This is a genomic window from Bacillus massiliglaciei (genome assembly GCF_900098925.1).
In the GTDB taxonomy this organism is placed as follows: domain Bacteria; phylum Bacillota; class Bacilli; order Bacillales; family DSM-1321; genus Peribacillus; species Peribacillus massiliglaciei.
This window is the reverse complement of sequence record NZ_LT622357.1, coordinates 1-389472: the sequence shown is the minus strand read 5'-3', so window position 1 is coordinate 389472 and position 389472 is coordinate 1. Positions and strand designations below refer to the sequence as shown.

371 protein-coding genes, 1 tRNA gene, 1 rRNA gene, 1 other RNA gene, 4 pseudogenes, 2 riboswitches and 7 other annotated features are annotated in these 389472 nt (G+C 44.1%); of the genes and pseudogenes, 315 read left to right on the top strand and 63 right to left on the bottom strand.

Annotated elements, in window-relative coordinates:
* Positions 1–226: 226 nt before the first annotated feature.
* The 13 genes from BQ4305_RS21375 to BQ4305_RS07515 all read left to right on the top strand — a co-directional run bounded on the left by BQ4305_RS21375 (position 227) and on the right by BQ4305_RS07515 (position 12878).
* Positions 227–397, top strand: a complete 171-nt coding sequence (locus tag BQ4305_RS21375; RefSeq protein WP_199880500.1) for a hypothetical protein — start codon at positions 227–229, stop codon at positions 395–397.
* Between the two features lie 158 nt (positions 398–555).
* Positions 556–1815 carry a group II intron reverse transcriptase/maturase gene (ltrA, locus tag BQ4305_RS07570; RefSeq protein WP_110926384.1) on the top strand — a complete coding sequence of 420 codons (1260 nt, stop codon included), beginning with the start codon at positions 556–558 and terminating at the stop codon, positions 1813–1815.
* 159 nt (positions 1816–1974) lie between these two features.
* The gene (locus tag BQ4305_RS07565) at positions 1975–3618 is read left to right on the top strand and encodes an amidohydrolase (protein ID WP_110927226.1); all 1644 of its coding nucleotides are present in this window, start codon (positions 1975–1977) and stop codon (positions 3616–3618) included.
* Positions 3619–3795: 177 nt separating this feature from the next.
* A complete protein-coding gene (gene rarD / locus BQ4305_RS07560) occupies positions 3796–4725 on the top strand; it encodes an EamA family transporter RarD (RefSeq protein WP_110927370.1) in 930 nt (309 codons plus the stop codon).
* Between the two features lie 497 nt (positions 4726–5222).
* Entirely contained in the window at positions 5223–6227 is a 1005-nt protein-coding gene (sppA, locus tag BQ4305_RS07555) for a signal peptide peptidase SppA (protein ID WP_110927225.1), read from the top strand.
* An 11-nt stretch (positions 6228–6238) separates the two neighbouring features.
* A complete protein-coding gene (locus tag BQ4305_RS07550; RefSeq protein WP_110927224.1) occupies positions 6239–6874 on the top strand; it encodes an RDD family protein in 636 nt (211 codons plus the stop codon).
* Positions 6875–7089: 215 nt separating this feature from the next.
* Positions 7090–7764, top strand: a complete 675-nt coding sequence (locus BQ4305_RS07545; RefSeq protein WP_199880608.1) for a DUF2953 domain-containing protein — start codon at positions 7090–7092, stop codon at positions 7762–7764.
* A 15-nt stretch (positions 7765–7779) separates the two neighbouring features.
* The gene (gene ytfJ, locus BQ4305_RS07540; protein ID WP_110927222.1) at positions 7780–8241 is read left to right on the top strand and encodes a GerW family sporulation protein; all 462 of its coding nucleotides are present in this window, start codon (positions 7780–7782) and stop codon (positions 8239–8241) included.
* Positions 8242–8493: 252 nt separating this feature from the next.
* Positions 8494–8994: a thiol peroxidase gene (gene tpx, locus BQ4305_RS07535; protein ID WP_110927221.1), complete on the top strand. Its 501-nt coding sequence runs from the start codon at positions 8494–8496 to the stop codon at positions 8992–8994.
* 139 nt (positions 8995–9133) lie between these two features.
* Complete coding sequence (locus tag BQ4305_RS07530) at positions 9134–10126, top strand: class I SAM-dependent methyltransferase (RefSeq protein WP_110927220.1); 993 nt, start codon at positions 9134–9136, stop codon at positions 10124–10126.
* Between the two features lie 122 nt (positions 10127–10248).
* A complete protein-coding gene (locus BQ4305_RS07525; RefSeq protein ID WP_110927219.1) occupies positions 10249–11499 on the top strand; it encodes an acetate/propionate family kinase in 1251 nt (416 codons plus the stop codon).
* A 30-nt stretch (positions 11500–11529) separates the two neighbouring features.
* Entirely contained in the window at positions 11530–12372 is an 843-nt protein-coding gene (locus BQ4305_RS07520; RefSeq protein ID WP_110927218.1) for an EcsC family protein, read from the top strand.
* Positions 12369–12878, top strand: coding sequence for a MogA/MoaB family molybdenum cofactor biosynthesis protein (locus BQ4305_RS07515; protein ID WP_110927217.1), 510 nt, complete (start codon positions 12369–12371; stop codon positions 12876–12878). Before BQ4305_RS07520 ends, BQ4305_RS07515 begins: the two co-directional genes overlap by 4 nt.
* Positions 12879–13038: 160 nt before the next feature.
* On the opposite strand, the gene BQ4305_RS07510 is transcribed toward BQ4305_RS07515, so the two are convergent.
* Positions 13039–13353, bottom strand: coding sequence for a hypothetical protein (locus BQ4305_RS07510; RefSeq protein WP_110927216.1), 315 nt, complete (start codon positions 13351–13353; stop codon positions 13039–13041).
* Positions 13354–13662: 309 nt separating this feature from the next.
* On the opposite strand from BQ4305_RS07510, the gene BQ4305_RS07505 reads away from it, so the two are divergent.
* Both BQ4305_RS07505 and argH read left to right on the top strand, forming a co-directional pair.
* The gene (locus tag BQ4305_RS07505) at positions 13663–14868 is read left to right on the top strand and encodes an argininosuccinate synthase (RefSeq protein ID WP_110927215.1); all 1206 of its coding nucleotides are present in this window, start codon (positions 13663–13665) and stop codon (positions 14866–14868) included.
* Positions 14865–16241, top strand: a complete 1377-nt coding sequence (gene argH, locus BQ4305_RS07500; protein ID WP_110927214.1) for an argininosuccinate lyase — start codon at positions 14865–14867, stop codon at positions 16239–16241. The genes BQ4305_RS07505 and argH overlap by 4 nt, the downstream gene beginning before the upstream one ends.
* 54 nt (positions 16242–16295) lie before the next feature.
* Here argH and BQ4305_RS07495 read toward each other — a convergent pair whose 3' ends face one another.
* Together BQ4305_RS07495 and BQ4305_RS07490 are read right to left on the bottom strand one after the other, a co-directional pair.
* Positions 16296–16745, bottom strand: coding sequence for a universal stress protein (locus BQ4305_RS07495; protein ID WP_110927213.1), 450 nt, complete (start codon positions 16743–16745; stop codon positions 16296–16298).
* A gap of 244 nt (positions 16746–16989) precedes the next feature.
* The gene (locus BQ4305_RS07490; RefSeq protein WP_110927212.1) at positions 16990–18087 is read right to left on the bottom strand and encodes a M24 family metallopeptidase; all 1098 of its coding nucleotides are present in this window, start codon (positions 18085–18087) and stop codon (positions 16990–16992) included.
* A gap of 146 nt (positions 18088–18233) precedes the next feature.
* Here BQ4305_RS07490 and BQ4305_RS07485 point away from each other — a divergent pair, with 146 nt between their 5' ends.
* The 3 genes from BQ4305_RS07485 (at position 18234) to BQ4305_RS07475 (ending at position 20704) form a co-directional block, all read left to right on the top strand.
* The gene (locus tag BQ4305_RS07485; RefSeq protein WP_110927369.1) at positions 18234–18914 is read left to right on the top strand and encodes a metal-dependent hydrolase; all 681 of its coding nucleotides are present in this window, start codon (positions 18234–18236) and stop codon (positions 18912–18914) included.
* A 173-nt stretch (positions 18915–19087) separates the two neighbouring features.
* Positions 19088–19315: a hypothetical protein gene (locus BQ4305_RS07480; protein ID WP_234396897.1), complete on the top strand. Its 228-nt coding sequence runs from the start codon at positions 19088–19090 to the stop codon at positions 19313–19315.
* 69 nt (positions 19316–19384) lie between these two features.
* On the top strand, positions 19385–20704 hold the full coding sequence (locus BQ4305_RS07475; protein WP_110927211.1) for a DRTGG domain-containing protein: 1320 nt from the start codon (positions 19385–19387) through the stop codon (positions 20702–20704).
* Between the two features lie 41 nt (positions 20705–20745).
* Here BQ4305_RS07475 and BQ4305_RS07470 read toward each other — a convergent pair whose 3' ends face one another.
* Positions 20746–21057 (bottom strand): YtpI family protein, encoded by a 312-nt coding sequence (locus BQ4305_RS07470; protein WP_110927210.1) that lies wholly within the window; start codon positions 21055–21057, stop codon positions 20746–20748.
* A 266-nt stretch (positions 21058–21323) separates the two neighbouring features.
* Between BQ4305_RS07470 and BQ4305_RS07465 the strand changes: the two genes are divergently transcribed.
* Positions 21324–22253, top strand: a complete 930-nt coding sequence (locus tag BQ4305_RS07465) for a DHH family phosphoesterase (protein WP_110927367.1) — start codon at positions 21324–21326, stop codon at positions 22251–22253.
* Between the two features lie 107 nt (positions 22254–22360).
* On the opposite strand, the gene ytrI is transcribed toward BQ4305_RS07465, so the two are convergent.
* Positions 22361–22861 (bottom strand): sporulation membrane protein YtrI, encoded by a 501-nt coding sequence (gene ytrI, locus BQ4305_RS07460; RefSeq protein ID WP_110927209.1) that lies wholly within the window; start codon positions 22859–22861, stop codon positions 22361–22363.
* Entirely contained in the window at positions 22858–23193 is a 336-nt protein-coding gene (locus tag BQ4305_RS07455) for a sporulation membrane protein YtrH (protein ID WP_110927208.1), read from the bottom strand. Before BQ4305_RS07455 ends, ytrI begins: the two co-directional genes overlap by 4 nt.
* 165 nt (positions 23194–23358) lie before the next feature.
* Between BQ4305_RS07455 and dnaE the strand changes: the two genes are divergently transcribed.
* From dnaE to dnaI, 26 genes and pseudogenes are all read left to right on the top strand, one after another.
* Positions 23359–26715: a DNA polymerase III subunit alpha gene (gene dnaE / locus BQ4305_RS07450; RefSeq protein WP_110927207.1), complete on the top strand. Its 3357-nt coding sequence runs from the start codon at positions 23359–23361 to the stop codon at positions 26713–26715.
* A gap of 327 nt (positions 26716–27042) precedes the next feature.
* The gene (locus tag BQ4305_RS07445) at positions 27043–27672 is read left to right on the top strand and encodes a FadR/GntR family transcriptional regulator (RefSeq protein WP_110927206.1); all 630 of its coding nucleotides are present in this window, start codon (positions 27043–27045) and stop codon (positions 27670–27672) included.
* Positions 27673–27765: 93 nt separating this feature from the next.
* Positions 27766–28629 (top strand): acetyl-CoA carboxylase, carboxyltransferase subunit beta, encoded by an 864-nt coding sequence (gene accD / locus BQ4305_RS07440; RefSeq protein ID WP_110927205.1) that lies wholly within the window; start codon positions 27766–27768, stop codon positions 28627–28629.
* A complete protein-coding gene (gene accA / locus BQ4305_RS07435; protein WP_110927204.1) occupies positions 28626–29603 on the top strand; it encodes an acetyl-CoA carboxylase carboxyl transferase subunit alpha in 978 nt (325 codons plus the stop codon). The genes accD and accA overlap by 4 nt, the downstream gene beginning before the upstream one ends.
* Positions 29604–30039: 436 nt before the next feature.
* Entirely contained in the window at positions 30040–30999 is a 960-nt protein-coding gene (pfkA, locus tag BQ4305_RS07430) for a 6-phosphofructokinase (protein WP_110927203.1), read from the top strand.
* Positions 31000–31026: 27 nt separating this feature from the next.
* Positions 31027–32787, top strand: coding sequence for a pyruvate kinase (pyk, locus tag BQ4305_RS07425; protein ID WP_110927202.1), 1761 nt, complete (start codon positions 31027–31029; stop codon positions 32785–32787).
* A gap of 85 nt (positions 32788–32872) precedes the next feature.
* Positions 32873–33265, top strand: coding sequence for an FxsA family protein (locus tag BQ4305_RS07420; protein ID WP_110927201.1), 393 nt, complete (start codon positions 32873–32875; stop codon positions 33263–33265).
* Positions 33266–33440: 175 nt separating this feature from the next.
* Positions 33441–34661 (top strand): ISL3 family transposase, encoded by a 1221-nt coding sequence (locus BQ4305_RS07415; protein WP_199880607.1) that lies wholly within the window; start codon positions 33441–33443, stop codon positions 34659–34661.
* Between the two features lie 496 nt (positions 34662–35157).
* A complete protein-coding gene (aceB, locus tag BQ4305_RS07410) occupies positions 35158–36750 on the top strand; it encodes a malate synthase A (protein WP_110927199.1) in 1593 nt (530 codons plus the stop codon).
* Positions 36751–36785: 35 nt separating this feature from the next.
* On the top strand, positions 36786–38069 hold the full coding sequence (aceA, locus tag BQ4305_RS07405; protein WP_110927198.1) for an isocitrate lyase: 1284 nt from the start codon (positions 36786–36788) through the stop codon (positions 38067–38069).
* 266 nt (positions 38070–38335) lie between these two features.
* Positions 38336–38679, top strand: a pseudogene (locus tag BQ4305_RS07400) (transposase); the annotation flags it as partial.
* 123 nt (positions 38680–38802) lie between these two features.
* Positions 38803–39054, top strand: coding sequence for a hypothetical protein (locus BQ4305_RS07395; protein ID WP_199880606.1), 252 nt, complete (start codon positions 38803–38805; stop codon positions 39052–39054).
* Between the two features lie 45 nt (positions 39055–39099).
* Positions 39100–39558 carry a DUF441 domain-containing protein gene (locus BQ4305_RS07390; protein ID WP_110927196.1) on the top strand — a complete coding sequence of 153 codons (459 nt, stop codon included), beginning with the start codon at positions 39100–39102 and terminating at the stop codon, positions 39556–39558.
* Between the two features lie 575 nt (positions 39559–40133).
* Positions 40134–41249, top strand: a complete 1116-nt coding sequence (citZ, locus tag BQ4305_RS07385) for a citrate synthase (RefSeq protein ID WP_110927195.1) — start codon at positions 40134–40136, stop codon at positions 41247–41249.
* A 130-nt stretch (positions 41250–41379) separates the two neighbouring features.
* Entirely contained in the window at positions 41380–42648 is a 1269-nt protein-coding gene (gene icd, locus BQ4305_RS07380; protein ID WP_110927194.1) for an NADP-dependent isocitrate dehydrogenase, read from the top strand.
* Between the two features lie 577 nt (positions 42649–43225).
* Positions 43226–43939: a response regulator transcription factor gene (locus tag BQ4305_RS07370; protein ID WP_110927192.1), complete on the top strand. Its 714-nt coding sequence runs from the start codon at positions 43226–43228 to the stop codon at positions 43937–43939.
* Positions 43939–45714 carry a two-component system histidine kinase PnpS gene (pnpS, locus tag BQ4305_RS07365; protein WP_110927191.1) on the top strand — a complete coding sequence of 592 codons (1776 nt, stop codon included), beginning with the start codon at positions 43939–43941 and terminating at the stop codon, positions 45712–45714. The genes BQ4305_RS07370 and pnpS overlap by 1 nt, the downstream gene beginning before the upstream one ends.
* Positions 45715–45867: 153 nt before the next feature.
* The gene (gene polA, locus BQ4305_RS07360) at positions 45868–48501 is read left to right on the top strand and encodes a DNA polymerase I (protein WP_199880605.1); all 2634 of its coding nucleotides are present in this window, start codon (positions 45868–45870) and stop codon (positions 48499–48501) included.
* Between the two features lie 19 nt (positions 48502–48520).
* The gene (gene mutM / locus BQ4305_RS07355; protein WP_110927190.1) at positions 48521–49354 is read left to right on the top strand and encodes a DNA-formamidopyrimidine glycosylase; all 834 of its coding nucleotides are present in this window, start codon (positions 48521–48523) and stop codon (positions 49352–49354) included.
* 65 nt (positions 49355–49419) lie between these two features.
* Positions 49420–50136: a sporulation membrane protein YtaF gene (gene ytaF, locus BQ4305_RS07350; RefSeq protein ID WP_267888092.1), complete on the top strand. Its 717-nt coding sequence runs from the start codon at positions 49420–49422 to the stop codon at positions 50134–50136.
* Positions 50137–50160: 24 nt separating this feature from the next.
* Positions 50161–50760 (top strand): dephospho-CoA kinase, encoded by a 600-nt coding sequence (coaE, locus tag BQ4305_RS07345; RefSeq protein ID WP_110927189.1) that lies wholly within the window; start codon positions 50161–50163, stop codon positions 50758–50760.
* Between the two features lie 171 nt (positions 50761–50931).
* On the top strand, positions 50932–51966 hold the full coding sequence (locus tag BQ4305_RS07340; RefSeq protein WP_110927188.1) for a glyceraldehyde-3-phosphate dehydrogenase: 1035 nt from the start codon (positions 50932–50934) through the stop codon (positions 51964–51966).
* A 738-nt stretch (positions 51967–52704) separates the two neighbouring features.
* Positions 52705–53085: an adenosylmethionine decarboxylase gene (gene speD, locus BQ4305_RS07330; RefSeq protein ID WP_110927186.1), complete on the top strand. Its 381-nt coding sequence runs from the start codon at positions 52705–52707 to the stop codon at positions 53083–53085.
* Between the two features lie 154 nt (positions 53086–53239).
* Complete coding sequence (nrdR, locus tag BQ4305_RS07325) at positions 53240–53701, top strand: transcriptional regulator NrdR (RefSeq protein ID WP_110927185.1); 462 nt, start codon at positions 53240–53242, stop codon at positions 53699–53701.
* Positions 53702–53777: 76 nt separating this feature from the next.
* The gene (locus tag BQ4305_RS07320; RefSeq protein WP_110927184.1) at positions 53778–55199 is read left to right on the top strand and encodes a replication initiation and membrane attachment family protein; all 1422 of its coding nucleotides are present in this window, start codon (positions 53778–53780) and stop codon (positions 55197–55199) included.
* On the top strand, positions 55186–56124 hold the full coding sequence (gene dnaI, locus BQ4305_RS07315; RefSeq protein ID WP_110927183.1) for a primosomal protein DnaI: 939 nt from the start codon (positions 55186–55188) through the stop codon (positions 56122–56124). The genes BQ4305_RS07320 and dnaI overlap by 14 nt, the downstream gene beginning before the upstream one ends.
* A 232-nt stretch (positions 56125–56356) precedes the next feature.
* Here the strand turns inward: dnaI and BQ4305_RS07310 are convergent.
* Positions 56357–56497: pseudogene (locus BQ4305_RS07310) on the bottom strand (IS5/IS1182 family transposase); the annotation flags it as partial.
* A gap of 395 nt (positions 56498–56892) precedes the next feature.
* On the opposite strand from BQ4305_RS07310, the gene BQ4305_RS07305 reads away from it, so the two are divergent.
* From BQ4305_RS07305 to BQ4305_RS07275, 8 genes are all read left to right on the top strand, one after another.
* On the top strand, positions 56893–57750 hold the full coding sequence (locus tag BQ4305_RS07305) for a putative sporulation protein YtxC (protein ID WP_199880604.1): 858 nt from the start codon (positions 56893–56895) through the stop codon (positions 57748–57750).
* Between the two features lie 372 nt (positions 57751–58122).
* Complete coding sequence (thrS, locus tag BQ4305_RS07300) at positions 58123–60054, top strand: threonine--tRNA ligase (protein ID WP_110927181.1); 1932 nt, start codon at positions 58123–58125, stop codon at positions 60052–60054.
* Positions 60055–60146: 92 nt separating this feature from the next.
* A complete protein-coding gene (locus BQ4305_RS21370) occupies positions 60147–60317 on the top strand; it encodes a hypothetical protein (protein ID WP_199880603.1) in 171 nt (56 codons plus the stop codon).
* A gap of 299 nt (positions 60318–60616) precedes the next feature.
* Positions 60617–60750 (top strand) — a sequence feature (ribosomal protein L20 leader region).
* 111 nt (positions 60751–60861) lie between these two features.
* Positions 60862–61362 carry a translation initiation factor IF-3 gene (gene infC / locus BQ4305_RS07295; protein WP_110927180.1) on the top strand — a complete coding sequence of 167 codons (501 nt, stop codon included), beginning with the start codon at positions 60862–60864 and terminating at the stop codon, positions 61360–61362.
* Positions 61363–61384: 22 nt separating this feature from the next.
* A complete protein-coding gene (rpmI, locus tag BQ4305_RS07290) occupies positions 61385–61585 on the top strand; it encodes a 50S ribosomal protein L35 (RefSeq protein WP_110927179.1) in 201 nt (66 codons plus the stop codon).
* A gap of 36 nt (positions 61586–61621) precedes the next feature.
* Positions 61622–61981 carry a 50S ribosomal protein L20 gene (gene rplT, locus BQ4305_RS07285; RefSeq protein ID WP_110927178.1) on the top strand — a complete coding sequence of 120 codons (360 nt, stop codon included), beginning with the start codon at positions 61622–61624 and terminating at the stop codon, positions 61979–61981.
* A gap of 59 nt (positions 61982–62040) precedes the next feature.
* Positions 62041–62310, top strand: a complete 270-nt coding sequence (locus tag BQ4305_RS07280; protein WP_110927177.1) for a DUF1294 domain-containing protein — start codon at positions 62041–62043, stop codon at positions 62308–62310.
* A 67-nt stretch (positions 62311–62377) separates the two neighbouring features.
* A complete protein-coding gene (locus tag BQ4305_RS07275) occupies positions 62378–62959 on the top strand; it encodes a TVP38/TMEM64 family protein (protein WP_110927176.1) in 582 nt (193 codons plus the stop codon).
* Positions 62960–63054: 95 nt separating this feature from the next.
* Here BQ4305_RS07275 and BQ4305_RS07270 read toward each other — a convergent pair whose 3' ends face one another.
* Positions 63055–63429, bottom strand: a complete 375-nt coding sequence (locus BQ4305_RS07270; RefSeq protein ID WP_110927175.1) for a sigma-w pathway protein ysdB — start codon at positions 63427–63429, stop codon at positions 63055–63057.
* 118 nt (positions 63430–63547) lie between these two features.
* Here BQ4305_RS07270 and BQ4305_RS07265 point away from each other — a divergent pair, with 118 nt between their 5' ends.
* Both BQ4305_RS07265 and BQ4305_RS07260 read left to right on the top strand, forming a co-directional pair.
* On the top strand, positions 63548–64036 hold the full coding sequence (locus BQ4305_RS07265; RefSeq protein WP_110927364.1) for a dUTP diphosphatase: 489 nt from the start codon (positions 63548–63550) through the stop codon (positions 64034–64036).
* A gap of 63 nt (positions 64037–64099) precedes the next feature.
* Entirely contained in the window at positions 64100–65185 is a 1086-nt protein-coding gene (locus BQ4305_RS07260) for a M42 family metallopeptidase (protein WP_110927174.1), read from the top strand.
* A gap of 75 nt (positions 65186–65260) precedes the next feature.
* Here the strand turns inward: BQ4305_RS07260 and dgoD are convergent, their stop codons facing one another.
* Complete coding sequence (gene dgoD, locus BQ4305_RS07255; RefSeq protein WP_110927173.1) at positions 65261–66409, bottom strand: galactonate dehydratase; 1149 nt, start codon at positions 66407–66409, stop codon at positions 65261–65263.
* Entirely contained in the window at positions 66390–67049 is a 660-nt protein-coding gene (locus BQ4305_RS07250; RefSeq protein WP_110927172.1) for a bifunctional 4-hydroxy-2-oxoglutarate aldolase/2-dehydro-3-deoxy-phosphogluconate aldolase, read from the bottom strand. Before BQ4305_RS07250 ends, dgoD begins: the two co-directional genes overlap by 20 nt.
* A 574-nt stretch (positions 67050–67623) precedes the next feature.
* Between BQ4305_RS07250 and BQ4305_RS07245 the strand changes: the two genes are divergently transcribed.
* Complete coding sequence (locus tag BQ4305_RS07245) at positions 67624–68415, top strand: general stress protein (RefSeq protein ID WP_110927171.1); 792 nt, start codon at positions 67624–67626, stop codon at positions 68413–68415.
* Between the two features lie 284 nt (positions 68416–68699).
* Positions 68700–70058, top strand: coding sequence for an IS1182 family transposase (locus BQ4305_RS07240; protein WP_110926488.1), 1359 nt, complete (start codon positions 68700–68702; stop codon positions 70056–70058).
* A 140-nt stretch (positions 70059–70198) separates the two neighbouring features.
* On the opposite strand, the gene sspI is transcribed toward BQ4305_RS07240, so the two are convergent.
* Positions 70199–70408 (bottom strand): small acid-soluble spore protein SspI, encoded by a 210-nt coding sequence (gene sspI / locus BQ4305_RS07235; RefSeq protein WP_110927170.1) that lies wholly within the window; start codon positions 70406–70408, stop codon positions 70199–70201.
* 122 nt (positions 70409–70530) lie between these two features.
* On the opposite strand from sspI, the gene BQ4305_RS07230 reads away from it, so the two are divergent.
* From BQ4305_RS07230 to pheT, 3 genes are all read left to right on the top strand, one after another.
* On the top strand, positions 70531–71289 hold the full coding sequence (locus tag BQ4305_RS07230) for a TrmH family RNA methyltransferase (protein WP_110927169.1): 759 nt from the start codon (positions 70531–70533) through the stop codon (positions 71287–71289).
* A gap of 43 nt (positions 71290–71332) precedes the next feature.
* Positions 71333–71571: a binding site (T-box leader), on the top strand.
* Between the two features lie 87 nt (positions 71572–71658).
* Positions 71659–72696, top strand: a complete 1038-nt coding sequence (gene pheS, locus BQ4305_RS07225; RefSeq protein WP_110927168.1) for a phenylalanine--tRNA ligase subunit alpha — start codon at positions 71659–71661, stop codon at positions 72694–72696.
* A gap of 64 nt (positions 72697–72760) precedes the next feature.
* The gene (gene pheT / locus BQ4305_RS07220; RefSeq protein WP_110927167.1) at positions 72761–75175 is read left to right on the top strand and encodes a phenylalanine--tRNA ligase subunit beta; all 2415 of its coding nucleotides are present in this window, start codon (positions 72761–72763) and stop codon (positions 75173–75175) included.
* A gap of 53 nt (positions 75176–75228) precedes the next feature.
* Here pheT and rnhC read toward each other — a convergent pair whose 3' ends face one another.
* Positions 75229–76179: a ribonuclease HIII gene (gene rnhC / locus BQ4305_RS07215; protein ID WP_110927166.1), complete on the bottom strand. Its 951-nt coding sequence runs from the start codon at positions 76177–76179 to the stop codon at positions 75229–75231.
* A 151-nt stretch (positions 76180–76330) separates the two neighbouring features.
* Between rnhC and zapA the strand changes: the two genes are divergently transcribed.
* From zapA to BQ4305_RS07140, 13 genes are all read left to right on the top strand, one after another.
* Positions 76331–76597: a cell division protein ZapA gene (zapA, locus tag BQ4305_RS07210; protein ID WP_110927165.1), complete on the top strand. Its 267-nt coding sequence runs from the start codon at positions 76331–76333 to the stop codon at positions 76595–76597.
* A gap of 1 nt (position 76598) precedes the next feature.
* Positions 76599–77144, top strand: a complete 546-nt coding sequence (locus BQ4305_RS07205) for a CvpA family protein (protein WP_110927164.1) — start codon at positions 76599–76601, stop codon at positions 77142–77144.
* Positions 77145–77800: 656 nt separating this feature from the next.
* Positions 77801–79519, top strand: coding sequence for a DNA polymerase/3'-5' exonuclease PolX (polX, locus tag BQ4305_RS07195; RefSeq protein WP_110927162.1), 1719 nt, complete (start codon positions 77801–77803; stop codon positions 79517–79519).
* 33 nt (positions 79520–79552) lie between these two features.
* Positions 79553–81910, top strand: a complete 2358-nt coding sequence (locus tag BQ4305_RS07190) for an endonuclease MutS2 (protein WP_110927161.1) — start codon at positions 79553–79555, stop codon at positions 81908–81910.
* A gap of 100 nt (positions 81911–82010) precedes the next feature.
* Positions 82011–82409 carry a DUF350 domain-containing protein gene (locus tag BQ4305_RS07185; protein ID WP_110927160.1) on the top strand — a complete coding sequence of 133 codons (399 nt, stop codon included), beginning with the start codon at positions 82011–82013 and terminating at the stop codon, positions 82407–82409.
* Positions 82410–82768: 359 nt separating this feature from the next.
* A complete protein-coding gene (locus tag BQ4305_RS07175) occupies positions 82769–84466 on the top strand; it encodes a long-chain-fatty-acid--CoA ligase (protein WP_110927158.1) in 1698 nt (565 codons plus the stop codon).
* A gap of 182 nt (positions 84467–84648) precedes the next feature.
* Entirely contained in the window at positions 84649–85239 is a 591-nt protein-coding gene (locus tag BQ4305_RS07170) for a TetR/AcrR family transcriptional regulator (protein ID WP_110927157.1), read from the top strand.
* A 118-nt stretch (positions 85240–85357) separates the two neighbouring features.
* Entirely contained in the window at positions 85358–86131 is a 774-nt protein-coding gene (locus BQ4305_RS07165) for an enoyl-CoA hydratase (RefSeq protein WP_110927156.1), read from the top strand.
* 108 nt (positions 86132–86239) lie between these two features.
* Positions 86240–87013: an electron transfer flavoprotein subunit beta/FixA family protein gene (locus BQ4305_RS07160; protein ID WP_110927155.1), complete on the top strand. Its 774-nt coding sequence runs from the start codon at positions 86240–86242 to the stop codon at positions 87011–87013.
* A 74-nt stretch (positions 87014–87087) separates the two neighbouring features.
* The gene (locus tag BQ4305_RS07155) at positions 87088–88065 is read left to right on the top strand and encodes an electron transfer flavoprotein subunit alpha/FixB family protein (RefSeq protein ID WP_110927154.1); all 978 of its coding nucleotides are present in this window, start codon (positions 87088–87090) and stop codon (positions 88063–88065) included.
* Positions 88066–88249: 184 nt separating this feature from the next.
* Complete coding sequence (gene trxA, locus BQ4305_RS07150) at positions 88250–88564, top strand: thioredoxin (protein WP_110927153.1); 315 nt, start codon at positions 88250–88252, stop codon at positions 88562–88564.
* 138 nt (positions 88565–88702) lie between these two features.
* The gene (gene uvrC, locus BQ4305_RS07145) at positions 88703–90475 is read left to right on the top strand and encodes an excinuclease ABC subunit UvrC (RefSeq protein WP_110927152.1); all 1773 of its coding nucleotides are present in this window, start codon (positions 88703–88705) and stop codon (positions 90473–90475) included.
* Positions 90476–90538: 63 nt separating this feature from the next.
* Positions 90539–90715, top strand: a riboswitch (Lysine riboswitch).
* 112 nt (positions 90716–90827) lie between these two features.
* Positions 90828–92060 carry an aspartate kinase gene (locus BQ4305_RS07140; protein WP_110927151.1) on the top strand — a complete coding sequence of 411 codons (1233 nt, stop codon included), beginning with the start codon at positions 90828–90830 and terminating at the stop codon, positions 92058–92060.
* A 95-nt stretch (positions 92061–92155) separates the two neighbouring features.
* Here the strand turns inward: BQ4305_RS07140 and BQ4305_RS07135 are convergent, their stop codons facing one another.
* The gene (locus BQ4305_RS07135; protein ID WP_324611569.1) at positions 92156–92668 is read right to left on the bottom strand and encodes a YslB family protein; all 513 of its coding nucleotides are present in this window, start codon (positions 92666–92668) and stop codon (positions 92156–92158) included.
* 375 nt (positions 92669–93043) lie between these two features.
* Between BQ4305_RS07135 and BQ4305_RS07130 the strand changes: the two genes are divergently transcribed.
* The 8 genes from BQ4305_RS07130 to racE all read left to right on the top strand — a co-directional run bounded on the left by BQ4305_RS07130 (position 93044) and on the right by racE (position 105223).
* Positions 93044–93655, top strand: coding sequence for a succinate dehydrogenase cytochrome b558 subunit (locus tag BQ4305_RS07130; protein ID WP_110927150.1), 612 nt, complete (start codon positions 93044–93046; stop codon positions 93653–93655).
* A gap of 46 nt (positions 93656–93701) precedes the next feature.
* A complete protein-coding gene (sdhA, locus tag BQ4305_RS07125; protein ID WP_110927149.1) occupies positions 93702–95453 on the top strand; it encodes a succinate dehydrogenase flavoprotein subunit in 1752 nt (583 codons plus the stop codon).
* A 14-nt stretch (positions 95454–95467) separates the two neighbouring features.
* Positions 95468–96241 (top strand): succinate dehydrogenase iron-sulfur subunit, encoded by a 774-nt coding sequence (gene sdhB / locus BQ4305_RS07120; RefSeq protein ID WP_110927148.1) that lies wholly within the window; start codon positions 95468–95470, stop codon positions 96239–96241.
* Positions 96242–98854: 2613 nt separating this feature from the next.
* Entirely contained in the window at positions 98855–102769 is a 3915-nt protein-coding gene (locus BQ4305_RS07110; RefSeq protein WP_234396896.1) for a 5'-nucleotidase C-terminal domain-containing protein, read from the top strand.
* Positions 102770–102926: 157 nt separating this feature from the next.
* Complete coding sequence (locus BQ4305_RS07100) at positions 102927–103421, top strand: acyl-CoA thioesterase (RefSeq protein ID WP_110927146.1); 495 nt, start codon at positions 102927–102929, stop codon at positions 103419–103421.
* A 98-nt stretch (positions 103422–103519) separates the two neighbouring features.
* The gene (locus tag BQ4305_RS07095; RefSeq protein ID WP_028392149.1) at positions 103520–103744 is read left to right on the top strand and encodes a helix-turn-helix domain-containing protein; all 225 of its coding nucleotides are present in this window, start codon (positions 103520–103522) and stop codon (positions 103742–103744) included.
* A 227-nt stretch (positions 103745–103971) separates the two neighbouring features.
* Positions 103972–104409, top strand: coding sequence for a MarR family winged helix-turn-helix transcriptional regulator (locus BQ4305_RS07090; RefSeq protein WP_110927145.1), 438 nt, complete (start codon positions 103972–103974; stop codon positions 104407–104409).
* Positions 104410–104419: 10 nt separating this feature from the next.
* Positions 104420–105223, top strand: coding sequence for a glutamate racemase (racE, locus tag BQ4305_RS07085; protein WP_110927144.1), 804 nt, complete (start codon positions 104420–104422; stop codon positions 105221–105223).
* Positions 105224–105374: 151 nt separating this feature from the next.
* Here the strand turns inward: racE and BQ4305_RS07080 are convergent, their stop codons facing one another.
* Positions 105375–106733, bottom strand: a complete 1359-nt coding sequence (locus BQ4305_RS07080) for an IS1182 family transposase (RefSeq protein ID WP_110927143.1) — start codon at positions 106731–106733, stop codon at positions 105375–105377.
* Positions 106734–107082: 349 nt separating this feature from the next.
* Here BQ4305_RS07080 and BQ4305_RS07075 point away from each other — a divergent pair, with 349 nt between their 5' ends.
* Positions 107083–108159 (top strand): GerMN domain-containing protein, encoded by a 1077-nt coding sequence (locus BQ4305_RS07075; protein WP_110927361.1) that lies wholly within the window; start codon positions 107083–107085, stop codon positions 108157–108159.
* 167 nt (positions 108160–108326) lie between these two features.
* Here BQ4305_RS07075 and BQ4305_RS07070 read toward each other — a convergent pair whose 3' ends face one another.
* From BQ4305_RS07070 to BQ4305_RS07050, 5 genes are read right to left on the bottom strand one after another with little or no spacing between them, the layout of a single operon-like run.
* On the bottom strand, positions 108327–109340 hold the full coding sequence (locus BQ4305_RS07070) for a ThiF family adenylyltransferase (RefSeq protein ID WP_110927142.1): 1014 nt from the start codon (positions 109338–109340) through the stop codon (positions 108327–108329).
* Positions 109337–110104 (bottom strand): thiazole synthase, encoded by a 768-nt coding sequence (locus BQ4305_RS07065; RefSeq protein ID WP_110927141.1) that lies wholly within the window; start codon positions 110102–110104, stop codon positions 109337–109339. Before BQ4305_RS07065 ends, BQ4305_RS07070 begins: the two co-directional genes overlap by 4 nt.
* A 3-nt stretch (positions 110105–110107) precedes the next feature.
* The gene (gene thiS, locus BQ4305_RS07060) at positions 110108–110311 is read right to left on the bottom strand and encodes a sulfur carrier protein ThiS (RefSeq protein ID WP_110927140.1); all 204 of its coding nucleotides are present in this window, start codon (positions 110309–110311) and stop codon (positions 110108–110110) included.
* Positions 110312–110319: 8 nt separating this feature from the next.
* Entirely contained in the window at positions 110320–111438 is a 1119-nt protein-coding gene (gene thiO, locus BQ4305_RS07055; RefSeq protein ID WP_110927139.1) for a glycine oxidase ThiO, read from the bottom strand.
* Positions 111435–112022: a thiamine phosphate synthase gene (locus BQ4305_RS07050; protein WP_110927138.1), complete on the bottom strand. Its 588-nt coding sequence runs from the start codon at positions 112020–112022 to the stop codon at positions 111435–111437. Before BQ4305_RS07050 ends, thiO begins: the two co-directional genes overlap by 4 nt.
* 113 nt (positions 112023–112135) lie before the next feature.
* A riboswitch (TPP riboswitch) is annotated at positions 112136–112246 on the bottom strand.
* A 160-nt stretch (positions 112247–112406) separates the two neighbouring features.
* Here BQ4305_RS07050 and BQ4305_RS07045 point away from each other — a divergent pair.
* From BQ4305_RS07045 to BQ4305_RS21365, 6 genes are all read left to right on the top strand, one after another.
* Complete coding sequence (locus tag BQ4305_RS07045; RefSeq protein WP_110927137.1) at positions 112407–113021, top strand: XTP/dITP diphosphatase; 615 nt, start codon at positions 112407–112409, stop codon at positions 113019–113021.
* Positions 113021–113533 (top strand): metallophosphoesterase family protein, encoded by a 513-nt coding sequence (locus tag BQ4305_RS07040; protein WP_110927136.1) that lies wholly within the window; start codon positions 113021–113023, stop codon positions 113531–113533. The genes BQ4305_RS07045 and BQ4305_RS07040 overlap by 1 nt, the downstream gene beginning before the upstream one ends.
* A gap of 162 nt (positions 113534–113695) precedes the next feature.
* Positions 113696–113769: transfer RNA gene (locus BQ4305_RS07035), tRNA-Arg, on the top strand.
* 603 nt (positions 113770–114372) lie between these two features.
* A complete protein-coding gene (locus BQ4305_RS07030) occupies positions 114373–114564 on the top strand; it encodes a hypothetical protein (protein ID WP_110927135.1) in 192 nt (63 codons plus the stop codon).
* A gap of 163 nt (positions 114565–114727) precedes the next feature.
* Positions 114728–115306, top strand: coding sequence for a DUF6944 family repetitive protein (locus tag BQ4305_RS07025; RefSeq protein WP_110927134.1), 579 nt, complete (start codon positions 114728–114730; stop codon positions 115304–115306).
* A 91-nt stretch (positions 115307–115397) separates the two neighbouring features.
* Positions 115398–115571 (top strand): hypothetical protein, encoded by a 174-nt coding sequence (locus tag BQ4305_RS21365; protein WP_199880602.1) that lies wholly within the window; start codon positions 115398–115400, stop codon positions 115569–115571.
* 124 nt (positions 115572–115695) lie between these two features.
* Here BQ4305_RS21365 and BQ4305_RS07020 read toward each other — a convergent pair whose 3' ends face one another.
* The 3 genes from BQ4305_RS07020 to BQ4305_RS07010 form a co-directional block, all read right to left on the bottom strand.
* Positions 115696–116637 (bottom strand): IS3 family transposase, encoded by a 942-nt coding sequence (locus BQ4305_RS07020; protein WP_110927133.1) that lies wholly within the window; start codon positions 116635–116637, stop codon positions 115696–115698.
* Between the two features lie 137 nt (positions 116638–116774).
* Positions 116775–117083 carry a helix-turn-helix domain-containing protein gene (locus BQ4305_RS07015; protein ID WP_110927132.1) on the bottom strand — a complete coding sequence of 103 codons (309 nt, stop codon included), beginning with the start codon at positions 117081–117083 and terminating at the stop codon, positions 116775–116777.
* A gap of 82 nt (positions 117084–117165) precedes the next feature.
* Positions 117166–118206: an AbrB family transcriptional regulator gene (locus BQ4305_RS07010; RefSeq protein WP_110927360.1), complete on the bottom strand. Its 1041-nt coding sequence runs from the start codon at positions 118204–118206 to the stop codon at positions 117166–117168.
* A gap of 521 nt (positions 118207–118727) precedes the next feature.
* Here BQ4305_RS07010 and BQ4305_RS07005 point away from each other — a divergent pair.
* Positions 118728–120452 (top strand): methyl-accepting chemotaxis protein, encoded by a 1725-nt coding sequence (locus BQ4305_RS07005; RefSeq protein ID WP_110927131.1) that lies wholly within the window; start codon positions 118728–118730, stop codon positions 120450–120452.
* Positions 120453–120601: 149 nt separating this feature from the next.
* Positions 120602–121378, top strand: a complete 777-nt coding sequence (locus BQ4305_RS07000; protein WP_110927130.1) for an arylamine N-acetyltransferase family protein — start codon at positions 120602–120604, stop codon at positions 121376–121378.
* A 112-nt stretch (positions 121379–121490) separates the two neighbouring features.
* On the opposite strand, the gene BQ4305_RS06995 is transcribed toward BQ4305_RS07000, so the two are convergent.
* Both BQ4305_RS06995 and BQ4305_RS22230 read right to left on the bottom strand, forming a co-directional pair.
* Positions 121491–121670 (bottom strand): DUF4083 family protein, encoded by a 180-nt coding sequence (locus BQ4305_RS06995; protein ID WP_110927129.1) that lies wholly within the window; start codon positions 121668–121670, stop codon positions 121491–121493.
* A 371-nt stretch (positions 121671–122041) separates the two neighbouring features.
* On the bottom strand, positions 122042–122278 hold the full coding sequence (locus tag BQ4305_RS22230; RefSeq protein ID WP_407640146.1) for a sigma factor: 237 nt from the start codon (positions 122276–122278) through the stop codon (positions 122042–122044).
* Between the two features lie 319 nt (positions 122279–122597).
* Between BQ4305_RS22230 and BQ4305_RS06985 the strand changes: the two genes are divergently transcribed.
* Positions 122598–123956 (top strand): TrkH family potassium uptake protein, encoded by a 1359-nt coding sequence (locus BQ4305_RS06985; RefSeq protein WP_110927127.1) that lies wholly within the window; start codon positions 122598–122600, stop codon positions 123954–123956.
* A 76-nt stretch (positions 123957–124032) separates the two neighbouring features.
* Here BQ4305_RS06985 and BQ4305_RS06980 read toward each other — a convergent pair whose 3' ends face one another.
* Together BQ4305_RS06980 and BQ4305_RS06975 are read right to left on the bottom strand one after the other, a co-directional pair.
* Positions 124033–124401 (bottom strand): VOC family protein, encoded by a 369-nt coding sequence (locus BQ4305_RS06980; protein WP_110927126.1) that lies wholly within the window; start codon positions 124399–124401, stop codon positions 124033–124035.
* Positions 124402–124586: 185 nt separating this feature from the next.
* The gene (locus BQ4305_RS06975) at positions 124587–124889 is read right to left on the bottom strand and encodes a hypothetical protein (protein WP_110927359.1); all 303 of its coding nucleotides are present in this window, start codon (positions 124887–124889) and stop codon (positions 124587–124589) included.
* Positions 124890–125215: 326 nt separating this feature from the next.
* Here BQ4305_RS06975 and BQ4305_RS06970 point away from each other — a divergent pair, with 326 nt between their 5' ends.
* Positions 125216–126034 carry a lipoate--protein ligase family protein gene (locus BQ4305_RS06970; RefSeq protein WP_110927125.1) on the top strand — a complete coding sequence of 273 codons (819 nt, stop codon included), beginning with the start codon at positions 125216–125218 and terminating at the stop codon, positions 126032–126034.
* A gap of 14 nt (positions 126035–126048) precedes the next feature.
* The gene (gene lipA / locus BQ4305_RS06965; protein ID WP_110927124.1) at positions 126049–126999 is read left to right on the top strand and encodes a lipoyl synthase; all 951 of its coding nucleotides are present in this window, start codon (positions 126049–126051) and stop codon (positions 126997–126999) included.
* Between the two features lie 113 nt (positions 127000–127112).
* Here lipA and BQ4305_RS06960 read toward each other — a convergent pair whose 3' ends face one another.
* Both BQ4305_RS06960 and BQ4305_RS06955 read right to left on the bottom strand, forming a co-directional pair.
* Positions 127113–127910: a glycosyltransferase gene (locus tag BQ4305_RS06960; RefSeq protein WP_110927123.1), complete on the bottom strand. Its 798-nt coding sequence runs from the start codon at positions 127908–127910 to the stop codon at positions 127113–127115.
* Positions 127911–128107: 197 nt separating this feature from the next.
* A complete protein-coding gene (locus BQ4305_RS06955; protein ID WP_234396894.1) occupies positions 128108–128743 on the bottom strand; it encodes a hypothetical protein in 636 nt (211 codons plus the stop codon).
* A gap of 392 nt (positions 128744–129135) precedes the next feature.
* Here BQ4305_RS06955 and BQ4305_RS06950 point away from each other — a divergent pair, with 392 nt between their 5' ends.
* The 15 genes from BQ4305_RS06950 to yihA all read left to right on the top strand — a co-directional run bounded on the left by BQ4305_RS06950 (position 129136) and on the right by yihA (position 148732).
* The gene (locus tag BQ4305_RS06950; RefSeq protein WP_110927122.1) at positions 129136–129600 is read left to right on the top strand and encodes a GNAT family N-acetyltransferase; all 465 of its coding nucleotides are present in this window, start codon (positions 129136–129138) and stop codon (positions 129598–129600) included.
* A gap of 475 nt (positions 129601–130075) precedes the next feature.
* Complete coding sequence (locus BQ4305_RS06945; RefSeq protein WP_110927121.1) at positions 130076–130354, top strand: GNAT family N-acetyltransferase; 279 nt, start codon at positions 130076–130078, stop codon at positions 130352–130354.
* Between the two features lie 283 nt (positions 130355–130637).
* Positions 130638–130885: a binding site (T-box leader), on the top strand.
* A 104-nt stretch (positions 130886–130989) separates the two neighbouring features.
* The gene (gene ilvB / locus BQ4305_RS06940) at positions 130990–132699 is read left to right on the top strand and encodes an acetolactate synthase large subunit (RefSeq protein WP_407640145.1); all 1710 of its coding nucleotides are present in this window, start codon (positions 130990–130992) and stop codon (positions 132697–132699) included.
* A gap of 2 nt (positions 132700–132701) precedes the next feature.
* The gene (gene ilvN / locus BQ4305_RS06935; protein ID WP_110927119.1) at positions 132702–133217 is read left to right on the top strand and encodes an acetolactate synthase small subunit; all 516 of its coding nucleotides are present in this window, start codon (positions 132702–132704) and stop codon (positions 133215–133217) included.
* A 47-nt stretch (positions 133218–133264) separates the two neighbouring features.
* Positions 133265–134293 carry a ketol-acid reductoisomerase gene (ilvC, locus tag BQ4305_RS06930; RefSeq protein ID WP_110927118.1) on the top strand — a complete coding sequence of 343 codons (1029 nt, stop codon included), beginning with the start codon at positions 133265–133267 and terminating at the stop codon, positions 134291–134293.
* Complete coding sequence (locus tag BQ4305_RS06925; RefSeq protein WP_110927117.1) at positions 134280–135812, top strand: 2-isopropylmalate synthase; 1533 nt, start codon at positions 134280–134282, stop codon at positions 135810–135812. The genes ilvC and BQ4305_RS06925 overlap by 14 nt, the downstream gene beginning before the upstream one ends.
* A gap of 15 nt (positions 135813–135827) precedes the next feature.
* A complete protein-coding gene (leuB, locus tag BQ4305_RS06920; RefSeq protein WP_110927116.1) occupies positions 135828–136940 on the top strand; it encodes a 3-isopropylmalate dehydrogenase in 1113 nt (370 codons plus the stop codon).
* Between the two features lie 165 nt (positions 136941–137105).
* Complete coding sequence (gene leuC, locus BQ4305_RS06915) at positions 137106–138524, top strand: 3-isopropylmalate dehydratase large subunit (RefSeq protein ID WP_407640142.1); 1419 nt, start codon at positions 137106–137108, stop codon at positions 138522–138524.
* A 58-nt stretch (positions 138525–138582) separates the two neighbouring features.
* Positions 138583–139182, top strand: coding sequence for a 3-isopropylmalate dehydratase small subunit (gene leuD, locus BQ4305_RS06910; RefSeq protein WP_110927114.1), 600 nt, complete (start codon positions 138583–138585; stop codon positions 139180–139182).
* A gap of 192 nt (positions 139183–139374) precedes the next feature.
* Positions 139375–140409 (top strand): tetratricopeptide repeat protein, encoded by a 1035-nt coding sequence (locus tag BQ4305_RS06905; RefSeq protein ID WP_110927113.1) that lies wholly within the window; start codon positions 139375–139377, stop codon positions 140407–140409.
* 190 nt (positions 140410–140599) lie between these two features.
* The gene (gene tig / locus BQ4305_RS06900) at positions 140600–141889 is read left to right on the top strand and encodes a trigger factor (RefSeq protein WP_110927112.1); all 1290 of its coding nucleotides are present in this window, start codon (positions 140600–140602) and stop codon (positions 141887–141889) included.
* 541 nt (positions 141890–142430) lie between these two features.
* Complete coding sequence (clpX, locus tag BQ4305_RS06895; protein WP_110927111.1) at positions 142431–143699, top strand: ATP-dependent protease ATP-binding subunit ClpX; 1269 nt, start codon at positions 142431–142433, stop codon at positions 143697–143699.
* 237 nt (positions 143700–143936) lie between these two features.
* Positions 143937–145607, top strand: a complete 1671-nt coding sequence (gene lonB / locus BQ4305_RS06890; RefSeq protein WP_110927110.1) for an ATP-dependent protease LonB — start codon at positions 143937–143939, stop codon at positions 145605–145607.
* A gap of 223 nt (positions 145608–145830) precedes the next feature.
* Positions 145831–148164: an endopeptidase La gene (gene lon / locus BQ4305_RS06885; protein WP_110927109.1), complete on the top strand. Its 2334-nt coding sequence runs from the start codon at positions 145831–145833 to the stop codon at positions 148162–148164.
* Complete coding sequence (yihA, locus tag BQ4305_RS06880) at positions 148151–148732, top strand: ribosome biogenesis GTP-binding protein YihA/YsxC (protein WP_110927108.1); 582 nt, start codon at positions 148151–148153, stop codon at positions 148730–148732. Before lon ends, yihA begins: the two co-directional genes overlap by 14 nt.
* Positions 148733–148946: 214 nt before the next feature.
* On the opposite strand, the gene BQ4305_RS06875 is transcribed toward yihA, so the two are convergent.
* The gene (locus BQ4305_RS06875; RefSeq protein WP_110927107.1) at positions 148947–149429 is read right to left on the bottom strand and encodes a LiaF transmembrane domain-containing protein; all 483 of its coding nucleotides are present in this window, start codon (positions 149427–149429) and stop codon (positions 148947–148949) included.
* Between the two features lie 220 nt (positions 149430–149649).
* Between BQ4305_RS06875 and hemA the strand changes: the two genes are divergently transcribed.
* The 8 genes from hemA (at position 149650) to ysxE (ending at position 158963) form a co-directional block, all read left to right on the top strand.
* Entirely contained in the window at positions 149650–150996 is a 1347-nt protein-coding gene (hemA, locus tag BQ4305_RS06865) for a glutamyl-tRNA reductase (protein ID WP_110927105.1), read from the top strand.
* 19 nt (positions 150997–151015) lie between these two features.
* Complete coding sequence (locus BQ4305_RS06860; protein ID WP_407640141.1) at positions 151016–151834, top strand: cytochrome C assembly family protein; 819 nt, start codon at positions 151016–151018, stop codon at positions 151832–151834.
* A gap of 12 nt (positions 151835–151846) precedes the next feature.
* On the top strand, positions 151847–152779 hold the full coding sequence (gene hemC, locus BQ4305_RS06855) for a hydroxymethylbilane synthase (protein WP_110927103.1): 933 nt from the start codon (positions 151847–151849) through the stop codon (positions 152777–152779).
* Entirely contained in the window at positions 152779–153564 is a 786-nt protein-coding gene (locus BQ4305_RS06850) for a uroporphyrinogen-III synthase (protein ID WP_110927102.1), read from the top strand. Before hemC ends, BQ4305_RS06850 begins: the two co-directional genes overlap by 1 nt.
* Positions 153561–154541: a porphobilinogen synthase gene (gene hemB / locus BQ4305_RS06845; RefSeq protein WP_110927101.1), complete on the top strand. Its 981-nt coding sequence runs from the start codon at positions 153561–153563 to the stop codon at positions 154539–154541. Before BQ4305_RS06850 ends, hemB begins: the two co-directional genes overlap by 4 nt.
* A 36-nt stretch (positions 154542–154577) precedes the next feature.
* On the top strand, positions 154578–155867 hold the full coding sequence (hemL, locus tag BQ4305_RS06840) for a glutamate-1-semialdehyde 2,1-aminomutase (protein WP_110927100.1): 1290 nt from the start codon (positions 154578–154580) through the stop codon (positions 155865–155867).
* Positions 155868–156423: 556 nt separating this feature from the next.
* A complete protein-coding gene (spoVID, locus tag BQ4305_RS06830; protein ID WP_234396893.1) occupies positions 156424–157800 on the top strand; it encodes a stage VI sporulation protein D in 1377 nt (458 codons plus the stop codon).
* Positions 157797–158963 (top strand): spore coat protein YsxE, encoded by a 1167-nt coding sequence (gene ysxE / locus BQ4305_RS06825; protein ID WP_234396892.1) that lies wholly within the window; start codon positions 157797–157799, stop codon positions 158961–158963. Before spoVID ends, ysxE begins: the two co-directional genes overlap by 4 nt.
* Before the next feature lie 45 nt (positions 158964–159008).
* Here the strand turns inward: ysxE and BQ4305_RS06820 are convergent, their stop codons facing one another.
* On the bottom strand, positions 159009–159200 hold the full coding sequence (locus tag BQ4305_RS06820) for a hypothetical protein (RefSeq protein WP_110927098.1): 192 nt from the start codon (positions 159198–159200) through the stop codon (positions 159009–159011).
* Between the two features lie 196 nt (positions 159201–159396).
* Positions 159397–159621, top strand: a binding site (T-box leader).
* Between the two features lie 53 nt (positions 159622–159674).
* Between BQ4305_RS06820 and BQ4305_RS06815 the strand changes: the two genes are divergently transcribed.
* Positions 159675–162326, top strand: coding sequence for a valine--tRNA ligase (locus BQ4305_RS06815; protein WP_110927097.1), 2652 nt, complete (start codon positions 159675–159677; stop codon positions 162324–162326).
* Positions 162327–162350: 24 nt separating this feature from the next.
* Here the strand turns inward: BQ4305_RS06815 and BQ4305_RS06810 are convergent, their stop codons facing one another.
* Entirely contained in the window at positions 162351–163208 is an 858-nt protein-coding gene (locus BQ4305_RS06810) for an ATP-grasp domain-containing protein (protein WP_110927096.1), read from the bottom strand.
* Complete coding sequence (locus tag BQ4305_RS06805; RefSeq protein WP_234396891.1) at positions 163205–164104, bottom strand: ATP-grasp domain-containing protein; 900 nt, start codon at positions 164102–164104, stop codon at positions 163205–163207. Before BQ4305_RS06805 ends, BQ4305_RS06810 begins: the two co-directional genes overlap by 4 nt.
* 113 nt (positions 164105–164217) lie before the next feature.
* Between BQ4305_RS06805 and BQ4305_RS06800 the strand changes: the two genes are divergently transcribed.
* The 20 genes from BQ4305_RS06800 (at position 164218) to pheA (ending at position 182245) form a co-directional block, all read left to right on the top strand.
* Entirely contained in the window at positions 164218–165519 is a 1302-nt protein-coding gene (locus BQ4305_RS06800) for a bifunctional folylpolyglutamate synthase/dihydrofolate synthase (protein WP_110927094.1), read from the top strand.
* 473 nt (positions 165520–165992) lie between these two features.
* Positions 165993–166742 carry a prepilin peptidase gene (locus BQ4305_RS06795; protein ID WP_110927093.1) on the top strand — a complete coding sequence of 250 codons (750 nt, stop codon included), beginning with the start codon at positions 165993–165995 and terminating at the stop codon, positions 166740–166742.
* 191 nt (positions 166743–166933) lie between these two features.
* The gene (locus tag BQ4305_RS06790) at positions 166934–167878 is read left to right on the top strand and encodes a hypothetical protein (protein ID WP_110927092.1); all 945 of its coding nucleotides are present in this window, start codon (positions 166934–166936) and stop codon (positions 167876–167878) included.
* A gap of 267 nt (positions 167879–168145) precedes the next feature.
* Entirely contained in the window at positions 168146–168712 is a 567-nt protein-coding gene (locus tag BQ4305_RS06785; protein ID WP_110927091.1) for a Maf family protein, read from the top strand.
* Positions 168713–168764: 52 nt separating this feature from the next.
* Positions 168765–169439 (top strand): RadC family protein, encoded by a 675-nt coding sequence (radC, locus tag BQ4305_RS06780; RefSeq protein WP_110927090.1) that lies wholly within the window; start codon positions 168765–168767, stop codon positions 169437–169439.
* 140 nt (positions 169440–169579) lie between these two features.
* Positions 169580–170599, top strand: a complete 1020-nt coding sequence (locus BQ4305_RS06775; protein WP_110927089.1) for a rod shape-determining protein — start codon at positions 169580–169582, stop codon at positions 170597–170599.
* 102 nt (positions 170600–170701) lie between these two features.
* Positions 170702–171577, top strand: coding sequence for a rod shape-determining protein MreC (mreC, locus tag BQ4305_RS06770; protein ID WP_110927088.1), 876 nt, complete (start codon positions 170702–170704; stop codon positions 171575–171577).
* Positions 171574–172086, top strand: coding sequence for a rod shape-determining protein MreD (gene mreD / locus BQ4305_RS06765; RefSeq protein WP_110927087.1), 513 nt, complete (start codon positions 171574–171576; stop codon positions 172084–172086). Before mreC ends, mreD begins: the two co-directional genes overlap by 4 nt.
* A gap of 196 nt (positions 172087–172282) precedes the next feature.
* Entirely contained in the window at positions 172283–172966 is a 684-nt protein-coding gene (minC, locus tag BQ4305_RS06760; RefSeq protein WP_110927086.1) for a septum site-determining protein MinC, read from the top strand.
* Between the two features lie 2 nt (positions 172967–172968).
* Positions 172969–173778, top strand: coding sequence for a septum site-determining protein MinD (gene minD, locus BQ4305_RS06755; RefSeq protein ID WP_110927085.1), 810 nt, complete (start codon positions 172969–172971; stop codon positions 173776–173778).
* Positions 173779–174160: 382 nt separating this feature from the next.
* Positions 174161–174925: a M23 family metallopeptidase gene (locus BQ4305_RS06745; protein WP_110927083.1), complete on the top strand. Its 765-nt coding sequence runs from the start codon at positions 174161–174163 to the stop codon at positions 174923–174925.
* Positions 174918–175784, top strand: a complete 867-nt coding sequence (locus BQ4305_RS06740; RefSeq protein ID WP_110927082.1) for a M50 family metallopeptidase — start codon at positions 174918–174920, stop codon at positions 175782–175784. Before BQ4305_RS06745 ends, BQ4305_RS06740 begins: the two co-directional genes overlap by 8 nt.
* Before the next feature lie 75 nt (positions 175785–175859).
* On the top strand, positions 175860–177338 hold the full coding sequence (locus tag BQ4305_RS06735) for an Rne/Rng family ribonuclease (RefSeq protein WP_110927081.1): 1479 nt from the start codon (positions 175860–175862) through the stop codon (positions 177336–177338).
* 82 nt (positions 177339–177420) lie between these two features.
* Positions 177421–177501: a sequence feature (ribosomal protein L21 leader region), on the top strand.
* A 13-nt stretch (positions 177502–177514) separates the two neighbouring features.
* A complete protein-coding gene (gene rplU / locus BQ4305_RS06730; protein WP_110927080.1) occupies positions 177515–177823 on the top strand; it encodes a 50S ribosomal protein L21 in 309 nt (102 codons plus the stop codon).
* An 11-nt stretch (positions 177824–177834) separates the two neighbouring features.
* The gene (locus BQ4305_RS06725; RefSeq protein WP_110927079.1) at positions 177835–178167 is read left to right on the top strand and encodes a ribosomal-processing cysteine protease Prp; all 333 of its coding nucleotides are present in this window, start codon (positions 177835–177837) and stop codon (positions 178165–178167) included.
* Positions 178168–178179: 12 nt separating this feature from the next.
* A complete protein-coding gene (gene rpmA, locus BQ4305_RS06720) occupies positions 178180–178470 on the top strand; it encodes a 50S ribosomal protein L27 (RefSeq protein WP_048688955.1) in 291 nt (96 codons plus the stop codon).
* Between the two features lie 396 nt (positions 178471–178866).
* Positions 178867–179418: a Spo0B C-terminal domain-containing protein gene (locus BQ4305_RS06710; RefSeq protein ID WP_110927077.1), complete on the top strand. Its 552-nt coding sequence runs from the start codon at positions 178867–178869 to the stop codon at positions 179416–179418.
* Between the two features lie 39 nt (positions 179419–179457).
* Positions 179458–180747 carry a GTPase ObgE gene (gene obgE, locus BQ4305_RS06705; RefSeq protein ID WP_110927076.1) on the top strand — a complete coding sequence of 430 codons (1290 nt, stop codon included), beginning with the start codon at positions 179458–179460 and terminating at the stop codon, positions 180745–180747.
* 32 nt (positions 180748–180779) lie between these two features.
* Positions 180780–181229, top strand: coding sequence for an ACT domain-containing protein (locus BQ4305_RS06700; RefSeq protein WP_407640140.1), 450 nt, complete (start codon positions 180780–180782; stop codon positions 181227–181229).
* 143 nt (positions 181230–181372) lie between these two features.
* Positions 181373–182245 (top strand): prephenate dehydratase, encoded by an 873-nt coding sequence (pheA, locus tag BQ4305_RS06695; protein WP_110927074.1) that lies wholly within the window; start codon positions 181373–181375, stop codon positions 182243–182245.
* A gap of 107 nt (positions 182246–182352) precedes the next feature.
* Here pheA and BQ4305_RS06690 read toward each other — a convergent pair whose 3' ends face one another.
* Complete coding sequence (locus tag BQ4305_RS06690) at positions 182353–182886, bottom strand: transcription repressor NadR (protein WP_407640139.1); 534 nt, start codon at positions 182884–182886, stop codon at positions 182353–182355.
* A gap of 282 nt (positions 182887–183168) precedes the next feature.
* Between BQ4305_RS06690 and safA the strand changes: the two are divergent.
* From safA to yajC, 10 genes and pseudogenes are all read left to right on the top strand, one after another.
* Positions 183169–183313, top strand: a pseudogene (gene safA, locus BQ4305_RS22225) (SafA/ExsA family spore coat assembly protein); the annotation flags it as partial.
* Positions 183314–184993: 1680 nt separating this feature from the next.
* A complete protein-coding gene (locus tag BQ4305_RS06680) occupies positions 184994–185956 on the top strand; it encodes an aminoglycoside phosphotransferase family protein (RefSeq protein ID WP_234396910.1) in 963 nt (320 codons plus the stop codon).
* Between the two features lie 78 nt (positions 185957–186034).
* Complete coding sequence (locus tag BQ4305_RS06675; protein WP_110927071.1) at positions 186035–186661, top strand: YhcN/YlaJ family sporulation lipoprotein; 627 nt, start codon at positions 186035–186037, stop codon at positions 186659–186661.
* A gap of 152 nt (positions 186662–186813) precedes the next feature.
* Positions 186814–187311, top strand: a complete 498-nt coding sequence (locus tag BQ4305_RS06670) for an intercompartmental signaling factor BofC (RefSeq protein ID WP_199880598.1) — start codon at positions 186814–186816, stop codon at positions 187309–187311.
* A 210-nt stretch (positions 187312–187521) separates the two neighbouring features.
* On the top strand, positions 187522–188136 hold the full coding sequence (gene ruvA / locus BQ4305_RS06665; RefSeq protein WP_110927069.1) for a Holliday junction branch migration protein RuvA: 615 nt from the start codon (positions 187522–187524) through the stop codon (positions 188134–188136).
* A gap of 13 nt (positions 188137–188149) precedes the next feature.
* Entirely contained in the window at positions 188150–189151 is a 1002-nt protein-coding gene (ruvB, locus tag BQ4305_RS06660; protein ID WP_110927068.1) for a Holliday junction branch migration DNA helicase RuvB, read from the top strand.
* On the top strand, positions 189148–189354 hold the full coding sequence (locus BQ4305_RS06655) for a DUF2905 domain-containing protein (RefSeq protein WP_110927067.1): 207 nt from the start codon (positions 189148–189150) through the stop codon (positions 189352–189354). The genes ruvB and BQ4305_RS06655 overlap by 4 nt, the downstream gene beginning before the upstream one ends.
* A 39-nt stretch (positions 189355–189393) precedes the next feature.
* The gene (gene queA, locus BQ4305_RS06650; protein WP_110927066.1) at positions 189394–190422 is read left to right on the top strand and encodes a tRNA preQ1(34) S-adenosylmethionine ribosyltransferase-isomerase QueA; all 1029 of its coding nucleotides are present in this window, start codon (positions 189394–189396) and stop codon (positions 190420–190422) included.
* Positions 190423–190458: 36 nt separating this feature from the next.
* Positions 190459–191598: a tRNA guanosine(34) transglycosylase Tgt gene (gene tgt / locus BQ4305_RS06645; protein ID WP_110927065.1), complete on the top strand. Its 1140-nt coding sequence runs from the start codon at positions 190459–190461 to the stop codon at positions 191596–191598.
* A 36-nt stretch (positions 191599–191634) separates the two neighbouring features.
* Positions 191635–191910 carry a preprotein translocase subunit YajC gene (yajC, locus tag BQ4305_RS06640; protein ID WP_110927064.1) on the top strand — a complete coding sequence of 92 codons (276 nt, stop codon included), beginning with the start codon at positions 191635–191637 and terminating at the stop codon, positions 191908–191910.
* Positions 191911–191955: 45 nt separating this feature from the next.
* On the opposite strand, the gene BQ4305_RS06635 is transcribed toward yajC, so the two are convergent.
* Positions 191956–192339 carry a TIGR04086 family membrane protein gene (locus BQ4305_RS06635; RefSeq protein ID WP_199880620.1) on the bottom strand — a complete coding sequence of 128 codons (384 nt, stop codon included), beginning with the start codon at positions 192337–192339 and terminating at the stop codon, positions 191956–191958.
* A gap of 202 nt (positions 192340–192541) precedes the next feature.
* On the opposite strand from BQ4305_RS06635, the gene BQ4305_RS06630 reads away from it, so the two are divergent.
* The gene (locus tag BQ4305_RS06630) at positions 192542–193207 is read left to right on the top strand and encodes a DUF421 domain-containing protein (protein ID WP_110927354.1); all 666 of its coding nucleotides are present in this window, start codon (positions 192542–192544) and stop codon (positions 193205–193207) included.
* On the opposite strand, the gene spoVB is transcribed toward BQ4305_RS06630, so the two are convergent.
* Complete coding sequence (gene spoVB / locus BQ4305_RS06625) at positions 193208–194767, bottom strand: stage V sporulation protein B (RefSeq protein WP_110927063.1); 1560 nt, start codon at positions 194765–194767, stop codon at positions 193208–193210.
* A gap of 268 nt (positions 194768–195035) precedes the next feature.
* Between spoVB and BQ4305_RS06620 the strand changes: the two genes are divergently transcribed.
* From BQ4305_RS06620 to BQ4305_RS06575, 9 genes are all read left to right on the top strand, one after another.
* The gene (locus BQ4305_RS06620) at positions 195036–195338 is read left to right on the top strand and encodes a post-transcriptional regulator (protein WP_110927062.1); all 303 of its coding nucleotides are present in this window, start codon (positions 195036–195038) and stop codon (positions 195336–195338) included.
* Between the two features lie 167 nt (positions 195339–195505).
* Entirely contained in the window at positions 195506–197764 is a 2259-nt protein-coding gene (gene secDF, locus BQ4305_RS06615) for a protein translocase subunit SecDF (RefSeq protein WP_110927061.1), read from the top strand.
* 141 nt (positions 197765–197905) lie between these two features.
* Positions 197906–198196, top strand: a complete 291-nt coding sequence (locus tag BQ4305_RS06610) for a DHH family phosphoesterase (protein WP_110927060.1) — start codon at positions 197906–197908, stop codon at positions 198194–198196.
* A gap of 725 nt (positions 198197–198921) precedes the next feature.
* On the top strand, positions 198922–200808 hold the full coding sequence (ltrA, locus tag BQ4305_RS06605) for a group II intron reverse transcriptase/maturase (protein WP_110927059.1): 1887 nt from the start codon (positions 198922–198924) through the stop codon (positions 200806–200808).
* Positions 200809–200920: 112 nt separating this feature from the next.
* On the top strand, positions 200921–203065 hold the full coding sequence (gene recJ, locus BQ4305_RS06600) for a single-stranded-DNA-specific exonuclease RecJ (RefSeq protein ID WP_234396890.1): 2145 nt from the start codon (positions 200921–200923) through the stop codon (positions 203063–203065).
* Positions 203056–203568, top strand: a complete 513-nt coding sequence (locus BQ4305_RS06595) for an adenine phosphoribosyltransferase (protein ID WP_110927058.1) — start codon at positions 203056–203058, stop codon at positions 203566–203568. Before recJ ends, BQ4305_RS06595 begins: the two co-directional genes overlap by 10 nt.
* Before the next feature lie 412 nt (positions 203569–203980).
* Positions 203981–206182: a RelA/SpoT family protein gene (locus BQ4305_RS06590; RefSeq protein WP_110927057.1), complete on the top strand. Its 2202-nt coding sequence runs from the start codon at positions 203981–203983 to the stop codon at positions 206180–206182.
* Between the two features lie 14 nt (positions 206183–206196).
* A complete protein-coding gene (dtd, locus tag BQ4305_RS06585) occupies positions 206197–206640 on the top strand; it encodes a D-aminoacyl-tRNA deacylase (RefSeq protein WP_110927056.1) in 444 nt (147 codons plus the stop codon).
* Positions 206641–206877: 237 nt separating this feature from the next.
* Positions 206878–207111 carry a hypothetical protein gene (locus BQ4305_RS06575; RefSeq protein ID WP_110927054.1) on the top strand — a complete coding sequence of 78 codons (234 nt, stop codon included), beginning with the start codon at positions 206878–206880 and terminating at the stop codon, positions 207109–207111.
* Between the two features lie 400 nt (positions 207112–207511).
* On the opposite strand, the gene BQ4305_RS06570 is transcribed toward BQ4305_RS06575, so the two are convergent.
* Complete coding sequence (locus BQ4305_RS06570; RefSeq protein WP_110927053.1) at positions 207512–209230, bottom strand: N-acetylmuramoyl-L-alanine amidase family protein; 1719 nt, start codon at positions 209228–209230, stop codon at positions 207512–207514.
* A 152-nt stretch (positions 209231–209382) separates the two neighbouring features.
* On the opposite strand from BQ4305_RS06570, the gene BQ4305_RS21355 reads away from it, so the two are divergent.
* From BQ4305_RS21355 to BQ4305_RS06500, 15 genes are all read left to right on the top strand, one after another.
* The gene (locus BQ4305_RS21355; RefSeq protein ID WP_199880596.1) at positions 209383–209556 is read left to right on the top strand and encodes a hypothetical protein; all 174 of its coding nucleotides are present in this window, start codon (positions 209383–209385) and stop codon (positions 209554–209556) included.
* Positions 209557–209620: 64 nt separating this feature from the next.
* Positions 209621–209853 (top strand) — a binding site (T-box leader).
* 83 nt (positions 209854–209936) lie between these two features.
* Positions 209937–211208 carry a histidine--tRNA ligase gene (gene hisS, locus BQ4305_RS06565; RefSeq protein WP_110927052.1) on the top strand — a complete coding sequence of 424 codons (1272 nt, stop codon included), beginning with the start codon at positions 209937–209939 and terminating at the stop codon, positions 211206–211208.
* A 14-nt stretch (positions 211209–211222) separates the two neighbouring features.
* Entirely contained in the window at positions 211223–212995 is a 1773-nt protein-coding gene (gene aspS / locus BQ4305_RS06560) for an aspartate--tRNA ligase (RefSeq protein WP_110927051.1), read from the top strand.
* A gap of 87 nt (positions 212996–213082) precedes the next feature.
* Positions 213083–213266: non-coding RNA, 6S RNA (gene ssrS / locus BQ4305_RS06555), on the top strand.
* Positions 213267–213450: 184 nt separating this feature from the next.
* Positions 213451–214578, top strand: coding sequence for a M20 family metallopeptidase (locus BQ4305_RS06550; RefSeq protein ID WP_110927050.1), 1128 nt, complete (start codon positions 213451–213453; stop codon positions 214576–214578).
* A gap of 283 nt (positions 214579–214861) precedes the next feature.
* A complete protein-coding gene (locus BQ4305_RS06545; RefSeq protein WP_199880595.1) occupies positions 214862–215332 on the top strand; it encodes a hypothetical protein in 471 nt (156 codons plus the stop codon).
* Positions 215333–215336: 4 nt separating this feature from the next.
* Positions 215337–218048 (top strand): glycosyltransferase, encoded by a 2712-nt coding sequence (locus tag BQ4305_RS06540; protein ID WP_110927048.1) that lies wholly within the window; start codon positions 215337–215339, stop codon positions 218046–218048.
* Between the two features lie 30 nt (positions 218049–218078).
* Positions 218079–219071, top strand: coding sequence for a Two component regulator three Y domain-containing protein (locus BQ4305_RS21825; RefSeq protein WP_234396889.1), 993 nt, complete (start codon positions 218079–218081; stop codon positions 219069–219071).
* A 687-nt stretch (positions 219072–219758) separates the two neighbouring features.
* Positions 219759–220649, top strand: a complete 891-nt coding sequence (gene galU, locus BQ4305_RS06530; protein WP_110927047.1) for a UTP--glucose-1-phosphate uridylyltransferase GalU — start codon at positions 219759–219761, stop codon at positions 220647–220649.
* A 356-nt stretch (positions 220650–221005) separates the two neighbouring features.
* Positions 221006–221767, top strand: a complete 762-nt coding sequence (locus BQ4305_RS06525) for a tRNA threonylcarbamoyladenosine dehydratase (protein ID WP_110927046.1) — start codon at positions 221006–221008, stop codon at positions 221765–221767.
* 566 nt (positions 221768–222333) lie between these two features.
* A complete protein-coding gene (locus tag BQ4305_RS06520; RefSeq protein WP_110927045.1) occupies positions 222334–223509 on the top strand; it encodes an ABC transporter substrate-binding protein in 1176 nt (391 codons plus the stop codon).
* A gap of 109 nt (positions 223510–223618) precedes the next feature.
* A complete protein-coding gene (locus tag BQ4305_RS06515; RefSeq protein ID WP_110927044.1) occupies positions 223619–224497 on the top strand; it encodes a branched-chain amino acid ABC transporter permease in 879 nt (292 codons plus the stop codon).
* A 15-nt stretch (positions 224498–224512) separates the two neighbouring features.
* Positions 224513–225475, top strand: a complete 963-nt coding sequence (locus BQ4305_RS06510; RefSeq protein ID WP_110927043.1) for a branched-chain amino acid ABC transporter permease — start codon at positions 224513–224515, stop codon at positions 225473–225475.
* Positions 225450–226229, top strand: coding sequence for an ABC transporter ATP-binding protein (locus BQ4305_RS06505; RefSeq protein ID WP_110927042.1), 780 nt, complete (start codon positions 225450–225452; stop codon positions 226227–226229). The genes BQ4305_RS06510 and BQ4305_RS06505 overlap by 26 nt, the downstream gene beginning before the upstream one ends.
* Entirely contained in the window at positions 226229–226936 is a 708-nt protein-coding gene (locus BQ4305_RS06500) for an ABC transporter ATP-binding protein (protein WP_110927041.1), read from the top strand. The genes BQ4305_RS06505 and BQ4305_RS06500 overlap by 1 nt, the downstream gene beginning before the upstream one ends.
* A gap of 55 nt (positions 226937–226991) precedes the next feature.
* Here the strand turns inward: BQ4305_RS06500 and BQ4305_RS06495 are convergent, their stop codons facing one another.
* Both BQ4305_RS06495 and BQ4305_RS06490 read right to left on the bottom strand, forming a co-directional pair.
* Positions 226992–228257, bottom strand: a complete 1266-nt coding sequence (locus tag BQ4305_RS06495; RefSeq protein WP_110927040.1) for an erythromycin esterase family protein — start codon at positions 228255–228257, stop codon at positions 226992–226994.
* Between the two features lie 15 nt (positions 228258–228272).
* Positions 228273–228653 (bottom strand): hypothetical protein, encoded by a 381-nt coding sequence (locus BQ4305_RS06490; RefSeq protein WP_110927039.1) that lies wholly within the window; start codon positions 228651–228653, stop codon positions 228273–228275.
* 215 nt (positions 228654–228868) lie between these two features.
* Here BQ4305_RS06490 and BQ4305_RS06485 point away from each other — a divergent pair, with 215 nt between their 5' ends.
* The 15 genes from BQ4305_RS06485 (at position 228869) to ltrA (BQ4305_RS06420) (ending at position 243113) form a co-directional block, all read left to right on the top strand.
* Entirely contained in the window at positions 228869–230485 is a 1617-nt protein-coding gene (locus BQ4305_RS06485) for a YceG family protein (RefSeq protein ID WP_199880594.1), read from the top strand.
* A gap of 22 nt (positions 230486–230507) precedes the next feature.
* Positions 230508–231605, top strand: a complete 1098-nt coding sequence (locus tag BQ4305_RS06480) for a toxic anion resistance protein (protein WP_110927037.1) — start codon at positions 230508–230510, stop codon at positions 231603–231605.
* A gap of 161 nt (positions 231606–231766) precedes the next feature.
* Complete coding sequence (locus BQ4305_RS06475; RefSeq protein WP_110927036.1) at positions 231767–232402, top strand: TerD family protein; 636 nt, start codon at positions 231767–231769, stop codon at positions 232400–232402.
* A 60-nt stretch (positions 232403–232462) separates the two neighbouring features.
* A complete protein-coding gene (locus BQ4305_RS06470) occupies positions 232463–233041 on the top strand; it encodes a TerD family protein (protein ID WP_110927035.1) in 579 nt (192 codons plus the stop codon).
* 43 nt (positions 233042–233084) lie between these two features.
* Positions 233085–233663 carry a TerD family protein gene (locus tag BQ4305_RS06465; protein WP_110927034.1) on the top strand — a complete coding sequence of 193 codons (579 nt, stop codon included), beginning with the start codon at positions 233085–233087 and terminating at the stop codon, positions 233661–233663.
* A 59-nt stretch (positions 233664–233722) separates the two neighbouring features.
* Complete coding sequence (locus BQ4305_RS06460; protein ID WP_110927033.1) at positions 233723–234508, top strand: TerC family protein; 786 nt, start codon at positions 233723–233725, stop codon at positions 234506–234508.
* 103 nt (positions 234509–234611) lie between these two features.
* Positions 234612–235808 carry an HpcH/HpaI aldolase/citrate lyase family protein gene (locus tag BQ4305_RS06455; protein WP_110927032.1) on the top strand — a complete coding sequence of 399 codons (1197 nt, stop codon included), beginning with the start codon at positions 234612–234614 and terminating at the stop codon, positions 235806–235808.
* Positions 235753–237147 (top strand): phosphoribosyltransferase family protein, encoded by a 1395-nt coding sequence (locus tag BQ4305_RS06450; RefSeq protein ID WP_110927031.1) that lies wholly within the window; start codon positions 235753–235755, stop codon positions 237145–237147. Before BQ4305_RS06455 ends, BQ4305_RS06450 begins: the two co-directional genes overlap by 56 nt.
* A gap of 13 nt (positions 237148–237160) precedes the next feature.
* Positions 237161–238276: a cysteine protease StiP family protein gene (locus BQ4305_RS06445; protein ID WP_110927030.1), complete on the top strand. Its 1116-nt coding sequence runs from the start codon at positions 237161–237163 to the stop codon at positions 238274–238276.
* 6 nt (positions 238277–238282) lie between these two features.
* Positions 238283–239095 carry an HAD family hydrolase gene (locus BQ4305_RS06440; protein ID WP_110927029.1) on the top strand — a complete coding sequence of 271 codons (813 nt, stop codon included), beginning with the start codon at positions 238283–238285 and terminating at the stop codon, positions 239093–239095.
* Positions 239096–239131: 36 nt separating this feature from the next.
* Positions 239132–239359 carry a helix-turn-helix domain-containing protein gene (locus tag BQ4305_RS06435; protein WP_234396888.1) on the top strand — a complete coding sequence of 76 codons (228 nt, stop codon included), beginning with the start codon at positions 239132–239134 and terminating at the stop codon, positions 239357–239359.
* Between the two features lie 281 nt (positions 239360–239640).
* Positions 239641–239811, top strand: coding sequence for a hypothetical protein (locus BQ4305_RS21350; protein ID WP_199880500.1), 171 nt, complete (start codon positions 239641–239643; stop codon positions 239809–239811).
* Between the two features lie 157 nt (positions 239812–239968).
* On the top strand, positions 239969–241228 hold the full coding sequence (ltrA, locus tag BQ4305_RS06430; protein WP_110927028.1) for a group II intron reverse transcriptase/maturase: 1260 nt from the start codon (positions 239969–239971) through the stop codon (positions 241226–241228).
* 296 nt (positions 241229–241524) lie between these two features.
* Entirely contained in the window at positions 241525–241695 is a 171-nt protein-coding gene (locus BQ4305_RS21345; protein ID WP_199880500.1) for a hypothetical protein, read from the top strand.
* Positions 241696–241853: 158 nt separating this feature from the next.
* The gene (ltrA, locus tag BQ4305_RS06420) at positions 241854–243113 is read left to right on the top strand and encodes a group II intron reverse transcriptase/maturase (RefSeq protein ID WP_110926455.1); all 1260 of its coding nucleotides are present in this window, start codon (positions 241854–241856) and stop codon (positions 243111–243113) included.
* A 349-nt stretch (positions 243114–243462) separates the two neighbouring features.
* Here the strand turns inward: ltrA (BQ4305_RS06420) and BQ4305_RS06415 are convergent, their stop codons facing one another.
* On the bottom strand, positions 243463–244656 hold the full coding sequence (locus BQ4305_RS06415) for an MFS transporter (RefSeq protein WP_110927027.1): 1194 nt from the start codon (positions 244654–244656) through the stop codon (positions 243463–243465).
* 284 nt (positions 244657–244940) lie between these two features.
* Between BQ4305_RS06415 and BQ4305_RS06410 the strand changes: the two genes are divergently transcribed.
* Complete coding sequence (locus BQ4305_RS06410; RefSeq protein WP_110927026.1) at positions 244941–245708, top strand: tyrosine-protein phosphatase; 768 nt, start codon at positions 244941–244943, stop codon at positions 245706–245708.
* 35 nt (positions 245709–245743) lie between these two features.
* On the opposite strand, the gene BQ4305_RS06405 is transcribed toward BQ4305_RS06410, so the two are convergent.
* Positions 245744–246511, bottom strand: a complete 768-nt coding sequence (locus BQ4305_RS06405) for an SGNH/GDSL hydrolase family protein (RefSeq protein WP_199880593.1) — start codon at positions 246509–246511, stop codon at positions 245744–245746.
* A gap of 164 nt (positions 246512–246675) precedes the next feature.
* On the opposite strand from BQ4305_RS06405, the gene BQ4305_RS06400 reads away from it, so the two are divergent.
* From BQ4305_RS06400 to BQ4305_RS06320, 17 genes and pseudogenes are all read left to right on the top strand, one after another.
* Positions 246676–247413, top strand: coding sequence for a YveK family protein (locus BQ4305_RS06400; RefSeq protein WP_110927024.1), 738 nt, complete (start codon positions 246676–246678; stop codon positions 247411–247413).
* Positions 247406–248098 carry a CpsD/CapB family tyrosine-protein kinase gene (locus BQ4305_RS06395; RefSeq protein WP_110927023.1) on the top strand — a complete coding sequence of 231 codons (693 nt, stop codon included), beginning with the start codon at positions 247406–247408 and terminating at the stop codon, positions 248096–248098. The genes BQ4305_RS06400 and BQ4305_RS06395 overlap by 8 nt, the downstream gene beginning before the upstream one ends.
* Before the next feature lie 255 nt (positions 248099–248353).
* On the top strand, positions 248354–249121 hold the full coding sequence (locus BQ4305_RS06390) for a tyrosine-protein phosphatase (protein WP_110927022.1): 768 nt from the start codon (positions 248354–248356) through the stop codon (positions 249119–249121).
* Positions 249122–249392: 271 nt separating this feature from the next.
* Entirely contained in the window at positions 249393–250268 is an 876-nt protein-coding gene (galU, locus tag BQ4305_RS06385) for a UTP--glucose-1-phosphate uridylyltransferase GalU (protein WP_110927021.1), read from the top strand.
* 19 nt (positions 250269–250287) lie between these two features.
* Positions 250288–250962 (top strand): sugar transferase, encoded by a 675-nt coding sequence (locus tag BQ4305_RS06380; protein WP_110927020.1) that lies wholly within the window; start codon positions 250288–250290, stop codon positions 250960–250962.
* A 15-nt stretch (positions 250963–250977) separates the two neighbouring features.
* Complete coding sequence (locus tag BQ4305_RS06375; protein ID WP_110927019.1) at positions 250978–252234, top strand: polysaccharide pyruvyl transferase family protein; 1257 nt, start codon at positions 250978–250980, stop codon at positions 252232–252234.
* 67 nt (positions 252235–252301) lie between these two features.
* Positions 252302–253819, top strand: coding sequence for a murein biosynthesis integral membrane protein MurJ (gene murJ / locus BQ4305_RS06370; RefSeq protein WP_110927018.1), 1518 nt, complete (start codon positions 252302–252304; stop codon positions 253817–253819).
* Positions 253816–255048: a glycosyltransferase gene (locus BQ4305_RS06365; protein ID WP_110927017.1), complete on the top strand. Its 1233-nt coding sequence runs from the start codon at positions 253816–253818 to the stop codon at positions 255046–255048. Before murJ ends, BQ4305_RS06365 begins: the two co-directional genes overlap by 4 nt.
* 94 nt (positions 255049–255142) lie before the next feature.
* Positions 255143–256108, top strand: a complete 966-nt coding sequence (gene galE / locus BQ4305_RS06360) for a UDP-glucose 4-epimerase GalE (protein WP_110927016.1) — start codon at positions 255143–255145, stop codon at positions 256106–256108.
* A gap of 38 nt (positions 256109–256146) precedes the next feature.
* Positions 256147–257310: a beta 1-4 rhamnosyltransferase Cps2T gene (gene cps2T / locus BQ4305_RS06355; protein ID WP_110927015.1), complete on the top strand. Its 1164-nt coding sequence runs from the start codon at positions 256147–256149 to the stop codon at positions 257308–257310.
* Positions 257311–257392: 82 nt separating this feature from the next.
* A complete protein-coding gene (rfbA, locus tag BQ4305_RS06350; protein ID WP_110927014.1) occupies positions 257393–258295 on the top strand; it encodes a glucose-1-phosphate thymidylyltransferase RfbA in 903 nt (300 codons plus the stop codon).
* Positions 258292–258852: a dTDP-4-dehydrorhamnose 3,5-epimerase gene (gene rfbC, locus BQ4305_RS06345; protein ID WP_110927013.1), complete on the top strand. Its 561-nt coding sequence runs from the start codon at positions 258292–258294 to the stop codon at positions 258850–258852. The genes rfbA and rfbC overlap by 4 nt, the downstream gene beginning before the upstream one ends.
* 4 nt (positions 258853–258856) lie before the next feature.
* Positions 258857–259717 carry a dTDP-4-dehydrorhamnose reductase gene (gene rfbD, locus BQ4305_RS06340; RefSeq protein ID WP_110927012.1) on the top strand — a complete coding sequence of 287 codons (861 nt, stop codon included), beginning with the start codon at positions 258857–258859 and terminating at the stop codon, positions 259715–259717.
* Positions 259714–260739, top strand: a complete 1026-nt coding sequence (gene rfbB, locus BQ4305_RS06335) for a dTDP-glucose 4,6-dehydratase (RefSeq protein WP_110927011.1) — start codon at positions 259714–259716, stop codon at positions 260737–260739. The genes rfbD and rfbB overlap by 4 nt, the downstream gene beginning before the upstream one ends.
* 728 nt (positions 260740–261467) lie before the next feature.
* Positions 261468–262922 (top strand): hypothetical protein, encoded by a 1455-nt coding sequence (locus tag BQ4305_RS06330; RefSeq protein ID WP_110927010.1) that lies wholly within the window; start codon positions 261468–261470, stop codon positions 262920–262922.
* A 58-nt stretch (positions 262923–262980) separates the two neighbouring features.
* Positions 262981–264219, top strand: coding sequence for a glycoside hydrolase family 71/99 protein (locus BQ4305_RS06325; RefSeq protein WP_110927009.1), 1239 nt, complete (start codon positions 262981–262983; stop codon positions 264217–264219).
* A 187-nt stretch (positions 264220–264406) separates the two neighbouring features.
* Positions 264407–264817, top strand: a pseudogene (locus tag BQ4305_RS06320) (PTS transporter subunit IIC); the annotation flags it as partial.
* Positions 264818–264868: 51 nt separating this feature from the next.
* Here the strand turns inward: BQ4305_RS06320 and istB are convergent.
* Together istB and istA are read right to left on the bottom strand one after the other, a co-directional pair.
* Positions 264869–265633, bottom strand: a complete 765-nt coding sequence (istB, locus tag BQ4305_RS06315) for an IS21-like element IS643 family helper ATPase IstB (RefSeq protein WP_110927008.1) — start codon at positions 265631–265633, stop codon at positions 264869–264871.
* Positions 265633–267177, bottom strand: coding sequence for an IS21 family transposase (gene istA, locus BQ4305_RS06310; protein WP_110927350.1), 1545 nt, complete (start codon positions 267175–267177; stop codon positions 265633–265635). Before istA ends, istB begins: the two co-directional genes overlap by 1 nt.
* A gap of 117 nt (positions 267178–267294) precedes the next feature.
* Here istA and BQ4305_RS22220 point away from each other — a divergent pair, with 117 nt between their 5' ends.
* Positions 267295–267612 (top strand): VanZ family protein, encoded by a 318-nt coding sequence (locus BQ4305_RS22220; RefSeq protein ID WP_110927007.1) that lies wholly within the window; start codon positions 267295–267297, stop codon positions 267610–267612.
* A gap of 172 nt (positions 267613–267784) precedes the next feature.
* Here the strand turns inward: BQ4305_RS22220 and BQ4305_RS06300 are convergent, their stop codons facing one another.
* Positions 267785–268543 (bottom strand): hypothetical protein, encoded by a 759-nt coding sequence (locus BQ4305_RS06300; RefSeq protein ID WP_110927006.1) that lies wholly within the window; start codon positions 268541–268543, stop codon positions 267785–267787.
* 180 nt (positions 268544–268723) lie between these two features.
* On the opposite strand from BQ4305_RS06300, the gene BQ4305_RS06295 reads away from it, so the two are divergent.
* The 6 genes from BQ4305_RS06295 (at position 268724) to BQ4305_RS06265 (ending at position 275956) form a co-directional block, all read left to right on the top strand.
* A complete protein-coding gene (locus BQ4305_RS06295) occupies positions 268724–269167 on the top strand; it encodes a GNAT family N-acetyltransferase (protein ID WP_110927005.1) in 444 nt (147 codons plus the stop codon).
* A 272-nt stretch (positions 269168–269439) separates the two neighbouring features.
* Complete coding sequence (codB, locus tag BQ4305_RS06290) at positions 269440–270714, top strand: cytosine permease (protein ID WP_110927004.1); 1275 nt, start codon at positions 269440–269442, stop codon at positions 270712–270714.
* Positions 270711–271979 (top strand): cytosine deaminase, encoded by a 1269-nt coding sequence (locus BQ4305_RS06285; protein WP_110927003.1) that lies wholly within the window; start codon positions 270711–270713, stop codon positions 271977–271979. The genes codB and BQ4305_RS06285 overlap by 4 nt, the downstream gene beginning before the upstream one ends.
* Positions 271980–272332: 353 nt before the next feature.
* A complete protein-coding gene (locus tag BQ4305_RS06275; protein WP_110927001.1) occupies positions 272333–274399 on the top strand; it encodes a BglG family transcription antiterminator in 2067 nt (688 codons plus the stop codon).
* Entirely contained in the window at positions 274396–274662 is a 267-nt protein-coding gene (locus tag BQ4305_RS06270) for a PTS sugar transporter subunit IIB (RefSeq protein ID WP_110927000.1), read from the top strand. Before BQ4305_RS06275 ends, BQ4305_RS06270 begins: the two co-directional genes overlap by 4 nt.
* A 25-nt stretch (positions 274663–274687) precedes the next feature.
* Complete coding sequence (locus BQ4305_RS06265) at positions 274688–275956, top strand: PTS ascorbate transporter subunit IIC (protein WP_110926999.1); 1269 nt, start codon at positions 274688–274690, stop codon at positions 275954–275956.
* 530 nt (positions 275957–276486) lie between these two features.
* Here BQ4305_RS06265 and BQ4305_RS06260 read toward each other — a convergent pair.
* Both BQ4305_RS06260 and BQ4305_RS06255 read right to left on the bottom strand, forming a co-directional pair.
* Complete coding sequence (locus BQ4305_RS06260) at positions 276487–277029, bottom strand: chromate transporter (RefSeq protein WP_110926998.1); 543 nt, start codon at positions 277027–277029, stop codon at positions 276487–276489.
* Between the two features lie 15 nt (positions 277030–277044).
* Positions 277045–277668, bottom strand: a complete 624-nt coding sequence (locus BQ4305_RS06255; RefSeq protein ID WP_110926997.1) for a chromate transporter — start codon at positions 277666–277668, stop codon at positions 277045–277047.
* 219 nt (positions 277669–277887) lie between these two features.
* Between BQ4305_RS06255 and BQ4305_RS06250 the strand changes: the two genes are divergently transcribed.
* The 4 genes from BQ4305_RS06250 (at position 277888) to BQ4305_RS06235 (ending at position 282318) form a co-directional block, all read left to right on the top strand.
* Positions 277888–278769, top strand: a complete 882-nt coding sequence (locus tag BQ4305_RS06250; RefSeq protein WP_110926996.1) for a LysR family transcriptional regulator — start codon at positions 277888–277890, stop codon at positions 278767–278769.
* Positions 278770–278961: 192 nt separating this feature from the next.
* Positions 278962–280272, top strand: coding sequence for an ABC transporter substrate-binding protein (locus tag BQ4305_RS06245; RefSeq protein WP_110926995.1), 1311 nt, complete (start codon positions 278962–278964; stop codon positions 280270–280272).
* A 160-nt stretch (positions 280273–280432) separates the two neighbouring features.
* Positions 280433–281458, top strand: a complete 1026-nt coding sequence (locus tag BQ4305_RS06240; protein ID WP_110926994.1) for a carbohydrate ABC transporter permease — start codon at positions 280433–280435, stop codon at positions 281456–281458.
* Complete coding sequence (locus tag BQ4305_RS06235; protein WP_110926993.1) at positions 281455–282318, top strand: carbohydrate ABC transporter permease; 864 nt, start codon at positions 281455–281457, stop codon at positions 282316–282318. The genes BQ4305_RS06240 and BQ4305_RS06235 overlap by 4 nt, the downstream gene beginning before the upstream one ends.
* Before the next feature lie 611 nt (positions 282319–282929).
* Here the strand turns inward: BQ4305_RS06235 and BQ4305_RS21820 are convergent.
* Positions 282930–283022: a putative holin-like toxin gene (locus BQ4305_RS21820; RefSeq protein ID WP_267888094.1), complete on the bottom strand. Its 93-nt coding sequence runs from the start codon at positions 283020–283022 to the stop codon at positions 282930–282932.
* A 261-nt stretch (positions 283023–283283) separates the two neighbouring features.
* Between BQ4305_RS21820 and BQ4305_RS06230 the strand changes: the two genes are divergently transcribed.
* From BQ4305_RS06230 to BQ4305_RS06220, 3 genes are all read left to right on the top strand, one after another.
* Complete coding sequence (locus BQ4305_RS06230; protein WP_110926992.1) at positions 283284–284261, top strand: ring-cleaving dioxygenase; 978 nt, start codon at positions 283284–283286, stop codon at positions 284259–284261.
* Between the two features lie 175 nt (positions 284262–284436).
* Positions 284437–284997 (top strand): hypothetical protein, encoded by a 561-nt coding sequence (locus BQ4305_RS06225; protein WP_110926991.1) that lies wholly within the window; start codon positions 284437–284439, stop codon positions 284995–284997.
* A 112-nt stretch (positions 284998–285109) separates the two neighbouring features.
* A complete protein-coding gene (locus BQ4305_RS06220; RefSeq protein ID WP_199880592.1) occupies positions 285110–285565 on the top strand; it encodes a hypothetical protein in 456 nt (151 codons plus the stop codon).
* A gap of 465 nt (positions 285566–286030) precedes the next feature.
* Here BQ4305_RS06220 and tagU read toward each other — a convergent pair whose 3' ends face one another.
* Positions 286031–286960 carry a polyisoprenyl-teichoic acid--peptidoglycan teichoic acid transferase TagU gene (gene tagU, locus BQ4305_RS06215; RefSeq protein WP_110926989.1) on the bottom strand — a complete coding sequence of 310 codons (930 nt, stop codon included), beginning with the start codon at positions 286958–286960 and terminating at the stop codon, positions 286031–286033.
* A gap of 488 nt (positions 286961–287448) precedes the next feature.
* On the opposite strand from tagU, the gene BQ4305_RS06210 reads away from it, so the two are divergent.
* Together BQ4305_RS06210 and BQ4305_RS06205 are read left to right on the top strand one after the other, a co-directional pair.
* Positions 287449–288426 carry a hypothetical protein gene (locus tag BQ4305_RS06210; RefSeq protein ID WP_110926988.1) on the top strand — a complete coding sequence of 326 codons (978 nt, stop codon included), beginning with the start codon at positions 287449–287451 and terminating at the stop codon, positions 288424–288426.
* Between the two features lie 88 nt (positions 288427–288514).
* Complete coding sequence (locus tag BQ4305_RS06205; RefSeq protein ID WP_110926987.1) at positions 288515–289138, top strand: hypothetical protein; 624 nt, start codon at positions 288515–288517, stop codon at positions 289136–289138.
* Positions 289139–289190: 52 nt separating this feature from the next.
* Here the strand turns inward: BQ4305_RS06205 and BQ4305_RS06200 are convergent, their stop codons facing one another.
* Positions 289191–290462, bottom strand: coding sequence for a replication-associated recombination protein A (locus tag BQ4305_RS06200; protein ID WP_110926986.1), 1272 nt, complete (start codon positions 290460–290462; stop codon positions 289191–289193).
* Between the two features lie 308 nt (positions 290463–290770).
* Between BQ4305_RS06200 and cymR the strand changes: the two genes are divergently transcribed.
* The 23 genes from cymR to BQ4305_RS06090 all read left to right on the top strand — a co-directional run bounded on the left by cymR (position 290771) and on the right by BQ4305_RS06090 (position 312217).
* Positions 290771–291187, top strand: coding sequence for a cysteine metabolism transcriptional regulator CymR (gene cymR, locus BQ4305_RS06195; protein WP_110926985.1), 417 nt, complete (start codon positions 290771–290773; stop codon positions 291185–291187).
* A 58-nt stretch (positions 291188–291245) separates the two neighbouring features.
* A complete protein-coding gene (locus tag BQ4305_RS06190; protein ID WP_110926984.1) occupies positions 291246–292388 on the top strand; it encodes a cysteine desulfurase family protein in 1143 nt (380 codons plus the stop codon).
* Between the two features lie 16 nt (positions 292389–292404).
* Complete coding sequence (gene mnmA, locus BQ4305_RS06185) at positions 292405–293520, top strand: tRNA 2-thiouridine(34) synthase MnmA (protein ID WP_110926983.1); 1116 nt, start codon at positions 292405–292407, stop codon at positions 293518–293520.
* A 90-nt stretch (positions 293521–293610) separates the two neighbouring features.
* Positions 293611–294279 (top strand): tetratricopeptide repeat protein, encoded by a 669-nt coding sequence (locus BQ4305_RS06180; protein WP_110926982.1) that lies wholly within the window; start codon positions 293611–293613, stop codon positions 294277–294279.
* A 36-nt stretch (positions 294280–294315) separates the two neighbouring features.
* Positions 294316–296724: an SF1B family DNA helicase RecD2 gene (gene recD2, locus BQ4305_RS06175; protein WP_110926981.1), complete on the top strand. Its 2409-nt coding sequence runs from the start codon at positions 294316–294318 to the stop codon at positions 296722–296724.
* 128 nt (positions 296725–296852) lie between these two features.
* Positions 296853–297485, top strand: a complete 633-nt coding sequence (locus BQ4305_RS06170) for a DUF6944 family repetitive protein (protein WP_234396887.1) — start codon at positions 296853–296855, stop codon at positions 297483–297485.
* Positions 297478–297600, top strand: coding sequence for a hypothetical protein (locus tag BQ4305_RS21990; RefSeq protein ID WP_267888091.1), 123 nt, complete (start codon positions 297478–297480; stop codon positions 297598–297600). Before BQ4305_RS06170 ends, BQ4305_RS21990 begins: the two co-directional genes overlap by 8 nt.
* On the top strand, positions 297597–297785 hold the full coding sequence (locus BQ4305_RS06165) for a hypothetical protein (RefSeq protein ID WP_110927348.1): 189 nt from the start codon (positions 297597–297599) through the stop codon (positions 297783–297785). The genes BQ4305_RS21990 and BQ4305_RS06165 overlap by 4 nt, the downstream gene beginning before the upstream one ends.
* Before the next feature lie 85 nt (positions 297786–297870).
* On the top strand, positions 297871–298947 hold the full coding sequence (locus BQ4305_RS06160) for an AI-2E family transporter (protein WP_110926980.1): 1077 nt from the start codon (positions 297871–297873) through the stop codon (positions 298945–298947).
* Between the two features lie 308 nt (positions 298948–299255).
* Positions 299256–301892 carry an alanine--tRNA ligase gene (alaS, locus tag BQ4305_RS06155; RefSeq protein WP_110926979.1) on the top strand — a complete coding sequence of 879 codons (2637 nt, stop codon included), beginning with the start codon at positions 299256–299258 and terminating at the stop codon, positions 301890–301892.
* A gap of 66 nt (positions 301893–301958) precedes the next feature.
* Positions 301959–302228, top strand: coding sequence for an IreB family regulatory phosphoprotein (locus BQ4305_RS06150; protein WP_110926978.1), 270 nt, complete (start codon positions 301959–301961; stop codon positions 302226–302228).
* Positions 302228–302650 (top strand): Holliday junction resolvase RuvX, encoded by a 423-nt coding sequence (gene ruvX / locus BQ4305_RS06145; protein ID WP_199880591.1) that lies wholly within the window; start codon positions 302228–302230, stop codon positions 302648–302650. The genes BQ4305_RS06150 and ruvX overlap by 1 nt, the downstream gene beginning before the upstream one ends.
* 12 nt (positions 302651–302662) lie before the next feature.
* Entirely contained in the window at positions 302663–302944 is a 282-nt protein-coding gene (locus BQ4305_RS06140; RefSeq protein ID WP_110926977.1) for a DUF1292 domain-containing protein, read from the top strand.
* Between the two features lie 229 nt (positions 302945–303173).
* Positions 303174–304307 carry an endolytic transglycosylase MltG gene (mltG, locus tag BQ4305_RS06135; RefSeq protein WP_199880590.1) on the top strand — a complete coding sequence of 378 codons (1134 nt, stop codon included), beginning with the start codon at positions 303174–303176 and terminating at the stop codon, positions 304305–304307.
* A 181-nt stretch (positions 304308–304488) separates the two neighbouring features.
* A complete protein-coding gene (locus BQ4305_RS06130) occupies positions 304489–305145 on the top strand; it encodes an O-methyltransferase (protein ID WP_110926975.1) in 657 nt (218 codons plus the stop codon).
* Positions 305142–306071: a peptidase U32 family protein gene (locus BQ4305_RS06125; protein ID WP_110926974.1), complete on the top strand. Its 930-nt coding sequence runs from the start codon at positions 305142–305144 to the stop codon at positions 306069–306071. The genes BQ4305_RS06130 and BQ4305_RS06125 overlap by 4 nt, the downstream gene beginning before the upstream one ends.
* Positions 306072–306122: 51 nt before the next feature.
* Entirely contained in the window at positions 306123–307394 is a 1272-nt protein-coding gene (locus BQ4305_RS06120) for a peptidase U32 family protein (protein ID WP_110926973.1), read from the top strand.
* Between the two features lie 4 nt (positions 307395–307398).
* A complete protein-coding gene (gene udk, locus BQ4305_RS06115) occupies positions 307399–308040 on the top strand; it encodes a uridine kinase (RefSeq protein ID WP_110926972.1) in 642 nt (213 codons plus the stop codon).
* A gap of 248 nt (positions 308041–308288) precedes the next feature.
* Positions 308289–308765 (top strand): transcription elongation factor GreA, encoded by a 477-nt coding sequence (gene greA, locus BQ4305_RS06110; protein WP_110926971.1) that lies wholly within the window; start codon positions 308289–308291, stop codon positions 308763–308765.
* A 150-nt stretch (positions 308766–308915) separates the two neighbouring features.
* Positions 308916–310661, top strand: coding sequence for a penicillin-binding transpeptidase domain-containing protein (locus tag BQ4305_RS06105; protein ID WP_110926970.1), 1746 nt, complete (start codon positions 308916–308918; stop codon positions 310659–310661).
* 75 nt (positions 310662–310736) lie between these two features.
* Positions 310737–311420, top strand: a complete 684-nt coding sequence (locus BQ4305_RS06100; protein ID WP_199880589.1) for a YrrS family protein — start codon at positions 310737–310739, stop codon at positions 311418–311420.
* A 144-nt stretch (positions 311421–311564) separates the two neighbouring features.
* A complete protein-coding gene (locus tag BQ4305_RS06095; RefSeq protein WP_110926968.1) occupies positions 311565–311765 on the top strand; it encodes a helix-turn-helix transcriptional regulator in 201 nt (66 codons plus the stop codon).
* Positions 311762–312217 carry a DUF3278 domain-containing protein gene (locus tag BQ4305_RS06090; protein ID WP_110926967.1) on the top strand — a complete coding sequence of 152 codons (456 nt, stop codon included), beginning with the start codon at positions 311762–311764 and terminating at the stop codon, positions 312215–312217. The genes BQ4305_RS06095 and BQ4305_RS06090 overlap by 4 nt, the downstream gene beginning before the upstream one ends.
* A 302-nt stretch (positions 312218–312519) precedes the next feature.
* Here the strand turns inward: BQ4305_RS06090 and BQ4305_RS06085 are convergent, their stop codons facing one another.
* Entirely contained in the window at positions 312520–312726 is a 207-nt protein-coding gene (locus BQ4305_RS06085; RefSeq protein WP_110926966.1) for a DUF2536 family protein, read from the bottom strand.
* A gap of 182 nt (positions 312727–312908) precedes the next feature.
* Here BQ4305_RS06085 and BQ4305_RS06080 point away from each other — a divergent pair, with 182 nt between their 5' ends.
* From BQ4305_RS06080 to BQ4305_RS06050, 7 genes are all read left to right on the top strand, one after another.
* The gene (locus BQ4305_RS06080) at positions 312909–313547 is read left to right on the top strand and encodes a class I SAM-dependent methyltransferase (protein WP_110926965.1); all 639 of its coding nucleotides are present in this window, start codon (positions 312909–312911) and stop codon (positions 313545–313547) included.
* A 15-nt stretch (positions 313548–313562) separates the two neighbouring features.
* Complete coding sequence (gene mtnN, locus BQ4305_RS06075) at positions 313563–314258, top strand: 5'-methylthioadenosine/S-adenosylhomocysteine nucleosidase (protein WP_110926964.1); 696 nt, start codon at positions 313563–313565, stop codon at positions 314256–314258.
* Positions 314259–314355: 97 nt separating this feature from the next.
* Complete coding sequence (locus BQ4305_RS06070) at positions 314356–315273, top strand: PLP-dependent cysteine synthase family protein (protein WP_110926963.1); 918 nt, start codon at positions 314356–314358, stop codon at positions 315271–315273.
* 3 nt (positions 315274–315276) lie between these two features.
* Positions 315277–316410 carry a bifunctional cystathionine gamma-lyase/homocysteine desulfhydrase gene (locus BQ4305_RS06065; protein WP_110926962.1) on the top strand — a complete coding sequence of 378 codons (1134 nt, stop codon included), beginning with the start codon at positions 315277–315279 and terminating at the stop codon, positions 316408–316410.
* Positions 316411–316498: 88 nt separating this feature from the next.
* Positions 316499–316747 (top strand): YrhC family protein, encoded by a 249-nt coding sequence (locus BQ4305_RS06060; RefSeq protein ID WP_110926961.1) that lies wholly within the window; start codon positions 316499–316501, stop codon positions 316745–316747.
* Positions 316748–317324: 577 nt separating this feature from the next.
* The gene (locus tag BQ4305_RS06055; protein WP_110926960.1) at positions 317325–317465 is read left to right on the top strand and encodes a YrzI family small protein; all 141 of its coding nucleotides are present in this window, start codon (positions 317325–317327) and stop codon (positions 317463–317465) included.
* 90 nt (positions 317466–317555) lie between these two features.
* Positions 317556–317696, top strand: a complete 141-nt coding sequence (locus BQ4305_RS06050) for a YrzI family small protein (protein ID WP_110926959.1) — start codon at positions 317556–317558, stop codon at positions 317694–317696.
* A gap of 339 nt (positions 317697–318035) precedes the next feature.
* On the opposite strand, the gene BQ4305_RS06045 is transcribed toward BQ4305_RS06050, so the two are convergent.
* Entirely contained in the window at positions 318036–318260 is a 225-nt protein-coding gene (locus BQ4305_RS06045; protein WP_110926958.1) for a sporulation protein YjcZ, read from the bottom strand.
* Positions 318261–318495: 235 nt separating this feature from the next.
* On the opposite strand from BQ4305_RS06045, the gene sigK reads away from it, so the two are divergent.
* On the top strand, positions 318496–319212 hold the full coding sequence (sigK, locus tag BQ4305_RS06040) for an RNA polymerase sporulation sigma factor SigK (RefSeq protein WP_110926957.1): 717 nt from the start codon (positions 318496–318498) through the stop codon (positions 319210–319212).
* A gap of 340 nt (positions 319213–319552) precedes the next feature.
* Here the strand turns inward: sigK and BQ4305_RS06035 are convergent, their stop codons facing one another.
* Positions 319553–319867, bottom strand: a complete 315-nt coding sequence (locus BQ4305_RS06035; RefSeq protein ID WP_110926956.1) for a hypothetical protein — start codon at positions 319865–319867, stop codon at positions 319553–319555.
* 190 nt (positions 319868–320057) lie between these two features.
* On the opposite strand from BQ4305_RS06035, the gene BQ4305_RS06030 reads away from it, so the two are divergent.
* On the top strand, positions 320058–321857 hold the full coding sequence (locus BQ4305_RS06030) for a M3 family oligoendopeptidase (protein ID WP_110926955.1): 1800 nt from the start codon (positions 320058–320060) through the stop codon (positions 321855–321857).
* 127 nt (positions 321858–321984) lie between these two features.
* On the opposite strand, the gene pssA is transcribed toward BQ4305_RS06030, so the two are convergent.
* Positions 321985–322524, bottom strand: a complete 540-nt coding sequence (gene pssA / locus BQ4305_RS06025; protein ID WP_407640138.1) for a CDP-diacylglycerol--serine O-phosphatidyltransferase — start codon at positions 322522–322524, stop codon at positions 321985–321987.
* 115 nt (positions 322525–322639) lie between these two features.
* Here pssA and BQ4305_RS06020 point away from each other — a divergent pair, with 115 nt between their 5' ends.
* A complete protein-coding gene (locus BQ4305_RS06020; protein ID WP_110926953.1) occupies positions 322640–323431 on the top strand; it encodes a phosphatidylserine decarboxylase in 792 nt (263 codons plus the stop codon).
* 26 nt (positions 323432–323457) lie between these two features.
* On the opposite strand, the gene BQ4305_RS06015 is transcribed toward BQ4305_RS06020, so the two are convergent.
* Positions 323458–323610, bottom strand: coding sequence for a sporulation histidine kinase inhibitor Sda (locus BQ4305_RS06015; RefSeq protein ID WP_110926952.1), 153 nt, complete (start codon positions 323608–323610; stop codon positions 323458–323460).
* A gap of 164 nt (positions 323611–323774) precedes the next feature.
* On the opposite strand from BQ4305_RS06015, the gene BQ4305_RS06010 reads away from it, so the two are divergent.
* The 12 genes from BQ4305_RS06010 (at position 323775) to BQ4305_RS05955 (ending at position 330196) form a co-directional block, all read left to right on the top strand.
* Entirely contained in the window at positions 323775–324041 is a 267-nt protein-coding gene (locus BQ4305_RS06010; protein ID WP_110926951.1) for a hypothetical protein, read from the top strand.
* A 2-nt stretch (positions 324042–324043) separates the two neighbouring features.
* Positions 324044–324565, top strand: coding sequence for a YqeG family HAD IIIA-type phosphatase (locus tag BQ4305_RS06005; RefSeq protein WP_110926950.1), 522 nt, complete (start codon positions 324044–324046; stop codon positions 324563–324565).
* Positions 324562–325668 carry a ribosome biogenesis GTPase YqeH gene (gene yqeH, locus BQ4305_RS06000; protein ID WP_110926949.1) on the top strand — a complete coding sequence of 369 codons (1107 nt, stop codon included), beginning with the start codon at positions 324562–324564 and terminating at the stop codon, positions 325666–325668. The genes BQ4305_RS06005 and yqeH overlap by 4 nt, the downstream gene beginning before the upstream one ends.
* A 21-nt stretch (positions 325669–325689) precedes the next feature.
* Positions 325690–326532, top strand: a complete 843-nt coding sequence (gene aroE / locus BQ4305_RS05995; RefSeq protein ID WP_110926948.1) for a shikimate dehydrogenase — start codon at positions 325690–325692, stop codon at positions 326530–326532.
* The gene (gene yhbY / locus BQ4305_RS05990; protein WP_110926947.1) at positions 326526–326816 is read left to right on the top strand and encodes a ribosome assembly RNA-binding protein YhbY; all 291 of its coding nucleotides are present in this window, start codon (positions 326526–326528) and stop codon (positions 326814–326816) included. The genes aroE and yhbY overlap by 7 nt, the downstream gene beginning before the upstream one ends.
* Before the next feature lie 12 nt (positions 326817–326828).
* Complete coding sequence (locus tag BQ4305_RS05985) at positions 326829–327398, top strand: nicotinate-nucleotide adenylyltransferase (protein ID WP_110926946.1); 570 nt, start codon at positions 326829–326831, stop codon at positions 327396–327398.
* Positions 327388–327960, top strand: coding sequence for a bis(5'-nucleosyl)-tetraphosphatase (symmetrical) YqeK (gene yqeK, locus BQ4305_RS05980; RefSeq protein WP_110926945.1), 573 nt, complete (start codon positions 327388–327390; stop codon positions 327958–327960). Before BQ4305_RS05985 ends, yqeK begins: the two co-directional genes overlap by 11 nt.
* The gene (gene rsfS, locus BQ4305_RS05975) at positions 327960–328316 is read left to right on the top strand and encodes a ribosome silencing factor (protein ID WP_110926944.1); all 357 of its coding nucleotides are present in this window, start codon (positions 327960–327962) and stop codon (positions 328314–328316) included. Before yqeK ends, rsfS begins: the two co-directional genes overlap by 1 nt.
* Positions 328313–329059, top strand: a complete 747-nt coding sequence (locus tag BQ4305_RS05970; RefSeq protein WP_110926943.1) for a class I SAM-dependent DNA methyltransferase — start codon at positions 328313–328315, stop codon at positions 329057–329059. Before rsfS ends, BQ4305_RS05970 begins: the two co-directional genes overlap by 4 nt.
* Before the next feature lie 65 nt (positions 329060–329124).
* Positions 329125–329685, top strand: coding sequence for a helix-turn-helix domain-containing protein (locus BQ4305_RS05965; RefSeq protein WP_110926942.1), 561 nt, complete (start codon positions 329125–329127; stop codon positions 329683–329685).
* Positions 329571–329987 (top strand): IS3 family transposase, encoded by a 417-nt coding sequence (locus BQ4305_RS22215; protein WP_110926941.1) that lies wholly within the window; start codon positions 329571–329573, stop codon positions 329985–329987. The genes BQ4305_RS05965 and BQ4305_RS22215 overlap by 115 nt, the downstream gene beginning before the upstream one ends.
* On the top strand, positions 329984–330196 hold the full coding sequence (locus BQ4305_RS05955) for a hypothetical protein (protein ID WP_110926940.1): 213 nt from the start codon (positions 329984–329986) through the stop codon (positions 330194–330196). The genes BQ4305_RS22215 and BQ4305_RS05955 overlap by 4 nt, the downstream gene beginning before the upstream one ends.
* A 51-nt stretch (positions 330197–330247) precedes the next feature.
* Here BQ4305_RS05955 and BQ4305_RS05950 read toward each other — a convergent pair whose 3' ends face one another.
* The 3 genes from BQ4305_RS05950 to BQ4305_RS05940 all read right to left on the bottom strand — a co-directional run bounded on the left by BQ4305_RS05950 (position 330248) and on the right by BQ4305_RS05940 (position 332269).
* Positions 330248–331090 (bottom strand): aldo/keto reductase, encoded by an 843-nt coding sequence (locus BQ4305_RS05950; RefSeq protein ID WP_110926939.1) that lies wholly within the window; start codon positions 331088–331090, stop codon positions 330248–330250.
* Between the two features lie 112 nt (positions 331091–331202).
* Positions 331203–331895, bottom strand: coding sequence for an LrgB family protein (locus BQ4305_RS05945; RefSeq protein ID WP_110926938.1), 693 nt, complete (start codon positions 331893–331895; stop codon positions 331203–331205).
* Positions 331865–332269: a CidA/LrgA family holin-like protein gene (locus tag BQ4305_RS05940; RefSeq protein ID WP_110926937.1), complete on the bottom strand. Its 405-nt coding sequence runs from the start codon at positions 332267–332269 to the stop codon at positions 331865–331867. Before BQ4305_RS05940 ends, BQ4305_RS05945 begins: the two co-directional genes overlap by 31 nt.
* Before the next feature lie 195 nt (positions 332270–332464).
* Here BQ4305_RS05940 and BQ4305_RS05935 point away from each other — a divergent pair, with 195 nt between their 5' ends.
* Positions 332465–332896: a MarR family winged helix-turn-helix transcriptional regulator gene (locus tag BQ4305_RS05935; protein ID WP_110926936.1), complete on the top strand. Its 432-nt coding sequence runs from the start codon at positions 332465–332467 to the stop codon at positions 332894–332896.
* Between the two features lie 297 nt (positions 332897–333193).
* A complete protein-coding gene (locus BQ4305_RS22210; RefSeq protein ID WP_407640144.1) occupies positions 333194–333472 on the top strand; it encodes an IS3 family transposase in 279 nt (92 codons plus the stop codon).
* Positions 333473–333622: 150 nt separating this feature from the next.
* On the opposite strand, the gene comER is transcribed toward BQ4305_RS22210, so the two are convergent.
* Positions 333623–334450: a late competence protein ComER gene (gene comER, locus BQ4305_RS05925; protein WP_110926934.1), complete on the bottom strand. Its 828-nt coding sequence runs from the start codon at positions 334448–334450 to the stop codon at positions 333623–333625.
* Between the two features lie 91 nt (positions 334451–334541).
* Here comER and BQ4305_RS05920 point away from each other — a divergent pair, with 91 nt between their 5' ends.
* From BQ4305_RS05920 to BQ4305_RS05910, 3 genes are all read left to right on the top strand, one after another.
* A complete protein-coding gene (locus BQ4305_RS05920) occupies positions 334542–335195 on the top strand; it encodes a helix-hairpin-helix domain-containing protein (protein ID WP_110926933.1) in 654 nt (217 codons plus the stop codon).
* A gap of 89 nt (positions 335196–335284) precedes the next feature.
* Positions 335285–335851, top strand: coding sequence for a ComE operon protein 2 (locus BQ4305_RS05915; protein ID WP_110926932.1), 567 nt, complete (start codon positions 335285–335287; stop codon positions 335849–335851).
* Positions 335852–335862: 11 nt separating this feature from the next.
* A complete protein-coding gene (locus BQ4305_RS05910; RefSeq protein ID WP_110926931.1) occupies positions 335863–338175 on the top strand; it encodes a DNA internalization-related competence protein ComEC/Rec2 in 2313 nt (770 codons plus the stop codon).
* 105 nt (positions 338176–338280) lie between these two features.
* Here BQ4305_RS05910 and BQ4305_RS05905 read toward each other — a convergent pair whose 3' ends face one another.
* Positions 338281–338415 carry a YqzM family protein gene (locus BQ4305_RS05905; protein ID WP_110926930.1) on the bottom strand — a complete coding sequence of 45 codons (135 nt, stop codon included), beginning with the start codon at positions 338413–338415 and terminating at the stop codon, positions 338281–338283.
* Between the two features lie 335 nt (positions 338416–338750).
* On the opposite strand from BQ4305_RS05905, the gene holA reads away from it, so the two are divergent.
* Positions 338751–339779, top strand: a complete 1029-nt coding sequence (gene holA, locus BQ4305_RS05900) for a DNA polymerase III subunit delta (protein ID WP_110926929.1) — start codon at positions 338751–338753, stop codon at positions 339777–339779.
* Between the two features lie 52 nt (positions 339780–339831).
* Here the strand turns inward: holA and rpsT are convergent, their stop codons facing one another.
* Positions 339832–340098 carry a 30S ribosomal protein S20 gene (rpsT, locus tag BQ4305_RS05895; RefSeq protein WP_110926928.1) on the bottom strand — a complete coding sequence of 89 codons (267 nt, stop codon included), beginning with the start codon at positions 340096–340098 and terminating at the stop codon, positions 339832–339834.
* 261 nt (positions 340099–340359) lie between these two features.
* Between rpsT and gpr the strand changes: the two genes are divergently transcribed.
* The 13 genes from gpr to deoC all read left to right on the top strand — a co-directional run bounded on the left by gpr (position 340360) and on the right by deoC (position 355407).
* Positions 340360–341475 (top strand): GPR endopeptidase, encoded by a 1116-nt coding sequence (gene gpr / locus BQ4305_RS05890; protein ID WP_110926927.1) that lies wholly within the window; start codon positions 340360–340362, stop codon positions 341473–341475.
* A 119-nt stretch (positions 341476–341594) separates the two neighbouring features.
* Entirely contained in the window at positions 341595–342815 is a 1221-nt protein-coding gene (spoIIP, locus tag BQ4305_RS05885; RefSeq protein WP_110926926.1) for a stage II sporulation protein P, read from the top strand.
* A gap of 19 nt (positions 342816–342834) precedes the next feature.
* The gene (locus BQ4305_RS05880; protein WP_110926925.1) at positions 342835–343158 is read left to right on the top strand and encodes a YqxA family protein; all 324 of its coding nucleotides are present in this window, start codon (positions 342835–342837) and stop codon (positions 343156–343158) included.
* Positions 343159–343410: 252 nt separating this feature from the next.
* Entirely contained in the window at positions 343411–345246 is a 1836-nt protein-coding gene (gene lepA, locus BQ4305_RS05875) for a translation elongation factor 4 (RefSeq protein ID WP_110926924.1), read from the top strand.
* A 65-nt stretch (positions 345247–345311) separates the two neighbouring features.
* On the top strand, positions 345312–346454 hold the full coding sequence (hemW, locus tag BQ4305_RS05870; protein WP_110926923.1) for a radical SAM family heme chaperone HemW: 1143 nt from the start codon (positions 345312–345314) through the stop codon (positions 346452–346454).
* A 117-nt stretch (positions 346455–346571) separates the two neighbouring features.
* A complete protein-coding gene (gene hrcA / locus BQ4305_RS05865) occupies positions 346572–347600 on the top strand; it encodes a heat-inducible transcriptional repressor HrcA (RefSeq protein ID WP_110926922.1) in 1029 nt (342 codons plus the stop codon).
* A 101-nt stretch (positions 347601–347701) separates the two neighbouring features.
* Positions 347702–348283, top strand: a complete 582-nt coding sequence (gene grpE, locus BQ4305_RS05860) for a nucleotide exchange factor GrpE (protein WP_110926921.1) — start codon at positions 347702–347704, stop codon at positions 348281–348283.
* 35 nt (positions 348284–348318) lie between these two features.
* On the top strand, positions 348319–350154 hold the full coding sequence (gene dnaK, locus BQ4305_RS05855) for a molecular chaperone DnaK (protein ID WP_110926920.1): 1836 nt from the start codon (positions 348319–348321) through the stop codon (positions 350152–350154).
* Between the two features lie 184 nt (positions 350155–350338).
* Positions 350339–351457 carry a molecular chaperone DnaJ gene (gene dnaJ / locus BQ4305_RS05850; protein ID WP_110926919.1) on the top strand — a complete coding sequence of 373 codons (1119 nt, stop codon included), beginning with the start codon at positions 350339–350341 and terminating at the stop codon, positions 351455–351457.
* A 21-nt stretch (positions 351458–351478) separates the two neighbouring features.
* On the top strand, positions 351479–352423 hold the full coding sequence (gene prmA / locus BQ4305_RS05845) for a 50S ribosomal protein L11 methyltransferase (RefSeq protein ID WP_110926918.1): 945 nt from the start codon (positions 351479–351481) through the stop codon (positions 352421–352423).
* 16 nt (positions 352424–352439) lie between these two features.
* On the top strand, positions 352440–353192 hold the full coding sequence (locus tag BQ4305_RS05840) for a 16S rRNA (uracil(1498)-N(3))-methyltransferase (protein WP_110926917.1): 753 nt from the start codon (positions 352440–352442) through the stop codon (positions 353190–353192).
* Between the two features lie 5 nt (positions 353193–353197).
* Entirely contained in the window at positions 353198–354538 is a 1341-nt protein-coding gene (gene mtaB, locus BQ4305_RS05835) for a tRNA (N(6)-L-threonylcarbamoyladenosine(37)-C(2))-methylthiotransferase MtaB (RefSeq protein ID WP_110926916.1), read from the top strand.
* A gap of 197 nt (positions 354539–354735) precedes the next feature.
* Positions 354736–355407 (top strand): deoxyribose-phosphate aldolase, encoded by a 672-nt coding sequence (deoC, locus tag BQ4305_RS05830; protein ID WP_110926915.1) that lies wholly within the window; start codon positions 354736–354738, stop codon positions 355405–355407.
* Positions 355408–355515: 108 nt separating this feature from the next.
* Here the strand turns inward: deoC and BQ4305_RS05825 are convergent, their stop codons facing one another.
* A complete protein-coding gene (locus BQ4305_RS05825) occupies positions 355516–357339 on the bottom strand; it encodes an LTA synthase family protein (RefSeq protein WP_110926914.1) in 1824 nt (607 codons plus the stop codon).
* A gap of 73 nt (positions 357340–357412) precedes the next feature.
* Here BQ4305_RS05825 and BQ4305_RS05820 point away from each other — a divergent pair, with 73 nt between their 5' ends.
* On the top strand, positions 357413–358867 hold the full coding sequence (locus BQ4305_RS05820; protein ID WP_234396885.1) for a glycosyltransferase family 2 protein: 1455 nt from the start codon (positions 357413–357415) through the stop codon (positions 358865–358867).
* 41 nt (positions 358868–358908) lie between these two features.
* On the opposite strand, the gene BQ4305_RS05815 is transcribed toward BQ4305_RS05820, so the two are convergent.
* Positions 358909–359832, bottom strand: a complete 924-nt coding sequence (locus BQ4305_RS05815) for a Na/Pi symporter (protein ID WP_110926913.1) — start codon at positions 359830–359832, stop codon at positions 358909–358911.
* 201 nt (positions 359833–360033) lie between these two features.
* Between BQ4305_RS05815 and rpsU the strand changes: the two genes are divergently transcribed.
* From rpsU to BQ4305_RS05685, 26 genes are all read left to right on the top strand, one after another.
* Entirely contained in the window at positions 360034–360207 is a 174-nt protein-coding gene (rpsU, locus tag BQ4305_RS05810) for a 30S ribosomal protein S21 (protein ID WP_101632063.1), read from the top strand.
* 14 nt (positions 360208–360221) lie between these two features.
* Positions 360222–360665, top strand: coding sequence for a GatB/YqeY domain-containing protein (locus tag BQ4305_RS05805; protein ID WP_110926912.1), 444 nt, complete (start codon positions 360222–360224; stop codon positions 360663–360665).
* A gap of 177 nt (positions 360666–360842) precedes the next feature.
* Entirely contained in the window at positions 360843–362156 is a 1314-nt protein-coding gene (locus tag BQ4305_RS05800) for an NfeD family protein (protein ID WP_234396884.1), read from the top strand.
* A gap of 22 nt (positions 362157–362178) precedes the next feature.
* Positions 362179–363168, top strand: coding sequence for a flotillin-like protein FloA (gene floA, locus BQ4305_RS05795; protein WP_110927344.1), 990 nt, complete (start codon positions 362179–362181; stop codon positions 363166–363168).
* A gap of 28 nt (positions 363169–363196) precedes the next feature.
* Positions 363197–363682 carry a hypothetical protein gene (locus tag BQ4305_RS05790; RefSeq protein ID WP_110926911.1) on the top strand — a complete coding sequence of 162 codons (486 nt, stop codon included), beginning with the start codon at positions 363197–363199 and terminating at the stop codon, positions 363680–363682.
* A 59-nt stretch (positions 363683–363741) separates the two neighbouring features.
* The gene (gene yqfC, locus BQ4305_RS05785) at positions 363742–364029 is read left to right on the top strand and encodes a sporulation protein YqfC (protein WP_110926910.1); all 288 of its coding nucleotides are present in this window, start codon (positions 363742–363744) and stop codon (positions 364027–364029) included.
* A 131-nt stretch (positions 364030–364160) separates the two neighbouring features.
* The gene (yqfD, locus tag BQ4305_RS05780; RefSeq protein WP_110926909.1) at positions 364161–365348 is read left to right on the top strand and encodes a sporulation protein YqfD; all 1188 of its coding nucleotides are present in this window, start codon (positions 364161–364163) and stop codon (positions 365346–365348) included.
* 3 nt (positions 365349–365351) lie between these two features.
* Positions 365352–366314, top strand: coding sequence for a PhoH family protein (locus tag BQ4305_RS05775; protein WP_110926908.1), 963 nt, complete (start codon positions 365352–365354; stop codon positions 366312–366314).
* Between the two features lie 431 nt (positions 366315–366745).
* Positions 366746–368866 carry an HD family phosphohydrolase gene (locus BQ4305_RS05770; protein ID WP_110927343.1) on the top strand — a complete coding sequence of 707 codons (2121 nt, stop codon included), beginning with the start codon at positions 366746–366748 and terminating at the stop codon, positions 368864–368866.
* 18 nt (positions 368867–368884) lie between these two features.
* Positions 368885–369358 carry an rRNA maturation RNase YbeY gene (ybeY, locus tag BQ4305_RS05765; RefSeq protein ID WP_110926907.1) on the top strand — a complete coding sequence of 158 codons (474 nt, stop codon included), beginning with the start codon at positions 368885–368887 and terminating at the stop codon, positions 369356–369358.
* Positions 369336–369713 carry a diacylglycerol kinase family protein gene (locus BQ4305_RS05760; RefSeq protein WP_110926906.1) on the top strand — a complete coding sequence of 126 codons (378 nt, stop codon included), beginning with the start codon at positions 369336–369338 and terminating at the stop codon, positions 369711–369713. The genes ybeY and BQ4305_RS05760 overlap by 23 nt, the downstream gene beginning before the upstream one ends.
* A 25-nt stretch (positions 369714–369738) precedes the next feature.
* A complete protein-coding gene (locus BQ4305_RS05755) occupies positions 369739–370137 on the top strand; it encodes a cytidine deaminase (protein ID WP_110926905.1) in 399 nt (132 codons plus the stop codon).
* Positions 370130–371056: a GTPase Era gene (gene era / locus BQ4305_RS05750; RefSeq protein WP_110926904.1), complete on the top strand. Its 927-nt coding sequence runs from the start codon at positions 370130–370132 to the stop codon at positions 371054–371056. Before BQ4305_RS05755 ends, era begins: the two co-directional genes overlap by 8 nt.
* Before the next feature lie 98 nt (positions 371057–371154).
* Positions 371155–371298 (top strand): YqzL family protein, encoded by a 144-nt coding sequence (locus tag BQ4305_RS05745; RefSeq protein ID WP_110926903.1) that lies wholly within the window; start codon positions 371155–371157, stop codon positions 371296–371298.
* Between the two features lie 32 nt (positions 371299–371330).
* The gene (gene recO, locus BQ4305_RS05740; RefSeq protein WP_110926902.1) at positions 371331–372083 is read left to right on the top strand and encodes a DNA repair protein RecO; all 753 of its coding nucleotides are present in this window, start codon (positions 371331–371333) and stop codon (positions 372081–372083) included.
* Positions 372084–372130: 47 nt separating this feature from the next.
* Positions 372131–372321 (top strand) — a binding site (T-box leader).
* Between the two features lie 127 nt (positions 372322–372448).
* Positions 372449–373345 (top strand): glycine--tRNA ligase subunit alpha, encoded by an 897-nt coding sequence (gene glyQ, locus BQ4305_RS05735; RefSeq protein ID WP_110926901.1) that lies wholly within the window; start codon positions 372449–372451, stop codon positions 373343–373345.
* A complete protein-coding gene (gene glyS / locus BQ4305_RS05730; protein ID WP_110926900.1) occupies positions 373332–375398 on the top strand; it encodes a glycine--tRNA ligase subunit beta in 2067 nt (688 codons plus the stop codon). Before glyQ ends, glyS begins: the two co-directional genes overlap by 14 nt.
* 182 nt (positions 375399–375580) lie before the next feature.
* Positions 375581–376216: a transcriptional regulator CcpN gene (locus BQ4305_RS05725; protein WP_199880586.1), complete on the top strand. Its 636-nt coding sequence runs from the start codon at positions 375581–375583 to the stop codon at positions 376214–376216.
* Between the two features lie 15 nt (positions 376217–376231).
* On the top strand, positions 376232–377071 hold the full coding sequence (locus BQ4305_RS05720) for a pyruvate, water dikinase regulatory protein (protein WP_110926898.1): 840 nt from the start codon (positions 376232–376234) through the stop codon (positions 377069–377071).
* 374 nt (positions 377072–377445) lie between these two features.
* Complete coding sequence (locus BQ4305_RS05715; protein ID WP_110926897.1) at positions 377446–377946, top strand: YaiI/YqxD family protein; 501 nt, start codon at positions 377446–377448, stop codon at positions 377944–377946.
* A 29-nt stretch (positions 377947–377975) separates the two neighbouring features.
* Positions 377976–379784, top strand: coding sequence for a DNA primase (gene dnaG / locus BQ4305_RS05710; protein ID WP_110926896.1), 1809 nt, complete (start codon positions 377976–377978; stop codon positions 379782–379784).
* A gap of 41 nt (positions 379785–379825) precedes the next feature.
* Positions 379826–380956, top strand: a complete 1131-nt coding sequence (gene rpoD / locus BQ4305_RS05705; protein WP_110926895.1) for an RNA polymerase sigma factor RpoD — start codon at positions 379826–379828, stop codon at positions 380954–380956.
* Positions 380957–381031: 75 nt separating this feature from the next.
* Positions 381032–381640, top strand: a complete 609-nt coding sequence (locus tag BQ4305_RS05700) for a hypothetical protein (RefSeq protein WP_110926894.1) — start codon at positions 381032–381034, stop codon at positions 381638–381640.
* A 184-nt stretch (positions 381641–381824) separates the two neighbouring features.
* Positions 381825–382196, top strand: a complete 372-nt coding sequence (gene cccA / locus BQ4305_RS05695; RefSeq protein ID WP_110926893.1) for a cytochrome c550 — start codon at positions 381825–381827, stop codon at positions 382194–382196.
* 252 nt (positions 382197–382448) lie between these two features.
* Positions 382449–383159, top strand: a complete 711-nt coding sequence (locus BQ4305_RS05690; RefSeq protein WP_110926892.1) for a tRNA (adenine(22)-N(1))-methyltransferase — start codon at positions 382449–382451, stop codon at positions 383157–383159.
* Positions 383159–384280: a Nif3-like dinuclear metal center hexameric protein gene (locus BQ4305_RS05685; protein ID WP_110926891.1), complete on the top strand. Its 1122-nt coding sequence runs from the start codon at positions 383159–383161 to the stop codon at positions 384278–384280. Before BQ4305_RS05690 ends, BQ4305_RS05685 begins: the two co-directional genes overlap by 1 nt.
* A gap of 145 nt (positions 384281–384425) precedes the next feature.
* On the opposite strand, the gene BQ4305_RS05680 is transcribed toward BQ4305_RS05685, so the two are convergent.
* Positions 384426–385370 carry a 4-hydroxy-3-methylbut-2-enyl diphosphate reductase gene (locus BQ4305_RS05680; RefSeq protein ID WP_110926890.1) on the bottom strand — a complete coding sequence of 315 codons (945 nt, stop codon included), beginning with the start codon at positions 385368–385370 and terminating at the stop codon, positions 384426–384428.
* Between the two features lie 102 nt (positions 385371–385472).
* Positions 385473–386192 carry a VrrA/YqfQ family protein gene (vrrA, locus tag BQ4305_RS05675; protein WP_110926889.1) on the bottom strand — a complete coding sequence of 240 codons (720 nt, stop codon included), beginning with the start codon at positions 386190–386192 and terminating at the stop codon, positions 385473–385475.
* A 300-nt stretch (positions 386193–386492) separates the two neighbouring features.
* Here vrrA and BQ4305_RS05670 point away from each other — a divergent pair, with 300 nt between their 5' ends.
* The 3 genes from BQ4305_RS05670 to BQ4305_RS05660 all read left to right on the top strand — a co-directional run.
* Positions 386493–387809 carry a DEAD/DEAH box helicase gene (locus tag BQ4305_RS05670; RefSeq protein ID WP_110926888.1) on the top strand — a complete coding sequence of 439 codons (1317 nt, stop codon included), beginning with the start codon at positions 386493–386495 and terminating at the stop codon, positions 387807–387809.
* Positions 387810–387830: 21 nt separating this feature from the next.
* The gene (locus BQ4305_RS05665; protein ID WP_110926887.1) at positions 387831–388724 is read left to right on the top strand and encodes a deoxyribonuclease IV; all 894 of its coding nucleotides are present in this window, start codon (positions 387831–387833) and stop codon (positions 388722–388724) included.
* A gap of 531 nt (positions 388725–389255) precedes the next feature.
* Positions 389256–389472: ribosomal RNA gene (locus BQ4305_RS05660) — 16S ribosomal RNA — on the top strand; the annotation flags it as partial.

The window sequence follows — 389472 nt, the reverse complement described above, 5'->3', positions numbered from 1 at the left end:
TGTGTGCGCCCGGCATGGGTGCAGTCTATAGGGTGAGAGTCCCGAACCATGAAGGCAGTAGTAATGGTTAGCTTAACGCAAGGGTGTCTGTGGTGACGCAGAATCTGAAGGAAGCGAGCGGCAAACCTCCGGTCTGAGGAACACGAACTTCATATAAGGCTAGGTACCATTGGATGAGTTTGCACAACAAAACGAAGTCCTTACTGCCGAAGGTGGTACAGAGTAAATGAAGCAGATAGATGGAGGGAAAGACTGTACTCTTACCCGGGGAGGTCTGATTGGAACGCCAAGTTCCCTTGGTAACCTATCCAGCGATGGACAGCTGAACAATCAGAAGTCAGCCGAGGTCATAGTACCATTCCAACTCGAGATGGAATGGGAAGGACTGAACTATTAGGAAGAACGAGAACTAGGCATATAATTCCTGTATAGAAGCAGACAATCCGAAAGGACTTACTTGAAGGAGGAAGTGGTGAATTCCACAGGGGACTTCATGAGGGTGGAGCAGGAATAACATAATTAGATTTCTACGTTCACGTCGAAAGGAAATATCACATGTTAATGGATCTGATTCTGTCACGGGAAAACTTAATAGAAGCACTTAAACGTGTGGAGAAGAACAAAGGGAGTCACGGCATAGATGGAATGTCCGTAAAATCCCTACGAAGACATCTCTATGAGAACGGGGAAACTCTTTGTGATTCATTAAGGGAAGGTACCTATCAACCTAACCCAGTCCGTCGAGTCGAAATCCCGAAACCGAACGGTGGAGTAAGATTACTAGGAATACCTACCGTGACAGACCGGTTCATTCAACAGGCTATCGCCCAAGTTCTAACCCCACTTCTTGACCCAACCTTCTCAGAACATAGTTATGGGTTTAGACCAAATAGAAGAGGTCATGATGCGGTTCGTAAAGCAAGGGAATATATAAGTGAAGGTTATAGATGGGTGATTGACATGGACTTGGAGAAATTCTTTGATAGAGTCAATCATGATAAGTTAATGGGGATATTAGCAAGTAGAATCCAAGACCGGCTGGTCTTGAAACTTATACGGAAATATCTCCAAGCAGGAATTATGATGAATGGTGTAGTCTATGATGCAGAAGAAGGAACACCACAAGGAGGTCCACTGAGCCCCCTTCTTTCGAATATCCTTTTGGATAAACTTGATAAAGAGTTAGAAAGGAGAGGTCACAAGTTTGTCCGCTACGCCGATGATTGTAATATTTACATGAAATCGAAGAAAGCTGGAGAACGAGTGATGAACTCAATTACATGCTTTATTGAGCAGAAATTAAAGCTCAAAGTAAATAGAGAAAAGTCAGCAGTTGATCGCCCGTGGAAACGAAAGTTTCTTGGCTTTAGCTTTACGGTCAATAAGAAACCGAAGGTTCGAATAGCCAATGAAAGTATTAAAAGGCTTAAGGCTAAAATACGGGAGTTAACCTCCCGTTCTAAACAAATTCCTATGGAAGTTAGAATCGAGAAACTAAATCAATATCTAACGGGATGGTGTGGATATTTTGCATTGGCTGATACACCAAGTAAATTTAAAGAATTTGATGAGTGGATTAGACGGAGACTCCGTATGCTTGAATGGAAACAATGGAAGAAACCGAGGACAAGAGTAAGAAAACTCAAAGGTCTAGGTGTCCCTGACCAAAAGGCATATGAATGGGGAAACTCCAGAAAGAAATATTGGAGAATAGCCTGTAGTCCAATCTTACACAAAACCCTCAATAACTTGTATTGGAGTCACCGAGGGTTGAAAAGTTTATATAATCGATATGAATTTCTGCGTCAAACTTAATGGAACCGCCGTATACCGAACGGTACGTACGGTGGTGTGAGAGGTCGGGGGTTAATCACCCCCTCCTACTCGATTTTATCATTTCCTCCTATTGGCAATCAGCAGCTCTGGTGATAAACTAACTGAATATTAAGTTTACATAAAGGGGCACGGACAAATATGGGAACCATATGGCATAATGGCATGATTTACACATTAAGTAAAGAGGGGGAGACTGTTGAAGCGGTTTATACTCATAACGGAAAGATTATCGAAACAGGGGTTTATTCCTATTTAAAAGAGACATATGAGCGACATATTTCCAAGGAAATAGACGTAAAAGGCATGACGATGATTCCGGGTCTTGTTGACAGCCATTTGCATTTGGTAGGACATGGCGAACGGCTGATGCGTCTTGATCTTTCCTTTATGGAAAGCAGGGAAGCCGTATTAGAAGCTGTCAGAAGAAAGTGTGAAAGCGTTCCGCCCGGTCATTGGGTAATTGCAGAAGGATGGAATGAAAATGAGTGGCAGGAGCCTGATTTGATTCTTCGCGATGATCTTGACCGGATTTCTATCGAGCATCCGATTGTTTTAAAAAGAGTTTGCCGCCACGCTTTAGTTGTTAATTCAAGAGCGTTAAAGAAAGCGGGAGTCACAGAAGAAGTTATGGAGCCGGCAGGTGCCGTTATTTCCAGGTATGATGACGGCCGGCTGAACGGATTATTCAAGGAACAGCAGGCATTGAATCTTATTTTGGATCATCTGCCGGACATTGACCGGGTATATGTAGAAAAGGCTCTGGAGATTGCCATAAAAGATGCTCATCGGTTAGGGCTGACAGGAGGGCATACGGAAGATCTTCATTATTACAATGGTTTTTTGCCAGTTTATCAGGCGTTTCAATCTGTAATTGAAACAGCTGGTTTGCGGTTCAGGGCTCATTTGCTTGTCCATCATGAAGCCTTTGATGAAATGCTGGAATATGGCGGACGATATGGAGGAGGCACCGAATATGTAACATTTGATGCTGTCAAGATCTTTTCCGACGGGTCATTGGGAGGGAGGACTGCTTTATTAAGCAAGCCATATAAAGATGATCCATCAGTGAATGGAGTGGCCGTCTTTTCAGAGGAGGAACTCCAGAAAATTATTGTAAAAGCAAGGAAGGCAGAAATGCCGGTTGCAATTCATGCGATAGGGGATCTTGCCTGTGAATATGTCCTGAATGGGCTTGAAAAGCATCCGCCTAAGCGGGGGCAGAGAGACAGACTGATTCATGCCCAAATAATGAGACCGGATCTGATAAAAAGGGCAAGAGACCTTCCGTTGATTTTTGATATTCAGCCTGGCTTTGTCCCATCTGATTTTCCATGGGTTGAAGATAAAGTGGATGAAGAGCTGCTTGATTCTTCATACGCGTGGAAGACCTATTTAGACAATGGAATCATTTGTGCCGGCGGTTCAGATGCACCGATTGAATCACTGAATCCTTTTCTGGGAATCCATGCAGCTGTAACCCGAAGAAATCCTTTTGAGAAAAATGGGACTTCCTATGGAGCAAAAGAAACACTTACTGTTTATGAAGCCGTATCTCTCTATACGAAAGGCAGTGCAGCAGCCATTATTCATGAGTCCGACCGAGGACAGCTGAAAAAAGGTTTTGATGCAGATTTCACAATCATAAGCCGTGATATCTTTAGAGGAACTCCAGATGAGATTTTGGAAGCGGAGGCTGTTATGACAGTCATTGGAGAAGAAATTGTTTTTGCAAAGGCGAGCTGTGAGCAAAAAGATGGGGGAAATTCAAAAAAGGCCTTATAATAAAATAAGGTAAGAGCGCCTATGTGGACGCTGCTATGAGTAATGGGCAAATAAAAAGTGAATCAGTACATACATTGGGCTGCAGGATCCTATTGGGAGAGTCGGGGGACTGCAGTCTCATTATGGAATCCTATTATTTCGGTTCCGGAAATAAATGAAGGAAAGAAGGAAGGAAAAATGAAACTGGCAAATGAAAGAGAAGGAGCGCTTTATGCGGCCCTGTCTTATATGATTTGGGGAATCGTCCCGATATATTGGAAGCTGTTGGATCAGGTGTCAGCGGGTGAAATATTGGCACAGCGGGTAATTTGGTCTTTTGTTTTTATGGTCATGCTGATTGTGTTAAGTAAAAAGTGGGCAAAGTTCCTTAGTTACATGAAGGAGATTCTAAGTAACGGCAAGCTGTTTTTTGCCTTGCTGACGGCCTCTGTTCTGGTTACGGCAAACTGGGGGATTTTTATTTGGGCGGTTAATTCCGGAAAGATCCTTGAAACGAGTTTAGGCTATTATATTAATCCGTTGGTCAGTGTTCTGCTCGGGGTGATTGTGCTGAAGGAAAAATTAAGCGGAGCGCAAATCTTATCCTTTATATTGGCGGGGATCGGCGTGTTGGTCCTCGGAATACATTTTGGGTCAATCCCGTGGGTTTCGTTAATTCTTGCTATCACATTTGGTCTATACGGCCTTGCCAAAAAAATGATTAAGGCGGAGTCATCGATTGGCTTGACACTCGAAACATTAATGGTAACACCAATTGCTTTAGGTTATTCCATCTACTTGCTGATACAGGGGCAGGCGGCTTTCTTTTTATCCGCTTCAGATGCTTTGCTTCTTATCGGAGGTGGAATCGCTACAGCCCTTCCTTTATTATATTTCGCCAAAGGGGCTCAAAAGGTTCCGCTTTCGATGCTGGGCATCCTGCAATATATTGCACCAACCCTTTCCTTACTGATCGGGGTATTTATCTATCATGAAGCATTTACGAAGACCCATCTGCTGGCCTTCTTGTTTATCTGGTCTGCGTTAGTCATTTATACCCTTTCGATTACAAAGTGGGGGAAAATGAGCCTGCATAAAATGAAAGAAAAACGAAATATGGGAGCGTAAGAAAGTACGTTTTCCCGCTTTATTCTATAAGCAGCTTCAAGGCCGTCCCACAAATTGGGCGGTCTTTTTTTAGGGAAACAGATGCAGCTGATCGGTAAAAGGCATTGAGAGGCCCGCCGCCCTCTCGGTGTCTTTTGTCATTTTGGGATGGAATGGCGGGTGAATTTCAGCTCAGGGCACTTGTTGCTTCCAGGAGAAGCAGGATCGGCCCTGCCTGCGGAAAGCGTCCCCCCTGCGTTCTATTCTGCCTGCTGTATTTACATAATTCTATTACAAAAGGTGTGAATCATAGTGTTTGGACAGCCCTCCATTCTCACCCGGAGAGTTCTTTTGTCATTGGAAAGCGCAGCTTGCATACATATTGAAAGTAGCAGATAATCTAAAGATTTCCAATTTGAGGTTTATTTGTTACAATTTTAGTAGTATGAGTAATTTTTCATATGTTTATATGGAGTATCAGAAGAATTTAGTGCAGAGAGTTAAAGGGGGAAGGATCATTGAATGGCAAACGCTGGGCAGCATTAGGAATAGCTGCTGTTTTATTAGTAGTATCAACGGTTTTCAGCATAGCAACAACGCTGTTTACTGCTGACACGGAAAGTATGCTGGAGGACATAGTGGGTTCGGAGCCTTATTTTGAAGAAGTAATGGAAGAAGGAGACAGCTTAACCGATACAATTGCGGTCTTTGACGTGGAAGGGACCATTCAGGATACAGGAGATTCAGAAAGCCTGTTTTCAGCCGGTACATATGATCATAAAGCCTTTATGGATAAATTGGATATGGCTTTGGAGAATGATGATATCAAAGGAATTATCCTCCGTGTTAACTCTCCGGGCGGCGGTGTAGTCGAAAGTGCTGAAATATACAATAAACTAAAAGATATAAGAAATGCGAAAAAACCGGTTTATATATCAATGGGGTCTATGGCTGCTTCAGGCGGATATTATATATCTGCACCTGCGACAAAAATTTTCGCAAGCCCGGAAACCTTGACTGGCTCTCTCGGTGTCATTATGCAAGGATACAATTATGAGAAGCTTGCTGAAAAGTATGGGGTAGAGTTTGAAACAATCAAAAGCGGGCCTTATAAGGACATCATGAGTCCGACCCGTGAAATGACGGATGAGGAAAGAGACATTCTTCAGGAAATGATTGATAATTCCTACAGCCAATTTGTGAAAATTATTGCGGATGGCAGAGGCATGTCCGAATCGGAAGTAAGGAAGATTGCGGATGGAAGAATCTATGATGGCAGACAGGCAAAAGATGTTGGTCTTGTAGATGAATTTGGAAATCTGGATGATGTAATTACAGCCATGAAAAAAGAACAAAAGCTGAAAGATGCTTCTGTCATCCGCTATACAGATGAATATGGCTTCGGATCGCTATTTTCAGCGAGTGTACAGAAATTCATCGGTCAAGATGCAGAAACAGCAGTACTGAATAAGCTGCTGACTTCTTCAAATTCTCCTAGACTAATGTATTTATATGCGGAATAGGGGGGAGAAGGATGACTGAACGCAATGAACCGAAAGAAGAGAGAGTGACAGCTGAACCTGAAGAAAAGATAGTCAGTCCTTTCAGCGAAGAACAGAAGCAAGGAGAAGAAGCTGCTGGCACTCCATACGATGGAAAAAACAGTGAGCCTATACAGAGTGAGATTCAGGCTGAAAATCTGGTGGCCCAGCCTCAAGGATCCGTGTTGGAGAAGCAAAAAGATAATCCGGCAGATTTAACACCATATGCAGGTTTCTGGCTGCGCTTTTGGGCTTATCTGGCAGATCTTGTGGTCATCTTTAGCCTTAATGGCTTTTTGGTCCGTCCAGTGTTTCATTTTTGGGATCTGAGTTCCTATAACTATTGGATTTCGCCAAAGACCGTCCTTGCCGGCTTAATCTTTTACTTATACTTTGTCCTGATGACGAAGTTTTTTGGGCAGACTCTTGGTAAAATGATTTTTGGATTAAGGGTTATCGCAGTCGGGAAAGAAGGAATGTCTTGGGGGACCATCTTGTTTCGGGAACTGGTTGGCCGTTTTATTTCCAAATGGACATGGGCAGGCTATGTAATCGCGGGGATCATGCCTAAAAAGCAGGCCCTTCATGATATTTTTGCGGATACAAGAGTGGTAATTGAAAAAAGATAGCCTAAATTAGAGAGAGGCTGCATAAAGGCGTTCCGTTTACGGGCGTCTTTTTGTTTGCACACTATTCGAATAAGCGGTTTGTGAAATGACGAGGCAAGTGCTTCTCGAGATTCTGAGCAGTTCCGGCTGATATCTATTCCATTGGCGGTGCGAGGGCGGCAGGTTTATTTTAAGTCGTGATGGCCGATAATGAGAAGCTGAAAGGGAGTGAACGAATGGAGTGGCTCATTCTCGCTATTGGCCTTATAATTCTCTTGGGATTCCTTTTGATATTCACGAAAGTAAAGATATTTATTCATTACCAGGCTGATGTGAATAAGAGTGATACCACTGTTCGATTTTCAGCATGGTATGGTTTATTGCGATATACGGTTCATATCCCTGTTTTGGAATGGGATTCAGCCGATCTAGTCATTAAACAGGAAAAGGGACAGAGAAAAAAAGACAAGGTGATCCGGATTCGTCCGCAAGATGTAAAAGAAATCCTGGAAGATCTCAAGACTCTGACCGATCATACGATTCAGTTCCATCGGATTCTAAAGAAATTCATGCGGACGGTCAGGGTCCAAAAGTTTCGATGGCACAGTCTGATCGGCACAGGCAATGCTGCTCATACAGGGACAGCCCTTGGTATTTTTCTGACACTCAAATCCTTTCTTGTTTCTTTGCTGAGCACCTACTTGAGTTTCCAGATCGCTCCCCAGTTCTCTGTTCAGCCTGATTTTCAGAGAAGACAGCTGATGACCTCTTTTTCGTGCATATTGCAGTTTCGTCTGGGGCAAGCTATCCTGACAGGAATTAAGTGGTTTCGCTATTGGAAAGGTTCAAAGGAAATGCTGAAATCCAGATTATTTGCGGGAATGAACGATTCCAATAATCAATCAATGTAGAGTGGAGGAGTAATGATGTCAGATCATCCTATCGAGGGCTTGATGACAACAGCTATGGAAAACATTAAAGAAATGGTGGATGTGAATACAATCATCGGGGATCCGGTAGAAACACCTGATGGCAGTGTGATCATAACCGTTTCTAAAGTAGGTTTCGGTTTCGCGGCAGGCGGAAGTGAATTTATCCTGGATAATCAGAAACAGGAAGGCGGCGGACAAAAGAAACAGCCGTTCGGCGGCGGAAGCGGCGGAGGTGTTTCCATTACCCCAATTGCTTTTCTTATTGTCGGTTCCCATGGAGTGAAAATGGTGCATCTTGATGAAGGCACTCATTTATTAGATAAGTTAATGGATATGGCACCGCAGGCAATTGAAAAGATTCAGTCGATCATGTCCAGTATGGGGGGCAGTGAAAAAGAGTCCGGCTCCTCTCCAGATTCTTCGAAGCCATCTCCAAAGCCTGAAATCGGCTTATAACCCGGCATCATGCCGGGTTTAAATATGTCCGGCCACCTATCCGTCTCATGAATGGCCCCTGTCAGATTTCCATTCAGTCCCATGAACCTTCATGAAAGATTCCTTGAGGAGAGAGCCCAGCGCAGTAAAACATCCCCTTTTTCTTAAACAGGCTTGAACTGTCTGATTCTGCATGGTGATTGATTGCAAAAAAAGAGAAAAACCCATATGATTAATCTTGTACATAAAGGAAGATAAAGGAGGAATTTATTAATGGCTTCAGTAACATTTAAGAATGAACCGGTTACACTTGTCGGAACAGAAGTAAAGGTGGGGGAAAAGGCGCCTGATTTTACCGTCCTTGCTAACGACCTGTCACCCGTAACTCTTTCTGATACGAAAGGTTCCGTCCGTATTATTAGTGTGGTTCCATCCATCGATACTGGTGTATGTGATGCACAGACACGCAAATTTAATGAAGAAGCAGGGAAAATTGAAGGTGTGACAGTGCTTACCATCTCTAATGACCTGCCGTTTGCTCAGAAGCGTTGGTGTGCAGCCAGCGGTCTTGAAAATGTTCAGGTTCTTTCGGATCACCGCGACCTTTCTTTTGGGGAAGCTTACGGAGTATTAATGAAAGAATTGCGCCTTCTTGCCCGTTCTGTATTTGTAATCGACAGCAATGATATCGTTACTTATGCGGAGTATGTTCCGGAAGGTACGACTCATCCGGATTACGAAGCAGCATTGGCTGCGGCGAAAGCAGCGAAGTAAAATGATGAGCCAGCGGGCCGGACGATGTTCCGGCCTGTTTTTTTCTAAAGATCAGCAGTCAAGATCTGAAATCTCCTGCTTGTATCTGCATCTGTATATATATAAAATAGGGTAAGGAATACACAGGAGGAATAAACTATTGAAATCATTAACCCCAGTTGAAGAATTATTTCATGAATTTAATGAAACAGCTACCATTTTGCAGGAAGAATTAAACTGCACTTATTTGGACGCTTTAGGAGAAACAGGAGAGAACTTTTTCCAAGGAAAAATATTGCAGGATAAAATCAGCGATGTTTCATTGAAACGGCTGAAGAAACATTATACTGCTTTTTCGGTGGGGAAATTTGATAAAGAACATATCCGAAAAGCCTATCAGCTGGCGATCTTAAAAGGGATGAAGGAAAATGTGCAGCCCAATCATCAGATGACACCGGACGCTGTCGGAATGTTTGTCAGCTATTTAATCGGAAAGTTTACAAAAGGAATGAAAGAATTCACCATGCTTGATCCGGCAGTTGGAACAGGGAACCTGCTTTATACAGTTCTGAATCAGTTAACGGATAAGCATATCGCCTCATTTGGGGTAGAGGTGGATGAAACGTTGATCAGCCTTGCCTATTCAGGGGCAAATCTGCAGGAACATCCGGTGGAATTTTTCAACCAAGACAGTCTGGAGCCGCTTTTTATCGATCCTTCTGATGTAGTGATCAGCGATCTTCCAGTCGGCTATTATCCGGATGATATTAGAGCGGCTGATTACAAGCTCAAGGCGGATGAAGGGCATTCCTATGCACACCACCTGTTCATTGAACAAAGTGTAAGGCATACAAAGGAAGGCGGCTATTTGTTCTTTATCGTTCCGAATAATTTATTCCTGTCGGAAGAAGCGCCGAAGCTAAATCAATTTATTAAGGAGCATACCCATATACAAGGGATGGTACAGCTTCCGCTTTCGATGTTTAAAAGCGAATCGGCTGCAAAGAGCATTTTGATCCTTCAGAAGAAAAAAGAAGGCATCACTGCTCCGAAAAAAGCATTGCTCGCACAGCTTCCTAAATTATCTGATTTGGACGCAACAAGAAATGTGATGCAGCAGATGGATGATTGGTTTAAAGAGGAAAAATACTAAGGACTAAGGAATAGAAGCTAATGCTTGTTTGCATTAGCTTTTTCTGCAAAATGACAGAGAGACGGGAGCGACAGTCTTCCAGAAGCAGCCGCCTGTCAAGAAATGAAAAAAGGAGTACTCAGATGTTTAAAATCATGGCGATCAATGCCGGCAGTTCATCATTGAAGTTCCAGCTGTTCGAAATGCCGGGAGAAGAGGTGATCACCAAAGGAATCGTTGAAAGGATTGGATTGAAGGAATCCGTTTTCACCATCTCTGTCAAGGGAGAAAAGGTTTCTGAAACAGTAGAGATTCCCAATCACGAAACCGCGGTTTCTATATTATTGGAAAAATTGCTGGAATGGAAGATTATCAGCTCATATGCAGAAATTAACGGAATCGGACACCGAGTTGTTCACGGCGGAGAAGTATTTGCTGATTCAGTCTTGATTAATGGAGAAGTAATCAGACAAATTGACAGGCTTTCGGAATTAGCCCCTTTGCATAATCCGGCCAATTTAACCGGTATTAAAGCATTTCAAAGTATTCTTGGTGAAACACCGGCTGTTGCTGTATTTGATACAGCTTTTCATCAGACAATGGACACCAGTACATATTTATACAGTCTGCCATATGAATTTTATCAAAAATATAAGATTAGAAAATATGGGTTTCATGGAACTTCTCACAAATATGTTTCCTTGCGCGCAGCAGAGATGATTGGCCGGCCTCTCAGGCAATTGCGCCTGATTTCCTGCCATTTGGGCAGCGGAGTGAGTATAACGGCTATCCATGAGGGAAAATCGATTGATACTTCCATGGGTTTTACACCGCTAGCCGGTGTAACAATGGGAACGCGCTCAGGGAATATTGATCCGGCTTTGATTCCATATATCATGGAGAAGACCGGCAAAACAGCCGATGAGGTGCTCGATATACTGAATAAAGAGAGCGGCCTGCTTGCCCTGTCCGGCTTCTCGAGTGATTTGAGAGATATTATGGAAGATGCCGGTCAAGGGAATACGCGTGCGAAGCTGGCGATACAAGTATTCGCTGACAGGATTCATCATTACATAGGTGCCTATGCAGCCAAAATGGGCGGTGTAGACGGAATCATCTTTACAGCAGGAGTTGGAGAGAATAGTGACTTGATCCGGGCACATATTCTGGAGAATCTGGAGTTCTTGGGTATATATTTGGATAAGGGACTGAATCATAGACAAAATGAGGAAGCTTTTATTAGTAAGCCTGGTTCACCAGTTAAAGTCATGGTCATTCCTACGAATGAGGAAGTGATGATTGCCAGAGATACGATGAGGGTGGCGATTCAGAAAGTCTCCCGGGATCCTGCTGAGCAGGGGGTTATGGAGGCTGGAAAACAGGGTATACTGTAAATCTCGCTAATCGAAAAGGAGGAGCATAACGTGGAGTTAACGGATCGGGAAATACAAATCCGGAATGAAATTGGTGAGTGGGAAGAAAAACTTTATCAATATGAGCCTACTGATTTTTCTATTTTGTACGAGAAATGGCTGGAAGATGCATTTTCGCTCCTGCCTGAAACGGCCAGGAATCAATTTTTTTCTCAGCTGGATACTTGGCTTTTCCATTTGCATGCCATTGTGCAAAGTTCCCAAATTCAGCAAGATGCCAAAGAACGGATCCTGGGTGCTGCAAGGGTATTCGATGAAAATATTGAAACGGTAAGCGATTTAAAAGAGCTGAAAATTGATCATCTGAATTACATAGCAGAACAACAAGTGGCGAAACACCGGCTGTATTCCTTTGCACAGGGAGGAATCAGCGGTACAGGAGGTGTGCTTCTTCTTGGCAGCGATATTCCTGCAATGACGCTTATTAATGTGCGCACTGTTCAATTGATTGCCATGGCCTATGGATATGAGGCAAATACTCCATTTGAGATGATGCTTGCTCTCAAAGTTTTCCGCGGAGGCACCATGCCGAAGAAGTTTCAGGCGGATGCCTGGGAGGAACTGCGCGGAGAAATCGAAAACATAGAAGATGACTATTTTTATACAGGCCATGAGGAATTGATTAACTCGGCGTGGATGGAACAGCCGCTGAAGCAGGTCTTAAAAGGGGCAGCTATCATGTTGTTCCGAAAGAAATTGTTTCAAGGGATTCCTTTACTGAGCATGGGGATTGGCGCTGCGGCTAATTACCAAATGACCCGGCAGGTAAGCGAGTATGCTTTAAAATTTTATCAATACCGATACTTAAAAGAGAAGCAGGATGATAGAAGATGAGTGTATTTGAACATAAAAAGGGCGGTCTGTCAGCTGTCTCTTGCAAAGTCATTACCGTCAGTGATACACGCAATAAGGAAACGGATAAAAGCGGAAAGCTGATAATAGAGCTGCTGGAGTCAGAGGGACATAAGATCGCGGAGTATGAAATCGTTAAAGACGACAAAGATGAAATTGGTCAGGCTGTGCTGAATGGATGCAGAAACAGTGAAATAAGCATCATTCTCCTTAATGGCGGAACGGGCATTGCCAAACGGGATGTAACGATTGAAACGATCCAGCCGATGCTTCACAAAGAAATCCCTGGTTTTGGCGAACTTTTCAGGATGCTCAGCTACCAGGAAGACATCGGTTCAGCGGCCATCATGTCCCGTGCACTGGCAGGAGTTGTGGCGGATAAGGCGGTATTCTCGCTGCCGGGTTCTACAGGAGCAGTCCGTCTTGGCATGAATAAATTGATTCTACCGGAATTGAGGCATGTTGCCAAAGAGCTTCAAAAAGATTAATAACTCCAATCAGAACTGGCGCGGAAATGAACGGGAAGGGCCCCTGTAAAGGGTTTAGAACTAAAAGTGCAGTATAAGCAAAAACATCCAATTTTCTCTATGAGAAGTTGGATGTTTTTTTGTCTTAGTCTCTTTTCTGCATAAAAAAGGCTTACATCCGTTAATTATGCACTTTTTCATTCATATTCTGGCTGGTTCGGTACCAAATCCACAAATCATTAATAGCTGAAGCGAGTTCAGAGATATCGCTGTTAAGCTGACATGATTTCTCAAAGTCGCTTTCCTCATTTAAAGCGTCTTGTTTGTGATTAATGATTCCTTCAATCTCTTTGATACGGTCAGGAATGTATCCGCGAATGCTTTCCCAATGAAGCAGGATGCGCTGCTGTGTTTTAGAGGTGCAGGCATCCCAATCCAGGTTGTTTGAAGGGATCTGTATGCCCAGCCTGGCGTCGAATGTAAAAAAGCGATCCATCAATATCCCTCCGCAAAAAAATGTATAGGCTTGTAAACGACAGTCTGATTTTGGACTCCTGCATAGAATAAGAGCAGGGACCGGAAGCGTCGGAACTCTAAGGATTCGGTCCGTACTATGCGGTTACTCTCCACTCATCCAGTCTACTATATTCAGCTCTGTGAATCTATTTATAGAAATTATCACAATAATTCCATTTTCATAGAAAAATGGCTTGCAATAATGAGTAAAAGCTGATAAAGTTCTAATCAGATAATGAATAAAAATAACTTAATATGAATTTTTATTCAAGCGAAGGGGACGATACGAATGGCAAATAAAAAGATAGTTTTAGCATATTCCGGAGGTCTTGATACTTCCGTAGCAATTAAATGGCTTCAAGAAAAAGGGTATGATGTAGTGGCGTGCTGCCTGGATGTAGGAGAAGGAAAAGATCTGGATTTTATTAAAGAAAAGGCCATCAATGTCGGAGCAATCAGTTCTTATGTGATTGATGCAAAGGATGAGTTTGCAGATGAATTTGCATTGGCTGCCCTTCAGGCACACACGCTATATGAAGGGAAATATCCTTTGATTTCAGCGCTTTCACGTCCATTGATCGCTAAGAAGCTTGTCGAAGTTGCCCATGAAGAAGGAGCCGTGGCAGTAGCACATGGCTGTACAGGAAAAGGGAACGATCAGGTGCGCTTTGAGGTTTCGATTCAGGCACTTGACCCTAAATTGGAAGTTGTCGCACCTGTCCGTGACTGGCAATGGTCTCGTGAAGAAGAAATTGAATATGCTGCAAAGAATGGCATCCCGGTTCCAATCGGCTTGGGCAGCCCATACTCCATTGACCAAAACCTTTGGGGAAGAAGCAATGAATGCGGAATCCTGGAAGATCCGTGGGCAGCTCCTCCCGAAGAAGCATATGATTTAACGGCAGCTTTGGAGGAAACACCGAATACTCCGGATACCATTCAAATCGATTTTGAGCAAGGAGTTCCGGTAGCTTTGAATGGCAAGAAGCTTAAATTAGCTGACTTAATTCTTGAATTAAATGAAATTGCCGGTAGACACGGAGTCGGCCGTATTGACCATGTTGAAAACCGTCTTGTCGGCATTAAATCCCGTGAAGTGTATGAAGCGCCCGGAGCAATGACATTGATCAAAGCGCATAAGGAATTGGAAGATATCACATTAGTAAAAGAAGTCGCCCATTTTAAACCGCTGATTGAAAAGAAAATAACAGAACTGATTTATGAAGGACTCTGGTTTTCTCCGCTTCAAAAAGCGCTGGCTGCTTTCTTGAAGGAAACTCAGACGAATGTAACGGGAACTGTCCGTGTGAAGCTTTTCAAAGGCCATGCCATTGTCGAAGGACGTAAATCTGAATACTCACTTTACGATGAAAAACTGGCGACATATACCAAAGACGATGAATTTGACCATGATGCAGCCGTTGGATTTATCAAGCTTTGGGGACTGCCTACGAAAGTGAGCAGTATTGTCAACGACAAGAAGGTGACAGTGTGAGCGGAAAACTCTGGGGAGGAAGATTCACCAAATCTGCCGAAGAATGGGTAGATGAATTTGGTGCCTCCATTTCATTTGATCAGGAACTGGTCTTGGAAGATATTCAGGGAAGCTTGGCCCATGTGGCGATGCTTCAGAAGACCGGGATCCTGACTCAGGAAGAGGCTGGCCAAATTACAGATGGTTTAAAAACTCTCCAGAAAAGAGCGGAACATGATGAGCTGTCTTTTAAAGTTGAGATGGAGGATATCCATCTCAACCTTGAAAGCATGCTGATTGCTGAAATTGGCCCGGTCGGGGGCAAACTTCATACAGGAAGAAGCCGAAATGATCAGGTGGCTACAGATCTCCACCTATATATGCGTACGCAGGCGAAAGAAGTTATTACATTAATTTCCGGCCTGCAAAAAGCAATCGTTCAAAAAGCAGAGGAAAATGTGGAAACCTTAATTCCTGGCTATACGCATTTGCAGCGGGCCCAGCCTATTTCTTTTGCCCATCATCTGATGGCCTATTTCTGGATGCTGGAAAGAGACAAGCAGCGTTTTCAAGAGAGCCTGAAACGGATCAATATTTCTCCATTGGGTGCAGGTGCTCTTGCCGGGACGACCTTTCCGATTGACCGTCACTACAGTGCAGAGCTTCTTGGCTTCGAGGGGATTTATGAAAACAGCCTGGATGCCGTCAGTGACAGGGATTTCGCCTTGGAATTTTTAAGCAACAGCGCAACGATGATGATGCATCTGTCCCGATTCAGTGAAGAAATCATTCTGTGGTCAAGCCAGGAGTTCCAATTCATTGAACTTGATGATGCTTTCTCGACAGGAAGCAGTATTATGCCGCAAAAGAAAAATCCGGATATGGCTGAATTGATCCGCGGCAAGACGGGCAGGGTCTATGGAAATCTGACTGGCCTGTTAACGGTGCTAAAAGGGCTTCCGCTGGCTTATAACAAGGATATGCAGGAAGATAAAGAAGGCGTCTTCGATACAGTGAAGACCGTGTTGGGATCTTTGAAAATTTTCACTGGGATGATTTCTACATTAAAAGTTAAAAAAGAAGTGATGGAGAAAGCAACGAAAAATGATTTCTCCAATGCTACTGAACTTGCAGACTATTTAGCATCAAAGGGCATGCCATTCAGAGAGGCACATGAAGTCGTCGGAAAACTTGTACTGTTCTGTGTCCAAAAAGGCTGCTATTTGGCGGATCTGCCATTAAACCAGTTTAAGCAGGCAAGCAGCCTGTTTGAAGAGGACATTTATGAGGCGCTGAATCCGTACCAGGCTGTGAAAAGAAGGAACAGCGCCGGCGGAACCGGATTTGAACAAGTAAGAAGCGCTTTAGAAAAAGCATCCAAGATTTTAATCTAAAATCAGAAAAAGGCCCTTTCCTGTAAGCAGCGGGAAAGGGCCTTTTTCTAATGATTATTCATCCTGAGTCCGTACTACGAGCACATCACAATGGGAATGGCGGACAATGCCTTCAGAGACACTTCCAATTAGGAATCGTTCTACAGCATTCAGTCCGGTTGCTCCGCAGACAATTAAATCAATATGGTACTCTTTTGCTAAATCACGCGGAATCTTTGTTTTGGGAGAGCCGACCTCGATGGCCGTTACCACATTGTGAACTCCGGCTTTTTCTGCTTCCAGTTCGTATTTTCCCATGAGGTCATTCGCTTCTCGTTCCGCTCTTTCTCTCAGGGTAAGGTCATAGGATTCGACCGTCGGAAAGTTTCTGGCATCAATCACATGGGCAAGTACGAGTGTAGCCTCTGTTTGGGTTGCAATGGCGATTCCCTTTTTGACTGCCCATTCTGCTTCTTCAGAACCGTCGAAAGCAACGAGTATGTTTCGATAGTGTAGCTGGTTCATATCAATCCCTCCCTTATATGTTGATTATACCCAAAAAAAGAAAGTGTAATTGGGGCAATTTTCCGAATTTAGAAATTAGGTGAATAAAAAACAGGCAAGGGCAAAAAAATATCAAATTTCTCTATGAGAAATTTGATATTTTGCTTGCTTATACTGGCTTAGTTTCATTCTGGAGAAGCTTTTTGAAGGAACAGGTTAAGCGTGAGGCCTCTCTCATGCTGCTCGTGACCCAGTCATTGGAACTTTATCGGATAATTTGCAGAGATTTAGGATATTTAGTCAAGGTTTCGTGTCCATCTGCTGTTACATAAACATCATCCTCAATCCGTACACCGGCAATGTCCGGTACATAGATGCCTGGTTCGATTGTGAAGACCATTCCCGGTTTCAGGGACAGCTGGCTTGTCTCAGTAAGCGATGGATATTCATGAACACTGATGCCAAGACCATGACCGAGGCGATGAGGGAAAAAGTCCCCATATCCTTTCGAACGGATCAGGCTGCGCGCTGCCAAATCAACTTCGGAGCAGAGTGCCCCCGGAATGCTTGCAGCCAAAGCTGCTTCCTGAGCCAATCTTACTGTTTCATAAATTTCAGCTTGTTGATCAGAAATGTCACCAAAAGCAACGGTACGGGTGATATCAGAACAGTATCCTTCGAAAACAACGCCTAAATCAAATAATACAAGGTCGCCGCGCTGTACTTTGGTCTGGCCTGGGTTTCCGTGAGGGGATGCCCCGTTTTTGCCGGTCAGTACCATCGTGGAAAACGACATTTGGCTGACTCCGGCTTTTTTCATTTCATACTCGATGGCTGCCAGGATTTCCATTTCTGTTTTGCCTTCTGAAATTTCGCTGACCCCGGTTTCAATGGCAAAATCGGCAAGACGGCAGGCTTCTCTGATTTTTGTCATTTCGCTTTCCGTCTTGATCATGCGCAGTTCTCTGAGTTTTTCTTCTGCTGAAATGAGCAGCGGATTAGAGAAGATGGCCTGAACCTGTTCAAATCGCTCTACATTCATATGTTCTTTTTCGACAGCGATTTTTTTGAGTGTCAGATTCCTGGATGAAACCGCCTGTTTAATTTTCCCCCAGGGATTTTCAATGTCGGTATACCCAATGATTTCACCTGACCATCCTGCTCTCTTTGCGTCTGATGTTTCCATTTGCGGACATACTAAAAGCGGCTCAGCGTCTTGGAAGATCATCATGAGCAGCAAGCGCTCATGCGGATCGCTGAGGAAGCCGCTGCAATAAAAGACATTGTCCGGAGCTGTGATGACAGCCGCATCTGTATCCTGCTGCTGCAGCCATTGTTGGATTTGATTTATTTTTTCGTTCATATGTAATGCCCCCAATTTTTTTGAATACATACACCTTATCAATTAAAAATAGGATTGTAAATGTTCGAAAAAGGGAAAAAGAGGAGGAGTTGCCGTTGTGGAAAAAGAATATTATCATGTGATCTAGAGAAGGGAGACTGATGAAAATGAAAGTATCATACCATGGACATTCGATTGTCAAAATAGAAACCGGCGGAAAAACGATCCTATTTGATCCATTCATCACAGGGAATGAATTGACCGATTTGAAGGTGGATGATGTAAAAGCGGATGTCATTATTTTGACGCATGGACATAATGACCATATCGGGGATACCGTTCAATTGGCCAAAAAGAACGATGCCCTTGTCATTGGAATTGCAGAGCTTGCTACATATTTAGGTGCTCAAGGCTTGCGTACGCATGGAATGAGCATCGGCGGAAAGTATGAATTTGACTTCGGAACCGTTAAACTGACCCCGGCGTTTCATGGGACAGGCTTCACAACAAGGGATGGTCAAATTATTTATTTAGGCATGCCGGCAGGAATCCTGTTCACAGCAGAAGGAAAAACTGTCTATCATGCTGGGGATACAGCTGTATATTCAGATATGAAGCTGATCGGTGAACGGCATCCGATTGATCTTGCCTTTCTGCCAATTGGGGACAATTTTACGATGGGACCTGAGGATGCAGCGCTGGCAGCCAAGTTCTTGAAGCCAAAGCAAGTTGTACCGATCCATTTTAATACGTTCCCTGTTATTAAGCAGGATCCGCAGTCGTTTGTTGACCTGTTGGAAGAGAAAAATGGGCTGGTTCTTGAACCGGGCCAGTCCGTTGAAATATAAAATCTGTCTTTAGACAGCAGACCCGCTCTTAAAGAGTGCTGGTCTGCTTTTTTTTTGCATACGAGCCCGTGATTTTTCTGTTTTCAGCAGGAATCCGGTCAGCAGACGGAACTCTATTCTTTTTGCCTGCTGGGACGCATATAAATAAAATAAATAATAGGAGGTGTGTACTTGTGAAGCAGCGTCTGTTCTTATGTTTTTTGCTCTGTATGGTCATGCTGTTCTTAGCCATGCCATACTTAGATTTGGAGGCAGGAGGAGCAGAAGGAGCCTTTGCGGCCTGCTGGCTGGCCTTTGCTTTTTTGGCTGTCGCTGGAAATTTATCAGGCCTCCTTTTTGCACCTGCTAAACCAATGCCCAAACAAAGGCCGAAAAGGAAAAGAGTCCGCTCTTTTCATTAGTTGTTTGATAATCAACGTTCTTTCACCTTATAATAGCTATATAGGAATACCGTGAAAAGGGTGAAGAGCTTGGCTACTAAGCATGAACAAATTTTAAAGCACATCGATGAACTGCCGGTCGGAGAGAAAATTTCCGTCCGTCAAATTGCCAAGGCGCTAAATGTCAGCGAAGGTACGGCATACCGGGCAATTAAGGAAGCGGAAAACCAAGGACTGGTCAGTTCAATCGAACGGGTTGGGACAATCCGTATTGAAAAAAAGAAAAAAGAGAACATAGAAAAGCTCACTTTTGCTGAGGTAGTCAACATTGTGGATGGACAAGTGCTGGGCGGTAAATCTGGACTGCATAAAACCTTGAATAAATTCGTAATCGGAGCTATGAAACTGGAAGCCATGATGAGGTATACAGGTGCAGGGAATCTGCTCATTGTCGGCAACCGGACTCAGGCTCATGAACATGCCCTGAAAGCCGGGGCGGCTGTTTTGATTACAGGAGGATTTGATACGGAAGAGCAGGTAAAACGTTTAGCTGATGAACTGGAAATGCCTGTGATTTCCACCAGCTACGATACGTTTACTGTAGCCACTATGATTAATCGGGCCATATACGACCAATTGATTAAAAAGGAAATTCTTTTAGTGGAAGACATCTTGACTCCAGTTCAGGAGACATCCTTTCTGACTGTCGGGGACAAGGTGGAGAAATGGCATGAACTGAATCGGGAAACCGGACATGGCAGGTTTCCTGTTGTCGACAGCAATATGAAAGTGCAGGGAATTGTGACATCAAAGGATATTATGGGCCAGGACCAGGAGAGCTTTATTGAAAAAATCATGACCAAAAATCCGATGACAGTTGGCGATAAGACAAGCGTTGCTTCCTCAGCCCACATGATGGTCTGGGAGGGCATCGAGCTGATACCGGTTGTGAATGACAGTCATATTCTGCAAGGGATCGTCAGCAGGCAGGATGTTTTAAAAGCGCTGCAGATGAGCCAAAGGCAGCCTCAGGTGGGGGAAACAATAGATGATACGATCACCAGCCAGCTTGTTATGACCGATCAGCGCGGCAAGGGAGAAGAAGTATACAGCTATGAGGTCACCCCGCAAATGACCAATTATCTTGGAACCATTTCAGCAGGCGTCTTTACGACTTTGGTGACGGATTCAGCCAATCGGGTGCTGCGGACATACAAGCGCGGTGATTTGGTAGTCGAAAATATGACGATTTACTTCATAAAGCCGATTCAGATCGACAGCCTGCTTGAGATCCAGCCCAGAGTGCTGGATGTCGGCCGGAAGTTCGGAAAAGTGGATGTCGAGGTATTCAATCAGGGCAAGCTTGTTGGCAAGGCATTGCTGACCTGTCAGCTGCTTGACCGTTCCTAGGCAGTTCCGGACAAAGAAAAAGGATAATCGCTTTAGGGCGGCTATCCTTTTTGGCCGGCGGTCTTTTCTGCCTCTTCAATTGCATATGGCAGATAAAACCTGTACATTTTATATCCGCCATAGATACTGAGCAAGCCAACTGCTATAAAGACAGCCGCAATGATATAAGTCATAGTTTGATGGAAAAGGAAAAGCTGGTTAATGCCGAATAATAAGACAAAAGCGCCAAGGGCTATAGAGGACTTGCCGGCTATCCACTTCTTTTCCATGGGCAGATGTGTGCGGAATGATTTAACTTTGAAAAATACATAAAGCGAAAATGAAATGATGATCAAGGTAACAATAACAGGCATGAACAGCGCTCCTCCCATAAAGGAATTGTTCCTGCCTACATTGTACCGGTTCCGCTTCTGGAATGCTACCTGTAATAACCAATACTTTCTATTAATGGGTTTGTTTGCTTATAATAAATGAAGGCAGGTTTTGCATGATCCGTCTGAAGCGAAACAAGATTTATCAGAAACGATCGTTTTATAATACAGCTTAGGAGAAACATCTCCTTTTTATGATGGGGAGAGAAAAAAGAGAGGCGCAAATTCTTATGCATGAGGAGAAAAAGATGAAACGTGAAATTATGGATGAAATTAAAAAATATGACACAATTATTATTCACCGCCATGTCAGACCGGATCCGGATGCTTACGGATCTCAAGGCGGCCTTGCGGAGATTTTAAAAGCGTCCTTTCCCACTAAACAAATTTATACGGTAGGAGAAGAGGATTCCTCTCTTCATTATATGAGACGGATGGATAAGGTGGAAGATGAACAGTATGAAGGCGCGCTGGTCATTGTCTGTGATACAGCAAATACTCCAAGAATCTCTGACACCCGTTATAAGTCAGGAGAAAAATTGATTAAAATTGATCATCATCCGAATATGGATCCCTATGGAGATGTATTGTGGGTGGATACATCAGCTAGCTCGACAAGTGAAATGATTTATGACTTTTATCTGTCTTTCCGTGAAGAAGGGCTTGTCTTACAAGAAGAAGCGGCACGGCTTTTATTTGCAGGCATTGTTGGGGACACAGGGAGATTTTTATTCCAGAGCACAACAGAGAAAACTTTTTCTTATGTGAGTGAATTAATTCAGTATCCATTTTCAAGACCGGAATTATTTAGGGCTATGTATGATGTTGATGAAAAAATTGTCAGATTGAATGGTTATGTTCTGCAGCATTTTGAGGTTCTTCCAAAGGGAACGGCAAAAATGATTATTACCAAGCAAATTTTGGAGCAGTTCCAAGCGACTGCTTCAGAGGCTTCCCAATTAGTAGGAACACTTGGCTCCATCAAAAATGTGGACAGGTGGGTATTCTTTATTGAAGAAGAGTCCGAAATAAGAGTCCGTTTCCGCTCTAAAGGTCCAGTGATCAATACGATTGCCCGTAAATACAATGGAGGCGGTCATCCGCTTGCGGCGGGAGCATCTATCTACAACTGGGAAGACGCAGATCGGATTTTAGAAGATATGGAAAACTTATCGTAAGCAGCTGGCGGTAAAGGGATCGGGAGAATTTCTCGATCCCTTTTGTCATAGCAGGAGGATGCAAGCCTTCAAACGAAATCCGCTGGTTAACGAAGCATACGGGGCTTTTAGAGCCGCCGTAATTCGACCTCAATATATAATTCTGTATAAAAAATGACTTCTATCACCTTCAGGCTGTATCGCTTTTTGTTGATTTCCACAATATTATTTTCAATGGAGTTTTTTAGCAGCACCCTGCCGTTATAGACAGTTTCAATATCCTTTGCCAAAAGCGGAGTCAAGTCCTCTCTGATTAATTCTTCGGCCTCTGTCACGCTCAGACGGTCAAGGCCGTACGTATCTCCATTGTTGATTTTTACAGTAATCCCTTGAATGGTAAGGATTTTCTCATTTTTTTCATTTAGTTTTTTATAATCTTCTTCCCAAATAGCGTTTTTATCCTGTAATTCCTGGATCACATCACTTTGTCTATGAATCTCCTGAATTTGTTTCTCCTGCTGTACACCATACATATAGAAAAACAGGAACCAGCTGATGAAAGCCCCTATGGCAGCCCCGGCAAAAAAACGCTGCCAGCCAGGATTCCTATGATAGGGAGGAATTCTCATGAGCCAAGGGATTCCTGTGTGAACCAATTAATGATCAAGGCACCGGTCTGGGCTCCCCCTAATGCCGAGAGAATGAGGAGGACCTGTTTGACGATGTCTTTCGTCTGTCCGTGAAAAAGGCCGTTTTCAAAACTGTATACCATGTCAAACGTTCCCCCGATTGCGGCAACAATGGCCCATATCCTGAGACTGTCAGAGAGGCGGAAAATTGTCGTCATGGGGGCCTGTCCTGTGAAAAAGGCAGCCATGCCTCCTATCAGGGAACCTCCAATCAGTACGCCGAGTGAAATGAAGAAACTGTTAATGAACGCCGGTACAAACGCTTCATTCATTGATCATCATCCTTTTATAATTTCCTGTCTTTTTACTATATGGGGACAGGCGTGCTTATATGAATGGAAGATGAGAGGGCGGCCGAAAGGGGAACATATTTTCTTTTGCTGGAAGAACCTCTATAATGGAATGAACGGAACTATTACAAAGGAGGGAGAAAAGTTTTGTTCACTCATCTCCATGTTCAAAGCGGGTACAGCCTGCTTACAAGTACAGTCAAATTAGATGAACTGATTAAAAAAGCCAAAGCAGACGGTTTTACAAGCCTTGCTTTGTGCGATCGGAATGTGATGTACGGTTCTCTCTATTTTTATAAATTATGCAAAAAACAAGGAATCAAGCCCATTATCGGAATGATTGCAGATGTATTGGATGAAGAGGAAGATGCTTACCCGCTGATTCTCTTGGCACAAAATGAAGAAGGCTATCACAACTTGCTTAAAATCAGCAGTGCCATCCAGACAAAATCTAAACATGGACTTCCAAGAAAGTGGCTGAAGGCATATGCAAAAGGGATTACGGCCATTTCTCCGGGGGCAGAGGGGAAAATCGAACGTCTTTTAGCAGACGGTGAGACAGATACAGCCGCAGCAGAGTCCCGCTTTTTCCAGGAAATTTTCTCCGGGAATTTTTATTTCTCCATCCAGCGTCTAGGTGCTGCCGGTGAAGAAGAAAGCATCTCCCGAACAGAGAGCCTGGGACGTGAGCTGGAAATCGGCCTTGTGGCCACCAACCCGGTTTATTATTTACATAAACAAGATGCACTGGCTCAGGAGGTGCTCCTTGCTGTAGGGAACGGTGAAAAACTGTCGGATGAAGCAAGGATGAGGCTTCCTTCTGGTCAATATTATTTAAAGTCTCCAGAGGAGATGGCCGGGATGTTTCAGGACAAGCCTGAAGCTGTAAAAAATACGCAGGTAATTGCCGCTGATTGCAATCTGAATATCCCCTTCCATCGAAGACTCCTGCCCAAATATCCGGTGGAGAACGGCCAGAGTGCGGATGGTTTGCTGAAAGAAGAATGCCTGAAAGGGCTGAGACAGAGAAGGAATGACGTTCCAAAGATATACATGGACAGGCTGGAATATGAATTGGATGTAATCAGGAAAATGAAGTTCAGCGATTATTTCCTGATTGTCTGGGATTTCATGAAATATGCCCGGGAAAACGGCATCATGACAGGGCCGGGACGGGGATCGGCAGCTGGTTCCCTGGTTGCTTATGTTTTAAGAATCACAGATGTAGATCCAATTGAGCATGACCTGCTTTTTGAACGGTTTTTGAATCCAGAAAGGGTCTCTATGCCTGATATCGATATTGACTTTCCGGATAACCGGAGAGAAGAAGTCATTGCCTATGTTTCTCAAAAATATGGGAGTCTCCATGTAGCCCAGATTATCACGTTTGGAACGATGGCAGCTAAAGGAGCTCTTAGGGATACCGGAAGGGTTTTCGGGCTCAGTCCGAAGGAGCAGGAAATGGTTTCGAAGATGATTCCGGGCAGGATGGGGATGACCCTTATGCAGGCTTACAAGGAATCAGAAAGACTGCAGCGGTTTGTTCAGGAAAGTGAACAGCACCGAAATTTATTCGAAATTGCCCTTAAATTGGAAGGACTGCCCAGGCATACATCAACCCATGCAGCGGGTGTCGTCATCAGTGATTCCCCTTTAACCGATCTTATTCCAATCCAGGAAGGGCATGAGGGACTCCATTTAACGCAATATCCAATGGATTTGCTTGAAGAGATTGGCTTGCTGAAGATGGACTTTCTGGGGCTTCGCAATTTGTCCCTGCTTGAAATGATTTTACAAAATATCAGAAAAAGAACGGGCAGGCGGATTGTAACTGCCGATATTCCGATGGACGATCAAGAAACCCTAAGGCTGCTTGGAAAAGGAGATACTACAGGGGTCTTTCAATTCGAATCAGAAGGAATTCGAAAGGTGCTCATTAAACTGAAGCCTAACCGGTTTGAAGACATTGTTGCCGTGAATGCCTTATATCGTCCGGGCCCGATGGAAAATATACCGTCGTTTATTGAACGCAAGCATGGCCTCGCAGAAATAGAATATTATCATCCTGCATTAAAGGATATTCTTGAACCGACCTATGGGGTCATAGTGTATCAGGAACAGATTATGCAGATTGCCTCCAGGCTGGCAGGATTTTCTCTTGGAGAAGCAGATCTCCTGAGAAGGGCTGTTTCCAAGAAAAAGAAAGAAGTGCTGGATGAAGAAAGAAATCATTTCATCCAAGGAGCGCAAAAGAATGGCCATTCCGAGAAGACAGCTTCCGCTATTTATGACCTGATTGTTCGGTTTGCCAATTATGGCTTCAACCGCAGTCATGCAGTGGCATACAGTTTCATTGCTTACCAGCTGGCTTATCTGAAGGCGCATTATCGTGAGTGTTTCATGGCAGCCCTTCTGACGTCTGTCATCGGCAATGACGTCAAGGTGGCGCAATATGTAAGAGAAGCCAAAAGAAGCGGAATTCACGTGCTTCCCCCTTCTATTAACATGAGCGGTTTTCCATTCGAGGCAGAAAAAGAAGGGATCCGGTACAGCCTTGCATCCATCAAAGGAATTGGCGGAACAGTACTGAAGGAAATATTCAGGGCAAGGCGGGAAAAGAAATTTTCCGACCTGTTTGATTTCTGCCTGCGTGTATCCGGAAAAATTGTCAATCGAAAAATTTTGGAGGCCCTTGTGCACGCCGGTGCCTTTGATGAATTTGGCGAAGACCGGGCAACGCTTCTTGCCAGCCTTGACATTGCTTTGGAACATGCTGAGCTTGTCAGTCCGGATGATGATTTATTTGATTTACTGGAAGATGAGAGTTTTTCGATTAAGCCGAAATATCATCGGGTTGAACCAATCCGCCCGGAGGATCAGCTGCTTTTTGAAAAAAATGTCCTTGGACTTTATTTATCCGCACATCCTGTCAACAGTTACCGGGCCTTATTTAGCTATTTTGGCTGTTTGACTATCGATGAAGCAATGGCGAAGAAAGAATTAAAGGCATTGATCGGTGTCTATATAACAGGTGTCAAAACGATACGGACGAAAAAGGGCGAACCGATGGCCTTTATTAGTATGAGCGATGAAGACGGGGAATTGGAGGGAGTGGTTTTCCCTCAAGTGTATAAACGCTTTGCAGAGTATCTAAAAAACGGAGAAATTCTTATGCTTCAGGGGAGCCTGGAAGAAAAGGATGACAAGGTACAGCTCATCGTTCAGGAAATCTATACAGCGGACCAGCTGAAACGGCTGAAAGAATCAGGAGCCGGGACCCTCTATTTGCGAATTAAACCAGAGAAACAAACGAACGGTCTTTTACAAAAAATAAAAAAGATATTATCTAAGCATAAAGGGGACACGAAAGTGCTGTTGTTTTACGAGCGTGAAAACCGTTATGTCCAGCTTTCATTCTGGGATTGGGTGATACCTGGAGAAGAATTGGCGGCCGAACTGCAAAAGGTGCTGGGGGACGGAAATGTAGTGTTTAAAAACGATTAAAGGTTTACAACTTTTTCAGATATGTTAATATTGTGTTTATGACCTGTGTGGTCAGACCACTAAGAACAATAAGCAAGGGCGCCATTTTGAAGGACGCCCGACTAAGAGATGAATACATTAAAAACCAGCTGGCTAAGATGACAGAGCAGGGAACGCAGCGTTCTTGGCAAGAAGTCAGTTAAATTGTTTCAACGTGTTTCCGCCGCTGGGGTGCTGAAGAAATGGCAAAAACGATAAAAGCCGTCCTTTTGAGATGGCGGATCCAGAAGAAATCAAGGCAAAAACAGCTAAAACTTGCCGTAATTGGAAAGAGTGAGGGATAGATATTTGAATGATCGCCAGCAATCATCAAAAATATATCTCGATGTGGTAGAGAATCTTCGGAGAATGATAGAGGAAGACGGATTGGTCTCAGGAGATAAGATACCATCAGAAAGAGAACTGTCCGATCGGATGCAGGTCGGGCGTTCCTCTGTTCGAGAAGCTTTGCGTGCCTTAGAGCTTTTGGGCCTGATTGAAACCAGACGCGGTGAAGGAACCTTTATCAAGGATTTCCAGGAGCATCGATTGGTGGAGCTACTGGGAACTTTTTTTTTACAAAATGAAAAGGTGAAACAGGATCTTTCAGAAACAAAACGGCTGTTAGAAATTGATTGTTTGAGAATATTGGTATCTTCCGCTTCAGAAGATGAGCTGAACGGGCTGATTAAATGGGCGGAGACAGCCGAGTTTACGGATGATGAATTTTTTATGAAAATAGCGATAGTGAATCGCAACCGTTTGCTTGAGCGAATCTGGCGTATTGTTAACAGTTATTCAAAGGCAGTCAAAGGAAATGCCGGGCATACACAGAAAGAGAATTACTTACAACTGCTCCAATGTATCTTGGTTCGTGATGAGGGAAAAGTCATCGGCACCTATTTGATGCATATTAGAAATATGTCGAAGCAGGAATGACAGAGTTTTACACAATTCAAAGTTTGTACCTGCTAACATGTAGACAAGCAGGCTTACAAAGTAGAAGAATTAGCGGTAAAGGGAGGATTCACCTTGCTTAAAGATTTATTTGCAAAGTCTAAGAAGAAATATGCAACCGTTCCTTTGGATCGGGAAAAGGAAGATGTACCCGAAGGAATCATGACAAAATGTCCCGGCTGCAAAAAGATCATGTACACAAAAGAATTAAATAAAAACCTCAAAGTTTGCCTGCATTGCGGCTACCATCTTGTCATGTCTTCGCATGAACGGATTAACAGCTTATTTGATGACGGCAAACTGACGGAATATGATCAAGATATGATTTCAGTCAATCCTTTGGATTTTCCGAACTATATCGAAAAGCTGGATAAAGACAGAGCGAAAGCGAAGATAAATGAAGCCGTTGTAACCGGCGTCGGAAAAGTAAATGGCTATCAGGTATCAGTGGCCATTATGGATTCAAACTTCAGAATGGGCAGCATGGGCTCTGTAGTAGGCGAAAAGATTACCCGTGCTATTGAACGGGCTGCAGAAATGAATATCCCCTTCATCATCTTTACTGCTTCCGGCGGCGCCAGGATGCAAGAGGGTGTGCTGAGCCTTATGCAAATGGCTAAAACAAGCGCTGCGCTCAAGATGTTCAGCGACCGGGGCGGTCTGATCATTTCGGTGATGACCCATCCGACTACCGGGGGAGTTTCAGCAAGCTTTGCTTCGCTGGGAGACATCAATATTGCAGAACCAGGAGCGCTCATAGGCTTTGCGGGCCGGCGGATCATTGAACAGACGATACGTGAGGAGCTTCCGGAAGATTTTCAGACAGCGGAATTTTTATTGAAGCATGGTCAATTGGATGCGGTCATTGCCCGTACGGAAATGAAAGAAAAATTAACGACCATACTCAAAATCCATACACCGGGTGGTGAACGGCAGTGATTGGCGAATTGGAATTTGAACGACCTGTCATTGAGCTTAGAACAAAGATAGATGAATTGAAGGTACTGACGCAGAATGCGGATGTAGACCTGACAGAAGAAATTCAGACGCTGGAACAGCGGCTCAGTAAATTAGAAAATGAAATTTATGAAAATATGAAGCCTTGGGACAGGGTGCAAATTGCCCGCCATCCAGGCAGACCGACTACACTTGATTATATTTCAGTCATCTTTCAGGACTTTCTGGAACTTCACGGAGACCGAAACTACGGAGATGATGAGGCTATTGTAGGCGGTATTGCAGAGTTTGAAGGAACTCCAGTAACAGTCATAGGGCATCAGCGAGGAAAGGATACGAAGGAAAATATCCGCCGGAATTTTGGCATGCCCCATCCAGAAGGGTACCGTAAAGCACTTCGCCTAATGAAGCAGGCCGAAAAATTTGGGCGGCCGATTATTTGTTTTATCGATACGAAAGGAGCTTTTCCCGGCAAAGCTGCAGAAGAACGCGGTCAAAGTGAAGCAATCGCAAGGAATTTATTCGAAATGGCCGGATTGACGGTCCCTGTCATCTGCATTGTCATCGGTGAAGGCGGCAGCGGCGGTGCACTGGGACTTGGAGTCGGCGACAGAATTTATATGCTGGAGAATTCTACATACTCTGTCATTTCCCCTGAAGGTGCGGCAGCGATTTTGTGGAAGGATGCTTCTCAGGCAAAGAAAGCTGCAGAGTCGATGCAAATCACTGCACCGGATTTGAACCGTCTTGGAGTCATTGATGAAATCATTCCTGAAGTAAAAGGCGGAGCTCACCGGGATATGGCTGAACAGGCTGAAGCAATCAGGACTGTTCTTTTAAAAGCGCTTGGCGAGCTGCTTTCTATGGATGGCAAGGAACTGGTCAATCAGCGGTATCTCAAATTCAAACAGATTGGCGAGTATGCTTTCATGGAAAAAACAGATGTCAAATCATAAGTGAAACAGTTTTATAACACTATTAATGAATGCGCGCGCAGCTTGAAACTGCGCGTTTTTTTCAGGTTCCGCTTATTATGATACACTTTACTGAACTGTTACTTTCATATAAAATTAAATGACTCGAAAGTCAGTAATTATTACTTCATTTTATATTGATTTTCATGTAGGCTTAACTTATCTAAAGGCTGTATTCTAAAATGTTGCGTGTCAAAGTGCTGAAACAGCCGCTAGACGAACAAAAAGAAATCTGCGAAAGCCCGCGCAGCGAGGAGGATCAGTCACCCCGCAGTACGAGATATTTTGCTCAGACTAAGGGTAAAACAACTCTGCAAAAAGAATCTAGTATAATGATGAGTTGAAAAATTTTAAAAAATGGGTTAATAAAAAGGGTTATTATTGGGAGAATATGTAAAGAATTGAAGGGGTGAAAATAATGAAAAGAATAGGCGTTTTAACCAGCGGAGGAGATTCTCCAGGAATGAATGCGGCCGTTCGTGCCGTTGTGAGAAAAGCGATTTACCATGATATTGAAGTTTATGGCATTTATCATGGATATCAAGGACTGATTGCGGGTAATATAAAAAAATTAGAAGTAGGTTCTGTTGGTGATATTATCCATCGGGGCGGGACCATCCTGCATACCGCACGCTGTCCTGAATTCAGAACGGAAGAAGGACAGCTGAAGGCAATTGAGCAGTTGAATAAGCATGGAATTGAAGGAATTGTCATCATTGGGGGCGACGGTTCCTATCGGGGAGCAAAAGCGCTTACTGAAAGAGGATACCCATGCATCGGCGTGCCTGGAACGATTGATAATGATATCCCTGGAACGGAATTCACAATCGGCTTTGATACGGCTTTAAATACAGTCATTGATGCCATTGACAAAATCAGGGACACAGCCACTTCACACGAAAGGACTTATGTTGTGGAGGTTATGGGCCGGGATGCCGGAGATATTGCTTTATGGGCAGGTCTTGCAGGCGGAGCGGAAACCATCCTATGTCCGGAATATCAGTTCCATATGGATGATTTAATTGCCAAGCTTGTCCGCGGCCATGAGCGGGGCAAGAAGCACAGCATTATCGTTGTTGCTGAAGGTGTAGGCAGCGGTGTGGAAATTGCAAAGAACATCGACGAAAAAATGGGGATAGAAACACGTGTAACGGTTCTGGGACATGTTCAGCGGGGCGGTTCACCTTCTGCCAAAGACCGCGTTCTTGCCAGCAGGCTCGGTTCTCTTGCCGTAGAATTGCTGATGGAAGGAAAGGGCGGAAGAGCAGTCGGAATTGAGCAGAACAGCCTTGTAGATTACGACATTATCGAAGCTCTGGGAAGGCCGCATACAATCGATAAAAAAATGTATGACCTTTCTGAAGAACTGTCCATTTAAATAAAAATATAGAGGAGGAAGAACATCTTGCGAAAAACAAAAATTGTATGTACAATCGGGCCGGCCAGTGAAAGTGTAGAAAAATTGGTAGAATTAATGGAAGCTGGCATGAATGTCGCCCGGTTAAACTTTTCACACGGGGATCATGCAGAACATGAAGCCAGAATCCGTAATATTCGCGAAGCGGAAAAACAAGCTGAAAAGCGTGTTGCGATTCTCTTGGATACAAAGGGACCTGAAATCCGGACCAATAATATGGAAAATGGATCGATTACTCTTACAGCCGGTTCAGATATCATTATATCTATGACAGAAGTTCTGGGGACGCCTGAGAAGTTTTCTATTACGTATGAAGGGCTGCTGCATGATGTGGAAGCCGGCTCTAAAATTTTATTGGATGATGGACTGATTGGTCTGGAAGTTACAGGGATTGATCGAGATGCCAAAGAGATTAAGGCCAAAGTATTAAATAACGGAGTCTTGAAGAATAAAAAGGGCGTCAATGTACCGGGAGTATCCGTTAAGCTTCCCGGGATTACTGAAAAAGATGAAAAGGATATTCTGTTTGGGATTTCCCAGCATGTCGATTTCATTGCGGCCTCATTCGTTCGCCGGCCTGCTGATGTCCTTGAAATTCGGGAATTGCTTCAAACGAATGACGGAGAGCATATTCAGATTATCCCTAAGATTGAAAACCAGGAAGGAATCGATAATATCGATGAAATCCTTGAAGTGGCTGACGGTTTAATGGTAGCAAGGGGAGACCTTGGTGTGGAAATACCGGCCGAAGATGTTCCGCTTGTTCAGAAGGAACTGATCAAAAAGTGCAATATTCTTGGGAAGCCGGTTATTACAGCAACCCAGATGCTGGATTCCATGCAGAGAAATCCGCGCCCGACGCGAGCAGAGGCCAGTGACGTAGCCAACGCTATTTTCGATGGAACGGATGCTATTATGCTATCAGGGGAGACAGCAGCCGGCTCCTATCCGACAGAAGCTGTCCAAACCATGCATGATATTGCTTCAAAGGCAGAGACAGCCTTGAATTACCGCGACATTCTGTCTAAGCGAAGCAAATTGAATAAGTATAATGTAACAGATGCAATCGGACAATCAGTTGCCCATACGGCATATAATCTGGATGTAGGTGCAATTATCACTCCTACAGAGAGCGGCCATACTGCACGGATGATTTCTAAGTACCGTCCAAAAGCGCCGATCATTGCTGTCGCGTCAAGTGAGAAAGTGTGCCGAAAGCTTTCTCTTGTCTGGGGAGTTTATCCTCTAACAGGAAGAACGGCAGCAACAACAGATGAAATGCTGCAGACAGCTATTGATACTTCTCTGCACTCAGGATTAGTACAGCATGGAGACCTGGTCGTGATAACAGCGGGTGTACCTGTCGGAGAAACTGGAACAACCAATATTATGAAAATTCATATGATGGGGGATGTTCTTTTGAAGGCTCAGGGAGTTGGCCGCAAAACCGCTAAAGGTGAAGTTGTTATAGCAAGGACAGCAAAGGAAGCCCTGGAGAAAATGAAAGAGGGTTCTGTGCTTGTCACAATCGGTTCTGACAAAGACATGATGCCGGCTATTGAAAAATGCTCCGCGCTGATCACAGAGGAGGGCGGTCTGACAAGCCATGCAGCTGTTGTCGGAGTGACACTTGGCATTCCTGTTATTGTAGGTGCAGAAAATGCAACCAAGGTGTTCAAGGATGGCCAGAAGGTTACGGTCGATGCCAATCGCGGGATTATTTATGATGGACATGCCCATGTCTTATAAGTAACTGTATAGTTTTTTAGGAAGCCTGTTCCCTTTATAGTATAATAGAGGTACAGATTTCTTAATCTGTACTGGAGGAATGAATATGAAATATCTTCTTTTTTTAATCATTGCCGTCCCTGCGCTTGAAATCTCCGTCCTGCTGTGGAGCGGATCACTTATCGGCGTTGGGCCTACCTTGCTTCTTATTTTGATCACGGCAGCCGCTGGAGCTTTCCTTGCAAGAAAGCAGGGATTGAGCACGCTTCAGAAAGCAAGAGAGCAAATTCGCTATGGAGGAGTTCCGGGGAATGAAATCCTTGATGGGATTTGTATACTTATAGGCGGAGCCTTCTTGCTGCTGCCGGGATTTGTTTCTGATATTTTAGGGTTGATCCTGCTGCTGCCGCCGACACGTGCGATGCTGAAGCCTGTCATTATACGGAGGATTATGAACCGTATCAATAAAGGGAAAATTACAGTTATTAATCATAAATAGATTTTTTAAAGCTTATAGACTGCAGACCAGCTCTCCGGGGCGGTCTGCAGTCATTTTTATTGGCTCTATACTATTTGTTGGGGTATCCATACAATTTGTTTGCATAAAAAATGCACGCAAACATCCAATTCTTTTATACTTGAGTTGCCTAGAAACAAGTAGAGAATGGAGTTGCGTGCATATGAATTTTACCATGAATATTCCCGGTTTAGAAGGGGTTACCATTTTAAAAGTAGAGCAGGTGGAGGAAACGATGAGGGTATATGTGGAGATGGAACGCAGCCTCCAGCAGTGCCCTGACTGCGGAGCTCCCACCTCCCGTGTTCACGACTACCGGATCCAAAAGGTTAAGCACTTAAAGTGGTTTGAGAGGAAGACGGATTTATTCTACAAACGCAGACGGTATGTCTGTGCATGCGGGAAGCGTTTTTCGGAACAAAATCCGTTCGTACAGCGTTACCAGCGTACATCTATTGAATGGAATCAGGCCGTGGGCATACGGGCGATTAAAGGAAAGACCTTTAAAGAAACGGGGGAAACCTACGGTTCTTCGTCTTCTACTATTGTCCGCCGGTTTGACCGTTTGGCTCGGAGTGAAATACGTTCTGTGGAAAAGCTGCCTTCTGTGATTGCCATTGATGAGTATAAAGGAGATACACGAGAAGGAAAATACCAGCTCATCATTGCCGATGGAATCACCAAAAAGCCCTTAGATATCCTGCCTAATCGCTATAAGAATACGATTAAACACTATCTTCAAAAGTATGGGGACCAGGTTCAGGTGGTGATCATGGACATGAGCCATTCTTTTAAATCGGCGGTTCAAAGTGCCTTAGGCCGCCCTGTGATTGTGGCCGATCGCTTTCATTTCTGCCGGTATATCTATTGGGCGCTGGACGGTGTCCGGAGAAGGGTACAGAAAGAGTTTCATCCGTATGACCGCAAGAAGTGCAAACGTATGAAGCATGTCTTTCACAAGGCCTCCGACCGCCTAACAGAAGAAGACAGATGGCATTTGAATCGTTATTTGGATATGTCGGAAGAGCTTAAAAAAGCGTACGAATTAAAGGAAACCTATCGTGGCTGGTTTGTTCAGGCGAAGGAATCAGGATCGGAAGATGTAGGGAAGGTCAAAACGGGACTGAGAGACTTTTATCGACTGGTGCAGGATTCTGGCATTCCTGAAATGGCAAAAGCCATTGCCACGCTCCAAAATTGGCAGACAGAGATCTTAAACAGCTTTGTCTATGGCTATTCGAATGGTTTTTTAGAAGGAATAAACAATTCAACGAAGGTCCTTAAACGCAATGCATATGGATTCAGGAATTTCAGCCGTTTTCGGGCCAAAATATTATTAACTCATCAGTTTAAAGGAATTGGGATACATATTGGTTAGGAATGGCGATCAGAGTCGCCACCCCAACATTTGACGGAGAACCTTTTTATTTGCATGATATTCCTCCTTGATGGAGACGAAGAATACTGTATATGACCGCACCAACTCTGCATCTTCTGAGAATCTTGCTAATATCCGCCATTTGTAAAGGTCCGGTTTGTCTCGGGCCTTTTTTTGTCGTACCGATTTAAAAGTTTCGTGTAAACATGACAAAGAGAGGAATGGAAGACCAGCAGCCAACAGGAAAAGACTCTTTCAAAGTCCATATCGCAATCTGTATTATAACATTTTTTTAAAAAATATCTTTTATATAACAATGAAAAACCTTGATATATCAGGGTTCTTTAGCCTTCTTTTTTAAATGCTTTCAAAAAATATGGAAAAATTCAGAAAAAAATAGTGACAAACTTTAACAGTGTGTTATATAATACAAACAGGAAATGAAACAACTGTATTATAACATGATAAAAAGCCTGAAGGGATGTGAAGCAGCAACATGATTACAGAAGCAAAAGGATTAGAAGTAAGCGGGGAAATGCAGCCGGGTTTTGAAGAAATACTTAGTCCCGAAGCTCTCCAATTTATCGAAAAGCTGGAAAGGAACTTCGGTGAAAGACGCAAAGGACTTTTAGAAAGACGAAAGGAAATTCAAGAGGAAATCAATAATGGCAAGAAGCCCGATTTTCTTGAGGAAACCAAACATATCAGAGAGGGAGCTTGGACCATCGGCCCTCTGCCGGCAGATCTTCAAGACCGAAGAGTAGAAATCACAGGCCCGGTCGACCGCAAAATGATCATAAATGCGCTGAATTCTGGTGCATGCCTCTTCATGGCGGATTTTGAAGATGCCAATTCCCCAAGGTGGACAAATTGTGTAGAAGGACAAATCAATCTGCGTGATGCAATCCGGGGAACAATATCATTTGAAAACCCTAATGGGAAAACATATAAATTAAATGAAAAAACAGCAGTATTGAAAGTCAGACCGCGCGGCTGGCATCTGGAGGAAAAACATGTGCTGCTCGACGGCCAGACGATTTCGGCAAGCCTGTTCGATTTTGGACTGTATTTCTTCCATAATGCGAAAACTTTGATTGAAAAGGGAAGCGGCCCTTATTTCTACCTTCCGAAGATGGAAAGCCACTTGGAAGCAAAGCTTTGGAATGATGTGTTTGTTTATGCACAGGATGATTTAGGAATTCCGCAGGGAACTATCAAAGCCACGGTACTAATTGAAACGATTCTGGCAGCCTTTGAAATGGATGAAATCTTATATGAGCTTAAGGAACATTCAGCAGGCCTTAACTGCGGAAGATGGGACTATATCTTCAGCTTCCTAAAGAAATTCCGCAATCATGAAGATGTAATCTTGCCTGACCGTTCACAGGTTACAATGACAGTCCCAAACATGAGAGCGTATTCATTGCTTGCCATCAAAACCTGCCATCGGCGGAACGCACCGGCAATCGGCGGAATGGCGGCCCAAATACCGGTAAAAAATAATGCAGCCAAGAATGATGAAGCATTTGCAAAGGTTCGGGCGGATAAGGAGCGGGAAGCAAGAGACGGCCATGATGGAACATGGGTGGCCCATCCCGGAATGGTCAGCACAGCCAAAGAAGTATTTGACCTTCTTGTTCAAAAACCAAATCAGATTTACCGCAAGCGAGAGGATGTCGATGTAAGGGCGGAGCAGCTTCTGGAAGTGCCAGAGGGCACCATTACCGAAGAGGGTCTTCGGACAAATATCAATGTAGGCATTCAATATATCGCATCCTGGCTGAGCGGAAGAGGGGCAGCGCCTATTAATAATTTGATGGAGGATGCTGCGACAGCTGAAATCTCACGGGCGCAAGTATGGCAATGGATTCGCCATCCAAAAGGGATTTTGGAAGATGGCAGAAAAGTAACGGTTGAATTATTCCAATCGATTCAAAAAGAAGAAATGGAAAAAATCAGGAATCAATTTGGCAAAGAAGTGTTTAATTCCGGTAAATTTACAGAAGCGGCCGACCTTTTTGAAGAATTAATTCTGCAGGATGAATTCGCGGATTTCTTAACAAATCCAGCCTATGAAAAATTATCATAATATTCAGTCTAAAATAATATTAGGAGGAATGTAACATGACAAATGAAAGAGTGCAGCAATTACAGAAAAGCTGGGAAACAGATGAAAGATGGATGGGAGTTACACGGCCGTATTCAGCAGAAGAAGTCATCAAATTAAGAGGTTCCGTCGATATCGAGCAAACTCTTGCCCGCCGGGGAGCCGAGAAGTTATGGAATCTGCTTCATACAGAAGATTACATTAACGCACTTGGAGCACTTACGGGAAACCAGGCCATGCAGCAAGTAAAGGCCGGATTGAAAGCGATTTATTTAAGCGGCTGGCAGGTTGCGGCTGACGCTAATATTGCCGGACAGATGTACCCAGATCAAAGTCTGTACCCGGCAAACTCTGTACCGCAGGTTGTAAAGCGCATTAATCAAACTCTGCAGCGTGCAGATCAAATCTCTTATTCTGAAGGGAAAACAGATATCGACTGGTTTGCTCCAATCGTGGCCGATGCAGAGGCTGGATTTGGCGGAGCACTGAATGTCTTTGAATTGATGAAGTCCATGATTGAGGCTGGCGCAGCAGGTGTGCACTTTGAGGATCAGCTTTCTTCAGAGAAAAAATGCGGACACTTAGGAGGAAAGGTTCTCCTTCCGACGCAGACAGCTGTGCGCAATCTGGTTTCTGCCAGGCTTGCTGCAGATGTCATGGGAACGCCAACCATTCTGATTGCCCGTACGGATGCAGATGCGGCTGACTTAATTACGGATGATATTGATCCGGCTGATGCTCCGTTCATTACAGGGGAGCGTACAGCGGAAGGATTCTATAGAACGAAGGCAGGACTGGATCAGGCAATTGCACGAGGACTTGCCTATGCCCCATATGCTGATTTGATCTGGTGTGAAACTTCAGAGCCAAACCTTGAAGATGCCCGCCGTTTTGCAGAAGCGATCCATGCGGAATTTCCTGGAAAATTACTTGCCTACAATTGCTCGCCTTCATTCAACTGGAAAGCGAAATTAAGTGACGAAGAAATTGAGAATTATCAAATTGAACTTGGCAAGCTGGGATACAAGTTCCAATTCGTTACATTGGCTGGTTTCCATTCCTTAAATCACAGCATGTTTAACCTTGCTCTTGGTTATAAGGAGCGCGGTATGGCTGCTTATTCAGAGCTTCAGCAAGCTGAATTCAGCAGTGAAAAAGACGGCTATTCTGCAACGCGCCATCAACGGGAAGTCGGTACAGGGTACTTTGATGAAGTGGCACAGGTTGTATCGGGAGGCACTTCTTCTACAACAGCTCTTGCAGGGTCAACGGAAACGGCACAATTTGAAACGTCAAAATAATGATTAGGCCGCCCTTATTCAGGGCGGTTCTGACTGCAGACAAACTCGAAATTTCGAGTTTGCCTGCAGTCTTTTTTCTTTTAAAATAGAAGTAATAGCTTTTGAAATAGAGTTAGTTGACTTTCGTTTCGGCGGACGCTTTCCGCGGGCGTGGCCCAATCCTCCTCGTCGCTTTGCTCCTGCGGGGTATCGGCCTTCACGCTTTTCCCGCACGAGCAGCCGCCTGCACTATAATCAACTCCTTTCTAAATAAATGTCTGAGGTGAATGGATAGGATGCCGAAAAATCAAATAAGTGACGTGATCAAATGGAAATGATTACAATAGAGCAACTTGTACCACAGGATCCTGGTCAGAAAGCATGAATCAGCGATTGATTTTTCTTTCATCTATCCACTAGTTGAATCACTGTTTTCAACACCAGGCCGACCTAGTGTTGATCCAGTCGTATTCATTAAAATGACATTTGTTCAATATGTATTTGGAATTCGTTCTATGCGTCAGATAATAAGAGAAATTGAAACGAATATGGCGTATCGCTGGTTTTTAGGGTTTGGATTTCATTCAGAAGTACTGCACTTTTCTACCCTTCGGTAAAAATTATGAACTCATATTTGGGCACAGTATGTGGAGGAAGCAGATCATTTTCGTCATCAAAGCGATATCAAACAAATATATGCAAGTCGCAAAGAAAAGCATGGAATGCGATGGACAACCCTTCGAGGGATTAAAAATTGTCCATGCAGGCGATGCTTACTTTTGTTGACAATCTGGCCGCCCTTATGCAGGGCGGTTTCTTTATTCCTTATGAAGGGAATCAAAAAAATGGAGTGATTTATGCGGCTGCCGATATCCGGCAGCTTCTTTTTTTGGTCATCAGCAGCCAGCGGAGAGCGCCCGAAAACGGCTATCTCCAGAACACCTTTCTGCTATATACTAGAATAGCAGCGGGAAAATCAATCATTCTTCCGAAAACAGCTTCCTAAAGAAAGCTAAGAAACTATATTAATATAAAACAGAGGAGGGGAAAGATGTCAGGTCCATTTTTGTTTTTAATTATGCTTTTGGTTATTGGTTTTTTTGCTAAAAATACAGCCTTAATGATGGCCTCAGGTTTTTTGCTGATCTGTAAGGTGATTGGTCTCGATGCGAAGATATTTCCCTATCTTGAATCGAAAGGCATTAATCTCGGAGTAACCGTTATTACAATTGCTGTATTGATTCCGATCGCTACTGGGGCAATTGGTTTTAAAGAACTCGGAGATGCCTTGAAATCGCCATATGCCTGGATTGCTTTAGTATCCGGAATTGCGGTAGCGCTTATCGCAAAGAACGGCCTGGTGCTGCTTGCCAATGATCCGCATATTACGACGGCCCTTGTTTTTGGAACGATATTGGCGGTAGCCCTCTTCAAAGGAGTGGCAGTTGGTCCGCTTATTGGAGCGGGAATCGCCTATCTTTGCATGCAGCTGTTCAATTTCATAAAATAAAGGAATGGTTCGTCATTTATTATTTTTTTGAAATAAAATCAAGGCCGTAAAAGTCAGGAGATTTCCAATTTAAGAGGAAAAAGAAGGAAAACAGTCTATGCAGAGAACGAAAGACAATATGTGAATAGGTCTGTGAGTGAAAAAATAGCTAAGAAGGTTTAGATCAGGCTTATGGTAAGCCATAAGTATTTCTAATGGTATAATAATTTTTTGGGAATTTAAGTGCTTTCCATTCCCAAAAAAGTCTTTTTTGTTTATAATAATCTTGTAACTGCCCAAGATTTATTAATCTGCAGCTTGAAAAGCAATTATTATATAAGGATTGTTTTTATGACAAGATGCATATGTTGAGCAAGCGCTCGCTAGGATAAGCCTCAAACTTTGAATGTAGGGGTATATGCGCTATGAATACAAGGCCTGCTAAGACAATGCGCCTTTATTGTTAACGCTTTCAATCGAAGAGCTTTTCTTCTGCTTGAAAAATAGACATATAGTTTGGCTGGCTGCTTCTGGGACGCTTTGAATGAACGACTGAAAAGGGCATAGGGGAATATTCAGAAAAGGAGAGATTTTGTATGACAGCAACAAAAGGACTAGAAGGCGTAGTAGCAACTACTTCAGCAGTAAGTTCCATCATTGACGATACACTGACTTATGTTGGATATGACATCGATGATCTGGCTTCAAATGCATCTTTTGAGGAAGTAACCTACTTATTATGGCATGGTGCACTTCCAACAAAATCTCAATTGGAAGAGCTGACGAAGCAGCTGGCTGACAATGCAGAAATTCCTGCTGAAGTAATCAGCCATTTCAAATCTTATCCAATTGATAAAGTGCATCCAATGGGAGCCCTTCGTACAGCTATTTCTTTAATTGGCCTTTATGATGAAGAAGCTGATGTCATGGATGATCAGGCGAATTATCGCAAAGCAATCCGCATCCAGGCAAAAATCGGTACGATTGTAACTGCTTTCGCACGGATCCGAAAGGGATTAGAGCCAGTTGCTCCGCGTACAGATTTGAGCTTTGCGGCCAATTTCTTATACATGTTAAGCGGAAAAGAGCCAACTGCAATTGAAGAAGAAGCTTTTAACAAAGCATTAGTTCTGCATGCAGACCATGAATTGAATGCTTCTACTTTCACTGCACGTGTATGTGTGGCTACATTATCTGATATTTATTCTGGTGTAACATCTGCGATCAGCGCCTTAAAAGGACCTCTTCACGGCGGAGCAAACGAGCAAGTTATGAAAATGCTTACAGAAATTGGTTCTGTTGATAAAGTAGAAGATTACATCAATGAAAAACTAGCAAACAAAGAAAAAATCATGGGATTCGGCCACCGTGTTTACCGTAAAGGCGATCCGCGTGCCAAGCATTTGAAAGAAATGTCCCAAAAGTTAACTGAACTTACTGGTCAGCCTGAATATTACGAAATGTCGATTAAGATCAATGACATGGTAACAGGCCAGAAAAATCTTCCGCCAAACGTAGATTTCTATTCTGCATCTGTATACCACAGTCTTGGTATCGAGCATGATCTGTTCACGCCGATCTTCGCTGTCAGCCGTACATCTGGCTGGATTGCCCATATCCTTGAGCAATATGCGAACAATCGCTTGATTCGCCCGCGTGCAGACTATACAGGACCGGGAATGCAAAAATACGTACCGATTGAAAATAGATAATTTTTTAAATATTTTATTTAAATTTTCGGTCGATATGTAGTAAATTAATAATTGTGAGTGAAAAAGGTTAGATGACAACCGATGCCGGAAAGTCACTAGCCTTTGAATTTGAATCGGAGGTATGGAAGACATGACAAAAGGTGAAAAAATCACAGTAACTAACGGCGTATTAAATGTGCCAAACAACCCAGTAGTACCTTTTATCGAAGGAGACGGAATCGGTCCTGATATCTGGGCTGCAGCTTCCCGTGTATTGGATGCAGCAGTTGAAAAAGCATACAATGGCGAAAAGAAAATCGAATGGACAGAAGTTTTGGCTGGAGAAAAGGCATTCAATAAAACAGGTGAATGGCTTCCAAAAGAAACTCTTGAAACAATTAATGAATATCTAATCGCAATCAAAGGACCTCTTACAACTCCAATTGGCGGAGGAATCCGTTCATTGAACGTAGCTTTGCGTCAAGAGCTTGACCTATTCGTATGCTTGCGTCCTGTACGTTACTTTGACGGCGTGCCTTCACCGGTTAAACGTCCAGAAGATACAGACATGGTTATCTTCCGTGAAAACACTGAAGACATCTATGCAGGTATTGAATATGCTAAAGGTTCAGATGACGTGAAAAAATTGATCTCTTTCTTGCAAAATGAATTCGGCGTTAACAAAATCCGTTTCCCTGAAACTTCTGGAATCGGCATCAAGCCAGTATCTGAAGAAGGTACAAAACGTCTTGTCCGCGCTGCAATCAACTATGCAATCAAAGAAGGACGCAAATCTGTAACATTAGTTCACAAAGGAAACATCATGAAATTCACAGAAGGCGCATTCAAGAACTGGGGCTATGAAGTGGCTGAAACTGAATTCGCTGACCAAGTATTCACTTGGAACCAATATGATAAAATCAAAGAAGCTGAAGGCACTGAAGCTGCTAATAAAGCACAATCTGCTGCTGAAGCGGAAGGTAAAATCATCATTAAAGATTCTATTGCTGATATCTTCTTACAGCAAATCCTTACTCGTCCAAAAGAGTTCGATGTTGTTGCAACAATGAACTTGAATGGAGACTACATTTCTGATGCACTTGCTGCACAGGTTGGCGGTATCGGTATCGCTCCGGGAGCAAACATCAACTATGAAACTGGACATGCTATTTTCGAAGCTACTCACGGTACAGCTCCTAAATATGCTGGACAAGATAAAGTGAACCCTTCTTCTGTTCTTCTTTCAGGCGTTCTTTTACTTGAACACCTTGGATGGACTGAAGCAGCGCAAAGCATTACAGCTTCTGTAGAGAAAACAATCGCTTCTAAAGTCGTTACATATGACTTTGCCCGTCTAATGGATGGCGCAACAGAAGTAAAATGCTCTGAGTTTGCAGACGAGCTAATCAAAAATCTATAATTTTTAACGATATTCCAAGGAAAGGAAGCTTGCATATGTGAGCTTCCTTTCCTTTTTTTATACTTAATGGGATGGGCAGCTCCGTTTCAAGGCGCATGTTCTCGTTATTTTCACTGCGTGAATACGCACGTCCTAAACGCAGAATGAACCAAAAAAAATTGGTAAAACTAATCAAAATCATGAAAATCGTGACGCGGGATGTTCTGAAGTATCTCTCCCGTCTTCCATAATCAAATTATCATAATGCCTTAATGAGAAGGGGATATACATGGCTTGCGCCTGGATATGAATTTTTTTATAAAGGCCTTTTAAGTAACGGTTTGAAAGACATTCGCTTGGCTCATCATCTGGTGCCGTTTTCTTGCAAGCGAAGCGGTTTGACACAGTAAGTTTCGAATCTTTGCAGGGGATTGTCAAGTTACGAATGATTTGATAATAAAAACTCTTTCTATTTGTAAAGGCAATGTTAAGAGATTATAGATTATTCGTTAAGATTTTACTATGGGATTTATAATTCATTATAATAAAGGAAGTAACAGCTATCTTATCTAGTTATACTCAAGCTCAGGAGGACAATATGCCAAAAAAAATAATGGTAGTGGATGATGAAGAATCAATTGTTACTTTGCTTCAATACAATTTAGAGCAGGCGGGATATGAAGTGATCACGGCTTTTGACGGTGAAGAGGCATTGCAGCTCGCTGTAAAGGAAAACCCTGATTTCATCGTACTGGATCTTATGCTTCCCAAACTGGATGGATTGGAAGTGTGCAAGGAACTCCGGCTTCAGAAAATGAATGTGCCCATTTTAATGTTAACAGCCAAAGACGATGAATTTGATAAAGTCTTGGGACTTGAATTAGGAGCAGATGATTATTTGACGAAACCATTCAGTCCGAGAGAAGTTGTTGCCAGGATTAAGGCGATTTTGCGCCGTACTAAAAGTCAGGATTACCAAGACAGCCACAATTCTGAAGAAGAGGAAGTATATCGTTATGGCAATCTAAGTATCTATACAGAACGCTATGAAGCTTTTTTGGATAAGACTCTTTTGGAGCTTACCCCTAAGGAATTTGAATTGCTGGTCTACTTGGCCAGACATAAAGGGAAAGTGCTGACTAGAGATCAGCTGCTGAGTGCAGTATGGAATTATGATTTTGCGGGAGATACTCGGATTGTCGATGTTCACATCAGTCATTTGCGCGATAAGATTGAGCAGGATACCAGGAAACCGGCTTATATTAAAACCATTAGGGGACTGGGATATAAAATGGAGGAGCCGGTCACGTAATGATGTTCTTTCGAAGAAAATATATTCTTGCACTGGCAGCCCTGGTCATTGTCGTGCTTGTGGCGGCAGGGCTATCATTAGGCCAGTTGTTTAAGGAAACCTTTTTTCATACATATAATGAGCGAATTGAGAAAGAAACGGCATTTATCTCGAAATATATCGAAGAATCCGGAGGAATCGGCGGTTTTTTAGAACAGCAAAAGGAGCAGAAGCTTCTTCCTTTAATTGATTCCGATTTGACGATTCTGTCCGCAGACGGTGACATTCTATTTGAATACAGTAATGGAAAATCAAAGGGGCAGGTGCTTGATCCTGCGATTCAGCGGATAATTACGGAAGAAAAGGGAGAACATGCTGCAGGAACAGAGTCGGTTAAAGATGAGCGCCAATATTTTTGGAAAGCTCTCAAAAAGGATGGACAGATCGAAGGGTATGCGGTACAAAGCAATGATATTGCCGGCTATGAAACGCTTGTGAAAAAAATGTGGAAGATTCTGTTCCTGATTCTAGGTCTGGTATTTTTTATTCTTCTCTTTATCGGAAGCAGAATCGCTTCAAGCTATGCGAAGCCAATCAAAACAGCATCAGAGACAGCTGATGAACTGGCAAAAGGGAACTACCGTGTCAGGGCCAGAGGAGGAAAATATCCGAGTGAAATCGGGGTGCTGCTCCATTCATTGAATACACTGGCCCGGAATCTGGCTAAGACAGACCGGGAAAGGGAAACCAATCAAGATCAGCTGCTGACGATGATTGAAAACATAGGAAGCGGTGTGATGCTCATCGATCCGAAAAGTGAAATTACACTCATTAATCGTGAGTACCGGAAGCTCTTTTCTATCAAGCCGGAGAACTTTGTTAACAAAGCCTACTATGATGTCATTAAGCAGAAAGAAGTTATCTCCATCATTGAAGAAATTTTCATGACAGAAAAAAGCATCAAACGGCAAGTGGAGATTCCTGTTCATCTGGATACAAAGCATTATGAGATTTATGGAGCTCCGATTATCGGAACGTATGATGACTGGAAAGGAATTATCCTTATTTTCCATGATATTACCGAACTGAAAAAATTGGAGCAGGTTCGTAAAGACTTTGTGGCGAATGTATCCCATGAACTAAAAACACCGGTTACGTCCATCAAAGGATTCTCGGAAACGCTTTTGGACGGTGCGATTCATGATGAAGCATCAGCACGTCACTTTCTATCAATTATTCTAAAGGAAACAGACCGATTGCAGAGATTGATTCAGGACTTACTGAATTTATCCAAGATGGAACAGCATGAGTTTACACTCAAAGTCTCGGAAGTGGATATTTTAGAGATTTTAGATGATGTTCAAACCATGCTCAGTAAAAAAGCGGAAGAGAAAGAAATTACGCTTACGTTGGATGCACCGGATGAGCTGCCGATTATCGAGGGGGATGCTGAAAGGATTAAGCAAATCTTCCTGAATCTTATTACGAATGGGCTGACCTATACGCCCAAACATGGACAGGTTACAATCCGGGTAAGAGAAATCGCGAAATGCATCCAGGTAGAAGTAGAGGATAACGGACCGGGAATCGAGGAGTCGAAACTTCCAAGAATCTTCGAACGGTTTTATAGGATTGACAAAGCAAGAAGCAGGGATTCGGGAGGGACAGGACTGGGTCTGTCGATTGTAAAACATATTGTGGAAGTGCATAATGGAGATATTTCAGTCAGGAGCCGTGTCGGTGAAGGGACAGTTTTTACAGTCAAACTTCCAAAGCGGCATACAGGCAGCAAATAAAGATTACCTTATACTATGGAAGAAATCGGGCAAAGAGCCGGTCATTTTTCTTTCTTTTGTTTTACATGTTAAAATGAAAGAAGAAATGATCGGCTTTTTTATGTGTATGATGCTTGGACACAACAAGCATTTTTTGATAGGAGGATTTTTATTTTGACAAAAAAATTAGTGCTAATAGATGGAAACAGTATCGCATATCGGGCTTTCTTTGCGCTGCCGCTTTTAAATAATGATAAAGGGATCCATACAAACTCTGTGTATGGCTTCACGATGATGCTGAATCGAATTTTAGAGGAAGAAAAGCCGACACATATGCTTGTCGCTTTTGATGCAGGAAAAACAACATTCAGGCACTCTGAATACAAGGAATATAAGGGTGGACGGCAGAAGACTCCGCCTGAGTTATCAGAGCAATTTCCTTTTATAAGAGAGCTGCTCGATTGTTTCCAAATTAAAAGATATGAATTGGAAAATTATGAGGCGGATGACATTATTGGAACTCTTTCCCTTCAAGCCGAGCAACAAGGATTTGAAGTGAAAATCATTTCCGGGGATAAAGACTTAACTCAGCTTTCATCATCGAAGACAACAGTTTCGATCACGAAGAAAGGAATCACCGACATTGAGGAATATACGCCAGAGCATATTCGTAAAAAATATGGCCTGGAGCCAGCACAAATTGTGGATTTGAAAGGGCTGATGGGGGATGCTTCTGATAATATTCCAGGCATTCCGGGTGTAGGGGAAAAAACGGCGCTTAAGCTTCTCCATCAATTTGAGACTGTCGAGAACCTGATCAGCTCTAAAGAAGAAATCAGCGGTCAAAAGTTAAAAGAAAAAGTGGAAAACAATCAGGATTTAGCTGTATTAAGCAAGAAATTAGCGACAATCACAAGGCAGGCTCCGCTGGAAGTAACAGTGGAAGAAACGGAATATACAGGCATGGATCCGGAGAAAGTTTCCGGTTTTTATAAAGAGCTGGGCTTCCAGTCTCTTCTTGACAAGCTGGATGGGGCTGCTGCAAGTGATCAGCCAGAACAGGAAGAAATAGAGGTTCAAGTCGTTACAGAGATCACAGAGGACCACTTTGCCGACGAAAATGGCGTATATGTGGAAATCCTAGAGGATAACTACCACCATTCCCCTATCATAGGCATTGCAGTCAGCAATGAAAACGGCCATTTTTTCTTTACAGAGCAAACGGCTTCAGCTTCTGAAACATTCAAAAACTGGGCAGAGGATGAAACAAAGAAAAAAACGGTCTACGATGCCAAACGGACCATTGTGTCTCTCAGACACCGGGGAATATGGATGAAAGGCATTGATTTTGATCTCTTTCTTGCTTCCTATATATTGGATCCATCCGTTTCAGCTGAAGATATTGCTGCCATATCGAAAGGGCAGAAAGGAAAAGCCACCCTTGTAAGTGATGAGGCTTTTTTCGGAAAAGGGGCAAAACGGAGAATTCCGGAAGAACAGGAACTGAGCATTCATATTGCGAGAAAAGCGAAAGAGCTTTTGGAACTGAAAGGGATCATCACGGACAGGCTTACAGAGCATGAACAATATGATTTATTAGAAAATCTCGAGCTTCCGCTTGCGCTCATCCTTGCTGATATGGAATGGCAGGGGATTAAAGTCGATATCGAACGCCTGAAAAAGATGGGCCAGGAGCTTCAGCAGCGTCTGCATGCTATTGAAGGAAGAATATTTAGCCTGGCAGGAGAGGCTTTCAACATCAATTCACCGAAACAGCTTGGCGTCATTTTATTTGAAAAGCTGCAGCTGCCTGTCATGAAGAAAACGAAGACCGGGTATTCGACATCGGCAGACGTGCTGGAAAAGCTGGAGAGTCAGCATGAAATCGTTCATGAAATTCTCCTGTACCGTCAGCTCGGAAAACTGCAGTCAACTTATATCGAAGGCTTGCTGAAGGTGGCGGATCCGTCATCGGATAAAGTCCATACCCGTTTTAATCAGGCATTAACACAAACCGGGCGATTAAGTTCAACGGACCCTAATCTTCAAAACATTCCAATCAGGCTGGAAGAAGGGCGGAAAATCCGGCAGGCTTTTGTTCCGGAAAACAAAGACTGGCTTATTTTTGCAGCCGACTATTCGCAAATTGAGCTTCGGGTTCTGGCCCATATAGCCAATGATCAAGGATTGGTTGAAGCCTTCCGGGCGGGGATGGATATCCATACGAAAACCGCAATGGATGTCTTTCATGTGCGTGCAGAGGAAGTCACATCGAATATGCGCAGGCAGGCAAAGGCCGTTAACTTCGGAATCGTTTATGGAATCAGCGATTTCGGTCTTTCGCAAAGTTTAGGAATTACAAGGAAAGAAGCTGGGGAATTTATTGCTAAATATTTGGACAGCTTCCCAGGTGTTCAGGATTACATGGAGAGCAGTATTAAAGAAGCGAGGGAGAAAGGGTACAGCACCACGCTGCTGCACAGACGCAGGTATATCCCTGAAATCACTAGCAGAAACTTTAATATTCGCAGCTTTGCAGAGCGGACAGCCATGAATACTCCCATTCAGGGAAGCGCCGCTGATATCATTAAATTAGCAATGATTAATATGGATAAACGATTGAAAAAAGAAGGGCTTCAGGCCAAGATGCTTCTGCAGGTCCACGATGAACTGATTTTTGAAGTTCCTCCTGAAGAAGTGGAGATCATGGAGAAAATCGTTCCTGAAGAGATGGAAAATGCGATAGAGCTTGCTGTCCCGCTTAAAGTGGATTATTCTTACGGACCGACATGGTTTGATGCAAAATAAATGAAGACAGGTGAAGAAAATGCCGGAATTACCAGAGGTAGAAACAGTCAGGAGAACGCTGGAACAGCTTGTTCTCGGCAAAGAAATTGAAGAAGTAACCGTCCTGTGGCCTAAAATCATTAAAGCTCCGGAACAGCCTGAGCAGTTTCAGGATGCATTGAAGGGACAGGCGATTCGCCAGATTAAACGCAGGGGGAAATTCCTGATCTTTTTGTTGGATGATTATTCAATGGTCTCCCATTTAAGGATGGAAGGAAAATATGCGGTCTGCCCGAAGGATGAGCCGTATGACAAGCATACCCATGTTATTTTTTCCTTTACGGACGGAACTCAATTGAGATATAGAGATGTAAGGAAATTCGGCACGATGCACCTCTTTAATAAAGGGGATGAGATGAAAAGCCTGCCGCTTCTTCACTTAGGTCCGGAGCCTTTGTCTCCCGATTTCACTCCGGAATATTTAGGCGCAAGGCTGTCTAAAACGAACCGGAAAATAAAGCCGGTTCTTCTCGATCAAACGGTAGTTGTAGGCATCGGCAATATCTATGTGGATGAATCATTATTCCGCTCGGGAATCCATCCTGAACGAACGGCCTCCTCTCTGACCGAAGAGGAAGTGACCTGTCTGCACCGGGAAATTGTCGCAACCCTTGGCGAAGCAGTGGCAAAAGGAGGGAGCACCATTCGCTCCTATATTAATTCACAGGGCCAGATTGGCATGTTCCAATTAGAGCTGCTCGTTTACGGACGAAAGGGAGAGGATTGCAAAACATGCGGCACACCGCTTGAGAAACTGGTGGTTGGGGGAAGGGGCACGCATATTTGCCCGTCATGCCAGCCGCTGCTTCCATAAGAAAAACTTCATGCTAACTGGCTGTATGCAGCTCTCTTGCCGGGAATCCGGCGAGAAGAGTGCCAATGAAAAGTGCGGCACACAATGGGCGGGCTCCTGCCATATACTATCCTAGCAGTCAGGATGGATGGAAGGAGCCTAAAAAGAACATGTGGCTACAGCTTATTATTCTTGCATTTGCAGTAAGCATAGATGGTTTTGGAGTGGGAATGACCTTTGGCATGAAAAAAATGGCCATTCCGTTTAAATCAATTGTTGTCATTTCGGTCTGCTCTGCACTAAGTTTGGGGATAGCTATGCTGATCGGTGACTTCATCAGTCAGCTTATTTCAGAATCAGCTGCTGGAAAAACGGGCGGAGCCATCTTAATTCTGCTAGGTCTTTGGATGGTTTATCAGTTTTTTAAACAAGGAAAAGAAACGATAGAAGAAGAAAATCATGAAAAAATTATTTTTAACTATGAAATCAAGTCGCTTGGAGTTGTAATCAATATTCTGCAGAAACCGATGAATGCTGATTTTGATAAGTCAGGGACCATCACCGGCATTGAGGCGCTTGTTCTTGGATTCGCCCTTTCACTGGATGCCTTTGGGGCTGGAATCGGCGCCGCCATGATGGGCATCTCTCCCCTTATCTTGGGTGTATGCATTGCCGTCATGAGTTCTGTATTTATTTGGACGGGACTCCAGAGCGGTAAATTGCTTTCTAATAAAATCTGGATGCAGAAATTATCCTTTTTGCCAGGAGTCATGCTCATTTTTATAGGAATGTTCAAATTCTAATTGAATTGTTAAAAGGGGAAAATTATGCGGCAAATTATAGGAATCACCGGCGGAATCGCCAGCGGAAAAAGCAGCGTGAGCAATTATTTGAAAGAACTCGGTTTTTCGGTCATCGATGCGGATATTGCATCTCGGAAAGTGGTAGAACCGGGCGAACAGGCGTACAAGGAAATTGTCGATGCCTTTGGTAAGGAAATCGTTCAGGAGGATGGCAGTCTGGACCGCCCAAGGCTTGGGGCAATTGTCTTTACGGATGAAGAAAAAAGGCTGCTCCTTAACAGGATTGTCCATCCCCAGGTCCGAAAATGGATGAAAGAGGAGACAGAGGCAGCTTTCGAAGCAGGAGCGGAGACTGTATTTATGGATATTCCGCTTTTGTTTGAAAGCAAGCTGACGTATATGGTAGAGAAGACCATCCTTATTTATGCGGATGAAGACATTCAGCTGTCCCGTCTCATGAAGCGCAATGGATTTACAAAGGAAGAGGCTGAAGCAAGGATTCGTTCGCAAATGCCTTTGGCTGATAAAAAGAAGCTGGCAGATGAAGTGGTAAACAATAACGGAGAATTTAAAGAAACAGCAAGTCAAATTCGCGCTATTCTTGAAAAATGGAATGTATTATAAAAGAAGCGCCGTTTAGTACATACTAAACGGTGCTTTTTAGTGATTTCCGCTATTAAGCTGAAAATAAAATCACTGATTCTGCAATTTTCTTACTAATCAAACATAATATATGTTATACTAATTGCTATCAGGAACTAAAAAGTATAACATTAATCAGGGAGGTTGCGAACAATGAATGCGAGAATAGCGATTAATGGTTTTGGAAGAATAGGAAGAATGGTCTTCCGGAAAGCTATAATGGATGAAACAATAGATATTGTAGCCGTGAATGCCAGCTATCCTGCCGAAACGTTAGCCCATTTAATCAAATATGATACGATTCATGGTAAATTCGATGGCATTGTTATTCCGGAAGAAGATGCCCTTGTGGTGAACGGGCGACGTATACAGCTGTTAAATAACCGCGATCCGAAGCAACTGCCCTGGAATGAACTGAACGTAGATATTGTGGTGGAAGCAACAGGCAAATTCAACGCACGTGATAAAGCAGCTCTTCACTTGGAGGCAGGTGCAAAACGAGTTATCCTGTCCGCACCGGGAAAAGAAGAAGATGTCACGATTGTGATGGGAGTCAATGAAGACGTACTGGATATCAATGAACATTTCATCATTTCGAATGCTTCGTGCACGACAAATTGCCTTGCACCGGTTGCAAAGGTTCTGGAAGATCATTTCGGAATCGTGAATGGATTAATGACGACCGTCCATTCTTATACAAATGACCAGAATAATATAGACAACCCTCATAAAGATTTGAGACGGGCCCGTGCTGCTGCGGAAAGCATTATCCCTACGACAACAGGAGCTGCTAAAGCCCTGTCGCTTGTACTCCCTCAATTAAAAGGAAAACTGCATGGGATGGCGCTCCGCGTGCCGACACCAAATGTTTCTTTAGTGGATCTAGTAGTAGATCTGAAGCGGGAAGTCACAATCGATGAAGTAAACTGTGCATTCATTAAAGCCTCTGCAAATGAATTGAAAGGCATTTTGGAGTATACAACTGAGCCCCTCGTTTCCTGCGATTTTAAAACGAATCCTCATTCGGCCATTATTGATGGACTTTCAACAATGATGATCGGAGAAAATAAAGTGAAAGTGCTCGCTTGGTATGATAATGAATGGGGATACTCTAACCGTGTAGTCGACCTGGTCAAATTAGTAGCAGCAAAATTGGAAGCGGAAACATCGAAAGTAAAGGTCGGTTAAAAAAGCGAATCTTGATTAAAGGACGGAACCTGTTCAGACTGCAGGCAAGCTCTACTTGAGCTTGCCTGCAGCTGTTTTTGTGTTCAGCAGTTTTTTCGGATTTGCGGAAGGTAATGTCAGGGGAGGTTTTCAGCTTATATCCATTGGTTTGCATCATTCCATTTATACTTATATGAGGCAAAATATCCAGCTGGATGTGCCTGGTGATGGAAAAAGAACTCTTTCTAAAGATTCATTCGGCTTTGATAGAGGGATGAATACAGATTCCACCCGACTCAGGTTATTGATGACTTTAGACCCAATAATATATCACATCCTATTGGCAGGTCTGAATGACTTTTAAATTGCAGTTTAATAGATTTTGTCTTATTTTGGAAGTTTCTGTGCGGGCCTGTGAGGTAAAGAAAAAAGTAATCCTGACGTTCTGGGCAGATGGAAGATAAGGTGAAGAATTCTGATTCCTGCGGGGGCAATAGGTCAGGCCGTACGCCGAGGATGCAGGCGGCCTTCAGAGGAAATTCATTATTTTGCTCAATTTGCGGCAGGCAGAGATTATTAAAATCAAAATGATAAAATCTATTGCAAAAAAAAAATAAACAAAGTATACTTTGAATCGTGAACTTTACACATAAGCTCACATAATGGCTACTTAAAGGGTTAGGACCTCTTTGGACTAACTTTCCCCCGTGGTAGTTGTTACCTTTTTCATTCTTATTACATAAAGGGGGAAGATTGATTATGGAAACTATTGGCAGACATGTCATATCTGAGCTTTGGGGCTGTGACTTCGACAAATTAAATAATATGGATTTCATTGAAAAAACGTTCGTAGAGGCTGCTTTAAAATCTGGTGCAGAGGTTCGCGAAGTGGCGTTTCATAAATTTGCTCCACAAGGAGTCAGCGGAGTTGTTATCATTTCTGAATCCCATTTAACGATTCACAGTTTTCCGGAACACGGTTATGCCAGCATAGATGTATACACTTGCGGCAATTTAGATCCAAATATTGCGGCTGATTATATTGCAGAAGCTTTGAATGCCCAAACACGTGAGAATGTTGAACTTCCGCGCGGCATGGGTCCGGTTCAGGTGAAATCAAACAAAATGAATGTTTTATAAGACCTAAAGCTAATCCAGGGATGCTAATATGTGCATCCCTTTTTTGATGCTGCGGAATGGTTTTCATCTTTTGCTTGTACTGAATGCTTGTTTTTTATAAGATAAAAGGTAAGAATGAAAGATAAGCAGAAGAAAACATACGGAGCTGATGATGATGAAATGCCCGTCATGCCAATATAATGGGACGAGGGTGCTGGATTCCAGACCTGTTGATGAGAGCAGGTCGATTCGCCGGCGCAGAGAATGCGAAGTTTGCAGCTTTCGTTTCACGACTTTCGAAAAGGTGGAGGAGCTGCCGCTGATTGTTGTGAAAAAAGAAGGCACCCGGGAAGAATTTAGCCGGGACAAGATACTCCGGGGATTGATCAGGGCTTGTGAAAAAAGGCCTGTCGCTCTTAAAGAACTGGAGGACATCACCAACTATGTTGAAAAGGAATTGCGGAACAGAGGCATTTCTGAAGTCAAAAGTGACGACATCGGCGAAATGGTGATGGATAAGCTTGCTGAGGTAGATGAAGTAGCCTATGTGCGCTTTGCCTCGGTCTATAGACAATTCAAGGATATTAATGTATTCATTGAAGAATTGAAGGACTTAATAGATAAAGAAAGAAAGTAGAGCTGAAGCAGTACACTTTAGCTCTTTTTTCGATAAAACAGGCAGATGGAATATTGTTGGGAAGGGTTTGAAATTTATGGCAATGCATTGGCAGGAGCTGCTTCCTGCAGATCAATATAAGGTGTCTGCGGCCGGCCTGCTTCATGATTATGACCGCAAAGTATTGACCAGGCTCTACCAGCCGCTGATTGGACCTGTCTGTATCAGTTTATATATGACTTTATGGAGTGAAATGGAAGAGAACAGGCTCTGGTCTGAAGCTTTCACTCATTATCAGCTGATGAATACCATTGGCCTGAACCTTAAAGAAATTTATAACGCCAGAGTACAGCTTGAAGGCATTGGTTTACTCACTGTGTTTAAAAAAGAGGAAGGCGGCAGCAAAGAATTAATTTATGAGCTGAACCCGCCTCTGTCTCCTCAAGCATTTTTTACAGACGGAATGCTCAATATCTATCTGTATAAAAAAGTCGGCAAAGTTCATTTTGGAAGGCTTAAAAAGTTCTTCTGTGATGAAGAAATCCCTTTTTCGGACTTTCAGAATGTGACAAAGTCCTTTGTTGATGTTTTTTCATCGGAACATATCCAGTCACTGTATGTAACAGATGAAGCGGAGCATGAGTGGAATGCGGAGGAAAATCAGAAGTTTATTGACCGTACTGAAGCGCTGCAGCCTTCCGGGTTTGAAGCACTGTTTGATTTTGATTTGCTGTTTGCCGGAATCAAACCTTCTACGATTGCCCGTAAGGCATTCACTCCAAAAGTAAAAGGCATGATTTCAAAGCTTGCTTTTTTATATGGAATCAATCCTTTGGATATGCAAAAGCTTGTGATCGATGCTTCCATCCACAGGGATGAAATTAATGAGGAAAGTCTGAGAAAGGCGGCCCGTGATTGGTATCAAATAGAACGGAGTGTCGAGATGCCATCCTTGATCAACCGGGTTCAGCCAGCGGTCTATCGGACACAGACGGAAGAACCTAAGACTCAGGAAGAACAGCTGATTCACCATTTGGAGACCATTTCTCCGCTCCAGCGGTTTAAACAAATTTCTGGAGGCGCTGAGCCTTCTGAAGCCGATTTGAAAATTATAGAGAACATTATGCTGCATCAAAACCTGAATCCCGGAGTTGTGAATGTTCTGATGGAATATGTAATGCTGAAGACAGATATGAGGCTGCCGAAGAATTTTATCGGAAAAATCGCCAGTCACTGGTCACGGCTGAAAGTGAAGACTGTCAGAGAAGCGATGGATCTTGCCAAGAAAGAACATCAGAAGTACCAAGAGTGGAGTGAAGGAAATACAGCGGCAGGAACCAGAAAAACGACGAAGAAATCCATTCGGACAGAAGTGGTTCCGGACTGGTTTGGCAAAGAAGAAACAGAAAAGAAAGAAACAGGTGTACTTGATCCGAGTGCAGCAGAACGGAAACGTTCCATTGAAGAACAGCTGAAAAAGCTGAAAGCAGGAGGTGACCTGAAACATGAAAAGGATTAATTCCGCGCTGGATAAGCTGAATAATAACCATGATTTCCAAAATCGCTATGAACGGCTGAAGCAGGAAATTTTTCAAGATGAGGAAATCCGTGAGTTTCTTAATGAACACAGCTCCGCCATTACGAAAGAAATGGTGGATAAAAGCATGGGCAAGCTTTATGAGTTTACTACCCAAAGTAAAAAATGTGCAGACTGTCCAAGCTTGAATGGCTGCATTAATATGATGCAGGGCTATTATCCGCGGCTGGTCATTCAGGGGCAGGCACTCGATTTGCATTATGAAGTATGTCCGCGCAAAATGGCCGATGATGAAAAACGCAAGCGGGAGAAGCTGATTCGCAGCCTGTATGTGCCAAAAGATATTTTGGAAGCATCGATTGAAGACTTCTTCCGTGCGGATCCGTCCGACAGCAGAATGGAGGCGGTTGAGAAAGCAATGGCCTTTATTCTTGGCTATGAACCGGGCAAAAGGCAGAAGGCGCTATTCATTCACGGGAAGTTCGGTGTGGGCAAAACGTACTTCTTGGGGGCGATCGCCAATCAGCTGGCTGAAAGAAAGATATCATCCCTGATTGTATATGTGCCGGATTTCATGCGGGAATTGAAAGGTTCGATCGGGGACAACACCGTTAATCAAAAGATTGATATGGTGAAGAATGCACCTGTATTGATGCTGGATGATATGGGAGCAGAATCGATGTCAAGCTGGGGGCGTGATGAAGTGCTGGGTCCGGTGCTGCAATTCCGGATGCTTGAAAACCTTCCGACTTTCTTTACTTCAAATTTCGATATGGACGGATTGGAGAAGCATTTATCGGTTTCCCAAAGAGGAGAGACAGAGGAAGTGAAGGCGGCAAGGGTGATGGAACGTATCCGTTATCTTGCTGAACCGCTTAGTCTCCATGGAGAAAACAGACGGAAATAAATACAGATTGGCGACAAGGCATTGAGAGGAACGCTCTCAGTGTCTTTTGTCATTTTTGGATCGAATAGCGGTTGATACTTATTGAATTTCGCTTCGGGCACTTGCTTTTCGAGGGACGGCGAAACCTCCTATCGCTGATTGATGTGACCTCCAAAAGTTAGCTGTTTGCTTGGTATATATTCTTCGAGCTCTTATATCAAGTAATCGGTACTTGGGCGAACGTCCCTGGTTATAGGTTTTCAGACAAGGGATAGATAAAAGAAAAATCAATGGCTGTTTCTTGCTTGCGTACTGCAGGATTCTCCGAAACTAATTGATCAATCGTCAGCAGTTCTAATTGGGATCTTTCATTTGATTGGTTTCTCTTCATCATGGTTTGTCCCCGGCAAAATGTATCCTTTTGTTAAATGAAAGCGCCCGTCCACCCGGGAGCGGGAATTAACCTGCGCCATTTACATACTTCTATTTGTTTGCCAATGTGGCATGGATTTCAGCCTTTCCTTCAAAGCCGGCCCTTCACTCCAATCATTCACCATTTAGATGTCCAGAAGGATCCTTCTTTTCTTTCTATGTTTTGCTTCTAAACTGTCGGTTTGTCCATATATTTAAGAATAAAGTGAAGCAGCCGTCACATAAATCTGATCGATCCAACAGGATTTTTATAGGCAGGTGATTCCACTGTCTTCTTTGATTCCTCCCAGTCTTGAAGTGGGAATTGTACTGCCTGTGATTTCCGATAAAATGGACGGATATGATAGGGGAGATGACATGGTCCACATTTTGTTCGAGACCAACGCAGAAGCCTTGGCTTTCATGCGCTATATGATAGGTCTTCAGGAAGGAGCAGAACGAAGCGTGAATGTTCGGTTTGACTCAGGCAGCAGCCTGCTTGTAAAAATAGAAAAAAATGAACAGCCTTTATGGCTGGATCTATTAACGGACACTTTTCATACCTTTTTGCTCAAACACAAGCTGTTTGCGATCATTGAGCAAATCATTATCCAGAAATATTTTTATCAGGAAAATGAGGAGATTAACTCCATTCTGGATATGGCCGGGGTCATTATGGACGAAGATAGGGCGAAAGGAAAGTTTCCTTCTTTTCGTCATGAACGAAATCAAATCAGGGAGGGGCTTGCTGAAATAGCCGGTGATAATGTTTCTTTTTCCTTTTCATCCTTTATGAAATTCCGGCTTAAATCGCTGCAGGAAAAAATGGAGCCCTATGCTGCACGTGCCATTGATGAGTATAAGCTGGAGCATGATTATCAGAGCTTTATTGCAGCCTTGAGAGACGAATTGTTCAGCCGCATGCCGAAAATGGAAACTCTCCACCTTGTATGCAGCGAAGGATATAGGTTCTATGACCGTGAATTCAAGGAAATAGACCGCAAAGAGATGGCTTCCTTTTTAGACCGGAGACTGCTTATTGGAAATTCTATTTATATAGACTCACTGACATTAGCCCCGCTGCTCTCCATTGCCCCGGACCGGTTATATATGTATTGTGATGAACCGGAAGACGGTCTTGTTCAGACGATCGGCCGGATTTTTGAAGAGCGTACGGTCATGCTTCCGCTCGCGGCCTTTCATCCGAAAAATGGGGAAAAGGACGATTCCATATAAAATCACTTGCTTTTCCCTGTATAACAAACTATAATTTCCTACATACTAGTTAAATATAGATCATAAGTGATGATAAGGACATGGGTATTCTGTCAACCGTTTGTAAGAGAGGGAAAGCCGCCGGCTGTAAGCTTCCCATTCGGCCAGAACACTTACCGCCTTTAAACTTCGGCTCGGAAAGCATTCATGCGACTATGGGCTGACGGGAGCTGCCGTTACCAGTTTCGAGTGTCATTTTGCCAAGAGGCGAAATGAAACGAGGGTGGAACCGCGGGTAATGAATTTGTTAACAAAGCTCGTCCCTGTTTTTATACAGGGGCGGGCTTTTTTGCATTCTTATGGTTTTTTAAACAAAAAAAGGAGTGTTGCAGTATGGCAGAATTATTGAAAATCTCTTTTCCGGATGGTTCGGTGAAGGAGTTCGATAAAGGCATTACAACAGAAGAAATTGCTTTTTCAATCAGTCCTGGATTAAAGAAGAAAGCAATCGTAGGGAAGTTCAATGGGGAGCTGTATGACCTGAAGCGTCCGATTTTGGAAGACGGCTCCATCGAAATAGTGACACAGGATGCTGAGGAGGCATTGGAAGTCCTTCGCCACAGTACAGCCCACCTGATGGCACAGGCGATTAAACGCCTGTACAAAAATGCGAAATTTGGCGTCGGTCCGGTAATCGAAGGCGGATTCTATTATGATATCGATTTGGAAGAGTCCCTGACACCCGAAGATTTGCCGTTAATTGAAAAAGAAATGAAGAAAATCGTGAATGAAAACTTGGAAGTGAAGCGTGTCGAAGTCAGCCGTGACGAAGCGGTTTCCCGTTTTGAAGAAATCGGTGATAACTACAAGCTGGAGCTGATTGAGGCGATTCCTTCTGACCAGCAGGTAACAATTTATGAACAAGGAGAATTCTTTGACCTTTGCCGAGGCGTACATGTTCCGTCTACAGGGAAAATCAAGGAGTTCAAGCTGATGAGCATTGCCGGTGCCTATTGGCGCGGGGACAGCAACAATAAGATGCTGCAGCGTATCTACGGCACAGCCTTCTTTAAAAAAGAAGACTTAAAAGAGCATCTTCGTCTGCTTGAAGAAGCAAAAGAAAGAGATCATCGCAAAATCGGGAAAGAGCTTGATTTATTCATGACCTCCCAAAAAGTAGGTCAGGGACTTCCAATGTGGCTTCCAAAAGGGGCAACAATCCGCCGTACAATTGAACGCTACATTGTCGATAAGGAAGAACGTCTGGGATATGATCACGTTTATACACCGGTCATGGGCAGTGTGGATCTATATAAAACATCCGGACACTGGGATCATTACCAAGAAGACATGTTCCCGGTAATGGATATGGATAATGAGCAGCTTGTCCTCCGTCCTATGAACTGCCCGCATCATATGATGATTTATAAAAATGGCATTCACAGCTACCGTGAACTGCCGATCCGCATTGCTGAGCTTGGAACAATGCACCGTTATGAAATGTCAGGAGCACTTTCCGGCCTGCAGCGCGTCCGCGGCATGACGTTAAACGATGCTCACATTTTTGTCCGTCCGGATCAGATTCAAGAAGAATTCAAGCGTGTTGTGAATTTGATTCTTGAAGTATATAAAGACTTTGATATCAAGGATTATTCCTTCCGTCTTTCTTACCGTGACCCTGCGGATAAGGAAAAATATTTCGATGATGATGCAATGTGGGAAAAAGCGCAAAGCATGCTGAAAGGCGCGATGGACGAGCTTGGGCTTGATTATTTTGAAGCAGAAGGAGAAGCTGCTTTCTACGGTCCGAAGCTGGATGTTCAGACAAAAACAGCGATTGGCAAAGAGGAGACTCTTTCCACTGTCCAGCTTGATTTCTTGCTTCCGGAACGTTTTGATCTCAATTATGTCGGAGAAGACGGCAAACCGCACCGTCCGGTCGTTATCCACCGCGGCGTCGTGTCCACAATGGAACGGTTTGTTGCATACTTGATTGAAGAGTATAAAGGGGCATTCCCAACTTGGCTCGCACCGGTTCAGGTTCAAGTGATCCCAGTATCGCCAAATGTCCATTTGGAGTATGCAAAAGAAGTTCAGGAGAAATTGCAGCAGGCAGGCTTGAGAGCCGACCTTGATGTCCGTGATGAAAAAATCGGCTATAAAATCAGGGAAGCTCAAATGCAAAAAATTCCTTATATGCTCGTTGTAGGGGATAATGAAGTGCAGGAAGGCTCCGTGAATGTCCGTAAATACGGCGAACAAAAATCCGAAACAATGCCATTTGAGCAATTTGCAGAAGCGATCAAAGCTGAAGTGAACAGATAACCCATTCAGGGGGAAGGCGCAATTTCTTGCGCCTTCCTTTTTAGATAGTATAAGATAAAACAACAAGTATCGCTGTAAGGAGGGGAACATCGGTGAAAGAGAAATTCGTATTTTTATTTATCCCGACATTTTTAGCCATTCTTATTTTGCTTATGCTCGATGGATATCGTCAGTTTGCCATCATTCCTGTCCTTTTGTTCTGGATTGCCTTCTTTACCTGGGACAGCATTGAAAAGAAGCGAAAAGAGAATGAAGAAGCATAACAGCCTGTTGCGGCAGGAACGGAAAGAACCGCATGAAGCCATTCGAGTATCGTGTAAAATAAACGGCCCCGCCAAAGAATGGTGCCAAAAAGCATTCACTCTTCTTTGGCGGGGCCGTATCATAACCAGCTTTGTCAGGCGAAGCTTTTATAGACACGGGAAGAATTTTAGGAATCGCTATTGTCAAACTAAAAAAAATTTGATAAGATAAATTCTGTTGTTAAAGTTACGTGAAACTACTTATTTGACAAATCATTTAAGAGTGTGTTATATTTCTAAAGGTAAATTGAATACGTGTTTGAGGAAAGAAGGAGCACCCGCTTCTCACCTGATTGACGCTCTAAGCAGTTGACAGGTCATGATTTGATTAATGGATTGTTTCTGAATTAGTCTATCAGTGTGGGTGTTATAACATCCACACTTTTTTATTGATTAAAAAATGTGCAAACACAAATCATGGCGAGTGGTGAGCGTTGCTAAGACATCCCAAACGTTCGTATTCGCTAAATATCTTTGGAGGTGGCTAACTATTAGTAAAGACGCGATGGTAAACGAAGGTATCCGTGCCCGCGAGGTTCGTCTCATTGACCAAAATGGAGAACAGCTTGGAATTAAAACGAAATTCGAGGCGCTGGAGATTGCCGCTCGTGTAAATCTTGATTTAGTTTTAGTTGCTGCAAATGCAAAGCCTCCGGTAGCCCGTATCATGGACTACGGAAAACACCGCTTCGAGCAGCAAAAGAAAGATAAAGAAGCCCGCAAGAATCAAAAAGTAGTAAGTCTTAAAGAAGTTCGTCTGAGCCCAACTATTGATGAGCATGATTTCAACACAAAACTTCGCAACGCAATCAAGTTCCTTGAAAAAGGCGATAAAGTGAAAGCTTCTATCCGTTTTAAAGGACGTGCGATCACACATAAAGAAATCGGACAGCGTGTATTGGTCCGTTTTGCTGAAGAGTGCAAAGAAGTTTCGACGATTGAAACACATCCAAAAATGGATGGACGCAGCATGTTCTTAATGCTAGCACCAAAAAACGAAAAGTAATTGTTATGAGGAGGAATACCTTATGCCTAAAATGAAAACTCACCGCGGATCCGCTAAACGTTTCAAAAAAACTGGATCTGGCAAGCTTAAGCGTTCACATGCTTACAGAAGCCACTTGTTCGCTAATAAAACAACTAAAGCGAAGCGTAAACTTCGTAAAGCTGGCCTAGTCAGCACTGGTGATTTCAAACGCATTCGCCACATGTTAGACAATATTAAGTAAGGATCGATTTATCGATTTAAATAGGAGGGAAATAACATGCCACGTGTAAAAGGCGGTACTGTTACTCGCAAACGTCGTAAAAAGGTTATTAAATTAGCAAAAGGTTATTATGGTTCCAAACATACTTTATATAAAGTAGCTAATCAACAAGTTATGAAATCCGGAAACTACGCTTTCCGTGACCGTCGTCAGAAAAAACGCGATTTCCGTAAATTATGGATCGCACGTATCAACGCTGCGGCGCGCATCAACGGTCTTTCTTACAGCCGTTTAATGCATGGCTTGAAGCTTGCTGGTATCGAAGTAAACCGTAAAATGCTTGCTGACCTAGCTATTACAGACGCACAAGCATTTGCTCAATTAGCGGATGCTGCGAAACAACAGCTTAACAAGTAATGACAGATTTACAGCCATTCCTTTGTAAAAGGGGATGGCTTTTTAATTGGGGGGGAACCATGAAATTCATTTTGCTATATGCTGTTATTATGAATGCTGCTGCCTTTGCTGCAATGGGAATTGATAAAAAAAGAGCCAGAAACGGACAGTACCGAATCAGTGAAAAGACGTTATGGACATTAGCTGTGCTTGGAGGCGCCATTGGCGGATATGCGGGCATGAAGCAATTCCGGCATAAAACAAAGCACGTATCATTTAAATGGGGATTCCCGGCACTTGCTATTATAGAGGCTGCTTTATTGGCTTTCTGTTTTTTTCCGTCTGTTTAGCAGTCATAAGGAGCCGATTGGCTGTATATCTTTTAAGGAAGCAGCAGGATTGTCACAGGAGGGTTATATGAATGAAAAACTGACAGTTGTAATGAGCTTTCTCCATAATGACAGTATCTATTCTCCGCTGATTTTTATTTCGTTTCATATTTTGAGGCAGTTTATTTTTATTCCGGTGGCCGTTGTCTGTATTGCAGGAGGCGTATTATTCGGAGCGGTTCCGGGAACGATTTATTCTCTATTAGGGCTTACTATATCCAGCCTGATGTTCTATGCCATCGCAAGCAAACTGCCAAAAACCAAGGAAAAGCTGCTGCTTTTAAAGAAAAAGTTTTTTGGAGAACGTATGTTAAATCTTTGGCAGATCTCCATATTGAGATTGATTCCTTTCATCCATTTCCATCTTCTGAATCTATGTATTTTGGAATTAAAAAAAAATGTAAAGGCATATACGTATGCTTCCTTTCTATCTAATATCCTTCTCGCCTTCATTTATACGGTTTTTGGCCACTATCTTTCCGACCTTAGTCAGACTGCGATTATCATTATCTTAATTTCTTTAATGCTGGCAGTCTTTTTTATGAGAGAAAAACAAGAAGTCTTTCAGTGGAAACGTTTCTTTCGTTTCAAGGACAAAGGACGTTCATAAAAGAGAAGTTTCATATAGTACGATAAAGCGCTAAGAAAGCGGGATTTCCAAGCTTTTCTCTTAGCGCTTTTTCCATAATTAGTTCAGTTCTTCCCTCACACTTTCTCCGGGTTTGGATTCTTCCAGTCAATGGCCGCAGCCGGATACATCTCCAGCAGCGCTCTCTCAATCTTTAAAAAGTCCTCGGCCGTTAATGGTAAAGGGGCCATTTCTTCCTGAGGCCAAATGAAAATGGAAATAACCGTAAAAGGGGGATGGAGCGTTTCTGTATATTTTTCCCCTTCAAATAAGATTCCTTTGTATGTAAGTTCAAAGTTTTTGCGGACATCCCGGGAATCATCCATGATAAAAAAATGTCTTTGGGAATGTGCCCGTTTCAATTTCCGTTTGGGGTCCATTGCGTACCGAATGGCGGAATATAAAAGAAACACAAGAATAGCGATAATCAACAGTCGCAAAATCCATACCATGGAAATCCGTCCCCTCTTTCATGGAAATAGTTATAACGTTCAAGTACGTTCTAATTTCCTAAAAGTTTCACTTGTTGATATAATTTTTTTATCAGGAATTAAGAAAGCAGGGATAAAAGTGAATGTAGCAAAATTAATGGAAATGCAAAAGGCGCTTGACCGGCATATCGAAACCAAGCACGGGCTGGGGGAAGAAGATCTTCTGGACCGCAAAATCCTCGCCTTGTTAACGGAAGTAGGCGAACTGGCGAATGAAACGCGCTGTTTCAAGTTTTGGAGTCAGAAGGGGCCGTCAGAAAAGGAAATCATTGCGGCTGAATATGTGGACGGCATTCATTTCATTTTATCTATCGGTCTTGAACTCGGGCTTCAGCCTGAAGTTCCTTCCGTCTTTTCAATGGAAGTGCGGAGTCAGACTGAGCAGTTTCTGCAGGTATTCCACTCGATCGTGAAACTCCGGGAAAGCAAAAGCAGCGGAGACTACCAGGCGGTGTTTGGCGAATACCTCAGACTTGGAAAGATGCTGGGATTCAGTGCTGCTGAGATTGAAGAGGCCTATGTAAGCAAAAATGAAGTGAATTACGAGAGGCAGAAAAAAGGGTATTGATTGTGGCGAATCTTTTGATTTTGTATAATGAAAAATAGCTGTAATAAAAAGGAGGAATACATAATGACGAAGATGGATGATACATTGACCATGCTTAAAGAACTGACGGATGCCAAAGGAATAGCAGGCAATGAACGGGAAGTCAGGAAGGTCATGGAGAAATACATAGCTCCTTTTGCTGATGAAGTGACAACGGACGGCCTTGGCAGCTTAATAGCCAAAAAGGCGGGAAATGAGGATGGCCCTAAAATTGCCGTAACCGGGCATTTAGATGAAGTCGGCTTCATGATTTCTCAAATCGATGACAAAGGGTTCCTGCGTTTTCAGACAGTCGGCGGCTGGTGGTCCCAGGTTATGCTGGCTCAGCGTGTGACGATAGCCACACGCAAAGGAGATGTAACAGGCGTGATTGGTTCCAAGCCGCCGCATATCCTTTCGGCCGATGCTCGCAAGAAGCCGGTTGACAGTAAGGATATGTTTATTGACATCGGAGCATCCAGCAGAGAAGAAGCGGAGGAATGGGGAGTAAGGCCGGGAGATATGGCTGTTCCTTATTTCGAGTTCACTGTGATGAATAATGAGAAGATGCTGCTTGCGAAAGCATGGGACAACCGGATCGGCTGCGCCATTGCGATTGACGTGCTCAGACAGCTTCAGGAAATAGATCATCCGAATGTTGTTTACGGAATTGGTGCAGTTCAGGAAGAGGTTGGCCTGCGCGGTGCTAAAACGTCTACATTCCAGATCAAACCGGATATTGGTTTTGCTGTCGATGTAGGGATTGCAGGGGATACACCGGGCGTTACGTCAAAAGAGGCCCTCAGCAAAATGGGCGAAGGTCCGCAGATCGTGCTGTATGATGCATCCATGGTTTCTCACAAAGGACTTCGCGATCTTGTGACAGATACAGCGGACGAATTGAATATTCCTTATCAGTATGAATCCATGCCGGGCGGCGGCACAGATGCCGGTTCGATCCATTTAACGGCTAATGGAGTGCCCGCGCTCGCCATTACAATTGCAACACGTTATATTCACTCTCACGCAGCGATGCTTCATAGAGATGACTATGAAAACGCCGTGAAGCTGATTGTTGAGGTTATCAAGCGCCTTGACCGGGAAACCGTAGACCGTATCACGTTTGATTGAAGAAAAGGTTAAAAAAGACAGACGCAAAGAGCATCGGATGTCCCCGATGCTCTTTGTTATGGCCTTGTGAGGCTCTTACCATTCCGCTATGCTCCCATCTGTATGTCTCCAGACAGGGTTTCTCCAAGTATGGCCGATTTCTGCCATTTTACGGACATGCTCTTCATTGATCTCGATTCCGAGCCCCGGTCCGTTCGGGATTTTTACATACCCTTCCTCATATTTGAATACCTGATTATCGACAATATAATCAAGCAGGTCGCTGCCCTGGTTGTAATGGATGCCAAGACTTTGTTCCTGAATGAAGGCATTATGGCAGGTTGCATCCACTTGCAGGCATGAAGCAAGTGCAATCGGTCCAAGCGGGCAGTGAGGGGCTGCTGCCACATCGAAGGCTTCGGCCATGGAGAGGATTTTTTTGCACTCCGTAATTCCCCCGGCGTGGGACAAATCGGGCTGAATGATGTCCGCATAGCCATCTGTAAGCAGCCGTTTGAAGTCCCATTTCGAAAACATTCTTTCCCCAGTCGCGATAGGGATGGCTGTATGATTGGCTATTTCACGCAATGCTTCATTATTCTCAGGCAGCACAGGCTCTTCGATGAACATCGGTCTGAAGGCTTCTAATTCCTTTGCCAGAATTTTGGCCATTGGTTTATGTACCCTTCCATGGAAATCAATTCCGATTCCGACATACGGACCGACCGCTTCACGAACGGCACTGATACGGGCAAGAACCTGATCAATTTTCTCATAGGAATCCACATATTGGAGTTCTTCCGTTCCATTCATTTTCACAGCTGTAAATCCTTTGGACACCATTTCTTTGGCTGCTTTTCCGACATCGGCGGGACGGTCTCCGCCAATCCAGGAATAAACCCTGATTGATTCCCTTGCTTTTCCGCCAAGAAGCTGATGAATGGGGGCATTATAGTATTTTCCTTTGATATCCCACAGAGCCTGGTCAATTCCGGAGATGGCACTCATCAGAATAGGCCCTCCCCGATAAAACCCGGCACGATACATTAGATTCCAGTGGTCCTCGATTTGAAGCGGATCTTTGCCGATCAGGCTTTCCATTAATTCATCAACAGCGGTTCTGACTGTCGCTGCCTTTCCTTCGATGATAGGTTCCCCCCAGCCAGTGAGACCTTCATCCGTTTCTATTTTGATAAACAGCCAGCGCGGAGGCACGGTGAATACTTCATAATTTATAATTTTCATGGAAGATCTCTCCCTTTTCGTTCACTGCCTGAACAAAGGCAGCGGCTTTTTGTGTTATTTTTTTTAAATATCCGGCATCCATTCCCTGCTTCGTGTCCACCAGTGCGCTCCCGATTCCGAAACCGGCTGCCCCTGCTTTTTGAAACTCTCTGATATTTTCCAGGTTCACCCCGCCTGTTGGCAGGAGCGGAATATGCGGAAGCGGTCCGCGAAGATCCTTGAAATAGCTTGGGCCGATGCTAGCAGGAAAGACTTTGATAATATCGCCGCCATTTTCATAGGCAGTTAGAATCTCAGTGGGTGTCAGGGCTCCGGGAATACTGACAGCACCATATCTTTTTGTCATTTTAATGGTATCGATATCAACTGTTGGTGCCAGAATAAAACTGGCTCCTGCTATTATTGCGGCTCTGGCGGTTTCTGGATCCAATACGGTTCCGGCACCGAAGATCATTGTATCCCCGAGTTCGCGGGAAACGAGTTCGATTGACTTCAGCGCATTGGGGGAGTTTAGGGTTATTTCAATTAATGTGATTCCTCCTTCCCTTAATGCCTTGGCAATTTGTACTGTCTCGTCCGGATGCGCCCCGCGCACAATGGAGATAACTTTGTGTTCCAAAATACGGCTTAAAGTGTTCATTTTCATTCTCCTCTTTATTTAGCTAAAGTTTGTGTTGTTAGGGAAGCGTCTGTGTAAGGCAGAGATGAGGGCGGCTTTGACTCCTGGGCAGGAAGACTGATCGCGGTGATAGGGAGAATGCCGGAAACAAAGATGACAGCGGTTCCAATTCTGGTAAGGCTTCAATCTGTTTAGCCGTGCCTGCAAAGCAATTCATTTAATAGTTTGAAAATTACAAATGGTAAATTTATGCTATCATACTCCTCCTGAAAACGGAAACATTAATTTTGGGATAATTGGGTGAAGATGTTTAAAAAACAGGTAAATGATTTCATGAAAAGATGAGAAATGGGGAACAAGAAGAAAGAACCTATAATTTATAGGGAATCCGGCTTGCTGATCCGGGCAGCTCTGAACTATAATTTGGTTGTGGGTTTACATACAGGATGAAGGCTTTTTTCAAGCCTTTCATCTCTCCCTGAAATACCTCTTTTCCAGAGTGTAGGACTGCTGCCCCGCCAGTTTAAAATCATGCCCCCGGGGTAAAGAATCTACATCATTATTTTTTCGGTAATCCAATAAGGAGGATTAAGATATGGAAAAGAAAGTATATGGTGTTTACGGCTCAAATACTGAACTGACTCAGGCTATTCAATCCCTGCAGGCGAACGGACTGAAGGCGGATGATGTGACAGTGGTCGTCTATAAAAAAGAAGATTTGCAGCTATCAGCAAATCATCAAAATGTAAATGTAATCTATGATGAAGAAAATGAAGGCTTTATTGACAAGATCATGCACTTTTTTGTGGAGGAAGGCTCAGGCGGCATTCGCGCCTATTTAGGACAGATGGGCTTTTCTGATGCGGAAACCAGTGTCATCTTCAGTGATGCGCAGGAAGGGAAGTTCATTATTCTGCTGGATAAAGAAGCGGACGTAACGGGAAAGGCTTCTCAAGATACAGCGCCAATCCCGACAAAAGAAGCGGCTGCTATGTCCAATCAGAACCAGGAGCCTGTTATTAATATGGCTGCTAAAAAAAAAATAGTTAAACAGGAGCCAGAGCCCGAAAACAGACATGGCTTGGAAATTGAAGTCGTTAAGAAATCGGGAGATGATTCTCTTCAAACCGGGATGACAAGAAATCCGGATCCGAATATTTTTCCTGATGCGACCGCTGGCCTGGAAGCAGACCAAGGGGCAGGCGGGCAGGGCCAGCTGTTGGTCGGAGAAGGAATTACTACACATACATCGGAGGGACATGTCGGACAGGAAGCGCCAAGCCAATCGGGGGATCTGAATGAAGATAATATCCAGCTGGATGAAGACGGGAACCCGATTATGGAAGGCGAATATGTCAAAAACCGAGTGAATACGGATCATCTGTAAACAAGGGAAACGAAAAAATAACAGCCGATAAGGGCTGTTATTCAGACTGTAGACAAACTCGAAATTCGAGTTTGCCTACAGTCTTTTTTCTTTTAAAATAATAGTAATAGTTTTTGAAATAGTGTTAGTTGATTTTCGTTTCGGCGGACGCTTTCCGCGGGCGTGGCCCAATCCTCCTCGTCGCTTTGCTCCTGCGGGGTATCGGCCTTCACGCTTTTCCCGCAGGAGTCGCCGCCTGCACTACAATCAACTCCTTTCTAAATAAATGTCTGAGGTGAATGGATATGATGACAAAAAATCAAATAAGTGAACGTGATCAAATGGAAATGATTACAATAGAGCAACTTGTACCACAGGATCATTTGGTCAGAAAGCTTGAATCAGCGATTGATTTTTCTTTCATCTATCCACTAGTTGAATCACTTTATTCAACACTAGGTCGACCTAGTGTTGATCCAGTCGTATTAATTAAAATGACATTTGTTCAATATGTATTTGGAATTCGTTCAATGCGTCAAACAATAAGAGAAATTGAAACAAATATGGCGTATCGTTGGTTTTTAGGGTTTGGATTTCATTCAGAAGTACCGCACTTTTCTACCTTCGGTAAAAATTATGAACGTCGTTTCCAAGATACGGATATCTTCGAACAGATTTTCTATCGAATTCTTAAAGAAATTGCAGATAAAGGACTACTAAGTGCTGACCATGTCTTCATCGATTCAACACATGTTAAAGCAAGTGCGAATAAACGTAAATTCGAAAAGAAGATAGTTCGTAAAGAGACTCGGGCATATGAAGCTAAACTTCAAGAAGAATTGAATCAGGATCGAGTTGATCATGGGAAGAAACCATTCCCATCAGATAAATTTGAAAAAGAAGAAGTTAAGGAGATTAAAGAGAGTACAACAGATCCTGAAAGTGGCTATTATGTAAAAGATGAAAGAACGAAACAGTTTGCTTATTCATTCCATGCGGCTGCGGACCGGTATGGGTTTATACTTGGGGCGGTTGTGACACCTGGAAATGTTCATGATAGTCATATGCTTCAGCCACTTGTTGAAAAGGTTATGGAAAAAGTGAAGAAGCCACTTGCTGTTGCTGCCGATGCTGCTTATAAAACTCCTGCGATTACTAAATTCTTATTTGAACATGAGATTCAACCAGTACTTCCTTATACAAGACCCAAAACGAAAGATGGGTTTTTACGCAAGCACGATTATGTATATGACGAGTACTATGATTGCTACCTATGTCCGGAAGGACAGGTTCTAAAATATTCAACTACCACCAAAGAAGGCAAACGCCAATACAAGTCGAACCCAGTTCAATGTGCCAATTGTCCTTTACTCGCTCAATGTACAAATAGTAAGGAGCACAGAAAAATGATTGAACGTCATATTTGGGCGCAGTATGTGGAGGAAGCAGATCATCTTCGTCATCAAAACGATATCAAACAAATATATGCAAGACGCAAAGAAACGATTGAACGTGTCTTTGCGGATGCGAAAGAAAAGCATGGTATGCGATGGACAACCCTTCGAGGGATTAAAAAATTGTCCATGCAGGCGATGCTTACTTTTGCTGCTATGAATTTAAAGAAGCTTGCCAATTGGACATGGCAAGCTTCGGCTATGGTCTAAAATAGAATACTCGAAGAGCATTTTGCTTAAAATCAGACCATAAAATACCTAAGAAAATCTCAAAAAGACAAAAGGCCTTCAGAATGAGACCATTCTGAAGGCCTTTTGTCGACAATCTGAATAACAGCCGATAAGGGCTGTTATTTTTTTAATCCGTTTTCAAGTGCCTGAAGCATTTCGTTTTTCTCATCTTCGGTAGAATTTTGCCAGATGACTTCAAATAAAACTCCAAGTCCTGGCAGCATTTTTTCTTCACCGTTCTGAATGGCATCGACAATTGTATCCTCCAGCTGTTCTTGGGTATTGCCGCTGACATTATGGATGATCGCATTCCGCAGGTTTAAATTCACGATTCATTCCTCCTTTTCCATAAAAGACCTTACAAAGCTAGCATTTCACATTCCGGCATGCATTATGTATGATCATCAGATATAATAAATAAATCGACGTGACAGAAGAAGGGGCGTTAAACGTGAAATATATAGAGTCCGTTAAAAATCCAAAAGTGAAGCAGTGGAAAAAACTGCAGATGAAAAAAGAACGGGATAAAACCGGTACCTATCTGGTGGAAGGCTTTCATCTCGTTGAGGAAGCATTAAAAGAAAATCTGGTTATGGAAGTGATAATCAGCCAAGAGGCGGAAATGCCTGCTCATTTTAAAATCGAGGGGACAGAGGTCATCTATGTGAAAAATGATGTCATGAAGGCTATTTGTGACACAGAGACACCCCAGGGCATTGCTGCGGTTTGTGAACAAAGAATATTCAGTATGGCCCAGGTTAAACCTGAGAGGATTTTGCTCCTGGACGCCATTCAGGATCCGGGCAATTTAGGAACCATTATCCGCACAGCTGATGCGGCCGGTGCAGATGCTGTTGTGCTTGGCGAAGGATGCGCGGATCCATACAGCCCGAAAGTGGTGCGTTCCACACAGGGGAGTTTGTTCCATGTACCGGTCATCCGGGGAAACCTTTCAGAAGTAATTGATGGATTCAGCCGGATCGGCATTCCTGTGTACGGAACAGCTTTAGAAAATGCTGTGCCATATGAACAGATGGAAAAAGCGGACCGCTTTGCACTCTTAGTAGGCAATGAAGGGCAGGGTGTAGCGCCGGCCCTGCTGCAAAAAACGACTAAGAATCTTTATATTCCAATCTTCGGAAGAAGTGAGTCACTGAACGTTGGCGTCGCTGCCGGGATTCTGCTGTATCATTTGCGAAAATCCGTTTGAAACGGCTGAAAAAGTATACTATAATAAAACAGAATCTGATATTGAAAAGACGAAGACAGAGAATAGTAGCTTAAAATTGGTCATTGAAGGGAGAAAATGCCGAGACTGCAAGCATTTTTAATGGACCGTTTAAGGGAATTCACCTCTCGAGTCGGCATTGGGAAGATCATGGATCCGAAAAATGTACCGGTCAAGGACCGTTATCCTTTAATGAAGTGAGCGCTTTTTTTGATATGGCGCTAATAAGGGTGGTACCGCGATATACATAACCTCGTCCCTTTTATGGGATGGGGTTTTTTTGTATTGTTTTGGTTTATGGGTGATATCAGCTGTCCGTGTTTTTGACAACTAAAAGGAGGAATAGTTGAGATGCAGGAACGTTTACAGGAATTGCAGGCAGAAGCTCTGCAAAAGGTGGAAGCAGCTTCGGATTTAAAAGCGCTAAATGACATTCGGGTTGCCTATTTAGGAAAGAAGGGGCCGATTACCGAGGTTCTTCGCGGAATGGGAAAGCTTTCTGCTGAAGAAAGACCAAAAATAGGGGCTTTGGCTAACGTAGTCCGCGAAGCGATTGCTTCCAAAATTGAAGAGAAGCAGAATGAATTGGAAACGGCCGCAGTCAATGCGAAGCTTGCTGCAGAGAAAATTGATATAACCCTGCCGGGGCGTCCGGTCAAAAAGGGAAATCATCATCCGCTGACAAGAGTTGTCGAGGAAATCGAAGACTTGTTCATCGGGATGGGCTATACAGTGGCGGAAGGACCGGAAGTGGAAACCGATTATTATAACTTTGAAGCATTGAATCTTCCGAAGAGCCATCCTGCCCGCGATATGCAGGACTCTTTCTATATTACCGAAGACATTTTGATGCGCACGCATACATCTCCTGTCCAGGCAAGAACAATGAAGAAGCATGAGGGAAAAGGTCCAGTGAAAATCATTTGTCCGGGTAAAGTATACCGCCGTGATAACGATGATGCCACACATTCTCATCAGTTCATGCAGATTGAAGGACTTGTTGTGGATGAAAATATCAGTATGAGCGATTTGAAAGGGACACTTGAAGTATTCGCAAAAAAAGTATTTGGCCAAGACCGGGAAATCCGTCTTCGTCCAAGCTTCTTCCCTTTCACTGAGCCATCCGTGGAAATTGATATCTCTTGTAAAATCTGCGGCGGCAAAGGCTGCAGCGTATGTAAGCAGACGGGCTGGATTGAAGTGCTTGGCGGCGGAATGGTCCATCCGAATGTATTGGAAATGGCAGGCTTTGATTCTAAGAAGTATTCCGGATTCGCTTTTGGCATCGGTGTAGAGCGGATTGCTATGCTGCGGTACGGTGTGGATGATATCCGTCATTTCTATACAAACGATGTCCGCTTCCTGAAGCAGTTCCATCATCACGAATGACGAAGCGGTTTAAACCGTTTTTTTGCAAGCACTATGGATTCATAATCAAAGGAGGACCTAAACAATGTTTGTTTCATATAAATGGCTGCAGGAATATGTAGACCTTTCCGGCATCACGGCGGCCGAACTTGCCGATAAGATTACCAAAAGCGGAATCGAAGTAGAAGGTGTCGAAAAGAAAAGTGAAGGGCTAAAAGGTGTTGTCATCGGATATGTGATGGAGCGTGAACAGCATCCGAATGCGGATAAGCTGAATAAATGCCTTGTAGATATCGGAGCGGAAGAGCCGGTTCAAATTATTTGCGGTGCCCCGAACGTTGATAAAGGACAGAAGGTAGCAGTCGCTACGGTTGGTGCTGTCCTTCCCGGAAATTTCAAAATCAAGAAAGCGAAACTGCGCGGAGAAGAATCTCACGGCATGATCTGTTCCCTGCAGGAGCTTGGCATCGAATCAAAACTGATTGCGAAAGAGTATTCTTCCGGCATTTTCGTCTTCCCGAATGAGGTGGAAGCAGGGGAAGATGCTCTAATGGCGCTTGGTTTAGATGATGAGATTTTGGAATTGGGCTTAACGCCTAACCGCTCGGATGCGATGAGCATGATCGGAGTGGCATACGAGGTTGCGGCTATTCTGAACCGTGAAGTAAAATGGCCAGAAATCAGTACAGAAGAAACAAAAGAACAGGCATCTGACTATATTCAGGTGAAAGTGGAAGCGAAGGAAGATAATCCTCTGTATGTGGCGAAAGTGGTTAAGGACGTCAAGGTCGGACCTTCACCATTATGGATGCAGACACGCCTGATGGCAGCGGGAATCCGTCCGCATAATAATGTGGTTGACATTACCAACTATATTCTTCTTGAGTATGGACAGCCATTGCATGCGTTTGATTATGACCGTCTTGGCTCCAAAGAATTGGTGATCAGAAAAGCACAGGCCGAGGAAAAAATCACGACTTTAGATGATGCTGAACGGACATTGACAGCCAATCATTTAGTGATTACGAATGGAACAGAGCCTGTTGCCATTGCCGGAGTCATGGGCGGTGCCAACTCTGAAGTAAAGGATGATACAACAACTGTTGTGATTGAGAGTGCGTATTTCCAGGGACCGGTTGTACGAAAAGCTTCGAAAGACCATGGCCTTCGCAGTGAAGCAAGTGCCCGGTTCGAAAAGGGAGTAGACCCTAAGCGGGTCCGCATCGCTGCTGAAAGAGCGGCACAGCTGTTACAGGAATATGCCGGCGGTACCATTCTATCCGGTACATCTGAGTTTGATGAAATGAAAATCGAACCAGCTGTTATTACGATCACATTGAACAAAATTAATACCTTGCTCGGAACGGATATGAAGGCTTCAGACGTGGAATCAATTTTCACCCGCCTTCAATTTGAAGTAAAGACAGAAGGAGAAACCTTTATTGTCACTGTGCCGACTCGCCGGGGAGATATTACGATTGAAGCTGATTTGGCAGAAGAAGCTGCCCGCATGTTCGGGTATGATAATATTCCATCCACCCTCCCTGTTGGCCAGACAACATCAGGTGCTTTAACCGATTATCAGCAAAAGCGCCGTATCGCAAGACGTACATTAGAAGGAGCAGGACTGCTGCAGGCAACGACTTACTCTTTAACAAGTGAAGCAAAAGCAGCCCAATATGCTTTGGAAACAGGAGAAGCAGTCAGCCTGGCTATGCCGATGAGCGAAGAAAGAAGCAGGCTTCGCTTAAGTATTGCTCCTCAGCTTTTGGAATCTGTTAAATATAATGTGGCCCGTCAAATGGATTCACTTGCCCTTTATGAAATTGGATCTGTCTTTTTGAAAAAAGGGGAAGACAGCCTTCCTGAAGAAAAAGAGCATGTTGCGGCAGCTATCACAGGCCTGTGGGAGTCCCATTTATGGCAGGGAGAGAAAAAGCCGGTTGACTTCTTTGTCGCCAAAGGTATTTTGGAGGCCTTGTTCGATTCCCTTGGTCTTACAGACCGAATCAGTTATCGTCAGGCTGAAAAAGAAGGCATGCATCCAGGCCGTACGGCTGAAGTGCTGCTGGATGAAGCGGTCATCGGTTTTGTCGGCCAAGTTCATCCAACCGTTCAAAAAGAGCTGGACATTAAAGAAACGTATATTTTCGAGCTTTCCTTTAAAGCTTTGGCAGAAGCGGAGATTGAACCAATCCGTTATGAAATGATTCCGCGTTTCCCTTCTATCACGCGCGATATTGCTTTAGTGGCAGAAAAAGAAACAAAAGCGGGAGACATTGAGGCAATTATCCGTGAGGCCGGAGGCAAATTGCTGAAGGATGTTCACGTCTTCGATCTGTATGAAGGAGAAAAGATGGAAGAAGGCAAAAAATCCATCGCATTTTCACTTAAATATTTCGATCCTGAAAAGACGCTGACGGATGAAGAGGTAACAAAAGCTCATGAAAAGGTTCTTACAGCTGTGAAAGAAAAAGCAGGAGCCGAGTTAAGAGGATAAATGATATTTGAATAAACAAAAACAGCCGGGCTTAACAAGCTCCGGCTGTTTTTTCATTTTCCGTATTTTCGCTCATACAGTCTTTTGGCTTTTTCTGTATTGGCGAAATGCAGTTTGGTGAATTCGTTCAAAGCATTGAAGCCTTTTTTGGCAATCAAGCGGGCAGCCGCCTCATCGACCAACGATCCAGCCCCTTTTGGGATGCGGAAGCCTGCTTTCTCGCTCAGCAGGTCGAATCGCTGAATGAAGGCATAGCGTGCCAAAATGGAAGCTGCTGCAACGCTGAGATGGATTCCTTCAGCTTTCGTGCTCAAGTAAGTGGCATTGGCCTGAAAAAGGGTCTGTCCCTTTAGATAATTGAAGAAAACGTCAGGCTGTGCGAATTGGTCAATCAAAATGGCTTCAGGCTGTTCAGGCTCTATTTTTTGAAGAAGGTGCTTCAGCGCCTGATTGTGCAGCAGTGCCTTGATCTTCCCTTGGGACATGCCTTTTTGCTGGAGACTGTTATATTTCGGGTTATCACAAATCAGCAGGCTGAAAGGGATAATCGATTTAATCTGCCGGGCAATCTCCATGATTTGAGGATCCTTCAGATTTTTGGAGTCCTTGACTCCAAGCTCTTTCAGCAGAGCGAGCTGCTCCTTTTTTACATAGGCAGCCACGACCGTGATCGGACCGAAATAATCGCCGGTCCCAACCTCATCAGAGCCTGCAACGGACATCGTGCCGATTTCTGGAGGCGGAGAGAAGGAGTGGGTCTTCACTGATTTTCCAGCTGTTTTCGCTGGGACTGCGGAGGCAGATTTCCCCCATTTTCCCGCTTCAGCTTCGGCATTTTTTCCTTGAAACAGGACTTTTCCGGATTTGTAGGCGGTGATGGAGCAAAGGGGTGGTTTTGCTGCAAATATTCCTCCCTGCGGTACCTTTTCACTTAAAAAGGGCTGGTAATGCTTTTTCATTTCTTGGACTGCTGCAGAAGGAACCTGCAAAACGACATGGCTCATAAAGACTCTCCTTTATTCTTGATATTCCAATCACAGCTGACAGGATTGGTGTGTTTTTTACAAAAAATGGTCTTTTTTTATGCGGAATGGCGGCACTTCATCTTTCATGATATGATAAGGAGAATGATTGACTAGATTGGAGGCATCATCCTTGTCTGACGAGAAACAGCGAAATAAAACGACAGTTGATATATATGGGCAGCAATACACGATCGTCGGTGAAGAAAGTCCAAGCCATATGCGTCTTGTCGCATCGATGGTGGATGATAAAATGCGTGAAATCAGCAGCAAGAATCCGAGCCTCGATATCAGCCGGCTGTCTGTTTTGACAGCTATTAATGCTATTCATGATTACTTAAAAGTAAAAGATGAATTGAACCAGCTTCAACTGGAATTAAAGAAAAGGACTGAAGAATAATATGTTTGATCTTCTTATCCTTGCGCTTTTGATCTTTGGTTTTTTGATTGGTCTAAAGCGCGGGTTTATTTTACAGGCGGTCCACTTAACAGGCTTTATTGTTGCCTTTGCGGTCGCTTATCTTTATTATGATGAACTTGCACCTAAATTGAAACTGTGGATTCCATTCCCTTCTTCAGGTGATACATCTTCTTTTGATATGTATTTTGATACGATAGGATTGGATACCGCTTATTATAATGCAATTGCCTTTGCTATTCTCTTCTTCATTACGAAAATCTTTTGGCATATGCTCGGGTCGATGGTTGATTTCATTGCCCACTTGCCAATATTGAAGCAGCTGAACCGATGGGGCGGCGGCATTTTCGGTTTTGCGGAAGTTTATTTGATTCTGTTCATTATATTATATATCATCGCACTTCTGCCAATGGAGAATATACAAGGATATTTAAATAATTCCATCCTGGCCGAGCTGATGGTGAAGCATACACCTTTCCTGTCAGATCAGGTACAAAGCTTATGGTTTGATCAGGAGCATTCTTTATAAAGCCTTAGACAAACTTAAAAAACATCAAATTTCTTTGAGAAATGTTGCCGCACCCCAAAAGTTAGAGTTCAAACTCTACCTTTGGGGTGTTTTTCTATGGTGAAATATAGTAAATGAAATTAAGAATCGTTATGGAATCTCTATCAGGTGGTTTAAGTTATCATCAATTCGCCCAAAATTACGGCATCCCAGATTGTTCGCCCATACAAAACTGTGTACGCTCTTATGAAAAATTTGGAGAAGTAGGCATTGAAAGGAACAAGTCTATTCAATCTTACTGTATTAAACTTTATAAAACATTTAGAAGCTTTTTACCATGATAGAGCGATTGAATTTAAAATAAATAACCCTTTTACAGATAACTTGGCGGGACGGCAAAATGAAACTTTTAGGCAGCTGTCCCGTATTCTAGCTGTGCTCTTTTTTTCTATGTTATGTAAGTTTTTTGGCATCTGATCTGAGAAGGCAGAGTTTTTCTGCCAGCCTGAACCCTTCAGAAAGGCCCGAGCTTGTCCGGAAAAGCAAAGCCGGCAGGGACCGGCTTTCTTTAAATACGGAGCGGAAGGGCATGGGCAGGTATATGCCGGGAAGTTGAACTTTCAGGGAAAGAGGGGTATCTTAGTAGAGATTAGAGACTTTTTTGGCAGGTGAAGAGAATGGCAATTAATAAAAAAGATATGATAAGACTGCTTGAAAAAATAGCGATATATATGGAATTAAAAGGGGAAAATCCATTTAAGGTTTCCGCTTTCAGAAAGGCAGCCGCGGCTCTGGAAACAGATGACCGCAGTCTGTCTGAAATAGATGATTTTACCGCATTAAATGGAATCGGAAAGGGTACGGCAGCCGTCATCGACGAGTACATTCAGGAAGGAAAATCAACCGTACTTGAGGAACTGCAGGAAGAAGTGCCAAAAGGGCTGATTCCGCTGCTGCAGCTTCAAGGATTAGGCGGCAAAAAGATTGCCAAGCTTCATAAAGAATTGCATGTGAATGATATACATGATTTACAAACCGCCTGTGAAGAAGGGCGGGTAAGCGCACTCGCCGGATTTGGCAAAAAGACGGAAGAAAAAATTCTGGCGGCGATTAAAGAAGCAGGTTCAAGGCCGGACCGTCTTCCGCTTGCCTTCATGCGGCCTATCGCTGACGATGTGGAAGCGGCATTGTCCAATATGGAGGACATCATTCGCTTTTCGAGAGCAGGCAGCATTAGAAGAATGAGGGAGACGATTAAAGATCTGGACTTCATTATTTCGAGCGATCATCCTGATAAAGTGAAGGAGCAGCTCCTTGCATTAAAGGGGATTAAACAGATTATTGCGGCCGGAGAGACGAAGGTCTCCCTTGTCCTTGATTATGAATATGATGTTTCCGTTGATTTCAGGATTGTAGCCGACCATGAGTTTATTACGACGCTTCATCATTTCACTGGATCGAAGGACCATAATGTGCGGATGAGGCAACTGGCAAAAGACCGGGGAGAAAAGATCAGTGAATATGGCGTAGAAATTATGGAAACAGGCGAAGTGCTGACTTTCGATACCGAAGAGGAATTCTATCAGCATTTCGGTCTTCCGTTTATCCCGCCGGAGCTGAGGGAGGATGGCACTGAGGTCGAATTATATGATGAGAGCGAGCCGCTGATTGAACTGGCTGATATTCAGGGGGATCTCCATATGCATACGACCTGGAGTGACGGCGCTTATTCAATTGAGGAAATGATTGAAGCGTGCCGGACGAAAGGGTATAAGTATATGGCGATCACAGACCATTCCCAGTATTTGAAAGTGGCGAACGGCCTGACGGAAGAACGTCTGCGCGAGCAGAAAGCCATTATTCATGATCTGAATGAGAAATATGAGGATATTACGATTTTGTCCGGAATTGAAATGGATATTCTGCCGGATGGTTCTCTTGATTTTGATAATGAATTGCTGGCAGAAATGGATTTGGTCATTGCCTCTATCCACTCCAGTTTTTCACAGCCAAGGGAAACGATTATGGAGCGATTAAGAACAGCTCTGGAAAACCCGCATGTAGACATCATTGCTCATCCAACAGGCAGGGTGATTGGCAGAAGAGCCGGCTATGAAGTCGATATGGATCTGCTTATTCAGCTGGCGAAGGAGACGGATACGGCGCTGGAATTGAACGCCAACCCTAATCGTCTGGATTTGGCAGCCCCTCATTTGAGGAAAGCCCAGGAAGCTGGCGTGTCCATTATAATCAATACAGATGCACACAGCATTGATATGCTTGAACATATGCCTGTCGGAGTTTCTGCAGCAAAAAAAGGCTGGATTCGGAAAGAGTCGGTGTTAAATGCGAAAAATCCCGATGAGTTTTTCCAGTTTTTAAAACGAAATGATTAATTTTTTTAAATAATAAGGAGGACTATCGACTCCATGCAGGATAAAGTACTGAGGACTTTGGAATTTCATAAAATAAAAGAAGAATTGCTTCACTATGCAACATCCTCTGTAGGAAAGGAAGCTGCCGGCGCCCTTCGCCCGTCTTCGGACCTGACAGAGGTGCAAAATTGGCAGGAAGAAACAGAAGAGGCGGCCAAAATCATCCGATTAAGAGGCTCTCTTCCGCTGGGCGGAATTTTTGATATCCGTCCCCAGGCTAAACGGGCTCAGATTGGCGGAATGATTTCGCCGACAGAGCTGATGGAAATTGCCAGCACCATCAGAGCGGGGCGCGTCCTTTCCCGTTTTTTCGAAGATCTTGCGGAACAGGAAATTGAAGTGCCTTTGCTTCAGGAATATATGTCCACGCTGAACCCGCTGGCAGAATTGCAGCAAAAAATCACGTTTGCCATCAGTGAGCACGGAACGGTTTTAGACTCAGCCAGCGATACACTGCGAGGTTTAAGAAACCAGCTCCGGACAAATGAAAGCCGGGTGCGGGAAAGACTGGAAAGTATGATCCGTTCCTCTAATGCGTCTAAAATGCTGTCCGATGCGATTGTGACCATTCGGAATGACCGCTTTGTTCTCCCTGTAAAGCAGGAATACCGCAGTGTGTACGGAGGGATCATCCATGATCAGTCATCTTCCGGCCAGACTTTGTTCATTGAACCGGAAGCGATTGTCCAGCTGAATAACTCACTGCAGGAAACTCGTGTGAAAGAACAGATGGAAATCGAACGGATCTTGCGTGAGCTGTCCAGCCATGTCGCTGCCTATACACCGGAGCTGTTTCAGAATGTAAAAGTGCTGGGGCATATTGATTTTGTCTCCGCAAAGGCAAAATATGCAAAAGCGATAAAAGGAACAAAGCCGTCTTTGAATGATGAAGGAAGAATCAAGTTTTTCAAGGCCAAACATCCATTGATTTCTGCTGATGAAGTGGTCGCCAATGACATTTTTCTCGGTGATGAATTTACGACCATCGTGATTACCGGACCGAATACAGGCGGGAAAACGGTAACATTGAAGACGACCGGTCTCTGTACGCTTATGGCTCAGTCCGGACTGCAGATTCCTGTGATGGATGGTTCGGAGGCAGCAGTGTTTGAAGATATTTTTGCCGATATTGGGGACGAGCAGTCGATTGAACAAAGTCTGAGCACCTTCTCTTCTCATATGGTGAATATTGTCGATATCCTGAAGAAGGTCAATCACCGCAGTCTGGTGCTGTTTGATGAACTTGGAGCCGGAACGGATCCGCAGGAAGGAGCGGCGCTTGCAATCTCCATCCTTGATGAAGTTTATCAAAGAGGCGCACGGGTTATTGCGACTACCCATTATCCTGAGCTAAAAGCCTATGGGTATGACCGTGAGGGTGTTATTAATGCCAGCGTTGAATTCGATGTGGAATCACTGCGCCCGACGTATAAACTGCTGATCGGAGTGCCGGGGCGAAGCAATGCCTTTGAAATTTCCAAAAGGCTTGGATTGAATGAGCATGTGATTGAGAATGCACGCAGTCATATTGGCGAAGACACGAACAAAGTGGAAAGCATGATTGCGTCGCTTGAAGAAAGCCGGAAGCAGGCAGAAGAAGAGGAACTGGAAGCTGCCGATTATCTAAAGCAGGCTGAAAGGCTCCATAAAGATTTGCAGCAGCAAGTCATTGCGTATTATGAAGAAAAAGACACGCTAATGGATAAAGCGGCTGCGGAGGCGGCGGCTCTCGTTGAAAAGGCGAGGGAAGAAGCGGAAGCGGTTATTTCAGAACTGCGTCGAATGCGGGTTGAAAAACAGGCAGATGTAAAAGAACATGAATTGATCGATGCCAGAAAACGGCTGGAGGATGCGGTTCCTGAACGGAAGAAGACCGCTGTTAAGGTTCCGGACAAACCAAAGAAAAGAGAACTGCGGCCTGGCGATGAAGTGAAAGTGCTGACCTTTGGTCAAAAAGGGCAGCTGCTGGAGAAGACGTCTAATCAGGAATGGCTCGTACAAATTGGTATCTTGAAAATGAAGGTGAAAGAAGCCGATCTGGAATTCCTTAAAGCTCCAAAGGAAAAAGACACGAAGCCCCTTACCACCATCAAGGGCAAGGATTATCATGTCAGTCTGGAACTTGACTTGCGCGGTGAGCGGTATGAGAACGCTCTTTCACGGGTGGAGAAATATGTGGATGATGCTTTGCTTGCCGGATATCCAAGAGTTTCCATTATACATGGCAAAGGAACAGGCGCCTTAAGGCAGGGCGTACAGGAATATTTGAAAAACCACCGATCTGTTAAAAGAATCCGTTTTGGAGAAGCAGGCGAAGGCGGAACAGGCGTGACCGTTGTAGAGTTTAAATAATAAGATAGGAAAAGCTTTTAGAGGGGATCCGGAAGTTACTTGCTGACGGATTTGATCTGTTCGGCAGGCTGCTGCCATAGCGGGAGTTGAGAGATAGAATATGTGGGAAAATGAGTATATATTTATTGCGGCTTGCTACAGTGTAGTGATTCTGTGCATGATCGTCTTTCTGGCCATTTTTGAGCTGGTCACAAAATATGAAAACTGGAAAGAGATCAAAAAGGGAAATCTGGCGGTTGCTATGGCAACAGGAGGAAAAATCTTTGGAATGGCCTATATATTCCAAAAGTCGATCCTGCAGCATGACTCGCTGTTCGTCATGATGGGCTGGGGAGTATTTGGTTTTGCCCTGCTGCTCGCCGGTTATTTTATTTTTGAATTCATGACGCCAAGTTTTAAAATTGATGAGGAAATTCAAAATGATAATCGGGCTGTCGGCTTTATGGCCATGATCATTTCCGTTGCCCTGTCATTTGTGATCGGCGCCGGGATATCATGAGGCAGCAGAAGGGGTGGTTTCCGTGGAGAAATTAGCCAAAATATTATTGGTCTGCTGCGGGGTCTTTTTCCTGCTGGGCATCCTGTATTTGTTTGTTTTTGCTTGAAGGAGAGGCATAATGCCCCTCCTTTTTTTGTACGGTTCCATATGTACCCAGCTCCTTTGGGTTTCTCCGGATGATTGTTTTTTTACTAGGACGAGAGAAGAAAGAATAGATATAGTAAAGAACGATTTTCTAATGTTGTTCTGGTTCGTGTTCTATTTTTATGCCTTTATTCAAAAATATGCTAAGAAATAATTGTCAGAAAATAACGAATAGACTATACTGAATGGGAATTATCTGAAGAGGAGGTTTTTTTATGAGCGAAAGGCCATGGCTTGCATTCTATCCTGAACAGGTTCCTCCCCATTTGTCCTATGGTGACAAGCCGCTGCATGCTTATTTGAAAGAAAGCGCCTTTAAGTTTCCAGATAAGGTCTCAATCCATTTTATGGGTAAAGAGCTCACGTTCAGGCAAGTGTACGAAGGAGCTCGGAAATTTGCCTCGTACCTATCGGGTCTGGGGCTTGAAAAAGGAGACCGGGTAGCCATTATGCTGCCGAACATGCCTTCATCGGTCATTAGCTATTTTGGTATTCTGATGGCAGGCGGTGTAGTTGTGCAGACCAACCCTACTTATACAGAGAGGGAGCTTGAATACCAGCTGAAAGATTCCGGCGCCAAAATGATCGTTACCTTGGATATTTTATTTCCGAGAGTTTCTTCTGTTGCCCCAAGAACAGCATTGTCAGAAATTATTATTACTGCAATCAAGGATTATCTTCCATTCCCCAAAAATCTGATTTACCCATTTATCCAAAAGAGAGAATATGGTCTGGCCGTCAAGGTGGAGCATAAAGGCAACCACCATTTGTTTAAAGAAATTATGAAGGAAGAGCTTCCGGAAGATGAGGAGTCTGTACCGGTGCATATTGAGGATCTTGCCCTGCTGCAATATACCGGAGGGACAACCGGCTTCCCAAAAGGCGTCATGCTCTCCCATAAAAACTTAATTGCCAATACGATGATGTGCAGGGCATGGCTGTATAAAATTAATCAGGGAGAAGAACGGATTCTTGGCATTCTTCCTTTTTTCCATGTGTACGGGATGACAACGGTACTGGTCCTGTCAGTCTTTGAAGGGAATAAGATGATTCTCCTGCCAAAATTTTCGGTGGATACAGCATTGAAAACCATCCAAAAGCAGAGGCCGACTATGTTCCCGGGAGCTCCGACGATTTATATCGGCCTCTTAAATCACCCTCACATTGATAAATATAACCTCTCCTCGATTAAGGCGTGCATAAGCGGATCGGCCCCGCTGCCACTGGAGGTCCAACAGAAATTTGAGGAGCGGACGGGCGGAAAAGTAGTGGAAGGGTACGGTCTCTCTGAAACGTCCCCTGTCACACATGTGAATCTCATCTGGGATGAACCGCAAAAAAAGGGAAGTATCGGGCTCCCGTGGCCGGATACAGATGCAGCCATCCTTTCGCTTGAGACAGGCGACCCGCTTCCCCCTGGAGAAATCGGGGAAATTGCCATCAAGGGTCCGCAGGTTATGAAAGGCTATTGGAACCGTCCGGAAGATACAGAAAACACCTTTAAGAATGGCTGGCTGCTGACTGGAGACCTGGGCTATATGGACGAAGAGGGATTCTTTTATGTAGTCGACCGAAAAAAAGACACGATCATCGCCGGAGGCTTCAATATTTATCCTCGAGAAGTAGAAGAAGTGCTTTATGAACATGAAGCCATCCTGGAGGCAGCAGTAGCCGGAATACCGGATCCTTACAGGGGAGAAACGGTCAAGGCTTTTGTCGTGCTGAAAGACGGGTATGATATTTCAGAAGAAGAGCTGGACGAATTCTGCCGGAAAAATCTGGCTTCCTACAAGGTGCCGAGAAAGTATGAATTTAGAGATGAGCTGCCAAAAACAACCGTTGGAAAAATTCTGCGCCGGGTTCTTATTGATGAAGAAAAGAAAAAATGGGAAGATGAAAGAAAGGAAGCGTAATACGCTGGGGCATCTTCCGGCCCCCGTCCGCTGACAGACTGGACAAGCTGTATTTTATCCCCTAAAATGAAGACATACAGGCAAGGCTGGGTGCCATATTTTCTGCTTGACACTAACTGTCATACACTTTATCATAAAATTATGAATGACTATTCATTCACTTTTTCTGAAAGGGGATCATCGTGAAACGCAACAGACCAAAGTATAAACAAATTATCGATGCAGCCGTTATCGTTATAGCGGAGAACGGCTACCATCAAGCGCAAGTGTCCAAAATTGCCAAACAGGCAGGTGTAGCGGACGGCACTATTTATCTTTATTTCAAAAATAAAGAAGATATACTCATCTCTATGTTCCAGGAAAAGATGGGCTATTTTGTAGAACAGATTCAAGAAGATCTTAAAGGGATCCACAAGGCATCTGATAAATTATCAGTGTTCATTCACAAGCATTTTAAAATCCTTTCAGAAGATGCGAACTTGGCTATCGTGACACAGTTGGAATTACGGCAGTCAAACAAGGAATTAAGAATGCGGATTAATGATTCTTTAAGAGGATACTTGGGTGTGATTGACGAAATTATTCAAGAAGGCATCGAAAATAAAGAGTTTTCTGACAGCCTGAACAGGAAGCTTGCGAGGCAGATGATCTTCGGGACCATTGATGAAACCGTGACGACTTGGGTCATGAATGATCAGAAGTATTCACTGTCAGATCTTGCTCCTGAAGTACACAGGCTGATCATCCATGGCTGCGGCCGGCCGACAGATTAAGAAGATTTGGGGATCTTCTCCCCAAGCTTCTTAAAATACAGCTGTGACAGCCATACATAAATACCCATTCAGAAAAGGAATGACCAGATTGATAGCTTTATAGCGGGGAGGGAATCAGATGGAATTTTTAAAGATTTCTATTGAAGATTATGTGGCGGTGATTACCATTGAAAGGCCGCCGGCCAATGCTCTTTCATCAGGAATGATTCTTGAGCTTTCAGAGGCATTTGATGAGATCAGGGGAAATGAGCAGGTCAGGTCGGTCCTCATCCATGGAGAAGGACGTTTTTTCTCCGCAGGAGCGGATATTAAGGAGTTTACGAGCGTGGAAAGCGGAGCGGTTTTCTCCGAGCTTGCCAGGAGAGGGCAGCGTGTATTTGAAAAAATCGAAACATTTGAAAAACCTGTGATAGCCGCAATCCATGGCGCCGCTTTAGGAGGCGGGCTGGAGCTTGCAATGGCCTGTCATATCCGGCTGGTTACTGAACAGGCAAAGCTTGGCCTGCCGGAACTGCAGCTCGGCATTATACCGGGTTTTGCCGGAACACAAAGGCTTCCCCGTTATGTAGGCACAGCCAAGGCGGCTGAAATGCTGTTTACCAGCGAGCCGATTAATGGCGCCGAAGCGGTTCGGTTAGGTTTGGCGAACCATGCCTATTCAGAAGAGGACCTGCTGCCGAAGGCTAAGGAAATGGCTGCTAAAATAGCCAAGAAAAGTCCGCTGGCTCTGAAACTGGCCGTCGAATTGCTGAGCTTTTCCAAACCTGACAGCTATTATAAAGGAGTGGAACAAGAAGCAGGAAATTTTGGGATAGCCTTTGATTCAGCTGATGGAAAAGAAGGAATTGCGGCTTTTATAGAAAAAAGAGAGCCTGTATTCAAAGGACAGTAAAGGGTTCTTTACCTTTCTGAAAGAATGAGAGACCGCTCTGGAAAATAGTCGTAAGGACAGGAATCTTTTGAAACATATTCATTCATATCAATTTTGGGAGGTTTTTTCATGAATATTTATGTGCTGCTGAAAAGAACGTTTGATACAGAAGAAAAAATCACACTTTCTAATGGGAAAATCAATGAAGACGGTGCGGAATTCATCATTAATCCTTATGATGAATATGCGGTGGAGGAAGCCATACAGGTACGGGATGCACAGGGAGGAGAAGTGACCGTTCTGTCTGTCGGCAGCGAAGAATCGGAAAAACAATTGCGTACAGCCCTGGCCATGGGGGCTGATAAGGCGGTGCTGATCAATATTGAGGATGATGTGGAAGAAGGCGACCAATTTACAACTGCAAGGATTATCGGAGAATATTTAAAAGATAAAGAAGCCGATTTAATTATTGCTGGAAACGTAGCGATTGACGGCGGATCCGGACAGGTAGGCCCGCGGGTAGCGGAATATTTGGATATCCCCTATGTGACGACAATTACGAGCCTTGAAATTGATGGACAAAATGTAAGCGTTATCCGAGATGTCGAAGGAGACTCCGAGACGATTGAAGCCTCCCTACCATTGCTTGTGACAGCACAGCAAGGGTTAAACGAGCCGCGGTACCCTTCTCTTCCAGGCATTATGAAGGCCAAGAAAAAACCTCTTGATGAAATAGAATTAGATGATCTGGATCTTGAAGAAGAGGATGTCGAGGCAAAAACGAAGACGCTGGAGATTTTCCTTCCGCCTAAGAAAGAAGCAGGAAAGATTCTGAGCGGAGAAATCAATGAACAGGCAGCAGAACTCGTGAAATTATTACGGACCGAAGCGAAAGTCATTTGATCTGACCGAGTCTGATCTATTCAGGAACAGTGTGATACTCATTACGATAAAAGAAAGCGCAGGAGGTTTTTATAATGGCTAAAAAGTTTCTCGTACTTGGAGAAGTTCGTGATGGTTCGTTAAGAAATGTATCTTTTGAAGCAATCGGTGCAGCAAAACTGGCCGCACAGGACGCTGAAATTGTAGCTGTCCTGGCAGGGGACGGCATCCAGGCGCTTGCAGAAGAAATGATTCAGTATGGAGCGGACCGCGTGGTCACTGCAGAAGATGCCAAGCTTGCCCACTATACATCTGATGGCTATGCCCAGGCGCTGCTTGCTGTCATTAGCCAGGAAAGTCCAGATGGGATTATTTTTGGACACACGGCTTTAGGGAAGGACCTGGCTCCGAAAATTGCTGCCCGGCTTGGCTCTGGTTTGATCTCTGATGTGACGACGATTGAAGAAGCTGGCGGCAATATCGTTTTCACCCGTCCCATCTATTCAGGAAAGGCATTTGAAAAGAAAATCGTGACGGACGGCGTTGTATTTGCGACGATTCGTCCGAACAACATTGAGCCGCTGGCTAAAGATGAGTCCAGGAGCGGGGATGTATCATCCGTTTCAGTTGAAATCACAAACCTCCGCACCATCATCAAAGACGTAGTCAGAAAGGCAAGCGAAGGAGTGGATCTTTCAGAGGCAAAAGTAATTGTTGCCGGGGGACGCGGCGTCAAGAGCGAGGACGGGTTCGAACCGTTAAAAGAGCTGGCACAGGTATTGAACGGCGCAGTCGGTGCATCCCGCGGGGCATGTGATGCCGAGTATTGCGATTACTCGCTTCAAATCGGTCAGACCGGGAAAGTGGTGACGCCCGATCTGTATATAGCCTGCGGAATTTCAGGTGCCATCCAGCACTTGGCCGGCATGTCCAATTCCAAGGTCATTGTGGCGATTAATAAAGATCCGGATGCCAATATCTTCAACGTGGCAGACTATGGAATTGTCGGAGACTTGTTTGAAGTAGTGCCGTTATTGACGGAAGAGTTCAGAAAAATAAAAGTGAACGCATAACCGAATAGGCAGGGCGCCCTGACATATGGCAAGGGCGCTTTCTTTATGAAAAAGAAGTCTCGTCCATGCGCATATTTTTTATAAGGACGGGTACTTTACCAATGAGGCAAAATAATGGCAACATTTTTTGATTCAATGGTATACTAACAATAGTTAACTGAGAAACATTTAGGAGGAATATATGATGGCGATTGTAAATACAACTGATAAAACGTTTACTGAAGATACGAAAGAAGGAGTAGTTCTAGTTGATTTTTGGGCACCATGGTGCGGACCTTGCAAAATGATCGCTCCTGTTCTTGAAGAATTAGACGGAGAACTTGACGGCAAAGCAAAAATCGTAAAAGTCGATGTAGACGAGAACCAAGAAACAGCAAGCAAATATGGAGTAATGAGCATCCCGACTTTACTTGTCTTGAAAAACGGCGAAGTTGTCGACAAGACTGTTGGATTCCAGCCAAAAGAAGCTCTTTCTGAATTGATCGCGAAACACGCGTAAGGAAACGGAAAGAGGAAGGAAGCTCCAGGCCAGCCGGCTTGGAGCTTTTTTCATCGGCAAATCAAGAATTCTCTCAGCTTGCGGCTGTCCCCGGACTGGATGATATAATGAATATACTATGGAAGAGGAGACTTGCTCATGAATAATCGAATAAAGAACAAACTTGCCCTCCTTCCAGATCAGCCAGGCTGCTATTTGATGAAGGACCGCCAGGGGACCATCATATATGTTGGGAAAGCCAAGGTGTTAAAGAACCGGGTAAGATCCTACTTCACAGGATCTCATAATGGCAAGACACTGAGACTTGTCAATGAAATCGAGGATTTTGAATACATTGTGACCTCCTCGAATATCGAGGCCCTTATCCTTGAATTGAATTTAATTAAAAAACATGATCCGAAATATAATATTATGCTGAAGGATGACAAGACGTATCCTTTCATTAAATTGACCTATGAAGAGCACCCCCGTCTGATTATCACCAGAAAAGTGAAAAAGGATAAAGGAAAATACTTCGGTCCTTATCCGAATGTTTTCGCAGCAAATGAAACAAAGAAGCTGCTTGACAGGATCTATCCTTTACGCAAATGCAATACCCTTCCGGACCGGGTCTGCCTGTATTACCATCTGGGACAATGCCTTGCCCCGTGTGTAAACAAAGTGGATGACGAAGAGTACCGCAAAATTACGGATGATATCTACCGTTTCTTGAATGGCGGGCATAAAGATATTAAGAAGGAATTGACCGAGCGTATGTACGCGGCTTCGGAAGATCTTGATTTTGAAAGGGCGAAGGAACTGCGGGATAAGATCGCCCATATTGATGTAACGATGGAAAAACAGAAAATGATGACCAATGATTTCACGGATCGTGATGTCTTTGGCTATGCCTATGATAAAGGCTGGATGTGTGTACAGGTGTTCTTTGTCCGCCAGGGAAAACTGATCGAACGGGATGTATCCCTGTTCCCGGCCTATGATGAACCCGATCAGGAGCTTTTGACCTTTCTTGGACAGTTCTATGAAATGAACAGCCATTTTAAGCCAAAAGAAATCCTTTTGCCGGAGTCGGTGGATGCGGCGATGGCAGAAACTTTTCTCGGTGTAAAGACGATTCATCCAAAAAGAGGCCAGAAAAAGGATTTGCTCCGTCTCGCCAATAAGAATGCCAAGATTGCACTTGAAGAGAAATTCTCCCTGATCGAACGGGATGAAGAAAGGTCTATCAAAGCGGTAGAAAATTTGGGCCGGCAGCTTGGAATCTTTACGCCGCATCGAATTGAGGCCTTTGATAACTCCAATATTCAAGGTACTGACCCGGTCTCGGCGCTGGTTGTTTTTATTGATGGCAAACCGTATAAAAAAGATTATCGAAAATATAAAATCAAATCTGTCCAGGGGCCGGATGACTATGAATCGATGCGGGAAGTGGTCCGCCGAAGGTATTCCAGAGTGCTGAAGGAAAATCTTCCGCTTCCTGACCTGATTATCATTGATGGAGGAAAAGGCCATGTGGAGGCAGTCAGAGATATTCTGGAAAATGAATTAGGCCTGGAAATTCCGCTTGCCGGGCTGGTCAAAGACGAAAAGCACAGGACTTCCAATCTGATGATTGGCAGCCCGTTGGAAATCGTGCCTCTGGACCATCGAAGCCAGGAATTTTATCTGATGCAGAGAATCCAAGATGAAGTTCATAGGTTTGCGATTACCTTTCACCGTCAGCTGAGGGGGAAAGGGGCGATCCAGTCCAAGCTGGATGAGATTCCGGGTGTTGGAGAAAAACGAAAGAAACAGCTGCTGAAGCACTTTGGTTCCTTAAAGAAAATAAAGGAAGCCAGTGTGGAGGATATCATAAAAGCGGGGATGCCGAAGAAAGTAGCAGAAGAAATTTTGAGCAAATTGTCTGAATAATCCTTGTCAGATAGTTTCCCCCGTGATATAATCGATTAGAATTTTAAAACATGACAACTTAAAAGTGCTGATAGAGGTGCGAGATCTATAAGTAAAGGCCTGGAGAAGAGTGAGCTTCCGAGAAGGGTCTTGAAAGGAGAAATCGCCGAAGGGGAATAAGACTCATAACTTGTTCTCCTGGTCTGACATTGAATAAATGGCAGGCTGTCAGGATGTATGTCCTGGAGAGCTATCTCACTGTTTGATACCGTATAATGCAACGTGGTAAAAGGCAATGGGATACTTCTCATTGCCTTTTTTTGTTGTCTGAAAATCTATCGTATTAACGGAATTTTAGAAAGGGTGCATCAGAGTGGGATTGATTGTTCAGAAATTTGGCGGTACGTCGGTAGGAGATGTAACAAAAATTAAGCATGTGGCGACCCGTGTGATTGAGGAAGCGGAAAAAGGAAATGATGTTGTTGTCGTTGTTTCGGCCATGGGCAAAACTACAGATAAATTGGTAGGCATGGCAAATGAAATTACAGCATCACCGAGTAAGCGGGAAATGGACATGCTTCTGACAACAGGTGAACAGGTTACCATCTCACTTTTAACGCTTGCGCTGATTGAGGAAGGCCATCAGGCTGTTTCTTATACAGGCTGGCAGGCCGGAATGCAAACGGAATCTGTCCATGGAAATGCCCGTATCCTCCATATTGAAACTGAAAAAATTGAGCAAAGGCTTCAGGAAGGGAAGATTGTGGTTGTAGCAGGATTTCAGGGAATGGATGAAGCGGGAGAAATCACCACGTTAGGCCGGGGAGGCTCGGATACAACAGCTGTAGCGCTTGCGGCAGCACTGAAAGCAGACCGCTGTGATATTTACACAGATGTGACTGGCGTGTTCACGACCGATCCCCGTTATATTAAGGAAGCACGTAAATTACTTTCTGTTTCGTATGATGAGATGCTTGAGCTTGCGAACCTCGGAGCAGGTGTTCTGCACCCGCGGGCGGTTGAGTTTGCTAAAAATTATCATATTCCGCTAGTCGTACGGTCCAGCATGGAGAGAGAATCAGGAACAATCATAGAGGAGGAAGCAACAATGGAAGAAAATTTAATCGTACGGGGAATTGCCTTTGAAGATCGGATTACAAGAGTGACGCTGCACGGAATCTCCCGTTCTCTGGGTATATTATCAACTATTTTTACTACATTGGCCAAAAATCATATTAATGTCGATATCATTATTCAGAGTATGACGGCTGAACAGACGACAAATCTATCTTTCTCGATCAAAAGCGATGATGTGGAAGAAACGATTCAAGTCCTGGAAAAAAATCGGGCAGAGCTGGAGTTCGAGCGAATTGAGACAGAAGAAGGTCTGGCGAAAGTTTCCATCGTGGGGTCTGGAATGGTTTCGAATCCGGGAGTGGCAGCTGAAATGTTCGAAGTGATGGCGAATACAGGCATCCAGGTGAGAATGGTCAGCACTTCGGAAATCAAAGTTTCGACAGTCATTAATGAAAAAGAAATGGTGAAGGCTGTCGAAGCGCTCCATACTGCTTTCCGTCTGGGAAATCCAGCTGAAGCACGCGTATAAAGGATAAAAAGGGGAGGCAGAGGCAAAGAGATATTTTTGTAAAATAACAAAAAATAACCAGACTTACATCGGTAAGCCTGGTTATCGGCAAGCCGTCAAACAGGATCTTTAGGATCCCATTGAACGGTAAACAAAACTTTTTTCGCCCTGCCTTTGATTTCTTCAGTTGCTTCAGAGCGGCATTTTTTCAAGAGAGTGCACTGTTCGGCAAGAAAACCGGCCTCGAGCTGGAAATTGCAGTCCGCATGCAGTGAAAGCCGGCGTGCCGGATATTCTCCGGAAAGGGACAGCTCGATCTCCGTCTTGGATTCTTTAAGGATTTCAAGATGGCCCCAGCCTGCGCTGCGGAAAAAGATGATGATGTCCTGGAACTGGCTGAGGGGGAACTGCCTGGCAAGCTTCTTTCCGGCCCAGTATAGGAGATGGGGGGAATCTTTGCCAAGAAGATCATTCAGCAGCACTTCACGGATTAATTCATAGCCGAATACCGGCATTTGAGGTTCCTGATCTGTTCTGCTCTCCTGTTCATTTTCAGTTGGAATGGATTCATTTTCATTTTCTATTTGGGTTTCAGCTTCTTCAAGAATTGGAGATAACTGTTTTTTCATGGTTCATCGCCTCTTTCTATGAATCTATTATAAACAATTTTCCTTTTGATGCTGTACTATTTTATGCTTTCTTTTTTGTTACGGCGGAATTATGCTGCAATAAAAAGAATGGCTGCGGAAATTATCGGATATTTCCATAGATTGTTAATTGTTGAACTTGTCCAAAAAACAGCAGAAACTAATTGAAAATTTTCTATTCTAAAAAAAGAAATCTTGTATCCGTTTTCTTGACGCCTTGAAAAGTCAGGAGTAAAATGAACATGTCACATAATTGTAAGAAAGTGTAGAAAAATCTACAGTTTCTTAAAGCGGAGGTAAAGGGTAGCCACCAGTTTATCTTTGCATGATTTTTCACAAATTAAGGGGGGGCACTTAGTGGCACAAAATCGCGAATTTGGGAACCGAAGGCTTCATTCACTACTGGGAGTAATACCGATTGGACTGTTCTTGATCGAGCATCTAATCACAAACTACATGGCAACAATAGGACCGGAAAAATTTAATTCCGCAGCTCTTTTCTTGGAAGAACTGCCTTTTAGATATTTCCTTGAGATTTTTCTGATTTTCTTGCCTTTGATCTTTCATGCTGTCTATGGCATATACATAGCATTCACAGCGAAAAATAACCTTGGAAGATTCTCATTTTTCCGAAACTGGATGTTTATGCTTCAGCGTTTAACAGGAATCATTACGTTAATCTTTATTATTTGGCATGTATGGTCTACTAGAATCCAAGTTTTCTTTGGAGCGGAAGTAAACTATGACATGATGGCAGATATTTTCCAAAGCAATTTCATGATTGCGTTCTACATTGTGGGTGTTGTTTCAGCAATTTTCCACTTTGCTAATGGACTTTGGTCATTTGCGGTTACTTGGGGATTAACCGTTTCTCCTAAATCACAAAGAATTATGACATATGTAACAATGATCATATTCCTTCTTCTTTCGTATGTAGGTGTAAGTGCGATTTTTGCTTTTGTAAGATAAGTAGAGTATAAGAATGATTTATTAAGGAATTAAGGGAGTGAGCAAGATGGCTAAAGGTAAAGTTATTGTCGTAGGTGGCGGTCTGGCTGGATTAATGGCTACCATCAAAGCAGCAGAAGCAGGACAGCCGGTTGATTTATTTTCATTGGTGCCTGTAAAACGTTCTCACTCTGTTTGTGCCCAAGGCGGAATAAACGGAGCAGTTAATACAAAAGGTGAAGGGGATTCTCCATGGATCCACTTTGATGATACAGTATATGGCGGAGATTTCTTGGCAAACCAGCCGCCGGTAAAAGCAATGTGTGAAGCAGCTCCATCCATCATTCACATGTTTGACCGTATGGGTGTTATGTTTAACCGTACTCCGGAAGGACTTCTTGACTTCCGCCGTTTCGGAGGAACTCAGCATCACCGTACAGCGTTTGCCGGAGCTACAACAGGACAGCAGCTGCTGTATGCATTGGACGAGCAGGTTCGCCGTTATGAAGTAGAAGGACTTGTTACGAAATATGAAGGCTGGGAATTCCTTGGAGCAGTTATCGATGATGAGCAGACAGCACGCGGTATCGTTGCGCAGAACCTGACAACAATGGAAATCCAATCATTCCCTGGTGATGCGGTCATTATGGCAAGCGGCGGCCCTGGAATCATTTTCGGTAAATCAACAAACTCCATGATCAATACAGGATCAGCAGCATCTATCGTGTATCAGCAAGGTGTTCATTATGCAAACGGCGAAATGATCCAAATTCACCCAACAGCAATTCCTGGAGACGACAAGCTTCGTCTGATGAGTGAATCTGCACGCGGTGAAGGCGGACGTGTCTGGACATATAAAGACGGTAAGCCTTGGTACTTCCTAGAAGAGAAATATCCTGCATACGGAAACCTTGTGCCTCGTGATATTGCGACTCGTGAAATCTTCGATGTCTGCATCAATCAGAAGCTCGGCATTAACGGTGAAAACATGGTATACCTGGATCTATCTCATAAGGATCCAAAAGAACTTGATATCAAATTGGGCGGAATTATTGAGATTTACGAGAAATTCCAAGGGGAAGATCCTCGTAAAGTGCCTATGAAAATTTTCCCTGCTGTTCACTATTCAATGGGCGGACTTTGGGTAGATTATAATCAAATGACAAACATCAAAGGCCTTTTCGCTGCAGGTGAGTGTGATTACTCTCAGCACGGTGCGAACCGTCTCGGTGCAAACTCTCTTCTATCTGCGATCTACGGCGGATCAGTTGCGGGACCGAATGCTGTTAAGTATATCGAAGGTCTTGAAAAGTCTGTTGACTCTCTTTCTTCTTCCCTGTTTGACGGTTATGTTAAACAAGAACAAGAAAAATGGAACAGCATCATGTCTCTAGACGGCACAGAAAATGCTTATGTTCTTCACAAAGAATTGGGAGAATGGATGACGAAGAACGTAACAGTTGTTCGTTACAATGATAAATTGAAAGAAACAGATAATAAGATCGTTGAGCTAATGGAACGTTACAAAAATATCAACATTAATGATACTTCTAAGTGGAGCAATCAGGGCGCTGCCTTCACAAGACAGCTTTCTAACATGCTTCAATTAGCTCGTGTTATCACAATCGGTGCTTTAAACCGGGATGAAAGCCGCGGAGCCCACTACAAGCCGGACTTCCCAGAGCGCGATGACGAGAACTTCATGAAAACGACTATGGCTACATTCAAAGGACACGATCAGGCACCAGCCTTCCATTATGAAGATATTGATGTATCACTGATCGCACCGCGTAAACGTGATTACACTACAAAACATTAAGAGGGGGAGCAAAAATGGCTGCTACTAAAACTGAGAATAAAACAGTCCGGTTTATCATTACTCGTCAAGATACTCCTGATTCAGCTCCTTATGATCAGGAATTTGATTTACCATACCGTCCAAATATGAACGTGATTTCTGCCCTTATGGAAATCAGACGTAATCCAACAACAGCAGACGGTAAGAAAACAACAGCAATTGCTTGGGATATGAACTGTTTGGAAGAAGTGTGCGGAGCATGTTCAATGGTTATCAACGGTAAGCCAAGACAGTCATGTACTGCATTGGTTGACCAATTGGAACAGCCAATCCGTCTTGCACCGATGCGCACATTCCCGGTTATCCGTGACTTGCAGGTTGACCGAAGCCGCATGTTCGATTCCTTGAAAAAGGTTAAAGCATGGATTCCGATTGACGGAACGTATAACCTTGGACCAGGACCGCGTATGCCTGAGAAGAAACGTCAATGGGCATATGAATTATCTAAATGTATGACGTGCGGAGTATGTTTAGAGGCCTGCCCGAACGTGAACTCAAACTCTAACTTCATCGGACCTCAGCCGCTGTCTCAAGTTCGTTTGTTCAATGCGCATCCAACAGGTGCCATGAATAAAGCTGAACGTTTGAATGCAATCATGACAGACGGAGGGCTTGCTAACTGCGGTAACTCACAAAACTGTGTGCAGTCTTGTCCGAAAGGAATTCCGTTGACTACTTCAATCGCTGCTTTGAACCGTGATACTGCGATTCAGCAATTCCGTAACTTCTTCGGAAGCGATCAAGTTTAATAGAAACAGAGAAAACACCCGAGCCAGACGGCCCGGGTGTTTTTTTGGTGGAGGAAAGATGGCAGGCTGTTTGTTTCCTGTCTGAGGCTATGTAAAATTCTGCTGTGCATGTAACGATAGCTCATTTCCGCTTTAGTAGCTCGCTTTCCGCGGGCGGTCCGGAAGCTTCCTCGTCGCCTCTGTCTCCTGCGGGATCTCCCCAGGACGCGCTGATTCCGCACGAGTCTCGCGTCTTCCGCTGCAATTTTGGATGAAAGCCATTGGACTTTAACCACAGAAAATGGAGAGGCTGGGAAGTATAAAAAATTTTGCGGAACAAGTAAAGTTAAACTCATTTCCGCTTTAGTAGCTCGCTTTCCGCGGGCGGTCCGGAAGCTTCCTCGTCGCCTTTGTCTCCTGCGGGATCTCCCCAGGACGCGCTGATTCCGCAGGAGTCTCGCGTCTTCCGCTGCAATTTGGGATGAAAAACATTGAGCATTAACCACAGAAAATGGGGAGGCTGGGAAGTATAAAAAATAGTGCGGAACAAGTAAAGTTAAACTCATTTTCGCTCAGAAGCTCGCTTTCCGCGGGCGGTCCGGAAGCTTCCTCGTCGCCTCTGTCTCCTGCGGGATCTCCCCAGGACGCGCTGATTCCGCAGGAGTCTCGCGTCTTCCGCTGCAATTTTGGGTGAAAGTCATTGAGCATTAACCACAGAAATGGAGAGGCTAGGAAGTATAAAAATTTTTGCGGAACAAGTAAAGTTGACTCATTTTCGCTGCAGAAGCTCGCTTTCCGCGGGCGGTCCGGAAGCTTCCTCGTCGCCTTTGTCTCCTGCGGGATCTCCCCAGGACGCGCTGATTCCGCAGGAGTCTCGCGTCTTCCGCTGCAATTTTGGGTGAAAGTCATTGAGCATTAACCACAGAAATGGAGAGGCTAGGAAGTATAAAAAAATTTGCGGAACAAGTAAAGTTAAACTCATTTCCGCTGCAGAAGCTCGCTTTCCGCGGGCGGTCCGGAAGCTTCCTCGTCGCCTTTGTCTCCTGCGGGATCTCCCCAGGACGCGCTGATTCCGCAGGAGTCTCGCGTCTTCCGCTGCAATTTTGGATGAAAAACATTGAGCATTAACCACAGAAAATGGAGAGGGTAAGAAGTATAAAAAATTTTGCGGAACAAGTAAAGTTAAACTCATTTTCGCTTTAGTAGCTCGCTTTCCGCGGGCGGTCCGGGAGCTTCCTCGTCGCCTCTGTCTCCTGCGGGATCTCCCCAGGACGCGCTGATTCCGCAGGAGTCTCGCGTCTTCCGCTGCAATTTTGGGTGAAAGTCATTGAGTTTTAACAACATGAAGAAACAGAGAAGTATAAAAAATTCTGTAGCGAATATGAAGTTAACTTATTTCTGCTTTAGAAGCTCGCTTTCCGCGGGCGGTCCTTATATTTTCTCCGGCAAATGCATTGTAGCAATTTCATCATCTTTCAATCGTAATACCTTACATTGATTTTGTTCTTCAAACTTCTCCAACTTTTGTACAATAGTTTCACTACCTATATCGGTAAATAAGTCTTCTCTATCATAATGAGGAAAGATACTTAAATTAACAATCTGAAGAGAGGTAAAGTCGGTTAGATGTACTATGTACTTTGTTTAAATCTGATGTGAAAAGTGTGCAATCTGTATATTTTCACCTAGGAATTGAACCAGCACTGACACCTGCAATCACAAAATTTTCTTTAACCATTTTTTTAGAATTTCATCAGTACCACTTTTTCTTAAATGATACAGAATCTAAAACGGATTACCACCAGCGATATAAACTACATCGTATTGTTCTAATAAAGTAGGTTCTTCATGCTCAATATCCAAGAAGCCTACTTCTATAAATCCCATTCCATGAAAATCGTTTTTTTCTTTTAGTTGTACAGAAGCCGTAGTGATGATACATACTGTCACCTCAGATGTGTTTTTTTATTTCTTCTGTTAAAAAGCCGCACGAGTTAGAAATAAATTAGCCATATTTTTTTTCTCCTATTTTTATTTTTCTATAATTAATAAAGGTGATAGGCGATTTGTTCATTCACATATCATGTATTTTTCACACAAACTCGTACTAATAAATACTCTTGAAAATTCGATACTGTTATGTCAAAAAACTTTATTTTGAGGAAGTAATCACGTCATGTAATTATGAAGATATCTTGTGGCTACATCTAAATCGGTCAATCCAATGACTCAATTTAACGTGACAGCCTTTATAATTTTAATATTAGCAATTTTCTTTATGCTCCAGTTTTCGATGTATTAATTCTCCCAATCCTTATTCTTAGAATAAATTATATATGCTTTCCGCGCTACGATCCGCTATATAAAGCTAGGTGTAGTCTATATGTCCTTGATATAGATAATCACACTGATGCTATTGGATTATTTTTAAGATTATATAAAAATTTAACATTAGTACCATTGATTATCAATTGGATATGTAAGATATTTAGGATGTCGAAGTTGTGTGAATATTTTTTTTATTAAACGTGCTTTTTCGGCAAAAGAAGGGGGGAATCGGGAGGAATTCATTGGATTTCTGCAGTGTTTCTTACAGTAAACGGGCATTCTATCTAGTAAAGGGGGAAAACGGAAATGAAACAGGCTTTTGTATATAAGCTGGGCTTCTGTCTGTTGGTTTTCAGTTTAGTGTTATCTTCAGCTATCCCATTTTTTCAGCCAGGACGGGCGGATGCAGCTGAAGTGCTGACTGTAGAGCAAGCGATTGCAAAAGGAAGCGGAAGTGCAACGGTGGAAGGATATATTGTGGGGTATACGAAAGCGACAAATTCTTATACATTTGAACCTCCCTTTGGAGGAGATACAAATATAGCGATTGCCGATTCTCCAGATGAACGGTCGGCGGAAAAAATCATGCCGATTCAGCTGCCGTCCTCTTATCGGGACCAATTTGGCCTGATTAAGAAACCGGAAAATTTGGGAAAAAAGATTGAAGTGACGGCCAGTATTGAAGCGTATTTTACAGTGCCCGGTCTAAAAGAGGTGACGGCCATTTCTTATGCGGAAGGCGAGTCTGATCCGGGAGAAGGAGAGGTGCCGAATCCTGCACCTGCCGGGAAAAAGATCTATGAAATCCAAGGGAAATCCCATGCCTCACCATTTGCAGGCCAGACCCTTGCCGGTGTAGAAGGCGTTGTTACCCATGTTGTCGATGCAAACAATTTTTACATGCAGGATCCAGAAGGGGACGGAGACCCGGATACGGCTGATGGCCTCCACGTTTATAAAAAAGCCCATGGTGTAAAAAAAGGCGATTATGTTTCTGTAAACGGAGAAGTGAAGGAATGGGTGCTTGACGGATATGCCGAGAAATTAAAGACGGACCTGGCTATGACAGAAATCAATGCATCTGATGTTTTTAAATTAAAAGAAAATCAGCCGCTGCCGGCACCTGTCAAACTGGGAGAGGACCGCGAGATTCCAACTGAAGTAACGGATAATGACGCCTTTGGCACCTTTGATCCGGAAGAAGACGGAATTGATTTTTATGAAAGCCTGGAAGGCATGCTGATTTCCTTGGACAGCCCGCAGGTTGTGGCTCCTCAGGAATATGGCGAAGTACCAGTCATCGTTGAAAAGGCAGAAGGAAAGGCCTATACGGAATTCGGCACACCTCTATTAACAGAGGAAAATTCCAATCCGGAAAGACTTCACCTCTCCATCAGTGATGACTTTACGGCCAAGGCAGGCGATCAGTTCGATGGAACGGTAACCGGAGTGGTCAGTTACAGCTACAGCAATTTCAAGGTGCTTACCGATAAAGAGACACTCCCGCCGTTATCAGAGCGAGAGAGAACAGAAGACCAAGTAAGCTTTAAGAAGGACGAGGATAAGGTAACGGTTGCTTCTTATAATGTAGAAAACTTTTCAACGAAAACACCGGACGAAAAGGTAACGAGAATTGCAGACTCCTTTGTGACTGATTTAAAAGCACCGGATATTATCGGTTTGATCGAAGTCCAGGATAACAATGGAGAAACGAATGACGGCACGACAGATGCATCCGAAAGCTTCAAAAAACTTGTAGCTAAAATTAAAGAGCTGGGCGGACCAGAGTATGCGTTTACGGATATCGCTCCAGTGAATAACGAGGACGGAGGAGCTCCAGGCGGGAATATCCGTGTCGGCTACCTGTATAATCCTGACCGTGTGAAGCTTGCCGAAGCGCCTAAAGGCTCGGCAACCGAAGGAACAGCTATTCAGGATGGGGATCTTACCTTGAATCCTGGGAGGATTGATCCGCAAAATCCGATTTTTGAGGATACAAGAAAATCGCTGGCAGCTCAATTCACCTTTAATGGAAAAAATATTTTTGTGATCAATAATCATTTGAATTCAAAAGGCGGAGACGAACCGATCTTTGGAAAAAACCAGCCGCCCAATCTAGAAAGTGAAGCAAAGAGAATCAAGCTGGCTGAAAGAATTCATGCATTCGTGAAAGACCTATTGGCTGATGATCCTGCTGCCAATGTAGTCGTTTTGGGCGATCAGAACGATTTCCAATATTCAGCGCCGCTTCAGGCATTGAAAGGCGGAGAGCTGACGAATCTTGTGGAAACGCTGCCTCTTAATGAGCAGTACTCTTACACATATCAAGGGAATGCCCAGACACTTGACCATATGCTTGTTTCTGCTTCATTGGCAGAAAAAGCGCAATTTGATATTGTAAACATCAATTCTCCTTACATGGAGGAGCATGGCCGTGCGAGTGACCATGATCCGCTGATTGCTCAGCTCGATCTTTCACAGGAGCCGGTGAATCAGGAACTTGATTTGACTATCATGCATACGAATGATACCCATGCCCATCTCGACGATATTCCTAGACGCTTTACAGCGGTTGAAGAAATCAGGGAACAGAGCGCAGACAGTCTGCTGCTGGATGCTGGGGATGTCTTTTCCGGAACGCTCTACTTCAATCAATATTTAGGACAGGCTGATCTGGAGTTTATGAATAAGCTTGGATATGATGCCATGACGTTCGGAAATCACGAATTTGACAGGGATTCTAAAACACTTGCGGCATTCGTGAAAAAAGCAGCATTCCCATTTGTCAGCGCCAATATTGATTTCACAAAGGATCCTGAACTATCCGGCCTTGCCAAAAATGAAATCGGAACTCCCGGAGAAAACGGCCATATTTATCCGGCAAGTATTCGCGAGGTCGGCGGCCAGCAGGTTGGCATTATTGGCCTGACAACGGAAGATACGGAATTCCTGGCAAGTCCGGGAGAGAATATAGTCTTTGAAAATGCAGCAGCCAAAACGAAGGAAACCATTGCGGCCTTGGAGGAAAAAGGGATTAATAAAATCATCGTCCTTTCCCACCTCGGCTATTATGCTGATCAAAAACTTGCGGATGAAGTAGAAGGAATCGATGTCATTGTGGGCGGCCATACCCATACCCTTTTGACAGAACCGGAAATTGCACATCCGGATAGCCAGCCGACTGTGATTGTTCAGGCTGGGGAATATGGTCAATATCTTGGCAAGCTGGATGTTGCCTTTAACCCAGAAGGTATTGTTACAAAGTGGAATGGAGAATTAATTGATGTGACGGCCCAAAATGAAGCGGGTGAATATATATATGCAGAAAATGAATGGGCGAAGGAACGGCTTGCGGAATTAAGCGGTCCTCTGGAAGAAATGAAAAAAGAAGTCGTTGGATCGACATCTGTTACCCTTGACGGGGAACGAAGCAATGTTCGGACAAAAGAAACGAACCTGGGCAATCTGGTTACAGATGCGATGCTTGCTAAGGCAAAGCAAAGTGTAAATGCGACCATTGCGATGCAAAACGGCGGAGGGATCCGGGCATCTATTGATGAAGGGGATATCACCCTTGGAGAGGTGCTGACGGCCCTGCCATTCGGGAATACGCTTGTGACGGTTGATTTGACAGGCGAACAAGTCCTTGCCGCCTTGGAGCACAGTGTCTCAAAAGTAGAAGAAGAGGCCGGCCAATTCATGCAGGTATCTGGTGTTCACTTCAAATATGATCCAGCGATGCCTGCAGGAGAAAGGGTGTTTGATGTACAGGTAGAAGAAGAATCCAATATGACGGATCTTGATTTAACGAAGACGTATACGGTTGCCACTAATGCTTTTGTTGCCGATGGCGGCGATGGATATACGATGTTTAAAGAGGCAAAAGATGCCGGGGAAATTCATGAATTATTATATGTCGACTATGATGTGTTTACTGAATATTTGGCTGCTAACAGCCCTGTTTCTCCTAAGGCAGAAGGCCGAATCCAAACAGGAACGAAGTCAGATGAGGAAGAAGAGCCAGGTGTACCAGGCAAGCCGGATAAGCCGGGGAAACCAGAGAAGCCAGGCAAGCCGAATAAGCCAGGGAAACCAGAGAAGCCAGGCAAACCGGATAAACCGGGCAAACCAGAAAAGCCAGGCAAACCGGACAAGCCGGGGAAACCAGAGAAGCCAGGCAAACCGGGCAAACCAGAGAAACCAGGCAAGCCTGCAGCATAGTTAACAAAAGCTGTCGATTTAATGAATCGGCGGCTTTTTTTCTTGTGCGGGAAAAGGTCTATGCTTGAATTTTGAAAAAAATCTTTTCAATTCATCATTTTTTATTTAAAATGAATGAATAGTCATTCAATAATTATAAGAGAACGGAGGGTCCAAAGTGAGCAAAATTTCATATATAAAAAATATTGACGAATGGAGCCAGGAGTTTACATTTAAACATCCGGTTAAAGTGCGTTTTTCCGAGACGGATATGTTCGGACATTTAAATAATACCGTTCCTTTTGCATACTTTGAAGAAGCGAGAATCGAATTTTTTAAAAACCTGGGGTTTATGCAGGACTGGCTGAAGATGGGAAGCGATTTGATCCCGGTGGTGGCTGATTTGCAATGCGATTATCTTCAGCAGGTCTTTTTTAATGATGAACTGTCTATTTATGTAAAAGCCAACAGTGTCGGCACCTCCTCGGTCGATGTGCATTACATGGGAGTCCGGGGTATGAAGGATGTATGTTTTACGGGCAGGGGAACCATTGTCCAAATCTCGAAATCAGCGGGAAAATCTGTACCATGGACCGAAGAGGAAAAAGCATTAATGAAAAAGCCGGAGACAGATGCAAAAAAAGCGGAAGAAAAGTTTCAATTGGACAAGTGAAAGAGTCACTCTCTTTCCCTTCTTGTCATACTATATGATGACTAAATAGATACCCACTCCGGGTTTTATGCTGGTGAAGGCAAGGAGGGTAACATTAATTGAAGGAGAACGAATTCACTCATAAGCCACTACTCACCAAAAGAGAAAAGGAAGTATTTGAGTTACTAGTACAGGACAAAACAACAAAAGAAATCGCTGGTGAATTGTTTATTAGCGAAAAAACAGTTCGAAACCATATTTCGAATGCTATGCAAAAGCTTGGAGTCAAAGGGCGTTCGCAAGCAGTCATAGAACTCCTTCGTATGGGGGAACTTAAGCTTTAACCGGTTTTGGCCGTATTATTTATACCTAAGACAGAAAGAATATAGAAAGTCACTGTAAACAGCACGGACGGATCTGGCGGGATGTTTCCCCGTCTTCCAGGTGTGCTGTTTTTTTGTTTGTAACGGGAATATTATCGAGATTTAATCGTGCAATTGTTGATATTTATTTCACTTTATTACACAATAATAGTAAGATAGTTTTCATGAACTGATGGGGAGCTGTGTGAATGGAAGAAAAAGCAGAATATGTGGCTGGAATTGAAAAAGAGCTTCGATATGTCTCCGCGCTGATTAAGCAAAAAGGAAGGGAAATCCTTCATGATTATAATATTACCCCGCCGCAGTTCATTGCTCTGCAATGGCTGTTTGAAGCAGGAGACATGACGATCGGCGAGCTGTCGACGAAAATGTTCCTGGCCTTCAGCACCACGACGGACTTGATTGACCGGATGGAAAAAACGGAGCTGGTACAGCGCGTCAAGGATCCGAAGGACCGCAGAGTTGTAAGAATTCATCTGCTGCCAGAAGGGGAAAGGATTATTGCTGATGTTATTAAGAAGCGTCAGGAGTATCTGAGTGACATCCTGCAGTCCTTTAGTGAGGACGAAATTTCTGCCTTTAAGGCGAACCTGGCAAAACTGCATCTTGAAATGAAAGAAGAATGAGGCGAGTTTTTTGAAACGACCAATTGGAGTTATTGATTCTGGAGTTGGCGGTCTGACAGTCGTCAAGGAAATGTTCCGTCAGCTTCCGAATGAGAATATTGTGTACCTTGGAGATACAGCCAGGTGCCCGTACGGTCCAAGACCGGAAGAAGATGTGAAAGAATTCACGTGGCAAATGACACGTTTCTTATTAAAGCATTATGATATCAAAATGCTGGTCATTGCCTGCAATACGGCAACGGCGGCTGCCCTTGAAGAGATAAAGGCCGAGCTTTCGATCCCGGTCCTGGGAGTTATTAATCCGGGAGCGAGAGCAGCACTTAAGGCGTCAAAGAATCTGCAAATTGGCATTATCGGAACGGCCGGCACTGTAAAAAGTGAAGCGTACAATGAAGCACTGGCTTCGATCAATTCAGAAGTCGAAGTCAAAAGTTTGGCATGTCCAAAATTCGTGCCAATCGTAGAAAGTGGCGAGTTCGAAGGAGATATCGTCGAAAAAGTAGTCGCAGAGACGCTTGTTCCATTAAAGAATACAGAAATCGATACATTGATCCTTGGCTGCACTCATTATCCGCTCTTAGGGCCGGTGATTTCCCGCTATATGGGGAATTCCGTCCAAGTAATCTCCTCGGGTGAGGAAACAGCCAGGGAGGCAAGCGTCATCCTTGAGCATGATAAATTAATGAACTTAAGTAAAAAGAAACCCCACCATCATTTTCTGACGACAGGATCGAAGGGGATGTTCCGAAGCATTGCGACCCAATGGCTTGGGACTAAAGTGAAAATGGTAGATACCGTTAAACTGATGAAGTAACGAAACAGGCAGCCCTCATTTTATGGGGGCTTCAGATTGTCGACAAAAGGCCTTCAGAATGGTTTCATTCTGAAGGCCTTTTGTCTTTTTGAGATTTTCTTAGGTATTTTATGGTCTGATTGTAAGCAAAATGCTCTTCGAGTATTCTATTTTAGACCATAGCCGAAGCTTGCCATGTCCAATTGGCAAGCTTCTTTAAATTCATAGCAGCAAAAGTAAGCATCGCCTGCATGGACAATTTTTTAATCCCTCGAAGGGTTGTCCATCGCATACCATGCTTTTCTTTCGCATCCGCAAAGACACGTTCAATCGTTTCTTTGCGTCTTGCATATATTTGTTTGATATCGTTTTGATGACGAAGATGATCTGCTTCCTCCACATACTGCGCCCAAATATGACGTTCAATTATTTGTCTGTGCTCCTTACTATTTGTACATTGAGCGAGTAAAGGACAATTGGCACATTGAACTGGGTTCGACTTGTATTGGCGTTTGCCTTCTTTGGTGGTAGTTGAATATTTTAGAACCTGTCCTTCCGGACATAGGTAGCAATCATAGTACTCGTCATATACATAATCGTGCTTGCGTAAAAACCCATCTTTCGTTTTGGGTCTTGTATAAGGAAGTACTGGTTGAATCTCATGTTCAAATAAGAATTTAGTAATCGCAGGAGTTTTATAAGCAGCATCGGCAGCAACAGCAAGTGGCTTCTTCACTTTTTCCATAACCTTTTCAACAAGTGGCTGAAGCATATGACTATCATGAACATTTCCAGGTGTCACAACCGCCCCAAGTATAAACCCATACCGGTCCGCAGCCGCATGGAATGAATAAGCAAACTGTTTCGTTCTTTCATCTTTTACATAATAGCCACTTTCAGGATCTGTTGTACTCTCTTTAATCTCCTTAACTTCTTCTTTTTCAAATTTATCTGATGGGAATGGTTTCTTCCCATGATCAACTCGATCCTGATTCAATTCTTCTTGAAGTTTAGCTTCATATGCCCGAGTCTCTTTACGAACTATCTTCTTTTCGAATTTACGTTTATTCGCACTTGCTTTAACATGTGTTGAATCGATGAAGACATGGTCAGCACTTAGTAGTCCTTTATCTGCAATTTCTTTAAGAATTCGATAGAAAATCTGTTCGAAGATATCCGTATCTTGGAAACGACGTTCATAATTTTTACCGAAGGTAGAAAAGTGCGGTACTTCTGAATGAAATCCAAACCCTAAAAACCAACGATACGCCATATTTGTTTCAATTTCTCTTATTGTTTGACGCATTGAACGAATTCCAAATACATATTGAACAAATGTCATTTTAATTAATACGACTGGATCAACACTAGGTCGACCTAGTGTTGAATACAGTGATTCAACTAGTGGATAGATGAAAGAAAAATCAATCGCTGATTCAAGCTTTCTGACCAAATGATCCTGTGGTACAAGTTGCTCTATTGTAATCATTTCCATTTGATCACGTTCACTTATTTGATTTTTTGTCATCATATCCATTCACCTCAGACATTTATTTAGAAAGGAGTTGATTGTAGTGCAGGCGGCGACTCCTGCGGGAAAAGCGTGAAGGCCGATACCCCGCAGGAGCAAAGCGACGAGGAGGATTGGGCCACGCCCGCGGAAAGCGTCCGCCGAAACGAAAATCAACTAACACTATTTCAAAAACTATTACTATTATTTTAAAAGAAAAAAGACTGTAGGCAAACTCGAATTTCGAGTTTGTCTACAGTCTGCAGCCCTCATTTTATGGGGGCTTTTTTTTATGAAAAAAGAAAAACTGGTCTAATTCAGCCGGAGGCTCGTATACATGATAGTACAAACTGTGCTGGGAGTGATTTTTATGTCTAACGTAACAAAGGTATCACTGACTGCGGTCATTATTGGATCTTCTCTATGGCTTTCCGGCTGTGGCTTGTTTGGAGGAGACGAAAATAAAAGCCAGATTGATCCTCCGAAAGATGTGTCACTCGTTGAAGATGAACAGGCGCTGGATGAAAAAAGTGAAGAATCAGCAGCAAAGAAAGAAGGCAAAGAAGAGGCATCAGAAGAAACAGTGAAAACAGAACTGTATTTAATTGATAAAAATGGCTATGTCGTCCCGCAAACCTTGGATCTCCCAAAATCAGAAGCCGTTGCGAAGCAAGCTCTCGATTACCTTGTTGAAAATGGACCGGTTTCCAATATCCTGCCGAACGGATTTCGCGCGGTCATCCCGGCGGATACCCAAATCAGTGTGAACATTAAGGATGGGACAGCGGTTGCAGATTTCTCCCCGGAATTTAAAAATTATAAAAAAGAAGATGAACAAAAAATCCTGCAGTCCATCACATGGACATTGACCCAGTTTGATGCGGTTGAAAAAGTCCAGCTCCGGCTTAATGGGGAGGACATGGCTGAGATGCCTGTCGGCGGCACACCAATCAGTGAGAATATGACCCGGACATCTGGGATTAATATCGATACAAGTGATGTAGCGGATATCACGAATACAAAGGCACTGACGGTTTATTTCCTTGGCGGTGAAGAAGGGAATTATTATTATGTGCCCGTTACAAGAAGGGTCAGCCAGACGGATGAAAATAATGTTACGGCAGCGGTTGAAGAATTGGTGAAGGGACCAAGTCACTCCTCCCAGCTTCAGACCGGCTTCATGTCTGATGTGGCCCTGCTGACAGAGCCAGAGGTATCAGAAGGAAAAGTAACGCTGAATTTCAATGAATCGCTTCTCGGCAGCTTTAAAGAAAAGAAAGTGTCCCAAGATGTATTGGATGCTCTTGTGCTGTCTCTGACAGAACAGGAAGGGATTGAAAGTGTAGAAGTGCAGGTAGATGGAAGTGCCAAACTGTTGAACGAAGATGGAAAGAACCTATCTGAGCCAGTTTCAAGGCCTGAAAAAGTGAACACGGGCAGCTATTAAGAAACAAGTGAATCTCAGGCCGCTCAGAGGCCGGGACAACTATAAAACCTCCATTTCTCGCAGAGAAATGGAGGTTTTTTGCGTATGCTGTATGGATTTCCATCTGTGAATGAAGTCTCGTACTCGTGCTGTTCCCCAGTCTATTATCCGGCAGTTTTTAAACTGTCTTAATAATGCTGAAGCAAGCGGCTGTATACGGCCCGTGCCGTTTTTGGTTCATGGGTGCCGTGGATGATGGCACGCCCGTCCTTGAAAAAAACGACCCGATACTCATCAAATTGGCAGGAAATCAAAAACGGATTGACGATGGCCTGCTTCACCTTTGGTTTAAGGCCGGAAGCCAGCCGTTCAAGGGAATAGGAAGCAGAAATACCGGGGCGGAGCTGTACGGCATCCCGGCCGCATAATATTTCCGTCTTCGTTTGATTCTCAAATGAAAGGTACGGGAACGCAGGCTGCTCGCCGCAGGTTGGGCAATGGTGTCTTTTCAAGCGGGAAACATTAATTCTCGCTTTTTCGTCTTTCCAAATATCTGCGGAATGCAGGATAGGCGGCAGCTCCTCCCCAGACAAAATCCGCAGGGCTTGGGCAGCCTGATGGGCCGCAGTCGTTTGGACAATTGGACCGATGACCCCGACTGTATCGCAGGTCATCGTATCGACAGGCAGCTGATCTAACAGGCAATGCAGACAAGGCGTTTTTCCCGGCTGGACTGGAAACGTCAGCCCGTAGCTTGCGACACAGGCGCCAAACAGAAAAGGAATGCCCAGCTTTACAGCGGCATCATTGACAATTAATTTTGTTTCAAAATTATCGACCGCATCTACAATCAAGGTATGCCCCTGAATCAGCTGTTCAATATTGAGGCCGTGCACATCGGTTACGATGCTTTCTACTGCCACATCGGAATTAATCTGTTCAATCCTCGCCTTGGCGGCAGCGGCCTTTGGCCATTTATTTTCGGCATCTGCTTCTGAATACAGCTGCTGCCGATGCAGGTTGCTCCATTCCACATAGTCCCGGTCCACAATCGTAAGCTGACCGACTCCGGCTCTGGCCAGCATTTCTGCGCTGGCCGATCCGAGGGCGCCGGCTCCGATAATGATCACATGTGCCTCCCGAATCTGTTTCTGCGTATCTTTGCCCCAGAATAATTCCTGTCTTGCATACCGGCTGTTCAAGAGGACAACATTCCAGTCGTCGGGCTGCTCGCTGTTGCGTATTCTTTTTCTGCAATCCGTCCAGCTTCGAAACCAAGTCTGCCAGCCTCGACCGCGAGCTTCATCGCTTCCGCCATTTTAACCGGATCCTGTGCAGCAGACACCGCCGTATTCAACAAAACGCCGTCTGCTCCAAGCTCCATCGCAAACGCCGCATCCTTAGGCGAACCAATCCCGGCATCGATAATGACCGGTACCGACGATTGCTCAATAATAAACTTTAGATGCAGGGGGTTGATGATTCCCTTGCCAGAGCCAATCGGCGAAGCCCCAGGCATAATTGCATGCACGCCGAGTTCCTCCAGGCGTTTTGCCAGCACAACATCATCGGACGTATAAGGCAGGACGATAAACCCCTCTTCCAATAACAGTTCCGAAGCCTTCAATGTTTCCACAGGATCAGGCAGCAGGGAGCGGTCATCCCCGATGACTTCTACTTTTACCATGTCACATAATCCGGAAGCCTTCGCCAGTTTGGCGATCCGTACTGCTTCCTCGGCTGTTTTGGCGCCGGCTGTATTCGGGAGCAAGGTATATTTGGACAAATCAAGCTGTTCGAGAAAATTCGGCTGTTCTTCTGAAAATAGATTCATTCTCCTGACCGCAAATGTTAAAATTTCCGCACCAGAAACGTTAACCGCCTTTTTTTGAATATCAAAAGAAGGATATTTGCCTGTTCCTAATAAAAGTCTTGAATGAAATGTACGATCTGCAATTTTTAACATGATTCAACCGCCTCCTACAAAATGGATAATTTCTACTCGATCTCCGTTTGACAGCCCGCTTGCCGGGTATGTTTCTTTCGGAATGATATCCCTGTTCACTTCCACAACGACAATCTTATCTTCCAAGTGATAATGGGACAGCAATTGTTCCACATTATGAATCTCTTCTGGCAAATCAACCTGATTTCCGTTTAATTGAATGACCATCTGTTTTATCACCCTCCGACTTTCATTGGCATGGGGCGCTCAACTTTGAAGGCCTCCAGCCATTCGCTTTTAATCTTCCTGTTTAGGATCAAGTCTCGGACCATCTGGCCTGTTGCCGGTGCCAGCAGGATTCCGTTCCGGTAATGGCCGGACGCAAAAATGATTCCTTCTTCCTCCGGATGGCGGCCGATGAACGGGCGTTGATCAAAGGTTTGCGGCCGTAATCCTGCCCAGACTGAATCAACTTTCATCTCTTCAACCGCCGGATACATTCTTTTCGCTTTCGAAATGAGAGTCTCAATCCCATTCAGGCTGACACCTGTATCCCAGTCGTTCTCGATCATCGTGGCACCGATGACGAGCCTGCCGTTTTTGCGTGGCATGATATAGAAAAAATCATGGAAAAGCGTGTGCTCAAGGCTTCCTTTTTCATCGTTCACGGAAAGGCACTCGCCTTTGACGGGGGATAGCTGATGGGGGAGCCCCAGCTCTTTGAAAAAGGCAGTGCTTTGAATGCCGTTTGCCACGACAACATGATCGGCCGTAACCGAGCCTTGATTGGTATGAACGATATAACGGCTGCCCCGTTTTTGGACTGATTCAACCGCTGTATGCTCAATGAGAGAAGCGCCAAGCTTCATAGCGCTCTCTGCGAATGCCCGGCAGGCCCCAATCGGAAGGACGCTTACATCATCTTTTATGTAGGCTGCCCCTGTCAGATCTGGCGTTACGGCGGGTTCCATTTCCCGGACAGATTTTGGTTCCAGCCACTGAACGGTAGGCTGGGTCAGAAGAGACTGAAGCTTTGCTTTGTCCAATTCTGAATAGGCAAGCTTCAGAATTCCGCCTGTTTTATAGCCGATATCAATCCCGCTGAGCTCGAATAATTCATCCTTCAGCGTGGCGTATGCGGCCTGACTGCTTCTGGCAAAAGGAAAGAAAACATCATAATCCCCTTCGCATTCTGAATGGGAACCAAGCATCCCGGCTGCCGCACTCGTCGTGTTCGCGCCGATCGACCCTTCCTCAAATAAAGCCACATCCAGCTTTTCCTTTGCTAAATAATAGGCGATGGAGCAGCCAATAATTCCTCCGCCTATAATGACAGCTTCACAGTTCTTTTTCATCGTTTCATCGCCTCATATAATTGGATTGTTGAAGCAAGCGGATCTTGGACAGAAAAGATACCCGACATAACGGCGATTCCATCTGCCGTTACCATCGGAATTCGGTCCGCTGTTATCCCGCCAATCGCATAGACGGGAATCGTCAGTTCTTCTTTGATTTTTTTTAACGGGTGCAAGCCATTCGGGGCCTGTCCCTTTTTGCTGTTCGTTTCGAAACAATGCCCATACATGACATAGTCTGCACCATCGATTTCTGCCTGTCGTGCTCCCTCTAAGGAGTGGACGGAGCGCCCGATTCTTAATTGCGGATAACGCTGTTTGATGGTTTTCACTGATTCGCCTGATTCGGGCAGGTGCACAGCGGGAATGCCTGCCGCCCATGCCAAATCTGCCTGGGAATTCAGGATCAGCTTTTCTTTTGGGAATTCACGATCCTCAAGCAACGCCGCTAAAGCAAGAATTTCCTCTTCGGTCTTCGTCTTTTCACGGATTTGGATACAATCAATCCGCTGCTGAATCCGGATGATTTTGTCTGCCAGTTCAGGAACCGAATGAGTATCATCCGTTACAGCCATCAGCTTCATCGTTTCACCTCTTTTACAGAAGAAATCAGTAAGCTTGCAGGGAATGTATCAAATAAAAAACCACTTTCCTCAAGTAGAAAAGTGGTTGGGTGTCGTTTGCGGATACAAAAATATGCAAACCAAATACAGCTTCCCTACGCAGATACTAATCTAATCAGGTTATGAGGGTTTAAAAGTAACTACTTTATTCTCAGCCCTTATCAAGGGATCCCCTAGTGTTCAGGTATTCAATTATTTACAACCCCATTCTATTACAAGGTTCTGAATCTTTCAATAAAAAATTCCTTTTTTTCAATTATCCGCTCAAGTGAAAAGTCCTCCCAGGATATGATAGACTGGATGTAGATAACACCAATACAGAGCGATCAGAAGGAGAGTAATCACGTGAAAACCGTCATCATTGCCACAAAAAATGCCGGTAAGGCAAAAGAATTTGAAAGCCTGTTCGGAAAAAAAGGCTATCAGGTCAAAACCCTGTTAGATGTCGCGGGAGCTCCAGATGTAGAGGAGACCGGCACCACATTTGAAGAAAATGCAATTTTAAAAGCGGAAGCCATTGCCAAAGAAATGAATACATTTGTCATTTCTGATGATTCTGGATTGATTGTGGATGCACTGGATGGAAGGCCTGGCGTCTACTCCGCCCGTTATGCCGGAGAACAGAAGGATGACGCCGCCAATATGGCAAAGCTCCTCAATGAATTGAAGGGAGTTCCAATGGAGAAAAGAACAGCCCGTTTTTACTGTGCTTTGGCACTCGCCTCGCCAAACCAAAAAACCATTACCGTCTCCGGAACGTTTGAAGGATATATTGCCGAAGAACAAGCGGGGGAAAATGGCTTTGGCTACGATCCCGTCTTTTACTCCAAAGAATTCGGAAAAACGGCTGCCGAAATGACAAAGGAAGAGAAGAACCGCGTCAGCCACCGGGCCAATGCCTTGAAAGCACTAGAAGGGAAATTGGATGCATTTCTGGGACAGGAAGAAGGGAATCAGTAATGAAAGTGCTGATCATGAGTGACAGCCATGGACTGACGGAAGAAATCCAACAGATCAAGGCCCGGCATGAAGGAGAAATAGAAGCGGCTATTCACTGCGGAGATTCAGAACTTCCAAAAGATGCACCGGAAATGGACAGCCTGCTTGCTGTCCGGGGAAACTGTGATTATGACGCAGCCTACCCAAATGACCTGACCGAAACAATTGGGGGCAGGCGATTCTTCGTGACACACGGCCATCATTACAATGTCAAAATGACCTTAATGAATCTTGCCTATAAAAGCGAAGAAGCGGAAGCTGATATCGTCTGTTTCGGCCATTCACATGCAGCTGGATCCGAAATGATCGGCAAAAGCCTGTTCATTAATCCAGGCAGCATCCGCCAGCCTAGAGGGCGGATTGAAAAAACCTACGTCATTCTAGAAATCAACGGGGAAGAAGCTAAGGTCACTTTCTTCGATACAGAAGGAAATCCCGTGCAGGCACTAAGCCGCATTTACCAACTGTCTTGAAATAGGGTATAATAACAGCAGGAAGGGCAAACCTTCCTGTTTTACAACCAATTTTCACTTGGAGAAATTATTTTTAAAAAATATGTTGACTTACTTGGTGTAAATACATATAATAAGAAGTGTCCTAAGGAAATCCCTTGAGACATACATAATATTTATCATGTCCCAGTAGCTCAGCTGGATAGAGCAACGCCCTTCTAAGGCGTCGGTCGGGAGTTCGAATCTCTCCTGGGACGTTACAGTGAAAAAGCCTGTTATATTACGGTTATCCGTATTATAGCAGGCTTTTTTGTTTGGTTTAACTGATAAAGTCCAAACATACAATAAAAGCATACTTGAATGTTGCAGCAATGAAATTACTCTGCATCCATGATCTGATCAATGCAATCATAGGGTTTTTTCTGATTCAAGTTAAATTAATAGGTTTGTTCCATTTATCTCTTATAAAATACTCTGTATTTTTTTCGTATAAGGGAATGTTTATATTATTAAGCTTGTTTAAGTTAAATGAAAGGAAAATGGTCCGCTGATATAAAGGGGACCTCTTTGTGGGAGGCTTCTCTTCACGTTATTTTCCATTTTTTGTGTATAATTAATCTTAAAGAATGTATGGAGGAGAGGCAATGCAGCTTACAGAGATTGTCAAGGCACGGGAGGAAAGTAACTAGGTCGGGAGGATAGGGAGTGATGTATCTTCTCGACCTGGTTGCAAAACAACCGTGAAGGAGAAATGTAATATGAAGTATGCGGCAATTATGTGGTATGAATGGCATCAAAGCAAAAAGGGAGAGTATGCGGTCGCCCTTTAGTTTCCGGATCTTTGGAACGCAGGCTTCGGAATGAGCTATACTGCGGGAAGCTCTCGCAAGGACGCGATAGAGGCAGGGAAAGAAATACTTGAAATGGCGAGGGAGGAAGCTGAGGAGAGAGGTATGATTTTACCTGATACGACCCCGCTTCAAAAGATTGATATACGGACAGACGAAGAGTTCTCAGTCTCTCGGGTTATCGTTGAATATGTCGAGATTTAAGTGCAAGAGCTCGGGAATTTTTCCCGGGCTCATTTATGTATAAAGCATATTTATTTTGTCCAAGAACTTTTTCATTTTGTAAAAACAATAATACATTTATAATGATAAACCTTTCCCCCTGACAATGAATAATATGCCTATAACAAATAGCTGGGGGAGTAGGATGGGAAGCCATTTTAAAGAGATTTTTGGTTCGGTTCTGTCGGCAATAGGCACCATTGAGTCAGCTATTGGGAGCACTCCTTTTAAGGGAATCGGGAAAAAGGCCAGCTTTCATTTAAGGCTTCAGGGGAATGTCCTGCAAGCAACGGGGAATGCTTTATCTGTTGATGGTCAGGGAAATATACTTTCATTGGAGTATATTGGGGATGTTACACAAGCTGTAGGAAATTCCACAGTAATCATCGGTTTGCTTATCAAATTTGAAGATCATGTTGATCAAAGATTGATCGTTACGGGTAATTGGCTGCAGGCCCTGGGGAGTTTCGTCGGTTTAACAGATGAGTTTGAAGATAACACGCCTTCTGGACGGTCCTTTAATATAATCGGGGGACTCTTGCAAGGGATTGGGAATTCCATGCAGGCCTTGGGCGGAATGTATCAGCTTGAGGATGAACAGGATGCAGATGCACAATTCATGGGGGTACTCGGCAGCTGGATTCAGGCAGTCGGTTCGGTTCTTTCCTTAATTGGCCAAATAAAAGAAGAAACTCAGGAAATTCAGTTAGGGATAGATGAATAGACTTGAGAGCCAGCTGGAAAAGGCTCCAATCGATAAGAATTCTTCAGCTAAATAAAGAGTATGATAGAATTGTTTGGGAGGGAGTGCCTGAATGAAAGCTTTCCTATATATTGTGCTCGGTGTGGTTATCAGTGAAGCTATATTATTTCTGTTATTACCTGTTATTGGAGAAGATAATGGCCCGTTTTTCATTCTTAGTGTCTTAATCGGCATCGTTTTAGGGCTCCAGCTTTATATTCTCAGTAAAATCAAAAACATAAAATAGTTCTTATTATAAGAATAGTTATTCCTTAAAACAGGATAAAATCTATCGAAAATCCATGCATATAAACAAAAAATCCAATTTCTTGGTGAGAAATGGTAGTGACCCCATAAAGTTAGAGTTTATATTATGCAGCTGGTTGGCTGGTTTGAGTTCGGTACTGCACTGGACTTAAGCCAGCCAATTTTTGCTTAATCCGTATGTGGTTATAATAATCGATGTACTCTGCTATTTTTTTCTTAAGCTCACCATACGATATGAGTTCTTCCCCGTAATACATTTCCTGTTTCAGAATCCCAAAGAAATTCTCCATGGCTGCGTTATCTGCACACGTGGCTTTTCGGGACATACTTTGAAAGATTTTGTTGACCTTTAGTGCCTTCACCCATTTATTATGTTGATACTGCCAGCCTTGGTCTGAATGAATGGTTGTGCGATAGCCAGCTTCATTTTTAACTATATCTATTGCTTGGTTCAATGGGGCTAAAACCAAATCCAGTGTGGGTCTGTTAGAAATCCCGAAAGAGATAATTTCACCGTTATGAAGGTCTACTATCGGACTTAAATACAGTTTTTCATTTCCTGTACATTTAAACTCTGTCACATCTGTTACTAATTTTTGAAGGCGGTAAGGGGCAGTAAACCGACGGTTCAAACGGTTTTTAGCCACTTTCCCCACCTTCCCTCTGTAGGAATTATAGCGGGATTTACATGTGAATTTTCCACATTTTAAGTCTAGCTCCCCCATAATTCGCTGCACTTTTTTATGATTGATGACATGACCGTGTGCCTTTAATTCCGAATGAATCCGGCGGTATCCGTATCGTCCTTTATGTTTTTTAAACAATTCTAGAATGATATCTTTCCATTTTTGATCAGGATCTTCTTTCTTACATTGTTGGATGTGATAATGATACGTAGCTTCAGGAATCCCTACTACTTCAAGGACATCGATTAATCGGAATCCTTCTTCGTGGAGTTCGAATGCCAGCGCTGCCTGTGCTTTTCGAGGAAGGCATCCGGGTTCTCCTGAAAAGCGTTTAGCTTTTTTAAATACGCAACCTCTAATCGAAGCAGCTCATTTTCACGCTCTAACTGTTCTTCACGAGATTCTGTTCCCCGCTTAGATCCATTCAGTTTAGCTTTTTTAGACATAGGAAGCCGTCCTTTCCTTTTTTCTTCGAGGCCTTCTATCCCTTCATCTAATTATTTCCTTCTCCAATTGGCAATTAAAGAAGGGTTATTCAGGTTAAATTCCATCGCTGTATCATAGTAAGAAGCCTCTGTTTGTTTCATAAAGTGTAATACAGTACGTTTGAATTGAACAGAATAAACTTGTTTTCCCCGTTTCCTTTCTATGCCTGCTTCTCCAAATTCTTTATAAGAACGTACCCAGTTTTGTATGGATGTACGATTTGGTATGCCGTATTTTTGGGCTAATTGATGATAGCTTAAACTACCTGATAGATATTCCCTTACGAGTTTTAATTTCGTTTCTTTACTATATTTCACCATAGAAAAACACCCCAGAACTTAGATTTTGAACTCTAACTTCTGGGGTGCAGCACCAATTGGATTTTTTTATTCTATTATTTACCTAAACAATTCCCCGTTTTCGTTCCAGTACTTGTTTTTTGGCTGCAATTTGATAGTAAAACCTTAAGGCCGGCATGACAAGCAGGAAGATAAAGAGCAGCCTGAAGACCTGGAAGACGGAGATGACTGAGACGTCGGCACCGACTGCATCTGCCAGCAATACCATTTGGTCGAGTCCGCCTGGTGCTGTGCTTAAGAAGCTGGTGGCAAAGGAGTATCCTAAAAAGGAGGATACGATAAAGCTAGTGCCATAGGTTAGGAAAATCAGCCCGACAGCACTCATAATCCCTGCCAGTAAATAGCGGTAGGGGAGCTTAATCATATGCGGCTTCAGCAATAGACCGATATGGGCTCCGATTAGCAGCTGGGCCCCGTTCATGACAGGGGATGGCAGCGGTGCTAAGTCAAAGGATGTCAGCTGCAGCCCGATAATCAGCAGGATGGGTGTCAAGAAATAGGCAATGGGCATTTTCAGGCGTTTCGCCATATAGGAACAGCCCCAGGCAGTAAGGATTAATCCGGCTAACCCGAATGTCAAGGGGACATCCACTGGAGGTTTGCTGATGATATGGCCTGATACAATAAACGGAATAAAGACAACAACCAGCAGAAGACGGACAATATGGAAATAGGTAACTGCTGCTAGGTCGACATCTTTTTCTTCTTCTGCAAAAACGACGATTTGCCCTAATCCGCCTGGAATGGTCCCTAATACCATGGATTTCAGCGGTAATTTTGACCATTTGCTTAATCCGAGCGCCAGCACGACGGAGCAGGCGATAAGAATGACGTTTAACAGCAGCATATAGAGTAATAGAATGCCAATGCCCCTGAAAAGGGCGAGGTTGAATTGCTCGCCGATGGCAATTCCGACAATAACCAGTCCGAAATCGCGGAGCTTTGGCGACCATAATAATGTTCCTTTATAGAGGAATTGGGCAATTAAAATGGAAAAAATCGGGCCGAGCATCCACGGAATCGGGATGTGGAGCAGACTAAACATATACCCGCCAATAAGAGAGATCGCCAATACTTTCAACATGTCTCTCAAAGAATATCACTCCTTTCTGACTTAATTAAAAGATATATATATAAATGGAGCGAAAAGGTGTGGACAAATAATATTTAATCTCTTTCTAAGGTGCTGCTAAACTGCGCAGCCTCCAATATAAGGATATCATAGGAAGGGCTGAGAGTATGAGAATTATGCTTATGAAGACAATTTACGGGTTTTGCACCGCGACGGCGTCATACACAAAGTTATATTTCAAGTATTCATCGCAAATTATTTTAAAGACTCCTAATCCGTTAGAAAACTATTGAATGTATATTAGATTATATAGAGTAAGATTTTGAATAGCTGATGTAAGTGAGAATCTTTTATAGTTATGTAAATTTATTGTTAAGGATAAGTTAAAATGATATTGAACGGAGAAGACAATAAAGCCGATTTTGCTTAACTTTTCTAATGATTTAAGGTTTTTTTATTGTAAATGTATGCTTCATGCAGAAACTGCAGGCAGTGAATCATAAGTTAAAATCGTATACCTCTCGGCCGATATAATGAAAGTGTTATGCTATAGGCCATTAGGAGGATATTTTATGAGTATAAAAATAAGGTTAATCTCAGTAGTAACAATCCTGCTTGCATCCATTTTTATTATAGGAGGCTTGTCGATTACTTCTTTTAACAGGAGTATAAAGGAGAATAAAAATCTTGAGAATCTTAAGGAAATGCAGCATATAACCAAGCAGATTCAATATCGACTGGCTGGTTTTTCAAATGATGAGCGCGGCTTTTTACTTACTCGTGATGATAATTATGCGAAAGAAATGGAAGATAAATCCAGTGAAATTCTGAGCCAATTTGCTGAGTTAGAAACAACAGCACCAAGCGAGGCAGAGAAGGCGGAAATCGAGAAAATTGAAGAAAACTTTAATCTGTATTATGACGAAAGTAAAAAAGTAACAAGTACGAATCCGGACGAACAAGAGAAAGCAGAAGAAATCCATTTTGGAGAAGAGCGCAAATTACGCAAAGAGGTGCTGGATCCATCCTTTGAGTCATTTATCGAAAATCTCGATGATAAAGCAGAAGCAGCACAGAAAGACTTGGAACAGACGTTACAGCAACGAGAAATCATGGTGGGCACGCTTACTGCTATCGCATCTGTCTTAGGAGTAATCTTAAGCTTCCTGCTGCTCAGAGCGATTTTACTTCCGCTTGGCCAGCTGAAAAAACAAATGAATGAGATTTCAACTGGAAGCGGCGATTTGACGAAAACGATTACCGTCAAAAATAAAGATGAAATAGGGGAAGTCGCCCAATCCTTTAATCAATTTTGCTTAACTTTAAGAGAAATGATCGGCCAATTGGGGATTTCTTCTGAGCAAACGGCGGCCTCATCGCAGGAATTTGCTGCAAGTGCCGAACAAACAAAGTCCTCTGCAGATCAGGTTTCAGCTAATCTTCAAAACCTTTCTGCGAATATGAGCGAACAATCATCGCATCTTGAATCAAGTACATTGGAAGTGACAAAAGCTTTTGAGGGCATCACGGCCATAGCTAGTAAAGTGGAAACCGTTTCACAGGTTGCCAAAGAAGTCATGCAACAGGCAAACGAAGGAGAAAAATTGGTGACACAAGTCGGTGCTTCTATGAACTATATTCATAAATCAGTAGATGAAGCCGACAGCAAAATAAACCTTTTGGCAAATGATGCGGTGGAGATTGGGAAAATCACCTCCCTTATTAATGAAATTGCAGACCAAACCAATTTGCTGGCTTTAAATGCTGCCATTGAATCGGCAAGAGCGGGAGAACACGGCAGAGGGTTTGCGGTCGTAGCCGAAGAGGTTCGAAAACTGGCCGAGCAATCCGGCAGATCTGCTGATCAAATCCGGGAGCTGATTCAAAGAATTCAAGGAACATCAAGCGAAACCGTTTTAACGATGAAGGAAGTAAAGGAGAATGTTGTGACCGGCAGCGAAATTTCCATGACGTCGTCGAAACAATTCAGCAGCATTTCAGGTACTATTTCGTCTGTCACTAACCAAATCGAACATATTGGAATGATAACAGAACAGCTCAGCATGGGTGTCGGTGCTGTAACTGAAAAAATGAAGCAAGTATCCCTATTATCTGGAAACAACACAGAAACGGCCAATCAGATTGCAGCCTCCACTCAGGAGCAATTGGCTGCAATGGAAGAAATCCAGTCAGCAGCGTATTCACTTACGACGATTTCTGAATCCCTGAATGAAATGATTCAGAGATTTAAGATTTAATCTGCCTCTATGAAGAACACAGTAAAACACCTCCAATTGGGGGTGTTTTTTGCTGCAGAGAGTGCAAAGCCTTTTAAATCGATCAAATAGCGTATAATAGAAAGGGAAAAGGAATGTAAAATAATTGATCTGTACAAGGAGTAAACGATATGACATCGATCAACAAACGATTTCGCGACAGAATCGGTTTTCCATATGATAAAAAAATGAGATTTGAAGATTTAGGGGAAGTACTCGAAAAAACAGCTAAAACAATTCCGTTTGAGAATGTATGTGTAATTGAGAAAAAGACAGCTGAACTGACCAAGGACTCTTTGCATGCGAAAATCCTGGAGCAGAAGGAAGGCGGACTCTGCTATGAATTAAACACAATCCTTCATTACTTTTTAAAGGAAAACGGATTTGATGCCGTCTTGGTTCGAGGGACCGTTTATGATCAAAAAAACCAACAGTGGAGTACGACAGGGAAAACCCATGTGACGAATCTTCTTTTACAGGAGGGCCGCTATTATTTGGTTGATACAGGGTTCGGAGGGAACCTGCCCTTGAAGCCTGTTCCGTTAGATGGAGAAATCATAACATCTAAAAACGGGGAGTTTCGAGTGGAGAGCACAGAGAGTGAACAGGGGAATTTTATCTTGTATATGAAATTACGTTATAAGGATCACGATTGGAAAAAAGGGTACGCCTTTGATTCTAATGATGCAATCAAGAATATGACGGAATTAAATATAATTCAGCGAGTCATCACGGACCATCCGGAATCGCCCTTTAACAAGCAGCCGTTACTAACCAGAATGACGGATCAGGGAAACATGACATTAACCAAAACCTCATTCACAGAATGGGTGGATGGGACAGTCCAAAAAGAAGAAATCAATGAAGCGCGGTATAAAGAAATCAGAAAAGAGAAATTTGAAATGTAAGCTGTATGGCAAAAGGGCGGCCACCAGAATGTACCCTGGCGGTTTCTTTTCGACGGCCTGCACATAAAGTAAAGCCCAACTGATACTAGTCGGGCTTTACTTGTGTCGCGGTTTATTCTTTTTTATCTTGTTCAAGTAACTGAATGATCCGATCAAGCTTTTGATCTGCAGTGTCAGACTTTACAGACTTCTTAGTAAGAAGGGAACGGACTAGGAAAAAGACCGCAAAAAATACACCAATGAGAAAGATAAAGATAATTAGTTGGAAAATCAAATCACTTATATTTACCATCATTCATTCCGCCTTTATACTTTAGATAAAAAGTGCCTGATTCTACTTCTCTGTTCATAAAGAACGCAAGAAACCATAACATGTATATGATCATTATATCTCAATAAGTTCCAAATAAGGGAATGTTTCGCAAGATCAGTCGTTAATAGCAAAAAAAAGTTTGGGTCTCCCCAAACTTTTTGACTAGAGAAGGTTCATAAAGAAGAAGGATTTAGCCAGACGTGTTTGTTCTATGTAAAAGGAGGAGCAGGGCAGGTGTGCGTTTTAAGCGTGTCTCACGGATCACAGAGAAGTTTTAAGGAGAGGTGCAAAAGAGAGTATGTGTCAGAGAAGCCCTTATGTTTAACTAATTATCCTTCTGAAGGTAAAGCTTAGTTACGTCTCCCTTCCACTCGCTGCAAATATAAATAATTATAAATTAATTGTTTCATGAGAAAGGTAGAAATGGATTTATCATCAGAATCCTTAAATTTGGAGGGAGACTCCCATAAATTTTGAAAGGTGAGGGATAATAAGTTATCCGACCTGAATTCCGATCCGGTCAGTTTTAATGCTACATTTCTTAACAATTTTTCATATTGGGCGTAGAGTTGTGAGAAGTAGACCATATCTTTTTTTAAAAGATGTTTCAAGATTTCCTGTTTGTTTTCCAATACTTTTTCCTCATTCCTGTTTCAATGGTTATGGGTATTAAGTACCCTGTTTCCTGGAAAGTAAAACCTTTTTTTAAATAAATGTGTGTTTTGAATAGTTTGATTATTTAAAAATGATGTTTTTTAGTCCTAAATACCCTTTTGCGGAGAGTAAGGCTTCTATTCGTCTTTTGGCTGCTTGATAATTTCTATTTACAAAGAAATTAGAACGAATTATATTTGCTTAAGTAAGAAACCATTCATCATATCTGCTAAAAGTTAGGGGATCGTTCTGATGTATAGAAAAAGCAGGCAGCCTAAACCATTGAAATGGATTCATGTGAATCCTGCACAGATGCTGACATTGAGTTTTTTAGGTTTGATTATAGCAGGGACACTGCTGCTTATGCTGCCGTTTGCCACACAGGATAGGCACCATTTGTCTTTTATTGATGCTGTATTTGAAGCTACTTCTGCTGTTTGTGTGACAGGATTAGTCGTCGTCGATACAAATACCACATTTACCGTTTTTGGGCAGATTGTGTTACTGTTCCTGATTCAAGCGGGCGGACTGGGCTTCATGACAATCAGTATCCTGATCGCCTTATTTCTTGGGAAAAATATCGGGCTGAAAGATCGGCTGCTGATCCAGGAGTCATTGAACCAGCTGTCCCTTCAGGGAATGGTTCGGTTAGTCAAATTCGTGGCAGGCTTTACTTTTATTGTGGAGGCAGTCGGTGCTCTTATTTTATTCATCCGCTGGGCAAAGGACTTCGGCTTCCCGGAATCGATTTACTACGGCATATTCCACTCAGTATCTGCTTTTAATAATGCCGGTTTCGATCTCATGGGAGGGTATCGGAGTTTGACGGACTATACAGGGGATATCAGTGTCATTTTGACAATCAGTTTTTTGCTGATTATTGGGGGGATCGGGTATACGGTTATTCTCGATGTCATACGGAAAAAATCGTTTAGAGAGTATACATTACATACAAAATTGGTGCTGATCATGACGATTGTTCTCAATGTTTTAGGCCCCCTGTTGATTTTTGTCCTGGAATACAGAAACCCGGGAACGCTTGCCAGCCTGTCTTTAAATGATAAGATATTAGGCGCTTTTTTTCACGGTGTAGTACCGAGAACAGCCGGATTTAACTCAGTGAATACAGGAGATATGACGCTGAGCTCCCAAATGGTAACGATGGCACTCATGTTTATTGGCGGAGGGTCGGGAGGTACAGCCGGCGGAATCAAGGTAACGACCTTCATTGTAATGGTGCTTGCTGTTTGGACACTGATAAGAGGAAAAGAAGAAGTTAATATTCTCGAAAGACGGATTTCAAAAGGAGTGATTTACCGAGCTTTCTCAATTACCGTTTATTCAGTGGCTTTGATTTTTATTTGTGTATTTATCCTGACGATTACCGAAAAGGCACCGTTAAATATGCTTTTATTTGAAGTTATATCCGCATTCAGCACGGTCGGTATGTCGTTAGGCCTGACTCCGGATTTGAGCGGAGCCGGAAAAATCGTCATATCTCTGCTGATGTTTGCAGGAAGGGTCGGTCCGCTCACGCTGGCCTTTGCTTTAGCGAGAGGCCACAAAAAACAAATTGTCCGGTATGTGGAAGAGAAAATTATGATCGGGTAAAATTGATTTTTTGAACAGTCTAAAGGATAAAAAAGGCGAGAATGTCAATCATTGATTTCTCGCCTTCTTTGACAAGTTAAGAAGGAATGGCCTGAATGATTTCCACTCTGTTGCCGAAAGGGTCCCTAAATTCAAAGCGTTCATAACCTGGTATTTGAACAGCTTCGATGATTTGAATGTTCTGCTGCTCCAGTCTATTTCTCCAATAAGAGATATGGTCAACCTGATAAGCAAGATGGGCTTTAGTTTGTAAACGGTCCACATCTTCTTCAGTTCCAACATGAATCTCCTGATCTCCGACTTTCAGCCAAAACCCTCCGCGCCCCTTTAATGATTCAGGTTTTTCTTTTTCGGGAAGTCCTAGAATATCGCAATAAAATTTTTTCCCCTCAGCCTCATGCTCCTTCGGAATCGTAATCTGTGCGTGATGCAGTCCAAGAATCATTTTACTCCCCCTTTATTTATAATAGCTGCGAATGGTCAGTGATGAGCTCTCCTCTTTATTATTTACTCTTCCACTTCTATAAGTAAAATATGGATCATTTATGTAAATTTATAAGAAATACTTATGATGAAGCAAAAATAAAACACCTTCCATATAGGCAAAACGCAGAGAAGGTGCAAGAATCGTTATTGGCTTTGTTTGCTGGGAGGAGCATTATGTTTTTTTCGGAAGGCTAATACCGTTGTTCTCAAACCAGCATAATTTCCGATAGCAGCATATCCATAGAACCAGCCCATAAAGAGACCAGCTACGATATGATGGGGGTGACTGATGAAAATGGAGATAATCAGTCCGAGAGCAATGGCAACGGTTGGGACATATCGGGAGGGTACCCGAAAAAAAATCTTGATAAGCTGGGTAAGAATCATAACGGCAGGAAGGGCAATTACCGCATCCCAAAAATTAGTATGGATTGTAGGGAAATTCATCATTCCTCATGTCACCTCGTGACCAGTCTGCCCCTATGAAATGAATCCTAAACGGAAGCTGCATGATATCATTTGTTTTGTTGCCCGCGGGGAGACATTTGATCAGAGGAAATGGTCTGTGCTTTTGGCCGCTCCGTTTAGACCTTGATATGCCGTCTGTTTTTCGAGCTGGATGAGCCTGTAGAAGGGTAGGAAAGATGACCTTCTATTTGGGGGAAAAACATTGACAAATTCATGGGGGATGCTACGATAAGGATGTCTGAAATTTAGGATTTTTTGATCAGTGACAACAGGGATAAACAGAGAGACAGGATGGTGGAATTGGCATGGGGGAAAGATGGTTATTTATTGATTCTGGCATACAAAGTCCAGCTTTTAATATGGCGTTGGATGAAACGCTGCTCGATTGGCACAGCCGGGGATTAATTCCGCCTGTTCTGCGTTTTTACGGATGGGAGCCTGCCGGGCTTTCCTTGGGAAAATTCCAGAAAACAGCAGGACGCATAGATATTGAAGCCGTGAAAGAAAAAGGTTTTGAGATCGTGAGAAGGCCTACGGGAGGACTGGCCGTTCTTCATGATGATGAGCTTACTTACAGCATTATTGTCAGTGAAAATCATGAGAAAATTCCTCATTCAGTGGTAGAGGCCTACCGCGTGCTGTCACAGGGGATATTGGCAGGATACAGGAATTTGGGGATTGAAGCGGATTTGGCGCTTCCTGATCAGCCGGTCGGCCGGACGGGGACTGCAGTCTGCTTTGAAGAAGCCTCATGGTATGAGCTTGAAATTGCAGGGCGGAAAGCGGCTGGAAGTGCGCAGAACCGCCAAAAGGGTGTCGTGCTGCAGCATGGGTCCATTCCTTTGACAATGGATACAGATCTCCTGTATGACTTATTTATTTTTCCTAACGAAGCCGTGAAAGAGCGGGCGAAGAGGGGATTCAAAGATAAAGCGGTTTCGATTCAGGATGTTCTCGACCGTGAAGTGACAATGGATGAATTAAAGAAAGCGTTTCATGACGGATTTGAACAGGGTCTCGGCATAGAACTGGAACCGTTTGAGCCAAATGAAGACATGCTTAAGGAAGCGGAAAGTCTTATGCTTAAAAAGTATAAAAACGATGAGTATACTTTTCAACGATAAGGGGTGGCGGAAAGATGGCGAAAAAGGAATATCTGCGTAAGCCTGAATGGCTGAAAATTAAGTTAAACACGAACCAAACATACAACGGACTGAAGAAAATGATGCGTGAAGAAAGGTTACATACTGTTTGTGAAGAAGCGAAATGTCCGAATATTCATGAATGCTGGGCGGTTAGAAAGACAGCTACATTCATGATTCTTGGAAGCATTTGTACAAGGGGCTGCCGTTTCTGTGCCGTGACAACCGGAAGACCGACGGAATTGGACTGGGGCGAGCCGGAACGTGTGGCAAGATCAGTTGAAGCTATGGGGCTTCGTCATTGCGTAGTGACAGCTGTAGCGAGGGATGATCTGCAGGATGGCGGTGCAGAGGTTTTTGCTGAAACGGTGCGTGCCATTCACCGCAGAATGCCGAATACGACAGTCGAGGTGCTGCCTTCTGACATGAAAGGGGACTATGAAAGCCTTCACATGTTAATGGATGCCAAACCGGACATTTTTAACCATAATATTGAAACCGTTGAGCGTTTGACAAGCCGTGTCCGTTCTAAAGCGACATATCGTCGTTCTCTTGAATTGCTGAAACGGGTGAAAGAAATCAGCCCGAATACACCGACAAAGTCCAGCTTAATGGTCGGGCTTGGCGAAACGAAGGAAGAAATTCTTCAGGCGATGGATGACCTATTGGCGCATGACGTGGATATTATGACAATCGGCCAGTATCTGCAGCCAACGAAAAAACATTTGGATGTGGTCCGCTATGTACACCCGGATGAATTTGCTGAGCTGAAGGAAATCGCCCTGCAAAAAGGCTTCAAACATTGTGAGGCAGGCCCGCTTGTCCGCTCCAGCTACCATGCTGATGAGCAGGTGAACCAAGCTGCCCGTCAAAGACAAATGGCTGCTGAAGAGGAGCAGGGACCAGAACAATTAATTGAAAACTATAAAACACAATTTGCTCAATAAAAGTGTGTCAGGCTGCCGATTATATCGGCAGCCTTTTTGTAAGATGCTGATGTCCATTCATACGATCGTTTGCTAAGGATAAGCCGTGTTGCCATCTGTCTAAAGTCACCCTGTCATCCTCTAAACTCTTTTAATATATTCTCCATTTCCTTTTTATCTGTAATCTCTTCCCCAAATAATGCCCGCTGAGAAACTTTTCTTATTTCTTCATCTGTCATTCCGGGTTTCGTCCCGCTGCTGCTTCTTTTCCATACATTTTTTACTTTATTTCTTTTACGTTCAATATCAAATGAAAAGGCGACATTGCCCTCGTGCGAATGATTGATATAGTTTGCTTTCCCCAGAAACTCATGCGGGTGTCGAATGGCTCCCATATCACCGTGCAGGTTATATCTTACTCCTGATAAATAGTCTTCTGTTTTATAGATCAAACAATTAAAGCCGCTCGAGAAATTAAAATATTTTGCAAGCCGATGCTGTTTAGAGTCGTAAATATATCCATTTTGGCAAATGAGAATTTTCGTTCCGCTTCCCGGTTTATACTGCTGGATTTGATTAATAAAAGATTGATGATACATATCATCGCTGTGAAGATGAACTTCATAGAAAAATGGGTCAAGACTAATATATTTGCGTACCTCTTCCGTATACGCTTTCTCTCCGGGAACAAATCTTATGTGAGGGGGAAGAGGCGGATATTTTAACAGGGCCTGTTCAATTATGGGTTTGGACGTTAGATCATATAAAATGTAAGCGATAAAGTTTTGATTCGTTTGGTTTTTAAGACTTCTTAACGTGTACTTTATAAAGATATCGATTCTGTTATCAATCCAGCTTTTTGTCAGAGCAATTTGTTTCTGTCCGTGCACATTCGCATAATTGAAAGGAATTTTAATAATCACTTTGGGCACGCTTCATTTCTCCTCCAGACTCTTAATAATAAATAGAAAAAAATAAACACTGCGGTGCTTTATTTTTTCATAGAAACCTATCCATTATAAATGGACAGTCTTAATCCTATTTATTGTTAATATATGTATTCAGGCTGTGGAGGGGGTGGACAAACTATCAAAAAAAGTAAAAATAGATGTTGGCTGAAGATATGTCTTTATTTTAGAAAAAATGATGGAGCCGTGTTTAGAAAAAGCCACTCTTTTGCTTTCTTTTCGTATTCTCTATTTTTCCATGCAATCATCGCTTGCTGTTCCCCGCCGTCCCTAATTAGAGACTGGAAAAACAGATCGGCAAGGTAATAGCCCAATCGGCTGTATCCATATCTTTCTCCGCCATTTATGGAAAACCACTCCCGGTATACATAGTGAGTTGATTTATTTGTGATATCCCAGGCAAAAGCCGCTTTTATTTTATCTGTATTGCTTTCTGAAAAGGTTAACCAATCCTTCCCTTCATCATCAAATGAGAAATACATGGAGGGAGTCAAGTCTGTAACGATTTGCCGGGACAAATGGATGGCCGCTCCTTCTTGTAAGAGCCAGATAAGGGGACTGTACCAATCGATTTTTTCCCAATCTGTGCCGGCCTCATGAGAAAGGGTATTGTGTGTCACATGGCCAAATTCATGGGCTGCGATGGTTCTTAAATGATCTTGACGGGGAGATAGCTTCTCTAAGGCGAAAGTGATATTAGGAATAATCTGTCTGTGTGTATAGGCATTGGAACCAAACCCGCCTACAATCAAATTCACTTCAATGGGAAAGGTCACCTGATATTTTTTTGTGTACAAATCAGCTGTTTCTTTAATGATTGGCAGTATTTTGTGATGGACTTGTTCTATTCTCGGGATGGCTTTAGGATACTTCTCTATGAATTGTTGATGCCGATCTTCCGTATCCTTGCAATGGTAGGAAAAATATTCTGCGAAAATATCAGGATATCGGGAATAATAGCTTTTTAGAAACCGAGAGGACGGTTCGTAATTCTGTAAGAAAAAGGGGACTGTATCGGTTATTTCATAGGAAATCCTCCTGACACTATTTCGTCTCAGTATTACGCTATGGTCTATTTTACTAAAAATTCCGATTATCATCATCTGTTTAATGACAGAGGAGAAAAGGCGGGAATGTCGAAATAAGGTAAGAGAGTCTATTAGAGAAAAAGAGAGAAGGGGAGAGAGAAGTGAACGTTTACCAAGCAGAATTAAAGGATCTTAGAGGAATCACCCAGCTTTTCAATGCATATCGCCGGTTTTATCAGCAGCCTGATGATATGGAAGGTGCTGAATCCTATCTTAGGGAAAGGATGGAACGGGGAGAATCTATTATTTTCGTTGCAGAAGATAAAGGCGAATGCGTCGGTTTTGTCCAGCTGTATCCAACCTTTTCTTCTATCTCCATGCGTCGGGCTTGGATCTTAAATGATTTGTTTGTTATGGAAGAGTACCGCAGCAAGGGAATCGGCCAGATGCTGATTGACCGTTCTGCAGAGCTGTGCCGTGAAACGGGGGCGGCGGCTTTATCTCTTGAAACGGCAGCAGATAATTTTGGAGCTCAAAGACTGTATGAACGAAACGGCTTCTCAAGAGATCCCGATTTTTGGCATTATTCTCGCAGCTTCAGCAAAGAGCCGGAGTTCGAAAAATAGAAGGATGGGCATTCATCAGATGTAAGGAGTTTTTATCACATATGTAAGGAATTCGAACATTTAATCATTTTCTAAAAATAGAACAATCGAAGGCTTGGAAAACGAGGTCTTCTTTGTTGAGCGATTTCAGGTAAAACGGCGATTATTATCTCTTTCTCTTACATACTATTTAATAGGAAGAAAGAAGAAAATATTAAAAGTTTAAAAGATGCAGGCAGAGCAGAAAGATGGCAAAGGAGTGATTGAATGGAAGCTGATTTCCAAAAAAAAGAAGTGGAACTGTATGGGGGACGATTTTTAACTTTCATTGAAACATGGCAGAAACTCTAACGTAATTTGATAGATTGAGTAACTCCGATTGGGAGGGAAGTAAGAGTGCGAAGATTCACTAAGAGTGATGGACCGCGTTTGCGGAAGGATAAAACAGTGGTATAAAATAACAGTCACGAAGGTTATCTGAACAGGAGGAATCAATATGGTTGATATTAAGCAGGGCGAAGGGAATTTCTATGTAGAAGAAGAGGGAGAAAAATTGGCTGAAATCAGCTATTTTTCTTCAGGAGACGGAGAGATCACAGTAGACCATACAGAGGTTTCTGAAAAGCTGCGCGGTCAGAAAGTGGGCAATCAGCTGGTGGAGCGTCTTGTAGAGTATGCCCGGGAAGAAAACGTAAAGGTAGTCCCGATTTGTTCATTTGCTCAGGTGCAGTTCACGAAACATCCAGAATATCAAGATGTATTGGCTGCCCGGTGATTGATAATACGGAGGATGAGGAGACTTCCTCGTCCTCTTTTTTATGATACTGAGTCGAATTCAGAATCGCGTCTTATTTCCGCTTTGAGTGGCGGGAAAGCAGCATCGGCATAAAAAAATTCTTTTTTTGGAAATTCGATAATGAAAAGGATGGAAACGCATACATAAAGTTTGATAAGTCTAAATTATCTAATAATTCTCAAAAAGGTGTTGACTCACTTTAGAATTGGGCGTAAGATAATCACAAATACAAGACAACATTGCTTCAAACAAACAAATGACGATGAAATCAATGATGAGGATAAGTAGTTTTTTGGTAAGGCATTTACAGAGAGCCGGGTTGCTGGAAGCCGGTATTGTCCCAAAGAATGAACTCACCTTGGAGTTTCAGCTTGAAAAGGATTCTTAGTAGAGCTGAACGGGTGCGAACCGGCACCCGTTATCAAATCACTTAAGTGCGCATGTTGGAAGAATCACATGCGAAAAAGGGTGGTACCGTGGATTGGTTCTCAAAGCCTTTTCACCCCTTGCTTGCTCATGCAGGCATATAGGGGTGGGAGGGCTTTTTTACATCCCTAAAAGTTTGAATATTCAAAAAATGATGAAGGAGAAAGTGGAGGAGGTCTTTACGTATGATGCAAAAGACAGTAGTAGCTGATAGAAAGGGTGAAAAAACAACGTTTAGCGGTGCGGAGTTTTTGATGGAAGCATTGAAGAAAGAAAATGTGGACGTCATTTTTGGATATCCAGGCGGTGCTGTATTGCCGATTTATGACAAACTCTACAGTTCAGGTCTGTTTCATATTTTAACCAGACATGAGCAAGGTGCAGTACATGCGGCTGAAGGCTATGCCAGGATTACAGGGAAGCCGGGGGTCGTGATTGTAACCTCGGGTCCGGGAGCCACGAATATTGTTACAGGTCTTGCGGACGCCATGATTGATTCCCTGCCGCTCGTTGTGATTTCGGGTCAGGTTGCTACTACAGTGATAGGATCGGATGCATTCCAAGAAGCAGATGTTCTGGGGATCACGACGCCGATCACTAAACACAATTATCAAGTCAGAAATCCGGAAGACCTCCCGCGCATTATTAAAGAAGCCTTTTATATCGCCTCAAGCGGAAGGCCGGGACCGGTACTGATTGATATTCCTAAAGATATGGCGATTCTTCAGGGGACAGCTGAGATGGATCCGGAGATGGATCTTCCGGGCTACCAGCCGACGACAAAACCAAATTACCTTCAAATCAGGAAGCTTGTCGAGGCAGTAAGCAGTGCTAAAAAGCCAGTCATTCTGGCAGGGGCCGGCGTCCATCATGCAAAAGCAGCAAATCTCCTTAAGGAATATGCGGAGCAGCAGGGTCTCCCGGTCGTACATACATTGCTTGGACTTGGCGGCTTTCCGGCTGAACATCCGCAGTTTGTGGGGATGGGCGGCATGCATGGATCTTATGCAGCGAATATGGCTTTGTCGGAATGCGATCTGCTCATCAATATCGGGGCCCGGTTCGATGACCGTCTGACCGGGAACCTAAATTATTTTGCGAAAAAAGCAGTAGTAGCGCATGTCGATATTGACCCTGCGGAAATCGGGAAAAATGTTCCGACCCAAATTCCTGTCGTCGGAAGTGCGAAGGAAGCACTTGAGGAACTGATTGCTCAGAGCGGAAAAAAACCTGAAATCAGCAGCTGGCGGAAGCAGCTGGATGAGTGGAATGAGAAATATCCTCTCCGGTATGAAGAGGAAGAAGGTGTGCTGAAGCCGCAAAGAGTGATTCAGATGCTCCATGAAAAAACAAGTGGCGAGGCGATTGTCACAACAGATGTAGGCCAGCATCAAATGTGGGCGGCACAATATTATCGGTTTAACAAGCCGGATTCCTGGGTGACTTCCGGAGGACTTGGAACTATGGGATTCGGTCTGCCGGCAAGCATTGGCGCACAATTGGCATCTTCGGATCGGACAGTGCTTTCCATTTCCGGTGACGGAGGATTCCAGATGACCAATCAAGAACTGTCGGTTATCGCTGAAATGAACCTGCCCATCAAAATTGTCATTCTGAATAATGGAGCACTCGGCATGGTGCGGCAATGGCAGGAGCTGTTCCATGGCGAAAGGTATTCACACAGTTTGTTCCAGTCTCAGCCTGATTTCGTTAAGCTTGCGGATGCATATGGCATCCCGGCATTCAGAGCCTCCACAGAGGAAGAAGCAGAGAGAATCATGGATGAAGCAATGAGCATCAAAGGTCCTGTCCTGCTTGACATACATGTAAAGCAAAAAGAAAACGTCTATCCGATGGTTGCAGCAGGCAAAGGGCTTCACGAAATGGAAGGAGTTTAATCATGAAAGGCATACTTACCCTTACCGTGAATAACAGGCCGGGCGTTCTGAACCGGATCACCAATTTATTTACAAAAAGAAACTACAATATTGAAAGCATTACGGTCGGGGCTTCGGAACAAAGCGGAATCTCAAGGATCACTGTTGTGGTTCATGTGGATGATGCGATGCAAATTGAGCAGATGACAAAGCAGCTGAATAAACAGATTGATATTTTAAAAGTAACCGACCTGAGCAGCCAAGCGATTGTTGCAAGAGAACTGGCACTGGTAAAAGTCATGGTGTCCAGCCAGACAAGGTCAGAGATCTATTCAGTCATTGAGCCTTTCCGGGCTTCAGTCATCGATGTGGGCAGGGAAAGCCTGACCATCCAGATTACCGGCGAAACGGAAAAAATCGAAGCCTTTATCGAACTGATCAAGCCATTTGGCATCAAGGAACTCGCACGAACGGGAACAACAGCGTTCCAGCGGGGCCTTCAATTATCGAATTCACCTAAATCCGTTACGATTGTTTAATTTAAACATTCTAATAAAAAAACTACTAATCAAGGGAGATGTCTATTATGGCAAAAGTATATTATAACGCGGAAGCAAACGAAAATTTCTTCAATGGTAAAAAGGTAGCTGTTATCGGATATGGTTCACAAGGCCATGCTCACGCTCAAAACCTTCGGGACAGCGGTGTAGAAGTCATCATCGGAATCCGGAAAGGGAAATCCTTCGATAAAGCCGCAGAAGACGGATTTGATGTTTACTCTGTTCAGGAAGCAGCGGAACAGGCGGACGTTATCATGAATTTACTTCCGGATGAAACACAGCCGAAAGTATATAAAGAAGAAATCCAGCCGGTATTGCGTGCAGGCCAGGCATTGATGTTTGCTCACGGCTTTAACGTTCACTTCAATCAAATCGTTCCTCCGGCAGATGTAGATGTCCTTTTAGTTGCTCCTAAAGGGCCGGGACACCTTGTAAGAAGAACATACACACAGGGAGCAGGCGTTCCGGCATTGTTTGCGATCCAGCAGGATGTGACCGGCGAAGCAAGAGAACTTGCCCTTGCTTATGCACGAGGCATCGGCGCTCTTCGTGCGGGCGGACTCGAAACAACCTTCCAGGAAGAAACAGAAACAGATCTGTTCGGTGAACAGGCAGTATTGTGCGGAGGTCTGACATCCCTTGTCAAAGCAGGTTTTGAAACATTGACAGAAGCAGGCTACCAGCCGGAAGTGGCATATTTTGAGTGTCTGCATGAATTGAAGCTGATCGTAGACTTGATGTATGAAGGCGGACTAGAAAACATGCGCTACTCGATTTCGGACACAGCTCAGTGGGGAGATTTCGTTTCAGGCCCCCGCGTAGTGGACGAAAGGGCGAAAGAAGAAATGAAAAAAGTGTTGAAGGATATCCAGGATGGAGAGTTCGCGAAAGGCTGGATTCTAGAAAACCAAGCGAACCGTCCGGTATTCAATGCGGTTAATAACCGTGAAAATAATCACCCGATTGAGGTGGTGGGACGTGAGCTAAGAAAGATGATGCCTTTCGTCAAGCCTCAACAAACAGAGAAAGAAGTGGTAGCCGTTGCAAAAAATTAATATATTCGAAACGACGCTTCGGGACGGGGAACAATCGGCTGGAGTTAACCTGAATTTTTCGGAAAAATTAGAAATTGCCTACCAGCTGGAAAGGCTGAATGTCGATATCATTGAAGCCGGTTTCCCCGCAGCTTCTAAAGGAGATTTTCAGTCCGTTCAGGAAATTGCGGCCAAAATCAGGAACTGTTCAGTAACGGGACTTTCGCGGGCCGTTATATCCGATATAGATGCAGCGTGGGAATCATTGAAGGGGGGAGCCGAACCAAGGCTCCATACCTTCATTGCCACTTCCCCGATCCACCGGCAGTATAAATTGAAGTTATCGAAGGAACAAGTGATTGAGAGAGCGGTCAGCACCGTCAAATACGGAGCTTCAAAGTTCCCGATTGTTCAATGGTCGGCAGAAGATGCGAGCCGGACAGAGCTTGATTATCTGGCTGAAATCGTTGAAGCGGTGATTCAGGCCGGTGCCCGTGTGATCAATATTCCGGACACGGTCGGCTATGCTGCTCCTGCTGAATATGGAGACATCTTCCGTTACCTTCGTGAGCACGTTCCTTCTATTCATAAAGTCAGCCTGTCTGCACATTGTCATGATGATTTAGGGATGGCAACAGCCAATTCTCTGGCTGCCATTGAAGGCGGGGCAACCCAGATAGAAGGCACGATTAATGGAATTGGCGAGCGGGCAGGAAATGCTGCGCTTGAAGAAGTGGCGATTGCTCTTCATATCAGAAAGGATTTTTATCAGGCTGAAACATCGCTTGTCCATCACGAAATCAAACGGACGAGTGACCTTGTCAGCCGTCTGACCACCATGCAGGTGCCTGCCAATAAAGCGATCATCGGGGCAAATGCTTATGCGCATGAGTCTGGTATCCATCAAGACGGCGTTCTTAAAGAGAAGACAACATACGAAATTATTTCTCCGGAACTTGTCGGTGTATCTTCGAACTCATTGGTGCTTGGAAAGCATTCTGGACGCCATGCCTTTAAAGAAAGGCTGCAGGAACTGAATTTCCATGTGACTGAAGAAGAAATGAACAGCCTGTTTAAGCAGTTCAAAGAATTGGCAGACAAGAAAAAGCAGATGACTGATGAGGACTTGGTGGCTTTGGTATTGGAAGAGAAAGCAACAGATACAGTCATCTATGATCTGGTCTCCTTCCAAATCACACATGGAACTAACCAAATCCCGACGGCAGCTGTTACGCTCCGAAAAGGGGAAAGCGGTCTTATACAGGAAGCGGCGACCGGAGCCGGCAGTGTTGAAGCGCTGTACAACACGCTTGAACGCTGCCTTCAAAGCAAGATTTCCTTGGAAGATTACAGAATCCAATCTATCGGCGGCGGCATGGATGCGCTGGCCCAGGTATTCGTTAAATTGAATTACGGAGGCGTGGAAAGCAGCGGACGCGGACTGGATCAGGATGTCCTCGAGGCCTCAGCGAAAGCGTATCTGAATGCTGTAAACCGTGTATTGCTGATGAAGGAGCTTGAAGAGAAAGTACCACAATAGAAAGGGGAGATTTCAATGAAGAAGAGTATTGCGGTATTGCCGGGAGACGGTATCGGTAAAGAAGTGACAAAAGGGGCGATCGAGATTCTCGAGGCTGTTGGACAAAGATTCGGCCATGAATTTGAATTTCAGTACGGCGAAATCGGCGGCAGTGCCATAGACAATACGGGAACTCCCCTGCCGGATAAAACAGTTCAAGTGTGCAAGAACAGTGACGCGGTTCTGCTTGGAGCGGTCGGAGGTCCGAAGTGGGACAGTGTCCCGGCTCACAGCAGACCTGAACGAGGGCTGTTAAAAATAAGAAAAGAGCTTGACCTTTATGCGAATCTTAGGCCCATTAGCTTTTATCAAAGCCTTTCCGATTCTTCTCCGCTAAAGAAAGAGCTGGTCGAAGGTGTGGATTTACTGATTGTGCGTGAGCTGACAGGCGGCCTTTATTTTGGAAAACCGAGCGAACGGGTGACAAAGGATGGAGAAGATGCGGTCGTCGATACGCTCTTTTATACAAAAGAAGAAATCCGAAAAATCATTGAATTAGGATTCAAGCTGGCGTCGCAGCGGAAGAAAAAGCTGACATCCGTGGATAAAGCGAATGTGCTGGAGTCCAGCAGGGTATGGCGGGAAACAGCGGAGGAAGTGGCAAAGGACTATCCGGATGTTACGGTGGAACATATGCTTGTGGATAATGCCGCCATGCAGTTGATCCGGAATCCAAAGCAATTTGATGTCATTGTGACGGAAAATATGTTTGGCGATATTTTAAGTGATGAAGCTTCTGTATTGACGGGTTCGCTTGGAATGCTTCCATCTGCTTCTGTCTCGAAGTTCGGTCCTAGCTTATATGAACCCATTCATGGCAGTGCCCCTGACATTGCCGGCCAGAATAAGGCGAATCCGATTGCGATGATCCTTTCGTCCGCTTCCATGCTGCGTTTATCCTTCGGACTGGAGGAAGAAGCGGCAGCAGTAGAAAAAGCGGTAGAGCAAGTATTGGAAAATGGCCTTAGGACAGGTGATATCGCGGGTTCAGCATCAGAAAGTGTGACAACAGAGAAAATGATTGCGGAAATTAAAGCGGCATTATTAGATCAGGAAGCGATTTCGAACATTATGGGCGCATATGCGTAAGCCGGCCTGATTTTCATCGCAGAAAGCTTGACTGCACGGCCTACTCCTTTAGGCCGTGTTTTTTAAAAACTTTTTTACATCAGAATGTTTTACAAGCAGCAGATTCAAGGGCGCCGTGTTCGTTAAAGCGGATTTTTAAAAACAAGGAAAATGGGGTGGATGAAGATGGGAAAGTCCATTATTGAAAAAATTTGGGATCGGCATATTGTGATGCAGGAAGAGAATAAACCGGATCTCTTGTACATTGATTTACAGTATATCCATGAAGTAACTTCCCCGCAGGCATTCGAAGGGCTGCGTTTAAAAGGAAGGACTGTCAGAAGGCCGGACCGGACGTTTGCGACAATGGATCATAATGTTCCGACGGTTAACCGCTATTTTATCCACGATGAAGTCGCCAGGAAGCAGCTAGAAGCTCTTGATCGGAACTGTAAGGAGTTTGGGATCAGGCTTGCTGATCTGGACAGTGACGAGCAGGGGATCGTGCATGTGATCGGCCCGGAACTTGGCTTAACCCAGCCAGGGATGACGATTGTGTGCGGGGACAGCCATACGTCTACACACGGTGCGTTCGGTTCCATTGCATTTGGAATTGGAACAAGTGAAGTCGAGCACGTTCTTGCGACCCAGACCTTGTGGCAAACCAAGCCGAAAACGATGAAGCTTGAAGTGAATGGAACGCTTGGACCTGGCGTTATGGCCAAGGACGTAATTTTATATGTGATTTCCCGTTTCGGTGTCAATTTCGGTACAGGGCATATTATCGAATACTGCGGAGAAGTGTTTGAAAATATGTCGATGGAGGAGCGCATGACAGTGTGCAATATGTCGATTGAAGGCGGGGCGCGTGCAGGGCTTGTTGCCCCGGATGAAACGACTTTTTCCTATATGAAAGGGAGAAAATATGCCGCGAAAGGCCAAGATTTCGAACGCAAGGTGGAAGAATGGAAGGCACTTGCCAGTGATGAGGATGCGGAGTTTGATAAAGTCATTGTGCTGGATGGCAGTGTAATCCCGCCTATGGTCAGCTGGGGAACGAATCCGGGAATGGCAAGCGGGGTAGACGGAAAGATTCCAACAGAAGCAGATGGGACGATTGGGGCGAAAGAATTAAAAAGTGCGCTGAACTATATGGGACTTTCCGAAGGGATGCCGATCACTGAAATCCCCGTTCAGCATGTATTTATTGGCTCATGCACAAATTCACGGATTGAAGACCTGCGCCAGGCGGCTGAAATGGTGGATGGCCAGGAAGTCCATCAAGGAGTCAGGGCGATGGTTGTGCCTGGTTCGCAAAGCGTTAAAAGGCAGGCGGAAGAAGAAGGCCTTGATGAAATTTTTAAATCGGCCGGCTTTGAATGGCGTGATTCCGGTTGTTCTATGTGTTTGAGTATGAACCCGGACGCGGTTCCGGCCGGTGAACATTGTGCCTCTACATCCAACCGGAATTTTGAAGGCCGCCAAGGGGCGGGAGCAAGGACACATTTAGTGAGTCCGGCGATGGCTGCCGCAGCCGCTGTGCATGGGAAGTTTGTTGATATCCGCACTTGGAAAGCGAAAGCCGAAGCGGAGAAAGTAAGATAAAGAACGTTCAGCAGTTTCATGAAAAATGACTGCTTATACATTAACGGAGGTGGAAGAAATGGAGCCAATCACCATTTTTAAAGGAAGAGCAGCTGTTTTGGACAGAAAAAATGTAGATACGGATCAGATTATCCCAAAGCAATTCTTGAAGCGAATTGAACGGACCGGTTTTGGAGAATTCCTGTTTTACAACTGGCGCTATGATGAAAACGGGAAGGAACGTGAAGATTTTGAGCTGAACCAGCCGGAGAATAAAGGAACATCGATCTTGCTGGCCGGTGAAAATTTTGGGTGCGGATCTTCAAGAGAGCATGCTCCCTGGTCGCTGCAGGATTATGGCTTCAGCATTGTCATTGCTCCTTCATTCGCCGATATCTTTAAGAACAACTGTATGAAAAACGGGATGCTGCCCATCCCGCTTGCAGATTCGGAAGTATCCTATTTAATGGAGCGGGCATCTTCAGCGGGATATGAAATTACAGTGGATCTGCCTAACCAAAAAGTCACGGATGGAGAAGGGTTTGAAGCGAATTTTGACATCCATCCCTATTGGAAAGAGATGCTGATCAAGGGATGGGATGAAATCTCTATCACCCTTCAGTATGATGAGCAAATTAGCGAATATGAAGAGGCAAGAACCGCAGTTTCTTCTATATAAATAGTCTGTATTCTAAAAGCGGATGATCCCCTGGAGATAATTTCCGGTTACTGGAATACTTGATGAGAGAGTCAGAGGCTTCTCTATGACCTGCCTGATGCAGGTTGCAGAGAGGCCTTTTTTTATGGTTTTTGAATTTGAGTACATTCCATGCTACACTTTTAAAAAAAGCGGACGGCGAGGCGAGTTTCAATGAATGACAAGAATGGCGAAACAAACGGCGGGAGAGCAAAGATCATTCCGTTTCCTAATTTGAGCCAGCGGCTTCTGGCGAAAGGAATGGAAGAACTGGAGGCCCGCCGTTTCAAACAAGCATCAGAGCTGCTGTCCCAGGCAGTCGAATTAGAGCCGCTGGACGAAGAAGCGAATATGGGTTTGCTCGTTTCCAGTGTAGAGCAGGGCCGTTATGAAGAGGCCAAAGAGCTTTGCATCGATCTTCTCCATAAGGGAATCGGGGATTACTTTAAGATTTCTGATATTTATTTAATGGTTTTGCTGCAGCTGGGTGATCATGAGAAAATTGTCGAAATGGTCGAAGCCCTGTTTTCAGATCAATATATCCCTGCAGAAAAGGAAGAACATTATGAGAAAATGCTGCAGTTCAGCCGGAGGGTTATAGAGGAACGGCAGGAGGAAGCGGAAAAGGAAGAAGAATTGAACCTGGAAAGGCTAAGCGGCAGTCCGCTGTTTGAGGGGAAATCAGACATTGAACTGCATGCTGTGATCAGGCAGCTGGCCGGTATAAATGTCAGGCCGTTTGCAGAAGAGATTGCGGCTTTTTTAAGGGAAGAGGAACATCATCCTTTTTTCAAGACGATGATTCTCCAAGTTTTACAAGATCAGGAATTCGATAAAAAAATTGAGCTGGCAAAGCCATGGGGACAGATGGAAATCATTCCGCAGGATCTTTCAGCCTTGTCGGAGGATCCTTTTTTGAAGGAGATGGAAAAGCGGACAGAGAGGGTGCTTGGTTCTTCTAATCCCACATTGCTTGCCATGATTCATGAGGTCTTAAAACGGCAGCATTTTGTCCTGTTCCCTTTTGATGTAAGCGGAGGGAAATATGGAGAATGGGCTGCAGCCTACCATGCGCTGGCAGAGGAATATATGGGCGGCGATGCAGACCTGGAAAGGCTGGGAGCCACTTATAGCGCTGAACCGCATGAGATTGCGGAAGTTCTTGAAGCGGTGAAACAGATTGAAGCAGTTTCTTATCCCATAATTTAAGGGTTTCCTGTTGAAACAAAAGCAACCTGTGTTATAATGTAGTGGTTGTAATGTATACGTTTGTACAAGAAACGACGTAATTCCGGGAAATTCTCCGGGTATATTAGACGGATGACTTGTTAAGACTTGGCAAAGCTGATTCATCCAATGCTTATTCAAGAAGTATATAGATATTTTTGGAGGGAAACACATGTCTGTAAAATGGGAAAAGCAAGAAGGCAATCAAGGAGTATTAACTGTTGAAGTTGATGCTGCAGAAGTGAACAAAGGTTTAGACGCAGCTTTCAAAAAAGTTGTTAAACAAGTAAACGTACCAGGATTCCGTAAAGGGAAAATGCCTCGTCAAATGTTCGAAAAGCGTTTCGGCGTTGAATCTTTATACCAAGATGCTCTTGATGTGATCCTTCCGGATGCATATGCAAACGCGGTAGAAGAAGCTGGAATCCAGCCTGTTGACCGTCCTGAAATCGACATCGAGCAAATGGAAAAAGGCCAAAACCTAATCTTCAAAGCAACTGTTACAGTTAAGCCTGAAGTTAAACTTGGCGACTACAAAGGGCTTGAAGTAGAAAAATTCAATTCTGAAGTAACAGATGAAGATGTGGAAGCTGAACTTAAGGCAATGCAAGAACGCCAAGCTGAGCTTGTTGTAAAAGAAGAAGGCGGAGCTGCTGAAGGAGATACAGTCGTAATCGATTTCAAAGGATTCGTTGACGGCGAAGAATTCGAAGGCGGAGCTTCAGAAAACTACTCTTTAGAACTTGGTTCTAACTCTTTCATCCCTGGATTCGAAGAGCAAGTAGTCGGTCTTGAAACTGGCGCTGAGAAAGATATCGAAGTAACATTCCCTGAGGAATACCATGCTGCTGAGCTTGCTGGCAAACCAGCTGTATTCAAGGTGAAAGTACACGAAATCAAAACAAAACAGCTTCCTGAGCTTGATGACGAATTTGCAAAAGACGTTGACGATGAAGTGGAAACACTTGCTGAACTGAAAGAAAAAACAAAACACCGTCTTGAGCATGACAAAATGCATGAAGAAGAAAACTTCATCCAAAATGCTGTAATCGGCAAAGCTGTTGAAGGTGCTGAAATGGACGTTCCTGAAGCCATGATCAACAACGAAGTAGACCGTATGATGGATGAGTTCTCTCAGCGCATTCAATCTCAAGGTCTTAACCTTGAATTGTACTACCAATTCTCTGGTCAAGATGAAGAAGCTCTTCGCGGCCAAATGAAAGAAGAAGCAGAAGGTCAAGTACGCACTAGCCTAACACTTGAAGCGATTGCTGAAGCTGAAAAGCTTGAAGCAACTGACGAAGAAGTGGAAGCTGAGCTTGGACAAATGGCTTCTATGTACAATATGGACGTTGAAAGCATCAAAAAAGCTCTTGGCAGCCTAGACGCTGTAAAGGGCGATTTGAAAATTAAAAAAGCAATTGACTTCCTTGTTGAAAACAGAAAGACAGTTGAAGCTTAATTTAAACTTTACAGTAAAATAAGGTACTTAAAAACAAGGCGCGAGATTTCGTGCCTTGTTTTATACTTGCAAAAGAAATATAAAAACCATTTTTTTACTGAGTGAAGTTTTGGATTCATTGTGTGCCAAGGCTTGAGGGCCTATATGTGTCCCGTCGAAAAGCGAAAAAATGAATGTACTGAATATTTGCGGATTGATTTTTTTCCTGATTCAGTGTAGATTAATTCTTAACAACTGCATATACATATAGTAAAACGAATAGGACCTTGGCGGGTTCGGTGGGAATCTTTTGCAATTATGCCCAATGAGGTTAGTATGAATCAGGTTTGGGAATAATGGTAAAAGGCAACATACATATTGGGGAAAAATAAATACTTATTGGACAACTTGGGAGGGCCGAGCATTTTTATTACAAAACGATCGGGAACGTGTTAAAATGCAAGTCGTACCATTAAATCCAATGTTTATGTTTAATTTTTGTCTTTAAATAAAGACATATTCATGTGATAGAGTCGGAAGAGTATTAAAAGGGGTGACGTTCATGTTTAAATTTAATGATGAAAAAGGGCAGCTTAAATGTTCTTTTTGCGGAAAAACGCAGGAACAAGTCCGTAAATTAGTAGCCGGTCCCGGCGTCTATATTTGCGACGAATGTATTGAATTATGTACGGAAATCGTCGAAGAGGAATTAGGAACAGAAGATGAAGTAGAATTCCGCGATGTCCCAAAACCAAAGGAAATCAGGGAAATTCTTGATGAATATGTTATTGGACAAGAACAAGCGAAGAAATCTCTTGCTGTAGCGGTTTATAACCACTATAAGAGGATTAACTCCAATAGCAAGGTTGATGATGTTGAGCTTGCCAAAAGTAATATTGCCTTGATTGGACCGACAGGAAGCGGTAAAACTCTTCTTGCTCAAACATTGGCAAGACTATTAAACGTACCGTTTGCAATTGCGGATGCGACTTCCCTTACTGAAGCCGGATATGTCGGCGAAGATGTGGAAAACATCCTGCTTAAATTGATCCAGGCTGCTGATTATGATGTGGAAAAAGCAGAAAAGGGTATTATTTATATCGATGAAATCGATAAAGTAGCCCGCAAATCTGAAAATCCGTCTATCACTCGTGATGTATCCGGTGAAGGTGTACAGCAGGCATTGCTGAAAATTCTTGAAGGTACGGTTGCCAGTGTGCCGCCGCAGGGAGGACGCAAACATCCTCATCAAGAATTCATCCAAATCGATACAACGAATATCCTGTTTATTTGCGGCGGAGCCTTTGATGGGATTGAGCCGATTATTAAACGCCGTTTGGGACAAAAAGTCATCGGTTTCGGTTCAGATGTGAAACAGGACGACATTAAAGAAAAAGAGCTTCTGTCTAAAGTGCTTCCTGAAGACTTGCTTCGCTTTGGCTTGATTCCGGAATTTATCGGCCGTCTGCCAGTTATTGCGACATTAGAGCAGCTGGACGAAGAAGCATTAATTGAAATTTTAACTAAGCCGAAAAATGCGCTTGTTAAACAATATCAAAAATTGCTTGAATTGGACGATGTTGAGCTTGAATTCGAACCAAGTGCTTTAAGTGAGATTGCTAAACAAGCAATTGAACGCAAAACTGGTGCCCGCGGATTGCGCTCTATTATTGAAGGAATCATTCTGGAAATCATGTTTGATCTTCCTTCCCGTGATGATGTGGCAAAATGTATCATTACCGGAACAACAATTACCGAAAATGAGACTCCTAAATTGGTCTTGAAGGATGGAACAACAGTCAAAGGACAAGAGAAGAAAACATCTGCTTGATCATAGGGTGAGAAAAAAGGCAGCGGGACTTTCCCGCTGCTTTTTTTTATGGTCTATAACTCCTGAAGCGGAAACTAATGTAGCGGGAATTGGATATTCCCCCCTCCTCTTTTTGTTTATGAATGGAACGCTGTCCTGAATCCGCCAAAATTTACTTTCTGTTCTGCATGGAGTATTTCGATAACCGGTAGGAGATACTACGAAATATCAAACATGAAGAGCCAGGAGGGAAAAGGCATGAGTTGGACAGGCTTAGTGATTTTTATTCAATTATTTTTCGGTGTGATTATCGGTTTGTACTTTTTAAATTTATTGAAGGGCCAAAGGACGCAAAAGGTTTCGATTGACCGTGACTCAAGAAAAGAGATGGAGCAATTAAGGAAGCTGAGGTCTTTATCATTAACTGAACCTCTATCTGAACGAATCAGGCCGGCTGTATTTGAAGATATTATCGGCCAGGAGGATGGGATTAAATCATTGCGTGCCGCGCTTTGCGGACCTAATCCGCAGCACGTGATCATTTATGGTCCTCCAGGGGTCGGAAAGACGGCAGCTGCCCGTCTTGTGCTGGAAGAAGCGAAGAAAAATGCGAAATCTCCATTCAGGAAATCAGCCGTGTTTATCGAGCTGGATGCCACGACGGCCAGGTTTGATGAGCGGGGCATCGCGGATCCGTTAATTGGGTCCGTTCATGATCCGATTTATCAGGGAGCAGGCGCCATGGGTCAGGCGGGAATTCCGCAGCCAAAACAGGGGGCTGTAACAAATGCACATGGCGGAGTCCTTTTTATAGATGAGATTGGCGAGCTGCATCCGATCCAGATGAATAAATTGCTGAAGGTGTTAGAAGACCGTAAAGTGTTTTTGGAGAGTGCGTATTATTCTGAAGAAAATCAAAATATCCCTGCCCATATCCATGACATTTTCAAAAACGGCCTGCCGGCTGATTTTCGCTTAATCGGTGCCACCACAAGAACTCCGAATGAACTGCCGCCTGCTATCCGTTCTAGATGTTTAGAAGTGTTCTTCCGCGATTTGAATCGGGAGGAAATTGTGAAGGTAGCCAAAAGAGCAGCGGAAAAAGTAGAGATTTCCATTTCGGACCAAGGGCTGGATTCCATTGCCGAATACGCAAGAAATGGGCGGGAAGCAGTGAATTTGGTTCAGACCCTTGCTGGAATTTCTTTTAATGAGGGCAGAAATGATATAGAAGAAAAAGACATTGAGTGGATTGCGCACAGCAGCCAGCTTGTTCCGAAAATCGAACAAAAAATCGGAACAGCTCCGAAAGTGGGAAAAGTGAACGGACTTGCAGTATATGGGCCAAACAGCGGTGCGCTTCTGGAAATTGAAGTAACCGTCATACCGGCCAAAGAAGAAAAAGGAAGCATTAATATTACCGGTATCGTGGAAGAAGAAAGTATTGGCGGGGGCAGCGGGAAATCAATCAGAAGAAAAAGCATGGCCAAAGGTTCGGTGGAAAATGCCATAACCGTTCTGCGTTCGCTTGGAGTTCCTGCGGATCGATTTGATATTCATGTAAATTTCCCGGGCGGAAGCCCTGTCGATGGTCCGTCAGCCGGCATCGCGATGTGTGCGGGAATCTATTCGGCCATTTACAAAATCCCGGTTGATCATACAATCGCCATGACAGGAGAAATCAGCATCCATGGTCAGGTGAAGCCAATCGGCGGAGTCATTCCGAAAATCAAGGCGGCCATATTGGCGGGGGCAAAGACTGTTATCATCCCGGCGGAAAATGTACAGCTTTTGATGAAGGACTTTCAGGAAATTGAGATTGTGCCGGTTTCCCATGTAAAGGAAGTTTTTGACCGCTCGCTTAGAAAAGAACTGGTTCCGGAAGATATTTTACAACGAGTGGACCTGGATAAGACGGAAATTCTCTAGTCCCTGTTCTTACAGCAGAGAACAGTACTTTCCCGGCTGCCCCATTTTCCGGTGCGGCCGGAGAATTTTCATGATGAAAAAGAAACCCTAAAAGAGAAAAGGCTCCTTGAGGTAAACAAATAGACACTTCATTCTAAATAGGATAGAATTGTTAAAAGGTCGATAACACTGGGAAAATAGTAAACCAGCCGACGATGTTATTAATTGATGGAGGTGTCAGGAAATGGCTGATAAGGAAATCATCGTCCCCCTCCTGCCGCTTAGAGGTTTGCTTGTATATCCTACTATGGTATTGCATTTAGATGTAGGCCGTGATAAATCTGTACAAGCCCTTGAGAAAGCAATGGTGGAAGACCATCTGATTTTTTTGACGACCCAGAGAGATATAGCCTTGGATGAACCGGGCGAAGACGATTTATATCCAATGGGTACGTTGACAAAAGTTAAACAAATGCTGAAGCTGCCGAACGGAACAATCCGTGTTTTAGTGGAAGGATTGAACAGGGCGGAGGTCGAAGAATTCTATGACCACGAAACCCATTTCGGAGCTAAAATTAAAATACATGAAGACGATCCGCAAAAAGACGCTGAAGACCAGGCGCTTATGAGAACTTTGCTAGAGTATTTTGACCAATACATAAAGATGTCGAAGAAAATTACAGGTGAAACCTTCGCATCGACAGCAGATATTGAAGAGCCTGGCAGGCTGGCGGACATCGTTGCTTCTCACTTGCCGCTGAAGCTGAAGGACAAGCAGGAAATTTTGGAGACGGTCAATGTAAAAGACCGGTTAGCCCGTGTCATTGAAATGATCCAGAATGAGCGAGAAGTGCTTGAACTGGAGAAAAAGATCGGCCAGCGTGTTAAGCGCTCCATGGAGCGGACGCAGAAGGAATATTATTTGCGTGAACAGATGAAGGCCATCCAGCGTGAATTGGGAGATAAGGAAGGAAAGACCGGCGAAGTCGCCATCCTTACAGATAAGATTGAGGAAGCTGGGATGCCTGAGCATGTAAAGGCCACTGCTTTCAAGGAATTGGACCGCTATGAAAAGGTGCCGGCCAGTTCTGCAGAAAGTTCTGTGATCAGGAATTATATCGAGTGGCTCATTTCTTTGCCATGGACGAATGCGACAAAGGACGATCTGAATATCAAAAAGGCTGAAAAAGTCTTGAACCAAGATCATTATGGTCTTGATAAAGTAAAAGAGCGGGTTCTTGAGTATTTGGCTGTTCAGCAGCTGACAAAGTCCCTGAAAGGACCGATTCTGTGCCTTGCCGGACCTCCGGGAGTCGGTAAAACGAGCTTAGCCAAGTCGATTGCGTCATCATTGAACCGCAATTTTGTGAGAATTTCACTTGGCGGCGTCCGTGATGAATCCGAAATCCGCGGCCATCGCCGGACCTATGTCGGGGCGATGCCGGGACGGATCATCCAAGGGATGAAGAAAGCTGAAACGGTTAACCCGGTGTTTTTACTGGATGAAATTGATAAGATGTCTAATGATTTTAGGGGAGACCCGTCCGCTGCCATGCTCGAGGTGCTGGATCCTGAACAGAATCATAATTTCAGTGACCATTATATTGAAGAACCGTACGATCTGTCAGATGTAATGTTCATAGCTACAGCAAACAATCTGGCAACCATCCCGGGCCCTCTTCGTGACCGAATGGAGATTATCCAGATTGCAGGCTACACGGAAATTGAAAAACTGCATATCGCGAAGGACCACCTGCTTGTCCGTCAATTGGAAAAGCACGGTCTGCAGAAGAGCCAGCTTCAGATTCGGGAAGAGGCAATTGTGGATATCATCCGCTACTATACAAGAGAAGCGGGTGTCCGGAGCCTGGAACGCCAGCTTGCGGGCATTTGCCGGAAGACAGCGAAAATTGTCGTTTCCGGTGAAAAGAAACGGGTGGTTGTTTCCAGCAAAAATCTGGAGGAATTCCTGGGCAAGAAGATGTTCCATTACGGCCAGGCTGAAACGGAAAATCAAATTGGAGTCGCTACAGGCCTTGCCTATACAACGGTTGGCGGAGACACGCTTCAGATTGAAGTGTCCCTGTCTCCGGGAAAGGGCAAGCTCGTTCTCACTGGTAAATTGGGAGATGTCATGAAAGAATCAGCACAGGCTGCCTTCAGCTTTGTCCGCTCGAAAGCGGAACAGCTTGAAATCGATCCGGATTTCCATGAAAAGAAGGATATCCATATTCACGTTCCGGAGGGAGCTGTCCCAAAAGACGGTCCTTCAGCGGGAATTACCATTGCTACAGCCTTGATTTCAGCTTTGACAAACCGGCCGATCCGAAAAGAAGTCGGGATGACCGGTGAGATTACGTTACGGGGAAGAGTTCTGCCTATTGGCGGATTAAAAGAAAAGTCGCTTGCTGCACACCGTGCCGGGCTGACGAAAATTATCATCCCGAAAGATAATGAAAAGGATATCGATGACATTCCGGAAAGCGTGCGGCTACAGCTGCAATTCGTTCCTGTATCACATGTCGATGAGGTTCTTGAACAAGCATTGGCAGGTGAAAATAATCATGAAAGTAACTAGTTCCGATATTGTAATCAGTGCTGTAAAGCCTGAGCAATACCCAGCAGAGCCGATTCCGGAGTTTGCCTTGGCAGGACGTTCGAATGTAGGGAAATCGAGTTTCATCAATAAGATGATCAACCGGAAGAACCTTGCCAGGACCTCGTCCAAACCAGGGAAAACCCAGACGCTTAATTTCTATATCATTAATGATATGCTGCATTTTGTCGATGTTCCCGGATATGGCTACGCAAAGGTTTCTAAATCTGAACGTGCCGCCTGGGGGAAAATGATCGAAACGTATTTCACAAGCCGTGAACAGCTCCGTGCTGCTTTGCTCATTGTGGATTTGCGCCATCCGCCGACAAGAGATGATATTTCGATGTACGAATTCTTAAAACACTATGAGCTTCCGCTTATGGTCATTGCGACAAAAGCAGACAAGATTCCTAAAGGGAAGTGGCAGAAGCATCTGAAGATTGCCAGAGAAACGTTAGGAATGGACAAACAGGATGAAATCTTCCTTTTTTCCAGTGAAACAGGCGAAGGTAAAGATAAAATCTGGGGTGCTCTAAAAAAGTATATGTAAACAAAGCCTGCCTCTCAGACAGGCCCAGACAGAAGGCAGACACCAACAAGGTGCCTGCCTTTTGTTATTTTGTATGGAATTGGGTTAAAATCCGGAGTGAAATCTGACTGTGCTATTTACCTCATTCTAAACTTGAAAATCTTCGAGTTTGTCTGCACTCTGAAATCAAATTTCCGGTGAGAACATTGGAATTTTATTTTCTCATTCCCTTGTTTTATTTCTTCTTGATAAACAGGTAAGCACCGACAGCAACGAGGATAATCGGCCAGTACTGTTCAAGGCCTTCCTGAACGGAAGCATCTACAGGAAGACCTGTCTTCATTCTGTCATAGAATAGGGCCACAACGGCAATGATAATAAATATAATCCCATACAGCATACTTGCCTTCAGTTTCCTTGCCTGCAGAATGGTGCCAAGAGCAAGAATCAGCATAAAGGCGGCTATATCGCCGGGCCACAGCTCAAATAAACCGGAAATATGGAAATGAAGTCCGAACCCAAAAAGGACGATTCCCGGCAGGATTGACGAATGCTCCTTTTCTTTATACGCCTGAAGCAAAAAGGCAAGTCCTGTAATACATAGAAGCGTCGGCCAGCTGTAAAATCCTGCAAAAATCTCTATGTGAGAATGCTGCAAAAAGAAGTAAAGACCGAAGCCAATTAAAATAACTGCTGAAAAGATTTTCTGCGATTTCATTTTATTCCTCCTGTTGAAACGGATTGCTTGCTAGTGATAAGTATTATTTGATAAGGTACTTTAAGTAAGGCGAATTGCCTAACACGGGAGAAAAAAATAACAGTTTTATGTTATCACAGGAATTCATAAACTGTTCATACTTTTTTCGTGCTGAACGTTTGTCTATGTTATAATAATTATAAATAAGGATAGTAATCATTTTTGGGGGTGCCATGAAAAAATGCACATTTTAGCAGTTGGCGTTAACTATAAAACTGCCCCTGTAGAAATTCGGGAAAAGTTATCTTTTGACGAAGCCGAACTTCCAGAAGCAATGAAAACTCTTAAAAATAAAAAGAGTATACTTGAAAATGTAATAATTTCCACCTGCAACAGGACGGAAATTTATGCAGTGGGCGATCAGCTTCATACAAGCCGTTATTATATAAAAGAATTCCTCTCAGAATGGTTTGGACTGGATAAAGAGGAATTTTCTAAATATCTCTTTTTTTATGAGGGGGACGGGGCTGTCGAGCACCTCTTCCAAGTTTCCTGCGGGCTTGATTCCATGGTGCTGGGGGAAACGCAGATTTTGGGACAAGTTCGTTCCAGCTTCCTTCTCGGCCAGAAAGAAGATACGACTGGCACGGTCTTCAATCACTTGTTCAAGCAAGCCTTGACAGTAGCCAAGCATGCTCATTCTGAGACGGAAATCAATACAAATGCCGTATCTGTCAGCTATGCTGCAGTGGAATTGGCCAAGAAAATTTTCGGAAGCCTTCAGCAAAAGAGCGTTCTGATTGTCGGGGCCGGAAAGATGGGCGAGCTGGCAGCTCAGAATCTTCATTCAAGCGGAGCGGATGATATAACCGTCATTAACCGGACCTATCAAAAGGCAGTAGACTTAGCTGAACGCTTTAACGGGGAAGCAAAACAGCTGCAGGAGCTGCAATGCGCCTTAGTTGAAACGGATATTCTCATTACGTCAACTGGAGCGAAAGACTTGATCATCACGAAGGAAATGATGACATTCGTGAACAAATTAAGAAAAGGACGTCCGATCTTCATGGTGGATATCGCCGTGCCGCGCGACCTGGATCCAGCATTGGCTGAATTGGAGAACGTCTTTTTATATGACATCGATGATCTTGAGGGCATTGTCCAAGCGAACATGGAAGAACGGAAAAAAGCTGCAGATAAGATTGGATTGATGATCGAAGGTGAAATTGTCGAATTCAATCAATGGCTTAACCTGCTTGGTGTCGTTCCTGTCATTTCTGCTTTGAGAGAAAAAGCGCTGGCAGTTCAGGGAGAAACGATGAAAAGTATTGAGAGAAAGCTTCCGCATTTAAGTGAACGTGATAAAAAAGTCTTGAATAAGCATACAAAGAGCATTATTAATCAAATGCTGAAAGATCCTATTTTATATGCAAAAGAATTGGCAGAAGAGCCAAATGCTAAAGAAGCACTGAATAACTTTGTGAAAATCTTTCATTTGGAAGACCATGTAGAAGAACAGATGAGTGAAGCTGAAGTGAAAAAGGATCAGCCGTCTGTTTTGAAATCTATTTCACTTCAGGCGAATTGAGGCGATTATGGAGCTATTGATGACAAGACTGCATGAAGCTACTGTATTGCTATATGCTCTTAGTGTGCTCTTATATTTTATTGACTTTCTTCATAACAACCAGAGGGCAAATAAAATAGCCTTCTGGTTGCTTTCAATTGTATGGGTATTACAGACTGTTTTTTTGGTTCTTTATATGTTTAAGACAGGAAGATTCCCTGTCCTGACCATTTTTGAAGGGCTTTATTTTTACGCATGGGTGTTAGTGACGCTTTCGTTGATTATTAACCGTCTGCTCCGTGTCGACTTCACAGTGTTTTTTACAAATGTACTCGGATTCATGGTTATGGCCATCCATACATTTGCGCCTGTTCAGATTGAATCGGATGTGCTGGCACAGCAGCTGGTATCGGAATTGCTTTTGATTCATATTACGATCGCGCTGCTTTCCTATGGGGCGTTTTCTTTAGCTTTTGTGTTTTCTTTGCTATATTTGATTCAATATGATTTATTAAAACAGAAGAAATGGGGCAGGCGGCTGCTGAGGCTCGGAGACCTGTCCAAACTGGATCAGATGTCTTATATTATGACCATCATTGGAGTGCCGCTGCTTGTTCTGTCACTCATTTTAGGAATTCAGTGGGCGTATATCAAGATTCCGGGGATATTCTGGTATGATACGAAAATTATCGGTTCCTTTGTTGTCCTTGCTGCCTACAGCGTGTATCTGTATATCCGAATCAGAAAACAGCTGTATGGAAAGACACTGGCCTACCTGAATATCGCTTCTTTCATGATTGTCCTGATCAACTTCTTTCTTTTTGGAAGTCTTTCAACTTTCCATTTTTGGAATACATAGGAGGAAATAAACTTGAGGAAAATTATTGTCGGTTCCAGACGCAGTAAACTGGCCATCACTCAAACAAAATGGGTCATCAGCCAATTGAAAGAGCTTGGCGTGCCTTTTGAATTTGAAATTAAGGAAATCGTAACGAAAGGAGATAAGATTCTGGATGTTACGCTTTCCAAGGTCGGAGGCAAAGGTCTTTTCGTCAAGGAAATTGAACAGGCTATGCTCGATAAGGAAATTGATATGGCGGTCCACAGTATGAAAGATATGCCGGCTGTGCTGCCTCAAGGCCTTACGATTGGCTGTATCCCGCCCCGGGAAGATCATCGGGATGCGCTGATCAGCAAGGACAATCTAACATTGGATCAGCTTCCGGCAGGTGCTGTAATTGGTACTAGCAGTTTGCGGCGCAGCTCGCAAATCCTTGCCCGCCGTCCGGATGTCGAAATTAAGTGGATCCGCGGAAATATTGATACAAGGCTGGAAAAGCTAAAGACCGAAGAATATGACGCGATTATTTTGGCTGCTGCCGGTTTATCCCGTATGGGCTGGAAATCGGATATTGTTACAGAGTTCCTTGATGAGGATTTCTGTGTGCCGGCTGTAGGGCAGGGTGCCCTGTCAATCGAATGCCGCCAGGATGATGAAGAACTGCTCGAAGCCCTTGCCAAGCTGACCTGTGAAGAAACGAAACGGACCGTTGAAGCGGAGCGTGCCTTCCTTCACCAAATGGAAGGAGGCTGCCAAGTGCCGATTGCGGGATATGCAAGAGCCTTGGATAATGGAGCGGTTTCTCTGACTGCTTTAGTGGCTTCTCCAGATGGGAAAACCATTATTAAGGAAATGAAAGAAGGCACCAATCCGATAGAGATTGGACATGCTGCGGCACGTGCTGTCAGTGAGATGGGCGGCAAACAGCTGATTGAAAAGGTGAAAGCAGAGCTGGATCAGTAATGGCCGGGCCGCTTCATGATCTTTCTGTGCTAATCACGAGAGGGAGGCATCAGGCAACAGGACTGGCAGAGGCTGTTAAAGCCTTCGGTGCTGTGCCTGTCATGGTTCCTCTGGTTGATTTTTCATTGCCTGAGAATGTAACAGAAATCAGGAGCAGAATGAAGCAGCTTGGCAGCTATGACTGGGTTGTTCTGACAAGCCAAAATGGAGTCGATTTCTTTTTCAGGCTGGCAGCAGAAAGCGGAATTCAGCACTTCCCGAAATTTGCTGTAATTGGCTCAAAAACTAAAAAGAAGCTGGAAGATCTCGGCCATCAGGCAGAGTTTGTGCCCCAGACGTTTGTTGCCGAGTCATTTGCAGAGGAATTTCTCCCTATGCTACAGAAGGAAGAGCGAGTCCTGGTTGCAAAGGGGAACCTTTCAAGGGATGTCATTGCTAAAGCTCTCAGGCAGGAAGGGATTCCATGCGAGGAACTGATCTTATATAAAACATTCAGACCGAGGGAGAGCGAACGTGAACTCTCGGATCTGTTAAATGGACATCATATAGACCTTGTTACATTCACCAGCTCGTCTACGGTCACTCATTTCATGGAAGCCGTAGATCATCTGCAGCTGCGAGGCTTGCTGGAAGGCATCGTGATTGCCTGCATAGGCCCCGTAACGAAACAGGCTGCCCTGGATTTTGGGCTGACTGTGCACATCTGCCCGGATATATACACGACAGATGCTATGGTTGGGGAAATCATTGCCTATATAGAATCTCAAGGAGGAATAAAAAGATGAAAGAATTGAACTTTGCCCGCCATCGCCGTCTTCGTACGAGTGAAAGCATGAGGGCGCTTGTAAGGGAAACTCATTTGCATAAAGAAGATTTAATTTATCCCATTTTTATTATTGACGGAGAAAATATCAAAAACGAGATTCCTTCTATGCCTGGCATTTACCAGCTGTCAATGGATAAACTGGGAGAAGAAATGGATGAGGTTGCTGCCCTTGGAATTAAGTCGGTCATTCTGTTTGGTGTACCGTTCGAGCATGATAAGGATCCGCAGGGATCTGGTGCTTTTCATCATAATGGATTGGTGCAGGAAGGCACACGCTTCGTGAAAAAGAATTATCCGGATATTCTGGTCATTGCGGATACTTGTCTCTGTGAATACACAGACCACGGCCATTGCGGACTGGTAGAAGGCGAAAAAATTCTGAACGATGAATCACTTGATCTGCTTGTACGTACGGCAATCAGCCAGGCGGAGGCGGGAGCTGACATTATCGCGCCGTCAAATATGATGGATGGATTTGTTACAGCGATCCGCACAGGGCTAGATGAAGCTGGATATCAGGATATTCCGATCATGTCTTATTCTGTTAAATATGCCTCTGCTTTTTACGGCCCATTCCGTGATGCAGCAAACGGTGCGCCTCAGTTTGGAGACCGGAAAACCTATCAAATGGACCCTGCCAACCGTTTGGAAGCATTCAGGGAAGCAGAATCTGATGTGGAGGAAGGCGCTGACTTCCTAATCGTTAAACCGGCCCTTTCTTATTTAGATGTGATTCGCGATGTGAAGAACAGCTTTACACTTCCAATCGTGGCATACAACGTAAGCGGTGAATATTCCATGGTTAAAGCGGCAGCCCAGAATGGCTGGATTGATGAAAAAGCGATTGTGCTGGAAACATTAACAAGCATGAAGCGTGCCGGCGCCGATTTAATCATCACTTATTTTTCAAAAGATGTTGCCCGTTGGATCAACTAGGAAAAATAATCTTCACCAGAAAAAGGAGATGTAGTCATGCGGTCTTATGAAAAGTCGAAACAAGCATTTGCAGAAGCAAGAGATCTAATGCCTGGCGGTGTAAACAGTCCAGTCCGGGCTTTTAAATCGGTTGATATGGACCCGATTTTCATGGAATATGGAAAAGGATCAAAAATGTACGATATTGACGGCAATGAATATATCGATTATGTCCTTTCTTGGGGTCCTCTTATTTTGGGGCACAGCAATGACCGGGTAGTAGAAGCGCTTAAGAAAGTAGCAGAGTCCGGTACAAGTTTTGGAACATCCACTTTGATCGAAAACAAATTGGCCAAGCTTGTGATTGAACGTGTTCCTTCAATTGAAATGATCCGGATGGTATCTTCAGGAACTGAAGCAACAATGAGTGCTCTTCGGCTTGCCCGCGGTTATACAGGCCGCAACAAAATCCTGAAATTTGAAGGCTGCTACCATGGGCATGGAGATTCTCTTCTGATCAAAGCAGGATCCGGTGTAGCGACACTTGGGCTTCCGGACAGTCCGGGCGTTCCCGAAGGCATTGCTAAGAATACCATTACGGTACCTTATAATGACCTTGCGGCGGTTCAGTATGCATTCGGTCAATATGGCGACGATATCGCAGGGGTTATCGTTGAGCCGGTCGCAGGCAATATGGGCGTTGTTCCTCCGCAGCCAGGCTTCCTTGAAGGACTGCGTGAAGTGACTGAGCAATACGGTTCCGTTCTGATCTTTGATGAAGTGATGACGGGCTTCCGCGTTGGCTATAACTGCGCTCAGGGCTACTTCGGCATCACGCCTGATTTAACATGCCTTGGCAAAGTAATCGGGGGAGGCCTTCCAGTAGGTGCATTTGGCGGCAAACGTGAAATTATGGAACAAATCGCCCCAAGCGGCAACATCTATCAGGCAGGAACCTTATCAGGCAATCCGCTGGCAATGACAGCCGGTTTTGAAACGCTCAGCCAGCTGACGCCTGAAGTCTACGAAGAGTTTAAACGCAAAGGTGATATGCTTGAGAAGGGAATCAGCGAAGCCGCCGAGAGATATGGCATTCCGCATACCTTTAACCGTGCAGGCTCCATGATTGGCGTTTTCTTCACCAATGAAGATGTCATCAATTATGAGAAGGCAAAAACGTCTGATCTGACATTCTTTGCAAATTATTATCGGGAAATGGCGAACCAGGGCGTTTACCTGCCGCCATCCCAATTTGAAGGCCTGTTCCTCTCTGCGGCCCACACAGACGAGGATATCGAAAAAACCATTCAGGCAGCGGAAAATGCTTTTTCCAAGCTGGCGAAATAATAGAAAAGGCTTCACACGAGAAAGGTTCAGAATGGTCTCATTCTGAACCTTTTTTATGTATGCCTAATTTTTTTCATTGATTTCTTAGATTAGGAGTGTAACCATTCGCTGACATGCTCCCAAAAGAAGAATAGATGGCAGCGGAGGGGATGAACCCCCTGCGGGAAAAGCACGTCCAGGGAAGACCCCGGAGGCGGAGGAGGAGACATCCTGAAACGGTCCGAAAAGCAAAGCAGGCAATAAAGGGAGAGGCGTTGAAGGCTGGCGGACTTGAATCAAATGGCAGGATGGAGCGGAAGGGGAGAGACTCCGGCGGGAAAAGCGCATCCAGGGAAGATGCTGGAGACGGAGCCGAAGAGACATCCTGAAACGGTTTGAAAAGCAAAGCAGGCAACAAAGGGAGAGGCCGAGGAAGGCTTCCGGACCGCCCGCGGAAAGCGAACCCCCTGGAGCGCTAATCTAAAGGGGAAGAAGGATAATGGGCATATCGCAAAGGCTCCTGACATAGATTGTTAATGGCATATCATTGTCTTTTGAAGTGAAAGGAGGAGTTGTCTTGCCGCAAGAAAATCAATCCTCTCTGCGGTTTTCGCTTGAGGAATCCGTTTGGTTTCAAAAGGGGCAGGAAGTGGAAGAGCTATATTCCCTTTCTCTTGACCCGAATGTAACCATTCATGAGAGTGAACAGTATGTACTGATTAAAGGGTCTTTGGATTTGCACGGCGAGTATAAAAATGATTTGCAAACCGGAGAATTGCTTGATTATACGAATACCGGACTGCCTCGGACTGTTCAGCATGTTGAAAGGCAGGAAAACGGCATACATGAATTCACACACCGATTTCCGGTTGACATAACGATTCCGACAAACAGAATTTCTTCCTTGGATGATATTGATGTCGCGATTTCAAGCTTTGATTATGCGATGCCGGAAAGGAATTGCCTTAAGCTGCAGGCTGATTTGATCATTTCAGGAATTTACAGCGAGCCGGCTGCCTATGAAACGGAAAATCGGGAAGAACCTGAGGAAGAATATGAAAATCCTGTCCAGGAGACAGCAGAGGAAAATACTCAGGATGATCCTGCTTCATATGATTCCTATGAACAAGAGGATGAAGCAGACTACATCCCTTATGTCGCATCCCCGCCGTCCTTTCCGGATTTCCAGCCGCAGTTTCGGGAAGAAGTACAGATCGACATGGAGGACAGTGAACAGGAAGAGGCGTTATTTGAACCATTCTCTGCTGAAGCCAAACGTGCCGCAGATGAAGAGGAACAGGCCGAGGAAGAGCCGGCAGCTGATCCGCTGAATGCGGCAGAAGACATTCCGATTTTTGAAAATACTTTTCAGAATCTGGAGGAAAAGCCGCCGTTTGAAACTGAACTCATGGCCATGAAGCAGAAAGAAATAGAGGAGAAAGAGCCGGAAGAGATGCTTATGCGCAATCAATCCGCTGTCCTTGATCCTCCGGAGGAAACGGAACCGGAACCGGAACTCGAAGTAGCTGAGCCTCTTCTGAATGATCAGGAGGAACCGGCTGAGGCTGTACTTGAAGAGCCTCAAGAAGCTGAGGAAGAGCCTGAAAGAAATGAAAATGAAAAGGGCAGGGAAAGCGGGCTGTATGGGCTGTTAAATAAAAGGAATACAGAGTCCGACACACCTGCCGTCCAGAAATATAAAGGACGCAAGGCGGATAAAGAAGATTCAGAAGAAGAAAGCGGGAAGGAATCCCTTTCCATTATGGATTTCTTTGGCAGAAAGCAAGAAGAAGAGCTGGTGAAAGTAAAGGTATGCATCGTCCAGCAAGGCGAAACACTGGATCAGCTGGCCAAGCGCTATGATGTCAGCCTGCAGACTTTATTGTACAGTAATGAATTGGAACCGAACCATGATGTGTACGAAGGGCAGGTCTTATATATTCCTAAGCGATGAAAACAGGCAGAAGAGAATCAGCGGACAGGGAGAGTTCCCTGTTCCTGGTTTCTTCTTTTTCAACAGGCGAGGATGGCTGGTTCCATGCAGAAAGCGAGTGGGTTCTATTGCAAGAAGATATGAATCAGGCTGGCCACCAGCAGCAAGAAGCTTTGGCTGCCCTGCGGCATTATGCGCTGAAGGTGCACTATATTGAGGATTTTGGAAAGGTGAAGAAGGTATACACCGATCGGGGAGTTTTTGCTTTAAAGCGAATTCCGCCGAACGCCGGAATGGATTTTATCCGAAATGTCCAGAAAATTTATCAGCGGGGCTATAACCGGATTGTCCCTATTTATCCAACAGGGGATGGACGCTACGCTGTTCTGGAAAATACCCGGCTGTATTATTTAATGCCATGGCTGACGAATGATCCGTATAACGAGCGCGACGAACGGCATAAACAAATGTTCAGAGAGCTGGCCAGAATGCATGGCCTCACGGTAAAAGAAATGGCGGTCGATCCAGAAGAACGGGAAGACCACTACAACAGGACCGTCAAGGAGTGGGAGGAAGAGCAGCAGATGATTGATGAGCTGATCGTCAGCTGTGAGCGCAAATGGTATATGTCGCCGTATGAAATGATGTTTTGCCTGTATTATACTGATATATCTCAGGCGCTGAAATATTCCCTCAAGCAATTTGAGTCCTGGTTTGAAAAGGCAAAGGAACAGGAGAAGGTCAGAGCTGTAGTGACACACGGAAAAGTGTCGCTGAAGCATTTTGTATATGATGACCGGGGATACGGCCATTTTCTTAATTTCGAAAATTCAAAGGTTGCGCCGCCCCATTTTGATTTATTGCCATTTTTGGTTACATCGGCCCGAACCTATCCTATCCATTGCGATGACTGCGTAGAATGGCTGTACAATTATCTTCGCTTTTTCCCGTTAAAAGAGGAAGAAATGCTTCTGATGCAGAGTTATTTTGCCTATCCGGGAGCAGCCTTGGGATCAGTCAGACGGTTTGTTGAACAAAGGGATAAGAAATCTGAGCTTGAGTATGTACAGGATTTGCAGAAGCAGTATTGGCTGCTGAAAAATGTCGAGTACATGGCCATGAAAATGGAAGAGAGAGAAAAAATGAAAAAAGAGGCGGCTGCCCAGCAGACACCTCCGGATTGAGTGCATGAGCGGCCGGGCCATTCATGCACTTTCTTTTTTGTCTGTTTATATCCACTGAAAGTAATAGCCGAGGGCGATCAGGACGAATACCCCTAAAAGAAATACATCAAAGCCTGTCGGGAACAATAGAGTCCGGAATGCCTGAAATATGCAGAATGGGACAATGAACTGCTGCCCGATCTCCCGTCCTTTTTTCAGCCATGGAGTAAAATCGTGTACGCTATATCTGCGTCTCATCTGTATGCCTCCCTTCTGCCGGCCATACGGCAGCGGACACCAGCGGAAAGAATGCACCCGATCCTTCTGAAGTCCATATAGTATATTAGGTAAAACACGGAATAATCCGGGAGAAAAGTGGAAAAGATGATTGACTATAGACCATTTTTTTTTGTACTATATTATATATGTTTGAAAAACCTACATATTAATAGTATTTCATGCTAAGAACGGGAATAGTATGATGTCCAGCGCTTTTTAGAGAGGAAACCGTCCGGTGAAAGGTTTCTAAGTGAGCAGCATCAGAAGTCGCCCTGGAGCAGTTTTCGTGAAGCAGAAGTAGCGAAGACCGGCTAAAAGCCGTTATCTTATTTGAGAGCCGCAAGCGTTTCTTTCTTGCGGAAAAAAGGTGGCACCGCGAACAACTCCCTTCGTCCTTTTGTGATGAGGGAGTTTTTTTATGCTCTAAAACGGAAAAAACGAGGAGGAAATAAAATGGAAGAGAATCAATTATCGATGCCGACTAAATATGATCCGCAGTCGATTGAAAAAGGCCGGTATAAATGGTGGCTGGAGGGCCGTTTTTTTGAAACAGAAGGCGATGAAAAGAAGGAGCCGTATACGATTGTAATCCCGCCTCCAAACGTAACAGGTAAGCTTCACCTTGGCCATGCCTGGGATACAACGCTTCAAGATATTCTGACCCGTATGAAGCGGATGCAGGGCTACGATGTTCTTTGGCTTCCGGGAATGGACCATGCGGGAATCGCAACGCAGGCAAAGGTAGAGCAAAAATTGCGCGAAGATGGAATCAGCCGCTATGATCTCGGACGCGAGAAATTCGTAGAAGAAACATGGAAGTGGAAAGAAGAATATGCAGGGCATATCCGCGAGCAATGGGCAAAATTGGGTCTTGGGCTTGATTACTCACGTGAACGCTTTACGCTGGATGAAGGACTTTCCAAAGCGGTTCGTGAAGTATTTGTAACGCTTTATAACAAGAAACTGATTTATCGCGGAGAATACATCATTAACTGGGATCCGTCTACGAAAACAGCGATTTCAGATATTGAAGTTATTTATAAAGATGTTCAGGGCGCTTTCTATCATATGAGATACCCGCTTACTGACGGTTCGGGTTCTATTGAAATTGCAACAACCCGTCCGGAAACGATGCTCGGTGATACAGCAGTAGCCGTCCATCCAGAGGACGACCGGTATAAGCATTTGATTGGAAAAATGGTCAAACTGCCAATCACAGGCCGGGAAATTCCGATTGTCGGCGACGACTATGTCGATATGGAATTTGGTTCAGGAGCGGTGAAAATTACGCCGGCCCATGACCCAAATGACTTCGAAATTGGAAACCGCCATAATTTAGAGCGGATTCTTGTCATGAATGAAGACGGAACAATGAACGGAAGAGCCGGCAAATATGAAGGCATGGACCGCTTCGAATGCCGCAGGCAGATTGTGAAGGATCTTCAGGAGGAAGGAATTCTTTTCAAAATCGAAGATCATCTGCACTCTGTAGGACATTCTGAGCGGAGCGGCGCTGTTGTTGAACCGTATCTGTCCACTCAATGGTTCGTGAAAATGCAGCCGCTCGCTGAACAGGCAATTGAGCTTCAGAAACAATCAGAGGACGAGAAAGTTAACTTCGTTCCGGACCGTTTTGAAAAAACATATCTTCGCTGGATGGAGAATATCCGGGACTGGTGTATCTCCCGTCAGCTATGGTGGGGGCACCGTATTCCGGCTTGGTACCATAAGGAAACCGGCGAAATCTATGTCGGCACAGAAGATCCTGCTGATATCGAGAACTGGGAACAGGACAAAGACGTGCTGGATACATGGTTCAGTTCAGCGTTATGGCCGTTTTCAACAATGGGCTGGCCGGATAAAGAATCAGCCGACTTCAAGCGCTACTTCCCGACAGGTGCACTGGTTACCGGCTATGATATCATCTTCTTCTGGGTATCCCGTATGATTTTCCAATCGCTTGAGTTTACTGGCGAGCGTCCGTTTAAAGATGTTCTGATCCACGGTCTTGTCCGTGATGAGCAGGGACGCAAAATGAGTAAGTCTCTCGGCAATGGTGTCGATCCAATGGATGTCATTGACCAATACGGAGCAGATTCACTTCGCTATTTCCTTTCAACAGGAAGCTCTCCTGGTCAGGATCTGCGTTACAGCACGGAGAAAGTGGAAAGCGTCTGGAACTTTGCCAATAAGATCTGGAATGCCTCCCGTTTTGCTTTAATGAACATGGATGGCATGACCTATGATGAAATCGATTTAAGCGGTGAAAAGTCCGTTGCTGACAAATGGATTCTGACCCGTCTGAATGAAACGATTGAAACCGTGACACGTCTTGCAGAACGTTATGAGTTCGGTGAAGTGGGCCGTGCGCTGTATAACTTCATCTGGGATGACTTCTGTGACTGGTACATCGAAATGGCGAAGCTTCCATTGTATGGTGAAGACGAAGCAGCGAAGAAAACAACTCGTTCGATCCTTGCTTATGTATTAGACAATACGATGCGTCTGCTTCACCCATTCATGCCGTTCATTACGGAGGAAATCTGGCAGAACCTGCCTCATCAAGGGGAATCCATCACTGTAGCGGCATGGCCGGAAGTGAATCCGGAACTGACGGATTTACAGGCATCAGAAGACATGAAGCTGCTTGTGGAAATCATCCGTTCAGTGCGTAATATCCGTTCTGAAGTCAATACGCCTCTAAGCAAGAAAATCAACTTGATCCTGAAGGCGAAGGACGAAGCTGTACTGGACACATTGAACAATAACTCCAGCTACATCGAACGTTTCTGTAATCCAGAACAGCTGACAATCGGCATCGACGTAGAAGAGCCGGCACAGGCAATGACGGCCGTTGTAACCGGAGTGGAACTAATTCTTCCGCTTGCAGGGCTCATCAATATCGATGAAGAAGTGAAACGTCTTGAAAAAGAACTGGAGAAATTGAACAAAGAGGTAGAGCGGGTTCAGAAGAAGCTTGGAAACGAAGGCTTCGTCAAGAAAGCCCCGGCTCATGTCATTGAAGAAGAGCGTGCGAAAGAGAAAGACTACAGTGAAAAACGTGATTCAGTCATTCACAGAATCAGCGAACTGAAGTCTCTATAATAAAAAAGGATGGGCCGATTCGGTTCATCCTTTTTTGCTGTGTCTGCTTTTAATAAACTGCAGATACTTTCTGACAATATTGAGATCGGTCAGGGAACTTAAGGTACGGCTGCCGACAACATCCTCCATTTCGTTGAACAGAAGGGATCCGTCCTCCGCAAAGAGGAAATCGATTCCAACCATCCCAAGCTGATCAAAAGCGCCGATGATTTTACGGACAAGGGCTGTTTCTTCCTCTGATAAGGCATAGAGGGAAGCGGATCCGCCCAAAGTGAAATTCGCTTTGAAATCACTGGAAGATTCGCGTAATACGGCAGCTATGATTTCTCCGCCGACGACAAAAACCCGGATATCCCGTCCGGTGACAGCCGGCTTTTGAATCAGCCAGTCCCGCCCTTCGGGAAGAGCTGCCAGTTCTGTTTCCTTTTGAATCATATAGACATTGCGGCCCCCGCGCCCATGGACTTCTTTCACGATGTAAGGGAAACGGTATGGAACGGACTCCTTGGACGGATGTCCCGCGCAATACAGGGTGTCGATCATTGGAATCGAATAGGTGTTTAAATATTGATGCATCCGGGCTTTATGATTGGCCATTTCGGATACGAAGGAAGAATTATAGCAGTCGATGCCGAGAAGCTCCAGCTGGCGTGTGAAGAGGGGATCGATGCAGCGGACAATCGCAAAGTCCGGCCATTCAGCAGCCTGCTTCTGATGCATCACCTTCAGTCCGTTCCTGTCATGCCCCGCCTGGATGTCTTCACGGAACAGAAGGTGCACTTCCATGCCAAGATCATTTGCTTCTTCAAGCATCCACTGGATATAGCTTTTATTTTTCTCTGCATCGTTTTTATGGTAAATGAGCCATCCGGTAAGAGTCATCGCCTAAACTCCTTTACGATATAATCGAACATCTTGTCTGCCACATTGATGCCTGTACATTCGTATAAATGCAAAAGGTGGGAATTGGAATTCACTTCGCAGAGCAGCGGGCCATTTTTACCGAATAAAAGATCGACACCGGCAAAATCTGCTCCAAGGATTTGAGCCGAGCGAATGGCGAGTTCTTCTTCCTCCTGCGTCGGTGTATAGGGCTCTGCCTTTCCGCCGGCCGTCATATTGGCACGAAAATCGTTCGCAGACGTGCGTTTCATGGCAGCAGCCGCTTGATCTCCGACTACATTGATGCGGATATCTTTGCCGAAGCTTGTGTCAATAAATTCCTGGAGAATAAATGGTTTGTGTGCGAGCTCCATGACACGTTCCTGCAATTCTTGTTCGGAATGAATCAGGTAGACCTGCTGTCCAAAGGAGCCATATGCTTCTTTCACGACGAGCGGGTAGCCGAGCGTCTGTCCGATTTTTGTGAATAGGTGTAAATCGGTTCGGCCGACCCCTTCATAGGTGAAAGGGGGAAAAATGGTTTTTGGCATCGGAATCCCGCATGCAGCCAGGGCCTGATGGGTTTTGGCTTTGCTGTCGCATGTTTCAATGACGGAGCTTTTATTGAATACAGGAAGACCCATCATTTCCAAATGCTTAGCAAGGGCAATATCTTTATCCATAAAGACAACCAAATCAGGAAGGCGGGTAAAAGACCCCCGTAATACAGGCCGGCCATCTTCAATCATGGGCATTAAGGAAGAATTTCTTATAATGTCAGCGCTCAAGCCTTTTCTTACCGCTGCTTCTTTTATAAAAAGGGCTAAATCAGAAAACTTAGTATGCTGCAAATACCCATTGACGATAATCCAGCAGCTTAAATGTGGACTGTTCAAAAAACCACTTCTTTCTATCATGATATAAAAACTGCAAAGATGCAGCCGGCTTGTCTTAATCTGAAAATAATTGTATCGTATTATAATATTCTAGGAAAGCGGATGGAGGAAAGATGATGTTTAGTCAAATTGGCGACATTGAACGTTTTTTACATAATCGGCAGGCGGCCTTAGGCATGAATTTCGGTCTTGAACGGATGTCTCTGCTTTTAGAGAAGCTCGGCAATCCGCATCACGGTCAAAAGTACATACATATTGCAGGTTCGAATGGAAAAGGATCGACCCTCCAATTTTTAAAGGCAATTCTGATTCAGGCAGGATATAAGACGGCCTCTTTTACATCTCCATATCTGGAGCGCCTGAATGAGCAGCTGAAAATCAATGAAGAGATGATCACGGATTGGGAACTTGTCGAGGTTTTTCGAAAAATATGGCCGGCTGTTGAGGAGATGGACCAAGAGGGCAAAGGCCCGACCCAATTTGAAATCTTAACCGCTGCGGCATTTCAGTATTTCCATGAACAAAACCCGGATGTTGTCCTGCTGGAAACGGGTCTGGGCGGGCGCTTGGATACGACAAATGTCGTTCAGCCCTTATTATCTGTGATTACGACCATTTCACTTGAGCATACGAATATTTTAGGTGATACCCTTGCAGAAATCGCCTTTGAAAAAGCCGGGATAATTAAAAAGGAAATCCCAGTTATCAGCGGGGTGACGGAAGAGGAGCCGGCCCAGGTGATTAGAGAGAAAGCGAAAACAGAATCAGCTTCCTGTATCGAAATGGGAAGGGACTTTATGGTAAAAAATATCAAACAGAGCGGAGGCAGCCAGACGTTCACCTATCAATACGGGAAGACTTCTGCAGAGAATCTTAGAATTAATATGCTCGGGGCCCATCAAATCCATAATGCTGCACTGGCTGTAACGGCTGCCTGTGTGATACGAGAGCAATATGGATTTGCCATCAGTGAAGAAGCGATTAAGAAGGGAGTGGAAATGGCGAGATGGAAAGGCCGCTTTGAAGAGGTTTCTGAACACCCTGCTGTCCTGCTTGACGGAGCCCATAATCCTGCTGGAACGGAAGTGCTGATTAAGACATTGAAGGATGTCTATCCCGGAAAAAAGTATGTCTTTGTTTTCAGTGCCTTCAGAGACAAAGACTATCAAACGATGCTCCGTCAGCTGGAGAAAGAGGCGAAAAGCATCATCCTGACAGAATTTGAGCATGAAAGGGCTGCAAGCCTTGAGGAATTAAATCAAATTCAATCCGATAAAGTCCAGGCTTGGAAGGATTGGCATCAGGCAATAAGAGAAGGACTGAAAGCGGCAGAAGAGGAAAATGCCCTTCTGGTAATTACGGGTTCTCTTCACTTTCTGATGCTTGTACGGCCGCTCTTTGCTGCTCAAAAATAAGAGGCGCAGATACATAGAAGATATCAAATTTCTACCAGAGAAGTTTGATATCTTTTTTACTTATACAGCATGGATGTCCATTTCAGGGATGAACCTGACATCTAGCTCCCTGCGAATAGATATGAACGGATTAATGAATGTAGTAGATGACTATTTTGTGAAGATTTGTTAAAATAAGGAATAGGCTGAGTACAATAGACTATTTTTATTTCTTTTATAAAAATAGTCAAAAGTCAGCAGAAGAACCTGACAGTCTGTTAACCGAACAGTAAAAGGGAGTACTATTCGGCTGCTATCCGACTATACATAGTATAGAGGCTTTATATGGAGAACAGAGAAACCAGAAATATGAAGGAGGGAAATGGATGAAAGAAAGACAGATGGATAGGAAATGCGGGTCTCTGAATCGGAATATTCGGAATCTGGAAAAATGGCATGATCTATCGCATCCACAGAAGTGTCAGTGCGAATAAATGGCAATTCTCTTACTCTTCCTAATTGGCCTGCTATTGGGTTCCTTCTACAATGTTGTCGCCTTGAGTGTTCCAGCACAGAAGCCGTTCGCGAATCGCCGGTCCGCATGCCCGAACTGCCACAAGACTCTTACACCTCTCGAGTTAATACCCGTTGCTTCTTTCCTCTTTCAGGCAGGTAAATGCCGGGGATGCAGGAAGCCGATTTCCCCCATCTACCCTCTTATTGAACTTGCGACAGGCATTCTGTTTGCTGCTGCCCCGCTTTTACTTGGGTGGACAAGCGAATTATGGACGGTCTGGACCCTTATTTCTCTGTTGATGATCATTTTTGTTACAGATATCGTGTATATGCTTATACCAGATACCATTCTTCTGTTTTTTATGGCGCTATTTTTAGTGCTGCATGCAATACTGCCGCTTGATCCCTGGTGGGACCCTTTATTAGGACTAACGGCTGGTTTCGGTATCCTGCTTTTAATTGGCATTATCAGCAAAGGCGGCATGGGCGGCGGTGATATCAAGCTGTTTGGTGTGTTAGGTTTCGCCCTTGGAACTCAGACAGTCCTGCTTGCTCTTGTGTTATCTATTTTTTATGGAGCATTCTTCGGTCTCCTCGGAATGGCCGCCGGCAAAATACCGCAGAAAAGTTTGATTCCGTTTGGCCCGTTTATTGTGCTTGGCACGCTGACAGCTCTTTTTTGGGGACAGGATCTATTAGAATGGTATCTTGCTTTTCTAACTAACTAGCAGACAATTTACTAGAAAGCAGGGAATCCCTCGGATTTTTTGCCGGGAAAACAGCCATCGTTCGGACCTTTTTTATAGGAACGTATAATATGACGAAAGCTATTGAGAACAAGACGACAAAAGTCTTGTTCTTTTTCTTTTTCATTATGATAGGATGAGAAAAATTACGAGAAAGAGAAGGAGGGAGAGAGTTGGACAAGCCTGCTTTAAAAAAGGGAATGACCATTAAAATAAATGGCGTCCAGAAAAAGAGCGAACCCATCAATCAACCAAAACAGGAGCCGGCCGGCAAGGAAGAGGAAAGTTTTGAATGGATCCTGCCTGACACAGCAAAACAGGAATATGATCCGGTGCTTTTGCCTGTCCCGGCCCCGAAAAAGAAGAAAGCGGGCATTGGGATTTTTACATTGAACGGAAGCAGGTTCCAGAAACTGAAAAAACCGGTCATGGCGATTCTGTGTGCCATTGTTTTAGGAACGGGTGCCGGTCTTTTTGCGATTAAAATGGTCACGAAAGAGCAGACAAAAAACGTCCCGGCGGCGGTTACAGTGCCTGCAGTTAATGAGGGGAGCCAGGAAGAAAAACCAGCGGGAACTGCGGAGGGCGGCTTAAAGGCATTTTTAGTACAAGGCGGGGTTTTCAGCAGTGAAGCAGCAGCTGCTGAAATTCAGGAAAGTGTCAGGGCATTGGATTTGCCGGCTGAAGTGTTTAAAGCGGAGGACAGCTATTATCTCTTTATAGGAGCAGCGGAAGATCTGGAGGCGAGTAAAGCGTTAGCCCAGGTAGAAAAGGCGAAAGGGGCTGATGTGTATTGGAAGGAACTGGACTTCAAAACCGGCGGTTCCCTGAATGAAGCCCAGCAAAAAGAGATGGCTAAGCTGGACACGGCCTTTCATCAGCTTGCTGAAATCTCGGCGTCAGGACTGAGGGGAGAGAAAGCAGAGGCTGATATCGAAACCGCTAAAAAAGCGATTGATTCTGTCGAAACGAAGAATCTTCCGAAGGGAGCGGATGGGATGAAGAAGGAGCTTACCGCAGCAGCTGAGCTCAGTTCTTCAGACAGTGAGGCAGAATTACTGGAAGCGCAGGGGAATTTATTACTCTATTTAAAACAGTACCAGACATTAGGAAAATAAAAGATTTTCCGGGAAATAGTATAGGGATATGCGGCGAAATCCAGCAATGGTAGCGAAGAAATAACCGGGAAGCGCCGACAAACAGAAGTTCATGAGCATAAGCGAAAACCATCACCTTTCATTCACCGCGGGAAATGTGATGGTTTTTATTTTGTGCGAGCTTTTTCTTAATCTGTTGCTCCCCGTCGATTTTTGTAAACAATATTTGTGAATGAGAATCTTATTTGATAGGATATACTTGTATCTCCCTAAGGAAAGGTGAACAATATGCAGCCATTGATTTTAGCTTCTTCATCACCAAGAAGAAAAGAACTGATTCGCCTTCTTCAAATCCCGTTTGAGGCAGTTCCTGCGGATGTCAGCGAGGATTTTGAACCAGGCACACCTGCCGAACAGGTCGTGCAGGAATTGGCCCTTCGGAAAGCGAAGGCTGTGGCTCTGTCACATGAATCAAACTATGTAATCGGCTCTGACACGGTTGTTGTACTGGATGGTGAAATTTTGGGCAAACCGGCAGATCGCGGAGATGCAAAGCGAATGCTTCTTTCTCTGTCCGGGCGTGACCATTATGTCTGTACAGGCGCAGCGATTGTCCAGGGAAGCCGCGAAAAAGTTTTTGCCGAAAAAACGAAAGTGACTTTTTGGGAACTGTCAGAAGCTGAAATTGACCGTTATCTGGACAGTGGTGAACCGTTTGATAAAGCTGGCAGCTATGGTATACAAGGGTATGGTTCATTGCTCGTCAAAAAATTGGATGGCGATTATTACACCGTGGTCGGCCTGCCGGTCGCACGACTTTCCCGTGAATTGAAGTCCATGCATGCCGGCTGTTAAAGGCTGATCTGCAGCTGGCATTTCCTCATGAAAAGAGGAAGGATGGGAATGTATGCTGATTAGGGATTTTCCAAAAGAAGAAAGGCCGAGAGAGCGCTTTATCCAGGAGGGGGCTGAAAGCCTGTCCAATCAAGAACTGATTGCCTTGCTGCTGAGGACAGGATCGAAGGAAGAATCGGTTCTGCAGCTGTCAAACAGACTGATTCAGACGTTTGACGGGCTCCGCCTGCTGAAGGATGCATCCATAGAGGAAATGACCCAGATTAAAGGAATCGGTGAGGCAAAAGCTATTCAGATTCTGGCTTCCGTCGAGCTGGGCCGCAGAATTAACAAGCTTCTTCATCAGGATCGCTATGTGATCCGCTCACCGGAAGACGGAGCCAACTATTGTATGGAAGAAATGCGGTTCCTGACTCAAGAGCATTTCGTCTGTCTGTATCTAAACACGAAAAATCAAGTCCTTCACAAACGTACGGTTTTTATAGGAAGCCTGAATGCTTCTATCGTACACCCCAGAGAGGTTTTCAAAGAAGCCTTCCGCCGGTCGGCGGCCTCTATCATTTGTCTTCATAATCACCCCTCGGGCGACCCCTCGCCAAGCAGAGAAGATATTGAAGTGACCAAAAGACTGGTCGAATGTGGTAAACTGATTGGGATTGAGGTTTTAGACCATATTATTATCGGTGAGCACAAATACGTCAGCCTGAAGGAAAAAGGTTATTTATGACACTATTAAAATGTTTCTTGATGAGCTATAATATTGTTTATGGTTTTTTAAAAGAGGAAACTTTTTCAATGGCATATTCTGTCAAAAAATAACAAAATTGATATGATAAAGCAGATTGTTTACGAAAGGGAGATACCAGAATGTTTGGAATTGGTGCAAGAGATATTGGAATTGACTTAGGAACAGCCAATACGCTGGTCTATGTAAAAGGAAAAGGCGTAGCAGTGCGCGAACCATCGGTTGTAGCTGTTCAGACGGATACGAAACAGATTGTTGCAGTCGGCAACGATGCAAAGAATATGATTGGACGGACACCGGGAAATGTCGTGGCACTTCGCCCGATGAAAGACGGCGTAATCGCTGACCATGAAACTACATCCACAATGCTCAAATATTATATGAACGAAGCACAGAAAAAGGGCGTTTTTGGCAGCAAGCCGAATGTTATGATCTGTGTACCGTCAGGCATTACTGCTGTTGAACAGCGTGCTGTTATCGATGCTGCCAGACAGGCCGGCGCCCGTGATGCTTATCCGATTGAAGAGCCTTTTGCGGCAGCCATTGGTGCGGATCTTCCAGTATGGGAACCGACTGGAAGCATGGTTGTGGATATCGGCGGAGGAACGACTGAAGTGGCGATTATTTCGCTTGGCGGAATCGTAACCAGCCAGTCTATCCGGATTGCCGGTGATGAAATGGATGAAGCGATCATCACGTATATCCGTAAGAATTATAACCTTATGATCGGGGAACGTACGGCAGAGGCCATTAAGATGGAAATTGGTTCAGCCGGAGATACGGAAGACATTCCAAATATGGAAATCCGGGGACGCGACCTTTTGACTGGTCTTCCAAAAACAATCGAGATTACACCAGATGAGATTTCCAAGGCGCTTCATGATACAGTGTCAGCCATTGTAGATTCTGTGAAGAACACACTGGAAAAAACGCCTCCTGAACTTGGTGCAGATATCATGGACCGGGGAATTGTCCTGACTGGCGGCGGTGCTCTTCTTCGCAACCTGGATAAAGTCATCAGCGAAGAAACACAGATGCCGGTATGGATTGCGGACAATCCTTTGGACTGTGTGGCCATCGGAACCGGAAAAGCGCTTGAACATATTAATCTGTTCAAGACAAAAACTAAAGATTCCCGTTAAGGTTGCTGATAGGCCGGCTCAGCTTGAAAGGCTGCTTGAGCCGGCCTCCTGTTGTTTAGCACGTGTGAAACGAAGTAAATTAGAATAATAGAGGTGCAAGTCATGCCACAGTTTTTAAATAAGAAACTTCTTCTCTTGCTTGTCAGTATCATCGTTCTCGTGGCATTGATCGGCTTTTCGCTGAGGGAGAGAGAGGAATTATCCTGGCCGGAACGTTTTTTGAAAGATACGACAGGCTTTGTAGGAAATATTTTCAGCAAACCGGTATCAGGGGTAACTGGATTTTTCGAGGATTTAAGTGATCTTCAAAATACATATGAAGAAAACAAAAAGCTTAAGGCACGCCTGGATGAGTATGTATTATTGAAGACACAGGTGCAGGATCTGAAAAATGAAAATAAAGAACTTCGCGATATATTGGGGAAAGAAGATGACTTAAGGAAATATACGCCGGTTCAGGCTACCGTTATCGGCAGAAATCCTGAACGCTGGCATGAAATGCTTTCCATCAATAAAGGAACCTTGAACGGCATTCAGAAAGACATGGCGGTTATCACGTCAGAAGGCTTAATCGGCAAGGTGAAAAGTGCCACTCAATTCACATCAACCGTTCAGCTGATCAGTTCTTCAGATGAAACAAACCGGATATCAGCGATTGTGCAGGGAGATGAGAATGCTTTCGGTGTAATCGAAGGGTTTGACAGTGAGAAAAATCAGCTTCTGATGAAACGTATTCCTTATGATAAGAAAATCAAAAAGAATTCTCTCGTCATTACCTCTGGCTATGGAGGAATCTTCCCGAAAGGACTGCCGATCGGAAAGGTTGTGGACGTGAAGATAGATCAGTACGGTCTGAACCAGACAGCTTATATTGAGCCGGCAACGGACTTTTACGATATTAATAATGTAATGGTCGTCCAGCGTGAAGTGGGAGCTGAAGAACCCACAGAGGATGATGGAAAGGATGAAGCTGAATGAAGCATTTCATCCTGTCTGTCATTGCTTTGATTTTTTTTGTATTTGAGGGATTTTTCGCCCAGTTTTTTGCGAATTTCGGAGATCATGTTCTTCTCATTCCAAGATTTATGGCTGTTTTCCTGTTTTTTGTGACGATTTATGGTTCGCGAAAGTATGGAATGATTTATGGGGCCATTTTGGGCTTGGGATATGATGTAGTCTATACGGAAATTTTGGGCGTTTACATGTTCTTGCTTCCTTTCTTAGCTTATTTGCTATCCAAGCTGATGAGGGTTTTGCACATGAACCTTTGGGTCGTTTGTTTAGTGTCCTTGTTTTTTGTCGGAGTCATCGAGCTTGTTTCTTACGAAATAAACGTGGTTCTTTCCTTCACAGCTATGAATTTCGGTGAATTTTTGACAAGCCGGCTCTTGCCAACATTGCTGCTGAACTTCGTATTCATTCTCCTTTTCTGTTATCCGCTGAAAAGGCTGATGGAAAGATTGGATTTGCGGAGAGAAGCAGAGTAATCGGCCGGACGGCAAGCGAATTTCCCTTTTTTGATTGGAGCTGGAAATTCATCGCGGAATAGATGGATGACGGAGATTGCTGCGGACATCTTCCTTGTTCCAAAGTAAAGTTTGCGAAAACAGTCATTTAAAAAGACGAAAAAGGGAATTTGTTTTCCTGTGTCGAATTATATTTCATTGAGGTGAAACTAGCGTCATGAATAAAAGAATTCAGCAAAATGTTATGATTAAAGGGACAAAAAATGGCTTTATGCTTCATCTCGATGATTCTTGTTCATTCTCTGAACTGCTGAAGGAGCTGGAAAATAAGCTCTCTGAAAACTATCAATTTCAAGAGAATGATCCGTTGATCTCAGTAAAAGTACATACAGGCAATCGGTATCTGAATGAGGAGCAGAAAACAAAGATAAAACAAATCATCAGCAAAAAGAAAAAGCTTGTGATCGATGAAGTCATATCGAACGTTTTGACGAAGGAAGAAGCCAGCCGGATTCATGATGAAAACCAAGTGACCACTCTTGCCAGAGTGATCCGTTCCGGCCAAATTATCGAGGTGCCCGGCGATTTGCTTCTGATCGGCGATGTGAATCCAGCTGCGACAGTGAAGGCGGGAGGAAGCATTTATGTGATGGGCCAGCTTCGCGGAATTGCTCATGCCGGATGCCAGGGCAACAGAGAAGCCATCATCGCTGCTTCTGTTATGAAACCGGCCATGCTTCGGATTGACGGCTTGCTCAGCCAGTCACCGGATGAATATGAAAAGCAGGGCCATGATATGGAATGTGCCTTCATCAACGGCGAGAATGAAATCGAGATAGATAAGCTTCATGTATTGAAGAAATATAGACCGAATTTAAATAGATTAGAAGGAGGACTCTAATCGTGGGAGAGGCAATTGTCATTACATCTGGAAAAGGCGGCGTCGGAAAGACGACCACATCCGCAAATCTGGGCACGTCTTTAGCTCTTCTTGGCAAAAAAGTTTGTTTGATTGACACGGATATCGGACTGCGCAATCTGGATGTCATTATGGGGCTTGAAAACCGAATTATTTATGATTTGGTCGATGTTGTGGAAGGCCGCTGTAAAATCCATCAGGCTCTAATTAAAGACAAGCATTTTGAAGATTTGCTGTACTTGCTGCCAGCTCCGCAGAACAGTGATAAATCTGCTGTCAATGAGGAGCAGATGATCAATCTGGTCGGTCAATTGAAGGGTGATTATGATTATGTCATCATTGACTGCCCTGCAGGAATTGAACAGGGATTTAAAAATGCGGTTGCCGGCGCAGACAAGGCCATTATTGTCACTACTCCTGAGAGGCCTGCTGTAAGGGATGCGGACCGAATTATCGGCCTTCTTGAAAAAGAAGAGCATATCGATCCTCCTAAATTGATCATCAACAGGATCCGGGGACATTTGCTTCATGAAGATGAAGAGATGGATATTGACGGAGTAACGGATTTTCTGAAAATCGATCTGCTCGGTATTATCCCGGACGATGATCAAGTTATTGTTGCAGCGAACCGGAAAGAGCCGATCGCATATGATCCGGATAATCGAGTTTCCATCGCCTATCGGAATATTTCCCGAAGAATCCAGGGAGAATCCGTGCCGCTGATGCCGCTTGATGAGCAGCCGAAGGGATTAATGGCAAGACTGAAAAGGTTCTTTGCGGGAAGCCGCTCATAAAAGGTTTAACACGACTCCATTAATAAGAAGAAACTGGATACCCAGCAGAAAGATCTTATAAATGGGAGACGAATGAGATACACTCTGAATGGATTAAAGCGAAGGGAACTTCCTGGCGGAACAGAGGAGAGCCTATTGGCTTGACCGTCCTCCCGGAAAGTGTTCCTAAACACGGAAGTTCATGCAGCATAAGTGAAAAGCACCCCATTTCTCTGTGAGAAATGGGGTGCTTTTCATTTTTATCCAGCCTCTTTCGACGGTTGGCAGGAGCTGAAGGCGGAGTCATGAAATGATCCTCTTGCAAAAATCTTTCCGGTCATAGACTGGACAAGTTGCTCATAAAATGGAGATATAGCGATGACTGTGCAAGGGGGATGGAGGAATGGACGAACGACGCAAGGCGATACAGGACCGGATTGCCAAGAGGAGAAAGACAAGCAGTTTTCAGACGGAGAATGCGGCAAGGGATGTATTGGATCAGCATGTAAACATGGAGTATGGAATGAATGATTTTCCGGACTATGAGGGATCATCGGCAGGACCGTCTCATCCATTATTTAAAAAGGAACACTTCTTTTTTAAGGTGCTCGCAGCCCTTTGTTTATTTATGGTTATTGCCGTCATTTTCAAGCATCCTTCAGCCAAACTTGAAGCGGCTCGGGGATTTGTCCAGGGGACGATGGACCGGGACTTCCAATTTGCTTCGATTTCGAACTGGTATGAAGGTGCCTTTGGCAAACCGATTGCTTTTTTGCCTGAACAAAAGAAAACAGAGGAACTGGAAGAAGACTCCTACGCTCTTCCGGCAGCTGCAAAAATCACACAGAGTTTTGAAACGAACGGGGAGGGAATTATCCTGCAAACCAGCACGGGAGAGAAAGTTGAAGCCCTGCAGGAGGGGGTTGTCATCTTTGCCGGTGAGAAAGAAGACTTGGGAAAAACGGTCATCATCCAGCATGATAATAAGAGTGAGTCATGGTACGGGCATCTGGAATCAATTGATGTAAGCCTGTACGAGTTTGTGAAGAGAGGCAGCGAGCTTGGGGAAGTGACGGCCAGCGATGATCATGCGACAGGAAAGTTTTATCTGGCGATTCGCGAAAACGGAGCCTTTATCGATCCTAAAAAGGTGATTTCTTTTGAATGAATACGCCGGCCTGCTGCTGAAAATCAGGGTTCATCCCACCCTCTGGTTTGTTGCCGGGGCTGCCGTTCTGACAGCGCATTTTACGGAGCTCTTCATGCTCTTTACGATCGTTTTTATTCATGAAATGGGTCATGCTGTCTGTGCCAGGCACTTTAAATGGAGAATAAAATCCATCCTGCTGCTTCCCTTTGGCGGAGCCATGGAGACCGAGGAGTATGGAAACAAAAACCTGAAAGAAGATGTGGCTGTGATTCTTGCCGGTCCCTTTCAGCATCTGTGGATGATGGGAGCAGCCTATTTAGCGGCTTCTCTGTCACTCATATCTCCGGACATGTATGATCGTTTCCTTTATATGAATGCAGCTGTTCTTATCTTCAATTTATTGCCGATTTATCCTTTGGATGGCGGGAGGCTTCTTTTTGTCGGCCTTTCCTTTCTCCACACTTTTATCGATGCGCATAAATACACTCTATACTTATCAACCGGGTTTACCGCACTGCTGTTCATTATTGTGGCCGCCGCAGCCCCGCTGAACCTGAATATGTGGATCATTGGCTTTTTCCTGATGTTTTCGCTTGTAATGGAATGGAGACAGCGCTATTTTGCCTTTGTTCGTTTTCTGCTCCAGCGGCATTATGGAAGAAGCGGGGACCTTGCCCAGCTTAAGCCGATCAAGGTGGATGAAAATGAAGAAATCTACAAGGTGCTGGAACTATTCAGAAGGGGCTGCAAGCATCCGATCATTGTTCTGAAAGAAGGGAAGGAAAGCGGGTCTCTGGATGAGACAGAGCTTTTGCATGCCTATTTCACCGAAAAAATGACGAGAGGGAGAATTGGTGACCTATTATATTCCTATTAAATATGATATCCTTTCCTGGAAAGCTCTGATTGCTGTTTTAGAAAACGGCCAATTGGACAAGGAAAGGGTTTTTTTATGAAAAGAATAATTGCCAGCCTCTCTTCCCGGGAAAAGAGGTATGCTGTAATGGAAAGAAATCAGCTTGTTAAATTGGAAATGATGCCGCCGGGTCAAGAAAGCGAGGTCGGGAATATTTATCTTGGGAAAGTGTCCAGGGTCTTGCCGGGCATGGATGCGGCCTTTATTGATTACGGGGCTGAAAAACACGGATTTCTGCACCGAGATGAGCTTCCCTCCTTTCAGCTGGATAAAAGTCCGGATAAAAAGAACCGGCCGATCGGCCAATATCTTCACCAGGGTGAAAAGCTGATGGTACAGGTTAAGCGGGATGAAACAGGCACAAAGGGCGCGAAGCTGTCAGGACTGATTGAACTGACATCAGAATCGCTTGTATATCTCTATGGAACCGGCTATGTCGGCGTATCAAAGAAATTTAACAGCCCCCGTATGCAAAAGAAATGGCGCGAAACGGCATTTCTGCATAAAAAGGAAGGCGAGGGCTTTATTATCCGGACCTCTATGGAGAATCGGACAGAAACAGAATTCGGAGAAATGCTTGAGTCTCTCAGAAACCGTATGAAGGAGCTGGAAAGGAAAGCGGCGGCAATGAAAAAGGTTCCGGGTTTGCTATATAAAAGGGACAGCTTCCTGGAAAGCCTGACAGAAGAAATCATGCGCGGCGATGAGGGTGAACTGGCTGTCGATGATTTTGCAGCCTTTCAGTATCTTTCAAAAGCGGCAGAGAATTCAGGGTGGCGGATTACCCATGAATCCGGACCGAAGGATATTTTCTCCGTTTATCAGCTGGATGCCGCTGTTGAAACGGCTATGAAAAGGGATGTGCAGCTTGAAAAAGGGGCCTATTTGATCATTGAGGAAACAGAGGCTTTTACCGTGATTGATGTTAACAGCGGGAAATTCACAGGAAAAATGGAGAAGGAAGCGACCATTTATCAAACGAATCTTCTTGCAGCAAAAGAAGCAGCACGTCAGATCCGGCTTCGGAATATCGGCGGTATCATTCTTATTGATTTCATTAATATGGAGGATCCCAAGCATAGGAGCCAGATAGCTGAGACGATAAAGGAAGCGGTGAGTCCGGATGAGATGCCGGTGCAGGTGCTGGGGTTTACAGAGCTTGGAATCCTGCAGCTGACCCGAAAAAAAGGAAAGCCGTCCTTACGGGAAACCTTGACATCGCCCTGCCCGGTCTGCGGCGGCGAGGGTGCGGTCGAAAGTCCGGAGGCATCGGCTTTCCGGCTTGAACGTGAGCTGCTCGAGCGCCGTCTGACAGATGAAGAAGCAGTCTGGGTGGAAACGAACCAGGATGTAGCCCGCGCCCTTCTCGGTGAAAATGAAAGACATCGGGACGCATTAGAGAAAATGATTGCCAAAAAACTCTTCCTTACTTTGACCGATCATCAAGGAAACGGCTACCGGATCAAACGGTTTGGGAGCAAGGAAGAAATAAGCGGCAGCATTCAGAGACACTGAGAGGCCGCGGATTTTTTACTGGTTAAACATATTGACAGGCAGAGGATCCCCATGTTAGACTTTTAATGTTATGTTTGTAGCACCCGTGCTACAACCGCACATCATAGGTCGTAAGTTTTTGCCTATGGCAGAACGCCTATGACTGGCGAGTCTGAGACATTCAAGGAGGTGCAAGTATGTACGCAATTATTGAAACTGGCGGTAAACAAATTAAAGTAGCAGCTGGCGAAGCAGTTTACATTGAAAAATTGAACGCTGAAGCAGGCGAAACTGTTACATTTGACAAAGTTTTATTCGTAGGCGGCGAAAACGTGAAAGTCGGAGCTCCACTAGTTGACGGCGCTACTGTAACAGGTACTGTCGAAAAACAAGGAAAGCAAAAGAAAATCACTGTTTTCAAATACAAAGCGAAGAAAAACAACCGTAAAAAGCAAGGTCATCGTCAACCATACACTAAAGTTGTAATCGACGCGATCAACGCGTAAGGCTGATTCAGATGATTAAAGTAAACATTAATGCTCCGCAGGGACGAATCGCTTCGTTTTCCATGAGCGGACATGCCGATTTTGCCAAAAAGGGTTCAGATATTGTCTGTGCAGGCGCATCCGCGGTTTCCTTCGGGGCTGTCAATGCAATCATGTCCTTAACGGATGTGGAGCCTGAGATTGAGCAGGGCAGGGACGGCGGCTATCTTCAATGCACGATTCCCTCGGATATTTCCGAGGAATCGGCGGAAAAGGTTGATCTGCTTCTCCAAGGAATGCTCGTATCGCTGCAGACCATTGAACGGGACTATGGTAAATACATGAAAGTGATCCTTAATAAGTAGGAGGTGGAACAAATGTTAAGATTAGATCTTCAGTTCTTCGCATCCAAAAAAGGGGTAGGTTCTACAAAGAACGGCCGTGATTCAATCTCTAAGCGTCTAGGCGCTAAGCGTGCTGACGGACAATTCGTTTCTGGCGGCTCTATCCTTTACCGTCAACGCGGAACAAAAATCTATCCGGGTGAGAACGTAGGCCGCGGTGGAGACGACACACTATATGCAAAAGTAGACGGTGTTGTTAAGTTCGAGCGTTTCGGACGTGACCGTAAAAAAGTAAGCGTATATCCAGTTGCACAAGAAGCATAATAAGCATCTTTGAAAACAAACTGGCTCAAAAGGGCTGATTCCTTCCAGATCAACATAATATATCGCAACGTTGTATAGAGGTTTGCAATATATTGTGCATGGGGGAATCGGTCCTTTATTTTTGGGGCCGGTTTTTTTGCCTGCTTCTTATAGGATGAAAGGATCGGTCAGTTTGAGGCGGACTTCATCTGAGAGGCCTTATGGCCTAAAAAAGCTCTGCCGCCGCTCAAAGGGCATGATGGACGGCTGCTTGTGCCCTTTGCACGACGGCATCCAGGATAAAAAACAGATGAATTTGGATTCATTTATCAAGCATGTTTTTTTTGATATACTTAGAAGCAACCAAAAAGTGGCTTTAGTGAGAGCTGATTTATTTTAATTGTAGGTGCTGAAAATATGGAGAAAAAGTGGACAACGGTAGATGTGCTGCGCCAGTCGCGTCATGACTGGCTGAATAAAATTCAGATTATCAAAGGGAATCTTGAGCTGAACAAGCTGGACCGTGTGAAGGGAATCATTGATGAAATCATCATGGAAGCCCAGCAGGAAGCACGGCTTTCCAATTTGGAGATGCCGCGGTTTGTGGAATTATTATTGACGGCCAATTGGCAGCAATCCTCTTTCCAATGCGATTATGAAGTCGTTGACATGATTGAGGGCTCTAAGGAGCTGGATGAAATGATCGCTTCGTGGACAAGCGGCTATTTCAATATTCTGGCGGAGCAGCTGGACTGCCATATAGAAAATGTATTAACCATATCCATTTTTAAAAACGAAGGCAATGGCCGATGGGACTTTCATTTGCAGGGCAAGCTAAAGGATAAGGACCAGGTGATCCGTTTCCTGAAACAGTCATCAAGAGAGCAGCGGGCGATTCGGCAGCTGGAATGCGGGCCGGATGAGCTTTCGTTTCAAATGGATATAAACCTAGAGACGATTAAGAGGTAAACAGCAAGATTTACCTACAGAGAACAAGGAAGTGATAGTATGTTTGTCGATCAAGTCAAAATATATGTTAAAGGTGGAGACGGCGGAAACGGTATGGTAGCTTACCGCCGTGAGAAATATGTTCCTAAGGGAGGACCTGCGGGCGGAGACGGCGGAAACGGCGCAAATGTGGTGTTCGAAGTGGAAGAAGGACTTCGCACATTGATGGACTTCCGTTATAAGCGCCACTTCAAGGCACCGCGGGGAGAACACGGGATGTCCAAGAATCAGCATGGCAGAAACGCTCAGGACATGGTCGTTAAGGTTCCGCCTGGCACCGTTGTGAAGGACGAAGATACTCAGGAAGTATTGGCTGATTTAGTCGAGCATGGACAGCGTGCTGTTGTTGCCAAGGGAGGAAGAGGCGGCCGCGGAAATTCCCGGTTTGCAACTCCTGCAAACCCGGCTCCAGAAATTGCAGAGAATGGAGAACCTGGTCAGGAACGCAGCATCATTATGGAATTGAAAGTACTGGCTGATGTTGGTTTGGTCGGTTTTCCGAGCGTAGGGAAATCTACTCTTCTTTCTGTAGTCTCCGCCGCTAAACCAAAAATTGCGGAATATCACTTTACGACAATTGTTCCGAATCTGGGCGTTGTTGAAACGGAAGATAACCGGAGTTTTGTCATGGCCGATCTGCCAGGACTGATCGAAGGAGCTTCGGAAGGTGTCGGTCTCGGCCATCAATTCCTGCGCCATATCGAAAGAACGCGAGTAATTGTTCATGTGATCGATATGTCCGGGTTAGAAGGCAGGGATCCGTATGAGGATTATTTGACGATTAATAAAGAGCTGAAGGAATACAATCTTCGGCTGACGGAGCGTCCGCAGATCATTGTGGCAAGCAAGATGGATATGCCGGATTCATCGGAAAATCTGGAACAATTCAAGGAGAAACTGACAGAAGAGTATCCAATCTTCCCGATTTCTTCCGTGACCCGTGAAGGAATCCGTGAGCTTCTTTTTGCGGTTGCAGATAAACTTGAAGAGACGCCTGAATTCCCGCTTAACCATGAAAGTGAGGAAACAGGGGTTCACCGTGTGCTTTACAAGCATGCATCACAGGATGAGGAATTTGATATTACACGTGAGCCGGACGGCAGCTTTGTTGTCAGCGGCTTCAAGGTCGAGCGTCTGTTCAAGATGACCGATTTTACAAGAGAAGATTCTGTACGCCGTTTTGCGAGACAGCTCCGTTCCTTTGGCGTGGATGAAGCTTTGCGTAAGCGCGGAGCAGAGGACGGAGATATCGTACGCATCCTGGAATATGAATTTGAATTTGTAGATTAAGGAATGAAAGGGCACCAGCAGGGGGGATCGAGTTGGAAAAGACTGATAAAAAATTTTTCCTCGTTCGGGAGGATGTCCTTCCGGAGGCGATGCAGAAAACGCTTGCCGCCAAGGAAATGATTGAACGGGGCAAAGCGGATTCGGTATGGGATGCCGTGCAGAAGGTAGACCTGAGCAGAAGCGCCTTTTATAAATACCGTGATACTGTTTTTCCGTTTCACACAGTGGTGAAAGAAAAGCTGATTACATTATTCTTTTATTTAGAAGACCGCTCAGGGACGCTGTCCGAGCTGCTCAGAGTCGTTGCTTCTTCTGGCTGCAACATCCTGACGATTCATCAGACCATCCCGATGCAGGGCCGGGCCAATGTCACCCTTTCGCTCAATACAGGCGAAATGACAAGATCCATTGATCATCTGCTGACCCGGCTCCGTGCCCTGGAGTTTGTCGAAAAGGTTGAAATTATCGGCAATGGTGCCTAATGCAAAAAACCCGTACAATAGCTGTGCGGGTTTTGTTTTTTTTAGGAAACTTGGGTTTAGATGAATAATATACTATTGTAAAAAATCAGAAAATATCATAACATAAACAACAGTATATTTGGCTTTATAAAGGAGAGTTTTTTGTGACGAAAATTGCCTATCTAGGACCCAAGGCTACTTTTACAGATTTAGCGGCAGCCCGGCTTTTCCCGGAAGGAACAAGAATCCCGATGGACACTATTCCTGATTGCATCGATGCCGTTCAGGCGGGAGAGGCGAATCATGCTCTCGTTCCTATTGAAAATGCCTTAGAGGGTTCTGTAAATATCACGGTGGATTATCTGATCCATGAAGTTCAGCTGCCCATTAAAGGGGAAATTATTATTCCGATCCAGCAGCATTATATGGTTCACCCTGATCAGGCCCAAGCGGAATTCAAACCGGAACTTGTGTACTCACACTCGCATGCCATTGCTCAGTGCCGGAAATTTCTACATAAAGAATTAAAAGGGACGCCGTATGAAACCGTCACTTCAACGGCCGCTGCGGCCAAGTATGTCCAAGAGCATCCAGATCAGAAGATAGCAGCGATTGCCAATGAACTGGCCGCTAAGGAATATGGTTTAACGATCCTGAAACGGAATATACATGACTATAATTATAATCATACAAAATTTGTAGTGGTGTCCAATCAAGATGTGTCGTTCAAAGGATATGAGGCAGTGTCTGAAGGGGACAAAACGACACTGATGGTTCTTCTTCCGGCTGATCATTCCGGAGCGCTTCACCAAGTGCTTTCGGCATTTTCCTGGAGAAAGCTGAATTTGACTAAAATCGAATCGAGACCGATGAAAACAGGGCTGGGAAATTACTTTTTTATTATAGATATCGCACAGTCCATGGATGAGGTACTGATTCCCGGCGCCATTTCAGAACTGGAGGCCCTTGGCTGTAAGGTTTCTATCCTTGGAAGCTATCCGACCTTCAAAGTGGAAAACGGTGTGCTGCGACCTTAATGAAAAGCAGTGCAGTTTGAGACAGCAGTCAGTCTGCTGTCTTTTTTATGATGAAGAAGTCGATGATAAACGGCTCCCCCTATGGCATACACCGCAGGGGGAGTTTTTTACTCGATTAGGAAACCGCGATCACGAAGGGCTTCTTCTGCTTGATCAAGCAGTTTTTCCGAATGGGCAGACAGCATATGAAAGTGAACACCCTCTGTTAATTCTGATAAATAGCGTGCCTTCGTTCTTTTGACCTGTTGAAGGAACTGCTCAGCTTCCATCCGGCTGCTGACCATGATCGAAGCGGTTAAAGTCCCATATACAGAATGCTCAATTCGAACATCCTGAACAGATACGCCGAGATCAACGAGCAAAAACAGCTCTTCCTCAGTCCGGTCCGGCCCATGCCCGCAAGAAACGATTCGCTCAGCAGCACGGCCTGGTTCTCCGGTCTGGAGATAGAGATATCCTTGGCTCGTTGCGATAATCGGTGCGTTCTTTTTTTTCAGCTGCGTAATATCCCCGACAATCACCTGCCGGCTGACATGGACGGTTTTTGAAAGTTCGTTTCCTGTAATCGGTTGATTCGATTCCTTCAGAAGCTGCAGAATCTTCCATCGCCGTTCTTCGCCTAATAATTTCTTTCCTGACATTATGCTTTCTCTCCTCAGCCTGATAGTACTACCAGTTTACCATAGGAAGAATGTTCATGGGCACTCGCCCTGACGGCTTCTTTTATACCCCTGTTGTTTTATATGTGCACCACGGTCTTTTTATAGCAGGAGGCTGAAGGAGGATGGGTTTTTTTCAATGTGTATCCGGACCCTGAATCATAAAATCACTTGGTTGTGCATAAGTTTTCATGTAAAAAAGATTGGCAATTTACCTAAGACTTCATAGTATATATGGACATATGCACAGGAGGGGTTAGCAGCGTGAAAATTCATATAGTCCAAAAAGGCGATACACTTTGGAAGCTCTCAAAAAAGTATGGCGTCAGTTTTGAAGAGCTCAAGAAAATAAATTCGCAATTAAGCAATCCAGATATGATGATGCCTGGTATGAAAATTAAGATACCTGGAACGTCAGGTACTGTAAAAAAACAGACTGGCCAGCCTCAGGTCCATTACAGCGCGAAAGAACATCCGGTACAGCCGCAGCAGCAGCCGATGGCAAAGGAAGTGCCAATGGCACCGCCGCCTCAGCAAAAGCCTGCCGCTCAGCCATACCCAATCGCAAAAGAAATGCCTATACAGCAGCCCAAAGAAAAGGTCGTAATCAAGGAAAAGCCGATTGTTAAAGAAGTGCCAAAGCCGGTTCTTCCTGAAGTGGATATTAACAATTATTATATGGTAAATATGGCGAATATGTCTGTTGCGCAAACACCGAAGGAACAGCCTAAAATTCCAGAACCGCCTAAAGCAGAAGCTGTCCAGCAGCCGCCGGCTGCGAAGCCAGTGCCGCTGCCAATGCCAATTTCGCAAGAACCAGATTGTATACCGGTTACCCCAATTATGCCAGGCTCTGGATTTAAATGTCCTCCGCCGCCATGGGCATGTGCGGGACCGGCACATGGCAGTTTTCCGTCTGCTCCAATGCCGCAGCCTCAGGTACAGGGAATGTTTAGTCCCCCAATGATGGGCAATGTCGCGGGGATGCAGTGGCAGGGGACAGAGGAAAGCGCAGACTGCTGGAATGAATCTTCTTCCGATATGTTTCCGTCCGCTCATGCCCAGGGAGCAGCAGGCGGTTTTCCAACCATGCCGATGCATCCGTATCAAATGCCCGTTCCCGGCCAACATCCATACCAAAGCCCGACACAGCAATCTGCAGGAGGGATGTTTAACCAACAGACATATGAATATATGGAAGAGTCCTCTTCTTATCAAATGCCGGGGCATTTTCAGCAGCCCCATTCATATGTCCAGCCTTCTTTCCAGCAGGAAGAAGATTGCGGATGCGGAAGTCCGATTGTCGGTACTTACGGACCAGAAGTAAAAGGCCAATTTATGCCGGGCGCACCAATGACGGAAGGAAAGCCGGCACATGGAAGTCATCCTTCTCACCATCATCATGAGCAGGCCTTTATTATAAAACAGCAGAATTTTGCTCCTGGGGCTTTTCCGCATTCAGGAGGAACGGACTTTGGCGGCCATGAAAAAACAGAACACCATCATGTAATGGGCATGCAGCATGGCATGAACTCTGATTCAATGAGCGGTCCATTCATGCAGGGAAACATGCCGGATATGGGACACGGACACCATATGCAGGGAAACATGCCGGATATGGGACACGGACACCATATGCAGGGAAACATGCCGGATATGGGACACGGACATCATATGCAGGGGAATATGCCGGATATGGGACACGGACATCATATGCAGGGAAACATGCCGGATATGGGACACGGACACCATATGCAGGGAAACATGCCTGGTATGGGACACGGACATATGCAGGGGAGCATGCCGGGAATGATGCCAGGACAAATGCAAGGAGGCATGCCGGGAATGATGCCAGGACAAATGCAAGGAGGCATGCCGGGAATGATGCCGGGACAAATGCAAGGAGGCATGCCGGGAATGATGCCGGGACAAATGCAAGGGGGCATGCCGGGAATGATGCCGGGACAAATGCAAGGGGGTATGCCGAGAATGATGCCAGGACCTATGCCGGGAATGCCGGGCGCTTTCATGCCTGATCAATTTGGAGGCATCCGGGCTCCTGAAGCATTTGGAATGCCAACTATTGTTGATGAAAGCAATGACTATTGATTTCCATGGAGACAGTGTATTTCACACTCGTCTCCTCTCTTGTTTACAGACATCCGGTTTAAAGCTTGATCATCATCAGCATATCCAGAGCCAAGTTTACCTCTTGTTTTTTAAAAATCATCGGCCTCTCATCTTAAAAGGATTTGATAATGAGGGGAAATGGCTGCGACAGTTTCATTTAACAAAGGGGCTTAGAAAGCACGGTTTTTCAGAAACGTATCAGCTGCTGGATAAGCCGGGCCCGTTCTCTTTCCGCGGCAAGTATTACGGATTTATTGAGTATTTAGAGCCCGGTAAGGAAAAGTTTCTATTTTCGAACAAGAAGGACAGGGAAGACGGTCTAAAGCTGCTTGAAAAATTCCATAAGTCGACGGAAAACCTCGCTCTGGCTATGCCAAGCTTTAATCAGCTGAGAAAATGGAAAGCGAGATCGTTTTTATTTAAAAAGAATCTTCCGCTGATTCGGCAGTATGTGCCCGATCACATGCTGAATGAGTGGCTGCGCTGGGCAAAATGGTCATTGGAAGGAATGGAGGCCAATCAGCAAGATTGGAAAAAACAGCCGCAATCCATTCTTCATGGAGATTGCGCCCATCATAATTTTTTGCGGCGGGAGGATGGTTCACTTGCACTGATTGATTTTGATTTGGCGGCACACGGAGCGGCCATGTTCGACTATCTTCAATATGCCAACCGAATCCTGTCCCATTTAGATGAACCGGCGAAAGAATTATGGGACTTCAGTCAATTCCGGCCTTATCAAAATAACCGAGCCTTTTTATATGCTTTGGTCTACCCTTCGGACATTTTCAGAGAATGGAACAGGCAAGAGAAAAATCCTGCCCAATTTCGGCAGGTGTGGCTCCAGACGGTTGACCATTTTGAGAAACGAATGGATACCAACCGGAAAATAGCCAGGCTCCTGAATGAGTCATGGTCATAACTGTCAGGTTTCAAACTCCCTTCTGTAAACAATCCTAAGAAAGAGCCTCGTGCTCAGCAGGAAGGAAGGGGGATTTTTATGAAGAATCGTTGGGTTTGGCCATTCTGCACCGTCCTGTTGATGGGAGCGGGCGGCTGTTCGTCTAATGGGGGGCAAGCTGGGGAGAGTCCGCAGATGATTCATGAGGATGCCTACTCCACAGAAAAAGATCAGCTTGTACGCCAGCTGAACGCAGGATCGCCGGTTCCCTCACTTATGGAAGAAAGGGACGGCGAACTGAGAAGAGAATACAGCAGGAGTGACCGCAATTACCATGGCCATGAAAGCAAGCCGCTGACGGCCAAGTCTTCCTATTTCACAGCGTATGATGGTCAGTTGGCGGACAGTATCATGAGGAAGGTGAATTCACTTAACGGCGTTGCCGATTCTCGGACACTCATCACCGACGATGCTGTACTTATAACGGTCCTGCTTAAAGAATATGGCCAGCCTGAGAGAGCGAAGGAAGTAAGGGAACAGGCCCGCAGGAGAATCAGCGGACTGACAGAAGGCCGTGATTTGTATGTCACGGTTGATCAGGGTGTATATAACAGGGTGATGGTTCTTGATAATAATCTCAGAGATGGGGGACCGACCGATCTGGTTCTTCGTGATACGGCAGATTTATTTGACAGCCTGGATATTCATAAAAATCATTTGCAATAAAGGAAGGACACTGGCTTCAAGCAGAGATGGAGTCAGTGTTTACATATATAAGCAATTACAGGGATGATTTTTGATTGTGCAGTGCAAACTAGCAAGGAATGAGAGCAGGGGATGAGGCAGGTTCTCAAGTTTCACTACGAGAGGTGAATGACATGAAAAGTCTGTTTTTATGGCTCACTGCAGCAATCATCTTGATTCCTGTATGTTGGAATGCTTCTGCTGAGGAAACCATCAAGAGCGTAATGGGTCCCACAGAGCGAAAAGTGATTCTGCAGCGCATGTACCTTGACGGCGAACAAAGCGAAGAAAAGGTGACGGAAACGATTTGGGCGATGGAAGATTTCTGGGCCAAGTATAAAGATTGGAAACTGATCGACCAAAATGAAAAAGAAATCATCTTTCAGAAAAGGGAACAGGACATTTCGCCGCTGCTGAAGGCGAACGGGTATTTTGGTATGACGGAAGAAGGCGTCATCTCCATTTATAATGGAAAACCAAAATATGATAAGATCATCCAGTCTTTTTTCCAAGTAGATGTAGGTCAGCTGGAAGCCTATAAAAAAGAAGAATTGCAGCGGGGGATTCCTATTCTTAACAAAGACCAATTTCAAAAACTCATCAAAAGCTATGAACCGTATACAAAGAATTAGCCAGGACGGGCTCCCTCGTCCTTTTTTGTCTGCAAAAAGCATATATACGCTCAGAGTTTTTCGGGGTGAAAATAGATGAGTTTGGCCGGCCTTTTGGATCCTGGAAGGCAGATTTGCTAAATAACGCCGTTTCGCTGCCCATTTTACATGAATTTCCCTCCTTTTTTATGCTACAATGAGATTTACAGCAAAATCAGGGAGAGAAGTCATTTGTATGATTATATAAAAGGGAAGGTCGATTATATCGGCCCTGAATATATTGTGGTAGAAAATGGCGGGATTGGCTATCAGATTATGGCCCCAAATCCTTTCATTTTCTCTGCCCAGCTAAATCAGGAAATTCAAATTTTCCTGTATCATTATCTACGTGAAGATATGGAGTCCCTCTTTGGATTCAAGACCCGTCAGGAAAAAGCACTGTTCACGAAGCTGCTGAATGTAACCGGAATCGGGCCGAAAGGGGCACTGGCTATTCTTGCATCCGGGAAGGTCGACCAGGTGGTTCAGGCGATCGAGCAGGAAGATGAATCCTTCCTTGTGAAATTCCCTGGCGTCGGTAAAAAGACTGCCCGCCAAATGATTCTTGATTTGAAAGGCAAGCTGGAAAGTGTCATACCGGACGCATTCCCGAACCTTTTCAATGGCGGAGAGCAGACGGCTTACAGCCCATCCGGATACAGCGGGGAATTGGAAGAAGCGACACTGGCACTGAGAGCGCTTGGCTATTCTGAGAGAGAAGTTCAAAAAGTGGCCAAGAAGCTGCAGGATGAGGAATTGACAACCGAGCAATATATTAAAAAAGCATTGCAATTGATGTTAAGATAAGGGGTGGCTAAAGTTGGAGGAGAGAGTATTCAATCAGGAAGCCGATTTGAACGAACTGTCCTTTGAACAAAGCCTGCGGCCGCAAAATTTACGGCAATATATTGGGCAGGATAAGGTGAAGGCCAATTTAAGCGTGTTCATCGAAGCTGCCCGAATGCGTGAAGAAACATTGGACCATGTCCTTTTATATGGTCCTCCCGGGCTTGGTAAAACAACGCTTGCCGTGATCATTGCGAATGAAATGGGTGTCAATATCCGGACAACGGCAGGACCGGCCATTGAGCGGCCTGGTGATTTAGCTGCTATTTTGAGTGCCCTTGAACCGGGAGATGTTCTGTTTATTGATGAAATCCACCGTCTCCCTAGGGCAGTGGAGGAAGTGCTTTATCCGGCGATGGAGGATTTTTGCCTGGATATTGTGGTGGGAAAAGGGCCTGAAGCCCGCTCGATCCGCATTGAGCTGCCGCCTTTTACACTTGTCGGAGCGACAACCAGGGCTGGTTCCCTATCTGCACCGCTTAGGGACCGTTTTGGCGTGCTGAGCCGCCTTGAGTATTATACGGAGCATCAATTGACAGATATCGTCATCCGGACGGCGCAGATTATGGATACAGAAATCGACCAGCAGGCCGCCGGCGAGATTGCCAGGCGTTCCCGCGGCACGCCGAGGATTGCCAACCGGCTTCTTCGCAGGGTCCGGGATTTTGCCCAAGTGCGCGGGAATGGGACTATCACGGCTGAGCTTGCTGATTATGCTTTGGAACTTATGCAAGTGGACCGTTTAGGACTGGATCATATTGACCATAAATTACTTAAAGGCATTATTGAAAAATTCCGCGGCGGCCCGGTAGGACTTGAAACGATAGCGGCCACGATTGGAGAAGAGTCCCACACAATCGAAGATGTTTATGAGCCGTACCTTTTGCAGATTGGTTTTCTGCAGCGGACACCAAGGGGAAGAGTGGCGACGCCATTGGTTTATGAACATTTCCACATGGAGGTGCCGGAGAGATGAGCGGACTGCCGAAAATTCTGATGACGCTCGGGGCTGTCCTATTTATAGTGGGTTTCCTTTTAAAATTCACTAATCTTGGACGCCTGCCCGGGGATCTTTTATTCAGAAAAGGCAATACGGCCATTTACTTTCCGATTGTCACGTCGATTATTGTAAGTGTCGTGCTCTCGGCCATTTTTTATGTGATCAGCCGGTTTAGGTAAGCGAAAACAGCTAGGAAATACAATAAGGAAGTGGAAAAGTTGAAATTAGATTTATTTGATTTTCATCTGCCGGAAGAATTAATCGCTCAGGTTCCTTTGGAAAACAGGGAAGCGAGCAGACTAATGGTGCTGGATAAGGAAACCGGTGAAGTGACTCATGAGGTTTTCAGCCATATCACGGAATACATAAACCCGGGAGACTGCCTTGTCCTGAATGATACAAAAGTATTGCCGGCGAGGCTTTATGGAGAAAAAACGGATACCGGAGCCCACATTGAAGTGCTGCTGTTAAAGCAGGAAGCAGATGATGAATGGGAAACACTTGTGAAGCCGGCCAAACGGATTAAAGAAGGATCCCGCATCGTATTTGGCGACGGGAAGCTTTCTGCTGTCTGTACAGGGACGCTTGACCATGGCGGACGAATTTTGAAATTTGAATATAACGGCATTTTTTATGAAATTTTGGAGGAGCTTGGTGAAATGCCACTGCCTCCGTATATTAAGGAGCAGCTGGATGACAAGGACCGCTATCAGACGGTCTATGCACGTGAGCGGGGATCTGCTGCTGCACCAACTGCCGGCCTTCATTTCACGGAACATTTGCTTGAAGAATTGAAGAAAAAGGGCGTTCATATTGCTTTCATTACCCTTCATGTAGGACTGGGCACGTTCCGTCCGGTCAGTGTGGATGATATTGACAGCCATGAAATGCATTCTGAATTTTATCAAATGACAGCGGAAACGGCAGAGCTTTTGAACAAAGTAAGGGCTAACGGCGGACGGATTGTCACGGTGGGCACGACGTCAACAAGGACGCTTGAAACGATTGCTTCCCGAAATGACGGGGGATTCAAGGAAGAAAGCGGATGGACAAGCATTTTCATCTATCCTGGATACGAATTCAAGGGCATTGATGCCATGATAACGAATTTCCACCTCCCGAAATCAACGCTGATCATGCTGATCAGTGCACTGGCCGGACGTGAGCATGTTCTCAATGCTTATCGATTAGCGGTTGAAGAAAAATACCGGTTCTTTAGTTTTGGAGATGCAATGTTCATCAAGTAAAATAAATACAGTGACTCTTGAAAGGAGTTAAGGCGTTTGACAGCAATACGTTACGAACACATTAAAACTTGTAAGCAGACAGGAGCGCGGCTTGGAATCGTCCATACACCGCACGGTTCCTTTGAGACTCCTGCTTTTATGCCAGTGGGTACGCTTGCCACGGTAAAAACGATGTCCCCGGAAGATTTAAAACAAATGGGAGCCGGCATCATCCTAAGTAACACTTATCACCTATGGCTGCGCCCCGGACATGAAATTGTCAAGGAAGCCGGCGGCCTGCATAAGTTCATGAACTGGGACAGGGCCATCCTGACAGATTCCGGCGGTTTTCAGGTTTTCTCATTAAGTGAATTCCGTAAAATCGAAGAAGAAGGCGTTCATTTCCGTAATCATCTGAATGGCGATAAGCTGTTTCTTTCTCCAGAGAAAGCCATGGAGATCCAAAATGCGTTAGGCTCGGATATTATGATGGCGTTTGATGAATGCCCGCCATTCCCTGCGACAGAGGAATATATGAAAAAATCGGTCGAGCGGACTTCCCGCTGGGCAGAACGGTGCCTGAAGGCCCATGCGCGTCCTGAAGACCAAGGATTGTTCGGAATTGTTCAGGGCGGCGAATTTGAACACCTAAGAAAACAGAGTGCCAAAGATCTTGTTTCCCTGGACTTCCCCGGATATGCCATTGGCGGCCTGTCTGTCGGCGAACCGAAGGATGTCATGAACAGGGTGCTTGAATTCACAACACCGCTTCTTCCGCAGGATAAACCGCGCTATCTGATGGGTGTCGGTTCTCCTGATTCCTTGATTGACGGAGCGATTCGCGGAGTTGATATGTTTGACTGCGTGCTCCCGACAAGGATTGCCCGCAACGGCACACTCATGACAAGCGAAGGGCGCTTAGTCGTGAAAAACGCCAAGTATGCGCGGGATTTCGGACCGATTGATAAGAACTGCAGCTGCCATGTCTGCCAGAATTACAGCCGGGCGTATATCCGCCACTTAATAAAATGCGAAGAAACCTTTGGAATTCGTCTTACGACTTACCATAACCTTCATTTTCTGTTAAACTTAATGGAGCAAGTCAGACAGGCCATTCGCGAGGACAGGCTTGGCGACTTCAGGGAAGAATTTTTTGAAAGCTATGGTTTCAATAAGCCAAACGCCAAAAATTTCTGATTCCAACTACACTGTGAAGAAAGGAGCGATATATAGATGAGTGGATTGACGCAAATATTACCATTGATTTTGATGTTCGTATTGTTTTATTTCCTATTGATCCGTCCCCAGCAAAAGCGCCAAAAGGCAACTCAAAGCATGCAAAGCAGCCTGAAAAAAGGCGACCGGGTGGCGACGATCGGAGGTCTTCACGGAACGATTGACGCCATTGATGATACAAAAGTAATCATCAAGGCTGACAACACGAAGCTGACTTTCGACCGCGGAGCAATTCGTGAAGTAGTGGAAAGCGCACCAGAAAAATCATTATAAGTAATTGAAAACCGGGCCGAGGCCCGGTTTTTTGTTTTGCTTCTTTTATGAATACGAGTCCTTGGATGATCCTCCGCCGCTCATGTTCACGCCCAGTATTCCGCCCATCGCAGCGGTTAAAGCAAAACAGATATAATAGATCCATTGCTTAAGAGAAAACAGCGTGTCATGACCTAAATATTGAAATAAGAAGATGATGAGTAAGTAGACAAGCCCCGTTCCGCCTCCGAGCAAAAGCCCCTGACTTTTCCCCTTTGCCCCGGAAATGAATCCGCCGATGAACATGGACAGGAAAGTAACGGCCATGATGACATACGTTAAGGATTGTTCGGTAAGCGAAGTGAAACGCAGCAATAAGGAAAACAGCAGGCTGGCAATCAGCGCCTGAACAAATATCGAGCCCACTCCGTAAACGACCGCAATGCTCATTTTTTTCGTTTCGATCTTTATTCGCCCCTTTCGTAGGCAGTCGTACAACTAAAATCACCGTTTTATCTGTACAAGCATATTCACTGGAATGGCCATTTAGACCAGAAGGAACCCGGGAGGCCAAAAAAATAGCGGTTATTTTGGAGGGCACCCGCACATGCTAATTGAGATATCCTAAATGGCAAAGGATGTGGCATGTAGCATGGAAGGCTATCTCGTTGTTGTTTTAAAAACCTTGTTAATTTATATATTTATCCTCGTGATCTTCCGCCTGATGGGAAAAAGAGAAATTGGTGAACTGAGCATCTTGGACTTGGTTGTATTTGTCATGATCGGGGATATAGCCGTTATGGCGATCGAAGACCCGGATAAGCCGATTATGAAGGCATTTGCTCCAATGATTGTCTTATTGATTATCCAGTTTCTTTCTTCGTTATTTTCCCTGAAAAGCGCGAAATTCCGCGAAGTAGTCGACGGCGAGCCATCTATCATTATTAATCAAGGCAAAATCGATGAAAAGGTGATGCGGAAGCAGCGTTATAATTTTGATGATTTACTGACCCAAATTCGCTCACATGGAATCCTTGATCTTAATGAGATTGAATATGCGATCCTGGAATCCTCCGGAGATTTATCCGTGATCAGAAAGCATGGGAGCCAAAAATCGCAAAAAGTGAATTCCCCGTACCCGCTTGTACTGGACGGAAAGATACAAGAAAGGAATTTGCGTGAAATCAAAAAAGATGCGGCCTGGCTTCGCGAACAATTGAAAAAGAAGGGATATAAAAACCCCGAACATATCTCATACTGCAGCTATATGAACGGAGAAATTTATATCGATATTAAAGATGAAAAGGAAAATGAATAGTCAGACTCTGGCAAATAGAGCCAGGAACTTGCCGATCACCGGTACCCGGATCACATGCTCTTTCCTGATCTGGCCGAATAAAAGCATCAGAGATACGAACAAAAGCAGGATAAACAGGATGGACATGAGCAATTGAATGGTCAGCGGGAAGCCGGTCGGCAGATTAAAAAGGAACCGGCCGCCGATTCCGGACAGAAGGGCAATCAGCAGTCCTGCCGCATAGCTGCGCAAATGAAAACTAAACGGTACCAGTTTAAGAACGGTAGAAAAATGGAGCAGTGTCACAAGTAAAGTGCCAGCCGCAATGCCAATGGCAGCACCCATGATTCCGAAGTTTTCTTTTGAGGCCAAAAACCATATGACCGCAATTTTGAGAGCGGCCCCTAACAGACTGTTAATCATCGCCGATTTGGCCATATTCAAAGCATTAAGCACAGACTGAAGCGGGAACTGAAAATAAAACAGAATAAAAAAGGGAGCCAGGAATTTGATGAACACGGCTGCATTGTCAGAGCCATACATAAGCAGCAGAATCGGCTCGGCAAAGAAGTACAAGACCATTACGGAAAGGCAGCCTGTCAGAAAGGTAATCTTTAAGGCTTGCTGCAGGCGGTGCTCAACCAGCGTCATATTATTGGATGATTGGGCCTCGCTCACAGCCGGGACTAGAGCAGTTGAAAGGGAAGTGGTGACGAAGGAAGGCAGCATTAAGAGCGGCAGTGCATACCCGGTGAGTTCTCCATATTGCCGGGTCGCAAGCGCTGTACTGACACCGGCTATGGCCAGACTTTGAGCGACCACAATCGGTTCCGCAAACCAGGCCAGATTGCCGATCATCCGGCTTCCGGTTGATGGAAGGGCAATCCCGAACAGTTCTCTCAGTGTACTTTTGCCTGAATGGAGTACCTTGAAAAAACCACGGCGCATTTTGAAATGCTTTTTGATTTTGAAGCTGGAAACAAGGTAAATGAGTGAAACAAGCTCCCCGATAATAGAGGCGAGCATCGCACCGGCAGCAGCGTATTCAATCCCATACGGAAGGAAGGCCTTCGTCAGCACGGCAATGAACGTAATGCGGGCAATCTGTTCAATCACTTGGGAAAAGGCAAACGGCTTCATGTTTTGCTTCCCCTGAAAATAGCCGCGGATGACAGAGGAAACGGCAATAATCGGAACAATCGGCGCAATCGCCATAAGGGGCCATATAACCCTGTTATCAGTAAATAAATACTCGGAAAGTGTGGGGGCGAGCAGGATCATAGCCGGAGTGAAGATAAGAGATAAAGAGAACGTGCAGGTTAAGGAAACAACAAGGATTTTTTTAACCTTTCGATGGTCCCCTCTGGCGCTCGCCTCCGCAACAAATTTAGAAATGGCAACCGGAAGGCCGAGCTGCGTAATGTTCACAACCAGAAACAGTGTCGGCAATGCCATCATATATAACCCTACGCCTTCTTCCCCTATAAAACGGGCAACGACAATCCGGTTAATGAACCCGAGAACCCTGGTAATCAAGCTGGCTATTAATAGGATCAGCGTCCCTTTAAGAAATTTTGACATCTGGATTTATCCCTGCCTTCTCAAAAATGCTTTCATCCTTTACAATTGATTTATATGCATCATATTGGACAAAGCATGACAACCTGTTTGATAAACAAGCGCTTGCATTTTAAAACAGCTGTTTTCGGAAAATTTGATATTTTTCATACTTGGCCGGGTGCAGCGGGAAGTACCGAACCCTCTATTATAGGAGTCCCGGTGCGTGGCGGCTGAGAGCCGAGGAAGAAAGAAATGAAACAGCCTTTCAAACTGTTTTGAACGGAGGCAGATGATGAATTATATCCATCCCTATCAGCAATTTTATACAAAAGTAAGGCCGGTCATTGAGAGCAAGCTGGAGGAATTTCGCATGGTAGGCCTGGCAGCAGTGACGGAAGAGGATGTCTGGAGCTACCTGACCAATAAAAAATGGAAAAGGCCGCAGGAAGGCATACATATTCATGAACTGGTTTCCGACATCCTGTCGCTGACAAGCAACCAATTCATGACGTACCAAATGGTCGAGGCTTATAAGTCTCCCAATATTTTTGCACCTATATCTGAAAATGAGCTGAAGGAATTACTCAAATAACCGGTGTTTTTGCAGGTTAACTAAAATTGACAGCCGTTTTGAATTAAATCATAATGAGGATGGCTGAAAGGTTTGTATTTATCGTTTTTTATTGTCTTTTTTGATTCAAAGTAATGTTCCGCTCATCATCATGATTGGGCATATAAAGAAAGGGGCCTAATGAAAGAATGGTCAAACGAAGCAGAATCGTTGCGTTCTTCCTGATTATTTTGCTGATTTTTTCGGCAATGGGCGCAACATCAAAAGGAATATTAGGTAACATTAAGCTTGGCTTAGACCTTCAGGGCGGATTCGAAGTCCTCTATAAGGTGAAGCCGCTTAAAGGAGAAAAGGTCACACAGGAAATGCTGAACAGTACGGCAAGAGCGCTGGATAAGCGTGTAAACGTACTGGGAGTCAGTGAACCGAGCATCCAAATTGAAGGAGATGACCGGATTCGGGTTCAGCTGGCGGGTGTAAAGGATCAGAACAATGCCCGTGAAATTCTGTCTACTCAGGCACAGCTGTCCTTCCGTGATTATAATGATAAGGAAATGATGACTGGTGCTGACTTGAAAGAGGGAGGGGCGAAACAGACCTTCCAGGAGAACAAGCCAGTCGTTGAAGTCACTTTGAAGGACGCCGACCAATTCACGGAAATATCCAAGCAGATTTCAAGCCTGGAATATCCAAACAATGTTTTGGCCATTTGGCTGGACTTCAAAGAGGGGGAAGATTCCTATAAGGATTCCGACACACATGATAATATGATTTCCGCGCCGACCGTGCGCGATGTTTTCGCGACGAATAAGGTTATCATCGAAGGGAACTTTACCGTCGATGAAGCCAAGGAACTGGCTGACCTTCTGAATGCAGGAGCTCTTCCTGTTAACCTTCAGGAGGAGTATTCAACTTCTGTCGGAGCACAGTTCGGGGCAGAGGCACTGGATAAAACCATTTTTGCCGGCATTATCGGCATTGGCCTAATTTATCTGTTCATGCTTCTGTATTACCGTTTTCCGGGATTTATTGCGGTTATCACCCTGTCCATCTATATTTTCTTGACATTGCTTGTGTTCGACTGGATGAATGCGGTGCTGACGCTGCCGGGTATCGCGGCCTTGATCCTGGGAGTCGGGATGGCAGTCGATGCCAATATCATTACGTATGAACGGATCAGAGATGAGCTCAAACTTGGCCGTACACCGAAGGAAGCTTTTGCGGAAGGAAATAAAAATTCTTTAAGTACTATTTTCGACGCGAACCTGACTACCCTGCTTGCGGCAGCTGTATTGTTTTATTATGGGACAAGCTCCGTTAAAGGGTTTGCAACAACTCTGATTATCTCCATCCTGATGAGTTTTATCACAGCTGTTTTTGGTACCCGTCTTTTCCTTGGACTATGGGTAAAAAGCGGTGCGTTTGATAAGCGTCCAGGCTGGCTTGGAGTAAGCAAGAAAAGGATTATTCCTAATGCATCCAAGAAGAAAATTGATTTACTCGTGATGCCGACACGTTATGATAAGCTGGATTTCGTAAAACGCCGGAAGCTGTTTTATACGTTATCCGCCCTGGTGACGGTGATTGGAATCGTCTTCCTGTTTGTTTTTAAAATGAATCTCGGCATTGACTTTACGAGCGGGACAAGGATTGAACTGTCCTCTGATAAAGCACTGACAACCGAACAAATCGAAGGAGAAATGACGGCTCTCGGTATTGAACCGAAAGATATTCGTTTAGCCGGAGAAAACAACCAAACTGGAATCGTCCGCACAGTCGGTGTACTGAATAAAGACGAAATCGCTGAGCTGAAGGATCATTTCAAGGAAGACTTAGGAGCAGAACCGAATGTCAGCACGGTATCGCCTACAATCGGTAAGGAACTTGCGAAAAATGCGCTCATTGCTACATTGATCGCATCCATCGGCATTATCCTGTATGTGACGATCCGTTTTGAATGGAGAATGGCGCTGCCGGCTGTACTGGCATTGTTACATGACGCCTTTTTCGTCATAACAATTTTCAGTGTTTTGAGACTTGAAGTGGATATCACCTTCATTGCGGCTATTCTGACCATTGTCGGGTACTCCATCAATGATACGATTGTTACATTTGACCGAATCAGAGAAAATCTGAAGAGGGCCAAGCGGATTAATACAGCGGAAGAATTGGAGGAAATCGCGAATATCAGTATCCGTCAGACATTGACCCGCTCAATCAATACGGTGCTGACCGTTCTCGTGACTGTCGTTGCCCTGATGATTTTTGGCAGCGAGGCCATCCGGAACTTCTCCATCGCCTTATTTATCGGGATGGTAGTCGGAGTCTATTCTTCCCTTCTGATCGCTTCCCAATTATGGGTAGACCTGAAGATCAAAGAATTGAAGAAAAAAGGCTCGTTAAATACAGAGAAAAAAGAAAAAGAGAACCTGGAAGGCCAGGTTTAATCAAAGAAGAGCCCGGTTTTTGCCGGTGCTCTTTTTTCCTGTTTTCTTTTATTCAGCCGTACATGTATGTGTCTGCCATTTAGAGGTGATTGAAAGCTTTCTTGCATATTTGATATAATAATGGGATTGAGGGGTGAATTCATGTTAAAGTCTAAATCACGCTGGAATGTGCAGAGGTCCGATGAGGAAACAGTGGCAATGCTTGCGGACAATCTTCATATTACAACATTGGCGGCTACGCTATTGGCGAATAGGGGCCTTACTTCCCTGGAACAAGCCCGGTCTTTTTTATTTGTAAAAAAACAAGACTTCTATGATCCGTTTCTATTAAAGGATATGGATGTGGCGGTCAGCAGAATAAATAAAGCAATTGAGCAAAACGAAAAAATCAGGATTTTCGGTGATTATGATGCAGGTGCGACACGTTTCTAACTGAAAAGGTTAGGCACTAGGGAGTCTCTAAATATCTCTAGGAGAACTGATTTCTTGATAGGTGGAATGATGGCGTAACGTCCTGAAACGCCTACTCTGATACTCCGACATGCTTTTTCTAAGGTTAAATAGAAAGGTGTGAAGCTCGGTGAAGTCGGCAGAGAGATACCGTATGACTCATGTAGAAATATCTTCATCTACATAAGTACACGAAAGCTGTCCAGAGGTGGATGGTGTATCCTATATGCCGGGAGTCCAGAAAATATCTATGGTTAGAATGTATTGCGAAATACTGACGAATCTCCGAATGTACGGGACTAGACGTAGATGTTGTAGAAATGCAACAGGTGGCAGTGCCATCGTATGCGTGGGTGAGTAAGAATCTGGCGTTATGAAAATCCATAACTTGTTATAGGCAAGTTCAAGCATACAGGACCATAGGAGAAACCTAAGGATATATGTAAGGATAGAGAAATTGGAACGTGGAAAACATGGGGTGTGGAGGTATTAACCTACCAAAGAAGCAGTTCGGTATATAAAGGGTGTGTGACCTACTAAAACCGATTTACTCATGTGAGAGTGGAGCCATTGTACCTGTGAAACCATAATAATAAGTGGTGGAGGAATAGGCTCTAGTCGGTAACTTCAAAGACTTATAAATGCATAACAGACACAGATTCGATTATGACTAAGAGAATCACCGCTTGAGAAAGGGGTTGATGTCTGTGGTAAATTCACAAATTGCAAAACATGTGAAAAGGTCTAAATTACGCAATGCAGAGTACTACAGTATGCAAAGTACTTTCGACATGCTGTACGAGCAAAGCAAATCAGGAAGTAAATTTACTAACCTGATAAGTATTATTAGTTCAAATGAGAACATTAATTTAGCCTATCGTAACATCAAGAAAAACACTGGTAGTAAAACTGCTGGAGTTGATGGACGAACAATTGAGCATGTAGCCAAACTTAGTGAGCAACAGTTTATCGAGTATGTTAAGAACAAATTCAGAGATTATCATCCAAAAGCTGTACGACGAGTAGAAATACCAAAACCCAATGGTAAAACTAGACCCTTAGGAATACCAGCTATTTGGGATAGAATAGTCCAACAATGTATATTACAAGTACTTGATCCCATTGTAGAAGCTAAATTTTCAAATAACAGTTACGGATTCAGACCTAATCGCTCAGTTGAGAATGCGATAGCACAAAGCTATAAATTAATGCAGCAAGGAAAAATGAATTTCGTAATTGATATTGATATTAAAGGTTTCTTTGACAATGTGAGTCACGGAAAGTTACTAAAGCAAATGTGGACATTAGGTATCAGAGACAAAAATTTACTATCAATTGTGTCAAAAATGTTAAAAGCCAAAATCAAGCTACCAAATGGACAAATCATTGAAAATAACAAGGGTACTCCTCAAGGAGGAATACTTTCTCCCTTAATGTCAAACATCGTGTTAAATGAATTAGATAAGTGGGTAGAGAGCCAGTGGGAGGATAATCCTGTATACAATGATTTTATCTACGCAAGAAAGGATAGAAAGGGAAGCATCGAAAAAGGATATAAATACAGAAAACTTAGGAACAAAACAAAGTTAAAAGAATGCTACATCGTGAGATATGCAGATGATTTTAAGATTTTCTGTAGCAATCCCAATCATGCTAAAAGACTATACCTTGCAGTTAAAAAGTGGCTGAAAGATAGGCTCGAACTTGACATAAGTGAAGAGAAATCTCAAATAGTAAATTTAAAAATGGATTACTCCGAATTTCTCGGCATCAAAATGAAGTTAATCCCTAAAAGAAACAAGTGGATTGTCAAGAGTCATATATGCGATAAAGCATTACAAAGAACGAAAGACAATCTCAAAGCAATCATCAATGATATTAGATACGATAAGGGAATTAACGACCAGCAGAGAAAAGTCTCGCTCTACAACTCAACAGTTATTGGGCTTCATCAATATTGCCGTATTGCCACCTTAGTCGCAGAAGACATGGGAGATATTGCATATGAGATTAACGCTTGTATGAAAGATCACCCCATGAAAAGGCGAATTAAGAAAACTGGGCATATTAGTTCAGACTTTATTAGAAAGGAATACGGGAAAAGTAAACAAATGAGGTTTATATCAAGAAATCCACTATTACCTATTGGGTATATCAGACATAAAAACCCAATGATGAAACGAAAGATTGTCAATGCCTACACTAAGGAAGGACGAAAAGAAATTCATCGTAACCTTTCAAAAATAAACATAGCGATATTGAGATATATTATGGAGCATCCTGTGAGAGATCGCAGTGTAGAGTATAATGATAATCGAGTTGCATTATATAGTGGACAAGGTGGAAAATGTAGCGTAACAGGTGAGTTACTTCATCCTTTATCGATACATTGCCATCACAAAGTTCCGAGGACTAAAGGCGGAACTGATGAATATAAAAATCTTTGTTTGGTGGATAAAGGGGTTCATATCCTTATCCACGCTAAGGATGAAAGCACAATCTCTAAGTATAAACATCTAATAACAAACACTAGGGTTTTGGATAAACTCAATAAGCTAAGAAAAAAACTTGAGCTGGTAGACTTAGTGATGTAAAAGGACAAACATGTGATAAGATGTGAATTCTGTAAAGTTATGTAGATTAACAAAGTTTTGAAGTTAGTCGATGGAACGCCGTATGAGGTGAAAATCTCACGTACGGTGTGAAGTGGGGGAAAAACTGGAGATTATATCAAAGGTTTACCTATCACTATATGGTGTCAGTTCTACAACCGTGCTGATGACAGCTCTGCAGCGTCTGGGGGCAGAGGTGGATTTTTACATACCAAACCGGTTTACCGAAGGGTATGGTCCGAATCCGATGGCGATTCGTCTGGCTGCGGACCAGGGAATCAGCCTGATGATCACAGTCGATACAGGTATTTCAGCTGTTGATGAAGCAGCACTTGCCAAGGAACTTGGGATGGATTATATCGTGACCGATCATCATGAGCCAGGTCCGGTTCTTCCTGATGCGCTTGCAATCATCCATCCGAAAATTGAAGACAATCCATATCCATTCAAGGATTTAGCCGGTGTCGGTGTGGCATTTAAGCTTGCACATGCGCTTCTTGGCGAAGTTCCAGAAGATTTGCTCGAAGTGGCAGCGATTGGCACCATTGCTGACCTTGTTCCTTTAATGGATGAAAACCGGCTGATTGCGGCTAAAGGCATTGAAAAACTGCGGCAGACAAGAAGGCCTGGCTTGCTTGCTTTAATGAAAGTGGCCGGCGTAGAGCAGGGGTCACTTACGGAAGAAACGATTGGATTCTCGCTTGCGCCTCGGATCAATGCAGCGGGAAGGCTGGGTCCGGCTGATCCGGCCGTCGAGTTACTGATGGCGGAGGATATGCGGGATGCCGAAGCAATCGCCCAGGAAATTGATGAGACGAATAAAGAACGAAAGGAAATCGTGGAATCGATTGCCAAAGATGCGATTCAGCAGGTGGAGGAAAACTACCCGATTGATGAATACGGTGTGCTCGTCGTAGGCGGTGAAGGCTGGAACTCCGGTGTGGTGGGAATTGTGGCATCTAGGCTTGTGGAGCGTTTTTACCGTCCGGCAATCGTGCTCAGCTTTGATCCGGAGAAAGGCCTTGCCAAAGGATCTGCAAGAAGCATAGAAGGCTTTGATCTGTTTGCCAATCTGTCTAAATGCCGCGAGCTTCTCCCGCATTTCGGCGGACACCCGATGGCGGCCGGCATGACGCTGAAACTGGAGGATGTGGACGAGCTGCGCAGCAGGCTTAATCTTTTCGCAAAAGAGAGCTTAAGCGAAGAAGACTTTATCCCGGTCACAAAGCTGGATAAAAAGGCAGATCTCTCGGAGATTTCTATTCAGACCATTGAAGAAATGAATCTGCTTGCCCCGTTTGGTGTCGGGAATCCGAAGCCGAAGATCATGATTGAGTCGGCCAAGCTCTCAAGCATCAAAAAAATCGGAGCCAATCAGACCCATTTGAAGCTCCAGCTGGAAAATGAAGAACATATTCTGGATGGAGTCGGCTTTGGCTTCGGTCATTATGCCGATGAAATCTCGCCGAATGCCTCCGTGTCCGTCATCGGAGAATTGTCGGTCAATGAATGGAATAACCGGAAAAAGCCGCAGATTTTTGTTCAGGACATCGCAGTTAATCAATGGCAGCTATTCGATTATCGCGGCAAAGGCCAGGCGGAAAAATGGCTTGCGGCTATTCCTGCAGCGAACCGAAAGATTATTGTTTTTCAGGCAGATACCCTGACCCGTTACCCATTTTTGCTAGAACAGCCAGATACTGTGCATATTAAGGAGAAAGAGGCAGGAAATGGGCTGAATCTGGATGGGGCGCATCTCGTTCTGATGGATACGCCTCCGACAAGAGAGTTTTTGAAAGATTTTCTCGAGGGTCAGACACCGTCGAGGATTTATGTTCACTTCTATCATCCGCAGGAAAATTTCCTGAGCACAATGCCGACAAGGGAACATTTTAAGTGGATGTATGCCTTCCTGGCAAAAAAAGGCCCGCTCGATTTGAATCGATATGGTGATGACCTTGCCAAATACCGCGGCTGGAGCCGGGATACGGTTGATTTTATATCAGAGGTGTTTTTTGAACTTGATTTTGTTACAATAGAGAATGGATTAATGAAACTGACGACTAATGCGAAAAAACGGGACTTTAGTGAATCGGTGTCGTTTAACAGAAAGAAAGAGCAGTTTGAGCTTGAGAAAGAGCTTGTTTATTCTTCTTATCAGCAATTATTCGATTGGTTCAACCATCTATTAGTTCAAGAGGCAAGAGACCTTGAGGAGGAAACAAAGCAATGGATTTAAAGCAATTTGTAACAATTGTGCCGGATTGGCCGAAGCCAGGCATTATCTTCAAAGATATTACAACCCTAATGGATAATGGGAAAGCCTATAAATATGCAACAGACCAAATCGTGGAATATGCACGCGACAAACAGATCGATCTTGTGGTCGGACCTGAAGCGCGCGGTTTCATTATTGGCTGTCCTGTAGCCTATTCACTTGAAGTAGGCTTTGCGCCCGTACGTAAGGAAGGCAAACTTCCGCGTGAAACGATCAAAGTTCAATACGGCTTGGAATATGGATCAGATGTACTGACCATCCATAAGGATGCCATCAAGCCGGGACAGCGTGTACTGATCACAGATGACCTTCTTGCGACAGGCGGCACAATAGAGGCGACCATTGAATTGGTTGAAAAGCTTGGCGGAATTGTTGCTGGCATTGCCTTCTTAATCGAGCTGACTGATTTGGACGGAAAAGCAAAGCTTAAAGGCTATGACGTCCTGTCATTGATGAGCTACTGATAAAAACAGCATGAGCACTCCTTCTTAGGGGTGCTTTTTGTTCCATTTGGGAACATTTCCAGTTAAAAAACCTCCTTTTGTTGAGAAATAAGGCGATTTCTCTTTACAACCTCTTGATTTTTTTCGATAATAGTAATAATAATGATTTTTTAATACTGTCTGACTTTCAGAAATGATATTCATGAAATAACAACTGCGCCTTTTCTTTTAAAGGCGAGTTTTTCTTAGTGTCCCTTTTTTTATGAGGGGCAGCAGCCTGTTTGCGATCCCTGTCATCTGTCTGTACTGCAAAAATTGTCAGATTCTGTGAGATGTCAGGAACCAAAGGGCAACTAATCATACTCTATCCGGAACATACCTTGTGAGCAGCAAGGGTGCAGGGTGGCGGTTAAAGTGGGGTTAAGGTGATTACATGGCTAATGATCAAATAATGACTGCTGAGCAGGTTGTAGAACAGGCGAGCCAATATCTTCAGCCGGAAGAGGCTGATTTTATTTATAGAGCGTTCAAATTTGCGGAGCAAGCACACAGTGAACAGTATCGAAAATCGGGAGAACCGTATATTATCCATCCGATCCAGGTTGCAGGCATACTGGTCGGACTTGAAATGGACCCAGCCACAATTGCGGCCGGATTTCTTCACGATGTCGTCGAAGATACAGAAGTAACTTTAGAGGACATCGAGAAAGCATTCAGCGATGAGGTGGCAATGCTAGTTGATGGCGTAACAAAGCTCGGAAAAATCAAATATAAGTCCCAGCAGGAGCAGCAGGCGGAAAATCACAGGAAAATGTTCGTGGCAATGGCCCAGGATATCCGCGTCATCCTGATTAAGCTTTCGGACCGACTGCATAATATGAGGACACTTAAGCATCTGCCGCAGGAAAAGCAGCGCAGGATTTCAAATGAAACATTGGAAATCTTCGCTCCGCTTGCCCACAGACTTGGAATCAGCACGATTAAATGGGAGCTCGAGGACACTGCGCTTCGTTATCTGAATCCTCAGCAATATTACCGTATCGTTAATTTGATGAAGAAAAAGCGGGCAGAACGCGAGGAATACTTGGAGGATGTCATTTCTGAAGTCCGGGATCGGGTTGCGGATGTGAACATCAAGGCGGATATTTCCGGAAGGCCGAAGCATATTTACAGCATCTATCGAAAAATGGCGCTGCAGAATAAGCAATTCAGTGAAATCTATGATTTGCTGGCTGTCCGTATTGTGGTGAACAGCATAAAAGACTGTTACGCGATTCTCGGTATCATCCATTCTGCCTGGAAGCCGATGCCGGGCCGCTTCAAAGATTATATTGCAATGCCTAAACCGAATATGTACCAATCGCTTCATACAACGGTCATTGGGCCGAAAGGGGACCCGCTCGAAGTACAGATCCGGACAACGGAGATGCACAGGATTGCCGAGTACGGGGTTGCAGCCCACTGGGCATACAAGGAAGGCACGGATGTAAAAGAGCAGTCCTCCCTCGAAGAAAAGCTAACTTGGTTCCGCGAAATTCTCGAATTCCAAGATGATGCAACAGATGCACAGGAATTTATGGAATCCCTGAAAATTGATTTGTTTTCGGATATGGTTTTCATTTTCACACCAAAAGGCGATGTAATTGAACTTCCTGCCGGATCCAATCCAATTGATTTTGCTTACCGGATTCACTCAGAAATCGGGAACAAAACCATCGGTGCGAAGGTAAATGGGAAAATGGTTCCGCTTGACCATAAATTAAAGACAGGCGATATCATAGAAATCCTGACATCCAAGCATTCGTATGGACCAAGCCAGGACTGGCTGAAATTGACGCAAACTTCTCAGGCAAAAAATAAAATCAGGCAATTTTTCAAAAAACAGCGCCGTGAAGAAAATATCGAAAAAGGGCGCGAGCTGGTAGAAAAAGAAATCAAAGAAATGGAATTCGATGTCAAGGAGATTATGGCTCCGGACAATACAAAGCGGGTTGCAGACAAGTTTAACTTCTTGAATGAAGAGGATATGTATGCAGCTGTCGGCTATAACGGAATCACGGCTCTGCAAGTTGCCAACCGCCTGACTGAAAAAGTTCGCAAGCAAAAGATCATGGAGCAGGAACCGGATATCAAAGAAGCGGTGTCTGAGTTAAAAACGTTCAATGGCACGAAGAAAAAGCGTGACTCCGGCGTCCGGGTTCCCGGTATCGATAATCTTCTGATTCGTCTGTCCCGCTGCTGTAATCCAGTGCCGGGAGACGAAATTGTCGGCTATATCACAAAAGGCCGCGGAGTATCTGTTCACCGGAAGGACTGTCCGAACCTTGAACTGGATGAGTCTTCGGATGAACGTCTGATTCCGGTCGAGTGGGAAAGCAGCGTGAATGAGCGCAAAGAATATAACGTGGAAATTGAAATCAGCGGCTATGACCGCCGAGGCTTATTGAACGAAGTGCTTCAGGCAGTCAATGAAACGAAAACGAATATTTCCGCCGTATCTGGAAAATCGGACCGTAATAAAGTGGCAACCATTCATATGTCTATCTTTATTCATAATATTGCGCACCTGCAAAAGGTTGTCGAGCGGATAAAGCAAATCTCTGATGTTTATTCAGTCAGAAGGATTATGAATTAAGGAGTTTTTATATCATGCGAGTTGTGTTACAAAGGTCGAAGGCTGCCCAGGTCACTGTGAATGGTGAAACCGTCGGGGCGATTGACCGCGGGCTTGTCCTGCTGGTAGGTATTACTCATGGGGATACAGAAGCGGATGCTGTCTATCTGGCAGACAAAGTGGTCAACCTTCGGATCTATGAAGATGAACAGGAGAAGATGAATCATTCCTTGCTGGATGTGGGGGGGTCTATTCTTTCCGTCTCCCAGTTCACTCTATACGGAGACTGCCGCAAAGGGCGGAGACCGAATTTTATGGAAGCTGCCCGTCCGGAAGAAGCAAATGTTCTGTACGAGAGGTTTAATGAAATCCTGAGAGAACGCGGTGTCCAAGTCGAAACCGGCGTATTCGGAGCGATGATGGATGTCCAGCTGACCAATGACGGGCCGGTTACCCTGATTTTGGAGAGTAAAAAATAGACCCTGCTGTCCCCTGTGTAAACTGCACAGGGGATTTTTCATGTTTGGGTGAGGTCGAATGCAAGAAATTGAAAAGAAAGGAGGATATTCCAAGAATCACCAATTTATTTTCATTTTAAGAGAATTCGACAGCTTTTGTCACAAACTGGCAAAAACCTTTATATACAGAAGCACAGGCGGATGGTATGGTAGTGATAAGGGAATTCAATACCTTGCCAATAGAAAGGAGTTTTGTCTATGTCTTCAGATCCAGTGAAAAAAATGCTGGCCGAGCTATGCTATTTCAATGAAGTGGATATTACTCACACCTTTTCTATAGAAGGGAAACCCTGTATGGAAGTCATGTGCTCTTCCGGACATACTTCGCCTTATATCTTTCAGCTCACGAATCTGAGAGATTGTCATACAGAGACCTATCAAGATATTGATGAAGCAGCAAAAGCAATCAAAGACGTTTTATTGATCTGTTAAATCCACTTCCCAGTTCTCTTTTAGGATTTTCTCTTCGTAATGGCCTTTCTTCGCTTCTTACTTCCCCCATTTTTTACCGTCCATTAAACAGCCTCTCCTTTTTCTGCAAGGGCTGCAGAATAAGCTTTGATGCTGTACAAACCTTCTGCTTCTGTTGTGGTTTATTCCGCAATCCGGCACAAAAAAGCCATCTATACGGCCATTTCAGCTTGGTGCTGAGGGTTTTATTTAAAGGTCCCATTTTGACAAGATGATTCCTGCTTTAACCGACTAATAACCGCTAAACAGAAAATTCTCATGCAGTATGAAAAATAGAAGCGGGAACAAAAAAAGTATCAAACTTCTCACAGAGAAATTTGATACTTTTCAGTTACTGCATAGTCTGTTCCTCTCTATATGTTCAGTCTTTAAAATACATGGCAAGTCCATTATAGATAGCGGTCGTAATCGTTTCTTGATATTCAGGAGAGCGGATGGCCTGTTCATCGACAGGATTGCTTAAATAGCCTAATTCAAGAAGGGCGGCTACCCGTTTATTTTCTCTGACCACATGAAAGTCGCCAACCCGTTCTCCGCGGCTTTTCGCCTGCAGGGCAGATTCTAGGGAATAAGCGAGCGTGGAGGCAAGCCCTTTTTGGTAGGCGTGATAGTAATAGGCTGTCGTACCGGTGGTTCTGCCATCTTCCGCACTGTCATAATGCAGGCTGACGAAAGCATCGGCACTATGGATATGGGATACGCTTACCCGTGAAGGAAGAGGGATATACGTATCTCCGTTCCGTGTCATATAGACCTCAGCCCCTGCCGCTTCCAGTTTATCCTGAAGAAGTTCTGCCGTCTGTAGGGTCATGTTTTTCTCCAATGTTCCGCGCCTTCCGATGGTCCCGCCGTCGCTGCCGCCATGGCCAGGGTCGAGGACAATCGTTTTACCTTCCAGGTATTTCATAACGCCGGGGCGCTTCACTTGCTCTGCTGAGTCTTGTAGGGAAACCATCCAGCCGGCAATATAAGCCGTATCTTTATTTTTTAACGTGACTTTATACCAATTGCCTTCAAGGGAGGCAGCGGTAAATTGATCGCCTTCTTTTGCTGTCTGAACAGCTGAAGCATAAGGATCTGCTTTTTTTCGCAAAATAGCACCGTCATACAGCACGGTCAGTTTCCGGTCTTTCAGGCTGACGCTCTGTTTGGTCTTTTTGGTTTTTTCTCTTTCAAGGTACCAGCCAGCCACCCAGCCTTTTCTTTTTCCAAACTGAATTTGGACCATTTGTCCGTTCTCTTTCAGAATGGCATAAGATTCTCCCTGTTTCACATCCCCGATTTTTTGGCCGTTTAAGGATGGAGTTTGGTGGACGGCCAGCTGTAAGGCGGTAACTTTTCCTGTATGGCCCGGACTTTTGGTTTCTTTACCGGTCTCCGTGAGTTCTACAAACTCCTCTGAAACCCAGCCGTGACGGCCATGATAGTCGATTTCAGCCCAGCCGTTCTTTATCGAATAGATTGAAACAGGCGTCTGCAGGTCGAGTTTGCCGAGAACGTTTGCGTCCGTACTGGCTTCCGCGCGAACGTTGACCCTGCTGCCTGTAATGATTCCGGATTGTTCGGCCTTTTTCTCTTTTCCCGTATTGACCGTTTCAGAAAGGGAAGCTGAGCTTGCCGGAATCCAGCCTTCGAAACCGGCCGATTCAATATGGATCCAGTTTTTATTTGTTTCGGTCACATTTACGGCTGTTCCGCTGTAAATGGCTCCGATGACATGAAAGTTCTCACCGGGCCCGTCGTAGACGCGAACGGAATCCGCTGAAATTTTCGCTGTTTTTGAAGGCTGCATTGCTGTTTGGCTCTGATTTACAGCGACAAGCCAATTGGCTACCCATCCGGTTTTTCCGGCGTCTAATTGAATCTTCAGCCAGTCCCCTTTTTCATCGACGATTTGATACGTTTCGCCCTTTTTTATTTTTTGAATGACAGAAGAATCAAGATCGGCTTTTTCGCGGACATTTGCCACATCGGCGGTCACCGTGATTTCCCCGGCTGCTTTTGCTGATGCCGCAGCGGGAAAAACAGCTGCGGCAATAAGCAGAAGGGTCAGTACCCATCTGCATGATATATGGATCATTCAGGATGTTCCCTCCAAGTTCTGTTTTCATCTATACTGTTTTCTCTTTTTATGAAAGAATTTCCTCTTCTATTATGCAAGAAAAACAGTTCTTTAGGGAAGAATATATAGCAGAAAATCGGGTAAAAAAATGTTAATGGGAGGGATTGTTCATGAAATTCAGCGAAAAAGGCCAAACCAGCCTGTCTGGAGAGAACCAGATGATGGGGATGGATTTCCAAGATTTCATTCAAAAGGAGCAGAGCCAGGGAATCATGGCCGCGGCTTCAGATTTCGTGATTAACAATCGTACGGTCAAAAATACAGAAAAGCCATGGAAGCATTAAGTCGTCCTCTTGACAAGAATCGGGAAGCTTCGTATGATAGTACAATATCATACATAGTGAATAGCAAGAACCAATGATGGAGAAGAGTAATCAAGATACACATGGACCAGAGAAGGATGTCCCCGGCTGAAAGCATCCGCATGATGACTCGATGAAAGAACACTCTGTAGGCTTCGCCCTGAAAAACGGACGGTTTAGTAGGGGATGGACGTAGACAGGCGTTAACTGTTTTGAGCGGAGGCTATTTGTTGTGCCTCAACTAGGGTGGCACCACGGGATCTAACTCTCGTCCCTTGTAACAGTTTTGTTGCAGGGGACGGGAGTTTTTTGTCTTTCCGTTGAAAATTATGCCCTGCTCTTTTAAATAAGGAGGTAAAACGATGGCAATTCAAATTCCAAGAGGAACACAGGATATCCTGCCGGGCCAATCGGAAATCTGGCAGTATATCGAGAACACAGCGCGCGAGCTTTGCCGCCGCTATCAATATAAAGAGGTGCGGACTCCGATTTTTGAGCATACTGAATTATTCCTGCGCGGTGTAGGTGATACAACCGATATCGTTCAGAAGGAAATGTATACGTTCCAAGACAGAGGAGGACGTGACCTGACCCTTCGTCCTGAAGGAACAGCTTCTGTTGTACGTTCATACATTGAGAACAAAATGTTTGGATGGGCTAATCAGCCGGTGAAGCTTTACTATGTGGGACCGATGTTCCGCTATGAGCGTCCGCAGGCAGGCCGCTTCCGCCAGTTTGTTCAATTCGGGATTGAGGCGCTCGGGAGCAAGGACCCTGCCATTGATGCAGAAGTGCTTTCACTGGCCATGAGCCTGTATAAAGAACTCGGTTTGAAAAAATTGAAGCTTGTGATCAACAGCCTTGGCGACAAAGAAAGCCGGACGTCGCACCGAAATGCGCTGATTGAGCACTTCCAGCCGAGAATTGGCGAATTCTGCAGCGACTGTCAGAACCGCTTAGAGAAAAATCCGCTTCGGATTCTTGATTGCAAAAAGGATCATGATCATGAGCTGATGAAGACAGCGCCGTCTATTATCGAACATTTGAATGAAGAGTCCCGTGCTTATTTTGAGAAAGTGAAACAGCATTTGACTGACCTTGAGATTGAATTTACAGAGGATCCAACACTTGTACGGGGCTTAGACTATTATAATCATACCGCTTTTGAAATCATGAGCGATGCAGAAGGCTTCGGCGCCATTACCACCCTTTGCGGCGGCGGGCGGTATAACGGCCTTGCTGAAGAAATCGGCGGACCGGAAACACCGGGAATCGGCTTTGCGCTCAGCATCGAACGTTTGATTGCGGCTCTGAATGCAGAAGGCGTGGAGCTGCCGATCGAGGAAAGTATCGATTGCTACTTCGTTTCATTAGGCGATGCGGCCAAAGACTATACAGTGAAGCTTGCTTATGAGCTCCGCAAAGCTGGATTTACTGTGGAAAAGGATTATCTCGATCGCAAGGTGAAAGCCCAGTTTAAATCAGCGGACCGGCTCAAGGCGAAATATGTAGCTGTTCTGGGTGATGATGAACTGTCTAATCAAAAAATCAACCTTAAGAACATGGAAACAGGCGAACAGGTTGAAATGGAATTAGCGACATTTACAGACGAATTTAAAAAACTTCAGGCTTAAGGGAGGAAACGAGCATGTTTGGCAGAACGTATTTTTGCGGTGAAGTGTCAGAATCGGCAATTGGTGAAAAAGTAACCCTGAAAGGATGGGTTCAGAAACGGCGGGATCTTGGAGGATTAATCTTCATTGATCTCCGCGACAGAAGCGGTGTAGTGCAAGTTGTTTTCAATCCGGATTTGTCGGCTGAAGCACTGGCCACTGCCGAGAAAATCAGAAATGAATATGTTCTTGATATCCAAGGAACGGTCATTGGACGTGAGAGCGGCAATATTAACCCGAACATTCTAACTGGAAAAATCGAAGTGCAGGCAGAAAGCGTAACGATTATTAACGAAGCAAAAACACCTCCTTTTGCCATTGATGAAAGAACAGGGGTTTCTGAAGACCTTCGTCTGAAATACCGCTATATGGACCTGCGCCGTCCGGCCATGTATGAAACATTGAAAATGCGCCATCAAACGACGAAAGCTGTACGGAACTTTTTGGATTCTGAAGGCTTCCTGGATATTGAAACACCGATTTTGACGAAAAGCACGCCTGAGGGCGCACGGGACTATCTTGTTCCAAGCCGTGTCCATGAAGGGGAATTCTATGCGCTGCCGCAGTCTCCGCAGCTCTTCAAGCAATTGCTGATGGTTTCCGGATTCGAACGCTATTACCAAATTGCACGCTGTTTCCGTGACGAAGACCTTCGTGCTGACAGGCAGCCAGAATTCACCCAAATCGATATCGAAACAAGCTTCATGAGCCAAGAGGACATTATGAATATGACGCAGAATATGATGGAGAAAGTCATGAAGGAAGTGAAGGGTCTGGACGTTACATTGCCATTCCCAAGAATGACGTATGATGAGGCCATGAGCCGATTTGGATCAGACAAACCGGATACACGCTTCGGCATGGAACTGAAGGATGTTTCTGAGATTGTTAAAGACAGCGGATTTAAAGTGTTCTCCGGTGCTGTTGCGAATGGCGGACAGGTGAAAGCCATCGTTGTCAAAGGCGGAGCGGCCGATTACTCCCGTAAAGACATCGACGCCCTCGGCGAATTTGCTGCCATCTACGGCGCAAAAGGCCTTGCATGGCTGAAAGTGGAAGAAGAAGGAGTCAAAGGGCCGATCGCCAAGTTCTTTGCAGAGGATCAAGAACAGCTCATTTCAGCTCTTGAAGCGGAAACAGGAGACCTGCTTCTATTCGTAGCGGATAAGAAAAGTGTTGTCGCTGACGCCCTTGGAGCGCTTCGCGTCAAGCTTGGAAAAGAACGCAATCTGATTGACCAAAGCAAGTTCAACTTCCTTTGGGTAACAGATTGGCCGCTTCTTGAGTATGACGAAGAGCTTGGACGTTACTTTGCCGCGCACCATCCATTCACGATGCCATTCCGTGAAGACCTTGACAAGCTTGAAAGCAATCCTGGAGAAGTGCGCGCTCAAGCATATGACCTGGTCTTGAATGGGTATGAATTGGGCGGAGGATCTCTTCGTATTTTCGAACGGGATGTCCAGGAGAAAATGTTCAAAGTGCTCGGCTTCTCAGAAGAAGATGCCAATGCGCAATTTGGCTTCTTAATGGAAGCTTTCGAATACGGTACACCGCCTCATGGCGGAATTGCCCTCGGTCTTGACCGTTTGGTGATGCTGCTTGCGGGACGGACCAATCTTCGCGATACCATTGCGTTCCCGAAAACAGCAAGCGCCAGCGACTTGCTGACAGATGCGCCAAGCGAAGTAAGCGATGCCCAGCTGAAGGAATTGCATTTAGCTATTGCAGCTCTGCAAAAAAACTGAGTTCTTTTTGGAAAAATATGAAATTATACCCAGGGTCAATTTCTTGAAGAAAATGTCCGGGATATGATATGATACATTCAAATAGCAAGAGTCCTGATGTGTACGTTCTTTAACCTATAAGTTTTGACCGAACACTTATAGTTACGGGAGCCCAAGTTTTCGAGCTGCGTACCTGCCTCCTTTGAGAGGACTTACAAACGCTTGGAACGGAGCACCCACCTGCGGAGAGCGGGTTCAAAACAAAGGCAAAAACGGCACGATCGGGACTTTTGCGCTTATCTTACTCATTCAAGCCCTGCATATAATGTGCAGGGCTTTTTGCATTGGAAAATTTAATTGGAGGCTGTCCCTCTCGGAAGTATTTTCATCCGCTTTGTCAAAAACCTTCCAGAAAACCATACACATCCAGGAGAAAACAAAGTACACTATATGAAGGCGTATTAATAGGAAAGTAGATGAAATGGTTGAGACAAGAACAAGAAATGATTCAGCTTTTAAAAACGCTGGTCAATATCGACAGCGGTTCGCATAATAAGAAAGGCGTGGACCGAGTCGGCGCAATATTGCAGGAAGAATATGAAAAAATGGGCCTTGCCGTAGAAATCATACAAGAAGAGATCCAGGGAAACCACCTTGTGATCCGCCATCCAGAGGAAAAGGATGCCGAGATTTTAATTGTGGCTCATATGGATACAGTGTTTCCGGAAGGCACAGCCGCCGAAAGGCCTTTTCAAATCGTCGGAAGCAGGGCGTACGGACCGGGAGTTGCTGACATGAAGGCCAGCCAGGTTCAGCTCCTGTATACGATAAAGGGACTGGCTGCAGCCAAGGACCCGGCTCTGAAAAATATCGTGATCATTCTGAACAGTGATGAAGAAATCGGGTCGCCGACCTCCCGCAGCCTTATCAGGGAAAAAGCGGGCAGCAAAAAATATGCCCTCGTTATGGAGCCGGCCCGGCCTGACGGATCTCTCGTCACATCACGGCGGGGCGGAGGCCAATTCCATATTACAGTGGAAGGAAAGGCAGCCCATTCAGGAATCGAGCCTGAAAAGGGAATCAGCGCCATTGAAGAGCTATGCCACAAGATCATTGATCTGCAAAAACTCAATGATCATGAGCACGGCATCAGTGTAAACTGCGGCCTGATCAGCGGCGGAACAGCGGTGAACACCGTACCGGCAGAGGCTGAAGCCCATATTGATGTCCGGATTGCCTCCCTGGATCAGTGCGGGCCGCTGCTTGAGCAAATCGATAAAATTTGCAGCACAACGTATATTGAAGGGACAAGCACTGTCCTGACCGGAAAAATCAACCGGCCGCCAATGCCGAAATCGGATAAAACGATGGCCCTTTTGGACCTCATCCAAAGAGCAGGGACGAAGCTTGGCATTCCCATCACGGATACCGCAACAGGCGGCGGGTCTGACGCCTCTTTCACCGCAGCAGCCGGAGCGGCTACTGTCGATGGACTGGGTCCGATTGGAGGAAAGGCACACAGTGAAGAAGAATATTTAGAGCTCGACAGCTTGATGGAGAGAACAGAGCTGCTTGCGGAATTACTGAAGGAATTATCGAAATAAGGATTAAACAGGGGATCGAGAGACATTTCTCGATCTCTTTTTTGTATTGTGAGCTTCCCAAACAGCTGACTTGTATATAAGCCGCAAAAATATTTACAAAATATTAAGAAATCTTTACATTACAACTGCTGACAGAGATGAATTTAAAGTGGTACGGTTGTTCTAAGATTAAAGAAATGGCTACAAAGGTTCAATAATGATAAGTGAATCAGAACATATATAATAGTAAATTTTTTAATAAGAGGCTTTTTACTCTGCATGACAGAAAATTTTGGGAAGTGAAATGATGATCAATAAGAATCACAGCGCGATAAATACAGCGAATGTTAAATTGTTAAAAACTGCTTCAGCACAAGATATGCTGGAGCGATTACTGAAAGAAACAGAGAACAGCCAAGTTAGACATGAACAAATAAAAGAAGAGATCGAAAAGGTATCTGGGAAATTAGATGCTTTGCAGGATCACAACAGAAGCAGCCATAATGAGCAGCTATTACAGAAAATAGAAAAGCTGTCTGAAGAAAAGCGCGAACAAGAGAATCTTATCGAAACATTAAAAAGGCAGCTTGCGGCAGAAATTCAGGCGCATAACGAAAGCAAAGAAAAGATGCTGCAGATGCTGAATGAGGAAAAGCAGCTCTTACTGGCACATAAAAAATTGAAACTAAGATATGATGCCATCAGTCATTCTAAGTTAGGGAAAATCACACTCTTTTATTGGAAGAAAATGAGATTATTCAGGAAGGGCCAGTGACAAAATGATGAAGATTGAACAAATGGAAAGACGCCTGCTCATGATAAACAAAGAACAAACAGAAATCAGAAAGGCGATTAGAAATGGAAAAGAACGATTAAATCTCATCCAATCAGGGGATATCGAAGGATATTTGAATAACGAGCTTTATCAAGTTCCCTTTATCCTTGATACCTATGATGAAGAATATATCCAGGAATATCTTGCTAAAAAAGAGAGGGAAGCACAAAAGAACTACTTTAGCGAAGTGGAAGGTTTGCTTGAATCCATTTCAGACAGCAATGGCTCCAGGTATTTTGAAAAAAGGAATGTCAACGTCGGAATCATTGCGGATGAATTTTTATACCAATCCTTTAAAGACGTGGCCAACTTCACATATTTGACCTATGAAAACTATAAAGAACATATACAGGAACAGGATGTATTTCTGGTTGCGACAACATGGAAAGGACTGGGCAACGAATGGAGGGGTGTAGCGAACCCTGCTTCCAATCGAAGAAGAGAATTATATGAAATGATCAGAGAATTCAAAAAGAAGAATAAAAAGGTCGTATTCTATTCAAAAGAGGATCCTGTCAACTATGATAAATTTATTGATATCGCTGCAGAGTGTGACTATATCTTCACAACAGCGATCGAGAAAGTGGAGGATTATAAAAATCACTGCCAAAACCAACATGTCTTTGTGCTGGAGTTTGGCATCAATCCGCTTTATCATAATCCGATCAATATGAAGAAGCAGGAGAAAAGAAAAGAAATCTTCTTTGCCGGTTCGTGGTTAAACAAATATCCGGACAGGCAAAAGGAAACTGAAACCATCTTTGATGGACTCATTGAAGCAAACCAAGATTTACTGATTATCGACAGAAACTATTCAATCAATCATCCGGATTATTTTTTTCCGGAAAAATATTTGAAATATATAGCCCCCTCTATTCCGCATCATTATTTACAAAAAATCCATAAATTATATGACTGGGGCATCAATTTAAACTCGGTGAAATACAGTGACACCATGTTTGCGAACAGAGTGTATGAACTGCAGGCGTTAGGGAACCTGGTCATATCAAACTACAGCGTAGGAGTGAATAATAAATTCCCAAATGTTTTTATGGTGCATGATAAGAAGGAAGCCGGAGAAATTCTTCTTTCCATGAATGAAGAAGAGGTCTATCAGCATCAGGTAAGCGGGATTAGAGAGGTTTTCAGAGATAAAACCACCTTTGATCGGTTCGATTACTTGCTGGAGTGTATCGGAATGGCGAGCAAGGACAATTCGCCAAAAAGAGCAGCAGTAGTCGTAAAAACCAAAAATGAACAGGTGCTGAAATCTTTTCATCGTCAATCGTATGACTGTAAAGAGCTGATTTTAGAAAAAGATTTCAATGAAGAAATCAGGGAGAAGTATGACTTCATTGCATTTTTTGACGAAACGTCCACTTATAAGGAATATTACCTCGAAGATATGATCAATGGTTTCAAATATACGGACTCTGATTATATCACGAAGGATGGATATTATCGGGATGGCACCTTAATGAAAGGGAGTGAACATGATTACGTAGGGGTTATGAAAAATAAATTCCGTTCCGTTTTTTCGGCTAAAAGCTTTTCGGCTGAAGATTTATTACATATGAACGGAGAAGCAGAAATCCCGAACGGCTACAGTATTGATCACTTTGAGTATGACGAAAGAATGGCACGAGCTGTGAAGCCGGCTGTTCATCGGCAATACGCCTTATCTGTCATTATCCCTGTTTATAATAATGGCAAGCATTTGCTTTTTAAGTGTTTTCAGAGTTTGAAGAGAAGCAGTATTTTTGATGAAATGGAGATCATTCTGATTGATGACGGTTCAACTGATTGGGAAACATTAGCGATAATAGATCGTTTAAGTGAAGAATATCCGAATGTAAAAACCTTTTACTATAAGGGCGGAGGAAGCGGAAGTGCATCCCGGCCAAGGAACAAAGGGGCTGAATTAGCATCTGCTGCGTACGTCACATATTTAGATCCAGATAATGAAGCAATCAACGACGGGTATTCACAATTGCTCGAAGTGTTACAGCAGAATGAGGATCTTGATATGGCGATAGGCAATATGGTGAAGTTCGATAATGTAAAGAGAGGGGCCTTTAATTATTATAAAACGGTCAGCCGGGCAATCCAAAAGGATACGATCACGAATGCCATACCATTGCTTCGGAAAACGGACTTGAGAGCCCAAAGTATACAGGCAGTGATTGTTAAAAAGGAAATCATTCAGAAGAACAATCTGAAAATGATTGAGAACGCAGGCGGACAGGATACCTTATTCTTTTATGAATTACTTTTACATGCTAAGAAAACACAAGTCATAGACCTGGATATTCATATCTATTATGCTGCTGTATCCGGATCGGTTACGAACACTGTATCCAAGAAGTTTTTTCATAAATACTTTGTTCTGGAAAAAGAAAAACTGCCATTTTTATTAAAACATGATTTATTGGAAGCATATATGAGCACCAGGTTTAATTTTTACTTTGAAAACTGGTATCTAAAGAGGATTAAATATCTCGAAGAAAAAGATGCCAAGGAAGCATTGGATATTCTTTATGAAATCTATACATTATATGAACCCCATATCGAAGTACTGGATGAGGGAATAAAGGGATTTGTAGAATTATATAAAGCCGGAGAGGTTGAAGAGATCTTATCCCGTTTTAGTGAATGATAAAATTGATAGAGTGAGAAGGAGATCCGAATGTTTAAAGGTGAAAAAGTGTACATCGGTGAGAGGGAAGTAAAGTATCTTTTCCAAAAATCCTATAAACCAACAAACAGTTTAGTGATCATATTTTCCGCCTTTCCTACAAAAGGAAAAAAGCCTTCCTATAATTTTGTTCGAACGCTTGCAGAGTTCGATTGTAATAAACTTTTCATACTTGACGACTTTGGAAGCAGAGCAAGTTACTACCTTTGCGAAAAAAGAGACTTTTCGATCGAAAGGTCAGTCATTTCGTTAATCAGTAAAATAGCGGAAGAAAATGAGATTAAGACGTTCATCTCCTGCGGATCTAGTAAGGGAGGGTATTCCGCTTTATATTACGGAATCAAATACGGTTTTGATCATATTATTGCAGCATCCCCTCAATATTACTTAGGAGATTATCTTTTAGAACAGACTAACTCAGAAGATGTTACACATTTCATGTCGGGTGCTTCACATGAAGAAGATCATCTGTTTCTTAATGAAATCATGTCACGCATGATCTCTGCCACAAGAAACAAACCGGACATTTTTATCCATTTAGGAGATCGGGAACCTCACTATGAGAATCATGTGAAGCCTTTGTTATCGTTATTGGATACGCGTGACATGAGGTATCAGCTTGATTTAGGCAGCTACAGCCAGCATAGTGATGTCGCCAAATTTTTCCCTGACATCTTAAAAGGAAAGATCAGGGAACTCCTTCATTATCCTTTATTAAAAGTAACCCAAACGGTTGAAGGAGAGGCAGGAAAAGGCGCAGAGTGCACGTTTCATGCAGAAACAGACTCAGCTTCTAATCAAATCGCATGGTATCTGTATCATGACAAGAAAAGAATTCAAATGATAAATTACTCTCTTAATAAGAGCTTTTCAGCAAAACTTGAACAGGCAGGAACCTATCAGGCAAAAGCCTTTACGATCAATGAAAAAAATAACAAAGTCTCGTGTGTTTCAAAAGCAATACTTGTAAAGCGAAATCGATAAAGAAACTTGAAATGAATGAAAGCGTAAAAAGCATGAATTCGGATTCGAACCGGTTCATGTTTTTTTATGAACATTAAACTGTGGAATCCAAAGAACAAAACGTAAAACCGCCTGCTATGAGGGGACAAACTGTTGTACAAGGAAAAACGTACGTAAAGCGATTAATCTTGCTGTATCGCCTTCACGCCAAAGCAGACGGACAATTTCGATAAATAAACAAATCTGAAATGAAAGTTTGGCAACAGAGAATTTTGGGCAGAAGGCTATTATGGAAGTAGAGAGCAGCAAATAAAGTTTTAGAAAATGGAAGATTGAATAACAGGTAAGACTTATAAGCTAGATTAACTTATCTAGTTATTGACCATTTTACTTTCCGAAAAAACTTTTGAACTTAAGCTAGCAGAATATTGGATAAAAGAAAAAATTTCGGTTATCGAAAGTTTTCCTTTTAAAATATATTCTTTTTCATGTAATTATTCTCTTTTTTATGTTGGATTTTTATTAACTTGGTTATAATTGGAATTTTATCAGCTCTTTTCCAGTAGAAGAAAATGGGTTAATATATAAAAAGTGCAATTTATTTAGGTATTAATTATGGTATAAATCAGAACTGCTTTGACAGATATAGGCTAATAGTCGTGCAAATAGTTTTTATAGAAGACTTGGTATAGAAAGGGAGATTATATTATGAGCAAAATAAAAAAGGCCATTATTCCAGCAGCAGGGCTGGGAACACGGTTTTTACCGGCGACAAAGGCTATGCCAAAAGAGATGCTTCCGATTGTCGATAAACCAACCATTCAATATATTATCGAAGAAGCGGTGGCCGCGGGAATTGAAGATATCATTATCGTAACAGGAAAAAATAAACGGGCAATTGAAGACCATTTTGACAATGCTCTTGAATTAGAAATGTCCCTTGAAAATAACGGGAAGTACGAACTGCTAGAGAAAGTCCGTCACTCTTCTAATCTTGCAAATATTCATTATATTAGACAGAAAGAAGCTAAGGGGTTAGGTCATGCGGTATGGTCCGCCCGTAAATTCATCAGTAATGAGCCATTTGCGGTGTTATTAGGAGATGATATCGTCCAAAGCGATATGCCTTCTATCAAACAATTAATGGATGTATATGATGAAACAGGCTCATCCGTTATAGGTGTACAGCAAGTAAGCCCAGAAGATACACATAGATATGGAATCATCGACCCAGTAATGCAAATGGATCGGAAATATGAAGTGAAACGTTTTGTAGAAAAACCAAAGCAGGGGACAGCACCGTCAAATTTAGCCATTATGGGCAGGTATGTTTTAACACCGGAGATTTTCGATCTATTGGAAAATCAAGAAACAGGTGCTGGCGGAGAAATCCAGTTAACAGATGCTATTCAAAAGCTAAATGAAATACAATCCGTGTACGCTTATGATTTTGAAGGAGAAAGGCACGACGTAGGTGTAGTGGAAGGTTTTGTGAAAACGACACTTGAATTCTCTTTACAAAATGAGGAACTTAGAGAAGAGATATTAGATTATATCGAAACGCTCTTAAATAAGTATAAACGAATTTCTGTAAAGTGATTTGTTCTTAATTTAGATGGGGAAATCGGCACGAATGTCGGTTTCTTTTTTTATGTGAAAAGATTCTATATTAAATCTTATAACTTTTCATCTGGCTAATAGTGAATGGTGTAAATAGGAAATCATTTCAGCGATGTTAAATAATCGAGGTTGATGCCAGCTAGTAGCTTTCATAAGATCCAAGGGGATGTTTATTAAGCCGGACTTCGGGAGAAACAGGATAATGGGGACTAAGAGTCAGGGGTCAGGAGAATTCTAATTGCTTAACTTCCTTTTTGACTTGTCACAAAACAGGTTTATAGGATATTCTTGATTGGGAAACTTATAGTAAGAGAATATATTGGAGTTGAATAGATATGCTGCACCAGTTTTCACGAAATGAGTTAGCCATCGGAAAAGAGGGACTTGATACGTTAAAGAATTCGACGGTGGCCGTTCTTGGCATCGGCGGCGTCGGTTCTTTCTCAGCTGAGGCTTTGGCCCGTTCCGGTGTAGGCCGCCTTATTCTGGTTGATAAGGATGATGTTGACATCACGAATGTGAACCGGCAGATCCATGCGCTTGTCTCAACAGTCGGCCAGCAGAAGGTTGAGCTGATGCGTGACCGGGTAAAAGAGATTAATCCGGACTGTGAAGTCATTGCACTAAAGATGTTTTATACTGAAGAAACGTATGAAGAGTTTTTCAGCTATGGACTCGATTATGTCATTGATGCGTCAGATACCATTATATATAAAATCCATTTGATGAAAGAATGTCTGAAGCGGGGCATTAAGATCATTTCAAGCATGGGCGCTGCGAATAAGATGGATCCGACCCGCTTCCAGATTGCGGATATTTCGAAGACCCATACAGATCCGCTTGCTAAGGTGATTCGGACAAAGCTTCGCAAAGAAGGAATTACGAAGGGGATTCCTGTTGTCTTTTCAGATGAGAGCCCAATTGTCATCAGGGAAGATGTCCGGAAAGTGGTCGGCAAGGATGATGCAAAAATCCGTAAGGCGAAAATGCCGCCTTCCTCTAATGCTTTTGTGCCGTCCGTTGCCGGTTTAATCGCTGCAAGCTGGGTGGTCCGTGATATTTTGAAGGATATCGAGATTAAGCGCGTGAATGATTGACTTCAAAAGAGACTGAACATAAAAGGTATCAAATTTCTTTGAGAAATTTGATACTTTTTTTATCTGCATGGATTTCCATTCCTATCCCTCTTCCCTGTCCCACGCCCTTATTTATACTTGAACTATTCCAGCTGAAGAAGTTGGAATGAACTACAGACCATGTAATATAGTGTAGAGACAGGGGGGATGAAAAGAAAAGTCATTAGGGGACAAGGATGAATCCCAGCGAATAATTTAGGAGGAAAGAAGGTTGCTGTCTTAAATTATGAAATCGCTTTCATTGGTAGAAATCCGATATCAATATAATGAATGCTTTTTCTTCCGCTTTCTCTTTTTAACAGGATACAGTGATCAATCAAATCGTCTGCCTGACTGGATGGGGAAATAGGATTGGGTCATAAATCCCTGGTTGGTTTTTGAAATCTCGAAAATTATTTTTGTAGATATATAGACGGAGGCTGAAATATAGGGTATTCTATTTTCAGATTATTTATTTTATTTGTAATATTTAATTAAATTCATTTTGCTCTATAAAAAGCAAAATGAAACAAACGGGGGGATTGAACATGAATAAGAAAAAGCTGGCAGGTACATTCCTATCTCTTTCTCTTGCAGCCGGAGTCTTGGCGGGATGCGGAGGTTCTTCGGATGAAGGCGGCGGGAAAGAGGGAGACACGATTAAAGTAGGAGCGAATCTTGAGCTTTCCGGAGGCGTGGCATCATACGGCCAGTCCATCAGTGAAGGCCTGGAGCTTGCGATTGAGGAGATCAATAAAGAAGGCATTGACGGTAAGAAAATTGAACTTATTAAAGTAGATAATAAATCAGAGGCTTCAGAAGCCACAAGCGGAGCGCTTAAGCTGACTTCGCAGGATAAGGTTTCCGCGATTGTCGGGGCAGCGACAAGCGGCAATACCATTGCACAGGTCCAAATTGCGCAGGATAACAAAGTTCCTCTCATCTCCCCATCAGGGACAAGCCCGGACATTACGTATACGGACGGAGAACTGAAGGATTATGCGTTCCGGACAAGTTTCATCGATCCGTTCCAGGGAACGGTAGCTGCAAACTTCGCCACACAGGAAATCGGTGCGAAGAAAGCGGCCGTCTATATTGACAGCTCCAGCGATTATTCAAAGGGTCTGGCAAATGCATTTAAAGAGCAATTTGAAAAGAACGGCGGAGAAGTAGTCGCAGAGGAAGCGTATGTTGCGAAAGATACGGATTTCCGTTCGACCTTAACACGCCTGAAGTCGTCTAAGCCTGATTTCATTTTCCTTCCGGGCTATTATGAAGAAGTCGGCCTGATTATCAAGCAGGCAAGGGAAAGCGGTTTGGATATGCCATTTATGGGCGGCGACGGTTGGGATTCTCCGAAATTGGTTGAGATTGCCGGGGCGGATGCGCTGAACAAAACATATATCACGAATCATTATTCTTCAGGAGATCCTGATGAGAAAATCCAGAATTTTGTGAAAGCATTTAAAGCAGAGTACAAAGATAAGTCGCCGGATGCCTTCAATGCGTTAGGCTATGACACAGGCTATTTCCTTGCGGATGCAATCAAGCGTGCGGGATCAGCAGATTCTGAGAAAATTAAGGATGCCTTGGAAGATACAAAAGACCTGCAGCTCGTTTCCGGTACGTTTACGCTGGATGAAAAGCATAATCCGATCAAGTCGGCTTCCATTCTTGAATACAAAGACGGCGAGCAAGTGTTCAATACAAAAATCAATCCATAAGACATATGTGACGGAATAGGGGGATGTATCCCTCTATTCCCCATTTTTTTACGATGGCTAGCAGGATTCGCGAACGATTCAAAATATAAGAAGTCAAGGGGAGTCGAATATGGAACTGGTACAGCAGCTGGTCAACGGTTTGTCGCTTGGCAGCATTTATGCATTGATTGCCCTCGGGTACACCATGGTGTACGGGATTGTCAAACTGATTAACTTTGCCCATGGCGATGTCTTCATGGTCGGGGCATTTATAGGCTTTTATACAATTACAATTTGGGATCTGTCCTTCTTTCCGGCACTGCTTATCTCGATGGCTGCCTGTGCCCTGTTCGGCGTGCTGATCGAGCGGATTGCCTATAAACCGCTGAGGAATGCGACAAGGATTGCGGCACTGATAACGGCTATCGGTGTATCCCTGCTGATTGAATACGGAGTGATTTATGCAAGAGGCGCACAGCCTGAAGCTTATCCAAAGGATGTTCTGCCAGCTTCGAAGATTGATTTATTCGGAGTTTCGGTGAACAGCCAGTCTGTTTTGATTTTTGGGATAGCGGTTGCGCTGATGATTATCCTTCAGATTGTCGTCCACAAAACGAAGATTGGCAAGGCAATGCGTGCTGTTTCCTTTGATGCGGACGCAGCGAGACTGATGGGGATCAACGTTAATAATACAATCTCAGCCACTTTTGCGATTGGATCATCCCTGGCTGGAGCGGCAGGGGTTATTTTTGGAATCTATTATATTAAGATTGAACCGCTGATGGGGATTCTTCCAGGCCTGAAAGCTTTTGTGGCGGCTGTGCTCGGCGGGATTGGCATTATCCCCGGAGCCATGGTCGGAGGGCTGCTCCTTGGCGTCATCGAAGCACTGGTCAGCGCAGCGGGATATTCCTTATGGCGTGACGGCGCGGCATTTGTCGTCTTAATCCTTATTTTGATTTTCATGCCGCAGGGTCTATTCGGTAAGAACAAAAGAGAAAAAGTATAAGGGAGAGACAAGGCGATGACGACTTTTTTACGAGCAAAGGGTTTTTGGCTCTCAATTCTGCTATCATTTATTTTCTTCGCGGTGATTCAGTACATGATCACCGGCCAGATTTTAAACCAATTTTATCAAAATACCATTATGTACATCGGCATTAATATTATTCTCGCAGTCAGTCTGCATCTGATCATTGGCATTACCGGCCAGTTTTCCATCGGCCATGCCGGGTTTTTGGCAGTCGGCGCCTATGCCTCGGCCATTATGACGATGAAGCTGGAACTGCCGTTTTTCGTTGCAATTCTTGTCGGCGGAATTACAGCAGCTATAGCCGGTTTGATTATCGGCATTCCGAGCCTGAGGCTGAAAGGGGATTATTTGGCGATTGCGACGCTTGGTTTTGGGGAAATCGTCCGGATTGCTCTCTTGAATGTCGATTATGTAGGAGGAGCGAGCGGCATGTCGGTCAGCCATATGACGACATGGCCGTGGGTATTTACGGCGGTACTCATTACGATTCTCGTCATCCGAAACTTTACGTCCTCGACACATGGCAGGGCCTGTATCTCGATTCGCGAGGATGAGACAGCATCTGATTCCATGGGCATCAATACGACGTATTATAAGGTTATTGCTTTTGCCATCGGCGCTTTTTTTGCCGGTGTGGCAGGTGCCCTGTATGCTCATAACTTCTACATCATTCAGCCTGCTAACTTCGGGTTCCTGAAATCGTTCGATATCTTGATTTTTGTTGTGCTAGGCGGACTGGGCAGTCTGTCCGGAGCGGTGCTGGCAGCCATTCTATTGACGATTGTTACGACGTTCCTGCAGGACTATCCAGAGACAAGGATGATCATTTACAGTCTTGTGCTGATTATTATGATGATTTACCGTCCGCAGGGCTTGATGGGCACGAAGGAATTCACATCGCTCTTCAAACGGAAAGGAGGAGGCAAGCATGACAGCAAAACAACCGCTGCTTAAAGTAGACTCGGTCGGAATCCAATTTGGAGGGCTGAAGGCTGTCTCCGGGGTGAATGCGGAACTGTATCCGGGTGAGCTTGTGGGTCTGATCGGACCGAATGGGGCGGGCAAGACCACCTTCTTCAACCTGCTGACAGGAGTCTATGTGCCGACAGAAGGAAGTATTTCACTGGAAGGGAAAGATTTGCGCAAGCTGCCGCCCTATAAAATCAATCAGAAGGGAATCAGCCGGACCTTCCAGAATATTCGTCTGTTCAGTGATCTTTCGGTGATTGATAATGTAAAGGTCGCTTACCATTCACTGGCAAAGCACGGAATATTCAGTTCGATTTTCCGGCTTCCTCCTCATTTTAAAGGGGAAAAGGAAATGGAAGAGAAGGCGATTGAGTTTCTTAAAATCTTCAACCTGGACCATTATCGGAACGAGCTGGCGAAGAACCTGCCATATGGTCAGCAGCGCCGCCTGGAAATCGCCCGGGCGCTTGCCGCCAATCCAAAACTGCTGCTGCTGGATGAACCGGCAGCGGGAATGAATCCCCATGAGACACAGGAACTGATGAAGCTGATTGCGCTGATCCGTGAGAAGTTCGACTTGACCGTTCTGTTGATTGAGCATGATATGCCGCTGGTTATGGGAGTGTGTGAACGTATTTATGTACTGGACCACGGTCAGCTGATTGCGTCCGGAACGCCGGAAGACATCCGGAATAATCCGAAAGTCATCGAAGCGTATCTCGGCGAGGAGGTTTCTTAATGTTAAAGATTGAAGGCATTGACGTATATTATGGAAATATCCAGGCCTTGAAGGATATTTCCATGGAAATCAATCAAGGGGAAATTGTGACATTGATCGGGGCAAACGGAGCAGGGAAAAGTACGCTTTTGAAGACCATCTCCGGATTGTTAAAGCCGAAGAAGGGCAAGCTGCACTTTGAAGGCCGGCCGATCGGCGGTTCAGCAGCGCAGTCGATTGTGAAAAAAGGCATCTCCCATGTCCCTGAGGGGCGCCGGGTATTTGCCAACATGAGTGTTGAAGAAAACTTGGAGCTTGGAGCATTTTTAAGAAAAGATAAGAAAGCAATCAAAGAGGATATGGAGAAGGTCTATGAGCTGTTCCCAAGGCTGAAGGAGCGTTTGAAACAGCAGTCGGGGACGCTTTCCGGCGGTGAGCAGCAGATGCTGGCGATGGGCCGGGCACTTATGGCAAAGCCGCGCCTGCTTCTTCTGGATGAGCCTTCCATGGGCCTTGCACCGCTTTTGGTGAAGCAAATTTTCAAGATTATTGAGGAAATCAACGAAACGGGGACAACGATTTTACTTGTGGAACAAAATGCGAACTTGGCTTTGTCCATTGCGGACCGGGCGTATGTCGTTGAAACAGGAAGAATCGTTCTTTCCGGAACTGCAGCCGAACTAAATGACAGTGAAGATATAAAAAAAGCCTATCTTGGCGGACATTAACAGGTGAAAAACAAAGACGGAGAAAAGCATCCTTTTCTCCGTCTTTGTTATATGTCTATTGAATCGGTTCTGTTTTTAGAGAAAGCGGGCGGAGGGCTTTTGTGTGGTCAATGAAAATAAACGCGTCATATAGGTCAGAAAGAACGGACGGAACATAATTGCCATACTGCTCATATTCCGGCTGATAGACGACGCCGATGGCCCTGTGGCCGATCCGTTTCTGAAAATGCCGCTTATTTTCCTCCGTGAAAAACAGCATTTTATCATAAGCTCCGGACTGATGCATCGCGTCCTCCCAGCTGCCATTCATAGCCGGCGGCACAGTTTTGATATCGAACGGAACGCCCCATTCATCCGCGGCGATCACAGTCCCGCTGTATGTGCCAAAGCCGATCGTATACACATCTCCCGGCAGATTCTGTTCGCGGAGCAGCTGTCCGACATTGACCATGCCGGCTTCTTTCATATCGGTGGCCCGGGCATCGCCGATATGGGTATTATGTTCCCAGACAATCGCCTTCCCGGTATGGCCATAATAGTTCATGACTTCATTCAGGGCATCTGTCATATGCATGTCACGAATATTCCACGAGCGGTCATCATGAACAACCATTGTCCGGTAATAATTTTCAGCATTATAGACGGCCAAGGCATTGACCTGAAGATTAAGGTCCTGCTCTTCCTGGTGCGGATACTCTCCCTTTTTCTGCTGAACAGCGGTGAGGAGGCGGGCAGCCTCGTCAATGCAATGTTCCTGATAGATTCCTGCAGAAACGGCATATTTCTCGTGATTGCGGTTAAATGGTTCAAAGCAGCTGAACGCTTTCTTTGCAGCCTCCAATTCAGGAGAATGAATTTTGGTTAAATAGCGGATCACTTCCTCCATCGATTCCCATAGGCTGTATACATCAATTCCGTAAAACCCGGCCATAACAGGAGGTACGGATTGGTTGTATTCCTTCATCCATTCAATCAGGTCAATGATTTCTTCGTTGGCCCACATCCAGGCCGGCCAGCGGTCAAAGCCGCGTAGAAGTTCCCGGGCAGATTTCGTTTCCTTATCATAGCCCTTTACATAGCGATTCACTGCCTGGCATGCCGGCCAGTCCCCTTCGACAGCAACGAAGGTGAATCCTTTTTCTTTCATTAATTTTTTTGTAATCTCTGTCCGTGTTGTGTAAAATTCAGAAGTTCCATGTGACGCTTCTCCAAGCAGCACGAAGCGTGGGTCCCCCATTTGCCTCACCAGCCTGTCCAAATCGCGGGAGCCTGTCAGAGGGACGGCATATTCTTCAATCGCCTGAACGATTTTTTTCTTCATCAGTAAAAAGCCTCCTTATGTATCCTTGTATTCAGCCGTATAGGAATTCTCACCGGCATGTACAGAGAGCAGAGTATCTGCATAGCCGACAAGACAATGGATCAGTTTATCAGAAATTGCGTACACAAGCGGGGAGTTTCCTGCCGTATAAAGCGCAGGATCATCCAGAATGACCGTCGTATGAATGAACATGTCTTTGTTCCCGTAAAGATGATAATGGACTATGGCTTTTCCGGCGGCGCCTCCTGTTATAGGGTCTTGAAATCCAGGGATGAACACGTACCATTCCTCGGCCGTTGCCGAACGGAAGTTTTTCGTAAACGATATTCGGTCCGTGACGGACTGGATCTCTTTCAGCTTTTGCGGATTCAAATCTCTTATGTTGTCTTTATCCATATTAACCCTCCGTTCATCAGACAAACATAATGGTAGGATTTCCAATGCGCTGCGATTCTATCAAAGCTGCTGGATGATTCGGAAATCGTATCTCTGTCACATTTTGTTCTCCTGGAGGCAGAATTCTCCAAAAAATTCGGAGGGCTATCTGAAACTTTTTGGCGGCCCATACGTTATAATAAAAGGAAGTAACCATTAAGAAAGGGGAATTATCCGTGGGTGCTTTTGATCCATATAAAAAGATCGACCCGGTCCTCCTTCACTTCAAAGACGAAGAATGGAAGAAAATCCTGGAGAAGGATTGTACAGAAAGAGACCATTATCAAATTACTGAACAAACATTTCAATTCGGCCGGCTTGCCGCCCGATTCCTGGGAGTTCCCCGGGATGAAGATGAGTATTATTTGACCTTATTTCATGTAGCTTCTAAACCGTCTATACATAGATGGAATGGCCGGCTGATCAAGGAGTTTGATTCCGGCAAATTCCAGGCACTTCAGGAAGTGCTGATGATCCATCAAAATGAACAGCTGTCCGTGAACCGCTTCATTGCTTTCTTGGAAGGGAAACAGCTGATTCCCTCCTATGATGATGCAGCGCTGCACCGGCATATTCGTGAATCAGTCAAGGAAGTGCTGTCTGCGTTTGCCGGCCATCATCCAGAAGGGCTTGGACATCCAGATTCCAGGAGGGTGATTACTGATTTAGTCAAGTGGCTCTGGAATCATGCGGACGGACTCCTCCGTGATTGGGATGGAAAGAGCGTGCCTGCTGTTTTATGGTATGGGGACGCAACGAAAAGCGAGCGATATTTTCTGTATTTTATTCTGCTTGCCGGATTTGATATGCTGATTTTCCACCCGGCAGGAACAGATATCTTCGCCGAGCTTGATCCAGAAGGAAAGGCCATGGCTGTCCAGCGCTATCCGGACACAAGGGAGCCGAGACCGTTCCCGGAGAAGCGGCCAGACCGCAAAGCGACGGTTGCCTACCGGGCCTCAAAGGAAATCGAACAGATTCTCCATGATGAGCAGTCGCCCATCTTCAAGCCTTGGCAGTACCGTTCGCACCGGCCGGTATCCTTGACATTGAAAACAACCTTTGACGAACTATTTTTAATGAGCAGGGAACGGGCCTTTATCCGTCCAAACTTTTTTGTGGAAGGAAATGAAGTCCATATTCCTTCCCTTTTTGCAAAGGTATCGGGCGTGACAGCAAGCGAGAATGAATACTGGGAAAAAATTGAGGAACTGAAGTCCGGTGACCTGTCTTATTTCATTCATACGTATCCAATCAGGGAGCCGGTTAAGGGGAATTTCCAATATCATTACCAGCATGCCCTCGGCCCTGACGGAACACTGGATCTGGAAAAAATGATGAACAGTGTCTGGTGGAGGCTGAAGCAGCTCCCGCTTGGAGTTCAGGAGGCAGTGGCTGCGGGGATTTCCCGGGTATGTGCGAGTCCCAAACTGAAGCCGGAGCCGCATGAGTCGCCGGAGGATACGAAACTCTTCCTGTTTACCCAGCTGACGAGCCTGCCAAAACCATTTCTGGCTCTGCTGGTCAAGTTTGATTATCCGCAGTATGTGCCGCGGGCCGTCCTGTATAACAGCGGAACGAAGGGAACCTTTGACAGGGCAGATGCAGCCCTGCTCTTGCTTCTAAAAGAGCTCGGCTTCGACATCATCCTGTTCAACCCGTCCGGGCTGCGCGATATCGAACTCTATATTGATGAAAAATACTATGATGTACATTTAATGGAACACTTTGAGTTTGAACTGGAATACCAGGAGCCAAAGGTGCCGATCTGGCGGAGAATTTTTAAAAAGTAAAAAGTGAGGAAAGAGGGATAGTATGGTACGAATCAACAGTACAGAAATCATTGATGAAAATTCAAATGAAATTGCGTTAAATAAAACAGAGGAAATTAAATTTCAGCTGAGAAAAGAGCCGGATGTATTACATCTTGCAGAACAGGTTGATGTGAAGGATCAGCTGGCTTTGCTTGAATTCGGAAAAGAGCCTGCTAACGAGATTTCCAAATTCTCCGACCGCATCCTTAATTCCATGCGGTCGAGCTCCATGGAGGATTCAAGCGAGCTGTTAAAGCAGCTTGGAAAAATTATGGACAAGTTCGACAGCAAGGATTTCGCCGAGGAGAAAAAGGGACTGTTCGGAAAGCTATTCAGCCGCGGCGAGAAGATGATTGAGAAGATTTTCGGCAAATATCAGTCAATGGGCAGCGAGATTGATAAGATTTATGTGGAAATCTCCAAGTACCAGGATGAGATGGTTTCCTCCACAAATAATTTGGAAGAAATGTATGAGCAGAACTTTAATTATTACTTGGCTCTCGAAAAATATGCGATTGCCGGTGAGATGAAAGCGGAGGAAATCAGAACACAGCTCCTTCCGCAGGTCGAGCAGAGGGCGCAGTCCGGAGACCAGATTGCTGCCATGGAGCTTGAAACGGTGCGCAATGGTCTGGAGGCTTTGGAGCAAAGAGTCTATGACCTGGAAATGGCGAAGGCCGTTGCTTTGCAGACAGCGCCGCAAATCCGCCTGCTGCAGCGTGGGAATACGAAGCTGATCGGGAAAATCAATTCTGCTTTTGTCACAACCATTCCGATTTTCAAAAATGGTTTAATTCAGGCCGTGGCCGCTAAAAGGCAGAAGCTTGTAGCAGATTCGATGAGCGAATTGGACCGGCGCACCAATGAAATGCTGCTGAGAAACGCCCAGAATATCTCAACTCAAAGTACGGATATTGCGAAATTGGCCGGTGCACCGAGCATCAAGATCGAAACGATTGAGGAATCCTTCAATATTATCCTGAACGGAATGGAAGAAACGAAACGGATCGAGGAAGAAAACAAACGCACACGTGAGGAAGGTCAAAAGCGTCTGCTTGAACTTCAGGAGAAATACAGAAACAAACAGCTGAAAGCGTAAACCGCTAAAACGTATCAAAACAGGGGACTGGACGGGATTCCCGAATGTCCCCTATAAAAATAGTGAAAAATAAAAAGTATTTTAAATTGTATGTGCCATTCAGACATGTTACAGTTAAATAAATCACGCAAGCGTGATTTTTGAAAAGGGAGGGTTTCAATTTGGCAATCTCATTGCAAAAAGGACAAAAGGTAGACCTGACAAAAGGAAGAGCCGGGCTGTCATCCATTACGGTTGGACTGGGCTGGGACCCGGTGAAATCAGCAGCTGAAAAGCCAAAGGGCAAAGGTTTGCTTGGCGGATTGTTCGGAGGAGGCGGCGGTGCCGCTGCAGGACCGAGTGTGGACTGTGATGCTTCCGTTATTCTTCTTGATGAAAAAGGGAAATTGACAGATAAGAAGAATTTGATTTATTTCGGCAATAAAGAAAGCCAGGACAGAAGCATCAGGCATTCAGGTGATAACCTGACTGGAGACGGTGACGGGGATGACGAGCAGATCAGTGTGAATCTGGGTGCCATTTCTCCATCCATTCACAGATTGGTGTTCATCGTAAACATTTATGATTGTGAAAGAAGGAAGCAGGACTTTGGATTAATCCAAAATGCTTTCATCCGTTTAGTGGATAATTCTACGAACCAGGAGCTTGTACATTTCAACCTGACCGACAGTTATGCAGGGCTTACTTCTCTTGTGGTCGGCGAAATTTACCGCCATCAGGGTGAGTGGAAGTTCAATGCCATCGGCAACGGAACAGTTGACAAGTCCCTTTCTGAAATTGCGAATAAATACGTGTAACTAACAAGCTGAAAGAACAGCACCAAAACTCCAACTAAAAAAAAGCGAGGTAATGCAATCATGGCTATTTCTTTAAGCAAAGGACAAAAAGTGGACTTAACAAAAGGAAACCCAGGCCTTCAGCACTTAACAGTCGGTCTTGGCTGGGATACGAATAAATATGACGGAGGCAATGACTTTGACCTCGATTCTTCCGTTTTTCTATTAAATGCACAAGGCAAAGTAAACTCCGAAAAGGATTTTGTTTTCTTTAATAACCTTCAAGGCGGCAACGGGTCCGTTGTACATACGGGCGACAATTTGACAGGAGCAGGGGACGGAGACGACGAGAAAATTAAAATCGACTTGAAAGCCGTTCCGGCCGATATCGAAAAAATCGCTTTCACTATAACCATTCATGATGCTGAGGCGCGTAGCCAGAACTTTGGCCAGGTATCCAATGCTTTTGTCCGTATCGTGAGCGATGACAGCAATGAAGAATTGATCCGTTATGATCTTGGCGAAGACTTCTCAATCGAAACGGCAATCGTAGTTGCGGAATTGTACCGCCATAACGGTGAGTGGAAATTCAACGCGATCGGCAGCGGCTATCAAGGCGGATTGGCAGCTCTTGTAACAGATTACGGTTTATCTATCTGAGAAATGGAACAGACTGTTACTATTTGAGAGAGGATGAATGTTCATGACCATTTCATTATCTAAAGGCCAGCGGATTGATCTGACAAAGACGAATCCCGGCCTGACAAAGGCGATTATCGGTCTTGGCTGGGATACGAATAAATATTCCGGCGGCTATGATTTTGACCTGGATGCCTCTGCTTTCCTAGTCGATCAAAATAACACATGCACGAATGATTTGGATTTCGTTTTTTACAACAATCTTCAGGATCCAAGCGGAGCGGTCGTCCATACGGGCGATAACCGCACCGGGGAAGGGGACGGAGATGACGAGCAGATCGTCATTGATTTTACAAAGGTTCCTTCCCATGTCCATAAGGTGGCCATTACGGTAACCATTCATGATGCCGTGCAGCGCAGCCAGAACTTCGGTCAGGTATCGAATGCGTTTGTGCGTGTTGTGAATGAAGAGACAGGCGCAGAAGTGCTCCGTTATGATTTGGGAGAAGACTTCTCGATTGAAACAGCGCTTGTCATCTGTGAGCTCTACCGCCATGGGAACGAGTGGAAATTCAATGCCATCGGCAGCGGATTTTCCGGCGGACTTGCTGCTTTATGCCAAAATTACGGACTTCAAGTTTAATAAAAAAACATCGATGCCAGGAGCGAACAAGCCCCTGGCATTTAAAGGAGATCATATACATGGATTTTTTGCACGGAATTATGGATTCCTATGCCAGTTTCTTTAATTGGGAAACACTGCAGGGAGTATTGAGCGATCCTGCCACATGGGCAGTCATTGGAACGCTGATTATACTGGAAGGGCTTCTGTCTGCGGATAATGCCCTTGTCTTGGCCGTCATGGTAAAACACTTGCCTCCAGAGCAAAGACGGAAGGCGCTGTTCTATGGGATTCTTGGTGCCTATGTCTTCCGCTTCATCGCAATCGGTGTCGGGGTTTACCTGATTCAGTACACATGGATTCAAATTCTCGGCGGTGCGTATCTGATTTGGCTTTCAATCAGTCACTTTATTAAAATGAAGAAACATAAAGAGGCTGAAGACCAGGATGAAGATGAAGAAAAGGCGCTGAAACGCCAGGGCCTTCTGATTCGTATATTCGGTAACTTCTGGGGTACCGTCGTTGCCGTGGAAATGATGGATATCGTGTTCAGTATCGACTCCGTCATCGCCGCATTCGGAATCAGCAATCAAGTTTGGGTATTGTTCCTCGGAGGAATCCTTGGTGTCTTGATGATGCGGGGAGTGGCTCAAATCTTCCTAAAACTGATTGACAAAGTGCCAGAGTTTGAAACGACTGCTTTCGTTCTGATCATTCTGATCGGAATCAAGATGGTAGCCGGCGCCTTTGGTTTCCATATTGAAGAGTTTATCTTCTTCAGCGTTATCGTCCTTACGTTCCTTGGGACATTCGTAGTCCATAAGCTTCGGGCGAATCAGAATAAGAGCGAAGCATCTAATTCATAACATAGCCTGATCGAAAAGGGTGAACACATTGGTGTTTCCCTTTTCGTTTATTTAGAAGATAAATAGACTGCCAGAACAATATTGAAGGAAAGGAGGCAGATACGTGAGACACTTTAACTATCTATCAGAAGAAACCATGGAGCAAATCTTTTACCGGAGGCCGGCAGAGTTTACGAAAAACAGTGAAAAAGAGCTGCTGGCCATGTCCGTCGGAGCCTGTTTGTACATGCCGGGCACACGTCCGAATATTTGCCAGGATATCATCCAGCGCAAGCATGCCGGCCTCGTTTCCATGGTTCTCTGCCTCGAAGACGCAGTCAGTGATCATGAAGTGCCGAAAGCGGAATTGAATGTCATTACTCAAATCCAAGAGATGAATCTGGCAGTGGAAAAAGGTGAATTTCCAGAAAGTCAGATTCCTTTATTATTCGTCAGGGTCCGCAGCAGAGAGCAGATGGAGCGGTTGGCGGATCAGCTGGGAAGTGCCCTTAAACGCCTAACCGGTTTTGTTTTTCCAAAATTCACAGCTGGAAATGGCCGGGACTATTTACAGAGCCTTCAGACCTTGAACAAGAAACAGGATCTTCATCTTTATGCGATGCCGATCCTCGAGTCAGAGGAGGTCATGTATAAGGAAAGCAGAATTCCTGCCCTCCTCAGCATTAAAGAATTGCTGGATGAACATTATGACAGCATTTTGAATGTCCGAATGGGGGCCACAGACTTCTGCGGACTGTTCGGGATCAGAAGAAGCAGCGATTCGACGATTTATGATATCTCGGTCGTACGGGACTGTATTGCGGATATCGTTAATTTCTTCAGCCGCAGTGAGAAGGAGTATGTCATCTCCGGGCCGGTCTGGGAGTATTTTTATAAAGAAGAGAGGGTCCTTAAGCCTCAATTGAGAGAGACGCCGTTTAAGGAAAGCTTTGGAGAAGGCGGGCGCCAGCTGAGACAACAGTTCCTGAATGAATATTTAGACGGGCTTGTCAAGGAAGTGCTGCTGGATAAGAATAATGGCCTGATTGGAAAAACGATTATCCATCCGACGCATATCCGGCCTGTCCATGCTTTCTTAGTCGTATCCTATGAAGAATATATGGATGCCGTCAGCATCATTGAAAATATCGGCACAGATACCGGTGTGTTGAAAAGCCGTTATGCCAATAAAATGAACGAAGTAAAGCCGCATTATCACTGGGCGGTCAAAATATTGAGAAGAGCTAACATATACGGGGTGTTCCATGAGCAAATTTCCTATATCAACTTACTTACCGAACCAGAACACGTACACATATAACATTCTTGATACATTAAAAATTGAACTGGAGGTCAGGGATAACCCTTATCATCTGCCGCTTGAAGTGCTGTTTGAGATGGCCGCCAGGAAAAATAAAAAGCGGGCGTTTCTGTTTGTCAGCAAAATCCTTGGCAAGCACATTCCGGTAAAGCCGGCTGCTTCGCTGCTGAGCGGGGCATTGCTTGGTCTCTGCTGGCAGGAGTCCGCATCAGGCATCCGCCATCCAAAGACAGAGGAAGCGATCCAGGCTCTTATAAAAGGGGAGGGAGAAGAGGCGGTTTACGATTCCTTGATGGACGAGCCGATCCTGCTTCCGGAAGAAACCCTTTTTATTGGCTTTGCCGAAACCGCCACCTCCCTTGGCCACAGTGTGTTTGATCTGTTTGGCCATGCGAAATATATTCATACGACAAGGGAACGGGTTGTCGGACTTTCGTCTGCGATTGAATTTGAGGAAGAGCATTCCCATGCGACCGAGCAATTTTGCTACGGAGACGAGGCCGTGCTGAAGAAGTCCGGGCCGATTGTCCTTGTCGATGATGAAATCACGACAGGGAAGACCGCACTGAACATCATTCGTTCAATCCATTCCCAGTATCCCCGTGACCGCTATATCGTTCTTTCACTTCTGGATTGGCGTTCAGAAGCCAACCGGCAATCGTACCGTGATCTAGAACGGGAATTAGGGATCACGATAGAAACAGCAGCCCTGCTGGCCGGGGAAATTACTGTAGATGGACAGTCGCCGGAGCTGGAGGGCGGCTATCAGTATCCGGAAGGCGGGGAAAAGACAGCTGCCATTCGCTCGATCAGTCTCTCAGATAGCCTGATAGAGAAAAAGATCGCCGATATCCCTTATTCGTCTGTAACGGCGAGCGGAATCGTCCATAATATCCCCTATTCCGGGATGACGGGCCGCTTTCACGGGATTCCCTCTGAAAGCAGGCAGGATATTGCCGAATTTGCGAGAGCGGCAGGCGGCCTTCTGAAGGACGGGCGGACCGATGGTAAAGCACTTTGTCTCGGAACGGGTGAGTTCATGTATTTGCCCATGAAGATTGCTTCTTATATGGGAGATAACGTGTTTTACCATTCCACAACCCGGAGTCCGATCCACCGAATTGACCGGGAAGGCTATGCCATCCGCAGCGGGTTTGCATTCCCGAACCATGATGACAGCGATGTCGCCAATTTCGTCTATAATATTCCATACGGGGAATACAGTGATATTTATCTGTTCATCGAACGGAAGGCTAATCAGGAAAGACTAGCTCCGATGCTGGATGAACTGAAGCGGGCAGGCGCAAAACAGCTGACAGTCGTCACCCTGAACGAATAGAAAGGAGAATTTCATGCCGGTTGAACAGCATTTTGACGTAAAGCATATGGGGAGTTATCCTCCTCGAGATGTAACCTTTTTATTAAAAGATCTGAACGGTGCAATCGAAGAGCAGAGTACGGAAGAACGGGAGCGGGCGATCCAGTCCGGCACCCATTATTCCGAAATGCTGCCGATCGAGTATAAGCCGACAGAAGAATATATGGAGATCTACCGGAAGGCGCTGGCAGAGTACGCAGAGAAGCTGGCTGTCCTCACCGGGGTTGTCTCAGAGGAAATGACTGAGCGGTATGGCAAGGATACGGTCCTTGTCTCACTGGCAAGAGCAGGTACGCCGGTTGGCATCTTAATGAAGCATTTTATGGCCTTTGCATATGGAATCGATCTGCCGCATTACAGTATTTCTATTATCCGCGGCAAAGGAATCGACGAGCAGGCGATTCATTATATCAGGCAGAAGCATCCAAAGAGCCATATTCAATTTGTTGATGGCTGGACAGGCAAGGGAGCCATTTCAATCGAGCTTGCGAAAGCCTGCCGCAAGATGAATGAGGAATTCGATTACAGATTGGATGACACGCTGGCTGTCCTGGCAGACCCCGGCTATTGCACAGATCTGTATGGGACACGGGAGGACTTTCTCATTCCGAGCGCCTGCCTGAATTCAACGGTTTCAGGGCTCATGAGCCGTACCGTTCATAATGAAAAGTATATCCATGAAGGGGATTTTCATGGGTCCAAATACTACAGGCATCTCGAAAATGAAGATGTCTCCAATGAATTCATCGAGACAATCGTCCGCTGTTTTCCTTCAGCTAAAAAGATGATTCCTGAAGAACAAAAACGCATGCGGGCGGAACATACACCGGCCAGCTGGCTTGGATTGGAAGACATCAAAAGCATCCAAAACGATTTCGGCATCGAGGACATCAATCATGTAAAGCCGGGCGTCGGTGAAACGACACGTGTCCTGTTGAGGCGGGTTCCCTGGAAAATCCTTGTAAAGGATCAAAACGACAGCCGAATTGCCCATATTAAACTATTGGCAGAAGACCGGGGCGTGCCGGTTGAAGAGTATGCGCAGATGTCGTATACTTGCTGCGGCCTTATTAAGTCATTAAGGAGATAAGAACGAATGATATTTGCAAGTGACCTGGACCAAACGCTGATCTATTCGATCCGTTCAATGCGTCTTGAAAAAGGGAAGGAAGCCCCGGCTTACCGCCATGTGGAAAAGCGCGGCGACATCGCCTCCTACATGACACTGGATGCCATCGACCTTCTTCGCGAAGTGGCAGAGAAGATGATCTTCCTTCCTGTTACGACTAGGACGAAAGAACAGTATCACTATATTTCGCTGTTTCAAAATGAGATTATTCCCCCCTTTGCAGTTACGAGCAATGGTGGTAATATATTTGTACGCGGCAAGCTGGACGAAAACTGGGGAAGACATATCCGGAAGAAGCTGGAAGACCAAGCTCTGAGCAGCGGCGATCTTCTCGGGCAATTCAAGGAGCTGGCAAACGATTCCTGGGTATTAAGGCAGAAAACAGCCGATGACCTGTTTCATTATTGCATCATTGACCGGGCAGCTGCCCCGCTTCAGGAAATCGAGGCATTCAAAGAAACAATTGGTGAACAGGGATGGAATATGTCCCTCCAGGGGCGCAAGCTTTACTTTGTGCCGAAGCACATCAATAAATGGGATGCCGTTGCCTACATTAAAGAAAAAAGCGGCAGAGACTTCGTAGCCGCTGCCGGCGATTCTTTGCTTGATTTGTGCATGCTAGAAGTGGCCGACCATGCGATTGCGCCGATTCACGGTGAACTGAGCGAACGGGCGGACACAGGCGACAGCCGGATGATTCACCGTACGGCCCAGAAAGGAATTCTTGCTGCCGAGGAAATTTTACAATCTGTTCTGCGTATATATGAAGAACGTACCTGACATTTAGAACCAAAACATGTTGAGAAGGTGTATGCGTTGATCAATTTATTGAAAAAACAGCCTAACTTATATAATCGGAATATATTGGGTTCCGCCGAAGCATGCAAGGAGTGGGGCATCGAAGCCTCCACTCTCAGAAGAAGGATCAAGGATTTCCCGGAAGGCACCATCCGTAAATTCGGCTCCTCATGGGTCGTCACCAAAGAAGGGATGTACGCCGTCTTCGGAGAAAAACGGATCAACAGCCATTTTTACAATCGATAACGGGAAACCGGGATAGCAAAAAAACAAATTCCTCATTGAGGGATTTGTTTTTTTGTGTGTGCGCCCGGCATGGGTGCAGTCTATAGGGTGAGAGTCCCGAACCATGAAGGCAGTAGTAATGGTTAGCTTAACGCAAGGGTGTCTGTGGTGACGCAGAATCTGAAGGAAGCGAGCGGCAAACCTCCGGTCTGAGGAACACGAACTTCATATAAGGCTAGGTACCATTGGATGAGTTTGCACAACAAAACGAAGTCCTTACTGCCGAAGGTGGTACAGAGTAAATGAAGCAGATAGATGGAGGGAAAGACTGTACTCTTACCCGGGGAGGTCTGATTGGAACGCCAAGTTCCCTTGGTAACCTATCCAGCGATGGACAGCTGAACAATCAGAAGTCAGCCGAGGTCATAGTACCATTCCAACTCGAGATGGAATGGGAAGGACTGAACTATTAGGAAGAACGAGAACTAGGCATATAATTCCTGTATAGAAGCAGACAATCCGAAAGGACTTACTTGAAGGAGGAAGTGGTGAATTCCACAGGGGACTTCATGAGGGTGGAGCAGGAATAACATAATTAGATTTCTACGTTCACGTCGAAAGAAATATCACATGTTAATGGATCTGATTCTGTCACGGGAAAACTTAATAGAAGCACTTAAACGTGTGGAGAAGAACAAAGGGAGTCACGGCATAGATGGAATGTCCGTAAAATCCCTACGAAGACATCTCTATGAGAACTGGGAAACTCTTTGTGATTCATTAAGGGAAGGTACCTATCAACCTAACCCAGTCCGTCGAGTCGAAATCCCGAAACCGAACGGTGGAGTAAGATTACTAGGAATACCTACCGTGACAGACCGGTTCATTCAACAGGCTATCGCCCAAGTTCTAACCCCACTTCTTGACCCAACCTTCTCAGAACATAGTTATGGGTTTAGACCAAATAGAAGAGGTCATGATGCGGTTCGTAAAGCAAGGGAATATATAAGTGAAGGTTATAGATGGGTGATTGACATGGACTTGGAGAAATTCTTTGATAGAGTCAATCATGATAAGTTAATGGGGATATTAGCAAGTAGAATCCAAGACCGGCTGGTCTTGAAACTTATACGGAAATATCTCCAAGCAGGAATTATGATGAATGGTGTAGTCTATGATGCAGAAGAAGGAACACCACAAGGAGGTCCACTGAGCCCCCTTCTTTCGAATATCCTTTTGGATAAACTTGATAAAGAGTTAGAAAGGAGAGGTCACAAGTTTGTCCGCTACGCCGATGATTGTAATATTTACATGAAATCGAAGAAAGCTGGAGAACGAGTGATGAACTCAATTACATGCTTTATTGAGCAGAAATTAAAGCTCAAAGTAAATAGAGAAAAGTCAGCAGTTGATCGCCCGTGGAAACGAAAGTTTCTTGGCTTTAGCTTTACGGTCAATAAGAAAACGAAGGTTCGAATAGCCAATGAAAGTATTAAAAGGTTTAAGGCTAAAATACGGGAGTTAACCTCCCGTTCTAAACAAATTCCTATGGAAGTTAGAATCGAGAAACTAAATCAATATCTAACGGGATGGTGTGGATATTTTGCATTGGCTGATACACCAAGTAAATGTAAAGAATTTGATGAGTGGATTAGACGGAGACTCCGTATGCTTGAATGGAAACAATGGAAGAAACCGAGGACAAGAGTAAGAAAACTCAAAGGTCTAGGTGTCCCTGACCAAAAGGCATATGAATGGGGAAACTCCAGAAAGAAATATTGGAGAATAGCCTGTAGTCCAATCTTACACAAAACCCTCAATAACTTGTATTGGAGTCACCGAGGGTTGAAAAGTTTATATAATCGATATGAATTTCTGCGTCAAACTTAATGGAACCGCCGTATACCGAACGGTACGTACGGTGGTGTGAGAGGTCGGGGGTTAATCACCCCCTCCTACTCGATTNCGCCCGGCATGGGTGCAGTCTATAGGGTGAGAGTCCCGAACCATGAAGGCAGTAGTAATGGTTAGCTTAACGCAAGGGTGTCTGTGGTGACGCAGAATCTGAAGGAAGCGAGCGGCAAACCTCCGGTCTGAGGAACACGAACTTCATATAAGGCTAGGTACCATTGGATGAGTTTGCACAACAAAACGAAGTCCTTACTGCCGAAGGTGGTACAGAGTAAATGAAGCAGATAGATGGAGGGAAAGACTGTACTCTTACCCGGGGAGGTCTGATTGGAACGCCAAGTTCCCTTGGTAACCTATCCAGCGATGGACAGCTGAACAATCAGAAGTCAGCCGAGGTCATAGTACCATTCCAACTCGAGATGGAATGGGAAGGACTGAACTATTAGGAAGAACGAGAACTAGGCATATAATTCCTGTATAGAAGCAGACAATCCGAAAGGACTTACTTGAAGGAGGAAGTGGTGAATTCCACAGGGGACTTCATGAGGGTGGAGCAGGAATAACATAATTAGATTTCTACGTTCACGTCGAAAGGAAATATCACATGTTAATGGATCTGATTCTGTCACGGGAAAACTTAATAGAAGCACTTAAACGTGTGGAGAAGAACAAAGGGAGTCACGGCATAGATGGAATGTCCGTAAAATCCCTACGAAGACATCTCTATGAGAACTGGGAAACTCTTTGTGATTCATTAAGGGAAGGTACCTATCAACCTAACCCAGTCCGTCGAGTCGAAATCCCGAAACCGAACGGTGGAGTAAGATTACTAGGAATACCTACCGTGACAGACCGGTTCATTCAACAGGCTATCGCCCAAGTTCTAACCCCACTTCTTGACCCAACCTTCTCAGAACATAGTTATGGGTTTAGACCAAATAGAAGAGGTCATGATGCGGTTCGTAAAGCAAGGGAATATATAAGTGAAGGTTATAGATGGGTGATTGACATGGACTTGGAGAAATTCTTTGATAGAGTCAATCATGATAAGTTAATGGGGATATTAGCAAGTAGAATCCAAGACCGGCTGGTCTTGAAACTTATACGGAAATATCTCCAAGCAGGAATTATGATGAATGGTGTAGTCTATGATGCAGAAGAAGGAACACCACAAGGAGGTCCACTGAGCCCCCTTCTTTCGAATATCCTTTTGGATAAACTTGATAAAGAGTTAGAAAGGAGAGGTCACAAGTTTGTCCGCTACGCCGATGATTGTAATATTTACATGAAATCGAAGAAAGCTGGAGAACGAGTGATGAACTCAATTACATGCTTTATTGAGCAGAAATTAAAGCTCAAAGTAAATAGAGAAAAGTCAGCAGTTGATCGCCCGTGGAAACGAAAGTTTCTTGGCTTTAGCTTTACGGTCAATAAGAAACCGAAGGTTCGAATAGCCAATGAAAGTATTAAAAGGCTTAAGGCTAAAATACGGGAGTTAACCTCCCGTTCTAAACAAATTCCTATGGAAGTTAGAATCGAGAAACTAAATCAATATCTAACGGGATGGTGTGGATATTTTGCATTGGCTGATACACCAAGTAAATTTAAAGAATTTGATGAGTGGATTAGACGGAGACTCCGTATGCTTGAATGGAAACAATGGAAGAAACCGAGGACAAGAGTAAGAAAACTCAAAGGTCTAGGTGTCCCTGACCAAAAGGCATATGAATGGGGAAACTCCAGAAAGAAATATTGGAGAATAGCCTGTAGTCCAATCTTACACAAAACCCTCAATAACTTGTATTGGAGTCACCGAGGGTTGAAAAGTTTATATAATCGATATGAATTTCTGCGTCAAACTTAATGGAACCGCCGTATACCGAACGGTACGTACGGTGGTGTGAGAGGTCGGGGGTTAATCACCCCCTCCTACTCGATTTATGCTGTATGGATTTCCGTTCCAGGGACGCTTTCCGGGGGCACGGCTCGAGCCTGTAGTCTCTCCCTCGTGCTGTTCCCCCAGGAGTCGCCCCTCCACTCCAATCCATTAAAGGATCCATTTCTTATGATAGCTCCGTTCCTTATTCCAATTCATTTCTGTTCCATTCTCCTTCACATTCAGGGCAGTCGGAGCTTCTAATCTTACTCCTTTCTCTAATTACCTGCATATTAGAAAAAAGACACCTGAACTGTATGCTCAGGTGTTTTCTCGGTTAAATCGCTGCTTTTTTCTTCGTTCGCTGCAGAATCCATAGATATAAAACGATGGATAGGAATACGGAAACAGCTGCAGTCAGATAGATGCTGCGGTAGCCGTAGAGATAGCCGATTTGGCCGAAAACCATTGCGCCGGTCCCGATGCCAAGATCGAAGAAGGAGAAATAGGTGGCATTCGCCATGCCTCTTCGCTGCGGGATCGACTTCTCGATCGACCATGCCTGCAGGGCCGGCTGCACAGAACCGAAGCCAAAACCGTAGCAGACCGCGGCAATAAACAGAACAGTATTGCTTGGAAGCCAGGCAAGCAGCAGCATCGCAATCAGAATCAAGATAACGGCCGGAATGAAGACAGCCTGATGGCCTTTCCGGTCATACAGCTTACCGGCAAACAGCCTTGTGATCATAATTGAAATCGCAAAGAACAGGAAGTACAGATAAATTCCATCCAGTCCCTTCTGCAAGGCATACAGCGGAAGGAAGGTAGCAATGCCTCCAAATGTTACCGTAATAAAGAAAATCAGAAAGCCTGGCTCAAGCGCACTTTTTTCATAAAAATCGAACCGTGCCTTACTGACAGGAACAACCGTTTTCTCAATTTTTTTTGTCTTGATCTGTGTTGCCAGCAAGGTGGCAACAAGGCCGACACTGGCACAGGTCAGGAACAGATCATGAAATGAAATATGTTTAGCAAGAATCAGTCCAAGCGAAGGACCGAAGGCAAGCGCCACGTTTCCGAACAGCCCAAAATAGCCCATTCCTTCGCCGCGGCGTCTCGGCGGAATCAGGTCACTGACAATCGTACCGGCAGAAGTGGTTGAGATTCCCCAGCCAACCCCCTGAATGATTCGAATCAAAAATAAAACAAAAATACTGCCAATAAAGCCAAATGATCCAACCGAAAGGACAAAAATCACTAAACCAATTAAAAATAAAATCTTGCGGTTCATGGATTCCAGGGCTTTACCTGCAATCGGCCGAATAATCAAGGCTGAAAAAGTAAAAATACCGACAACCAATCCAATCAGACGTTCGCTCCCTTTCAAGTCCTCCACAAATAGCGGAATGGTCGGCAGGGTCATCTGAAAGGCAAGGAATATGAAGAAGTTAGCCACGCAAATCATTAGAAAATCGCGTGTCCAGATCTTTTCCTCGCCCGCAGGCAGCTGTTTACTTTGCGTTTTCTCCATATAAATCTCCTTTATAAAAGTCATTTTCCCCCATTTTACTAAAAGTTGATTAAGAAAGAAAACATTTCGACTCACTAAATAAAAGAGCGAAAAGAAAACGTTTTTTACACTTTTCGTTCATAAAAACGAAAAAAATGCTGGAATTTTGTTCGTTATTAAGGTTTAATAAATACATAGAACTAGATAAAAATACCAATTAGGTAAAAGGTTTGAAATGAAATAACGACCTTGTTAGTAATAAAGAACGTTACAAAAATAAACTGTTCGAAAAGGGGAGAAGATGAATGATTGATATTCATTGTCATATTATTCCAGGTGTTGATGACGGTCCTGGATCGCTTGCGGAAAGTATCGAAATGGCTGAACGTGCTACTGCCGAGGGGATTCGCACAATCATTGGTACCCCGCATCATATGAACGGACAATATAACAATCTGAAAGAGGATATCATAAAGAAGGCATCCCTTCTCAATAACGAACTGCGGAAACGCTCCATCCCGCTGAAAGTATTGCCTGGTCAGGAAACAAGAATTCACGAAGAGATGATCGAAGGCTACCGGAAGGGCGAGCTTCAAGCACTTGACCCTAAAGGAAAATATATGTTCATAGAGCTTCCGAGTGATCATATGCCCCGCTACACAGAAGCGCTTCTGTATGATATCCAAATGCTCGGTTTGATGCCGATTATTGTTCATCCTGAACGCAACCTGGAATTTCAGCAACGGCCAAACATGCTTTATAAGCTCGTGAAAAAAGGAGCGCTGACACAGATAACAGCAGGAAGCCTTCTTGGTCATTTTGGTAAAAAGTCCAAGAAGCTGGCGCATATGCTCATTGAGCTCAACTTGACACATTATGTTGCAACGGATGCTCACAATGTAACAAGCCGCAGCTTCCATCTATCAGAAGCTTATGATGAAATTAAACGGAAATACGGAGTAGAGAAGCATTATATGTTCATGGAAAATGCCGAGCTGCTCTTAGAAAGCAAACTCGCCTATAAGGAAATGCCCCATAAGGTAGAACCTAAACGGCTGCTTGGAATCTTTTAATAATAAAAATCATCCCCAGGATACGGGGATGACTTTTATTCCTGACCGGAAACAAAATAGTTTTCAAGATAGTCGGCCCAAATTTGATAGCCTTCTTCTTTTAACTGGCCGTTCTCATCAAATAGATCATTTAGTTCGTCTGAACCTTCCTCCGGCCATTCTTTCCAATGATCTAAATAGGGCAGGTTATTTTCTTTTGCATATTCTTTTAAATCATTGACCTGCTGGGGATAGAGGGTAGCATCAGGCAATGGATACGGCGGCTGCAGGATGACTTCAGTCTCATCTTTTTCTTCTTGGATGGAATCAAGAATATCTGATAAGTATGCAAGAGAATCATCAGAAGAAAGGAAACCATTATTCTTTAAGGTAAATGGCTCGAGCAGGATCAAATCTGCTTTTTCTTTGGCCAGTTCTTCCTCTTTGCCTTGATCGACAAATTCTGTGGAATAAAGATCATACGATTTTGTGATGACTTTCACGGACGTGCCATAGTTTTCTTTTAACGTTCGCGACAGATCGTCCATGACACTAAAGCTGTCTGCATCACTGTACATACTGCCAGCAAGAAGAATTTTAAATGGTTTGTTTTCCTTCAGCCGCTCTTCATATAAGTCCCGGCTTTTCTTTGGCCAGTTCTCCGTCAGGCTGGAATATTGCTTTGACTCGCTTTCGGTTTTTTCAGCTTGCGGGGCTGTTTTTTCAGCCTGCACACCTGCCAAACGGCTTTTCCAGTACAGTTGTCCAAGCACTAAAGTAATCACACAGGCAACGATTGATAAAAGTACGACAAATTTCTTCATTTTTCCCTCTCTTTCATGACGAAACGCCATAAATATTCCTTTAATTAGGAGAATTATAGGAAGTTATGTTAATTTCTAATAAATTATGTCAAAAAGTAAATTAATTGGCAAGTTATTATGATATAATACTCTTTGTTTTTATTATTTCTATCGTGGAGGGACAAATGGAAGAGACTATTAGTTTGAAAGACCTATTTCTGACACTGAAGAAAAGACTGAATCTCATTGTCGTTATTACAGCTATAGCAGTAATGATTACGGCGATTGTCAGCTTTTTTCTTTTAACCCCAATTTATGAAACATCTACTCAGCTTTTGGTGAACCAGACGAAAAATGAAGAAGCTCTTTATAATACGAATGAAGTGCAGACCAATCTTCAGCTGATTAACACGTATAATGTTATCATTAAAAGTCCGGCGATTTTGGATGATGTCCGGAAAGAACTGGATTTAAAAATGACAACAAATGCGTTGAATGAAAAGATTACCGTTTCAAGTGAGCAGGATTCACAAGTAGTCAATATTGTCGTTCAAGATGAAGATCCGGCTCATGCTGCCGAGATTGCGGATAAAACGGCGGAAGTGTTCCAAAAGAAAATCACCGATATTATGAACGTCGATAATGTCACAATCCTTACAAAAGCAGAAATTGGCGAAAAGCCGGTCAAACCTCAGCCTTTACTTAACATTGCCATTGGATTGGTAGTCGGCCTGATGATTGGGATAGGAATTGCCTTTTTGCTTGATTACTTAGATAACACATTAAAGTCAGAACAGGATATTGAAAAAATTCTGGAACTGCCTGTTCTTGGTGTGATTACAACAATTGATGCGGCAGAAGAAGCAAAACGGCCTGTAAGAGAAGGAAGATCAGCGAGAGTAAGAGGTGAGAGGCATGGCTAAAAAAGGGAAGAATACAGTTAATGCAAGACGTAAAATTATTGCCAGTTCCAATCCTAAATCCCCGATTTCGGAACAATACCGGACGATACGGACGAATATACAGTTTTCTGTAGCGGATAAGGAGATGCGCTCGATTATTGTTACTTCTTCAGGACCGGGAGAAGGAAAGTCAACAACTGCTGCAAACTTGGCGGTTGTATTTGCCCAGCAAGGAAAGCATGTACTTTTAATTGATGCCGATCTTCGAAAGCCGACCGTGCACTATACATTCAATCTTCCGAATACGTATGGAATGACGAATGTTCTGACAAAAAGGATGGTACTTAGCGAAGCAGTCGTTGAAACAGAGGAGAAAAATCTGTATGTACTGTCTAGCGGGCCGATTCCTCCCAATCCGGCTGAGTTATTAGGATCAAAAGCAATGAAAGATTTATTAGAAGAACTTCACGAAACATTTGATGTGATTGTGATGGATACGCCACCGGTACTCGCTGTAACGGATGCAACCATTCTTTCAAATATTTGTGATGGGACGATACTCGTTGTCTCAAGCGGAAAAACAGAAACCGAACAGGCGTTAAAGGCGAAAGAACTATTAGGTACTGTAAATAGCAATCTATTAGGCGTTGTCTTAAATAATAAGAAAGTCGAAAAAAATAATTATTATTATTATTACGGAAATTGATGATTGAAAAGAACGATTAGCAATGAGTTTAATTAAGCAAACTCATTGCTTCATTTACAAAGATGGGTAAAAAAGCCTGATTGTTTCTCGTTTATAGGTATAGAACCAGATGGAAAAATGATGTAAAATACTTTTAGTTAAGTTAAATTTTATAAAAAATAGCATTTTTAATAAATTCACACAAATTTAACCTTTAAAGGATATTTTTGTGATATACTAATTCAGTAGGAAAATAGAACTAGGAGAGCGGTATGAATGATTGATATACATTCACATATATTACCTGCCATAGATGATGGGGCGCAAAGCCTGGAAGATAGTCTGGCAATGGCAAAAGAAGCTGTACGTGAAGGGATTCGAGCAATAATAGCCACTCCTCATCATAAGAATGGAAAATATGAAAATACAAAGAGTAGTATTTTGCAAAGAACAGAACAGTTAAATCAGTTTCTAAAAGATGAGCAAGTTGATTTGAAAATTCTGCCTGGTCAGGAACCACGAATTTTTGGCGACTTAATAGAAGACTATCGAAAAGGCGAAGTAGCAACTTTGAATAACGGGGGCCTTTACCTATTTGTTGAACTTCCTTCTAATCATGTACCTAGATATACAAAACAGTTATTATTTGACATCCAATCCGAAAGATTAACTCCGATTATCGTACACCCAGAAAGAAATACAGAATTGAAGGAAAATCCAGATCTCCTCTATGAATTCGTCAAAAACGGTACACTGACTCAACTGACTGCAGCCAGTATTTCCGGACGATTCGGAAAAAATATCCAAAAATTCTCCCATCAGATGATTGAAGCGAACCTTGCTCATTTTGTTGCATCGGATGCTCATAATATTACAAGCAGAAGCTTTAAGCTAAATGAAGCGTACGACGTCATTGAGAAGAAATTTGGGATTGATTTTGTGGATCTATATTTAGATAATGCGGAATTACTAGTGGAAGGTAAAACAGTTTATAAAGAAGTTCCAGAACCTATAAAAAAGAAACGTTTCCTTGGCGTCTTTTAATTTTTTTCTTGTTTCAGAAAATATTTCATAATTTGTAGTTTTTATCTAAACGGTGAGGCTTTCTGTCCGTTATCAGAGAAAGCACTCGACTATGCTGTGGGGTAAAGTTCCCTTAGACGCCTGTCGTCGATAGCGTGGTGTGAGGATGGGTTAGATGCCTGCTTTTAAATTTTTATTCTGTTGGATAGATGGTTAATGAGAGTATATAACTGTTTATATCCTATCATTAAATATTTAAAAATGAATAAAGCGGATTATAGGAGGAAGAAACATGAAAAAAGTAAAAAAAGCTATTATTCCTGCAGCTGGATTGGGAACTAGATTTTTACCTGCTACAAAAGCTATGCCAAAGGAAATGTTGCCAATTGTAGACAAGCCTACAATCCAATACATTATTGAAGAAGCGGTTGCATCAGGAATTGAAGATATCATAATCGTAACTGGAAAAGGGAAGCGAGCAATAGAGGATCATTTTGATAATGCATTTGAACTGGAAAACAATTTAATGGAGAAAAATAAATTTGAATTGCTGGAAAAAGTGCAAGCTCCATCGAAGGTTGATATCCATTATATTCGGCAGAAGGAACCGAAGGGTCTTGGGCATGCAGTTTGGTGCGCTAGGAAATTCATTGGAAATGATCCATTTGCTGTCCTTCTTGGAGATGATATCGTTCAAGCTGAAACCCCTTGCCTTAAGCAATTAATTAATGAATATGATAAAACACTTTCTTCAGTAATTGGTGTACAGACTGTTCCTGATAATGAAACAAATCGTTATGGAATTGTAGATCCAGCTAGCCATTCAGGGCGACGATATGAAGTGAAGAACTTTGTGGAGAAACCTAAAGAAGGTACAGCACCATCTAATTTAGCAATTATGGGTCGCTATGTATTCACTCCTGAAATTTTTATGTTTTTAGAAAAACATGAATTAGGGGCTGGAGGAGAAATACAATTAACAGATGCTATTCAAAAATTAAATGAAATTCAACGAGTTTTCGCCTTTGATTTTGATGGGAAACGATACGATGTTGGAGAAAAACTAGGTTTTATTCAAACGACAATTGAGTTTGCTTTAAATGATCCCTCTATGAAGAAGGATGTCACTGTGTTTATGGAAGAATTGTTAAGTAAACAAAAAGCGTAATAGATGAGAGGAGGATTTCATGAAAACTGCGGCAGTTAAACAATTAAATGGAGATTATATTCTAACTGCAAGCGAAATTAATGCAAATCAGAATTATTTAAGGATAAAGAGATTTATCGATATCATTGGATCTTTATTTGGTTTAATTTGTTTATCACCAGTTTTTTTACTTGTTGCCATTATTATAAAATTCGAAGATCCGAAAGGTTCAATCTTTTTTAAACAAGAACGGGTAGGTAAGAATGAAAAGAATTTTTATATGTTTAAATTTCGTTCTATGGTATCTAATGCGGAAGAGAGATTGGAGGAACTTTTGAAATATAATGAGGTATCAGGTGCAATGTTTAAAATGAAAGATGATCCTAGAATTACAAAGATAGGTAAGTTCATAAGAAAGACGAGTATTGATGAATTACCTCAGCTTTGGAATGTTCTAAAAGGAGAAATGAGCCTAGTAGGGCCAAGACCACCTTTAGTGCGAGAGGTTAATGAATATAGTTCCTATGATAAACAAAGACTTTATGTCACTCCGGGATGTACCGGGCTTTGGCAAGTGAGTGGAAGAAGTAATATAAATTTCAAAGAAATGGTTGAATTAGATCTGTTTTATATAAAAAGAAGAAATATAAGGTATGATTTAATTATTATATTTAAAACAGTACTATTATTATTTGGTTCCAGAAATGCATATTAGACAGGTGTGATTTGAATGAAAAAAATACTAATTATAAATGCACATTCAAGTAAAAACAAAGGAGATGCTGCGATAATAATTTCTATGATTCAGAGCTTAAAAAAGTTTATTCCGGATGCGAAACTCACTGTTTCTTCTAGATATCCTGAAGATGATGATATATATAAAGAATATGGCTGCGATGTTGTGGAACAAATAACGCGATTCCCTGGGAAAAATCTTTCATTTGTGAAAAGATTAAATTTCCTCTTAAATGAAATTTCGGATGTTAATAAATTTCATAAAAATAATGTGGTACCTTCTAATAGAAATCCGGAAATTTTTGAAGCATATACAAATGCTGATCTTATAATTAGTTGTGGAGGAGGGTTTTTGTACTCTCATCCGAAATATCATATTGAAGCTTCATTAATTATGCACTTAGCCCAAATTTATTTTGCTAAGAAGCTTGGGAAAAAAGTGTTGATATATTCTCAGTCTATCGGTCCTTTTAGAAGTAAGCTTTCAAAAAAAATAGCTAATAATGTTCTTAAGAAAGTAGATGTAATTACAATAAGAGAAAAGTTATCAAAAGGATTTTTAGAAGAAATAAATATTAATAACTCAGTGATTGTTGGAGATTCAGCTTTTGTAATGGGTTATAATCAGGAGGTGGCCAAAGAGAATGAATTGATAGAAATAAATAATAATCAATTGAATGTAGGCATTACAGTTAGACAATGGGTCTTTCCTGGAAAGGAAAATACAAAATATTTTTATGAAAAATATATTAAATCTGTAGCAGAAACAATTGAATTATTAATAAATAAATATGATGCGAATGTTTACTTGGTCCCTCAAGTAACAGGACCAACACCAATTGAGGATGATAGAATTTCCAATAATCACATTTTAGAGAAACTTTCAAATAATATAAAAGAAAAAGTTAATACCCTTAAAAAAGATTATTCTCCTCAGGAATTAAAAACTATATATAGTAAATTTGATATCTTTATTGGAACAAGAATGCATTCAAATATTTTTTCACTATCGAGTCAAGTCCCTACAGTAGCAATTTCTTATGAGCCGAAGACTACTGGTATTATGCAATCTTTGGGATTGTCTGAATTTGTCGTAGAAATAAATGATATAACCCCTGAAGAATTAAAAAGTAAAACAGTTAAATGTATTGAAAACCATACGAATTATAAAAATTCATTAAGTAACATAATACCTAAAATTGTAGAAGAAGCAGAAAAGCCTGCGTTGATTGCAAGAGATTTAATTAAATAAATTTAAATAGCTGGAGTCATTTTCAGCTATTTTTTAGTGTTTATTATTCTTTTATAAAGGTAGATATATGAAAAAAAAATTAGCAAATACCACCCTTATAGTTATCTTTTTAACATTAGTAAGTAAAATAACCGGTTTTTATAGAGAACTCGTACTAGCTTATCAATTTGGGGCAAATGAAATAGCAGATACTTTTTTGACGATTTTGAGTTTACCCCAATATGTTGCGAATATATTTGGCGGAGTATTAGCTTCATGTTTCGTTCCAATCTATATTTCGATTAAACAAAAAAGAGGTCTGAAAGAAGCAGAAGATTTTTCTAAATCTTTACTGTTGTTATTAATAATTCTTCTATTTTTATTAAATATTTTCACTTTATGTTTTTCCTCAAATATAGGTGAAATGTATTTTGGTAATAATGTATCTGAAGATCAAATTTTGTTAATCAGGATTATATTACCTATGCAAATCTTTATGGTTCTCTCTTTATATTATATTGCTAGATTAAATGCTTCTGGATCCTTTTTTTCTCCCAACATTTCAACAATTATATTGAATGTTGTATTTATAATTATACTAATATTATTATCTAGTAATATTAAATCCTTAATTATTGCTACAATTATTTCTTCTATCCTACAATTATTTTATTTAATAATTATTTTTATACGAGGGAGAAAAACAGATAAACTTAAAGTTCGCTTTAACGGTGATTTAAAAGAATTTACCATAATGGCAATTCCTATGTTTATTGGTTCTCTGTTTATTCAGTCCTACATGGTGTTTGATAAAGTATTAGGAAATCAATTATCAGAGGGAAGCATAGCGTCATTATCATATGCTCAAAAATTCACTCAATTGCCAATTGGTATAATCGCCATGGCTATTTCTACTTTATTATTATCTTCTCTATCTTTACTCGCTGCAAAAGGGGATTATAAGAAATTAAATGATGAGTTATTTAAAGCTATAAATCTTACTTTAGTACTCGTATTACCAATTATAATTGTATCAATATTTTTTTCAGAACCTATTACTCACTTTTTATTTGAAAGAGGAGAATTCAAAGGGAAAGCCACGTTATTAACTTCTGAGGCAATAAAGATTTATTCTCTTGGGATTTTAGGAACTTCATTAACGATGGTACTTTCGAGAGTATTTTTTGCTATGAAAAATAGTAACATTCCAGTTATTTCTAATATTTTATCCGCTTTATTAAATTTTTTATTAGCGATTATTTTAGTTGATCCATTAAAACATGTAGGATTAGCTTTAGCAAATACTATATCAGTTACATTTAATTTTGTATTGTTGTTTTCCATCTATATATTCAAGTATAAGATTCGCTTTTTTCAATCGCTTAAAATTACTATTATCTATTTAGTAAAATTCATTTTTATTTTGAGTTTCACATTTATGAGTTGTTTACTATTAATTAATTATCTTTATCCAACAAATTTTTTGTTTTTGATTATAGACATATCAATAATATCTTTAGTTTATCTTTTCTTAATTATTGTTACTAGATTTATGTCTATTCCTATTAACCCCCCAAAAAAACCTGTAAGGAGAGCTAAATCTTGAGTCTAAACATTTTAACGGTAAATAAATTTTATTACGTCAAAGGAGGAAGTGAAACATATTTATTTGCATTACAGAAGGAATTAGAAAAAAGGAATTTTAATATTCTTCCTTTTTCAATGAAAGATAGTAAAAATGAGGAAGCTATAACTTCAGAATATTTTATTGAAAATATTGATTATAATAAAATGAATTTTAAACAAAAGGTTGAGTCATCGGCTAAAATTATTTATTCGGTAGAGGCAAAAAAGAAACTTGATAAGTTATTGCAGGATTTCAAGGTTGATATAGCACATTTACATTTATTTCAACATCAGCTTTCTCCATCCATACTTTCCCCCCTGAAAAAAAGAGGGATACCTATTGTATATACAGTACACGATTTAAAAATATTATGTCCCAATTATAAAATGATGACCCATGGAAGCATCTGTGAAAAATGTAAAGGTGGGAAATTTTATAATACCCTTTTAAATAAGTGCACTAAAGGATCATTATTAGGAAGCACTATAAATATGTTAGAAGCGTATGTTCATTCGTTTTTAAAGACATATGAAAACCAAATTGATTTTTATATAACACCAAGTGCTTTCTATAGAGATAAAATGATTGAATGGGGTTTTCCAAAAGAAAAAATTTCCCATATCCCGAATTTTGTTAATCCGGATGATTTTACGCCTTCCTATGAAGTTAAAGATTATTTTTTGTATTTTGGAAGGCTTTCAGAAGAGAAAGGTATATATACAATTTTAAAAGCCCTAGAAAATACTAATAGCGTTATAAAATTAAAAATAGTAGGTACCGGCCCTCTTGAAGCTGAAATAAAAGAGTACGTAAGCAATAATAATTTAGATGAAAGAATTGAAGTATTAGGATTTAAAGCGGGAGATGAATTATATTCTCTAATTAAAGAGGCGAAGTCTGTATTAATGCCATCTGAATGGTATGAAAATGGTCCATTAGCTTTAATAGAGTCTTTTGCTTTAGGGAAAATTGTAATTGGTAGTAATATTGGGGGAATTCCTGAACACATAGACGATAAGAAAAATGGATTTTTATTTGAACCAAAGAATTATAAACAACTGGCGAGTATTTTAGATAAAGTTAACAATATGGATGATAAGGAACTAGTTTCAATGGGAATTAACGCAAGAGAAAAAGTTGAGGAAATTTATAGCAATGATTATCATATGTCGAAACTTTTAGATGTTTATCAATCTTTAATAAAGTAATTTTGCTGATAATGGGTCTTTACAAGTTTCAAAATGTGATGATTATTAAATAAATAATTTCTTCAAAATAAGAAGAATAAGTAGGTGTATGTTAATGATTTTAGTTGTTGGTGGTTGTGGGTATATCGGAAGCCATTTAGTAAAAGAATTAATTAAAGAAACTGAAGTTATTGTATTAGATAATTTATCAACTGGTCATAGATGGGCAGTTGATGATGAAGCTATTTTTATTAAAGGTGATCTAGGAGAAAGAAAGGATCTTGAAAATATATTCTCCAAATATCAAATAGATGCTGTAATGCACTTTGCAGCGAGTAGTTTAGTCGGGGAATCTGTAGTTAATCCATCAAAATACTATCAAAATAATGTAGTCTCTACATTAACATTATTGGATGTGATGATGAAGTATAATGTGAAAAAGTTCATTTTTTCGTCTACTGCGGCTGTGTATGGTCTTCCAGAAGAAAGTTTACTGACTGAAAAATCTAATACTAAACCGATAAATCCTTATGGTAAATCCAAATTAATGATTGAAAAAATTTTGGAAGATTATTCAAACGCATATGATTTAAATTATATAACCTTAAGATATTTTAATGCTGCAGGTGCCCATAAATCTTCACTAATTGGTGAGGATCATAATCCTGAGACACATCTAATACCATTAATTCTTAATCATTTATTAGGTAAAATAGATAAAATATCTGTTTTTGGTAATGATTACAACACCGAGGATGGTACTTGTATACGAGATTATATACATGTTACAGATTTAGCAAGAGCACATATATTGGCATTGAATGCTTTATTAAATGGTAAAAAGAAAGTTGAAACTTATAATTTAGGAAATGGCAAAGGTTATTCAGTCAATGAGGTAATAAAAACTTGTGAAGTGATAACAGGTAATAAAGCTGTTGTTGAATATGTGAACCGTCGTCCAGGAGACCCAGCATATTTAGTGGCATCATCAGAAAAAATTAATTTTGATTTGGACTGGAAGGCTAATTACAATTTAAAGGAAATAATTGAAAGTGCATGGAGTTGGCATAAAAAGAGATAATATTAGGCTTTTCAATCAAAGGAGATTAGGAATTAAATATGAAAAATATATTTATTATTGGATCTAAAGGGATACCTGCGAAATATGGTGGGTTTGAAACCTTTGTAGAGTATTTAACTTCTCGAAAAATTAGTAAAGACATTCAATATCATGTGTCCTGTATGGTAGAAGAAGAGTGCGAGAAAGATTTTTATTATAATGGTGCAAGATGTTTTAATGTGAAAGTACCAAAAGTAGGAAGTGCAAAAGCAGTTTTATATGATATTTTAAGCTTAAAATCGTGTGTCAGTTATATTAGAGAAAATAAATTAAAAAATTGCATTGTATATATATTAGCCTGTAGAATCGGGCCTTTTTTTTCAAAATATAAAAGAATGTTAGAGGAAATGGGTGTTGAAGTTTTTGTGAATCCTGATGGTCATGAATGGAAAAGGAGTAAATGGAACTATTTTATTAGGCGTTATTGGAAACTATCTGAAAAATTAATGGTTAAACATGCCGATCTTTTGATTTGTGATTCTAAAGGAATTGAAAACTATATAAAAAAAGACTATGCGTCATTTAATCCAAAAACCACTTTTATAGCCTACGGGGCAGATATAAAACCCTCCTTGTTAACTAATCAAGATACAAAGGTTTTAGAGTGGTATACAAAACATGCTTTAAAAAGGCAGGAGTACTATTTAGTTGTTGGCCGTTTTGTTCCGGAAAATAACTATGAGCTGATGATTACAGAATTTATGAATTCCAATACTAAGAAAGATTTAGTAATCATAACTAATGTAGAAAAGAATTCTTTCTATACTAAACTTGAAGAAAGTACACATTTTCACAAAGATACGAGAATAAAATTTGTAGGAACTGTATATGATCAAGAATTGTTAAAAAAGATTAGGGAAAATGCTTATGGATATATACATGGGCATGAAGTTGGAGGAACAAATCCTTCTTTATTGGAAGCTTTGGCATCTACCAATTTAAATCTTTTGCTCGATGTAGTTTTTAATAAAGAAGTTGGTCAGTCTGGCGCTATATATTTTAGCAAAGAAAAGGGGTCTCTTTCTCAGCTTATCTCAAATATTGATAAGTATTCTTCATCTGAAATAGAACAATTAAGTAATGCTGCTAAAAATAGAATTAGCAAAGAATACTCATGGAAAAAAATTGTTAATGACTATGAAAATCTGTTTTTAACAGATTAAGTTCTATCTACATTTGGTAGGCAGAGCTTTTTTAGTATTATAGTATACAAAATTTTAATTTAGAGTGGGGAGATTTGAGAAAATGAAAGGCATAATTCTAGCTGGTGGAAGTGGTACTCGGCTCTATCCAATAACAAAATCAATATCTAAACAACTAATCCCAGTATATGATAAACCTATGATTTATTACCCTTTATCGGTTTTAATGTTGGCGGGAATTAAAGAAATATTAATCATCTCAACTCCAGATGACACACCGAGATTTGAACAGCTTTTGGGTAATGGTGAAGAACTTGGTATTAAACTAAGTTACGCTGTGCAGCCTTCACCGGATGGCTTAGCACAAGCTTTTATTATAGGAGAAGAATTTATAGGTAACGATTCCGTCGCCCTAGTATTAGGCGATAATATCTTCTATGGACATGGTTTTACAAAAGTATTAGAGCGCGTAGCTAATCGTTCAGAGGGAGCAACTGTTTTTGGTTATAATGTGAAAGATCCAGAACGTTTTGGTGTAGTTGAATTTGATGAGAAAGGCCGCGCTATTTCAATAGAAGAAAAGCCCGCTTCTCCTAAGTCAACTTATGCTGTAACAGGTCTGTATTTCTATGATAATGATGTGGTAGACATCGCAAAGTCTATTAAACCATCAGAACGTGGCGAATTAGAAATCACAGCTGTTAACGAAGAATACTTAAAAAGAGGGAAGCTCCAAGTAGAGCTAATGGGCCGCGGATTTGCTTGGTTAGATACTGGAACTCACGAATCTTTATTAGAGGCATCTACTTTTATTGAAACGATTGAAAAACGACAAAGTTTAAAGGTTGCTTGTCTAGAAGAGATTGCTTATCGAAAAGGTTATATTTCAAGCGAGCAGCTTATAAAGTTGGCAGAGCCTTTGAAAAAGAATGAATATGGACAATATATGTTGCGTTTAGCGAATCAAGTGATGCTAAAAAAAAGTCTGGTAGGTGAACAATCATGAATTTTACTAAAACAAATTTAGAAGGTGTGATGGTCATTGAACCTCAAGTGTTTGGAGATCATCGTGGCTGGTTTACTGAGACATATAATGAAGAAGAATTTAAAAAAGAGGGATTAAATCTCACATTTATTCAAGATAATCATTCTTTTTCAGCTGTAAAGGGTACTTTACGGGGGTTGCACTATCAAAAGAATCCGAAAGCACAAACTAAATTGGTGCGCTGTACAAAAGGCTCCATTTTTGATGTTGCTGTTGATATTCGGAAAGGAAGCCCAACATATGGGGACTGGTTTGGAATCGAACTAAGCGCAGAGAATAAAAAGCAATTATTGATTCCAAAAGGTTTTGCACATGGTTTTATGACGGTAACAGATGATGTGGAAGTTCAATATAAAGTAGATGAATTATATTCTCCTGAAAATGATCGGGGAATTATTTGGAATGATCCTAATATTGCTGTAGAATGGCCAATTGACATTCGGCCAGTCCTATCTGAAAAAGATGAAAAAGCGCCATTTTTACATGAGGCAGATCATAATTTTACGATAGAGGACTGATTATATGAAAATACTAGTAACTGGCGGAAGCGGGCAATTAGGATATGATGTACTAAAAGAAGGAAAAAGAAAAGGATTTATCATACAAGCACCTAGTTCTTCGGAATTCAATGTTACAAATGAAGAACAGGTTCACAAATATATAACCACCTTTCAGCCTGATGTCATCGTTCACTGTGCTGCTTATACAGCAGTGGATCAAGCGGAAGATGAAGTGGAAAAAACCTATGATATTAATGTAAATGGCACTAAATATATAGCTATAGCAGCAAAAGAAATAGATGCAAAATTAATTTATATAAGTACTGATTACGTTTTTGAAGGAACAGGAGATCAACCTTATACAGAAAATGATTTACCTAATCCCATTGGGCAGTATGGAAAGACCAAATATGAAGGGGAGACTATAGTAGCCAATCATTTGGAAAAATATTTTATTGTACGTATTTCATGGGTGTTTGGCTTAAATGGTAACAATTTTATAAAAACTATGCTCAGATTATCAGAAACCAGAGATGTATTGAATGTAGTTGGTGATCAAGTAGGCTCTCCTACATACACAGCGGATTTAGCATATTTATTACTAGAGTTAGCCCAATCAGAAATATATGGTATTTATCACGCTACAAATGAAGGCTTTTGCAGTTGGTCAGAATTTGCTGAAGAAATTTTCAAGCAGGCTCATAAAGAAGTGACGGTACATTCAATAACAACAGAAGAATATCCAACAAAGGCAGCTCGCCCAAAAAATTCACGATTATCCAAGAATAAAATAGAAGAAAATGGATTTAGAAGATTGCCAAAATGGCAGGATGCATTATCACGCTATTTGACAGAGCTAGAAGAAGAGGTGAAGGAACGATGAATAAAAAGAAGATTTTAGTAACTGGCGGAGCGGGCTTTATAGGCGGAAACTTTGTCCAGTATATGGTTAATAAATATGAAAAGTATGATATTTATAATCTGGATTTACTCACTTATGCGGGGGATCTTACAAAGCATAGCGAAATAGAGAAGAAAGAAAATTACCATTTTATTAAGGCTGATATCGCTGACAGGACTTCGATTATGGAGCTTTTTAGAAAAGAAAAATTTGATTTTGTGGTGCACTTTGCAGCAGAAAGTCATGTAGACCGCTCAATTACGAATCCTGAAATTTTTGTACAAACGAATGTTATGGGCACACAAGTATTATTAGATGCAGCTAAAGAAGTGGGAGTAACTAAGTTTGTGCATGTATCAACGGATGAAGTATATGGAGAGCTAGAATTCGATCCAACTACTTTCTTTACAGAGGAAACTCCATTACAGCCAAACAGCCCTTATAGTGCAAGTAAAGCATCTTCCGATTTGTTAGTCAGGGCATACTATGAAACATATAAACTTCCCATTAACATTACTAGGTGTTCTAATAACTACGGGCCATACCATTTCCCAGAGAAATTAATACCATTAACTATTTCGAGAGTGGTAAATGAAGAGAAAGTTCCTGTGTATGGGGATGGAGCGAATATTAGAGATTGGCTTCATGTACTGGATCATTGCTCCGCAATAGATTTAGTTTTGCATGAAGGGGAGCTTGGTGAAGTCTATAATGTGGGCGGCCATAACGAACGGACAAATTTAGAGGTTGTCAAAACTATCATTAAAACACTTGGAAAATCAGAAGACCTTATCGAATTTGTAAAAGATCGATTAGGGCACGATAAAAGATACGCTATTGACCCAACTAAATTAGAAAAGTTAGGTTGGAAACCTACTTATAACTTTGAAACGGGAATTGCCCAAACTATTCAGTGGTATTTAGATAATAAAGAATGGTGGAAAAGAATTATAAGTGGGGAATATCAAAAATATTTTAAAAAACAATACTCAAATAATAGATAATTTAAAATTATATCCCTGTTGGTTACTTCAACAGGGATATAATTTTAAATTAATAGACCGACAATTTTTATTAAATATTTAGGGTGATTAGACATCAAGTGGATTTTTTACAGAATATAGATAATTACCAACTCTCGATCATATATTTAATGTATCAAAATCGTTTTTTTGAGGTGAATCGTTCCTCTATCCTATGAGCATTGAATAGACTGGATTCCTATTTCTAACCAGAGAATATCATAAAAAATATTTTATTCCCCATAGCGAAACTAATATGAGTTAATTGACGTCATATTAAAGTCCTTAGCTCTTCAAAATACTAACTAAATATAAGGAAACGGTGTCATTTATTTTCTTCCTCATTTTTAAAACTAATTTGGTGGACAGGCACAACATGGAAAATATGATAGGACTTATTGTATAAAAACACATCTCATTCAGTAAGGAGTTATAATAAAATAACAATAGGAGCTGTATTATGGAACGGAATGGCTTTTTTCTTACATGTTTTAGTGCCGGAATGTTATGGACTATTCGAAAAGAAGAAAGAAAACAGAACGGAAAAAAAGGAAACAACAAAATCACTAGAAGTTGGGGATAGAGCGAAAAATTTTTGAATAAAGTTGACAAAAATATGATAGTATTGAGTGGAACCTAATCCCTTACTAATATAATTTTAGCTAAGTTAGTAAGGAATGGAAAAAATAAGAGAAAATGGAGTTAACTATATGCAAAGAGATTTAACCAACAAAGTGAACTTGAGTCATAGAAACATTGATCTTTTTTCTATGATGACATTTTTATTTTTTTTGATTGCAATACTTCTATCTTCCGTTGTATTTGATTCCAATGCCCAAATATTATTTATAGGATTGTGTTTGTTGTTATTTTTCAGTATTTTTATTTTCGAATTTTATTATGTAGCAACAAGAGAGCTGTCTTTTTATCTTGCGATTCCTATATTTATTTCCGCCACCCAAAATATTTATTTAGGAATTATCACTCCTTATTTAAGCTCTATGCAATTACAAATATTAGTTGTAATTAATTTTGGGTTTTCTGTGCTGCTTTGCATGTTTATTTATTTCATACAAAAAACCTTAGTTAGTAAAAATATTATTAAAAAAAATACAATTATTTTAGTAGCACTTATAGGCTATTCAATTGCTACTATGGTGCTTTTTAGGTCAGATCCAATGTCTGGAATGGCTTCACTGAGAAATATTGTTAACCCAATGTTATTTTTTCTAATTGGTTTATTGGCCTATAAATCTACTGTCATAAAAAGATATCTAAAATATATTGCTTTCATCGCTTTTTTTGTATTTCTATTTGGTATATATGAAAGATTTATAAATCCTGAAATTTGGAGCACTCTAAATTTAGCGGAACTTTGGACAAAAAAAGGTTTGCCTGTACACGCTATCTCCGGACTACCTTTAAATTATTACTCATCAGAAAGAATAAATGGAGAACAAATAAGAAGAATGGTTTCGTCTTTTGCTGATCCTGTTAACCTTGGAACTTTTTTATTTTTTGGATTTATGGCAGCTTGGTATTTGAAAAAATGGTTCTTGTCTTTCCTCATGGTGATTGCTACTGCTTTGACGGTTAGTAAAGGGGCATTGCTTGGGTTATTAGTCTTTTTAGTTGTATGGGGTAAGCATTATACTCCAAAGGCAGTATTTTTTCTAATCTTAGTAGGGTCTGGATTGGCTGGCAGTGTTTTTTTAGCTTACACAATGTTGCACTCAACAATGAGCGCGTTATTGCATATCACTGGGTTTTTCTCGGCATTTACAGAATTGCCGAATCATCCACTAGGCAGAGGGTTGGGAAATATAGGGGTACTAGCTGGGTTATACTCTAATGGAGCAACAACAGAAATAACCGAGAGTGGATTCGGGATGATAATGGGACAATTAGGAATTGTCGGATTGATACTATACTTCGTTTTCTTTAAATTTATGTATTCAAACATAAATTTAATAGAAAATAAAAGAGAAAAAGTTTTAGGACTATCATTGTTTTTAGCCATTGTTTTAAATATAGCTTTTAATGAAGTAGCTTTAAGTCCTAATTCATCAGCAGTCTATTTTATTTTATTAGGGTTATTATGTGGCGGCGTAGGGTTGAATTCTGAAAAGTTATCCGATGCTAAAAAAAAGAAAAGAAAAAAATAGTTTGGTAATATAGAGGCGCTTTCTACGGGAAGTGCTTTTTCTAAAGGAGGATAATAGTTTGAGAAGGCTTTTACTCGTCACATTAATTTTGGGTGGGCTTACATTATTATTTTTGTTAAAATTCGAAAAAACAAATGATAAAAAAACTCCCATTAAAAAGATAGGTGTGATGCAAAATAATGATGAAGATATTTACTCTTATCCTAAAAGATTAGAATTTGGCGAATTAAAGAAAGCACCAATTGCTTCGCCCGCTCATAATAAACAAGGCGTCGATATTTTAGCCCATTGGTACAATGATTTCGGATTGGAATATACAGCTTCAGCCTCTAATCAATCTAATGGTTCATACACATGGTACGATTGGAGTTGGAATCATACAAATAATCCCAATTATGATCCTTCAAGGCACCCTCTTCTTGGTTGGTACAAAGGTGATGATCCTAACGTTCTGGATTGGCAAAGTTATTGGCTGGTAAAATACGGAGTAACTGGAATAATTTTATCAGGGGTAATTAACAAAAACAATTTTTATCAAAAAAATGAAAAAATGTATTGGGTTAATATGTTAATGAATAAGACGAAAAATTTCCAAAGATTAAAATATTCATTATGGTTAGATAGCAATAGCCCAAAGTCTGAAGCTAATGCGCAGCAGGATTTTATAATTGATCACATTTTGAAGAAGCATCCGAATATATACACGTACGAAGTAGACGGAAAGCGGTATCCGGTATTTTTTGTTTGGGATATGGAATCATTTCGAGGGATTTATGACAATTATAACGGGTCAAAAATTTCAGGCGTGCGGTTTATTTACTTGGCTGAAAGAATGAAAAAACTTGGGTATGATGGTATTTGTATACTGGGTCGAAATTTAGTTATATCTCCCTCATCTTATAATGAAAAACAGGTTGGAAATTTAAAGAGAAAGGGCGTTTATCTATTTCGAGGTTCCTATTCAACTTTATATGGAGATAATTATGATAACAGTTATTCCAAGTATGCAAACACTGTTGCTTTTCCAAATGAGAAATATAATGTATTAAATGTAATGACATCAGCAGAGAGCCAATACCCGCATCCTTCAAAGTGGAAGGTGCGAGGAAGTACACCTGAACTATTTGAAACTGTTCTCAGAAGAGCTACCCACAGCATCAGGGAAAATAAACAGCCGGAATTTTTGACTATTTACAATATTTCAGAATGGGCTGAAGGTGGACCTGGTCTCCAGCCGAACAAGAGAGATGGATTTGGGTATCTTAAGGCGCTGAATAACGTAATAACAGAAGAATAAAGCAAATTTTAAATCAATTAACCTATCGAAGACCCAACCAGAGTTCTCTTTTTTTATGCCCTTAAAGTTGATGCCTTTGAACTTTGCCTTGATAGTCAGGAAAAAAGAGTAGAAAATGGAATCATTGGAGAATGTTAAACGATTTGCCAAGGATTTGAGAATATACTTTTACAAACACGTGAATCACTATTTATTCATCCAGGCGATCACCTTTGCTGCAGGGGTTTATATTATCCTTGCCGGTGTGCGGATGCTCATAGCGGAAATTGTTCCTGCCTTTAAGGGAATTGCTGATAAGATTGCACCGAACACGAAGCCTGCCCTTGATTGCCCAACGATATTCCCGTTCGCGCCAAATGCCGTGATCATCGGATTTTTGTTCAGCTTTATCGCCGGTATCATCTCGATGTTCCTGCTTCCGGTTCTTGGCCTGAAAGTTATTGTACCGGGACTAGTGCCCCATTTCTTTACAGGGGCAGCAACCGGCGTATTCGGAAATGTGACAGGAGGAAGACGCGGTGCCATGGCTGGAGCTTTTGCCAATGGCCTGATCAACAGTTTTCTTCCGGCCATCCTGCTCGTCTTGATGGGGGATATCGCTATAATGTAGACGTCAATTCGAATTTTACACTTTTTGCTCGTTTCCTTTTTACACTTCTGCTGAAAAGATACTTTTTCTATTCTTCATACGATGACTTTCCTCATTTTCTTCACCATGTATGACTTCCACACGATGAAGTAACCGATCTAAAATAGCCGTTGTAATACCTTGATCCCCAATCAAATTACCCCATTCATCTGGACTTTTATTAGAGGTCAGGATTATCGAACTTCGTTCGTATAAATGGTTAATCAAATGAAAGAATAGGTTCGCTTCTCTCTGATCCATGGCCATGTACATCAAATCATCGATAATCACTAAGTCAGCGCTTCTCATCCGTTTGAGTTGGACTTTTGATTTATTTAGATATTCTTCCGTCTTTAAGAGCTGTACAAGTTCTCCCATTGTAGCGAAGTAGACATTGAACCCTCTGTTAACAGCTTCGAGTCCTAGTCCAATCGCGATGTATGTTTTTCCGATACCAGGAGGGCCTAGTAGAATTAAATTGTACTGCTGCTCCAGCCAGCTTAGCTCTCTAAGTTGTGATAGTTGCCTTGCTGTAAGAACGTTTTGACCTTTGAGCTCAAACTCATCTAATGATTTCACGAAAGGGAAGCGCGCCCACTTCATTCTTTTTTCAAGGCTTTTCGCTTCACGTTTTGCTAGTTCATACCTTGTAATAGATTCTAAGAACTCTAAGTAGGTCCAGGAAGTTTTTTCAGCTTTGCGAAGAAGCTGAGGCAGCTCCTCCGCGGTTTCAGATAAGCGCAATTGACGAAATTGATCCTGTATTTCTTTTACAGTATGGTTCATTAAGTCCTACCTCCTAAAAAACTGGTATACGCAGTAAGAGATCGGGTAGAAACCTTAATATTAGAATGTTTTGCTGAACCTGTATTTAATAACTCTACTTCAGTTACCTGCTCATGAGTCATTGTGTCAATATGATGGGCTATATCACGAAAATCGTTTGCACTAAACATCTTTTCTGTCATACACTTAGTCATCACACTATCAATGAGCGCTGGATATTGTTCAATCACCTGTTGAATGATTGCGAACTGGTCTCGACGATACCTTGGATATCTTTGGCTGATCTCATTAAAATAAGTTGCTGCTTGTGTTTGATCTTCAAAAAAGGAAATTAAACGTTTTTTAAACTCTTCAATACCTTTTGAGCGATCACGAGTATGATGGCGATTTTGTATGAGCTTTCCTTTTTCAAGACTGATACGATGCTCGGCAATAATTTCACCTTCTGCTTGCCTTCGGATCACCAGCGTTTGCTGTTCATCACCCTCAACTTTAATCAATACCTTATTCTCAGAATTTGTTTGATAAGTCCCCAGTGGGACTGAATAACGGTTGGACTTATAACGAATCGTATTGTCCTTGCTTACACTTCTTGTTATACTTTGGTTATTGGTACTTTCATATGAGAGTAACGAAGAGACTGGCTGTAAGTGTTGCTTTTCCAGGAGGAACACTTCGGCTGGTCTTTTTTTCGTTGTTTGATGAACCTGTTGATTTCCAGTACGTTGGAGCCACTGTGATGATCGATCGTTCCAATCCTCTATGTCGCTGAATACTCGACTGTCTGCGAAGTTGCCTTTTATGTATTTCACTACGTTTTCAATCATGCCTTTAGATTCCGGATCCGCTCTTCTGCACAAGTGAACTTTAAACTTACGTTCATTTACATAACTTTGAAACTCTCCTGTTAAAAGCAGCTGCCCTGCATTCTCACTTACTGAGATTAAGTGGTCCTGATCATAGACAATTTCTTCTGTTCGTCCGCCATAAAACTGGAATGCATTTTCATGACATCGGATCGCGTCTCTTGTCGTAAAAGGACGTGCCTGCCATTCCATATATTTGTGTCTAGAGTGGGCGAGTACAAAGGCAATGAAGTACAATTTAATCTCTTTGTTTTCAGTTGTCTTCTGTTTTGTTTCTCCCCAATCCACCTGTAACTGTTTCCCCATTGGTTGCTCAGGTACAGCTTCATACTGACGTACGATAACCTTCTTCTCAATCTGGTAGAATTCGCGGATATCTTTCACATAAGATCTAACTGTACTTCCACCGACCTCAAGGTCGGGATACCTTTCTAGAAGCCAATCATGAATTTGCGCACCGCTTAGATGAGGATATTCTTCTAGCCAGGCAAGGATCCAGTCTTTATAGTTATCTAATTTTTTCTTCCTCCCAATAGGCTGTTCAGTGTACGCTTTTGCTTCATCAAAGGTCATCTCTAAATATTTATAGACAGTTGGTCTTGAAATCTTAAGTTCCTTAGCAATTTGTGCTACTTTAAATTTTCTTTTATGTAGTTCTTGAATCTTTACGTATAACACTAACTTCTCCTCCAAATTCCTAACCTCCAGTAAAATAACATCACCAACTATTTTACTAAAGAATGAGGTTGATAGAGCAAAAGTGTAAAATCTAATCAAGCGAAAACTGTCAACTTTATTCTAGCGTTTACACAAGCAGATGTATCTGGTTTTCTTGAGTTTTTTACTCGGAAAGGTGCACACCTTTTTATATTTTTTATTTTAGGATTATTAACACGCGGTGTTTGGAACACGTTTATTAAGAATAAATTTCTCATCTTTTTAGGCAGCCTACTATTTGTGATTGTTTACGCAAGCTTTGATGAAGTTCATCAATACTACACAGGCGGAAGGACTCCTTTAGTCCAAGATGTATTCATTGATACAATCGGTGGGACATTAGGCATTCTTACCTTTCTCTTTATTATAAAAATTCGAACAAAAAATTCTCATTAATAGCAATCTATTTCATGGAGAGAGAACTCTTTTACTCATCTAGTTACAAAGAGAGATTAGTTATATCTTTTTTTATAAGGCAGCTAACTGCTCTAAAATAGCCGTATAGCGGGCTTCCCGCTCTTTTGTATTCATAGACTTTTCTTGCTTTCTTTCGGGTTTATGCCTTTCTTTAGCTGCCATCTACAGTTTCCCTTCTAATCACTTGTTTATTAGGAATTGCCAGGGCATTTTGCACAGACTTCCGCATATACTTCTCAAAGATGAGAATCTGCTTTGCTTTCCGGCTAATGTCCAAAAGGATTTTCCTGAAGGCAGGGAGGGATAACCGGTTTTGGAAATCGTGAAAGATCTGATGGATAATGGGAATCCAATCATCCTTTAGTCCGGATGGAAAGGTTTCCTGAATCAAAAGATGAATGTCTTCAGAGTAGGAAGGAGCGGGTTCCTCCTCGGCTGCTCTTGATTCGATTTTTTTTATGTCCGTCGTTTTTGAAGTACTTTCTGAAGTGCTTTCTGGTATTGCTGGTGTGTCTGTTTCCTCACCAGGGCAGGAATCTGAGTCATCCGACGTGTCATTCTGACATGACGGAGAGGTGTCTGGGCCATCCAGTACGCTCAGTTTCGTATAGTCGATGGTGTACCATTTTGTTTTATCGAGCTTCAGCCGGTTATAGTTGCCGGAAATAAGGTATCCGTTTTTCTCCAATCCCCTGATGGTTCGCTTGATGGTTTCTGCTGATAAAAAAGGCAGCTGTTCGTGCCATCCTTGGTAAGTATTATACACCCATGTTCTGCCGTCAATATAATGGCTGCTTCTTTCGAGCCAGTAGTGAATCGTTTGCAGCACGATGGCTTCCTTTAACCCGAGCTTGGCCGCAAGCTTTGGATAGACAATTACCATTTTATTTTCATTCACCAAGTTCTTCATTCTGTATTCCTCCTGAACGCCAGATGGACATTTGCACATTTGCAGAATGCCTCATTGACCTTTTTCTCCTATAATCAAATACCAAGACAGAAAAGTAGCATGTCATACGAAAAAATGTTTCATTTTTTAAAAGCTCGGTGAGAAACGTTATAATACATGAAAACGAAACGAGGGATTTTAATGGAGATTCGGTTATTTACTAATGAAGACCTTCAGCAATGCACCGAAACTTTTGTAGAAGTATTTGATGGAGAACCGTGGAATGACAATTGGACCTGTGAGAGAGCGAGTCAGTATTTATCCGATTTCATCGATACGCCTGGATTCAAGGGAATCATTGCTGCAGAAGAGGGAATAGTAATCGGCTTTTTGTTTGGGATTCGAAAAAGGTGGTGGAGCGGGGATGAGTTTTTTATCCACGAGATGTGCGTTCGTCTGGAGTATCAGAGAAAGGGGACTGGGAAGAGATTACTGGAGTTTTTGAGAAATGAACTGGCCGATAATAATATTTCCAGCCTCTCCTTGTTAACTGACAGAGGGATTCCGGCGGAGCGGTTTTATTTAAAGAATGGATTTAAAGAGATTGAACGATTAGTATTCTTATCGAAAAATGTTCATTCTTGAACCTATGGATGGGTAGGCAAATCAAATTTTATATTGACAATTTTTCGTTTTATTGCAATAATTACGTTAATTACATACTGGTACCTTTAATTCAGTCCCGTGAGGCTGGCAAGGACGACGAAATGAACTGGAGATCATGGGGGATTTCTGTATAGAATGATACCCATTCCGGATAAAAGAGGCTTCTTGCATTCACAGGCAGGAGGCCTCTTTTCTTTTCTCTGAAGGCAGTGTACCAGTTTTAGATTTTCTAAAACAGGAGGAATACATGTATGGAAAAGAAAATGATTGATTTGGATTTTTCTTTGCAGGCGGTGCCGCAGTCGCATCGTAATGGATTTTGGAGGATGCTCGTGGTGATGCTTGGCTTCACGTTCTTCTCAGCCAGTATGCTTTCCGGCGGGACGCTCGGTCTTGGACTTTCTATGCCGCAATTCATTCTTGCCGTGCTGGCAGGGAATTTGATTCTGGGAGCTTATACAGGTTCACTTGCGTATATCGCAGCGAAGACAGGTCTTTCCACTCACTTGCTGACGCGCTATGCGTTTGGAGAAAAAGGATCGTATCTCTCTTCTTTCTTGCTTAGTGCCACGCAGATTGGCTGGTTTGGAGTGGGCGTGGCGATGTTTGCAGTGCCGGTTCAGAAGGTGACAGGCATTGATACAGCTGTTTTGATTATCATTGCTGGATTGTTGATGACGGCAACGGCTTTCTTTGGAATGAAGGCTTTAACGATTTTGAGTTTTGTGGCAGTGCCGGCGATTGTGGCCCTTGGCGGATTCTCGGCCTTAGATGCTGTGGATTCCCTTGGCGGGTTCCAGTCCTTGATGGATTATCAGCCGGCTGAAACGATGAGCATGGCAGCGGCCTTAACGATCTGTGTCGGATCATTCATCAGCGGCGGAACGCTGACACCGGATTTCACGAGGTTTGCAAAAACGAAGAGAACGGGTGTATGGACAACGGTTATTGCGTTTTTTATCGGAAACAGCTTAATGTTTGGGTTTGGAGCGATTGGAGCCATTGCGACAGGACAGTCGGATATATCAGAAGTGATGTTTTTGCAAGGCTTGATTATCCCGGCGATCATTGTTCTTGGTTTAAATATTTGGACAACCAATGATAATTCCATCTATGCTTCAGGACTGGGAATCTCAAACATTACAAAAATCAAAAAGAGCAAAGTCGTCATCTTCAATGGCATCGTCGGCACGATCCTGGCGATGTGGCTGTACAACAATTTCACAGGGTTCCTGACCTTGCTTGGCTCCGCGCTTCCGCCAATCGGGGCCATCCTGATTGCGGACTACTTCATTTTGAACCGCGGACGCTATCAATCTTTTGAAAAAATGAAATTCAAAAGTGTCAACTGGAGCGCTTTAGCAGCATGGGCAATCGGGGCAGCGATGGCGAAATTCGTGCCGGGGATCCCGCCTTTAAATGGGATTATCGGGGCAGCGGCAGTCTATGTGGTTCTATCTTTCCTTGTAAGGAAAGCCGCAGAATCTAAAGCAACTACAACAATGAAGAAGGTGACGGAAGCATGATTATTCAAAATGCTGTATTGCGAAATCAAGAAGGGCTTTGGCAAATCCGAATCGAAGCCGGAAAAATTGAAAAGATTAACCGAACGATCGAAGTAAGCGGTGACGAGCAGGTGATGGACGTTCATGGATGCCTCGTGCTTCCGCCGTTCATCGAGCCGCATATTCACCTGGATACGACACTTACAGCAGGTGAGCCGAACTGGAATGAAAGCGGGACACTGTTTGAAGGAATCCAGCGCTGGGCGGAACGAAAAGAAATGCTGACACATGAAGACGTAAAGCTAAGGGCGAAAACGGCTTTGAAATGGCAGATTGCCCAGGGAATCCAGCATGTCCGCACCCATGTGGATGTGACTGATCCGGATCTGACGGCCTTGAAGGCAATGCTGGAAGTGAAGGAGGATATGTCCCGGTATGTGGACCTGCAAATCGTCGCATTTCCGCAGGAAGGAATTCTTTCTTATCCAAATGGTCTTGAGCTGTTAGAGGAATCACTGAAGATGGGGGCCGATGTTGTCGGGGGGATTCCGCATTACGAATTCACGAGGGAATATGGCGTCGATTCCCTGAAGGCTGCTTTTCAGCTGGCCGAGAAGTATGATCGTCTTGTCGATATCCACTGTGATGAGATTGATGATGAACAGTCACGCTTTGTTGAAACGGTTGCCGCCGAAGCCTATAAGCTTGGAATGGGCGAGCTTGTTACGGCAAGCCATACGACGGCCATGCATTCTTACAATGATGCGTATACGTCCAAGCTATTTCGATTATTAAAGCTGTCGAACATCAATTTTGTCGCCAATCCATTGGTGAATATTCATCTCCAGGGCCGCTTTGATACCTATCCGAAGCGAAGGGGGATTACCCGGGTGAAGGAGCTGCAGGAGGCAGGGCTTAATGTCTGCTTTGGCCATGACGACATTTTTGATCCATGGTACCCGCTTGGAACGGGGAATATGCTCCAAGTGCTGCATATGGGCATTCATGTTACACAGCTGATGGGATATGAACAGATTAAGAATTCGATTGACTTCATTACCAAAAACAGCGCCAAAACACTAAATATTGAAGACCGCTACGGTGTGGAGGAAGGAAAACCAGCCAACCTGATTGTTCTCGGGGCTGAAAATGAATATGAAGCAGTCCGTAAGCAGGCATCCGTTCTTTACTCAATCCGCAACGGCGAAGTGATTGCTGAAACGAAGCCGGCTGAAACGAGCATCAGGCTGGGAGACAGCATAGAAAAAGTTACCTTTACTAGATAAAGTGAAAAAGCCGGAAGGGAAATGTCCTTCCGGCTTTTGATTGTTTTTTTGTGTTATAGAAACTGCTGAGCAGCCCGAGGGCATGAAGACTCCTGACGGGAAAAGCAATGTGAGACCCCGGAGAGAGGCACGAGCGAGGAGGCTCGCAGCTCACCCGCGGAAAGCGAAGTGCCTTCGAGGCAGCGGACTATTTGGAAAGAGTCGCAAGATAAAGGAGTTTGAAAAAATCAATACTTTTAAGAAACAAGAGAAAAGTATATTGTTGTGCAGTAAAGGTGACAACAAAGGGACTGAGAAATCATATATTTCTGTTAATTTATCCAGTATTGTAGAAGCAGGGAGAGGATTATGACATGTTTTTAGATGAAAGAAGTGCCGGCTTGCTTAAGCTGCTTCAGCATTCATCCTTATTAACAATGAAGGAGCTGGAGGAGCGAACCGGACTGACTAGAAGGCAGATTCAATATGGACTCGGCAAAGTCAACGACTGGCTGGAATATCAGGGCTATCCGTCTGTGCAGTATCAAAGGGGTTCTGGGTATTCGCTGACTGAAAAAATTCGTGAGCAGCAGTTTGAAATGAAGCTTTCGAAACGGACATACAGCTTTTCGGAGTCTGATCGGGAAAAGGTGTTTGGCCTGATGATTTTGCTGAGCCGGGAAGAACTGTCCGTCTTTCATTTCCAGTCATTAACCGGACTTTCCCGAAATACGGTATTAAAGGATTTGCAAAGGCTGAAGGAAAAGATGGAGCTTCTGGGATTGAAGATTCATTATTCCAAGCAGCATGGATACATGATGGAAGGCGACAGCCGGAAGAAGAGGGTTGTTGCAGAAAATCTTGTACGGGAGGTGCTGAACAGTACCAACAGCCGGCTGATTATGGAGTGTGTCTGGGCGGATAGGAAGAAGCAAATCCAATCGATCCGGGAAGGGCTGGAACAAATGGAACAGGAGCTGAGCATTGCTTTTACGGATGAACGGCTCCATGAGCTCACCTTTTTATTTCTCACTACCGACCAGCTGATTGCTAAGGGAGACGGACTTCAGATAGAGGAAAGCTGGGCTTCTCTTGTCACATCAGAAGAATGTAAATGGATTGAACGGATGACAGAGACGGAGGCCGTGCAGTCAGTGTGGAGCCAGACCGAAAAATTATATGCGGCACTTCATCTGTTAAGCATGAACCGAACGAAGGATCTGTCCCCGCTGAAAGAGGATGAAGTCATCCAGACCCTGCTTGCGAAAACAGTGGAAGAGTTTGAAAGACTGGCCTTTGTTCATTTACAGGATAAAGAACAGCTGTGCCGGCAATTATATGTTCATTTTAAACCGGCCTATTATCGGATCCGCTATGGAATCACTCAGTACAATCCGTTAACTGAGCGTGTTCAGAAGGTCTATCCGGAATTACATCATTTGACGAAAAAGTCGCTGAGGCTGCTGGAAAGCGAAATCGGCCGTCCGGTCTCTGAAAGTGAAGCCGCTTACTTTACCATCTATTTTGGCGGATGGCTGAGGCGGCAGGGAACGACGCTGGATGACCGGAAGAAAGCGATAGTCGTCTGCCCGAACGGAATCGGAATCAGCAATATCCTCATTTACACGCTGAAGGAATTGTTCCCGGATATTCTTTTTCTGGATGTTCTGTCAGTACGGAAAGCGGCCGACTATCCGCTGGCCTATGATCTTGTTTTTTCAACGGTTCATATGAGAACAGATGCGGTTCTGTTTGTTGTTCCGCCGATTCTGGAGCTGCATGATAAACAGATGCTCCGTCAGCAGGTGATGCACGAACTGTATGGCTATACACCGCAGCAGGCCGATGTCTCGGCATTGCTGAAAGTGATTTCGAAATACGCGTCGGTCCATGAACCGGATCAGCTGGAAAAGGCGCTCCGGCTTACACTGGCAGGCCAGGTGCCGAGGACGGCCAAATATTCATTAAAGGAGGCGGAAAAACCTGTGCTAGAAGAATTACTCACGAGCCAGACGATTCAATTGCAGCCGAGTGTCCCTAATTGGAAGGAAGGCATTCGCGCAGCCGCAAAGCCGCTCGTCGATTTAGGGACAGTGGAGGAAAGCTATGTGAAGGCGATGATTGAGGCGGTAGAGATGAATGGACCTTATGTTGTCATTACACCGGGCGTTGCCATCCCCCATGCAAGGCCGGAAGAGGGAGTCCGCTCGCTCTCAATGAGCTTGCTTAAGCTGGATGAAGCCGTGGACTTTGCCCCGGATAAACCGGTCCGCCTGATTATTGTGCTTGCGGCTGTTGATAATGATTCACATCTTCGGGCACTTGTTCAGCTTACACAATTGTTAAGTGAACCGGCCCATATTGAGAGTATGCTGGAAATATCAGATCAAACCAAGCTGATGGAGTTTATCCATCACTATACTAAGGAGGAAGCAGAATGAAAATCATGGTTGTATGCGGTAATGGATTAGGAAGCAGTTTCATTATGGAAATGAATGTAAAAAAGGCGCTTGCGGAAATGGGCAAGACAGCGGAAGTCGATCATACGGATCTTGCCTCTGCCAAAACGATGCAGGCGGATGTGTTCTTGGGAGCAGCTGATATTGTCGGCCAGCTTGATGACGGAAGCCGGACGATTGTGACGCTCGAAAATATGATGAGCATTCCGGAAATCAAATCGAAATTGGAACCGCATCTATCATAAGTCAGATAACAAAGGTGGAGAAACTATGCTGGATATAATTATGAATGATATATTGGGCACGCCCGCAATCCTTGTCGGTCTGTTCGCCCTGATTGGCTTGCTGCTGCAGAAAAAATCAAGTGCGGATGTGGTTTCCGGCACGCTGAAAACGGTTATGGGCTTCATCATTATCGGAGCTGGAGCAACCGTTCTGACAGGAGCACTCACGATTTTCAGCCAAATGTTCGATCATGCTTTCCATGTCGAGGGAGTCATCCCTAATAATGAAGCGATTGTCGCAGCGGCCCAAAGCGATTTTGGTACGTCGACAGCCTTGATCATGGTGCTCGGGATGATTTTCAATATCCTTTTGGCCCGGTTTACACCCTTTAAATATATTTTCTTGACAGGGCATCATACGCTGTTCATGGCCTGCTTGATTGCTGTCACCCTGTCAGTTGGCGGAATGGAAGGCTTCCCGCTGATTCTGATTGGCTCTATTATTCTAGGATTCTGTATGGTGCTATTCCCGGCCTTGCTGCAGCCGTTTGTGCGGCAGATTACCGGAAGTGACGATTTCGCGATCGGCCATTTCGGTTCCATCGGCTACTTTGTATCAGCGACTGTCGGAAAATGGTTCGGAAATAAGGAGAAAACGACCGAACAAATCAAGGTTCCTAAATCACTTGGCTTCCTTCGGGATACGTCTGTTGCCGTATCACTGACAATGACCTTATTCTTTGTGATTGTGGCCTTGTTTGCCGGCAAGGGATACATTGAAGCGGAGCTTTCCGGCGGATCGAATTTTATTGTCTTCTCTTTCATCCAGGCGATCACCTTTGCTGCAGGGGTTTATATTATCCTTGCCGGTGTGCGGATGCTCATAGCGGAAATTGTTCCTGCCTTTAAGGGAATTGCTGATAAGATTGCACCGAACACGAAGCCTGCCCTTGATTGCCCGACGATATTCCCGTTCGCGCCAAATGCCGTGATCATCGGATTTTTGTTCAGCTTTATTGCCGGTATCATCTCGATGTTCCTGCTTCCGGTTCTAGGCCTGAAAGTTATTGTGCCGGGACTTGTGCCCCATTTCTTTACAGGTGCAGCAGCCGGTGTATTCGGAAATGTAACCGGAGGCAGACGCGGTGCCATGGCTGGAGCTTTTGCCAACGGCTTGATTATCAGTTTTCTTCCGGCCATCTTGCTCGTCTTGATGGGGGATATCGGCTATAAAGGCACGACCTTTGGTGATGCAGACTTCGGTGTAGTCGGAGTCTTAATCGTCAGTATTCTAAAACTGCTTGGATTATCGTAATCTCTTATAGGAAAAAGCCTTTGGAAGCCCAAAGGCTTTTTCTCGTTTGATAGGCGGGAGCTGCCCATTATTTCCCGGAACATAATCTCTAAGTATCAGTATTTTGGTTAGGGGGAAAGCCGTTCTTTTTCTATATATATTTAGCTAAGAGTTTTATAAAAAAATAGGTGTTTTTTATGGTGAAAGGGGAATGAGGGAGCGTAAAAACACGCAATGTTTTCAAACATTCTCTATTGGGAATTTATAAACTTAAACCTGGAGTCTTTTCTCAAAAGGAGAGTTCATCAATGAAATCATTGAAAATAAAGTGGTTTAATTTCCTATCAAACTATTACTTAAAACATTACGATAAATGTTGCGACGCAAAAAGAAAGGGAATCTTATTTAAGAAAGCGTTGCATTATAATTCTATGTATATGGGTTCGATGGGGATTAAACCAGATTAGGAACAAACTGTACAGTATGCAGCCTGCCTCTCTATCGGGTAAAAAAACAGGCGGAGATTTCAAATCTCCGCCTGTTTTTATTATTTACGAATAAAGCGCCACACCAACCACTCCCGACAGGATGATGACATATGCCGGATGCCAGCGGAGCTTCAGCAGGGCGAACAGGGATAGCCCGAATATCAAGAAGTAGCTGATCGGCCGCCATGATAGCTCAAAGCTGAATAGATGGTTAGACAGCGCAAAAATCAAGGCTGCATAAATAATTAAGGCTGCGACAATCGGCCGTAATCCGTAAAAGGCGGCTTTCACAGTCGGGTGATGGTGGAACTTGCCGAAGAAAGTAGCTACAAGGACGACACAGATAACAGCAGGCAGCAGAATTCCCGCTGCAGCAATGAGGGCTCCGCCAAGCCCTGCAGCTGAATAGCCGACAAGGACAGCCATATTGGCACCGATTGGACCGGGAGACATGCCGGCAATGGCGACCATGTCTGTAAGCTGCTGGACGGTCAGCCAGCCATGCTCCGTGACAGCCGCTTCCATTACTGGAATCATTGCATATCCGCCGCCAAAGGAAATGAAGCCAATGAGGAAAAATGAACTGAATAATTCCCAAAATACCACGATGTTCCCCTCCTTTTAAATGCCGGCTCCCATGAAGTAGCCGTAATCGTCTTTATCTTTGTTTGATTTTTTTCGTTCTAATTCAATTTTCTTGCCGAGCTTGATTTTCAGTGCGACCGTTCCAATGCCGAGTAACGCGCCTGATGCAATCGCAAGAATCGGGTGAATGAAAAATAGGGCCGGGACTCCTAGTACAAACATGCTGAAGGTTGATTTATCGATGATGGCGGTCTTGATGATTTTAATCGCCGCAAATACGATAAGCGCGACGATGGTAATCCGAATGGATACGAAGGCCGCCTCTACTTTTGGATGATTCTCGAAAAATTTATAGAACGCGGCAAGGACAAGTACAATGAAGAAAGTGGGGATGGAGGAGCCGATCATGGCCGCTATCGCTCCCTTAATCCCGGCAATCCGATGGCCGACAAAGGTTGCTGCATTGATAGCGGAAGAGCCTGGTACCGTTTGCGCAACGGCAAAGACATCGGTGACATCCTCCCTTTTAATCCACTGATGTTTTTCGACAACTTCTTTTTCAATTAAGGGAATCATGGCAAAGCCGCCCCCAAATGTGACGGGTGATATTTTAAAAAAGGACCAAAATAATTGGAACAATACTTTTGTTTGATCTTTCATTTGTCTAACCTGCTTTCTCTTTTTCGCATAACATCTTCTTTCTTACCTTATCAAAAGAAACGAGACTGGTAAATTGCAAGAAAGTGATTGGGTATAACGCTTTGTTATACCAAGAAAATACATCAGTTTTATCGAGAAACCCCGCTATAAAGCGCTTTTTGGCTTCTTCCCGGACGGGTATGATATATTTGAATAGAAGGAAAGACGGAGGTTGTTTTAGTGAAAATCGAAAATTTGAAGATGTTCTGCCTGGTGGTGGAAGAAGGGAGCATCAGCCAGGCGGCAAGATTGAGCTTTGTGACTCAGCCTGCTGCGACAAGACAGATCCACCAGCTGGAGGACTTCTATGGCACCCTTTTGTTTGAACGGGTGGAGGGGAGACTGAAGATCACCGAAGCGGGGGAGCTGCTGTACCCTTTTGCAAAAGCGATTCTCAGTGACTTTTATCAATCCAAAGAAGTAATCGGGCGGTCCATCTCTGAATATAATGCAAGCCTGCGGGTAGGGGCATCGCTGACGATTGGGGAATACTTGCTGCCGAGTCTGCTTGGTGCTTTTAAGAAGCAGGAGCCGGATATTAAAGTGATGCTGACGATTAAAAATACCACACATATCCTTGAAGAGCTTTCCAATGATGTTATTGATCTGGCGTTAGTGGAAGGACTTTTTGACAACAAGGCTTTTAAAGTGAAAAAGTTTGCGGAGGATGAATTGATTCTTGTCGTTCCTCCCGGTCATCTTTGGGAAAATCGCAGGGACATTCCTATTGAAGAACTGGAAAAAGAGCGGATGATTTGGCGGGAATCCAGTTCAGGTACGCGGCTGATCGTGGAGAATACATTAAGGGAGCATGGGGTTCTTTCCAAGATTGAAAGCTATATGGAACTGGGGAGCACGCAGGCGATCAAAGGAGCTGTTGAAGCAGGTCTTGGTGTCAGTATCCTTCCGCGCTTAACTCTTATACGGGAATTGGAGCAAGGCTATCTAAAGGAAGTAGCCCTTTCAGGCATCAGCATTATCCGGAATTTATGGATGGTCAGCAAAGAAAGGCGCTATGACAAGCAGGCTGTGACAAAATTTGAAGAGTTCATTCAAGGCTGAAGGCCTATTAAAAGTAGACCGTCCGATTATTTCGGACGGTCTTTTTTATGAACTTCATATAAGAAGCCTGCGGTTGAATGAACAAAAATCGACATGATTCACTTTTTTAGGTTTCAAACCTTTGCTGAGGAGGTAAATAAGGAGGGTGTCATTATCTGAAAAATAGAAAATCATTCACGGAGGTTAGGGAGTATGAAGAAAGGTGTATTTGCCTCTTTTATCCTGATGATGGTATTGAGTGTTGCTCTTTCTGCCTGTTCAGGCGGCACGGGCGGAGGAAATGCCTCGGATGCTAAGGCCACAACGAAGGATAGCAAGGTGATTGTGAACTTTTGGAGTTTTTGGGGGTCAGAAACAAGAAGGCCGGTCATTGAAAAAATGATCAAAGATTTCAATGAATCGCAGGATGAAATTGAAGTGAAGCATACATTCGTTCCATGGGGAGATATTTGGACGAAAAATCTGGCTTCCGTTGCCGCAGGAAACCCCGCTGATGTGATTGTCGGGGATATTAACACGGTTGACCACCGTGCGAAGAATAATCAATCAGAAGACTTATCACAGTTTATAAATGAAGATATTAAAAATGAGCTGTACCCGAATCTGTGGGACTCAGTCGAGTATAAAGGAAAGTTCTATGGGGTTCCATTTACAACGGACACACGGCTGCTTTTCTATAATAAGGATGCATACAGAGAAGCGGGACTTAATCCAAACAAGCCGCCGGCAACATGGGCGGAACTGGAAGAGCATGCAAAGCAGCTGGACCAGAAGCAGGGAAATACATATAAGCGTATCGGCTTTTACCCAACATGGGGAAGCTTTGGAGCAGGAAGCTGGATGGCCAACGCTGACGGAGGAAAAGGGTTCTTCGAAGGCGAGGACATGTATATCAATACTCCGAAAAAAGCAGAGGCTCTTCAATGGTTAGTCGATTACAGAAAACGCATTGGCGAAAAGAATGTCCAGGCCTTTGAAGCGGAATTTGGCAGCGGGCAGACCAATCCGTTCATTTCCGGGAAGGTTGCCCTCTGGACAGATGTCGGAACTTTCTACACCCAGCTCCGGGATTCCAAAACGGATATGGACTTTGGCGTAGCGCCTATGCCTGCCTTTGAAAAAGGCGACCGCCATTGGAATGAAGGCGGGGGCTTTGTCCTTGAGATTCCAAAAGGGGCCAAGCATCCTAAAGAAGCGGCGAAGTTTATTGAGTACATGACCGGCGAAAAGGCTCAAAAATATTGGGCACTGAAAAACTATGACAATGTAGCGAATAAGAAGGCAGCCTTAAGCGTGATTCAGGAGATGAGCGGAAAGGAAAAAGAAGTGTATCAGCAGTCTGTCAAAAACCTGGATGATACAAAACTTCATCCGGTGCCAATCAGCTATCCAGATTACGCGAGTCTGGTAAATCCAAAAATCGATGCAGCCCTGCAGGGGAAACTCTCGCCTGAACAGGCGCTGAAGCAAGCTGAACAAGATGTGAAAAATTCAAAGAAATAAAAGACACGGCCGCCGGTGCAGGACTGTTCTGCACTGGCCGGCCTTCTTCTGCTATCTAATCAAAACAGCCTTTATTTTTACATAGAACCTAGGTATTTTCACCTATATCTTTAAGGCTTGGAGCTGTCCGGTTTTCTTAATCTCAGAAAGGAGCCTTCATATGAAAAATTCGGTGTTAAAAGAAGAAATACAGCAAGCGGCAGTTTATCCGGATGCTCTTCCATCAAACCAGCCGGTTGCGTCAGCCTCCAAAAAGACAAAGGCGAAAAGCGCCCGCAAGAAGCAGAGCAAACGGAGCCGAAAGGAAAATTGGATGGGCTATCTATTTATTTCTCCTTGGCTCCTCGGTCTTGTTTTTCTGACAGCCGGCCCTTTATGTTTTTCCCTTGCGGTCAGTTTTACAGACTATAATATTACATCCCAAATGAATTTCGTCGGATTCGAAAATTACAAGCACATGTTCACAGTGGATCAGTTATTCTGGACTTCCTTATGGAATACGCTGTACTTTGTCCTTTTTTCTGTTCCGCTTACGACGGCAGGCGCAATCTTTGTTGCGGTCCTGCTGCATCAAAAAATTCCGGGAATGAAGCTCTTCCGGACGATTTATTATCTGCCCGCCGTGCTTTCCGGAGTAGCCGTTTATTTCTTATGGATGCAAATGCTGAGCCCGACGAGCGGTTTAGTGAATACAGCGCTGGCCTGGTTCGGCATCCAAGGACCTGCCTGGCTGTTTGATCCGGAATGGACCAAACCGGCCTTAATCCTGATGAAGCTGTGGAGTGTAGGGGGAGGCATGCTGCTTTATCTGGCAAGGATGCAGAGTATTTCCGGAGAATTATATGAAGCGGCAGACCTGGACGGGGCCAATGTCTTTCAAAAATTTTTCCGGATTACACTGCCGATGATTACACCGATTATCTTCTTCGACATCATTACAAGTACGATTGGGGCATTCCAGATTTTCCAGGAGGCCTATGTCATGACCCAAAATGGAGACGGCGGTCCGTCGAACTCGCTGTTATTCTATAATCTCCATATGTGGAATAACGCCTTTGAGGTATTTAACATGGGCTACGCTTCTGCAATGGCCTGGTTCCTGTTCGTGATTATTCTCCTTTTAACGGTATTCAATATGAAATTCAGCAAGAAATGGGTGCATTATGATGGAGGGGATGACCGATGAATAATCAGGTAAAATTCTATCAAACGATGAAGTTCCGCAGAAGGTCGAAGCACGCGATTGTGCTTACATTGTTAATTGCAGGCAGTATCGTTTTAATTATGCCGCTTTTATGGATGGTGTCTACTTCGTTAAAATCACCGGCAGAAATCTTGAAGTATCCGCCTTCCTTTCTTCCGGAGGCTCTTCATTTTTCAAACTATGCAGAGGCATGGAAGACGGGGCCCTTTACCCGCTGGGGACTGAATACATTATTTATCGCCATTTGTGTCACAATGGGGAATGTGCTGGTGAATTCCTTTATAGCTTACGGTTTTGCGAAGATACGTTTTAAGGGGAGAAACAAATGGTTTGTACTTGTACTTGCCACCATGCTGCTGCCGGGATTTGTGACATTAATTCCACAATATATGGTGTTTTCCAAACTGCATTGGATTAACACGTATTATCCGCTGATTGTTCCGGCCTTTCTAGGAAGTGCGTTCTTCATCTTTCTGCTTCGCCAGTTCATGCTGACGATTCCGAATGAATACAGTGAAGCAGCCATCATGGACGGGGCGAGCCATTTTCGGATTTGGTGGCATATTATGCTGCCTCTGACTAAACCCGCTTTAATTACGGTGGCCATTTTGTCCTTTGTCGGATCCTGGAATGATTTACTGGGACCGCTTCTTTACCTGAATGATGAAAAGCTGTACACCCTGCAGGTTGGTCTGCAAACCTTCAAAGGCAGTGTTCAGGTCCAATGGCATTACCTGATGGCGATGAGTGTGATGGTCTTGCTGCCGACCTTGATTCTATTCTTTATCTTCCAACGATTCTTTATCGAAGGCTCCAATCTTTCGTCCGGAACGAAAGGATAGACGATAGGCTCGAGCCTGTTCCCAGGAAAGTCTCCGTGAATCTATACAGTTAAACAAAAAATCAAATTTCTCCCAGAGAAATTTGATTTTTGTTTATAGTCCAACTTCTTTTTTAAGTCTATTCGTTACGGAAGTACATGTGGATTAGGAGAGAGAATCCTGAATGGATTTTCATTCTATTAAATCCAAATTCTTGCCCAGCTAAAATAAGAAAACCATAAACGGGTTTTCCGGTCTGTTTTTTGGATCATCCTTCGCTTTTTTTTCTTTCCTTCAGTGGTATTCATCGCAATCATCCTTTATGAGTAGATTTTAATGCTAAAAAAACTGAATTATTATTCTATACCCTTCATGACTGGCTTTTACTCTTTTCGTGTTATTGGATGTTTATGGCTGCAGTGCTTTTCGACTTTTTGTTTGTATTTTACTTCCATAAGGATATAATATAGGTAAATCACATATAATAAAAAAAGGCACTGGGGTGGCAGTCCCAGCACCTTCTTTCAGACAACAAACTGCATAAAGAGCAGCGACGTCCAGTGGCAAGTGACAAGTTAGCTCAAAAAAGAGTAACCACACCTTGAAGCACCTTTGGTCGAGGGTAAGGGGGGTTACTTCTTTTTTTTATCAGAAGAAACCGTGATGATGGTTAAGACTAAGGTTGCGAACGATATCATCAACTCTAGAGCGTCTTTTACTGTCATCACCAGCGTCACCTCCTTTCTTAGGAGATGTGCCGCTGCCCGCTATACCGCTATATTGTCTTCCTTCATTATACTATAATTCCCAATATATAACTGTTTTATTATCCTCGTTATATCTGAATCCCTCCATTTCATCTGTATATATTATAAATAGAAGGGAGCGAACGGGATTCATCTATTTGACAGAAAAACTTCAGAGTGCTATATTATCTTTAATTAAAGATATTCAACTTAGAGACATTTCCTTTAGGAGGGTTTTGGATGAACGAGTTAAAAGGGATTCACCATGTTACGGCCATCACTAGCAGTGCGGAAAAAATTTATGAGTTCTTCACATATGTGCTGGGGATGCGTTTAATTAAGAAAACAGTCAATCAGGACGATATCCAGACCTACCATTTATTCTTTGCAGATGACAAAGGTAGTGCCGGAACCGATATGACCTTCTTCGATTTTCCAGGCATTCCGAAGGGAATTCATGGGACGGACGAAATTTCTAAGACATCTTTCCGTGTTCCGGATGATGCTGCATTAGATTACTGGGTGAAGCGTTTCGACCGCCTGGATGTAAAACATACAGGCATTAAAGAGCAATTCGGCAAAAAGACCTTGTCTTTCGTCGACTTCGATGATCAGCAATATCAATTGATTTCTGATGAAAAGAATGCCGGTATCGCTTCAGGCACTCCATGGGAAAAGGGACCGATTCCGCTTGAGCACGCGATTACAGGTCTTGGACCAATCTTTGTCCGCACAGCGCATTTCGATTATTTAAAAGAAGTCATGGAAAAAGTGCTTCTCTTTAAGGAAATTGGACAAGAGGGAGCCTTCCATTTGTTTGAGATGGGAGAAGGAGGAAACGGCGCTCAAGTGGCAGTCGAATCAAATACCTTCCTTCCGCAGGGACGCCAGGGCTATGGAACGGTCCATCATGCCGCCTTCCGGGTGGAGGATCGAAAGGTTCTCGAAGAATGGATTGAACGGATGGCAAGCTTCCGGTTCCAAACTTCCGGCTATGTAAACCGGTATTTCTTTGAATCCCTGTATTCTCGGGTCGCTCCGCAAATCCTGTTTGAATTTGCAACAGACGGTCCTGGCTTCATGGGGGATGAGCCGTATGAAACACTTGGCGAAAAATTATCCCTGCCGCCATTCCTTGAGCCGAAGCGAGAGGAAATAGAAAAAATGGTCCGTCCCATCGACACGGTAAGAAGTACAAAAGAATTCACAAAAGAATAAATAAGACAGGCCTCGTGTGGAAGGGTTTCTTCCATTCGAGGCTTTTTTTGTGCCGGAATTCTGAGCCGTTAGCACCAAAGTTCGCAAGAAACCTCCAAAAGGGAATTACGAATTTTTCATTCGAGGGCCATTATAGTAAGATAATAGACAAAGAAAAAGGTTTGGAGGGAAGTGTATGAAGATTAAACCGAGAAGAACCCGGCCGCGGCCTCTGCTTCTGCTTATTCCGCTAGTCGCTGCCCCGCTGCTTATCTATGGAGGCTATCAGTATGCTAAGCAGGTAGCGTCGGACAAGCTCGTGGATAGCCTTACCTCTGAAATGGCGAATAGCGAAGAACTGGATCAGATTGCCCGTTCTTTAGAAAAGGATCCGGAGCTGACGAAGCTGCTTGAGGAGCAAGAGGCGGATACGGAGATAGCTCCCGACCGCGCAAATATAGAAGCGGAACAAGCAGACAGCCCTCCGGCAGCAGAGGAAACAGCTGTGAACCGTGAAGCGGAAACGAAGGCGGAGACGAAAGCGAAGGAAGATCTGCCGTTTGAAACAAAGGAAGAAGCTGCGGAGACCGTGATCAAGAAGGTCGGCTTGAAAAAGCTCGGTCAAATGAAGATGGATGTAGAGAACGGCTCGATGTCGAAGCAAGAGGCCATGCAGGAGCTGAAGAGTGAGCTTTCGGAAGAGGAAGTGACAGCATTAAAGGTGATTGCTTTAAAAGAAATGGAAAAAAGGAAATGATTTTGAATCGGACGGCCTGAATATAGGCCGTTTTTTTATGCGAATAATGTGTTACCTTCGCCATACATATATAAATAGAGGCAACAGGGTCTCGCACATTTGAGGTGATGGGATGAGGAGGCATAGAAAACCGCTTCCCGTGATACTGGCGGCGCTCGCCGTAATTTTAGTCAGTGGTTTTTGGTTGTTGCGTATGCCGGGGGGCGGGCCGGAAAAAACGGTGCGGGAGTTTTATGAATACGAAAGCAATGCCGACTTTTCCAGTTCCTATGAACTTCTTCATGAAGAGATGAAGGAGCGGTTTCCGGAAAGGGCGGGCTATGTCCAGAATAAATCGCATGTTTTTCTCCAGCATATGGAGGTTGAGACCTTTTCTTTTAAAGTGGGGAATGCCGAAAAAGTGAAGAATTGGAAGATGGATGCTGAACATAAGGCGCATAAAACGGCTTATGAAGTTCCGGTTACCCTGGAATTTGAATCGAGGTTCGGCATTTTTACTATTGAACAAAATTGTTACGCGGTTAAGGAAAAAGGAGAATGGAAGCTTTTGTGGGATTATCATTTTTAGCAAGACTGTGAGATTCATAAGGCATGCAAGCTGCGGCATTTTAGACTACCCTTCTTATTCAGCGAAGGATTGAGAAGGGGGCGCTGTAGGTATGTCGATACAAGGGGGAAGTCAGTTAGCGCAATGCCGCCGCTCGCTGGATAAAAGTCAAGACGGCGAATTTGCATTCAGGCTTTATTTGTCCGGGAGAGCTGGCTGATCGCTTTTAGGATGAACATTTTGTCTTGGGCTGTCAACATAGCCCAGCTGCCTGCTTTTATTTTCATATTCAATCCGCTCCTCTTTTGGAAGAATTTTAAATTAATTGATTTGTACTCCTATTTTACCGTCTTTTTATACAATTTAAACAACAAATATTCCAACAAATGTCTACAGCACTAGCTAGCAATTTTATGTTTTTTCGTCGAAAAAAGACTGCCTCTACAAGATAGGCAGTCTTTTTGTCATGAAAAGGTTCATGAAAATTTAATTTTTTAGGACTAAGTGTTCCTGCATCATGTTTTGTAGACGTTTTTTCTCGTCGTCATTGACCTGCAGATAATAAACTCCGCCGATTTTTGTTCCAGTTCCCTGGATGTTCAGCTGCTCGATATCACCGGCGGCTGTCCGGTAATTCTTCTGGATATCGACCATCTCGTTAAACGTCAGGTTCGTCTGAATATTATCGCTTAATGATTTTAATATATCGCCATAATTGCTCAAAGAAGAAAAAGAAGCTCCTTCTTTCACGACTGCTTCAATCACCTGCCGCTGTCTGGATTGGCGTCCAAAATCACCGTTTGGATCATCATATCTCATTCTTGAATATTTCAGGGCATCCTGTCCATTTAGTGTAAGTGGACCTTTTTCAAAATGAACCCCTTCATATGTGAAATCAAGCTGATTATCAACGGTCACACCGCCCACTGCATCCACGACATCCTTGAATCCTTCCATATTGATTTTCATATAATAATCAATCGGAATATCAAGGAAGTTCTCAACAGTGTCCATGGACATTTCCACGCCTCCAAAAGCATAGGCATGGTTGATTTTATCCTGGGTTCCTTTACCCACGATTTCCGTTCTCGTATCACGCGGAATGCTCAGCATTTTCACGGATTTCTTTTCAGGATTGACAGTCATGACGATCATGGAATCAGATCTGCCCCTGTCTCCTTTTCGCTCGTCCACTCCAAGCATAAGGACGGAAAACGGTTCTTTCTTATCAAGGGTTACTTGCTTGTCCCGTTTATCTGATTTATCACGGTCAATCGGTGTATGCATCGTATCCACAGCGCTGTTCAGCGATCGGTATACGGAGAAGGCCAAAACCCCTCCTGCTACTATAAAAAGGGCCACTATAATTCCGAGAATCTTCGGCCATTTTTTCTTACTTTTTTTTCTCCTGCTCATGAATGTCTCCCTTTCTTTCTATAATACTTGTATTATATAAGAAAAATTTCCAAATGGATAGGTAAATTTTATGAAGGAAGGGGAATGGCAGGATGGTGCGCGTTGAAAATCTCGTTAAAAACAAGGGAACCATTAGTCCTGTTATGTTCTCGAAAAATGTTCTTTTGCGCGTAGAATCCGTGACTATAGATCTATAGTTGGTATAGGTAATTTAGGTTGTTGATGAAATTTCCTCTTGAAGTTCGGGGCACATGGCTTGACTGCTGCATAAGATACCATGATTTCTTTGAAAAGAGGATATACGGATATCTGTTGGAACAGCACAGCATTCGATTGTTTGTTGAAGAAAGTTCCTTAAAAGTGATGGGTCAATGTACATTTGCAGGGAAAATGGGTAAATGGCAGATACCGTTCTGGAGACAAGGCGCATATACATGCAGTATGAATATCATTAAAGTATAAATAACTATATGGGGGATTGTGGAATTATGGATGAATTTTTGGCATTGCCGTTTATTGACAATCTGATAGGCAAGCAAGTGCAAATTTCTTTAGACGGTTCAGAAACTCAAGAAGGCATACTCATTTCTGTTGAAACAGATTACTTGGTTTTGTATTCAAATTCTGAGCTGACATTCTTGGCTTTAGCGCCTATTACAAGTGTGCAGGTGAATTCCAGAAGCACGGCAGCCGACTCCGAGGAGACGTTAGAATTACTTGAAGGGATGACGGATTTTCCTGAAACCTTGGCTGATTTAACTGAAGCGAGCATAGGGAAATTGGTAAGAGTGAATGATGGATCTACTTCTTCCTATTATGGAAGGATTGTCGAAACCCAAGAAGATTTCTTCGCTCTGTCCACAGAGGATCAAGGATTGCTTTTTTATCAATATCACTTTGTTAACAGCTTCACGTTTGTAAAAGAAGACACTCCGGCAGAAGTGCCGACATTTGAGCGGGAATTCCAATTCTTAAGACCGGCAGAATCTCCATCTGTGCCTGAGTCTTCTGGTGACATTTATGATGATCTGCTGGCACCTGAAACGGAAGCAGGCCTTGAATCAGATGAAGAGGTTGCAGCTCCGCCAAGCTTGCTGACTTTCGATCAGCTGCTGGCCCGTCTGGACCGCAATTGGGTGACGATCCGTCTTGAAGAATCAACCATCGACGGCCTGATTATTGAGACAGAAACAGGATATGTTGTACTGGTCAATGGAGAGGAGCTGTATTATGTCCCAACTGAGCATATTCAGAGCTTAGGCTTGGGTGTAATGGCCGAGCAGCCTGCAGCCCCTGCACCTGCTGCTGCAGAAGAAACAGCAGAAACAACAGAAACAGCGGCACCTGCAGTAAAGGGGGTAGCGGCAGCACTCGCCAAATCCAGAGTGAAATCCAACAATACGTTTAAAAAAATGTGGATCGATAACCTAATGAAGGTTGCCGAGGGAAACACTCCACAATCATGATAAACCACTAAGGTACAGCACCTATAGGTTGTTGTGCCTTCTTTTCAATTAGCACGTGGACAACCAGTTGGAAAGGGGATCGAAAGCAGTGTTTGATGATGCTGTCGGCAAGTCCGTTCAGGTGAAAACGATTGGAGGACTTCAGGAGGAAGGAGTGCTGGCGGCCTGGGGTGATGACCTTTTGATTATCCGCCAGAATGAATTGGATCACTACATTCCGGTAAGGCAGGTTGTACAGCTCATACTTGGGGATGGCGGCAAGTTTGTGCCGGAAGCCGAGCGCGAGACATCCTTCCGAAAGCTTCTCATGGCTTCGAAAGGAAAAGATATCGAAATTCTTTTAGAAAAGGACAGGCCATTAAAGGGGTATATCACAAGTGTAATGACCAATTATTTTGTGCTGCATTCCATAGATTATAAGACCGTATTTGTTCCGATGGTGCATGTGCAGCGAATCAGGTTCAGTGTGGGAAATGACTGCCGCCGGATGACCCCGTGGTTTCCTTCCTCGAACGGAATCTCGCTGTCCAGGACTTGGGAGGATCAGCTGAAAAAAATGAGGGGCAGAAAGGTGGCGCTGGACCTGGGTGCCGATCCGCTGAAGAGAGGCAGGCTGAAAGAAGCAGGACAGTCAATGGCTGTGCTGCTGTGTGATAACGGGGAAGAGGTGAGCTGGAATACCAGGTATATTACCTGTTTTCATTTTATATAGAAGAAAGCCGGAATCATGGGATGCCGGCTTCTGCTTTTTAATATGCGCTAATCTATTTTTTCTTTTCGATATTTTCATAGACAGCGGCAAGGGCTTGTTCAAATTTGCCGCTCTTTTTTGGTTCGTAATATTTTTTAGTTTTCAGCTTGTCAGGAAGATACTGCTGTTTCACCCAGCCGCTTTCATAGTCGTGGGGATAGAGGTAATCCACGCCGCGGCCAAGCTCCTCGGCCCCTTTGTAATGGGCATCCTTCAGGTGGGCCGGGATCTCGCCGCTCTTTCCGGCCCGTATATCAGCCAGGGCAGCATCCATCGCCTTGTAGGCTGTATTCGATTTAGGTGACAGGCACAGCTCAACAACAGAGTTCGCCAGCGGAATCCGGGCTTCCGGAAATCCAAGCCGCTCTGCCGCTTCAACGGCGGCCAGGGCACGGGGGCCAGCCTGCGGGCTCGCAAGGCCGATGTCTTCATACGCAATCACAACCAGACGTCTGGCGATGCTGACAAGGTCTCCGGCTTCGATCAGTCTCCCTAAATAATGGAGAGCGGCATTGACATCGCTGCCTCGTATCGATTTTTGGAAGGCTGAGAGCACATCATAATGGGCATCGCCGCCTTTATCATGCGAAAAGCTCTTCTTTTGGATACATTCTTCTGCGATTTTGACATCGACGGTTATCGTGCCTGAGTTATCCGGTTCGGTCGAAATGACGGCAAGCTCGAGAGCGTTCAGGGCACTGCGGACATCGCCGTTCGACGCCGTTGCCAGATGGAACAGCGCTTCTTGGCTGACATCCGTCTGATAGGTGCCAAGTCCCCGCTCTTGATCATGAAGGGCGCGTGACAGGGCCTGGACGATGTCGTCCGCTTCCAGCGCCTTCAATTCAAAAATCTGACAGCGGCTGCGGATTGCCGGATTGATAGCATGATACGGGTTGCTTGTCGTGGCGCCAATCAGCGTGATGCTGCCGTTTTCGAGGTGCGGCAGAAGGAAATCCTGTTTGGCTTTGTCGAGACGGTGTACCTCATCAAGCAGCAGGATGACTTTGCCTGACATTTTCGCTTCCGCCGCGACGATTTCCATATCCTTTTTATTATTGGTCACTGCGTTCAAAGTTCGGAAAGCGAATTGAGTGCTGCCGGCAATCGCGCTGGCAATCGAGGTTTTTCCGACACCTGGCGGCCCGTACAGGATCATGGACGACAGCTGCTTCGCTTTGACCATCCGCTGAATGATTTTTCCTTCCCCAACGAGATGCTCCTGCCCGATCACTTCTTCGATGGTGCGCGGCCGCATCCGGAACGCAAGCGGTTTTATCTGCATAACGATCTCTCCTTTTTTATAAAATAACATACTTTGCGTCTGCGTGGGTAATGGGGAGATTGATCGGATGATGGATGGAAATAGCAGGGGGGACATGTCTTTATGGTGTGAAGAACCGGGGAATGGGGAAGGCTGATAGCAGAGAATTCAATTAATAATGGAAGTAATCAGCCAAATGGGATGGAATTTAGAGAAGAAGCGGATCATGCTCCGGTTTTGGAAAGCGCGGCATGCATTTATCGGGGAGTTATGCTATACTTTCCACAGTGAGTAACCAGAGAGAGTATCGGGAAAATAGAGGTGTTGTTATGAAAATTTCGACAAAAGGACGTTATGGACTGACGATTATGATTGAATTGGCCAAGCATTATGGTGAAGGCCCCAAATCGTTAAAGTCTATTGCCCAGACGCATGAATTGTCCGAGCATTATTTGGAGCAGCTGATTGCCCCGCTTCGGAATGCGGGACTGGTGAAAAGTGTCCGCGGTGCGTATGGGGGATATATTTTATCAAGGGAGCCCCAGGAGATTACTTCCGGTGATATTATTCGCGTGCTGGAAGGCCCGATTTCCCCTGTGGAGGGAATTGAGGACGAAGAGCCGATTAAGCGTCAGCTTTGGATGCGTATCCGTGATGCCGTGAAGGATGTCCTGGATAATACGACGCTTCAGGATTTGGCCAATTATAAGGGAATCGAACAGGATTCCTATATGTACTATATTTAATGCACAGTGAAGGAGCCTTTCCTAAAGGCGCCTGGTTTTTGAATGGAGGCAATGAAAAGTGAATCGAATGTATTTGGATCATGCGGCGACTTCGCCGATGCATCCTGCAGTGATAGATAAGATGATGTCCGTGATGCAGAAGGATTTTGGCAATCCTTCAAGCATCCACGCGTACGGAAGGGAAGCGCGCCATATTCTGGATCAGTCAAGGACCGTAATTGCCGACAGTATCGGCGCTGCCCAGAATGAAATTATTTTTACGAGCGGCGGAACAGAAGCGGACAATATGGCATTGATCGGGACGGCTGAGGCCTATAGCAGCCGCGGAAAGCATATCATCACAACGGAGATTGAACACCATGCCGTGCTCCATGCAGCCCATTATTTGGAGAAGCGAGGATTCGAGGTAACCTATCTTTCGGTCGATGCAGAAGGCAGAATTTCTGCGGAAGATGTCAAAGCGGCGCTTCGGGAAGATACCATTCTTGTTTCCGTTATGTACGGTAATAATGAAGTGGGCTCGGTTCAGCCGATTGCTGAAATCGGTGAAATTGTGAAGGGTCATCAGGCGTACTTCCATACGGATGCGGTTCAGGCATATGGCTTGGTTCAGATCGATGTGAAGGAATTGAATGTGGACTTATTAAGTGTTTCTGCGCACAAGATCAACGGGCCGAAGGGGATTGGCTTTTTATATATGCGGGACGGCTTGAAGCTGCAGTCCCGGTCCATCGGAGGCGAGCAGGAGCGAAAACGCCGGGCAGGGACGGAAAGTGTACCGGCAATTGCCGGTTTTGCTGAGGCGGTTAAGATGATGGAAGCGGACCGTTCGAAGAAAGTGAAACAATACGGAGAGTTCAAAGACGCCATGCTTGATGTTTTTAACCGTTCCGGTTTACAATATGAAGTCAATGGAGCAAGCGGGCAAACCTTGCCGCATGTGCTGAATGTAAGCTTTCCGGGAACGAATGTTGAATCGATGCTTGTGAATATGGATCTGGCCGGAATTGCTGTTTCCAGCGGGTCTGCCTGCACAGCCGGTTCCATCGAGCCTTCCCATGTCCTTGTCGCAATGTTCGGCAAAGGATCGGAACGCACGAAAAACTCCATTCGTTTTAGTTTTGGTTTGAACAATACGTTAGAAGAAGTGACAGAGGCTGCTGAGAAAACGGCGACAATTGTCAGCAGGCTTGTTGATTGATAAATGAGGTGACAGGATGAAGAAAGAGCCAAAGGATACACGTGTCGTTGTCGGCATGTCAGGCGGTGTGGATTCATCGGTTGCGGCCCTGCTTTTAAAAAATCAAGGCTATGATGTAGTTGGGATTTTCATGAAAAACTGGGACGATACGGATGAAAACGGCGTCTGCACGGCAACTGAGGATTATAATGATGTAATTGCAGTCTGCAATCAGATTGGCATTCCTTATTATGCCGTCAATTTTGAAAAGCAATATTGGGATAAGGTGTTCACCTACTTCCTGGATGAATACAAAGCAGGAAGAACCCCGAATCCTGACGTGATGTGCAATAAAGAAATCAAGTTCAAGGCATTCCTTGAGCATGCGGTCAGCCTTGGTGCCGATTATTTGGCAACAGGTCATTATGCACAGGTGGAATACCGCGACGGCGATTATAAAATGCTTCGCGGCGTGGATGAAAATAAGGACCAAACGTATTTCCTGAACCAGCTGACACAGGAACAGCTGGAAAAGGTCATGTTCCCGCTGGGGCATATTGATAAGAAGGAAGTGCGGGAAATTGCCAGGGAAGCAGGTCTTGCGACGGCAGCGAAGAAGGATTCTACCGGAATTTGTTTCATCGGGGAACGTAATTTCAAAACCTTCCTCAGCGGTTATCTGCCTGCACAGCCGGGAGACATGATGACGATGGACGGCAGGAAAATGGGCCGCCATGACGGCTTGATGTATTACACGATCGGCCAGCGCCACGGTCTTGGCATCGGCGGAAGCGGCGAACCCTGGTTCGTTGCCGGCAAAGACTTGGAGAAAAACATTCTGTATGTTTGTCAGGGCTTTGATAACGATGTGCTGTTCTCAAACTCTCTGCATGCTGTGAATATGAGCTGGGTTTCCAACCATGCTCCTGCAGAAGAATTCACCTGCACAGCGAAATTCCGTTACCGTCAAAAGGACAGCGGCGTAACAGTGAAGGTGCTGTCAGAAGACAAGGTCGAAGTCATTTTTGATGAACCGGTGCGTGCGATTACACCTGGACAGGCTGTTGTCTTCTATGATGGGGAAGTCTGCCTTGGAGGCGGGACCATTGATGAAGTGTTTAAAGAAGGCCATAAACTGACATACGTCGGTTAAGAAGAGAATCCCCAGCTTGCTTGGCAGTTGGGGATTTTTTATGCTGGACTGTGTTATAATTTTGGATGAGAAAATTTGGAGCGTGATATGATGGATCGAAATCAACAGGGAATTCAATATATGCAAGAAGGCAAGTATGAAGAAGCGGCGAAAGTGTTTACGGAGGAAATTGAAAAGAACCCGAATGAACCTGTCGCATACATAAATTTTGGCAATGTATTAATGGCGGTCGGCGAGGCGGATAAGGCGGAGCGTTTTTATCAAAAGGCGCTGGAAATAGATGAGAAGGCTGCCGCGGCCTATTATTCGCTCGGCAATTTATATTATGAAGCCGACAAGCTGATGGAAGCGAAGGATATGTTTGAAAAGGCAATCCAGCAAGGCCTCGAAAACGGCGATGCTTATTTCATGCTTGGAATGACGCTGATGGCTCTTGGCCAGGCGAAGCTTGCCATGCCGTATTTGCAGCGGGCGGTTGAGGTGAATCCTGACGATGTGGATGCCAGATTCCAATATGCTCTCTGCCTGGCAAATGCAGAAGTGTATGAAGAGCTGATCGAGCAGCTGAATCTTGTCGTGGAGAAGGATCCGGAACATGCGGACGCTTACTATAATCTGGGAGTTGCTTATGCAGGATATAAGGAAGATGTGCCTGCCGCTCTTGCTTATTTTGGAAAGGCGCTTGCTGCCCAGCCGGATCACATGCTGGCCGCCAATGGAAAGAATTTGATGGAAGCAATGCTCGCAGAAGAAGAGTAAGGGGCGGAAAGGCTGTTGGAAAGGAGGGAGAAGGTTTTGGACAAACAAGATTCCCTTGATTTGTTTTCAGAAGAAAAGCCATTTATGAAAGGCCGCCATCTGGTGACGATTTTCCACAATGAGTCGAATATGTACTCGGTGGTGCGGATCCGCGTGGATGACACCAATGTGAATTATGATGAAAAGGAAGCGGTCGTAACCGGCTATTTTCCGAGAATGCATGAACACGAGACCTATATGTTTTACGGGAAAATGAAGGAGCATCCCCGCTTTGGGCTTCAGTTCCATGTAGATCATTTCCGCAAGGATCTGCCGCAGAGCAAGGAAGGCATTGTCAGCTATCTGTCAGGAGAGCTGTTTAAAGGGATCGGCAAGAAAACCGCTGAGAGTATCGTAGACGAACTTGGCGAACAGGCGATCTCCAAAATCCTTGCCCAGCCTTCGCTGCTTGATGATATTCCGAAGCTGTCGGGAGAAAAAGCGAAAAGCCTGTATGACACCCTTGTTGAACATCAGGGGCTGGAGCAGGTGATGATTACGCTGAATCAGTATGGATTCGGTCCCCAGCTGTCCATGAAAATCTATCAGCTGTATAAGGAAGAGGCTGTTTCCATCATTCAGAAAAACCCATATCAATTGGTTGAAGATGTCGAAGGAATCGGCTTTGGCCGGGCGGATGAACTGGGGCGGCAACTGGGACTTTCCGGCGCGCACCCGGATCGGATTAAGGCAGCCTGCTTCTATACGCTGGAAACGAAGTGCCTGCAGGAAGGGCACTCTTTTCTCGAAGCGGAACAGCTGCTGGAAGAGGTCAAGCGCCTCTTAGAGGACAGCCAGCATCATGAAATCGAGTTTACAGATATTTCGGCGGAAATACTCAAGCTGGAAGAGGAAGGCAAGATTGTCGTGGAAGAGCAGCGGGTTTATCCGCCGTCCCTCTATTATTCTGAAAAAGGGATTGTTACGAACATTCAGCGGGTTCTCTCCCAGGATGAATATGCCGATCAATTTCCGGAGTCTGAATTTCTGATGGCACTCGGGGAGCTTGAAGAAAGGATCGGTGTCAGCTATGCACCTGCGCAGAAAGAGGCGATCCAGACGGCTCTTCAGTCGCCGATGCTAATCCTGACAGGAGGCCCGGGAACCGGGAAAACGACGGTCATTAAAGGAATCGTTGAGCTTTACAGCGAGCTGCACGGCGTTTCCATGGATCCGAAAGACTATAAAAAAGAAGAACCGTTTCCATTTGTTCTGGCTGCACCTACCGGAAGAGCGGCCAAACGGATGGCAGAGTCCACAGGCCTGCCGGCTGTCACCATTCACCGGCTGCTGGGCTGGAATGGAAGCGAAGGGTTTTCCCATGATGAAGACACGCCGATCGAAGGAAGGCTTGTCATTATCGATGAAGTATCGATGGTGGATACGTGGCTGGCCCATCAGCTGTTTAAGGCATTGCCTGAACATGTCCAGCTGATTCTTGTCGGGGATGAAGACCAGCTTCCGTCTGTCGGTCCCGGCCAGGTACTGAAGGACCTTCTTGCTTCTGGAAGTGTGCCGACTGTAAGCCTTGAGCAAATCTACAGGCAGGAGGCCGGCTCCTCGATTATCGAGCTGGCCCATGAGATTAAAAAGGGCCGGGTTCCGGAAGGAATTGCACGCCAGCAGGCTGACAGGTCTTTTATCAGATGCCAGACAGGCCAAATTGCCGATGCGGTTGAAAAGGTGGTCAAGAACGCGAGAACAAAAGGCTATACGGCCAGGGACATTCAAGTTCTCGCTCCGATGTACCGGGGACCAGCCGGCATTGATGCCCTGAACAAAATGCTGCAGGAGGTTTTCAACAGCAATGCTGACGGGAAGCGGCGGGAAATCAAATTCGGTGACGTGATTTACAGGACAGGGGATAAAGTGCTTCAGCTTGTCAATCAGCCGGAGGAAGGCGTTTTTAACGGTGACATGGGCGAGATTGTGTCCATTCTATTCGCAAAGGAGAACACGGACAACGTTGATAAGCTGGTCATTTCCTTTGAAGGGATTGAAGTCACTTATTCAAAGCAGGATTTGAATCAGATTACACATGCTTACTGCTGTTCAATCCATAAATCGCAGGGAAGCGAATTTCCGATTGTCATCCTGCCGGTCGTCCGCAGCTATTATCGGATGCTGCGCCGTAATCTGCTGTATACTGCGATTACCCGAAGCCGGGAGTTTCTCATTCTTTGCGGTGAGGAAGAAGCTTTCCGAATGGGGATCGAACGGAATGATGAGATGCAGCGGAGGACAACGTTGAAAGAGAAATTGCAGGGAATCGAAGTCGCCGGTTCACCGGATCCTGCTGCTCTGTCGGATAAGAAGGAAGAGGAGCCGGCCGATTACTATGAACGGCTGATGGCTGCTGACCCAATGATCGGGATGGAACATGTAACCCCATATGATTTTATGTAAAACGAAGCCCCGTAAAGATGGATGTAAATCTGCTCTTTACGGGGTGCTTTTGTGTTTTTCGGCTGTCTGAACCTATTTTTTTCTCGTGAATAAGATTTTAAGAGAGAAAGGGAAGACGGGTGGGAAGGATGGATGACGTCTCAAAGGGTTTCCATGGAACAGGACTTCGGACAGCTGATGATTCAATTGGTTTCTACAGATCAGAGACACAGTCAACTAAAGAAGATATAAAAGAAATCTTCGGAGCTTGGATCCAGGCAGCCGGGACCATTATTTCTGCTATCAGCACCACACCGGGAAAGTTCAGTGAAGAAGAGGAAGATGCACTGGATCTGGTGGGGAATGTTCTCCAGGCAGTCGGGGCCGCTCTGGAGGCGGACGGGGAGAAACATTTTGAAAAAAAAGCCGGCAGTGCGATCCAGTCTTTCGGTAATTCAACGGTCATTGCCGGCCTTTTAGTAAGAGATGATGAAAAGGGGAGACGCCTGGTAATCCAGGGGAACTTGCTTCAGGCGCTCGGAAACTCTGTTACATTATCCGGAGAACTTAAAGATCCGTTAGTACCCGGAAAGGGCTATCATGTGATCGGGAACATCCTGCAGGCCATCGGCAATTTGATTCAGGCGATTGCAGAAGCGACAGAGCAAGATGAATCCCGTCTGGACGGGACGCTTCTTTCTGTCGGGAGCTGGATTCAGGCAGTCGGATCCGTCTTCAGCGCCATCGGCCAGGTGAGGGAGGAGCTGGCCGGCGATGGATGATAAGATATCTTTTACGTATGCCGGAACAGAAAATGGGGCACACTGGTTGAAAATGGAAACGGGACTCCGTTTTCAGCCAAAGAGCGAAAGAGGTGCCTATTTATTATGGAAATGAAATGTCCGAATTGTAAAAGTAAGGATGTCGGCAAAATAGGAGTCAATCAATACTATTGCTGGAACTGTTTTATCGAAATGAGCGTTGCTGAAGGGCTGATCAATACACATCAGGTGGAAGAAGACGGCAGCCTGAGTTCGCTGGATGATCTTTTTGATGAGAATGACCGCCGCTTCAGTGTATAAAGGATAGCAGAGCCTGATCCTTTTGACGAAAGCGCTATGAATGAAACGTCCGTTTCTAAGCAAACTAAGCGGGGAGGCGACGGACGTGGATATTCGATTGAAATGGTTTTACCGGCTTGGTTTCTTGCTGCTGTTATTTTTTGTCCTGCTTATCTTCTGGAAGCTTAAACCGATTTGGCTGCCGATCCTGGCAGTGGCGGCGACGGTGCTTGGCCCTTTTTTGATTGCGGCTTTCATTAGCTACCTGCTTCATCCGGTTGTGGAATTCCTTCATCATCGGGGCTGGAACCGGGGGCTATCGATTGCCTTGATTTATTTACTTTTTTTCGGAGCGGCAGGTTTCGGCCTTTATAAAGGGATTCCGGCGATCATGGCTCAAGGAAATGAACTGGCCAAAAGTCTGCCCGATTTGGCCGAACGTTATAAGGAATGGATGAAGTCGTTAGACCACCATACGTCAAGATGGCCGTTTGGGATTCATGAGCGGCTGGAACGCGGAATCGGAATGTTTGAAGAACGGATTGCCGGGATGACGGAGAAGGTAATCGGCTATTCAATGAGGGTGTTTGATTTTATCCTTTTGGCAGCTTTGATCCCGTTCATGGCTTTTTACATATTGAAGGATTTTGCCCATCTGAAAAAGCTGGCCTGGTCTGCCGTCCCGCGAAAGTGGAGAAGTCAGGGAGAAGGGTTTTTAAAGGATGTGGATGCCTCGCTTGGCGGCTATATTCGCGGTCAGTTAATCGTTTGCTCCGCCATTGGCATTATTTCCTCGCTGCTGTTTTGGATATTTGGTCTGCCCTATTCCCTCTTGCTGGGACTGATTGTCGGCATCACGAATATTATTCCTTATTTCGGCCCGATCATTGGAGCCGTGCCAGCGGTTGTGATTGCCGCGACGATGAGTCTGAAGATGGTCATCATTGTGGCCATTATCATCTTGGTACTTCAGTTTTTGGAGGGTAATATCCTTTCGCCGCTTATTGTCGGGAAAAGCCTTCATATGCACCCGCTTTTCATCATGCTTGCCCTTCTTGCAGGCGGAGAAGTGGGAGGAGTCCTTGGAATGATTGTCGCAATTCCGGTGCTGGCGATCCTGAAAGTGACCGTCGTTCATGCGCTCGTCCATTTCCGGAAAAGGGAGCCTGCTGTTGACAAATAAAAAGCTTGTGAATATAATCCATACATAAGCTAATTCGTAGATGGACCGAGTATGCTGAAGCCCGTTTTTAGAGAGAAATCCTCCAGGCTGAAAAGGATTTCAGGCGAAGAGCAGCAGAAAGCTAGTCCGGAGTGCAGGTTAATCCCTGCCGTTTTAGGCCGCGTTAAGGCTGACATGAGGTGATGGACAGGCAGAGTGCTGTCCATAATCAGGGTGGTACCGCGAGCAAACTCTCGTCCCTGTTTTGGGATAGGAGTTTTTTTTGTGCTTATTTTTACTTTTACATATTTTTCAAGGAGGAATACGAAATGAAATATTTAACGGGTGCCCAAATCCGCCAGATGTATTTGGATTTCTTTAAAGAAAAAGGTCATGCAATCGAGCCGAGCGCTTCTTTGGTTCCCCATGAGGATCCGTCCTTGCTTTGGATCAATTCAGGAGTTGCGACATTGAAAAAGTATTTTGACGGAAGGGTGATTCCGGAGAACCCAAGAATCACGAATGCGCAGAAGGCGATCCGGACAAACGATATTGAGAACGTCGGGAAAACGGCGCGTCACCATACATTCTTTGAAATGCTTGGAAACTTTTCCATCGGCGACTATTTTAAAGAAGAAGCGATCACATGGGCGTGGGAGTTCCTTACCGATGAAAAGTGGATTGGTTTCGACCCAGAGAAGCTTGCCGTGACGATCCATCCGGAAGATGAGGAAGCGTTCGAGCTTTGGCATAAAAAAATCGGCATTCCGTCTGAACGGATCATCCGTCTGGAAGAAAACTTCTGGGATATCGGCGAAGGCCCAAGCGGACCGAATACGGAAATCTTTTATGACCGTGGCCCGGAATACGGAGATGACCCAAATGATCCGGAATTGTACCCCGGCGGCGAAAATGAACGCCATTTAGAAGTCTGGAATCTTGTTTTCTCTCAATTTAACCATAATCCAGACGGTTCTTATACACCGCTTCCGAAGAAAAACATTGATACAGGCATGGGGCTTGAGCGGATGGCCTCTGTTGTCCAAAACGTGAAGACGAACTTTGACACAGACCTGTTCATGCCGATCATTCATGCTGTTGAGCAGTATACAGATGTGAAATATGGCGACAGTTCAGAGACGGATGTTTCCTTCAAGGTCATCGCCGACCATATCCGGACTGTGACCTTTGCTGTGGGTGATGGGGCGCTTCCTTCTAATGAAGGCCGCGGCTATGTACTTCGCCGCCTGCTGCGCCGTGCGGTACGCTATGCGAAGCAAATCGGCATCAATAAGCCATTTATGAATGAATTGGTTCCGGTTGTCGGAGAAATCATGAAGGACTTCTATCCAAGTGTTCTTGAGAAAAAAGACTTCATCGCTAAAGTGGTGAAAAATGAAGAGGAACGTTTCCATGAGACGCTTCATGACGGACTGGCGATTTTATCTGAAGTGATCAAAAAGCAAAAAGCAGCAGGTGCGGGTGAAATTCCGGGTGCTGATGCCTTCCGTCTATATGACACGTACGGATTCCCAATCGAGCTGACTGAGGAATATGCGGAAGAAGAAGGAATGAAAGTTGACCACGAGGGATTTGAGAAAGAAATGGAAGCGCAGCGCGAGCGTGCCCGTTCTGCCCGTCAGGATGTCGATTCCATGCAGATCCAGGGCGGCGTTTTAGGCGACATTAAAACGGCCAGTGAATTTATCGGCTACGATACGCTTGAAGCGGATGCCCAGGTTGTTGCCATTGTGAAGGATGGAGAGCTGATCCAAGAGGCAGGAGAAGGCGAAGAAGTCCAGATTATTCTCGACAGAACTCCATTCTATGCAGAAAGTGGCGGACAGATTGCAGATACAGGCGTCATTTCCAGCGAAAACGTCACGCTTGCTGTCCTGGATGTTCAAAAAGCGCCAAACGGTCAGAATCTTCACCGCGTCACTGTTACAGCAGGCACACTGACAGCGGAAGAAAAGGTTAAAGCCGCTGTAGCCTTCGAAAACCGGAGTGAAATCACGAAGAACCATACGGCGACACACCTGCTGCATCAAGCACTGAAGGACGTGCTCGGCACTCATGTTAACCAGGCGGGTTCATTGGTTGAAGCTGAACGCCTGCGTTTTGACTTCTCTCATTTCGGACAGATTACACCGGAAGAGCTTGAGAAAATCGAAATGATTGTAAATGAAAAGATTTGGAAAAGCTTACAAGTGGACATTGATTATAAAGGAATTGATGAAGCGAAAGCGATGGGCGCTATGGCGCTGTTTGGCGAGAAATACGGCAAGATTGTCCGTGTTGTCCAAATCGGCGACTACAGCATCGAGCTTTGCGGCGGTGTGCATGTACCGAATACAGCCGTGATCGGCCTGTTCAAGATTGTCTCTGAAAGCGGAATTGGCGCAGGAACCCGCCGTATTGAAGCCGTTACCGGAGCAGGAGCTTACAAGCTGATGGCAGACCAAATCGGCTTATTAAAAGAAGCGGCAGCCAAGCTTAAGACCAATATCAAGGACGTTCCATCACGTGTGGATGCGGTTCTGGCTGAGACGAAAGAACTGCATCGCGTAAATGAAAGCCTTGCTGCGAAACTGAGCAATATTGAAGCAGGAAGCCTTGTTTCCCAAGTGAAGGAAATCAACGGAGTCCAAGTATTGGCGGCGAAGGTTCAGGCATCCGATATGAATAATCTCCGTGCGATGGCGGATGATTTGAAACAAAAGCTTGATTCTGCGATTATTGTCCTTGGAGCTCCTCAAGATGGCAAGGTGAACTTAATTGCCGGTGTTACAAAAGATTATATTGACCGCGGATTCCATGCGGGCAAACTGATCAAAGAAGTGGCAACACGCTGCGGAGGCGGCGGAGGCGGCCGTCCGGATATGGCTCAGGCAGGCGGAAAAGACCCGGCTAAATTAGAAGAAGCCCTTCAATTCGTTGAAGAATATGTCCAATCCATTTCATAATTGGCAAAAAGTGTTGTACAATAGAAGATAAGTGTAAATCGGATCTTTGAGGAGAGGTGCAAGAGTATGAGTTCCTTTGACAAAACGATGAAATTTAATTTCTCGGAAGAACCATTCGAAAGAGATGTCCAGGATGTACTGTTCCAGGTATATTCCGCTCTTCAAGAAAAAGGGTATAATCCGATTAACCAGATCGTTGGCTATTTGCTGTCCGGTGACCCTGCTTATATTCCGCGCCACAAGGATGCAAGGAACATTATCCGGAAGCTTGAACGGGATGAAATTATTGAAGAACTGGTCAAATCGTATTTGAAGAACAGCCGAGAGGATAAATAATGCGGACAATGGGATTAGACCTTGGCTCGAAAACCCTTGGTGTTGCGGTCAGTGACGCTATGGGGTGGACGGCCCAGGGACTTGAAACAATTAAAATCAATGAAGCACAAAAAGATTTTGGCATGAAACGTCTTGGCGAAATTATTAAAGAACATGAAGTTTCCAAGATCGTGCTCGGGTTTCCGAAGAATATGAACGGAACCGTCGGGCCGAGAGGGGAAGCGAGCCAGGATTTTGCAAAATATCTCGAAAAAAAGTTTAAGCTGCCTGTCTTCTTATGGGATGAGCGGCTTACTACAATGGCAGCCGAACGGGTTCTTCTCGAGGCGGATGTCAGCAGAAGCAAGCGCAAGACGGTCATTGATAAAATGGCAGCCGTTATGATTCTGCAGGGCTTTTTGGACAGACAATCTAATTTATGAGGTGAAAGAATAATGGAACATGGTGAAAATAATATTACAGTAGTGGACGAAAACGGCAACGAGCAGCTTTGCGAAGTGCTTTTCACGTTCGATTCAGATAAATTCAACAAATCGTATGTTTTATACTACCCGATTTCTGAAAACGAAGATGAGGAAATCGAAATCCACGCTTCTTCTTTCGTTCCAAGCGAAAATAATGAAGACGGCGAACTTTCTCCTATTGAAACAGAGGAAGAATGGGATCTTGTAGAGGAAATGCTGAACACATTCCTTGATGAGGAAGACGCAGAATAAGTGGTTTGGAGTAAAGCCGGTTCGCTCTCGCGGGCCGGCTTTTTGCCTGTTCAGGCAGAGCGGGAATGTTAAATATTCCCGCAGGCTATTGACAAAAACTGACCTCTTTTGCCATAAATAGTAGTAGTGCAAGGTAGAAACTTGCAGAAAAAATGTTTATAATGTTCGGAGCGAGGGTCTTCTTACAAGGCTGCTAAGTTTGCCGGGAACAGGTTCAGGGGGAATGACCATGGATGATAAAGAAAACAAGTCGAAAAAAGAGTACATACGAGAAAAATTGCTAGAACAGCAAGGGGAGGCTAAGCTTGTCAGAAAAATTATGTTAAGGACGATCGCTGTTCTGGCTGCAGTTGCAGTCATTGCCGTGCTCGCCGGCTATTTATATATTCATTCGGCATTAAAGCCAGTTGATGAGGACGATACGACCATTAAGACGGTGCAGATTCCGATCGGTTCTTCGATCAGCAGTATTTCGACACTCCTGGAACAAGAAGGAATCGTCAAAAATGCAAAAGTATTTAAGTATTATGTCAAGCTGCATAATGAAACAGGATTCATGGCTGGAGACTATAAGCTGTCCCCGTCCATGACCATGGATGAAATTATTAAGAGTATTAAAACAGGGAAGCTGATCATGGAACCTGAGGTGAGGATTACCATACCGGAGGGCAAGCAGCTTGTACAAATAGCGGATATCATTGCCGAGAAAACAGACAAGGAGCCGAAAAAGGTACTGGCTGAAATGAATGATAAAAAATTTGTGAAAAGCATGCAGGAGCGCTTTCCAGACCTTTTAACGGATGATATTTACAATAAAAATGTCCGTTACCCGCTTGAAGGCTATCTTTTCCCGGCCACCTATGATTTCTACGAGGAAGAACCGTCAACAGAGCAAATTGTCGTTGAGATGCTGAAGAAGACGGAGGAGACTGTAAAGAGTGTGGAAGACGACATGCAGAAGAAGGACTATAGCGTCCATCAGCTCCTTACATTCGCTTCTTTAGTCGAAGAAGAAGCCACCGGCAAGGTAGACAGAGGGAAAATCGCCTCTGTATTCTATAACCGGATGGACAAAGGAATGCCGCTGCAGACAGATCCGACTGTGCTGTACTCTTTAGGCAAGCATAAGAGCAAAACGGTCTATAAAGATTTGGAAGTGGATTCTCCTTATAACACATATAAGCACAAAGGATTAACTCCGGGGCCGATTGCGAATGCAGGAATGTCCTCCATTGAGGCTGTATTGAAACCGGAAAAGACAGATTTCTATTATTTTCTGGCGACACCGGAAGGAGAAGTTCTCTATTCCAAGACCTTGGACGAGCATAACGCCAAAAAAGCGGAGCATATATCCAATAAATAACAGGCGCCCGGCGTCTTCATGAAGGGAAAGGATATTCACTTTCCCTTTATTTTTATGGTAAAATAACAAAAGTGAATTTTTTAGGCACCAGGAAACGTGCAGCTCGGCAAATGCCGGGTTTTCTTGTGTGCGGAAAAAAACGGATGGAAATGTCAGTCTTTCTGATAACTGGAGGAATGAAATGTTGAACGGGAAAATAGAAGAGTACCTTCGTTCGTTAGTTCCGGCAAAGCCCGATTTCATTAACGAAATGGAAGACTATGCGAAAAAAGAACATGTGCCGATCATGGAGCCGGAAGGGATGGAATTCCTGCTGCAATTGCTTCGGCTTCGGCAGCCTAAGGCGATTTTAGAGCTGGGGACGGCGATTGGCTATTCGGCGATCCGGATGGCGGGTGCTGTTCCTGATGCCCAGATTGTGACCCTTGAAAGAGATGAAGAGAGAATTATAGAAGCCAAAGCTAATTTTGCTAAGGCAGGAGTGGCAGAGAGAATCAGGCTCATAGAAGGAGATGCTCTCGATAATGTAGAAGAGGCCGGCGCTTTTGGTCCCTTTGATATGATTTTTATTGATGCGGCGAAAGGCCAGTATCAGCGCTTTTTTGAACATTATGAGGCGTTTTTGCGCGAAGGTGGCGTAATTGTCACTGATAATGTATTATTTAAGGGTTTAGTAGCGGGTGAGTTGGACGAAATTGATACACGGAGAATCCGCGGATTAGTGAAGAAAATTAAAAATTTCAATGAATGGCTTGCCCATCATCCACATTATGATACAGTGATTGTGCCAATCGGCGACGGTGTGGCGATAAGCAAACATAGAGGTGAAAAAGAATGAAAAAACCGGAATTGCTCGTAACTCCGGGAAGCATAGCTGAAATGAAGCAGTTGCTTGAAGCCGGTGCGGATGCCTTCGTTATCGGCGAGCAGCGGTATGCCTTAAGGCTCCCGGGCGAATTTTCGAGGGAAGATGTCAGGAAGGCGATTGAGATTGCCCATGAAGCGGGAAAAAAGGTATATGTATCAATGAATGCCCTGTTCCATAATGAAGCAGTCGATGAGCTGAATGAGTATATCCTATTCTTGAAAGAAGCGGGTGCTGACCGGATTCTATTCGGCGATCCGGCAGTATTGATGGCTGTGAGAGAATCAGCGCCGGATATGCCGCTTCACTGGAATCCTGAAACAACGGCAACCAACTGGTATACATGCAACTATTGGGGCCGCCGCGGTGCTGTAAGAGCTGTTGCTGCCCGTGAATTAAGCATGGATGCTCTCATTGAGATGAAAGAAAAAGCCGAAGTGGAAATCGAGGTTCAGGTTCATGGAATGACGTGCATGTTCCAGTCCAAACGGACGCTTCTCGGCAATTATTTTGAATACCAGGGCAAGGCCCTTGAAGTAGAGAGCCGGGGTGCTGACCGGAAATTATTCCTGCATGATGATGAACGGGAAAATAAATACCCAATCTATGAAGATGCCAATGGAACCCATATTATGAGTCCGAATGACATGTGCATCATTGATGAGCTTCAGGATATGGTCGAAGCTGGCATTGATTCATTTAAGATTGACGGAATTCTGCAGGAACCGGCATACAGGGTGGAAGTGACCAAGCTGTACCGTAAGGCGATTGACCTTTGTACAGAAGCGCCGGACCTTTATGAAGAACAGAAGGATGAGCTCCTTGAACAGGCAGAAGCGCTTCAGCCGGCTCATCGGAAGCTGGATACAGGATTCTTCTTTAAAGAAACCGTGTATTAAGCCGTACATTCATTCAATGAAGATGGAAAAAAGCAATGAGGAGGAATAGCTTTGAACGCTATTGCTGATAAGATTTCCACGATAGTGGATGGAAAACGAGTGATTGTGAAGAAACCGGAATTGCTGGCGCCTGCAGGCAATCTCGAAAAATTAAAAATTGCCGTTCATTACGGAGCAGATGCTGTATTTATCGGAGGGCAGGAGTATGGCCTTCGTTCCAATGCAGGCAACTTCACCTTCGAGGAAATGAAGGAAGGCGTCGATTTTGCAAAGAAGTATGGGGCAAAGGTATATGTGACAACGAATATCTATGCGCATAATGAAAATATCGACGGGCTTGAAGAATATATGATGGGCTTGAAAGAAACAGGCATTCACGGCATCATCGTGGCAGACCCGCTGATCATTGAAACATGCCGCCGGATTGCACCGGAGATCGAGGTTCATCTGAGCACCCAGCAATCGCTTGCTAACTGGAAGGCCGTTCAATTCTGGAAGGAAGAAGGCTTGGAGCGGGTGGTGCTTGCGCGTGAAACGAGTGCCGAAGAAATCCGTGAAATGAAGGAAAAGGTAGATATCGAGATTGAATCCTTCATTCATGGAGCGATGTGTATTGCCTATTCCGGCCGCTGCACACTGTCCAATCATATGACAGCCCGTGATTCAAACCGGGGAGGCTGCTGTCAGTCCTGCCGCTGGGATTATGGTTTGTTTGAATTAAACGATGGCGGGGAGAAGGCTTTATTTTCAAATGAGGACGCCCCATTCGCCATGAGCCCGAAAGACCTGAAGCTGCTGGAATCCCTGCCGCGCATGATTGAAATCGGAGTGGACAGCCTGAAGGTGGAAGGACGCATGAAGTCCATCCACTATATTGCTACAGTGGTTTCTGTCTACCGGAAAGTCATCGATGCTTACTGTGCAGATCCTGAGAACTTCCAAATTAAGCAGGAGTGGCTGGAGGAACTGGACAAATGTGCCAACCGTGAAACAGCTTCTGCCTTCATGGAGGGGGAAATTCCTGGGTATAAACAGCAAATGTTTGGGAATCATAGCGTAAAGACTCGCTATGACTTTGCCGGACTTGTTCTTGATTATGATGAAGAAACCGGCATGGCGACCCTGCAGCAGCGGAATTTCTTCAAAATAGGAGACGAAGTGGAATTCTTCGGTCCTGAAATAGAAAATTTCACACAGAAAATCAGCGTCATCTTGGATGAAAAAGGAAATGAGATGGACACAGCCCGCCATCCGCTTGAAATCGTCCGCATTAAAGTAGATAAGCCTGTGTATGTGAATAATATGATGCGGAAGGAGAATTAACATAATGGGCAATCGAAAAAAACCGGTCGTGATAGGGGTTACTGGCGGCTCCGGATCAGGTAAGACAAGTGTGACCCGCGCCATTTTTGAAAGCTTTAAAGGACATTCAATCTTGATGCTTGAACAGGATTCCTATTATAAAGACCAGAGCCATCTTCCCTATGAGGAACGGCTGATGACGAATTATGATCATCCCCTGGCTTTTGATAATGACCTGCTGATCGAGCATCTTAACAAACTGCTGAATTATGAGCCTGTTGAAAAGCCGGTCTATGATTATACAATTCATACAAGATCTGAGGAAGTCATCCATGTAGATCCGCAGAATGTTATTATTCTTGAAGGGATTCTGGTCCTTGAAGACGAGCGCCTCCGCGATCTGATGGATATTAAGCTGTATGTTGATACAGATGCAGACTTAAGAATTATCCGCCGCATGAGCCGTGATATTAAAGAACGCGGCCGTTCTATTGATTCCGTGATCGATCAGTATATCAGCGTCGTCCGTCCGATGCACAATCAGTTCATCGAACCGACGAAGCGCTATGCCGATATTATCATTCCGGAAGGCGGCCAGAATCATGTGGCCATCGACTTGATGGTGACAAAAATTCAAACAATTCTTGAAGAAAAGTCTTTTTTGTAATAACATAACATAAATAATGGTAAGCTTCCTTTTACCTATTCCGTAAAAAATCGGACAATAGGAAGGAAATACTAGACAAACTGAAGAAAACGCACTACTCTAAGTGGGAAAAGCAAGAATCGGCTGCTTTTAAGACAAAGCAGTCGATTCATATATATTTCGGGTAGTGCCGTACATGAGAGTCTGGTTGCTACATAAATGAATCATGGCCTGAACGGGCCGTGACGAACTTGAAGGAGTGAAAGGGTTTGGCAATTGAAAAAGTGTTTCCGATGACAAAAGAAGGTAAAGAAAAGCTTGAACAGGAATTGGAACAATTAAAAACCGTAAAACGTAAAGAGGTAGTGGAAAGGATCAAAATCGCACGCAGCTTCGGCGACCTTTCCGAGAACTCTGAATACGATTCAGCCAAAGATGAGCAGGCTTTCGTTGAAGGACGGATTACAACGCTGGAAAATATGATCCGCAATGCGAAGATCATTGAAGAGAGCGATTTGGCTACAGATATGGTGTCACTGGGAAAAACCGTTACTTTCGTTGAGCTTCCTGACGGTGATGAAGAATCCTATACAATTGTCGGCAGTGCTGAGGCGGATCCATTTGAAGGTAAAATTTCAAACGATTCCCCAATCGCGAAAAGCCTGCTTGGCAAACGAGTGGGAGAAGAGGTTACTGTTCAGACTCCGGGCGGAGACATGAGCGTACGGATTACATCCATCAGCTAAAACGGTTTACAAGGAAGGCATGCAGTCATTTTAACGAATGGCTGCATGCCTTTTTTTGTGCACGGCTGCAGGGGGGGTATGAGAGAAATATTCAGCTTTTCGTTTTAAAATCGGACACCGCGTCAACACTGGTACAAACGAGGTGTTTGTATGATGAAAAAAAGGCTGAAACTGTTAGGAGCCGGATTGTTTCTGCTTTTGTTCCTTTTGATTGGCAGGCTTGTTCAAATCCAGCTGGTTTCCACTGAATCGTTTTCCAAGCACAAAGTCAATCTGATTGAGGCAAGTGTCACTCAACGGTCCCAGGTACTCGAGATTGATGATGGGCGCGGCAAGTTTTATGACCGCAATGGCATGGCGCTGGCCCATGAGGAAATCCCGACTCTCGTTCTTTTCCCTTTTTTAAAGAAAATGGACTGGCCAAGCGACAAGGTGGCTGACATTGCCGGTGTCGATCAGCAGCAGCTGGAGGAAGAAGTCGAAAAGAGCAAGGATCCTTTTGTTGTCGGCGGCAAAAAAAATCCGGTGACATTGACAAAGAGCCAGTCTGAGGCGATCAATTCATTGAAAATACCAGGTGTTTTCGCCGTTAATCAAAAATTGGCCAATGATCAGATCCCTGCCGCCCAGCTAATCGGAACGACGACGAAATCAGATCCGGTTAAGCAGCAGAGATATCCTGATCTGAATCTGTCTCCGGAAACGAAGGTTGGCGATACAGGTCTTCAGCGGACCTTTGACGAGTTTTTGATGTCTAACGGCGAATCGAAACTGGTCTATCACGTGGATGCAAGCGGCGGGCCTATGTTTGGCGTTGACGTCAAGTATGTCGAGCCGGCCAACCCCCTTTATCCGGTCAAGATTATGACGACGATTGATAAAGAAATCCAGGAAATCGCAGAGAAAGCCGTGGATCAGCATAACATTAAAAAAGGCGGACTTGTCCTGATTGATATCGAAAAAAATGAAATTGCCGCCATGGTATCCAGACCGGCCCTTGATTCGAAAAATCCTCATGGAGACGGGACAATCAACATGATGACTGCTCAAAAAACGCCTGGTTCGATTTTCAAGGTCGTCACCGCTGCTGCCGCCATCGAGAACGATGCGGCGCCGATCAGCAGGCGGTTTAACTGCGACTTGACGATTGACGGGAAAACCGATCAGCAGCGGAGCCTGGGCTTCCTTGATTTTGAACAGAGTTTTGCTCAAAGCTGCAACAGAGCTTTTGGCGAATTATCTCAGGAGCTTTCGGAGAAGGAACCGGACTTTTTGCAGCAGTATGCGGAAAAGCTGGGACTTATAGGCCAAAATGGCTGGTCGGGAGATGTGTATCACGCAAATGTCACCCAGCTGTACCGTGAACAGAAAGGCGTGGTCTGGCTGAAGGAAAATCTGAAGAAGGACAAGCGAATGATTGCGAAAACCGCTATTGGACAGCAGGATGTACAAGTTACCCCGCTCGCTGTGGCCAATATGATGGCCACCATTGCCAGAGGAGGGGAAAAGCAGAGCGTAAAGGCTGTCTCCCGGGTTGAGTTCAATAATGGAGCAACCGTCTTTGATTTTCCGGAGAAGCAGCTCGAAGGGGATTCCATTTCCTCATTTGGAGCCATGAAGCTGCAGAAGCTCTTGAGGTCCGTTGTCCAAAGCCCGAAAGGTACAGGAGTCTCTCTTTCTGGGCTGCCCTATGAAGTGGCCGGAAAATCCGGCACAGCCCAGACTGATTTAGAGAAAAAAGAGCTGAATAAATGGTTTGCAGGCTATTTTCCTTATAAGAAGCCGAAGTATGCGCTTGTCGTGGTTTCCCTGGAAACGAAAGAGGAAGCAGGAGGAGTGACACCTATTTTTGCAGAAATTGTAAAAGAGTTGTATACTCACGATAGACAAAGATGAAAGAAGTAGGATACTAACTTCTCGGGAAACATGTTAAAATAGGGCAGTTAACAAATGGTAGAGGAGGATTTACCGGTGGGGACAAGATTTGACCGCAGAGATAAAGAGAGAAAAGTAAATAAAGTTTATAATATTGCCATTTCCGTTGTGTCTGTTTTAATCGTGATTGTCGCCTTAAGCATCATCCTGACCAATAAGGACTCGGGTTCAGAAAAGGCTTCAAATGAAGAAACCAAACAAGAGCAGACCAATACGGACAACCCTAAGTCTGAAACTCAGAAGGAAGTAGGAAAAGGGGAAGACCCAAAAGAAGATAAATCGGAAGCTGACGAAGAAAAGGCTGAGGCTCCGGACGAAACAGACAATGAAGAAAAAGCGGATGAAGACGAAGAAACAACCGAAAAAAGTGATTCACTGGTGGAAATCGAAGGAAGCGGCGACAGCAATGTGAAAGCCACTTATTCCGATCCTGCCTGGCAGCCGGTTGGGACAGAGCAGACCGGCCAGCACACCACAAGCTTTGATAAAGGGTCAACAGACTGGAATGAAATGAGCAAGGCCATTGCCTACGGAGCCGGAATCAATGCCGGCACTATGCGAATCTGGTGGCTGCAGAATGGCGGCTCCCCTACGACAGCTATCGGAACCGTTTCTGACGGTGATAATCCGCAGACGTACCGCGTGTACATTGAATGGGTAGACGGGGAAGGCTGGAAACCTGTGAAGGTCGAGGAACTTAGGCAAAACGATAAAAGATAATAAGCAAATGAAAGAAGCAAAAGCATCCAATCTCTGTGTGAGAAATTGGATGCTTTTTATTTTTCAGAATAAATGTAAGATATAAATTGCATATGACGGGTATATATTACATAATAAAAGGTATAGATTGCGGTAGGTGGATATATGAAAAATAATGTGAAAATAACGCGGATGAAATTGTCAATGACACAAGAACAGTTAGCCAGAAGAACAGGAGTAACAAGACAGACCATTGGACTTATTGAGAAAGGAGAATATAACCCCAGTCTGCAGCTTTGTGTGGCCATAGCAAAAACACTTAGTAAAACGTTGGATGAATTATTTTGGGAGGTCGAGGAATCGTGAAGTCTTGGATATCATTTATAATGCCAAAGGATGAATATAAGGAAACAAGGATGTTATATTTTTTCTCCGAAGGGGCGGTCCTTCTTTTCCTCTTCCTGATGGTGATGGCGGTCTGTAATGAATTTTTTAAGTTAAGTGCCGGAACGGTTCTGCTGCTTTCCATTATCATTTTTCTCTTTTATGTAATGGGAAGGTATATCCTGTCTGGTATAGAGTATACAGATGTTGCAACAGAATCTTCTTTTAAGAAAGAGATAAAAAATATCGTAACGAGAACAGGCAGTTTTACGGTGATCTTTATGATTATGTCTGTATGGACTGGCGGTATGCCGGAGAATCAAATGAAATGGCTTGAAAAAATAGGATTAGCAGCATGTAGTGGCTTGTTTTTGTTTTTGATGAATGTTATATCATTGAAACGATCCTATAAAAGAAATAAGGACTTGTTGTAACCAAACGTTTCAGAATGCAGGCAAACTCGAAGATTTTTGAATTTGCCTGTATTCTTTTTTCTTTTAAAGTAGAATGATGTAAATAGCACAGGCTGATTTCCACTCTGGGTGGATGCTTTCCGCCGGAGGGCCAAGTCGCTTTACCCGCTTGAGCAGCCATCCTCTGTTTTAATCCACATTAAACGAAAGAATCCCTTTTTTTCGAAAGGATGTACCATGCTGACGATTGATCCATTAGTTCCTGAAGATCATGTAGTACGCAAGTAGAGTCAGCCATTGATTTTTCTTTCATCTCTCTCACTCTATCCTCTTAGCTTAAAATGGACGACAGCGCTGTAAAACCTTTGCCCCTCATCAGTGACATGCATCTGATGCCCAATCGAATGGACCTGAAGCATGATCGCTTTGTTGATCTCCACCTGGGCCTGAACCTTTTGCTCTAAGGCCTTTATGGAGTCTGCCTCGAAAAATTCAATTTTATCTTCTATCAAATCCAGTTTAAATTCCATCTGTCTTAGCCTCCGTAAACTTCGTTTCATGCTCCTATTCTATCATCTCCCGGCTGTTTGCTTCCATAGGGAGCGGGAAGTTTATGAAGGGGGAATAGAAGAGGCCGTCTATGCAGAACCGTTTCACTTTTAATTCATAGTATACTCATAAGAATTATATAATTAAGACAGGGGTGACCGGGGTGGGAAGGGAATTTATTGAATTATTCGAAGAATGGTCTGAAACATATGATGCAGCTGTAGGGGGACATGATAAGGAATACGCGGAAGTTTTCCGGCATTATGAATCCATTCTGGACAGTGTGGCTTCTAAGGCGGAGGGGCATGTATTGGAATTCGGTCCGGGGACAGGGAACCTGACTGCAAAGCTTCTTGAGAGAGGGCTGCAAGTGACAGGGATCGAACCTTCTCCGTCCATGCGGAGAATCGCTGCCCGGAAGCTGGCAGGCAGAACTGACTTTTTAGACGGCGATTTTCTAGAGTTTGATGCACCGGATACGGTGGATACGGTTGTCAGTACGTATGCTTTTCACCATCTCACGGATGAAGAAAAAGAGAAAGCGGTCGAGAAGTATGGAAAGTTGCTGAGAACTGATGGTAAAATAGTGTTTGCTGATACGATGTATCAATCAAGGCATGATCGCTTGAGATCAATTGAAGAGGCAAAAACAGCAGGCTTTCACAACCTGGCCGAGGATTTGGGGAGAGAATTTTACACAACCATTCCTTTTTTGCAGGGCGTATTTGAACAAAATCAGTTCACGGTTGAATTTACGCGCTGCAATCGGTTTGTCTGGATAGTGGAAGCCGTAAAAAAATAGAAAGAGGTTTTAGCAATGAAGGTAGCCATCATCGGAGCAATGGAAGAAGAAGTAACGATTTTACGGGAAAAAATGGAGAATCTTGAGAGGACTGTCATCGCAGGATCAGAATTTAATACAGGAAAGCTGAACGGCGTGGATGTTATTCTTCTTAAATCAGGAATCGGAAAAGTTAATGCAGCGATGTCGACAGCGGTGCTGCTTGAAAAATTCAAGCCGGATGCCGTTATTAATACAGGATCTGCCGGCGGATATAATCCATCCTTGAATGTAGGAGATGTTGTCATCTCGACAGAAGTTCGTCATCATGATGTGGATGTGACGGTCTTTGGATATGAATATGGTCAGGTGCCGCAGCTTCCGGCCGCTTTCCTTCCGGATGAGAAGCTGTTTGCTGCAGCAAAGGAAGCAGCGAAAGAGATCGAAGGCATTCAAGTTGCTGAAGGGCTGATCGTGACAGGCGATTCGTTCATGAACGACCCGGAACGCGTGGAATTTGTCAGAGGGAAATTCAATGACCTGTACGCTGTAGAAATGGAAGCGGCAGCCATTGCCCAGGTGGCTCACCAATTTGGCACACCATTTGTCATTATTCGTTCTCTTTCAGACATTGCCGGAAAGGAATCCAATCTTTCCTTCGATCAGTTCCTGGAAACAGCTGCACTGCATTCGGCTCAGCTTATCTTGAAGATGCTTGAGAAAGTAAACTGAACCGTTGACACGTCTCTCTGATCAGCAGGCTTTCCTGCTGATCATCCTTTTCATTTTTAACCGACTAATCTTATAAGAATTAAAGGAGATGGGTTCGGTGAAAAAGGTTCGAAGGATTCATGATTTAATTGGCTCCACACCGCTATTTGAAATAACCTCATTTTCCCTCCCTAAAGAAATCCGGATTTTTGCAAAGCTTGAATATTTCAATCCAGGCGGCAGTGTAAAGGACCGGCTGGGGATGGAGCTTTTGGAAGAAGCCTTTCGCACTGGAAAGCTAAAGCCTGGAGGAACCCTCATTGAACCGACTGCCGGAAATACCGGCATCGGTCTGGCGCTAGCCGCCCTCAGCCGGGATGTGAAAGTGATTGTCTGTGTACCGGAAAAGTTCAGTATCGAAAAACAGGAATTAATGCGGGCGCTCGGCGCTGAGATTGTCCATACACCGACGGAAAAAGGAATGCGCGGAGCCATTGAAAAGACGGAGGAGCTTCTTGCTGAAATATCCGGTTCTTACAGTCCGCGGCAATTTGCCAATGATTCAAACCCAGCCGCTTATTATAAAACATTGGGACCGGAGCTTTGGGAACAGCTGAATGGGGACATCGACGTTTTTGTGGCAGGGGCCGGCACAGGCGGTACCTTCATGGGAACATCGAGATTTTTAAAAGAAAAGAATCCTGGGGTCAAAACGGTAATTGTCGAACCGGAAGGATCCATTTTGAATGGCGGGCCGGCAGGATCTCATGAAACAGAGGGGATTGGCATGGAATTTCTGCCGTCTTTTATCGATGAACGCTATTTTGACAGGATCCATACCATCTCAGATGATGAGGCCTTCGATTATGTCAGACAGCTGGCCCGAAAGGAAGGGCTTTTCGTCGGCAGTTCATCCGGTGCCGCTTTTGCCGCTGCTTTGAAAGAAGCGCAGACTCTTGAACAGGGGAACATTGCCGTGATCTTTCCAGATTCCAGTGAACGGTACTTAAGCAAGAATATTTATCGGGAGGCATGAAAAATGAGGAAAAAAACGCAATTAATCCATGGCGGCATTCCGGGCGATGAACAGACAGGGGCCGTCTCCGTCCCCATATACCAGGTCAGCACCTATAAGCAGGACCGGCCGGGACAGCATCGCGGCTATGAATATTCCCGGACAGGGAACCCGACCCGTTTTGCTCTGGAAAAGCTGGCAGCAGAGCTTGAAGGCGGTACGGCAGGCTTTGCTTTCGCTTCAGGAATGGCGGCGATGACAGCCGTAGCGATGCTGTTCAAACAAGGAGACCATATCCTGATGACAGATGATGTATATGGGGGATCTTTTCGCCTTATGACCAAGGTGCTGAATCGCTTTGGTCTCACCGTGACGTTTGTGGATACGAGTGATTTGGCTAAGCTGCAGCAGGCGATACAGCCTGACACAAAAGCCCTATTCATAGAGACCCCAACGAACCCCTTGCTGAAAATTACCGATATTAAAGAGGCTGCCAGTATCGCCCGGAAACATGGACTGCTTACAGTGGTGGATAACACGTTCGGTACACCTTATTGGCAAAACCCGCTTGCGCTAGGGGCTGATTTTGTTCTGCACAGCGCGACCAAATATCTTGGCGGGCACAGTGATGTAGTGGCCGGGATCGCCGTCGTGAAGGATCCACAGCTTGCTGAAGACCTCCATTTCATTCAAAACTCCACAGGCGGCGTGCTGGGGCCTCAGGATTCCTGGCTCTTAATGCGCGGAATGAAAACGCTTGGGATCCGTATGGAGGAACATGAACGGAATGCCCGGGAAATTGTGCGCTTCCTGAGCGATCATCCTGCTGTCGCTTCTGTTTATTATCCAGGACTTGAAACCCATCCGAATCACGAGATTGCCAAAAAACAGGCCCGCGGTTTCGGAGGGATGATTTCCTTTGATGCCGGCAGTGCAGAAAAAGCGGCGAATATTTTGGAAAAGGTGAAGTACTTCACACTCGCTGAAAGTCTTGGTGCTGTGGAAAGCTTGATTTCTGTTCCGGCTTTGATGACCCATGCCTCTCTGCCGGCCGAGCGGAGAGGGAATCTTGGCATCACGGACGGACTCGTCAGGATTTCCGTCGGTCTGGAAGATGTTGAGGATCTCATCGAAGATCTGGGAAATGCCTTGAAATAATGTGCCAATATTTACCTCCTGAACATTTCCGATGATATGGTAAAATGAAAGAGTAATTTTTTCAGTTTGAAAGTAGGTGGAAATGGGTATGATAAATCGCGATGAAAAGAAATCTGCCGGTTTATATGCGAAAATGGCAGACTTCAAAAATTTCGCCATCATCCTGTTATGTGTCGGTGCCTTCTTCTATCTGGGCACCATTATCCCTCAAGCGGGGAAGACGGAATTCAGCACATACGGGTATTTAAGTGCCTCTCTTTTGTTCCTGACGATGTCGATTGGCTTTTTCCTTCAGTCGGCCAGATATAAAAAGATCTTGGCAGAACTTGAAGAGTAAATGATAAATAGAGCTGTTTCCGCCGGAAATGGTTAACTTATAGAATGATTGTCCTCCTTCCTGTATGTCAGGACGGATCAGACAGCAGACAGCGCAGAGCTTCGGCTCGGTGTTTGTCTGCTGTCTTTTTATTTGCCCCCACAAACATAAATTAAGCAATTGGAAATAATTTCACCTTTTAGGCGAAAAACGGTTTACAAACCGCTTGTCAATGGATATACTTACCATATAATATTTTAAACTATTCAGAAAAGGAGGTCGAAGTAACATGATGAAGTCTAAATTGGTACTCCAGCAAAGCACGTATCTTGTTCCTGGCAAAATGGATTCTCAAATCACATACGATTCGACCTGTACCTTTGATGAATATGATCACTAAGGCATAAAGCCTTCGTTTATTCTATTCTTACATACATAGGCCGCAGGAAGAATTGTCCTTCCCAGCGGCCTTTTTATATCTAAAAGCCGGCCGCAGGGGGGTATTCCTTTCTGCGGCCCTTTTGTGTCCTTTTTTGGAAGGGAAAATTGACAGCCTGTACTATGAAATAAAAAATCTTCCTGAAAGGGGGTGAAGTATATGACACTGAATATCTTGTTTTTAACCATTACGATTAAGAAAAAGCGGCTAACCGCGGAAGAATGTCTCCATCAGGAGGAGATCCAGCGCCTGCGTGATGAGCATCTCGACAAGGCCATCCAGAATCACAGATTTTTTTAAAATGATGAGAAGGAGGGGAAAAAGATGAAGCAACAGCGGAAAAAGGTGATGGCCCGCGTCTAATCAAATGGGAGAGGAGACCATAAAGACATGATGTTGAATATGTTATTTTTTACAATCAGTATTAAGCGAATCCCTATGACGGCAGAAGAGTATATGCATCAGGAAAAAATCAAGCGTCTGCGTGAGGAATTGCAGGCAAAGGCTATGATGAACCGGCCATTTTTATAAGAAAATCAAGAAGAGAAAGGCGGAATGAATATGTGGATGAAAGAGAAAATGGGAAAAAGGATTACGGTATGGCTCATACATCAGAAGGATACCGGCTAACACAGACAGTTCACAGATTTGTAATGGATTAGTGATGAAATGTTCATACTTCAAGAAGCTTCGAATAAAGGATCCGTGTTACGCTTTGGTATAAGGAAGACATCTCGCCAAGGAGTGGTTCAATGTTTGGGATGGTAGCGGTGCTTATGGTCACTGCGTTTATCGGAACGCTCATAGCTGCTGAAGTATTCATTGAAGCGGATTAAACAAAAAACTCGGCCCGGAAGCCGAGTTTTTTCGTTAGCAATCTTTGAAACCGGGGCCGTAATAACCAGGTCCTCCTCCACAGAAGCCTCCGCCGAAACCTGCAAACCACCAAAATCCGAAGATTAACAGCAGGACAAAGAGGACAATGACCAGCGCGATCCAGGCACCGCCGCCTCCGCCGTAATATGGGTTGGGTCCTGGATAGGCTCCTCCGCCGGCGCCATACCCATATCCATATGGTCCAAATCCTAAACTCATTTGATAACCTCCTTTATTACCAGACTCCTCTCAGTATATGTTCTGAAAGGGTAGTCCGTATGGTTGAACGCCCATATTCGGCTTCCGTTTTGCCCCTTTTTCGAGGAATGGCAAGGGTTCGCCTTCTCTCATTCTTTTGGCTGGATTAATAGTTTTGCCCGTACAGGCACGGACTGGCCTTGCTGTGCATAGGTATTAACATAGGCGAATGTCCATATGAAGCGGAGGGGTCAACATGCCGGGAATTTTCACAGTAATTGGCTTGCTTATGAAAGAGGTCTATCTGTTCGTCTCCTATGTCAAGAACAACGCCTTTCCCCAGCCTTTGTCAGCGCAGGATGAGAAAAGATACTTGAAACTCATGAGTGAAGGGGACGGGGACGCGAGAAACATTCTGATTGAGCACAACCTCAGGCTGGTGGCTCATATTGTGAAAAAATTTGAAAATACAGGCGAGGATACAGAGGATTTAATCTCGATCGGAACGATCGGGCTGATCAAAGCCATCGAAAGCTATTCAGACGGCAAGGGCACGAAGCTGGCAACCTATGCGGCGCGCTGTATCGAAAATGAAATCTTAATGCATTTACGGGCCACAAAGAAGACAAAGAAGGATGTTTCGCTGCATGATCCGATTGGCCAGGATAAGGAAGGGAACGAGATTTCCCTCATTGATGTGCTTAAATCGGAAAGTGAGGATGTTGTTGATACGATTCAGCTGAATATGGAATTGGAAAAGGTAAAGAAATATATCGATATCCTGGATGAACGGGAAAAAGAAGTCATTGTAGGGCGGTTCGGCCTTGATTTAAAAAAAGAAAAAACCCAGCGGGAAATTGCGAAGGAGCTTGGCATTTCCAGGAGCTATGTCTCGCGGATTGAAAAAAGAGCGCTTATGAAAATGTTTCATGAATTTTACCGGGCAGAAAAGGAAAAACAAAAGGGAAAGTAAAAAGAATCATCGTTTGCAGCTAAAAGTCCTCCGCTTACATTCATTGTGAGCAGGGGACTTTTAGCTGTTCCCTTAAATTTCCTCTTTGATTGGCAGCTAGAAAGGAACCAGCCACGGCCTAAAAGAAATGTAAACCGCCTTGTTCTGCAGCAGAATTACAAGAAGGGCCAAACCGCTAAGTGTTTGGCCCTTCCGTTTAAGATGGCGTTAGCCCTTTAAAAACAAGAGGACAGCCTTACTGATATGGATCGCCTGGTATCCGAACAGCCAGCATGCTGTGATGCTGAATGAACTGATCATGATTGGATGTGCCCACATGAACCTTCCCTCCTTTTGCTTTTTATTTTGGATGGGATGGATCAAGGGCGGCGATCACATAGTTCGATTGATAAAAGACGGGATAGATAAATGCAGGTTTGCTGCGGCGGCTGAACAAGATAATTGGGACAGCCAGCACCAGCAGAAACAGCAGCGGAAAAGGTTCCTCCACAGCTGGGTTTATCAGCCAAAAGGTTTTCTTATCATCCGCTTTCAGCGGTGCCGAATGATCATCATCGGCTGATGAGACATTAGCATTATAATGGCTGTGATCCTGCAGGATTGGATGGGGAGATAATAAGAAGAACAAGAATGTCAGCGAAAGTATGATTTTCATGCTCTATATCCTCCCTTCCGTGTTTAACTTTCATGATACACCTTTTTCAGAAAGAAAAAAAGAATAATATTCTGAAAATTAACTAAAAATGAGATTTTCTTTCATTTATACATAGAGGCAGGAATTGTTCTTCCTAGAAAATCTTATCGATAAACCATATAATGGGTATCAAGAAGGGGAGGGATCTATTATGGGAGCAGAGATGAAGTGGGATTTAGAGACATTGATCAAGCGGGAGGAGTTTCCTCATTTTTTACATAAAGTGAAAACAGGCATTCAGGATTTTGAAGAGCTTGTTGGTAACTGGCAGGTTTCTTCCGGTCCTGAGGATGGACTTCGGCTGCATGAAGCTCTTGAAGCGGGAAGCGCCAGTCAGCAAACGGCAAGGGAGGCAAGTGCCTATATCAGCTGTCTGATGGCTCAGGATACAACAGATACAGAGGCAGCAGGCTGGCAAGTGCAGCATCTGCAATCTGTGGCAGCTCTGCTGAATGCTTTTAATCTATTGGATCAGAAGCTGGCTGAAATGGAGGATGGCTTTTTCCAGGAACTGATCCAATCAGAGCCGCTGAACCAGCTTCGCTTTATCTTGAACGAACGCCGGGAAAAAGCCAAGGAAAAGCTTTCGGCGGAGGAAGAGGCCTTGATTACACAGCTTTCACTTGATGGATATGAAGGCTGGGGCCAGATGTATAATACGATTGTCAGCACGATTAAAATCCCGTACGAGGAAAATGGAACGGTGAAGGAATTGTCAGCCGGTCAGGCGCAAAATCTCTTTTCCCATCCAGACCGGGCTGTAAGGGAGCGGGTCTTTGCAGCATGGGAAAAGGCATGGTCGGAAAAAAGAGAATTGCTTGCCAGAACGTTGAACCATTTGGCTGGATTCCGTCTCAGTGTCTATGAAAAAAGAGGCTGGGATCATGTACTGAAAGAGCCGCTGGAATATAACCGGATGGAAGAAGCAACGCTGGACAATATGTGGAAGGCGATATCTGATCAAAAAGGAAAACTCGTTCAGTATATGAAAAGGAAGGCAGAACTATTGGAAATCAGGAAGCTTGGCTGGGCGGATGTTGATGCTCCCCTTGCTGTTGGTCCATCCGATACGTCGGCGATGAGTTTTCAGGAGGGGGCAGACTTCATTGTCCGCCAGTTTGAAAAGTTCGGTCCAAAGCTTGCGGCCTTTGCCAAAAAAGCCTTCGAGGAAAGGTGGATCGAGGCAGAGGACCGCCCGAATAAGCGGCCGGGCGGATTTTGTACGGGATTCCCGCTGTCCGGGCAATCGAGAATCTTTATGACATATTCCGGGACTCCGTCCAATGTTTCCACTTTGGCTCATGAGCTGGGACATGCTTATCATTCCTACGTCTTGCAGGATATTCATCCTTTAAACCGGGGATATGCGATGAATGTGGCTGAGACCGCCTCCACATTTGCGGAGATGATTGTGGCGGATGCATCCGTCAAGGAGGCTGACAGCGAGTCTGAGAAGCTTTTGCTGCTGGATGACAAGGTTCAGCGTTCTGTGGCGCTTTTAATGAACATTCATGCCCGCTTCCTTTTTGAAACAAGGTTTTATGAGGAAAGAAAGGCAGGTTATGTGACAGCCGACAGGCTCAGTACTTTGATGGAAGAGGCACAGAAGGAAGCTTTCCAAGATGCCTTGGCAGATTATCATCCAACCTTCTGGGCTTCAAAGCTTCATTTCTATATTACAGGTGTTCCGTTTTATAATTTCCCATATACCTTTGGCTATTTGTTCTCCCTTGGCATTTATGCGAAGGCAGAGGAAGCGGGAGGGAATTTCGAGGAAAAATATATATCCCTCCTAAGTGACACAGGTTCTATGAAGGTGGAGGATCTGGCCATGAAGCATCTGGAAGCTGACCTTACGAAAGAAGCGTTTTGGAGCGATGCGGTGGGAATTTGTGTAAGGGATATTGAGGAATTTCTTGAGGTGACGGACCCGCTTGTCCGAAAGGCATAAGCCTGTCTGTCCAAAAGCACTGAATGGGACACCTGTCTGCTTGAAACCTTAAATAAGGAAAGGCATCTCTCAGAATCTTACTTTTTATGTGGTATAGTTAAAGCCTGCCAGTCACGGCAGGCTTTTCTTAGATTTTTTTTACTTTTAACGGACTGATCATTAAGATGGATAAGAGACTGAGCAGGATCATGAAAATGACAGGGGGGCCATAAGGAATGGCAAGGCAGCTTAGGGCAGCCGCACATCCTGCTGCTGTAATGGGCAGCCCTGTAAAAAAGGCGGTGCAGCCGCTGATGTTGAACCGGGCGAGCCGCAGTGCGCCGCATCCGGCATAGAGTATAACACAGAAGCCGCCAACGGCCCCAAGTTCATGAAGGATTCCCTGGTATAATAGAAGAGCGGGGGCAAGCCCAAATGAAATAATATCTGAGAGGGAGTCGAGCTGTTTCCCAAAATCCGAAACGATGTGAAGCCTTCTGGCTGCTGCGCCGTCGAGACGGTCGCATAAAGCGGCCAGAAAAATGAGAAGCATGCCGGTATAGATTTCGTTTTCCATGGCGGCCAGAATCGAGCTGCCGCCGAGCGAAAGGCTTAATAAGGTCAGAATATTCGCCGTTTGCGTCTTCATTTTACGAAGTGTTTGACTGAAGGTATGAAGAAAGAACAAATTTATCTCCTTTCCAGAACCGTATTCAATTTTGCGGAGGTTTATTATATAATGATATTTTTCGAAAAGGTAAATGATTCCTCTCATTTATATATGAGGAAGAGGCGGTGGGAAAATGCTGCAGTCAATCTATCGGCTGTTTATTGAACTGACAAACGGAAGAATCACATCAGGACTGCTGAGAAGATTCAGCCAATCTAAATGGAGCAGGCCCTTTATTCCATTATATACAAAGGCCTACAGGCTGAATATAGGGGAAAGCATGAAGCAGATCGGTGCTTATGAAACCTTGCATGATCTATTTACACGGCAATTAAAAGAAGGGGCACGGCCGATTACAGAAGATGCTTTAGCCGTGGCAAGCCCAGTGGACGGAGTATTGGAGGATGTTGGAGAAATACAGCCGGAAAAGCAGATTATCGTGAAAGATAAAGTGTACTCCATGACAGAGATGTTCGCAGATGAACCGACCCTTGAAAAATATCTGGGTGGCCGATATGCCGTTCTTTACTTGAGTCCGAGCCATTATCACCGGATTCATGCGCCGGTTACAGGATCTGTCCTTAAAAGGTGGACGCTCGGGAAGAAATCCTTTCCGGTGAATCGCTGGGGCATGAAATATGGCAAGGCGCCGCTCTCCAAAAATTATCGGACCATCACAGAAATGGAAACGGTAAACGGGCATGTTGCCATTGCGAAGGTAGGGGCCATGTTTGTCAATTCGATTGTGATCACGGATTCATCCAATGAATTAAAAATCGGACAGGAATTTTCCTATTTCAGCTTTGGTTCAACGGTTGTTCTATTTTTTGAAAAAGGATGTTTTGAAATGGAGACGTCTCTCTCTGTTCCTGCCGATGTCCATGTCGGTCAGAAAATCGGTACGCTGAGCCGCCTAAGCGGCTGACAGGCTGACCTATTTGCCAGCCATGTCTATATATTTGAATTCTGGAGGACAGGGATTCTGTGGGATAGAGACCGTCTGTGGATTTCCGTCTCAATTAACGTAATGAATTCTTCGCTCAGTTTCAATTGCCGGGCTTTGAAATACGACTCCAATAATAAGTCATCCGAAAGTTTGTGCATGACGGGGCCCTTAAGGCCATTCACCTCCAGTAGGGAATATTCCTGGGAATAAGATGTCCGATTCTTGCATATATTGGTAGGTCATCTTTGATGTAATCTAACTTTAGCAGAAATAAAACACCGGAACAATCCTCACATTATCCACATAGAACAGGGGATAACTTGTGGTTAATCTGTTAATAAAAACCAAAATCCGAGGTAAAATAAATGACAGAGTGTGGGTAACTTTATCCACAAATGGAGAAACTTGTTTTTTTGTCGAAAAGTATTTTTGGAACACGCTGTTTTTAGGCAGTTATTTAAGAGTAAAGAATGCGGGTCAGAATAAGACTGGACACTGCGGGTGTAAAAGAGTGACTTTTCTTTCTTTTGAAACAATGGGAAAAATTCGTTATGATGGAAACGGTATTCATCATTTGATAGAGGTGTAATAATGCTAAAACATTTTTTGCCGAGTGAACATGTGCAAAGTATTTTTGAGATAAAAGCAGAAGATTTAAAAAAGAGAGGCATAAAGGGCATTATCACGGACCTGGATAACACACTTGTTGCATGGGACAGGCCGACTGCCACGCCGGAATTGATCAAATGGTTTGATAATATGAGAGACCATGGGATTTTAGTGACCATTGTGTCTAATAATAATGAAAACCGGGTGCGGACCTTTTCGGACCCGCTTCATATCCCTTTTATCCATCAGGCGAGAAAGCCGCTGACGAGAGCCTTTAAAAAGGCGCGTGCCAATATGGGGACAAAGCTTGAAGAGACGGTGGTCATCGGCGACCAGCTTTTGACCGATGTCCTTGGAGGCAACCGGGTCGGCCTGCATACCATTTTGGTTGTGCCGGTGGCGACAACGGATGAGTTCCGGACGAAGATCAATCGTTATTTCGAGCGCAGAATCATGAGGTTTTTTAAACGAAAAGGAATGATAGAATGGGAGGAACGCAATTGAGTCACGAGGAGTTAATCTGTATCGGCTGCGGGGTTAAAGTGCAGACCGATGATCCGAATGAACTGGGCTATGCGCCGAAATCCGCGCTGGAAAAGGAAATGATCGTCTGCCAGCGCTGTTTTAAACTGAAGCATTACAATGAGGTGCAGGATGTTTCACTGACCGATGATGATTTTCTGAAAATCCTGAACCGGGTCGGCGAAACGGATTCCTTGATTGTGAAGGTTGTCGATATTTTCGATTTCAATGGGAGCTGGCTTCCGGGATTGCACCGATTTGTCGGAAGGAATGATGTCCTTTTGATCGGCAATAAGGCAGATCTTCTTCCAAAGTCAGTCAAGCAGAATAAACTGATTAACTGGATGAAGCAATCAGCGAAAGAGCTTGGCCTGAATCCGGTTGATGTTCTGCTCGTAAGTGCGGAAAAGGGCAAGAACATCGAGGAGGCAGCGGAGGCGATTGAGCATTACCGCAAAGGACGGGATGTCTATGTGGTTGGCTGCACGAATGTCGGGAAATCGACCTTCATTAATCGGCTGATTAAGCAGGTGAGCGGGGAAGAAGATGTGATCACGACTTCCCATTTCCCTGGAACGACCCTGGATATGATTGAAATTCCATTGGACGATGAACGGGCTTTGATTGATACCCCGGGAATCATCAATCACCACCAGATGGCTCATTTCGTGGATAAGCGGGACTTCAAGCTGATTATGCCGAAAAAAGAGATTAAACCGAAAGTGTACCAGCTGAATGAGGAGCAGACCTTGTTTTTCGGAGGGCTTGCACGCCTTGATTATGTATCAGGAGGCCGACGCCCGCTGACTTGCTATCTTTCCAATGAGCTGAATATCCACCGCACTAAATTGGAGAAAGCGGATGAGCTTTATGAAAACCATGCAGGCGAGCTTCTGACTCCGCCGCGCATGGAACAGATGGATACTTTTCCAGAACTTGTGCCCCATCAATTTTCCCTGAAGGAAGCGAAGATGGATATTGTCTTCTCCGGTCTTGGGTGGGTTTCGGTGAATGAGCCGGGAGCCAAGATTGTGGCCCATGTCCCTAAAGGCGTTAATGTAATGGTGCGCAAGTCGTTGATTTAATTTTAACCGGGCGGTGACGAGATGAAAAAGATATATGGCGTAATTGGTGATCCAATCGCCCATTCTATGTCCCCAGCCATTCATAATGATGCATTCAGGCATCAGGGGATAGAGGCGGCGTACCATCACTTTCATGTGAAGCCGGAAGATTTGCAGGATGCCGTGAAGGGTATGAAAGCTATAGGGGTATCTGGTTTTAATGTGACCATTCCTCATAAGCAGAATATCATTCCGCTGCTGGACGAAGTGGACGAACTTGCCCTTGCCATCGGCGCAGTGAATACGGTCTCCTGGGAAGAAGGGCGCTATGTAGGGTATAATACAGATGGAAAAGGGTTCTATAAGTCGTTAAGCGATTTATCAGAAGGCGGTCTAAAGGATTCGAGAACCTTGATCATCGGTGCGGGAGGTGCGGCCAGGGCCATCTATTTCACGCTTGTTAAAGAAGGCGTCCGAAATGTGGACATTGCCAACCGTACAGTGGAAAGGGCCGAGAAGCTGATTGCAGACTGTCCGTATGAATGCGAATCACAGGCTCTCTCGATTGCAAAGGCGGAAGAAATGCTTGCGGAGTATGAGCTGATTATACAGACCACATCTTCCGGAATGAGTCCGAATCTTGACGGTATCCCGTTAAATCCGGAGCAGATCAAGCAGGGAACGCTGATCAGCGATATTATCTATAATCCGCTGAAAACGAAACTGCTTCATGACGCGGAACAAAGAGGAGCTGTGATTCAGAATGGACTTGGAATGTTTGTCCATCAGGCGGCTCTCGCTTTTGAAATCTGGACAGGCGTTCACCCTGATACAGCCAGAATGCAGGAAATTGTTTTGAACAAACTAGGAGGTCACACATGCTGACAGGTAAACAGAAAAGATTTTTACGATCAAAGGCGCATCACCTAAATCCCATTTTTCAAGTGGGCAAAGGCGGCGTGAATGACAATCTCATCAAACAAATCGGTGAGGCTTTAGAAGCGCGGGAGCTGATTAAAGTAAGCGTTCTTCAAAACTGTGAAGAGAGCCGTGAGGACGTTGCAGGCAGCCTTTCAAAGGGAGCCCGTGCTGAGTTGGTGCAGGTTATCGGAAATACGATCGTTTTATATAAAGAATCGAAAGAGAACAAACAACTTCAATTACCGTAAAGGAAGTTTACTATGAGAAAAATCGGCATCTTAGGAGGGACGTTCAATCCTCCGCATATTGGGCATTTAATTATTGCCAACGAGGTATTGGACGCTCTGTCGCTTGATGAGGTGCGGTTCATGCCTAATCATACCCCGCCTCATAAGGAGAAGACAGGGGATGTTTCTGATCTGGACCGTCTGACAATGCTTGAACAGGCACTCGACGGCCATCCCTCCTTCTTCATTGAAGATATTGAATTGGAGAGGAAGGGGACATCCTATACCTATGATACGATCAAGCTTCTGATGGAGCGGGAAAGCGATGTGGAGTATTACTTCATCATTGGCGCCGACATGATTGAATACCTGCCTAAATGGCATCGGATTGAGGAATTGGCAGAGCTGATTCAATTTGTCGGAGTGAAGCGTCCAGGTTATAAGGACGAAACTGAATATCCGATTATCATGGTAGATGTTCCGCAAATGTTCATTTCTTCTTCCATGATTCGCCGTAAGCTCCGCACTGGAAAAACGGTGAAATATTTAATCCCTGATCCTGTTGTCAGGTATATTAAGGAGAATGATTTATATGAATCGTGAGGAAGCTCTTGCGCTTGTTAAGGAGCAGCTGACTGAGCGCCGTTATATTCACACACTTGGCGTGACCGACTGTGCAATTGAACTGGCAGAACGTTATGGAGCGGATGTGAAGAAGGCGGAACTGGCAGCCATTTTTCATGATTATGCCAAGTTTCGTCCGAAAGAGGAAATGCAGCAAATCATTCTTTCTGAAAATATGGATCCTGCCCTGCTTCAGTACAATGAAGAACTGCTGCATGCCCCGGCGGGAGCCTATCTGGTAGAAAAAGAAGCCGGGATTACAGATCCGGAAGTGCTGGATGCCATTCGCTACCATACTTCGGGTCGGATTGGAATGACTCTTTTAGACAAGGTGATTTATGTCGCTGATTATATTGAGCCGGGCCGGTCATTTCCGGGTGTCGATGAAGTCAGGGAAACGGCGAAACATAATTTGGATCATGCGCTCATTCAGGCTTTGAGAAATACGATTGTTTTTTTAATGACAAGAAACCAGACGATTTATCCGGATACGTTTCAAACGTACAATGACTTAATTTTTAAATTGAAGGAGAAGATGTAATGACTGAACGTGAACTGCTGTCCCTCGCGGCAAAAGCTGCAGACGATAAAAGGGCAGAGGATATTGTGGCTCTAAATATGCAAGGGATTTCTTTGGTAGCGGATTACTTCCTGATTTGCCACGGAAATTCAGAAAAGCAGGTCCAGGCGATTGCCAGGGAAATGAAATCCAAAGCAGATGAAGCCGGAGTAAATGTCAAGCGCCTTGAAGGCTTTGATGAAGCGAAATGGGTGCTTGTGGACCTTGGAGATGTGATTGCACATGTCTTCCATAAGGACGAAAGAAGCTACTACAACCTTGAACGGTTGTGGGGAGATGCACCAACGGAAGATTTGCAAAGTGAATTGACTCCATGAGTTACGAGCGCTTTGCCTATGTGTACGATGAGCTGATGAAGGACGTGCCCTATGATAAATGGCTTGAGCTTTTGACGGCGAAGCTTCAGAAATATAAGATCATGGGTTCTCAGGTACTTGATCTCGCCTGCGGCACGGGGGAAATCACTCTGGAGCTGGCTAGGCATGGCTTTGAGGTTACAGGAGTCGACTTGTCCGAAGAAATGCTCATGGTGGCTCGTGCCAAGGCGGAGAAAGAACGGCTGAACATTCCTTTTTTTCAGCAAAATATGGCTGAATTGGAAGGGCTCGGTCAATTTGACTGTGTAACGATTTTTTGCGATTCGCTGAATTATTTACGTACGGAACAGGATGTCTTGGATACGTTTGCGGGCGTGTCCAGGCATGTAAAACCGCAGGGACTGTTTTTGTTCGATGTCCATTCGGTTTATAAGATGGAGCATATTTTTCAGAATCAGACGTTTGCCGTGAATGATGACCGTGTATCCTATATTTGGAACTGTTTTCCGGGCAGCGAACCATACAGTGTCGAACATGACTTGAGCTTTTTTGTGCTGGAGGAAGAAAGCGGACTGTATGACCGCTTTGATGAATTCCATTCCCAAAGGACTTATCCGGCTGAAACATATCAGACCTGGCTTGAAGCGGCCGGTTTTGAACTTTTGGAAGTGCTGGGCGATTTGGAAGAACAGCCGGTTCAGGCAGACACAGAGCGGATTTTATTTATAGCCAGAAAAAAATAAAAAAGTGAACCGGTGCCGCACTCCAGAAGTTAGAGTTCAAAATCTAACTTCTGGGGTGTTTTTCTATGGTGAAATATAGTAAAGAAACGAAATTAAGAATCGTAAGGGAATATCTATCAGGTAGTTTAAGCTATCATCAATTAGCCCAAAAATACGGCATACCAAATCGTACTTCCATACAAAACTGGGTACGTTCTTATAAAGAATATGGAGAAGCAGGCATAGAAAGGAAACGGGGAAAACAAGTTTATTCTGTTCAATTCAAACGTACTGTATTACACTTTATGAAACAAACAGAGGCTTCTTACTATGATACAGCGATGGAATTTAATCTGAATAACCCTTCTTTAATTGCCAATTGGAGAAGGAAATTCTTAGATGAAGGGATAGAAGGCCTCGAAGAAAAAAGGAAAGGACGGCTTCCTATGTCTAAAAAACCAAAATTGAATGGATCTAAGCGGGGAACAGAATCTCGTGAAGAACGGTTAGAACGTGAAAATGAACTGCTTCGATTAGAGGTAGCGTATTTAAAAAAGCTAAACGTTTTTCAGGAGAACCCGGATGCCTTCCTCGAAAAGCACAGGCAGCGCTGGCATTCGAACTCCGCAAAGAAGGATTCCGATTAATCGATGTCCTTGAAGTAGTAGGGATTCCTGAAGCTACGTATCATTATCACATCCAACAATGCAAGAAAGAAGATCCTGATCAAAAATGGAAAGATATCATTCTAGAATTGTTTAAAAAACATAAAGGACGATACGGATACCGCCGGATTCATTCGGAATTAAAGGCACACGGTCATGTCATCAATCATAAAAAAGTGCAGCGAATTATGGGGGAGCCAGACTTAAAATGTGGAAAATTCACACGTAAATCCCGCTATAATTCCTACAGAGGGAAGGTGGGGAAAGTGGCTAAAAACGTTTGATCCGTCGGTTTACTGCACCTTACCGCCTTCAAAAATTAGTAACAGATGTGACAGAGTTTAAATGTACAGGAAATGAAAAACTGTATTTAAGTCCGATAGCAGACCTTCATAACGGTGAAATTATCTCTTTCGGCCAAAGCAGGCAATACGAATCTAGGGATACGGATTGGCTTTCTGAATGGAAACGGGAGCTGGGTGTACATATATAAAATGAGAAAAAAGCTGACGAATGATGCCGTCAGCTTTCTTTATGTGCTTGCTTAAAACTCCTCATACTCCGCCGGGTCTTGACCGTTTATGCGTCCGTCGGGGCGGGTAAGCGAGCTGATAATGTTCATGTCGTTTTCATCAAGGGAGAAATCAAAAACAGAGATGTTTTCGAGCTGGCGTTCTGGGGATGCTGATTTTGGGATCGGGATGGCGCCCAGCTGGATATGCCAGCGTAAAATGACTTGAGAAATGGTTTTATCGTATTTGTCCGCAATCTGTCCGAGTTTTTGATCGTTCAATACTTCACCGGCGCGGGCTAACGGACTCCATGATTCTGTCACGATGCCCTGTTCTTCATGCCATTGCCGCTGCTGCTGCTGATTAAAAGCAGGATGCAGTTCAATTTGGTTTATGCCTGGCTTTACGCCGGTTTCACGTTCGAGCCGTTCGATATGTTCAGGCAGGAAATTGCAGACACCGATGGAGCGGATCAGGCCCCATTTTTTCGCATCAATCAGTGCCTGCCACGCTTTAGTGTAGAGGTCTTGTTTCGGGTTCGGCCAATGGACGAGATACAGGTCATAGTAATCCAGACCGGCGCGGTATAAAGATTCTTGAATGGTTTGTACAGCTTTGTCATATTCATGGTAGCGTCCCGGAAGCTTGGATGTCACGTATAGCTGCTCTCTCGGAACAGAGCTTCTCTTGATGGCTTCTCCGACCGCCCCTTCATTTTCATAGTTATAAGCGGTATCAATCAGACGATAGCCGATATCAATGGCGCTGGTAACGGCATGAACGCCGTTGTTTCCATTAAGAGCGTATGTACCGAAGCCGATCGCGGGAATGCTTGTCCCATCCAGCAGTTTCTTTTGCGGAATTGCTGCAGTCATCTTAAACCCCTCCTTGTTTTCTACTTTACCATTCTTCTTACAAATGAAACATCGATATTAGAAGAAAACGAGATAATCCACATATAAAAAAGCTGACGGAGAACCGACAGCTTTAAATTTGAAACATCCATGCTACGACAGGTCCGAAGACTGACCCTAAAACGGCGCAGAGCGTCATGGAGACAGAACTCATGGAGACCGTTAATTCTCCGTATTCCATTGCTTTTGAGGTGCCGAGCGCATGGGAGGCGCTCCCGAATGCAATTCCTTTCCCGAGTGAGCTGCGGATGCGGATCCACTTGAGAAGCAGCGGCCCTAATATGACGCCGGAAAACCCTGCAATCATAACGAACACGACTGTCATGGAAGGGATACCGCCGATACTGGACGCAATCTGAATGGCGACGGGAGTCGTGATTGATTTTGGGATGATGGACAAAATCAAACTCCGGCTGATGCCGAATAGCTCAGCAAATAACAGGCCGCTGACCATTCCGGAGAATAGACCGGCCAATACGCCGCCGATAATCGGAAACATATACTTGATTAACATCCGGCGCTGCTTATAAAGCGGGTATGCTAAAGCTACCACGGCGGGGCCGAGCAGTGAATTGATCCATTGTCCGCCGATCATATACTCTTTATACGGAATATGAAAAAAAAGCAGCACGGCAATAATGAAAATCGTAGTCGTCAACACGGGTATGAGAATGGGATATGGAAAGCGCACATATAATTTCACCATGGCCAGATAGGCGGCGGCCGTGAACAAAATTATAAGGATTGCGATACATGCTTGCTGCACTTCTTTTTCTCCTTTCTCTGATTGGCTTTATGTTCTAACAGCTGGCTCGCGTACCCTGCGGCGATCATTGTGACGATGGTGCTCAGCACGACGATTAAAAACAGGGCCGCTCCGCTGGCGGAAAACAGTGACGGATAATTGATGACGCCCGTCATGGCCGGAATGAATAGCAACGGAAGAAAAGACAGCAAAAATCCGGCTCCGTCTTCAATCAGTTTGACGGGAATGATCTTAACCGATAAACATATGATGAGCAAGATTAAGCCGATGATACTGCCGGGAATGGGCAGGTGAAAGAGCTGCTGAACGGCTCCCCCGATAAAGGAAAATGCGAATAAAATAATGATTTGCAGTATGATGCGTATGACTTTCACAACGTTGCTGTTCTTTGGAGAAGAGCAGCTTCCCCCTTTCTTGTTGCTTCGATAAGTTTCTTTACTTTTGGCACATATATTTGTACTATACAAATATATGTATGCAAAATCTTTCTATATGTTTTCTGAGTAAATGTTCATATGTTTGTATTATACAACTAATGTTTCTGTTGTCAATTGTAAGGAGTGAGGCGTTTGTCAAAACAAGATCCGATTGAATTAATTGAATATGAGCTCACCACTTTTATCAGGAGGGCTGTATATCTCGATAACTCCGACCGTAAAATCGGAAATCTGGAAAGAGCTGCGTATCTGTTATTACGGCAGCTTGATGAATTCGGACCGGCGCGTGTGAAGGAATTGGCCGAATGCTTTAAATTGGATATATCTACGTTGTCTCGCCAGGCCGCGGCCTTGGAAACGAAGAAGCTGATCCAGCGCTTCTCCGATCCTTCTGACGGGCGGGTCAGTCTGTTTGCGATTACGAAGCTTGGCAAACAGAGCTTAAAAGCTGATAAAAGGATGCGTCTTGAGCGATATCATCGCATGCTTGATGATTGGTCCGGCGAGGAGAAAGAAATGTTCGGCAGGCTTTTGCTGCGGCTGAATGAGGCATTTATCGATTAGTGAATGATTTTGCCAAGGTAAGCAGGATGATGGCGTATGAGAGGGAGAATGAAAGAGAGTATGGCTTAGCAATATTTATAGAATAGGGGGTGGATCACCATCGCCTTCTTCTACTAGCCATCGACGATTTCTTTTAATTGGTTTAATTTCATTTTCATTCCTCCGCTATTTACTGCGTATTTGGTATTCATATCGTTTAATCGTACTGTCTATTAGTTATTTTGAAAATAGCTCTTTGAATTTATTAAATTTCTGAATTGGATTATTTAAGAGAATCAAAAAAGGCATCCAGCGGCCATATGGTTCTCGTTAATTAGATTTCTTTTTGTCCGAAAAGTTACATTTAATATTACATATTTAAAAAGAGCCACATGTGCAGATAATGCAGCCATGGAGAATTTCTTTGGGAATCTGAAACAGGAAATGGATGATGGAGAAGAACTCCTGTCGTATGGTGGGCTTAAGAAGAAAATAGCAGAGTACATAGAGTATTATAACAACATACGGTTTAAGCAAAAATTGAATGGCTTAAGTCCAGTGCAATACCGAACTCAAACCAGCCAATCAGCTGCATAATATAAACTCTAACTTTATGGGGTCACTACCACCTCAAACTGTTTGAGGATTGCTTTTTTGTGCTGAAAAAAGACCGGGAAACCCCGGACGTTCTTCTTGATGAAATTTTTATAAGTGCTGGGAAGGATTGCAGCAAAGCAATACAGAATATTAATATATGGGCCGGAATTGTTTCTTTGTTTCGCCCAGATCTTCTGCGAATTTTCCGTGTGTTGCCTGAAACAAGTGCTTGAACATATCTCCTGTCTCTTCCTCTAAAACCTTTATTCCTTCTCCGGTAATCCCGCCTTTTACACAAACCTTTTCCTGCAAAGTAGGCAAGGTGTAAAATCCTTTGCTTAACAGGTCCCCCAGTCCGATCAGCATATTTTCCGTCAGAATGGTCGCTGTTTTTTTATCAATTAATGTGGTGTCTGAAGCAGCCTGGATGAAGGACTGAGCAAGAAAACTAAAAAAAGCCGGTCCGCAGCTGACAATATCGGATGCCACCCTTGTAATATTTTCTTCAATCGCAACAGGCTTTGAAATGCCTTCTGCCAATTTTGTCAGTTCTGCTTTCCATTTTCGCTGGCATCTGTCACCGAAGCTGAGCAGTGAAACGCCGGACAGTGCCCGATTTGTTATGCTGGGGATGAAACGGGCGCATGAACAGATGAGTTCCGATTCAAGCTGTGATACGGAAATTGGGCTGGTAATCGACACGACGAATTGATCCCTTGTCAGATGTGATTTGATTTCCTGCAGCAGACTGTGTATCTGCAGGGGCTTCACACAGATAAAGAGAATATCAGCTTTCTTTGCTATATCAACAGCTGTACTGGCTACTTCAATTCCACGATACTTTTCCTTCAGGGCGGCGGCTTTCTTGGGCGTGCGGTTTGTGATAATCAGGTCAGCCGGAATGACCGTACCGGACTCAAGCCAAGACTCAATTAAGATGGTGCCCATATTGCCTGTTCCTATAATCCCGAGTTTCACTATTTCCAACTCCTCTCGATGAAGAGAACTTCTCCTAATCACTATGATGGATTCTATGATCTTATGACATGAAAAATGCAGGGGGTGCTGTATGGATCTGATACAGAAATATAAAAAATGGCTTGCTGCTGCAGCAGTGATCGCCTGTTTTGCGGGGTATTTTTTATGGCAGGAGAAAGAAGAGAAGCCTGATGCCCAGGCAAACCTGTTCACCGCTGCGGAACCGGAAGCATCAAAAGAACCGGAAGAGCCTGCTGAACCAAAGAATACTGTAATGAAAGTCGATGTGAAAGGAGCGGTTAAATCCCCCGGAGTATTCATTGCCAAACCGGGGGACAGGGTCATCGATTTAATCGATCAGGCAGGAGGATTTACTGAGAAATCTGATCAAAAGAAGGTGAATCTCGCTCAGCTGGCAGAAGATCAGATGGTAATTTATGTGCCTGCGGAAGGGGAGGAGGAAACAGAGACGCAAGCGCCGGAGGGAAGTTCCGTAACGGAAGCAGGAGCGGAAACGGGAATGACGGGAACAGCGGGTGCTTCCGGCGACGGGAAAATTAATTTGAACACGGCCACTAAAGAAGAATTGGAAACTCTTAACGGCGTAGGTCCGTCAAAATCTTCTTCCATCATTGAATACAGGGAAACAACGGGCAAGTTCCAAAGTGTTGAGGATTTAAAAAACGTATCAGGCATTGGGGATAAAACATTTGAAAAGCTGAAAGAACATCTTACCGTTAATTAGCAGCACAGGAAGGCAGGGGAGGGGTACCCAATCATGCCGGCAAAAGGTAAAATAGAGAAAAGGACAGAGAAAGGAAGAGGAAAAACATCATGGATCGGATAAGCTGGGATCAATATTTTATGGCACAAAGCCATCTGCTTGCATTAAGAAGCACATGTACCCGTCTGACGGTCGGAGCGACGATTGTCCGGGATAATCGAATCATTGCAGGAGGATATAACGGGTCTATAGCAGGCGGAACTCACTGTATTGATGACGGCTGCTATGTGATTGACGGACATTGTGTCCGGACGGTTCATGCTGAAATGAACGCCCTTTTGCAATGTGCTAAATTTGGCGTGCCTACGGCGGGAGCTGAAATATATGTCACCCATTTCCCTTGCCTTCAATGCTGTAAATCCATTATTCAGGCAGGAATCCGGGCGGTCTATTATGCAGCGGATTATAAAAATCATCCATATGCCGAAGAATTGTTCAGGCAGGCAGGTGTACATACGGAAAAAGTCCCGTATCAGCAAGTGCTGGATGCGCATGGACAGGAAAAATTAGATTTCGTTTCTTCCTTGCTCAGCCGGATGAGCGATGCGGGAGTAAAAGCAGAAGAAATAGAGAAAATGAGGGAAGAAGCCGAAGAATTATTTATCAGGCGGAAATAAGGGGGTTTTGAATGAACCGAAATCTTCTTTTTATGGCCGTCTCCGCCACTTTTGGGGTGACGGCTCTTTCCTTGTGGGGAGCGAAATATATATATGTCTTGCTTTTGTTCTGCCTTTATCTTTTTTACCGCTTCCGTCAGGGAAAAAGAATTCTGCTTCTTTATGCTGCAGCATTTCTGCTGTTTGCTGCAGCTGCCTATCATGCGGAGACTCGCAATGTCACCGGTTATCAAGGGGATGAACGGCTGCTGCAGGTGACCTTTACCGGCAGCCCGGACATTGACGGCAATCAGCTGAGGGCCGTCATACAAAGTGAAACAAAAGAAAAAATAATGCTGAGATACACGATTCACTCTGAAGAAGAAAAACAATTCCTCCAAACTAACTTCAAAATGGGAATGACCTGCCCGTCTTCGGGAAGGCTGACCGCCCCTGAACCAAACCGCAACGAAAACAGCTTCAATTATCAATCCTACCTTCACGCTCAGCACATTCATTGGATTTGGAAAGCGGACAATCTTTCCTTTTCCGCCTGCATGAAACCGAAAAAAACGCTGGGGAATGCTGTCAGGCAGTATCGGTATGCAGGATTGCAATATGTGTATCAGCATTTTCCTGAAGATTCGGCTGGATTTGCCGCAGCCCTTATATTCGGCGACCAGAAGATGATCGATGAGAAAATACTTTCTGATTATCAAAAACTCGGTCTTGTTCATTTGCTTGCCATTTCAGGGCTACATGTAAGTTTTCTGACAGGGATGCTGTTCTTCCTTTGTATCCGTTTCGGCATAACAAGGGAAAAGACGATGCTGCTGATGGTGTGTTTCCTGCCGATGTATATGATTCTGTCGGGCGGGGCGCCTTCTGTCGTCCGCTCAGGCATCATGGCTATGGTCTTTTTTATAGTTTCTTTGCAAAAAAAGAGCGGATCTGCAGCTGGGATACTGGCGGCTGTATATATGCTGATGCTTCTTTATAACCCTTTCTTTATTTACCAGGTTGGCTTTCAGCTTTCGTTTGCTGTCACTTTTTCCATCATCCTTTCTTTGCCGATTATCGGCAGGTACAGCCAAAAAACGGCTGCCCTTCTAGTCATCAGTGCGGTTTGCCAGCTTGCTGCAATGCCTTTGCTTGTTTACCATTTTTTTGAGGTCTCCTTCCTTGGTGTATTTTTAAATATCCTGTTTGTCCCCGTTTACTCCGCTGTTCTTTTGCCAATGTCCATGCTTTCTCTTCTGCTGCATGTTTTGTCTCCTGCCTTGGGAAACCTGATTATTTTACTGCTCGACAAGGCGTTTGCTATCTGCAATGCTGCCGCTGGCTTCGTTTCTGATCTGCCGCTGTCTTCTGTTGTTTTGGGCAGGCCAGTTTTTTTGGTTTCCTTGCTGCTGCCGCTTTTAAGCATTCGTTTGCTGCTCAGCTGGGAAATGTCTGGTTTGAAAAATTCAAACGGCTGGTCCCTTTTGCTATGCTTGCTGCTGCTGTTTCAGTATGGGAGTCCGCTTCTTTCGTCCAAGGGTGAGGTTCATTTTATCGATGTTGGCCAAGGAGATGCAATCTTGATCAGGCTTCCCCATAATCAGGGCAATTACTTAATTGATACAGGGGGACAGCCGATTTTTGACAGAGAAGAGTGGGAAGAAAGGACGTCATCCTTTTCTACAGGGGATGACACGATTATACCGCTATTGAAAAGCAAGGGAATCCGTCATTTAGATCGCTTGATTTTGACTCACGCTGATCAGGATCATATTGGCGGGGCTGCTGATCTTTTGGATCAAATGAAGGTGAAGGAAGTGATGGTTGGAAAAGGGAGTGAAATGGATTACCGCCAGCAGGATTTCATGATGAGGGCTGTGAATGATGGGATTCCAATCACTGCTGTAAAAAAAGATCATGCATGGACTGAGGGAGATGCGAAGTTTTATGTGCTGAATCCGGCAAAACGATTGTCAGAAGAAAAAAACGAGTCCTCTATTGTGATTCTGGCACAAATCGGCGGGATAAGCTGGCTGTTTACCGGTGATGCCGGTACAGATACAGAACGGGAAATGCTTCAATCGTTTCCTCAGCTGAAGGCGGATGTACTGAAAGTTGGACATCATGGCAGCAAAACCTCGACCTCAGAGGAACTGTTGCAGCAACTCCAGCCTCAGGCTGCCATTATATCAGCGGGAAAAGGAAATCGTTATGGGCATCCGCATTCAGAAGTGACGGAAGCGCTTGAGCGGAGCGGTTTCCGTATATTTCGGACGGACCGGGATGGGGCTGTCATTTATACTTTTGAAAAACAGACTGGAACCTTTAAAACGGTCCTGCCATAAGATGCAAGTAGTAAAGCGAATCCCGCAAGCGCTGCAAAAAAACCATGAAAAAAAGAGACTGCTGCCGGCAGCCCCTGCTTAAAGGATCATGCTTATTCGGTTTAATCAGGCTGCAACGGCTTTGATGACAACGGCTATGATAAACATGACGGCAAAAAATAAAAAAGAGCTGACGAAGCCGATGATGGAGTCTGAGACGTCATTTGTTTTGGATTGGACGTTATTTTCAAATTCGTTCATTTGGCAACCCCTCCTATTTATTGTAAATAGTATAAAACATTGTCAGAGAAAAAGCTATACATCCGTTGTTCGTTTTCCTTTACTGACAAGAGTTGTCACAAATAGTTTGGAATCCGGAAGGTCAAAATAAGCGTACAAAGCAGCTGGACAGATCGCTGAATTATCCGCTGAAAAAGGAGTATCCCGGGAGCTCCGGCCCAGCGTTCACATAGATTGGGGAATGGTCTTTTCGAAGGCCATTCCTTCAAATGCCTGGAAGTTTCCTTTATAGCTTGTCAAAATCATCATGGGACTATACCATTAGATTGACTACATAATAAAAGAGGCGGGTTTCTTTGGTATTAGATGTGTGGAAAGATATAAAAAAAGGGAAGTTTGCTCCCGTTTATTTACTATATGGCCAGGAAGGCTATTTGATTCAGGAAACGAAGCAGCTGCTGGCGGAAAATGCCCTGACTGAAGAGGAAATCGATTTTAATTTTTCCCAGTTTGACATGGAGGAAACGCCAGTTGAAACCGCACTTGAGGATGCGGAAACCATGCCATTCATGGGAGAAAGGCGGCTTGTTTTTGTGCAGAATCCCTTTTTCCTTACTGCGGAAAAAAACAAGTCGAAGGTCGAGCATAATATAAAGCGCCTTGAAGCCTATTTGGCGGATCCGGTTCCGTACTCTGTACTGGTTTTCATTGCTCCTTATGAGAAATTGGATGAACGGAAGAAAATTACGAAGGAGCTGAAACGCCGTGCTGCCGTTGTCGAAGCCAAAAAGCTCGGCGAGCACGAACTGAAGGTGTGGGTACGGGAAAGGGCGGCAGAGAGCGGCGTGCAGATTGATGAGCAGGCCATTGACCGTCTTCTTGAACTGTCCGGAACGAATCTGATGATGCTGACAAATGAAATTGATAAGCTGTCTCTTTATGCGGGAGAAGAGAAGAGGATTGAGCCGGCTGTCGTGGAAAAGCTGGTTGCCAAGTCACTTGAACAGAATATCTTCACGCTTGTGGATCATATTTTGCAGCGAAAAGTCGAAAGCGGGATTGCTATACTTCGTGATCTTCTTCGGCAAAATGAAGAGCCGATTAAAATTCTCAGTGTGATGGCCGGACAGGTAAGGCTTTTATATCAAGTGAAGGAATTATCGAGACAGGGGTACAGCCAGCAGAAAATTGCCGGACTCATGAAGGTTCATCCCTACCGTGTGAAGCTTGCTTTGGAAAAGGTGAGAAGGTTTGAGGAAAGGGAGCTGATGGCGATGATGGCGGAAATGGCCGAAGCAGATTACCGGATGAAAACCGGACAGGGGGATAAAACTCTGATGCTGGAACTTCTGATGATAAAAATAAAAGAAGGACGGCCTTCCTAATGGAAGGCACAAAAAAAGCGCACTGTATACAGGCGCTTTTTGCTTTCTCATATTATGCGTTAAGAGCGTTAAGTCTTTTCGCTAAACGAGATTTTTTACGGGCTGCCGCATTTTTGTGGATTAATCCTTTAGATGCAGCTTTGTCTAATTTTACAGCAGCTGTTTGAAGAGCAGCTTTTGCAGCTTCAACGTTATCACCAGCTAGTGCAACCTCAGCGTTTTTAACTGTAGTACGCATAGTTGATTTCACAGTAGCGTTATGAACGCGGTTTTTGTCGTTAGTCTTTACGCGTTTAATAGCAGATTTAATGTTTGGCATGCCGTTCACCTCCTACAAAGAAATCGAGATACAAGAACTCGACTTTTCAAATCCATACCAAATAGCACAAATGTTATTCTATCAGACTGCACATGAATATGCAATAGTCAGATTGAGAATCGAAAAGGAATTATACAACGTATTTTTTTATCTCGTTACCGCCTATTATAGCAAATAAATGAATAATTAAAAAGACAAAACGGAACAATGTTAAAAAGACTATGGAAAATACTAGATTGGTGAAATCAGGAGGTCCGTTTTATGGAGAATTTAGATTTGAGCCAGTATGGTTTGCGTACGGATTTGGCCGTAGAGGCGAGGAATATGGTCATTGAGAGCAGAGGTGTCTCTGAGGAAGAGGATGTATCCAAAATTGAGGGAGTCATCATCAAGGAAAAAGAGGTGGATGATCTTAAGGTTTCTTTAATAGAGGTAACAGCGGCAGGTGAGAAGGAAATCGGCAAGAAGCAGGGAAGCTACCTGACGTTAGAAGTGCAGGGAATCCGTCAGCAGGATACAGAAACGCAGAAGAAGGTAGAGAAGGTATTTGCCAGCGAAATGGCTCAATTTCTGAAAAAGAACCAGATTGGAAAGGAAATGAGCTGCCTTGTGGTCGGGCTGGGGAATTGGAATGTCACCCCGGATGCGCTGGGACCGGCTGTCGTTGAAAATCTGGTTGTTACCCGCCATTTATTTGAACTCCAGCCAACATCGGTTGCGGAAGGATATCGTTCAGTCAGTGCCATATCACCTGGAGTCATGGGAATTACCGGAATTGAAACAAGCGACATTATAAAGGGTGTCATCGAGAAGAGCAAGCCGGACTTTGTCATCGTAATTGATGCTCTTGCCGCCCGTTCTCTTGAAAGGGTTAATTCAACGATCCAGATTTCAGATACAGGGATTCATCCTGGATCGGGGGTAGGCAACAAGAGGAAGGAATTGAGTAAGGAAACGCTTGGAATTCCAGTAATTGCCATCGGGATTCCTACTGTTGTGGATGCGGTATCGATTACGAGCGATTCGATTGACTTTATTTTAAAGCATTTCGGCAAAGAGCTTAAGGAAGGAGACAGGCCATCAAGGGCTCTTTCGCCGGCGGGCTTCAGTTTTGGGAAAAAAACGAAATTAAAGGAGGAGGACTTACCGGGCGAAAACGAACGGCAAACCTTCCTTGGAATGGTCGGGATTCTGCCGGAGGAAGAGAAACGCAAATTGATTCATGAAGTTCTCTCACCGATCGGCCACAATCTGATGGTTACTCCAAAAGAAGTGGATGTCTTTATTGAAGATATGGCCAATTTAATCGCCAATGGGCTGAATTCTGCCTTGCATGATTCCATCAATCAGGACAATTCCGGCTATTATACACGCTGAAGCATAAGGGGCAGCCGGTCTTGCGGAGCTTTTATATAAAACAGTGAATGAAAAGATGTTCTACCCACTCTAGCAAAGTCATATCTATTTAGTAGACATGCTATAGAGAGGGTGCAAGGATGAAAAGAAGAATACCAATCGGGTTCATAACAGTGATCCGCGGCTCAGCCCTAGTAAAAAGTTTTCTAACCGTCGCAGCCTTGCTTCTTTTAGTATTTACGATTAGCGGTATTATGACTTCCCTTAAGCCGGAGTATCGGATCACTTCAGATTCGGTCCATACGGTAGCCAACCAGTTCACCGGAAAGATGCTATTCTCGATGCTGGCAACAGAGAATCATCATTTTTATAAAGTCCTGCCGGAAGGAAAAGAGGATACGGACATTGCCGGCAGATTGATGAAGCTTTCTGCCAATGTTTCGATGGATGATCCCAGAAGTCTGCTTGGCCGTGAGCTCCCCGGTTTTTCCATTTTTGACAATGAAATTCTGGTCGCAGGGGAAGGGACCAACTATACGAATATGCCGTTTGAGTCTGCCCCTCCTGCTGATGTACTGACAAAAGAAAGAGAAGCTGCCCTGCAGAATGTTGAGGAGATTGAAGAAACAAATGAGGCTCCAGCCGACAGCGAGAAAGCCGCGGAGAAAAAACCGGCACAGACGACGAATGGGAGAAGGGTCGTTGAAATCTACCATACCCATAACCGGGAATCTTTCCTTCCTTATTTAAAAGGAGTAACTGACCCGAATATGGCCAGCCATTCGAAAATTAACATTACCAGGGTCGGCGATCACCTGGGCAAAGCACTTGCTGACCGAGGTGTTGGGGCGAATGTAGATAAGACAGATATTATGGACCGGCTGAATAAAAAAGGGCTGAACTATCCAAAGTCTTATCAAGAATCCAGAGAAGTGGTTCAAACAGCAATGGCCGACAATAAGGATTTGGAGTATTTCATTGATATACATCGAGATTCCCATCGGAAAGATCAGACGACGATTACGATTAATGGAAAGAAATATGCGAAAATTGCTTTTGTAATCGGCGGTAAAAATCCAAATTATGAAAAAAACCTTGTGCTTGCCAATAAATTGCATAAAGCGCTGGAGAAAAAATACCCAGGCCTGTCGAGAGGAATTATTAAGCATAACAGTTCTGGGAATAATAGTGTCTACAACCAAGATTTATCGGCAAATGCCATGCTGATTGAAATAGGCGGAGTCGATAATACGTTTGAAGAGATGTATTTAACTGCCGATGCGTTCGCCGATGCATTCAGTGAAATGTATTGGGATGCCAAAGCGGTCGATAACACAGCCGGTGACAAGGAAGCTGAGTAAGGAAAGGAATCGGAATGTGATGGCTAAATTTACATTGAAATGCACGTGTCTGATCCTTGTGCTGTTTTTAGGAATTATCATTGGGATGCAGCAGGCAAACCAGGGCATGAAGAAAATGAAAGGATATGATGACCCATCTCTGAACAGCGCTTTCACAGTGAGCGAGACGGATGACGGTGAGATGGAAGCGGCGATCCTGGGCGAAAGGGTAACGAGCCATGATCTGGAAAAGAAAAAGGAAAAGCTGGAGGAAATGAAAGCTTTCAATTTATTTTCTTCTTTGGGCAGGCAGCTGGGCGATGCGATATCAGGAGCCTTTCAGAAATTAATTGACTCTGTGTAGGCCGGGGAAAAACAGAAGAAAAAGCAGGCGGAGAGGTGAGCAGTTGATTCTCCGCTTTTTGCTTGCTTAAAAATAGTATGCAGTACAGGATAAGAGGGACAAAAAACCTATGGATCCGCCCTTTTGAAGCCGTCTTTTACCGGAAGGGGCACAGGAGGATTTAATCTTGTAACTATTCAGTTGAATCTTGCATTTTCTATTGATATAATCAAAAATAGTGTATTTTGTGTCGACTAGTAGGAGTGAACAATAATGAACAGAGAAGAAAAACTGAAAAGACAATCAAAAATCAGAAACTTCTCGATCATTGCTCATATCGACCATGGTAAATCCACGCTGGCGGATCGGATCATTGAAAAGACGAACGCTTTGGCTCAAAGAGAAATGAAGAGCCAGCTGCTGGATTCCATGGATTTGGAGCGTGAACGGGGAATCACGATTAAATTAAATGCCATTCAGCTGAAGTATAAGGCGAAAGACGGAGAAGAATATATTTTCCATCTTATTGACACACCGGGGCATGTCGATTTCACCTATGAAGTATCCAGAAGTCTTGCTGCCTGTGAAGGCGCTGTACTTGTCGTGGACGCCGCACAGGGGATTGAAGCCCAGACGCTTGCCAATGTGTATTTAGCTTTGGATAACAATCTTGAAATCCTGCCTGTCATCAATAAGATCGACCTTCCGAGTGCTGACCCTGAACGGGTCCGCAATGAAATTGAAGAAGTAATTGGTCTGGATGCTTCTGATGCCGTCTTAGCATCAGCCAAAGCAGGCATTGGAATCGAAGACATTCTTGAGCAGGTGGTCGAATTGGTTCCCGCGCCTCAGGGTGATCCTGAAGGTCCTTTAAAGGCTTTGATTTTTGACTCTATGTTCGATGCCTACCGCGGGGTTGTAGCCTATATCCGTATTGTGGAAGGCTCAGTTAAAGTGGGGGACAAAATTAAAATGATGTCCACAGGCAAAGAGTTTGAAGTGACCGAACTCGGTGTTTTCAATCCGAAAATCCAGCAGGAGAAGGAATTGAATGTCGGTGATGTCGGCTTTTTAACGGCTTCCATCAAAAATGTAGGGGATACAACAGTCGGTGATACGATTACAGGCGCAAAAAATCCAGCTGAAGAACCGCTTCCGGGATACCGCAAAATGAACCCGATGGTTTATTGCGGTCTGTATCCGATTGATTCGTCTAAATTCAATGACCTCCGTGAGGCTTTGGAAAAATTAGAGCTGAATGATTCAGCCCTTCAATTTGAACCAGAGACTTCTCAGGCCCTTGGTTTTGGATTCCGCTGCGGCTTCCTTGGATTGCTTCATATGGAAATCATCCAGGAGAGAATCGAACGCGAATTTAAGATTGACCTGATTACTACGGCACCGAGTGTTATTTATGATGTCGTTCAAACAGACGGTTCTGTTATAAAGGTGGATAATCCGTCCAATATGCCGGATCCCCAAAAGATCGAGAGAGTGGAAGAACCCTACGTGAAGGCAACTATGATGGCCCCTACCGAATTTGTCGGCGCCATCATGGAAATCTGCCAAAATAAACGGGGAAACTTCATCGACATGCAGTATATCGATGAGACGCGTGTCAGCATCCAGTATGAAATTCCATTATCTGAAATCGTATATGATTTCTTCGATCAATTAAAATCAAATACAAGGGGCTACGCTTCCTTCGATTATGAATTAATTGGCTACCAGCCGTCCAAACTCGTGAAAATGGATATTCTCCTGAACGGCGAAACGGTTGATGCCCTGAGCTTCATCGTTCATAAAGATTTTGCTTATGAGCGCGGCAAGATTATTGTTGAGAAATTAAAAACATTAATTCCAAGACAGCAGTTTGAAGTTCCGATTCAGGCAGCCGTCGGCCAGAAAATCGTGGCCCGTTCAACCATCAGCGCTATGCGAAAGAACGTATTGGCGAAATGTTACGGCGGGGATATTTCCCGAAAACGGAAATTGCTTGAGAAACAGAAAGAAGGTAAAAAGCGGATGAAACAGGTTGGTTCTGTTGAAGTGCCGCAGGAAGCTTTCATGGCTGTATTGAAGATGGATGATACAACACCGAAAAAATAAAAGATGGTCAAAAGGGGCAGACGAGTTCTAGCCCCTTTTTCTATAAGAAGAAGGTTGTGAACAGTTTGATTAAAAGTGCCTATATTCATATCCCGTTCTGCGAACATATCTGCCACTACTGCGATTTTAATAAAGTCTTTTTGCAGGGGCAGCCGGTAGAGGCATACTTAGAGATGCTCGATAAAGAAATGGAACTTCAGCTTTCTGCCTGTCCGACGGAAGGGCTGGATACGATCTTTGTAGGCGGCGGTACGCCGACAGCCCTGAATGAAGACCAGCTTCGGTTCTTATGCGGGTCAATCAGCAAACGGCTGCCATTGAATAAGGGCGGAGAATATACATTTGAAGCCAATCCGGGTGAGCTTTCACAGGAAAAACTTCAGATTCTGCATGATGCGGGTGTCAATCGGCTCAGCTTTGGTGTACAGAGTTTTAACGATGAGCTATTGAAAAAGATCGGCCGCACGCACCGGGCAGCTGATGTGTACCGGACGCTGGAAATGGCTCAGCAAACAGGGTTTACCAATATCAGCCTTGATCTGATTTACGGACTGCCGGGGCAGACAATGGAAGATTTTTCGGAGACTCTAAAAAAAGCGCTTGAGCTGGATCTTCCGCATTACTCCAGCTATTCGCTGATTGTTGAGCCCAAAACGGTGTTTTATAACCTGATGCAAAAAGGGAAACTGAATCTGCCGCCGCAGGAGACGGAAGCGCAAATGTATGAACGGCTTATGGAAGAGATGGAGAAAAGAGGGCTTCATCAATATGAAATCAGCAACTTTGCCCGTCCTGGTTTTGAAAGCAGGCATAATTTGACATACTGGGATAATGAAGAATATTACGGCATCGGCGCCGGTGCTCATGGATACGCCGGCGGCAGGAGAATTGCCAATCATGGACCGATCAAGAAATATATGGCCCCGCTTTCTGAAGGGAAACTGCCTTTTCTGGAAGTCCATGAAGTGCCTCTTCATGAAAAAATGGAAGAGGAGATGTTTCTGGGGCTTCGAAAGGCAGAAGGGGTTTCAATGACACACTTTAAGGATAAATTTTCTGTAGAAATCGGTTCGGTTTTCGACGCACCGATAAGAGATGGTGTCGAAAAGGGACTCTTGCAGATTTCCGGCGACCGGGTCTTTTTAACAAAGAAAGGGAAATTGCTTGGCAACGAGGTGTTTCAGACTTTCTTGGGAGCCGGAGAATAATGGGGTCTAAAGTTCAATCGTTTATCGGTTTTTTTCGTTGACATCATTGGTTTCATTTGATAATTTATTAGTATATTAGCACTCAGGCAAGTCGAGTGCTAACAGAGGTGATCAACTATGCTAACTGATCGTCAATTATTAATTCTGCAAGCGATAATCGAGGATTTCATTCACACGGCACAGCCGGTCGGTTCCCGAAGTTTGTCGAAGAAAGAAGAGATCAGCTTCAGCTCGGCCACCATTCGAAATGAAATGTCCGATCTTGAAGAAATGGGTTACTTGGAGAAGACACATACTTCATCGGGAAGAGTCCCTTCAGAGAAGGGCTACCGGTATTATGTCGATCATATGCTTTCCCCGAAAAGCCTGAAAAAGAATGAAGTGAAAATTCTGCGGTCTGTATTTGCCGAGCGTATCTATGAATTGGAGAAAGTCGTGCAGAAGTCAGCCAGGATTCTCTCGGAGCTTACGAATTATACAGCTATCGTGCTTGGCCCGAAGGTGAAGGACAATAAACTGAAACGGATTCAGATTGTCCCGTTAAGCCCGGAAACAGCGATTGCCGTGATCATCACGGATACCGGCCATGTGGAAAACAAAATGATTTCCCTTCCGCCTTCTTTTGATATGGGCGAGATTGAAAAAATGGTCAACATTCTGAATGAGCGGCTTGCCGGTGTCCCGCTGCCTGAATTGAAAAATAAAATTTTCAAAGAAGTGGCGGTCGTGCTTCGCAGGCACATCCATAACTATGGTACGATTGTATCCGCATTGATGGATTCTTTTGCCGTGAACACACCTGAGAAACTGTTTTTCGGCGGCAAGACGAATATGCTGAGTCAGCCCGAATTCCATGATATTGATAAAGTCCGCTCCTTAATGTCCATGATTGAACAGGAAAAGGGCTTTTATGATTTGATGCAGCAAAACCCGTCAGGAATCACCGTGAAAATCGGCCGTGAGAACCAAAATACGGTGCTGGAGAACTGCAGTTTGATTACAGCCACCTACTCGATTGGGGATGAGAAAGTAGGGGCGCTGGCCATCCTTGGCCCGACCCGGATGGAATATTCCCGGGTGATCAGTCTGCTGTCTACATTCTCGAACGATTTGAGCGCACTTTTCACGAAACTGTATCAAAAATAATCCAGCAGGCCATATTGTTAGGGGGCCGCAGACAGTGCGCCCCCCTGGCTTTTGCCTGACTATGTTCAGAAATGAATGATCCTTTTAGGGAGGTGAAATGTATGACAGAACATAACAAAGAATCGGTTACAGAAACAGAAGTTGAAGAAAAGACGGAAGAGACTGAGCAAGTGAACGCAGAAGCGGAAACGGCATCAGAGGAAACCGCTGAAAAGGATGAACTTCAGCTGGCTAAAGAAAAAGTGGCTGAACTTGAAGCGAAAGTCGAAGAAATGGAAAATCGCTATCTGAGGCTTCAGGCTGATTTTGATAATTCAAGACGCCGTGCGAGACTGGATCTTGAAGCGGCCCAAAAATATAGAGTGCAAAGCCTTGCAACTGATCTTGTAGCGGCTTTGGATAACTTCGAAAGAGCCACGAAAATCGAGGCTGATAACGAACAGACGAAATCCTTGCTGCAAGGCATGGACATGGTGTATAAAAGCATCGTGGACGCATTGAAAAAAGAGGGCGTAGAGCCGCTTGAATCAGTCGGAAAGGAATTCGATCCAAACATCCACCAAGCAGTAATGCAGGTGAATGATGAGAATTTCGAATCCAATGTAGTCGTGGAAGAATTCCAAAAAGGCTATATGCTGAAGGACCGTGTCCTTCGTCCGGCAATGGTAAAAGTAAACGAATAAAAGAGACTACATAAACAATCTGGGAGGTCTGTAATATGAGCAAGATCATTGGTATTGACTTAGGTACTACCAACTCATGTGTATCTGTACTGGAAGGCGGAGAACCGAAAGTTATCCCGAATCCGGAGGGGAACCGTACAACTCCATCTGTCGTAGCATTTAAAAATGGGGAAAGACAAGTAGGGGAAGTGGCGAAGCGCCAGGCAATCACAAACCCGAACACAATCATTTCCATCAAACGTCATATGGGAACAAACCATAAAGTATCAGCTGAGGGGAAAGAATATTCTCCGCAAGAAGTTTCAGCGATTATCCTTCAGTATTTAAAATCATATGCTGAAGAATATCTTGGCGAAAAGGTGACGAAAGCTGTTATTACAGTTCCTGCTTACTTCAATGATGCTGAGCGTCAAGCGACAAAAGATGCCGGACAAATTGCCGGTCTTGAAGTAGAGCGTATCATCAACGAACCGACTGCTGCTGCTCTTGCTTACGGATTGGATAAAACAGAAGAAGACCAAACCATTCTGGTATTTGACCTTGGCGGCGGTACATTCGACGTTTCCATCATGGAACTTGGCGACGGTGTATTCGAAGTCCGTTCTACTGCCGGTGACAACCGTCTTGGCGGAGATGACTTTGACCAAGTAATCATTGACTACTTAATCGAAGAATTTAAAAAAGAAAACGGCATTGATCTTGGAAAAGATAAAATGGCGCTTCAGCGTTTGAAAGATGCTGCTGAAAAAGCGAAAAAAGATCTGTCAGGCGTTACATCTACACAGATTTCTCTTCCATTCATCACAGCTGGAGAAGCAGGACCTCTTCACCTTGATGTAACAATGACAAGAGCGAAATTTGATGAGCTTTCATCTGATCTTGTAGAGCGTACAATGGGACCAACCCGTCAGGCTCTGAAAGATGCAGGTCTTTCTGCATCAGAAATTGACAAAGTCATCCTTGTCGGCGGATCTACACGTATTCCTGCTGTTCAGGAAGCGATCAAGAAAGAATTAGGCCAAGAGCCATCTAAAGGCGTAAACCCTGATGAAGTAGTAGCAATGGGTGCAGCGATCCAGGGCGGTGTTTTAACTGGCGACGTGAAAGATGTTGTTCTTCTTGACGTGACTCCGCTGTCACTTGGAATTGAAACAATGGGCGGCGTTTCTACAAAATTGATCGAGCGCAATACAACGATCCCAACAAGCAAGTCACAGGTGTTCTCAACGGCTGCGGATAACCAAACAGCTGTAGATATCCATGTACTTCAAGGGGAACGTCCGATGGCGGCCGACAATAAAACGCTTGGACGTTTCCAATTGACTGACATTCCGCCGGCACCGCGCGGAGTTCCTCAAATCGAAGTAACGTTTGATATCGATAAAAACGGTATCGTAAGCGTTCGTGCGAAGGACCTTGGAACTAACAAAGAGCAGGCCATTACTATCAAATCTTCTTCAGGTCTTTCTGATGAAGAAATCGAGCGTATGGTACGAGAAGCTGAGGAAAATGCAGAAGCTGACGAAAAGCGGAAAGAAGAAGTAGAACTTCGCAACGAGGCGGATCAGCTTGTATTCCAAACCGAGAAAACGTTAAAAGATCTTGAAGGCAAAGTGGATGAAGCAGAAGTTACAAAAGCGAACGAAGCGAAAGATGAATTGAAGGCAGCGATCGAAAAAGGCGAATTGGAAGAAATCCGCACGAAGAAAGATGCTCTTAATGAAATCGTTCAAAACTTGACTATGAAGCTTTACGAAGAAGCGGCAAAAGCCCAGCAGGCTGCCCAAGGCGCTGAAGGTGCTGAAGGTGCAGGCGACGACAATGTTGTGGATGCCGAATATACAGAAGTAAACGATGAAGATAAAAAATAAACAGCGCTTCAATTAGAGCTGAATACAGGGCAGGCAGCTCTGCCCCTGTTCCACAAAAAAGTCAAAGTCAGGTTATCTTGACTTTGGCTTTTTTTGATAAGGGGCGCTTGCTTTTCTTATTGCTTTCTTGCTGAATGAAATGTTAAGATTATTTTTATGTGAAACGATCGGGAGTGGATAAATCATGAGTAAACGCGATTATTACGAGGTGCTTGGACTGTCCAAGAATGCCTCTAAAGAAGAGATAAAAAAAGCGTACCGTAAGCTGTCTAAGCAATATCACCCTGATATTAACAAGGCAGCGGATGCTGCGGATAAATTCAAGGAAATCAAGGAAGCTTATGAAGTACTGAGCGATGAGCAGAAGAAGGCTCATTATGATCAGTTTGGCCATACAGATCCGAACCAGGGCTTCGGCGGCGGAGGAGACTTCGGTGGTTTTGGCGGATTTGAAGATATTTTCAGTACGTTCTTTGGCGGCGGAGGCCGAAGACGGGATCCGAATGCCCCGAGACAAGGGGCTGATCTTCAATATACGATGACGCTTTCTTTTGAAGAGGCGGCCTTCGGCAAGGAGACCGAAATTGAAATTCCCCGTGAAGAAGAATGTGATACATGTCACGGAAGCGGAGCGAAGCCGGGAACCAAAGTTAAAACCTGCAGCCACTGTCACGGAACCGGCCAGCTGAATGTCGAGCAGAACACAGCCTTTGGCCGAATTGTGAACAGAAGAGCCTGCCATCACTGCCGGGGAACAGGTAAAATCATTCCTCAGAAATGTTCAACTTGCGGCGGAGACGGCAAAGTCCAAAAACGTAAGAAAATCCAGGTCAAGGTTCCTGCGGGAATTGACGACGGCCAGCAATTAAGAGTATCCGGCCAAGGGGAGCCAGGCGTTAACGGCGGTCCAGCCGGAGATCTGTATGTTGTATTCCATGTCCGCACCCATGAATTCTTTGAGCGGGACGGGGACGATGTGTACTGTGAGATGCCAATTACCTTCGCGCAGGCAGCTCTGGGAGATGAAATTGAAGTCCCTACCCTGCATGGGAAAGTGAAATTGAAGGTTCCGGCAGGCACACAGACGGGAACAAGGTTCCGCCTGAAAGGAAAGGGTATTGCGAATGTCCGCGGCTATGGACAGGGAGATCAGCATGTAGTGGTTTTAGTTGTGACACCGAAGAAATTAACGGACAGGCAAAAACAGCTTCTTCGTGAATTTTCAGAGATAAGCGGGCAAAATTCTTCTGACGATCAGGACGGATTTTTCTCAAAAGTGAAACGTGCCTTCAAGGGTGAGTAATGGATTAGGAGTTGGTAGAAGATGAAGTGGTCTGAAATTGCCATTCACACAACAAATGAAGCGGTTGAACCTGTTTCGAATATTCTTCATGAGGCAGGTGCCAGTGGAGTTGTCATTGAAGATCCTTTAGAGTTAGTCAAAGAACGGGAAAATGTCTATGGGGAAATCTACCAGCTTGATCCTGATGACTATCCCGATGAAGGGGTTATCGTCAAGGCGTATCTGCCGGTTAACAGCTTCCTTGGCGAGGCAGTCGAAGAAATCAAAGAAGCAATCAACAATCTTCATATGCTTGATATCGATTTGGGCAAAAACGCTGTCACGATCAGTGAAGTCAATGAAGAGGAATGGGCAACAGCCTGGAAAAAGTATTATAATCCTGTTAAAATCTCTGAGAGGTTCACCATTGTGCCGACATGGGAGAATTACACGCCGGTCAGCAGTGATGAATTAATCATTGAATTGGACCCGGGCATGGCATTCGGCACAGGAACGCATCCGACAACGGTCATGTGCATTCAGGCCTTGGAGAGGACTGTCCAAAAAGGCGATTCTGTTGTCGATGTCGGTACAGGATCAGGTATTCTCAGCATAGCTTCCGCCCTTCTTGACGCTGGGAAAGTGACGGCACTGGACCTTGATAAGGTAGCCGTGCAGTCTGCCAAGCTGAACGTGAAGCTGAATAAAGTGCAGGACAGGGTTTCAGTATCACAGGGAAACCTGCTGGACGGTGTGGCTGAACAGGCGGATGTCGTCGTTTCTAACATTCTGGCAGAAATCATTATGAGTTTTACTGAAGATGTAGCGAAGATTGTTAAACCGGGCGGCCGATTTATTTCTTCCGGCATCATCCAGCCGAAAAAGAAAGACGTGAAGGATGCTATCATCCAAGCTGGATTTACAATTGAAGAGACGTTGCAGATGGAGGACTGGGTAGCTTTCATCGCAAGACGCAATGAAGAATAAATGAAGAGGTGGCAGCGTGCAGAGATATTTTTTGAAAAATGATCAATTTAACGGGGGTACCGTATCAATCACGGGAGATGATTTCCATCATATTGCGAGGGTGATGCGGATGGAGCCTGGAGAAACGATTATTACCGTAGATGAAAATGGGAGGGCCGCTGTCACTTCTATTGAAGAAATTACCAATGAAAGAATCATTGGGACGGTTATAGAATGGAAAGATGAAAGAAATGAGCTCCCGCTGAGTATTGCCATTGCGAGCGGTCTGCCCAAAGGGGATAAACTGGATTACATTGTCCAAAAGGGAACGGAAATGGGTGCATCAGGGTTTATCCCTTTTACCGCGGCTCGTTCGGTGGTAAAATGGGACCAAAAAAAAGCCGGTAAAAAAATTGAAAGGCTTCAGAAGATTGCGAAGGAAGCGGCCGAGCAGTCGCACCGGACAGCTGTGCCGGAAGTAGCTGACGTTCAGACGCTGAAACAGCTGGTTGCCTTTGCTGAAGGCTTTGATTATAAACTGGTCGCATTTGAAGAGGAAGCCAAACGCGGCGAGTCTTCTGTTTTTGCGAATGTCTTGAAACAAGCTCAGCCGGGACAGCGAATCTTATTTGTATTCGGTCCGGAGGGCGGTCTCGCTGAACAGGAAATAGAGCAGCTGTCTTCTGCAGGGTTTTTGGCATGCGGGCTTGGGCCCAGGATTTTACGAACAGAAACGGCGCCATTGTATGCCTTGGCGTCCGTTTCATATCATACAGAACTATTGAGGTGATGAAAATGGCAACGGTCGCTTTCCATACATTGGGATGTAAGGTTAACCACTATGAAACAGAAGCCATTTGGCAATTATTTAAGAATGATGGATATGAACGTGTCGAGTATGAAAGCACAGCAGATGTGTATGTAATCAATACGTGTACGGTTACGAATACAGGAGATAAGAAAAGCCGCCAGGTCATCCGCCGTGCCATCCGTCAAAATCCGGATGCAGTCATCGCGGTTACAGGATGCTATGCGCAGACATCGCCTGCTGAAATCATGGCGATACCGGGCGTGGATATCGTCGTTGGAACACAGGACAGGGTGAAAATGCTTGAATATATCGAGCAATTTAAAGAAGAGCGCCAGCCAATCAATGGCGTGGGCAATATCATGAAAAACCGTGTTTATGAAGAGCTTGATGTTCCGGCTTTCACAGACCGGACAAGGGCTTCTCTTAAAATCCAGGAAGGCTGCAATAATTTCTGCACTTTCTGCATCATCCCATGGGCACGCGGACTAATGCGTTCTCGGGATCCTGAGGAAGTTATTCGCCAGGCACAGCAGCTTGTCGACGCGGGCTATAAGGAGATCGTTCTGACCGGAATTCATACAGGCGGATACGGCGAGGATATGAAGGATTACAATCTGGCTATGCTTCTTCGTGATTTGGAGGAAAAAGTAGCCGGCCTGAAACGAATCCGTATTTCCTCTATTGAAGCGAGCCAAATTTCGGATGAAGTGATTGAAGTGCTTGCGAATTCCAAAAAAGTTGTCCGTCACCTGCATATTCCGATTCAGTCTGGTTCCGACACTGTATTAAAGCGGATGAGAAGAAAGTATACGATGGATTTCTTTGCTGACAGACTTGTGAAATTAAAAGAGGCTCTTCCAGGGCTTGCAGTCACATCTGATGTCATTGTCGGTTTCCCTGGCGAAACAGAAGAAGAATTCATGGATACGTATAATTTTATTAAAGAACATAAATTCTCTGAACTTCATGTGTTCCCTTATTCAAAACGGACCGGCACTCCGGCAGCCCGGATGGAGGATCAGATTGATGAAGAAGTGAAAAACGAACGCGTTCACCGCTTAATCAGCCTTTCTGATCAGCTGGCTAAAGAGTATGCTTCCCATTTTGAAGGAGAAGTGCTCGAAGTTATTCCTGAAGTTGAATTGGAGAACGGCTTATTTGAAGGGTATACAGATAACTACCTGAAGGTCCATTTCCCGGCAACGGAAGCGATGATCGGAGAAATCGTCAAAGTTAAATTGACGAAAGCCGGCTATCCTCACAGTGAAGGCCAATTTGTTACTGTTGTGCCTGACATGCCGATGAAGGAAGCAGCGAATATATAAAAATCGCCATCAGTGCAGGATATTGACTGCCGGTTAAGTCCGAAGAATTTTGGGCTTGGCCGGTAGTCTTTTTTACTTAAAAAAGGCTATCTTCGCTACAATTAGGGTAATACATAATAGAGTCGATAAAACGGAAAAACAATGGTATGATGAAGAGGTACGTACAACATTGGATTTGAGTGAAAGGAGATAGAATAATGGCAGTTAATGTAGCGGGTATGATTGATCATACTTTATTAAAAGCAGATACAACCAAAGAACAAATTAAGGTTTTATGTGAGGAAGCGATGGAATATCATTTTGCTTCTGTATGTGTCAACCCGACGTGGGTGAAATATGCAGCAGAACTTCTTCGAGGATCAGATGTAAAGGTTTGCACAGTAATTGGTTTCCCGCTTGGAGCCAATACGCCAGAAACAAAGGCGTTTGAAACAAAAGATGCTATTGAAAACGGTGCGCATGAAGTTGATATGGTCATCAATATTGGCGCTTTGAAAGACAAGGACGATGAGCTTGTTGAGCGGGATATTTGTGCAGTAGTAGCTGCTTCCAAGGGTAAGGCGCTTTCAAAAGTCATTATTGAAACAGCCTTGCTGACAGATGAAGAAAAAGTCCGCGCTTGTGAAATTTCTGTAAAAGCAGGAGCTGACTATGTGAAAACGTCTACTGGCTTTTCTACTGGAGGAGCTACTGTAGAAGATGTGGCTCTTATGAGAAAAACGGTTGGCAGTCAAGTTGGGGTTAAAGCTTCCGGCGGCGTCCGCAGCTCAGCTGATGCTGAAAAAATCATTGAAGCAGGAGCATCCCGAATCGGTGCCAGTGCCGGTGTATCGATTGTAAAGGGTCTGACAGCTGATTCAGATTATTAATTTAGATACAAAAGACCTGCCATTTGAGCATGCGGGTCTTTTGTATCTATTGGCCGTTACTTTCATCATTTTTTTGCTCTGCCACCCGTTTCGCTGCGGGTGGTTTTTTTATTTCAGGGAGCGGACGAACGCATCAGAGGCAGCAAATTCCTGCAGGAGCCATTCAAGTTGAAGGATGGCAGGACGGTCAGCCTTTTGGCTTTTCAGGCTTTTTTTGTCCGTAATTGTTCCTTCTTTTCTCGTCATTCCCGGAGAAAAGCTGAAATCTTGGCTGATATATGTTCCGGTGGGGGCATAGAACCGGATTCCGACAGGTGTTTCTTTGGGGCGGAGCAGACTCGATCCGAAAATCACTTCGTCACACAGCTTTATGCCTGCTGCTTCGGCAACGGTTGGATAGATGTCCATCAAGCCTCCTGCTGTCTCGATGACTTTGCCTTCATTTAAACCGGGAATTCTGATCATAAGCGGTATGTTCAAATGATCGAACAAAGGGTGGTACTCTCTTCCTAAGAGATGACGGATCATATGCCGGTCGGTTTCATCTTTTATTTGAAGTCCGTGATGGTCCCCGTAAACAACAAGAATGGTGTCCTCATACAGCCCTTCCCGTTTGAGCCCTTTCAGCAGCTGTCCAAAAGCATAATCTGCATAGCTGGCTGCAGCTGTATAATTGCCGGCCATCGAGCTCCTGTATTCCTTGGGGATGGGAATGGTATGGGCTGCTTTTTGTTCAGGCAATGTATAAGGAAAATGACTGGACAGGGCGATGATGTGAGAATAGAACTTCTGGTGATTCTGATGGTAGGATGCCAGTTTTCCTACTGTTTTTTCGTATAAAATTTCATCAGAGGATCCGTAAGAGATTTTGTCCGCTTCTCCAAAATAGGATCGGTCATATACTTCCTTAAACCCTAATGATTTGTAAAGTTCTTTTCGATTCCAAAAGGAAACATCGTTCGTATGGAACGTGGCGGTTACAAAGCCTTTACGCTGAAGCATACGCGGCAGGCTTGGTACTTTTTTATGCTGGACGGCAGCTGACATCGGGGTATCTCCCAGGGCGTAAAGGGAGGTATTTACGATAAATTCTGCATCTGATGTATTTCCTTTTCCGACCTGTGTATAAATGTTCGGAAAGTAAAGAGCATCCTTTAGGAAGCGATTCAGGTTCGGTGTGATTTCCCTGCCGTTGATTTGCCGGCTGATCAAGAAATTCTGAAGCGACTCCATTTGCACGAAAATAATATTTTTTCCTTTTCCGATGCCGAAGTATGGACTTTGTTCTGCAGCCGCTGCTTCCGGTTCATTTGAACGCAGCACTGGGTCTTTTTGAAGCATCGGCTTGAGGAGCCCTGCGGCTATATTTACCTGATAGCCGATCATTCCGAGCGCATTGTATTTATGCAGTTCATTAATTGTTCGGTAAGACTGGTGAATTCCCAATGCAATAAAGGCTGCCATGGAGAGAGCAAGGAGCAGGCTGCTTTTGAACCCCATCGTCTTGTCTGCTCTCCCCAGATTGCGTTTTCGGAATCGTTTCCATCCGACTAAAAAAACAAGATCCAAATAAAAGAAGAGATAGTTAAATTGAAAAAGGGCGGTAATCCCGTCTGCCACAATTCCTGCCTGCCTGAACTCCCGCAGCGAGGTAATCGGAAAAATAGCATGGTAATAGGTATAGTACATAAGAGAAGCTACATAAAGGGTGGAAAGGATGAAATTGAAGCCAATGCCCAGGATAGCTGCTGTTCGGGCCCGAAACAGACTGATTCCCAAATAGAGCAGCAAAAGGACAGCGGTTTCGGTCAACATTCCGATGCTGAAAGGGGAGCTGAAGAGGGCCATCCTGACAGCCAGTGACTTGAATATAAGAAAAATGAGTGAAAGAACGAGGACGCTGCTGTACCGAAACTTTATCTTGCCAGACATGTTTTTCACTCCTTTCTGATGTTTTTCCTATTTTAAACAAACTGTCAGCGGAACATGCGGGGGAGTAAAAAATATGCGTATCCATATATTGTATCCGGGACATAGTATTCATAAAGAAGCACCGAAGAAATTCCAGAGAGGTGAATATATGCGAAGATGGATTGCACTGCTGTCTATTCTGGCACTCACGGCAGGATTGGGATATTTAACGGGACCGGAAGCAGCGAATATCGGTTTGTATGCCGTACTGTTTATGATCCAGGGAATCGCCCTTTTATTTGTCGGCTATCAGACTGTCATGGGGTATGCAGGAATGAGGAAGTTTCGGAGAACTGTTTTAAAAGAGCCAAAGAGCAGACTTGCGGTTCTCGTTGCTGCTCACAATGAACAAAAAGTAATCGGGCAAATATGCGAAAACCTGAAGAAAATGGATTATCCAAAAGAGTTATATGATGTATATGTGATTTGTGACAATTGTACCGACCGAACAGCAGAGGAAGTCAGAAAAACAGGCGTTACTGCGATGGAACGGGAGGATCGAAGCAAAAAGGGCAAGGGATTTGGACTTGAATGGATGTTTGAACGGCTGTGGGAGCTGGAGGAAAAAGGGATTTGTTATGACGCAGTTGTCATGTTTGATGCAGATAACCTTGTCAGCAAGGATTTCCTTCAAATTATCAATGCAAAGCTGCTGGATGGGCATGAAGTCATACAAGGCTATCTGGATGCCAAAAATCCTGGTGACTCCTGGGTGACGAAATCCTATTCTTTTGCTTATTGGTCAACCAATCGAATCTATCAGCTGGCCAGAGAAAACCTGGGACTGACCGCACAGCTGGGCGGAACCGGGGTTACCGTTTCGACTAAGGTGCTGAAAGAGCTAGGCTGGGGGGCTACTTCCCTTACAGAAGATCTTGAATTCACCCAGCGTTATATTTTAGAAACGGGCAAAAGGGTGGCATGGGCGCATGATGCGGTCCTATATGATGAAAAGCCGCTTGGCTTCATGCAGTCATTTCACCAGCGGATCCGCTGGATGCAGGGTCATTTTGACTGCATGACCCGCTATGCCCTCCCGCTGATAAAAAAGGGGATAAAAGAACGAAGATTCATGCTGATTGATTCGGCCATCTATTTAATGATGCCCTCCCGGTCGCTCCTTGCTGGCCTTTTGCTTATTTTTGCCTGTCTGTCCTATGCTGGCCTTTATGAAGTAAAAGGATATCTTGGAGACTTCGTCGACCGTTCTGTTTTTTTTGATACATGGCTGTATGCGGTTCTCCTGCTATGCTACTTAGCTTTGCCTGTAACAGCTCTTATTCTCGAAAAAAAGGCAGGGAAGCTGCACTGGCTGGTCATTTCCTACCTTTTTGGATTTTCATGGATTCCGATTTCGTTTCTCGGTTTTCTGAAAAAGAACCAAAGAGAGTGGCGGCATACGGAGCATACAAGGTCTGTTGCCATTGAGGATTTGGAAAGTGCCGGAAAACTGGAAAAAGTAATCAGCAGCCGGCCGACCGTGAAATAGAAAAGAAGGCAGGAAGGATTTGCGGACCTTTCTGCCTTCTTTTATTTTCGGTGATGAATCAGAAGAATCAGCTTTGCGAATGAGCGGGCAAACGGAAGGACAGCCAGGGATGTCCCCAAATTAAAAATAAGGCTGGCGTGAGCGAGCTGAGCCATTTTATCAGCTGTCAGCCATACGGCGAACTCACTGAAGGCATCGATAAATGGAAGGAAAGCAAGCACGCCCAAAATATTAAGCCATATATGGGCATAGGCGGTGAACTTCGCTTCCATGCCTGAACCAATCCCAGCCATATACCCGGTGATACAGGTTCCCACGTTAGAACCGAGCATAATCAGAATGGCAGAAGGAAGCGTGAGGTCTCCGCTCAGCAGCAGGCTCATCGAAATGCCGATGGTTGCCGAACTGGAATGGATAAGAGCGGTGAGAAGGATTCCTGTTAATAGGGCTATAAGTGCATGCCCTTCAATATGCTGAAGCAGGACTTGAACAGCCGGCAAAGCGGTAACCGAGGAAGCGAGCATTTTAAAACCGCCGATTGCAGCAAAGACTGCACTGATTCCAATCAGGGAAATCCCTAAGCTTTTGATCCATGTTTTATAGGAAAAGCTGAGAACAGCGCCAATGATGATCATGGGAAGAATCCAGCGCTCAAGGGTGAAAGTCATGAATTCGACTGTCAGGGCCGACCCGATATTCGTTCCCAAAATGATGCCGATGGATTGGGCGAATGTCATGCTGCCTGATGAAACAAGTCCGACTGTCATCACCATAACCGCTGAACTGCTTTGCAGGATTCCGGTAAACAATGTCCCAGTTAAAAATCCTTTCCAAGGCCTGTCCGTCATCTTTTCGAGGAAGACCTTCAGTTTATCTCCTGATAAATTAAACAGACCGATCCGTAAGACTGCCATACCTGCTAAAAAAAGAAAAATAAATAATGTAAAAAGACAGATTTCCGCCATATCAGCCACCTCTATTTATGCATATGGACGGACACGGACAGACATGCATTCATTCTTCCTGAACAGGAAAATCAGCTGAAGATCAAAAAGATATCTTTTTATTAGTTGACCTAATATAATGTATATATTATAATTGTTTAGTACATGTATAACATGTTGACAACTTGAGTTAGTGTGTTGTTTTCGGAGGGAGGGAAAGAGATGTCTAAAACCGTCGTTCGCAAAAACGAATCGCTTGAAGATGCTCTTCGTCGTTTCAAACGTACTGTATCTAAAGCAGGATCGCTTCAGGAAGCTAGGAAGCGTGAATTTTATGAAAAGCCAAGCGTAAAACGTAAGAAAAAGTCTGAAGCTGCACGTAAACGTAAATACTAAGAGAGGGTGGAAAGATGAGTCTTCTCGAGCGTTTGAATAATGATATGAAACAAGCGATGAAAGACAAACAAAAGGACAAACTATCTGTAATCCGGATGCTTAAGGCTGCTCTTCAAAATGAAGAGCTGAAAAAACAGCAGCCGCTTACAGAAGATGAAGAATTGACAGTGCTCTCTCGCGAATTAAAACAACGCAAAGACTCCCTCCAGGAGTTTGAAAACGCAGGTCGTATCGATCTCGTGGATAAAGTCCGCACCGAAATAGATTACGTTGAGGCATATATGCCGGAGCAACTATCAGAAGAAGAAGTTTCTGAAATCGTCCAAAAGACGATTGAAGAGGTTAACGCCGCTTCTAAAGCGGATATGGGGAGAGTCATGGGAGCTGTGATGCCTAAGTTAAAAGGCAAAGCTGATGGATCTCTAATTAATAAATTAGTGCAGAAACATCTATCTTAATGCTTTACACCCATTGCCGCAGACATAATGTCTGCGGTTTATTTGTGTTTTTAGAAAATGAAAAGATGTTTTCTTTTTTTAATTTTTGAAATGACGAAACTTTTCCCCCATATAAACGTAGATAATAGGGAACCTACTATAACAACGGAAGGAGGAGTTCGCCTGAAAAGTAGGCGTTTGCTTGCCGCAGCCGTATATCTTTGCTTTCTGGCTGTTCTTTGGGTCCTTCCTGAAGCTTCGGCCGAGGAGAAAAAGACTGTATATGTGGTTCCTGTTGAAGAGACCGTTGAAAGAGGCCTGGCTGCTTTTCTAGGAAGGGCTCTTGATACGGCTGAACAAAATGATGCCGATTTGGTCATTTTTGAAGTGGATACACCCGGAGGAGCGGTCAATGCAGCAGAAGAAATTTCTAAGCTGCTGGCAGATACACCTGTAAAAACGGTTGCCTTTGTCAATAATCGGGCATTATCGGCAGGTGCCTATATTTCATTAAGCGCCGATGAAATATATATGGTCCCAAGCGCTTCAATGGGGGCAGCAGCCATTATTGACTCTGCTGGGAATGCTGCTGATAAAAAAGCGCAGTCTTATTGGCTTGCTGCCATGGCCACGGCGGCTGAACAGAATGGCAGGGATCCTGTTTATGCCAGAGCGATGGCGGATGAAACGGTGGATCTTCCGGAATATGGAGCAGAAAAAGGAAAATTGCTTACATTCACAGCGAACCAGGCGAAAAAAGCGGGATACAGCGAAGGGACGGTTTCAGGAAAGGAAGAGCTTTACAGGGTTCTTGACATAGAAAATGCTGATTTTCGCAGTATCGAAGAAAGTTTTCCTGAGAAACTGGCGCGTTTCCTTACGAATCCCTTTGTCATACCGCTTCTTCTGACAATAGCCGGACTGGGAATTGTGATTGAATTATTTTCACCAGGTTTTGGGATCCCCGGATTCATTGGAATTGCTGCATTATTTTTATTCTTTTATGGCCATCTTGTCGCGGGCATAACCGGATATGAAGCCCTTTGGCTGTTCATAGTCGGAGCTGTGCTGCTGATCCTGGAGCTGTTCCTTCCAGGCGGTATTTTAGGTTTCCTTGGCTTTGGGGCCATCATAGGCAGTTTCTTTCTGGCGGCGGAAGACCCGGTACATATGTCGATTTCCCTGCTGATTGCCTTAGCTGGCTGTATACTGGTATCTATCTTATTAGTAAAGGTGTTTGGGAAAAAGATGAGATTCTTTAAAAAACTGATTTTGACGGATTCGACGAAAACTGAATTGGGGTATGTAAGCAGCAAAAAAAGAACGGAATTGATTGGCTTAGAGGGAATTGCGTTAACAGACCTAAGACCTTCAGGAACCGCTGAATTCAATGAGGAAAGAATTGATGTGGTGTCTGAAGGAAGCTTTATCTCGAAAGGCTCAGCATTAAAGATCGTCAAATCGGAAGGTTCAAGGATTGTCGTCCGGGAAATCCCGGAGGATAAACAATAATAGGAGAGGTGGATGTTTTTTGATTACTTCAAGTTCGATTGCAATCATATTGATCGTGATTGCCGCTGTGATTGTCCTGGCTGTCTTTTTTACATTTGTTCCAGTCATGCTTTGGATATCAGCTCTTGCAGCGGGCGTCAGGATCAGCATATTTACATTAGTGGGAATGAGGCTTCGCCGGGTTATCCCGAGCCGTGTCGTCAATCCATTGATTAAAGCGCACAAAGCGGGGCTGAATGTGAAAACGAACCAGCTGGAAAGCCATTACCTTGCAGGAGGTAATGTAGACAGGGTTGTAAACGCACTCATTGCTGCGGAACGGGCCAATATCGAGCTTCCGTTCGAAAGAGGGGCAGCTATCGACCTTGCAGGACGTGACGTGCTGGAAGCGGTGCAAATGAGTGTTAATCCGAAAGTGATTGAAACACCGTTTATTGCCGGCGTGGCCATGGACGGAATCGAAGTAAAGGCGAAAGCCCGGATTACGGTCCGCGCCAATATTGAACGTTTGGTCGGGGGGGCCGGCGAAGAAACGATCATTGCCCGTGTAGGTGAGGGAATTGTTTCTACAATCGGTTCTTCAGACAATCATAAAAAAGTTCTTGAAAATCCAGACATGATTTCCAGAACAGTGCTTTCAAAAGGACTGGATTCCGGAACGGCTTTTGAAATACTCTCGATTGATATTGCAGATGTAGATATCGGCAAAAATATCGGGGCGATCCTGCAGACTGATCAGGCGGATGCGGATAAGAAGATTGCACAGGCAAAAGCAGAAGAACGCCGGGCGATGGCGGTTGCTTTGGAGCAAGAAATGGTAGCACGCGTTCAGGAAATGCGCGCGAAAGTTGTTGAATCTGAAGCAGAGGTTCCGCTTGCTATGGCAGATGCTCTTAAATCAGGCAACCTGGGTGTCATGGATTATATGAATTTCCAAAATATTAATGCAGATACTGATATGCGTGATTCCATCAGCAAAATGTCAGATCAGAAAGACTCCAAGAAAGATTAATGGCCATGTACCGAAAGGAGGCTGTTAAATGATCGAATTTCTTTTTTCCAATCCATTAGTTATCATTATTGTGATTGGAATTATATCTTCTCTATTTAAAAAAGCTGCATCGGGTTCTGAGCAAAAGCCGGCCAAAAAAAGGAAGTGGCAGGATGTGCTCCGTGAACTGCAGGAGCAAAGCAATCCTCAGAAGCCGGAGAAGGGTCCTGTAGCGCCCGCGAACGATCATGCGGACCGTAAGCCTCAGTCGGTGCAAAACGCTGCTGCTGTCCCTGAAGAAAGAAATCCGGAAGATGAACGCCGGATCGCTGAGCTGAAAAAAATGCAGCGGGAACACGACCGCAGGCAAAAAGAGAAGAAGACATTCAGGGAAGAAGAGGTTATTTCAGATGTAAGCAGTCCTGTGTATGAACCGAAGCTTTCTTTTACGAAAGACCAGGTTATTAACGGAGTGATTATGTCAGAAATTCTTGGCCCTCCCAAATCAAAATCGGCGAGGAGCTCCCGCCGCTAAAATTTAGTGCTAGAACCCTCTTTTATTTCATACAAATGAGATGAAAGGGGGTTCTTTTTATGGCTGGGAACTGGGGTCAAAAATTTAAGCGTCTCATGGTCAAAACAATGGACCTTCCGCAAGATGTCATGATGGACCTTCCGCGTATTACGATGATTGGCCAGCTGCATATTTATATTGAGAATCACCGTGGGCTTTTGACGTTTGCAGATAATGAAGTAAGGCTGCTTTTGAAAAACGGCCAGCTGATAATTAAGGGTGAACATTTCGTGATCAAGACCATTCTGCCTGAAGAAATCATGCTTGAGGGGAAAATTGATCAGGTGTTTTTTCTCCCTCCAGCTTAAATGGACTGAGAATTTCTTATTTTAGAGACCCTTCAGCGGACGGGAGGGCGGTTATTTTCTTACGTCATGCGAAAGGGATTGCGAACGGTGAATTCGTTTAATAAATGGAAGGACGGCAAGGGGGGGGAGCCATGAAAAATCAGTGGGTGAGCTTCTATACAGGCCATGTGAAGGTAAAAGCATATGGAGTGGGAACGGAGCGTCTCATCAATCAGCTGATCAGGCGCGGTATTCATGTGTGGGATGTGAAGAGGGCTGGAGAGAACTCGATTATCTTCCATATCAGTCTACGGGAAATAACGCGTCTGAGGCAGACGGTGCGGAAAAGTGATTGTAAGATTGAGTTTATCAGGGGAGAAGGACTTCCGTTCTTATGGAAAAGGGTGTTGAAAAACAGCGGTTTTCTTGTTGGATTTGCTGCTTTTATTCTTTGTATCTTTGTCCTTTCTAATATGGTGTGGGGAATTAAAATCCATGAAGCCGAACCGGAAACAGAACATGCGATTCGGAAAGAACTCGATTCCATGGGCGTGAAAATTGGCAAAATGCAGTTTCTTGTGGATGATGTAGACACGATTCAGCGAAAACTTACCGACCAGGTTGATGAATTAACATGGGTAGGTGTGGAGCTGAAGGGGACGACCTATCATCTCCGGGTTGTGGAGAAGCAGCAGCCGGAGGAACCAGAGAAAACCTCTCCTCAAAATCTGGTAGCAACGAAGAAAGCCGTTGTTACGGACATGTTTATTGAAAAAGGAAATGCAAAAGTGAATGTGAATGATTATGTGAAAAAGGGACAGCTTTTGGTTTCCGGGGTGATTGGAAATGAAAAAAACAAAAAGATTGTCCCGGCCAAAGGGACCATTAAAGGGCAGACCTGGTACCGTGCCACGGCGACAGTTCCTCTGAAAACGCGCTTTTCTGTTTTTGACGGGGAGGAATACAGAACCCATTCTTTAAAAGTAGGATCTCTGTCCATCCCGGTTTGGGGATTCAAAAAACCAGAATATAAAGACAGTGTGACAGAAACATCCGTCCGCCCTTTCCATTTTCTTCAATGGAAGCTGCCGATTGCCTATAAAGTTTCGACGGTGCGGAGTAAAGAGGACATAATAAGGGAATATACAAAAGAAGAGGCAGTCGAGGAAGGAAAGAAAATGGCTGCTCAAAAACTGGAGAAAAGGTTAGGCGGCGAAGCCGAAATCTCAGGCGAAAAAATTTTGCATGAACGTTTGGAGAATGGTAAAGTTAAATTATCAATTCATTACCAAGTTATAGAAGATATTGCAAAAGGACAACCAATCATTCAAGGAGACTAACACATGCCAGAAGACGTAAAAATGGTTAATTTAGAGCTTGAATCAACAAATGAAGCATTTTCCCTGCTTGGAAACGCCGATGCTAATGTTAAGGTCCTTGAACAGGAACTGAAGGTGTCTGTTATTACGCGGGGAGAGGCCATCAGTGTCACAGGTGAGTCTGATCAGGTGATAATGGCCCAGGATATTCTGAAGGCATTGCTTTCGATTGTCAGGAAGGGAATACATATCAGTTCCCGCGATGTAATTTATGCGATAGAACTGGCCAGGAAAGGCACTCTTGAATACTTCAAGGATTTATATAATGAGGAAATTGCCAGGACGGCAAAAGGCAAGCCGATTCGGGTTAAGACCCTTGGACAGAGACATTATATTCAGGCTATTCGGAAAAAGGATCTTGTTTTTGGAATTGGCCCTGCCGGAACGGGAAAAACCTATCTCGCCGTTGTTATGGCCATTAATTCGCTGAAAAGCGGCGATGTCAAACGGATTATTCTGACAAGGCCTGCTGTTGAAGCCGGTGAAAGCCTTGGTTTTCTCCCGGGAGATCTGAAAGAGAAGGTCGATCCCTATTTACGGCCGCTATATGATGCCCTTCATGATTTATTAGGAATGGAACAAACGCAGAGAATGCTTGAGAGGGGAACGATTGAGATTGCCCCGCTTGCCTATATGAGGGGGCGGACACTGGATGATGCCTTCGTTATTCTCGATGAAGCACAGAACACGACAGAAGCACAAATGAAAATGTTTCTGACTCGGCTTGGATTCGGCTCGAAGATGGTCATTACGGGAGACAGGTCTCAGATTGACCTTCCGAAGGGGATGAAGTCGGGATTGCTCAGGGTTGAAGAAATCCTGAAACAAGTGAAAGACCTTTCGTTTATTTATCTGGAACAAAGCGACGTCGTCAGGCACCCGCTTGTGGCCAGAATTATTGAAGCATATGAGCAGGCAAACGACTAAAGAAAATTTGCCATGAAAAACAGAGTACGGCTTTCAGACAAAAGGGATCGATTTCGATCCCTTTTGTTCGTGTGCTATAAATGAGAAGCTAAAACCGATTTCTGCTGCCCCTGTTTGCAGGTTTGTTTCAAGACCCTTCGGCGGGATTGCGTGGCAGGGACAGACAAAGAGTCTTCCTTCAGTCCTCGCGTCAGACGGCGGCTGCCTGAAGGGAAATCCTACGCCTAACGGGAGCGGAGTTTGTCTAAAGTTTGAAATCCGCCAAGAAAACGGCGGATTTTTTCTGTACTTTTTGAAGGGATAGTGAAAATTTACCGAAAAGCTGTTATGATTTTACATAACTAACATAACGATATCAAATTGTTTCTTTTTTCCTAGTAATTGCGTCTTTGTAGAAGGATTTGTCTTTTCCAATGGAAGGAGTGCCAGCATTGAACGGTGTACAGAAATTTTTTGTGAAAATCAAAGGGCTTTTGGCTCATAGAATATTCCAGGTTCTGCTCTTTATTCTTTTAGCTGCTGCTGCCTACGCTCTCATGTTTTCCAATGTAAGGCCTGAACAGATTGAAATTGAATTATTCAAGCCGGCAGAACAGACCATCAGGGCAACTAAAACGATTGAGGATACAGAAAAAACCGAGCAGGAAAAGGAAGAAATCATTAAGCAGGTAGCGGATGTATATACTTTGAAAAAGGAATATGCCCGCAATAAGGTGGACTTGATATCTTCCATCTATGATACGGCCATTGAAGTCCAGCAGGATACCGCCAAGGAGGAAGAGGAAGGCACCGAGAAGACGGTAAATCAAAAGGTCTCGATTCTGAAGGAACAATTAACGGATGAAGTGAATAAGGACATTGAGGACTCGGTTTTTGAAGCCTTGGTACAGGCGGATGAAGAAGACCTGAAAATTGCCAAGGACTTAACCATTACAGCTGTGAATAATGTGATGAGCACAAGAATTGCTTCAAGCGATGTGGAGAATGCGAAAAAGCGCGCGGAAGAAGAGCTGCGGTATACCAGTCTTGACAGAAGCCTGAAAGAAGCTTCCATTTCACTTGCCCGTTCGTCTATTATACAAAATGTCTTTTTTGACAAAGATAAGACGGAAGAGCAGCGCCAGAAGGCAGTGGAAAGCGTGGAACCGGTCCGTATTTTACAAGGGCAGATCATCGTGGAGGAAGGACAGCTGGTTGACAGGGAAGTCTATCGCCAGCTGACATTAGCAGGTTTTATCAATGGCGACTGGAATGTGTTCCCGTATATCGGACTGCTTCTGCTGGTCATTTTATTGTTTTCTGCGGTATATTACTTTTTCTTTAAATCAAAGGCGTCCAGTGAAACGGGATATAATCATCTAGTGATCTTCAGCATTGTCCTCCTTTTCACGATAAGTACAATGAAAGGATTGAGCCTTTTTTCCGGAATGAAGTCGGAATTGGGCTATTTCTTCCCGGTGGCGATGGCAGCGATGCTTGTCAAGATTCTGGTGAATGACCGGCTGGCTGTAGCTATGGCCATTTTGCTTTCTTCCTTTGGCACGATTATCTTTAACGGGGATGTTCCGGGCAATTTGGATTTCTCGATGGGACTGTATTTTCTGTTCAGCGGGCTTTCGGCAGTTATTGTGCTATCCGGAGAAAATTTCAAATCAAAAATTTTGCAGGCTGGGCTAGTCCTTTCCCTTTTGAACCTGGCTTTCATTTTTGCATTGATCTTTATCATGAATGGCAATTATACGAAAGTAGATTTCTTGTTTTATATAGCGGGAGCTCTCGTATCGGGACTGGGCTCAGCGGTTTTGACAATCGGTCTTCTGCCGTTTTTTGAGGCAGCGTTTGGGATTCTTTCTCCGATTAAGCTGCTGGAGCTTTCGAATCCGAATCATCCGCTTCTTAGGAAAATCCTTACGGAAGCACCCGGAACTTATCATCACAGTGTAATGGTCGCCAATCTGGCTGACTCTGCCTGTGAGGCTATCGGGGCCAACGGACTTTTAGCAAGGGTCGGATGTTATTACCATGATATTGGCAAAACGAAGCGGCCGCTGTTTTTTATCGAGAATCAAATCAATCAGGAAAATCCGCATGACAGGCTTGCACCGAATACAAGCAAGGACATTATCATTTCACATGCTTCAGACGGGGCAGAAATTCTCAGGAAACATAAGTTTCCAAAAGAAATCATCGATATTGCGCAGCAGCACCATGGTACGAGCCTGCTCCGCTTTTTCTATCATAAAGCTTGCAAGACACAGGAAAATATCGAGGAAACGGTGTATCGTTATCCTGGGCCGAAGCCGCAGACGAAGGAGATTGCAGTCATCAGCATTGCAGACAGCGTGGAAGCGGCGGTCCGTTCGATGCCTAATCCGACGAAGGAAAAAATCGATGAGCTGGTGGTTAACATCCTGAAAGAACGGGTAAATGACAATCAATTTGATGAATGTGACATTACTATGAGAGAATTAAACATTGTAAAGAATTCATTATGTGAATCCTTGCATGGAATCTTCCACTCCAGGATTGAATATCCGGAGCTGGATAAATAAATACAGAAGGTGAAGAAAATGCTTATAATTGACTTTATTGATGAAACGGATCATGTGGCGGATGAAGCCCAGGAATTGGTAGACAGGCTGCTTCAGTTTGCAGCCGGGAAAATTGGGATTGAAGAGGAGACTGAGCTGTCCGTTACATTTGTCGGGAATGACAGGATTCACGAAATCAATAAGCAATACCGAAATAAGGATGCTGCCACGGATGTGATTTCTTTTGCCTTGGAGGAAATGGGTGAGGGAGAAGTGGAAATCGTCGGTGCGGATATGCCGCGCATGCTTGGCGATATCATAATTTCCATTGACAGGACAAAGGAACAGGCAGAGGAGTATGGCCATTCTTTTGAAAGAGAGCTGGGATTCCTTGCTTTACATGGCTTCCTTCATCTTTTGGGATATGATCATATGACAGAAGAAGATGAAAAAGAGATGTTCACAAAACAAAAGGATATTCTTGAAGCATATGGGCTTTCGAGAGAATCGTGATAAACGATATCCGTTAGTGAAAAGCTTTGGGTTCGCTTTTGCAGGGATTTTTGAAGCGGTCAGGACAGAACGGAATATTCGGATTCATCTCGTCATGCTGGCGGCTGTGGCTGCCTGCGGAGTGTATTTTGAGGCAAGTCGGCTGGAGTGGCTGTTCATTCTGACAGCTGCTGCGGGAACGATTGCATTGGAATTGGTGAATTCTGCCCTTGAAAGAGTCGTCGACTTAGTCACGGCAGACTATCATCCGCTTGCTAAGCAGGCGAAGGATATTGCGGCTGGGGCTGTATTGATTTATGCTATATTTTCAATCATTATTGGATTGATCATTTTTGTACCGAAAATAGGAATATAAAGATGCTTCCTGGGGGGATTTTTTGATGAAAATAGAACAATTAATAGAAGAAGCGAAAAAAGCCCGTGAAAAGGCTTATGTGCCTTATTCTAAGTTCAAGGTCGGAGCAGCTCTGCTGACAGCGGAAGGAAAGGTCTACCATGGCTGCAATATTGAGAATGCGGCATACAGCATGTGCAACTGTGCAGAAAGAACTGCTCTTTTCAGTGCCTATGCTGTCGGTGATAAATCGTTCTCTGCCCTGGCTGTAGTGGCTGATACAGCAAGACCGGTACCCCCATGCGGTGCCTGCAGACAGGTTATTTCTGAACTTTGCAATCAGGATATGACGGTTTACCTGACAAACCTGCAGGGCGACGTACAGGAACTGACAGTGGCAGAATTACTGCCTGGAGCATTTACACAGGAGGATTTACATGGATAAATTATTTGATGAACAAACAAAAGGACATAAATCTGGTTTTATTTCAATCATCGGGCGTCCGAATGTTGGAAAAAGCACATTTCTGAACCGAGTGATTGGTCAGAAGATCGCAATTATGAGCGATAAGCCTCAAACGACCAGAAATAAAGTGCAAGGTGTCCTTACCCAGCAGGATTCCCAGATGATTTTTATTGATACACCAGGGATTCATAAACCGAAACATAAGCTTGGGGACTTTATGATGAAGGTAGCAACAAACACATTGAAAGAAGTCGATTTGATCCTCTTTATGATCAATGCGGCGGAAGGCTATGGACGCGGGGATGAGTTCATTATCGAGAAGCTTCAGTCCGTGAAGACGCCTGTATTCCTTGTTGTGAATAAGATTGATACCGTGCATCCTGACGAGCTGCTTCCGTTGATTGAAGGCTATCAGAATAAGCTTCCATTCGCTTCAGTCGTTCCGATTTCTGCCCTTGAAGGCAATAATGTCGATACGCTGCTTGCGCAGATTAAAGAACATTTGCCGGAGGGACCGCAATTTTATCCGGCGGATCAGGTGACGGATCATCCTGAGCGATTCATTATTTCAGAGCTGATCCGTGAAAAAGTGCTTCATTTGACCAGGGAGGAAATCCCCCATTCCGTTGCGGTTGTAATCGATTCCATCAAAAAAATGGACAACAGCGAGACCATTAATGTTATGGCGACGATCGTAGTGGAGAGAGATTCGCAAAAAGGAATCGTCATTGGCAAGCAGGGGAAAATGCTGAAGGAAGTCGGAAGCCGGGCCCGGACGGACATTGAAAACCTGCTTGGGTCGAAAGTGTTTCTTGAACTGTGGGTGAAAGTGCAGAAGGACTGGCGCAATAAGATGAGCCAGCTGCGGGATTATGGCTTTAACGAAGATGAATATTAATTAGCAAATTTTACGCTTCATGAAAATGGAGAATCAGGTCAAGCTACTTATAAGATAGAAAAATGAAATGACTGCTCAAAAAGAAAGGTGGGCTTTACATGTTGGATTTCACATGGGAAGTTTTTAGTGAAACAGGTAATCTGGACACCTATTTACTTTTTAAAGAGATAGAGGCGGAAAGACTGGAAAGTGCCGATGGATCGCTTGAAGAGCCAGTAGCAGAGAATTTCCCTATTTTATAAGGCAGCTGAACCGGAACCGGGGTGGCGGGTTTATGCTTCAAAAATGCGAAGGCATTGTCATCAGGCGAACTGATTATGGAGAGAATAATAAAATTATAACAATTTATACCCGTGAATTTGGGAAAATTGGGGTAATGGCAAGAGGGGCAAGCAAGCCGAACAGCAGGTTTGCCTCCGCTACCCAGCTTTTCTGTTACGGGTTTTTCCTTGTCACTCCCTCCAGCGGTCTCCGAAGCCTGCAGCAGGCAGAGCTTGCCGATTCGATGAGATATATACGGGAGGACCTTTATGCTACAGCATATGCCTCCTATATCGTTGAACTGCTGGACAGAAGTGTAGAAGACAAGAAGCCGAGCGGCTATTTATTTGAATTGCTCCATCAGACGCTTCATTACATCAATGAAGAATATGATCCGGAAGTGATGAAATTCATTTTTGAAATGAAAATGCTGCCTGTGAACGGAATTAGTCCGACACTCAATCATTGTGCGGTCTGCGGGGAGACGGAAGGTGAATTTTCATTCTCCTTCCGGGAGGGCGGCTTAATCTGCCATCGCTGTCTCGGTAAAGATCCGCGCAATGTGAAGATGTCTGCGGGAGCTGTCAGGCTGCTGCGTGTCTTTTACTACATGGATTTATCAAGACTTGGAACAATCTCAGTGAAGCCGGAGACGAAAAAGGAAATCAAGAAAATTATTGATACCTATTATGAGGAATATTCCGGGCTTCATTTGAAATCAAAGAAGTTTTTGAATCAGCTGGACTCGATGAAAGATTTATTTTGAGGTTGACAAGTACAGATGTCTTGTATAAAATTCTAAACATCAAAATATGTAATGCAATGAAGGAAAAGAGTACCTGACTTTTTTCATAGAAGCGAACCCGGGACGGTGGAAGCCGGGATATGAATAATCAGGGAAGGGCATTCCGGAGCATGCTGATCCTGCCATACGGCAGTTTTGAAAGTGGTCGCCAGTATAGGCGGCAATTAGGGTGGAACCGCGGGTAACTCTCGTCCCTATGCTTTATTAAGGCATAGGGATGGGAGTTTTTTTTGTACATAAATAAGGATTCCCATGTGTAGCGAATGGCTTGAATCAGACCCTATGCAGATCAGGCCTGAAAAATTATTCCGGAGGTGCCAAGCACGATGAATATCCAAAACATGATTTTAACCTTGCAAAAGCATTGGTCAGAGCAGGGATGCATTCTAATGAATGCATATGATGTAGAAAAAGGGGCGGGTACAATGAGCCCTTATACTTTCCTGCGCACAATAGGTCCAGAGCCTTGGAATGTAGCGTATGTAGAGCCGTCACGCCGTCCTGCTGACGGACGTTACGGGGAAAATCCAAACAGGCTTTATCAGCACCATCAGTTCCAGGTGATCATGAAACCGTCACCGGATAATATCCAGGAATTATATCTTGATTCTTTGAAGGCGCTCGGCATCAATCCGCTTGAGCATGATATCCGTTTCGTCGAAGATAACTGGGAAAACCCGTCTCTTGGCTGTGCGGGCCTTGGATGGGAAGTATGGCTGGACGGGATGGAAATCACCCAGTTTACTTATTTCCAGCAGGTGGGAGGACTTGAATGCAAGCCGGTATCTGTGGAAATTACTTATGGAATCGAGCGTCTTGCTTCTTATATCCAGGACAAGGAAAACGTCTTTGACTTGGAATGGACAGACGGTTTCACGGTAAGGGACATTTTCGGCATGCCGGAATATGAACATTCTAAATATACATTCGAGACATCGAATCTCGATATGCTGTTCGAGCTGTTCAATATGTATGAAAAAGAAGCGCATCGCCAAATGGAGGCAGGACTTGTGCATCCGGCTTATGATTACGTGCTGAAGTGCTCTCATGCGTTTAACCTTCTGGATGCAAAAGGGGCAATATCGGTAACGGAACGGACAGGGTATCTGGCGCGCTGCCGGAATCTGGCCCGCAAAGTAGCGAAGACTTTTTATGAAGAACGGGAAAAACTGGGCTTCCCAATGCTGAAGGTGAAGGGGGAGAATACAAATGAGCAAGCGTGACTTATTATTAGAAATCGGCTTAGAAGAAATGCCGGCCCGGTTTGTAACGGGATCCATGAATCAGCTTTCGGAAAAAGTCCAAAAATGGCTGACTGAGAAGGCAATAGAGTTTGGGGAAGTAAAAGCTTACTCAACTCCTAGAAGACTTGCCGTTGTGATCCGCGATGTGGCAGAGGCACAGCAGGATATTGAAGAAGAGGCAAAAGGTCCGGCGAAAAAAATTGCACTTGATGCTGAAGGCAATTGGACAAAGGCAGCTATCGGCTTTACGCGCGGTCAGGGAATGAATGTGGAAGACATTTATTTCAAAGAACTGAACGGTGTGGAATATGTCCATGTCAATAAATTCATTAAAGGCCAGCAGACAAAAGCTCTTCTGCCGGAGCTGGAACATATTATCACAGGGATGACATTCGGCAAGAATATGCGCTGGGCGGAACAAGAGCTGCGGTTTATCCGTCCGATTAAATGGCTGATTGCTTTGTTCGGACAGGAAGTTGTGCCATTCTCGATTACCGGAGTTGAAACAGGGAATGAGACAAAGGGGCATCGGTTCCTTGGCGGGGCAGTAACGATTCAGTCTCCTGCAGACTACGAAGAATCGTTGAAGAATCAGTTTGTCATTGCTGATGCGGACGTGCGCCGGGAAATGATCCTTACTCAGATTCATGATCTTGAAGAGAAACAAGGGTGGGTCATCCCGGTTGATGAAGATCTACTGGAAGAGGTCAACAATCTTGTTGAATATCCTACTGCCCTGTTCGGAAACTTTGAAGAGGAATTTCTTGAGCTTCCAAGTGAGGTATTGATTACTTCCATGAAAGAACATCAGCGTTACTTCCCGGTTAAAGATGCTGAAGGCAGCCTTCTCTCTCATTTTGTAACCGTGCGTAACGGAAATGCTGAGCACCTGGATACCGTATCCCGGGGAAATGAAAAAGTGCTGCGCGCCCGTCTATCAGATGCAGCATTCTTTTACAAAGAAGACCAAAAGAAAGAGATTGCCGATTATCTGGAAAAACTCGATTCCATTGTCTATCATGAGGAAATCGGGACATTGGCAGAAAAAACAGCACGTGTAGCGTCCTTAACAGGCGCATTGACAGATGCCCTTTCACTTGGTGTGGATAAAGAGCTTGCGCTTCGTGCAGCTTCTATTGCAAAGTTTGATTTAGTCAGTCAAATGGTCTATGAATTCCCTGAACTGCAGGGATATATGGGCGAAAAATATGCTCTTCTTAAAGGGGAGGACAAAGCGGTCGCTGCAGCGATTCATGAGCATTACATGCCGAAATCAGCAGACGATAATGTGCCGCCTTCAGACATCGGAGCTATTTTAAGTGTTGCTGAAAAAATCGATACAGTCGCTTCCTTCTTTGCAATTGGAAAGATTCCGACAGGTTCTCAGGATCCATACGCATTAAGACGCCAGGCAAGCGGAATTGTTCAAATTCTGAAAGAGAAGAAATGGAATATTTCACTTGAAGAAATTGTCGGCCTTGCATTGAATCTTATCGAAGAAAGAGGAATTGTGAAGGGCAATGTCGAAGAAGTGAAAGCAGAGATGCTGTCATTCTTCAAAGCGCGGGTTAAGCATATGCTCCAGGAAGAACACATTCAGCATGATTTAATTGACGCTCTTTTAGATGGTTCTATCGGCCGCATTCATTCACTTGCTGAGCGGGCATTGGTACTGGAAAATCATAAATCACAGCAAGGATTTAAAGAGACGCTTGAGGCACTGAGCCGTGTGATGAATATTGCTGTAAAATGTGAAGAACCGGTAAAAGTAAATCCTGAACTGTTTGAAAACGATTTTGAGAAAGCTTTATTCGATAAATACCAATCTGTTTTAGCCGGATATCAGAAGGCGGAACAGGAGGAAGAAAAATTCAGCCAGCTTGCCAGTCTTCAGACAGAGATCGAACAATATTTTGAAAATACAATGGTCATGGCCGAGGATGAAGGGCTGCGCAGAAACCGCCTTTCCCTGATGAAAGAAATCAGCGGGCTTGTAGGAAGCTTTGCATCGGTTAATAAAATTCTAGTATGAAACAAAGATGTCCCGGATGGATGATTCTGATCCGGGACATTTACAAAGAATATGGCTCATAATAGATAGATTTCAATATATGTTCAACTAAACGGTATAGTATATTATAATTGTAGAATAAGTATGCCTGTTTAACTGTAATGTAATACAATATTACTTTTCTCTGCTAAAGCCGTAGGGTGGTGACTAAAATCGAATTAAGTAAGCGCCAAGAGCAAATCTTGGAGATTGTAAAAGAAAATGGTCCGATAACAGGGGAACATATTGCTGAGCGCTTAAACCTGACAAGGGCGACTTTAAGGCCTGATTTAGCGATCCTGACCATGTCTGGTTTTTTGGAAGCAAGACCTAGAGTCGGGTATTTTTATACAGGCCGCTCTGATATGCAAATGCTGAGTGAAAGTCTGAATAAGCTTCGTGTGATGGACTATCAATCCATTCCAGTGGTTGTCGATGAAGGGATTTCCGTTTATGATGCCATTGTGATGATGTTTTTGGAGGATGTCGGGACGATGTTCGTGGTGGACAAGCATGCACTGCTTGTCGGCGTGCTTTCCCGAAAAGATTTGCTGCGGGCAAGCATTGGCAAGCAAGAACTTTCCTCCATTCCCGTCAATATCATTATGACACGAATGCCGAATATAACGATGTGCACGAAAGAAGATTTATTGACCGATGTAGCCAAAAAGCTGATTGAAAAACAAATCGACGCACTTCCGATCGTAAAAGAAACAGATAAAGGCTTTGAGGTAATTGGCAGGATTACGAAAACAAATATTACAAAGGCTTTCGTTGCTTTAGCGAATGAAGGTTATTAGGGGGCTTGCAAAGGGATGACAGGAAATTTGGGTGGATCGATCATTTATGTTGTATCCGATTCGGTCGGAGAAACGGCTGAATTAGTGACAAAGGCTGCAGCAAGCCAGTTTAAGGGATCTTTTGCAATTAAAAGGATTCCTTATGTAGATGATGAGCAAAACATTGACAGTGTAATTTCCTTAGCTAAGATGCACGAAGGCGTGATTGCCTATACATTAATCAAGCCTGATATGCGGGCTTACATGAAGAATGAAGCGGCAAGAGCGGGCATTTTAGCTTATGATATTCTTGGACCTTTAGTAAACATGCTGGAAGAAAAAGCGCAGTCTCAGCCGCTGAATGAGCCAGGGCTTGTCCGGAAGCTGGATGATGATTATTTCAAGAGGGTAGAAGCTATTGAATTCGCTGTGAAATATGATGACGGCCGGGATCCGCGCGGCATTTTGCGTGCGGATATTGTCTTGGTCGGTGTTTCCAGAACCTCTAAAACGCCATTGTCGCAATATTTGGCACATAAACGCTTTAAAGTGGCCAATGTGCCGCTCGTTCCGGAGGTAGAGCCGCCGGAGGAATTATTTCTTGTGCCTCCGGAAAAATGCATCGGGCTGAAAATCAGCCCTGAGAAGCTGAACCATATCCGTAAAGAACGCCTGAAGTCTTTAGGGCTCAATGATCATGCGATTTATGCGAATGTGGAACGGATCCGGGAGGAATTGACGTACTTTGATTCCATCATCTCCAAGCTTGATTGCCCGATTATTGATGTGACTAATAAGGCAGTAGAGGAAACGGCAAACCTGATTATTAACATTTTGCAAAACCGCAGCCAGGATCGAAACGGATCAACTATATAAAAGGATGAAACAGCACCGAAGGCGGGACCAGTTCGGCAAGAGCTGGCTCCCTTTTATATGTTTGGACAGCGGGGAATGCCCCCGTTGTTTTTCCGTGCCTGTAAAACGGCAATCAGGCATGGCACTGTGTTCCCGAAAATCCATCCTGTAAGGCTGGATGCAGCCCTTTATACGCTTTTAAAAAATATTATGTAAAACGCAATCTTATTATTGGCAACTTAGAAGAAAATAGACTATAATAAAAAATTGTGAGAAAAAAGGTTTAGAGTTAAACAATAAGGAATAGAATAAAGATATTGAGAATGTCAAGATTTGTACCGGAAAAATTTCGACATTTGTCCGGGCGGCAAAGAATCGAGGTATAAAAAAGGATTATGCAGAAAGATGTAGAATTACATGTTAGGAAGAATAAGCCCCGCATATACGTCGATGCAGATGCCTGTCCGGTCAAAGCTGGAATCCTGCAGCTCGCCGCGGTACACCAAGTGGAAGCTGTCTTTGTCGCATCCTATAAAAATATGATGAGTGAGCCTGAGGGGAAATGGGTTTACGTGGACGCGGACAAGGAAGCGGCCGATCTATATATAGCCAATGCGGTAAAACGGGGAGATGTCGTGGTGACAGCGGATATTGGATTAGCGGGAACGCTGGTAGCAAAGGGTGTTTATGTTCTTTCCCCGAGGGGAAAGGAGTACAATGACCACAACATTTCCATGCTGTTGGATATGCGCTACCAATCGGCAAAAATGAGAAGACAGGGCAAGCATTCGAAGGGGCCGAAGGCTTTTACGAAAGAAGACAGAGCTTTATTTACTAGAGAGCTTGCAAAGCTTTTGTCGAACTTTGAAGGGAATCAACATTCCATATCGAATTAAAAAATAGCGCCGAAACGTAAGGTGGAAATATGACAAGTGCCCGAATAGATGATGAAAAAATCACTCAAATTCGAGAATCGGTAGATATTGTGGATGTAATCGGTGAATACGTTCAATTGAAAAAACAAGGGCGAAATTATTTCGGCCTTTGTCCTTTTCATGGTGAAAATACCCCTTCATTCTCCGTTTCGGCCGATAAGCAGATCTTTCATTGCTTTGGCTGCGGCGCCGGCGGGAATGTTTTTACATTCTTAATGGATATGGAAGGGTATAATTTTGTAGAAGCGGCAAAAAACCTGGCTGAAAAAGGAAATATCCCTCTGGATGTGGAAATTAATAAGGACCACGGACGTTCGCATGTACCGGCCGGATCGGCTCAGATGCTTGAAGCACATGAGCTGTTAAGAAAATTCTATCATCATTTGCTCATGAATACAAAAGAAGGCCAGGAAGCGCTTGAATATCTAATGAATCGCGGCTTTACTGAAGAGGCCATTGAGAAATTCCAAATTGGCTACTCTCTTGATTCATGGGATTTTGCTGCGAAATTACTTTCAAAACGGGGATTTTCCCCGGAATTGATGGAGCAGGGCGGTTTAATCATCCATAGAGAAAAAGATGGGAAATACTTTGACCGGTTTCGTAATAGGGTCATGTTCCCGATCATGGATCATCAAGGAAATACCATCGCCTTTTCCGGCAGGGCGCTTGGGGAAGACGAGCCTAAATACCTGAACAGTCCCGAGACACCCATTTTTAATAAAAGTAAGGTATTATATAATTTCCAGCTTGCCAGACCCCATATTCGGAAAAAGGAACAGGCAGTCATCTTTGAAGGGTTTGCTGACTGCATATCAGCTGTCCGTGCAGGAGTGGAGAATTCTTTAGCCACAATGGGCACGGCGCTGACCGATCAGCACATTCAGCTGCTGAAACGGAATACAGATCAAATCGTGATCTGTTATGATTCGGACTCTGCAGGACTGAATGCAGCAAACAGGGCAGCCAGCATGCTTCAGGAACATGGCTTCCATCTGAAGGTTGCCTTGATGCCAGATAAACTGGATCCCGATGACTATATCAGAAAGTATGGCGAGAAAAGCTTTGTTTCTGATGTAATAGGGGGCAGTCTTACCTATATGGCATTCAAAATGCACTATCTCCGTCTGGGGAAAAATTTAAATAATGAAGGAGATCGAATTCCATACATTGAAGCTGTATTGAAGGAAATTTCCCACCTGCCCAGCGCGGTAGAGAGAGATCATTATTTAAGGCAGCTGGCCTCCGAATTTTCTTTATCATTGGAGGCACTCGAGCAGCAGCAGCGTCAGACGTTCTTCTCAGAAAGAAAAAAAGGAAATCTTCAGGCTCAGGCTCAGCCGGTCAAGGTGAGCCTGCAATATGAGCACAAGCTAAGACCTGCTTATTATAATGCAGAGACGAAGCTGATTGCACACATGCTTCGCAGCAAGGAGACCGCTTATAAAATTCAGCAGATGCTTGGAAATGCTTCGCTTCATATTGATGAGCATCAGGCAGTCATCACCTATTTATATGGATTTTATGAAGAGGGGCATGAAGCAGATACGAGCCTTTTCCTTACGTATCTGCCAGATCCCAACCTGAGAAGAATAGTCTCTGAAATAGAAATGATGTCAGTGAATGAGGAAGTTTCCGACAAAGAACTGACTGATTATATAAATCAAGTGTTGAAATATGAAAAAGTGTTAAAGATAAAGGAAAAAGAAGCAGAAGAAAAAGAAGCGGTACGCCGCAGCGATCATCTGCGAGCTGCACAGATCGCTATGGAAATCATTCAGATGAGAAAGATGTTATAGCAATGGCAGCAGAGGTGCAAGTTTTGGAAGGAGGGGAACTAATGGCTGAGAAACCAGCACGTTCCAAAGAGGTTGATAATGAATTGAGTCTTGATCAGGTGAAGGAACAATTAGTCGAGCTAGGCAAAAAGAGAGGCTCGTTAACATTAGAGAAAATTGCTGAAAAAATTGGCAGTTTTGAATTAGATTCCGATCACATGGATGAGTTTTATGAGTATCTTGGAGAACATGGCATCGAAGTTCTTACAGACGGAGAAGAGGAAGATGAAGATGATCCGAATGTGAAGGTGCTGGCAAAAGAAGAAGAATTCGATTTAAATGATTTAAGCGTTCCTCCGGGCGTTAAAATTAATGATCCGGTCCGGATGTACTTAAAGGAAATCGGCCGTGTGGACTTATTATCTGCGGAAGAGGAAATTTCCCTTGCAAAGAGAATCGAAGAAGGCGATGAAGAAGCGAAACGCCGCCTTGCAGAAGCAAACCTGCGTCTGGTTGTCAGCATTGCAAAACGCTATGTGGGCCGTGGCATGCTTTTCCTTGATTTAATCCAAGAAGGAAATATGGGTCTGATTAAGGCTGTTGAAAAATTCGATTACCGCAAAGGATATAAATTCAGTACGTATGCAACATGGTGGATCCGTCAGGCCATTACAAGGGCGATTGCCGATCAGGCAAGAACCATCCGGATTCCTGTGCATATGGTCGAAACCATCAATAAACTGATCCGGGTTCAAAGACAGCTTCTTCAGGATCTTGGACGCGAACCGCTTCCGGAAGAGATTGCGGAAGATATGGATTTGACTCCTGAAAAGGTAAGGGAAATCCTGAAAATTGCTCAAGAGCCAGTTTCTTTAGAGACTCCGATTGGGGAAGAGGACGATTCCCACCTTGGAGACTTTATTGAAGACCAAGATGCTACCTCTCCTTCTGAGCATGCAGCGTATGAACTTTTGAAAGAGCAGCTGGAAGATGTCCTGGATACATTAACCGACAGGGAAGAAAACGTTCTGAGACTCCGTTTCGGACTCGATGACGGACGCACACGCACGCTTGAGGAAGTCGGCAAGGTATTTGGCGTAACCCGTGAAAGGATTCGTCAGATTGAAGCGAAGGCGCTTCGGAAGTTAAGGCATCCAAGCCGAAGCAAGCGTCTAAAGGACTTTTTAGAATAGAAAGTTCGGGGCCATTTTGGATTTTTTAATTCAAAATGGCTTTTTTTATGGGCTTTTTCTCAGAGAAGGCAAGCAATGGTGAAACTCTTTTCCATTTCTGCCGATATACTTAGTGAATACATATTAGGACGTGTAGCCATGGAAGAACAACGAAAAAAGATTATTATGCAGGAAATACAATATTGGAAAGAAAGCAAAATGCTTCCCGGCCATTACTGTGATTTTCTGTTTGCCTTATACAGCGGCGGCGACAAGCTGGAAGAGAATGAAGAACAGCCTGAAGACAGACGTACTGCAAAAATGCTTCTTCTTTCAGGAATGGCTGCCTTGCTTCTGGCTAATCTGGTTTTGAATTATTTTACAGAAGTTAACCGCGTATTGCAAATCGGTTTTCCGCTTATTTCTGTTTTGATTATCATCTGGCTTGGTTTTCGGTATTTTAAGAACAGCCTTCTGTTCCAGTTTGCGATGGTCTTTGCTGCTTTGCTCATGCTTGTTTCCTCTGTAAAAATAACAGATATACTGTTCTCTGAATCGTTGTACGCAGCGGATTATATTGTAATGGGGCAGTGTGCTGTCTGGATGATCATTGGGAAAAAATATAAATTTACGTATTTTTTGATTGGCGGTTCGGCCGGAATGCTGCTCGTTCTTTACCAATTAGCCAAGTTATATTTTATCTAGGCATAACGGTCTGGAATCCCTTCTTGTTTTTATGAACAGAAGGGATTATTTTTGTAAAAAAAATGAAAAAATATAAGATGTTTACTTTTTTCTCTTTTCCTTCTATATAATTTACAGTAAAATTATAGGTGCTTGTATATAATATTTGGGATGAATAGGTTTTACATAAGGGGGGTAATTCTTAATGAATCGCAATCCGGTATTGCCGTATATCGTCATCATGATTTTTGGAATCGGGCTGGTGTTCATGCTTTCTTTTAAGGGAATTGGCGATGCAAAAGATATGGCCAAGGAAAAAGAAGGCGGGGAAAAGACGGAGGAGTCTGCAGATACTGCTTCTGCCAGTCCGGAAGAGATTTATAAACAAAACTGTGTAAGCTGTCATGGAGATGCCTATCAGGGCGGAGTCGGGCCTGAATTGAAGGGTGTGGGAGACCGTCTGTCAGTGGATGAAGTGAAAACGACAATCAAAAACGGCAGGGGAGCTATGCCGGCGGGGCTGGTTCCTGAGGATAAGCTCGATGAGATGGCCGAATTTATCCATGGATTAAAATAATCCGTCATCTGATTTGTCAGCAGGATTTAAAATTCCTTTTCTCTGAATCCGTTTTCAAACTAGTTAATAAGGAGGCTCAGGAGGAAATCTCCTGAGTTTTTTTCATTCGGGGACACGGCGGATGTAAAGGTAATGAGGTTTACGGTCTGCTGAAATCCCTTTTATGACTCGCAGAATGTTTCAACACTTGTTATAATTTTAAGGGTATGCTAGAAATAGCGTTAAGAATACATAGTTAGGTGTGTTGATAATATGAATCATGAAAGACTGTCGCTGCGTCTTGAACGTGTAGCTTCTTATATAACGAAGGGCAGTGTACTGGCCGATATAGGCTCAGATCATGCCTATTTGCCTTGTTATGCCGTTGAACAAGGCTTCTGTGAACAGGCCATTGCTGGTGAGGTAGTTGAAGGCCCTTACCAATCTGCCCTGAAGCAGGTAAAGGAAACGGGACTTGCTGACCGGATTGAAGTCCGAAAAGGGAACGGGCTGGAGGTTTTAGAGGAAGACGAGGCCACCTGCATCACGATTGCCGGGATGGGAGGGACCTTGATATCTGATATATTGGAGCGCGGGAAAAGCAAGCTGGGACGGGCAGACAGGCTTGTGCTCCAGCCGAATGTAGGCGAGCGCGCAGTACGAAGCTGGCTGATTGACAATGGCTGGGAACTTATTGCAGAAGAAATCTTGGAAGAAGACAAAAAGATTTATGAAGTGCTGGTCGCTGAAAAAGGGAACCCTCTTACTCCGTATGAAGGGAATAAAGAGAGAAAGCTGACGTTCGGGCCATGGCTGCTGGAACAAAAAAGTCCTGTTTTTAAGAAAAAGTGGTCCTTGGAAAGGCAGCATTTGCTCAAAGTGATTGAGCAGCTTGAAAAAGCCGAACGGCAGGGAGAACAGCTGAAGGAGAAACGGCAGGAGCTCCTTGAGCGGATTTCTGAAATTGAGGAGGTGCTTGACTGATGAAGAAAGTCAACGGTCATCAAATCATTGGGTTATTTGAACAATTTTCTCCGAAGAAGTATGCTGCGATGGAAGGAGATCCCATCGGACTGCAGATAGGCCAATTAAGTAAACCGGTTACGAAGGTTCTTACTGCGTTGGATGTAACGGAGGAAGTGGCGGAAGAAGCGATCGCAAATGGGGCGGAACTAATTATCGCACACCATCCGCTTATTTTCCGTCCGCTGAAAAAGCTGGATTTATCGACGGCTGCGGGAAGAATCATCGAAAAATTGATCAAGCATGATATTGCGGTTTATGCAGCGCATACGAACCTTGATGTGGCAAAAGGAGGAGTGAACGACCTTCTTGCCGAGGCACTTGGGCTAAAACACGCAGAGGTGCTTGTCCCAACGTTCGAAATCGGACTGAAAAAGCTGGCTGTATATGTGCCTAAAGAATCTGAAGCAAAAGTAAGAGCAGCGCTTGGAAGTGCAGGGGCTGGCGCTATAGGAAACTACAGTCATTGTTCCTTTTCAGCGGAAGGGACCGGCCGTTTTATGCCGGAAGAAGGAACCAATCCTTATATCGGAACAAAGGGTGAAATGGAGTCAGTCAATGAAATTCGGATTGAAACCGTGTACCCAGAAGACATAGAAAAACAGATTCTTACAGCTATGATAAAAGCACATCCATATGAAGAAGTGGCTTATGACATTTATAAGCTTGAGAATCAGGGAGAAGTGCTGGGCCTTGGGCGAATTGGCGATTTGCCTGAAGCGATGACTCTTGGCGAATTTGCTGAATACGTCAAGAAGGCACTTGATGTGCCGGCCGTACGGTTTGTCGGTGACTCCAGCGCAAAGGTGAAGAAGGTCGCTGTTTTAGGCGGCGACGGCAATAAATATTTCAAGGCTGCTAAATTTCAAGGGGCAGACGTCTATGTAACAGGGGACATGTATTATCACGTTGCCCACGATGCTATGCAGATCGGCCTGAATATCGTCGATCCCGGACATAATGTAGAAAAAGTCATGAAAGCGGGCGTCGCGCGAGTGTTAGACGGCATGTGCAAGGAAAGAGACTGGGCGGTTGAATTCCTGCCGTCTGAGCTAAATACAGACCCTTTCCAGTTCAGATAAATGGTTTAAAGAATTAGGCAAGGAACCAGGAGAATTCTTTCCCGGTTCTTTTGTCGTTTTAAAAAAATTTGAAAAGGCCAGAAGTTGCAGAGACAAAAAAACGGCAGGAAAGCCCAGATATATCGAGCTTCCCTGCCATCTGTGATTATTTCGGTACCTTGATTTTTGGCAAGATTTTATTTAATGGTGTTTTCTTTTCCGTGTTCCATGTCTCCGGATCGGCCTCATCGTATTTTTCGATGAAGCTGATTACTTCCTTCGTAATCGGAGTAGGAGTAGACGCACCGGAAGTTACGCCAACCACTTTAGCACCTTTAAGCCATTCGAGCTGAAGTTCTGAAATATCGGCAATCCGGTAAGCTTGTGTACCGGCAATTTCTTCCGATACTTGTGCGAGACGGTTGGAGTTGTTGCTTTTGGGGTCTCCTACCACAATGACAACATCTGCTTCACCGGCCTGCTTGGCTACAGCTTCCTGCCTTACCTGTGTAGCCATACAGATTTCTTTGTGGATTTCCGCATTCGGGAAACGCTCTTTGACTTTTTCCATGATGTGAGATACATCCCATTGGCTCATCGTGGTCTGGTTTGTCACGATGATTTTTTCGCCGGTCAGATTCAGCTGATTTACTTCCTCTTCATTTTGAACGAGATGGACGGCGTGGGGAGCGACGCCTACTGCTCCTTCTGGCTCTGGATGTCCTTTTTTTCCAATATAGATGATATGGTAACCCTGTGCTTCCTTTTCCCGGATCAGGTCATGCGTCACAGTTACGTCAGGACAGGTTGCATCCAGCGTAACCAATCCTTTTTTCTTGGCAATTTCCCGGATTTCAGGGGAAACGCCGTGGGCTGTAAAGATAACCGTTCCTGAATCTACTTTTTCAATAATTTCTTTCCGGTTGGAACCGTCTAGGGTAATGATGCCGTCTTCCTCAAATGCGTCTGTAACGTGTTTGTTATGGACGATCATCCCTAAGATATAAATCGGACGGGGCAGTGTTTTATCTAAAGCCGCGTTCCTGGCGATGACCATGGCGTCAACAACACCATAACAATAGCCGCGCGGTGATATTTTAAGTACTTTCATTTGCTGGTCCTCCTTCAAGGCAAGAAACTTCGAATAACTCCATTCTATTATATAAGAGGATGGCTGAGAATACAAAATATCATGCCGAAAGGAGGAAGGGGGTTATATAAATAATTTAGGAGAACTGCCGCCTTCTTTCTTTCTTGAAGCGGAAACTGTCCTTTTTTTAGGCTTCGGCTGATTGCTTATATCGGGCCGGATCGGTTCTTCATTTGTAACGGCTGCGGGTTCCGGGTTCGATGCCGCACGGGCAGGCTCTGTTTCTTTTGAACCTGATCCAAATCCCTTAACGAAATTCCATACGTTCGGGAGGGTCTTGAAAGCAGATCCATATTGCTGAACCATTGGAGTGACTTGTTCTGCTGCCTGAAGAACCTTCTGGGTATTGGCAAGCATGCCATTTAGCGCTTCAGGATTTGTGAGAGTCTGCATGATTCCTCCGCTGCTTCGCTCTTCCTTTTTAGCATGCTGGCTTGAAGGAGGAGGGCTGAATCTGCTGGCCGGCGGAACAGGCGCCTTTTCTTTGTTTTTGCCTAGAAATTTCGATAAAAGACCTTCTTTTTTAGGCTGCTGCGTCTGCGGCCCCTGCCTTCCCGGAATTTGCTTAAAGGCGCTGGGCTGCTGTCTCTGCGGTCCGCGGCCTGTCGGGTTTTGGTTTTGGCTGGGCCGTGCCTGGGGAGGAAAGGGCCTTGGCGGAAGCTGATTTCTGTACATAGGCATAGGCTGCATGTTTCCGGGCTGATTCATTTGGGGAGGAGTCTGCGGTCCGCCCCTTCTGGGGAAATGGCTGCTGTACGGACTGGGAAATTGATTGGGGAACATGAGTTAATCTCCTTTCGAAACATTTTCATTCCTCGTATAAAATATGCAGGAGCAGCGGAAAAGGTTTGATGAAGGGGAAAAGAAGTCTTGGTAATAGTTGTGCTGGCGCGGAAAAGAAGGTAAGATGATTACAATAGTTGTTCGGATTCCTCTTTGCGAGCTGATGTGGATGCTTGCTTTTTTTATGTGTAAAAAGTGTCTGAAGGGATGAGCAGAAGGGCTGCTTGCACATTTTATCCGTCATTTATTATAATAACAGGACATGCTTAATGGCCTGATGAAGTATAAAGGAGTTTTGAGATGAAACAAAACCAATTTGAGCGATTTAATTTGAAGAGCTACATGATAGATGCGGTCAACGCTTTAGGGTTCTATAAGCCGACAGAAATCCAGGAACGGGTCATTCCGTCCATTAAAAACGGAAACAGTATTATCGGTCAGTCGCAGACAGGTACAGGAAAAACACATGCTTACCTGCTTCCGATCATGGACAGGCTCGATGCAGAAAAAAGCGAGGTCCAGGCAATCATTGCGGCCCCAACCCGTGAGCTGGCTAACCAAATCTATAAAGAAGCACTGAAAATTGCTGAACACTTTCCAGAGGACAGGCAAATCCAGGTCCGGATGTTTATTGGCGGTACGGATAAGCAGCGTACGATTGATAAGCTGAAGACACAGCCGCAGCTGATTATCGGAACACCGGGAAGAATTAAGGATCTCGTCGAAGTGCAGGCACTGCAGGTTTTCACTGCCGATACCCTTGTTGTGGATGAGGCTGATTTGATGCTGGATATGGGCTTTATCGAGGATGTGGATAATTTTGCCTCCAGAATGGCAGAGTCCATCCAAATGCTGGTATTCTCAGCGACGATCCCAGAAAAGTTGAAGCCATTTTTAAAGAAATATATGGACAATCCAAAGTATGTTCATGTTAATCCGAAACAGGCAGCTGCAGCAAAAATTGAACATTTGCTGATTCCTTCCAAACATCGTGATAAAATTCAGCTTCTTCATGACATTGCGGTTCGATTTAATCCGTATCTGGGAATTATTTTCACCAATACGAAGAAAATGGCTGACGAGGTAGCCGATGCCCTGATTGCAAAGGGACTTAAGGTGGGACGGATTCATGGCGACCTGTCACCGCGTGACCGGAAACGGATGATGAAGCAGATAGACCAGCTTGATTTCCAATATATTGTAGCCACCGATCTTGCGGCGCGGGGCATTGATATTGAGGGTGTTACACATGTTATTAACTATGAGCTTCCTTCTGATCTTGATTTTTATATTCACCGTACAGGACGGACTGCGCGTGCAGGGAATGACGGAATAGCTGCAACTATTTATGAGACATCCGACGAAGATGCGCTTAATAGGCTTGAGAAGATGGGGATCACATTCCACGATGCAGATATTCAAAAAGGTGACTGGGTGGAAATTGATGATCGCAACAAACGAAAGAACCGTAAAAAGCAAGCGTCATCTGCTGATTTACAGGCAAAAACGAAAGTAAGAAAATCTACAAAGGTAAAGCCTGGATACAAGAAAAAACATGCCAGGGAAGTGGCGGAGTTCAAAAAACGCCAGAGACGGGCGGAAAAAAAGAAAAGATAAGAATAAAAGGGAGAATGAGAGATGCTTAAAATTGGATCACATGTTTCAATGAGCGGTAAAAAAATGCTGCTTGGCGCAAGTGAAGAAGCGGCATCGTACGGCTCAAATACCTTCATGATCTATACGGGTGCTCCGCAAAATACAAGAAGGAAAAAAATCGAGGAACTCAATATTGATGCCGGCCAGCTTCATATGTCGGAAAACGGAATGAGCGATATCATCGTCCATGCCCCTTATATCATCAATATCGGCAATACGACGAACCCAGCTACATTTGAGCTTGGTGTCAACTTCTTGAGAAGCGAAATAGACAGGACGGAGGCAATCGGTGCCAGACAGATTGTCCTTCATCCAGGCGCCCATGTCGGAGCAGGCAGCGAAGTCGGAATCAAGAGAATCATTGAAGGCCTCAATGAAGTGCTCACGAGTGATGACAAAGTTCAAATTGCACTGGAAACGATGGCCGGCAAAGGATCTGAATGCGGAAGGTCTTTTGAAGAATTGGCTATGATCATTGACGGTGTGACGCATAATGAAAAGCTGTCCATATGTATGGATACCTGTCATATACATGATGCAGGCTACAATGTTGTCGAGGATTTCGACGGAGTATTGAATGAATTTGATAAGGTTGTCGGCATTGACCGCATTAAAGTCCTTCATATTAATGACAGCAAAAACGAACGCGGCGCACGTAAGGACAGACATGAAAATATAGGTCTCGGCCATATAGGATTTGATGCGTTAAGCTACGTTGTTCATCATCCGCAATTAATGGACATTCCTAAAATCTTGGAGACACCATTTGTCGGAGAAGACAAGAACAGCAAAAAGCCTCCATACCGTTTTGAAATTGAAATGCTGCGTAACAAAGTCTTTGCAGAGAATCTGCTTGAACAAATCACAAATGGATAAACGGCAAGATCAATAATGAGCAGAATCTTTATTTCTGTTCAGGTTCATGTTGTAAAAGAGAGCATTCGCATAAGATGCTCTCTTTTTGTATGTTGAAATGGACTGAAGAATTCTTTTGAGAGTTAGTTATTGACTTAGCTCGGATTAAGTAGTAAATTAATAAAGCTGCTTCGCGGCAGAGCTAACTGAATAACTTTCTTTGGGAAAACAAATCTCGAGAAGGAAGTTGACTTCCGCGAAATATAATGATATAGTAATAGATGTCGCTGATACGCGGCAGAATCGTTTTCTTCCTTCGATTTCATTCGTTTGAGAGAGGAAAGAAAATAAAAAAAGAAGTTGACTTCTGCGAAACAAGATGATATGATAGATAAAGTCATCACACAGATGAAGTGAACGAAATTGCTCTTTGAAAACTGAACAAAACAAAGCGTAAGCGTACGATATATAGTGAACTAACACTATTTAAAAAAAGTAATGTTGATCATTGATATATGTCAATGCCAGCACTTCTATGAGCAAGTCAAACATTCTTCGGAGAGTTTGATCCTGGCTCAGGACGAACGCTGGCGGCGTGCCTAATACATGCAAGTCGAGCGAATCAAAGGGAGCTTGCTCCCGGAGATTAGCGGCGGACGGGTGAGTAACACGTGGGCAACCTGCCTGTAAGACTGGGATAACTTCGGGAAACCGGAGCTAATACCGGATAGTTTCTTCCCTCTCATGAGGGAAGATGGAAAGACGGTCT

Bases quoted from the DNA above. Each gene is read 5' to 3' on its own strand.
- BQ4305_RS21375 (WP_199880500.1), top strand. From the start codon at position 227: ATGAAGCAGATAGATGGAGGGAAAGACTGTACTCTTACCCGGGGAGGT.
- ltrA (WP_110926384.1), top strand. From the start codon at position 556: ATGTTAATGGATCTGATTCTGTCACGGGAAAACTTAATAGAAGCACTT.
- BQ4305_RS07565 (WP_110927226.1), top strand. From the start codon at position 1,975: ATGGGAACCATATGGCATAATGGCATGATTTACACATTAAGTAAAGAG.
- rarD (WP_110927370.1), top strand. From the start codon at position 3,796: ATGAAACTGGCAAATGAAAGAGAAGGAGCGCTTTATGCGGCCCTGTCT.
- BQ4305_RS07550 (WP_110927224.1), top strand. From the start codon at position 6,239: ATGACTGAACGCAATGAACCGAAAGAAGAGAGAGTGACAGCTGAACCT.
- BQ4305_RS07545 (WP_199880608.1), top strand. From the start codon at position 7,090: ATGGAGTGGCTCATTCTCGCTATTGGCCTTATAATTCTCTTGGGATTC.
- ytfJ (WP_110927222.1), top strand. From the start codon at position 7,780: ATGTCAGATCATCCTATCGAGGGCTTGATGACAACAGCTATGGAAAAC.
- tpx (WP_110927221.1), top strand. From the start codon at position 8,494: ATGGCTTCAGTAACATTTAAGAATGAACCGGTTACACTTGTCGGAACA.
- BQ4305_RS07525 (WP_110927219.1), top strand. From the start codon at position 10,249: ATGTTTAAAATCATGGCGATCAATGCCGGCAGTTCATCATTGAAGTTC.
- BQ4305_RS07515 (WP_110927217.1), top strand. From the start codon at position 12,369: ATGAGTGTATTTGAACATAAAAAGGGCGGTCTGTCAGCTGTCTCTTGC.
- BQ4305_RS07510 (WP_110927216.1), bottom strand. From the start codon at position 13,353: ATGGATCGCTTTTTTACATTCGACGCCAGGCTGGGCATACAGATCCCT.
- BQ4305_RS07505 (WP_110927215.1), top strand. From the start codon at position 13,663: ATGGCAAATAAAAAGATAGTTTTAGCATATTCCGGAGGTCTTGATACT.
- BQ4305_RS07495 (WP_110927213.1), bottom strand. From the start codon at position 16,745: ATGAACCAGCTACACTATCGAAACATACTCGTTGCTTTCGACGGTTCT.
- BQ4305_RS07490 (WP_110927212.1), bottom strand. From the start codon at position 18,087: ATGAACGAAAAAATAAATCAAATCCAACAATGGCTGCAGCAGCAGGAT.
- BQ4305_RS07485 (WP_110927369.1), top strand. From the start codon at position 18,234: ATGAAAGTATCATACCATGGACATTCGATTGTCAAAATAGAAACCGGC.
- BQ4305_RS07470 (WP_110927210.1), bottom strand. From the start codon at position 21,057: ATGCCTGTTATTGTTACCTTGATCATCATTTCATTTTCGCTTTATGTA.
- BQ4305_RS07465 (WP_110927367.1), top strand. From the start codon at position 21,324: ATGAAACGTGAAATTATGGATGAAATTAAAAAATATGACACAATTATT.
- ytrI (WP_110927209.1), bottom strand. From the start codon at position 22,861: ATGAGAATTCCTCCCTATCATAGGAATCCTGGCTGGCAGCGTTTTTTT.
- BQ4305_RS07455 (WP_110927208.1), bottom strand. From the start codon at position 23,193: ATGAATGAAGCGTTTGTACCGGCGTTCATTAACAGTTTCTTCATTTCA.
- pfkA (WP_110927203.1), top strand. From the start codon at position 30,040: ATGAAAAGAATAGGCGTTTTAACCAGCGGAGGAGATTCTCCAGGAATG.
- BQ4305_RS07420 (WP_110927201.1), top strand. From the start codon at position 32,873: ATGAAATATCTTCTTTTTTTAATCATTGCCGTCCCTGCGCTTGAAATC.
- aceB (WP_110927199.1), top strand. From the start codon at position 35,158: ATGATTACAGAAGCAAAAGGATTAGAAGTAAGCGGGGAAATGCAGCCG.
- aceA (WP_110927198.1), top strand. From the start codon at position 36,786: ATGACAAATGAAAGAGTGCAGCAATTACAGAAAAGCTGGGAAACAGAT.
- BQ4305_RS07390 (WP_110927196.1), top strand. From the start codon at position 39,100: ATGTCAGGTCCATTTTTGTTTTTAATTATGCTTTTGGTTATTGGTTTT.
- citZ (WP_110927195.1), top strand. From the start codon at position 40,134: ATGACAGCAACAAAAGGACTAGAAGGCGTAGTAGCAACTACTTCAGCA.
- icd (WP_110927194.1), top strand. From the start codon at position 41,380: ATGACAAAAGGTGAAAAAATCACAGTAACTAACGGCGTATTAAATGTG.
- BQ4305_RS07370 (WP_110927192.1), top strand. From the start codon at position 43,226: ATGCCAAAAAAAATAATGGTAGTGGATGATGAAGAATCAATTGTTACT.
- pnpS (WP_110927191.1), top strand. From the start codon at position 43,939: ATGATGTTCTTTCGAAGAAAATATATTCTTGCACTGGCAGCCCTGGTC.
- mutM (WP_110927190.1), top strand. From the start codon at position 48,521: ATGCCGGAATTACCAGAGGTAGAAACAGTCAGGAGAACGCTGGAACAG.
- ytaF (WP_267888092.1), top strand. From the start codon at position 49,420: ATGAAAAGTGCGGCACACAATGGGCGGGCTCCTGCCATATACTATCCT.
- coaE (WP_110927189.1), top strand. From the start codon at position 50,161: ATGCGGCAAATTATAGGAATCACCGGCGGAATCGCCAGCGGAAAAAGC.
- BQ4305_RS07340 (WP_110927188.1), top strand. From the start codon at position 50,932: ATGAATGCGAGAATAGCGATTAATGGTTTTGGAAGAATAGGAAGAATG.
- speD (WP_110927186.1), top strand. From the start codon at position 52,705: ATGGAAACTATTGGCAGACATGTCATATCTGAGCTTTGGGGCTGTGAC.
- nrdR (WP_110927185.1), top strand. From the start codon at position 53,240: ATGAAATGCCCGTCATGCCAATATAATGGGACGAGGGTGCTGGATTCC.
- BQ4305_RS07320 (WP_110927184.1), top strand. From the start codon at position 53,778: ATGGCAATGCATTGGCAGGAGCTGCTTCCTGCAGATCAATATAAGGTG.
- dnaI (WP_110927183.1), top strand. From the start codon at position 55,186: ATGAAAAGGATTAATTCCGCGCTGGATAAGCTGAATAATAACCATGAT.
- BQ4305_RS07305 (WP_199880604.1), top strand. From the start codon at position 56,893: ATGGTCCACATTTTGTTCGAGACCAACGCAGAAGCCTTGGCTTTCATG.
- thrS (WP_110927181.1), top strand. From the start codon at position 58,123: ATGGCAGAATTATTGAAAATCTCTTTTCCGGATGGTTCGGTGAAGGAG.
- infC (WP_110927180.1), top strand. From the start codon at position 60,862: ATGGTAAACGAAGGTATCCGTGCCCGCGAGGTTCGTCTCATTGACCAA.
- rpmI (WP_110927179.1), top strand. From the start codon at position 61,385: ATGCCTAAAATGAAAACTCACCGCGGATCCGCTAAACGTTTCAAAAAA.
- rplT (WP_110927178.1), top strand. From the start codon at position 61,622: ATGCCACGTGTAAAAGGCGGTACTGTTACTCGCAAACGTCGTAAAAAG.
- BQ4305_RS07280 (WP_110927177.1), top strand. From the start codon at position 62,041: ATGAAATTCATTTTGCTATATGCTGTTATTATGAATGCTGCTGCCTTT.
- BQ4305_RS07275 (WP_110927176.1), top strand. From the start codon at position 62,378: ATGAATGAAAAACTGACAGTTGTAATGAGCTTTCTCCATAATGACAGT.
- BQ4305_RS07270 (WP_110927175.1), bottom strand. From the start codon at position 63,429: ATGGTATGGATTTTGCGACTGTTGATTATCGCTATTCTTGTGTTTCTT.
- BQ4305_RS07260 (WP_110927174.1), top strand. From the start codon at position 64,100: ATGACGAAGATGGATGATACATTGACCATGCTTAAAGAACTGACGGAT.
- dgoD (WP_110927173.1), bottom strand. From the start codon at position 66,409: ATGAAAATTATAAATTATGAAGTATTCACCGTGCCTCCGCGCTGGCTG.
- BQ4305_RS07250 (WP_110927172.1), bottom strand. From the start codon at position 67,049: ATGAACACTTTAAGCCGTATTTTGGAACACAAAGTTATCTCCATTGTG.
- BQ4305_RS07245 (WP_110927171.1), top strand. From the start codon at position 67,624: ATGGAAAAGAAAGTATATGGTGTTTACGGCTCAAATACTGAACTGACT.
- BQ4305_RS07240 (WP_110926488.1), top strand. From the start codon at position 68,700: ATGATGACAAAAAATCAAATAAGTGAACGTGATCAAATGGAAATGATT.
- pheS (WP_110927168.1), top strand. From the start codon at position 71,659: ATGCAGGAACGTTTACAGGAATTGCAGGCAGAAGCTCTGCAAAAGGTG.
- pheT (WP_110927167.1), top strand. From the start codon at position 72,761: ATGTTTGTTTCATATAAATGGCTGCAGGAATATGTAGACCTTTCCGGC.
- rnhC (WP_110927166.1), bottom strand. From the start codon at position 76,179: ATGAGCCATGTCGTTTTGCAGGTTCCTTCTGCAGCAGTCCAAGAAATG.
- BQ4305_RS07205 (WP_110927164.1), top strand. From the start codon at position 76,599: ATGTTTGATCTTCTTATCCTTGCGCTTTTGATCTTTGGTTTTTTGATT.
- polX (WP_110927162.1), top strand. From the start codon at position 77,801: ATGGCAATTAATAAAAAAGATATGATAAGACTGCTTGAAAAAATAGCG.
- BQ4305_RS07190 (WP_110927161.1), top strand. From the start codon at position 79,553: ATGCAGGATAAAGTACTGAGGACTTTGGAATTTCATAAAATAAAAGAA.
- BQ4305_RS07185 (WP_110927160.1), top strand. From the start codon at position 82,011: ATGTGGGAAAATGAGTATATATTTATTGCGGCTTGCTACAGTGTAGTG.
- BQ4305_RS07175 (WP_110927158.1), top strand. From the start codon at position 82,769: ATGAGCGAAAGGCCATGGCTTGCATTCTATCCTGAACAGGTTCCTCCC.
- BQ4305_RS07165 (WP_110927156.1), top strand. From the start codon at position 85,358: ATGGAATTTTTAAAGATTTCTATTGAAGATTATGTGGCGGTGATTACC.
- BQ4305_RS07160 (WP_110927155.1), top strand. From the start codon at position 86,240: ATGAATATTTATGTGCTGCTGAAAAGAACGTTTGATACAGAAGAAAAA.
- BQ4305_RS07155 (WP_110927154.1), top strand. From the start codon at position 87,088: ATGGCTAAAAAGTTTCTCGTACTTGGAGAAGTTCGTGATGGTTCGTTA.
- trxA (WP_110927153.1), top strand. From the start codon at position 88,250: ATGGCGATTGTAAATACAACTGATAAAACGTTTACTGAAGATACGAAA.
- uvrC (WP_110927152.1), top strand. From the start codon at position 88,703: ATGAATAATCGAATAAAGAACAAACTTGCCCTCCTTCCAGATCAGCCA.
- BQ4305_RS07135 (WP_324611569.1), bottom strand. From the start codon at position 92,668: ATGAAAAAACAGTTATCTCCAATTCTTGAAGAAGCTGAAACCCAAATA.
- sdhA (WP_110927149.1), top strand. From the start codon at position 93,702: ATGGCTAAAGGTAAAGTTATTGTCGTAGGTGGCGGTCTGGCTGGATTA.
- sdhB (WP_110927148.1), top strand. From the start codon at position 95,468: ATGGCTGCTACTAAAACTGAGAATAAAACAGTCCGGTTTATCATTACT.
- BQ4305_RS07110 (WP_234396896.1), top strand. From the start codon at position 98,855: ATGAAACAGGCTTTTGTATATAAGCTGGGCTTCTGTCTGTTGGTTTTC.
- BQ4305_RS07090 (WP_110927145.1), top strand. From the start codon at position 103,972: ATGGAAGAAAAAGCAGAATATGTGGCTGGAATTGAAAAAGAGCTTCGA.
- BQ4305_RS07080 (WP_110927143.1), bottom strand. From the start codon at position 106,733: ATGATGACAAAAAATCAAATAAGTGAACGTGATCAAATGGAAATGATT.
- BQ4305_RS07075 (WP_110927361.1), top strand. From the start codon at position 107,083: ATGTCTAACGTAACAAAGGTATCACTGACTGCGGTCATTATTGGATCT.
- BQ4305_RS07065 (WP_110927141.1), bottom strand. From the start codon at position 110,104: ATGTTAAAAATTGCAGATCGTACATTTCATTCAAGACTTTTATTAGGA.
- thiS (WP_110927140.1), bottom strand. From the start codon at position 110,311: ATGGTCATTCAATTAAACGGAAATCAGGTTGATTTGCCAGAAGAGATT.
- thiO (WP_110927139.1), bottom strand. From the start codon at position 111,438: ATGAAAAAGAACTGTGAAGCTGTCATTATAGGCGGAGGAATTATTGGC.
- BQ4305_RS07050 (WP_110927138.1), bottom strand. From the start codon at position 112,022: ATGAAGCTGATGGCTGTAACGGATGATACTCATTCGGTTCCTGAACTG.
- BQ4305_RS07040 (WP_110927136.1), top strand. From the start codon at position 113,021: ATGAAAGTGCTGATCATGAGTGACAGCCATGGACTGACGGAAGAAATC.
- BQ4305_RS07030 (WP_110927135.1), top strand. From the start codon at position 114,373: ATGAGCTATACTGCGGGAAGCTCTCGCAAGGACGCGATAGAGGCAGGG.
- BQ4305_RS07025 (WP_110927134.1), top strand. From the start codon at position 114,728: ATGGGAAGCCATTTTAAAGAGATTTTTGGTTCGGTTCTGTCGGCAATA.
- BQ4305_RS21365 (WP_199880602.1), top strand. From the start codon at position 115,398: ATGAAAGCTTTCCTATATATTGTGCTCGGTGTGGTTATCAGTGAAGCT.
- BQ4305_RS07015 (WP_110927132.1), bottom strand. From the start codon at position 117,083: ATGGTGAAATATAGTAAAGAAACGAAATTAAAACTCGTAAGGGAATAT.
- BQ4305_RS07010 (WP_110927360.1), bottom strand. From the start codon at position 118,206: ATGTTGAAAGTATTGGCGATCTCTCTTATTGGCGGGTATATGTTTAGT.
- BQ4305_RS07005 (WP_110927131.1), top strand. From the start codon at position 118,728: ATGAAAGTGTTATGCTATAGGCCATTAGGAGGATATTTTATGAGTATA.
- BQ4305_RS07000 (WP_110927130.1), top strand. From the start codon at position 120,602: ATGACATCGATCAACAAACGATTTCGCGACAGAATCGGTTTTCCATAT.
- BQ4305_RS06995 (WP_110927129.1), bottom strand. From the start codon at position 121,670: ATGGTAAATATAAGTGATTTGATTTTCCAACTAATTATCTTTATCTTT.
- BQ4305_RS22230 (WP_407640146.1), bottom strand. From the start codon at position 122,278: ATGGTCTACTTCTCACAACTCTACGCCCAATATGAAAAATTGTTAAGA.
- BQ4305_RS06985 (WP_110927127.1), top strand. From the start codon at position 122,598: ATGTATAGAAAAAGCAGGCAGCCTAAACCATTGAAATGGATTCATGTG.
- BQ4305_RS06980 (WP_110927126.1), bottom strand. From the start codon at position 124,401: ATGATTCTTGGACTGCATCACGCACAGATTACGATTCCGAAGGAGCAT.
- BQ4305_RS06975 (WP_110927359.1), bottom strand. From the start codon at position 124,889: ATGAATTTCCCTACAATCCATACTAATTTTTGGGATGCGGTAATTGCC.
- BQ4305_RS06970 (WP_110927125.1), top strand. From the start codon at position 125,216: ATGGGGGAAAGATGGTTATTTATTGATTCTGGCATACAAAGTCCAGCT.
- lipA (WP_110927124.1), top strand. From the start codon at position 126,049: ATGGCGAAAAAGGAATATCTGCGTAAGCCTGAATGGCTGAAAATTAAG.
- BQ4305_RS06945 (WP_110927121.1), top strand. From the start codon at position 130,076: ATGGTTGATATTAAGCAGGGCGAAGGGAATTTCTATGTAGAAGAAGAG.
- ilvB (WP_407640145.1), top strand. From the start codon at position 130,990: ATGCAAAAGACAGTAGTAGCTGATAGAAAGGGTGAAAAAACAACGTTT.
- ilvN (WP_110927119.1), top strand. From the start codon at position 132,702: ATGAAAGGCATACTTACCCTTACCGTGAATAACAGGCCGGGCGTTCTG.
- ilvC (WP_110927118.1), top strand. From the start codon at position 133,265: ATGGCAAAAGTATATTATAACGCGGAAGCAAACGAAAATTTCTTCAAT.
- leuB (WP_110927116.1), top strand. From the start codon at position 135,828: ATGAAGAAGAGTATTGCGGTATTGCCGGGAGACGGTATCGGTAAAGAA.
- leuC (WP_407640142.1), top strand. From the start codon at position 137,106: ATGGGAAAGTCCATTATTGAAAAAATTTGGGATCGGCATATTGTGATG.
- leuD (WP_110927114.1), top strand. From the start codon at position 138,583: ATGGAGCCAATCACCATTTTTAAAGGAAGAGCAGCTGTTTTGGACAGA.
- BQ4305_RS06905 (WP_110927113.1), top strand. From the start codon at position 139,375: ATGAATGACAAGAATGGCGAAACAAACGGCGGGAGAGCAAAGATCATT.
- tig (WP_110927112.1), top strand. From the start codon at position 140,600: ATGTCTGTAAAATGGGAAAAGCAAGAAGGCAATCAAGGAGTATTAACT.
- clpX (WP_110927111.1), top strand. From the start codon at position 142,431: ATGTTTAAATTTAATGATGAAAAAGGGCAGCTTAAATGTTCTTTTTGC.
- lonB (WP_110927110.1), top strand. From the start codon at position 143,937: ATGAGTTGGACAGGCTTAGTGATTTTTATTCAATTATTTTTCGGTGTG.
- lon (WP_110927109.1), top strand. From the start codon at position 145,831: ATGGCTGATAAGGAAATCATCGTCCCCCTCCTGCCGCTTAGAGGTTTG.
- yihA (WP_110927108.1), top strand. From the start codon at position 148,151: ATGAAAGTAACTAGTTCCGATATTGTAATCAGTGCTGTAAAGCCTGAG.
- BQ4305_RS06875 (WP_110927107.1), bottom strand. From the start codon at position 149,429: ATGAAATCGCAGAAAATCTTTTCAGCAGTTATTTTAATTGGCTTCGGT.
- hemA (WP_110927105.1), top strand. From the start codon at position 149,650: ATGCACATTTTAGCAGTTGGCGTTAACTATAAAACTGCCCCTGTAGAA.
- BQ4305_RS06860 (WP_407640141.1), top strand. From the start codon at position 151,016: ATGACAAGACTGCATGAAGCTACTGTATTGCTATATGCTCTTAGTGTG.
- BQ4305_RS06850 (WP_110927102.1), top strand. From the start codon at position 152,779: ATGGCCGGGCCGCTTCATGATCTTTCTGTGCTAATCACGAGAGGGAGG.
- hemB (WP_110927101.1), top strand. From the start codon at position 153,561: ATGAAAGAATTGAACTTTGCCCGCCATCGCCGTCTTCGTACGAGTGAA.
- hemL (WP_110927100.1), top strand. From the start codon at position 154,578: ATGCGGTCTTATGAAAAGTCGAAACAAGCATTTGCAGAAGCAAGAGAT.
- ysxE (WP_234396892.1), top strand. From the start codon at position 157,797: ATGAAAACAGGCAGAAGAGAATCAGCGGACAGGGAGAGTTCCCTGTTC.
- BQ4305_RS06820 (WP_110927098.1), bottom strand. From the start codon at position 159,200: ATGAGACGCAGATATAGCGTACACGATTTTACTCCATGGCTGAAAAAA.
- BQ4305_RS06815 (WP_110927097.1), top strand. From the start codon at position 159,675: ATGGAAGAGAATCAATTATCGATGCCGACTAAATATGATCCGCAGTCG.
- BQ4305_RS06810 (WP_110927096.1), bottom strand. From the start codon at position 163,208: ATGACTCTTACCGGATGGCTCATTTACCATAAAAACGATGCAGAGAAA.
- BQ4305_RS06800 (WP_110927094.1), top strand. From the start codon at position 164,218: ATGATGTTTAGTCAAATTGGCGACATTGAACGTTTTTTACATAATCGG.
- BQ4305_RS06795 (WP_110927093.1), top strand. From the start codon at position 165,993: ATGGCAATTCTCTTACTCTTCCTAATTGGCCTGCTATTGGGTTCCTTC.
- BQ4305_RS06785 (WP_110927091.1), top strand. From the start codon at position 168,146: ATGCAGCCATTGATTTTAGCTTCTTCATCACCAAGAAGAAAAGAACTG.
- radC (WP_110927090.1), top strand. From the start codon at position 168,765: ATGCTGATTAGGGATTTTCCAAAAGAAGAAAGGCCGAGAGAGCGCTTT.
- BQ4305_RS06775 (WP_110927089.1), top strand. From the start codon at position 169,580: ATGTTTGGAATTGGTGCAAGAGATATTGGAATTGACTTAGGAACAGCC.
- mreC (WP_110927088.1), top strand. From the start codon at position 170,702: ATGCCACAGTTTTTAAATAAGAAACTTCTTCTCTTGCTTGTCAGTATC.
- mreD (WP_110927087.1), top strand. From the start codon at position 171,574: ATGAAGCATTTCATCCTGTCTGTCATTGCTTTGATTTTTTTTGTATTT.
- minC (WP_110927086.1), top strand. From the start codon at position 172,283: ATGAATAAAAGAATTCAGCAAAATGTTATGATTAAAGGGACAAAAAAT.
- BQ4305_RS06745 (WP_110927083.1), top strand. From the start codon at position 174,161: ATGGACGAACGACGCAAGGCGATACAGGACCGGATTGCCAAGAGGAGA.
- BQ4305_RS06735 (WP_110927081.1), top strand. From the start codon at position 175,860: ATGAAAAGAATAATTGCCAGCCTCTCTTCCCGGGAAAAGAGGTATGCT.
- rplU (WP_110927080.1), top strand. From the start codon at position 177,515: ATGTACGCAATTATTGAAACTGGCGGTAAACAAATTAAAGTAGCAGCT.
- BQ4305_RS06725 (WP_110927079.1), top strand. From the start codon at position 177,835: ATGATTAAAGTAAACATTAATGCTCCGCAGGGACGAATCGCTTCGTTT.
- rpmA (WP_048688955.1), top strand. From the start codon at position 178,180: ATGTTAAGATTAGATCTTCAGTTCTTCGCATCCAAAAAAGGGGTAGGT.
- BQ4305_RS06710 (WP_110927077.1), top strand. From the start codon at position 178,867: ATGGAGAAAAAGTGGACAACGGTAGATGTGCTGCGCCAGTCGCGTCAT.
- obgE (WP_110927076.1), top strand. From the start codon at position 179,458: ATGTTTGTCGATCAAGTCAAAATATATGTTAAAGGTGGAGACGGCGGA.
- BQ4305_RS06690 (WP_407640139.1), bottom strand. From the start codon at position 182,886: ATGTCAGGAAAGAAATTATTAGGCGAAGAACGGCGATGGAAGATTCTG.
- BQ4305_RS06680 (WP_234396910.1), top strand. From the start codon at position 184,994: ATGAAAGCAATGACTATTGATTTCCATGGAGACAGTGTATTTCACACT.
- BQ4305_RS06675 (WP_110927071.1), top strand. From the start codon at position 186,035: ATGAAGAATCGTTGGGTTTGGCCATTCTGCACCGTCCTGTTGATGGGA.
- BQ4305_RS06670 (WP_199880598.1), top strand. From the start codon at position 186,814: ATGAAAAGTCTGTTTTTATGGCTCACTGCAGCAATCATCTTGATTCCT.
- BQ4305_RS06655 (WP_110927067.1), top strand. From the start codon at position 189,148: ATGAGCGGACTGCCGAAAATTCTGATGACGCTCGGGGCTGTCCTATTT.
- yajC (WP_110927064.1), top strand. From the start codon at position 191,635: ATGAGTGGATTGACGCAAATATTACCATTGATTTTGATGTTCGTATTG.
- BQ4305_RS06635 (WP_199880620.1), bottom strand. From the start codon at position 192,339: ATGAGCATTGCGGTCGTTTACGGAGTGGGCTCGATATTTGTTCAGGCG.
- BQ4305_RS06630 (WP_110927354.1), top strand. From the start codon at position 192,542: ATGGAAGGCTATCTCGTTGTTGTTTTAAAAACCTTGTTAATTTATATA.
- spoVB (WP_110927063.1), bottom strand. From the start codon at position 194,767: ATGTCAAAATTTCTTAAAGGGACGCTGATCCTATTAATAGCCAGCTTG.
- BQ4305_RS06620 (WP_110927062.1), top strand. From the start codon at position 195,036: ATGATGAATTATATCCATCCCTATCAGCAATTTTATACAAAAGTAAGG.
- secDF (WP_110927061.1), top strand. From the start codon at position 195,506: ATGGTCAAACGAAGCAGAATCGTTGCGTTCTTCCTGATTATTTTGCTG.
- BQ4305_RS06610 (WP_110927060.1), top strand. From the start codon at position 197,906: ATGTTAAAGTCTAAATCACGCTGGAATGTGCAGAGGTCCGATGAGGAA.
- BQ4305_RS06595 (WP_110927058.1), top strand. From the start codon at position 203,056: ATGGATTTAAAGCAATTTGTAACAATTGTGCCGGATTGGCCGAAGCCA.
- BQ4305_RS06590 (WP_110927057.1), top strand. From the start codon at position 203,981: ATGGCTAATGATCAAATAATGACTGCTGAGCAGGTTGTAGAACAGGCG.
- dtd (WP_110927056.1), top strand. From the start codon at position 206,197: ATGCGAGTTGTGTTACAAAGGTCGAAGGCTGCCCAGGTCACTGTGAAT.
- BQ4305_RS06575 (WP_110927054.1), top strand. From the start codon at position 206,878: ATGTCTTCAGATCCAGTGAAAAAAATGCTGGCCGAGCTATGCTATTTC.
- BQ4305_RS06570 (WP_110927053.1), bottom strand. From the start codon at position 209,230: ATGATCCATATATCATGCAGATGGGTACTGACCCTTCTGCTTATTGCC.
- BQ4305_RS21355 (WP_199880596.1), top strand. From the start codon at position 209,383: ATGAAATTCAGCGAAAAAGGCCAAACCAGCCTGTCTGGAGAGAACCAG.
- hisS (WP_110927052.1), top strand. From the start codon at position 209,937: ATGGCAATTCAAATTCCAAGAGGAACACAGGATATCCTGCCGGGCCAA.
- aspS (WP_110927051.1), top strand. From the start codon at position 211,223: ATGTTTGGCAGAACGTATTTTTGCGGTGAAGTGTCAGAATCGGCAATT.
- BQ4305_RS06550 (WP_110927050.1), top strand. From the start codon at position 213,451: ATGAAATGGTTGAGACAAGAACAAGAAATGATTCAGCTTTTAAAAACG.
- BQ4305_RS06545 (WP_199880595.1), top strand. From the start codon at position 214,862: ATGATGATCAATAAGAATCACAGCGCGATAAATACAGCGAATGTTAAA.
- BQ4305_RS06540 (WP_110927048.1), top strand. From the start codon at position 215,337: ATGATGAAGATTGAACAAATGGAAAGACGCCTGCTCATGATAAACAAA.
- BQ4305_RS21825 (WP_234396889.1), top strand. From the start codon at position 218,079: ATGTTTAAAGGTGAAAAAGTGTACATCGGTGAGAGGGAAGTAAAGTAT.
- galU (WP_110927047.1), top strand. From the start codon at position 219,759: ATGAGCAAAATAAAAAAGGCCATTATTCCAGCAGCAGGGCTGGGAACA.
- BQ4305_RS06525 (WP_110927046.1), top strand. From the start codon at position 221,006: ATGCTGCACCAGTTTTCACGAAATGAGTTAGCCATCGGAAAAGAGGGA.
- BQ4305_RS06520 (WP_110927045.1), top strand. From the start codon at position 222,334: ATGAATAAGAAAAAGCTGGCAGGTACATTCCTATCTCTTTCTCTTGCA.
- BQ4305_RS06515 (WP_110927044.1), top strand. From the start codon at position 223,619: ATGGAACTGGTACAGCAGCTGGTCAACGGTTTGTCGCTTGGCAGCATT.
- BQ4305_RS06510 (WP_110927043.1), top strand. From the start codon at position 224,513: ATGACGACTTTTTTACGAGCAAAGGGTTTTTGGCTCTCAATTCTGCTA.
- BQ4305_RS06505 (WP_110927042.1), top strand. From the start codon at position 225,450: ATGACAGCAAAACAACCGCTGCTTAAAGTAGACTCGGTCGGAATCCAA.
- BQ4305_RS06500 (WP_110927041.1), top strand. From the start codon at position 226,229: ATGTTAAAGATTGAAGGCATTGACGTATATTATGGAAATATCCAGGCC.
- BQ4305_RS06495 (WP_110927040.1), bottom strand. From the start codon at position 228,257: ATGAAGAAAAAAATCGTTCAGGCGATTGAAGAATATGCCGTCCCTCTG.
- BQ4305_RS06490 (WP_110927039.1), bottom strand. From the start codon at position 228,653: ATGGATAAAGACAACATAAGAGATTTGAATCCGCAAAAGCTGAAAGAG.
- BQ4305_RS06480 (WP_110927037.1), top strand. From the start codon at position 230,508: ATGGTACGAATCAACAGTACAGAAATCATTGATGAAAATTCAAATGAA.
- BQ4305_RS06470 (WP_110927035.1), top strand. From the start codon at position 232,463: ATGGCTATTTCTTTAAGCAAAGGACAAAAAGTGGACTTAACAAAAGGA.
- BQ4305_RS06465 (WP_110927034.1), top strand. From the start codon at position 233,085: ATGACCATTTCATTATCTAAAGGCCAGCGGATTGATCTGACAAAGACG.
- BQ4305_RS06460 (WP_110927033.1), top strand. From the start codon at position 233,723: ATGGATTTTTTGCACGGAATTATGGATTCCTATGCCAGTTTCTTTAAT.
- BQ4305_RS06450 (WP_110927031.1), top strand. From the start codon at position 235,753: ATGAGCAAATTTCCTATATCAACTTACTTACCGAACCAGAACACGTAC.
- BQ4305_RS06445 (WP_110927030.1), top strand. From the start codon at position 237,161: ATGCCGGTTGAACAGCATTTTGACGTAAAGCATATGGGGAGTTATCCT.
- BQ4305_RS06440 (WP_110927029.1), top strand. From the start codon at position 238,283: ATGATATTTGCAAGTGACCTGGACCAAACGCTGATCTATTCGATCCGT.
- BQ4305_RS21350 (WP_199880500.1), top strand. From the start codon at position 239,641: ATGAAGCAGATAGATGGAGGGAAAGACTGTACTCTTACCCGGGGAGGT.
- ltrA (WP_110927028.1), top strand. From the start codon at position 239,969: ATGTTAATGGATCTGATTCTGTCACGGGAAAACTTAATAGAAGCACTT.
- BQ4305_RS21345 (WP_199880500.1), top strand. From the start codon at position 241,525: ATGAAGCAGATAGATGGAGGGAAAGACTGTACTCTTACCCGGGGAGGT.
- ltrA (WP_110926455.1), top strand. From the start codon at position 241,854: ATGTTAATGGATCTGATTCTGTCACGGGAAAACTTAATAGAAGCACTT.
- BQ4305_RS06415 (WP_110927027.1), bottom strand. From the start codon at position 244,656: ATGGAGAAAACGCAAAGTAAACAGCTGCCTGCGGGCGAGGAAAAGATC.
- BQ4305_RS06410 (WP_110927026.1), top strand. From the start codon at position 244,941: ATGATTGATATTCATTGTCATATTATTCCAGGTGTTGATGACGGTCCT.
- BQ4305_RS06405 (WP_199880593.1), bottom strand. From the start codon at position 246,511: ATGAAGAAATTTGTCGTACTTTTATCAATCGTTGCCTGTGTGATTACT.
- BQ4305_RS06400 (WP_110927024.1), top strand. From the start codon at position 246,676: ATGGAAGAGACTATTAGTTTGAAAGACCTATTTCTGACACTGAAGAAA.
- BQ4305_RS06395 (WP_110927023.1), top strand. From the start codon at position 247,406: ATGGCTAAAAAAGGGAAGAATACAGTTAATGCAAGACGTAAAATTATT.
- BQ4305_RS06390 (WP_110927022.1), top strand. From the start codon at position 248,354: ATGATTGATATACATTCACATATATTACCTGCCATAGATGATGGGGCG.
- galU (WP_110927021.1), top strand. From the start codon at position 249,393: ATGAAAAAAGTAAAAAAAGCTATTATTCCTGCAGCTGGATTGGGAACT.
- BQ4305_RS06380 (WP_110927020.1), top strand. From the start codon at position 250,288: ATGAAAACTGCGGCAGTTAAACAATTAAATGGAGATTATATTCTAACT.
- BQ4305_RS06375 (WP_110927019.1), top strand. From the start codon at position 250,978: ATGAAAAAAATACTAATTATAAATGCACATTCAAGTAAAAACAAAGGA.
- murJ (WP_110927018.1), top strand. From the start codon at position 252,302: ATGAAAAAAAAATTAGCAAATACCACCCTTATAGTTATCTTTTTAACA.
- galE (WP_110927016.1), top strand. From the start codon at position 255,143: ATGATTTTAGTTGTTGGTGGTTGTGGGTATATCGGAAGCCATTTAGTA.
- cps2T (WP_110927015.1), top strand. From the start codon at position 256,147: ATGAAAAATATATTTATTATTGGATCTAAAGGGATACCTGCGAAATAT.
- rfbA (WP_110927014.1), top strand. From the start codon at position 257,393: ATGAAAGGCATAATTCTAGCTGGTGGAAGTGGTACTCGGCTCTATCCA.
- rfbC (WP_110927013.1), top strand. From the start codon at position 258,292: ATGAATTTTACTAAAACAAATTTAGAAGGTGTGATGGTCATTGAACCT.
- rfbD (WP_110927012.1), top strand. From the start codon at position 258,857: ATGAAAATACTAGTAACTGGCGGAAGCGGGCAATTAGGATATGATGTA.
- rfbB (WP_110927011.1), top strand. From the start codon at position 259,714: ATGAATAAAAAGAAGATTTTAGTAACTGGCGGAGCGGGCTTTATAGGC.
- BQ4305_RS06330 (WP_110927010.1), top strand. From the start codon at position 261,468: ATGCAAAGAGATTTAACCAACAAAGTGAACTTGAGTCATAGAAACATT.
- istB (WP_110927008.1), bottom strand. From the start codon at position 265,633: ATGAACCATACTGTAAAAGAAATACAGGATCAATTTCGTCAATTGCGC.
- BQ4305_RS06300 (WP_110927006.1), bottom strand. From the start codon at position 268,543: ATGAAGAACTTGGTGAATGAAAATAAAATGGTAATTGTCTATCCAAAG.
- BQ4305_RS06295 (WP_110927005.1), top strand. From the start codon at position 268,724: ATGGAGATTCGGTTATTTACTAATGAAGACCTTCAGCAATGCACCGAA.
- codB (WP_110927004.1), top strand. From the start codon at position 269,440: ATGGAAAAGAAAATGATTGATTTGGATTTTTCTTTGCAGGCGGTGCCG.
- BQ4305_RS06285 (WP_110927003.1), top strand. From the start codon at position 270,711: ATGATTATTCAAAATGCTGTATTGCGAAATCAAGAAGGGCTTTGGCAA.
- BQ4305_RS06275 (WP_110927001.1), top strand. From the start codon at position 272,333: ATGTTTTTAGATGAAAGAAGTGCCGGCTTGCTTAAGCTGCTTCAGCAT.
- BQ4305_RS06270 (WP_110927000.1), top strand. From the start codon at position 274,396: ATGAAAATCATGGTTGTATGCGGTAATGGATTAGGAAGCAGTTTCATT.
- BQ4305_RS06265 (WP_110926999.1), top strand. From the start codon at position 274,688: ATGCTGGATATAATTATGAATGATATATTGGGCACGCCCGCAATCCTT.
- BQ4305_RS06255 (WP_110926997.1), bottom strand. From the start codon at position 277,668: ATGAAAGATCAAACAAAAGTATTGTTCCAATTATTTTGGTCCTTTTTT.
- BQ4305_RS06245 (WP_110926995.1), top strand. From the start codon at position 278,962: ATGAAGAAAGGTGTATTTGCCTCTTTTATCCTGATGATGGTATTGAGT.
- BQ4305_RS06240 (WP_110926994.1), top strand. From the start codon at position 280,433: ATGAAAAATTCGGTGTTAAAAGAAGAAATACAGCAAGCGGCAGTTTAT.
- BQ4305_RS06235 (WP_110926993.1), top strand. From the start codon at position 281,455: ATGAATAATCAGGTAAAATTCTATCAAACGATGAAGTTCCGCAGAAGG.
- BQ4305_RS21820 (WP_267888094.1), bottom strand. From the start codon at position 283,022: ATGACAGTAAAAGACGCTCTAGAGTTGATGATATCGTTCGCAACCTTA.
- BQ4305_RS06230 (WP_110926992.1), top strand. From the start codon at position 283,284: ATGAACGAGTTAAAAGGGATTCACCATGTTACGGCCATCACTAGCAGT.
- BQ4305_RS06225 (WP_110926991.1), top strand. From the start codon at position 284,437: ATGAAGATTAAACCGAGAAGAACCCGGCCGCGGCCTCTGCTTCTGCTT.
- BQ4305_RS06220 (WP_199880592.1), top strand. From the start codon at position 285,110: ATGAGGAGGCATAGAAAACCGCTTCCCGTGATACTGGCGGCGCTCGCC.
- tagU (WP_110926989.1), bottom strand. From the start codon at position 286,960: ATGAGCAGGAGAAAAAAAAGTAAGAAAAAATGGCCGAAGATTCTCGGA.
- BQ4305_RS06210 (WP_110926988.1), top strand. From the start codon at position 287,449: ATGGATGAATTTTTGGCATTGCCGTTTATTGACAATCTGATAGGCAAG.
- BQ4305_RS06200 (WP_110926986.1), bottom strand. From the start codon at position 290,462: ATGCAGATAAAACCGCTTGCGTTCCGGATGCGGCCGCGCACCATCGAA.
- cymR (WP_110926985.1), top strand. From the start codon at position 290,771: ATGAAAATTTCGACAAAAGGACGTTATGGACTGACGATTATGATTGAA.
- mnmA (WP_110926983.1), top strand. From the start codon at position 292,405: ATGAAGAAAGAGCCAAAGGATACACGTGTCGTTGTCGGCATGTCAGGC.
- BQ4305_RS06180 (WP_110926982.1), top strand. From the start codon at position 293,611: ATGGATCGAAATCAACAGGGAATTCAATATATGCAAGAAGGCAAGTAT.
- BQ4305_RS06170 (WP_234396887.1), top strand. From the start codon at position 296,853: ATGGATGACGTCTCAAAGGGTTTCCATGGAACAGGACTTCGGACAGCT.
- BQ4305_RS21990 (WP_267888091.1), top strand. From the start codon at position 297,478: ATGGATGATAAGATATCTTTTACGTATGCCGGAACAGAAAATGGGGCA.
- BQ4305_RS06165 (WP_110927348.1), top strand. From the start codon at position 297,597: ATGAAATGTCCGAATTGTAAAAGTAAGGATGTCGGCAAAATAGGAGTC.
- alaS (WP_110926979.1), top strand. From the start codon at position 299,256: ATGAAATATTTAACGGGTGCCCAAATCCGCCAGATGTATTTGGATTTC.
- BQ4305_RS06150 (WP_110926978.1), top strand. From the start codon at position 301,959: ATGAGTTCCTTTGACAAAACGATGAAATTTAATTTCTCGGAAGAACCA.
- ruvX (WP_199880591.1), top strand. From the start codon at position 302,228: ATGCGGACAATGGGATTAGACCTTGGCTCGAAAACCCTTGGTGTTGCG.
- BQ4305_RS06140 (WP_110926977.1), top strand. From the start codon at position 302,663: ATGGAACATGGTGAAAATAATATTACAGTAGTGGACGAAAACGGCAAC.
- mltG (WP_199880590.1), top strand. From the start codon at position 303,174: ATGGATGATAAAGAAAACAAGTCGAAAAAAGAGTACATACGAGAAAAA.
- BQ4305_RS06130 (WP_110926975.1), top strand. From the start codon at position 304,489: ATGTTGAACGGGAAAATAGAAGAGTACCTTCGTTCGTTAGTTCCGGCA.
- BQ4305_RS06125 (WP_110926974.1), top strand. From the start codon at position 305,142: ATGAAAAAACCGGAATTGCTCGTAACTCCGGGAAGCATAGCTGAAATG.
- udk (WP_110926972.1), top strand. From the start codon at position 307,399: ATGGGCAATCGAAAAAAACCGGTCGTGATAGGGGTTACTGGCGGCTCC.
- BQ4305_RS06105 (WP_110926970.1), top strand. From the start codon at position 308,916: ATGATGAAAAAAAGGCTGAAACTGTTAGGAGCCGGATTGTTTCTGCTT.
- BQ4305_RS06095 (WP_110926968.1), top strand. From the start codon at position 311,565: ATGAAAAATAATGTGAAAATAACGCGGATGAAATTGTCAATGACACAA.
- BQ4305_RS06085 (WP_110926966.1), bottom strand. From the start codon at position 312,726: ATGGAATTTAAACTGGATTTGATAGAAGATAAAATTGAATTTTTCGAG.
- mtnN (WP_110926964.1), top strand. From the start codon at position 313,563: ATGAAGGTAGCCATCATCGGAGCAATGGAAGAAGAAGTAACGATTTTA.
- BQ4305_RS06065 (WP_110926962.1), top strand. From the start codon at position 315,277: ATGAGGAAAAAAACGCAATTAATCCATGGCGGCATTCCGGGCGATGAA.
- BQ4305_RS06060 (WP_110926961.1), top strand. From the start codon at position 316,499: ATGATAAATCGCGATGAAAAGAAATCTGCCGGTTTATATGCGAAAATG.
- BQ4305_RS06055 (WP_110926960.1), top strand. From the start codon at position 317,325: ATGACACTGAATATCTTGTTTTTAACCATTACGATTAAGAAAAAGCGG.
- BQ4305_RS06050 (WP_110926959.1), top strand. From the start codon at position 317,556: ATGATGTTGAATATGTTATTTTTTACAATCAGTATTAAGCGAATCCCT.
- BQ4305_RS06045 (WP_110926958.1), bottom strand. From the start codon at position 318,260: ATGAGTTTAGGATTTGGACCATATGGATATGGGTATGGCGCCGGCGGA.
- sigK (WP_110926957.1), top strand. From the start codon at position 318,496: ATGCCGGGAATTTTCACAGTAATTGGCTTGCTTATGAAAGAGGTCTAT.
- BQ4305_RS06035 (WP_110926956.1), bottom strand. From the start codon at position 319,867: ATGAAAATCATACTTTCGCTGACATTCTTGTTCTTCTTATTATCTCCC.
- BQ4305_RS06030 (WP_110926955.1), top strand. From the start codon at position 320,058: ATGGGAGCAGAGATGAAGTGGGATTTAGAGACATTGATCAAGCGGGAG.
- BQ4305_RS06020 (WP_110926953.1), top strand. From the start codon at position 322,640: ATGCTGCAGTCAATCTATCGGCTGTTTATTGAACTGACAAACGGAAGA.
- BQ4305_RS06015 (WP_110926952.1), bottom strand. From the start codon at position 323,610: ATGCACAAACTTTCGGATGACTTATTATTGGAGTCGTATTTCAAAGCC.
- BQ4305_RS06005 (WP_110926950.1), top strand. From the start codon at position 324,044: ATGCTAAAACATTTTTTGCCGAGTGAACATGTGCAAAGTATTTTTGAG.
- aroE (WP_110926948.1), top strand. From the start codon at position 325,690: ATGAAAAAGATATATGGCGTAATTGGTGATCCAATCGCCCATTCTATG.
- yhbY (WP_110926947.1), top strand. From the start codon at position 326,526: ATGCTGACAGGTAAACAGAAAAGATTTTTACGATCAAAGGCGCATCAC.
- BQ4305_RS05985 (WP_110926946.1), top strand. From the start codon at position 326,829: ATGAGAAAAATCGGCATCTTAGGAGGGACGTTCAATCCTCCGCATATT.
- yqeK (WP_110926945.1), top strand. From the start codon at position 327,388: ATGAATCGTGAGGAAGCTCTTGCGCTTGTTAAGGAGCAGCTGACTGAG.
- rsfS (WP_110926944.1), top strand. From the start codon at position 327,960: ATGACTGAACGTGAACTGCTGTCCCTCGCGGCAAAAGCTGCAGACGAT.
- BQ4305_RS05970 (WP_110926943.1), top strand. From the start codon at position 328,313: ATGAGTTACGAGCGCTTTGCCTATGTGTACGATGAGCTGATGAAGGAC.
- BQ4305_RS05965 (WP_110926942.1), top strand. From the start codon at position 329,125: ATGGTGAAATATAGTAAAGAAACGAAATTAAGAATCGTAAGGGAATAT.
- BQ4305_RS05950 (WP_110926939.1), bottom strand. From the start codon at position 331,090: ATGACTGCAGCAATTCCGCAAAAGAAACTGCTGGATGGGACAAGCATT.
- BQ4305_RS05920 (WP_110926933.1), top strand. From the start codon at position 334,542: ATGGATCTGATACAGAAATATAAAAAATGGCTTGCTGCTGCAGCAGTG.
- BQ4305_RS05915 (WP_110926932.1), top strand. From the start codon at position 335,285: ATGGATCGGATAAGCTGGGATCAATATTTTATGGCACAAAGCCATCTG.
- BQ4305_RS05910 (WP_110926931.1), top strand. From the start codon at position 335,863: ATGAACCGAAATCTTCTTTTTATGGCCGTCTCCGCCACTTTTGGGGTG.
- BQ4305_RS05905 (WP_110926930.1), bottom strand. From the start codon at position 338,415: ATGAACGAATTTGAAAATAACGTCCAATCCAAAACAAATGACGTCTCA.
- rpsT (WP_110926928.1), bottom strand. From the start codon at position 340,098: ATGCCAAACATTAAATCTGCTATTAAACGCGTAAAGACTAACGACAAA.
- gpr (WP_110926927.1), top strand. From the start codon at position 340,360: ATGGAGAATTTAGATTTGAGCCAGTATGGTTTGCGTACGGATTTGGCC.
- spoIIP (WP_110926926.1), top strand. From the start codon at position 341,595: ATGAAAAGAAGAATACCAATCGGGTTCATAACAGTGATCCGCGGCTCA.
- BQ4305_RS05880 (WP_110926925.1), top strand. From the start codon at position 342,835: ATGGCTAAATTTACATTGAAATGCACGTGTCTGATCCTTGTGCTGTTT.
- lepA (WP_110926924.1), top strand. From the start codon at position 343,411: ATGAACAGAGAAGAAAAACTGAAAAGACAATCAAAAATCAGAAACTTC.
- hrcA (WP_110926922.1), top strand. From the start codon at position 346,572: ATGCTAACTGATCGTCAATTATTAATTCTGCAAGCGATAATCGAGGAT.
- grpE (WP_110926921.1), top strand. From the start codon at position 347,702: ATGACAGAACATAACAAAGAATCGGTTACAGAAACAGAAGTTGAAGAA.
- dnaK (WP_110926920.1), top strand. From the start codon at position 348,319: ATGAGCAAGATCATTGGTATTGACTTAGGTACTACCAACTCATGTGTA.
- dnaJ (WP_110926919.1), top strand. From the start codon at position 350,339: ATGAGTAAACGCGATTATTACGAGGTGCTTGGACTGTCCAAGAATGCC.
- prmA (WP_110926918.1), top strand. From the start codon at position 351,479: ATGAAGTGGTCTGAAATTGCCATTCACACAACAAATGAAGCGGTTGAA.
- mtaB (WP_110926916.1), top strand. From the start codon at position 353,198: ATGGCAACGGTCGCTTTCCATACATTGGGATGTAAGGTTAACCACTAT.
- deoC (WP_110926915.1), top strand. From the start codon at position 354,736: ATGGCAGTTAATGTAGCGGGTATGATTGATCATACTTTATTAAAAGCA.
- BQ4305_RS05825 (WP_110926914.1), bottom strand. From the start codon at position 357,339: ATGTCTGGCAAGATAAAGTTTCGGTACAGCAGCGTCCTCGTTCTTTCA.
- BQ4305_RS05820 (WP_234396885.1), top strand. From the start codon at position 357,413: ATGCGTATCCATATATTGTATCCGGGACATAGTATTCATAAAGAAGCA.
- BQ4305_RS05815 (WP_110926913.1), bottom strand. From the start codon at position 359,832: ATGGCGGAAATCTGTCTTTTTACATTATTTATTTTTCTTTTTTTAGCA.
- rpsU (WP_101632063.1), top strand. From the start codon at position 360,034: ATGTCTAAAACCGTCGTTCGCAAAAACGAATCGCTTGAAGATGCTCTT.
- BQ4305_RS05805 (WP_110926912.1), top strand. From the start codon at position 360,222: ATGAGTCTTCTCGAGCGTTTGAATAATGATATGAAACAAGCGATGAAA.
- BQ4305_RS05790 (WP_110926911.1), top strand. From the start codon at position 363,197: ATGATCGAATTTCTTTTTTCCAATCCATTAGTTATCATTATTGTGATT.
- yqfC (WP_110926910.1), top strand. From the start codon at position 363,742: ATGGCTGGGAACTGGGGTCAAAAATTTAAGCGTCTCATGGTCAAAACA.
- yqfD (WP_110926909.1), top strand. From the start codon at position 364,161: ATGAAAAATCAGTGGGTGAGCTTCTATACAGGCCATGTGAAGGTAAAA.
- BQ4305_RS05775 (WP_110926908.1), top strand. From the start codon at position 365,352: ATGCCAGAAGACGTAAAAATGGTTAATTTAGAGCTTGAATCAACAAAT.
- ybeY (WP_110926907.1), top strand. From the start codon at position 368,885: ATGCTTATAATTGACTTTATTGATGAAACGGATCATGTGGCGGATGAA.
- BQ4305_RS05760 (WP_110926906.1), top strand. From the start codon at position 369,336: ATGGGCTTTCGAGAGAATCGTGATAAACGATATCCGTTAGTGAAAAGC.
- BQ4305_RS05755 (WP_110926905.1), top strand. From the start codon at position 369,739: ATGAAAATAGAACAATTAATAGAAGAAGCGAAAAAAGCCCGTGAAAAG.
- era (WP_110926904.1), top strand. From the start codon at position 370,130: ATGGATAAATTATTTGATGAACAAACAAAAGGACATAAATCTGGTTTT.
- BQ4305_RS05745 (WP_110926903.1), top strand. From the start codon at position 371,155: ATGTTGGATTTCACATGGGAAGTTTTTAGTGAAACAGGTAATCTGGAC.
- recO (WP_110926902.1), top strand. From the start codon at position 371,331: ATGCTTCAAAAATGCGAAGGCATTGTCATCAGGCGAACTGATTATGGA.
- glyQ (WP_110926901.1), top strand. From the start codon at position 372,449: ATGAATATCCAAAACATGATTTTAACCTTGCAAAAGCATTGGTCAGAG.
- glyS (WP_110926900.1), top strand. From the start codon at position 373,332: ATGAGCAAGCGTGACTTATTATTAGAAATCGGCTTAGAAGAAATGCCG.
- BQ4305_RS05720 (WP_110926898.1), top strand. From the start codon at position 376,232: ATGACAGGAAATTTGGGTGGATCGATCATTTATGTTGTATCCGATTCG.
- BQ4305_RS05715 (WP_110926897.1), top strand. From the start codon at position 377,446: ATGCAGAAAGATGTAGAATTACATGTTAGGAAGAATAAGCCCCGCATA.
- dnaG (WP_110926896.1), top strand. From the start codon at position 377,976: ATGACAAGTGCCCGAATAGATGATGAAAAAATCACTCAAATTCGAGAA.
- rpoD (WP_110926895.1), top strand. From the start codon at position 379,826: ATGGCTGAGAAACCAGCACGTTCCAAAGAGGTTGATAATGAATTGAGT.
- BQ4305_RS05700 (WP_110926894.1), top strand. From the start codon at position 381,032: ATGGTGAAACTCTTTTCCATTTCTGCCGATATACTTAGTGAATACATA.
- cccA (WP_110926893.1), top strand. From the start codon at position 381,825: ATGAATCGCAATCCGGTATTGCCGTATATCGTCATCATGATTTTTGGA.
- BQ4305_RS05690 (WP_110926892.1), top strand. From the start codon at position 382,449: ATGAATCATGAAAGACTGTCGCTGCGTCTTGAACGTGTAGCTTCTTAT.
- BQ4305_RS05685 (WP_110926891.1), top strand. From the start codon at position 383,159: ATGAAGAAAGTCAACGGTCATCAAATCATTGGGTTATTTGAACAATTT.
- BQ4305_RS05680 (WP_110926890.1), bottom strand. From the start codon at position 385,370: ATGAAAGTACTTAAAATATCACCGCGCGGCTATTGTTATGGTGTTGTT.
- vrrA (WP_110926889.1), bottom strand. From the start codon at position 386,192: ATGTTCCCCAATCAATTTCCCAGTCCGTACAGCAGCCATTTCCCCAGA.
- BQ4305_RS05670 (WP_110926888.1), top strand. From the start codon at position 386,493: ATGAAACAAAACCAATTTGAGCGATTTAATTTGAAGAGCTACATGATA.
- BQ4305_RS05665 (WP_110926887.1), top strand. From the start codon at position 387,831: ATGCTTAAAATTGGATCACATGTTTCAATGAGCGGTAAAAAAATGCTG.